This is a genomic window from Sorangium sp. So ce145, assembly GCF_051525985.1.
GTDB classification, from domain to species: domain Bacteria; phylum Myxococcota_A; class Polyangia; order Polyangiales; family Polyangiaceae; genus Sorangium; species Sorangium cellulosum_B.
On sequence record NZ_CP150315.1, the window covers coordinates 7,783,709 to 8,245,081 of the forward strand.

Sequence of the window (461,373 nt, forward strand, 5' to 3'; positions counted from 1 at the left end):
GCACGAGACCTTGCAAACCTGGGCGCGGCGGCGGGACTGTCGCCTGGCAGAGGACAAGGGCCTGCAAGGAACGACCCCCGGCGCGCGCGCTCGTCATCGCGGCGCCGCCCAGATGCTGCAGCAATGGAAGCGCTCCCGGCCCGAGACGCGCGATCTGGGCCCCGCTTTCGTGCCCACCTCGAGGATGTACACGGCGTCCGCGTCCACGGCGAGCCTGGCGGGGTGCCTGTGGTGGGCGCCGAGGATGCGCAGCGCGCGCTGCTCCCCGCTCCGGCGGACGACGAGCGACGAGCTCCAGTCATCCTCGCACCGCGCATAGAACACGTCCCCTCCACGCGCGGCGAAGCTGCAGTCGACGTTGTGGGACATGGATCTATCGAGCAAGCTCCCCAGGCGAGGCAGGGCGCGGAAGCCATCCTCTCGAGAAAGGCTGAAGAGGTCGTCGTCCGCTGCCCAAAACAGCGCCTCGCCGCTCGCGCTGAAGTGGAACGCTGGCACCCGCGCGCGCGCCAGCACCTCGGGGCGCCCTCCAGTCTTGTCGATCCGCAGCAGCCGCGTGCCACCGGGACCGTCGTCGGACAGGTAAACGTACAGATCGTCGATGGCGAGCTTGTCCGGGCTCTCCAGGCCCCTCACGAGCACTTCGATGGAACCGCCTCGCTTCGGGAGCTTCAGCGCCGCGCGCTGTGCTCGGTCCACCCAGTACACGCTCGTCGCGTCGACCGCCACGAGCTCTGGCAAGGCCGGCGATCCCCGGAGATCCTCCCGCGACGCGCTCGGACCGTAACCGTAGGGCTCCGGCGCCGACAGCGCGCGGGCGACGTCGTCGGACACGACCAGCGTCTCCCTCGAGCCTCCGGTCAGGCTCGCGCGCACCAGCCTGCCGTCCACGGTGAGGAAGAAGGCATGCGCCTCGTCGAGCGCGGGCGCAGCGCCGAGCTGCTCGAGCTTCAACGCGGGCGTCGAGGCGCCTCCGCGCTTCGGCGTCACCCACAGCACGTCACCCGTCTCCTGTCGCGTCGTGTAGTAGAGCGCCGACCCCAGGACAGCGATGGATCCGATGGGCACGCCGTCGAGCACCACGAGCCGCCGCGCGCGGGGGGCCTCCGGATCGAGCCGGAGCAGCATCCTGGAGGAGAGCGCGTAAAGCTTCCCCGCGATCGGATGGATGGTCCACGCCCGGTCGGCGGGCGGCAGCCTCGCGACCTCTTGCCAGGCCCCGCCCGAGAGGGGCGCCCTGAACAGCGCCTTCTGAGAGGCTCGATAAAGAGAGCGGCCATCGCTCGCGAACGTGTATTCGCTCCGCAGCGTGTCGCGCGCGCGCGCCACCGGGATCGCTGGACCTCCTCGCGCCGGCTGCCGCATCAGGTAGTCCCCGCTCCTCCGGTACAGAAAGCCCGAGTCCACGAGCTCGGTCCGGTCGATGGATGGCCCGGCCGGCGCGTTCGCGGCGACCCCAGGCGGGCCCTCGCGCCTGGAGAGCCAGAGCGCTCGATCGCTGGTCCCGGCCGTCGACAGCGCGCCAGGAAGCGACGCGGTCACGATCGGCTCGCCGAAAGGATCCACATCGTCCATCAACCGCGCGCCGCCTTCGAGATCGAGCCGACGGAGGCCGTGTCCTCGTGTCTCGGTGAAGTACAGCGCACCACCGCGGATGCCTTTCAGGGACAGATCCGACCTGCCGTCAAAGTCCGTATCCGCCACGGCGATGACGTCGAGCACGGGTTGCTGCTCGGGCTCTTCTTCCTTGCCCTCGTCTCGGAACAGGAGATCGAAATCGCTCACGGGCCGCGGAGGCGGCGCGGCCCCGCAGCCCACCACGACCATCGCCCCGCTCCATGCCACGGCGCGCACGATCTCGTGAAGGCCCCGGCTCACCCTGCCGGACGCCCCGCACCTCCGCCCCTGGCCGCCCATACGCGTGAGCGTATCACCTCATGGCTTGTGGCGCGGCGACCGCGAGGGCATGAAGCCCGCTCATGCCCCTTCGAGAGCTCCTCCCCATCGTCCTCCTCGGCGCAGGGATCGCGCTCGGGGCGGGGAGCGCGGCCTGCGTCGCGCGGCAAGGCTCGACCGGCGCGAGCTCGTCGAGCGCCGCCGCGCAACCGGCGCGACCGAGCGCATCGGCGAGCGCGTCCGCGGCGGCGCCGGCGCAACCGGCGGCGAGCGACCCGGCCGCGCCCGGGGGAGCCGCGCCCGAGCCGCCGCCCCCGTCGGCCGAGCAGATCGCGCGCCTCCCGCCGGGCGCCGCGATCTACGCCTCGCTTCGCAACAGCGCCCTCGACGCCGCCGTCCAGTACGTGCCCCAGATCGCCGAGGTCCTGATCGAGGCGAACCGCGCGCTCGGCAGCCAGGATCCGCCGGACGTGACGCTCGCGAAGGCCGGAGTCGATCCGCGAAGGCCGATCCTGGGCGCCGTGGTGCCCGCGTCCGAGAAGAGTGCGCGCGCGGTCGTCGACGCCATGGCCAAGGGGGCCTCGGGCAAGGCGCTCGAGAAGGTCGTCCGCGAGCACGCGGCGGACGTGACGCGGGTGCGGCTCCTCGTTCCGCTCGTGAGCGGGGCGGACCCGCGGCGCGCCCTGGCGGGCGTGGTGGACGTCCTCGCGGGCGGCGCCCCGCTGGAGGCGTGCCCGGGCGCCGCGCGCTGCGCCGGCTTCGGCGCCCGGGCGCCGCTCGGCGTGGCGCAGGGCGGGATCGCCGCCGTCGCGATCTACGCGGACGGCGCCGACCTCCGGCTCGACGTCGTGATGTCGCTCTTCGGGTCCGGCGGCGATCCGGCCGCCCTGAAGGAGCTCGTCGCGTTCGGCGAAGAGGTCGGGGGTCCGGAGGGCAGGTGCTCCAGGTTCGACGCGAGCCCCGTGGTGTCGGTGTGCCTCGATCCCGAGCGGATGGGCGAGCTGGGCGCGACCGACGGCTACGGCAAGATCGCGAGGGCGCTCTCCGGAGGCCACGTCGATCCAAGGGTGATCCCGACGATCGCCGCCCAGGGCTTCGCCGAGGCCCGGCAGAACCTCCGGCTCGCCGCGCCGGCGCGCAGGCTCGCCAGCGACGGCACCCTCGGGGTCACCGCGCAGGGCAAGCGGAGCCGCTTCGTCGCGTCGTGGGCCCTGACGGACGCCTCGCGCGCCGGCGTCGAGAGGGCGTTCGCCGCCGAGCGATGCGCCGCCGGCGAGGCGGCGGTCACCGAGCTCTTGCCGGCGCTCCGCGCGGCGGTCGGCGATCCGGGGAAGGGCTTCGACGACCCGAAGAAGGTCGTCACCGCGTTCGAGGAGGCAGGCTGGTCTGCCTACCTGATCGCCGCCGGCGGCCCATGGCTGAACCTGCTCGGCGTGATCGCACGTGTGCTCGAGCAGGGCCCCGGGACCGACCCCGACTACCATGTATGCGCCCGATACGACGGCGGGCGGCTCGTCCTCGTGTCCGAGATCCGGAGATGACGGCGCGCCCCTCTCCGGGCGCCCAGGCCGCGCCGGCGTGATGATACACGTGGAGGTCGCACGCGCCATGACCACCGCCCTCCCCGCTTCCTTCGCCGATCTCCCGCTCCTTCAGGGCCGCAACCCCCTCGCCCGCCGCATCGAGACGCGGCATGGATTCCCCATCCTCCCCGGCCGCTTCCCGGTCGTGGGCCACATGCCGGCGATCGCCGTCGACGAGCTCGGCCTGCTCCGCGAGGGCCAGCGCCGCTTCGGCTCCCTCTTCTTCTGGGCTCCTGGCGTCGACGCCTGGCAGCTCATCTACGCATCGAACGAGGCCTTCTCGCTCTTCAAGAGCAAGGCCGTCGACTCCTCGTATCTGACCGAGGGCGGCGTCGGCCACCTCTTCGGTCAGACGCTGATGGCCCACGACGGCGCCTCGCACCGCCGCCTCCGCACCGCGATGAACGGGCCCTTCTCGCCGAAGGGCCTCGACGCCGCGGAGGTCGGCGCGATCGTCGCGACCAGCGTCGAGCGCAAGGTCCGCTCGTGGCTCGGCCGGCGCGACGTCCAGCTGCTGCGCGAGACCCGCGAGCTGGCCCTCGAGGTGATGTTCAAGATCACCGGCGTCGAGGACGACGAGCTCCCTGAGTGGCGCCACTATTACGAGGATCTGATGCTCGTGATCCTCAGCCTGCCCTTCGACGTGCCGGGCTCGCCGCGGCGCCGCGGCCTCCGCGCCCGCGCCTGGCTCGACGAGCGCATCGGCCGGATCCTCGCCGGCGTGCGCGCCCGCGGCGACGCAAAGGGCCTCCTGCCGGCGCTGCTCACGGCCCGTGACGAGCAGGGCGAGCCGCTCTCGGAGCAGGATCTCGTGGGCAACCTCCGCCTGCTCCTCCTCGCCGGCCACGAGACATCGGCCTCGGTCATGGCCTGGTGCGTCGCCCACCTCGCCGAGAGCCCCGCGGTCTGGCGCGCGCTCCGCGAGGAGGCGTCGAGCGCGCCGGATCTCCCGCGCTCGCCCGCGGATCTCCGCCGCTTCCCCTTCGCCGAGGCCGTGTTCCGCGAGGCGCTCCGCCTCCATCCCCCGGTGCCGCACGACGCCCGCCGCGCCGTCGCCGATTTCGAGCTCGACGGCCGCGCCGTCCCCGCGGGGACCCACGTGGCGATCCCGCTGGTCCTGCTCTCGCGCGATCCCGAGCTCTACCCGGATCCGGACAGCTATCGCCCCGAGCGCTGGCTCGGCCGCAAGGAGGCGCTCTCGCCGCTCGAGATCGCCCAGTTCGGCGGCGGCGCGCACTTCTGCCTCGGCTATCACCTCGCCTGGATGGAGATCGTCCAGTTCCTCGTCGCGCTCGGGCGGGAGCTACCGGCCTCGGGCCCCAGGCTCCAGGGCGGATTCCCCGCCTCGCGCTACCTCCCGGTGCTCCGCCCCTCGGGGGGCACGCGCGTCCGATTCGACGGCTGAAGCGCCGCGTCCGGCGACGCCATGACAAGCGGTCCGTCGCGCGGTTGATGGCGCGATCGTAGAGCAGCGTCCTTCTCCGCGTAAGCACGAAGTGTTCGTCTCTGGCGCGCAGGCGACGATCATGGCCACGGCGCGTGGCGCGTCTGTCACTCGGCTCCGGCGAGCAACCGCTCAATCTCGTGCATCGTCTCGACGTCATCGCCGACCATCGCCTTCATCGACCGGATCCTGCGGCACACGATCGCAGCGATCTTGTCTTCAACGGTATCGTCGGCATACGCCCAGTAGACCTGCGCAAAGCGTCCATTGCGGTGGCAGCGGCCCTCTATCTGCGCCATCTGGATCGCCGACCACCGCAGATCGTGGATCACCGCCGAGCGCGGCACCTCGTTGTGCTCGCCCTGGTGGAGCGAGATCCCCTCTTCCACGGTGAAGAGCACCACGCGCGGCTCGCCGCGCTGGAAGCGGAGGCGCTCGGCCTCCTTCTCGCCGGCCGGCAGCGCGCCGTGGATCAGCGCGCACGGGACGCGCTCCCGGGCGAGCGCGGCCTCCACGGCCTCGAGCGTCTCCATGAAGGCGACGGAGACCGCGACCTGATGCCCGTTGTCGAGCAGCTCACGCACCAGCTCCACGGTGCTGCCCACGCGGATGAGCGAGCTCTTCTGTCGCAGGCGCAGCATCGCGGCGAGCGCCGACTTCGGGTTCGCGCCCTTTGGCAGGAGATCCATCTCCCGGCGGAACGCGGTCCACGCCTGCGCGTAGAGCTCGCGCGCGGAGGCGTCGAGCTCGAGCGGGGTGAGGATGCGGTTGATCTCGGGCCAGCCGGCCACGTCCTCCGGGCGACGCCGCATCCCGACCGCCGGACAGCCGTCGAACAGGAGGGCGCGCACCTTCCCGCAGTCCGCCGGATCGCCGCGCCAGTCCCACCTGCCGAACGCGCCGCGCGCAACCCCGAGCCCCTGGCCTTCGCACCACTGCTCGAAGTCCTTCAGATCCGCGGAGCGGCTCCCGGTCGCGCTCGCCAGGAGCGGCGCGAGATACGATAGCTCCAGCGGGTTCTGCCCCGCGGTGGCCGAGAGCCACAGCGCGAACCCTGCGCGTGCGTTGAGCTTGACCGCGAGCTTGGAGCGCGCCGCCGCCGGGTTCTTGCAGCGATGGCTCTCGTCCCAGATCACCACGTCGAACTCCGCGGCGCTGCCGGCGCGCGCGAGGCCCTTCTTGGATCGAATCCTTCGCCGCGCCTCCGGGGTCACCTCGAAGAGCTTGCCCAGCCGATCATAGTTGATGATCACGATCTCTTTGCCTGCGTCGCCCATGGCCTGGACCGTGCGGCGCCAGTGCGCGACGACGGCGAGCGGACAGACGATCAGCACCGTCGTGACGTCCGGCATCTGGAGGACCGCTGCCCAGGCGGTGATCGTCTTGCCGAGGCCGACGTCGTCGGCGAGGAGGAACCCGGCGCGCCCGGCGGCCTTCGCGGCGGCGATGGCCCGCACGCCGTCCAGCTGGTGCGGGCGGAGGATCATCGCCCCGGCGGGGGCGGCCGGCGCGGGCGCGGGGTCGTCGTTGAGCTCGTGCTCGATGCGTCGCTCCCACGAGTACGGCGCGGCGCGGAACGGCGCGAGGGCCGGCGGGAGCGTCTCTGCGCGAACAACGAACACGCCGTGCTCCGCGTCCCAGCGCGCGCCGCTCGCGGACGCGACCGCGCGCATCGCGAACGGGACGTCGAGCACATGGGCTCGCTCTGGCGCCGCACGCGGAGCGGGGGCCGCTGGAGGGGCCGCTCTGGAAGCTCTACGCGGGGCCGACACCGTTCGCTTGGCACGCATCGTCGTCATGACGCCCCTGATACCAGCGCGGACGCGCGCCCGCGCTAGAAGACGCCGCGCATGGCGGCGCCGAGGTGCAGGATCTGGAGCGGCGTGTCCGAGGGCGTGCGGAGGGGGCGGAGCTGGTATTCGAGGACGAGCGCAGGCTGCGCGTCCTCCTCGGGGAAGAGCACGAAATCGAGGCCTGCGCCCGCGTAGAGGAATGCGAGCGCGGCGGCCATCGTCGCGACTCCGAGGACGCGCCCCACGGGCGAGCGCGCGCGGACGAGGGAGCGCGGGAAGGCCTCCTCCAGGGTGGGCGGCGCGGCGGCGCTCATCGCGCGAGCCTATCACCCCTCGCGTGGGCGCCAGAAGGAGCCCTGCTCTTCGAGCGGCTGGCGGCGCAGCGCTCCGGTAACGGGATGAGCGCCCCCTGCCGCGGCGTTCTCCCATGACCATGCACGAACGAACGCAGCGCACCGCGATCGCGTGGCTCCTGCTCGCCGCGTGCACCCCCAGGCCGGCGAGCGACGGCGAGCCCTCTCCCCCGCCCAGCGCATCGAGCGCAGCGGCCCCGGTCCAGTGCGCCGACCCGGCTCCGACCGCCTCCCCTGCCCTCGCGACGTCGCCAGCGCCGAGTGCGGAGCCTCCGACCGCTCCCTACCAGCCGCCCCCAGAGGCAACCGCGGAATCGACAGGCCCGGCCCCGCGCAGGCCGATTGGCACGTTCGACGACTGGGTGAAGGAGTACGCGGGGCTCGGTGAGCCCGAGGCGGAGAAGAGGCCTCCGCGGCTCCGCCGCGCCAAGGAGCTCGCCCTCGCGTCCGGGCGCATCGCCTTCATGCGCTCGGGCGACGTCTTCGCGATGGACCTCGCGACGGGCGTCGAGGCGCAGCTCACGCGAAAGACGCAGCGCAACATCGCGCCCACCTTCCTCGGCGACGGCCGGCGGATCGCCTTTCTCAGCAACCGCGACGGGATGGCCTGGCGCGTCTTCCTCATGAACGCGGACGGCACGGAGCAGCGGCCGATCACCGGCAAATTCTCCGCATGGTACGGCGAGCCCTCGTTCGCCATCTCGCCGGACGGCGCCCGCGTCGCCTACGTCGCCAGGGCGCGCGCGCCGTCGGACGAGGGCCTGGAAGAGCTTCACCTCGTCGAGGTCGCGAGCGGCGACGACCAGCGCATCGGCCAGCCGGCGACGCTGAGCCAATGCACGTTCTCGCCGGGCGGCGACGCGGTTCATTGCGTCGCAGGCGAGTTCGACGCGGAGCACCTCCTCTCGGTGGAAATCGCCACGAGGCGCGTCAGGCGCTTGCCGGACGCGGGCAACCGCATGTTCAGCGCCGCCCGCTCTCTCGGCGATCGCCTGCTCTTCTCGGCGAGCCCGACGGGGGCTTTCTGCTGCCAGCGGTCGCAGCTCTTCACGACCGCCCTCGATGGCACCGGGATCAAGGGGCTCGGCGCGTTCTGGGTGGCGGGCTCGATGCGCCCGGAGGTCTCGCCGAAGGGCTCGCAGATCGCCGTCGCGTGGTCCGTCCGCGAGGGAGGGTTCGGCGCGGATTATCGGAACGAGATCTCGCTGCTCGACGCGAACGGCGGCGCCGAGCGCCCGCTCACCAGCGCGTTTCCGCGCCCCTTCTACAGCGCTTACGAGCCTTCCTGGGCGCCCGACGATCGCCACCTCGCCTTCACGCTCTCGTTATGCCCTTACCTCGGCTGCGAGCCGAGGATTCGAAGCGTCGTCGTCGTCGACACCCGGGACGCCGGGGCCGTGCCCGCGTTCATCGCCTACGGCGGCAACGCCTCGTGGAGCCCCGTTCCCTAGAGAGACGCCCCTTCGTCGACAGCGCCGCGCCGGCTGCTCGGGCCGCCGGCGGTGCTCCTGGTGGACGAGCGTCGCCGCGCCTCAGAGCCCGCAGCTCGGATAGAGGTTGAAGGCGCCGTCCGCGGTGAGCTTCGACGAGATCGACTCCGGGTACGACACACCGTCCGCGTGGCACGTTGCATAACCGGCGGCGTTCGTCGTGCAGTCCGTCTCGTTCGGGAGCGAGCCATTGCACGGTCCGAGGAGGGTGAGCTTGCACGTCAGCGACGAGTCGCAGATGCGCAGCTTCGCGAAGTCGCTCCACAACACAGCGCCGCACGCGAGCTGCGCGCCCTCATCCGCGCAGGCATAAGCGACTTCCTGACCCGGGACGAAGATGTTGCCGAACATGGTCGCGTCCGGGAACGTGTATTGCGCCGGGTTCATCCAAGGCGCGTCCGCGAGGCCAGGATGGTGGCCCACCATGCGGATCGGCACCTCCTCCAGGAAGCCGTTCAAGGTCTGGAGGAGACACGCCGTCACCCAGCGCTGCGGGGACGTGAGGGTCATGGCCTGACTCCGCCACGGGGCCGCGAGGCCGAGCGCCCCCTTGTACACGTAGGAGGACGCGCCCACCACGCCCTTCACCGTCATGTCCGGGCGGAGCGCGCAGCCCACGACATAGTGGAGGAGCTTGCGGCCCTGCGCCGTGTCCAGGAGCGGCGTGCTCGCGAGCTTGCCAGCGCTGTCCGCGAGCGGGGCCATGGCGAGCCGCTGGAGCATCTGTATCGTCCGCGGCTCCCAGAAAAACTCGGGATCGTCGCCGTTGGGAAAGACATACGCCTGCTCGACCGACGCCACATCGTCCTCGGCCGCGATGTCTTCCTCGCTGTCGTGATCCGGCGCCGGTGACACCACGCATCCAATCGCGAACAGGCACGTACCGAGCAGCGCTGTAACCGGGGCTCCCAAGCTCGACATAATTTTCTCCTGAGGCGACGCCGTGCGGCGCGTTCTGACCGGCTATTTCCAGGTTCCGTGCCAGGCAGTCGACCCCCTCCCGCACGGGACGCAGGCGCGCCCTTTCAAGAAAATTTCAAACTATATCCAATATTTACAATCTGGCTCCGGCGCGAAGACGGGCGCCCGGGGGCATCGGATGGAGGCGCTGCCCCTCACCCGCTGATGCCCGGAGCCGCCATCCGATCCAGCTGAGCCGCGAGCCGCGCGAGCCGGGCGCGGAAGCCCGGCGCCTCGTCGAGCTGCGCCGCCGCTTCCTGGAGAGCGCAGGACGCCTCCCGGGTCCGCCCGCCGGCGATCGCCATCTCGGCGCGCATCGAGAGCAGCTCGACGAGCTCGATCGCCAGGAGGCCGCCCCGGCACCGCGACAGCACGTCGTCCCACGGATCGGCGCTCGCGGACGGCTCGCGCGCGCGAAGGCCGTGCTCGCAGAGCACCAGGTGGAGCGCGCGGTAGAACGCCCACAGCGAGGGCGCCGAGGGGTCGGGCGGGCAGCTCCGCTCGATCCACGAGAGGTGGCGGCTCGCCTCGTCGTGGCAGCGCCTCGAGACGAGGATGCGCGCAAGGAGCACGGAGCACTCGGGCGCGGCGTGCTCGAAGAACCGCCGCTCGAGCACGTGCGCGCGGCGTGCCAGCTCCAGCGCCTCCTCCCCGTGGTCGCTGGCGTGGAGCAGCTCCGCCGCGTTCAGCGTCACGTGGCGCTCCAGGACGGGGTTTCCGAGCTCGCGCGCCAGCGCGATGGCGTGGCGCATGTCCGCCATGGCGAGGTCGAGCTCGCGCCGCATTGCCCTCAGCGGGATACGGCACGTGCAGGCGGCGCAGAGGTGAGGCCAGTCCTCGGCGGACGACGCCAGGGCGAACGTCTCGTCGAAGCGGGCGTTCGAGAGGTCGAGCTCTCCCAGCCACATCAAGGCCGGCGACAGCAGGAGGAGCGCGACGATCCTGGTCCCGTAGTCGCCCTCGGCCTCCGCGCCGGCGGCGCCCCGCGTGAGCAGCTCGACGGCCTCGGCGACCCGGCCGCGCCGGAAGCAGGTGCGCCCCTCGGCGACGAGCGCGCGGCCCTCAAGCGCGCGCAAGCGCGCGCCGAGCCGGTCGACGAGCGCGCGCGCCTCCCCGACGCGCTCGGCCGAGCGATCGAACTCGCCCGCCCAGTCGAGCGCGGCCGCCTCCTCGAGCAGCACGTCCGCGAGGGAGGCGTCGTCGCCGAGCTCCGCGGCCAGCGCCCGCGCGGCCGCGAGGTCGTCCGTGGCCTCGCGCGTCCGGTCGACGCGGTAGCGGCTCTTGCCCCGCCCCGCCAGCGCGCGCGCCCGCCGGCAGGCGTCGTCCGCCGCCGCGAACGAGAGCGCCGCCGTGTAGTGCCGGTCCGCCTCGACGTGGCGGTGCCGCGCGAACGCGAGATCGGCGAGCGTGAGGCACGCGTCCGCCGCCGCCTCCCGCGCCCCGCACCCGCCGGCGTGCCGCGCGAGCGGCGCAAGGAGCTCCGGGCGAGGCCCCTCCGCCTCCACCCTGGCCGTGAAGTACGCGAGCGCGCGCCGGTGGATCTGCGCGCGCTCCGCCGGGTCGAGCAGCTCGACCACCGCGTCCTGGAAGACGGCGCTCTGGAACGAATATCGCTCGCCCGCGCCGCGCTCCAGGATCCTGTGCTCGACGAGGGCGCTCAGGCCGTAGCCCGCGTCGATGGGCGTGCCGGCCTCCCCCGCCCGGGCGATCGAGTCCAGGATCTGCTCGAGCTCCGCGCGGGCGAACGCGTCGCCGAGCACCGCGCAGAGCCGGACGCACGCCGCGAGCTCCGGCGAGAGCGCGTCGAGCCGCCGCTCCGCGAGCCATTGCCACGCGGGCGACGGGGGGAGGTTGTCGAGCTCGGCCGTGGCGACGTAGTGGCTGCCGGCGTTCACGCGGCGCTTCACGAGGCCGGCCCGCTTGAGCGAGCGCACGAGCTCCACGAGGCACGCCGGGTTGTTGCCCGCCCAGCGCGCGAGCAGGCTCCGCGTCTCGGCAGGGGGGTACTCCGCCGGCCGCAGCAGCTCGGCGGCGAGCGCCATCGCCGCCGCGTCGTCGAGCGGCGCGAGCGCCGCGCGGTCGTGGCGCTGGGTGCGCGCGCCCCAGGCGCGGCGCACCTGCTCGAAGCGGGGGTGCGCGGCGACGAGCACCCACAGCGCGACGCCGGAGCCGTCGAGCGTGGCGTACTCGAGCGCGTCGACCAGCGCGTCGTCGGCCCAGTGCGCGTCGTCGACGATCACCGCGACCGGCCCGCGCTGGGCGCGCCGGCGCAGCGCCTCGCCAAGCGCCTGGACCACGCCGTGGTGGAGCGAAACGGGCGCGCCGCGCGCGGGCAGCGGCGACCAGCCGAGCGCCGCCGCGACCGACGGCCACGTCGCCTCGCCGAGCGCGGCGCCGAGCCGCTCGCGGCAGAACGCGGCGACGTCCGGCGGCGCCTCCGCGGGCGAGTCGAGGACACGGCCGAGGAGCTCGGCCGCGTCGCGCGCCGCGTCGCCCAGCAGCGGCTGCGCCGCGCGGAGCGAGACCACGAGCGCCCCGGCGTCGCAGCGGAGCGCCGCCGAGGCGGCCTCCGCCGCGAGGCGGCTCTTCCCGAGCCCGGTATCGCCGATCAGCGTGAACAGCCCCGGGCACGTGCCGTCGAAGGCCGCGCGCGCGCTCTCCGCGATCGCCGCGAGGACGTCGTCGCGGCCCGCGAGCGGGACCTCGATCTCGACGGACGGCTCGGCCTCGGCCGAGGCGGGCCGGCCGTCGCTATCCTCGCGCGCCGGCAGGACGCGCTCGATCTCGGCGGAGAGGGCGACGCCCGACCACGGCTCCGGCGGCAGCCAGGTCTCGGGTCGCTCGACGGCGGCGCCGTACGCCGAGACGGCGCCCCGCGCCCTGCGGCGGAGGGTGACCGACGCGAGGTGCAGCGCCGCGCGCGCGCCGTGCTTCCCGGCGAGCTCGCGCGCGGCGGCGAGCGCGGCCTGCGCCGGGTGATCGGCGTCCTTGCCGGAGAAGACGGCCACGTAGCGGCTGCCGCGCTGCCGTGTGATGAACCCCTTGCGGCCGGTCACGGAGGCGATGACGGGCGACGCGGCGGCCGTCGTGTCGGCGACCAGCAGCACGACCGAGCTCCGCCCGCCGGCGATCAGCCTGGCGCTCGTCGAGTCCGCCGGCGCCGCGGCACCGTGGCGCGGCGCGCCCGGCTCGACCGGCGCGCCCTCGCCGCGGCGCGCGCCGCCTTCGCGCGCCGCGGCGAGGGCGCGCCGCAGCGAGGGCGCGTCCGCCGGGCGGCGCTCGCGATCCTTGGAGAGGCACGCCAGCGTGAGCTCCTCGAGCGCGGCGGGCACCGGCGCGAGCTCGCCCGGGCGCTCCGGGCGCAGCGTGAGGTGCGCATGCTCGAGCGAGGCGCCGTCGCCCGCGAAGGGCAGCCGCAGGGTGAGCAGCTCGAAGAGGATGACGCCGAACGCGTAGACGTCGGCGCGCACGTCGACCGCCTCGCCGCGGAACTGCTCCGGCGCCATGTACTCGGGCGTCCCCAGGACCACGCCGCTGCGGGTGAGCAGCTCCTCGCGCGCCGCATCGCCGGGCGTGCGCTCGGAGCGCTTCGTGAGCCCGAAGTCGAGCAGCACGACGCGCTCGTCCGCCGCCCCGGAGCGGCGCTCGATGAAGAGGTTCTCCGGCTTCAGATCCCGGTGGATCGCGCCCTTGTCGTGAGCGGCCTCGAGCGCGGCGAGCACGGCGTCGGCCCGCGCCGCGACCCAGCCCGGATCGGGCGGGGCGGCCAGGGCGGCGAGCTCCGAGGCGAGGGTGCGGCCGAAGAGCCGCTCCATCACGAGGTAGGGGCGACCATCGTCGAGCCGGCCGCACCCGTGGAGCCGCGCCACGTGCGGCGGACCGATGCGCTCGAGCGCGTCGGCCTCCCGGCGGAAGCGCTCTTCCAGCATCGGCGTGGTGGACATGCCGACCTTGACGGCGACAGGGGCGCCGTCATCGTCCGAGACCCCCGCCCACACGATGGCGAAGCCGCCCTGCCCCAGGCGCTCGCCGAGCGAGACACCGGGGACACGCGGCGGAGCGGGCGCGGAGGGCTCGCCGGGCGGCGGCGTCCATCCGTCGAAGGGGCACGGCGCCACGCCCTCGCGACGCCGGTGACACAAAGGACAGCGATGCACTCGGCCTCTCTCTGACGCAGGCGCGCAGGCGCGCTAACGCGGGCGCGCAGGCGCGCGCATTAGCGCGCACCACGCCTATGCTATCGTCGCGGGCCAGCATGGTACACGTCGATGACGACACCATCCCCAGCGCGCCGCGCGGGGTGGTGAGCCCCACCGACGAGACGGTCACCCTCTCGGCCGGGGACGAACCCACCGCGGGTGGCCGGCGCAGCGCCGAGGAGCCCTCGCGCGCCGGAGACTATGTGCTCCAGAGCGTCCTCGGCGAGGGCGGCTTCGGCGTCGTCTACCGCGGCGAGCACGCGACGCGCAGCACGAAGGCGGCGATCAAGGTCCTGCACGCCGAGCTCGCGCTGCACCCTGACGTGTGCCTCCGCTTCGAGCGTGAGGTCGTGGTGATGCAGCGGGTGCGGCACCCGAACGTGGTCGACGTGCTCGACGTCGGCAGGCTAGAGGACGGCCGCCCCTACTTCGTCATGGAGCTGCTCGACGGCGTCAGCCTGGAGACGCACCTCGAGGCCCGCGGCCGGCTCCCGCTGGAGGAGGCGCTCGCCCTCCTGGAGCCGCTCTGCAGCGCGCTCGACGCGGCCCACGCGCAGGCGATCGTGCACCGCGACGTGAAGCCGTCCAACGTCTTCCTGTGCTCGGGCGACATGCAGAGCTGCGGCCCCCGCGTGGTCCTGCTCGATTTCGGCGTGGCGAAGCTGCTCGACGCGCCGGGGCCCGCGCTGACCACGTCGCGGCACGTCCTGGGCTCGCCCTCCAGCATGTCGCCCGAGCAGCTCACGGGCCGCCCGGTCGACGCGCGGACGGACGTCTACGCGCTCGGCGCGCTGGCGTACGCGATGCTCACGGGAGAGCCGCCGTTCGCCGGCGCGTCGTTCCCGGTGCTGCGCCAGCTCCACCTCTTCGCGAGCCCGCCCCGCCCGAGCGCGCAGGCGCGCGTGAGCCCGTCGCTCGACGACGTGGTGCTGCGGGCGCTCAGCAAGGACCCGGCGGAGCGCCAGCCGTCGGCGGGGCAGCTGCTCACCGAGCTGCGCGCGGCCGTCGCGGCGCCGCGGGCGGCGGGCGAGGCGGCCGCGGCGCCCCGGCGCTCGGCCATCGGCATCCACGTGGAGGTGCAGGCCGACCCGGGCGCCCTCGATGAGCCGACGCCGGACCTGCTCGACGACTTCGAGTCCGTCCTGCCCTTCGCGCTGTCCGAGCTCACGAAGGCGGGGTTCTCGACCGCGGTCGAGACGGGCACGACCGCGCTGGTCACGGCCGACCGGCCCCTCGATCCGGCGCGCGACGAGGCCGCGCGCCGCGATGCGCTCGGCGCGGCGCTCTCGCTGAGGCGGCGGCTCGAGGCGCGCGCGGGGCGCGACCGGCGGGTGCACGTCCGCCTCTGCGTGCACGTCGGCGAGCTCCAGGCGAGCGGCGAAGGCACGCTGACGGGCGGCGACTTGCTGGAGCTCTCCGGGTGGGTGCCCGAGGGAGCGGCGGAGGGGCTCTTCGCGTCGCCCGCCCTGCTCGACGGGCTCGGCGTCACCACGCACCCCGCGCCCGTCTCGCCGGGGTCGAGCGCGCTGCTCCGGGTGCTGGACCCTTAGCAGCGGTCGGCTCGCCGCGCGGGCTGAGCCGTCCTACAGAATCCCCGGGGCTTCGCTGATAGCTTGGGAGTCCGACAGGCGGTTTCCCATGGACGATCTCTTCCGCTCCCCCGCGCCGCACCCCGGCGCGACGCCCCCGCACGAAGCGGCGGTGTTCGGCTTCCGCACCGCGCTGGTCGTGATTGCCGCCCTCACCGCGGCGGTCGCCGTGCGCCATGCATGGCTGCCCGACCTCCCCATCGTGGCGTCGGCCGCGCTCGTGGCGACGGTCGCCCTGCCGTGGCTCCTCCGCGCCGGCCGGCGCCGCTTCGGCCCGACCGGGGAGATCGTCGCCTCGGGGGCGCTCATCGCGCAGGGGCCGGTGCTGCTCGCGCTCGCCCTGTACGGCCTGGGCTACCCGCCCGTGCTCATGCGGTGGGCCGCGCAAGGCGATCCAGCCGGCGTGCCGGCCCGCGTGGTCGTTCAGGCCGCCCTGGCCCTGGGGGTCGCAGGCGGGCTCGGCGCCGTCGCCGCGAGCCGGCTCCGCGTCGCGCCGGCTGTGTCCCGTGCCGCCAGCCGCGGCGCGGCGGCCGCGCTCGCCGCGGCGACCCTGCTCGTCGGGGCCGGCGCGGCGCGCTCGGCGCTCGTGCCCGACATCGAGGCGTACATCCGTGCTCTCCCCGTGCTCGGCGCCATAGGCCCGGCCCCTGAGTCGTTCCCCGCCATGAAACACGTCGCGAGCTCGTGGCACGACGCCATCCTGCTGAAGAGCGAGCGCGGCGACGCCACGGCGCGGGTGAAGGTCCAGTGCATCGTGGACACGTGCGACCTGTGGCTCATGGGGGCGTCGGGGACGCAGCTCCCCCGGCTGACGCTCCGGATGAGCGAGGAGCTGCGGCTCGTCTTCCGCCACGACGCCGGCGCTCGTGTCTGGATCATGGACGGCGCTGGCCCTCGGCGCGCCTTCCACGAGGAGTCGATGGAGCCTGCCGTGCTGCGCGCCGGCCTCCTTCTCGGGCCGCTCGCCCTCGGGCGCTTCCCGCTCGCGTGCGCCGCGGCTGGCGCGGCGATCGCAGCGCTCTTCCTCCTGCGCTTCCGGACGAGGGCGCGCCGCGTGCGGGAGCTCGAGGCGATGCGACAAGGCACGCTGGACGAGGACGGCTGGGTGCATTTCGACGACGGCTCTCCGGACGCCCGCGTCGATGCCGACGCGCAGCTCGCCCCTGGCCCGGCGCTCGCGCGGCCCATCGCATCGCACGGCGACGCGGGCGCCTACCGCCACGGGCCGCTCCCGCTCGCCGGCATGATTCAGGGAGAGAAGCGGGCGCTGCTGCGCGCAGCGGCGGGGTCGGCGAGCGGAGCGCTCGCTGCGTCGATCGCGGCGAGCGCCATGTCGATATCGCCGCTGCTCGCGGCGGCGCTGGCAGGGCTCGTGATCTGACGGCCCCGATCACCCTGTACACGGCCCATTGCGGCGCTTGACGGCGTCGACCATGGCGACGGCTTCCGCGCGCAACGCGGGAGGCCGCGGAGCGCAGGCGCCCCTGGATTAAGGTCGGATTAAGGCCCAGCGCGCCGATCGAGCGGCATCCTTGCGATCATGAGCACATCGTCATTTGCCTTCGTTTCGGTCGCTGCCGTGCTCGCCCTGAGCGCGGCCTCGTGTGGCACCAGGGTCGAGGTCGAGCCCGGCGATCCGCCGCCGGTCGACGGCGGATTGCCGCCCACCGGCGATGGTGGATCCTCGCCAGTCGCCGATCCCGGTGATACCGGCGCGCCGGTCACCGAGCCCGAGCCCGAGCCAGAACCCGAACCCGAGCCAGAACCCGAACCCGAGCCAGGACCCGAACCCGAACCCGAGCCGGAAAGTGAGACCACCCCGTTCCCCCCGCAAGAAATGGTTCTCGTGGCCGGCGGCGACAACACCTGCGTCGTGGGCATTCACGGTCACGTCGCCTGCTGGGGAAGCGCCGAGACGGGGCAGCTCGGACTGGGGAGCTTTGTCGATCACTCGACCCCGACCTGGATCCCCGGCCTCGACCGCGTGGTGGAGCTCGCCATCGGCGACCTCTCGATGTGCGCGCGGCGGCTGGACGGCACCGTCTGGTGCTGGGGCATGAACTACCACGGCCAGCTCGGCGTGCCGACCGCCGACTGTCCACGGCTCGGCTACCCTTGCAGCGCCGTCCCGGTGCAGGCGCCGGTCACGGGGGCCGTCGGCCTCGCCGCGGGCGCGCACCACGCCTGCGCCGTGCTGGCGCCGGACGGGGATATCCAGTGCTGGGGCGCGGCGCCGCAGGTGGACGCCACGGGGTTCCACGCGCTCTCCGTCGCGACGGGGTACGGCCATGCGTGCGTCCTTTTCTCACCCGCGCGCGGGCAGGATCCGGTGAACAACGTCGTTTGTTATGGCGACAACGGCGTGGGTCAGCTCGGGCTGGGCCCGGGCCTGGACGTCGCGTCCAGGCCGATCACGCGCGACGGCGCTCTGATCGGCTTCATGCAGCTCGCCGCGGGCCGCGACTTCACCTGCGGCATCGACGCCATCCACCAGCTGTTCTGCTGGGGCCAGAACCAGTTCGGCGGCCTCGGCTGGGGCGTCGATGGCAACGATTCCCCCGAGTGGTGCCCGGGGAACGGGCGTTGCGCGACGCAGCCAGTGCGGGCGAAGATCGACTATGTGAAGCACGTCGCGGCGTACTACGAGCACGCGTGCGCGGTGAGGTCGGGCGGCTCCGTGTACTGCTGGGGAACCCCGTCGCGCACGAGCCCGGCGACCGCCGGGGAGTGCCGGCCGGGGTCTCCAGATTGCGCGCCCGTACCGCGGTTGGTCTCCGGCGTGGTGAACGCGGCCACGGTCGCCCTCGGCAACGGCCACGCGTGCGCGCTCACCGGCGCGAACGACGTCTACTGCTGGGGGCTCGACACGCACGGCCAGCTCGGCCGCGGCCCGGGTGCGTCGTTCGAGGCGACTCCAGTGCGGATCCAGGTCCCGTGGGAGCCGAGGGACTGATTCCGCGCGTCAGAAATCCCGCCAGAAACACCGGTCGATGACGAGCGGTCGCTGGAAACAGTAGCGATTCTCATGGCTTCCGCCTGTTTCGCCGCCGAGGGCGGCTCTGGTGTGGCCCAACGGGGCGCCCTCCGCCGTCGCGTCGCCCGCGGTGAAGGGCCCGCGGCATCACCGATCGGGGTCGGCGCCTGGCCTGGCGGCGCAGCGCCGCGGGATTCTCCTTCGCTCGCCGCCCTGTTGTCGGGCCCCTCGATGCGCTGCCGCCTGTTTCGGGATCTTGCCTGCGTGCCCGCACTCTGCCAGCCCAACGTTGAATTGGCCTGCGGCGCGAAGCGCCGTCAGCTGCGCGCGCTTGCGGCCAAAAGGTCCGACGTCCTCGCGGCGATGGAGCGCACCTTCGCGGAGGAGATCGCCCGCGTAACCACGCGGCTCGCGAGCATCGCATGCGCACGAACGGGCTCGGTCGGGTTCCCTCAGAGATTCGGCTCGAGCTTGAACGTTCACGTCCATTTTCACACGCTGGCAATCGACGGCGTTTTCGAGAAGACCGCCATGGGCGTGCGCTTCCACGATGCGCCGCCGCCTTCAAAGGACGATGTCAGCGAGGTGGCGCGACGGGTGCGCGAGCGTGCGCTTCTTTGGCTACGGCGCCGCGGCTACCTCGACGAGCGCGCGGCCGAGGAGCGCAGCAACGAGACCATCGAGCCCTCCGCGCTCGATGCGTGTACCCAGCTCGCACTCGCAGGTGGAGCGTATCTTGCGCGGCCTTTCGAGCACAAGGACAGTCCCGACGCGGCTTTCGAGCGCCGAGAGCGGCGCTTCTCCGCGGCGTGCGACGGGTTTGACGTGCATTGCGCGGTGCGCATCGCAGCGAATGACGATCAGGGGCGCGAGAGGCTCGTGCGGTACTGCTCCCGCCCGGCCTTCGCACTCGATCGAATCGAGCTCCTGCCCGATGGGCGTATAGCGTCCACCCTGATCTCGGTCTTGCACTGGGGGCGGCTGCTCGAAGGGGAGTTGTTCGCAACGTCGCGCTACGTCGAGTGGGCCGTGCTCATGAAGCGTTCGTTCGGCTTCGATGCGCTCCGCTGCCCGAGATGCGAACGGAGGATGCGCGTGCTTTCCACGATCACCGACTCAGCGGTGGTGCGCCGCATCCTCGATCATCTGAACTTGCCCTCGCAGCCCCGAACGGCAGCACCCGCGCGCGATCCAACGTGGGAACCGATGGCGCTCGGGTTCGACGCGGCGTAGGTGGGCACCCGGCCCGAGCCCGTCATGGCGAACGCACGTCGCGGTCGTCGAGCCAGAGCTGCACCCAATGCACGGCGCGCGGTCCCTGCGACGGGGCGAGCGGGTGTTTGATGCGCGATAGACGGCTCGCCCGGCGCCGTTCCCACGGGGCTCGACACGGCCGAGAGCTCTATGGTTTCCTATCCGCCGCGCGTGGCGCCGCCCGGACCACGCTCTTTCGACCCAGGACCGAGCCATCACGACGCTCGCGGTCCCACCCGTTCGCTCTGCCGCGCTCCACTTCCTCGCGCTGCGATCCGGCTTGATTTGCCTACGCGCTTCGTCTCAGGACGATTCATGTACGAAGGCACGCGCATCACGTCGATGCTCGCGCTCGCCCTGGTCTCGCCGATTTCCGCTCCCGCCATGGCGAGAGCGTCCATGCGCCGCGGCTGCGCGCGCGCCCGTCCAGGCTCGGCAGCCGGTGAGCGCAGGCACCTGGGGCGATGCCGTCGTGAACCTCGCCGAGCGCAACCCCGGACCGACAGGTACGCGCCTGCACGGGTTTCGCGGGCGCGGCGCCAAAGACATTGACCCGCGACCTCAACGGGCCGACAGATCGCCATCGAGATGTCGCCAAAACTTCTCCAGACTGCAAAATTCGTCCCCCGGCGAGGTTGGCGGGTCGGCATCCTTTGCGCGGTCTCGAGGTGCGGTCTCGAGCCTTCTGTCGCACAACGGTTCGAGCTCGACGACGGACGGCAACGACCCGCCGGCGCCCGATGGCCCCGGCGGATCCGGCGGTCGAGTGGGCCCTGCCGGGTCAGGCCGGCATCTCCACCGTCCACGTGAAGCTCGCCATGCCGATCTCACGTGCCAGTGAGCCTCGCCGGCTCACGGCGCAACGGATAGCCCGAGGCAACAACCACAGGAAAGCGAAGACCATGACAAGCGCTTATCATCCCTTGATGCTCCCCCTCACCCTCGCGCTGCTGTCGCCCATGCTCGGCTGCTCCGGCTCGGACGAGGGCGTCCTGGACGACGGAGCGACCAGTTCGTCGTCGGCCTCGGGCGGCGGCGCGACCTCCGGCGGCGGCGCGACCTCCGGCGGCGGCGCGACCTCCGGCGGCGGCGCGGCCTCCGGCGGCGGCGGCGCGACCTCCGGCGGCGGCGGCGCGACCTCCGGCGGCGGCGGCGACGCCGCGACCTCCGGCGGCGGCGTGACCACCGGCGGCGGGACGACCGAGAAGTTCAGCTTCTTCGTGACGAGCCTCAAAGCCATGCGGGAGCTGTCGGGCTCCGAGGACGGCTTCGGGGGCGACCTCCGCTTCGGGGAGACGGGGCCGGGCGCCGGTCTCCGCGGCGCGGACAAGATCTGCGCGACGATCGCCGAGAAGAGCCTCCCGGGCGCGGGCAGCAAGGGGTGGCGCGCGTTCCTGAGCGCCACGGCAGGAGAGGACGGCAAGCAGGTCAATGCGATCGATCGCATCGGCGAGGGGCCCTGGTACGACCGGCTCGGCCGGCTGGTCGCGAACAGCAAAGAGGAGCTGCCGAGCACGCGTCCCAGCGGGGCCGACGAGGCGATCATCAACGATCTGCCCAACGAGGACGGCGTCCCCAACCACCAGGCCGATCCGAGCCAGCCCGCGGTGGACAACCACGACACCCTGACGGGAAGCGACAGGCAAGGGCGGCTCGTCGGCCCGACGGCGACGTGCAACGACTGGACGAGCGCGACAGGCGACAGTGCCTCCGGGAAACCGCGCGTCGGACACTCGTGGCCGAGGAACTTCGGCGCAGCGATGAGCGGGTCCCAGTGGATATCGTCCCACGACGCGCCGGGGTGCGCGCCGGGCGTCTACCTCGTGGAGGAGGGCCCGCCCCAGGACGACTCGCCCACCGTCGGGTCCGGCGGCGGTTACGGCGGGCTCTACTGCTTCGCGCTGACGCCCTGACGCCGGCCCGCCGGCGCGCTCCGCCCCCCGATCAGCCCATTCGCCTCAGGAGGATTCATGTACGAAGGAACTCGCATCACATCGATGCTCGCGCTCGCCCTGGTCTCGGCGACGCTGCAAGTCGCGTGCGGCGGCCAGGACGGTACAGACCGGGGGCCTGGGTTACAAAGTTGACCGGGACCCTAGTACTACAGCCGTACTTGGTCCAAGGTGCGGCTGTAGGCATCAAAATCGTCGAGAAATCCCTGTCCGTCCGCCCGCCTACAGCCGCGGATGAGCCGCAAGTACGGCTGTAGTACTAGAATACCGATCACGTTGAAACCCGGAGAATTTTCACAGGGAGGCGGGGAGGCGGGGAGGAAGAAAAAAAAAATGAATCTCTCGCTCTTGCCGTCTCTCGCTCCCCGGTAGAGTAGCCCCCGGTCAACTACCCCGGGGGCCCTCGCCAGATCCGGACAAGGAGATTTCCACCATCCGGCTCTTCCGCCGAGAGGGCTCAGGGGGACGTCCAGATCTGGACGCGGATCTGCGGCCTAGGCAGCGGGAAATCCCGCAGCAGCTCTTGAAACCGCTTCCAGTTCAGGTGCGCACGCTGGCTCCGCCGGCATAGCCACTTGTGCCATGCCCGTTCGGTCGTACGGATCAGGAGCGCGATGCTCCGCAGGTTCCCGTTGACGCCGAAGTAGTTGCGGTGCCCGACGATGCGCCGTGTGAGCGCGGCGTGCTGTTCCTTGACCGGCCGGTGCCGATGGCGTCGGCAAAAGTCGGCGACGGCCGTGATGGCCCGTCGGAGGCGCGCCTTGCGTGTCTTCATGCTCGGCATCCATCGACCCGCTCGGCTTCGCCGCCAGTAGTGCGTGAAGCCGAGGAAGTCGAAGGTCGCCGGCCCCTTGCCCCCGGGCTGCCCGTTGTCCGGGCGGCCGAAGGGCAACAGGCGGGTCTTGTCCGGATGCAGCTTCAGTCCGTACCGCTCGAAGCGCCGCGGCAGCACCTCCGTCACCCGCTTGGCGTCGTCCTCCCTCTCGAAGCCGATGATGAAGTCGTCGGCGTAGCGGATCAGGGTGGCCTTGCCCACGAGCCGCGGTTGGACCTCGCGCTCGATCCACAAGTCGAGCACGTGGTGAAGGTAGACGTTGCCCAGCAGAGGCGACAGGACCGAGCCCTGCACCGTCCCATCCTCTGGCGCATAAAACTCCGCGCCGTCGAGGACCCCTACATGCAAGCACTTGCCGACCAGCCGCAGCAGCGACTTGTCGGCGACCCGGGCCTGGAGCATCTCCATCAGCTTCGTGCGGTCGATGCTGTCGAAGAAGGACTCGATGTCGGCCTCCAGGATCCATTCCACCCCGCCGAGCAGCATCCGGTTCAGAGCTCGCAGCGCGTCGTGCGCGCTGCGACCGGGCCGAAACCCGTACGAGACGTCTCGAAAGACCGGCTCGTAGATGACCTCCAGCATCTCCCGCACCGCGGCCTGGACGATCTTGTCCTCGGTGCACGAGATGCCGATCGGTCGCGTCTTGCCCCGTTCCTTCGGGATGTGCACCCGTCGGATGGGCTGGTGCCGGTAGCGCATCGACTTCATCCGCGCGTGCAGATCGCGGACGTTGTGCTCCAGGTCCTGCCCGTACTGCTCCTTCGTGATGCCATCCACGCCCACCGCCGCCTCGTTGCGGAGGCTGCGGTACGCTCGCTGCAGCGCTTCCTCGTCGATGAGGTGCGCCAGCGCGAGGAGGACCCCTTCCGGGTCTCGCTCCGCTCTCTCCCTTACCTTCAACAGTCCCGGTGACATGGTGTTCGCCGTCGTGGCAGCGATCATGGTTCCCTCCTGAAGTTCCTCTCGACACGGGTCCCCTTTGCTTGACGGGCTCCGGTGCCCTCCGTTCGCCCGCGTCGTCGCTCGTATGGGACCCTCCGACTCCCTCGTCTCCTTCGGCTTCGGCTCCGGTTCCCCTTGCTGTGGGCCTACCGCGAGGCGGATGCGCCTTTCCTTGCGGAGCCCGCTGGGCTCGGCTGCGAGACACGGGCATCCGCGGCATGTCTCGCCCCGGGGACGGATCACCGGCTCCCCGTCGTACCGGCGTTTCTCGTGGAGAGACGAGGGCCTCCCAGGTGCCTGGGCCGTCCTCTTGCTGCGCGCCGCAGCCAGCTACCCCGCCGGGTGCGTCCCCCTCCCGCCCTTGCGAGGTAGGACGCTGTTGCCTTCAGGCGGGAGAACGCCCTGGGCACCCGGACGTTGGAGAATTTCGTGGCTGGCACGCTGCGGCTCGCTCACTCACCTGCCTACGCATCGCCGAACCCCTCACGGGGTCCGTCGCAAGGTTGGCTTCCGGCTGGTCGGGCGTGACCTTGGCCGGGCGGGATTCGCACCCGCTGGACAGCGAAACCCGATTTCAGAAGCTACCGCTCACTCCTTTCCCTCGGGACCAGCCTTGCCTGGTCGCACTCTCCCCGCCTCCCTGTGAATTCCTGCTTTCTCTCGTGGTTTCAACCCGTTTGTCGCTCTAGGATGCGCTCGAGGCGACGCTCATGAAAGAGATCGGCACGGGTGCGATTGTTGTGGCGACTCTGGCGCTAGCGAGCACGGTTGCCTGCCGGAACAGGTCCGAAGCCATCCCGAGCAGCACCTCGAGTGCGACCCGCGCTCCGATCGTATCGGCGGCTCCCGCGCCTTCCGCCTCCGCGCCGACACCACCGGCAACGCCCGCCCCCGAGGCGCTCGAAGAGAAGGCGCTCGAGAGCGCGCTCGAGCGCTGGAACGCTGCGACCAACGCCGCCGATCGCTCGGGGCTCGAGGCGATGTACGCCAAGAATCTCACCCTGTACGAGCGCATCGTGACACGCGGCGCGGCGGTCAAGGCCAAGCTCGACTACGTCGCGAAGCACCCCGGCTTTTCGCAGAAGCTCGAGAGCCCGAGCTGGAGCGAGTCGGCGGAGCACCGCATCGCCCGCTTTCGCAAGACCTGGCAGAGCCAGGGCGCGGCCCCGGGCAGCGTGGACGCGTATTTGGTCTTCAAGCAGGACGACGGCGCCTGGCGCATCATCGACGAGGGTGACGTGCAGACGGCGCGCAAGATGAGCGCCAAAATCGATACGTTTCGCAAGAACTGGAAGGAGCGCGTCTGGGACTGCCCGCTTTGCAGCGATCCCGAGCTCGGCGACGACCCACCGAGCGCGGGCCCTCCCCTGGGCCCAGACCGCGTGAAAGCGAGCGGAGCCCTGCCGCCGGGCGCCCCCGAGAGCATCGAGTACGGGCGCGCCTACTTTCCGCGTTTCGCCTCGGCCGTCGACGTGCCCCTGTTCCTCACGGCGACCCCGCAGTCGACGAACGGAGACGGACGCTGGTTCTACTACGACGCCCCCGGAGCCGACGCGGGCGCGGCCGCCGGCGAGACGAAACACCTCCTCGAGTGCGCCATCGGTGGCCATTTCTCTTACGGGAACGTGCCGGCGAACGCCAAACCCGATCCCGGTCACGTCGGCGACCCGAAAGTCACCACCACGACGCGGCTTGAAAAGCGCAACGGCGTGCTCAGCTACGAGCGCTACATCTACGCCGCGGACGGCGTGATGAACTTCGTCCTCTGCACCTTCGACCCGACCTACGAAGGGTACTTCTACGCCATCGTGCAGCGCATGGGCCGCTCGATGCGCGCCATCTCCGGCGGGCAGGTGGGGCGCGTCGTACGGGTGTCGCAGCCGTACACGGCCGAATGACGCGAATCGCGAGCTACCTCACGGCGCTGCGGCGAGCTGCTTGGCCAGACGCTGCTCGATCTCTTCCTGGCTGATCCCGAGGACGTCCGCGACCGCCTTCAAGTAGGCGCGCTCCTCCGGGACGATCTCGCCGTCGACGGCGGCCGCCTGGATCAAGAGCCGAAACGCCTCGTCTTGTGCCCCTTTGGGCAGGCGCGTGATCTCCTCCGCCGCCTCCTTGCGCGTAGGTAAAAGAAGCCGGATCGCAGCGCGAAGAAGTGTAGCGCGGCAGAGCGAAAGGGTGGGACCGCGAGCGTCGTGATGGCTCGGTCCTGGGTCGAAAGAGCGTGGTCCGGACGGCGCGGAGCGCGTTACGGGGCGCTTCGGCGTGCCGTGGGGTGGACGTCTACGAGCTGAGGTAATCAGCGGACGCACGCTGGGCCGCGCCTGCGGGTGGTGAGGGAGCTTGGGGTGCTCACCGGAGGGGCTGGAGTGCAAGCGAGCCACAAAAGGGGCTCGCCGGATGGAGTGCAGGCGAGCCGCAAAAGGGGCTCGCCGGAACGCAAGCTCTCCCGCGACGAATGGCAGACCCGCCGCGCGTCGATGTCGTGAGCCGGGGGACGCGTTCGGGTAGCATCGCGGCCGTGGCCCTGCTGCGTCCGCTCGCCCCGCCGTACGATCCGCTCGACTGGGCCAAGCGGCCGTTCCCCGAGCGCGCACGCATGGTCTGCGAGGCGTGGGCGCTGCAGGGCTCCGGCGCGCCGCTCGCCGTCTACGTGCTCCACGCGGTCAAGCTCGCCCTCTATGCCGGCGCCTGGGTCCTGTTCTGCAGCACCTCGCCGAGCCTCGGCGGCCTCTCGACGATCGGCGACTGGTGGCTGCACCCGCTCGCGTTCCAGAAGGCGATCCTGTGGAGCATGCTGTTCGAGGGCCTGGGCTTCGGCTGCGGGTTCGGTCCGCTCAGCGGACGCTACGCCCCGCCCGTCGGCGGCGCCCTCTACTTCCTCCGCCCCGGCACCACGAAGCTCGCGCTGTTCGCGCGCGCGCCGCTCCTCGGCGGCACGCGGCGCACCCCGCTCGACGTCGCTCTATACTTCGCGCTGCTCGCCCTGCTCGTGCGCGCGCTGCTCGCCCCCGCGCTCGGCGCCTCGCACCTCGTGCCGATCGCCGCGCTCGTGCCGGTCCTCGCCGTCGCCGATCGCACTATCTTCCTCGCGCTGCGCGCCGAACACTACTGGACCACCGTCGTCGTGTTCGCGGCCACCGCCGACTGGATCGGCGGCGCAAAGGCGGTCCAGCTCGCGCTCTGGCTCTGGGCCGGCGTCTCGAAGCTCAACCACCACTTCCCGACCGTCGTGTGCGTGATGACGAGCAATAGCCCGTTCGCCCGCTTCGCGTGGCTGCGGCGGCGCATGTACGTCCGCTATCCGGACGACCTGCGCCCGTCGCGGCTCGCGATCGCGATGAGCCACGCCGGCACCGCGCTCGAGCTCGGCGTGCCCATCGTGCTCGCGTGCTCGACCGGCGAGACGGCGATCGCCGTCGGCATCGCGATGGCGCTCGCGCTCCACGCCTTCATTACGAGCAATGTGCCGATGGGCGCGCCGATCGAGTGGAACCTGATGGTGGTCTACGGCGTGTTCGCGCTGTTCTGGGCCCACCCCGGCGCGTACCCGTTCGACGTCGGCCCGCCGCGGCTCGGCGCGCTCCTCGCGATCATGCTCGTCGCTGTTCCGCTCCTCGGCAACATCGCGCCAGGGCGCATCTCGTTCCTGCTCGCGATGCGGTACTACGCCGGAAACTGGCCCTATAGCGTGTGGCTGTTCCGCGGCGACAGCTATCGAAAGCTCGACCGGCTCGTGAAGGCCGCGCCGTGGATCTACGACCAGCTCGACCGGTTCTACGACCACGCCACGTCGGTCGGCCTCGTCGGCAAGGTGCTCGCGTTCCGCCTCATGCACCTCCAGGGCCGCGCGCTGCCGGTCCTGCTGCCGAAGGCGATCGAGGGCCCGCTCCACGAGTACGAGTACCTCGACGGCGAGCTCGTCGGCGGCCTCGCGCTCGGCTGGAACTTCGGCGACGGCCACCTGCACCGCGATGGCTTGCTGCGCGCGATCCAGGACCAGTGCGGCTTCGCCCCAGGCGAGCTGCGCTGCATATTCGTCGAAAGCCAGCCGCTCGGCGGCGCGAAGATGGCGTATCAGATCCACGACGCTGCCTCCGGCCTGCTCGACGCCGGCGAGCTCGACGTGCGCGAGCTGCGCGGGCGCCAGCCGTGGGCGGGCCCGTGACCGACGTGGACGCCGTCGTCGTCGGTCCGCGCAGCTGATTGCGATCCTATGGGCTCGACCAGCTTTCACCGCTATCTAGCCAAGAGGCTGCGACTGCTCATGCGCAGCCCGAGGCGGTCCGCCCATACCGGACCGCCGCCGAGGGCGAAGGGGAGCCCTCTCCTCGAGCCATTCTCGATGCTCGTCAACTCCGCGAGGCGCGGGGCGTATGGGGCACGCCGCGCCGGTGCAAGGTGACGACATGACCATCAAGAAGGATCTGAAGCGGCTGATCCGTCAGCGCCAAGCCGCGACGGGCGAGCGGTACACGACGGCTCGAGAGCACGTGCTGTCGGCGAGATCCAAGATCCGTCAGTCCGACCGGTGACTGCTTATCGCCATGCAGCCACTGCCGCGGGCGATCTCAGCAGAGCCCTGCGATCCGTCCTCACGCCCTCCCAGAATCCCCGGGGAAGCGACGGATCGCAACGGTTCGCCCCCGCGGAATCGTCCCGCCAGAAACACCGGTCGATGACGAGCGGTCGCCGGGGCGCTCCGAAGCTCACCAGCAGTCGCGGGTGCTCCAACCGTTCTGAACCACGGTGGCGCATGCCCGGCCGATGTTGTTCTCGATGAAGGTACGGTTGCTGTTGATCGGCGCCCAGATGTTGCCCACATTGGCGCCGCTACACCCTCCCTTGGAGTTGACTCCCAGGAGGACCCCCGAACGAACGGTGCTTTCTGGAGTGGTCGCCGCGCTGGTCAGGAAGCGCAGCGGCCCGCCCGAATCGCCGGCGCACAGGTGCGGGTCGGCCTGTGGGACAGTCTTTGTGTAGGCTCCGCCGCTCAAGGCAATACCAGAGAAATTTCCCCCCCGAAGCCTGCCGTCGCTCGCCGGCGAGTCTGCGTAACCGTAGGCGGTCCCGATGGTCGAGTCACCGCCTGAGTTCAGATAGGCTGCGTCCTTCTGCACCACGTTCGCGAAGTTCGTGCCAAAATTCAGCGTGGCGACATCGCGATCCGCGTTGTCACCGGTCCATGCTTGCGTCGCCGTATGGTACACGCCCAGGTACGTCGACGGCACCGCCCAGCTTGCCTGCAACTGACAACCACCGGCGGGGTCCGTGATACAAGTCCAGGTGCCGTCTTCGTTCATTCGGTAGGCCGCAAACCACGTGGTCCCGGTATCCGGCGGATTGTAGTTGACGTTCGGCGGATTGGCCGTATCCGGCGTCAGCCAGCGACGAACACAGTGGGCGGCCAGCACTATCGCATCACGAGACACGACCTGCCCGCTGCAGCCGGACATGACCCACTGACTCCCGTCCCAGAAACCAATATCAACGATGCCGCCTGCCCAGCGGTTCGAGACGAGCGTTCCATTCGCCAGCCCTTGTTCCGCTTCATCGAGCTCCATCCCGGCGACCGCCGGTTCATCACCTGCGACGTGGTCGACGCAGGACGTAAGTCCGACCGACAACAAGCCCATCCCTGCCAACACCTTGTTCACTCTAAACATTCATGTCTCCCGTACCTGTAGAGGAGCCGTCCCTCCACGACCGCGACTCGGAGCGCCGAACAGGCTAAAAATACCCTGAATCCAACGAGTTACGAAGCCCGACCGCGCTGCCGGGAAGCAAGCTCCAGGGGCAACGAAGGAAGCGCCTGATGAAGAGGCCTTCCGCCGTACAATCTCCGGGTTCCGTCCCCGCGATCATCATTTCGTCGGGCGCGAAGATCCCGGCGCCCGCTTCGATGCCGCCGGCGTGGAGCCCCCCCGGGAGCGCTTCGAGGAAGCGCCGCTCCGCCCGTGAACGCGGCGCCCCGCGGCCCCCCGGCGCTCGGCTGGAACGGCGGCGGGGAGCGGCCCCCGCAGATGCCGATCGTGGCGCGCAACCGGACACGTGAGCGAACGTCCGCTGGGGGCTCGAGCTCGGGGCAGGAGGGGGTCAGACTGACGACTGCCACACGGGAAGACGTTCCTGACCTCGTCAGTCCACAAACCCGTGGCGCACCAAAGCCTGCTGGTCATCAGCGGAGATGCATGGGCTCAAGACGATGTTATCGTCGAAACCGTAGAGGACCCACCTCCCGTTCACTGCAGCACGCCAAGCGCCTTTCATTCCCTCGACGCCGAGCCAGGTAAGTACACGATCGTGATAGTCGGCCCTGTGCTCGACCAGGATCTGTCCGGGATCAAACGAGCGCAGGCGCCCCTTCTGTGGGAGCCGCTCGAAGATGCGCTGGGCATCCTGAAAGTCCCCTCGGATCACTGCATCGACGTACTGCTTCGTCATTTCCTGTCCGGTCGCGAGGATCGTGGAGGTCGCGAGCGCGCGAAGCCTGACGGCTCAGCGGGGGCGGGCGCGCTCCATCACCTCCGCGAGCGCGCGGTCGTCGGGCGTGCCCCGCGCGCGCAGCCCGGCGATGGCGCCGTCGCGATCCTCGGGGCGGCGGTTCTGCGACAGCTTGAGCTTCGCCTCGATCCGCGTGATCTCCATCGAGAAGCCGACGATCGCGGGGAGCAGCGCGGATCGCTTCTCCGGCGAGAGCTCCGCGAGGCTCCAGGGCTCGGGCTGCCCGCGCTCGTTCACGTCGGAGAGGCGCGCGAGCAGCGCGAGGAGCGCGTCGTGGTCCTCGATGGCCCGCGGCGCGCCGTGCGCGTGGACGACGGCGTAGTTCCAGGTCGGCACGTCGTCGCGCGAGGCGTACCACCCGGGCGAGATGTACCCGTGCGGCCCGCGGAAGACGGCCAGGACCGGCGTGCTCCCGTCGAGCGCGCGCCGGATCGGGTTGGCCCGCGCGACGTGCGCGAGCAAGGTGCCGTGAGGGCCGCTGTCGCGCTCCAGAAGGAACGGCAGGTGCGCAATCATGGGCACGCCGTCCTCCCCGGGCGCGATGAGCATGCCGAAGGAGTGCGCGTCGATGAGATCGTGGAGGTCGGCGAGGTCGGGTGCCTCGAAGGCTCTGGGGAGGTAGATGGATCGCGGCGCGCCCGTCGTCGTCATGAAGGCAGGGTGTACCACCGCCCGCGCCGACCGCCCTCGTCGACCCGACCAGCACGATCGGGGCGACTCGATTCGCTCGTTCTTTGAGCCGTTTCTCTGGATTCAGGGTACATCATTCTGTTTTTTTGAGACGATTCTTTGGTTCACGCCTGATATTAGCCAGATTTCTGTCAACAATATCTTGTTGGAGCCTCCATCCACCTGGAAATCAGAAGTTGTTGTCTAGATTCTGTCGACATTTGTCTGGTTCTTTGGCTAGGATATCTCGATGCCCCTGGTCCCCACGCCCCCTGTCGCCCCGCGCGGCTACAGCGCCGTCGAGCTGGCGCGCGCCGCCGGTGTCAGCACCGGCACGATCAAGCACTGGTTCGCGGAGGGTCTGATGGACAAGCCCGCGTTCCACGGCCGCCGCACGACGTACGGCCGCGAGCACCTCGTGCGGGCGCTCGCGATCAAGAAGCTGCGCGAGCACAACCTGCTGCTCCCGGAGATCAAGCGGAAGCTCGCCGCGATCCCCCTCGAGGAGCTGGCGAAGGAGGTGCTGCCGCCGGAGCCGCCCGAGAGCGCAGCGCCCGGCGCGGGAGAGCGCGCGGACACGGAGGAGCTCGGCCGGGCGTGGCGGCGCGTGGAGCTGATGCCGGGGCTGGAGCTGCACGTGCGCGCCGACGCCGGCGCGGTGGTGCACCGGATGGCGGTGGAGATCCGCGAGAAGTACGGGTGTGAACGCGAGGAAGGGCGGCGCTAGCTGGCCGCGCGCTTCTGTGCTCCCAGCGCCATCATCGCGTCCCAGAACATCTTCTCATACGCCTGAGCCGCTCCAGAAATCGCGCCAGGGCGTGTCCCCGAAGCGCTGGAGCATCATCGCCATCGAGCGCAGGTCGCTGAGCACCACGTGGTGCTGGTGGCCCGGGAAGGCCCTCAATCCCTCGACGGTGACCTCTCCCCGTTCGATGGCGTCCGGATAGGGGTGAGCCCTCAGCTGATCGTCGATGCTCCGGAGCTCTTCGCGAATGTCCTTCACCAGCGCGGCCGCGGCCTTCATGGATGCCTCCTCGTGATCGCGCGCCATCCTACTACCGCGTCGCGGCCGCGATCCCACGACCTGCAGCGCGCTACCCGCGGGCGCGCTGCCCCGCTTGCGACCCCCGCACCCGCGCGATGATCGCGCCGGCGACCTCGTCGGCCGACCTGCCCCTGGGAAGCCAGCGCTGCGGGATGTTATGGGAGCGATCGTCCTCGCGGATCACCAGCGTGATCGGCTTGGCCGGCGGCTGCAGCTCCACGGACTCGATGCGATCGAGCGGCACGGTGACCTCCCGCGCGCCACGGAGCGGATGCATCGACGGCAAGGTGATCGATCGAGGGCCAAGGACGATCCGGAACTCCTTGAGCGCCGCAAACCGCGCGGCGGCGAGGACGCCGAGCGCGCAGAAGGCCCATGAAAGGATCGCCAGCACCGCGTAGAAGACGTCGGCGCCTCCGGGCTCGAAATGGAGGATCCCGTTCAGGATCAGGCCGCGATCGTTCGTCTGGGCCCGATGGGTGAGGACCGCCGCGCAGACCGCAAAGAAGAGGGCGCCCAGGAGGAGCTCCGGGTAGGGACGGCGGAGCGGGATCTCGAGAGCGTCGTTCGCCGCGTGTTCGCCCGCCTTCATCGATAATCCTCTCCGCTGGCGGAAGCCGCCTCGTGCAGCCGCACGGCCAGGACCTCCGCGTCGAGCGCCGCCTGGTGCTCGGTCAAGACGAAGGTGTCACCGTCCCGATGGGCGGCGACCCAGGGCAGCGCCCGCGCGTCGCCGATCACCTTGTCCCGGCTGCCGACGCGGACGTAGACGCCCCGCCCTTCAAGGCCGGCGCAGAGGCTCACGCTGCGGATCTGGGCGGCGGGGAGGGTGACCGGAGCCCCGTTGGCGGTGAGACGGACGGCATCGGCCGAGATCGACTCGAGGCGGACGGATTGACCGTGACGAGGATCGCGGAAGACCGAGATGTCACGCCGGAGCGCGAGGCCGACGCCGATCGCGCCGACGCCATAAAGAGGCCAGGCGAACCAGGCGAGCGACGGCTTGAGCGCGGGCAGCGCAGCCCCCCACAGCGCGCCGGCCGCGACGAGCGCGGCGGCCACGATACAGAGGCCCACGCCGGCGCGGATGCGACGGATCCTGCCGAGGTCCTCGATCGACGTCCCCAGCGCCATGAGCGCCAGCGCAGCGACGCCCAGCCCCGCCGGAGACGCGAGGAAGGGAAGCACGCCCTTCGGGCCGGGCGGCGCCATGCACGCGAGCGCCGCACAGCAGAGCCCGATGCACATCGCGCGCGCCTGGAAGCTGACCGGTGGGCGGAGCACGTGGAAGAGAGGCTCATGACATCGCGGCGACTCTGGGCTGTCAATGCCCCGCGGCCACCTCCGCCTCTCCTCGTGTCGCTCGTCGCTATCGGCTGCTCCCGAGGCGCGCTCAGGTTTCCTCCGGAGCGCGCTCCTTCGCGCGATCGTCGAAGAAGCGCGCGTTGATCTCTCGGTAGCGCTGCCATTCGGCCGGCAGCTCGTCTTCATCGAAGATGGCGCCCACCGGGCACTCGTTCTCGCAGGCGCCGCAGCAGATGCACGACTCGGGATCGATGTAGAGCTGGAGACCGGCGAGGCGTGTCTTCCGCTCTCCCTCGGGGATGCGCGAGATCTCGTCCGCCGCGAGCGGGCCGTGGATGCAGTCCACGGGGCAGACAGGGACACAGGCGGTGTCACACGTGGCGACGCAGGGCTCGGCGATGACGTAGGCCATGAGGGTTCCTTTCCTTCTCCGTGGCGCGCGGTCGTCCGCGCGCTCTCCTCTCCTTCCCTCGGCAGGGAGCAGGGCGCGTGCCCGCGGCCCGAGCGGCTTTTCCCCGGGCTTTCGCCGGCCTTGTGCGGTCCAGGCAACGCCCCTACGGTGCCGCGCAACGCCATTTCGTCGGCCTCGCTCCGCGCACGATGACCGCCTCCGCCGATCACGCCCTCCTCCTGCTCGCCGACCTCGGCGAGGCCTCGGCCCGCGCGCACACCGAGGCGACGCTCCTCCCCGCGGTGAGCGCCGCGCTCTCGCGCCATCTCCCGCTGCGGCGGCTCGATCTGCGCCGCGGCGCGGCCGCGCCGGGCGCGCCGGAGGTCCGGCGCGGCGCGGGCGGCGAGGCGCTCGCCGTCTTCGCGCTCCGCGACGCGGAGGGCGCCGTCGGCTGCGCCACGATGGCGCTCGGCGGCGGCGCGGCGCTCGACGTCTCGCCCGCCCTGCTCGAGGCGATAGGTCGCCTGCTCGCCGTGGCGCTGCGGCAGGTGCAGGTCCTCGGGCGCGTCGCGGCCATCGCGCGCCGCGCGCAGGGGGAGAAGCGGACGCTCAAGGAGGAGCTCGATCGCGTCGCCCTGCCGAGGGAGATGGTCGCGGTGGGCCCGGCGATGCGGGCGATCTTCCAGCAGATGGTGCCGCTCGTCGCGCGGCAGGACACGACGGTGCTGGTGCGCGGCGAGACGGGCACGGGCAAGGAGGTGATCGCCCGCCGCATCCACGCGCTGTCGCGCCGCGCGGAGCGGCCGTTCCTCGCGGTCAACTGCGGAGCGCTGCCCGAGGGCCTCGTCGAGAGCGCCCTGTTCGGCCACGAGCGCGGCGCGTTCACGGGCGCCACGGCGCGGCACCTCGGGCTGTTCGAGCGCGCGAGCGGCGGGACGCTGCTGCTCGACGAGGTCGGCGAGCTGCCAAGGGCGGCGCAAGCGAAGCTCCTGCGCGTGCTCCAGGAGGGCGAGATCGAGCGCGTCGGCGGCGAGGGCGCGGTGCGCGTCTCGGTGCGCGTGATCGCCGCGACGCACCGGCCGCTCGAGGACATGGTGGCGAGCACCGCGTTCCGCGAGGACCTCTATTATCGGCTGCAGGTATTCCCGATCATCGTCCCCCCGCTGCGCGAGCGGCCAGAGGACCTGGAGCCGCTCACGCGCGTCATCGTGGAGAAGGTGGCGGCGAGCTTCGGCCGGACGCCGCCGCGGGTCAGCGCAGAGTCGATGGCGCGGCTGCGGGCGCACGGCTGGCCGGGCAACGTGCGGGAGCTGGAGAACGTGATCGAGCGGTCGATGGTGATGTCGACAGGAGACGAGCTCATCCTGTCAGCGCCGCTCTCCGCGGCGCCCGGCGCGACAGGGCGCGTGATGACGTACCGAGAGGCGGCTCAGCGCTGCATCGAGGACGCGCTGCGGGCCGCGGGCGGGAAGATCTACGGAGAGGACGGGGCCGCGGCGGCGCTGGGGCTGAAGCCGACGACGCTGCAAAGCAAGATGCGGAAGCTCGGGATCCGGAAGGACGGAGAGAAGGGCTGACGGCCAAGAGGCTCGTCAAACCATGCGACGAGACCCGGTGTGAGAGGCGTGGTCCACATGGTCTCCGGGCGGCTCCGCCATCGCACCGACAGGCCCGGCGATCGAGAGATCGCCGCTCGATCCGGGACGCCCCGGGAACGTCGTGTCAGAGGCGCTGCATCAGTTCGACCCTGACGGTCAGGCGCCGTTCCTCGTGGAGTTTCACCGCAAGACCGGATGACCGAGCTCGGCCGGAGGCCGCTTTTTCTCGAGAGTTCGTCGCTTTTCCGGGAGAGTGTACAAATCTGGGTTCTATCTTCGGACCTACACGCGCAACGTGGCTGGATCTTGCCCTGACCAATACAAACAGCACGCCAAGGCGCTGCCGGGCAAGCCGTGCAAAAGCAAACGCGACTTAGAAAAGAGTCTTGACTTTGCCCTCCTGTTTGTGTGAAGATGCCAATCTCCCTTGGCGATCCGGACCGCTCTCGGCCGGGGGCCGCAGTCGGTTGCAGGATCGTACAGGGGCCTACTCCGGGTGAACCTGCCGGGGCGACTTGCTTCTTGCGGCTACGCGTTCGATTTGTTCTTGCTTTTTCCGAGTTGATGCCCGGCCCCGTCACACGGGGTGTTCACCTGTGAGCATCTGTCCGACAAGCATCGTGATTGCCAGGCATGTGGTCGGCGCAGGCCCGCGGGCGCATCCGTGATCTCCGGATCACGAGCACGTTGGCCGGAAATTTTGAACTTTAACCAAGGGCTCGGAGGGCTCGCGTCTGTCTCGATGGTTCATCGATCCATCTCGAGCAGAGGCCCGCGACTCCGCCGATCCGATCATGGAGAATCTTAAATGCGCATCGTTCCCTTACTTGGCTACCTATCCGCTTCGATCGCGTGCGGCCTGCTGGCGTGCAGCGTCGAGAACATCGTCGACGAGGACATCGAGGCTCTGGAGGGGGCGCTGGACAGCGCGGACCGCTCGATGTCGGCGAGCGTCGCCGTCACCTCGGACTGGGGAAGCGGCTACTGCGCGAACGTGACGGTGAAGAACAACTCCCGCAGCCCGGCGACCACCGGCTGGAACGTCGTCGTCGCGCTCAACGGCTCGACGAAGCCCACCCCGTGGAACGTGAAATTCACGGAGTCGAACGGCCAGTTCAGCGCCACGAACGTGGACTTCAACGGCGCGGTCGGTCTTGGCTCCTCGACGCAGTGGGGCTTCTGCGCGAACGGCAGCGGGCGGCCCACGATCGCCTCGGTCACCGGCTCCGGCGGCACGATCAATGGCTCGAGCTCGGCCTCGTCGTCGAGCAGCAGCTCGAGCTCGTCCAGCAGCTCGAGCTCGTCGAGCAGCAGCTCGAGCTCGTCCAGCAGCAGCTCGGGCGGGGGAGGTGCCGGCGGCTCCGGCGGGTCGGGCGGCTCCGGCGGGTCGGGCGGCTCCGGCGGCTCCGGCGGCGGCAGCACGTGCACGTCACCCAACCAGCAGGTCTGCGCCAATCAGACGGGCACCCACTGCGGCTACACCTTCGAGTACTGGAAGGACACCGGGAGCGGATGCCAGACCAACACGGCGAATGGCTTCAACGTCGAATGGAGCAACATCAACAACCTGCTGGGCCGTAAAGGCCTGAGGCCCGGGTCGAAGAACCAGATCGTGACCTACTCGGCCGACTACCGGCCGAACGGCAACTCGTACCTGGGCGTCTACGGGTGGACGAAAGGCCCGCTGATCGAGTATTACATCATCGACAGCTGGGGCACCTGGCGTCCGCCGGGCGGCCAGGGGTTCATGGGCACCGTCACCAGCGACGGAGGCACCTATGACATCTATCGGACCGAGCGAGTCAATCAGCCGTCCATCGAAGGCACCAAGACCTTCTATCAGTTCTGGAGCGTCCGGCAGCAGAAGCGCACGAGCGGAACCATCTCCGTCGCCAACCACTTCAACGCGTGGGATCGCCTGGGGATGAAGCTGGGGAACCTGTACGAGGTCTCGATGGTCGTGGAGGGCTATCAGAGCAGCGGGAACGCCAGCGTGAACGTGTCGATGAAGTGAGCGCTCGGCCTTGAGCATCGCAGGATGAACGCGCGCGGGATGGCCATCCCGCGCGCCACGCGCCCGGGCTTCTTCAGCCCCAGGCACGACTCCCCACCCATCTGACAGACACGTCCCGGCGCTCCCCGCGACGTCGCAGATCCGCCATGGCGTTGCCATGCATCCGCGGCGAGAGGGGCGTCGCCCGCGCACGCCCCGGTCCTTGCCTCCCCGGCAAGGGCCGGCCGCTCGCCGGCAGCGCTTTCCCGAAGGCCTTCGGGGCGACGTTCGGGTTCCTTCCGGCCATTCTCGCAGGTATGGTCACGCCGGACGTCCTGGCTGCCCTCGTCGCTGACCGCCCGGCACGGGGACCGCCCCCTCCAGGTCAACCAGGCCTCGGCAAAGCAGACCACCACCCGCACCGCGACCTCGATCCCCGAAGGGGAGACCTCATGCCGCCAACCCGACCCACCCTGGTTGATCCCACCGCGCGCCGCGGCCCCCCGGCCTCGTCAGCCCTCCAGGCGAGCTTCAGGCCCGGCCAGATCATCCGCCACGGGAGCTTCCGATGAGAGAACATGCAGCGGTCCGGACGACGAAGCCTCTCGCGACGGCCATGGCCGCGGCGCTCGCCCTCGTGTGCTGGAGCGCGGCATGCAACGCGATCTCCGGGGTCGACGATCTCGACTTCTCGGGCACCGCCGGCGCGACGGGCGGCGGCGCTGGCGGCAGCGGCGGTGACGCGGGCGGCGGCGGCATGGGCGGCACCGGTGGCAGCGGCGGTGACGCGGGCGGCGGCGGCATGGGCGGCACCGGTGGCAGCGGCGGTGACGCGGGCGGCGGCGGCATGGGCGGCACCGGTGGCAGCGGCGGCACCGGTGGCAGCGGCGGCACGGGCAGCGACAACGCTTACGACATCGCCTGTGGGAACGGCAACGTGGCTGTCGGCGTCCACGGCCGGAGCGGCGGCTCGATCGATCAAATCGGCCTGATCTGCGCGCCGCTCGCCAGCGACGGCACCCTGGGCACCGCCTTCCAGACCGTGACCGCCGGCGGCAACGGCGGCGGGCCGGGCAGCGTGATCTGCCCTGCGAGCGAGGTCCTGGTCGGGATCAACATCTGGGTCGACACCCAGGTTTACCGGGTCGAGCTGCTGTGCCAGACGGTCGAGGCGTGGAAGACGGGCGACGGCAACATCCATGTCGGCCCAGGCATCGGCAACGTGCACAGCACAGGTTACGGGGTCAAATGCCCGATGGGGAGCGCCGTCGTTCAGATCACCGGCGACGCCGACGAGTATGTGCACTCCGTGCATCCACGTTGTCTCCCGCTGTGACGGGCGCGGTCGCGGTGAGCGCGGACCTCGCCGCCGTCGCCGCGAGCGCCGTGCGCGAGGGCTGCGTCGGCGAGACGCTCGCCGCGGTGCCGGCGGCCGAGCAGCTCGGTCACGCCCAGGATCCCGCGGTCCGCGCCGCGGCGTCCGCGCCCGCCGCTCCGCTGAGAAGTTTACGGTCCATCTGGACCCGGAAGAACCCCTCCCGAGCTGCGGCGAATTCTGCTAGAGCTGTGAGCCGCGTCGAGCGCGGATCGCGCCTCGGCGCAGCGGCAGTTTCTTAAGATCACCGGCGGACGTGCCGCGCTGCGGCAGCGCGCAGCTCCGGCGAACGGGCCTATCACCCTTCGGGCATCAACATGACTTTCCATCGCGAAATCGCACGCTTCACTTGGGTTGGGATCTCCTGTCTGGCCCTGTCCGCCGCGGCGGCGGGCTGCTCGGACGGCGCAATTGACGCCTCGGAAACCGGGGGCGCGGGCGGCAGCGGCGCGGGGACCGGCGGCGCCTCGAGCGTGAGCTCGGGCACGGGCAATCCCGCCGCGAGCAGCAGCAACGGCAGCACCAGCAACGGCAGCACCACCAGCACCAGCAACGGCAGCACCACCAGCACCAGCAGCAGCAGCGGCGGCGGCGGCGACACGAGCAGCAGCACGAGCACCACGAGCACCGGGACGCCCGAGACGAGCGCCACGTCGAGCACCGGCAGCGGGACACCGACCGGCGGGTGCCCGGCGAGCGCGACGTTCTGCTCCGACTTCGAGGGCGACGGGCTGCCCGAGGGCGCGACCTACCGCCCCTCGTACCAGGCGCAAGATGCGCTGAAGAACATGGCGATCGACACATCGGTCTTCCACGCCGGCTCGCGCGCGCTGCGCGTGAACCCGGGGGCCAGCGGCTACGACTGGAGGATGCTCTCCGTCCCGGCGCCCGGATCGAAGTTCTGGGTCCGGCTCTACGTGCGCAGCAGCGTCGATATCGGCCAGGCCGAGCACAACGCCTATTTCCAGGCCATGACGGGCAGCGGCGAGCCGAACGAGGGCCACAACGTGGAGGTCGCCGAACAGTACTGCCAGATCGTGCTGAACCTGCACGACGCGGTCGTCCTGTCCACGGGCGGCGCCACCCAGTGCGGGAGCGGCGGTGTGAAGCTCCCCAAGGACCAGTGGCACTGCATGGAGGCCTACTTCGACGGCACCAAGGGCGACGTCCAGGTCTACGCCGGCGGCACCAAGATCATCGACAAGACCGGCTGGGACAAGCTCGACTACAAGTCGTTCAGCTTCGGCTACCTCGGCTTCCACGGCCCGGCGCGGACGATGTGGTATGACGATGTGGCGGTCGCGCCGGAGCGGATCGGCTGCGCCCCCTGACACGGCCGAGCGCCGGCGCGTGGGTCGTGCCAGCGCGATGACCTGACCGCCATCGCGCGCCGCGCGACCTCCTTGCTGCGTCTCTCCTGAACACGCACCGCGCCCCGCTCCGGGCACGGCCCGCCGGCGGAGCGGCCCCGAGCGCGCTTGCTCCCTGGCTCCGCCGGCGCCATAGCCGGGGTGGCGAGCGCTCGGCGGACGCGCGCGAGCGCGAGCCGCGGTGACGATGCAAGGACGACGCGACCGCGATCCCGGCACGAAGGTAGATGTGATGCCGTACCTGGTTTTCCGGAATTTCCCCGACAATACACCCATCCCCGATGACTGCTATAGCTGCGACGGCGCGCCGGACTGGGCAGCGTTGCTGGAGTGGATATGCCCCGATCTCTCGCGCGACGAGGCGGAGCGGCTCGCCGTCATCGGCGAAGCGAGCGGGAGCCGGCCCGACGTCGCGGGCCTGAAGCGGCTCATCGAGGAGCACCTGAAGCCGTAGGCGCGCGATCCCGATGAGGAGCGCACGGACGATCATCGATCCTCGTCGCCACACGTGGTGCGACACCCCGGTGGACGACATCGGCCTGCTGGTCGACGCCGACGAGTATTACCCGGAGTTCTACCGGGTCGCGTCCAGGGCGCGGCGGTACCTGCTCCTCGCCGGCTGGCAGTTCGACAGCGACGTCGCCCTGCTCCGGGGCGGGAGGGAGGAGCAGGTGTCGAGCCCGATCACGCTGCTCAAGTTCCTGAACCACCTCTGCGAGCAGAGCCCCGATCTCCAGATCTTCATCCTCGCGTGGGACTTCCACCTCGTGTTCGCGCTCGAGCGCGAGTGGCTCCAGCAGCTCGTCTTCGAGTGGACGAACCATCGCCTGCGCTTCCTCTTCGACGCCACCCACGTCGAGCGCGCCTCGCACCACCAGAAGTTCGTGGTGGTGGACGGCGAGCTCTCGTTCCTCGGCGGCCTCGACCTCTGCGATCACCGCTGGGACGACCGCAGCCACGTGAACAAGAACCCGCTCCGCGTCAGCCGAGGAGAGCCGCACAAGCCGTTTCACGACGTGCAGGCCTACCTGCGCGGCCGCGCGGTGGCGCGGGCGCTGACCGAGATCTTCACCGATCGCTGGCGGCGCGCGGGCGGCGTGGACATGACGCTGCCGGATCTCGACGAGGCCGAGCCGACGTTCCCCGACTACCGGCCCGAGCGCGGCATCCCGCTCGCGGCGGCGCGCGTCACGCTGAGCCGCACCGATCCGCACGGCGCGCCCACCGGCGCCCCGCACCGCACGGAGATACGCGACCTCTTCCTCGACGCCATCGACGCCGCGGAGCGCTTCATCTACATCGAGACCCAGTACTTCAGCTCTCACGTCATCGCCGAGGGGCTCGCGCGGCGGATGCGCGCCGAAGGCCGGCCGCTCCTCGACGTGGTGCTCGTGCTCAACATGGAGGCCGAGACGATGAAGGAGCAGATCGCCGTCGGCCTCTCCCAGGCCAAGGTGCTCGGCGGGCTGCGCGACGTCGCGGCCGAGACAGGCCATCGCCTCGGCGTCTACTACACCCTGCCGGCGTGCGGCGAGGACGAGACCGCCGAGCGCGCCACGTACATCCACTCGAAGGTGATGATCGTCGACGACCGCTTCCTCAGCGTGGGCTCCGCCAACCTGACGAACCGCAGCCTCTCGATCGACACGGAGATCAACGCCTCGGTCGAGACCGACGACCCCGGCGACGCGCTGGGCCGCTCGATCCGCGCGGCGCGCGCGTCGCTCATCGGCGAGCACCTGGGGGACGCCGACTTCGATCGGGTGGACGACCTCGTCGCCTGCCTCGACGGGCTGGCGAGCCCGGCGACCGGGCCGCGCACGCCTGGGAGCTCGTGCCGGTTGAGGCTCCACCCCTCGCCCACGGCGGACGAGCGCGCCCTGCTCGAGGTGATCGACCCGCAGCAGCTGCCGTTCGACCCCGCCGCGGTCGAGGACATCGACCAGCGCCAGGGCTCGCTCTTCGTGGGCGGGCTCGGCGCGCTCTGGCGGCACCTGTTCACCAGCCGGGACCCCGCGAAGTAGCCGCGCGCGAGGCGCTGCGGGCGGGCGCCTGGGACGCGCGGGCGCGGTGGGACGCGCGGGCGCGGGAACCGGCGGCCTTCCTGGACCCCGAGGCAGGGCGCGCCCCTTCCGGCCGAGAGGGGCACATGGTAGGCTGTCCCGCGGAATCGCGAACGGTTTCTTCAGGTTGTCTCTCAAAGTTGAAGCGTTGACGCCACGAGGAGTATGCAAGAGGCAGAGATCAAGATCGGGGGCATTTCGGTCCGCGACCTCGCGGAGCAATACGGAACACCGCTCTATGCCTACGATGCCGAGCGCATCCGGGAGAACTTCCGTCGACTCACGCGCGCGCTGCGCGGCAACTACCCGGAGGTGTCCGTCTTCTATGCCATCAAGGCGTGCAACAACCTGGAGATAGCGAAGCTCCTGGTCGACGAGGGCTCGGGCGTGGACGCCGCGAGCCCGAACGAGATCCGCCTGGCGCAGGCGCTCGGGCTGTCGGGCGAGCGGATCATCTACACGGGCAACAGCCTCTCGGACGAGGACCTGGCCGCGGGGCTGCGCGCCGGGGTGAACTTCAACGTGGATGATCACGGCATCCTGAAGCGCCTGTTCTCGATCGGGAAGCCGCGCTGTATGTCGTTCCGGATCAACCCGAGCGGCGAGGACATCGCGACCCCCGATCTGAAGCCGTTCGCGGGCCCGTCCGCGAAGTTCGGGATCCACCCGCGCCACGTGGAGGAGGCCTATCGCACCGCGCTCGAGAACGGGGTCGAGCGGCTCGGGGTGCACATGATGCCTCACTCGCAGGCGCACAAGCCGGAGAACTTCGCGCACGTCACGGGCAAGCTGCTCGACCTGATCGGCCCGGTGGCCCGGAAGCTCGGCTTCGACCTCGCGTTCGTGGACATCGGCGGCGGGCTCGGCATCCCCTACCGGCGGGAGCAGCCGCCGCTCGACGTGGAGGCCGTCGCCCGCGGGATCGCCGCGATGGTGCGGAAGAAGTGCGCGGAGCACGGCCTGAAGGAGCCGCGCCTCGTCATGGAGCCGGGACGCTACTTCGTCGGGGACGCGGGCTACGTGCTCGGGCGGGTGATCTCGATCAAGCAGGGATACAAGACGATCATCGGCACGGACATCTCGATGAACACGATGGCGCGCCCGGTGATGTACGGCGCTTACCACGAGGTCCGGATCAACGGCCGCGGCGGCCAGACGGCCCCGATGGCGATGACGGGCCAGGTCTGTGAGAACACGGATATGTGGATCCCGGAGCGCGAGTTCCCCGCGGACGTCGCCGAGGGGGACGTGGTCGTCCTGATGGACGCGGGCGCGTATGGCCACGTGATGAGCTACGACTACAACGGCCGGCTGCGGCCGGCCGAGGTGCTCATCGACGGCGGGAAGAGCCGGCTGATCCGGCGGCGCGACACGTTCGAGGACATGGTCTCGCGGATGTGCCTGTCCGACGACATCAAGGAGCGCCTGCGCGCGGCGTCGGGAGAGCCGGCCGGCGCGACCGGCTGCGGCTGAGCGGAACATCGCTGGGGCGCACGAGCCTGCGCTCCACCCCATCGCACCTGAGCTTCACGGCGAGACCGCCACAGGGACGCTCGCCGCCCGCACCACCTTCCCATCGAACGCGACCGCCAGCGCGAGGACCGGCGACGCCCCCGCCGCCCGCAGCTCCGCCGTGTAGTCGTTCCGCCGGATCTGCTCGATCCCCTCATCGAGCGCCTGCTCCAGCGTCCTGCCCGTCCGCGCCACCTTCAACTCGAGCACCACGCCCGGCCTCCCCGGCTGCGCCGGCCGGATGATCACGTCCGGCCGCCCGCGCCCCGACTCGCGGTTCGACCGCACCTGGTAATCCGGTTCCAGCGCCGCGAGGAGCCCCAGCACGAAGCCCTGGATCACCTGCTCCGGATCGGGCCGGCCCGTGTCGTGGTACGACAGCACGTCGGTCGCGAACGCCTGGAGCTGCGCTTCGAAGCGCGCCGCGTCGCCCGCGAGGAGGGCGCCGAGGAGCCGATCGAGCCCGCCGTTCTGCCGCTCGAGGCGCTCGCCGAGCCACCGGCGGAAGGTCGTCGTGTACACGCCACGGACCTCGCGGTTCGGGATCGAGAGCAGGTGCGACGGCTGCTCCATCGGTCCGCGCGAGCGCTTCTCGGCCCTGAGGTATCCCGTGAAGACGAGGAGGCTCCACAGCACCTCGTCGCTCCGGTCGAGCTCCCCGAGCGGCACGCTCTCATCGAGCACGCGCTCGACGCTGCCGCCGTCGAGCAGCGCTGCGAACGCGGGCTCGAGCGCGAGCGCGCGCCGCTCGAGCTGCTCGCGCACCAGATCGTTCGAGCTCGTGTTCACCCAGTAGGGCTGCGGCGCGCCGTCTTCGCGGGAGAGGAAGTTCAGGACGCTCCACGGGTTGTAGACGACGGTGTTGCCGAAGAGATACCCGTTGTACCAGGCGCGCAGCGACGGGAGCCGCTCAAACCGGCCAGACCTCGTGAGCAGCGACTCGACCTCGGGCTCGGTGAACCCGAAGCAGGTGTCGAATTCCGGCGCCAGCAGCGAGTATACAGCCACGTTGTTGAGACCTGAAAAGATGCTCTCCCGGGCCACGCGCAGGACGCCCGTGAGCACGGCCTTGAACAGGTGCGGATTGCCCTTGAGGCCCTCGGTGAGGAACGCGCGGAAGAAGCCGATGACCTGCGCCGCGTAGCCGTGGAGATACCCGGCGTGGAGGGGCTCGTCGTACTCGTCGAGGAGGATGACCACGCGCTCACCGTGGGAGCGGTGGAGATAGCTCGACAGATCGAGCAGCGCTGTCTCGTACGCGATCCTGCCGGCCGTGCCGTCGAGGACTTCGCGGTACCGCCGGGCCTCTCGCTCGCTCAGCGCGCCGCTGCCGAGCAGGTCACGGTGCTCGTCGAACAGACGCGCGATCCTGTCCTGCACGCCCTCCCAGAACGCATCGAAGCTCTCGGCCTTCACGCCCTTGAAGGTCAGGTGGAGCACCGGGTAGCGCTGGAAGTGCGCGCGGTACTGCTCGCCGGCCTGCCAGATCCGGAGATCACGAAACAGCGGGGAGAGATCCTGTGCGCGCCGCTCGAAGAAACAGCGCAGCATGGAGAGGTTGAGCGTCTTGCCGAAGCGCCGCGGGCGCGGGAGCAGGACGACCTCGGTGCCGGGCCTGTCGAGGAGTTCCTGGATCAGGTGCGACTTGTCGACGTATTCGAGCCCCAGCTCGCGGAGCCGGCGGAAGTCGTCGATGCCGATGGGGACCTGGATGCTCATGGTGCCTCGGGCGGGGCGGCGTGCCCTCACGGACGCTACTCCGCCGCCCGTCAGCGGCAAGAGCTCCGAACGGCCTGAGCAGGCAGCCATGCGTCCTGCTTCTCCGCCGAACCCGCCGGCGAAGCGGCGGAGCGGCGGGTGCGGCGGAGCCGCGGATCACCGCGTCCACGTCAGGAGCAGCGCGAAGATGGTGAGATCGGCGGCGACATGCGCCACGTACGGCGCGAGCAGGCCGCCCGCGCGGCGCCGGAGCACGCCGAGCATCACGGCGTAGATCGCCGCCAGGCCGACGCCAACCGCCCCGCTCGGGAAGCCGCGTAGGTGGAGGAGCCCGAAGGCGGCCGCCTGGACGAGCACCGCGGTCCAGCCGGAGGTCGTCACGGCGTCCAGCGATCCGAGGAACACCAGGCGGAAGACCGCCTCCTCGAGGAGCGCGTTGAAGAGCGCGAACCCCAGGCCGCCGAGGAGCAACAGAGGCAGCGAGACGGGCGGGAGCAGGGCCCGCATCTGCGTCAGATCGGGCCGCATCAGCCGGACCCAGAGCACGAGCGCGAGCGCGGAGACGAGGACGATCGCTGCGATCCAGCCGAGGACCGCGGGCCCGAACGAGCCGCGCCGCAGCGGCGGCATCGACGCCCGGAGCGCCGGCACGGCGCGCGCGAGCAGCGCGAGCACGACGAGCGGCGCGGCCAGGGAGAGCGGCCAGGGCGCGGCGAGCCCCACCGCTGTGGGCGCGAGCGTGAGCACCGCCAGGAGAGGCGCGTGGAGCGCCGCCCGGTCTGGTGCGCGCGCGACGACGAGCAGGGAGGCGAGCGCGACGCCGAAGCAGGCCAGGCCGAGGGCGCGATCCGCCGCGGCAGACGGGTACGCGGCGTAGGCGAGCGTCGCGGCAGAGACAGCGCAAAGCCTCGGCCAGCCAAGGCGGGGCGCCCCCACCCGCCCGGCGGCCTCGTCGACCGGCGCCGCGCGAGGCGGCTCGATCTGCCCGACCCGGTCGAGGCGCTCCAGAAGTTGATCTTTCACTCGGATATAGTCGAGCTTTTGCTCAGTTTGTCAAGTACGCTCGGCGCATGGCCACGAAGCGCAAGAAGCCGCCGTCGACCGCGCCCCGCCGGGTGCCGCTGCAGGCGAGGAGCCAGCGGCGCAAGGAGCGGATCCTCGACGCGACGGCGGCGCTGCTCGCGTCGCGCGGGCTCGACGCGGTCACCACGAACGCCATCGCGGCGCGAGCGCGGACGTCCATCGGCTCGGTCTACGAGTTCTTCCCGAACAAGGAGGCCGTGCTCCACGCGCTGACGGGGCGCTATCTGGAGCGGCTACGGGCGCGCACCGAGGCGGCGCTCGCGGAGGCGCCGCCGGGCTCGTGGCGCGCGCTGACCGAGCGCTGGATCGACGCGCTCGCGGCGTTCTACCGGACGGAGCCCGGTTACCGGGAGCTGTGGTTCGGCGTGCAGCTGTCCGGCGCGCTGCTCTCGACGGCCGCGGCGTGGGGGGACGAGTTCTCGGCGCGCGTCGAGGCGATCCTCTCGCCGCTGACGCCGGCGCTCTCGCCCGCCGAGCGGCGGGTCGTCGCGCAGAGCGCGCTGTATATGGCCTCGGCGCTGCTCGCCCTCGCCGCTCAGCGGGACGAGCAGCAGGGCGCGCTCTACGTCGAAGAGGCGAAGAAGGCGGTCTGTCGCTACCTCGCGCCGTACATCGAGCCGCCGTGCCGACCGGAGGAGAGCGCGTGACGTGGCCCTCTGTGCCAGCCACGAGTTAGGCGGCACTTTCTTCCGTCACGTCACAGCATCGGCATCTCGATGAGGACCTTCAGGCGTGCCATCTCCTCCTCCGTCTGCTCTCTGAATACCCGTTGCCCGAGAGCGACGATTAGGTACTTCATCCGGTCATACGCCTTATCCTCATAGACGTCGTAGCCATTACGCAGCCGGCTCATGATCGTTAAACACCAACGTACGTACCACGCCGGGATCACTAGATCCGAAATATCCTCCCATCCAGTCATAACACGCTTACCATGCCACACGGACGAGACCGCACGGTCACACCTCCCTTTGCACGCCCAGTACACGTCGACGATATAATCCTTGCCCCCTTCTCTGCGACGCGCGATCCCCACAAGGGCATCATACGATCTAAGGTGCAACTTCTTGAGAATGTCGTCTCCGCACGCTGCGCAACTTAGCGGCCTGTATTCATCCGTAAGCCTGTGGAGCGGCTTGATCGATCGATAGCTGACGGGGAAGTAGCGCAGCAAAAGGTGAGAGTAACCAATTCTTACGAGGTGATTCTCGATAAGGCGAGCGTCAAAGATCTTGTAGTCGCGCAGATCGTGAGAATCACGAAGCGCCCGAAGCTGGTTTCCGAGCCCGGACGTGGGAGTAGTCGAGTAGAAGCCGAGAAAGCCGTCGGCGCGGAACGCACGAAGCCTCTCCAAGAGATTGATCTCGTCTTTGGGGGACACGGCTCGGCCCGATGATGCGAAGTGCTTACAGCTGACGAGCCATCGAAATGGATATTTACTGTAGGTGCCGGATAGGCGTTCAGATACGAGCAGATCTTTGCCTCCGTCTGCACCACGGTCCGGAGGGGATTCGATGGCGAAGCCTTCCGCGGCGAGAAAATCGCGGGCAAATGCCTCCCAGTCTTCACCAGATGCCTCGACCTCCGAGAAGTCTACGAGCCGCTTTGGGGGCGTGGCCTTCTGGGAAGACTTGGTCGACTTCTTGCTAGCGCTCACGAACTCCTCCGTTAAACCCGACCAACGATCATTCGATAGCACAGTCGATTCAATTGGACCTGGTTCCTCCTGGCGCGCAAAGCATGGTTCGGCCGAACCCGTTCACCCGAGCCCTGCCGAGCTCCCCCCAAGGGTTCCCCCTCTAGCCCCGCTGTCGTTGGTCCGCCTACAGCGCCGCCAGCCTGTTGCTGCCGCGCCCCCCTTAGCTGCCAGCATGTGGACGATACTACAGGGGTCTGTGGCGTCTGTAAGGCCGATCTTCGCGTCTGCCGAGCGCGGTCGAGGAAGGTCTGCCTGGCGCCGAGGAAGCCTCCGGCGAGTGAAGCGGAGCCCCCCGTTCGCGCAAGGCCGCGGCGCGGGGCTGCCCCCGGCTCCTCGACCGCATTCCATCAAGAGGGTCCCTCACAACCCCGCCCAACAGCACGCTGCGGGCGCTCGAGGGGGCCGCAGCGGCAAGGCATGGGTCGATCCCGAGGCCGTCTCCACCAAGATCCATCGGATCATCGACGCCCTCGGCTTGCCCCCGAGCTCGAGTTCACCGAGGGGCAACGCCACAACACCCAGCCCGCCCCCATGCTCATCGAGCGTTCCGCGCCGGGATGCCTCTTCGCCGACAAGGCCGACGACGCGAACGCCATCCGCGCCCAGCTGGAGGCGATGGGCTCGGTCGTCGTCCTCCATCTCAACGTTCGCCGTATATCCCCGTGCTCCCCCACGACCGCCACCCGTGCAAGGGACGCTTCGCCGTCAAGCGGACGTTCAATTGGCTCACGGGCTTCCGCCGCTTCGCCACGCGCCACGAGAAGACGCTGTGCAACCGCGCCGCCTTCGTCGCGCTTGCCTGCACCTTCTGCTGGCTGGGGATCAAGAGACTGGCCCTGGCTCTGGGCAGGGCGCCCCTTGCACGAAGGATGCGCCTTCAGGCCGCCGACGCCCTCGGCTTGGCGCCCGCCGCGTGGCGGTTCGCCGGCCGCGCCAGCCCGAGGTTCTCTCGCAGCGTGCGTCCCTCGTACTCCGTTCGGAACAACCCCCGCCGCCGCAGCTCCGGGATCACCAGCTCGACGAAGTCGTCCAGCCCGCCCGGGAGCCACGGCGGCATCACGTTGAACCCGTCGGCGCCGCCCTGCGTGAACCACGCCTCCAGCTGATCCGCGATCTGCTCCACCGAGCCCACGATCGTCCAGTGCCCGCGCGCTCCAGCCACCCAGAGGTAGAGCTCCCGGATGGACAGGTTGCGCTTGCGCGCGATGTCGAACATCAGCGCTTGCCGGCTCTTGTTGTTGTTGGTCTCGGGCAGCTCGGGGAGCGGCCCGTCCACCGGATACGCGGACAGATCGACCCCGCCCGACAGGCCCGAGAGCAGCGACAGCCCGACCTCCGGCAAGATGAGATCCTGCAGCTCCTGGTACTTCGCCCTGGCCTCCGACTCCGTCCTGGCGACCACGGGGAACACCCCCGGCATGATCTTCAGCTGGTCGGGGTGCCGCCCGTACTTGGCCATCCGGCCTTTGACGTCGGCGTAGAAGGCCTGCGCGTCTTCCAGCGTCTGCTGCGCGGTGAAGATCACCTCGGCGGTCTCGGCCGCGAGCTCCCTGCCCGCCTCCGACGATCCCGCCTGCACGATCACCGGGTGTCCCTGGGGCGGGCGCGGGATGTTGAGCGGCCCTCGAACGGAGAAGAACTTCCCCTTGTGATCGAGCGTGTGCAGCTTTGCCGGATCGTAGTAAGCCCCGGACGCCTTGTCGCGGAGGAAGGCGTCGTCCTCCCAGCTGTCCCACAGGCCGGTGACCACGTCGACGAACTCGCGCGCGCGGACGTAGCGCTGCGCGTGGTCGGGGTGGGCGTCGAGCCCGAAGTTCCCCGCCGCCTCGCCCCCGCCGGTGGTGACCACGTTCCAGCCTGCACGCCCCTGGCTGATATGGTCCAGCGAGGCGAACTTGCGGGCCAGCAGGTAAGGCTCCTCGTACGTGGTGGACGCGGTGGCGATGAAGCCGATGCGCTCGGTGACGACCGCGAGCGCGGAGAACAAGGTGACCGGCTCGAAGCTGGCCCCATAAGCGGTGCGGCCCTGCGCTCCGGGCCGGTTCTGCAAGGCGAGCCCGTCCGCCAGGAACACGGCGTCGAACTTGGCCCGCTCCGCCGCCTGCGCAATGCGCTTGTAATGCGCGAAGTTGATGCCTCCGTCCGCCTGCGCCTGCGGGTGCCGCCAGGCCGCCACGTGGTGGCCTGCGCCAGGCAAAAAGGCGCCCAAACGGATCTTCCGCTGATTGTCGCTCATGGGGTGTCCTCGGTCTCGGTCCTTCACGTGCGCGCGCGGGCACGTCGCCGCGCGACCGCCGCACGCGATCACCACGCGCTCACCACGCGCTCACCACGCCAAGAGCGCAAGCGCCGTGCCCGGCGCCGGAGCCACGGGCGCAGCGGCGGAGATCGAAGCGCCGCCCCTCCCCTGCCCCCGCGACGTGCTGCGAGGGCAGCAACGGACCACCAGCGCTGCGGAAGCATTGCTGTCAGGGAAGCACCCGTCCGCGGCAGCTCACCGGTCGATGGGCGGGTGAGCGCGCAGGCGCGATCGTTCCGCTCAGTGATGCGGGTGCGGGTGCGGGTGCGGTCCCCGTCGCGGAACGCTCTCCGGGTCGGCCGGGTCGCTGCCGGCGTCCCGCTCGTCACCGTCGAGGAAGCCATCGCCGTCGCGGTCGACGCCGATGCGCTCGCCCGACCCGGGCGGCACGCAGGTATACGTCAGCTCGCTCCCGCCTCTCGTGGCCAGCCAGCGGAGCTCGCCGTCCGACCGCCACTGCGCGCGCGCGCGGTCGGCGTCGAAGCGGCCATCGCCGGCGTACACGAAGCCCAGCTCGTCCCCGTGGGACCAGCCCTTGACCACGAGATCGCAGTCGCCGGCGTCGGCGCGCGCCACGAGCAGATCGACGCGCGGGCCGGCCACCGCCGCGTTCGACGGCGTGAGCGTGATCTGCTGGCCCACGATGGGCTTCAGGTTCGACTCCAGCGCCAGCATGTACTCCGCCACCTGGCGCTTCAGGAGCTCCCCCTCGGGGTCGACGGGGAAGCCGCCGGGGTTCTCCGGCGTCTGGACGAAATCGGAGAACGCGTTGAAACGGACGAGCGTATCGACGGCGCCGTCGTGGAGGAAGCCAAAGCCGCGGACCTGGTCGCCCATGTGCGCGTTGGAGCCGCCGAACGGGAACACGAACGACTCCGCCATGCCGAACATCCCGACCTTCTGGTACTGGTTGCGCAGGTGCGGGACCTTGAAGAGCTGGGTCTCGTTGGCGTTGGCCGATCCGCCGTCGCTGCCGAAGAAGCCCGGCGCGAAGTCGTCGGGGTTGGCGTCGGGGTCGACGGCGTGGCACCCGATGCACGAGGCGCCGAGGATGCTCGACACGGGCCCCCCGAAGAAGTCGCGCCCCGCGCTCTGATCGGGCGTGAGCGAGTCGTCGAGCGCGCGGATGGGGTTGGGTGGATACGTGACCTGGAGGATGAAGTCCGTGAAATCGTCCATCTCCTCCTCCGAGATCGTCTCGTGTCGCCCGAGCAGATCGACGAACGATGCGCTGAATTTCTTGAACGCCGCCCGCTCGTCGAACACCCCGCTGTCCGGCTGGGACGTGGGCGCATCATGGCCGCCCGTGCGGTCGCCGCGCCAGTGCATCGGCCCGTGGTTCGCCATGCCGCGCAGGCTCTGGGTCGTCATCGGCCCCTTCATCGGGTGCAAGCTCGTATCCTGGCCGAAGAGATCGGTGCAGAACGGTCCCGGGTTCTCCACCGCGGTGCCGTCCGGGTTCCCGAGGTCCCACGCGAGGCTGTCGAAGTCGCCGAAGATGTGGCAGCTCGCGCAGGACGAGTCGCCGTGGCTCGAGCTCCGCGACGCGTCGTAGAGGACGCGGCGCCCACGGACGACGCTCGGAGGCTCCGGGTTGTGCATCGGCACGTGCGCGACCTCGCGGCGGGTCCGGGTATCGATGACCGAGATCGCGTTGTCGAAGCGCGCGAGCACGTAGAGCCGGTGCCTGTCTTCATCGAGGACGAGGCCCGTCGGCCCGCCTCCAGGGACGCGGATCTGGTTCGCGGCGCTGGGCACGAACGTGTCGTTCTCGAGCTTCGCCGTGTCGAAGACGCCGATCTTGTCCGAGCCGAGCGCCGCGACATACAGGGTCGCGCCGTTGCGCGTCACGGCCATCTGCAGCGGTTGCGCCAGGCTCTTCTCGCTCTCGGCGTTCGGCACCGGCGCGCAGCAGCTGCTGTAATCGATGTGCTTGTTGAGGTGTCTCGGGGCGACGCCGCCCGGACCGAGCACGGTGATCCTGCTCTCGTGCAGGTGGCCGCGCACGCTGTGGCCGGCGAAGATGCCCGGCCCCTCGAAGCGCTCTTCGTTCCGGGCGTCGGTGTTGGACACATAGACCTTCCCGTTCACCGGGTTCACGACCATGTTGAACAGGACGGTCCCCACGCCCGTGAAGAAGCCGCCTGGCCCGTCCACCTGGCGCGGCGGGTTGGCGAGCGCGTCGATGACGAAGACGTCCTTGTCGGGCAGCGAGAGGCGCACCGCGTCGTCGAAGGGGCGTCCGAGCTCGTCGACCCAGTGGGCCCCGTCGAACCTAAGGATGAGCCCGACCTCCGGCCGGGGGACTCCCTCGAAGTTGGTGTCGGGCCCGGGCAGTCCGCCCGCGGCCTCCCCGCCGTCCGGCACGAGGCTCTCGTCGATGACGGTCGTGCGGTTGCCCGAGTGGAAGGCGGCGGCGTAGACCCGGCTGCCGTCCTGCGTCACCGCGAGCGCGCGCGGCGTATCGCTGAAGAGCGTCACGATGGAGAGCGGCGTGCCGCCGAGCGATGTCCCGGGCCGCCTCGCGTCGAACACCCAGACGTCCGCGCGCCCCACGCCGGGCGTCAAGAGCTGCGGATCGAAGGGGGCGTTCTGCCCGCGGTGGGCCGTGGTGATGAAGGCCCGCGAGCGCTGCGGCCCGGCGAACACGATGTCGCGCGGCTCATCACCCACGAGCAGCGTGCGGACGACGCGCGCCCTTTCTGGGCTACGAACGTCGACCACGCTCACGCTATCGGACAGGTGGTTCACCACCCAGACTTCATCGTCGCCCCGGGCAGCCACGGCGACCGGCTCGAGCCCCACGGGCACAGACGCCTTGAGCTGCAGACGATTGGCTTCGACGCGGAAGATCTCCAGCCGGTTGTCGGGCGTGTTCACCGCGAAGAGCAGCTTGCCGTTCGACGACAGGGCCAGGGGGCGGACCTGGCCCGATTCGAATGTCGTGAACGGCGTGGCGGCCGCCGCGGGGAGAGCGGCGGCGAGGGACATGGCCGTAGCACCTACGCTGACAGCCAAGAAACGGCGCAGACAGCATGATGGCAGCATGCTTTCACGCTATGCAAAATAAACACGCTTAACAACAAAAAAGCGGGCGCGCGATCACGGCCCTATCGCTGGCGGTGTTCTGGGCCACGTCGTCGCACAGGGCGACTGTCATGATATCGAATCACGGTGTCCCGCCTCACCCGCGCGGCCCCGCAGGCGCGCTGGCATTACGGCGTCAGCGGACCTGTCGCAGCGCGTAGTCGATGCCGCTCCGGAGCGTCCCCCGGGTGACCACGGTGCTGAGATCGATCTCGAGCGAGACGAGCGTTTGCGCCAGCTCGGGGCGCAGGCCGGTGATCACCGTCGTCGCGCCGAGCAGCCGGAGCGCCGCCGCCGTCGCCATCAGCGTGGTCGCGACCGCGGAGTCGATGAGCGTCACGCCCGTGACGTCGATGATCACGACGTCCGTCCGGTTCGTGTGAACGCAGTTCAGCGCCGCTTCGAGCGCCTGCTGCGCCCGGCTGGCGTCGATCGTCCCGATCAGCGGCATGACCATGATCCGCTCGGTGATCGGAATGAGCGGCGTGGAGAGCTCCGCCAGCCGCTCCTTCTGCGCCCGGATGATCTCCTCCTGCAGCGCCGCGCGCGCCAGCTCCGCGCGCTCGCGCTCGGTGAGCTCCAGCTTCAGCCGCTCGTTCGTCCTGCGGAGCTCCTCGGTCTGGCGCGCGACCTCGGTCTCCAGCTGCTCGTTCGACTCGCGGAGGGCGGCTTGAGCCTGCGTGAGCTCCTCCAGGGCCCGCTCGAGCTCGGCCGTCCGCGCCGCCACGCGTCGCTCCAGCTCGTGCGTGAGCTTCTGCAGCGCCGCCTCGGCGGCGACGCGCTCCTCGACCTGCGCCGCGAGGCTCTTCATCAGCTGCCTGAGCTTCGTCTGCACCCGGACGCGCGCGAGCAGCTCCTCGCTCTGGAACGGCTTGAGGAGGAAATCCACGGCGCCGAGGTTCAGCCCCTTCACCTTGTCCGCGCTCATCTCCGTGCTCGCCGTCATGAAGATGACGGGGATGTCGCTCGTGGCCGGATCCGTCTTGAGCCGCCGGCACGTCTCGAAGCCGTCGATCCCCTCCATCTTCACGTCCAGCAAGATGAGATCCGGCGCCACTTCCTTCGCGAGCTGGATGGCTCGCAGGCCGTTCGTCGCGGCCGCGATCTCGAACCCCCAGCCCGAGAGATTGTCGCGGAGCAACCTCAGGTTTCGCGGCTCGTCGTCGACGATCAGGACCGTTCCGGTATCACTCACGTTCGTCACGCTGCCCTCTCCAACGGATGACCTCACCCTTCGCGCCAGCGACGCTCCACGAGGATGACTGCGCTCACAACAGATCTCAACCCGACGCCCTCATCGGGCGCCACCGTCGACGCGCCCGCCGACGAGCTCTTCTATCGACTCCAGCCGGAAGTCCTCGGAGAGCTCGCGCAGGTGCTTGGCGAAGGGCGCGAGCCGGGGGTCGCCCAGCTCGAGCTTGTCCGCGTATTTCTGGATGTGATTGACGAGCCCCTTGCGCGCGAGATCGCGCAAGGCCTTGAGGTCCTCGTCCGGGGGCAGGACGACATCGCGGGTGCTGGTCACACCCGAGCTGGGGCTCGGCTCCGCCTCCTCGCTGGCGCCGTCCTGCCGCTCGTAGATCCACTCCAGCTTGAGGTGTCGCTGGAGCTTCTCGAGCAGCTCATCCATCTGCAGCGGCTTGGCGAGGAAATCGTCCGCGCCCGCTTCCAGGCTCTTGTCCTGGTCGGTGATGAACGCGCTGGCGGAGGACGCGATGATGACCGTCCCTGCGAGCTCCGGCGCCCTTCGCATGCGGCGCATCATCTCCCAGCCGTCGAGCACGGGCATCGCGAGATCGGTGATGATCAGATCGAACCTCTCGCGCGCCGTCCTGTCCAGGCCCTCCTGGCCGTCGTTCGCCTCCGCCAGCTCGAACCCGAGGGTCGCGAGCATGCTGATGACCACGGCGCGGTTCTCCGGCTTGTCGTCCACCACGAGGAGCCTCCGTCGCGCGCCCTTGTAGCCGACGATCTGCCCCTGCTCCGTGCGCCTCACGGTGTCCGTCCAGTCGGGCGCCTCGGCGAGCGTCAGGTCCATCCAGAAGACGCTGCCCTTCCCGAGCTCGCTCCTGACCTGGATGGAGCTGCCCATCAGCGTGACGATGCGCTGGCTGATCGCCAGCCCGAGCCCGGTGCCCTCGCGGTGGCGACTCTTGTCTCCGACCTGCTTGAAGGGCAGGAATATCTGGTCCAGGTGCTCGGCGCCGATGCCGGTCCCCGTGTCCTCGATCTCGAAGCGTATCCTGTGCGTCTTGGTCCGCGATTCGGGGCTCGCGCCGTCCTCCGGGAGATCCTTGCGCGCGCCTCGTGAGCCGCCATGCACCTCCGCGACCGTGAAGGTGACGCTCCCGTTCTCGGTGAACTTGATGGCGTTGCCGAGCAGGTTGAGCAGGATCTGACGCAGGCGCCGCTGGTCGGCGCGCACCCCCTCGGGCAGCGCGGGGCCGGGCTTGAACACGAACGCGATCCCCTTCTGCTCCGCGCGGATCCGGCAGATCTCGGCCGTCGCGTTCAAGAACGACGGGAAATGGAAATCGTTGGGGTGAATCTCCATCGTCCGCGACTCGATCTTCGCCAGATCGAGGACGTCGTTGATGAGGGTCAACAGATGAGAGCCGGACTCGGCGATGACCTCGACGCCGCGCAGATCCTGCTCGCCCAGGCTCCTGGAGCGCTTCAGGATCTGGGCGTAGCCGAGGATGCCGTTGAGCGGTGTCCGCAGCTCGTGGCTCATGTTGGCGAGGAAGTCGCTCTTCGCCCTGTTGGCCGCGTCCGCGGCGACCGTGGCCTCCTTGAGCTCGGCGGTGCGCTGCTCGACGCGCTGCTCGAGCTCCTCGTTCGTCTTCGCCAGGGCGGCGAACGTCTCGCGGAGCTGCTGGGCCATGCCGTTCAGCGCGTCGCCGATGTGCACGAACTCCCGGGTGCCTGACGCCTCGAAGCGCTGCTCGAGGTCGCCGCCCCGGATCCGCTCGGCCGCCGTGACGAGCTGCCGCACCGACGGCAAGGTCACGCGCATGATCACGAGCACGGGCAGCGCCACGAGCGCCAGGATCGAGAACGCCGCGATCAGCCAGTAGTCCCAGTACAGCCCCTTCACCGACGAGAGCAGCGCCGCGCGAGGGACGTCGGTGAGCAGGACCCAGTCCGGCGCCGCGATGCGCGCCGCCACGATCACGCGCTGATCCGTGCCGCCGACCACGTGCGCCTCCGCGGCGTCGTCGCGCTTCGCCGCCTCGAACGCGCGCTTGAGATCGTCGTCGCCGATGGACTCGACCGTCAGCGTGCCTTTGCTCCCGTGGATCTTGTCCTGGTGCACGCTCGAGACGAGCACCGTCCCATCGCCCCTCACGAGGGCGTGCTCCGTCCCCGGATACAGCGAGAGCTCCCGGAAGCTGTCCATCACCGCGTTGACCGTGACATCGTGCCCGGCGCTCCCCGCGAACACCCCGTCGCGGAAGAACGGCACCACGACGCTCACCATCCACTCGCGCGCCCCCGGGTCGTAGCTCGTCGGCGTCCAGCGCGGCTTTCCTTCCGGGTTGTTCGCCGGGAGCACGAGCGTCGTCCACTCCGAGTTGACGAAATCGACGGTCGTGTCGACCTGGTCGATGTAGCTCGTGTAGCTGGGCCAGTACATCACGAGCCCGTTCCGCCTGGGGATGAGCCAGGTGTTGATGGGCTCCCCCGGCGCCCCCGCCGAGTACAGCTCGGTCATGCGCTTCAACTCCAGGAGAAAGACCTTCTCCCGGTCGTCGAGCGGGTAGCCAGCGGGCAGCCAGACGATGGCGTCTCGCCTGGGCTCGAAGCCCGCGTTGCGCGACACCATGCCGCCGTCCCGCGACGGCCCGACGAGGGCGTCGAACTTCTGCGGGGTCTCTCCCTCGACCTCATGTAGCGCCGAGGTGAGCATGCGGCCGTACCGCGCGACGCTCGCCTCCGCCTGGATCAGGCGGTCGTTCATGCGGCGGGTCCACTCGTCATGGGTCCGCGCGAGGACGCCCAGCTCGTTCTTCAGGATCGCGCCCTCGATGGCCCACGCCGCGATCCACAGCCCCGGACCCACGAACACGAGCAGCGCGACGGCCAGCGGCCCCGCGACCCAGAAGGACAGACTCGGCGCGGTGCGAGGGCGTTGGCCGCTCCGCTCCCCCCGTTCATTCATGCGGTCATCGTACACGACTACAGGACCGCGCCACTTTGGAAGGTCAATGTCCTGAACAGAAAATATGGACACACGGTAGGATCATGCGAGCCTGACGAGGACTGCGCCGCCACCTCGACGCAGGTTGACTGACATGCTCGCGGAGCGAGGGATCGAGTGGCGCACAGCGTGCGCCAGTGAGCTCGCGCACCGTGGCCCTGTGGCGCTGGCCGCGGCGCGGCGGCTACTCCCAGCGGAAGAGCTTGAGGGCGAGCGCGAAGGTCGCGACGCCCCAGATGACGAGCAGCGCGAGCTCGGGCGCGATCACGGCGAGCGGCGCCCCCTCGAGCATCACGCCGCGGAGCGCGTCGTTCAGCGCGGTGAGGGGCAAGGCCTGGACGAAAGGCTGGATCGCGTCGGGGAAGCGATCGGCCGAGAAGAAGACGCCGGAGCAGATCCACATCGGGAACGTGACGAGGTTGCCCAGGCCCGAGATGCCCTCGAGGGTCCGCGGCCGCGCCGCGGTGAGCAGGCCGACCCCGGCGAACGCCAGCGCGCCGACCACGGCGACCAGCGCGAGCGCCGCGAGCGAGCCGGCGATCGGCACGCCGAGCACGAGGGCCGCGAACAGGAGCAGGGCCACGACCTCGAGCGCCAGGAACACGAGCCGCGCCCCGAGGTGCGACGCGAGGAGCTGCCACCGCGGCATGGGTGACGCGACGAACAGCTTCAGGAGCTTGCCCATGCGCTGCTGCACGATCGCGACCCCGGTCCCCCAGATCCCGGTCAGCATCACGTTCATGCCGAGCAGCCCGGGCACCAGGAAATCGACGTAGCGGGAGCCCCTCTCGGCCTCGGTCACCTCGAGCGCGGCCGGGCGGAAGGCGTCCGCGCGCCCCGCGGCGCGCTGGAGCGCCTGGTCCACCTCGAGCCGGGCGAGGCGGCTCTCCGGCCGCGCCGGATCGAACCAGTACGTGGGCGGATCGGTGGCGAGCACGACCAGCGCGACCTTGCCCGTCCGGAGCTCCTGCTGCGCCTGCGCCCGCGGGACCACCCGCGGGACGACCTGCCCCGACGCCTCGAGCGCCGCGCGCCGCGGCTCGGCCCCGGCGCCCTCCTCGACGCTCACCCGCACGGGCTCCGCGGGCTGATCCCTGAACGCGACGGCCAGCGCCGACGAGAGCAGGATCGGGAACACGAACATCCAGAAGATCGCCTCGGGCTCGCGCAGGAACTCCGCGACCCGCGCCCGGATGAGGAGCGCGAGCGACGAGGCGCGCAGGGAGCGGAGCCACCGCGCCATCACGCGGCCTCGTCGTCCGCTAGCGTCTGCAGCGTCCGCCCGGCGAGCGCCATGAACACGTCCTCCAGGCTCGCGTGGTGCGTCGCGAGCTGCTTCGGCGCGGCCCCGCGCGCCGCGCAGAGCGCGAGAAGCGGCGGGAGCACGCGCGCGACGTCGCGCACCGTCAGCCGGAGCGCCCCCTGCGCGGAGCGCACGGCCTCCACGCCCGGCAGCCCCATGAGCTCCTCCTCGGCGATCTCCGCGTCCACCTCGACCTCCACGACGTGCTCGGCGCCGAGCGAGGCGACGAGCGCGGCCGGCGTGCCGAGCGAGAGCAGCCGCCCGCGATCGACGATCCCCACGCGGTCGCAGAGGCGCGCGGCCTCCTCCATGTAGTGCGTGGTCAGGAGGATCGTGCGGCCGCGGGCCTTCAGATCCTCGACGATGGCCCATATCTGACGGCGCGACGCGGGATCGAGGCCGGTGCTCGGCTCGTCGAGGAACAGCACCTCCGGATCGCCCGCGAGCGCGCAGGCGAGCGACAGCCGCTGCTTCTGCCCGCCCGACAGCGTGCGCACGAACGCGCTCGACTTTTCCTGCAAGGCCACGCGGCGCAGCGCCTGCTCCGGCTCGATGCCGCGCGGGTAGAAGCTGCGGAACAGCGCGATCACCTCGCCGACCCGGAGCTTGTCCGGGAAGCGCGTCTCCTGGAGCTGGATGCCGAGCCGGGCGCGCAGCGCGATGCCGTCCCCCACCCAGCGCTCGCCCAGCACCTCGACCTCGCCGGCGTCGGGGCGGGTCAGCCCCTCGAGGATCTCCACCGTGGTCGTCTTGCCCGCGCCGTTCGGGCCGAGCAGGCCGAAACACTCGCCGCGCCGCACCTCGAGGTCGAGCCCGTTCACGGCCACGACGTCCCCGTAACGCTTGACCAGGCCGCGGCAGACCAGGGCGGGAGAGGCGGACACGGCACGTCTGTATCGCAGAGGACGGCAGAAAGGAACCGGGACACTTCAATCCAGCGCGGCCTTCGCGCGACCCATCACGGCCTCCGGCGCGACGGCGCGTGCAGGGCGGAGGCGCCCTCGGATCGCCCTCGGCAGATGAAACGCACCTCCACGCGCCCACAGGAGCGCCGGAAAATTCGACAGACGACGCGACGTATCGCCTCTCCGGAGAATCGAATCTCACCAGAGACCTGCGGCGAGCGCGTCGAGCGCGGCCCTGCAAGGAACCATCCGGTCCGAGATCGTGGCTGGCCGGTCTGCAATCTCAGAGCGACGGAGTGGGGGGGCGCGTGGTGAGCGATGAAGAGGGAGTGGTGCCCGTGCACTGCGGCGAGGTCATCGCAGACCGCTACCGGGTCGAGCGGCCTCTCGGCATCGGGGGGATGGGGGCCGTCGTCGCGGCGCGGCACCTGTCGCTGGGCGAGCTGGTGGCCGTCAAATTCATGCGGCCGGAGCACTGCGGCAACGCGGCGCTGCTGAGGCGGTTCCAGCGCGAGGCGCGCGGGATGTTCCGGATGAAGACGGAGCACGTGCCGCGGATCTACGACCTGGGCGCGCTCGCCCCGAGGCCGGGGATCGCGCTGCCGGTGCCGTACATCGTGATGGAGCACCTGTCGGGCAACGATCTCCGCTCGATCCTGGAGCGCCGCGGGCGGCTGCCGGTCGACGAGGCGGCGGAGTACGTCCGTCAGGCCTGCGTTGCCCTGACCGAGGCGCACGCGCTCGGGATGGTGCACCGGGACCTCAAGCCCGCGAACCTGTTCCTGACGTACCGGACCGACGGCACGCCGCTCCTCAAGGTGCTCGACTTCGGCGTCGCGAAGTTCATGAGCACGAAGCCGGAGCACGACGGGCTCGAGATGACGACGGCGCGGTCGGTCATGGGCTCCCGCCGCTACATGGCGCCGGAGCAGATGCTGACGCCCAAGGACATCGATCTGCGCGCGGATCTGTGGGCGCTCGGGGTCGTGCTGTACCAGCTCGTGAGCGGCACGCTGCCGTTCGGCGCGGAGACGCTGGAGCAGTTCGTGCTGGTCGTGTCGGAGAAGGCGCCCCGGCCGCTCCGGAGCGCGTGCGCCGATCTGCCCGAGGGGTTCGAGGAGATCGTGATGCGCTGCCTCGAGAAGGACCGGACGCGCCGCCCGGCCTCGGCCCGCGAGCTCGCCGTCGCGCTCGCGCCGTTCGCGCTGCGCGGAGCGCCCGACGCGACGCTGCCCACGGGGGTGCACCGGAGCCAGCCGACGTTCACGTGGCTGGACGATGGGCCGCCCACGACCGCCGCGCGGCCGCCCACGACCTCCGCTCGGCCGGCCGCGGCCTCCGTTCGGCCGCCCACGACGGCCTCCGGGCCGGCCGAGACGAGGCGCGAGGGCCGCCGCCCCAGGCGAACCTGGCTGGCGGCCACGGCCGGCGCGGTCTCCGCGAGCGCCACGCTGGCCGCGATCCTCCTGTCGCCCGGGTGGCCGCGGGCGGCGGGTTTGACCTGGGCCGACGGCGCCGGCGCCCAGCACCTCGCGGGCGTGCCGCAGGGGCTCGCCGCGGGGCCGAAGGGGAACGCGGTGGCAGCCAGGTCGTTCCAGGGGCCCGATGACGCGGCCGAAGGCGCGCTGCACGACGGCGCTGCCAGCGCGTGCGACGCGCCCCAGGCCGACGCCAGAGGCGCGCGCCCGGCCGCGCGCGGCGGGGACGGCGCCGTCCTGTCCACGAGGGCCGCGCCGCCCGCGCGGGCGAACGCGGGGAGTTCGCAGCGCGCGCCGGCGCGCGGGGTGCACGCATCCGGGTCCTCACCGGCGCCCGCCGCTGGCGCCGCGATGCGGACGGCGGCGAATACGCCGGCGCCCGTCCGGGGCGCGGCGGCAGGCGCGCCGTCCCTCGTGGCGGCGCCCGGCGGCGGCGCTGAAGGGGCGACGCCGGCGGGCGCGCCGGACAGCCCGTGGTGATCGCCATGCCCCGAGGAGCCCTGCCGAAGATCCCCTGCTGCTCGCGCCCGCGCGGGCTCACGTCCGCCCTCGCGGCCCTGTCGCTGTCGCTCGCGCCGGCGGGCGGCCAGGCCGGCGAGCCCGGTCCGGCGCAGTCCGACACGGCACAGACGAGCCCCAACCTGGCACAGGCCAACCTGGGACAGGCCAGCCCCAACCCGGGACGGCTCAACCCGGGACAGGCCAAACCCAACCTGGGACAGCCCAACCCGGGACAGGCCAAACCCAACCTGGGACAGCCCAACCTGGGACAGCCCACCCTGGAGCAGCCCAGACCCGACCCGGGACAGCCGGGCGGACACAAGGAGCAGGTGCTCGCGCTCTATCAGGCCGCGACGCGCCTGCTCGAGGCGGGCCGCATCGCCGAGGCGTGTGCCATGCTCGAGCAGGGCCGGACGCTCGATCCGACCGCCCTCAACCTCCTCTTGCGGCTCGGCGAGTGCCTCGCGCGCACAGGCAGGACCGCGGGCGCCTGGAACGTCTTCAGCGAGACCGCGGCCATCGCGAAGAGCGCGGGAGACCCCCGCGCCGCGCGCGCGGCCGCGCTCGCGGCGGCGCTCGAACCGCGGCTCTCGCGGATGGCGATCGCCGTGCTCCCCGGGAGCGCCGCGCCGGGGCTCGAGATCCGCCGCAACGGCGTGCTGCTCCTGCCCTCCCAGTGGGGCCAGGCGCTCCCGGTCGACCCGGGGACACACACGATCGAGGCGCAGGCGCCCGGCAGGAAGCGCTGGTCGGTCGAGCGCGTCGTCCCGGCCGACGGCGCGAGCGTCGTCATCGACGTGCCCCTCCTCCTGGCGCAAGAGCCGCCCCCGCGCGCGCTCGCCGCCGCGCCGAAAGGTCAGAGGACGCAGGCGCCTCCCGTCCTGCCGATCGACGACCGCGGAGGCGGCGCCGGCGCCGGGCGCGCGCAGCGCGTGATCGCGCTCGCGAGCGGCGGCGCCGGCCTCGTCGGGCTCGGCCTTGGCGCCGTGTTCGGCGCCGAGGCGATCGCCCGCAGGGACGCCTCGAACCGCGGCCACTGCGACGCGCGGAGCCGCTGCGACGCCGTCGGGGTCTCGCTGCGCGAGGACGCGCAGGAGGCCGGCACCGCCTCGACGATCGCGTTCTCGACCGGCACCGCCGCGCTGCTCGCGGCCGGCCTGCTCCTCTGGACGGCCCCGCCCAGCGCCGCCGGCCCGCCCTCGCGCCGCGCCGCGGCGGCGGCCGCCGCCGGCCCCGGCGGGTTCTCCCTCGTCGTGGGCGGGAGTTATTGACGTGGGCGCGCGCGGCACGACCGGGCTCGGCCCGCGGCTCACCCTCGTGGCGCTCGGCTGCGCCGGCTGCAACGCGCTGCTCGGGCTCGAGGACGGCATCCTCGTGGAGGAGGGCTGCGCGCCGCTCTCGACCATCGCCTGCTACAGCGGGCCGCCGGCGACCGAGGGGGTCGGCGCCTGCCAGACCGGCCTCATGCGGTGCAACGCCGCCGGCGACGGCTACGGCCCCTGCGAGGGCGAGGTGACGCCTGCGCCGGAGCGCTGCGGCAACGCGGCCGACGACGACTGCGACGGCGCGATCGACGAGGCGGACGGCGACGGCGGCCGGCCCGAGGATCCCGCGGCCGACGGCGGCAGCGCCGTCTGCGCCTGCGCCCCCGGGACCGTCGAGCCGTGCCCGTACGGAGGACCGCCGGGCACCGTGGGCGTCGGCGCGTGCCGCGCCGGCCAGCGGACGTGCGGGCTCGACAGCCGGTGGGGCGCCTGCGCCGGCGAGGTCACGCCGCGGGTCGAGGACTGCAGCACGCCGGCCGACGAGGACTGCAACGGCGGATGGGACTGCGGCGCGGTGCTCCCCGGCGGACCGCTCGGCGCCCTCCTCGGCGGCGCGGGCCAGGAGCGGGCGCGCGCGCTCGCGGCGGGCCCCGGCGGCTCCGCGATCCTGGGCGGCGAGTTCGCGGGCTCCCTCGATCTCGGCGCGGGGCAGTTCGCGACCGCCGCCGAGCAGGACGTCTTCGTCGCGCGGCTCGATCCCGACGGCACGGTGGCGTGGATGCGTCGGTTCGTCACCGAGGGGCGAGGCTCCCTGCAGGCGCTCGCGGTGGATCCAGAGGGCAATGTCGCGATCACGGGCGAGCTCGTGGGCAAGATGAACGACGTGTGGCTCACGGCCGACGCGCCGCTGGGGTTCGTGATCAAGCTGGACAATTTGGGCGAGCCACAGTGGAGCGCGATGCTCCTCGGCAGGCCGCAGGACATCGCGGCCTCGGCGCGGGGCGAGTTCGTCGTCGTGTCGACGCTGACGGACCCCGGCGGGACCGACGTGGCGGTGGCCAAGCTCGACACGTCGGGCGAGCTGCTCTGGAAGCGGGAGCTCCGCGGCGCGGGGAACCAGGAGCCGACGGGTGTGGCGGTGGACCCGCGCGGGGATGTGGTCATGACAGGGACCTTCGAAGGCGAGCTCCAGCTCGGCGACAACGCGCCCCGGCTCCTGTCCAGGGGGATGAGCGACGTGTTCCTGGCCAAGCTCGACGAGCGCGGCGAGCACATCGCGTCGCTGGCCTTCGGGGACGGCCGCCTGCAGCGCGGCGGCGACATCGAGATCGGGCCGGACGGCGCGATCGCGCTGAGCGGGACCTTCGAGGGGATCCTCGATCTGGGCGGCGGCGAGCTGTTCTCGGAGGGGATGTCGGCGTTCGTGGCCGAGCTCGGGCCTGCGCGAGAGCACCGCTTCAGCCTGGCTTACCCCGCGGAGCGGCCGCCGCGCCTCGCGCTCGAGGCGGACGGCGGGCTCGTCCTGGCGGGCGACGTCGATGGCCCGACCCACCTCGGCGGGGGGCCGCTCGACGGCGCCGGCGGCGACAGCGAGATCGTCGTGGCGCGGTTCGATGCCGGGGGGCGCCACGTCTGGACCAAGCGGCTCGGCCCGGGCGCCCGGAGCGGCGGCGGGCGCCGGTCCGCGGCGGGTGTCGCGTCGTTCGTGGACCCCGACCACGTCCTGCTCGCCGGGACCGTGGAGGGCAGCGTGGACCTCGACGGCGCCACGGCGCAGTCGACAGCGGCCGACATCCTGCTGCTCCGACTGGCCCGCTAGCTCCGCCCTCGAGATGCCCGGCAGGGTCTCTGGCGCGCGGCACGACCGCGGTGCGCGCCGGGCGGCGATCCGCGCCATTCGCGCGAGCACGAGATGAAACAGGACAGGCGCGCTGCGAGAGCTCGCCTGTCCTGTCCGGTTGGCTGGGCCTCCGAGCCCGAACCGACTACTGGCAGGCGTCGCCGCAGGTCATGAGCGCCTTGCAGTCGTCGGCGTCCGCACAGGCCGCCTCCGCCGCGATGTAGCACTCCTCCGCCGCCTGGGCGATGCAGATATCGCAGGCGGAGTTCTCGACGTCCGGGTTGATCGCCTCATCCCCGCAAACATCGCTCGTGGCATCCGTTGTGTCGCAGTCTGCAGCGCACGGCGCTTCCGCCGCACAACCACAGAACCAGTATTGCAGCTTGCCCAGCGCCTCCGCCTCGGCGGAGTGCTCGGTGACACAGCAATCCATGCATTCGTCGCCGGTCTCCTCGGCGCAAACGTTGGCCCCGCCGGTCCCGCCGCCGCCCTCGCCCCCGCCCGTCCCACCTGATCCGCCCTCGCCCGTGGTGGCCGACGACGTGGTGGTCGAGCCCGAGGCGCCCGAGCCGCCGTCGCCGCTCGTGTCGCCATCACCACTCGTGACCGTACAGGCCGCCATCATACCCACGCTGATCAGGATCGCTGCGAAACCGAAAGCTTTCATGAATCCACCTCCAGACGAGTAGGGTCGCGCCGCGCGGCTCGTAACTCGGCACTACACGTCGAGCGACGTCGCCGGGCCACGCTTCCTGTGCACATCAACGCCACCGTCGGCGCCGGGCGCTGTTCCTACACCAGAATTTTACGTGATGGTATCTGCTTCGTGCCTACAGCTGCGCCTCTGCGCCCCAAGCGGTCGCGCGAGGAGCACGCATGTCTCTGCACAATGTGCGCGCAATCCACCGGGACAGATCGGCTGTCAGCAGTTTTGTGCAACAGGAGCAGACCCTAGCACAGGGCAGGAGCGGGAGATCAAGCGGCTCCGCGTGGATAACCTGCTCCAGGGGCACGCGCTGGGCACGCGGGCGACCTCAACAGCAAAGGTGAGACAGGAGGCGCCCGCCGGAGCTCGCTGGTGGCCTGTCGCGCTCCGAACGATCGAGGTCTCGATGGAGCGGCGGCGAGCTCTCGGCCCTTTTGCTTGCGCGGGCGGTGTTACGAGCCGCCCGCGGCGCGCCGCATCGCGCAGTCGAGGTCGCCTTTGCAGGGGTCGCCCGCTGTGCGCGCGCCGCCCGGGCTCGCAGGCGGCGCGGCGGTCGCCGGTCCACGGCTCTCCGCGGCGCGCTTCGCCGACACCTTGCCCCCGGCAGCGGGGGCGGCGGGTGGGGCCTTCGCCCCGCGCTCGCGCGTCTTGTCGCCCTTCTTCTTCTTGGCCGGAGGCGCCTCGGCGGGCGCGGCCGCGGCCTTTGCCTCCACCTTCGGCAGCTGCGCCAGCGCCGCGCTCGCCGCGTGCCGCACGCCGGGCTGCGCGGCCGCCTGGAGCGTCTCACGCGGGGCGCCGAGCCACACCGCGCTGGCGATGACCGCTGCCCCGAGGGCGCCCGCGATTCCGTAGCGCACGCCGGCCGCCCGCCGCGCGCGCGGCGGGCGCAGGTCGATCGGGACCTCGGAGGGCACGGGCGTGAGATCCGGCGGCCTGAACGCCGGCAGCTCGGAAGGCACGCCGAACGGAAAGATCTCCAGGTAGCTGCTGCGCTCTCCGTCGCCTGCGGCGGCCCCGTGGCCATCCGCCATCCCGGCGCTCCTCGCGCCGTGCTCGGCCCGCCCGCCGCTCCTGGCGGAGGCGTCCTTCTCCACCGCGAGCAGCGCGCTCAGGGAGATCACCACCGAGTTCTCGTCCCGCGGCCCGGCTGCGACGCCGTCCGGCGCCGCTCCGCCGCTCGTGGATCGGCCATCCGTCTCGCCGGGCAAGTGATTCGTGCTTCTCATAGGCTCCACCCCGCCTGCCCTCCGTGTCGACCGAGCACAGGGCGCAGACAGCATCTACCAGTGTACTCGCCATTTACCGCTCTTGATACAAGTTTTTTATCGCACTGGAGAGCGCACCTGGTCGTTACGGCTCGCCACAGCTCGCCATAACGCGCAACACCGCCGGAGCTCCCAGCGCTCGTGCGCGCAGCGGCCAGAGCGCCCCACACCGTGTCGGCTCCAGCGACATCGGGCGTGGCGACCCCGGGCGAGGCCGCGCGTGCGCGCGCGCCCAATGGCGCCCCATGCTCGACGCCCTCGCGCCTCGCCCTCGCCCTCGCGTGCGGTGCATCACACCGGAGCCGTGGCCGGGGCGAAAACTCGAGCGGAACGAGAACAACGATGGATCCGCTCGACGCGCTTTGTGGTCAGAAATCCAAACGGCCTGCGGAAAACGCACGGCGCCTGCCGGCCGGGCGACATTTCACGTCGACGAAACCTCGACGAAACATGGCACTTGGCATAAGGCCTTTCACCACGACGTCGTGTGGCTGGCCCTTGTCCGGGGACCGCGTTCTGCTGTGCAGGGCGTCCATCGGGTGTGTCCAGCCGGGAGTCTCCACTGGCCGGCTCCCGAACTCCCAACGGCTCTTGTGCAGTCGAATCGCCGCGCCGCGTCGATGCAGGGCATTGGACGCGCCCCCGGCACCCAAGGAGGATGCGTTGAATATGTACACGTCTGGGTTGGACGTTGAGGATCGGCCGGCGGCGGGCACCTCTCGGCGTCGGGCGCTCTGCGTCGCGATGGCGGCGCTCGCCGGCGCGGCCCTGCTCTCTGCCTGCGGCAAGGCGAACGACGAGGCTCCGGCGCCCGGGACGGCGCCCGTGGCGCCCGCCTCGGACAGCGGATCCATCAAGGTCGGCGTGCTCCACTCGCTGAGCGGCACCATGTCGATCAGCGAGGTGGCCGTGAAGGACGCGACGCTGCTCGCCATCGAGGAGATCAACAAGGCCGGCGGCGTCCTCGGCAAGCAGCTCGTGCCCGTGGTCGAGGACGGCGCCAGCGACTGGCCCACGTTCAACGAGAAGGCCAGGAAGCTCGTGCAGCAGGACGCCGTGGCGGTCGTGTTCGGCGGCTGGACCAGCGCCAGCCGCAAGGCGATGCTGCCCTCGTTCGAGGAGCTGAACGGCCTGCTCTTCTACCCGGTCCAGTACGAGGGGCTGGAGCAGTCGCCCAACATCTTCTACACCGGCGCCGAGCCGAGCCAGCAGATCGTCCCCGCGGTCGACTACCTGCTCGAGAAGGGCAAGAAGCGCATTTACCTGCTCGGCTCCGATTACGTCTTTCCGCGCACGGCCAACAAGATCATCAAGGCTCAGCTCGCGGCGAAGGGCGGTGAGCTCGCCGGTGAGGAGTACCTGCCGCTCGGCGGGACCGAGGTCAGCACGATCATCACGAAGATCACCGCGGCAAAGCCCGACGCGATCTTCAACACGCTGAACGGCGACAGCAACGTGGCGTTCTTCAAGCAGTTCAAGGACGCGGGTTACACCGCCGACAAGCTGCCGGTCCTCTCGGTGAGCGTCGCCGAGGAGGAGGTGCGCGGCATCGGCGCCGACAACATCGCCGGACACCTCGTCTCGTGGAACTACTACCAGACGACGGACACCCCCGAGAACAAGAAGTTCGTCGACGCGTACAAGGCCAAATACGGCGCCACGCGCGTCACGGACGACCCCATCGAGGCGGGCTACTTCGGGGTCTACCTGTGGAAGATGGCCGTCGAGAAGGCGAAGTCGACCGAGGTCGCCAAGGTGAAGGAGGCCGTGAAGGCGGGAGGCATCGAGTACAACGCGCCCGAGGGCCTGGTGCGGCTCGACGGGAAGAACCAGCACACCTGGAAGACGGTCCGCATCGGCGCGGTCCGGAAGGACGGCCTCATCGACGAGGTGTGGAGCTCGGGCAAGCCGGTCCAGCCGGATCCGTACCTGAGCGCGTACCCCTGGGCGAAGGAGCTGGCCGCGAAGTAGCGGGCCGCGAGCGCGAAGCCCGAAGCCCGGATCACGGGACCAGGGAGGGCGCGGGGGCCCATCAGGATGCCCTCCGCGCCTCCGCGGCCCGAACCTCACAGTGCGCGGCGTCTCGATCGGTTGGGTGCTCTAGAATGAACGAAGTTCTCCTCCACGCCTTCAACGGCCTGAGCCTGGGCTCGATCCTCCTGCTCATCTCGATGGGCCTCGCGTTCTCCTTCGGGCTCATGAACGTGATCAACATGGCCCACGGCGAGTTCATCATGGCGGGGGCCTACACGACGTACGTCATCGGGCACCACGTCGCGCCGCTCGTCGGGGGGACCGAGGCCGGGCTCTGGTTCCTGCTCGCGCTGCCGGCCTCGTTCCTCGTGGCCGGCGTGCTCGGGCTCGTGCTCGAGCTCACGATCGTCCGCTTCCTCTACGGCAGGCCGCTCGACACGCTGCTCGCCACGTGGGGGGTCGGGCTCGTGCTGCAGCAGGCCGCGCGGAGCCTGTTCGGCGCGTCCAACGTGCAGGTCTCGAGCCCGTCGTGGCTGAGCGGCGGCGTGGCGCTGTCGGGCGGCGTGCAGCTGCCTTACAAGCGGGTCTTCCTCATCGCGCTCGTGATCGCGTGCATCGCCGCGGTCTACACATACCTGCACCGCTCCGCGGGCGGCAGGCGGCTGCGGGCCGTCATGCAGAACCGCGAGATGGCCTCGTGCCTCGGCGTCCGCGCGCGCCGGGTCGACGCCGCGACGTTCGCGCTGGGCGCCGGGCTCGCCGGGATCGCGGGGTGCGCGCTGACGCAGCTCGGCTCGATCGGCCCGTCGCTCGGGACGAACTACATCGTCGACGCCTTCATGGTGGTCATCCTCGGGGGCCTCGGGCGGCTGCCCGGCACGGTGGTGGCCGCGCTCGTGATCGGCGTCGCGAACACGCTGCTCGAGCTCTCGACGACCGCGTCGCTCGGCAAGGCGCTCGTGTTCGCGCTGGTGATCGCCTTCTTGCAGTGGCGTCCGACAGGCCTGCTCGCCCTGCGCACACGATAGGAGAGGACACGGACATGGCCCCTCGAGACTCTGCCCTTCGCACGTTCGTCTGGACCTGGGGAGCGCCGCTCGCCGTCGCGTTGCCGCTCCTCGTCGCGCCGCTCGTGCTCTCCGATTTCCGCCTGAACCTGCTCGGCAAGTTCCTCACGTACGCCATCGTCGCCCTGGGGCTCGATCTCATCTGGGGCTACGGCGGGATGCTGAGCCTCGGGCAGGGGCTCTTCTTCGGCCTCGGCGGCTACGCGATGGCGATGTACCTGAAGCTGGAGACGTCCGGCTCGCGCCTGCCCGATTTCATGAGCTGGAGCGGCCTCGAGGCGCTGCCGCTCTTCTGGGAGCCGTTCCGCTCGCCGGTCGTGGCCCTCTGCGCCGTCGTCCTCCTGCCGATGGCGATCGCGTCCGCGGTGGGTTATCTCGTCTTCCGGAGCCGCGTCCAGGGGGTCTATTTCTCGCTGATCACCCAGGGGCTGACGCTGATCGCGTCGATCCTCTTCATCGGCCAGCAGGCGGTGACGGGCGGCACGAACGGGATCACGAACCTGAAGACGATCTTCGGCTTCGCGCGGGGGGCGACCGGGACGCAGACGGTGCTCTATTTCGTGACGCTCTTCTGCCTCGGGGCGCTCTATCTCCTGTGCCGCAAGCTCACCCAGTCGCGCTTCGGGCGCCTGCTCGTGGCGATGCGGGACGACGAGAACCGGGTGCGCTTCCTCGGCTACAACCCGGTCACGCTGAAGACGCTCGTGTTCGCGCTGTCGGCGGGCATGGCGGGCATCGCGGGCGCGCTGTTCGTCTGCCAGGTCGGCCTCATCTCGCCCTCCTCGATGGGCGTGATCCCGTCGGTCGAGATGGTGACCTGGGTGGCTGTCGGCGGGCGCGGCACGCTGATCGGCGCGGTCGTCGGGGCGATCCTGGTCAGCCTGGGCAAGAGCGCGCTGAGCGAGTCGTACCCCGAGGTGTGGCAGCTCGGCTTCGGCGCGCTCTTCGCGGCGTCGGTCATGCTGCTCCCGAAGGGCGTCTCGGGCTTCCTGCAGCGGCACGCCGCGCGGCTCTCGCGCCGCGACGCGGGCGGCGCGGCGGGGCCGGCGAGCGGGGATGAGGTCGATTCGGCGGCGGGCCCAGAGGCGCCGGCGACGACCGGTCGCTGAGGGGGAGGCGCGGAGATGAGCGGAAGCGAGCACGCAAACGAGCGCGGAGACGAGGAGAGGAGCAGCGCGATGAGCCGCGGCAACATCGTCGAGGTCCAGCGGGTGACGGTGAGCTTCGACGGCTTCAAGGTGCTGGACGAGCTCGACTTCTCCATCCAGCGCGGGGAGCTCCGGTTCCTGATCGGGCCGAACGGCGCGGGGAAGACGACGCTGCTCGACATCCTGACCGGCAAGACGAAGCCGTCGAGCGGACGCGTGGTGTTCCACGGAGGTGGGGAGTCCGGACAGGAGGCCACGGAGGTGAATCGCCTGCCGGAGCACGCCCTTGTGCGGCTCGGGATCGGGCGGAAGTTCCAGACGCCGGCCGTGTTCGGGAGCCTCACGGTGCTCGAGAACCTGGAGGCGGCGATGGGCTTCCGGGAGAGCGCGCCGGGGCTGCTCCGCGGGCTGTCAGCGCCGCAGGAGAGGGAGATCTCCGAGACGCTCGATCGCATCGGGCTCCGGCGGCGCGCGGACGTGCGGGCCGCGGTGCTCGCGCACGGGGAGCGGCAATGGCTGGAGATCGGCATGCTGCTCGTGCAGCAGCCGAAGCTGCTCCTGCTCGACGAGCCGGTGGCGGGGATGACCCGGCGCGAGCGCGACCGCACGGGGGAGCTCGTCCAGGAGATCGCGAAGCAGCGGTCGGTGCTGGTGGTGGAGCACGACATGGAGTTCGTGCGGCGCTACGCGAGCACGGTGACGGTGCTGCACGCCGGCAGGCGGCTGTGCGAGGGGCCGGTCGAGGAGGTCCAGGGCAACGCGCAGGTGATCGAGGTCTACCTCGGGCGGGCGCACGACGCGGGGCGCGCGCGGGGCGGGGCCAAGGCGCCGGCCGAGGCGCAGGCGGAGGAGCGGTAGCGAGCATGCTGGTGATCGAGGATCTCGCGGTCTATTACGAGGAGAGCTGCATCCTGTCGCAGGTCAGCCTGGACGTCGCGCCAGGGCGGGTGTCGTGCCTGCTGGGCCGCAACGGGGTCGGCAAGACGACGCTGCTCAAGGCGATCATGGGCGTGCTGAAGCCGCGGCGCGGCAAGGTGACGCTCGACGGGGCGGACCTCACGGCGAGGTCGCCGAGCGACAGGGCGCGCGCGGGGATAGGCTATGTGCCGCAGGGGCGAGGCATCTTCCCGTACCTGACGGTGCGAGAGAACCTGCTCATGGGCTTCGAGGCGAAGAGCGATCCGACGCCTAGCCCCGCGGCGCTGGACGAGATGATGGAGATGTTCCCCATCCTCAAGAAGTTTCACGCGCGGGCGGCAGGGACGCTGAGCGGCGGGCAGCAACAGCAGCTCTCGCTCGCGCGGGTGCTGCTGAGGAAGCCGAAGCTGCTCTTGCTGGATGAGCCGACGGAGGGGATCCAGCCGTCGCTCATGCAGGAGATCGGAGAGGTGATCAAGGGGCTCGGGAAGAAGGGGGACATGGCGATATTGCTCGTCGAGCAGTTCTTGGATTTCGCGCTCTCGACGGCGAGCGAGTACTTCATCATGGATAACGGGGGGATCGTGCGGCGGGGGAGCGTGGCGGAGTTCGACGACGAGATCGCGAGGGAGTTTTTGGCGGTGTGAGGGGCCCCTCGAGGGCGGCCCGGCCCAGGGAGAGGGAGTTCGCGGCGTGGCGCTGGGCGGGGGCCCCGGATTGCCCGGCCCAGGGAGAGGGAGTTCGCGGCGTGGCGCTGGGCGGGGGCCCCGCCGAACTCGCCTGGGACGTTCTTTCTCCGGCGCGCTGCGCACGCCGGAGAAAGAACGTCAATTGGGCTCGGACATCGGCCCATCCCCCGCCCAGCGCCACGCCGCGAACTCCCTCTCCCTGGGCCTACGGTTGAATTGAAGGGGGGCGACGCCGAACCGCGACGGCACGGCGCCCCCAGATCTACACCAACGCGTCGTCCGCGCTCGTCGCCATCACCGCCTGGTCGAGCCATCGATCCAGCGTGGCCAGCTCGGAGCAGGCGTCAATCTGAGCCTCGTGCAGCGCGCTGAGCGCAAGCCCACGCCGCGCCAGAACCTTGCGCAGCGCCGCGCGCGCTGCGGTGAGCTGGCCCTTCTCGATCCCCTGCTCGATCCCCTTCTCGATGAGCTGCTCCTTGACCTCCGGGCTCTCGGCGAGCAGGGCCTGGAGAATCCACTGCCTGCGCGCCTCGATCTCCGGGTCGTCGGAGCGAGCGAACCGCCGCAGCAAGTCCTCGCGGGTGTACTGTGACATCGGCAAGTATTCTAGCATGGAGATCACCCATTCCACATCCCGCCGCGGTGCCACCCACCGGGCGAACGCGTCGAGGGCCTGACCCGAGCGAGCGACCAGGAACGGCACCAGCTCGTCGCACAGCGGCAGCTCGTTGGGCGGTCTTGATATCAACTCACCGACGGCGAGGCACCTCAAATAAGCGATCTGCGCGGCAGATAAAGAGAGATGAATTCGCAACCCTGTGCGCAAGAGCGTGAGCGCGGGTGCCCCGACCCCGGCGCCGCGGGCGACGCGTCACGCTCGGTCGGAGCGGCCGCGGAGCGACAGCGCTCAGGAGCAGCGCGACGGTAGGCCTCGGGGAGGCGGACGCCGTCGAGCCGGCCAAGGCACTGCGCAGCGGGAACACCTCGACGGGAACCAGGGAGCGCACGCCGCGGAAGGTAGTGGCCTGAGTTGCCCCGGAGCACGCTTGCGACGGAGTGGAAACGTGCCGGGTGCTTTGGGCGATATCCCCAGCAGCGGTCCTCAGCTCGGCACGTCGAGCACGTCGGCGAGGGTTGTTGCGCTGAGCACCCGCTCGGCCCACTGCTCGAGCGCGGCGATCTCGGCCGCCTCGATGCGGACCACGGCGGCTTCCGGCAGCTCGCCGAAGCGAGCGCGGAGCTGCCGCAGGAGCACGGCACGCTCTCCTTCGAGGCGCCCTTCGAGGCGCCCTTCGAGGCGGCCCTCCTGGCGCCCCTGGTCGCGCCCCTGCGCGACGTACTTCTTGGCGAAATCGCTCTGGTATTCGTAGCCCTTCACCATCGCCTCCAGGGCCCGCCGGGCCGTATCGTCCAGGGAATTTAGCACGAGATCGCCGTAGAATCTGGCCCTGTCCTCATCGAGCTCGCGGATGGCGGGCAGCACGGCGGCGGCGATGTTCGCGCCCTGCTCGCCCGCGCCGTGCGCGAGGGCGGAGAGCACGCCCAGCTCGGGGCGTCGGGCCGCCTCGGCCGTGTCCGTCACAATCGGAACCGCCGCATGCCCCAGCACGGGCGGGCGCAGGACGAAGCCAGGAATACCGGTCTCGATGGGCTGTGCGCACCAGGCAGCGACGTCGGGGTCGGGAGCGACGACGAGCAGGCCGGCCGGGCACCGGTGAATGGCGCGCGCGCCCATGGTGTACTCGGGCCAGGTGAAGCGCTTTCGAGGATCGATGGCGAGCTGGACCTCGACGATGAGCACCGAGACGGGGAGGTCGTCGCCGAGCAAGAGGACGACGACGTCGGCGCGGTACTCGGCAGGCTGGATCTGGGTGAGATCGATCGAGGTGGTGCGCGCTCCGGAGTGTGGCGGCAGCGGGACACCCAGCACCTCGACGAGGAGCTCAGCGGCGAGCGACGGGCGGTTCTTGAAGAGATCGACGAGGATCTCGTGGTCCATGGACGGCATCGTGCGGTGGCTCGCAAGTGCTTGAGTTCCGGGAGTGGGCGGGAGCTCGCCGGCGAAGGTCTCGCTTCGCAAACCGCATCCCAAGGACGCGCGGAGGAGTTGATATCAGCGCTCCGGGAGGAGCGCACTCGAAATATCGACGTTGAGCAGCAGAAATAGAGACATCATGATGGCGACCTGCGCGTAATGCCGTGAGTCTGCGCGCTTTGCTGCCCCCGCTCCTCATCGAGGTCGCGGAGGGCGGGCGGCACGGCTGCGGCGATCGCGGCGCCCTGCTCGCCAGCGCCGTGCGCGAGGGGGCGGAGGGCCAGCTCGGGGCGTCGTGCCGCGTCTGCGGTGTCCGTCACGCTCGGAACCACCTTCCGCCGAGAACGGGCGCGTGCAGGTCGAGGGAGTGACGGCGCATCTGGAAATGAGGTGGAGGACACGCGTCGGTGGACATCGGGAGCGGGGCGGCAGTACGACAAGGCATGGAGAAGCGGAAGGGCGCGAGATGGCTGTGGGCGGGGTGGGCGTTGGCGGCGGGCGGGTGCGGGTGGGTGGCGGGGCTGGAGCATGGCTATTACGTGGTGCCTGGGGGAACCAGCGGGGAGGCGGGCGGCGGGAGCGGCGGAGCTGCCGGAACCGGCGGGAGCGGGACTGGAGGCGGCGCGGGCGCGGGCGGGAGCGGGAGCGGAGGAGCTGGAGGCGGCGACGTGTGTACGCCCGAGGGCAAGCAGTGTGTCGAGCAGACCTGCGTCGATGGGAAGTGTGTCGGGGAGTGCGGCCCGGAGGACGTGCGCTGCTCGGAGAACCGGCCGCAGCGGTGCGATGGGCGCGGGGCGTGGGAGGACGCCGAGCCGTGTGGTGCGGCGGCGCCCGCATGCGACGCAGGGAAGTGCGTGCCGCGGAGCTGTGTCGGACTGGCCGAGACGTGCGGCCCTGACAGCAACGAGAGCTGCTGCGCGACGGGGGAGGCGGTGCCCGGGGGCACGTTCAACCGGAGCAACGACGCAGCGTATCCAGCGACGGTGAGCGGGTTCTTGCTGGATCGGTTCGAGGTGACGGTGGGTCGATTCCGGAAGTTCGTGGAGGCGTATCCCGGGAGCAAGCCAGCGGCGGGAGCCGGGGCGCACCCGCTGATCGCCGGGAGCGGGTGGGATGCGGTTTGGGCGAGCAGCCTGCCTGCGGATGCAGCGGCGCTGAAGCTGGCAGTAAAGTGCGACTCAAGCTACCAGACGTGGACGGATGCAGCCGGGGATCGCGAGCATCTGCCGATGAACTGCCTGAACTGGTACATGGCGTTCGCGTTCTGCGCGTGGGATGGGGGCCGTCTGGCGACGGAAGCGGAGTGGAACTACGCGGCGGCGGGTGGAGACGAGCAGCGGGAGTATCCCTGGTCGGCCCCGGCGAGCACTGGCACCGTCGACGCGAGTCACGCAGTGTATGACTGCACCGGAGACGGGTCTGCATCCGGCGAGTGTGCTTCCAGCGATATCCAGGCGGTGGGTTCGAGGTCGCCGGCGGGAGATGGGAGGTGGAAGCAGGTAGATCTAGCCGGGAACCTGCGGGAGTGGGTTCTGGACTGGTACGGAAACTACTCCAACCAATGCAACAATTGCGCCAACACAGCATCCGCCTCGTCCCGGGTGCGCCGGGGCGGGGTCTTCAACCGCGATGCGTCGGACCAGCTCTCGTCCGCTCGCGGCGGCATCGACCCGTCGCACGGCGCCTACGGCCTCGGGGCCCGGTGCGCGAGGACACCGTAAAAATTGGCTCAAATATTGCGATTCGCGTCGCTTCCCTTGAAACTTGATCCTTGAACCCTTGATCCAGCAAGGATCCCCGCCGATGTCGGGCGACAGCAGTCGGAACGCGGGAAGCCGGGGGTCCGGGGGCGGAGCCCCCGGCCCGGCTGCAGCGCCGGTGATCGCCGTCCGCATGGAATCGCTGCTTGCCTGGCTCGCCGAGCGCGTCGCCCAATTCCCCCGCGATCACCGCTTCACCGTCGGCGATCGCCTCCTCCACGCCTGCCTCGACATCACCGAGCACCTCGTCGAGGCCTCGTACCGCCGCGACAAGCGCACCGACCTCGCCGCCGCCTCGCGCGGCCTCGTCCGCGCCCGCATCCTCATGCGCCTCGCCCACGCCCTGCGCTGCGTCTCCGAGGCGCAGCACCTCCAATTCGCCCGCGAGAGCGACGAGATCGGCGAGATGCTCGGCGGCTGGCTCCGCTCGGCCCACCCGCGCTAAGCTCCCCAGTACCCAGGCGTGCCGCGTCGTGAGCTCCGCGGCGGCGCGCAGGCACCGGTGCGTCCCGAACCCCGTCCGGCACGCGTAGGACTGCGGCGCGAAGGAGCGCTCCAGCCCCGGCAGGGTCGCCTCGATCAGCGCGTGCTGGACGATCCGGTCGCGGAACGGCAGCGCCGAGATGAGGCGCAGCTTCGGCTCACGGATCACGAACACCCGCGGCGCCCCCGGTCGTCAGCGGTCCTGCGAGAGCTCCTCGACGAGCGCGACGCAGGCAGCCTCTCGATCGAGCAAGAAGGCCGCGACGTCGGCCGACCCGCGCTTGCCGCGCGCCGCGGCGAGCGCGAGGCGCAAGGCCCGAGGAGGATCGATGAGCGTAATGACAGCCCTCGGCGGCGACGGTCCATGGATAGCAGCTCTCGCGTCCACTTGACGCCGCCCGCCCGCGGCGCGACCGTCCTGCCGTGTCGGCCACAGCGCTTGCGGAGGGGACCGTCTTCGCGCGCCGCTACCGCGTCGTGCGCCTCATCGCCGCCGGCGCCATGGGCGCCGTCCACGAGGTCGTCCACCTCGAGACCGAGCGACGCCGCGCTCTCAAGGTGATGCACCCGCACCTCTTCCAGAGCGAGGAGATGCGCAGGCGCTTCAAGGCCGAGGCGTGCATCACGGCGAAGATCGACAGCGAACACATCGTCGACGTCTTCGACGCGGGCATCGACGAAGCGACCGGCATCCCCTTCCTGGTCATGGAGCTGCTCCGCGGCGAGGAGCTCGGCGAGCGCCTCAAGCGCGCAGGCCGCCTCCCGCCCGCCGAGGTGATGACCTACCTCCACCAGACCGCGCTGGCCCTCGACCGCACACACGCCGCGTCGATCGTGCACCGCGACCTCAAGCCCGCCAACATCTTCCTCTCGCAGCGCGAGGACGGCTCGGTCCGCGTGAAGATCCTCGACTTCGGCGTCGCCAAGCTCGTCGCCGAGGGCGCCACCGCGGCCGGCGCCACGAGCAGCCTCGGGACGCCGATCTACATGCCGCCCGAGCAGTTCCTCGGCGGCACGAGGCTCACCGGCGCCGCGGACGTCTTCGCGCTCGGCATGATGGCCTATACGCTGCTCGTGGGCCTCCCGTACTGGCACCCCGAGGCGAGCAGCGCCGACGGCGTGTTCGCGTTCGTGATGGTGGCGGCCCGCGGCCCCGAAGAGCCGCCCGTGCAGCGGGCGCGCGCGATGGGCGTGGCGCTGCCGGCGGCCTTCGACGCGTGGTTCGCCCGGGCCACGGCGGGCGATCCCGCGGCGCGGTTCCAGCGGGCCACCGAGGCGGTGCGGGCCCTCGGTGAGGTGCTCGGCGTCCCCGTGGCCGGCGGCCGGGGCACGTTCCCGAGCGCGCCGTCCTGGCCCGGCGTGGTCCCTGCCGCCACCGCGCTGCCCTCCGACCTCAGGACGACGGAGCCCGGTCCGGGTGGAACCCCGGTCCCGCCCCGCGACACGCGCCCGTCAGGTCCGGCGCTCGTCGGCAGCTCGACCGGCGTCCCGGTCTCCCGCGGGCCGCTCAAGCCCGCGAGCTCACGCCGCGGGCCGCTCGCCGCCGGGCTCTCGGCGCTCGCGCTCACCGGGGTGCTAGGCGCTGGCGGCTGGCTCGCGCTGCGCAACGGGCCGGGGAGCGATCCGCCGACGGCGCCGGACGGCGCCGCCGCCGCGCCGGCAACGCCGGAGCCGCCTCTGCAGACGCCCGAGTCGCCTCCCGCACCAGCGGCGCCCACCGCCTCGGCCGACACGGCAGCGGCCCCCACCGCCGCGGTCGACACGGCAGCGGCCCCCACCGCCGCGGTCGACACGGCAGCGGCCCCCACCGCCGCGGTCGACACGGCAGCGGCGCCCGTCCCCGCCGCGGTCGGCACGGCAACGGCGCCCGCCGCCACGTCGCCTCCCACCGTGCTGCCGGCCGCCGCCGCCTCCACGCCGGCCGAGCGCCGCCCGCGGGCCTCCCCCCCGGCCCCTGCCGCCACCTCCAGGCCTGCGCCAGCCGCGCTCAAGCCCTCCGCGACCAGCGGAAAGCTCCCCGCGCCCCCGCCGACATCGAAGCCCACGTCGCCCTACGGTCGATATTGAGCCGCACCTCCGCCATGGCGCCTCGTCACCCCCGCACACCGGGCGCCGCCGGATAGCTCGCGCAGCGACGCGCGACGACGCGAGCACGGCTGTCCCCTGTGCGTCTCCTACCTTTCCGTCTTGCTGCCTTCGTGCTCCACTCGCGCCACCGATCACGCCTGCGCTCGCTCGCATCCCGAGCTCTCCTCGCCTGCCGAGTCCCCTCCTCATGACGCCCTGGCTCCGACGCTCCACGTCTCTTCTCGCGATCTCTGGCCTGCTCTCGCTCTCCATGCCCGCGGCGGCGCAAGACATCGCGACCGCCGCGGCGCTCTTCGAGCAGGGGCTCGCGGACATGCAGGCGGGCCGCTACGAGACGGGGTGCAAGGCCCTCGCCGAGAGCGAGCGCATCGATCCGCAGCCCGGCACGCTCTTCACGCTGGCCTCCTGCGAGGCGCAATGGGGCCGGACCGCCACCGCGGTCGCGCGCTTCAAGGACTACCTGGCGCGCTTCGATCGACTGACGCCCGCGGAGCAAGCCCGCCAGCGCGAGCGCCCGAGCCTCTCGAAGCAGGAGATCGAGCGGCTCGCCCCGCGCGTGCCGAAGCTCGCGCTCTCGCTGCCGCCCGGCGCCCCGGCCGGGACGGTGGTGACCCGCGATGGCATCTCGCAGGGCGAGGCCATGCTGGGCCTCGCCCTGCCCGTGGATCCCGGCGAGCACCGGATCTCGATCCAGACCCCCGGAGGCCCCCTCCGGGAACAGCGGATCACGATCGCCGAGGGCGAGACGAAGCAGCTCACGCTGGCGCTGACGGAAGCGCCGGCTCCGGCACCGCCCGCGCCGCCGCTGCCCTCCCCGCAGCCGGCGGGGCCCGAGCCGGCCGGACCGGACGCGCCAGCGGGCTCTGGAGGCCGCCGGACGGCCATGGTCGTGGCGGGCGGGCTCGGCGCGGCGGGCCTCGTGCTGGGCGGCATCACCGGCGCGCTCGTGCTCGACAAGAAGGGCACCATCGACGAGCACTGCGGCAGCGGGATCCACGCCGCGGACCCGAAGGCATGCGACACGACGGGGCGCGACGCCGGGACCAGCGCGAACTCCCTGGCCACGGTGAGCACGATCGGGTTCGCGGTGGGCCTGGCCGGGGCCGGGACGGCGCTCATCCTTTACCTCACCGAGCCGAAAGCCGCGGCCCCGTCGGTCAGCCCGAGCCAGAGGTGGATCACCGCAGGCGTGCTCGAGGCAGGGCCAGAAGGGGCCTTGTTCGGCGCGCGAGGGCGCTTCTGACGCCGACGACAGCACCTTCGTAAGAGCAGCCCTGGGGACTGGATGGCCTCTTCGTCCTCAGGCCAGCCGGACGGGCGCACGCGGTGGAATGGCGCCGTCTCCCGCGGCCCACGTGGCGTCCGTCGAGCGACCCCGGGATATCGCCATGGACCAGCCGTCGCTCTCCAACGGCGGCCCGGCGCCCGTCTGACCCCGCGCCGCCCGATCCCGCCCCGCGACGGCGCCGGAACCGCCCGCGGCGCCCGACGCCGGCGCTCCGGCGCCCGTCTGAACGCACCCGATCCCTGAGCAACAGCCCCGAGTTCGTCCAGGCAGCACCGGTACCGGCGCTATGGACAGCACCCGCGCAGCGGCTGTAGAGGAGTAGGCATGGTTGGCAGGCGCACGGGATGGTGGTGGGCTACCTCGATCTTCGTCGCCAGCGGGTGCGGCCTGATCGCCGATTTCGACGGCTACTACCTCGACGACCGAAGCGCCGCCGGAACCGGCGGGCAAGACGGCAGCAGCGGCTCGACCACCGGCGGCGACACGACGGCGACGAGCAGCGGCGGAGCAGGCGGCGCCGGCTCGGGCGCCAGCACGGCGACGACGGGCGCCGGCGGGGAGGGCGGCAGCGGCGGCCCCGCCTCGACGAGCGCCGGCTCCGGCGGCGACGCCAGCGGCGGCGGCCCCGCCTCGACGAGCGCCGGCTCCGGCGGCGACGCCAGCGGCGGCGGCCCCGCCTCGACGAGCGCCGGCTCCGGCGGCGACGCCAGCGGCGGCGGCCCCGCCTCGACGAGCGCCGGCTCCGGCGGCGACGCCAGCGGCGGCGGCCCGACCTCCACCAGCAGCACCACAACGACAAGCTCCACCACCACGACGACCGCCTCCACGACCGCGGCGACCACCTCGACGACCACCGCCAGCACCGGCGGGGGCGGCGATTGCGTGACGGACGAGAGGCGGTGTCTGAACAACACGCCGCAGCAGTGCTTCAACGGCGGATGGGAGAGCAGCCCGCCGTGCGGAGGGACGGCGCCCGTGTGCGTCGCGGGGACGTGCGTGAGCCGGCCGAGCTGCGGCGGGCTGTCCGTGACGTGCGGTCCGAAAGGCGATGAGAGCTGCTGCACCGCATGGCCGGTCCCCGGGGGCACCTTCAACCGGGACAACAATCCCGCGTTCCCCGCCACGGTGGACGGCTTCGAGATGGATCGGTTCGAGGTGACGGTGGGCAGGTTCCGGAGGTTCGTGGACGCCTATCCAGGCAGCCGCCCGCCGCGCGGCGCGGGAGCGCACCCGGACATCGAGGGGAGCGGGTGGAACCCGGACTGGGACTCGACCCTCCCTCTCGACGCACCGGCGCTGAGGACGGCGATCCGGTGCAGCGGGAGCTACAGCACATGGACCGATACGCCCGGCGCCAACGAGCACCTCGCGATGAACTGCGTCCGCTGGCCCATCGCCTTCGCGTTCTGCGCGTGGGACGGGGGACGGCTGCCCACCGAAGCAGAGTGGAACTACGCAGCCGCCGGAGGGGACCAACAGCGTCACTATCCGTGGTCGCAACCCCCGACCTCGACGACGCTCAATACCACCTACACGACCTACGCGTGTCTCCTCGGCTCGCCCGCCGCCTGCGAGTTCGATGACATGGTGCCCGTCGGGTCGAGATCCCCCACAGGAGACGGGCGGTGGGGGCACGCCGATCTGGCAGGGAGCATGGCGGAGTGGACGCTGGACTCGTTCCTGGGCGACTACCTGAACCCCTGCGTCAACTGCGCCCAGCTGGCGACGGCCGCGGACCGGTCCCTCCGGGGCGGGGGATGGAACGAGGATTCCTCCAGGCTGCGAACGCAGAACCGTGGTCATCATCCCCAGGATGACTTCACCCGATCGACCGGCATTCGCTGCGTGAGGTCGCTGTAGATGCTCGCGGGCCGCGCGCGTGTCGCGTCCTGGCTGCCCCGGCGGCCACGCTCTCCGAGGTCCCCTCTCCTGCCGGGTATGCGCGCCTCGCGCCCTGGCCGCCACGCTCTCCGAGGTCCCCTCTCCTGCCGGGTGTGACAGAACATGACGCCTTGGTTCCGCCGGTCCGCACAGCTGCTCGTCGCCCTCGCCTCGCTCTCGCTCGCCGCGCCCGCCGCGGCGCAGGACGCCGCGGCCGCGGAGGAGCTCTTCAATCGAGGGCTCGCCGACATGCAGGCAGGCCGCTACGAGTCGGGCTGCAAGATGCTCGAGGAGAGCGAGCGGCTCGATCCTCAGCCGGGTACGCTCTTCACGCTCGCCATGTGCGAGTCGCAGTGGGGCCGGATCGCCACGGCCGTGACGCAGCTCGGGAATTACCTGGCCTGGGTGGACCGGATGACGCCGGCGCTGCGGGCCCGTCAAGGGGACCGGCCGGAGGCGGCGCGGGAGGAGCGCGATCGGCTCTCGCCGCGCGTGCCGCGGCTCTCGCTCTCGCTGCAGGACGGCGCCCCGCCTGGCACGGTGGTGAAGCGCGACGGCAGCACGATGGGACCGGCCGCGCTCGGCGTCGCGCTGCCGGTGAACCCCGGGGTACACCTGGTGTCGACCCAGGCGCCGGGAGGACCCCTGTGGGAACAGACAGTCGCGATCGCCGAGGGCGAGACCAAGGCGCTGACGCTGGAGGTCAAGGAAGCGACGGCTCCCAGCGTCCCCGCGCCGCAGGCGCCCGCCCCCGCGCAGCCCCCGGCCGCCGAGGCGGGGTCGCGGCGCGGCGCCCCGCCGCCGCACGCAGTCCCGGACGAGGCGGCAGCCCCGGGAGGCCGGCGGGCGCTGGTCTACGTGGCCGGCGGGGTGGGCGCCGCAGGGCTCCTGGCGGGCGGGATCCTGGGCGTGCTCGCGCTCGACAAGAAGTCGGTCGTCGACGAGCACTGCGGCAGCCGGATCCAGGCCAGCGACGAGAAGGCCTGTGATGCGATAGGGAACAAAGCCGCGCAGAGCGGGGGCACGATGGCGCTGATGAGCACCCTTGGCTTCGGGGTGGGGCTGGCCGGGCTAGGCGCAGCCGCGGTACTGTACTGGACGGAGCCGAAGCCGGCCGGCCCGGCGACGGGCGCCGCCCCGCAATGGCTCCGCGCGAGCGTGCTGCAGGCCGGGCCGACGGGGGCGGTCCTCGGCGCCCAGGGCACCTTCTGACCAGCGGCGGCGCCTTCCGGAGGATTCCGGAGGACGAGCGACCCTTTGCAACTGCGCAACTACGCAACTGCGCAACTACGCGACATCATGACAGGACGGGCGCGCCGCAGCAGGGGCCGTCGCGGCAAGCCCCGAGAGGCCTTGACGCCGGGGGCGCCCGACGGGATCCTCTTGGCTCGTGTCGACTGCACTCGCGGACGGGTCCGTCTTTGCGCGCCGCTACCGTGTCGTCCGCCTCATCGCCTCGGGCGCCATGGGCGCCGTCCACGAGGTCGTCCACCTCGAGACCGAGCGACACCGAGCTCTCAAGGTGATGCACGCGCACCTCTTCGAGAGCGAGGAGATGCGCGAGCGCTTCAAGCGAGAGGCGCGCATCGCGGCGAACATCGAGAGCGAGCACATCGTCGATGTGTTCGACGCGGGCGTCGACGAGGCGACCGGCATGCCCTTCCTGGTCATGGAGCTGCTGCGCGGCGAGGAGCTCGGCGAGCGCCTCAAGCGCGTCGGCCGCCTGCAGCCCGACGAGGCCGTGACCTACCTCCACCAGGCCGCGCTGGCCCTCGACCGCACCCACGCGGCGAACATCGTCCACCGGGACCTCAAGCCCGCGAACCTCTTCCTGTCGCAGTGCGAGGACGGCTCGATCCGCGTGAAGATCCTGGATTTCGGCGTCGCGAAGCTGGTCGCCGACGGCGCCACCGCGGCCGGCGTCACCCGCAGCCTCGGCACGCCGCTCTACATGGCGCCCGAGCAGTTCCATGTCGGCAAGAAGCTCACCGGCGCTGCGGACATCTACGCGCTGGGCATGATGGCGTACGCGCTGCTGGTGGGTCTCCCGTACTGGGACCCCGAGGCCAACGAGGCGGGTGATGTGATCGCCTTCGCGATGCTGGCCGTCCGCGGCCCGCAGGAGCCGCCGGTGCAGCGGGCGCGCTCCGTCGGCGTGATGTTGCCGCCGGGCTTCGATGCGTGGTTCGCCCGGGCCACGGCCGTCGACCCTGCGGCGCGGTTCCGCAAGGCCACGGAGGCGGTGCACGCCCTGGGCGAGGTGTTCGGCATGCCGGTGGGCGGTGGCCGCCGCGCGAGCTTCCCGAGCGCGCCGTCCTACGCCGGCATGCACCAGGGCCCGTCGTCCTCACCCGCGCGGCTCTCGAGCGCGCCGTCCTCGCCCGGAGCGCGCCCGAGCTCGCCGTCGTCACCCGAGCTATCGCCGGCCCTCATGAGAACGGAATCCGCGCTGGGGACGACCCCGTCCCCGGAGCACCTCTCTGGCTCGCACCGCGTGCGGCTGACAGACGCCTCGACCGGCGCGGCCACCACCTCGCTGCCGCCGAAGCCGCGCCGGGCGCCGATCGCCGCCGGGATGGCCTTGGTGGGGGTCGCGATGCTCGCGCTCGCAGCCCTCTGGCTCGCGCAGCGCGCGGAGAGCGAGGGCGAACCGGCGGTGCCGGACGTGGTCGCCGCGAGCCCGCTGAGCCCGAGCCAGGGCACGGCGCCGCCCGCGGGCACCGCGACGGCGCTCGAGCCGAGCGCGGCAGCGCCCCAGCCGAGCGCGGCGGCGCCGGAGCCGGCCGCAGCGACGCCCGAGCCGAGCGCGGCGGTGGCGCCCGCGCCGGCCTCGGCGCCCCCTCCGACGGTGACGCCGTCCGCCGAGGCACGCGTCCAGACGCCGCCCCCCAGGAGCGCGACTGCGCCGGTGCGCCCGAACAAACCGACGACGACCGCGCCCAAGCCGGTCGCGAGCGGCAAGGCGCCAACACCGATCAAGCCGGCCTCCAGCACGCTGTTCGGGCGCTACTGAGGTCGCCAGCCGGAGCCCTCCTCCACCGAGACGGCGCGCCCGCACCGCTGTTAAGGAGCAGTGTTTTCCCGGGCTTCATCGGAGGCGACCGTACGCGGAGGCGCCACGGAAACCACGTATTCCGACGGCGTTCCAAAATCGAACGCCACCCCAGGCTCTTGCCCCAGGTCCCGAGGCTCGCGCTCTCCCTGCCGGCGGGAGTACCGGCGGGCACCGTGGTGCGGCGCGACGGCGACGTGCTGGGTGAGGTCAGGAGTGGACGCAGCCGCTCTTCTCGCATCGTCGGGATGTCGTCGTGCCCGTAGGCCCCCTGGCGGGAAAGTGAATGGTGCGACGCTTCACCGTGTCACCTTGAGAAACCGGTCGAGATCCGCCTCCTCGGCAGCAGCCCCAAGCGACGTCCGAAGTGCGTTCGCGATGGCAGCGAGCAGCAAGCGATCACGCCGCTGAGCATCATGGATGTGCGTAGCCGTTAGCCCACCGAAACGCAGATCCTTCGGTCTGCGTCGGCAGCGCAGGGGCTGGCTCTCGTGAGGGGCGAGCTTGATCGAATTCGTCGCGCGAGTCGTCATGAGGTCGCTCCGACCAACGGGAAACGCGCTAGGCTCGCTGGTCGCTCCCTACCGAGACAACACCAGTCAGCGACGACGACCTCTCACTCGACAGGCATAATTTCTCGCTTCGAGCCTACTTGAAGCTCAAGATCTCGATCTCCGTGACGCCCAACCGTTAAACTCCGCCACAAATGAGAGGGATCCCTCAGCGGGGATGCTGCAGGTCGGCCGGAAGGGGCGGCCGTCGTCACGCCGGCCCGTTCGTTCCAGAAGAGTGAAGAGCGTCGAGCGCGGCCATACCGCTGGAGTCGGCGCGGCCGCGCGCGTCGCCGGGAAAGATCGCGGGCGCGCGCCGCGGTGGACAGCGCGGGGAGATTGGCCAAAGAGGAGATATGAAGAGCAAGCGCACGCGTCGGTGGTGGTGGGCGGCATCGGCCTGCATGGCAAGCGGCTGCACGGCGATGCTGGGGCTGGACAAGGACTATCACCCGTTCGAAGGCGCAGGCGGCGACACCGCCTCCGGCGGAGGCGACGCAAGCTCGGGCCGCGGCGGCGCCGGCAATGGCAGCGGCGCCGGCGAGTGCACGCGCGGCGACGCGCGGTGCTCGGACAACCGGCGAGAGCGGTGCAACGACCGCGGTCAGTGGGACGCCCCGGAGCCGTGTCCTGCGGAGGCGCCCGTGTGCAGCGGAGGGGCGTGCACGACGCCCCCGAGCTGCGAAGGGCTGCCATCGACGTGCGGGCCGAGCGAAAGCGAGAGCTGCTGCGCGAGCGCGGTGGTGCCCGGGGGGACATTCGACCGCGGCAACGATGCTGCATATCCAGCGACGGTGAGCGACTTCCGGCTGGATCGCTTCGAGGTGACGGTGGGGAGGTTCCGGAAGTTCTTCGAGGCGTACCCCGGCAGCCAACCCGCGGCCGACGCGGGAGCGCGCCCGGGCATCCCGGGGAGCGGGTGGAACCCGGCCTGGAACAGCGAGCTGCCCACGGACGCGGCGGCGCTGCGAGCAGCGGTGATGTGCAATCCGGACAACGCGGACATGCGGACGTGGACGGACGAGGCGGGCGCCCAGGAGCACTTGCCGATGAACTGCGTGAGCTGGTATGTCGCCTTCGCGTTCTGCGCGTGGGACGGGGGCCGGTTCCCGACAGAAGCCGAGTGGAACTACGCGGCGGCCGGCGGGGACGAGCAGCGGCAGTATCCGTGGTCGAACCCGCCGGAGTCGACGACCATCGACGCGAGCTACGCCTCCTACGATTGCAGGGAGAGCGCGGCGCCCGGCTGCACGTTCCAGAGCGACTTCAGCGACATCGCGCACGTCGGGTCCCGCTCGCCGAAGGGCGACGGGCGGTGGACGCAGGCGGATCTCGGCGGGAGCATGCGGGAGTGGGTGCTGGATGGGTACGGGGCCTATCCGGCAGAATGCGTCGACTGCGCCAACCTGACGGACACCTCGAACCGGGTGGTCCGCGGCGGGAGCAGCTTCGGCACGCCGAGCTATCTGCTGACGTCGGAGCGGGTCAGCGTCGCGCCGTCGGCGCCCTATTACAGCCTCGGCGTGCGGTGCGCGAGGACGCCTTAGCGGCCGCGCTCAGCCGAAGAAATCGAACGCCATCCCCACGCCCTTGCTGCGCGCGGCGGCGTAGATGACCCGCGCGAGCGCGACGTCCTGCATGGGATGCCCGGATCGAGCTCCTGCTTGCCGGGCGCGTCGGCGCCTATCACGGCGAGGGGCACCGCTGTGGCCGGATCGCTCAGGATGTAGCCCCATCACGGACGGTAAGCCGAAGCGCGCAGGGTTCTTCGGGTGCGAGTTGACCCACTTCACACCAGCCGCGCCGTCGGCGTAGGCCGGCATCGCACGGAGATCACCGTCGTGGGCCGGGAGCCCCGGATAGACCTTCGGCGGCATCGCAGCCTCGCCGCGGCCGTGCGCCGCAAACGCCGCCTCCACCGCGGCGACGGCCGCCTCCATGGCGAGGAGAGACGCCACATCGGGCTGGGAGAGGAGCAGTGTCTTTTCGGGCTTGATCGGACGCGACCGTACGCGAGGGTGCCACCGAACGCACGTGTTCCGGCGGCGGGCCGGTGGGCTCGCATGCTACGCGCGCCGCCTCCGTGCGCCCTCTTTCCGCGAAACGGCCCGCTGTCCGGCGCGGATCGCGCATGACGAGCGCGCGGCAAACGCGGCGCGCCAACGAACACGGATGCCGTGAACCAGGGGTTGGCAGGCGAAGCCGTTGCACTGAAGATGGTGCGGCGCTGCGCCGTGGGGTGGAGTGCACCTCACGTCTCGACAATCTCTCTTCTGGTGGAGCGGGTGGATGAACGTACGACTCGTTGCAGGTCTATTTGTGCTCGCGCTCTCGACGACCGCTGGGTGCGGCGGCGATGACGGCGAACGTGGCGAAGGCGGCTCCGGTGGCGCCGGCGGCGGCTCCGGCGGCGCCCAGCCCACGGGCAGCGGCGCCGGTGCGTCGGGCGCGACCGGCACGGGCGGCAGCGGTGGCGCCGAGCCCGCGGGCTCGGGCGGCAGCGGCGGCGCCGAGCCCGCGGGCACCGGCGGCGCCGGCGGCGCCCAGCCCACGGGCACCGGCGGCGCGGGTGGCACCGAGCCCACGGGCACGGGCGGCTCCGGCGGAGCGAGCCCCACGCCCTATGGAGCGGCGTGCACCAGCGATGCGGCCTGCCCCGAGGACTACTGCATCACCGAGCGCGAGTGGGGATGGCCGTCCGGAGCCTGCGCGGGCCAATGCGATCCCGCCGTGGGAGACTGTCCCAACGGCGGCATCTGTGAAGATTTCGGCGAGGGCCTGGGGTTGTGCCTCCTTCCGTGCGGCGGGCCGGACGATTGCCGCGACGGCTACCGGTGCAGCGAGGTCAGGGGCGAGCGCACCGCGTGCATCCCTGGGTGCACCGAGAACTCGCAGTGCCGGACGCTCGGCGTGTGCGACACGCTCGACGGCCTCTGCAAGCTCGGCGAGACGGACTGCTCCGACGGCGAGGACGACGAGGGCGACGAGCGCGTCGACTGCGCGGACAGCGACTGCACCGCGACCTGCCGCCCGCTCGTCGCCGCAGCCTGCGCGGACGCGGCGCCGGTGACGGCGACGACGATCGAGGGCGATACGTCGCTGGGCACGCGCGTGTTCGAGGGCACCTGCGGGGGCGTGGGGCCCGAGGACGTCCACCTGTTCACGCCTCCCGCTGGGCAATCGGGCACGCTCCGCGTCGTGCTCCAGTCGGGGACGGAGGATCACGTCCTCTACGCCCGCACGGCGTGCGCGGACGGATCCACCGAGCTCGCCTGCCAGAACAAGGTCGCCCCCTCGGGCGCCGGGCCTGAAATCGCGATCGTCGTGAGCAAGGACCAGCAGGTGCCGATCTTCGTCGACGCCGTCACGTCCGCTGGCGCAGGGCCGTATACGCTGGGGCTCTCGTTCTCTCCGGCCACCTGCGGGGACGGCACCGTCAGCCGGCCCGAGGAGTGCGACGACGGCAACACCGTCAACAACGACGGCTGCTCCGCCGCGTGCACCTGGGAGCTCGACAACCTCTGCGCGGACGCGCCCGTGGCCGTCCTGGGCGAGAACCGGGGCGACACGACGAGCGGGACGATGGTGTTCGACGGCAGCTGCACGAGGCCCGGGATGCGGGAGGGGATCCACGCGGTCACGCCGCCGAGCGCTGGCATGCTCAGGGTGGTGATGTCCTCCGAGACCGACCAGGGCTTCTACGTGCGGGCCGGCTGCACGGGCCGCCAGCTGGCGTGCATCGAGGCGCAGATCAAGGGCCGCGACGAGAGGACCGATATCACTGTCGACGGCGGCGTGCCGCTGTTCATCTTCGTCGAGCCGTACAACGCGCAGGACGCCGGCCCCTACACGCTCAACCTCTCCTTCACGCCCGCCCGCTGAGCTCCCGCGCCTCGGAGCGCCCTCTCGCCGGGGCGGATGCGGTACGCTGCGCGCGTGCTCGCCGCCCCGCCTCCGCCTCAGCCACCTCGCCCCGCGCGCTGGCTCACCGCCGCGCTGCTCGCCGTATGCGCGTGTCAGCCGGCCTCGACGCCCCCCGCCCGCGCCTCCCAGGACGCCGCCGCGCCCCCCGGCGCCGCCGGCGCCGCAACGCCGGCGCCTCACGACGGCGCCCCGCCGCCGCGGCCCGCGCCGCCCCCCCGCGGCGGCGACGGGCGGCCCGCGCTGGTGGCCGCGGGCGACGGCGCGGCGCTCGATAGCCGGTCGCCGGTGAGGCTCCCGCCGCCGCCGTTCGGCGCGGCGCTCTTCCGGCGCGCGCCGGCCGGAAGCTCCGCCGCGCCGCGCCTCGTGAAGGTCAGCGAGAAGAAGAACCAGATCACGGACGAGGCGGCATGGTTCACCACGAACGGGCTCGCGCTGCCGATGATCACGCCGGCGCCTGGCGCGGACGCGGCGAGCGGCACCTTCCCCTCCTTCGCTCCCGCGCGCTACCGCGATCAAGCGCTCGTCAAGGCGATCGACCACGGGGACCACAGCGCGCTGCTCTACGGCCCGAGCTTCGCCGAGGCGCGCTTCGTCGCGATCCTCGACGCGGCGCACGCGATCGTCGCCTTCTTCGACTTCGAGAGCTTCCTCATGCCGCCTGAGTTCGAGCCCAAGGAAGCCGGCTTCGTGAAGGGCAGCATCGGCTGGGCCGCGGTCGAGGACGGCGTCCTCTACGTCTCGTCGGGGCACAGGACGTATGCGGCCTCGTCGAAGGGCAAAAACGCCTACCTGTCGGCCATCGAGCTCGCCTCGGGACAGCTCCTCTGGCAGAGCGCGCCGCTCGTCTGCAACGCCGAGAACTTCGTCTTGCATGGAGATCACCTCCTCTGCGGATACGGCTTCACGGCCGAGCCGGATTTCCTCTATGTCCTCGAGCGCGCCACCGGCAAGGTCGTCTCGAAGCTGCCGCTGAAGAGCGGCCCCGAGTTCCTCGTCGAGAAGGACGGCAAGCTCTTCGTCCGCACCTACGACACGGATTACGTCTTCGAGATCCGCTGAAGCGGCGCCCCGACGCGCCGAGGAGCGAGCTCGATCCAAGGGCCACGGCGAGCACGAGGGCGAGCCCGGGCGCACGGCGCAGGCCGGAGGGCAGGCCGAGCGGAGGAGCGCGAGCCGGCGGCGCGGCCGACGCTGGCGGCGCGGCCGACGCTCGCCGCGCGGGCGCTCGCCCTCGTGCTCGCCGTCCTGTCGCTGCTCCTGCGCCGCACGACGACACGACGACGCGCCATGCGCACGTGCTCCCGATCGGCACGGCGGGCGGACCTTCGCGTCGCGCCGCGCTCCGGGAGGGCCCGTCGTGGCCGCCGCCCCTCGCGGCGCCCCCCGCCGCCTCTCGCGGCGCCCCCCAAGGCAGAGCTCGTCTGGACCGGGCGGCGCCGCTCCCGGACTCGACACGCGTGGAGCGCCGACGAGCCGCCATGGAACGACGTGAAGCGCGCCGCACGTCGCAAACTGCCCCAGGAGAGGGCGCCTCGTCGCTTCGTGCCACACCGCCGCGCCACCCTGGAGATCCATGAGGGACGCAAGAACTGGCTCCCTCCGCGCAGAGCCTGCGCCTCCGCGCGCGCGCCTGGCGCGCTCGGCCGTGAAGGAGCGCGCCGCGCGGCGGTTTCGCGGTTGAGCGGCCATGGCAGCGAACTTGCTACCTGATCACGCCGAGCACACGCGAGGTGTTCACGATCGCAGGCCAATCCCTCCGAGCCTGCGCCTCCGGCGAAGCAGACGCATGACCGCAGTGGGGCGTCCCAGCGACGCAGGATGAAAGGAGAGAGCATGCAAGTGGAGCTCACCTTCCGACACATCGGCAAAAGCCCCTCGCTCGAGGAGCTGATCCGGGAGCAAGCGAACAAGATCGAGCGCTTCAACGACCACATCAACAGCTGCGCGGTGGTGGTCGAGCGCGACCACGCGAGCATGGGCACGGGCGGAGAGTACCGCGTGCGCGTCGACCTCCACGTGGCCGGCAAGCACGAGATCGTGAGCGAGGAGCGGGCCGCGAGGAACCTGCTGCCGGCGGCGGTGCGCGACGTGTTCCAGCGCGCCGGTCGCCAGCTCAAGAAGCTCGCGGACGAGCACCGGAGCGAGGTGAAAGCACACCCGGCGCAGGACACGGCCGGCGTGATCTCTAAGCTGTTCAACGACTACGGGTTCATCACGACGATCGATGGTCGGGAGATCTATTTCCACGAGCGAAGCATCGTATCGGCGCCGTTCTCCGATCTGAGGGTCGGCATGGGCGTCGCCTACACCGAGGAGGACGGCGACGAGGGGCCTCAGGCGAGCAGCGTGCGCGTCGTGGACGCGCGCGGCGGCAACCGTGGCCGCGAGGAGATACCTACGCTCAGCTAGCCCGAACGCGCGGGGCTCGGGCGCGCGGCGCGAGCCCCGCCTCCCGCTGTCCGCCGAGGCTATATCGTCGTATCGCGTCGCCACCGCCAGCGGGGCGCCGGCCGAGGCTTCGGCTCCGCCGGAGGCTCGGCCGGCGGCGTCGCGATCTCCTCTCTCTCTTCCTTCGCAGGAGGCATGTCCCCGTCCGCGGGAGGCTCTGGCTGCGGCCGCGCCCTGCGCTGCCGCAGGGCGCACTCCTCGTTCTGCCTCTCCAGCGCGTCGATCTGCGCGGAGGCCTCGTCGAGCCTGCGCTCGAGCAGGCCCACGCGCGTGGACTCGCGCCTCAGCTCCGACAGGGCGGCCCTGAGCTCGTGCTCGCTCGAGCGGAGGGCGGCCCTCACCCTCTCGCGCTCGTCCTCGGCCTGTCCGAGCCGCGCCGACAGGCGCTCGCGGTCGCCCTCGAGCCCGGCGATCTCGCGCTCCATGGCGCTCCTCGACTGCTCGTAGCGCTCGTCGGCCTCCGCCTTCGCGGCGGCCGCGGCCTGCGCCGCGCGCCTCGCGCGGAGCTCGGCGCCCTCGGCCAGGCGCTTCGCCTCGGTCATCGAGTCCCTGGCGGAGTTGGCGCTCTTCGCGTCGTCGCTCGCCTTCATCGCGAGCGCGAGCGCCTCCTCGGTGGCGCGCTGCGCCTCGGTCATCTTCGCGAGGGCCTCCTGCGCGGAGGAGTTCGCGGCCGCCTCGAGGCGGCTGTGCTCCCGCGCGGCGCGCTCGGCGGCCTCGGCCGTCGCGCGCGCCCGCGTCGCGTGCACCCAGAACACCGTGGTCGTCGCGACCATGCCCATCAGGAAGACCACGCCGAGCGCAAGGAGCACCCGCGTGAGCCGCTCGCGGCGGGCCTCCGCGCCGAGGGCCGCGTCGAGGAAGCTGCGCTCCAGGCCCGACAGGTCGTCGATGTCCCGGGCCCACGCGGACAGCTCGTGCAGCGCCTTTCCGCGCGGCAGGAGCCTCGGCGCCCTGCCGCTCGCGACCCACCTCGAGAGCGCCTCGTCGAGCTCCTTCTTCGCCCGGCCGAGCCGGTGCAGCGCCGTCGCCACCTCCGCCATGCGCGGCCGCGCATCGGGGTCGAACGACAGCACCCGGTGGACGAGGGCGACGAGATCGGGCGGCGTGGCGGCGCTCATCGGGGGCGGCCACGCGCCGCGCGGCGCGTCCGGCGTCTGCCCCTCGAGCAGCTCGTAGAGGATGACGCCGAGGGAGTAGACGTCCGCCTTGACGTCGACGCTCCCGGAGTGGCGCTCCTGCTCCGGCGCCATGTAGCTCCTCGTCCCGAGGCCCCACGCGCCTTCCTGCGTGAACGGCATCGTGGGCTGTCCCGCGCCCCCGCCGCTCGACGCGGGCCCGGCGGGCTCGATGGACACGCGCCCCGCGGCAGCGGAGACCACCCCGGGCGGGATCTCGACCGGCGCGGGGGAGGTCTGGATCGCAGGCCTCTCGAGGCTCACGCGAGGAAGGCTCCGGAGCGCGTCGTCCTCTCGCGGGTCGCTCTCCGCCGTCGAGCTCTCTTCGCTCTCCGCCGTCGTGCGCGCGTCGCTCGCAGGGCCGCTCGCGATCCCCGCCCAGCCGGCGGCGCTCTCGGGGTCGGGCGCCATCCCCACCGTCGGCGCGGTCGGCGCCGAGAGCTCGGTGCGGAGCGTGGGCACGGAAGCGGGCGCGATGGAGCCCCTCGCGTCCAGCTCCAGCACCTCGGGGAGGCCGCCCCAGAGGACCTTCGCGATGCCGAAATCGAGGATCTTGACGCGGCTGCCCCCGGGGGCGAGCTCGTCGTCGATCACCATGATGTTCTCCGGCTTCAGATCGCGGTGGACGACCTTGGACGCGTGGGCCGCGGCCATGGCCGACGCGATCTGGTAGCCGAGCCGCACGACCTGCCGCGGCCGATCCGCGGCCGGCACGGCCTGCACCCAGTCGCGCAGCCCCCGCCCGTCCAGGTACTCCATCACGATGTAGGGCGAGCCGTCCTCGAGCTCACCGGAGTCGAAGACACGGACGATGCCGGGGTGGTTGATGATGTTGACGGCGATCGCCTCCTGCCGGAAGCGAGCCACGACGTCCGGCCGGCGGGCGTAGTCGCCGAGCAGCACCTTGATCGCCGCCCGCGCCCGCGTCTTCGGGTGCCGCGCCCGGAAGACGCGCCCCATCCCGCCGCGGCCGAGCTCTCCCTCGATGAGCCAGCCCCGCAGGATCGCGGGGAACGGCGCGTCCTCGTCCTCCGCGCGGCCTTCGGCCTGACGCGTCTCCATGCCTGGCCATCCTGCACCCGCGCGGCCGCCGGCGGAAGCCCCGACGCGCGCCGACGCGCCCGACCCGCCGTCTGCACGACGGGCCGCGGGCGCGCCGGCGCGAGGGGCTCAGCTCACCCCGAGCTCGCGCAGTAGCCTGCCCACACCTCCGGGATGCGCCGCTCGCTCAGGCCCATGACGGGCGCGGGCGGCAGCCACTTCGGCTTCACGGGGGCGCGGAGCAGCTTCATGCCGGCCTGCTCCGGGGTACGCCCCCGCTTCGCCGAGTTGCACGCGTAGCAGGAAGCGACGATGTTGTCCCAGACGGTCTTGCCACCCTGCACACGCGGGATGACGTGATCGTAGTTGAGCTCACGGGCCACCTTCTGCACGCCGCAGTACTGGCAGCGGAAGCCGTCGCGCAGGAGGACGTTGAGCCGCGAGAACTTCACGCCGCGCTTCATCCCAAGCGTCGGCCGCTTCAGCCGCACCACCGCGGGCGCCTTGATGGAGAGCGACGGCGACCGGATGACGTCGTCGTACACCTCGATGACCTCCACCTTGCCCAGGAAGCTCATCGTGACGGCGGTCTGCCAGGGGATGACCTTATGGGGCACCATCCATGGCGTCAAAAGCAGCGTCTGCGCGGTCATGGCCCACCTCTCTATCGTCTCTTTCTCTTCATGACGTCACTCCAGGTTAGACGCAATCGGTGCCCGGGGAGGGAGTCGAACCCCCAGATGGCTGGGTCTAAGCCAGCAGCGTTTGCCGTTTCGCCACCCGGGCAGGGTGTCACCGGTGGGACTCGAACCCACATACCCCGAAGGGCGCAGGATCTCAGCCTGCCACGTATGCCGTTCCGTCACGGTGACGTCCGCGCGACGCGGTCTGAGTGGGAGGATTCGAACCTCCAGCCCCCGGCTCCCCGAGCCGGTGCTCTACCAGGTTGAGCCACACCCAGAGGGTCTTCGTCGCGCGTCGCGGCGGAGCAGTCGCCCCTCCGCGGTCTGGGTGGGGGGATTCGAACCCCCAGTCCCCGGCTCCCGAAGCCGGTGCTCTACCAGGTTGAGCCACACCCAGAAATCTATCCTCAAGATGGAATTGGCAGGCTCGCCCGCTCGGGCGCGGGCGCCCAAAGGCGCACGCTGGCGAGCGGAGCGGCCCGGTGTCCCCAGCGGGATTCGAACCCGCGCCTCCGGAGCGAAAATCCGGCCGCCTGAGCCTCTAGCGAGATGGGGACAGGGACACATGATAAGCGCTGAACAGGAGAGCCGACCTGCGGCCCCGGCGCCGCGACGTCGCGGGCGCAGAGCGCCGCGAGGGGCGGCCCCTGACAGGAGCGGTGGAGGAGAATCGAACTCCCATCGCGAGCCTGGCACGCTCGCACTCTACCGTTGAGCTACCACCGCGGGTTCATCGAAAAAAGAGGCGGGCCGCCGGGCGCCGCGCGCCCGCACATCGTGTGCGGCCGCCGGACGGCGGCCCGCCTCGGCAACGAGACGAACGAACGGGCAAAGGGCGCCGTGGGGAGGCCCCAAGGGGGAACTGCCAAGCGGCATGGTAACCCACGAGCATTGGCCCGTCCGGTGGAGCGACGAGGGGTCGAACCTCGATCCCTGCCGTGCGAAGGCAGTGTTCTCCCGGTTGAACTATCACCCCGAGCCAGCGGCTCTGGCGTCAGATCTTCATCATCGAACATCCATCTCCTTGTCTCCCCACGTCCCTTATCTCATTTACCTCCTTTACCTCCTCGTCCATTGGACGATCACTCATCGTTCTTATTGGGTTCATCGCGCTCCTTTCTTTGCGGCGGGGCGTGAAGGAATCGAACCTTCTCGCAGGAGTTTTGGAGGCTCCGCCGTCTCCATGACGCACACCCCGAGGCGCCCCCGAGGAGGATCGAACTCCCCTCACCTGATCGACAATCAGGCTGCCTCACCAGATGCATACGAGGGCAAACCAGCGCCGCCGACGGGATTCGAACCCGCGTCATCCAGATGGATGGTAACCGTCCTCCTTCGGCCCGGATCGGGCAAACGGGTGGAGAGCGGAATGTCAGGTGCTCTACCAGGCTGAGCTACGGCGGCAAGGTCGGGATCCGAGAACCGTCGTCCTTCGGCCCGGAGCGGGCGAGAGAGCGGGCGACGGAGAGGAGATCCCGGCGCCCCCGGCGGGACTCGAACCCGCATCGACCGGCTTCGTAGGCCGGCCCCTATCCATTCGGGCTCGGGGGCAGTTGCTGAGAGCGGAACGCTGGAGTCGAACCACGAGAACTGTCCCTCCGAGGCCCGGGAGATCCCGGGCAAAGGGTGAAGGACAGGTGCCATCCATCATGGCGGCGTCCCGCAAAAGGAGGGCGCTCGTGAGGCGCCCTCGTCGGACGGACGGGCCGGCGGAGCCCGTCCGTCACGCTGCCTGTCACGAGACACCCCGGGTGAAATCCGCCATCACCTGGGGGGCCGCCCCGTCGAACCCCACGACATCGAGCATGCCGGGGTCCGTGGGATCGGCGATCGAGAAGCCGGTCGACGTCATGCCGACGACGATCAGCCGGGCCGGTCGGCCCATCGCCTGCCGGTATTCCCTGAGCGCCTGGAACGGGTGAACGCCGCCCGCCCAGGTCTCGTTGTCCGTGTAGATGACGAACGCGTCGACCTCTACCCGGTTCCGCTTCGCCCAGACCATCGGCAACGCGCAGTCGGTGCCGCCGAAGGGCAGGCCATTCACCGCGCGCAGCACGTCGTCGAGGCGCTGCTCCGGCGATATCGCCAGCGGCGTGAGGCCGGAGACGCCCCCGCCCCACTTGCCGCCGTATCCGCCCGGCGCCGCCGAGAAGCCGACGACGCCGTACTCGCGCTCGATCCTCGCCGTCGCCATCGCCATGGCTGCGCTCGCCACGCGCGGCGTCAAGCCAGGGACGCCGGCGATGGATCCGCTGGTCATGGACCCGGAGATGTCGAGCGCCAGGAGGTGCTTCTTCCCCGTCGGCTCGACCTCCCGGAACGCGAGGTAGAACGCCTCGTTCAGCGCGTCGACGACCTCGCGGACCGGGGTCCACGAGAGCGCGTTGGCGCGCCGGCGAGCGCGCTCGCCGTGGCCCTGCTCATAGACCTTGAGGGCCGAGAGCACGGCGATGGGGTGGATCCGGGCCGCGCGCAGGCGCCCGGCGTCGGTGAGCTGTCGCGCCACCCTGCGGGACGCGTCGCTCATCGGCGAGAGCAGGCCGATCGCGGTCATCTTTCCCAGGTTCCGGAGGAGCGCTGTCTGAGGCATGTGCTCGAGCAGCGCCTCCCAGACCGCGGGGTCGTTCTTCCACTCGGTCAGGAGCATCTCGTGCGTGAAGCGATGCTGCCTGATCAGCGCGGTGACCTGCTTGCGGTTGGTCGCCGCGCGGAGCGACTCGAACGCGCGCACCGCGTCCGGCAGATCGCTCATCGGCAGCGCCTTGCCGCGCGCCGACTCCTTCCCGAGCGCCTCGATGCCGCCGACGATCCAGCGGTAAAGGGCGTCGTGCTGCGGGGTCGGCGCGACCGGGTGCGCGAGCCGCAGGAGATCGCGGTGGCTGAAGCCGTCGCGCTGCTGGTACTTCATCGCCTGGTACGCGACCCTGTCGACGGGCTTGTCGTTGTACCAGGCGGCGACGGCGGACCGGAGCCCGCGCCCCCACTTGCGGAACCCCTGCACATCACGAGTGAAGTGGAAGAGATCCGTCCCCGTGCGGCACACCTCGGGCAAGGCCGCGAGGGCGGCCTGACGGGTCTCGAGCTTCGCGTCGGCGGCGGCGATCGCGAGCGCGAAGATCGCGGGCGCGTTCTTCGGCGCTCGCCCCGAGCTGCTGATGTCGACGATGCGCTGCACGGCGCGGGGCCCGTCCGCGGCGAGGCACGCCTCGACGGCGCGGGCGTTCTCCACCGTGAGCTTCCGCTCGGTCGCGTAGTAGGTCCCCCCCTCGGCGCCGAGGATCAGCCAGCGGTCGAGCCTCGCCCACGCGTCGAGGGCGAAGGCGAAGCCGCCGGCGCCGTTCTTCACCTGATCGGCGCGGGCCTTCTGCCGCTGCGGGGTGACCAGCGCGGCGAAGTGCTTCAGATAATCGGCCATCACACCACCTCCGGCCCGGGCCCCCGGGCAAAAGAGGACGGATAAAAGAGCGCGCTCGGGTTGATCTCCCAAAGATAACCGAGCCCGTTCGACCCGTCCTGGGTGGGCGTACGGGGATCGAACCCGCCTCCGCAGGGTCACAACCTGCCCTCTTCACCAGAAGAGAAACACCCACGCAAACCATCGTCGGGATGGCCGGAATCGAACCGGCGGATCTCCTCACCCCAGATGAGGCGCCTTTCCACTAGGCTACATCCCGCAGCACCCGCTCGAACGAGGCGCCGACGCGCCCCCGGCCGGCGGCGAGCCGGCGCCTCGCGTGAGCGAAACGGGCCTGCCTCCCGCGGTGGGGGCGCGGCTCCGGCGGGAGGAATCGAACCTCCAACCACCCGCTTAACAGGCGGGCGCTCTACCATTGAGCTACACCGGAACATGGAGGCGCAGCGCGCCTCCATCTACATCATCCTGGATTGTCACAGATCAGGTGTCCCCCATTGCCGGCGCGGCTGCGCCGGCGAGGACAGGTGGACCCGAGAGGAATCGAACCTCCAACCGTCCGCTTAAGAGGCGGCTGCTCTATCCAGCTGAGCTACGGGTCCGCGCGGAGGGCACACCTCCGCATGGCCTGCTGTGTCAGCAAGCCAATACACGTCGACCATTCCGCGAAAGCATTACCCGGCGCCGTGAACGCGCGCCGCGGCGCTCATCCTCGAATCGAATGCTCCCAACGCATTCTCTGCCGCGCCTCCTTTCTCCGGGCGCAACTCCCCCACCACGGCACGCGACGACGTCGCGCGCTGCGCGCAAGACAACTCATCTCCTCAACTCGCCGGCAGCCGGCGATCCACAGTAGGCCGACAGCCAACAGCAGATCTCCAGCCCACCAGCAGGCCGACAGCCCACGGCAGATCTCCAGCCCACGAGCGGGCCGATCGCCGCAACGAGCCGACAGCCCACAAGCCCCCAGAACGCCGAAGGCCGCCTGGGTTTCCCGAGGCGGCCTTCGCGAACGTCGTCGATCGACGCGTGCTTAGCTGCCTCTAGGCGCTATTCTCCGGGTTACCGAGCTTCCGCGACGGACGGAGGCCGCAAGGGTAGCCTGGATTATGCGCCCAATGTTCACCACCCAGCAGGCGAGCCCATGCCATGGCCGCATCGGGCGTTCCCGACTTGGACAGGATGGTGACGAGCTGCAGGTTGTCGCGGCGGCTGAACATGGCGAATCCTCGTGTTCCGATTAAGTACTCCCCTTGGACGGGCTGCGCAACAGAAAAGTTCCTCGAGTCGATTGTTTTTTTCGTCGCCTTCGTCGCCTTCAACGACTTCAACGCCTTCGATACTGGCGCTCCCTCGGCGATCGCCGGTCCGAGCGCGTCGGTGCAGTCCTCAGTGCAGTCCTCGGTGCAATGGAAGTGCCACGCCATTGTCTGTTTCCAGGCGCCCGCCCTGGACCTGGATATGCCGAGGGCGTCACGCACGACCCACGACGGCGCTCAGGCCCCCTGAGCCGGGAGCGACAGCAGCAGGCGACGGCGCGCAGCGCACCTCGTGGCCTATTTCGTGCTGACGTTAGCGCTGGCGCTGGCGCTGGGGCTGGCGCTGGCGCCGAGCCGAACTCGCTCGTTGCAGCCGCCGCCAGAGACGACCAGCTCACCGCCCTGCACCTTCACGTCGGCCTCGCTCCCGGCCGGCCAGCGCAGCGCCACGATCGCCCGGCCGGTGCGCGGGTCATAGAAGGTCCGCTCGCGGTAGCTCGCACCGTCCCGACAGCGCATCTCGCCATCGACCTCTCCGTCGTAGACCGCGCCCGCGCCGTTGAAGTTGCTCTCGACCACGAGCAGCCCCCCCTCGACCGAGCCGCTCACGCTGCGTATCCCATGGCAGTGCGCGGGCCAGCCCCCCGAATGACCGCCGTTCACGACCAGGAACCCGTCCGGCTTGCGGGGGAAGACCACATGGTTGGTGTGGTGCACGTACATCATGTAGTCGCGAGGGAATACCCACGGCGGATCGCCGGCGCACGGGCTGTCCGCCCACCGCGAGTCGGGCCTGCACAGGCGCTCTCGCGCCGCCGCCTCGCTCGTCGCCTCGCCGGGCGCCTCCTCGGCGGTGCCGATCCGCGCGAGGAGCTCGGTCCACTCCTTCACGAGCTCGGCGCCCTCGAGGTCGGCCTTGCGGACCTCCACGGTGCACGTCGATCTGCCGGCGAGCTTGCCGCGCGTCGCCGCCGAGGGCTTGAGCAGGTGCGCGTTGGCATAAGCGACCCGGGCCGCCTCGACGTCGCCCGCCCTGTCGCGCAGGAGCCCGAGGTTGAACCAGATCTGGGAGCGCAGCTCGGGATCGCCCGCCCCCGCGAGCGCCGCGTCGAAATCGTCGTCCGCCGCGTCGCTGTCGCCCGCGGTCAGGTGCGCGAAGCCTCGCTCCGCGAGCGCCCGCGCGTCGCTCGGGTCCGCGGCGATCGCCTCGGAGAACGCCTGGATGGCCGCCTTGAAGTCCTGCTTCTTGGTCGCGAGCCGGCCTCTCGCCAGCGCGGCCTTGTACGTGGCGAGCGCCTGCTTCTCCTTCTCGGTGAGCGGGCGCGCGCTCGGCGCGGGCAGGGCCGGCGACGCGGGCAACGCCGACGGCGCCGGTGGCGCGGCGCTGCTCGCCGAAGCGACGGCGGCAGGCGAGCTCGCCGCGACGGGCGGCGCGCTCTCGGCGGTCGGCCGCGGCGGCTGGTCACGGCAGCCCGCGGCCACGCACGCCGCGATGAAGCCGAGCGCGAGGCGCCCCTCGACGTGGCGCGCGCAGCGGCGGCCGGTGACTTCCGTGGTCATGGTGCGCATCCTCGCCCGTCCGGGTCGAGCCTGTCACCGCAGATCGATGCCGGCAGGCCGCGCGGCTCGCAGCGCCGGAGCGCGACAGCGCGCTACAGCGCCCCGACGCGCTCCGCGGCCGCCTCGGCGGAGCGCACGGCGGCGTCGATCCCGGATCCGTGGAACGCCGATCCGGCGAGGAGGACGCCGCTGCCGGCGAGCGCCTGCTCGACCTCCCGGACCCGCGCCGCGTGGGCGGGGGTGGAGACCGGGAGCGCGCTCGACCAGCGCGAGACCCACGCGCGCTCCGAGGGCCCGTGCACGCGCAGCACGCGGGCGAGCGAGGCCTCGGCGCGCGCCGTCCAGGCGTCGTCGCCCATCTGCTCGAGGTCCGCCGGATCCGGGCGGAAGAAGAGGCGAAGCGTGACGTGGCCGGCGGGGGCGCGCTCGGCGAACTTCGAGGTCGTGAACGTGCACGCGCGGAAGCCGTGCGCCTGGTGCCCCGCGGCGACGACGAAGCCGGTGCCGTCGAGCGGGTGCTCGATCGCGGCGCGCGGGTACGCCAGCGAGACCGTCACGCTGGAGAGCGTCTCGGCGCCGCGGAGCGCCCGCCCCGCCTCGCCGAGCAGCGCGGCCGCGCCGGCGGCGTGGGTGGCGAGGACGACCGCGTCGGCGTCGATCTCGGCGCCTCCGGCGAGCGCGAGGCGGAAGCCGCCGGCCACCGGCGCGAGCGAGGCGACCGCTGCGGAGGAGCGCACCTCGACGTGCCCGGCGATCGCGAGCGCGAGCGTCTCGGTCAGCTGCGCCATCCCGAGGCGGAAGGTCCGGATCCCCTTGCCGAGCTCGTCGCGCGGCACCTGGAAGCCGAGGAACTCCGCCGCCTCGCCCGGCGCGAGCTCCCGCAGCGCGACGCCGTCGAAGCCGAACGACCGGTGCGTCTCCTGACCGACGAGATCGCCGGCGATGCCGAGCGCGCTCGCCAGCCCAGGGACTGCCTCGCTCCGCGCGATGAACCCCTCGGCGCCGAGCTCGACGACGAAGCCAGAGGCCCGCTCCGTCCAGAGCTGTCCGCCGACCCGCGGAGCCGCCTCGACGAGCGTCACCTGGTCGCCCGCCATCGCTCGCCGGAACGCAACGATGCACCCGGCCAGACCGCCTCCAATGACGGCAACGCGTCGCATCGCGCCTCTATACCACGAGGCGATAACAATGTGAGAAGCACTGCATCCGGCGAGCAGGATCCGCCCGGGTTCGCCCGCCGGCGATACCCCTGTGAGAAACACTCCATTCACCGACCGGGAACAACTCGAGTTCGCCCGCTTGCAAGCTCAAGGAACGCTCGCCGGCGCGCGCGCATCGGTCTACGATGCCTCCATGGTGAGGATCTCAAAGTATTTCGACGTCAAGAGAGACGCCTATGGCCGCGAGTACATGGAGGTGTACTTCGACGGAATCGCCCTCCTCAGGCTCGTCATGACCAACAAGGGGACGGCCTTCACGCCGGAAGAGCGCGTGAACCTCGGGCTCGACGGGCTGCTCCCGCCGCAGGTCAACACCATGGATCAGCAGCTCGCCCGCGTCTATGGCGGGTTTCGCCGCGAGCCGACGCCGATCGCCAAGTATCAGTATCTGCGGGCGCTCCAGGAGCGCAACGAGATCCTCTACTATGCGCTGCTCAATCGCCACCTCGGCGAGATGCTGCCCATCGTCTACACGCCGACCGTGGGCGAGGCCGTGCAGCAGTTCAACTTCCTCTATCAGAGCGCGCGCGGCGTCTCGTTCTCCCCCGTGAACATCGATCGCGCCGAGCGTGTGCTCGCGAGCTTCCCGTGGGAGGACGTGCGCATGATCGTGGCGACCGACTCCTCCGCGATCCTCGGCATCGGCGACCAGGGTTACGGCGGGCTCGCCATCCCGATCGGCAAGCTCGCGCTCTACACCGCGGGCGGCGGCGTGAGCCCGTTCCACACGATGCCCGTGGTCCTCGACGTGGGGACCGACCGAGCCGATCTCATCGAGGACCCGTTCTACCTCGGTGTTCGCCAGCGCCGCCTGCGCGGCGACGCCTACTTCGACTTCTTCGACAGGTTCGTCGACGCCGTGAAGAGCAGCTGCCCGCGCGCCGTCATCCAGTGGGAGGACCTCTCCAAGGAGGCCGCCTTCTCCGTGCTGGATCGGTACCGGAAGGTGATCCCCTCCTTCAACGACGATATCCAGGGGACAGGGGCAGTCACCCTCGCGGGCGTGGTCGCCGCGTGCAGGCTGCGCGGCGAGCGGCTCAGGGACCAAGCGGTGGTCATCCACGGCGCGGGCGCGGGCGGCGTCGGCGTCGCCTGGGCCATCTGCCAGGGGATGCTCCGCGAGGGGCTCACCGAGGACGAGGCGCTCGCCCGCATCTTTGTCCTCGACTCCAAGGGCCTCCTCGCGAAGGACCGCCCGATGGAGGAGTACAAGCGCAAGTTCGCGCAGGATCCGGGGAAGATCGCCGCATGGAAGAAGGCCGGGGCCGTGCCGACGCTGCTCGAGACCCTCGAGAACACGCGCGCGACCGTGCTCCTCGGGCTGTCCGGGCAGCCGCGCTCGTTCAGCGAGCCCGTGATCAAGGCCATGGCCGCCAACACCCCGCGGCCGGTCATCTTCGCCCTCTCCAACCCGACGAGCGCCTGCGAGGCGCTCCCCGAGGAGATCCTCGCCCTGACCGAGGGCCGCGCGCTCGTCGCGACCGGCAGCCCGTTCCCGCCCGTGGAGCTCGACGGCAAGACCCTCCCCATCGGCCAGGGGAACAACGCCTTCATCTTCCCGGGGCTCGGGTTCGGCTCCATCCTGTCCGACGCGCGCGAGATCACGGACGGCATGGTGCTCGCGGCGGCGTATGCGCTCGTCGACTACACGGCGGAGAAGCACCTCGACAAGGGGCTCATCTACCCGCCCGTGGAGGAGCTCCAGGAGGTCTCCACGCGCGTCGCCATCGCGGTCATCCGCGCGGCGTTCGAGGACGGCGTCGCGAGGAGCAAGAAGGTCGACGCCGGGAACGTCGAGGCCTATGTGAAGGCGCGGTTCTGGCAGCCGAAGTACCTGCCGTTCGTCCGCGGCTAGATCCTTGCGCGGCGGGGCGCCCGCGGCGCGCGCCGCGGGCGGCGCCACCTCAGCCGAGCTGGGACAGGAACTTCCGGAGCTGCTGCGCCTCCACCATCGTCATCACCGGGACGAGCCAGGCCTCGAGCGAGGTGGTGTCGCGAAACGCCTTTCGGCTCGAGTTGTGCGCGTCCCGGATGAGGCGCTCTACCTGGAGCCCCAGGATCGCGTTCGACACCGGCAGCAGGTAGGCCGTCCGGTGCACCGTGGCGTTCTGGATCCGCATCATCTCCAGGAACTTCTCCGCGCTCTCGGGCGCGAGCACGTCGACCTGGAGCAGCTCGATGCAGACAACAGCGCCATGCCGGTTCTGGGTCACGACGCCCTGGATCCGGGCGATGCACGCGTCGACCTCGCCAGTCGGGAGCGGTGATGCGAGCCTCACCTCGATGAGACGACCGGCCCTGTTGTCAACGGAGTACATGAGCGAAATTCACCCTAACGTAGACGTCCGGACCAGAGCGCGTCAATGAACGGCGGTTCCGTGCGGCGCGGCGCCGTACGCACCCCCACGTCATCGACGGTTTTTGTCAGCGCCCTCATCAAGCACCACAGAAAAAACCGTCTGCGACGGCGCTCACGCGTCGGACGAGAAGATCACCTTCCCGGCGCGCGCCTCTTCCTCGGAGGCCGCCTCCCGCTCGGCCTCGAGGGCCTTCGCCTCGGTCTCCAGATCGGGAAAGCGGTACCGGATCCCCTCGCCCGCCTCGAGGTCGACGTCGCCCCCGAGGGCGACCACCTCGCGGGTGATCTCCTCCGAGCGCGGCGGCTCCCCCGCCGCCTCCTGCCACGCCCGCTGGAGCACCGCCTCCGTGATCGGCTCCCGGCCCTGCCGCGCGCCGACGCGGCTAAGGATCGCCCGTAGCACCGCCCGCCGGCCGTTCCGCCGGGCGAGCCTCCGCTGCTTCAGCGGGCGCAGGAGCGCCCGGCCGAGCGGCAGCGCGAAGAGCGCGAGCGAGAAGACGAGCGGCACCACCCCGAGCGCGACCGCCGTCCCCGTGGCGGGCAGCTCCGCCATCGGGACGCCCTGCGCCAGGAGCCCGAGGTTGTCCAGCGTAAGGTGGGCCCCGAGCGCGTAGAGGCTCATCAGCAGGTTGAACCCGTTGAGCGCGACGATGAGCGCGTTCATCCCCGGCCCGTTCCCGGTCAGCGGAGGCAGCTCCTCGCGCTTCGCCCAGACCGGCGCGGGCGCCCGCGCCGGCGCCTCCGCCGCCGTCCGCCGGATCGCCTCGAACCGGTAGACGATGCCCCCCTCCTCGGAGACGTCGACCGTGCCGTCGTAGTCGAGCATCAGCCGCGCCATCCGCGGATCCGCCTCGTCGCGCGAGAGCCCCGTCACGCGCATCACGTCGGCGAGCCCGATCCGGCCCCGCTGCGCGCGGATCTCGGCCAGGATGAGCTTCTCGGCCTCGAGCGGATCGCGCGGCTCGGGCGTCGGGCCGAAGAAGAACCGGTTCACCTTCTCGTAGAAGGGCGTCTCGTCGCGCCGCCGCCCGAGCGCCCCGCGGTGGCCGTGCGACGAGGACCACGCCGGCTCGGACGTCCACACGAACGGCGAGAACGGGTGGAACGTCCAGAAGATCGCGTCGAGGACCAGCCGAAAGAGGAAGTACCCGGCGAACGATCCGGGGACGCCGTCGTGATTGCGGGAGTCGCTGCTCGAGCGGGCGAACAGCTGGGCGATCAGGATCCCGACGAAGATCACGACGTACGCGATCAGCACGATCGCGATCCACGCCCGCACGACGAAGCGAGCCACGCCGGCGGCGACCCGGAGGACGGCCTGGAGCGCGCGCGTGAGGCGCGTGCGGGTCTCCCACGGCTTGGTGAAGCCGTACGGGAAGCGGAAGAGCAGCTCACCTTCGGACGTCGCCTTGAGGTGCCCGCGGTGCTCGCTGACGAGCAGGTGCAGGCCGCTCTCCGCGTCGCGCAGCGGCAGGCCGCTCTTCGCCGACGCGTCGGCGAGCGTCAGATCGCCCGTGTGCCCGCGCAGGGCAGACCTCAGGATGCCGGCGGCGCGGCGGGCCTCCATCAGCTTCGGAGATTTCAGCGTCAACGGTCGCTCGCCCCTGTTCCGCGGCGGCGCAGCCGCGCCCGTCGGTACGGCATCACCGCGCTCCTCCACGGGGGCAGGACCTCCCCCGTGCCGAACTTCATGGTGGCCCGCGGGGCTCCACGCAAAGGCCACGGCGCCTTTTTCGGGCGTCGACCCCGCCCGCGCTCGCGTCAGCCGCCCGCGCTCGCGGCCGGAGGCGGGCGCGATCTCGGCGTGGCGTCGACCATCCGCACCTCCAGGCCGAGCGCGTCGCGCAGCATCCCCGCCTTCGCGACGACCGTCCACTCCTCGAGCGCCCGGTCCTCCGCGCCCTGCACCTCGATCACCAGCGTGTCGCCCTCGATGCGGCCGCTCACCTCCGCGACCTTCGCCCGGTGCTCGCGATCGAGCGCGTCGGCGATGCGGAGGATCGACGCCATGGCCTTCACCTTGGCGCGCGCGTCGCGCGAGAGCGCGCGGAAGTTGTCGTGGTCCATGCTGGGCGGCGACTTCCTGTGGTAGCGCGCGATGTTCGCGACGATCGCGCGCTCCTCCGGGGTCAGGCCCATGAGGTCGCTGTGGGCGATGACGTAATAGCTGTGCTTGTGGTGCCCCTCGTAGCGGACGAAGTCGCCGATGTCGTGGAGCAGGGCCGCCGCGCGCAGGAGGATCCGGTCGCGCTGGCCGAGGCGATGGCGCGGCGCGAGGTCGTCGAACAGCCGCTCGGCGAAGCGGGCCACGAGCGCGCCGTGCTTCTCGTCGAAGTGGTAGCGGCGGCCGAGCCGGACGCAGGCGTCGCTGACCGCGGCGGCCTCGCCGCGGAAGTCGGGGCCGAGGAAGTGGGCGTGGGCGAGATCGACGAGCACGCCCTCCTTGAGCCCGACCCCGGGAGCGACGATGATCCGCTGCGCGAACGCCCGGGCGATGCGGCCCAGGATCGTCGCCGCGGGGACGATGGTGTCGGCGCGGTCCGGGCGCAGGCCGTAGATCTGCGCGCGCTCCTCGGGCGTCTTCGACGCCATCTCGTCGAGCAGGCGGGACATCGCGGCCACGTCGATCGCCCGCCCCTCCGCGGACCCTGCCGGCGCGGGGCAGAGCTCCGCGAGCGTCTCGATGTTGCCGCCCGTGCCGACGAGCAGATCGACCCCCGAGCCCGACCCCTCGCCGAGCAGCTCCACGATCTCGCGCGTGGCCTCGACCATGACGCGATCGACGTACTCCTCGACGAGCCGCCGGTGCCCCGCGTCGACCGGGCGGCGATCCTCGAGGAAGGCCTCGACCATCCGCACCGTCCCCACGGGGAGCGAGCGCGAGAAGACGGCCCCGCGGCCGCGGAGCAGCGTGAGCTCGGTGGAGCCGCCGCCGATGTCGACGAGGAGCGCGGTCCGCTCGCCGAGCGCGACGCGCTCGCGGACGGCGAGCTGGACGAGGCGCGCCTCCTCGATCCCCTCGATGACCTCGATGTGGACGCCGGCCTCGCGCGCGGCGCGCTCGACGAAGAGGTCGCCGTTCTGGGCCTCGCGCGCGGCGCTCGTCGCCACGGCCCGGTAGCGGTCGACCTTGGCCGCATCCATCGCCGTGCGGAAGCGCCGGAGCGCCTCGCAGGCGGCGCCGATGACCCCGGACTCGAGCCGGCCCTTCGTGAACACGTCGTGCCCGAGACGCACCGACGCGCGATCCGCATGGACATCGCGGAACGGGTGGAAGCGCGGCGCGTCGGGCGCGCCGGTCGCGGCCCCGGCGAGCGCCGGATCCCAGCCGGCCCCGAACGCCCCGAGCGCCGGAGGATCGACGTCGACGATGCGAAGCCGGATGGCGTTGGATCCGATGTCGATCGCCGCGAGCCGCGCCATGTCGGGAGAAGTAGCGAAGCTCCGGGCGGTTGGCTACTCTCATGCCGCTCATGTCGAGGAAGCTTCATCAAGGCTCGGGGGCTCCCCATCTCGGCCCCCTTCAGCATCGGCCTTCAGCACGCGCGCTCGCGCCCGGGCAAGCTCGGGACGCGCGCCGCCTCGCCCGCGGCGCGCGGGGGGCGGCGCGCCTCGCGCTGGGGATCGCGACCGCGGCGCTCGCGCTGGCGGCGTGCAGCGGCGGCGAGGCGCGCGCGCCGAACCCGTTGCGCGCCCTCGACGAGCGCAGAGCGATCGAGGTGATCCGCCGGGCGATGGCGCACGAGGGCGCGCAGCCGGCGCGCGGGCGCGAGGTCGAGCTGACCAGCGGGCAGAAGGTGCGCGTCGATGTCGGCGTGCAGAGCCGCTCGTACGGCGTCGTCTACGTGACCGAGGAGGACGCCCAGGCGCTCGGCGCCGCGATCCCGCCGCCGAACGGCCGGGACGAGAAGCTACGCATCGTCCGCGGCGGGCCGGACGGGGCCATTCGCCTCGTGCTCCTCTACCAGCAGAACTACCTCTACGACGACCTCGTCGGCGAGTCGCACGAGCGCACGACGATCACCGCCGAGCGCGAGCTGACGCGCGACGTGCAGGACTTCATCACCTACGCGCGGACGCAGAAGTTCCAGTGAGCGCGCGCGAGGAGGGCGGGCCGGCGCGCCGCCGGGGGCACCGGAGAGAGCGAGAGGCCGAGGAGCGCGCGCGACGCGCGCTCGGCGGCGGGGGGTTGCTCCTCGTCGCCGGGCTCGCGCTGGTCGGCGTCGGGCCGTCGGACGCGGGCATGGGGCTCACGGTGCTCGCGCTCCTGGTGCTCATCTACGGGATCCACAGCTTCGGCCGGCTGGGGACGGAGCGGGACGGACGGAGCGAGCAGGCGCGGGCTCCGTCGCGTTGAGGCTTGCAGAGCGGGGCGCGTTCGAGCAGCATCCGCCGCCATGCATCGCCCTACGCGCCAGCACGAGCACCTCACCCTCAAGGTCACCCAGAAGCAGGAGCGGAGCGCCCAGAGCTCCCGGAAGCCCGGCCGCAAGCACAAGCGCTGGAGCAAGTTCCTCGCGCAGTACGCGCCGCTCGTCGCTGGCGCCGAGACGGCCGCCTCCGCCGAGAGCTGAGCCCCCGCCGCCGGCCGAGGACGGCCTGGCGCCCGGCCTTCACGATTCCACCCTACACATAATTTCAAACCCATCGCATACCGGCGCAGGCCGCCTCCGACGAGGCGGCGGCGCCTCCGCCCGCGATGGCCGCTGTGCCGCCCGTGACACGAGCTGCTACCGCCCACGGTGCGACGCGGCCACCGCACCGCGGCCTCTCCATGGTTCGTGGATTTTCGTGATGGGGTCGCGCTCATCTCGCCACGTAGCCAAGAGAACACCCCCTCTCGGCGTCTGATACGCGATCGCCAGGCGGCCTGTCACCCACTCCGCGCGAGACGGGCGCGCCGGCTCCGCGCGCATGGCGCGCGAAGGGCCCACTCCATCTCTCGCGCAAGGAAGGATCCATGCCCGCTCGTCCTCCGTCCCGCGCTGCCCGCGCGGCAGCGTCGCTTTTGTGCTCCCTCGTCGTCGGCGGCATATCGCTCCTCCCGGGGTGCCTGAGCCGCCCGATAGCCCATCAGGACACGCGCACGACTGGCACCGTCGTCGAGCGGCTCCCGCGGCGCGTCGACAAGATCGATCTCCTCCTGACCATCGACAACTCATCGTCGATGAAGGACAAGCAGGACATCCTCGCGCTGGCCGTTCCCGATCTCGTGAGGCGCCTGGTCGACCCCCGGTGCATCGATCCGCTGGACCCCCTGGACTCGTCCCCGCCGGGGGAGGACGGCCGCTGCCCGAGCGGCAAGGAGCGCGAATTCGAGCCCGTCGTCGACATCCACATCGGGATCATCAGCACGAGCCTCGGCAGCCATGGCGCGGACTCGTGCCCCGAGGATCTGCTCACCTTCTTCAACAACGACAAGGGACACCTCATCGCGCGGAGCGACAGGGACGACCACGACGACGCAGACAACGACCCGCCGACCTACCAGAACCTGGGGTTCCTCGCCTGGGATCCGGAGCAGAAGCTCAGCCCCGCGGGCGAGTCGATCCTCGACGACGGCGCGGGGCGCGGCCTGGTGCCGACGCTGACGAACATGGTCCGAGGGGTGGCCGACAACGGCTGCGGCTTCGAGTCGCAGCTGGAGAGCTGGTACCGCTTCCTCGTGGACCCCGCGCCCTACGAGACCCTCGAGGTGGTGAACGGCAAAGCGGAGCGGCGCGGCGTGGACAGGAAGCTCCTGGATCAGCGCAAGGCGTTCCTGCGGCCGGACTCGCTGCTCGCGATCGTCATGCTGTCGGACGAGAACGACTGTTCCATCAAGGAGGGGGGGAACGCCTTCTGGGTCGCGAAGCAGAAGGACGACGGCGGCGACGTTTTTCGGATGTTCGCGCCGCGCAGGGAGTGCGCGGAGAAGGGCCTGGACGACCCGTGCTGCAAGTCCTGCGGGGCGCCCAGGGGCGAGTGCCCGCTGGACGAGGAGACCTGCGGCCCGGATGGACAGCCGAAGACGCTCCGCCCGAACGAGGACCCGCACAACCTGCGCTGCTTCGACCAGAAGCGCCGGTTCGGCATCGATCTGCTCTACCCGATCGACCGCTACACGGACGCGCTCACGCAGACGCGGATCCAGGATCACCAGGGCAATCTCGTCGACAACCCGATCTTCTCGGATCTCGACCCGGAGGACGAGAACAGCGCGGTCCGCCCGCCGGAGTACGTGTTCTTCGCGGGCCTCGTGGGCGTCCCGTGGCAGGACATCGCGCGCCAGGACGGCGCGGGTCAGCCCAATCTCCGGGAAGGCAGGGACCAGGAGGGCAACCGCGTCGGCGGCTTCAAGAGCGCCAAGGAGCTGAGCGCCCCGAACGCGGGCTTCGCGAGCACCTGGGACATCATCCTCGGAGATCCGAAGTCGCGCCGGAGCCCGGGCGATCCCCACATGATCGAGTCGCCGCTCCCCCGCGACGGCGAGAACCCGATCACCGGGACGCGCATCGCCAGCCCGGACTCGCCGGACGACGCCAACGCCATCAACGGCCATGAATGGAACCCGAACCCGGGTTTCGGCGACCTCCAGTACGCTTGCACGTTCCCGTTGCGCGAGCCCGTGACGGGCGATGACTGCAAGGGCACTGAAGACCGAGACAGCCCCCTGTGCAAGGACAACCCCGACGGCACCGACAGCAACCTCCAGGTCAGCGCGAAGGCCTATCCGGGCCTGCGGCAGCTCGAGCTCATCCGAGACCTCGGGGAGCAGGGCATCGTCGGCTCCGTGTGCCCGGCGCAGCTCGAGTTCCCGGCGGAGGACCGGCTCGACTTCGGCTATCGGCCGGCGATCGGCGCGATCGTCGATCGCCTGAAGACGAAGCTCGGCGGGCAGTGCCTGCCCCGCGCGCTCCAGCCGAACGAAAGCGGACAGGTCAGCTGCCTCGTCCTCGAGGCGCGGAGCACAGCCGAGGGGAAGTGCGGCTGCGACGGGCTCACGGCGCGGCGGGAGGTGCTCCGCGAGAACCTCGCCGCGAAGCGGATGGTGCTCGAGGATCCGGTGGCGGCGGCGAACGGCTGGAACTGCGTCTGCGAGGTCGAGCAGCTGAAGACGCCGGACGAGCTCGCGGCGTGCCAGGACACGGTGCCTCCTGCGCCGGTCGAGGTCGGCGGCGAGAAGGTGCACGGGTGGTGTTATGTCGACCCGCGGCTCGGCTTCGGCCGAGACGAAGTCGTCGCCAAGTGCCCGTCCACAGAGCGCCGCCAGGTCCGGTTCACCGGCGACGGCGCAGCCCTGGACGGCGCGACGCAGTTCGTCATCTGCACCGGCGACACCGCCGACCAGTAGCGCGGCGCCAGCTGCAGCGATCCGCTGCGCAGGCGGTCCTCGAGAGGATCGAGCTCCGGTGGCTCGGAGCGGCGCTCGGGCAGGCGCCGCTCGCCCCGAACCCGCGCTTCGTGGATCTTTGCAATCAGCGTGAAGGGCCGCCTTCTCGGCGCGAAAGCCGATAGACTGTGATGCGTGGACTCCACGGCACACCACGGCGCGGAGCGGCCTCCGTCGATTCCTCCTTCAGCCAGGTACAACCCCGAGCACGGCACGTTCGAGCTCGTGGAGACCGACGCCGACGGCCGCCGCTCGGGCGAGTGCCACGTCTACCGCGCGAGCGACGGCTCGTTGCTCTCGCGCTGCTGCTACGCGGGTGGGGTGAAGGACGGGCCGTTCACCTTGTTCCACCCGAACGGTCAACCCGCGCAGCGCGGGCGCTACCGGGGCGGCGAGCTCGACGGCGAGGTCGTGGTGTATGGCAGCGACGCCCCGACGGAGCTCAGGTTACGACCGTGCTGTGTGCCGCCCGGCGCCTGGGAGCTGCGAACGCGCTATCGGCAAGGGAGCATCCTGCGCCAGGTCTTTCACGACCGCGACGGGTACCCGATCTCCGCGGACGGCTCCCGCTGGCCCGACAGACCCGCCGGCGTCGCAGGAGAGGCCGACTACGACCACGGCTCGCAACGATGGCTGGTCCGCGAGGAGGACGAAGCCTCGGCCTCGCTCATCGACCGTTACTTCACGCGCGAGGGCAAGCCCTCTCAGGAGATCGAGGTTCGCGCTGGCGCGCGTCATCGCGAGCTCCGGTACGACGCGATGGGCCGCCCTTCCGAGGAGCGGCACTTCGATCCCCAGGGGCGCTTCCACGGCCCGTCCGTCCGCTGGTTTCCCGATCCGGACACGAGCCCTTACCTCGACCGGCGCGTGCGCGAGGAGCGCGGCCAGTATGCGCACGGTCACCCGGTCGGAGCGTTCACGGGGCTCGACGCGGACGGGGCGCCGGTGGTTCGACGCGAGCTCGGCGCGGCCCTCGACGAGGCGAGCCTCGGCGCGTCGCCCGCGCTCGCCGAAGAGATCGCGGCGTGGGACGCCGAGCGCGTCTGGGCCCTCGCGCGAGAGCTCTTGCAGGACGGCCGCGCGCGCGAGGCCTGCTGCGCCGCGGCCCGCGCGGCGGCCCGCGGGGGCGAGCGAGAGAGGCTCGCCGAGTTCCTGCGCGGTGCGACGCTGCAGCCGAGACCCGAGGTCGTGGAGCAACGCGGGCGAGCGCTGCTCGAGGCGTCCGACGCGACCGCGCTCGGCGTCCTGGACGAGCTCTTGCTCGGCGCCGAGCCGAGCGCGGCGTACCGCACGCTCGCCGCCGTCTTCCGGGGCTCGCGTCGCGTCGCGCTCTCGCTCGTCGAGGCGGCGCTGCTGCTCGTGCCCGAGCGCCGCTCGACCTGCATCACGCGCGCGCTCCTGCGGCTCGATCTCGGCGACACGCGCGGGGTGCTCGAGGACGCCGACCGCGTCGAGGCCGACGCCCCCGCCGTGGCCGAGCACCTCAGGACCTTCGTGCGGCTGCTGTACCCGGAGTTCGCTTTCTGGCCGGCGCGCCAGGCCATCGATCCGGTGCCCGGCGACACATCGGCCACGGTCGAGCTCGATCAGCCGATCGAGCAGGTTCGGCAGAAGGTCCAGCTCTACGCCACCCGCTTGCTGCGCCTGCGCGAGGCCGTGCAGCGCAGCCTGCCGGGCACGGAGCCCTGCCCGTGGCTCCCGCCCGATCTGTCGCACCTCTTGCCGGACGGGCCGGTGGAGCTCGCGCGGACAGAGGCGACCTTGACCGAGGAGACCGAGAATGGCGTCGAGACCGTCGAGCTCACCGTAGACGAGGCGCTCGACCCAGGAGCCCTGCCGGTCTCTCTCCTGATGCGGAGGGCCCGAGCCGAGTGGGCCGCCCTCTGCTGGCTTTGCTGGTCGGCCGGCCTCGACAAGGTCGCGTTGCCGGAGCGCATCGCGCACCGGCCCGACTTCACGGCGGCGGTCAACATGTCGCTCACCCGCTGGTTCCGCGCGCGCGACCAGCTGCAGAGCGGCGGGCTCGTCAGCCGGGCGCGCGGCGTGCCGGGCTTCCTCTGGGAAGGGCACGACATCGGCGAGCTCGACCCCACGCTCGCGGGCATCGCGGCCGACGAGTACTTCGAGATGCGCTGTCTCTTCGTGTGGCTCATGTTCCGGGAGAACATCTCCCCGTTCCAGAGCGATATCCGCGCGGCGTGAGCGCGACGCACCATCTCGCCACAGCGGACAGGTCGAGGCGTGGCGGTCCTGCGCGCGACGGGTGACCCCTTGAGCTCGCGCGTCGCGCCGATCGCTCGCGGCGGCCGGTCTGGCGCCTCGCTTGCATCCGCTCCCGCGCATGCATCTACACCGGATGAAGACTCCAGGTCTCGCTCACATCGCCTACCTGCTCGGCAACAAGGGCGAGGCGATCGTGGTGGACCCGCGGAGGGACATCGACGAGGTCCTCGCGGCGGCCCGGGAGAGGGATCTCGTGTTCAAGTTCATCCTCGAGACGCACCGCCACGAGGACTTCGTCATCGGATCTGGGGCCCTCGCGAAGGCGGCGGGCGCGAAGATCGTGAGCGGAGATCATCCGCTCTTCGGACAGAGCGACATCCGGATGCGGGACGGCGAGGAGCTCGACCTGATCGGGCTGCGCATCCGCGCGCTCCATACGCCGGGACACACGCCGGAGAGCACGTGTTATGCCGTGTTCCTCCCGGACGTGCCCGGGCGCGCCTTTGGCGTCTTCACCGGAGATACGCTGTTCATCGGGGAGACGGGCCGGACCGACCTGCCCGACCGCGAGAAGACCAGCGACAACGCGCGCCTCCTCTTCGCCTCGGTGCACGAGAAGCTCCTCCCGCTCGGGGATCAGGCGCTCGTCTGGCCCGCCCACGGCTCCGGCTCGGTCTGCGGGGGCAACATCGCGGAGCGCGACGATTCCACGCTCGGCCTCGAGCGCGCCTACAATCCCGTCTTCGTGAGGTCGGCCGACGACTTCGCCCGCGCCAAGGTCGCGGAGCGCATCCCGCGCCCACCCTATTTCAGCTTGATGGAGAGGCTGAACCTCGAAGGGGGCAAGCCGCTCTCCGTGAAGCCCGGTGAAGTACCCTTCCTGCCGCCAAGCAAGTTCGCGTCGGAGTCCAAGCAGGGGCTGGTGCTCGACGCGCGCGACCCCGAGGCGTTCGCGTCGGGCCACCTGCCCGGCTCGCTGAACCTCTGGTTCGCTGGGCTCCCTGTGTTCGGCGGGTGGGTCGCGGACGAGGCGACCCGGGTGTACCTGGTCGTCTCGCGCACCGCGGACGTGGAGGCGGCGGTCCTGCACCTCGCGCGCGTCGGCGTCGATCACGTCTCTGGCGTGCTCGCCGGAGGGTTCGACGCATGGCGGGACGCCGGCATGCCCATCGAGAAGACGGGCACGATGACCCCGCGCGAGCTCCACGACGCGGGCGGCGCCGTCGCCGTGCTCGACGTCCGCGATGATCAGGAGTTCGAGGCGGAGGGGCACATCGAAGGCGCGCGGCACATGTACGTGGGCTATCTCGACGAGCACTTCGAGAAGGTCCAGCCCGCGCTGCCGCGTCATGGCCGCATCGCGCTCGTCTGCAGCGTCGGGCATCGCGCTGGGCTCGCGACGAGCGTCCTCCGTCGCCGCGGCTTCACCGAGGTCGCCAACGTCCTCGGCGGGATGACGGCGTGGGGGAAGCTCGGTTTGCCGACGAAGCAGGGCCCCGAGCGCACGATCGCCACCATGGATATCGAAGGAGCGCGACGATGAGCTCGCAGGCAGGCGCGCGCTGGGCGCCGGAGATCGCCGGACTCGCGATCGGAGCGCTGGAGACGTTCGCGATGGGGACCGCGAAGCGGCCTCTCGGCGTGACGTCCGCGTTCGAGACGGGGGCGAGCGCGCTGGCGCGCCGGCTCGCGCCGCAGGCCAGCCGGGTGAACGAGTTCGTGGCCAAGCGGGAGACGACGCCGAAGATCGACTGGGAGGTGCTGCTCGCCCCGGGCATCGTCCTTGGCGCGTTCCTGGCCTCGCGCGCCTCGGGCACGCGAGGATCCTCGCTGCCGGGCGCATGGCGGGCGCGGTTCGGGGAGAGCCGCGGAAAGCGCTACGCGGCCGCGTTTTGCGGGGGCGCCCTGATGATGTTCGGCGCGCGGCTCGGCAAAGGATGCACAAGCGGGCACGGCATCAGCGGCACGATGCAGCTCGCCGCGGCGAGCCCGCTGGTAAAAAACGACGGCTTGGATAGGCCGCGACCTCCACGTCGCCTCCGGAACGACCCTTCCGCCAGATCGCGACCTCCACGTCGCTTCCGGAACGACCTCGGGAGCGGCGGCGGGTTCGACTGCTTCCTCGCCGCCAGGCAGGTCGGCCCAGAAGGGCGAGTTATCGGCGTGGACATGCCGCGATCCGGAGCGGCCGTCCGTGTCATCCGGCGTCGCCCGTAAGAGCAGCGGCCCACCCCTCGCGGGAGACGAGCTCGGCCACGCGCGCGCGGACCGCATCGCGGATCTGTCGAACGCGCTCCACCGGCTTGCCCTTGGGATCCTCGAGCGGCCAGTCTTCACGGCGCAGCCCTGGAACCACGGGGCAGACCTCTCCGCATCCCATGGTGACGAGCAGCATCGCCTGGCGGGCGAGGTCGTCGGTTAGACGCTGCGGCTTCGCGCTCGAGAGATCGATCCCCACCTCCGCCATCGTGACGAGCACCTCCGGGTGAACGCCCGGGCCCGGCTGAGTGCCGGCCGAAATGGCGCGCGCCTTGGATGGGTCAGACATGGCGTTGAACCACGCCGCGGCCATCTGTGAGCGACCCGCGTTGTGAACGCAGGCAAAAAGCACGGTCTTCACGACATATCCTCCGGGAGTATGCGATCGACTACGCGATCGGCGACCTTGGGCAGGGCGGGAACGAGCCAGCGAAATGCCAGCGTTGCCACCGCTGCCCCTGCAAGCTGCGCGACAACAAACCCAGGTGCGTCCGCCGGGCGGATGCCGGCGAAGGTGTCGCTCGCCGCCCTGGCAAGCGTGACAGCCGGGTTGGCGAACGACGTGGACGAGGTGAACCAGTATGCGGCCGTGATGTACGCGCCAACGGCGAACGGAACCGCCTCGACCCGCCTCCGGGCGCTGCCCCAGATGACGGCCAGCAACCCGAACGTGGCAACGAACTCGCTCGCCATCTGGGCGAGCCCCGAGCGCTCGTGCCGCGACGCCGAGAACAGTGCCTCGCCGAACATGACATGAGCCACGGCGACGCCCGCGAAGGCCCCGGCGATCTGGGCCAGGATGTACGCGGGCACCTCGCGCCAGGAGAGCCCACCCTGGCTCGCGTCGGCGAGCGTGACGGCAGGGTTGAAATGCGCGCCGGAGATGGCGCCGAAGGTCAGGATGAGCGCCACCAGCGCGGCGCCCGTCGCGACGGTGTTCGCGAGCAGGGCGAGCGCCACGTTCCCGCCGGCAAGGCGCTCGGCCATGATGCCGGACCCGACCACCGCGGCGAGCAGCAGAGCCGTCCCGAGCGCCTCGGCGACGGCCCTGCGCGCGAGATCAGCGCGCGGCGCCATCGTTGAGCTTGGCCGGGACGCAGCATGCGGGTGCGCAGCACGAAGCGTCGTTCTTCGAGGGCATCGCAGGCTGGCTCCCCATCACGTCCGCGTCGCCCTTCACGACGAACACCTCCCACGAGTTGCCGTCGGGGTCCTCGATCCACACCTTGTCCTGCACCGCGTAGCAGCAGGCCGTGTCCTCCTCCGTGAAGGTCTTGAGCTCAGCGGCCTCGAAGCGACTCTTGGCCTCGAGGACATCCTCCGTGCTCGCGACCTGAATACCAAAATGACTGGCGTTGACCCCGGTGCGCGGCGCCTCCTGCATCGTGAGGTTCAGGGACGGAGACGCCAGATCGAACTTCGCGTAACCGGGGCGGCGCTTCGTAGCACGCACGCCGAACGCCCTCTCATAGAACGCGACCGAGGCATCGATGTTGGAGATGTTGAGCGAGATATGAGGCTTGAGCACATTCATGGTGATATCCTTCGATAAAAATCGAAATAAAGAAGAAAAAAAAATCAGCAGCACCCCTTACCTCGCTTGCAACAATCCTCCCAGAGGTACGAGGTGAGCGCTTGGAGCGCGCCGTAATCGGCGCTGTAGTAGTGGAACGTCCCCTCCCCACGGGATTTCATGACCCCGGCGTCGACGAGCCGCTTCAGGTGATGGCTCAGCGTCGAGGCCGGCAGGTCGACGTGTCCCTGGATCTCACCGGCCGATGCGCCGTCTTCGCCTGCTTGAACCACGAACCGCAAGATGCTCAGGCGCACCGGGTGTCCCAGCGCTGCGAGCTGTCCCGCGTGACGGTCTAGCTTCGACGGCACACGTCATTTCTACCAACACCAGAACAGCCCTGCAAGGCCATTTGCGGAGGCCGGAGAGGCCGGAGTCAGCGACCCAACACTACAGTACTTCCAGAATTTTGTGCCCCTTGCCACGCGGTGTCGCGCGTCAACGACGGAGGCCCAGCGGCAGAAGGCGACAGAAGACCGAGGTGGCCAACATCCGAGGAAGCGCTGCATGCGCCGTCCGTACCACATTCGCTCACCAGGTGTGCGGGCCCTGCTCTGGCCCGGAGTCGCCGGCGCTACGACACGGATGCGCCGGCAGTCGTGCCCTTCGTGGTTCGCTCGTGCCGCCGCTGCATCGAGGCCCTCACGAACTGATTGAAGAGCGGATGTGGCGAGTTCGGGCTGCTCTTGAACTCGGGGTGAAACTGGCAGCCGACGAAGTAGGGGTGATCCCGCAGCTCGATCATCTCGACGAGACGCCGATCAGGCGATGTGCCGGATATCGTCATGCCGTTCTGCATCAGCGTGTCCCGGTAGGCGTTCGATATCTCGTAGCGATGGCGATGGCGCTCGCTGATCTGGGTCGACCCGTAGGCATGCGCGGCGAGCGACCCCTTCTCGAGGATGCACGGGTAAGCGCCGAGGCGCATCGTCCCCCCCTTCTCGGTGATGCCGCGCTGATCCGGCATGATGTCCACCACCGGGGCGCTCGTGCTTCGATCCACCTCGACCGTGTGAGCGTTCCGGATCCCGCATACGTACCGCGCGTACTCGACCACTGCCAGGTGCATGCCCAGGCAGATGCCGAAGAACGGGATCTGCGCCTCGCGGGCGAAGCGGATCGCCGCGATCTTCCCCTCCACACCGCGATCACCGAACCCACCGGGAACCAGGATGCCGTCGAGCACCTCCAGGTTTACGTCGCGCTCCCCCTGCTCGATCTTCTCGGAATCGATGTACTCCAGCTCGACGCGGACATCGTTCTGGATGCCCCCATGGATGAGCGCCTCGTGGAGGGACTTGTACGCGTCGCGCAGGTGCACGTACTTCCCGATGATCCCGATCTTGACGGCGCCATTCGACGGACTCTTGAACCGCTCGACGATCTTCCTCCAGTTCGAGAGGTCGGGTTGACGTGCCCAGATGTTGAGCTTCTCGGCGATCTGCTCGTCCATGTACTCGCCATGCAGGGCGATGGGCAGCTCGTACAGGCAGGAGACGTCCGCGGCCGCGATCACGCACTGCACCGGAACGTTGGAGAACAGCGATATCTTCTCCTTGATGCTCTTCGAGAGCGGCCTATCGCAACGACATACGAGGATGTCCGGCTGGATGCCGATCTCGCGCGCCTGCATCACCGCGTGCTGTGTCGGCTTCGTCTTCGACTCGTGGGCGGTGCTGATGTATGGAACGAGCGTAACGTGCACGTTGATCGCGTGCTGTGCCCCGACCTCGAGCTTGATCTGCCGGATTGCCTCCAGGAACGGGAGCGATTCGATGTCGCCGACTGTGCCGCCGATCTCGATGATACCGAGATCGGCGCCCTCCACGGCCGCGAGCATGCGCTGCTTGATCTCGTACGTCACGTGCGGGATCACCTGCACCGTACCACCGTTGTACTCCCCGAGTCGCTCCTTGGCGATCACTGCCTCGTAGACACGCCCGGTCGTCAGGCTGTTCAGGCGCGTCATTCGCGCCGAGGTAAATCGCTCGTAGTGTCCCAAGTCGAGATCGGTCTCGGCTCCGTCGTCCGTCACGAACACCTCGCCGTGCTGATATGGCGACATCGTGCCAGGATCCACGTTGATATACGGGTCCGCCTTCATGAGCGTGACCCGCAAGCCGCGCGCCTCCATGAGTGCCCCGATTGACGCCGACGTCAGGCCCTTTCCGATGGAGGACACGACGCCACCGGTGACAAAGACGAGCTTCGTTCGCTTGCTCACAGCTTTCTCTCCGCGGTGCGGCGACGGCACGCACTCGGTAAGTAGGATGAGCTCTGGATTCCCCCGGGACAGCAGTCCCGATCTCCCGAGAGCAACGGGTCGCCCTCCTATCACCGCTCTCGCCGGGAGACAACTGCCGGCCAGAGCTCCACGTGTCTTCACCTCGTCCGGTGGTCTACGGAACGGGTAGGCACACGGCTTGCAGCCGCCCCCCAACTGCTCATCCCGAGATACGTGGCCAACGCCGCCCCTCCCTCGGCAGCATGCCCATGCAGCCGTCACTCGAAGGAGCCGTGGGCGGGCGCGAGACGAAACAGTCCTGAGACGTGGCCGATAAGCTCAGGCCATAAACCGCGAAATCACGCAGCTTGGAGCTGAAACAAGCCGGGCGAGCGATGATGAAATCGTCGACCTCTACATGGCGATGAGCGCCGCGCGATGCAGTCAGGGTGGATAGTTTGCGCGTGTCTACAGGGCAGCAGTATTTCGACAATCCTGGAAGGATCAGATCCTACTTCCAACAAATTCGATTGACGTCTTCGAGAATGCTATGCATCCTCACCCTGCCCATCTGTTGGCGGGTATGACTGGTCCGACCACCGGATCTGGTCGAGCCATGGGCGCGAGGTGGGGGTATGGCCTTCGCCCTCGCTCATCTCTTGAATCAGGGGGTTCGGGACGCAACCGCTCGCGGGGATCGGGGCTGCGCACCACCGGATTCTTTGGGATCCGCGTCTCGCGAGACAGATGGCCGCACGGATTTGGCGTCAACGGAGGACCGGGTTTTACTGCCATGGAAATCAACACCCAGATCATTCATGAGCTGCTCAAGACGAAGTCCGACGACGGCTCGTTCTCCGGCGTCGTGCTGGTGCGGCAGCAGTGCACGAACAAGGTCGAGTACGCGTGCGGCATGGCCGACAGGAGCAACGCGATCTCGAACACGCCGAGCACGAGGTTCGCGACGGCGTCGGCGAGCAAGATGCTGACGTCGCTGGCCGTCGCCCAGCTCGTCGAGAAGCGCAAGCTCGCTTTCGACATGAAGATCCACGAATGCCTCGGCAGGCAGCTCGGAAATATCTCGACGGATGTCACGCTTCACCACCTGCTCACCCACAGCTCGGGGATCCCCGATTACACCGACGACCGCAGAAAGGGCGATCGCGAGAGCGTCTGGAACAACGTCCCCGTTTACGCCGTTCAGAGCGCATCGGACTATCTCCGGCTGTTCGTCGAGAAGCCGATGAAGTTCAAGCCCGGCGAGCGCTACCTCTACTGCAACTCCGGCTACGTCTTGCTCGGGCTCGCCGTCGAGAAGGCGACCGGGATGAGCTTCTGCGACTACGTCGCCGAGAACATCTTCGGGCCGGCCGGGATGACCGAGTCCGGCTACTTCGAATCGGACCGACTGCCACCGGACACGGCCCGCGGGTACATCGGGAAGCCCGGCGACTGGAGGACCAACGTCTTTTCGCTCGTCCCGAAGGGAGGCCCGGATGGCGGCGCGTACACGACGGCGAAGGACCTCATGCGGCTCTGGGACGCCCTGACCGGGTACAAGCTGCTCTCGGAGGAGCTGACCCAGAAGATGCTGTCGCCCCAGATCGAGGACGGCAACACAGGCGAGTGGTTCTACGGCTACGGCCTGTGGGCGAACATCCAGGACGGCAGCACGGTCAAGTTCAGCTGTATCGGTGAGGACCCGGGCGTCAGCGTCCGGCTCTTCGTCTACCCGAAGCACGGCGTCAGGATCGCCGTCCTCTCGAACCTCAGCGAGACCGCCGCCGGCTTGGCCGACCAGATCCAGGATCTCATCTTCCCGGCCGGCACATTCAAGCTGGGGGACCCGAGCACCCTGCTGTCGTGCGGCGCTGGCGGCGGGTCGTGCGGGGCTGCTCCCACGTGTGGTGGGTGAGCAGGTGAGCGAGCGGCCAGGTTCACCGCGCGACGCGGTCGGAGGGTAACGATGGTCTTCGTCCTGTTGCTATTCATCTGTGTGCTCGCGTTCGCGAACGGCGCGAACGACAACTGCAAGGGAGTCGCCACACTCGTGGGCTTCGGCGCCGCCAAGCCGAAGCAGGCGCTGATCTGGGCCGCCGTGACCACCGCATGCGGTGCCGTGGTGTCCTACTGGATCTCCGGGGCCCTGGTGGACAAGTTCAGCCGCAGCCTGTTCGAGGCGGGCATCGTGCTCGACCACGGCTTTTTCGTCGCCGTCCTCTTCGGGGCGCTCGGCTGGGTGCTCATCGCTACCAAGTCCGGTCTGCCGGTCTCGACGACGCACTCCATCACGGGCGCGCTCATCGGCGCAGGTCTGGTCGCGTTCTCGAGCGGTGGGATCCGGTGGGCTTTCCTCGTCGACAAGTTCGCCAAGCCCCTGGCGCTCAGCCCGATCCTCTCGCTGGCCGTCGTCTTCCTGCTCGCCTGGCCAGTCACGGCTCTCGTCCAGCGGTACGCGAACCTCTGCGTCTGTGTGGTCCCTGCGCCGCCCGCTCACCTCGGGAGCACCGCGGGCGCGCTCAACATGAGCGCGGCCGCGCCTCCGGGGCCCGCGCTCGTCGCGGCCTACGACGGCGGCTGCGAGGCGCAGCCCGTTATCGCCTCGGCGACGGCCGCCATGGTTGCCAACGCGGTCCACTGGGCCAGCAGCGGCATGGTGGGCTTCGCCCGCGGCTGGAACGACGCGCCGAAGATCGCGGCGCTCGGCACCGTCGCGGCGGCGACGGTCGCGCCAGAGCACGGCCGGCCGCTCGTCTTTCTGCTCGTCACCGCGGCGATGGCCGCCGGCGGGCTCATCGCCGGCGCGTCGGTCCTGGAGACGCTCGCCAAGAAGGTCACCCCGCTGCCGCTCGTCGAGTCCCTCACCGCCAGCACCGTCACCTCGACGCTCGTCAGCCTCGCCTCATGGAACGGGCTCCCCGTATCGACGACCCACGTGTCCACCGGCGCCATCATCGGCGCAGGATTGAAGAACAACGCGCGCGAGGTGCGGTGGGGGAAAGTCGGGGAGATCGTGCTGTCGTGGCTCATCACGCTCCCCGTGTCGGCTCTCCTCGCGAGCGGCGCGCTGTTCCTTCTCTCTCGCCTCTGAGCCCGCGCCCTGCACCCCGGCCCCCGTCCAGCGACGATGCCCGTGCGAACTTAGGAAGGTGTCACGATGAACGTGCTTCTTGTCTCGACCTATGAATCCGGCTTCCAGTCGCTCGGCACGAGCGTGGCGGCCGCGCACTTGTTGGAAGCGGACGTCCGCGTCAATGCTCTGGACCTCTCCGTCACGCCGACGCCGGACATCGACGACCTGTGCCGCCATGACCTGGTCGGCTTTCATCTGCCGATGTTCCACTCGGTGCCCGCTGCGGTCCGCGTCGCCGGGCGCCTCCGGCAGCAGGAGAAGGCGCCGAAGATCTTTTTCTATGGTCTGTACGCGGATCTCTTCCGGGAGAAGCTGCTGGGCCGCCATGGCGACTACGTGCTCGGCACCGACTGGGAGGATCAGATCGTGCCTCTCGTGAAGCGGAGCCCGGATCCGTCGGTGGTCCAGCTTCAGAAGCGCGGGTTCGCCCGGCAGAACAGGTACCGCACACCGGCGCGCCAGGTGCTCCCGCACCTCGGCAACTACGCGAAGCTCGTCGAGGACGGCGCCCACATGCTCGCCGGCTGCGTCGAGGCGACGCGTGGCTGTGCCCACCACTGCACGCACTGTCCGATCCCGCCGGTCTACGGGGGCAAGGTGACGATCATCCCGGAGGAGGTCGTCCTCGCCGACATCGACAACCTCGTCCTCATGGGCGCCCGGCATGTCTCCTTCGTCGATCCCGATTTCCTGAACGTGCCTCGCCACAGCCTGTCCATCATGAAGGCCGTGAACGACAAGTACCCCTTCCTGACCTATGACTTCGTCGCGAAGGTCAGCCACTTCAGACGCCACGAGCAGTACGTGCGCGAGCTCGCGAAGCTCGGGCTGAAGTTCGTGCTCACCGCGATGGAGTTCAACGACAACGAGGTGCTCGACATCCTCAAGAAGAAGCACGACATCGACGATCTCGATTGGTCCATCGGCCTCTTCCACGAGCTCGGGGTCCATCTCAAGCCCACGTTCGTCATGGTCAATCCGTGGGCCGAGGTGGGCGACATCATGGATCTCCTCGAGTTCGTCGAGACGCGCGGCCTCATCGACGCCGTGGACCCGATCCAGTACAAGATCCGGCTCCTCCTCTTCAACAACTCACCGCTCATGGACAGCGTCGGCCTGTACGCCTCGCTGGGCGAGGAGAGCGACTACTACACCGAGTGGCGCCACCGTAACCCGGCCGTCGAGGAGCTCCACCGCGAGATCTGCCGCTGGGTGGACGAGGCGGTCGAGCGGCACCTCAGCACCGAGGACATCTTCTACGGCGTCAAGAGGCGCGTGGCGGAGCGCCTCCCACCCGGGCATCGCTCGTCCATCGGTCCCGCGCCCGTCAAGCTCCCCCCGGCGGAGTGCCCGCGCTTCAACGTCCCCAATTACTGCTGTACGGAGCCGACCGAAGGTCTGGAGGAGCTCAAAGGGCTCCTTTGATAAACCCAGTCACCAACATCCTTTCACCCTGTGAGTGTCATGGAAACTGAGCATCAATCGAGGGTCCGGGAAGACTACGGCAAGGCCGCCGCCGAGGCACAGACCTTGTGCTTCACCAATGCATACAAGAACATCGATCTTCGCTGGGTCCCGGCGGAGGTCCTCGATCGCAATCAGGGCTGTACGTCCCCCTTCGGCGGCATGGAGATGGGCCTCCGCCGCGGCGACGTGGTCGTGGATCTCGGGTCCGGAGCGGGCCTCGACGCCTTCATCGCCGCGAAGCAGGTCGGACGCTCGGGGCGGGTCATCGGCATCGACATGACGCCGGAGATGCTGGAGGTGGCGCGGAGGAACATCGACCCGGTGACCCGCGCGCTCGGCTACGACGAGCCGAACGTCAGGTTTGAACAGTCGGTCATCGAGCGGCTGCCGCTCGCAGATAGCTCGGTCGACGTTGTCCTGTCGAACTGCGTGATCAACCTGTGCGAGGACAAGCGCGACGCCTTCAGCGAGATCTTTCGCGTACTGAAGCCAGGTGGCCGGTTCGTCATATCGGACGTCTTCTGCCCCCAGGAAGTGCCGATGTACATGAAGAACGATCGCGCGCTCATCAGCGCGTGCATCGGTGGCGCCATGGCGATCCCGAGTTTGTTGCGCCTCACGCGCGCGTGCGGCTTCCGTGGCCTCACCCTCTCTCACTCAGGGAACTACAGCCGCATCGACGGCGTCGACTTTCTCTCGCTGACCGTCTCCGGGTACAAGCACGAGAGGCCGAGCGAGGGGACGATGTATGCGGCGCTGATCGGCCCCTGCTCGATGGTCACGGACGAGGACGGGACCACCTACGAACGGGGGAAGCTGGTCGAGGTGAGCGCCGCGACCGCGGCGATGCTCCAGCGCCCGCCCTACCGGGATTACTTCTTCGTGGCGGCGACGCCGCGCAAGATCGACGCGTCGTCGTGCAAGGGTATCCTCCCCGAGCCTGGCCCCTGCGTCTACGTCGGCGAGTACGCGACGCTCCTGGGTCCCTTCACCCAGGTCCGGGATGACGATGGCCACGTCTTCGAGGCGGGGCTGCCTGTCGAGATCTGCGAGAAGACCTCGCGGGTCCTGCACTTCCCGCTCTACGAGCGGCTCTTCACCCTGGTGAACCGGGCTCAGCAGCGGCCTGACGCCCTGAGCGTACAATGCGGCCCATCCTGCTGCTGAGCAGCGACAATCGTACTGGCGCCTCGCGTGATTCCTCTCGGCGGGCTCGCCGTTGTTCGAGTATACTAGAAGGACTGTAGCACCTCGATCGTGCAAGAAAGTAAGGAGAGAACGATGGCAACGACGACCACGACGACAAAAACCGGCTCCAACGAGTACTTCGCTGAGGTCGCCGAGGAGTGGGACGAGATCCGCTCGGGTTACTTCACCGAGGGGATGCGTGACGCGGCGATCGCGCAGGCCGGCCTGCCTCCCGACGCCGTGGTGGCCGACATCGGCACCGGCACCGGCTTCGTCGCGGCGGGGCTGGCCCCGAAGGTCAGGAAGGTTTACGGCTTCGACTCCTCGGCCGAGATGCTCTCGGTCGCGAAGAAGAACCTCGCCCGGTTCGACAACGTAGCGCTGCAGGTCGCCGAGGGGGAGAGCATCCCGCTGCCCGACCAGAGCCTGGACGCGGTCTTCGCGAACATGTACCTGCACCACGCCCCCGATCCGGCGGCGACGATCCAGGAGATGACGCGCCTGCTCAAGCCGGGTGGCGTTCTGTGCATCACGGACCTCGACACGCACACGAACACCTGGTTCCGCGAGAAGATGGCTGACGTCTGGCTGGGATTCGATCGCACGGACGTGAAGAAGTGGTACGCCGACGCGGGTCTTCAGAAGGTCGAGGTGGACTGTGCCAAGGGCACGTGCGACTGCACGGGGCCCTCGGGCGAGGCCATCAAGGTGACCGTCTTCATCGCGCTCGGGAGGAAGTGAGCGCAAGGGGGGCGGACCGCCCGGAGTTGTGCGCTGATCAAGCCAGTCATTGATGAGAGTGTGAAGGGAGAACGGCGGTGGAGACGCAAGTGGCCGCGACGCAGCCAGAGATCAACATCATCGCACCGGAGAACCTCCGGTGGCCTTACCCGATGTTCCGCCGTCTGCTCCTGGAGGAGCCGGTGTTCTACGACAAGAACACCGGCTCCTGGGTGGTCTCGCGGTACGAGGATGTCAACGCGCTCCTCCGGGACGCGCGGATGTCAGCGGACCGGTACGTCGCCCTCGCGGATACCGTTCCTCCCGAGCAGAAGGAGATGAACAGCTACATCGTGAAGTCGCTCTCGATGTTCATGCTGAACGTCGAGAACCCGACGCACTTCCGGCTGCGCAACCTGACGAACCGGTCGTTCACGCCCAAGTCGATCGCGGCGATGCGCCCCTCCGCGCACGTGGTGGTGAACGAGCTCCTGGACGCCGTGCAACCCCGTGGCCACATGGACGTCGTCGCGGATCTCGCCTATCCCATGCCGATCAAGTTCATTTGCGGGATCCTGGGCATGCCCGTGGAAGACATGGGGTTGATCAAGCAGCTCTCGGACGACGTCTCCGTGTACATCGGCAGCGCTGGGAAGGCGGCCGGGTGCATCCCGCCGGCTTACCACGCCATCGTGGAGTTCTCGAAGCTGTTTCGACCGCTGGTCGAGGCACGCCGGAAAGAGCCGAAAGACGACCTCATCAGCTCCATGGTCACGACCCGCGTCGATGGCGACTCGCTGAGCGACGACGAGGTCATCGCCAACTGCATCCTGTTCCTCGTCGCCGGCTTCGAGACAGTCACGAACCTCATCGCGTGCGGGACGCTCGCGCTACTGGAGCACCCCGATCAGCTCGAGCTGCTGAAGCGCGATAGCCGGCTGATGGAGGGCGCGATCGACGAGATGCTCCGGTACTATCCGCCTGTCAACCGGACGGCCCGGCTGTGCGTCGAGGATATCCCTCTGCGCGGCAAGGTCATCAAGAAGGGGCAGATCGTCGTGCTCATGCTCGGCGCCGGCAACCGAGATCCGAGCGAGTACCCGGATCCCGACCGGTTCGACATCGCCCGCGAGAATCGGTCCAGACCGCTCTCGTTCGGCGGCGGTCATCATTTTTGCATCGGATCCCACCTCGCCCGCATGGAGGGAGAGGTCGCGCTGGGCGCCCTGCTCCAGCGCATGCCGAACTTGAGGCTCGCCACGCAAGAGGTGGAGTGGCGGGGCAACTCCCGCTTCCGCGGCCTCAGAGCGCTCCCTGTATCATTCTGACGACGTGACGCCTCTTCAGGACGAGCGGCCCCGCTCTCGTACGGGCCGGGGCCGTCCGGCGTGCTCGATGTGCGTCAGCTCGTCCATCGGGTAGCAACCCCGGTCAGACCAGGCGCGTCACGAGGGGACATGCGATCGGCGCGATCACTCCGGCGCACGCACGCGGCTGGTTCAACCACGGCGGGTACCGTGTCCCTCGGACCTGCTCCCTGCTCTAGTTGCCTGCCGTGTGGGCGATCGCGAAGATGAGGTTGCGCTCGAGCCGGAGGCCCTTCGGCGTGCGGAACGCCTCGAGCTCGTTCGCGAGCCGCGCTCGCACCTCGCGCTTCTCCTCGGGGCTCAGGTGCGAGAGGTGGTTGCCGAACGAGCTCGAGCCGCTGTGCCTCAAGATCTCGTCGACGTCGGCGGCGTGGTCGACGAAGGTGAGGATCTCCACCGTGTCGGCGATGAAGCCGGCGCGCTCGAGCAGCGCTCGAACCTCGTCGACCGTCAGCTTGTGCGGGCGATTGCCCTCCGCGTCTCTCCCGAGCTCGGCCAGCACCTTGCGCTGGATCGGCTCGAGCTGGTGCGGCTTCTCCCGCGATCCCGTGCTGAATCCGAGCTTGCCGCCGGGCTTCAACACGCGCGCCGCCTCGGCGATGGCGCGCTCCTTCTGGGCCTCGTTCAGCCAGTGAAGGACGCTGTTCAGGTACACGACGTCGAAGCTCTTCGAGGCGAAGGCGGAGAGGTCCTCGGCGCGGCCGACCGCTGTCGCGAGGTTCGCGCGGGCCTTCTGCCGGGCGATGTCGACCCGGAGCGGCAGGGGATCGATGGCCGTCACGCTGCCCTCGGGGCCGACGATCTCTGCCACGTGAGCGGCGAGCCGGCCGGTGCCCGCGCCGACGTCGAGCACACGCTGGCCGCGCCGCACGCCCAGCGTTTCGATGAGGAGCTTGCCGTGGTTGAACTGCCGGTCGCTGCCGTGCTCGTAGGCCTGGGCGAGCTCAGGGGTGTCGAGAGAAAGGCTGATGGTGGTCATGCTGGCCGCCCGAGCAGGGCCCGTGCCGACGTCCGACGCCGCGCCGGCAGGGCCCGCGCGCCGGAGCGCCGCGCCGCCGGCGAGGCCCCGGGCGCGGCAGATCGCGGTCGCCGCTGCTCGCGGGCCAGCAGCGATGCTGCCGTGGTGCTGCGCCGCGAGCAGCGTGGCCGCGCGGCGAAAGGAGGCGGGCAGGGACGGCGGCCGGTCCGATGCGCCGGTGCATGGAGGGCCATGACTTGAATTTCGAAAGAATTTTATCAACAATCCATTCACTTCCAATGACAATCACCATGGATGGCATCGATCTGAAAGCGATCCACCTCCTCGCCCGCGACGCCCGCCGGTCGTGGGCGGACCTCGGCGAGGCGGTCGGCCTCTCCGCGCCCGCCGTGGCCGAGCGGGTGCGGCGGCTCGAGGAGCGCGGCGTCATCACGGGGTGGGAGGCGCGCCTGGACGCCCGGGCCGTGGGCGCCGGGCTCACGGCCTTCATCTCCGTCTCGATCGCGAACCGGCGCGGTCGCGGCGAGTTCCTGCGCGCCGTCGAGCGCGCGGCCGAGATCCAGGAGTGCCACCACGTCGCCGGCGACGAGGACTACCTGCTCAAGGTGCGCTGCCGCGACACCGAGGCGCTCGAGCGCCTGCTCACGCAGGAGCTCAAGGCCCACGACGGCGTGGTGCGCACGCGCACGACGATCGTCCTGTCCACCGCCAAGGAGACCGCGCTCCCGCCCTTGCCGCTGCCGTCCGACGAGGCGCGCGACGGCGAAGCGCGCCCCCGCAAGGCGTCCGGCCGCGGAGCCGCCCGGAAGGAGGCGCCGTGAGCGGCGCCGACGGACTGCCGCCTTTCGGCGATCGTGGCGAGCGCCGCGCGCGTCGCGAACGCCAGATCGACGAGCGCGACCTCGCGGCGCTCGCGGCCGCCATCGAGGACGCCGCGATCGAGCAGCGCGACTTCTCGCACGCGCGCCACCTGCTCCTCGCCCTGCACTACGTGCGCGCTCACGGGCCCGAGGGGGCGCTCGCGCGCATGCGCTCGGCCCTGCAGGCGTTCAACGCGCGGCACCCGCCGACCAACGGTTACCACGAGACGATCACGGTCGCCTGGCTCACGCTCGTCGCCCGCCACGCCGCCGACCACGGAGGCGCCGCCGTCCACGAGCTCGCGGAGGGCCTCCTCGACCGCCACCGCAGCAGCAAGGCGCTGTTCGCCCATTACTCTCGCGCGCGGCTGCTCTCGGACGACGCCCGTGCCGCGTTCGTCGCGCCCGACCTCGCGCCGCTCCCGGCGCCAGGCGACGGCGTTCTCATCCGCCTGGCGACCGAGGCCGATCTCGCGGCGATCGAGGAGATCTATGCGTTCTACGTCGAGCGCTCGACCTGCACCTTCGCCACCACCGTCCCGACCCCTGCGGAGCGCCGCGCCTGGCTCGCGGCGCACGGCCCCCTGCACCCCGCCACCGTGGCCGTCGAGGGCGACGGGACCGTGGTCGGCTGGGGCTCGCTCTCCCAGTGGAACCCGCGCGAGGCCTACGCCCGCTCCGTCGAGAACTCGGTCTACGTGCGCGACGGCCTCCACCGGCGGGGGCTCGGGCGCCGCATCCTCGCCGATCTCGTGAGCCGCGCGATCTCGCTCGGCCACCGCACGATCATCGCACAGATCGCCGGAGACCAGGCGGCGAGCGTCGCGCTGCACCGCGCGCTCGGGTTCGAGGACGCCGGGGTGCTCCGAGACGTGGGGTACAAGTTCGACCGCTGGCTCGACGTGATCCTGATGCAGCGGGCGATCCCCTACCAGGCAAGCGATGACCAGCAGCCGTGAAACGGCGTGCACGCCCGCGGCCACCACAAATTGGCGCTGGCGCCCGCGGTCCACGTGCACGCGCCTCGACACCCGGAGCGGAACAGGCCGCGCCCCGGGGGCTCGGACGCGACGAGCCCGGCGAACGGCGGCGGCCCCGAGACATAGGGAGATGGATAGAAGACAGACATGACCTCCTCCATCATCCTGATGTGATCGCCGTCGTAACGGCTGAGCTCATAGCAACCCAGCGGGTTCTCCAGCACGTTCGTCGTTGATGCCGGAGCTCAGGAACGGGTGGATGAGGTAGCCGTTCGCGCTGTGCGTCTCCACCCCGTCGAGCCCCGCCGCCTTCGCGCGCCGCGCCCCGTCGGCGAAGCGCTGGATCGTATATTTGACCTCCTCCCTGGTCATGGACCGGCAGAGGAACCCGTTGAACGGCTCGGTCTCGCTGGTCGAGCTCTGCGCCCGGAACGAGAGGTTCTCTGCGCCGCCGACGTCCTGCTGGCGCACCCACCAAACATTGCATTTCGAGGCTCAATACAACGCTTTCACGCTCGCTGTCTACGCTTCGCAGCCCGGAGTCTGCCCGCCGGACCACACGGCACTCGCTTCCGGCTGGGGGCTGGCCTTGGCCGGAGAGGCCCGCAGGACCTCCATGGATTCCATCGCAAGGTCTCAGCTTTTCTACATGATCTTCCTCCTCGCCCAGGCTTTGCCTGGCGCACCCAAGGCGCAAATCGATGGATTCTCCTCCGTGAGGCACGCCCGCGCGCGCCTCTCGCCGAGGCGATCTGCCGGGCACGAACGAGAGCGCGGATTCGAAGGAGTCATGACGTCGCTACCACAGCCACCCTCACCGTGGTAGCTTTTGCAGTGGGGCCCACGCCGCCTCCTCCGGGGCGTGGGGCCTGGCTTTTGCTCGGTGTGGAGCGATCGCAAGCGATGCCAGGGGGGAGGTAGAACGTCATGTCAGAGCAGGACCAAACGGCGGAATTCCAAGTCAAGCCATGGGCGCCTTTGTCAACGCCCATGGCCCCGATCGCCATCGTGTTGACCGGCGCGGGGGCTCGCGGCGCATACGAGGCCGGCTTCGTTTCCAGGCTGCTGCTCGAGCTCAAAAAAACTCGACCTACAATTCTCATCGGCACCAGCGCCGGCGCCATCAACGCAGCCCTGCTCGCGTCGCTGGCCGCCAGGACCCCGGAGGAGGCCAGCAACGAGCTCGTGGAGCGCTGGCAACGCATCCACAAAGAGATGGTCCTCGGCCCTGTCTTGCGTTCCTTGCTCTACGCCGGCGCAAAGTACGTCACCGGCGTGCTGGCCGGCACGAACGGCCCCACGAGCTTGCTCGATACGAGACCGCTGCGGACCAGCCTCGCGGACCCGGCCTTGATCGACTGGGATGTCATCCACGACAATCTGCAAGTCAGGCCCACGGACTGCGAGAGCGACGGGAGGGTGGACGGCAGCCTGCAAGTCAGGCCCAAGGACTGCAGGAGCAACGGGAGGGCGGACCGCAACATGCCCATGATCGATGTGCTCGCGGTTGCCACGACCGAGTCCGGGTCGGGGCGAACCAAAATATTCTACCAGATGGGCACCAACAGCTGTGCGAGAGCACCACGGAACGACGACGATCGGGCCATCGACTACGTCCGCACCCGGCTGTCTCCGGACCACGTGCTGGCGTCGGCCGCGATCCCGGTCCTGTTCCCTCCGACCCGGATCGGCTCGCCGGCTCGCGGCCGCTTCTACGTCGACGGTGGCGTGCGCCTCAACGCACCGCTGCAGCCCGCGCTCGCTTTCGGCGCCAAGGGCATCATCGTGGTCTCGACGGATTCACGGCGATATGGGGCGTCCGCAGCGGTGAACATCCACGAATGGCCATCGCTGCAGGATCACGTATTGCAGTTGATGCGCGTGATCACCTCCGATCGCATGATCGAGGAGGTTCGCAAGCAGGTGGAAGAGAACTACGTTGCCCAGCAGCAAGGCGCCCCCTTCACGCCCATCATCTTCGGCGGCCCATCAGGGCAAGAAAATGTCGGCTCGGTGGCGGCGAGAGCCCTGGAGGACATCCTGCGTGGCAAGCGCAAGCTGAAGCATCGCGACCTCTGGCTCCTTTACTTGCTCACCTCCGTGAGCCCATACAGCCGTCCCGATGTGCTCAGCTATGTGCTGTTCAACCCGCAGTTCATCAGCGCCGCGGTACGGGCGGGCGTTCAAGACGCCGATGCGCTCATCGAAGACGCCAAGACGTACAGCGAAGGCGAGGATACGGAGCAAAGCCTCTGGAACGTGCTGCAGATGAGGGAACACGCGAAGGTGCACCGTTCGCAGCCATGCACGTGAGCGTTCGCCGCCTGCCTGCCATGGTTGAATCCGCTGAACATCGCCCGGATCGCCTGCTGCGTCGCGCGGTGAGGCCGCCGGACGGCCGTCCGCCGCCCTCCCGTGCTCGCCCTCGGGCACCGCCTCGGCGCTCGCGCTCGGCCCGCGCCAGACCTACGACGCAGGCATGCGCCCCACCGTGCTCCTCTGGGACATCGACGGCGCGGTCTCCGTCGCCATCACCTTTTTCACCGAGCGGTTGATCCAGCGGTCGTCGAGCGGCTGAGCCTCATCGTGCTAGATCATCGAGGGAGGTTCAGGCGATGCAACACCCGTTCGAGTTCATTCCAGCAGATCGACGTACACCGCTCTTGTGGTCACTGCTAGGTCTCGCGCTCGCGAGCGGTGCGGCACAGAGTGTCGCCGACAGGCGCCTGCGGACGAAGGCTGCGCCGTAGTGGATCATCTCATTCGAGCTGGCGGGGACCAGGGCGCGTGTCCGCCGCATCCCGCGCGCCGAGCGCAGAGAGCAGCGACACCAACCTGTTCTCACCAACATTCAGAGCCAAGAGGGGCACAAAGGCATTTCCTGATATATCCAGGACGCTGGACCTGCTCGGCACGATGAACCGGAACACCAACAATGGCTACGACGAAGCGATCGCGTATGCCCTCTCGCTCGCGTCGGCCTGGTCGTACGCGGACCCGCACACGCTCCACGACGTCATGAACAGCATCGGGTTCGAGAATCGATGCTACTCAATCTCGCTGAGCAACGACGCCCTCTCCGTGCACACGAGCGCGTCGCTCCTCCAGCACGTCGACGGCTCTGCAGCGATCCTGTGCTTCCGCGGCACGGAGCCGACCAACATCATCAACTGGCTCACCGACGCCAGCGTCGCGCCGGAGCGCTTCCACACGTGGGGGGCCGTGCACGGCGGCTTCTATCGCAGCCTCATGCCGATGTCGCGCTACATCGCCTGCCGCCTGACGAGGGCGATTCGAGCGCCGCGGGCTGGCCGCACAGGTACGTGAACGTCTCCCATCAATCGCTGCGGCTGTACCGATCGGAGTTCGGTTGAGCTAGAGGCCGTGGACGCCGACGTCCGACGCCCACAACCGAGGCCGCGTCAGCCGGCGAAAGCACCCAGCGCCGGCGACGGCGCCACGAGGCGCCACGGTGAGAGCCACCGTGGCCGTGCCCCGAGCTGACGAGCAGATCCGCATGGCCCCCGGAGAGCCCCGCGCGCCGGCTCAGCCGCGGGCGTCTGCGAGGATGACGGCGGCGGCCTTCTCGGCGATCATCATGACCGCGCTGACGATGAAGAACCCCGGGATCCGCGGGAAGACCGACGCGTCGACGACGCGCAGGCCCTGCGTCCCGTGGACCCGGAAGTCGCTCGTGAGGACGCCATCCTGCTCCCGAGGGCCGATGGCGCACGAGCACGAGGCGTGATGGCCCCACGCGTTGTCGCGGACGAAGTTCTTGAGGTCATCGTCCGACTGGACGTGGTCGCCCGGGAGCTCCTCCTCGGCGATGAGCCCCTCCTTCTTGAGCGGAGCCGTCAGGGTGCGAACGAACTTGATGCCCGCGACCATCGACTCGAGGTCCTCTCCGCGGGTGTCGCCGCCCTCTTCGAAATAGCGGAAGTTGATCTCCGGGGTGTCGCGCGGATCGGCCGACCGCAGCGTCACCTCGCCCGCCCGGTTCTCGGTGTGCGCCTTGAGGATCGCCCACGTCAGGTAGTTGAGGTGCTTGGGGCCATCCGCCGAGTAGCCCGGGAAATAGCCCATGAACCGCCCCAGGAGCGCGAAGCAGAACAGGTCCGGCAGCGGTCGCTCGGGGACCGACCGATTGATGACCGCCAGCACGGAGCCGTTGGTCGTGTAGACGCCCGCTCGATGCGTCGCCCATTGCCGGTACTGGGGGTCGCCGGGAGAGTAGCGGGCACCTTTGAGGACGTCCCAGTGATCGAAGCTCATGCGGTTGACGACGCCCACCTCGTAGCGATCCTGCAGGTTCTTGCCCACGCCCCGCAGATCGACGCGCACCGCGATGCCGTGGCGCTCCAGCTCGTCGCGCGGGCCGACGCCGGAGAGCATCAGCAGCTGAGGCGTGTTGAAGGCCCCGCCTGCCAGGATCACCTCGCGCGACGCGCGTAGGGTGCGACGCTCGCCGTTCTCCTCCGCGGGGTTCGCGCCGGCGCGGTAGAGCCGGGCGCCCTTCTGGTACTCGACGCCGACCGCCCGGTTTTGCTCGTCGAACAGCACGCGCGTGACCAGCGCGTTGAGCTCGATCTTGAGACGATCGGGGTAGCGCCTCGCGACGTCGAGGACCCGCTCGCGGGGCCCGCTGCGCTGGTGGTTGCGGGTCGTGAGCGGGAGGTAGCGCACGCCCGTGGCGTTCACCCGCACCGACCGCCAGTCGTTGGGGTCGGCCTTGCCCTGGAACAGGCTGCGCAGGCGCTCGATCGGCGTGGTGACCGCATGAGATGCCCTGTACGCCGACTCGAGGAGGAACCGCACGAGATCGCGGTCCCCGAGGGCCACTTTCGGGATCGCCTTCTCGGTTTGCAGCCACCCGCTCCACCCGTGCCGCGTCGGATTGAACCCGAACATGCTCAGGAAGCGGTGAAACGGCCGGTGGTGGCAGTTCTCGAGCAGCTCGAAGTAGCCGCGCATCTTGTCCGCGCGCCAGGAGGCGTCCCCGGTGAGCTCGGCGATGTGATCCCAGTCATCGTTCTGCGGATAGACCAGGATCATCGCGTTGTGCGCGGTGCAGCCGCCCAGCGTCCCGGCCCGGGGATAGAGCACGCCGCGCGTCGGGTTGCCCTGCCACGTCTCGCGGTACTTGGGGTCGCGCCGCTGCTGTTCTTCGTTCGCGTAGTGGCGCACGAAGAAGTCCCACTTGATCGCGTTGTTCTCCGATGCGAGGGAGTGAAACACCGGCACGTCGTAGTCGTCGGGCAGGCGGTTCTTGTCGGGCTGGAAGGCGTCGCCGCCCGAGAGGGCGCGCGGATCACCCCCCGCCTCGAGCAGGACGACGGTGTGCCCCGCTTCGGCCAGACGCGCCGCGACCGTCCCGCCGCCGGCTCCAGACCCGACGACCACATACTCGTAGTCGCCCCGTGCGCCCTGTTCACCTATCATGTTCCGTCCTCCGCTTGGCGCGCGGAGATCCGGCCCACCGTGGCCGGACCCCGCGCACTCTCCATGGCCGGCCTGTGACTAGAAGGTCTTCAGGAACTCGATCAGCGCGCGCTTGTCGTCGTCGCTCAGCCCGGGCTCCTGGGCGAAATACGAGGTGCCAAAGTAATGGCCCCGGTTCACCACGAAGTCGGGGCACTGGCTGAGCTCGAGCAGCGGCGCCGCGAGATCCGCGAACACCTTGCGCGCCTCCTCGTCGCTCGCGCCGCGCGGCAAGGAATCCAGGTCGTGCTTGATCCTGAGCAGCACGGCGAGGAGCTTCTTGTCGTGGGCGAGGCGCTCCGCGAGATCCGGGCTCCTCGACTTCAGCGCCAGGTTGGCCAGCAGGTTGACCGGCGTGCCCTTCGGGATCGGCCCGATCTCGATCCCCGCGTCGCCCACCAGCCAGGGCGCGATCCGCTGGAGCGGACTGAGCAATGGCCGCAGGTGGTCGGGCAAGAAGCCAGCGGGCACGCGCAGGTAGCTCCTGTCGGTCGTCCGATCGATGATGCCTGGCACCTTGCCGCCGAGGACCGGATCCTTCTCGCGCCTCTCGGGCCAGAGCATCTTCTCGATCGCGTCCTCGAAGGACTGCATTCGCGCCTCCACCGAGGGGCTCGGGTTGAACTTACCCACCGTGTTGTTCAGGAGGAACGGCGCGGTCGACCACACGCTGATCAGCGACGGCACGCGCGTGTAGCCCCGGCCGCCGCCCGGCATCTTGTACGGGTGCGGCTCACCCGTGATCGGGTCGTGCACCGTGATCGTGCCGACGGGCGGCAAGGACTTGTACGAGTGCGAGGAGAAGTCCTCCCAGATGTCGCCAGCGAGCGCGTTCGTCGCGAGGGGGCTGCACGCGTTGGTCTCGAGCAGCGTGACGGGGATCCGCAGATCGTTCGACATGAAGTTGTCCTCGAGGAAGTCCTCCTTGAGGACGATCTCCCGCATCTCCCTCTTGAACTCGTCGGTCTTCGTCCACTCCCAGTAACGCTCGAAGCAGGTGAGGTATCCCGGGCCGGCGCAGCCGTCCGGGTCCAGCCCCGGCACCTTGGCGGGGACCTTGCTCGAGTGGCACCTCGCGCAGCGCTCGGCGAAGACCTCCTTGCCGCGGGTCAGCTTCGCCGTGTCCGCCGTCAGGTACCCCGCGCCCCCGGGCGCGTCCTTGAGCTTGTGCGGCGTGGAGCTCTTGAGGAAAAACAGCGCTGTGTCGGGGGTCTGGTTCTCGGTCGCCTCCCAGTACGTCGAGTTCTTGCGCGCGACCGCGATCTCGATGGGGCTCGTGGGCTTGCCGCCGACCAGCGCGTTGAAGTGCAGCAGCCACTCCTCGCTGAACTCACCGATGTTCAGGTACACGCGGTTGAGCGATCCCAGCGCGCCGACGGAGTCGGCGCCGTCCTTGAGCACGCGCGGCGCCCAGGCGGTCGAGGGTGCCTTGAAGAACTGCGTCAGCGGCCCCCCCTTGAAGAAGTCGTTGAACTGCTTGTTGTTCAGCTCGCCCCCGCCCAGCGTCTCCATGCCCCAGCGCTTGGCGTGCCGCAGCCGCGAGCCCAGCCCGTAGATGGCGTTCATCGTGCGCGGGTTGGTGATGTAGTCGGTGGAGACGAGCGACGTGTCCAGCGAGCCCGGCCTCGACGCGTGGAACACCTGGTAGGGGAAGCTCGTCGGATCCGCGTCCCAGGTGAAGATCCGGTCCCACCAGAAGTACTGGGCGCCGACGGTGGAGCTGAGGTTCTCCCAGCTCGGGTTCTCGGGATCGACGGGCGGATTGGTCGGGCTCGGGCCGACATGGCAGAACGCGCACGCCATGCCGATGCGGTAGGGCTTCACCAGATCCTTGGAGTAGTAGTAGCTCGGATCCTCGTAGTACCGCACCGGATCCCACTTCGCCGCGGCCGCCTCGTCGAATTTGGGATTCGGGAAGAGCCGCATACCCACGATGCCGGTGGCATAACCGTAGAAGGAGCCTACCGGAACGGTCTTGCCACGCGCGCCGATGACCACTCCCGGGTACTTCTCCTCGTTCTCGAACGGATCCGGAGGACAGTCCGCGCGCCGCTTGTCAAGCCACAGACCGAATCGCTCCGGGTCTGGTCCCGTGGCCCGCTCGAAGCAAGGCTCGTTCACCAGGCCGAGGTAGCTCCAGCGGTTGTCACGGCTGAACTTGAGCTTCGGATGGGACGATACCGTCTTCAAGAAGTCGAGATTGCCCTTGCTGAGCATCGAGATCTCGTCCCAGAAGCGGTCGTTGCCGGCCGACCATACGTTCCATGTATTGCGCCCCTTGATCTCTTCCCCGGTCAGGGCGATGCCGCCGTCCATGTCATGGAAGTAGTCCTCGTCCGCAGCGCTGAACGAGGCGGGCGTACGGCGTACGCTCCGCGCCTCGTCGAGCACATGCCCTGGTCGCGGTTTCTTGCAGCCAGCGAGGGCCAATGAGCACACGACCAAAAGGACGCCGCGCGAGATCATGTCGTGGATCGTGATAGCCATCGTCCTTCCCCTCCAGCAAAGGACAGTCCTCGGAATTTGCGAATGGAATACGGCGCCTCTCGCGCCAAGGCTGCGGCCGAACAGGTTGACGATGCGACCGGCGTTCTCGCAACGTTCGCTCGGCTCGACAGGCCGGCGGTCGGTCGGTCTTCGCCCGCTTCATCCGCAGGAGCGTCCATCCCCCGCTCGCGGATCCTTGGGTTCTGGCGTCGTCGACACAAACGCCGAACCACGCCGCGTCACACCGCGGCGCCTTGCCTTGCACCGGGTGTGTCACATCGCCTCAGCAGACGCAAATGGAGCGGCGCAGTGCGCTCGAGCGAGGGCGGATATGCAAGCTTCGCCCCGACAGCCGCGGCGCCGACATCGACGGAGGATTCGACGTCATGAGGGGCGGCTCGCCCGGGGCGCACGCGAGTCGGCGCGGGCGCTCCAACCGGCCTCGTGACATGGCGGTCGCCATGCCACGGGAGGCCACGTGGACAGCGGCGCCACGCACAAGGAGCTCGGCAGCCGTGGAGAGACGGGTCGAGTCAGCAGCGATGAAGAAGGCGGAGCATGAGAATCACGAGCACACGCCGCTCCGCTACCTGCGCACCTCGCAGGTGGCCGCCCCGGGCACGGAGTTCGATTGAGGGGGCGGATCCCGCCGAGCTCCGGCGGGCGCGCTACGAGGCCCTGGCGTTCTTCAGCGCGTCCGGGTTCCCCGGCCCCTCGAGGTACTCGTCGTACGTGCCGTTGAAGACGCGCGGATCCTTCGACGACAGATCGAGCACGCGGGTGCCGAGCTTGCCCACGAAGTGCCGGTCGTGGCTCGTCACGACGACCGTCCCCTTGTACTCGACGAGCGCCTGGAGGAGCGCGTCGATGCTCTCGACGTCGAGGTGGTTCGTCGGCTCGTCGAGCACGACGATGTTGTTCTTCACCAGGATGAGCTTCGCGAGGAACAGGCGCGCCGCCTCGCCGCCGGAGAGGTTCTCCGTCTTCTTGAGCCCGGCCTCGCCGCTGAAGAGCAGCTTCCCGAGCACCGAGCGCACGTGCTCCTTCGGGGCGGACGGATCGAAGCGGTACAGCCAGTCGTAGGCCGTGTACCCCGCCTCGATCGCCTCGTGGTGATCCTGCGCGAAATAGCCGACGTTCGTGTCGTGGCCCCACGTGACGGCCCCGGCGTCGGGCGTGTACTCGCCGACGAGGAGCTTGAGCAGCGTCGACTTGCCGATGCCGCTCGGCCCGATGACCGCGAGCTTGTCGCCGCGGTTCAGGTTGAAATCGAGCTTCTGGATCACGCGCCGATCCCCGAAGCTCTTGGAGAGGCCCTCGACGCGCAGCACGTCGCGGCCAGAGGGCTTCTCGATCTCGAACTTGATGTACGGGCGCACGACGCTCGATCGCCGGACCTGGATGCCCGCCTCGAGCTTCTCGATCTCCTTCACGCGCGACTGCGCCTGGCTCGACCGGCTCGCGCTCGCGCCGAAGCGGGCCACGAAGTCCTTGAGCTCGGCGATCTTCTTCTTCTTCTGCGCGGCGTCGGCCTCCGACTGGCGCTTGCCGGTCGTCTTCTGCTCGATGAAGTCGTCGTAGTCGCCCGTGTAGAGCGTGACCGTCTGGTAGTCGACGTCGGCGACGTGCGTCGCGATCGCGTTCATGAAGTGCCGGTCGTGGCTGACGACGAGGAGCGTGCCGCGGAAGGTGTCGGTCAGGTACGACTCGAGCCAGCGGATCGAGTCGAGGTCGAGGTGGTTCGTCGGCTCGTCGAGGAGCAGGACGTCCGCGCCCCCGAAGAGCGTCTGGGCGATGAGGACGCGGAGCTTGTACCCGCCCGCGAGCGTGCTCACCGCGCTCGTGTGCCGGGCGGTCGCGATCCCGAGCCCCTCGAGGATCTCGGCGGCGCGCGACTCGGCGGTGTAGCCGTCCTCCTCGCCGATCGTCCCCTCGAGCTCGGCCAGCCGCATGCCGACCTCGTCGGTCATCTCGACCTCGTACAGCCGATCGCGCTCCTGCATCGCGTCCCAGAGCGCCCGGTTGCCCATCAGGACCGTGTCGATGATCCTGCAGGACTCGTAGGCGAAATGGTCCTGCTTGAGCACCCCGACGCGGAGCTGCTTCGGGATCTCGACCGAGCCCTGATCCGACTCCTCCTCGCCGGAGATGACCTTGAGGAGCGTCGATTTCCCCGCTCCGTTCGCGCCGACGAGCACGTAGCGCTTGCCGGGGTCGAAGCGCATCGTGACGTTCTCGAAGAGAATTTTGGGACCGTACCGCTTGGTGAGCTTTTCGAGCGTGATCATCTCAGCGGCGCCGGGCGTAGCACGTGTGCGCCTGCGGTTCCGGTGAATTCCGGAGGCGGCGCGCCCCCCGGGGCAGGCGCGTCACCGCGGCGCGCCGGGCGGCGGGCTGGCGGCGCGCGCCGGCGCTTCCTCGAATACCTCGGCCTCTGGCAAGGAAAGGACCTCCCTGCCGGCCGATTCCAGCGTCTCTCTCGGCACGTCGCGGAAGCGCGCGCGGAACGCCGCAGACGGGCGGAGGGTCACGGCCTGTCCGGTCGACCTGCGCCTGTACGTGGTCTCCACGCCGTCCTCGCTCGCCTCGATCAGGCTGAGATTCAGCTTCCCGAGGCTGGCCCCCGTCGCGGCGGCGGCGCCGTCGGCGATGCAGGAGAACTGCACGCTCCGCGGGCTGTGGTGGATCACCTCGAGGTCGAAGCTTTTCGCCGGCAGCCCGAGCCTCGCGAGCGCAAAGCGCCCCATGCGGTAGCCGGCGACGGCCCACGGCCCCGCCCCGCCGTGGATCGCGGCGACGGCGCGGAGCTCGTCGTCCGGGGCCTCCGCGGCCGGGCGGCCCACCGCGGCCGGGTGGCCGTGGTGGTGGGCCGCGTGCCGCTGCCCGCGGCCCTGAGTGGCAGGCGCATGCGGCCGGCCGGCGGTCTCCCGCGCCGGGCCCTCGTGGGGATGGGCGGCCGCGCCGCCGCACCGGATCGAGGAAATGGCGGCGAGGAGGATCAACGCCGCTTGGCTCATCGTTTTGCGCATGCTCGCTCGATCCCCGTGAGGGCGGCGGAGTGTCCCCGTTCGCGCGCGACGTCAAGGGCGTCGGGCCGCGCGCCGCTGCCCGCGACGCCCCGGATCCGCCCGCTCCGGCGAGCGCGCAGGCGTACCCTGGACGGTTTCACGCACCGCGGCGTCAGACCGGGGTAACATGCGCCCGTCATGCCGCGCGCGCCCGCCAGCCGTCCCCGCCGCTCCAGCCGCGCCGGCCTCGCTGGCTCCGCTGGCCTCGCCGGCGACGCGACGACCCACGTGGCCCGCGCCGGGGGTGATGCTCGCCGATGACCCGCGTCCCCCCTGAAGGCTTCCGGCCCGAAGCGCTCGTAGGCCAGGTCCTGCGCGGCAAGTGGCGGCTGGAGCGCCTGCTGGGCTTCGGCGGGATGGCCATGGTCTACGCCGCCACGCACCGCAACGGGATGCGCGGCGCGGTGAAGATCCTCCGCCGCGAGCTGTCCGAGGACGAGGAGGCGCGCTCGCGCTTCCTGCGCGAGGGCTACGTCGCCAACCGCGTCGAGCACCCGGGCATCGTCCGGGTGCTCGACGACGACGTCACCGACGATGGCTCGGTGTTCCTGGTGATGGAGCTGCTCGAGGGCGAGACCGTCGAGGCGCGCCGCGCGCGCGAGCCGGGCGGCGTGCTCGGCGTGAACGAGGTGCTCGGCATCGCCGACGACCTGCTCGACGTGCTCGCCGTCGCGCACGAGCGCGGGATCGTGCACCGCGATCTCAAGCCGGACAACCTGTTCCTCACGCGCCACGGACAGCTGAAGGTGCTCGACTTCGGCATCGCGCGGCTGCGCGAGCTCTCCTCCTCCCCGGCGAACGCCTCCACGCGCGCCGGCACCCTGATGGGGACGCCGCAGTTCATGCCGCCGGAGCAGGCGCGGGGGCAGTGGGACAGGGTCGACCCGCGCAGCGATCTGTGGGCCGTCGGGAGCACGATGTACCAGCTCCTCTCGGGGCGGTACGTGCACCAGGCCGAGACGCTCCCGCTGCTGCTCCTCGCGGCGATGACGCAGCCGGCGCCGCCGGTGGGCAGCGTCCTGCCGGCCCTGCCCCCGCCGATCGCCGGCGTGATGGACGTGGCGCTCGCGTTCGACCCCGACCGCCGCTGGCCGAACGCCCGCGCGATGCAGCGCGCGCTCCGCCAGGCGCGGGGCGGCGCGGCGCTCGAGCTGGCTCCGGGCACGCCCCCGGATGCCGGGCGCGCGCCCTTGCACTCGGAGCACGGGCGCGCGCCCTTGCACTCGGATCCAGGGCGCCCGTCGGCGCAGGCGCGAGGCCCCGGGAGCGGGCCGCGCGGCACGGAGTTCGCCGCGGCGGGCACGGCCAGCGGCGTCGCGGCCGGCGGCGGCGCGGCCAGCACCGGCACGGTCTCGCCGGTCGTGGAGCGCTCGGCCAGCGCGGAGCGCTCCGCGCCGCGCGCGGCGGCCGCGGGCGCGCTCCTCGCCGGCGCGCTGGCCGTGGGCGCCCTGGTCGCGCTCGTGTGGTGGCAGCGCGGGGGCGAAAGGGGCGCGGAGGATCCGTCGCACGGCTCCACGGTGGAGGCCGAGCCGCGCCTCACCGCGGGCGCCGGGGCGACGACGGCGCCGCCCGACAGCGCAGGCTCGCCCGGGGCCGGCGTGCAGCCGGCGCCGTCCGGCGATGCGGTCCCCGCGATCGCGCCGTCCGCGCCCGCGACGACGCCGGCGCCCGAGGCCGCGATCGCGACGGCCGCGAGCGCGTCCGCGCACGCCGCGCCGGCGAGCGCGAGCGCGAGCGCGGCCGCGCCGAGGCCCGCCGCCGGGGGCAGGGCGCGATCGCCCGCGACCGCGACGAAGGCGCCCGCCGCGCCGACGCCTGCCCCCGCGCCGACGCCGGCGGAGGACCCGTACAACCGGAGACGTTGAGGTCGCACGGATGCGTAGATCGAGCCCGCGTAGACGATTCCCGGCGGAGGTGCTCGCCGTGGGAGGAGCCGTGCTCCTCGCCTGCCCCGACGCCTCCGCGCAGGGGCGCGATCCTGCGGCCGCGGAGGCGCTGTTCGACGCCGGCAGGGCGGCGCTGCAGGCGAAGGACTACGACGCCGCGTGCCCGAAATTCCGGGAGAGCTACGAGCTCGATCCGGCGCCCGGGGCGCTGCTCAACCTCGGCGACTGCGAGGAGAAGCGCGGCAGGGTCGCGACCGCGTGGTCGATCTTCCGGCAGCTCGCGCGCGATCTGCCCGCGAACGACGACCGCCGCCCCATCGCCCAGTCGCGCGCGGCGGCGCTCGAGGCCCGCGTGCCGAGGCTCACGATCCGGCTCGCGCCGGAGGCGCCCGCGGACACGGCGGTGCAGCGCGCGGGGGTCCCGGTCGGCGCGGGCTCGCTGGGCTCGCCGTTGCCGGTGGACCCGGGCGAGGTGCAGGTGACGGCGGCGGCGCCGGGCCGGAAGCAGAAGATCTTCACGGTGCAGCTCGCGGAGGGCGCGCAGGTCGAGCTGCTCGTGGCGCCGGAGGAGGCCGCGGCCGCCGCGGGCGCGGGGCCCGCGCTCCCCCCGAAGACCGCCCCGCAGGAGGCGGGGAGCTCGCCCCGGCGGACGGCCGGCTGGATCAGCGCCGGCGTCGGCGCGGTCGGGATCGGCGTCGGCGCCGTGTTCGGCGCGCGCGCGATCGGGAAGAAGGGCGACGCCGAGGCGTACTGCGACGAGGACAACGTCTGCCTGGATCAGGGGATCAAGCTGCAGAAGCAGGGCGTGACCGCGGGGACGATCTCGACGGTCGCGTTCCTCGTCGGGGCGGCGGCGCTGGGCACGGGCGCGGTGCTCGTCTTCACGGCGCCCTCCTCGGGGCAAGGGTCGCCGGCGCCCCGGGCCACCATCGGCGTGGTGCCGGGAGGCGCCGTGGCGACCGTCGTCTTTTGACGGGAGCTGCGCGGCGTCGCCGCGAGGGAGGGGCCCAGTTGGTGAAGCGCAATCAGAGGAGCATCCGAGCCGTGGTCTCCGCCGTCCTGCTCGTCGCCGCGGGCGCGGGGGGTTGCAACGCGCTCATCGGCCTCGAGGTCGGCCAGCTGGACGCATCGACGGGCGGCACGGGCGGCACGGGCACGGGCGGAGGAGCCGAGGGCGGCGGTGGCAGCGACGGCGGCGGCGCCGGCACGGGCGGGAGCGGCGGAGGCGATGGCGGCGGCGCTGGCACGGGCGGCAGCGCCGGCGGCGGCGGCGGCGAGGCGCCGTTCTGCGGCGAGGATCGCAAGGACGCCATCCGCGGGCCGCAGGCGCGCTGGGGCACGACCGTCGGGCTCGACGTCACCGACGTCGCGGCGCACGGCGACGGGGTGACGGCCATCATCAACGAGAAGGGCACGATCTCCGTCGCGCGGTGGGCGCGCGGCGGCACCCGCGATGCCGGGTATGGGCTGACGGCGACCGATCTGCTGGAAGGCGACATCAAGGCCACGCACCTCTCCGTCGGCCAGGGGCTCGCCTACGTGGCCGGGTGGTCGGACAGCGGCGCCCAGCTGCCCAGCGCGTCCACCACCGGGTGCGTCATCACCGGGCGCGCGCTCTCTCACCCGAGCTTCCTCGCTGCGCTCGACGAGAGGGGCCAGTGCCGGTGGGCGTGGTCGCCGGACGGCGGCGCCACCTCCACCCCGCTCGGCCTCGCTGCGGCGCCCGGCGCGGTGGTGATCGCCGCCTCGGTGAAGGGGCCGAGCGTGAACGACGGCGCGTGCACCCTCGCGATGGGCGGCGCGGAGACGTCCGTGGGGCTGGCCGCGCTCGATCCGGCGGCAGGCGGTTGCCTGTGGGGGATGCCCATCGGCCCGTCGCCGGCCGTGACCGTCGGAGAGCTCCTCGTCGACGAGGCGCGCGGCGAGGTGCTGGCGGTCGGCCGCTACGAGGGCGAGGAGGGCTACGTCGTCGGGGGAGCGCTGCTCCCTCCCTCGCAGGATCGCGATGTGTTCGTGGCGCGCTTCGCGCTGACCGAGGGGTCGCTCAAGGGCATCGACGCGTTCCCCCTCCCCGGGCGTCAGGAGGTGGACCAGCGCGGGGCCGCGCTGCTCCCGGACGGCGACGTCGTGATCGTCGGCTCCTATGCCGGCTCGCTCGATTTCGGCGAGGGCTGCCCGCCGGCGCCCGAAGAGGACGCGCCGAACATGGAGAACTTCTTCGTCATGCGCGTCTCCGGCCCGTCCGTCGTCTGGGGCCGCGGGTTCGGCGACGCGGGGCACCGGCAGTGGGTCGCCAGCGTGGCGGCGGCGCCCGATGGGCTGATCTACGTGACGGGGAACTACCAGGGCGAGATCGACCTCGGGAACGGCGGGAAGCTCGTCGCTCCCGCGACGGACGCCGATCCGATGGTCGGGTTTCTGATCGTGCTCGACGCCCGCGGCAACGTCGTCTCGGCCTCCGAGCTGAAGGGGACGGGCGACGCTTACGTGTGGGCCGCCGCGCCCGGCCCGGCGCCCGGCGACGCCCTCTATCTCGGCGGGGAGCTGGGCAGCACCCTCGATATCGGGCGCGACCCGCCGCTCACCGACGCGATGGGGCGCGGGTTCGTCGCTGAGCTCCCGGGCGTGCGGTGATCCCCGCGGTCCGGCGCGCTGGACCGCGAGCGCTCGACGCCCCGCCCCTCGCATCGGCCGCTGCGACCGGATCGCCGCGGCGCGCGCTCGGGCCGACGGCGGACGGCGGAGAGCGCGCCTTTCGGTGAGGGACGCGCCGGAACCCTCTCGACTCCTGGAGCGACGCTCGCCATGAAGTCGATGGTGGCGAGCGAGACGAGAGATCTCGCTGCCGGCCGCGGCGGCGCCGCGCCACCAGGAGACGAGAGATGAAGCGCGATCTCAGGAGCACTCGACCCATGTTCTGCGCCGGGCTGCTCATCACCGCGGCCGCGGGGGGCTGCAACGCGATCATCGGGCTCGAGGTCGGCGAGCTCGACGCCTCGGCGGGCGGCGCGGGCGCCACCGCTTCGAGCGTGTCGGCCGGCGGCGCAGGAGGCGAAGGCGGTCGCGGCGAGGGCGGCGCTGGCGGGGGCGGCGCTGGCGAGGGCGGCACCGGCGACGGCGGCACCGGCGGCACCAGCGACGGCGGCGCCGGCGGCGCCGGCGAGGGCGGCGCCGGCGGCGGGAACGAGGCGCTCTGCAGCCACGCCCGCGAGGGAGCCGTCCGGCCGCCGTCGGGAGAGTGGGGCACGCTGTCCGGCCTGGCGGTCGTCGGCCTCGCGGCGCGAGACGGCGAGGTGACGGCCCTGGTCAAGGAGAGCCGGGTGCTCGTCAGCGAGCCCACCAAGACCAGGACGGGGTTCTCGGTCGCGAGGTGGAACCCGTCCGGGGTCCGCGAGAGCGCGTACGGGATGACGACCGGCGACATGCTCGGCAGCATCTCGGCCGAGCACCTGGCCGTCGCCTCGGACCTCGCTTATGTGGCCGGCTGGTCGGAAGCTCCCCTCACCTTGCTCGCGTCGGGCGGCAGCGGCCGGTGCACCGCCAGCGCGGGCGCGGACACCGGCCGCAAGCCGAGCTTCCTGCTGGCGCTCGACCAGCTGGGCAAGTGCAGGTGGGCCTGGAGCGTGGAGGCGGAGCACAACGCCTACCCGCTCGGGCTCGCGGCGACGGCCGACCGGGTCACCTTCGCCGTCTCGCGATCCGGGGCGACGAGCGCGACCACCGACGATTGCGTCCTCGGGGCCGCCGACCAGCGCGGGGTCACGGATCTCGTGACCTTCAACGCCGGCGGCAAGTGCAGGTGGAGCCGCGCGCTCGGATCCTCCGCGGCCGTGCACGTCGCGGAGGTCATCGCCGCGCCGCAGGCGGGCGAGGTGCTCGTCGTCGGCGACTACGATGCGCCGGACGGGCCGCTCGACATCCAGGGGAGAACGCTCCCCCGCGCGCCGGATCGCGATCTGTTCGTGGCGCGCTTCCGGCTCGAAGACGGCGCCCTGACGGGCCTCATCCCGCTCACCGCCGCTGGGAGCCAGGCGGCGGCGCGGCACGGGTCCGCGCTGCTCCCGGACGGCGACATCGTGGTCGCCGGGACCTACACCGGGCCGTCCTTCAGCTTCGAGGACGATTGTCCGCTGCTGCCTCCCACAGGAGACACGGAGAACTCGTTCGTCGCGCGCGTCTCGAAGAAGGGAGTGGTCTGGAGCCGCGGGTTCGGCGACGAGGAGCGAGATCAGATGGTCGTCAGTCTGGCGGTGGACGGAGCAGGCGCGATCTACATGGCGGGGACGCTCGAGGGCGAGATCGCCCTGGGGAACGGCGAGAGCCTCACGGCCAGGACGGACGAATTGCAGAGCTTTCTGATCGTGCTCAATCCCAGCGGCAACGTCCTCTCGGCGACCGCGTTCGCGGGCACAGGCACGGTGGGCGTGTGGGCGGTCGCGCCGGGCGCGACGATCGGCGATCCCTTCACCATCGGCGGTGAGCTGACGGAGACGTTCTCTCTCGTCCCCAGCGACCATCCCAGCGCTGCGCCGGGCGAAGGGTTCATCGCCCGGGTGAAGGGGTTGCCGTGAGCGCCACGCGCGGACGCCAGCGCACCACGCGAGCAGTCCATGACATTTCCGCACGACGACACGCAGCCTGCGACCGGACCGCAGCGGCACGCATTCCAGCCCGGGTTGACGAAGGGGGGACTGGCAGCTTCCATGAGAGGATGCGCTCGCTTCACCGCCTCTTCTGTCTCTGCCTGGCCCTCCCTGCCGGACTCAACTGTGGATTCCCCGACGCCACCTTCACGGAGCGCTCCAGCACGGGCGTGGGCGGCGCGAGCGGCACGGCGGACTCGGCGAGCTCCGCCGCGGCGTCCTCGGGCGCGGCGGGCCCCGGCGGCGGCGCGGAGGCCTCCAGCGCCGGCGGGAACGGCGGCGGCCCGACGGGCACCGGCGGCGATGCACCGGGCTCCGGAGGCGGCGCGGCAGGCTCCGGCGGCGGCTCGGCGACCTCCAGCGCGAGCACCGGCGGCGGCTCCGCGGGCTCCGGCGGCTCGGCGACCTCCAGCGCGAGCGCCAGCGCGGCGACCTCCGGCGCCGGTGGCGGCTCGACGACCTCCAGCGCGAGCGCCGGGCCGGCGACCTCCAGCTCCAGCGGTGGCACCGTCGACTGCGACGCCGACAAGGACGGCTATCTGTCGATCGCGTGCGAGGGCGGCGACGACTGCAACGACGACAACCCCTCGGTCCACCCGAACCAGCCCAGCACCTTCTACGACTCGCCGATCCCTCCGGGACGCAGCTTCGATTACGACTGCAGCGGCAAGGAGGAGATGGAGTTCGCCTCCGTCAAGTGCACTGGCCTGCTCGTCTGTGCCGCGGCGAACAACGTGTTTCTGAGCGACGTCCCGTGTGGAAGCCGGGGCCCGTTCGGCTCCTGCGACCTCACCTGCAAATCGATCATCACCTTTCCCAATTACGTCAGGGAATGCCATTGAGCCCGCGCTGCCTCGGTGGCGGATCGAGGGTGCCACGCAACGGAGAGCCGCCCCGATGAGACCCGAACCTGGTGCCATCCGATCCGTCGTGTCCTGCGCCTGCCTGCTCGCCGCGGCGGCGGGGGGCTGCAACGCGATCATCGGGCTGGAGGTCGGCGAGCTGGCTCCGTCGCAGTCCGGCGCGGACGCGGCCTCGGCCTCCTCCTCGGGAGGCCCTGGCGCTGGAGGCTCGGGCGCCGGTGGTGAGGGCACCGGTGGTGCAGGGGGCGGCGACGGCGGCGGTGGAGGCAGCGGCGGCGACGGCGGCGGTGGTGGAGGCAGCGGCGGCAATGGCGGGGGCAGCGGCGGCGGGGGCAGCGGTGGCGGGGGTCCGCTGTGCAGCGACGCCGAGGGGACCGTCGTCGAGCCGTCGGCCAGCTGGGGAGAGACGCTCGGCTTCGACGTCGGCGACCTCGCGGCGTCGGACGGCGCGCTGACGGCGGTCATCACGGAGGTCCTCGCCAGCGGGGCGTTCCGCTTCTCGGTCGCGAAGTGGACCTCCGGCGGGGAAAACGATTCCCGGTACGGGCTGTCGGCGAACGATGTCTGGGGCTTGCACCTGGCCGCGGGCGACGGCGCCACCTACGTGGCCGGGGAGGCCGCGGGGGCGACGAGTCTCCCCGGTGGGCTCCTCGACGCGTGCCGCGTCGGCCCTGCGCTGGTCGCCACCAGCTACACGACGAGCTTCGTCGCGGCGCTCGACGCGAACGGCCGTTGCGGGTGGGCGTGGAGCGTCGACGCGCAGCACAACACCACGGCGCGCGCCATGGCGGCGAATTCCGAGGCGGTCGTCTTCGCCGTCGACGTGACGGACGCCGGCCGGAGCTTCGGCCCGTGCGAGCTGAAGAGCGTCCCGGCGGAGTCGGCGCTGCTCGCCGCGCTTTACCCGGCGGACGGCGCGTGCAAGTGGCAACACCGCCTCGGGCCGCGGGCGGCCGTGACCGTCAAGGCGCTCCCCGTCAACCCGAAGGCGAGCGGCAACCTCGTGACGGTCGTGGGCGACTACGAGTCGCTCGGCGGAGCGGTCACGTTCGGTGGACAGACCCCCTTCGCCTCGGAGCAGCGCGACGTCTTCGTCGCGCGCTACACGGCGATCGACGGCGCTCTGGTGGACTTGACCACGCTGAACGTCGAGGGAGATCAGCAGGTGGCGCAGCACGGCGCCGCGCTGCTCCCGGGCGGCGACGTCGTGATCGCCGGCTCGTACCGGGGGGTCGTCGACTTCGGCGGCGGCTGCCCGGCGTTGCCCGACGCGGGGGACACGGAGAGCTTCTTCGTCGCGCGCGTCTCGAGGAAGGGCGTCGTGTGGAGCCGCGGGTTCGGCGACGACAAGGAGAGCCAGGTCGCGGCCGGCGTGGCGGTGGACGGCGCTGGCGCGATCTACGTCACCGGGGAGTTCACGGGCACGATCCCGCTGGGGAGCGCCGGGAGCCTCACGACGTCCCAGAAGCGGGCGGGGTTTCTGATGCGGCTCGACGCGCAGGGCAACCTGATCTCCGCGACCAAGGTCGAAGGAGCCGGCACCGTCGCCCTCCGCGTCGTCGCGGTGGACGGGGCGCTCGGCGGGCCCGTCTACGTCGCCGGCGCCGTGACGGGCGCGCTCCACCTCGACGGCCTCGCCGCGCCGCTCGGGAGCGAGAGCGATAACGAGTCCCGCGGGTTCATCGCGAGGCTCTCCGGCGCGCGCTGATCCGGAGGACCGCGGCGGCGACATGCGGCGGACGCAGCCCTGGCCGCTGGACCTGCTGCTCGAGGCCGGCATTCGCCTCATCGACCTGCGGCCAGAGCCTGCTCTGTCCTGGGCACGCCCGTTCACGGCTGCCCTTGCGACCTCTTCCGCCGGCGCGCTCCCTCGACGTTCACGGGGTCCACACCATGTTCACGGCGATGCTCCCCAGCTCGACCGACGCCGCACGAGTCCACCGGTTCGGCGGCCCCGAGGTCATCACCATCGACGAGGTGCCGGTCCCGCTGCCCGGCCCGGGCCAGGTGCTGGTCCGCGTCGCGGCGGCCGGGGTCGGGCCGTGGGACGCCTGGATTCGTGCCGGCAAGAGCGTGCTGCCCCAGCCGTTGCCGCTGACGCTCGGCTCGGACCTCGCTGGCACCGTGGCCGCGGTCGGCCCCGAGGTGACTGGCCTCGCGCCGGGCGTGGCGGTCTTCGGCGTCACCAACAGGCGCTTCACCGGCGCACACGCGGACTATGCCGTGGCGCAGGCGTGCATGGTGACGCGCAAGCCCCTCCGGTTCTCCGAGGTCCAGGCCGCCTCCGTGCCGGTCATCGCGGTCACGGCGTGGCAGGCGCTGTTCGATCAGGCCCAGCTCGAAGCCGGACAGACCGTGCTGGTGCACGGCGCGGCCGGCAGCGTCGGCGCGTACGCGGTGCAGCTCGCGCGCCGGGCCGGCGCTCGTGTGATCGCGACGGCCTCGGCCAAGGATCGCGACTTTGTCCGCAGCCTCGGCGCCGACGTCGTCGTGGACTACCGGAGCGAGCGCTTCGAGGACGCCGCCAAGGACGTCGATGCCGTCATCGACCTCGTCGGTGGCGACACGCAGGCGCGGTCCTTCGCCGTGCTCAAGCCACGTGGCGCCCTGGTCTCTGCGGTGTCGACCCCTGATCCGGAGGAGGCCGCTCGTCGCGGCGTGCGGGCAAGCTTCTTCCTCGTCGACGTCACGACGGCCCACCTCGACCGCATCGCCGCCCTGCTCGACGCGGGCGAGCTCTCGGTCGACATCGGCGCCGTGCTGCCGCTCGCCGAGGTCCGCGGCGCGCATGAGATGCTCGAGGGCGCTCGCCCCCGCCCGCGCGGCAAGATCGTCCTGGCCATGGCCCCTGCTCGCTGAGGTCCGAGAGCAGCGGCCCCCGGGCGCGTCCGACGAGGGGCCGTTGTGCCCCGGCACGGGCCCAAGCGGCCGCCTTCAGACCGAGTGAGTGAGCGCTCACTCTTGACGAGTGAGCGCTCACTCCGGTACACGGGACGCATGGCACCACCGAGCCGGCGAGCTCCTCCCCTGCGTCCGGAGGAGCGTCGCGCGAGCATCATCGCGGCGACCATCCCGCTGCTGCGCCTGCACGGCCGCGACGTGACGACGGCGCAGATCGCGATGGCCGCCGGCACCGCGGAAGGGACGCTGTTCCGCGTGTTCCCCGACAAGGAGTCGCTGATCCAGGCCGCGATCGGGACCCTGTTCGATCCCGCGCCGACGCTGCGAGAGCTGGAGCGCATCGATCTCGCGGCGCCGCTCCGCGAGCGCTTGATCCAGGCGGTCGAGGTCCTGCAGCGCCGCGTCGAGGGCATCTGGCAGCTCATCTCGATGCTCGGCATGACGATTCCGCCCCCCGTGCGCCCCGAGTCCGGGTGCGCTCAGACGCCGCGCCAGGATGAGCAGGTTCACGTGCAGCTCGAGCGCCTGTTCGAGGCGTCGCGCGACGAGCTGCGCTGCGATCCGGCGTATGCAGCCCGGCTACTGCGCATGATGACGTTCGCGGGCACACACCCGCGGATCACCGACGGCATGCCCCTGACCGCCGCGGAGGTCGTGGCGGTCCTGCTCGACGGTATCCGCCGCCGCTCCGAGGAGGAGGAGCCTTGCTGAGGCAGCTGTTGCGCCGTTTCCTGCGCCCACAGGCGCGCTTGCTGGCGCTCGTCGTCGCGCTCCAGCTCGTGGCGACGCTCGCTTCGCTGTACCTGCCGAGCCTGAACGCCGACATCATCGATCAGGGCATCGCGCTCGGTGACACGCCGCGGATCCTGGAGCTCGGCGCGATCATGCTCGCGATCACCGGCGTCCAGATCGTGTGTTCGGTCGCCGCGAACTACGCCGGCGCGCGCGTCGCGATGAGCTTCGGTCGCGACCTGCGCGCGGCGGTGTTCCACCGCGTCGGCGAGTTCTCCGCGCGCGAGCTGTCGCGGTTCGGAGCGCCGTCGCTCATCACGCGCACGACCAACGACGTCCAGCAGGTGCAGACGGTGGTGATGATGGGCTGTACGATGCTCGTCCTCTCGCCGATCATGTGCGTCGGCGGCATCGTGATGGCGCTGCGCGAGGACGGGTCGCTCGCCTGGCTGCTCGCGATCGCGGTGCCGCTGCTCGCGGGCGCCGTCGTCGCGATCATGTCGCGGATGGTGCCGCAGTTCCGGCGGATGCAGCCCCTCATCGACACCGTGAACCGCGTGCTGCGCGAGCAGATCACCGGCGTGCGCGTGATCCGCGCCTTCGTGCGCGAGCGCGCCGAGGCGGCGCGCTTCGAGCACGCGAACGGCGACCTCACCGAGACCGCGCTGCGCATCGGGCGCCTGCAAGCGCTGATGTTCCCGACCGTCATGTTCGTCTTCAACGCTTCGAGCGTCGCCGTCCTGTGGTTCGGCGCGCACCAGATCGCGGACGGCACGCTCGCGATCGGCTCGATGACGGCGTTCCTCGCTTACCTGGTGCAGATCCTGATGGCCGTGATGATGGTGACGTTCATGGCCGTCATGCTGCCGCGCGCGGCCGCCTGCTCGGAGCGCATCGTCGAGGTGCTGGACACCGAGCCGTCCGTGCGCGCCCCCGACCAGCCCGTGACGCTCGTCGAGCCGACCGGCGTCGTCGAGCTGCGGGACGTCGAGTACCGCTACCCGGGCGCCGAGCTGCCCGTCCTGCGCGGCATCTCGTTCGTGGCGCGCCCCGGGCAGGTCACCGCGATCATCGGCAGCACCGGCTCGGGCAAGACCACGCTGCTCGACCTGATCGCGCGGCTCATCGATCCGACGAGGGGCGAGGTCCGGCTCGACGGCGTCGACGCGCGCATGCTCGCCCTCGACGCGGTGTGGTCGTGCATCGGGCTCGTGCCGCAGCGAGCCTTCCTGTTCTCCGGCACGGTGGCCTCGAACCTGCGCTACGGCGACCCCGCGGCGACCGACGAGCAGCTCTGGGCGGCGCTCGCCGCCGCGCAGGCGCGCGACTTCGTCGAGGCGATGCCGCGAAGGCTCGACACGCCGATCGGGCAGGGCGGCACGAACGTCTCCGGCGGCCAGCGCCAGCGGCTGTCGATCGCCCGCGCCCTGCTGCGCCGGCCGCGCGTGTTCCTGTTCGACGACGCCTTCTCCGCGCTCGACGTCGCGACCGAGGCCCGGCTGCGGGCCGCGCTCGCCGAGCGCACGCGCGCCGCCACGGTGATCGTCGTCGCGCAGCGCGTGTCGAGCATCGTCGACGCGGACCAGATCCTCGTGCTCGACGACGGCGAGATCGTCGGCCAGGGCAAGCATGGCGAGCTGCTCGCGTCGTGTCCGACGTACGCCGAGATCGTGGCCTCGCAGCGCGACGCGGCGGTGGCCGCATGAGCGCGCGTCACGCCGGTCCACCGCCCGCCGCCCCCGCGGGGGCGCGCTCCCCGATCCTGCCGCGCGGCCCCTTCGGCATGGGGGCCGCGCCGCCGCAGAAGGCGAAGCGGTTCGCCCCCTCCGCGCGGCGCCTCCTCGGCCGCCTCGCCCCCGAGCGCGCGCGCCTCGCGGTCGTGCTCGCTTGCTCGCTGCTCAGCGTGGGGCTCGGCCTGGCCGGCCCGAAGCTGCTCGGCCGCGCGACGGACATCATCTTCTCCGGCGTGATGGGCGCTCGCCTCCCGGCGGCCGCCACGAAGGCCGAGGCCGTCGCGGAGCTCCAGCGCTCCGGCCAGGCGCGGCTCGCCGAGCTCGTGGGCCACATGGACGTCGTTCCCGGCCGCGGCATCCAGCTCCGCGAGCTCGCCGAGCTGCTCCTGCTCGTGATGGCGCTCTACGCCGGCGCGTCGCTGTTCGCCTGGCTGCAGGGCTACCTGCTCAACGACGTCGTGCAGAACACCGTGCGACAGCTCCGCGCCGAGGCGCAGGACAAGCTCGCCCGCTTGCCGCTCGCCTACTTCGACGGCCGCCCGCACGGCGAGCTCTTGAGCCGCGTCACGAACGACATCGACAACGTCGCGCAGGGCCTGCAGCAGACGATGACGCAGATCATGAACGGCGCGCTGACGCTCCTCGGCATCCTCGTCATGCTGGTCGTGATCTCGCCGGTGCTCGCGGTGATCACGCTCTTCACCGTACCCCTCTCGGTGCTCACGACCGCGGCGGTCGCGAAGCGCGCGCAGGCGAAATTCGCTGCGCAGTGGGCGCAGGTCGGCGTGCTCAACGGCCAGATCGAGGAGGCGTTCACCGGCCACGCGCTCGTCAACGTGCTCGGGCGGCGCCGCGACGTCGAGGCGCGCTTCCAGTCCACGAACCAGGAGCTGTTCGAGACCAGCTTTCGCGCGCAGTTCATGTCCAGCATCATCATGCCGGCGGTCAATTTCGTCGGGAACCTGACCTACGTCGCGATCGCCGTCATCGGCGGCCTCCGCGTCGCGTCGGGCGCGATGCTGCTCGGCAGCGTGCAAGCGTTCATCCAGTACTCGCGCCAGTTCTCTCAGCAGCTCGGCCAGCTCGCGTCCGTCACGAACGTCCTGCAATCGGGTGTTGCCTCTGCAGAGCGGGTGTTCGAGCTGCTCGACGAACAGGGCCAGTCCCCTGACGCCACCCCGCCCGCGGCCCTGCCGAAGGTGAGCGGCGAGGTCCGGTTCGAGCACGTCACGTTCCGCTACAAGCCCGACGAGCCCCTCATCGAGGACCTCGACCTCACGATCAAGCCAGGCCAGACGGTCGCGATCGTCGGCCCGACGGGCGCCGGCAAGACCACGCTCGTGAACCTCCTGATGCGGTTTTACGAGCTCGACGGCGGTCGGATCCTGATCGACGGCGTCGACATCGCGCGCTTGCCTCGCCACGAGCTGCGCGCGAAGCTCGGTATCGTGCTGCAGGATACATGGCTGTTCTCTGGCACGATCCGTGACAATATCGCGTTCGGCAACGCGACCGCGACCGAGGCCGACATCCAGGAGGCAGCGCGCGCGGCGCACGTCGACCGCTTCGTGCGCGCCCTGCCCGCCGGTTACGATACGGTGATCGACGAGGACTCGGGCAACCTGAGCGCCGGCGAGAAGCAGCTCATCACGATCGCCCGCGCGTTCCTCGCGAACCCGGCGATCCTGATCCTCGACGAGGCGACCTCCTCGGTCGACACCCGGACCGAGGTGCTCGTCCAGCGCGCGATGGCCGCCTTGCGGGCCCAGCGTACGAGCTTCGTCATCGCGCATCGCCTCTCGACGATCCGCGACGCCGACATGCTCCTCGTGATGAAAGCGGGCCGCATCGTCGAGCGCGGCACGCACGCGGAGCTCCTCGCCGCGGGCGGAGACTACCATGCGTTGTACGAGACCCAGCTCGCCGGCAACGGCGGGAGCGGCGCGCAACTCGCGAGCTAGCGCACCGCCACCGGCCCGAGGTAACTCGACCAAGCATCGCGCCGCGTTCTCCTACATCTAGCGGGCTGCCGGGGCTCCGCTCCTCACCGCGCGGCAGCGCTCAGTCGATGACCGCGGTGGCCTCGACCTCGACCAGGTGCTCGGGGTCGGAGAGCGCGCTGACGCCCAGCAGCGTGCCTGGCGGGACCGGGGTGACTCCCAGCTTCGCGGCCGCCCGACCGATCCCCTCCAGCAGCAGGGGCATCTTGTCTGGAGTCCAGCCCACCGCATAGATGGTCAGCTTCGCAACGTCGTTGAAGGAGCCGCCAACTCCGGCCAGGGCGGTGGCCACGTTGAGGTAACACTGCTCGACCTGAGCGGCGAAGTCGCCCCTGCCGATCGTCCTCCCGTCGGCATCCCAGGCGACCTGACCTGCGATGAACACGAGCTTCGACCCGGTGGCGATCGACACCTGTCGGTACGCCTCGATCTTCGGCAACCCGCTGGGGTTCACCAGGGTGATGGCCATGCTGTCTCCTCCGTCCTCTCCCTGCGCGCAGGGCGGCGTGCCCGGCCGCGCGCTGGTTAGATGCGCCCTCGCCGCCGCGACCGGTAGACCCACGGCGCGAAACGCGCCGATAAGCGCTGCTATACAATCGCGCCATGAACCGCGCGACGGACCGCTTCGAGGGTCTGACCGTCTTCCTCACCGTGGCGAGGCACCGGAGCTTCCGCGCCGCCGCCGCGGAGCTCGGCGTGACCACGGGCGCCGTGAGCCAGGCGATCCGCGCCCTCGAGCGCCGCGTCGGCCTCCCGCTCCTCTCGCGCACGACGCGCCGCGTGGGGCTCACCGAGGCCGGCGAGCGGCTGCACGAGCGCCTCGCGCCCGCGGCCGGTGAGATCAGCGCCGCGCTCGAGGCGCTCGACGAGCTCCGCGGCCAGCCCGCGGGGCTGCTCCGCCTCACCGTCGCCCGGACCGCCGTGCCCTTCGTGATCGAGCCGGTGCTCCCGCGCTTCCGCCGCGCTTACCCCGACGTGGCCGTCGAGATCTCGGTGGACGACGCCCTGGTCGATCTCGCCGAGACCGGCTTCGACGCCGGCGTGCGGCTCGGCGAGGACCTCGCCCAGGACATGACCGCCGTGCGCCTCACGCCGGATCTCCGCTGGCTCGTGGTCGGCGCGCCTGCGTACTTCGCCGCCCACGGCCGCCCGGAGGAGCCCGAGGATCTGCTCGCCCACACGTGCATCCGGTACCGATTCCAGAGCGCCGCGCTCTATCGCTGGGAGTTCGTGCGCGATCACCGCGAGATCACCGTGCACGCCCCCGGCACCCTCACGGTGAACGACGCCGATCTGGCGGTGTCCCTCGCGCGCGATGGGCTCGGGCTCGCGTACATGTTCGACCTGGCCGTCGCCGAGGACCTGGCGAGCGGGGCGCTCGCGACGGCGCTCGAGCGCCATGCGCCGACGGGCCCCGGGTTCTTCCTCTACTTCCCCGCCCGCGCGCAGGCGCAGGCGAAGCTGCGCGCGTTCATCGACACGGCGCTCACCGTGCTCATGCCAGAGGGCCGGCGGAAGCCGAAGGGGACGCGCGCCGCCTCGTGAGCTCCCCGGGCGCCTCCAGTGCCCACCCGCCGGTCACCGCGCGCGCTGGCGCTGCCAGGCGACGATCCGCGTCACCGCCTCGTCGACCTGCTCGACCGGGGCCGCGAAGGACAGCCGGACGTACCGCGCGCCGCCTTCACCGTCGAAGTCCGTGCCCGGCGTGAGCGCCACGCCCGTGTCGGCGAGCAGCCGCTCGCACCACGCGACCGAGTCGTCCGTGCCAACGTCGGCGTACAGGTAGAAGGCGCCGTCGGGCGGGGCGACCTTCCAGCCGAGCTCGGGCAGCCGCCGCAGCAGCAGGTCGCGCGCGGCCGCGTAGCCCTCCACCAGCCGGTCCGCCTCGGCGTACGCCTCCGGGGTCAGGGCCGCGAGCGCCGCGTGCTGCGCCAGGGCGGGCGGGCACAGCGCGAGGTTGCCCGCCAGCGCGTCGACCGTCGGGACGAGCTCCGGCGGGAGCACGAGCCACCCCAGGCGCCAGCCCGTCATGGCCCAGTACTTCGAGAAGCTCGACACGACGACCGCGCCCGCGCCGACGTGGCGCGCCGCCGTCGCCTGGCGCCCGGCCCACGGGCCGTACGTGAGGCCGTGGTAGATCTCGTCGCTCACCAGCCGGACGCCGTGCTCCGCGCACCAGCGCGCCATCGCGTCGAGCTCCGCGGCGTCGACCATCGTGCCCGTCGGGTTCGCCGGGCTCGCCAGGACCACGCCGTCGAGCTTTGCGCCGTCGCACGCGGCCCTGAGCTGCGACGTCGTCAGCTGGAAGCGGCTCTCGGGGCCGCACGGCAGCTCGACCACCTCCACCCCGAGGGAGCGAAGGATGTTCCGGTACGCCGGGTAGCCCGGGCGAGCGAGCGCCACGCGGTCACCCGCCTCGAACGCCGCGAGGAACGCGAGCAGGAACCCGCCCGACGACCCCGTGGTGAGGGCGACGCGCGACGGGTCGACGTCCACGCCGTACCAGCGGCCGTAGTGCTCCGCGAGCGCGCCGCGCAGCGCCGGGATGCCGAGCGCCTCGGTGTACCCGAGGTCGCCCTCCGCGAGGAGCGCGGCCGCCCGCGCGCGCACGGCGGCGGGCGCCCCCGAGCCCGGCTGGCCCGCGCACAGGCTGATGACCGGCTCACCCGCCGCGCGCCGCGCGTTGGCGGCGGCGAGCACCTCCATGACCGCGAACGGCGGCACCTGCGAGCGGCGGCTGATCCTCACCCGGCCATCCTTCTCCCCCGCCGAAGACCGGCCATTTACAGCACGGGAGCTCCGCTGTCAGCAGAGGAAATCCGATGGCCGAGGCAGGACGAGAGCCGCGCGTGAAGCCACAAAAGCGAGAACGCGGCCGGTGAGGGCCGCGTTCTCCGTGTTGCTCGCCGCGACGGCGCGTCCGCTCAGGCGATGAGCGGGGCGATGAGGAGCGACACGACGCCCATCACCTTGATGAGGATCGAGATGCCGGGGCCCGACGTGTCCTTGAAGGGATCGCCCACGGTGTCGCCGACGACGGCGGCCTTGTGGGCGTCGGAGCCCTTCGCGTGGCCGTCGAGGCCGCCCTTCTCGATGTGCTTCTTGGCGTTGTCCCAGGCGCCGCCGCCGTTCGCCATCATCAGCGACAGCACCGCGCCGACGACGAGCGCGCCGGCCAGCGTGCCCGCGAGGACCTCGGGGCCGGCCACGAAGCCGACGACGACCGGCGCGAGCACCGCGATGGCGCCGGGCGCGATCATCTCGCGGATGGCGGCCGACGTGGCGATGTCGACGATGACCTTCGGCTGCGGGTCGACGCCCGGCTTGCCCTCGAGCAGGCCAGGGATCTCGCGGAACTGACGGCGGATCTCCTCGACGATCGCGCCGGCCGCGCGGCCGACGGCGGTCATCGTGAGCGCGCCGACGAGGCACGGGAGGAGCGCGCCGAAGAGCAGCCCCATGAGGACCTTCGCGTCGGTCAGGTACAGCACGAGCTCCGGGAGGCCCTTCGCGCGGCGGACCGCGTCGACCTCCATGTTGAAGGCGGCGAACAGCGCGACGACGGTGAGCACCGCCGAGCCGATCGCGAAGCCCTTGCCGACGGCCGCGGTGGTGTTGCCGACCGCGTCGAGCTCGTCGGTGATCGCGCGGACCTCCTTGCCGAGGCCGGCCATCTCGGAGATGCCGCCGCCGTTGTCGGCGATCGGGCCGTACGCGTCGACGGTCATGACGATCGCGGTGCCCGCGAGCATGCCGACCGCGGCGAGCGCGATGCCGTAGAGGCCGAGGTAGTGGTTCGAGATCCAGCCCACGGCGACGAGGGTCATGAGGGGGATCGCGACGCTCTCGAGGCCGACCGCGATGCCGCGGATGACGTTGGTGCCGGGGCCGGTGAGCGAGCTCTGGGCCACCTTGTGGATGGGGCCCATCGACGTGTAGTAGTCGGTCACGAGGCCGACGATGGCGCCGCCCGCGGCGCCGGCCGCGAGGGTGATGACGGCGCCGAAGCTGAAGCCGAGCCCCGGAAGGACGCCGGCCGCCGCGAACACGACGAGGAACGGCGGGACGATGAGCGCGAGGCGCAGCACCCGGGCCGGCGGCAGGTTCTTGAGCGCGCGCGTGATGAAGATGCCGACGACCGAGACCGCGAGGCCGATCGTCGCGAGCAGCAGCGGCAGCGACACCGCCATCGCGCGGAGCTCCTGCTCGCCCACCGACGGCGCGAGCTGCTGCAGCTTGGCGATCGGCAGCGTGAGGCCGAGCGCGATCGCGGCGACGACCGCGGCCACGTAGCTCTCGTAGATGTCGGCGCCCATGCCCGCGATGTCGCCGACGTTGTCGCCCACGTTGTCGGCGATGACGCCCGGGTTGCGCGGGTCGTCCTCGGGGATGTTCGCCTCGACCTTGCCCACGATGTCGGCGCCGACGTCCGCGGCCTTCGTGTAGATGCCGCCGCCGATGCGGGCGAAGAGCGCGATCGAGCTCGCGCCGACGGCGAACGAGTGGACGATCGTCGCGAGGTGCTCGTGGCTGCGGAACAGGGCGTAGATGCCGCCCAGGCCGATGAGGCCGAGCCCCGCGACGCAGAGGCCCATGACGGCGCCGCCGTCGAGCGCGGTGACGAGCGCGGTGGGCTTGCCGTGCGCGCGCGCGGCCTCGGCCGTGCGAACGTTGGCGTACGTCGCGGCCTTCATGCCGAAGAAGCCGGCGATGAGCGACAGGAACGCGCCGGCGGCGAAGGCGCCCGCGGACAGGAGCCCGAGCGTCGCGGCCAGGAGCGCGAAGACGGCGGCGGCGTAGACGGCGAGCACCTTGTACTCGCGCGCGAGGAAGGCCATCGCCCCCTCGCGGACGTAGCGCGCGATGCGCGCCATCGTCTCGTTGCCTTCAGGGGCCTTCTTGACACGCACGTAGAAGGTGCGTGCGACCATGAGCGCGACGGCGCCCGTTAAGAGCGACTGGTACGACAATGCATCCACGGGTGATGGTCCTCTCGGTCGCCCCCGGCCGGAGCGAGCGCCGGCTCACTCGTCCGTCCACGACGGCGGATCAAGTGGGAAATTGCGTTGCCTCGGTTCAGGCGGCCGCCCAGGGCGAAATCTGGAGCTGGCGCCAGGGACGCGGCCTCCGCAACGTCGGTCGTGCTGGTTGCCGCGCGAGCCGGCAGCGACCGTGACATTGGAATATTCCGGACAAGGAGGGCGCACGCGACGCGAACGAGCGCGTCGACGATCGACCCACGGGGGCGATCCGGCGGCGCGTCCGGCGACGGCCGGCGCTACTCGAGCAGCGCGAGCGTTCGCGGATCGGGCTCGCCGCCGCAGAACTTGTCGAGCGCCGCGAGGAACGCCCCCTCGCCGGGGGCCGCGCGGGAGAACAGGGTCATCGACGAGCAAAACTTCATGTCATCGGGGCTATCGAAGATGTCGTACAGCGAGCGCCCCTCGATCTGGTTCACGAGGCGAGTGCACTCCAGCAGTCTCGGACCGAGCGTCGGGTGCTGCAGATACGCCTCGGCCTCTCCCTTCGAAGCGATACCGAACCTCTGCGCCATGGCGCTGTGGCCCAGGCCCTTCAGCTGCGGAAAAATGAACCACATCCAGTGGCTGGTCTTCTCTCCTCGGCGCAGCTCGGCCAGGACGCGGGCATAGACCGGAGCCTGCGCGTCCACGAATCGTTGCAGGTCGTACGGATCGGGCATGGGCGCTCCTCGACCGCCAGAGTAGCATTCGATCGGTCCGCTCGACACCGGCGTTCCACCCGTGTTGCCACTGTGCCGCATGGCTGTGCCGCGCGGGCGAAATCTCCGTTTGATGCACCTCGCGCATGGAGCTCTACTCGGCGTGGGGAGCGTGCGAGCAACACGACGGCGCTCGCGCATCGGGACGACGACGTTCCTCACCACGAGGCGATTCGCGGTCCCCCCCAGGTTCGACGCCAAACCAACCGGCCGATCGCTCGACCACATCTGCCTCGAGATGATCCATGAGATCGACGACTGGTATGCGAAGAAGTTCGCCTACCTCGTCGGTCGGCTCGACAGCCTGGAGGAGGGCGACGTGAAGCTCCTCGACAACACCGCGACCGTCTGGTTCCAGGAATGCTCGGACGGCAACAGCCACAACCTCAACAACCTTCCGATCCTCCAGGCGGGGAGCTGTGGAGGCTACTTCAAGGTGGGTCAGGCCGTGAACGTGGAAGGCGGCAAGGCGGACCTGACCCGCGGCAACAGCGAGGGAGCCTGCGGCCCCGGCCAGACGGAGCTCGCCTACAGCGAAGTGGACTCGACCGGGACCCCGCCGGACATCGCCACGCAGCCGATCAACAAGTACTTCTGCGCCTTGATGAACGCCATCGGCGTGAAGGCCGGTCCGGACGGCTTCCCTGCGGTCGGCGGCACGAACGAGGTGACCCACTTCGGCAAGTACGACGACACGAGGCTCTTCGCCGACGAGAGCAATCCGGCGGCCATCAAGGACCCGGGGGAATTCAAGGCGCTTCGCGCGAACAGCTGAGCGACGCGCGCGGGTTACAGGCCCGTGTGTGTCCCCGTGATCCAGACGGTCGCGTGGGAGCCGTCGGGCTGCGTGGCCCAGGTGCGGACGCGGTACTTGCTCGTGGCGACCTGCTGCGCGGTCCCGTAGTTCTCGTGGAAGTAGACGAACGCCGGCGTCGAGCAGTGCCCGCGGCCGGTCAGCGGGTTGTCCCAGAGCCACGTGCCCGCCTGCTCCTTGTAGGTGAGCTGCACGAACTGGCTCGTCGCGGCGTCCCAGCGCTGCACGCGCGTGGCCATCTTGGTGTTCGCGCAGTCGCTCATCGCCTGCGACGCGTCGCTCCACGAGGTGGACGAGGAGTCCCAGAAGGTAGGCTGCACGTCGAAGCGGTAGGTCTCCGGGGTCTGGTGCTGGTAATAGCCGGGCACGGGGAAATCGACGATCGTCGTCGCCCGATCCTGCCCGATGTCCGGACAGATGCCGTCGATCCACTGGTAGGCGCGGACGTAGTTTGCGCTTGCTCCGACCGCGGTGAGCTGCGGGGTGGTGAAGTTCGGGTCGGTCCCCATCGCGCAGGGGTCAGGGTTTCCTCCGAGCGCCTCGGCGCTCTCCGCCGTGTCTTCCTCGTCGAAGCTGCCGGCGTCCGCCGCCACGCAGCCCGTGACCATCGAGATGGTGATGAGACCGAGACCGAGATGATACGCAGCAATCTTCATGGTGCGACTCCCCTTGGTATGCGGGCCACTCAGGCCGCTCCCGCCCCCGCACCCAAGCAGAGAGCAGGGAGCGTGCCTGCGACGATCCCCTGAGCGCTCCTTTGCCCTCGAAGCTCTCGCAGCGCAGGATCGCGATGCAGGTCGTGGGGCAGACCGCCGCTCGCCCCGGCGATGGAGGCGGCAGCCTCCTCCATCGGCAGGGCGATGGAGGCTCGCGCCTCCACCTCGACCCGCGAGCTGCTTGAAGCCCGCGAGCTGAAGCCGCCCGCCGGAGCTCGCGATGCGGCCGTCGTGGGGTCCACCTGGCGCGCAAATTTCGAGCGCAAAGCGACGAAGCGTGGCCCGCGGTCTGGCCGCTTGCGTAGGCGCGGAGATGCTCACTCCTTGAATCGGGGCCAGCGCTCGACGATCGATCGTGCATGCGGAGCACGGAGCACCTGGGTATCCTTTGTGTCATGGCGCTTGAACGGAGGGCGGCGCGGCTCGTGGCAGCGGGCGCCGCGATGCTTGCCATGGGCTGCAGCGGGAAGTGGACGACGCAGGAGAGCGGCGCAGAAATGGCTGGCGGCGCGGGCGGGAGCGAGGGCACGGCGCAGGGCGGCGATCCGGGGAGCGCCGCGGCCTGCGCGGCCGGGGAGGCGCGCTGCAACGCGAGCGGCCTGCGCGAGACGTGCACGAGCGACGGCGGCTGGAGCGTCTCGGATTTCGTGTGCGCGCGAAACGTCGCGGTCGACGACGACGTCGGCAGCACCTGTGTGACGAAGACCGACGGCAGCTATCGTTGCTGGGGCGAGGATCCGGGCGGCGCGCTGCCCGCCGAGCGCTACCGGCGTGTCCAGCTCACGCGACAGGGGCTGATCGGGCTCACCGAGGACGGTCGGCTGCTCGCCGCCGAAACGCTCCTGCCAGACGGGCTGCCACCTGTCGCCTCCTTTCGGGCGACGAACATGTGGGGCGAACAGGGCGTGTGCCCGCTGTTCGTGGACGGGTCGTTTGCGGTGCTGCTGGATCGCAACCAAGAGAACCTCCCGGAGCCCCCGGACAAGGTGGTGGAGTTCGAGGGCCCGTTCACGCAAGCGCTCTGCGCCTGGGAGGGGCTCGTCGCCGGCGTGCGCCCGGATGGCAGCCTGTGGCAGTTCCATGGCATGGAGACGATCCCCGGTGAGTTCACCCAGGTGGCGTTCAGCAACCGCATCGTCTGCGGTCTCACGAAGGCGGGCGGCATCCAGTGCTTCGAGCCGAGCATCTCTTGCGGCAACACCCCCAGCACGCACTGCGCCGGGCCCGAGTATCCCGAGTTTTCGGGCGGGCCGTACCGTTCCATCACCGCCACGGCCGGAGCGGTGTGCGCGATCGACGCCGAGGGGGCCCTCACGTGCCGGCGCTACGACGGCGCCGACATGCCGATCGACGCCGGGCGCTTCACGTTCATCGAAGGCGGGTACGACCTCCTTTGCGGCGTGCGCACCGACGGCTCGGGCGCCTGTTTCCGCCACGGCGGCTGGAACCTTGGCGAGGTCGGTCCGTTCGTGCCCGTCGAGCCGGCGCTCGATCCCGGCTGGTGAGCGCCGGGGCCACGATCGCGGCGACGACGCGCGGGCGCGGCGGCGTCACGACGCGAGCGCCGCCGCGCTCGGCGAGCGCGGCCGTGGCCCTTCGCCGTTCGCGGACCACGGCGGGCAGATTTTGAGCCACCTACGTCTGCAGCCGCTCAGGGCCCGCGGCGCCTCTCCCTGGACCGGCGTGTGTTCAGGTCGACGGCGGACTCGCAATGCCAGGCAATCATGGAGTTGAATGATCGAGATGATGGCGACATCGATCCCTACACGGGAGACCATGGCCCGCGCGCCCCATGGCTCGCAGGTCGTCATGGTCGATGAGAGAGCGCGCATTTCGAGGCGCGCTGGAGGAGCTCATGCCTCACGTCTCGACGATTCTCAGGAACAGCAGGATGCATGCCGCCGTGATGATGACATCCGCCATGGTCGGTTGCGCCGCGCCCCCTGAAAGCGAACAGGGGAGCCCCGAGCCCGACGGCGCAGCGGCGTCCGCGAGCGCGCTCCGGGCGAATGACAGGCACCCACGGCGCGGTCACGGCCACGGCCATGGTCATGGTCACGGCGCAGCGAGCTGCAATGATCACAACCCATGCACCCTGGACGCACGCGTCAGGTGGGCATGCGTCCATGCGCCCACGCCGTATGGACCGCCGCCGTCGCGGGGTCGAAATCGCTGCGGCGAGGGCGAGGTGTGCGACGGACACGGGGCCTGCGTGGAGCCGGGCGCACCGCTCTGGAGCGTGAGCTTTCCCGGCGAAGCGTCGTTCGCGAGCATCAACGCCGACGGGGCCAGCAATGTCCTCCTCACTGGCCAGCTCAGCGGTACGGCCGACCTCGGCGGGGGTCCGCTCACGAGCGCGGGGCAGCGCGATGTGCTGATCGCGAAGCTCGATCCGGACGGCGAGCTCGTCTGGGCGAGGCGCTACGGCGGCCCTGGGGACGAGTTCGGCGCGAAGATCGCCGCGCTCTCCGACGGGAGCCTTGTGAACGCGGGAGGCTATGTCGACTCGCTGGATGTCGGCGCCGGGCCGATCCCCAGCGCCGGGCTGAGCGACATCTACGTCATGAGGACGGACCCGGCAGGGGACCCCGCGTGGGTCCGCCATTTCGGCGATCCGGCCTATCAAGACGTCTATGGCCTGTCGGTCGACGGCGAGGACAACGTGGTCGTCCTCGGCTCGTTCGAGGGGACGGTCGACTTCGGCGCGGGGCCGGTGAGCAGCGCGGGCGCGCAGGACATCTTCCTGTTCAAGCTGGATCCGGCCGGCAACACCCTCTGGAGCAAGGGCGTCGGGAGCGAGTTCAGCGACAGCTCGGTCGCCCTCACGACGGACCCGATCGGCAACGTGATCTTCGGAGGATCCGTGGGGACCGGCGCGGATCTGGGCGATGGGCCGCTCCCGGGCCCTCGAGTCTTCGTCGCGAAGCTGGATCCCGCGGGCAACCATGTCTGGAGCAGGACGTTCGGAGACACGTCCAGCGTCATCCAGGACGTCGAGGCGGACCCCGCGGGCAACGTGGTCCTGGTCGGGCAGACGGGCGTCACCATCGACCTCGGCACGGGGCCGATCATCAACGAGGGCTATGATGCCGCGTTCCTCGCGAAGCTCGACGCGGCCGGGAACACCGTCTGGAGCAGGGGCTTCAGCGCGCCGGAGAGCAGGGTTGTCATCACCTCGATCGACGTCGACAGCCAGGCGAACGTGGTGGCCTCCGGGGTGCTCGTCGCCGACGTCTCGGCGACGCTCGACTTCGATGGGATCCCCTTCCCGTCAGGATACAACCCGTCGAGCTACAGCGCGCGCACCTTCCTGGTGAAGCTCGACGCCGGCGGGCACGTGCTGTGGGTCGAGGGGTTCGACACCGAGCGACCCTTCAGCATCGTCGTCGATCCGCGCGATCGCGTGCTGGCCACAGCGACGTTCACGGGCACCCTCGACCTCGGCTCCGGCCCGCTGACAGGGGACGAGGACGTCTTCGTCGCGGCGTTCGGCCCCTGACCACGGCGACCACGAGGGCGAGCCACGCGGGCGCGCCCTCGCGGTCACCGCCGGAACACGGACGATCAGGGAGCGAGGTAGGACGCGACTTGCCCCTGGTAGCGGTAGTCGCCGGCGTTGGACCAGAACACGCCCTGCCCCTCCGGGGCGATGACACGCCAGGGGACGGGCTGTCCGAACGCCAGCAGGACGGTCCTGTTGCTCTCGAGATCGTGCGCGTTGACGCTGCGGTTCCCGCGCGTGTCCGTCGAGAACAGCGTCGAGCCCCGGAGGGCCAGCCCCGCCATCGAGTCCCCCCTGTAGATCAAGGTCTTCTGTCCTCCGGCGATGGGCGCCTTGAACACGCCGCCGTCGCCGGCGTTGGCCCAGTAGACGAACGCCGCGTCCACCGCGATCCCGGCCGGCTCGGCCTCGTTGTCGGCGATGACGGTCACCTCCCCGCCCGCCTTCGCCACCTTGTAGACCTTGTTGGTCGCCGCGCCGCCGGTCCAGTAGAGGTTCTGCGCGTCCTGCGCGAGGTACGCGGGTCTCCCGGCGCCGGACGCGAGGACGACCGGCTCGCCGCCGTCGAGCGGCATCGTGAAGAGGTTCTCTCCATCGCCGTCGCCGAAGTAGATGGCCGACGCGTCGCCGATGACGCTCACGACATAGCCGATCTGGGCCAGCGTCTCCACCTCCAGGGTCGCCTTGTCGACGCGCCGGAGCGCCGAGGGGATCACCGGGTCGTCATCACCGCCGCTCGCCCAGTACACGTGGGAGTCGTTGACCCACAGCGCCTTGGGATCGGGATCGGCGGGGATCATCGCCTCTGCCTCCGCGGTGCCCAGCCTCACGCGGTAGATGAATCCGTCGTTGTTGTCCCCGGTCGCGACATCCTCGGTGCCGCCGCTCGCGAAGTAGAGGAAGGACTCGTCGGCGGCCAGCGCGCTCGGGTAGCGGTGCAGGCTTGCCATCGGGGTCGCCAGGATCATGCCTGGATAGATCCTCGAGAGGCGGTCGGTCTCCGTGACGACGCTGTCCCTCGAGACGTCGTGCCGCGCGAGCGGCGCGAAATCGTCCGAGCCCGGCTGCGCGGTGAAGCCATAGGCGCCGAGGACCGCGCTTTCGCCCAGCTCCGCCCTGAGCTCGACGGTGATCGGCAGCGTGAGCGTGATCGGCCGCTCGAACGTCAGGCCCTCCGGGCCGAGGACGTACATGGGCCCCACCGCGCCCTCGGGGGCCTCGTCGATGCGCTGGATGGTGATCACCGTGTTCTCGTTCACGGCGCCCGGCGGCACCTCGATGGTGAAGCCGTCGTCCGCCGTGAAGGTCCCGCCCTGCGCGTCGACGGAGAGCTGCTCGCCGGCCCCTGGCTGCGCACCGGTCCCTGACGTGGGGCCGCCGCCGGTAGCGCCGCCGCTCCCATCGCCGCTGCCGGTGGTGCCGCTGCCCGTACCGCCGCCGCCGGCAGCGCCGCTGCCCGTATCGCCGCCGCCCGTGGCCCGATTGCCCTTGTCCGTCCCTTCGCACGACGCGCTGCTCAGCGCGGCAGCCGCGCACGCCAACACCACGAATGAGGTCCTTGTCATCGCTTCGCTCCTCCGCTGGCGGTCGTCGCCGCCATGTCATGGAAGGCCATGGTTCTGCCGAGCTCGCCATGGGGGCGGCTGCGACATCACCCTTGTTCAGACAACAGCGTAGCGCCCGATGAGGCGGTGGCGAGCTGAGCCAGAGCAGGTGAGAGACATACAGTCTTTACCTGTCAGGGTTATCCCAGGCGTCCACTTGCCATGCCCCTTACGCATCGTGGTTGTCCCAGGGGTCCACTCGCTACGGTCCTTACCTGTCAGGGTTGTCCCAGGTGCACGGCTCGACCGCGCGTCGCCGGCGGCACATGACTCGTGGCGGCGGGGCGACGGCGCCGCGCGCGCGCAGACCACGCTCGGCGATGGCGGGTCTCGCGCTGGCGAGCGAGGGGCGCGAGGGCGCCGTCGGGGCCCGGGGAGCGGCAGCCCGGCATGCGCCGAGGGGCGGGGCATCGGGGGCTTCGCGACGACGAGCGCCTCCTCCGGCGTGCAGCGCATGGCCGAGAGGTGGCCCATCGTGCGGCCGGAGCGGGCGACCGGCTCGCCGGCGCCGGGGCTCCCAGCGCGGCGCCCGCCCGCACCGTGCGGGCGGATTGAGTTCGTGAACGGTCTGCGTATCCTGGCCTCGCTGCATCGAAGCCACCCACAGTTCCTTGGAGTCGTCGCGCGAGCGCGACGGGAGCCGGCATGCCGATCGGGCAAACGAAAGGGAGTATCGTACCGCTGCGCCGCGACGCAGCGCCGCGCGTTCGCGGCGTGCAGGCCGCAACGGTGCTCGCGGCGCTGCTCGGGCTCGCCGTGCCGGCGGCCGCGCAGGCGCAGGCCGCGCCGCCGAAACCGGCGCGCGGCGACGCGGCGAGGCCCGCCGCGCCAGGCACGACGCCCGCGGCAGCGGGTGCCCCGATCGCTCCGGCGCCCGCCCCTGTCGCTCCGGCGCCCGCCCCTGTCGCTCCGGCGCCCGCCCCTGTCGCTCCGGCGCCCGCCCCTGTCGCTCCGGCGCCCGCCCCTGTCGCTCCGGCGCCCGCCCCGATCGCTCTGGCGCCCGCCCCGATCGCTCCGGCGGGCGGCGCGCTGGTGCCCATCCCGCAGGGCTACTACCTGCCGGCGCCGCCGCTCCCGCCGTGGGCCAACCCACGGACCATCGAGTACGAAGAGGGGGACCCGATCCCGCGCGGCTACGCGATCCGGACCAGGGCGGACCGCAAGCTCGCCACGGCGGGGCTGCTCACGTTCGGGATCCCGTACGCGCTCACGTTCACGGTCGCAGGCATCGCGTCGTTCGACGACGACGAGTTCGACGAGTTCGGGCCGCTGCTCATCCCGTTCGCCGGCCCGATGATCGCGATCGGGACCCTGGAAGCGGAGGGCGCGGGCATCTTCTGGCTCACGGTGGACGCCGTGACCCAGGTGGGCGGGCTCATCCTGTACGCCGCCGGTCTCGCGAACGAGGACGTCTACCTCGAGCGCCAGTTCACGGTGAGCTCACGCGACCCTGGGCACGCTGCGTCCCGCTGGCCAGAGGTCTCGATCGGCGGGTCCTCCGGTAGCCTCCGATGGAGATTCTGAGCTCGTGCCCCTGCGCCGACAGCCCTCACCCCGAAGGGAGACGCACGTGACCGCGATCCGCACCGTCCTCTCGATGGCCGCGCTGTTTGGCGCGCTCGCGCTCGCAGCGCCGGCCGCGGCGGAGAACGACGCCCCCCCGTCCGCGCAGAGCGCGGCGCCGTCTGGCTACGCGCCGTCCCCTGCCGGCGCGCCACCCGGCTATGCGCCGCCCGGCTATGCGCCGCCCGGCTATGCGCTGCCGCCTGGATACGCGCCGCCGCCTGACCACGTGCCGCCAGGCTACGTGCCGTACGCGCCGTCCGTCGTCCTCGGCATGCCGCGGACGTTGACCTTCACGGAAGGCGGGATCCGGCCGGCGGGCTATCGCATCGAGACGCAGATGAACCGCGGGCTGGTGGTCGCGGGGTCGATCGTCCTCGCCAGCGCGTGGGCGCTCTCGGCGCTGACGGCGGGGAGCATCCTCAGCGAGGGAGGCAGCGACGCCGTCAGCTACTCGCCGATGCTCGTGCCCGTGGGCGGCCCGTTCATCACGCTCGGCACGGGCGAGGAGGTCGACGCCGACCGCGACGCCGGCCGGCTCGCCGCCGCCCTCCTCCTCTTCGACGGGGCCACGCAGGTGACCGGCTTCGTGCTGCTCGTCGCAGGCCTCGTCAGCAACCAGCGGGTCTGGGTGCGCGACGACATCCCGCGCAAGATGTCGATCCAGGCCCCCGAGCTCACCGTCGGCCCCACGGGCGCGACCCTGCGCGTGAGCTTCTGAGGTTCGAGCTCGCCTGAGCTAGCGAGAGAAGCTGAAGCCCGCTCCCCTGGTTGGGCGTGTCGACGGGCTCGTTGGTCGCCAGCACCCACGCCACCGGCTCTTCGCCCGCTGGCGTGTCGATCTCCTGCACCACCACGACGTTGACCGCGAGCTCTTCGGCCAGCTCGGGCAGGTAGTACGGACTGCGCAGCGCCAGGCGCCGGGCGCCGACGCCCAGCGTGGCCATCCGCTCCGAGCGCTCGGGGTGCGCGCGCTTGCTCGCAGGTACCGGTCCGGCGCGGCGTTGGGTGAGCACGACCTCGCGACTGAGCCGGATCGGCAGCTCGACCAGCGCCTCGCTCAGCCGCAGCCGTGCGCCGTCGTCGAGCATTTCTTCCTCGTCCTCGGCCAGCTCCGACACGTTCCGATCGCGCGCCATGCGCACGACGAAGCGGTGGCCCTGCTCGACCATGGCGCACAGAAGCGGGTAGGCGTCGGCCTCGCGGTCCATGGGTTGATCGCGTCGGTGGCCACGGCGAGCGTCGCGTGCGCCAAAAGCCCTGGAGCGGTCCGGAGCACGGTTGTGGCGGTGTCACGCAGCGAGCATGACATGTCACGCGGTGACCGTGACATGTCACGCGGTGACCGTGACATGTCACGCGGTGACCGTGACATGTCACGCTCCGCGAGCCGAGCATCACGCTGAAAACCACCTCCCCCGAGCCCCGCGCAACCTGGGTTGATGCGGCGTTCCCGCCGATTCTGCCCTCGATCGCGGATCGATACCGTGTGGACGGCGACGGCACGCCGGCTGCATCAGCGGTCGCCGGAGCGAACGAGATCTCGCCGGCGTCATGACGAAAGTCCGGCCCTCGCGGCGGAGCATCCGCCCGCTCGCTGGACGTCCGCCGAGATGCTCCTCGTGCTCGCGAGCGAGACGCCCGACCGACCCAACCTGCCATTGTGTTGCTTCTCAGAAGAGGTTACCACCATGCTTCGATTCGAACGTGCTTTGTCCGCCCTCTCCCTGACCGCCGTGTGCGCGCTGTCCGCATGCGCTGTAGATACCGGACCCAGTGAAGCCGAGGCCGACCCGCCGGAGGCCTCCGAAGATGTCGCCGGCGCCAGAGCGCCTCTGGTGCGCGTCGATGCGAACTGGTTCTGGCCGGACGGGAAGGTCCCGTACTGCTTCGACGCGGACTTCCCGCCCGCCTGGGTGCCGACGGTGCACAGCGCCATCGAGAACATGGAGCGGAGGCTGCCCATCGACTTCACGCACGTGCGCTGTGATGCCGGTCAGGACGACTATGTTCGCTTCATCCAGGGGTTCGGCGACACGGGGGGCGAATCCGAAGATACCGGCTGGGATGAGGGCGAGCAGGACATCACGATCTTCAGCGTACCGTCAGAGTCGCTCGTGACCCACGAGATGCTGCACGCCCTCGGGATGTACCACGAGCAATCCCGATCGGATCGCGAGAAGTACGTGACGATCAACTGGGACTGCATCGACAGCGATAAAGATCACAACTACGATACCAAGGACAACACCTTTACGTCGGGCGTCTACGATTACGCGAGCATCATGCACTACAGGACGGGGGCGTGGTGCGCTAGCACCCCGCCGGCCTGGTGCAACGTCCCGGATGGCAGCGGGACCGCCTGCGCCACGATCGTGAAGAAAGACGGTTCGCTGATCGGGCGGAATACGGTGATGTCTCGAGAGGACATCAACTCGATGTACTATATGTACTCCGAGCCGTTCCCGGTCGCCGACGGGGACTACGCGGGCGTGTCGGTCGCCGTCGGCGATTTCGACGGCGACGGGTACGCCGACGTCGCGACGGGTCTGCCGTTCAAGGCGGTGAACGGCGCCGGCGCCGCGGGCGAGGTCCGTGTCTACAAGGGCACGAGCCGGGGGCTTTATCCCTGGCAGACCATCACCCAGGGCGACATCGGCTGGGTTTCCCGGGTGAACGATCGCTTCGGGTGGACGATGGCCGCGGCGGACATCGACAAGGACGGCAGGGCAGAGCTCATCGTCGGTGCCCCGTACGAGGCCGTCGATGGCCTCGCGAACGCGGGCGCGGTCGCCGTGCTGCGCCCCGACGACGCCGGCAAGCTGCAAGCCTTCCGCACGTACACGCAGAAGACGCAGGGCCTGGGTGTCGTGCGCGCCAACTCTTATTTCGGCTACGGCCTCGCCGCGGGCGACTTCGGCCGGGCGCGCACGGCCTCCGGCGCGATCGATCCGGCCTGGGGCCTCGCCCTGGCGATCAGCGCGCCGGGAGAGGCTTCCTCGCGCGGGGCCGTCTACCTGTTCGGCCAGACCAACCCCACGAGCGGCAGCCCGAAGCATCGCACGCAGAGGATCACGGGCTCTGCCAATGGCGACCAGTTCGGCTTCGCCCTCGCCATCGGCAACGTCGACGACGACACCGAACTCGAGCTCGTCGTCGGCTCGCCCTACGCGAGCAGCGCGCACGGACAGGTCGACGTCTTCAACGGCGCGGCCCCGGCTGCGGCGTCCAACCTCTCAGCGCCGATGGTCACGCACTGGGAGAGCGTGGCCGCCCCCGAGGCCGCGACCCGCAATTTCGGCGCGTCGCTCGCCGTCGCCAATTTCCGCGAAGACGGCCCCGACGAGATCGCCATCGGCGCTCCGGGGACGCAAAATAGCACCGGTGCGGTGTACATCTTCCGGAAGGAGCTCGTCTTCGCCGATCCGAACGCCTTCCATCTCAAGCAGACCATCTTGCAGAATGGAGCGCAGGAGCCAGGGGACGAGTTCGGCTTCGCCCTGGTCGCGGCCAACGTCGAGCCGTCCACGACCCAGCACGAGCTCATCATCGGGGCGCCCGGGGAGAATGACCGCGCCGGGGCCATCTCGGTCTTCCGCGGGGGGATCGCCAACCTCCAGGCGCTGCAGATCTTGCAGCAGAGCGACATCACGGGGGCGACCGCCCAGCCCTTCAGCCGCTTCGGCTACGCGCTGGCCGCTGGCAGCATCAACGGCATGGGCGACAGCGACGTGACCAGCGACCAGTTCAACCAGCATATGGGCAATCCGTTGCGGCACATCCCCGACGTGGTGGTCGGCAGCCCCTCCGTCGACAGCTTCAGCCTCTTCCGCGGTAACCACACCGTCGGGCTGGTAGGCCACGCGAAGCATTGACACCCGCGCGCGCCTGAGGCCCGCGGCGGGCCTCAGGCGCTCTCTTCTATCCCCGACGGCTCCTCGAGCCCCGGCGCGCTGCTTTGTGCGAGCTTGCTTGCTCTGGTCGGGTGCGCGGCCGAGCCGATCACCGTGCACGGCCGGGCGCATCACACGGAGCGGCACGCGAAGATGTGCTCTATCGCGTCGATCACGAGCTGCTCCACCTGGTATGCGGTGATCTCGGCGGGGCTCGCGAAGCGCAGGAGATCCATCGGCGGCGGCCTCACGATGAGATAGGCGAGGACCTCCGGCGCCTCGCGCCGCTGGATGACCGAGAAGGCGATGCGGTCCGCCCCCGGTGAGGCGCTCGCTCCCCGGATCCCGAGCTCGAGCGCGATGCTCGGCGCCTCGGGCTCCTCATCGAGCGCGATGCGCGGAACGTGGCCGGCGGAGCGGAGCTCGGAGGCGATCTCCTCGAGGACCGGCCTTATCACCTCGCCGCTCACCGCCCGGAAGGCGTCGTCGAAGGCCCGGCGATCGCCCGCGAGCTTCTCTTGCTGCCGCGCCGCATAGCGGCTCGTGATGAGCGCCAGGCGGTGCCTGCTATGGTCCCTCACGGCGCGAGGAGGAGCACCTTGACCTGGCTCGGGACGATCGATACGGCCGGGCAGTTCGTCGAGTTCGTGATCGTCATGCTGGTCAGTCGCGTGGCCGGGATGCCGCCGGCGAGCACGGTAAACGACGCCGTGACATGCCGCGACGGGCCCATCACCATGCCCGAGGCGACCCCGAGGGCGACGCCGGGATTGTCGCCGTTCGTGAGCGGCACGGTGGTCGCCAGGTTGTGCGCCGGCGTGCACATGAACAGCACGTTGTACGCGGCCGGGATGCCCATCGGCTGCATCGCGATGTTCGGGTACGGGACCGGGGTCGGGGCCGGCATCGGCGTGAGGCACACGTCGGGTGCGCCGAGAGACATGCCCATCATCTGCGTGTTCGCGAACATCTCGCCCTCTCAGCCAAGGTGGATCTGGGAACCGTCGATCTTGGTCAGCCCGCCGCTGTTCACGAGCGTCGTCTCCGCCTTGACGTGGAACGCGGCCCGCGCCTCGAGCTCCAGGTACTCGGCGCGCACCGTCTCGGACCGCGCGATGAAGCGGTAGGCCCTGTCGAGCCGCTGGACGAGGCGCTCGGCGACCGTCTCCACCGACTGCGCCACGGTCTTGATGCGGTCGACCTTCGCCGTGAGGCTGTCGCCGAGGAGGCTCAGGACCCCGACCACCGCCTCGGCGCGCGCCGCCGAGAGGCGCGCGGAGCCCGCCGCGATCGTGGCCTCGGCAGGCGTGATCACATCGACCCCGTCGCGCCCGCTCACCGAGACCCTGCCCGACGCGGCGGCGATCTCCAGGTCGCCCTCGGCCGAGAGCCGCGCCGGCGCCGCGTCGTCTCGCTCGAGCACCGCGAGCACGTGCGAGCCGCGCTCGTGGTGCGCGACGAGCACCTCATCGCCGAGGGCGGGCTCGAGAAGACAGCTGGCGGCCCGCCGCGCCTCCACCTCGCCCGAGCTCGACCTGACACGCAGGCTGCGACCCGAGACGCCCACCACGATCGCGACCTCCTGCGCAGGCCACGCCAGCTTTCTTGCCAGATTGTCTCTCATCGGTACCTCCGCGCCGAGCTCATCGGCCCTCCGTGCGCCGCTCCGCCTTGCTGAGCTCCTCGTCGTCGCCGAGCGCCGCGGATCGGTTCGTGAATCGAGTGTCCTGCTCCCGCGTCCGGTGGAACCGCGCGCGGAACAGCGTGCAGTGCGAGAAGTCGGCGCCCGCGAGGTCCGCGTACGAGAAATCGGCGTACGTCAGGTCGGCGCCGGCGAACGTCGCGCGGGCGCAGCTCGCGTGCTTGAAGATGGCCTGGCGCGCGCTCGCGCCCTCGAGGCTCGCGCCCTCGAGCCGCGCCTTCACGAAGAGCGCCTGATCGACCTTCGCCTTCCTGAGCGTCGCGTCCGACAGACAGGCCTCCGCGAAGAGGGCCCGCTCGAGGCTCGCCTCGTCGAGGCGCGCGCCCGCGAGGGAAGCCCCCTTGAAATTCGTCTGCACCATCCGCGCGCCCCGGAGGTCGCAGCCGCCGAGGTCGACCTCCATGAGCTGCGCGAGCGTGAGATCCATCCCCGAGAGATCCTGGCCGGCGAGCTTGCCCCCGATCAGCATCGCCTTCTCGAGGCGCGCGCCGCGCAGGCGCGCCGTCGACAGGTCCGCCTTGAGGAGCACCGTCTGCACGAGGTTCGCGCCCTCGAAGCTCACCCGCGGGGCGTCGGCGTCGACGAGCGCGGCGCGGTCGAGGTTCGCCCCCTTCAGGCTCGCCTCCTCGAGGCGCGGCTTGATCAGGCTCGCGATGGTCAGGTCGGCGCCGTCGAGCGAGGAGCGCGACAGATCGCACTCGACAAGGCTGGCGGCGACCAGATCGGCCTCACGCAGGTCGGCCGCGAGGAACGTGCACCGGTCCCACGTGCCGTGGCGGAGGCGCGCCCCCGCGAGCTGCGCCCCCTCGAACCGACAATCCGAGAAGATGGACTCGTGGAGCCGCGCGCCCGTCAGGTCGGCGCCCCGGAACGAGACGCGCTCGAAGACGGCTCCGGAGAGATCGGCGCCGCGGAGGTCCATGCCCGCGAGATCCTCGTCGGCTACCGGATCCGCGCTCGCGACGCGGGCGAGGAGATCGTCCTTGGTCATCGCTTTCGCCTCGGGAACAACGTCTGGACGACGTGAGCGTCCTTGAAGCTCGTGCGCGCGTCGCCCTCGGTGCCCATCAGGTTCGCGCGGAACAGGTTGGCCCGGAGGAACGACGCACCGTGGACCTTCGCGCCTTGCAGCATCGCCTCCATCAGGTTCGCGTCCGACAGCTCGGCGTCGCCGAGATCCGCGCGCATCAGCCGCGCCCCTTGCAGGCTCGCGCCCGCGAGGCGGGCCTCCCGCAAGTCCGACTCGCTGAGATCGCAGCCGTCGGCCCGGACGCGCGCGAGCCCGGCGCCCTTCAGCGAGGCGCCGCGCATCGTCGCGAGGGCGAGCTCCGCCCCCGAGAAATCGGCCCCGCCGAGCTGGCACGCGAGCACGAGGCGCAGGTTGTTCGCGCGGGCGGCTCGAAAGCAAGCGCCCTCGGCGGCCGCCTCGACGAGCGCCGCGCCCTCGATCACGGCCTCCGCGAGGCTCACGCCGGCCATGCGACACCGGAAAAATGTGGCTTTCCGAAGACTTGCGCGATCCAGCCGCGCCCCCTCGAGGTCGCACTCGTAGAAGAGGACCTCGTCCGCGAGCGCGCCCGCGAGGTCGCCGCGCGCGAGGCGCGCCTCGAACAGGTCGGCGCCGCGGAGGTCGGCGCCGGCGAAGCGCGCGCCCTCGAGCTCGCCGCGCTGCAGGATCGCCTTGGCGAGGCGCGCGCCGCCGAAGTCGGCCCCGCGCGCCGCGACCTCGCCGAGGTTCGCGCCCTCGAGGCGGACGCCCTCGAGCCGGGCGCCCTCGAGGCAGGCGCGCACCAGCACGGCGCCCGACAGATCCGCGCCGGCGAGCGCGCACCCGCGCAGGTCCGCGCGCTCGAGGAGCGCCTCCCGCAGGACGGCCCCGGACAGGTCGAGCCCGCGGAGGTCGGCGCCGGTGAGGTCCCAGCCCGCCATCGGGCCCCCCGACGCGACCGCCGCCTCCACGCGCCCGCGGAGGTCGCGCTGCGCGGCGTCGTCCGGGAGCGCCGCGGGCGCCATGTGGTGCGCGGCCTGCCTGTAGGCGAGGAGCTGCGCCTCCTCGAGCTTGCGGAGCCTCGCGACGAAGGCCGGATCCTCGATCTGGGCCTCCAGCTCGTCCATCGGGGCGCCGAGGTCGCGGCCGATCTGGGCGGTCTCTCGCATGCGGGCGAGGTGCTCGTCCGCGCGAAACCTGGGCGGCCCGCCTGCCTCGCGCTTCGATTTCTCGATGACCTCGTCGATGTCGATGCCATGCTCGGCGAGGTTCTGGCGCGCCTGATCGAGGGCCTCGGCCTGCCTGACCTTCGCCTCGGCCTCGAGGCGGGCGGCCTCCGCCTCGACCCGCTCCATGTACTCGGGCAGCTCGTCGAGCTTCGGCGGCGCCTCCGGCGGCGGCAGCTCGCGCGGAATGCCCTTCTCGTCCGGATCGATCCCGAGCACCCGCACCGACATGCGGGCGCTGTCGAGCTCCCGCTGCGCCCGCTCGCGCGACCGCCGCTCCAGCACGCCCTCGCGGCGCAGGAGCTCGTCCATGTCGCTGATCTTCTCGTCCGGCAGCGCGGGGGCGTCGGGGTCGGGGTCCGGGAGCAGATCGCGATCGCGGAGGGCGACGAGGTGCCCCTTCTTCTTGTCGAGGCGCTGCGCCAGGACGGCGTCGTAGTGCTCCTTCGGCCGGGGGGCGCCGCGGCGCTCGAGCGCGGCGAGCAGGCACTTCACGTCGCGGGCGTCGTCCTCCTCGACGCGCGCGACGCCCCGGAAGATCGCGATCATGCGGCGGATGTTGGGCAGGAGCACGAGCGTCTCGAGCCTCGTCCCGATCTCCTCGAGCGCGTCCTCGCGCGAGGCCCGCGTCACGAAGCAACGCGCGACGAGCTCGGTCACGCGGCCCGTCAGCGTGGCCTGCTCGGGGTGGAGCTGCTCGAGCGCGATCGGCTCCCCGCCCTGGAAGAAGCCGGGCAGGCGCTGATCGGGCGGCGCCACCATGAAGTACTCCGGGTCGAGATCGCGGGCGAAGCCCGGGAAGTCGCTCTCGAGCCACGCCGCGTCGTACGTCCCGAGCTTCGCGTGGCGCTCGGGCCAGGTGGGGTCGAGGGGCCCGAACGCCGCGGGAGGCGGCCTGTCGCCTGGCGAGGTGATGAGGTGCTTCGGGTGCTCGAGCTGCGGGAGCGGGTGGTAGCTCTTCCCGTCCTCCTCGGCCGGGGCCGCCCCCGTCCCGATCGGGTTCGGGGCGAAGCCCGGCCCGCCGAAGGCCTTGTCCCAGCCGAGGGCGAGCTCGGTCAGGGGCTCGGGCTCGCTCGGCACGCCGCGCTCCCAGCGGCGCCTGCCGACGACATACACGGCCTTGTCGATCGGGCCGACCTGGACGCGGGCCCGGAACGCCGGGCGCGGGGTGCCGCCCGCCGCGAACGCCTTGCCGAAGGCGAGGACCTCGCCCCGCGGCTTCGGCAGCCCCTCGTCGAGCGCGACGTCCTTGCCGAGCTGCTTCGGGATCTCCTGCCACATCGCGATCTCCGGGAGCGGCAGCTCCGGAGCGTCGAGCGGGAGGTACGCCGTGAGGCCGAGCGCGAGGAAGCGCTGCTGCTTCAGCTCGAACACGCGCTGCAGGACGGAGAGACGCTGAGGTTTGATGACACGCATGGGGGATAAGGGTCGCTCAGGCCGGGCGGGCGCTCATTGGACGCGACCGGCGCGATTGCCCGCCGCGCCGCGCGCGATGTACGTGCGAGACAGGTTGGCCCAGCTCACGTCAGGATAAACGAGCTCGGGGTCGTCACCATCGATCTTGACGGCGACGCGCTTTCCCGGCTCCGCCATCGACAGCGAGCTGATGTTCAGCTCCCACTCCGTCCTCGCGATGTACGCGGCCCCGCCGGGCGGCTGCACCTCCAGCCGGAGCTCGACGAAGGCCATGGCGCCGTCTTCGAAGGTGCCGAGGGTCCGGCTCGACACCACCGTGGCCTCAGAGCGGCTCGCGCGTGCCGCCCTCGCGGCGAGCTCCGTCATGCGCTCCTTCACCGCGCCGAGCTGGGCGCCTTCCCGGCGGAAGACGAAGAAGAGGATGGCCGCGAGGACGAGGAGCGGCACGAGGATGGCAGAGAGGAAGATGATCGTACCCATGTCGCTGCGCGATCTCCCCTTCGGGCTCACGGGTGCTGAGCTGCGGCCTGGCCGCGGGCGCCGGCGGTCGAGGCTGGGATCCTGGACAAGATGACCTTGCTCACGCTCTCAGCTGAGCACATGGACGCCGGAGAGGTGATAACGCAGCGCGGTCATCGCGAGCCGCGTCGGCAGCTGGGAGATCTTCGCCGCGCCTGACTGGATGGAGACGGGCTTCACCGTGACCTCGACGGCGCTGTTGATCGCGAGCGAGGCGCCCCATTTGAACGCCAGCGCCACGCCGCCCGTGATGTCGAGCTTGGCCGCGTAGGTCGCGGTGAGAGCGGCCGAGAGCTCCAGCGTCGCCTTCGCGCCGATGAAGGTGGCGACGGTGGCGCCGACGGCGTTGGTGTTCGAGAGGCCGAGGAACGTGTCGGACTTCATGCCGACCGTCACGTTGACGTTGTTCGAGACGAAGAGCTTCTTGAACGGACCGTACGTCTTGAGCTCCTCGGCGCCCTTGATCTGCCCCATCAGGTTGCCGTCGACCGTCTGGATCATGTTGCTCTTGACGCTGACCTCGCACTGGTCCTGCGTCTCGAGCGTCATCTTGCCCTTGCTCTTGACGGTCGTTGTCCCGGCCTTCGTGTCGACGAGGGTGTCCCCGGCCTCGACGTTGACCGTGTAATTGCCGGTCTTCACCGTCGTCGTGGTGTCTCCCTTCACCGTGGTGGTCATCACGCCCGTGTCGACGTCGGTGAAGAGGTTGCCGCTGAGCACGTGGAGCGCCGTGTCGCCCTTGACCTCGGTGTACGAGGTGTTGGCGTCGACGAAGAGCTCGTGGATCCCGGACTGCACGTGGGTGATCCAGTTGTCCTTGATGGTGGCGACCCAGGAGCCGCCGCCGTTCAGGCCCACGGTCTGGTCGAAGTTCTTGCCCGCGTCGAGCAGCGTGTTGTCGTCCGTCTTCACGATGAGCTCGTGATCGTCGTTCGGCGCGCCCATGCGAAGGTACGTGTTCGAGTACGGCGTCGAGAGGGTGACGCGCTGCTGCCCTGTCTTGTCCTCGAGCTCGAGCCGGTTCCGCCCGCCCGTCTGGAGGACGTTCTTCGTGTAGTTGCCGCTCGTGACCGGGCTCGGCGTGAGCGCGTTCGGCACCACGCCCGCGATCACCGGCCGGTCGGGGTCGCCGCCGAGGAAGCTGAGCACCACCTCCGTGCCCCTGCGGAGCGGGAAATGAAAGCCCTCGATGCCGCCGCCGTGCGGCTGCATCATGCGCACGAACGTCGAGGCCTTCCCGCTCTTCAGGTTGCTCTCGTCGAACTTGAACTTCACGTTGTAGCGGCCGAGATCGTCGATCTGGGCGTACTCGCTCTCGGCCGGACCGTCGACGGTGCCGTTCTCGTATCCGTAGATGCGGGGCCAGGGCGTGCGGGACTCCGCGCGGAGCTGCGTCTTCGCGGGGATGGCGGTGATCTCGACGAAATAGGTCTCCTCGTGGGGCAGATCGAGCAGCTCGCGGTACCCGGTGGCCCCGGCCAGCTGGTTGCCGTGATGGTGCGCCTCGATGGTGAGGTGCTTCGCGTTGAACGCCGCGCGCGGGTGCTCGTCGAGCTCGAACGTGGTGCCGGGCCGGAGGTGCAGCCGCGTGCCCGCCCCCTGGTACAGCACCTGCCGCGCGAGCAGCTCCTCGGCCCGGATCTTCGCGAGCCGATCGCCCGCGGCCGGCGTGAAGAAGCGCTCGCCGTACAGGCTCACCTCGCCCGCGCCGTTCGGCGATACGCGCGCCGACCCGGCGACGCTCAGGTTGGGCCGCGCATAGTCGTAATCCTTGAGCTTGATCACCGCCGGCAGGGTCGTGTGCTGGCTGGTGAACGTGCGGAGCGACATCCCCGCGCTCGCGTCGTACCCCAGCTGCGGGTGGTACCGGACGGGCTCGCCGATCGGGTCCTCCTCGTACGACTTCGCGTCGCAGAAGACGACCTTGTCGCCGTCGGGCGTGTGCTCGAAGAAGTAGAAGATGCCTTCGCGCTCCATCCACCGCGCCAGGAAGTCGAGATCGCTCTCCCGGTACTGGCAGATGTGTTCCTCGACCTCGTAGCTGCCGAGGCGCATCTCGTACTCGTCAGGTCCGATGCCGTTCTCCTCGAGGACGGCCTTCATGACGTCGGGCAGCGACAGCCTGGTGAAGATGCGGCTGCGCCTGGAGAGGCCGAGCAGCCAGAGCTTCGGGACCAGCACCGCCCGGAGGAGCGAGCGCCCGTCCAGCTCGTGGAGCACGCCCACGGTCGCGAGGACGCCGGCGAAGACGAAGGGCGGGACGTTGTCTTTGGGCCAGTCGAGCACGAGCGACGCCTTGGCGCCGACGGCATCGGGCAGGTCCAGGGACTCCGCGTCCTCGCCCTGGAGCAGGAGGAAGATCTCGATCTGATACGGGCGCGAGATGGCCTCGACGCCCCGAAATCCGACGACGCGCGTGGAGCTGGGGAGCACGCCCGATGAGATCTTGATGAGGTCGTCCATGGCCTTCCCTGCGTTGTTGGAGGACGCGCGCCCGATGCCACCAGGTGAATCGTTCGCCGGTCGTCCCGAGAGCTCGCTGATAGAACTAGGCAGAATTCGTCAGGTGGTCAACCTGCCGAAGAGCCGTCGATGCCGGCGTCGGCGGGTGGGATCTCGACGAGCGCGCGCAGGATAGCGCCGCTCGATTTCGCGCTCGCGAGCTTGACCCCATAGACGTTGGCGCCCGCGAGGTCCGCGTCGCGCAGATCGGCGCCCTCGACGTTGGCGCACGGCAGGCTCGCCTCCTTCAGCTTCGCCGCGCGCAGGACGGCGCCCGCGAGGTTGGCTCCCGCGAGGCTCGCTCGCGAGATGTCGGCCTTGGTCCCGTTGATGTCCGCGAGGCACGCCCGATCGAAGACGGCCTCGACCAGGCGCGCTTGCCGCAGGTCGGCGCCCTCGAGCGACGCGTCCTCGAAGCGCGCGCGCGACCCCTTCGCGAAGGCGAGGTCGGCGTCCTTGAGGAGCGCGGAGGAGAGCTGCGCGCGGTCCAGCGTGGCGCGGGACAGATCGGCGCGCGTCAGATCGGCCGAGTGGAGGCTCGCGTCCGTCAGATCCGTGCCGCTCATGTTTGCCCCGGAGAGGCGCGCAGACGCGAAGTTGCATCGGGTGAGCGTCGAGCCGGCGAGGTTCAGGCGCTCGAGCGAGGCGCCGCTGAAGTCGATGCCGTCGAGCTCGACGCCCGCGAGCTCCAGGTCGTGGAGCGGCTGGCCGCTCCTGAGGCGGGCGAGCAGCGTCGCGCGGAGGCCCCGGATCTCCGGCTCGGACGACGAGGGCGCGACGGAGGAGGGCGCGGCGGACCAGGGCGCGGCGGACGACGAGGGCGCGGCGGACGACGAGGGCGCGGCGGACGACGAGGGCGCGACGGACGACGGGGGCGCGGCGGACGACGACGAGGGCGCGGCGGACCAGGGCGCGGCGGGCGCGGTCAGGGCGTGCGGTGGAGCGACAGGCGCGGCCGTGTTCTCGGTGATCGCCGTCACCGTGAGGTCGAGGGGCACCGCATCGAGCCGCGGTGGTGCATCGAGGTTTGTCGGGCCGCTCGCCATGACGGCGGGCAGCGGAGGCGGCGGCGCCAGCTGCGGACGGGCGCTCCAGGGCGCCCCCGGGATCGCTGTCACCGGGGAAGCACGCCCGCTGCCGGGCGCGGCGAGCGCGAACGGCGGCTTCATCTTCATGTCCACGACGAGACCGCTGTTGCGGGCATCGACCGTGTTGTCCTCCTCGACCGCCAGCGTCCTGGCGATCGGTCGCTCGCCCGCGACGGGGCCAGGCGCTCCATGCCAGCGACGGGACGGCGGAGGCGCGGCCGCTGCGGAAGGCCATGCCAGGGGCTGCCCCGCCACCTCGACGCCCGCGACCACGCGCATGCGCGCCGGCGTGTCGCCTGCCAGCAGGGCCACGTTCCCTCGCCAGACCACGGAGCAGAGCAGCCGGTCGGCGTCGACGGTCAGCGTGTCGGCGACGAGCTCGATCGCCTGCCCGTGGTCTTCTCCTTCCGGCCCGGCCCGATAGAGCCGCGCGAGCCCGCGGGCCGAAGGCAGGCTGGACCGGAGCCACGGCCAGTGCGGGTGCAGGCCCTCGAGGAAGAGCCACTCGTCGCCGCGGAGGAAGTCGATCTGCTGATCCGCGGGCGCGGCGTGGAAGTACCGGAAGTCGAAGCTGCCGTCGAGATCCAGCGCCAGCGGGTCGGCCGCCTGATCCCGCGCGAGGAGATGCCGCCGCGGGGCCCAGTGCCTCGCGATCGGGCCGAAGCCCGCCGGCCGCATCGGATCGCCCGGATCGACGATGCTCGGCAGCACCGCGTCGGAGCCCACGCCCACCGGGTTCACATCGAGATGTGGGCCGCCGAACGCGCGCTCGTACACGAGCGGCATCCGGCTGAACGGGCGGGGGCTCGGCGCCTCTCGCGTGCGGTCGCCGAAGACATGAAGCGCCTTGTTGAGGATCCAGCGGCCATCGCGGAAGAGCGCGACCCGCACCGGGAGGGCCGTGGCGGTCGTTCCCACCGGCGCGCAGGCGTGCCCGCGCACGACGATCCCGGCGCCCGGCAGGTAGGGTGCTATCTCACTGGCCTCTTCGAGGCTGCCCCACCCCTCCCGAAGCTGGTCGGCGCGGACCAGATCGGCAGGCGCGGCGAGCTCTGCGGTCCTGTCGTGCACGAGGGCAAAGGTGGCCTTGACGAGGACGGTGAGCCGCTCGGCGCCCCGCATGCGCCACAGAACGGCGCCGCAGGCGGAAGGCGACAGGGCGATGACGGAGAGGGGCCAGGGCGATTGCACGACGCGTGGTCACGGGGCCCGCGCACCTCGACGGCAGCGGAGGGCTCTGAGCCCCTCAACATAGCCCCGCTCGCCTATCGGGCGCAAGCGCGGGACCTTACCGGAGGCGGCTCGCGGTGGGGTTCTCTCGCGGGAGCATGGCGCCGTGAAGAGGCTCCGGAGTTCGCCTTGTGTGGGGTTGTCGGGGCCAAGTTCCAACCTCGATCCGAGAGCCAAGCTCCTTGTGGCGGCCGTCTTCGTCACCTGGACCACCTGTCTGGTTCTCGCGTGGCCGAGCGCATCAACGAACGACACCGAGAAGAGAACCACTGGAAGGCCAATCCCGATCACCCCGAGGCGGAGAGCCACCATCGGATTCGAGCTCCCGCCGCGCCATGTGACGAGCGCGGCAGTGGCGACGGCGCCGGCCATGAGGGCAGCCAGCTGCCGAGCCGGACGCGGGGAGGTCCCAATCGACTGCAGATATTGCGCTTCAATCAAACACGACCACGGCCGCTCCGCGAGGCACCCGCCCATGTCTGACATGCCCGGGGGCCTGCTCCGCGAGGCACCCGCCCATGTCCGACATGCCCGGGGGCCTGCTCCGCGAGGCACACGCCCATGTCCGACATGCCCCGGGGCCTGCTCCGCGAGGCACCCGCCCATGTCCGACATGCCCGGGGGCCTGCTCCGTGAGGCACCCGCCCATGTCCGACATGCCCGGGGGCCTGCTCCGCGAGGCACACGCCCATGTCCGACATGCCCGGGGGCCTGCTCCGCGAGGCACACGCCCATGTCCGACATGCCCGGGGGCCTGCTCCGTGAGGCACCCCCCATGTCGGCCCCGTCGCCCTCCCCGCGCAGGCCATCGACAGCGCTCGCCGGCAAACGCCCCCCGTAGGCGTTAACCAGGCTTCCCGCCGCGTTCTCCCACATCCGAACGTTTACGTGGACGTTTACGTGGACGTTTACGTGGACGTGGTCGTGGTCGTGGTCGTGGTCGTCAACGATAGGCCGTGAACGACCACGACCACGACCACGTAAACGTGCACGTGCACGTGCACGTGCACGTGCACGTTGGTGACCGATGGTGGGGGGGCGGGCTTCGAGCCCTTGCCGAACGAGCTCGGCCAGCGCCCCCCACCGCGCGGGAGCCCCCCTCAGCGCGCCAGACGGTACTTCGCGTCGAACGGCGAGCCGCCCTGCGGGACCTCCCGCACGACGCCGCGCTCCGGGTTCGCCGCGAGGTGACGCAGGATCCAGAAGACCGTCTCGACGTCGTCCGCGCCCGCCGCCTTCGCGACCTCCGCGAGCGACAGCGCGCGGCCCGCGCTCGCGCCGAGCGCCGCGAGCACCTTGGCCTGCAGGTCGAGCACCTCCTGCGCGGCCTTCTTGCCGGCCTCGACGCCGGGCTGGTGGTACGCGTTGATGCCCACGAGCGACGCGTACAGGCCCACCGCGCGCTCGTAGAGCGCGATCAGCATGCCGACCGCGCGCGCGTCGACCGTGTCGATCGTGAGCGTGATCGACTCGCGCCCGCTCTCGGTCAGCGCCTTGCGCGTCCCCTGGAGGAAGCCGTCGAGGTAGTCGCCGGTCGTGACGCCGGGGTCGACCTCGAGCACGCCGCGCGACGGCGCGCGATCCCGCAGCACCTCGATGAACGTGACGAAGAAGTTGTCGAGCCCGTCACGGAGCTGCTGCACGTACGCGTGCTGATCCGTCGAGCCCTTGTTGCCGTACACGGCGATGCCCTGGAAGACCTCCTTGCCCTGCCGATCGAGCCGCTTGCCGAGCGACTCCATCACGAGCTGCTGGAGGTAGCGCGAGAAGAGCTCGAGCCTGTCCTTGTACGGCAAGAGCACCATGTCCTTCCGGCCCGCCCCGCCCGTCGCCGAGTACCAGGCGAGCGCGAGCAGCGCCGCGGGGTTCCGGGGGACCTCCTTCGAGCGCGTGACCTCGTCCGTCTCGCGCGCGCCCTGCAGCATCTCGACGATCGACAGCCCCTGGAGCGCCGCGGGTAGCAGGCCGACCGCCGACAGCTCGCTCGTGCGACCGCCGACCCAGTCCCACATCGGGAAGCGGGCCAGGAAGCCGTGCTTCGTCGCAAACCGGTCGAGCTCGCTGCCCTCCCCCGTCACCGCGACCGCGTGCGCGCCGAGCGAGAGGCCGAGCCGACGGTACGCCGCCTCGAGCTCGAGCATCCCGTTGCGCGTCTCCTTCGTCCCGCCCGACTTCGAGATGATCACCGCGAGCGTCGCGCCGAGATCGTCCCCGATGGCGTCCAGCGTGCGATCGATCCCGTCAGGATCCGTGTTGTCGAAGAAATGGATCTGCATCCGATCGGCCGGCGTCCCCAGCGCCGAGGCGACGAACTGAGGCCCGAGCGCCGAGCCGCCGATCCCGACGACGAGCACCCTGCTGAAGCGGGCCGCCCGCTCCGGCCGGACCCGCGCCGCGTGAACGTCCGCGGCGAAGCTCAGGATCCGCGCGTTCGTCTCCTCGATCGCCGCGCGCAGCGCCGCCTCGGGCGCGAGCTCCGGCGCGCGCAGCCAGTAGTGGCCGACCCGGCGGCCCTCGTCAGGATTCGCGATGCTCCCGCCCTCGAGCGCCGCCATCTCGGCGAGCGCCGCCTGAATCCGCGGTTCCATCGTGGTAAAAAAGTCGCTTCCGAAACGGATTCGGCTCACGTCCAGCCAGAGGCCGAGGCTGGGCTCGTGGAAGAGGTGGTCCCGGAAGCGATCGAAGGGGAGGACGGCGGGCGCCGGTCCTCGACCCGGGGTTCTGCGGTCTTGATCCATGGCCCCCTTCTACCGCTTCTCCCTACCGTTTCTCCAGGCGGTCGACCCCCTTGCCCGGACGATGTTCCGCCCCACGAGGCGAAGTCATCGGAAAACGACTCTAGCGTGCCGGCCCGACACGCGTTATTTGCAGCCCGACCACGATGCAGCTTGATTTCGGAATCAATGCAGGGCTCGTCGAGGAGCTCTATGCCCAGTACCTCGAGAACCCGGAGTCGGTAGACCCCGGCTGGCGCTCGTTCTTCGAGGGAAAGAACGGCGGAGCGACGCCGAGCAGGCTGCCCGCTCCCGCGGCGCCGCCGACCATCCCGCACCAGGCGCTGCGACCCGGCAACGGGCACGGCTACGGGAACGGGAATGGCAAGACGAACGGCGAGGCCGCGAAGACGCTGGAGGCCGCGTTCGCGCGGACGCTCAGCGAGCACCCGAGCTCGCCCGAGTCCTCGCGCGATCTCAAGGTGCTCGCGGAGGCCGCGATCAAGGCGCGCGTCTACGCCCTCGTGAACGCCTACCGCGTGCGCGGCCACCTCTTCGCGCACGTCGACCCGCTCGGCCTGCCGCCCGCCACGCCGCCCGAGCTCGACCTCACGAACTTCGGGCTCCGGGTCGAGGACCTCGAGCTGCCCTTCCCGACGACCGACCTCGCCGGCGTGCCGCCCGTCCTCACGCTGCGCGAGATCATCCGCCGGCTCGAGGAGACGTACTGTCGCTCGATCGGCGTCGAGTTCACCTTCATCGAGGAGCCCGAGGCGCGCCAGTGGCTCCAGCAGCAGATGGAGTCGACGCGCAACCGGCTGACGCTCGACCGCCAGAAGCAGCTCCGGATCCTCACGAAGCTCTCCGACGCCGAGATCTTCGAGCAGTTCATCCACAAGTCCTACGAGGCGGGGACGAAGCGCTTCTCGCTCGAGGGCGCCGAGAGCCTCATCCCGCTGCTCGACCTCATCATCGAGCGCGCGGGGGCGCACGAGGTCGACGAGATCGTGGTCGGCATGGCGCACCGCGGCCGGCTGAACGTCCTCGCGAACATCATGGACAAGAGCCTGCGCGAGATCTTCGCGGCCTTCGAGGACAAGAACGCGGAGCGCCACCTCGGCAGCGGCGACGTCAAGTACCACCTCGGCTACTCGACCGATCGCACGCTCGAGAACGGGCGCAACGTCCACCTCACGCTCACGTTCAACCCGAGCCACCTCGAGTTCGTGAACCCCGTCGTTCAGGGGCGCGTCCGCGCGAAGCAGGACCGCCGGCTGGCCGACGGCACGACCGACGCGCGCCGCCGCGTGATGCCGCTGCTCATCCACGGCGACGCGGCGTTCATCGGGCAGGGCGTCGTCGCCGAGACGCTCAACATGATGAACCTGCCCGGCTACACGACGAGCGGCACGGTCCACGTCATCGTGAACAACCAGGTCGGGTTCACGACCGATCCGATGGAAGGGCGCTCGACCCGCTACGCGTCCGACATCACCCGGATGCTCAAGGTCCCGGTCTTCCACGTGAACGGCGAGGACCCGGAGGCGGTCGCGCACGTCGCGCAGCTCGCGATCGACTACCGCACGCGCTTCGGCTCCGACGTGATCATCGACATGTACTGCTACCGGCGGTACGGCCACAACGAGGGCGACGAGCCGCGCTACACGCAGCCGCGGATGTACGCCGCGATCGACAAGAAGCCCACGGTCCGGCAGGTGTACGTCCGGCGCCTCATGGAGCTCGGGCAGGTCACCGAGGAGAAGGCCGACGAGATCGTCGTGCGGCGCCGCGAGGCGCTCGCCGCCGCGCTCGACGAGGTGAAGCAGAAGGGCTTCGCGCCGGTGCTGTACTCGATGGGCGGCGTGTGGTCGCACTACCGCGGCGGCGCCGACAACGCGACGCCGGAGGTGCCGACGAGCGTGCCGGCCGAGAGGCTCATCGCGCTGTCGGAGAAGCTCCTCGAGCTGCCCGAGGGCTTCAAGGCGCACCCGAAGGTGCTGCCGACGCTCCAGCAGCGGCACGACAAGCTCGTCGCCGGCGAGCCGTTCGACTGGGGCACGGGCGAGATGCTCGCCTACGCGTCGCTGCTCGCCGAGAAGACGCCGGTGCGGCTCTCCGGTCAGGACGTGCAGCGCGGCACCTTCAGCCACCGGCACGCGGTGCTGCGCGACGTCGAGACGAGCGCGCGCTTCGCGCCGCTGTCGCGCGTGGCCGAGGGGCCGGCGCGCTTCGAGGCGTACAACAGCCCGCTCAGCGAGGCGGGCGTGCTCGGCTTCGACTTCGGCTACAGCCTCGACTACCCGGACGGGCTCGTCATCTGGGAGGCGCAGTTCGGCGACTTCCTGAACGGCGCGCAGGTCATCGTCGATCAGTTCCTCACGTCGAGCGAGGACAAGTGGCACCGGCTGAGCGGCATCGTGCTCTTCCTGCCGCACGGCTACGAGGGCCAGGGGCCGGAGCACTCGAGCGCGCGCATCGAGCGCTGCCTGCAGAACAGCGCCGAGGACAACATCCAGGTGTGCAACCTGACGACGCCGGCGCAGCTGTTCCACGTGCTGCGGCGGCAGGTGCACCGGCCGTGGCGCAAGCCGCTCATCATCGCGACGCCGAAGAGCCTGCTGCGCGTCCCGGCGACGTCGAAGGGCCCGCACCGGCCCGTGTCGACGATCAAGGATCTCTCCGAGGGCCAGTTCCACCGCGTGCTGCCCGACACGAGCGGGGTCGATCCGGCGGACGTGAAGCGGGTGCTGCTCTGCTCGGGCAAGGTCTACTACGACCTCGCGCTGGCGCGGGAGACGCGCGGGCTCAAGGACGTGGCGATCCTGCGGCTGGAGCAGCTGTTCCCGCTGAACGAGGAGATCGTGAACGCGCTCGCGCCCTACAAGGACGGCACGCCGCTCGTGTGGGTGCAGGAGGAGCCGCGCAACTACGGCGCCTGGTACTACATCCTCGCGGTGCTCCGGCAGCGCATCGGCGACCGGCTGCCGCTCTCGTGCGTGAGCCGCGCGCCGAGCGCGAGCCCGGCGACCGGCTCGCGCGCGAGCCACCTCCTCGAGCAGAAGATGCTGATGGACGAGGCGTTCGTCGGGGGCACCCGGTGAGCGGCGACGCGGCGAGCCTGCAGGACAGGTACTCGCCGCAGGGCCGCTGCTTCGGCTGCGGGCCGGCGAACGACAGGGGGCTCCGGCTGAAGAGCCGCGTCGAGGGCGACGCGGTGGTCTGCGACTTCACGCCGGAGCCGCACCACGAGGCGTTCCCCGGGATGCTCAACGGCGGCATCATCGGGGCGCTGCTCGACTGCCACTCCAACTGGACCGCGGCTTACCACCTGATGAAGGCGCGGGGGGCCGACGCGCCGCCGTGCACGGTGACGGCGGACTTCCACGTGAGGCTGAAGAAGCCGACGCCGCTCGGCGGCCCGGTGCACCTGCGGGCGCAGGTCGCCGAGGCGGAGGGCGACCGCGTCGTGGTCGAGGCGACCCTGGAAGCGGGCGGGCGGGTCACGGCGACGTGCCGCGGGACGTTCGTGGCGGTGAAGGAAGGGCACCCGGCCTTCCACCGCTGGTAGGCGCGGGCTGACGCACAGCGCGGGCGGCTGCCGCCGCTCGTTGACACGCACGCGCACACGCACACGCCGGCTGACGCGCGGCGCGGGCGGCCCGTCCGCGACCGGGAAGGCGTTGCTCGCCGCCTCCGTGGCACACGCGATGCTCGCGCCCCGGCGCGCGGCGTTCCCGGCGTGGCGCGCGGATCGGCTCCGCCGTCCTCGCGGCGCCGCGCAGCGAGGAGGATCCGCAATGAAGGCAAACACCGGGGTCGCGATCGCCGCGGGAGCGGTCGCCGTGCTCTGCGGGAGCGTCGCCGCTGCGCAGGACTTCGAGGGCGACGTCCCGCCGAGCTACCTGCGCTCTCCGCTGAGGGCGCCGGCCAACGCGCTCGAGCTCGGCCTCAACCTCGGGTACGCGCAGGGGTTCGGCGACATCGGGAGCGAGCGGCGCCTGCGCGACGTGGCGGGGCCGGGGGCGGGCGTGGGCGTGAAGCTCGTCTACCGCGCGGTGCCGAAGGTCGGCCTCGGGCTGACGTCGCGCTACGAGCAGTACATGGCGCAGGGCGCGGAGCAGGGCGGGGCCGACGTGCGCGGCGTGACGCTGGGCGCGGAGGCGAGCTTTCACCTGGCGCCGTTCGAGCGCGTCGATCCGGTGATCTCGCTGGGCAGCGGCTACCGGGCGCTGTGGACCGCGGCGCGGCCGGGGGTGTGGACCGCGACGCCGGCGGGGATGTGGATCGCGGCGCCGGCGGGGGTGAGGGGTGACACGGTGACCCACGGGATCGAGCTCGGGCGACTCCAGGCGGTGATCGACGTCCGCATGTCCGAGAGCGTCGCGCTGGGGCCCACGATCGGCGGCGGGCTCAACCTGTTCCTCTGGGAGAACACGGCGGGGTCGATCCGCGGCTGGGAGGTCCAGGGCAGCCGCGTGAACAGCTTCATGTTCGCGGGGCTCGAGGGGCGCTTCGACCTGGGTGGGCAGCGCGTACGGGAGGTCATCCAGGTCGCACGGCGGCGCTAGCGCGGCGGGGGAAAGGGCGTACCGAGCTGCCCGGCCCGAGGAGGGCCTACCCTCTTCGTGAAACCGATTCAGGTTTCGCGGTGCCCGGGCTCGGCTACCCTAGGCGGCCCGCGCGGGCCGCCGCGCGCGCTCGCTCACCGATGCAGCTCTTCGTCGCTCTTGCCCTGTTCGAGGGCTGTCCCTCCGACTTCCTGAACAGCCCGGCCGCGCTCCGCGGGGCGCTGGAGGCGGCCGTCGCCGCCGGGCCGTTCACGCTGCTCGAGATGGCGGTGGTCCCGTTCTCTCCGCAAGGGATCACCGCGTGCGCCGTCGTCGGCGAGTCGCACGTGGCGCTGCACTCCTGGCCCGAGTCGGGGCGGCTCTTCGTCGACGTCGCCTCGTGCAGCACGCTGGAGAGCGTCCGCCGCGCCGTGGCCGCCATCGGGAGCGCGCTGCCCGAGGGGCGGCTCGCGACCCTCGACGAGCGGATCGTCGACCCCGCCGGCGCGCGGGCGCCCTGACGCCGCGCCGCGCCCCCGTGGAGGGCGCGCGGGCGCCCTGACGCCGCGCCGCGCCCCCGTGGAGGGCGCCGGGCGCGGCGCTGAGCCCTCGCGGAGAGGGCGCGGCGCCGCGCCGGGCGCGGTGGGGATCAGTGCTGGCCGAGCACGCGGCGGAGCGGCTTGTTGAACGCGAACATCGCGGCGCCCGCGCCCAGGCCGAGCACGGTGAGCATCAGGAAGAACATGTCCTTCGACCAGCGCGTGTAGAAGATGCCGAGGTAGCCGCTCAGCGTGTTGCCGAGGAAGCTCGAGACGAACCACATGCCCATCATCATCGACACGATCCGCACCGGCGAGACCTTGGTCACGAGCGACAGGCCGATGGGCGACAGGTAGAGCTCGCCGATCGTGAGCAGCAGCGTGCAGAAGACCGGCCAGAACAGGCTGCCCTTGCCGTCGCCGACGGCCTGCGCGCCGAGGATCATCACGATGAACGACAGCCCGAGGATGGTGCAGCCGATCGCCATCTTCGAGACGCTCGTCGGCTCGGAGCCCCGCTTCGCCTGCCAGCGCCAGAAGACGTCGAGGAGCGGGGCGAACAGGATGATGCAGAGCGGGTTCACCGACTGGAACCACGTCGACGGGATCTGAAAGCCGAGGACGCTCGGCCACACCGTCTTCTCGTCGGCCCAGGTCTGCATCGTGTTGCCCTGCTGCTCGTAGACCGCCCAGAAGACGACGTTGAGGGCGCAGAGCGCCACGAGCGCGCCGACGCGCTTCCACTCGTCGCCGGAGAGCGGCTGCTTCTGCTCGCCGACGCCCTCCGCCGCCTTCATCAGGTTGTCCTTGGCGAGGTACTTCTGCCCCGCCAGGTAGACGACGAGCCCAAGGCACATCCCGACGCCCGCGGCGGCGAAGCCGTAGTGCCAGCCGTAGACGGCGGCCAGGGTGCCGCACACGAAGTTGCAGATGAAGGCGCCGAGGTTGATGCCCATGTAGAAGATGGTGAAGGCGCCGTCGCGGCGCGGATCACCCTTCGGGTACAGGCTGCCGACCTGGGTCGAGATGTTGGGCTTGAACGCGCCGTTGCCGAGGATGAGCAGGAGCAGCGCGATGAAGAACGAGTTCTCGAACGCCATCACGAAGTGCCCGATGGCCATCAAGACGCCGCCGATCACCACCGTCTTGCGCTGCCCCCACACCTTGTCGGCGAGAATGCCGCCGAAGAACGGCGTGAGGTACACGAGGCCCGTGTAGAGCCCGTAGAGCATGGACGCCTGCTCGTTGGGCGCGCTCGGGAGGAGGCCCTTGATGAACTCCCAGGCGAACACCGTGGTCGGATCACCCGCGACGAGATCGCATGGCTGCGCGTGCTGCCGGCACCCCTGGTAGGCCTCTCGCGCGGTGACGAACAGGTAGTTCGCCATATACAGCTTGAGGAGGCCGCGCATGCCGTAATAGGAAAAGCGCTCCCACATCTCCGCGAAGAAGAGGATCACGAGCCCCGGCGGGTGCTTGAAGCGCCTCTCGAAAGCGGTGACGGGGAGGGCCGGCTCGATTGCTTGCTCGCTCAATGCTGTCTTCTCCACGAGCTGGGACCACGCTGCGTGGTGGTCGGGCGATGCGGGGGATCGTGGGGCGCGCTGCCCCTCGGCACGGGGATGCTAGACGATCCGCGACGACCACGTCACCCCCTTGTTGCGCACAGCGTCGAGCCGGGTGAACAGGGTGTCCACGTAGGCGGCCCTTCGGCCACGGCCGGAGGACAGGTGGGCGGGACGCTCCGGTCGGCGCTGCGATAGGCGGAGCGGCCGTGGGCCGGCGAGCGGCCGCTGCTGCTGGCGGAGCGAGCGCCGGTGGTGGGCGGACCAGCCGCCGCGCCGACGCCGCCTGCCGCCGCGGATGGATCACGTCAGCCCGCGCCGTCCTCGGTTGTGCCGGGAGCGTCCCCTTCGCCGCGGGCTCCGCCCTGGCCGCGCGAGGGCGCCCTCCCTCTGCTGGGGAGATCCTCAATCGAGGCTTCCGGTGAGAAGCTGTCGGCCGCAGATGATTTGTGATGCAACATCCCCAAACTCGCTATGTCCTGAGGGATAGCCCTCGTTCGACGGGTCTCCTGTGGATTCTGCTTCTCCCTGCCTGCGCGGGCGTCGAGCCGTCGCCGCGGGATGCGTGCGCTCCTGGCGAGGAGCGCTTTCGCGGGCGGTGCGTCCAGCCCGCCGCCCGCTACGAGCCCGAGGAGCGCGTCGACCGGGACAACGTCGTCGCCTTCGGCGCCGAGCTCACCCGGCTCGCGCTGCCGGAGCCGCCGCGCAGCGGCTTCAGGATCATCGCGCCGCCGCGGCTCATGGCGCCCGGCGAGGAGGCGACCTTCTGCGTGTCATGGCCCTTCCCCGCGATCGAGAGCACGACCGTCCACGCGGCGCGCGTCTACGCGACGGCCGGGCTGCATCACAGCAACGTGATCGCCAAGCCGGTCAATCCATCGTTCGGGCCGAACCCTTACCCGGGCTGCCATCCAGGCGCCGACGATCCCTTCGGTACGCTGCCGGCGGCCATCCCGGACGTCCTCTTCGCGAGCTCCACGCAGGTCGTCGGCGAGGAGACGCTCGTCTTCCCGGAGGGGATGGGCTTCACCCTCGAACCGTCCCGCGAGATCGCGACGAGCGTGCACCTGCTCAACACGTCGCCCGAGCCCGCGGTCGTCGAGCTCGCCTACGACTTCTTCACCATGCCTCTCTCGGAGCGGACGGAAGAGCTCGCGCCGTTCGTCCTGAGCGTCAACGACTTCCTCGTCCCGCCGCGCGCCACGCAGACCGTCGGCACGACGTGCTCGACGTTCGGCGGGAACATCGTCTCTCTGATGCCACACACGCACCGTTACGCCGATGCCTTCGACGTCGACGTCGTCCGCGCGGACGGGGGCGAGGCGCGCGTCTACGAGGGCGGGGCGTTCGATCTGGAGAGCGACATCGAGGTCTACCGGCCGGCGCTCGCGCTCGGCGAAGGCGACTCGCTCCGGTACGCGTGCAGGTTCCGGAACACGTCGGACCACGATCTCACGTTCGGCCTCGGAGACAACGAGATGTGCATGCTGTTCGGGTACATGTACCCGCCCGAGAAGCAGCTGGCGGGGATCTCGCTGCGCGACGGGGAGCCGTGCATCTCGCTCGGCCTCGGCGCGCTCCGGTGAGGAGCCTCGTCGCCGCCTGATCCCCGCGCGGGCGCGGGCCAATGCCCCTGGACACGCCTCCGCCTCCTCCAGACGAATGGCGCCATGAGCAAGAACGTATTCTTGCATACATATCTCACACAAAAAGATTGGACGACAGTTGAACAACCATGAACAAACGGTATACCGACGGACGCTCGCCGGGAAGATACGTGAGATAGATCACAATCAATGTCGTCCGAAAGCGACGTTCAGGAGATTCGACCGTGAAGCAAGAGCTCCTCCGTTCACCGCACGTGATGCTGGGCGCAGCGCTGCTCGTCTCGGCCTTGGGAGGGCTGGGCGCCTGCCAGCGGACCGAGGAAGACGCCGCATCGGGGGCTCCGGAGGCCTCCGGGTCGCCAGGTCGTTGCGTCTATACGAGCCCCTTCAGCCAGGCCGAGGAGTGCCGTGAGTACACAGGCGCGGGCTGGACCGCGGAGTCCGCCGAGGCCGACTGCAAGGCGCTCCAGGGCTCCACCTTCACCGGGGGCGAGCGCTGCGCGTATCCGCAGACGCTCGGCCGATGCGTGCTCGGCGGCGGGACCGACGACGCTTACACCCTCATCTTCCCCGGCGGCGACACGAGCCAGTGCGCCTCGACCCAGCGCGGCTGCGAGATGTTCGGCGGCGGCCGGTTCGAGCCCGACGCCTGCGAGGGCGCGGCCGAGGAGCCCGGCGGCGGCGTGGGCACGGGCGGCGCCGTCTTCCAGTGGCCCGAGCAGGTCTGCGCCGACCCGAAGGACGGCGAGCCGGCAGGGCAGAGCGGCGGGAAGGTCTGCACGTTCGGCGCGATCTCGGGCTGCACCGAGCCCGGGCGCCTGTTCACCGACTACGCGTCGTGCGAGCCGGTCTTCACGCAGCGCCCGTACTGGCCGGCGCCCCCCTCCGACTACAAGACGCCGAGCGACGATCCACGCCTGTCCGATCCGCAATGGCTCGGCGAGCTCGCCTGGGTCACGGAGCAGACCGAGGCGTGCGGGTGCGTGTGCTGCCACTCGGAGAAGGCCGCGCCGGCCGCGGGGCCGTCGAACTGGTACATCGAGGCCGGACCGGTCTGGACCGACAGCTTCTATCCAACGGGCCTCGCGCTGGCCGCCGGCTGGGTCTCCTCGGCGGCGCTCGGCGCGTACCCGCCGGACCAGAACAACGGATTCTCCCGTGACGTCAGCGGGCTGCCCTCCACGGACCCGGCGCGCATGGTCGCGTTCTTCGAGGGCGAGCTCCTGCGCCGCGGATTCACGAAGGAGGATTTCGCGGACGAGACCCCGTTCGGCGGGCCGCTCCATGAACAGAGCCTCTACGTGCCAGGCGACTGCGCGGCAGGGGAAGGCGTGGACGGCGCGGGCAAGATCACGTGGAGCGGCGGCGACGCCCGCTACGTCTACGTCCTGTCGGCGAACGCCGAGAACCCGGGCGCTCCGCCCAACCTCGACCTGCCCGAGGGGACGATCTGGCGGCTCGACGTGCCCTCGAGCGCCGCGCCCGTGAAGAGCGGGATCACCTACGGCGAGGTCCCGCCGGGAACGAAGCAGGGCTATCCGGTCGAGGGGAGCCCCGAGGAGCTCGTTCCGGGCACGAAATACTACCTGTATGTCTGGAAGGACGTCGCCATCCCGATCACGCGGTGCCTGTTCGAGGCTTCGCCCTGAGAGGGAGCTCCACGGCGAGGGCCCCTCCACCCTACCATCGGTCACCCACGTGAACGTTCGGATGTAGGAGAATGCGGCGCGAAGCCTGATTAACGCTTATGAGCCCCCCTCGGGGTTCAGCCGGCGTCAGTCCGCCGCTTTACCGCCAGCGCCGCCCGCACCCGCGTCGCCGCCGCCTGCGCCGCCGCCTGCGCCGCCGCCTGCGCCGACGCCCGCGTCGCCGCCACCTGCTCCGGCTCCGCCCGCGCCTCCCTCACCCGGGTCTCCGCCACCCGCTCCGACGCCGCCGCCGCACTCCTTGGGATAGGCGCAGTAACCGCCACAGTCGATCAGGGGAGGAACGCAGAAGCCGCACTCCTGCGGAAAGCCACAGTAGCCGCCGCAATCGATCTGGGGAGGCATGCAGAGCTGCGGCTCCTCGCGGTTCCTCTCCAGCTCCACCGGCAGGACCTCGAGCTGATTGGTCAGCCAGGCGTCCAGCTCCTCGTATCGCTGCTCGTCGCCCGGGCGGAGCATTCCCTCGTCCGACAGCTGCTCGTAGAGACCCTTCAGCACCGCGTTCGGGTCCAGCGCGGTGAACTCCTCGATCACCTCCTCGCACGCCGCGATCGTGTCGGCCCAGCAGGCCGGCTCGCTCTGGCACCCGCGCGCCAGCGTGTTCGTGCCGGCCAGGGGCACCACCGGATACCAGCTCTGCCCCAGGCTGATGTCGACCGAGTACGGCAGGTACTGGAACAGACCATCGGCCCGCTCGACCAGCACGACGTTGTTGCTGTTGTGGATCGCGTCGTCGCCGGTGGCGAGCACCCACGACAGGCACTGGAACCGGTGGAACGCCGGCCAGTCGATCCAGCCCTCGAGCGCGGCCTTGAAGCCCTCGCCAGGCGGTGTCTCGACGATCAGCTCCTCGAGCTCCTTCGCGCGGGTCTTGTCACACTCCTTGAGCTGGCAGTTCTCTGGATCGTCGAAGACGCTCACGCCGAACGGCACCATGTCGATCGGAAGCGGGATCCCGCCGCCTCCCGGGATGTTGCCGGCGAAGTCTCCGGCGAACTCCCACATGTTGGCGCAGCCGCCGCCGAACTTGCTCTCGAGGCGGGTGCAGAACGCCTTCTTGTAGCGCTCGACCACGATGTACGGGACGGCCACCTCCGCGCCCCAGACGTTGCTCGACAGCCAGGCGTAGTTGGCGAGGGGGGCCGGATAATCGAGGCGAGCATAGAGATCGAGCGTGAGGCGCTCGCGGAAGATGCTGCCGACCTGGCCGTTGTTGAAGCGCACGTGCTCGAAGCCGCCGAGCCGTTGCTTCTCGACGAACTCGTCGGCGTCGATGTTGAGGTTGGGGATGGTTCGCTTCGTCCAGGGCCGCTGCGTCGACTGGCCGGCGATCCCCACCTGGACCTTGCCGTAGTCGGCCGTCTTGCCCTCGGCGCCGGCCGTCGTCACCCACAGATGATCCACGAAGGTCGTGTTCTCCCCGGTCGGTGAGTAAATGTCCCCGAATGCGTCCCTCTTGATGGGGCCCCCGATGCCGCCGAGCCCTTCGTTCATGATCTCGAGCTGCTCTTCCGAGACGGCGAACCAGTAGCGGTTGCCTACGGTGCCGAAGACGTCGAGCGCATGCTCGGCCACCTCGGTGTCCGCGACCGGCGCCCCCGGGTACGGCTCGGGCGCGCCACCGGCGCCGCCGGCGCCCCCGGCCCCACCGGCGCCCCCGGCGCCGCCCTCCCCGTTCGTGTAATAGTAGTTGTAGATGTTGTCCGGCTTGTCAGCGCACCCCGCCGAGACGACGGCAGACGGGAGGGCTAGCAGGGCGAACAGCGAGATGCCTCGCGTGCGGGACGACCATGATCGAGCAGAGGAAGACGACGGCAGCTGATTGGACATGAAGCGCAACCTTTCCGCTTCACGCCCATTGCAAAGAACGTACCGTTCACGGCGAAATTGTAGCGCGTCGGTGTCGGTGCCCTGGAGACAGGTCGGCCCTTGCGGGTCCGGCGAGTTTGTCGAGGAGCTCGCGCCGTCCGTGCCGCGGTGCGTGGACGCGCTGCCGGAGCCCCCTCATGACACGAGGGTCAGAGGCTGGCACACTGCCCGGGAGCTTCGTCCTTGTGTGCCAACGCCGCGACGCGGCGTCGATTCGTCGGGGCGAGGATCGCACCCACGCTCCCACCGCGCGCCGTCGCTGGGTGGTGCTCTCCACCGCCCGCGGCCGCGCCGAGCGTCGCCCGTCGGTACGAGCGCATGCAGACCCGCGGAAATCGGGCGCGAACTGGCTCCCGGAGGCGGCCGACCGGCAAGCACGCCGGCGTCGGCGTGACAGGGAGAAGCAAGCCCTGGTAGCCGCCCGCGCCCGCGGTCGGCGCGAGGTGAGGGTGCACGACGCGCCGGCGCGTCGCGCCGCAGGGGCAACACGGACAGCAGCGGTTTGTTCGGCTGCGCCTCAGACATTTACTTGCGCTCATGCGACTCCGGAGCGGAATGAAGCCGCCATGAATCAGGTTCGCCGGCGAGAAGGCCCTTCAACCGGGCGGCCACGTGCGGCGGCGAGAACGCCCCCCACCGGTCGATTCCGGCGCATTCAGAAGCAGGGACCTCCTTTCCATCCTGATTCGCATCCCACATGTCAAAGACAAGGCACGACGGGCTTCCGGCCGCCTGGTGGAAGAAGAGAATTGGCCTCGTGAGATGCGACTCGAGCGGAAGACGACCGATCACACGCCATCGGCGGTCCCGGAAGCCAGCGTTGTTGCACGTGACGACGAACGCCACCGGGGAGCCAGCGATCTGTTCAACGGACAGCTCGCCGTCTCGCTCCGACGAGGTCAGGTAGAACGCGTACCAACCGAATTTGCGCTCGGGGATCAGGACGCGGCCGAACCCAAGCCGACCGTCATCGAGTGGAAAACAGAAAACGTCACCCTGGACGAGACGAGGAACCTTCGCGTTCGCGGCGCGCTTCGGCTTGCGCTGTGGCCCGTTCAATCGCTCCCTGAGCTCCTCGAGCACGGCGCGCCGGTCCGGGTCCCCATTCCAGGCCGCCATCGCTGCGCCAGAGTCGATGACCCGAAGCGCCTGGGCCTTGACGCTCGGGTCCAGCCGACCGTACTCGAGCTGCGTAGCGGCCAGGCTCAACCAGAACACGGGCTCCTCGTCCGTGTCCATGACGCCGTAGGTGCGGATCATCTCGGTCGTGACGGCCTCGCCGGGGGCGCCCGACGAGAGACGCTCCAGATAATCCGCGCGTACGTCGACCGCGAAGTCGTCCTCGAAGATCCGATGGCCCCAGGTTCCCATGGCTATGTTATGCGCCGCTTCGTCTTGTCATGACGGTTCGACCATGCAGTTCCTTCCGTCGATGACAACCACGCCTGCCCTTCGCGCGTGAGCAGCCAGATTGCGTCGCGCGTTCGGCGGCGAAGCCATAGATCGAGGTGGTCGACGACACCGCCCCATAGAAACCATGCGGGCACAAACGCGACCACGGCCGCAACGGCCGACAAGGCCTCGATGCGCGAAGAGAGACCCCCTCCAACGGCCCCTGCGGTGCCGCCCGCGAGCAGCGCGGAGATCAGAACCCGTAAGGGCTTCGCGATCTTCACCGAAACACTCCATTCATAGCCACCAGCGCTACCACGTGACGCCCGGGTCGTCGTCCCAGTATCGGTCGATTGGTCAACCGAGGCGGCCGGACCAGATCTATCGAGATCGTCGTGCTTGATGACCTCCTCCCATGAAAGTCGCACGGATCGGTCCTGCGCGACAAGGCCCACATGCTGTGCGGCGCCATGGGGTGGCCGGGCGTCGCCACGGACCGCGTGCGCGCCGCCGCGCGCGTCCCGGCCGCGCGCGGAGACGACCTCGCCGGCCACGAGGTGGCAGGTGATGCACCCACGCCCACCGCTTGCGCGTCCGCGGATGCGACGCCTCGGTGGACCGCTATGGATCGAGGGCGTACGCTCGAGGAATGGCCGGTCCAGTGGCGTCCGTGTTGCTGCCGTCGAGGATGAACGTGGAGCGAGTCGCCGCGCTTCGAAGTGGAATCACCCGCATCGCCGACGAGGTTCGAGGGGACGACTTCTGGGTTGACCGCCGCCCGTTCATCCTGACCGTTGGACCCGAATACCCCGAGGCCATATCCGAGGTCCTCGAGGCGGGCCTCCCGGAGGTGCTCGGATGGTCGCCAGAAGACGTCGTTTCATTCGCCGCGATGTGCAACGACGACCAGGACCATCGGTTGCTTGCCAGGTTGTGCATCGACCTGGCCGAGGCGGAAGGTGGAATCATCGACTTCGGTGGGCGGCTGGCGATCGGTCCACAGCTGGACGGCCTTGATGACGACACGCCTGTCAGGGTCGAGAATCCAGATGGGGTCACGGGCGTGCTGTTCGTGACGGCGCGCTCCCACTACGGAGACGCGGCGCTCGCGCGCTCCTGGCTACGGCACACGAGATTCCGCATGGTGAAGTAGATGCAACTCGGATCGGTCCAACGACAAGTTAGACCGCTCGATTCAGGTCGTCGCCACCAGCAGCTCCTCTGAATTGTTCGGCGGACGAAGGCCATCCGTCCTGCCCGCGAAGTAGCGCTCTGCAAGCGCGGCGGCCGATACGTGCTGAACCTCTCTGAAGCCGGCATCTCGGGCCAGCGCCAGCATCTCTGCCGGCGTGAAGAAGCTGATGAACGGCGTGCCGTTGGCTCTGGCCCCCGCTGCCGCGCGCTCGATCCCGGGGCGCACCTCGGGATCCGCCAGCTCGATCGGAAGCATGAACGACATGGCGAGCGTGGAGCCCGGAGCGAGCGCCGCGACCTGGCGCAGCGTCGCCACGATGGCATCCCTGGTCAGGTACATGCTGACACCGGTGGAGGCCACCACCGCCGGCCTCCCCGAGTCGAAGCCCGACGCCGCCAGCCGCTCCCACCACGCGTCTCCTGCCTCGAAGTCGACCGGAACCAGCCGCAGGAACGACGGGACGCCGAGGCCGAGGTCGACGAGGCGCTGACGCTTCCACGCCTGGGGGCTGGGCCGATCGATCTCGAATACGAGCAGGCGGGAGGCGAGCTCCGGCCGACGCTGGGCGAAGGTGTCCAGGCCCGCTCCGAGGATGACGTACTGCCCGACGCCACGGGCGGCTTGTTCCGCGACGAGATCTTCGACGAAGCGGGCGCGGGCCAGGATGGAGGCGCGGAAGGGCCGCGTGAATAGGCTCATGTCCGGACGGCTGCGCCAGCCGTCGTCCGGAGCGGCCAGCTTCAATCCAACGTCGTCTTCGAACACGTGCGGCGGCGCATCGGCTTCCACGTGCAGCGCACGCCACAAGGCGACCCGAATTGCCGTGTCGTCTGGCGCCGCGATTTGCTGTTCATGCATGACGTCCTCTCTCCTGGTTTCTGACCGTTCGCAGTCTCACGCGATGAAATCGTGCGAAGCTTCTACGTTCCTCGGAGAATGGCGTCGATCCGGGACTCCGCCCACTCCCGGACGCGGGAGTTTCGCGGCAGCAGCTCGGCGATGCGGTCGTTCGGCGGGTAGCCCGAGTCGACCCATGCCTCGGCATGCTGTCGCCAATGCGACGAACTTTCGAGTGCGAGGACGAGGAGAGGGTCGAACGGAAACGTGCGAAGGACCTTCGATGGGACCCCCTGGCTTGCAAGGCCCTGATCAATCATAGATAGGACCGTCGGGCGGTCGAGCTCGAGCACCGGCAGGAACCCCACCAGGTTCTTCGGCGGCGCAACACGCAGACCATCCGCGTATTGCGATGTCCACTCGCCGGAATCGATCAAGCCGATCGCGTGCTGAGTCGAACTGAATCGAGCGGAATATTTCACAACAGGCAGCCACTTGCACGGTTCGCCCGAGCCGTCGATCGTCTGAGCACACCAGCGCTCCACATCTGCGCGGCGCAACAACTCGCGGACGTTGGAGATTGACAGGGGCATCGGTCTCGATAGGTGGAGCATACCAGGCCCAGGCGCGCGCGCCCAGGTCGCCCCGACCCGTCCTCGTAGTGTGCGGCATACTCGGTAGGACCAGGACCGCTCAGCGTGGGCGACCTGCCGGTCGTCGAGACGGGCCCATCCGGGATCGAGCGCTCAACCTATTCCTTCCCGAGCAGCGAGTCGATCACCCAGCAGCCGCGGACGTGCGGCCCGTCGCCACGGCAGTGGCCGAGCACGTCGGCGTCCTCGCACCCGGCCTCCAGCAGGGCGTCGGCCAGGATCGGCATCGGCCCGAAAACGCGGCTCTCATACATCTGCCGAGCCAGCCCGACGGCCGTCGAGGTCCGCCAGCGCGGGTCGAAGGCCACCGCGCGGAACGGGTTGCCAAAAATGTCGCGGAGCACGCCGGCCTGAGCGAGCTCTTCCGCGGCGCTGCTGGCGGTGAATGAAGCATCGCCAGACGCGGCGCCAGGATTGGCAATGGCAGCAGCTGCCAGATGAGCGTTGGACGAGGCGTAGTACGCCGCCTTCGGAGCCTGTGGCCGAACCACCTGAAAGCTCAGGGCCAGCGCGTCGTGCGTCGGCTGGAACGAGATACGTTCGGCCCCATGGGACGCCCGCCACCTACCCTCCAGAGCGTCGAGCGCCTGCCGGACCAGAGCCTCGGCTGCCTGGAGTTCCTCCTGCGTGGCCAGGCCATCGGCGTGACGGCGCGCTGTTTCCACTGCTGCTTCTGCGAGCTCATCGGGGAGCAGGGCGCACACGCGGTAATAACATGCACAGGCGAACAGCCGCATCTTGCGGTCGCTCCCCCTGCACGCCGGAAACGTCTCGATGTCCGCGACCCGCAGCGCTCTCGGACCGAGTCCGAGCAGGAAGCGGAGCATGGGATGGGCCCGAGTACACACCAGCCATTCCGCCTCTGTCATCTGGCGTGTCCGGCCAGAGGGAGCGTGGAACACATTCTCGGCATCGATTCCCCTGTTGATCAGCGGCGGGTTCGCCTTCTTGGTCGTCGCCGGTCGACCGGCTTTTTCTGAGCGGTGACCAGCCGGGTCAGCGCTTCTATCTCGAGCTCTGGGAACGGCTCCCGAAACTATCCGGTGGCTTCCCGCGGCGCTGGATGCCCTGTGGCCGCGAGCGCCGCCGCTGCCGCGAGCTTGTGGTTGGCCTGCCAAGGCGGTCCGATCGATCGGCCCATCGCGTGCAGAAGATCGTTCACGTCGTCGCGGCCGAGCGCCGTTGCGGCGTCGCGAAACACGCGCTCGCGGTCGTACCAATGCACGGACCAGCCGCGCGCCTCGGCTGCGGCCGCGAGGGCCTGGCGATACATGACGGAGTCGGCGACGGTCTGCGCGCGATTGTCGGCGATCCGCTCCTCGGTCGTCGGCGGGAGCTCGGGGCACACGCGGATCGCGATGCGCGCGATCGGCACGGGCACCGCCGCGGCCAGCGCCTCGAGGCCCTCGCGCGCGCCGCGCGCGGCGGACGCTCGCACGCGCTCGACGAGCGCCACGGCGTCGGCGAGCGAGAGCGCTCGCGCTCCCGGGGTGTTGAGGTAGCGGCCCACCGCCCACGACCCTTCGTGGTGATGCGGGTGCGTCGGCAAGCCCTCGGTGAGGTCGATGCGCCGGCGATCGAGGAGCTCGCCGCCGGGCGCGACGGTGACGAGCACCGCCGAGTTGCCGTGCTCGGCGACGCCGACGGTCGCGGTTCGCTGCGTTCGTCCTCTCGCCACGTCTTCCTCCTTCGGGGGCGCGCCCCGGCGGCTACGGCCATTTCAACGAGACAGGAACCGAAATGTGAGGCTGATCCGCGGGCCCGCGGCCTCGACGGCGAGGACGGCATGCTGCCACCCCTCCTGAACGCTGGGGCGCATGATCAGGAGCGAGCCGGGCGCCAGGGCCATGTCGTGCGTCTCGTTCCGGCGAAGGCTCCGGCGGAAGGTGAGGACGCGAGGCGCGCCCAGCGACAGGATCGAGGTCGTCGTTCCAGCGACGACGCCGGCGCTGGAGTCCGAGTGAAAGCCCATCTTCGCCGTCCCATCGGCATAGAAGTTGGCGAGGCAGTTGTTGATCGGATGCCCCACCACGCCGGCGAGCCGGGCCGCGAGGTCCTGCACGAAGGGCGGCATCTCGCAGTCCGGGTAAGAGATGCCCGAGTAGTTGTACGCCACCCCGCACGATGCGGTTCGACGTGAATGCATCCGGTCGTCCCACGAGAGATTCCGCTCCGCCATGTCGAACATGGCCGCGGGATCCGCGACGAATCCCTCCAGGTACTGAACGTCCAGGTCTTCCGGCATGAGTCGCTGCGATCGATAGAGTACAGAAGTGGTCCCCGCCCGTCCACCTACGCGTCGGTCACCAAGCCTGAGCTGGTCGGCACATAGTCGAATACGAGGCCGATCGCAGCGGCTGGCTCATCGTGGCTGGTTCGACGATGAGGATACCGTGCCGCGCGTGGTGTCGATCGAGCTCTCTGGCACGTAGGACATTGCAGCTACGGTAATCGCGGCCACTGCAAAGAATGCGGCGGCGATCATCGCTCCAACGGATAGCCCGAGACAGCGGCCAGACTTCGAGTATCGGGCATTCCGAGCACCTTCGTCGCTTGCAACCCTCAGTGAGTAGTAGTTCTGCTTGAACGGTGGCACACTCGCGGCGTCGCCGGACGGGGCAGTCTGTGAATCAGAGGATATTACACCACCAGAAACGGGCGCACGACGCCGAAGGCTGCGAACATGATAGAAGATACCATCGGTAGAGAAGTAGCGATGCGCCAGTGCGCCCGCAGCGGAGACAAGACATGAGATCGAAGTGAGCGCGGTGAGAATCAACAAGACAGATCGAGAGCTCGCCGAGTAATAATTCGCACCAGCAACCTTTTCGATAAAGAAGCCCAGGAGAGCGATGCCAAGCAATGCGATCCTCAGCAATTCAGCGGAAAACTGCTGATATCGATCGAGCAAGTCAAAATCCGGCTTAAAGCTTTCCTCATTCATACTCGCACTCACCTATCCGGAAGACCAACCCTCTCGCGGAGGCCCATGGCACCAGGATCAACAGCAGATTGCAAGCGAAAAGCAGTTCGCTCGAAGCGCGTAGACAGAACGCACCATTGCGCAGCTTCCCGCCCAGCTGACCATGAAGTCACGTTGACGGAGGGCGTCAAACCGCAGCTTGTCAGATCGCTAGGTGCCTCATCGTGCCTGCCACCGACGTCGTCGATGATCTCGGATTTTAACGCCAAGGCGCCAAGGCGCCAAGGCGCCAAGAGGCGGAGAGAATGACCGAGAATGAGATGCTCGATGGACGCCGGCTCGTACTGGCGCGAGCCACCTCGTTACGCCGCGTCGCGCCTGGATGACGCGGCGCGGTCGCCTCATCGGGAGGTTGCCGGACGCATTCCAGTCCGTCGCGATATGGGGCGCATCGCGCTGCGCCGCACCTCCGCGAACGCCGCCTGGTCCAGGGCGCCCGACGCCGCGGCGCGCACGCGCAAGGGAACGAAAGCGAAGCCCATGGCAATCTCCAACGCGCTGCGGTATGGGTCATAACCGAGTGGACAACGCGACTCTGGCCTCGCTCCGGGCGGCGCTCGCCGCCTCCCCTCGCAACGTGGATCTCCTCACGGTCGTCGTGGCGGCCCTCGTCGAGCGCGGCGAGGCCGCCGAGGCGGCTCGGCTCGTGCGCGAAGCCGGAGCACCACTCTTCGAGCGCCCCGAGCAGCGGCGCGCCGCGGCCCGCGCCCTGCTCGAGGCGGGTGATCTCGAGCGGTCCCTCGAGCTCGCGGACGCGAAGGACGGCGAGACGCAGATGCTCCGGGCGCGCGTCCTCCACGCGCTCGGCCGCCCGAAGGAGGCTGTTCAGGCATACCAGGACGCCGTCGCCGAGAACCCGACGCTCGAGGACGTCGACCTCAAGGCGCTGCTCGGGGCGCGCGTACGCGAGATAGCACCGGCCGGCGAGCGCCCGCGCATGCGCGTCATTTCGAACGACGACACCGACGCGCCGGTCATGGCGCGCCTGCTCCACCCGGAGGCGAAGGCGGTCACGTTCGTTGACGTCGGCGGCCTCGCGGACGTCAAGAAGCAGATCGAGCGCCGCATCATCATGCCCTTCCAGAAGCCCTCGCTCTTCCAGCGCTTCAAGAAGCGCGTCGGCGGCGGCATCCTCCTCTATGGCCCGCCGGGCTGCGGAAAGACGCTCCTCGCGCGCGCGACGGCCGGCGAGTGCAAGGCCGGGTTCTTCAACGTCGCCATCCACGACATCCTCGACATGTACATCGGCGAGTCGGAGCGAAAGCTCCACGCCATCTTCGAGAAGGCCCGGTCGAGCGCGCCGGCCGTGCTCTTCTTCGACGAGCTCGAGGCCCTCGCCGGCAAGCGCCAGCACACGCGCGAGGCGACGAGCGCCAAGCTGGTGAGCCAGTTCCTCGCCGAGATGGACGGCTTCGCCCAGAACAACGCGGGCGTGCTCATCCTCGGCGCGACGAACGTCCCCTGGGCCGTGGACGCCGCGTTCCGCCGCCCCGGTCGCTTCGACCGCGTGCTCTTCGTGCCGCCGCCCGATCGAGAGGGGCGCGAGGCGATCCTCCGCCGCCTCCTCGACGTCCGCCCCTCGGCGCGCGACATCGACGTGGCGGCGCTCGCCGCGAAAACGTCCGGCTTCTCGGGCGCAGACCTCGAGCACCTCGTCGAGACGGCGAGCGACGAGGCCATCGAGGCCTCGCTCGGCGAGAAGGCCGAGGTGCCCATCGCGGAGGCTCACCTCGTGGCCGCGCTGCGCGACGTGAAGCCGACCACCCTGGAGTGGCTCACCACGGCGCGCAACTACGCGCGTTATGCCAACGAGGCCGGGCAATACGACGAGGTGCTCGACTTCCTCAAGCGCCACGGGAAGGGCTGACGTGAGCGCCGCCTACACCATCGCCGACGAGCCTCGCCCGGGCCGGCTCGCCGAGTACACGGTGAACCCGTTCTGGCCGCTGCTCACGACGATGCTCGCGGGGAGCTGGGCCGGGCTGCCGTGGTTCATCTTCAACGGCAAGGCCATGGGCAGCGCGGGCTTCCGGCGCGAAGCGCTCATCGCCGCGCTCACGCCGGTGGCGGCGGTCGTGCTCGCCCAGCTGAGCGCCTTGATCATCTCGGCGCTCCACCTGCCCGATCGCTCCCTCGCCTATGCGTTCGTGATCATCACGGCGGCGAAGCTCGGCGCCGCCTACTGGCTCTATACGTCGCAGCACCGGAGCTTCGGGATCTACGAGCATTTCGGCGGGCGCGTCCGCCAGGGCGCCGCGGTCGCCATCGCGGCCGCCATCGCCCGGGATCACGTCGTGCGCGCCGCGTTCGATGCCTCGAACTGGCTCGGGATCGTGGTGATGTGATGGCGGGACAAGACGACGCCGACCGCGCGACCGACCTGGGGGTGAGCGCGCTGAATCGCGGGCAGCTGTCGGCCGCGATCGACTGGTTCCGCCGGGCGCTCACGCTCGATCCGGACGCGCCGCGCGCGCACGCGCTGCTCGCCGTGGCCCTCTTGCGGCTGAAGCGGCTCGGGGCGGCGCTCATCGAGGCGCAGACGGCGCGCGGGCTCGCCCCCGAGTCGCCGCTCGCGCACCTGGTCCTCGGCCGCGTCCTGCTCGCGCACCGGAGGCCGAGCGAGGCGCGGGAGCATTTCGAGACGGCCCGAGGCCTCGATCCGTCGGAGCCCGCGCCCCTGCGCGGCCTCGCCGCCGTCGAGCGGTACCAGGATCGCGACGATCGCGCCGCCGAGCTCCTGACCCAGGCGCTCGAGCTCGACCCGGACGACATCGAGACGCTCGTCGCCCTCGGCGATGCGCACCTCGCGCGCGGCCGCGTCGACGAGGCCGAGCGCTGGGCGCGCGCCGCGCTGGAGGCCGAGCCCGAGCACGCCGACGCGCTCGTCCTCATGGGGCACGTGCTCCTCCGGCGCGGGGACGTGAGCGGCGCGCGCGAGCACGCGGTCTGGGCGATCCGCGCCGACGTGAGCGATCCGGACGCGCTGAGGCTCCTCGCCGCCATCAAGGCCCGCGAGAGCTTGCTCCTCGGCGTCTGGTTCCGGGTGAGCTCGGTGCTCGCGGGGCTCGGTCCGAGCGCGATGCTCGTCCTCCTCGCCGCGTACGTCGCGCAGCGCGTCCTCCGCCTCGCGCTCGAGGACCTGGACCGCCCGGCGGGCGCCCAGCTCATCGGGTATGCCTGGCTCGGGATCTGCGTCTATTCGTGGGTGGCGCCGGGCATCTTTCAGCGAATGCTCCGGCGCGAGCTCGACACCGTGCGCCTCCGCGACGACTTCTGACCTGCCGGCCGTCGCGGTCCGCCGCAGCGCGAAGCGCGGCCGGTGCCAGACGCCTGTTGGGCAATCGGCGCAAGACAGCCCGCGAGAAGCTCGATCACATCGCTCGATCGAGCGAGAAGTGAACCGCCAAGGCGCCAAGGACGCCAAGAAAAACACAAAGATCTTGGCGTCTTATGGCGCTCGGCGGTTCGAATTCTGCGCTCTTCCGGCGGTTTCAACCCGCTTGTCGCTCCAGGCGAGCTGGTGCCGAAGCAGGGGGTCTGCTCTGCCGATCTCACGCGGCGCACGACCGGCGCGCGGGAGGCTCCTCGAAGCGCTTGACAAGCTCAGGCCACCACGATACTGGTAACCCACTGGTTACCTATATGTCGCCCGCGAAAGCCGACGTCGATGTGTTCTTTGTCATCGCCGATCCAACCCGTCGCGCGATCCTCGATCGTCTGCGCGCGGGTCCTGCCCCGGTGAACGAGATCGCGGCCGACTTCTCTCAGAGCCGCCCGGCGATCTCGAAGCACCTCCGCGTGCTCAAGGCATCGCGGCTGGTGACCGAGGAGAAGGTCGGGCGCGAGCGGCTCTACACGCTGCGCCCCGCGCCGCTGCAGAAGGCGATGGCATGGCTCGAGGGCTACCGCGCGTTCTGGGGTCGCAATCTCGAGTCGCTGAAGCGTTACCTGGAGGATACATGACAGCCAAGAGCTCCCGAGCCCGTTCGATCGCCGATGTCGCGCAAGGGACAATCCTCGCTCGCATCGAGATCGCCGCGCCGCCAGAGCGCGTCTTCCGCGCGCTGACGACCGACGAGCTGACGAAGTGGTGGGGTTCTGCGGAGATGTATCGCACGACCGCCTTCACGATCGACCTCCGCGCCGGAGGGGCCTGGCGGACCGACGGCGTGGGGGCAGACGGGAAGCCATTCCATGTCGGCGGCAGAGTTCTCGAGCTCGATCCGCCTCGAAGGCTCGTCCAGACATGGGAACCGTCATGGGATGCGGACGCGCCTCCGACGACGGTCTCCTATCTCCTCGACGCCATCGAGACGGGTACGCGCCTCACGGTCCGACACGCTGGATTTGGCGGTCGTGTGGCATCGTGCGAGAGCCACGCGGCAGGTTGGGAGCGCGTCCTGGGTTGGCTCACGAACCACGTCGCGCCGCAACCGGAGCCGCGCTTCTTTCTCTGTCGGCTGCTCCCGTCGCGCGCGACCTTCATGCAGGACATGACGGCGGATGAGCGCGCGGTCATGCAGGCGCACGGCCAATACTGGCGCGGCAAGCTCGCCGAGGGCCACGTGATCGCCTTCGGACCGGTCGCCGACCCGGCGGGCGGATGGGGCGTCGGCATCGTTGCCGTCCGCGACGAAGCCGAGCTCCGTACATTCCAGAGCGAGGATCCCGCGATCAAGTCAAACATTGGGCTGCGGTACGAGGCGCTGCCCATGCTCACGGCCGTGTACTGACAACTCATGCGATGGCGGGCCCCGGCTGCGCGCTTCGGGGCGCGCGCGCCGTGTCACGGTTCCCGGTAGCTCTCGTACTCCCAGGCGAAGTAACGCCGGAGGTTCTCGACGCAGGCGGGCCAGGTCTCAAGATCCCCCTCATCGCATCGCGCATCATGGGGTCACGCGCCGGCTCGCCATCTCGACGGCATGATCTCCGGGTGCGGCGGCTCCGGCGCTCCGCCCCTCATTGGCCGCGACGTTGGACATCGTAGCTTCGTACGGTGACAGTCCTGTCAGGTGGGCCCAAGTCGGGCCTATTCTGGTTGTGGGAGTCCGACCAGCACAGGGGCTCTCCGGTGTCCGACAATACATACCTCTGGTGGCAAAAGCCTGCTCCCACCCATTCGTGACGTTCGATGGGCCGCAGAATCTCCCGTTCCATCCAGTCGGCAGCCGCGGTCGCGAGCGCCACGGGCGACCCATCTTTGACAACGAGCACCCGTGGATTCTCCTCGTCCAGGTCTGTAACGCCTTGCTTTGTCTCATCCTCTCCAAGCACAACTCGTGATTCGTGAAAATCGACCCGGAGCGTTCGGAGGACGATTCCGTCCGCGGAGACGTCGAGCATCAGCACAACGAACTGTTCCGCCGTGCCGAGGAGATCGTCGCTGGTTACGCCCAAGTCGCGCCACGCCAAGGCCCGACGCGACATCTCTGTGATGAAGGCGCGCTCCGGCTCGGTGCGGCGCTCGTCCAAAGCGAGCCAAAGGTCTTCTTCGCCGAGCTCCGTCTGATTCATTTGCCGGGTGCCTCGTGGCCGGGCAGCCTCGCTCCCCTCGGCAGCCCGGCCGTCAGCGCCAGCCGCTCGTTGGCCGGCTCCCTCAGTAGGCAGCGCGGACTCCTGGCGTCAAGACCGTGAACGCCTGGCGCAAGGCCAACGGCGCTCCGAGGGGGACGTGCGCGCGCGCGACCAGCGGGCCACGCGGGCGCGCGTCAGCTGACCTCGCTGGCGCCGAGGTCGTCCAGGAAGGCCATGGCACGCGCGACCCGCGCCACGCCGCGTCCGGGATCCAACGCACCCAGCTCCCGGCCGTGCTCGGATACCTTCCAGAGCTCAGGGGCCTTCAGAAAGGGCGCCGCGCGATCCGCGGCCAGGCGAGCGTCGAGCCATACCAAGGATCCCACAGCCCACTCTTGATCGTACTCGCGATCACCGACCGGCAAGTACGACTGGAGATAGAGCGTCAGCGCATCGGATGCAGGGTGATCCTCGTAGCGCGCGGTCGCGACAGCGAAGCCCTGTCCCGCGTAGCAGGTCGCGCTGGCGAGCAGCCTCTCGCCGATCACGCCTCGAAACGCGGGGAGCCGACGGGCCGCGATGATCCATGTTGCCGTCAGCTGCTCGCGCCACGATCCGTTGAGCCGTCGGCAGCGCCGCGGAGAGGCGCGCGGGGCGCTTCGCTCGGGTGAAATCGACTGCTGCGCGAGCGGGAGCGCGAGGACGTGGGTGTAGAGGAAGTGGATGGCGGCGAGGGCGAGGCTCCGCGTCGAGGCGCTGACGCGCTGGTCGGCCGCCAGTCACGTGAGTGAGCGCCTCGACGTGGGCCGGCCCGAGGTCGCGCGGACGGCGGCCGCCATCGCACCTCTGCGGCTCTCCCCTTCCTTCGCGCCCCGCTCGCTCCGTCCGCTACCGCCGGCCGCTCCTCCGCGCTACGTTCGCCGCCGTGGACGCCCCCCGACCGTCCGGCGCTCGCCGCGCGCTGCTCATCGGCCTTCCCGTCGCCGCGCTCGCCGCGGCGGCCTTCCTCTTCGTGGGTCGTGACGAGCGCCCCGCGCCGAACGCGGGCCCGCAGAGCGCCGCGCCCCGCGTCGCCCGTGAGCCGCAGCGCCGCGACGAGGCGCCCGCCATCCCTCCCGCTCCCCCGCCGGCCGCTGCCACCGCGAGCGCCGCAGCACACGAGTCGGCGCCGGCGCCGGACACCGACCCCGAGGCCAGCATCATCGACCGCATGCGCGCCGCCTTGACGAGCAACCCCGAGGAGGTGCTCCGGCTCGACGACGAGGCGTCGCGCGACCTCGGCGACAGCCCCCGCGCCGCCGAGCGCGGCCTGCTCCGCGTGCGGGCGCTCGTGCGCCTGGACCGGATCGGCCAGGCCCGCAGCCTCGCGGAAGACCTCATCGAGCGCTACCCGGACGATCCCTCGGCGAAGAGCGCGGCCGCGTACATGGGGATCCACCCGAGGCCGCGCGGGCCGTCCAGGTAAGCGGCGATACCGCCGGTGCCCTTCGAAGTTCACGTGATCTTCGTCAGGGCCGCTGCGACCACGATCTTGTAGCAAGAGCAGAACGTTGCGCAGTGAGTCACTGAACCGATTAAGAGTTCGGGCTGGTCCGGCGCGCGTTTCTGGTGATAATCGGGCATGCGCAACTGGCTTCTTCTTGTCGGGGTTCTCCAGCTCTCCGTGGCTGGATTCGGCTGTGGCGACGGATTGGACGGCGGCGGCGAGGGCGGCGCCGGCGGCGAAGCGGGGGACAGCGGCCCCACCGGGAGCAACTCCTCGGGCGCCGGGACACCGGCGAGCTCCGGTGCGGGCGCCGGCACGCCTGCGAGCTCCGGCGCGGGCGCCGGCACATCCACGGGCTCCGGCGCGGGCGCCGGCGAGCCCACCGGCGGGCCCGCGAGCACGGGCAGCGGCGATCCCGTGGCCGGCAGCAGCACCAGCAGCGGGGGAGAGCCCAGCGAATGCGCCGGCGCGGACGAGGACGAATGTCCGTTCGAGGCAGGGGTCGAGATCGCCTGCCGCCTTCGCTTCATGTACGGCGTGAACTACGCCTGGCGCGACTTCGGCGCCGATTTCGGCGGTCAGTCCAAGTGGAGCCAGGCGGGCATCTCAGGCAAGAAGAGCCAGGTGCTCGCCGATCTGCAGGACATGCGCGCCAACGGCGTGGACGTGGTCCGCTGGTGGATCTACCCCCGCTTCTACGGGGACCAGATCAACTTCGACGGACAGGGCAATCCGACCGGGCTCGGCGGCACCTCGACGCAGGACATCCTGGCGGCGCTCGAGCTCGCGGACCAGGCGCAGGTCAACGTGATGTTCACGCTGTTCTCCTTCGACGGCTTCTACAAGACATCGCACAACCCGCCGAACGGCCTGTCCGTCTGGAGCATGGGGCCCCTCGTCGCGGACGCGGGCCGGCGCGCCAAGCTCATCGAGAACGTCGTCCGGCCCATCGCTCGGACCGTGGCGTCGAGCCCGCACCGCGATCGGATGCTGGCCTGGGACGTCATCAACGAGCCCGAGTGGGCGATGACCGGGCCGAGCCTCTACGGCGACCCGGCGTTCGAGGGGGACTCCAGCAAGTTCGATCTCGTCACACACCAGCAGATGGAGGCGCTCGCCAAGGAGTCGGCCGCCGTGCTGAGGGGAGAGACCGCCGCGCCCGTGAGCGTCGGCAGCGCCGCCATCAAGTGGGGTCAGGCGTGGACACGCTCGGACGTCGACTTCTACCAGGTCCATATGTACGGCTGGGTCAACGATTACTTCCCGTACAACAAGCCCCTCTCCGAGTACGGCCTCACGGACAAGCCGGTCGTGATGGGCGAGTTCCCCATCAACATGGCCGAGATGGACGTGCGCTACGACAAGTTCGTGGGCGACCTCTACAACATGGGGTATGCGGGCGCGCTCTCGTGGTCGATCACCGATCGGAACTTCCCGTGGTCGTCCAACAAGACCGCCGTGAAGGCGTTCGCCGATCAGCACCCCTGCGAGACGCGCTACTGAGCGCCGGGTGAGCGCCGCTGCCCGCGGCGCTCATCTTCCCTGCTTCCTGCTTCCCTTGGTTCCCTGCCCCGGATCCGAACTGGGCCGCTGAGCCGGCCCGGCGAGCTCGTCCTCGATGACACGAGCCGCGCCTGCGTGACAGCTTGCCCCAGCGTGTGGCGCATTGTCGCGCGGCGGCGGGATCCGGCCGGGAGGCCGTCTGTCGGGGCGCCGGCGCTCCTCTCCCCTCGACCGGGTTTCAACTGGGCACGTCGGTTGCTGAAGTTGTTGAAGCCGAACAGGTGGAAACGGGTGAGCCCGCTGCTCACGGAGGGGACCGCCTCCGTGAGGCTCGAGAGTTGTTCACCAGCACCCAGAGGGAGAGCGAGATGGCACGAGATCGCTACGAGGGCCGGGATTTCCGTGACGAGGGGCCGCGCGACGACTGGCGTCAGCGGGACGAGCGGTGGCGCGCGCCGAGGGACGACGATCAGCGCGGACTCCGCGGTCACGAGGGGGACCGCGACGCGTTCGAGCGAGGGTCGTACAGCCGCGGCAACTACGCGAACCAGAGCGGCGGCAGCCGGCAGGGAGAGCTGGGCCAGCTGCCGCGGCCGTACGGTCAGCAAGGGCAAGGAGACGGCAGAGACCCGTGGAGGGCGGGCGGTCAGCAGGCACGGGACGACCGCGGCGGACCCGAGAGGCGCTGGCAGGAGCAGGGGGGCGCCGGCGCGCACGGCTACCGCGAGCCCGAGGAGCGCCGCGCCTACGGACAGGACAGCCCCTCGTGGGAGCGGATCGGCGGGCGGGGCGGCGAGGACGAGCGAAGAGGATTCGGCTCGGTGCAGCGAGGACGCGATGAGAACCGCGGCTACTACGGCCGCGACGCGGGCCGCGGCTTCTCCGGACCGGACGAGGAGCAGGGCCGCGGCGGCTACGGTCACCACGACCGCAGCCGCGGCGAAGAGAGCCAGAGCCGGCGCTACCAGGGCGACGACCACGGGCGAGACGACGACCGGGGCCGAGGCTATGCGCGAGACGACTATCAGGGCCGCGGCTATGCACGAGACGACTACCAGGGCCGCGAGCGCTACCAGGGCCGCGACTACGGGCGAGACGATTACCAAAACCGCGAGCGCTACCAGGGCCGCGGCTACACACGAGGCGACCACCAGGGCCGCGAGGATCAGTATCGCAGCCACGGCTACGGGCGCGGCGAGGACCAGGATCGGTATCGAGGCGGCGACGAGAGAAACGCCCCTGGCCACCATGACGGCCGACGCGACGACGGTCGCGGCTACCAGGGCCGCGGCGAGGAGCGCGAGGGCCGCGGCCGCAGCGAGGAACGCAGCGGATACGGCGACATCTACAATCGCCCGGAGCGCCGGCCCGGGTTCGGCCGCTTCATGGGCGACGAGATCCCGCAGGGGTACTCGACCCGCGTCCACGAGCGCGACGACGTGCGCGCCTCGCAAGGCCAGGGCCACGAGCGCTCCCCCGCCGAGGACGGCGGCCGCTCCAGGTACCAGAGCCAGGACCGGACCTGGAACTGAGATCAACCGATCTCCGCAGCTCGACGCCCGCGCTGCGGTGTCTGCCCCTGCGCGCAGGAGGAAATTCGAGTTGTCCGCGCCACGGACCTAGAGCATCCTCGCGCGCATGAAACGACAAGCTTACTCCAATCTCCCGAGGCTCGCTTCCATCTGCTGCATCGCCTGGTTGGCGCTGGCCGGCTGCGGTGACGATGACTCGAATGCAACGGCTGGCACGACGGGCTCGGGCGGTGGCTCACCCACCTCGAGCAGCGTCTCCGGCACGGGCGGCGACGGCGGCGGCACGGGCGAAGGCGGAGGAGGCGGCGGAGGCGGCGGAGGCGCGGATCCCGGCACGACCTCGTCGAGCACGAGCGGCGCGGGCGGCGAAGATCCCTCCGACGACACCATCCGCTTCATCGGGCGCTTCGATACGACGAACGCCGAGGGCCCCCGCTTCTCCTGGGCCGGCAGCGCGATCGTCACGCGGTTCTCGGGGACGTCGATCGGCGTCCGCTTCAACGACGAGTCGACCGCGGCGCAATCCAACTTCTTCCAGGTGGTGATCGACGGCGAGGCGAAGGGCGTCCTCAAGGTCAACAGCGAGAAGGAGCTCTACACGGTCGCAGAAGGGCTGCCCGACGGCGAGCACGACCTCGTGCTCCACCGCCGCACCGAGCCGCTGGTCGGCGTGTCGCAGTTCCTCGAGTTCGTCCCGGAGCAGGGCGAGGCGCTCCTGCCGGTCCCGGCGGCGCCCGCGCGCCGGATCGAGGTGATCGGCGACTCGATCTCCGCCGGCTACGGCGTGGATGGAGCCGACGAGACATGCCCGTTCACGAGCGATACGGAGAACAACTACCTCGCCTACAGCGCGCTGACGGGCCGGCTGCTCCAGGCCGACACCACGATCGTCGCCTGGTCCGGAAGAGGCGTGTACCGGAACTACAACGGTGAAGTCGCGCCCACGATGCCCGAGATCTACGGCCGGACGATCGCCGACGAGGAGCAGCCCGCATGGGACTTCTCGTCCTGGGTGCCGCAGGTCGTGGTGATCAACCTGGGCACGAACGACTTCAGCATCAACGTCCCGGGCGACGCCCAGTTCCGCGGGCCGTTCACGGAGGCCTACGCGGGCCTCGTCGAGACGGTCAGGACGAACTATCCGGAGGCGTTCATCTTCTGCACCATCGGGCCCATGCTGAGCGACTCGTACCCGGAAGGCGCCGAGGCGCTCAGCAGGGCACGCGACTACATCGGCCAGGTGGTGGAGGACCGGACCGCCGACGGGGACGATCGTGTGCGCTTCCTCGAGTTCCCCCCGCACGCCAAGGATAAAGATGGGCTCGGCTGCGACTGGCACCCGAGCGCGAAGAAGAACCGGGACATGGCCCAGCAGCTCGCGGAGGCCATCCGCGAAGAGCTCGACTGGTAAGGGCGGCGCGGGGCCGGGGCATCGTGCCACCGGCCCATCGCGACCGCTGTGGCACGACGCACCACGCATCCCACGCAAACGCAGCGCGCACCTCGCAGGACGCGAGCAACGGTCCCATCCGCTCGCCATGGCGCGCGCGGATCGGCCATCCAGCTTCATGGTACACGCGGTGCATCCCTCGCCATCAGAACAGCGGAAGGGCGGCGACGCCGAGAGCGCGTGAGAGCGCGCCGCCGAGCGAGGAGATCATCCATGCAGACCAAGCGAGACAGCTCCCTGCGGGCCACGAGCAGGAACCACAGCCATGATTTCATGGAGGCGGCGCGCAGGAGCGCCGGTCGCGCGGAGAGCCGGGATGCGTTCATCCCCGACCCGGGCGACGGCCCCCCCGAGGTGCTCGACGAGCTCGCCGAGCAGATCGCCGAGCAGTACGTCGCCTCGGCGACATCGGGCAGGGGCGACACCACCGAAGACTACGAAGACAGGGTGGAGCCAGAGGAGATCGGGGGCCCCTTCGTCATCACGACGGACGAACAGGAGATCGGGTACAGCAGGGACTCGACGAACCCCGATGATGGCGAGGTCGAGCCGTTTCCGCTGGTCCATCGCTCGCCCGTCCGCTGATCGCGCGTCCCACCGCGCGAGCGATCGACGCTCGCGCGCCGCTCGCCTGGGCAAGACCGCCCGGCCAGCGCAGCGCCCGCACGCCACACGAGCCGAGCTCCGGCCGGGGCAGCCTGGCTGGTTCTGCTTGGCGTCCGCCCTCGGCGCGCCTACGAGAGGCGCTGCCGCACAGCTGCACAGAGCACACAGGAGGATGTGACCATGGCTGAGACCAAGTTCAAGGGAAGCCCCATCCACACCGCCGGCGAGCTGCCGTCCGTCGGCGCGACCGCCCCCGACTTCACGCTCGTGAAGACCGATCTCTCCGAGCGCAAGCTCTCGTCGTACTCCGGCAAGAAGATCCTCAACATCTTCCCGAGCGTCGACACCCCCGTCTGCGCGAGATCCGTGCGCACGTTCCACGAGCGCGCCGAGAAGCTCCCGGGCGTGACGGTGCTCAACATCTCGGCGGACCTGCCGTTCGCGCACACCCGCTTCTGCGCGTCCGAGGGCATCTCGAACGCGGAAGGCCTGTCGACGTTCCGGGGAGATTTCGGCCAGAAGTACGGCGTCACGCTCGTCGACGGGCCGCTCGCCGGCCTGCTCGCGCGCTCGGTCCTCGTGCTCGACGAGCAGAACAAGGTGCTCCACGTCGAGCTCGTCCCGGAGATCGCGCAGGAGCCCGATTACGACGCGGCCCTCGCCAAGGTGCAGTGAGGCCAAGCGCCGGCGCCTGGCCGCCACGCGCGAGCGAATCGTGAGGCCCCGCGCTCGCGCGCTTCGTGATCTCACGCGCTCGCGCGCTTCGTGAACCGGATGCGCAGCCCCTCCGGCTGCATCGCGAACGCCATCCGCTCCCGCACCGGCGCGGTGTGATCCGCAAGGTGCACCGTGAAGCTCCGGAGCACCATGCCGACCGTCACCGCGCACTCCAGGAGCGCCATCGCGCGCCCCGGGCAGACGCGCGGCCCGCCGCCGAACGCGAGCGCCATCCTCGGCTCGTGGGGTAGCGTCGATGGCGCGCCCCCGAGCCAGCGCTCGGGGCGGAACGACTCCGGGTCGCCGAAATATTCGGGCTTCCTCCCTGTCGCGCGCGTGAGCGCCACGACGCCGGCGCCAGCGGGCACGGCCACGTCGCCCACCGCGGTGTCGTGGTTCGCCTCGAGGAAGAGCAGCGGCGCGGCGGAGCGCAGGCGCAGCGTCTCCTGCGTGACGGCGGCCGTGTACTCGAGGCGCTTGCACTGCTCCAGCGTCGGGATCAGGCCGCCGCCGAGCACGCGATCGACCTCCTCGCGGGCGCGCGCCTGCACGTCGGGGCGCGAGCCCAGGTAATAGAGGATCCACGCGAGGGTGTTCGCGGTGGTGTCCTCGCCCGCGAGCAGCATCGTGAGCACGTTCGCGTAGACCTCGGCGTCCGAGAGGCGCGCCCTCGGGTCCTCGCCGTCCCGCGCGGCGATCATGAGCTCCAGCAGCGTCCGCGGGCGCGCGGGCCGGTCCGCGCCGCCCTCGATCTCGCGCCGCGCGGCGGTCACGAGATCGAGGATGAGCCGCTTCACCGCGACCAGGGCGCGGTCGTAGGCGCGGTCGGCGGGCAGGCCCAGGTAGCGCCAGTAGGGCAGCGGCGCGAGCATCCGCCGGTTCAGCCCGAGGAACACGCGCTGGAGGTGCTCCTGGAGCGCGTCCGCCCCGCGCTCGAGCGTGTTGAGATCGCGGCCGAAGGCGACCGACGAGGTGACGTCGACCGAGTAGCGCATGAGATCGCCGAGCACGTCGCGGGCGGCGCGCTCGTCGGCCGCCCGCGCCCAGAGCTCGCGCAGCCGGCCGGTGATGTCGCGGATGCTCGGGAAGAAGCCCTCGACGTGCCTCGGGTGGAACGTCGGGTGGATGAGCTGCCGCTGCTTCCGCCACGCGTCGCCGTCCGCCGAGAACAGCCCGACCATGTCCGCCTCGCGCGAGACGGCCTCGATGGCGCGCACCCGCCGGAACACCGCGGGGCGGCGCTGGAGCACGTCGCGCACGAGCTCGCCGTCCACGACGACGAGGACCGGCTGCCGGCCCATCCGCACGACGAAGAGGTCTCCATGGGCGCGCCACCACCGCTCGAACTCGAGGTGCCAGCGGTCGGGGTGGAGCGCGAGCAGGTTGCCAAGCACAGGCAAGCCCGGAGGCCCCGGGAGATCCGCGAGCGTCCGCCGGGGGCGCGCGGCCGCTTCGCCGCGGCCGATCGCGTCCTCCATGGCAGGGGGCGTGGCGTTCATGCCCCCTTCATACAGAGGCGGCGCGCCCCGAGGCAAACCCGACAGGCGACAGAGGACGCGCCCCATCGCGCTGGACGATGTCGGGCGGGCGGAGCGCAGGCGCTGGCGAGGCGGCGCCGACACGGAGTAAGACGCGGACATGACGGAGCCGCTGGAGCGAGAGCTCGCGAACCTGTCCGGCGCGGAGATGGTGGCGGCGCTCGGCCTCGGCGGGGCGCCGGCGTGGGTGCGCCGGGCCGGGCGCGCGGCCTTCGCCGTCCCTTCGTGGCCGCTCGGGCGCGTGCTCGCGCGCTTCGATCGGCGCACCGGCGAGGCGGGGCTCCACGTCGCGGCGCGGGAGGCGCTCGCCGGCTTCGGGGCGCGCTGGACGGCCGACGCGGCGCCGCCGTCGCGCGGGGCGCTGCTCGTCGTGTCGAACCACCCCGGCGCCTACGACGCGCTCGCGCTCATGGCGGCGCTCGGCCGGGAAGACCTCATGATCGTCGCGGCCGATCGGCGGTTCCTGCGGGCGCTGCCCCACGTGAGCCGGCGGCTGCTCTTCGTGCCGATCGACGAGGGCGGCGCGCCCGCGCTCGCGGCGCGGTCGGCCAGCGTGCGCCGCGCGCTGCGGCACCTGCGCCGCGGGGGCGCGCTGCTGCACTTCCCCGCGGGGCGCATCGAGGCGGATCCGGCGTTCGCGGGCGAGGGCGACGCGCTGCTCGCGGCGTGGCAGCCGAGCGCCGGCGCGCTGCTGCGCGCGGCCGCGGCGGCGGGAGGGCGCGCCGCCGTGGCGATCGTCTCGGGGGTGCACTCGCCGCGGGCGAAGCGGCTGGCCATCACGCGGTGGGCCGAGCGCCGCGGGATCACCACGCTGGCGCCGCTCCTGCAGGCGGCGCTGCCGGGCTTCGACGACGTCGAGGTGCGGGTCCGCCTGGGCGAGGCGCGGGACGCGGCGGAGGTGGCGCGCGGGGCCCGCGACGATGCGGCGCTCACGCGACGGCTGAAGGACGAGGCGGCGGCGCTGCTCGCGGGGGCGTGACGGCCCGGCGCCCCGGCGCGGCGCGATCCTGCTCGCTCTTCGCCGGGCCGGTCATCCGCTCATCCGCGCCGCCGCGCGCGCGAGCGCCGCGCGCACCGCGGCCGTGGTGCCGTCCCAGGTGGGCAGCGTCGCGGCCCGGACGGCCGCCGCGCGGCTCATGCTCGCCCGGAGAGCGCCGTCCTCGAGGAAGCGGGCGAGCGCCGGCGCGGGGCCCTCGACGTCGTCCCAGAGCAGCGCCTCCGCGCCGTCCTGGACCGCCTCGGCGATCGCGCCGGCGCGGGCGGCGAGCACCGGAACGCCGGCCCGGACCGCCTCCGTGAGCACCATGCCGTAGCCCTCCAGCGACGAGGGCAGGACGAGGCCGTCCGCCGCCGCGAGCTCGGCCGCGAGCGCCTCGTCCCCGAGCACGCCGGGCGCCGAGACGCGCGCCCGCAGGAACGCGGAGCCGGCGATGGCGCGGCGCACCCGCCCGGCGTAGGCCGGGTCGCGCGCCGCGTCCCCGATGAGCACGAGCGTGGCATGCGCGCTCCCGACCCGCTCGAACGCCGCGAGGAGCTCCAGCAGCCGCTTGCGCGGGATGAAGCTCCCCACGAACAGGAGCCGCAGCGGGCCGCCGTCCCGCCGGGCGCGGGGGAGCAAGGGGAGCCGGTCCGCGCCCGGCGTCGCCACGTCGACCCGGGCGAGCCCGAGCTCGCGCCGGAGCCGCGCCGCGGTCGTCGCGCTCGTCGCGAGGTGCGCGTCGCACAGGCGGATCACCGCCGCCTCCGCGAGCGAGAGCGCCGCGCGCCGCGGGCCGGGCGGGAGCTCCCACGCGCTCAGGTGGTGCACGAGGAGCGCGCGCGCGATCCGCCGCGGCAGCGCCGCGAACGCCGGCAGGAGCTCAGGGAAGCAGAGCTCGTCGCCGACCACCACGGCGGGGTCGACCCGGGCGAGGCGCCGCGCGAGGGCGAGGCCGGCGAGCGCCCGCGACCGCGGCGCCGGATCGAGGGACACGACGTCCACGGCGTCGCCCCGGGCGCGCAGCCGCTCGACGACGAGCCGATCGTAGATGTAGCCGCCCGTTGTCTGGTCGAGGGCGCCGTAGACGATCCAGGCGATGCGCATGGGTCAGGGGAGCGGCCCGGCCTGATAGCCGCCCTCGCGGCGCGCGGCAACGAGCCCCGCCGCGCGCACGCGCTGCCGCGCCGCCGCGGCCGGCGCTACAGGTCGCGCTCGAAGCCCGCGTACGCCGACGGCGACTCCCGGACGAGCACCCTCAGCGTCGATCCCGGGAGCGGCGCCTCTGCCGCGGGCAGCCTCGCGATCTCCTCGGCGAGGAGCCCGGCCACGTGCTCGGCCACGCGCTCGGTCGTGGAGGTGCGCCCGGGGAAGGCCGGGTGCTCGTCGAGGTTCGTGTAGTCGATGGTGTCGAGCACCCGGCGCAGCGACGCGTGCAGCGCGCCGATGTCCATGACCACGTGGTGCGGGCCGAGCGCCCTCGCGCGGATCTCGATCTCGACGGAGTACGTCGCGCCGTGCATCCGGGTCGCCGGGCCGAAGAACGGATCGGAGAAGCTGTGCGCGATCATCACGTGATCGCTGACGCCGAGGAGGAACATGGCGGTGGCGGGCCTCTGACTTCTAGGGTGCCTCTCGCGTAGCCGATCGCGCGCCGTACCGGAAGACCGTCTGCAGCCGCGCCCCGGGCTCGGCCGCGAGCTCCGTGTACACGGACGGCGCCGCGTCGAGCGGGACGGACGGGTCCAGCAGCGCGTCGAGCGCCGGGTCTTCGAGGAGGGCGCGGACGAGCGCGAAGCGCCGCGCGTGGTCCCAGCGGGGCGCGCGCTCCGGCGGGATCGTCGAGACCTGGCTCGCCCGCAGGCGCAGGCGCCGGCGGTGGAACTCCGCGCCGAGCGCGACCGGGCTCGTCCGCGCCCCGTAGAACGACGCGACCGTCACCGTCGCCTCGCGCGCCGCGTGCGCGATCGCGCGGTCGAGCTCCTCCGGATGGCCGGTCGCGGCGATCACGGCGTCCGCGTCGCCGCGCGGCCGGTCGTCCTCGGGCCGGAGCGCCGCGGCGGCGCCGAGCGCGAGGCCGACCTGGCGCCGCCGCTCGCTCGGCTCGACGAGCCGGACCACGGCCCCGGCGCGCCGCGCGAGCGCCACGATGAGCAGCCCGACGACCCCGCCGCCGAGCACCACAACGGCGTCTCCGAGCCCCACCCCCGCGTCCCACACGCACGTGATCGCCGTCTCGAGGTTCGCGGCCAGCACCGCGCGCTCGGCCGGGATCGAGCGGGGCAGGCCGCGCGCCGCGCCCGGCTCGAGCAGGTGAAGATCGCCGTGGGGCGCGAGCGCGAAGACGCGGTCGCCCGGCCCGAGCGCCGCGCCCTCGCCGCGGGCGACGACCTCGCCGACCCACGCGTAGCCGTAGCGGCGCGGGTAGGTCGGCGCGCCTTCAGCGTCGAGCGACGGGTCGAACGGCGTCGGCCCCTCGCCGCGGAAGAGCAGCAGCTCCGTCCCCTGGCTCACGCCCGACGCGAGCGCGCGCGCCACGACCTCGCCGGGCCCGGGCGCGCGCGGCGGGGCCCCCGGGCGCACCTCGACGAGCCCTGGCCGGACGAACCAGAGCTCCCGGGCGAGGGGCGGGGCGGCGTCGCTCGGCGCGATGGCCCCGGGCGGCGCGGGCGCGTCAGTCGGGATAACGCACCTCCCCTCGCAGCAGCACGTTGCCCCCGAGGAGCTCGACCGCCGGCTCGCGCAGGTCGATCGCCGACGCGAGCGGCGCCTCTCCCAGCGCGCCGACCGCGGGGATCGCCGTGTCGCCGAGGAAACGCGGAGCGATCTCGACCTCCGCGCGGTCGGCGAGGCGCGCGCGCAGGAACGAGGTGAGCACGGCGCCGCCCCCCTCGACGAGCAGCCGCCGCACGCCGCGCGCGTGGAGCTCGGCCAGCGCGTGCGGCAGCGAGACGAGGCCGCTGGCGTCCGCGGGCACGACGATCACCTCCGCGCCGCGCTCCTCGAGCCACGCCTGCGCCGCGCGCGGCGCGCGCCCCGCGGCGCCGAAGACGACCACGCGCCCGCCGGCCGGCTGCCCGCTGCCGGGCGGCTGCAGCAGGCGCGCCCCTTCCGGCACGCCGAGGGCGCTCGCCAGCACCACGCGCATCGGCTGGCGCCCTTCGCACCCGCGCAGGGTCAGCCGCGGATCGTCGATCACGACGGTGCGGATCCCCACGAGCACCGCGTCGTGCTCCGCGCGCGCCCGGTGGGCGCACACCATCCCGGCGGGTGTGCTGAGCATGACGCGCTGGTCCCGGGCCGCGATCCGGCCGTCGAGCGTCTGGGCGAAGTGGAGCGTGACCCGCGGGCGCGGCAGGCTCATGGCGCGCTCGCGGGTGCGCGTCCGGCGCGAGCGAACGCGCGGGGGAGAGGGGACTTTGCCGCCGTCCCGAGCCGACAGTGGAGCCTCCGGGGCACGACGGCACTCTAGACCAGAACGCGGGAACCGGGGAGGAGCGCGCGCACTCGATCACCCGGTTCGACGTTTTCCCGCAACGCGCTCATCTCCGCAATCAACGGCCTCATCCGTCGCCGGGCGACTCGAAGCATCGATGAAGATCAGCGAGACACGGTGTGAGCGTCTCTCTGGCGACTCTGACCCTCGATGGGCGCAGAGGGCGCAAAACGATGTCGAGCGGCGCTCCCACGCGAACACGCAAAGCGTCGAGCTCGCCGGAGCGACGTCGAGTCCACGAGGCGCGAGACGCGGCGCACACCGCATTTTTCGAGTCGCGTGGTGACGCCATCGCTGTTGCTGCAATTGTTCAAGTCACGCGCTGCTTTTTTGCACACGGCGGCGCCGCGCACCGCCGTGCGCCTGTATGCAGGTGTATGTTGCGCGCGATGCGCACACATACCTTGGCCGAATCTTTTGCACTTCTCATGCTGGCGGCGACACTCGCCGCCGGTTGCTCTGGATCTTCTGACGCTGACGACGGAGACCCTGGCGCTGCGGCGAGCTCTGGCGGGCTGCCGAGCGCGAGCGCCTCGACGGGCGACGCCGCGAGTGGCAGCGGCGGCTCGACCTCGGGAAGCACCGGCGTCACCAGCGGCGCCGGCGTCACCAGCGGCACCGGCGGCGCGGGCAGCACCGGCAGCACCACGGCGGGAACCGGCGGCGGCGCGGCGGCAGGTACCGGGGGTAGCGGCGACGCGAGCAGCACCACGGCGGGGGCGGGCGGCACCGCGAACCCGGGCTCCGAGCTCGGCAACGGCGCCATGGAGGGCTCCGGAAAATCGAGCGAGCGGTACGAAACGGGCCTCGTCTCGCGCGACGGCACGCCGTACGTGCTCATCACCAACGGCTGGGGCCCCGGCTTCGGCAGCCACACCGTGTCGTGGGAAGGTACGTCGTTCACGGTGGAGAGCATGAGCGGCTCGGCCGGCTCGATGGGTCAGCCCGCCTCGTATCCGACGGTCTTTTGCGGCCGATACTCGGTGAGGGAGGTGCCGGATTGCGGTTTGCCGGCGCCGAGCAGCTCCATCAAGAGCCTGCGCACCGGCTGGCGCTGGGAGAAAAATGGCAACGAGGGCCAGTACAACGCCGCGTTCGACATCTGGATGGGCAACGGCACGCAGCTCCAGGGCTATCTCATGGTGTGGCTGCGCGATCCGACGCGCTTTCAGCCCGCCGGGCAGCCGAACGCCGCGCACCAGGGCGTGGAGGTCGCGAACGTCCCCGGCAAGTGGAACATCTGGAACGGCATGGTGAACGGCCTGCCGATCGTGAACTGGGTGCGCGCCGAGGGGCAAGACAGCTACGAGATCGAGTTCGACGTGATGGACTTCGTGCGCGACGCCCAGACGCGCGGCATCAGCGTGCCCGGCAACACGGTCAACGCGGTCGCCGTCGGGTTCGAGATCTGGGAGGGCCCGATCACGAACCTGAAGAGCCTCGACTTCTACGTCGACGTGAACTGAACGCCACGGCTCGCTTGCCGCGAGGCTCCGGGCGTCCTAAGCGCGCCGCGATGCCCATCAGCTGGCCGGATCTCTCCTCGCGCTGCGAGCGCGCTGGCCTCCCGCTCCGCGGCGGCTTCCACCCGCGCGAAGGCGACGGCGTGCCGGCGGCGGGCGACCTCCCCGCGGGGACGCTCGTCCTGCTCGGCAACGCCGGCCCGTCGATGTGGCGCGCGTTCTCGCGCGCCCGCAAGGACGCCCCCGATCTCGCGCTCGACGACTGGACCGTCGCGGTCGTCTCCCCGCTCGCGGCGGAGCTCGGCGCGACGGCCCTGTTTCCCTTCACCGGCCCTCCCTACTGGCCGTTCCAGCGCTGGGCGCAGCAGGCCGAGACGCTGTCCCCGTCGCCCCTCGCCATCCTCATCCACCCGCGATTCGGCCTCTGGCACGGGTACCGCGCCGCCCTCGTCTTCGCGGAGCGGCTGTCGCTCCCGCCGCGCGAGGACCTGGCGAGCCCCTGCGTCTCGTGCGCCGGCCAGCCCTGCCTGAGCGCCTGCCCCGTGTCCGCGTTCTCCCCTGGCAGCTACGATGTCGCCGCGTGCGTCGGCCACCTCGACGCCGGGCCGGGCGCGACGTGCATGACCGGAGGGTGCATGTCGCGCCGCGCCTGCCCGATCGGGCAGGAGCACATCTATCCCGACGAGCAGCGCGAGTTCCACATGCGCGCGTTCCTGCGCGCGATGTCGATCACGGGCGGCTAGCACGACTGCGGGAAGTCGGAGGGGGAAGCGAACCGCCATGACGCCAAGGGCGCCAAGAAACCAGGGAAATGAGAGGGGGGGAATGCCGGGACTTCACTTCCTCTTCTCCCCTTGGCGACCTTGGCGCCATGGCGGTTTTTCTGCCGATCCGGGGCAACTTCCCGCAGTAGGCAGTCGCAGGAAGAACAAATTCTGTCCATTTTACGACTTTGCGTCGAAATCCCTCTTCGTTGGCGAGACAGATCCCTGGCGGGACTCTTCCGCGGGGGATCGCGTGTTCGTCCGCGAGGCCCCTACCCGAACGCCCGCTCTCGCACGCGTGCGTGAATGTAACGACTGCCTTTCACGGCGAAGCCGAAGTCCGGCGGCGTCGCGTTCCGCCACACGACGTAGGACGACGCTCGCTGGAGCGAATAGAAGGAGCCGTTGAGCTCGATCGAGTCGAAATGCCGCGCCGCAAAGGCGAGCTCCTCGGATTGCCGTAGGCCCTTGGGATAGAAGACGCCCCGCCAGGGCGCATAGCGCCAGCTCGAGATACCGATGCGGATGCGTCCGGCCATGAGCGCGCGTTCCGAGGAGCGGCTCCGTGGGCCCGCGACCGGGAGCTCGCCTCCGTCGCTTCACAAGTTTCGCGCCGGTGGGAGGCCGTCTTGGATCGGCGCGAGGATTCTGCCCTAGCGTTGTAGGAAGACGAAAGCGCCCTTCTTGTTCGAGATAACGATGTCCGGCCGGCCGTCTCCGTTGCCGTCCGCGACCGTGAGCTGGGTGCCTACCCCCGAATCGTCGTCGATGAGAACGGGCTGGAAGTCGATGCGTTCCGCCGCTCGCGCCTGCTCGAACCAGTAGAGCCGGGCCGGCGCGTCGAAGTCCGGCATGCCGGCAGGCACATGACCCCAGAAGCGCTCGCCGCTCACGAGGTCCTGGAGCCGGTCACCGTCGATGTCGGCGTGAGCGAGCGCATGCGGCTCGTGCATGAACACGCTCGACGCGGCATCGGGTGTGGTCCCCGGAACGACGACGTGCTCCACGAACGCGGTGCCGGCCGCGTTTGGAACCTGCTCGAACCAGGAGAGCCCGTAGCCGTGAGCGGCCAGCGTGGTCGCTATGTCCGCGTCCCCGTCGCCGTCCACGTCGACCACCGGCATCTGCGCTCCTCCGGCGCCGAACGGCTGCTCGACGCGCGTGAACGGCAAGCCGTCGGGCGACTCTGGGCTCCGCGTGAAGTAGCCGCTCGCCTCGACCAAGTCGCTTGCGCCGTCCCCGTTGACGTCGCCTGCACCGAGGCCATGCGTGAACGCGCCGTACCCCCGATTCTCGGTGAGCGCCCGGAAGACCCACGGCTCGGTCGGGTCCACGCCGGGCGACGACGTTCCGAGCACGCCCCCCGACATGTGCACGAGCTCGGGCACGCCGTCGCCGGTGATGTCGGCGAACAGCGGCGACTCGTTGTCGATCGGCCACGGCAGCGTGTCGTGACGAGCCCAGAGCGCGTCGCCGTCGCGCGGATTCTGGTACCAAGCCGCGGGCACCCCCGGAAAGCCGACGACGAGGACGTCGGTGAACCCGTCGTGGTCGAAGTCGTAGGGGAACTCGAAAAAGCAATCCGAGTAGCCGTGTGGATCGAAGGCTTTCCTCGGCCACACGGGATGGCTCGTGCCATACCCCGGACCCTCGTACCAATCCGGGCCCGCGATGACATCCGTCACCCCGTCGTGATTGAAGTCCGCAAAGCTCGCCCCCTCGCAGTAGAACTCCCGGTGCAGCGTGATCTTCACGAAGCGTGCGTCGAGGGCGGCCTCACGCGGGAGCGGTGGGCGCGCGGTGACGGTGCCAGCGGGCGGCGCGTCGGTGCCCGCGTCGACGGGCGCGCGCGAGGATTCGGCCGCGCAGGCGATAACCAGGGCGAGCGGTGCGCAGCACGATAACCCCATTCCCGAAGCCATCTCCGAGCGCTTAGCACGTCGTGGCCTGCTCGAGAACGTGCTCGCCGCTCACCGTGACGCCGTCGTCCGCCACCTGGTCGACACGTTCTTTGCGTGGGCGAGGGCCGAGCACGCACGTCCCCGCGAGCGCGGCCTCGTCTCTACTGCGCTCGGCTACGCCCTCAACCAACAGCAGCCCTTGCGGCGTTTCCTCGACGCCGGTCGCCTGCGCCTGGAGAACAGTGCACCGTGCCTCCTCCGCTTCCCGCGGAAGAGCGGCGCGCGACGAGCTGACCGAGCCGGTTCCATCGCACTCATCTCGCACCACGGACCGTGGTCGGGGCCGACGGCGCTTCATGCAGCGCTTACGGTCGACGCCTTGGATCGGCGCGCGAACGCGGGCAGGGCGTCGCGCCGCGGGCCGATCTCTTCGCTCCACGCGGCGATCTCGATCTCCATCTCCTCGGCCGTCGTGAGCCAGCCGTGCCATGCGAGCCATTCGCCGTTGCGCCGATCGCGCTCGCCGGCGCCGCGCAGCGCCGGAGGCGGGAGCGGCGCCTCGGCGATCGCGGCGCGAGCCCGCACCGACGTGCGCGGCCAGAGCCAGGCGAGCATGTCCCACGCCAGCTCGGCGTGCCGGCGCTCGTCGATCGCGACGCGTTCGAGCGCCTCGCGCGCGGCCGGCACGCGGCAGCCGGCGAGCGCAGCGGATGCCTGGCGCGCCGCCAGCGTCTCCCCCACGCAGCCGTCGAAGAACGTCTCGATCGCGAGCGCGTCGACCGAAGGCGGCGGCGCGTCCGGCACCGGGAGCGGCCCGGGCCCCACCATCTCGCCGCTGTACGCCGCGGCGAGCGAGAATGCGTCGCGCGCGTGGCGCCTCTCGTCGTCCATCGCCGACCGCGCGCGATCGACGAGCGCCTCGGGTGCGCCCAGGCCCGAGAGCACCCCCGCGAGGCGCTCGAACGCGACGATCGACGAGTGCTCCGCGAGCGCCGCCCGAAGCCACCGATCCGAGAGCGCGCCCCGCCGGCCGGGGTCAGCCTCGGGGATGGTCGCGACGGCGTCGATCCAGTCCGAGCTGGGGCGGGCGTCCGCGACGAGCGGAGCGCCATCTACGCGAAGCGGCCGCCCTTTCCTGACCTCGGGCGGAAGCTTTAGAAGGACCAGCGGGTGCACGACTCGGGCGGCAGCGTGCACGACCACGTGCGCGAGGACGCTCGCTGCGCCTGCGTCGCGCGGGGAGCGCGAGAGCGTGTGACGGTGCCCTTCGAGCTCGATCACGGCGACCTCCGAGCAGACCTGCTCCGCGTGGTGCGCGGCCGCCCGGTACGGCCCTCCTCCATCGCCGTTCACCGGAGCGCGCACCCCCGGCGTGAGGTCGACCTCGCCGGTCGCCCCGCGCCGGTGGCCGGTGCGATCCACGACGGCGATCCCGATCGCCAGCGTGCGGTCATCGAGCATCCGGGGCGAAGCTGCCGGGTCGGTCGAGGTGGGGCTCTTCGCGAGCGCCTCGATCGATCGTTCGAGCAGCGCGCGTTCATCGGCGTCGATCGGGAGATCGAGCCGGCGCGGGCCCGCGCCGCCGTTCCAGGTGAACAGGCGCTCGTATACGCAGGCCTCGCGAAGATCGTCGTGCGTGAACCGGAGAACGGCGGCCCAGCGCTGTCCCAGGCCGACGACCACGGCGCGGGCGCCGTCGGTCGGATCGCAGATCGGCGGCGCCGACGCATCGGCGCCGCCGACGACGGACTCGATCGCGCGATGAAACGGATCGCTCTCGAATGCGAGGCTCGCGTCGAGCTCCTCGATGCGCCCGGATCGGAGCGTCGCAGCGGCCCGCTCGACCTCCTCGCGCGACAGCCCACGCGACTCCAGGAGGCGCGTCGCCGCTGCATCGAGCGCACGCGTCCGCCCCGCCTCGCACGCGCGTCGAGCGCCCTCCAGCGCGCCTCCGAGCGCTGCCGCCACGGCGAGCACGTGCAGCGCGCGCGCGCCGAGCGCGAGCAGGATCGCGGACACCACGACGGCCAACGCACAGCCACCGGCGCAGCCGCCGACCATTCGATCCGACGCCTGCGACCACCAGACGAGGCGCCGCCAGAGATCGGCGTCCGACGGGGAACGTCGCGAGAGCGTCATGCGGACACGATGGTACGACACGCGATCGCCGCGCGGTTCACCCGCAGGCTGTGGGGTGAAGGCGGCCGCTTCGATGCATGGATAAGTTATTGATATAGCGTAGTTTTTCCAGGAGGGCCGGATCGCATAGGGGTCTCTATGGTAACCAGCGCGTCCAGCGTGGCTGTACGGTGGGACCTGTGATGCCGCGAGCCTTTAACCATGGACGACGCGGCTGCGCAGGGCGCCCCGCTGGGTCACGCCGGAGCCGCCCTCGGCGGCGATACAGGCGGAAACCATGAAAATCGCTGCTGTTTCCAGCGACGGCTCGTCATCGCTCGGTCTCTATGGCGAGATTTCTGACACGCGGAACGAGCGAGAACCGCGGCGGCACGCTGATTCCGCTGGCCCCGGCGCACGGCGCGGCTCACTGCTTCCTAATGCGATACGCGGCGCCGCCCGCGAGCCGCTAGCCTCCGCTTCGGGGGGGCGGCGCCGCTGTCGCGCGGCGCCACGAACAGCCCTCCTGACTCGACGGATCCCCGCGCCTCGCGCGGGACGAGGAGGCACCGCCCATGCTCGCCGGCCGCATGATGGATTACCCGCTCACGTTGACCCACTTCCTCGACCGGGCGCGGACGTACCACGCGCGCTGCGAGATCGTGACCCAGAACCCGGACAGGACCGTCTCCCGCTCCACGTATGCCGATCTCCACCGCCGCGCGTCGAAGCTCGCGCACGCGCTCACGCGGCTCGGCGTCCGCGCGGGCGACCGCGTCGCGACGCTCTGCTGGAACCACGCCCGGCACCTGGAGCTCTACCTCGGCGTCCCGGCCATGGGCGCGGTCCTCCACACCCTGAACCTGCGCCTCCACCCGAGCGAGCTCGGGTACATCGCCTCCCACGCCGAGGACAAGGTCGTCGTCGTCGACCGCTCGCTCCTCCCGCTCTTCCGCAAGTTCGCGCCGGAGGTCCGCAGCATCCAGCGCGTCCTGGTCCTCGACGACGACGGGCCCGTGGATCCGGCGGCGGGCGACGGGCTCGACTACGAGGCGCTGCTCGCGCCCGAGCCGGATCACTTCGACTTCCCGAGCCTGGATGAGCGCGCCGCCGCCATGCTCTGTTACACGTCGGGGACGACCGGCAACCCCAAGGGCGTGGCCTACAGCCACCGCTCGATCGTGCTCCACACGCTGGTCTCCTGCATGCACGACGCGCTCGGCTTCCGCGACCGCGACATCGTCCTTCCGGTCGTGCCCATGTTCCACGCGATGGCCTGGGGGCTGCCGTACGGGGCGATCGCGACCGGCGCGAGGCTCGTGCTCCCCGGCCCGCACATCGACGCCGCGTCGCTGCTCGATCTCATGGCCAGGGAGCGCGTCACGTTCGCCGCGGGCGTCCCCACGATCTGGCTCGGGATCCTCGCGCTCCTCGACGAGCACCCGAAGCGCTGGGATCTCTCGTCGATGCGCGCCATGGTGATCGGCGGCTCGGCGGCGCCCCCCGCGCTCATCGACGGCTTCCGCGCGCGCCACGGGCTCGTGGTCCTCCACGCCTGGGGCATGACCGAGACCAACCCGCTCGGCACCGTCGCCCACGTCCGGAGCAGCCTTGGCCGCCTCCACGAAGACCCGGCCGCCTCGCTGCAGACGCGCGCTTCGCAGGGATACCCGGTCCCGTTCATCGATCAGCGCCACGTCGACGCGAACGATCGGCCGCTGCCCTGGGACGGCAGGACGATGGGCGAGCTCGAGGTGCGGGGCCCCTGGGTCGCCTCCTCGTACTTCGGCGGCGAGGGCGAGGACCGCTTCACGAAGGACGGCTGGTTCAAGACCGGCGACGTCGTGACGATCGACGCCGAGGGCTACATGCGCATCACGGATCGAACGAAGGACGTGATCAAGTCGGGCGGCGAGTGGATCAGCTCGGTCGCGCTGGAGAACGCGCTCATGAGCCACCCGGCCGTCCTGGAGGCCGCGGTGTTCGCGGCGCGCCACCCCCTCTGGGGCGAGCGCCCGCTCGCCGCGATCGTCCTGCGGCAAGGCCAGAGCGCCTCGAAGGAGCAGCTCCACGCCCTCCTCGAGCCGCGCTTCGCGAAGTTCTGGCTCCCGGACGAGTACCTCTTCCTCGAGCGGATCCCGCGCACCTCGACCGGCAAGTTCCTCAAGTCGAGGCTGCGCGAGGAGTTCGCCGATCTCCTGGAGAAGAAGGCATCCGGATGACGCGCTGACGCGCCCGCGCGCCCGGGGAGAAATCGCCGGAAGCTCCCGGCAAGGCGTGTACTACGCTGCCGCCATGGCCGAAGGGGAACCCGAGGATTTCGCCGCCGCGCTGAACGACGCGGCCATCGACGGCTGGATCAGCGCCATGGGTCTCCGGCTGATCCGCGCCACGCGCGACGAGGTGGAGGCCGAGCTCGACATCGGGCCGCAGCACCGGCAGGCCTATGGCATCGTCCACGGCGGCGTCCACGCGGGCATCGTGGAGACGCTGGCGTCGATCGGCGCCGCACTCCATGCCCTGCCGGACGGCCGCTCGGTCGTCGGGCTCGAGAACCACACGAGCTTCCTGCGCGCGGTCCGGTCGGGGCGGCTGCGCGCCACCGCGCGCCCGCTCGACCGCGGGCGGCGCACCCAGGTCTGGGAAGGCTCGGTCTACGACGAGGAGGGCCGGCTCTGCGCCTCGGGGCGCGTGCGCCTCCTCGTCCTGGAGCCGGACGCGACGCTCGCGGGGCAGCGCGCCGGCACGCCCGGGTGATCGAAGGCCGCGCGAGCGCCTGACCGAAAGCTCCCCCTGACCCCTGCCTGACCCCTGATTGCCCCATCGCCGGCTCGCCTGACCCCCGGATTGCCCGCTCGCCCGATTGCCCGATCGCCCGGGCGCCTTACACCCTTCGCGAGGTGCCCCCGTTGCGCGATGCAGCCGCCCTTCGGATGATCGACCCCATTCCCCGGCTCGGCTGGGTCGACGCGCCCTCGCCGGTCACGGCGCTGCCGCGGCTCGCCTCCGCGCTCGGCGTCGAGTTCCTCGGCGTCAAGCGAGACGACCTCTGCGAGCCCCTCCACGGCGGGATGAAGATGCGGAAGCTCGACTACGTGCTCGCCGCGCCTCCCTTCTCGACCGCGGCGGCGTGGTCCGCGGCGGGCGGCATCGGCTCGGGCAACGTGGCGGCGCTCGTCGCCGCGGCGCAGCGGCTCGGCCGGAGGGTGCACGCGCACCTCTTCTGGACCGACGTCTCCAGGGGCGTGCTCGACAACCTCGCGTTCACCGCCTCGGGGCCGGCCTCGATCCGCTTCTACCCGTCGCGCGCCGAGCTCGCGCTCGCGCGCCCGTCGCTCTTCCTGCCGCTCCGTGCCCGGGACGACGACGGCGCGGCGATCGTGCCGCTCGGCGCCACGTCGGCGCTCGGCATGCTGGGCGCCGCGCGCGCGGCGCTCGAGCTCGGCGCGCAGATCCGGGCCGGCGAGCTCCCCGAGCCCGCGCGCGTCTACGTGCCGCTCGGCTCCGGCGGCACCGCCGCCGGGCTCGCCGTCGGGCTCGCGCTGGGCGGCCTGCGCTCGCGGGTCGTGGCCGTCGCCGTGGTCGAGCGCCTCCTCGCCTCGCGCTTCCGCCTCCGCGCCCTCACCGCCGAGCTCCGCGCCGCGCTCGCGCGGCGGGGCGTCGCGCCCGTGCCCCCCGCGGCGCCGATCGACGTCGTGCACGGCCACCTGGGCCGCGGGTATGGATCGCCCACGCCCGCGTCGCTCGCCGCCTGCGACGCCCTCGCCGCCGAGGGGATCTCGCTGGAGCCGGTCTACACCGGCAAGGCCATGGCCGCGCTCATGGCGCACGCGCGGGAGCGCCGGCTCGGCCCGGTGCTGTTCTGGCAAACCGCGCGGCGCGAGCCCCTGCCCCGGCACGACGGCTTTTGCGAGCGGCTCCCGGCCGCGCTGTCGCGGCGCCTCGGCGCCCACTGCGGCGGCGGATCTCGATAAACGGCCTACATCTCGGCGCCTCGCCGGCGCTCGTGCGCTGTCGCTCGGCTGCACTTTTCTCCGCTTCGGCCTCGAGCCGCCAGCGCACGGCGGCAATTTTCTGGATCGCACCGCCATTGCGACGAGATAGAATCTCTGTCTCGCTTGCGCCCTCGGCGACCGCCCATCCCGGCGCTCGTAACGCCGCGGCCCGCGCGCACACAACGCGCAAAACATGCGCAAACCACGCACAACGGACGCGCAGACCACGCGCGGTATCCCCCACAGAAGGAGTCTTTACATGCTTAGGCCGCTACAGTTGAACTGGTGTGCTCCGCTCGCAACCATGCTGGTGTTGGCCGGGGTCGCGTGTGGGGGCAGCACCGATGGCGCGAGCGACTCCAGCAACAGCGCCGGCGCCGGGTACGGCTCGGGCACGGGCGGCAGCGACTTCGGGTCCGGTGTGTCGGCGGGCGCGGGCAACGGGAACGGCAGCAGCGGCAGCGGCGACGGGTGCAACGCGAGCCTCACGGGCATCGTGCGCGACTTCCGCGCCTACGAAGACGGCGAGGGGCACCCTGACTTCGAGACGTTCACGGGCCAGGGCCTGAAAGGCATCGTCGAGCGCGAGCTGGGCCCGGATCAGAAGCCCGTCTATGCGCATGACGGCGGTACCGCGCACACGACGGGGCCCGCGGAGTTCAACCAGTGGTACCGCGACGTCGACGGCGTGAACATGCCGATCGAGTTCACGATCACGCCCGTCGTCGGCGCGGACGGCATTGCCACCTACGAGAACCGGGCCTTCTTCCCCATCGACGAGCAGGGCTTCGGGAACGAGGGGAGGCAGCATAACTTCCACTTCACGTTCGAGCTCCACATGACGTTCGTGTACAACGGCGGCGAGGAGTTCAGGTTCTCGGGCGACGACGATCTCTGGGTGTTCATCAACAACCGGCTCGCCATCGATCTGGGGGGCCTCCACGGCCCGCAGAACGATAGGCTCGACCTCGACGCGATGGCGAACGAGCTGGGGATCACGCCCGGCCAGGAGTATGCGCTCGACTTTTTCCACGCCGAGCGGCACACGACCGAATCGAACTTCACCATCCAGTCGACGCTCGCGTTCACGAACTGCGAACCCATCTTTGTCGACTGATCCGCTCGACTGATCCGCTCGACTGATCCGCTCGACTGATCCGCTCGACTGATCCGCTCGACTGATCCGCTCGACTGATCCGCTCGACTGATCCGCTCGACTGATCCGCTCGACTGATCCGCTCGACTGATCCGCTCGACTGATCCGCTCCACCTCTCCTGCCCAGCGAGGGCGGCGGGCCCGCCGGGGCTAAGGCCGGAACGACCCGCTGACGAACGTCGAATCGGCGAGGCGGTACGGCGCGCCCATGATCTCCCTGGGCCGCGGCCCGCGCACGAGCTCGCGCGGGAGCTCGTAGGTCTGGTCCATCAGCCGGATCTCGATCGGCCCGGAGTCCTCGACCTCCAGCGACCACTCGATACCTGCCGGCGGCAAACCCATGTAGGTGAACCCCCAGCGGACATCGCGCTTCGCGTCGGCCGCGCGACCCCGCTCCTCCACGCCCTTTCCGTCCACCTCGGCGCGGATCACCCGGTTCGGGGACGTCACCTCGGCGAACAGCCAGGGGGCTCCCCGGGATGAGGCGACGCGGAGCCGGAGCGCCCGCACGCCGTCGCGCCGGACATCGCCGAGCACCGTGAGCGACGGCGCCGGCAGGGCGAGGGCCGGCGCCTCGCCCTGGCGCGTCACGCGCACGAACGGCACGGCGAACGAGGGCGCCTGCCCGCGATCGTCCGGAAAGTACGCGGCGGTCCACGGGTCGAGGTCTCGGTCGGCCGAGAGCCAGTGGGCCTCCCCGGCGGCGGTGTCGACCGCGTAGGCGAGGCTCGCCGGTCGGGGCCGCGCCTCGGTGAAGCCCGTGGTGGCGCAGGCGACGAGGAGCGCCGTGAGGCCGGAGACGCCGAACGCGAGCGAGAGCCGCGGCGAGCGGCCGCCGCCGAGCAGCTCGGCGTGCGGCAGGAAGAGCCCGAAGACGAGCGCGACGGCGAGGGCTGGCACCGCCGCCTTCGGCAGGCCCAGCGCGACGAAGAACAGGTACGGGCCGGGCACGGCCAGCGCGACCGCCGGCACCGCGGTCGCAACGAGGACCGCGGCGTCCGCGAGCGTGGGCGGGGCGTCGCCGCGCCGGATCGTCACCGCCGCGAGCCCGAGCAGGGCGAACGCGAGCGGCCAGGCGAAGTAGAAGCTGGCGCCCGGCATGAGCAGGCTGGCCGCGGCGAGGAGCAACAGCCACAGGAGCAGCGCGCCGAGGGCGAGCTCGCACGCGCCGAGCCGCCGCCGGAACAACCGGTAGCCCGCCGCGGAGGCCGCCAGCGCGACCAGCGCGAGCGCGAGCCGGTACGCGGGCGCGTTGTACGGCTCGAACGGCATCACCCGGAGGGCCGGGTGCACGCTGCGGAGGATCCACGCGAGCCCGCCCACGGCCGCGGCGACGCCGAGGAGCAGCGCCAGGAAGGCGAGCAGCCCCGCGGCGATCCCGCCCGGCGAGGCGGCCCGCCGCCGCACCGCGTGGAGCACCACGCCCGCGAACAGGCAGGTGACCAGCGCGGCGATCGGGAGCGTCCAGCCGATCGGGTGCGAGACGAGGTGGGCGCCCCACGTGTTGAAGTACACCGCATCTCCGCGCCCGGGATCCCGCAGGTCGAGCGCGCCGAAGCGCCGCGCGAGCGAGAGCGCGTAGTCGCCGGCGTGCTGCACGCTCCGGAGGTCGAGGTTGCCCACGGTGTCGGACGGGGCGTGGTAGTGCGCGGCGGCGTCGGAGAAGGCGAAGTTCAGCCCGGGGATCCCGGCCCGCTTGAAGACGCTGAGATCGGTGCTGTGGCCCATGCGCCGCGCGACCTCGGGGAAGAGCGACGACGCCACCGGGTAGGCCGCGGCGCTGGCGAGCTCGCGGACGGGGAAGGCGTCGCCGGGCCCGGTGTCGAACATCGCGACCACACCGCCGGCGCCGCGGGCGTCGAAGTTGAGCGCGATCCCCACCTCGCCGCGCAGCGGGTGCTCGTCCATGAACGCCTTGCCCCCGAGGACGCCCCCCTCCTCCGCGTCGGTGAACAGGAGCAGCACGTCGTTGCGCAGCGGGGGGCCGCTCTTCAGGGCGCGCAGCGCCTCCAGGAGCGCCGCCACCCCGCTGCCGTCATCGGCGGCGCCCGGGCTCCCGGGCACCGAGTCGTAGTGCGCGACGAGCGCGACCGCCCGGGTGCTGTCCGCGCCCGGCAGCCGCGCCACGATGTTCTCGACGTGCGCCGCGTCGTACGGCAGGCCCCACTGCCGGCTGAGGACCGAGGCGCGCTGGACCTCGGGCTGCACGCCGAGCTTCGAGAGCTCCGCGAGCAGGTAGTCGCGCGCCCGCCGGTGGCCCGCCGAGCCGGTGGGGCGCGGCTCGGCGGCGATGTGCACGAGGTGCGCCCTGGCCCGCTCGGCCGAGAACACCTCGGGCGGCGCGCTCGCCGGGACGACGTCGGGAGGGCTCAGCTGCGCGATGCGGAGCGCGACCAGCGCGAGGAGCGCGAGGAGCGCGAGGGCCGCGGCGAGGCGAGGAGACCACGCCATGGCGGTCGGTCGGCCTCAGCGCAGCGGCGCCGGAGGCTCCCCCTGGGCGACGTCGTCCTCGGGCCTGCGCGCGAGGCGCGCGGCCGCGCGCCGGTAGAGCTCCGTGAGCGGCGCGCGGTGCGCGGCGAGGAGCGCCGTCACCCCGGCCAGCCACAGGAGCACGAGCGGCACGAGCGCCGAGGAGGTCGTGTAGACGAGCACGGGGCGGAAGGCGCGCTCGCGCGTGACGAGCTCGCGGCGCGCTCGTAAGGCCCGCTCGTAGTCCGGGAGCGACAGCGCGACCGGTGTCACCCCCTCCAGCACCGCGCCTCCGGGGGCGAGCGCGCCGCCGCCCTTGGCCAGATCGTCGTCCTTGGCCCTGCGCACGGCGGCGGGCGCCGGCGCCGCCGACTCGCTGTACGTCGAGTTCCAGCGCTCCGCCCTGTAGCTCCTCGCCGAGACGGCGAAGAGCCCGACCAGGAGCGCCAGGCCGCCCAGGCCGAGCAGCACCACCATCGCGGCGGCGCGGCCACGGCCTCCGAGGAGCCGCCCCGCGAGCCACGCCGCCACGGCCGTCGCGATGCCGACCAGCAGCGCCACGAACGTGGCGGGCGCCAGGAACCACAGGCCCGCCATGAGCACCCCGCCCAGCGCGCGCAGCGCGCGCACGCGCCCGCGGCTCGCCGCCCCGCCGGGGCGGACGGCGATCCACGCGGCCACGAAGCCGATCGCCACCGCGAAGGCGTCGCCGGCGTCCGCGAACCACACCGGCCGGTCGCCGCCGAGCAGCGCGAGCGGCACCACGCGATCGGGCAGCCCGACCGTCAGCGCCACCTCGCTCGCGGTGAGCGGGTAGCTCGGCATCGGCAGCTCCAGGGTCCCTCCGAGCGAGTGCACCGCCGCCTGCGCCAGCGACTGCACCCGGATCGTGTGGCTCCCCGTCTGCAGCGGCACGAGGACCTCCTCCGCGGCCTTGCCCTGGTGCATGATCCGCTGCGCCTTCCCGTCGGTGGCGAGGTAGATCGGCCGCCCGCCCGGCGCGTAGGTCAGGTAGTCGATGCCGTTGTTCTCGTAGGTGAGCGCGTCGTCGGCCACGAGGTCTCCACGCTCGGTCAGGACCAGGGTGCGGCGGTGGTCGCGCACCACCGCGGCGAGGACCTCGACCCCCGAGAGCGGCTCGACCGCGACCTCGACGCGCTGCCCTCGCTGCACGAGCAGGAGCCGCGACGTCGCCTGGGTCCGCGGGATGGGCGACTCGGCGGCGTCGACCTGGCGCGCGTCGCCCTTCACCGTGAGGCGGTGCTCCGCGTCGGACTCGAACAGCCACCACTCGTAGGCGGAGCGCGGATCGGGCGAGAAGGCCCCGACGTTCGGGAGCGTGCCCGAGATCTTCATCTCCGCGGCGCGGCCCGAGGTGGGCAGCACGAGCTCGCCGCCCTCGACCCGGAAGCCGCTCGCGCCCGCGACGTCGAGCACCTTCTCCCCGAACGCCAGCGGCAGGCGCACGACGCCGAGGTCGCTGCCCGACCGCATGACGAGCCGGTACTCGAAGCCGATCTCCCGACCGACCCGCACCGCGCGCGACAGCTGGAAGACCGTGGGGCCCGCGCTCGCGCCCGCTTCGCCCCCCGCGCCGCCGTCGGGGGTGAAGTGGAGCGTCGCCCCGCGGAGCCCCGAGAGCCGCGCGCCCTCGGCGACGGAGCCGCCGGTGATGTCGGCCTCGAACGTGTTGAGCGGACCGGCGACCAGGAGCGTGAGGTCGCCCTCGAGCCACAGGCTGCCCCGGAGCACGAAGCGGCGCGCGGCCGTCCAGAGGTAGTAGTGGTCGTCCTCGAAGCTGATCGGCGCGGCCTCGCGGCGCGACGCGGGCCGTCCATCGTCGAGCGTGGCCTCGATGCGGAGGTGCGCCGGCGGCCCGAAGAGCGGCACGGCCACGGGGCGGTCCGTGAGCACGCCGCCCGAGAGCTCGAACTGGAGCGGCCCCTCGCCCACCGCGCCCGTGATGCGCAGCCGATCGAGCGCGTAACAGCGCTCCTCGCAGCCCCCCGAACCGCCGCGCTGGTCGACCCAGCGAGAGAGCATCTCCAGCTGTCCAGCCCACGAGTCCGGCGGCGGCCCGTGCGCCTGCGCCTGCGCCGCGGCGCCCTTCGCCGCGGGCGTCGCCGGCGCCGGGCCCGCCGCAGGCGCCGCCGTCGGCGCGTCAGGCGCCTGCCCCATCGAGAGCGACGGAACGACGAGCAGCGACAGCACCACGAGAAGCCACAACAGCGTTGGTGGCGTGGCCTTGTTCCAGCGCGCGAGCGACATAGGGTGACTCCCTTCCTTGACCTGCCGAGCGAACGCGATGGCCGCCGCAGCGTCCTCATCAAACAACCTAGGGAAAAACGACGGCAACAAAATCGACATGAGGCCTTGACAGTTAACGCGTCGCGTCGCAGTGTCGTGGCGTCGCGATTGTGCCTCCGACGAAGCCACGAGGTGGCTCTGTTCGCGGGCACGGCCGTGCGGCGGGGCGCCCCTCGCTCCAGTGCACATCGCGTCTGGCGAGCCCGCGAGAGCGGGCGACGCGCGGGGCACGGGGGTCAACGCTGGATTCATCATTTCTGTACGCCCGCGGTCGTCGCGGGGGGACATACCGAAGTGGGAGGCAGACCATGAGTGAGACCCAGAGCATCACGGAGCCGAAGGCCGAGAACAGCGTGAACGGGAGCGCCGGGCCCGCGCAGGCGGCGGACGCCAGCGCCGGGGCGGCGGTCAAGCCGCCGTTCGTCGAGACGCTGCGCGAGCTGGGCACCTCCTGGGCAGGGGTGGCCATCGGTTACGGGCGGATCGCGCTCGAGGGCGCCGCGCGCGCCCTCGAACGATCGGCGGGGAAGCTCGGCGAGCTTCAAGAGAAGCTCAAGAAGGGCGAAGTGGCCGCAGCGGAAGGCGCCCGCTGAGCGCCCCCTCCGGCGCGCCGCCGAGGAGCGCCCATCATGGCGCTTCTGGCGGCGCCGGGACCGGCGCGCCGGTGATGCCGACGGCAACAGCATAGATCGAGCCGGCCGCGCCTCCGACGTAAAGGGTCCTCGTATCGAACCCCGGGCCCGCTCCGAACTGCGCATTGGCCACCCCGGTGGGGAAGCGCGCCAGCAGCTCGGCCTCCCCCAGGGCGGCGCCGCCCGCGTCGAGCCTCACACGATAGAGGTTCCGGTTCTCGCTATCGACCGTGTAGAGGTGACCACACGTATCGAGAACGAGTCCGTCGAGCACGGACGAGGCGACCGTGACCACGAGCGAGGGAGGTTCGCCAGGGTTGTTCAGGTCGATCTTGCGGATCTCGCCGGCAGAGGAGTTGGTGTAGAAAACCGCCCATCGCGCCGGGTCGAAGACGATTCCGTTCGGCTCGCTCACCTCGGGGGCGCCGCTCGCGATCTCGTCGATCGTGGCATCGGGGTTGAGGCGGATCACCCGATCGCCCGCGAGGTCGGTCGCCCAGACGTTGCCCAGCGCGTCCGGAGCGAGGCCGTTCGGGTCCGTGAGGCCTGTCACGTAGTCGTCGACCATTCCGGTCGCCGAGATCTGGACGACGGCGCCCAGCTCCGGCCGCGCCGCCACGAGGGTCCCGTCGGGCCGGTACCGGAGCCCGGGCACGGGGCCCGGCAGCGACGCGAAGTTCGAGGTCCGGCCCGTGGCGTCGAAGCGGATGAGGTTCGGCCCCCGCTTGGCGACGAGGTAGCCGCGGCCGTCGAACACGAAATCCTCGCTGCCGCTGAACTCGGCCGCGACCAGCGCCGGCTCGAAGGGCCCGGGCGCGAGCGCCGCGCACTCGCCGCTCGGCCCCGCGCCCGCGCCCGCGCCGACTGCCGCCCCGCCGCCTTCTCCGGCGCCCACACCCGCGCCGCCGCCCTCTCCGGCGCCCACAGCCGCGCCGCCGCCCTCTCCGGTGCTCGTGGCCGCGCCGCCGCCTTCGCCGGCGCCCGCGCTCGCCCCGCTGCTCGACGCGGCGCCGACGCGGCCGCCGCTGCACGCCGGCGGCGCCCCGAGCAGGAGCAGCGCCCAGCCGAGCAGCCGGTACCCTCTCTTCATCTATCTCGCCTCCTCGCCGCGCACACTACACGCCGCCCCCCGCATTGCCTACGGTCGACGGCGCGCGCCCGGGGCGCGAAGGCGGCCGGCGCGACGCGCCGTCGGAGCGTGGCGGGGCGGGGTGGCCCGTGAGCGCAGCGCGGCGCGCCTAGCGCCGCGAGACGATGACGACGCCGGCGCCGACGATGGCCGCCGCGGCCCAGGTCGTCGCGGAGGCCCGCTCGCCGCCGAGCAGGACGCCGAGCGCGATGGCGACGATCGGGTTCACATACGCGTAGCTCGTCGCGATCGCCGGGCGCGTGCTCCGGAGCAGGTACGTGTACGCGCTGAGGGCCACGATCGATCCGAACACCGCCAGATAGGCGAGCGCGAGGAGCGACCGCGATGAGGGCGCCGCCTCGAGGTGCTCGCCCGAGAGCGCGCTCACCCCGAGCATCACCGCGCCGCCCGCGAGCATCTCCGCCGCGACCGCCATCGGCCCTTCCGGGAGCGGCAGCGAGCGGCTGTACAGCGAGCCGAGCGCCCACGACACGGGGGCCAGCAAGATGAGCAGGGCCCCGGCGTGCGCCGCGTGGAGATCGCCGCCGAGGTGGAGGAGCGCCGCGCCCGCGAACCCGACCAGGAGCCCGATCCACTCGCGCCGGGAGACCGCCGGGGCGCCGGCGGGCGCGCCGCCGGCGGCGCTCCGGCCTCGCGCGGTGGCGAAGAGCGCCAGCCAGAGCGGCATCGTGGACACCACGACCGCGGCGACGCCCGAGCTCACCCACTGCTGCGAGACGACGACGAACCCGTTGCCGAAGACGAGCAGCAGCACCCCGACCTGCGCCGCCGCGCCCCACTGCCGCAGCGTCGGGCGAGGGGCGCCGCGCAGCCGGAGCACGCCGTAGAGCAGCGCGCCCGCCGTCATGAAGCGCGTCCCGGCCAGCAAGAAGGGCGGCATCGTCTCGAGCGCGACCGAGACCGCCAGGTACGTCGAGCCCCAGATCACGTACAGCGCGAGGAGCGAGAGCAGCACCAGCCAGCTCCCCCGCGCCTTCGCCAGCGCCGCGCGCAGCGTCTTCCCTGCCTCGCCTCTCGCCACCGCGATCTGCGCCGGCTCGAGCGCCTCCACCACGAGGAGCCCGCGCCCCTCGCCTCCATAGCTGGAGCCGGCCTCCAGCACCACGTCCTCCGGCGCCCCCTCGCGGGTGATCCAGACCGCGCCGGCGGTACAGCTCAGGAGCAGCGGGCCGCCCCGCAGGCGGTGCGTCCACAGGCGACCCTTCCCGAGCTCGATCCGTGACGGCTCCAGGAGGCGCGATGGCGGCTCCGAAACAAGTGAGGTCAATTTCATGCCCCGAAGGGTGGGGTCAAGCGAGCGACCGGTACAGAGGCAGTCGGCCGGTAATTGAGGCCAGTACAGTTTCCGGAACAGGCGACTGTGCTGGTCCTCACGCCCCGCAGCTGTACCGGTACCGCAGGGCCCGCCCGGCTGTACACTTCGTCTCGTGCAGGTGCAGGCGCCCATCGAGCCGGAGGACGAGGCCCACCTCTACGACCGCGTCGCCGCGCACGTCGCGGATCTGATCGCGCGCGGCGCGCTGCGGCCGGGCGACCGGATCCCGTCGGTGCGGCGGCTCAGCCGGCAGCAGGGGGTCAGCGTCGCGACGGTGCTGCAGGCGTACATGCAGCTCGAGAACCGCGGGCTCATCGAGGCGCGCCCGCAGTCGGGGCACTATGTCCGCGCCCGCCGGGGCGCGGCGCTGCCCGAGCCCCGGGCCGCGCGCGCCTGCACGACCGCCACGCGGGTCAGCGTGAAGAGCCTCGTCTCCAAGGTCTACCGGGCGTGCCGGGACCCGCACATCGTCCCGTTCGGCGCGGCGTGCCCGAGCCCGGAGCTCCTGCCGACCGACAAGCTGAACCGGATCCTCAGCGCGATCGCGCGGAGCGCGGGCGGCGCCGGCGTCTCGTACGATCCGCCGCCCGGCCTGCCGGCGTTGCGGCGGCAGATCGCCCGGCGCTCGGTCGAGTGGGGCGTCGCGCTCTCCCCCGACGACATCGTGACGACGGTCGGCGCCATGGAGGCGCTCCACCTCTGCCTGCGCGCGGTCGCCCGCCGGGGCGACACGGTCGCGCTGGAGTCGCCGGCGTACTACGGGCTCCTCCAGCTCATCGAGAGCCTCGGCATCAAGGCGCTCGAGGTCCCGTCGCACCCCCGCACCGGCATGGACCTCGACGTCCTCGAGGAGATGCTGGGCCGCCACCGCATCAAGGCGTGCCTCGCGATCCCGAACTTCAACAACCCCCTCGGCAGCGCCATGCCCGACGAGGCGAAGGAGCGCCTCGTCGCGATGCTCGCGCGCCGCGAGGTGCCGCTCATCGAGGACGACATCTACGGCGACGTGCACTTCGGCGACGTCCGCCCCCGCCCCGCCAAGGCGTTCGACAAGAAGGGCCTCGTGATGCTCTGCTCGTCGTTCACGAAGACGGTGGCGCCGGGCTACCGGGTCGGCTGGACGGCGCCCGGCCGCTTCCTCGACGAGGTCGAGCAGCTCAAGTTCGCGCAGAGCGTGGCGACCGCGACGCTGCCGCAGATGGCGATCGCCGAGTTCCTCGAGATCGGCGGGTACGACCACCACCTGCGGACGCTCCGGCGCCGGCTCGCCGCCCAGATCGCGCGCATGAGCGAGGCGATCGCCGAGCACTTCCCGCCCGGCACCCGCGTCTCGCGCCCCGCCGGCGGCTTCGTGCTCTGGGTCGAGCTGCCGTCCGGCACGAGCGCGCTCGACGTGCACGAGCGCGCGCTCGAGCACGGCATCAGCGTCGCGCCGGGGCCGATCTTCTCGGCCAAGCACCGCTTCTCGAACTACATCCGGGTGAACTGCGGCTACCCGTTCACGGAGCTCAGCGAGCACGCGGTCCGGACGCTCGGACGGATCTGCGCCGAGACCGCCGAGGGATGACGCGGTGGACGGCCGCGGCCCCGGCGGCGGCCGGCGCGCCCTGGATGCCGTACCCGCGCTGAAGTAGAACCTCCCCTCTCGATCGAGCGCCCGCCCCGACGAGCCCAACGCCTTGCGCCCCCGACATCCCGCGTCCCTTCCTTCGCCCGCGCCCCCGCCGACGCCCGCGCTGCGGCCTGCGCTCCCGATCCTGCCTGCGCGCCGCCCGCCCGAGCCCGCCCGCGCCGCGGCTCCATCGCCCGCCCGCGCGGCCTGGGCGCTCGCGGCCTCGCTCGCCGTCCTGCCTGCCTGCGGCGCCGGGGCGATCGCCTCGCCGGGCGCGCCGGCGCCGGAGACGCTGCGCGCGCTGCCGGATCGCATCGACGGCAGCACCCTCCTCGGCGGGGACGCGCAGCGCGCAGCGCAGGCGGGCGCGAGCGCGCTCCGGGTGATCGGCGCGGACATGGCGTCCGACGGCGATCGGCTCGGCGCCTTCGTCGAGGTGCCCGCCGGCGAGTGCATGCTCGCGATGGCGCGTGTCTCGCCGACGATCAGCGACGTCGACCTGTTCGCCTTCGAGGACGACGGCAGCGCCTTCTCGACGGACGAGGCCGCCGACGCGCGCGCGTCCATCCTCGTCTGCCCGCCGCACCCGCGGAGGCTCTATGTCATGGCGCGCGTGATGTCGGGCGCCGGGGCGGTGAGCGTCGGCGTGCAGAGCGTCCCGGTCAAGGCGGCCGACGCGGTCGCCCGCGCCGTCGGCGCGCGCGGCAGGTCCGGCGACGAGAGCGGGCGCCTCGAGTCGTGGCCCGGCCTGGAGGCGAAGATCAGGGCGCGCCGCGCCGCGGTCGGCGCGCGCTGGGACGACGTCCGGCGCGTCGCGCTGCCCGTCGGATCGAGGACCGCGAGCCGGATCGGCGCCACCCTCGACGGCGGCCGCTGCCTCGACGTGCTCGTCTCCCCGAGCGACGAGGTCGCCTCGCTCGAGGTGGTCGCGGAGGACGAGACCGGCAGGGTCGTCGCGCGCGCGCGCGAGCGGGGCCAGGATCGCTCGCTGCTCCTCTGCTCGGCGGTCTCCGTCGAGCTCTCGATCGCGATCCGCTCGCGCGGCACGCAGGGCCTCGTGGCCGTGGTCGTGGGCCGCTCGCAGCCGGGCGCCGAGGCGGAGATCTCCGGCGCCACGCCGATCGAGCGCGTGACCGAGGGCCGCGACCTCGCCGAGGCGCGGGCGGACCACGCCCGCGCGCTCGCCGGCCGGGGCTACGGCGCGCCGCGCGTGTCGACCGGGGCCGCGCGGCTCGGCAGCCGGACGACGCTGCCGATCGAGCTGCCGGCCGGCTGCGCGCGGATCGACGTGCTGGCCGGCAAGCCGCTCGCCGACGTGCTCGCGGAGCTCTGGAGCGAGGGCCACGCCCTCCTCGGCCGCGCCCGGGGCGGCGCCCGGGCGACGCTCTTCACCTGCGGGCGCGGCGGCCCCGCCCGCGTCGACGTCGAGTCGATGGCGCAGCCTGGCCCGTTCGCCGTGGAGGTCCGCAAGGAGCCCGAGGCCCCGCCGGCGCTCGTCGCCCGTCCGCTCGCCGCCGCGAGGCTGCTCGGGCGCATGAGCGCCGCCGGCCCCGCCGACGCCGCGGGGGCGGCCGGCGCGCAGGCGGTGGCGCTCGACGCCGCGCGCCTCAAGATCCTCCCGCTCCCGATCCCGGCCAACACGTGCGCCGAGGTGATCGCGGCGCTCGACGCCGACGGCGCGGGCGTCGACCTGCGGCTCGTCGACACCTCGACGGGCGAGAGCTCGCTCGCCAGGGCGCGGCACGTCGTGTCCGACAGCCGCTGCGCCGGCCCGGCGGCCGTCCCCGCGTCGATCGAGCTGCGCCTCGCGGACGGCAAGGGAGACGCCCTCGTGCTGATCCGCACCTCGCCCAGGTCGCGCTGAGTGAGCAGGCGCGGCGGGCGGTCGAGCGCTCGCGCACGAACGCTCGACCGCCCGCCGCGCCTTGACAGCGGAACCCCCCGAGCCCTCAGATAACGGCCGAGGGGCCGTTCGATGTCCTCGGGTCGCTTCGCCATCGCCACGCACGCCCTCGCGCTGCTCGCCCAGGCCGACGAGAGCTGCGCGAGCGACGCGCTGTCGGCGAGCATCAACACGAACCCGGCCTTCCTGCGGCGCATCCTCGCGCGGCTGTCGCAGGCCGGGCTCATCGAGGCGCGGGAGGGCCGCTCGGGCGGCTATCGCCTGGCGAGGCCGGCGAAGAAGATCCGGCTGAGCGAGGTGTACGCCGCCGTCGAGCCGGAAGGCGCCATCGCGCCGAGCCCGTGCGAGCCGAACGCGAGGTGCCCGATCGGGTCGGGGATCCAGCGGGCGTTCGACGAGGTCGCGGAGGCGGCCAACGCAGGGCTGCTGCGCGGCCTCGCGCAGAAGACCGTCGCGGACATCGCGCTCCGGGCGCAGCACCTCGGCCGCCCGGCGCCTGCGCCGGTCAAGGCCGGCTGATCGCGGAGGCGCCTGGCCGCGCGGCGACGCCGCGCCGGCCCCCTGCCCGGGACACACGCGAGGCCGCCATCCCTGCGGGCGGCCGAGCCGCTCCCCTGGCAGAAACTGAAACCGTGCATATAACAGTTGGAGCGAGCGTGGCTGTCGAGGATCGCGCCGGCATCGGGCCGGCGCATCGCGGCCAGGGCCCGCTCAATCCCGAGACAACCGAAAGGACAGCGCCATGGGCAGCAGCCATGTCATCGAAGTCAACGACCTGAATTTCGCGCAGGAGGTCCTGCAGACGGACACGCCGGTGCTCGTGGACTTCTCGGCATCCTGGTGCGCCCCCTGCAAGCGGCTCGCGCCGATCGTCGATGAGATCGCCGCCGAGACGGCGGGCGAGGTCAAGGTGGTCAAGCTCGACGTCGACGCCTCGCCCGAGGCCGCGCAGCGCTTCGGCATCCGCGGCCTGCCGACGGTGGTCGCCTTCCAGAAGGGCGAGCCCGTCGGGCGGCACGTCGGCCTCACGAACAAGAAGACGCTGCTCGCGCTCCTCGGACGTTGAGCACGCCGAGCGCGAGCACCTCGAGCGCATCGCGCATCTCTAGCCGCCACCGGCGAACGCCCGCGCCGTGACGTGCCCCACATCGGGCCCCCCTGCGCGACGGAGACGCCACCACAGCGCGCGCCAGGACCGCTGAAAACCCGACATTGACCTGCATTTCGTGAGCGGCACCCGCCTTCACCCCGGCCGCACGGGATGTGCGCGGCGCGCGGCCGTCGCATTGCGCGTCGGCCGTCTTCTACGGACGCAGCATCCCGTTGACATGACCACCCGATACGAGATTTTCTCGTCCGAGGAAGCCCAGCACTCCGCAACGCCGCTCGCTGCCGTCCGTCGAGGCGGTCGAGGGTCGCCACGCGGAGCCCTGCCGATGTGGGTATTTCTGGCACGGCGCGACCGAGCCTGGCTTCCCGGACGCCATGGCCCTGTTCGACGACGACTTCGAGACGCTCGAGCAGCTCCCCGAGATGCGAAAATCTCGCGGAAAGGGCGGAGATTCGCACGGCCAGAGCCCCACCCCCGTGAGCCTCGGCCGCGCCCGCGCGGAGCTCACGGATCTGTCCAGCGACGGCCCCCGCTACGAGATGCGGTCGCTGCTCGGCGTCGGGGGGATGGGCGAGGTCCACTTCTGCAGGGACCGCCGCATCGGCCGCGACGTGGCCATGAAGGTCATCCGCGCCGAGCACCAGGGCGACACGACGCTGCGCCACCGGTTCCTCCGCGAGGCCCGGGTGCAGGGCCAGCTCGAGCACCCGTCGATCGTGCCCGTCTACGACCTCGGCGTGGACAACAAGGGCTCGGCGTACTTCACGATGAAGCGCCTCCGGGGCCTCACGCTGGCGAGGATCCTGAACGAGCTCCGCGAGGGCGACCCGACGGCGCTCCAGAGCTTCTCGCGCCGCAGGCTGCTCACCGCCTTCTCGTCGATCTGCATCGCCGTCGACTTCGCGCACTCGCGCGGCGTGCTCCACCGCGACCTCAAGCCCGCCAACATCATGCTCGGCGACTTCGGCGAGGTGTACCTGCTCGACTGGGGCGTCGCGAAGCTCATCGACACGCCGCTCCAGACGATCGACATGGGCGAAGATCCCATGAGCACGCGGACCATCCCGGGCGACGTGCTCGGGACCCTCGGGTACATGTCGCCGGAGCAGGCGCAGGGGTGCGTCGACACGCTCGACGTGCGCAGCGACATCTACTCGCTCGGCGCGATCCTCTTCGAGCTCCTCACGCTCAAGCCGCTGCACCCGAAGAAGGACCGCACCGAGATGCTCGACTCGCTCCTCCACGGCGCCGACGCGCGGGCGTCGGTGCGCGCGCCCGAGCGCGAGGTGCCGCCGGAGCTCGACGCGATCTGCGTGACGGCGACGCGGCGCGAGCCCTCCGAGCGCTACCCGTCCGCCCGCGCGCTCTACGAGGCGGTCGAGCGGTTCCTCGACGGCGACAAGGACGTGGAGCTCCGCCGCGACCTCGCCGCGCGGCACGCGGGGCTGGCCGAGGAGCGCGTGGCGGAGGCGCTCGCCGGCGGCAAGGAAGCCGAGGGCGCGCGGAAGGCGCTGCTCAGCGAGGTCGGCCAGGCGCTCGCCTTCGATCCGTCCAACGAGCGCGCGCTGGAGACGCTCCGGCGCGTCCTGACCGAGCCGCCTCGCGAGATGCCGGCGGAGGTGCTCGCCGAGCTGGACGCGGCCGCGGCGGCGCGGCACCGGCTGCAGCTGCGCGCGGGCATGCGCGCCGAGCTGCTCGCGACGGCGATCGCGACGCTGGTCGCCGCGGTGTGGCTCGGCATCCGGGAGTGGCAGGTCTTCGCCTTCATCCTGGGCTTCACCGCCCTGGCGGCGCTGATGAAGTTCCTCGCCGCGCGCGTCGTCCACCGCCCGTCCGCGGAGTGGTACGCCTACGCCGGCTTCGTCTTCAACGTGCTCAGCTTCCTGTGCATCGGGCGCGGCTTCGGCCCGCTGCTCTTCATGCCGATGCTGCTCGTCATCCTCACGTACGGCAACTCGTTCACGTACCGGACGGCCTACCGCGTCGCCGTCGTCGTGACCAGCTGCGTCGCGGTGCTGGCCGCCTCGTGGATCGAGTACTCGGGCGTCCTGCCCCGCTCGTACGAGTTCGCGGGCGGCGCGATGGTCATCCTGCCCCAGGCCGTCGAGCACTCGAAGATCGCGACGATGACGGCGCTGACGCTGACGACCCTGTTCATGCTGGTCGTGCCGGCGTTCATGATGGGCCAGCACCAGCACGCGCTGCGCGCCGCGGAGCGACGGGCGTTCCTGCAGGCCTGGCAGCTCCGCCAGCTGCTGCCGGAGCGGGCCCAGCCCGGCGCCGCGGCCGGCCCAGGCCCGGAGCAGGCCCCGCGCCGCCGCCCGAGGCGCCCCCACGCCGCGGGGTGAGCGGGGTCAGTCCATCGGCCAGACCGCGACGACCCAGACCGGCGAGCCGCCGCGCGCGGACACGCGGAGGGCGGCGCTCTCCTCGATCTCGGAGCAGAACGCCACGCCGGCGCTCTCGCCGTTCTCGCCGGCGTCGTCGCGCCCGGCGCGGTCGCCGAGCTCGACGGAGATCCGGAGCGCGCGCAGCTCGCCCCGGGCCAGCGCCGCCGCCGCGAAGTAGCAGCGGCCCGGCTCGACCTGGACCGGGACGAGCGTGTCGCCCTGCGCGCCGATCGCCTCGGTGATCGCCTGCGCGCGCGGCGCGGGCGCGTGGCGGCGGCGCAGCGCGGCGGCCAGGTTGCCCCGGGCGCGCGCGCCGAAGTGAGCCGGCACGAACGCGGACATCGGCCACTGCGCGTCGGACAGCACGACCTTCACCGGCCCCGCGGCCCCGAGGAAGGGCACCTCGACGACCCCCTGCTCGCCCAGACAGAAATCGAGCCGCGCGTCGGGCGCGTCGGACCTGTCGCGATCGAGCAGCCTGCCCGTGGTCCCCTCGCGCGCCTCGGCGTCGAGGTCGGTCGCGCGGCGCAACGCGGCGCTCGGGACCTCGGCCATCAGGTCGAGGCGGTGGCAGCCCTCGGGGAGCTTGACCGAGAACTGCCCCGTCCCGATCGACGAGGCGCGCATGTCGGTCGGAGCGACGCGCGGCGCCCCTTCCGCGAGCGCGCGCCGCGCGGCCCGCGCGACCCGGGCGTCGAGCGGCCCCGGCTCGGAGGGCCGCCCGGGGTCGCCGCGGGGCGCGACGGGCCCGGACGCGCGCTCCGGCAGGATGGCCTCGACGCGCTCCAGCGGCCCGCTCGACGCGGCGACGACGACGTCGAACGCGCTGCGCGTCGACAGCACCTCGATCACCACGCGGCGCAGCCCCTCGCGCTCGGCCCCGCACCGCGTGATGGCCGCGACCCCGGCGACGCTCGGGACGCGGCGGTCGTCCTCGGGCTCCGCGCCGCGCAGCTGCTGGAGGAGGCCCTCGAAGGCGGGGACGCCGCCCGACGGCCCGTCGGGAGAGAGCGTGAACTCCGCCGTGCGCGGCGCGAGGAACGCGGCGGTGAGGCACTCGTCCGCCGCCGCGCCGGCGGCGCCAGCCACGCGGGCCGGGCCGGCGGGCGGATCGATCGCCACGACCCGGGCGCGGCCGTGCTCGAGGAAGATGGGGGAGAGGCGCGCGACGCGCGCGCCCGAGAGCGACCACATCCGCGCCACGCGCGCGGCGTCGTCGCTGAGATCCGCGCGCGCCGGCGTCCCCGCGGAGACGCCGGCGAGCGCGGCGAGGAGCGAGAGGGCCGCCGCGCGCGCGGCCCGCGCCACGCGCGCCATGCCTGATGCCGCGCGGCCCCGCTCGGCGGCGCCGCCCGCCGCGGCCCTCAGGCGCCCGGGGCTACGACGAGCTGCGCATCGACTCGATGAGGATGCGCGCGACCTCCGGACGGGAGAACTCCGGCGGCGGCAGCTCGCCGCGCTGGAGCAGCTCGCGCACCTTCGTCCCGGACAGGTTGACCTGCGTCGACGCATCACCAGGCGCCGTCTTCGCCGTGGCCATCGCGCCGACCACCGTCGAGTAGAACGCGTTCTCGAAGTTGAGCGTGGTGATGCCGAGCTCTCCGGGGCTGAAGGCATTGAAGATCTCCTGCGCGTCGTACGTGCCGTAGTAGCTGCCGACGCCGGCGTGATCGCGCCCCACGATGAAGTGGGAGCAGCCGTAGTTCTTGCGCGCCAGCGCGTGGAAGATCGCCTCGCGCGGCCCCGCGTAGCGCATCGCCGCCGGGTAGATCGAGAGGAGCACGCGGTCCTTCACATAGTACTTCGCGATGAGCTCCTCGTAGCAACGCATCCGCACGTCCGCCGGGATGTCGTCCGACTTGGTCGCGCCGACGAGCGGGTGGATCATCAGGCCGTCGCAGATCTCCAGCGCCGTCTTGGTGATGAACTCGTGCGCCCTGTGGATCGGGTTCCGCGTCTGGAACCCGACGATGCGGCGCCAGCCCTTCTCGGCGAAGTACGCCCGCGTCGTCGCCGGGCTCCGGTCGTACGCCGGGAACGCCGAGTCGACGGGCCGCTCCAGCACGCGGATCTCGCCGCCGAGGTACACGGGGCCCGTGCTCATCAGGTACGCGACGCCCGGGTGCTTCGTCTCGGTCGTCCGGAACACCTCCTGCGCCTCGAGCTCCTTGTTCGGCCGCCACTTGTCGCTCAGCTCGATGACCGCGACGATGCGGCCGTCGCGCGCGCGGAGCGCCGCCTCGGAGCCCACGCGGAGCCCCTCGGCCGCCTGCTCGGAGACGGCGAGCGTGATCGGCATCGACCACGGCAGGCCGCTCTCGAGCCGCATCTCGCGCACGACGCGCAGGTAGTCCTTCGAGTTCATGAAGCCGCGCAGCGGGGAGAACGCCCCGATCGCGATCATCTCGACGTCGCTCTCGGTCCGCTCGTCGAGCTCGATGACCGGCAGCCCCTTCGCCCGCTCCGCGAGCGACGCCTTCGCCGCGCCCTCGACCCACCGGTTCACGAGCTCGCCGCCGTGCGGCGCGATGAGCCCGCGCGCTCCGCCCGCGGCCGCCCCCGCGGCGGCCGCGCCGGACACGGCGACCGCGGCGCCGCGGCGCGGGACGTAGCCGAGCTCCTCGAGCTTGGCGAGGATCTTGGCGAGGCTCTCCTCCTTCGTCTCCTTGCCGGTGTCGACGACCACCTCGGGGCTCTCGGGCGCCTCGTACGGATCGTCGATGCCCGTGAAGTTCTTGATCTCGCCCGCGAGCGCCTTCTTGTAGAGCCCCTTCGCGTCGCGCTCGGCGAGCACGGGGATCTCGCAGGAGCAGAACACCTCGACGAAGTGGGGGATCTGGGCCCGCTGCTCGTCACGGATCGCCTTGTAAGGGCTGATGGCGGCCGTCATCGCGCACGCGCCCGACCGGGCGATGAGCTTCGCCACGTATCCGATTCGCCGGATGTTCGTATCGCGGTCCTCCTTCGAGAACCCGAGGCCCTTCGAGAGGTTGGTGCGCACCTCGTCGCCGTCGAGCACCTCCACGTGGACGGAGCGGGCGCGGAGCTCGGCCGAGAGCATCGCCGCGAGCGTGCTCTTGCCAGCGCCGCTCAAACCGGTGAACCAGACAACAAAACCTGACATTTAGGCAACTCCTTCGATGATCAAGTGACGACTACGGACTCGGCCGCTCCGGGCCTCGGGTGCAGACCCCTCAACGAGCGGAGGAGGGCTGCGCGAGAGCGCGTCGACGCGCGCCCCGGCGCGATGAGCTCAATCGACCACGGAGAACGTCGACGCGACGAAGGCGGCGCCGTCCCACACGAAGAGGCGGTGCTCCGCGATGCGGGGCGCCTCCTCCGGGCGCCCTTCGCCGGAGCCGCCGCGCACGCTGGTGACGAGGAACGCGAGCGGGAACGCCGGCCCGGGCCCCAGCACGATCTGGCCCCCTTCCTCGGCCGGCGGCTCGCCGCCGCTCATCATGGCGGCGTCCGTCGGGCTGAAGTAAGCGCCGGCGTCGAGGTGCGAGTGATAGAGCACTTTCACCGGGCGCCCCGCCGAGGCGCCCTTCTCGACGGCGTCGGAGAAGCGCTTGCCGTTGAAATCGAAGAACGTCCGCGCCGTCCGGAAGTACCGCTCCGGATCGATGGCGTGGAGCTTGTTCGCGATGTTGTCCATCCGGACGTGCTCGTCGCAGAGCAGCGGCTCGTCCGCGGGCCCCTTCAGGTACCCGCAGGCCTCCTCGTCGCGCGCGTAGCCCGCGAGCGCCTCGTCCTCGACCGCCTTGAGCACGCTCGCCTTGAGGACGACCCCACCGGCGGTCCACGGCTGTGGAGACATCACCATACGTAACGCTTCTCCCATTTCATGGGCGCAAAATAGCGGTCGCCCCGGTCCGGGACAATCGCCACGACGCACCCCCCTTGCTGTTCGCGGTGCAGGCGCTTCGCGATCTCGAAGGCCGCGAAGACGGCCGCGCCGCCCGAGTGCCCCACGTGCAGCGCCTCCTCGCGCGCGAGGCGATCGGACATGTCCCAGCCGTCCTCGGTCGTGATGCGCATCGTCTCGTGGTACGCGCCCTCGTCGTGGATGGCGGGCACGAGCGAGCTCGGCAGGTGCTTGAGCCCCTCCAGCCCGTGGAGCGCCTCCGTGGGCTCCACGGCGATGCAGCGGATCGGGCGGTGGTGCTCGCGCAGGCGCCGGCTCGTCCCGACGATGGTGCCGCTCGTGCCGATGCCGGCCACGAAGTGCGTGATCCTGTCGCCGACCGCCTCCAGGATCTCGCGCGCCGTGCCGTGGTAGTGGGCGAGCGGGTTGTCCTCGTTCGAGTACTGATCCGGGTAGAAGTACCGCTCCGGATCCTTCTCGACCAGCGAGCGCACGAGGCGGATCGCGCCGTCGGAGCCCTCCATCGGGTCGCTGAAGATGAGCTCCGTGCCGAACGCGCGCGCGATGTCCTTGCGCGCCTTCGACACGTTCGACGGCATGACGAGCGCCACCTTGAAGCCCATCGCCGCGCCGAAGAGCGAGTAGGCGACCCCGGTGTTGCCGCTCGTCGAGTCGATGAGCGTCTTCTGGCTGGTGAGGCGCCCGTCCGCGGCGGCGCGGGTCATCATCCGCAGCGCGGCGCGATCCTTCACCGAGCCGCCGGGGTTCGCGAACTCGAGCTTGGCGTAGACCTCGACCGACGGCGAGTCGCGGCCGACGCGCGAGAGGCGCAAGAGCGGCGTGTCGCCCACGGCGTCGACGACCGATCCCAGGCGGCGGGAGCGGGCGAGCGAGTGCCTCATGACGGGTCGACCTCCCCCGCGCTCCCCTGCCCCGCGCTCCCCGCGGCGCTGCCCAGGGCCAGCGCGGCGCGCATCTCGGCGAGCGCCGCGCGCGCGCCGGCGAGCACGGCGCGCGCGGCGGGCGAGGCGACGAGGTCCGCGGGCGCGAGCGCGGCGAGGTCGATCGCGCCGTCCGCGAGCGCGCCGAAGCCGGCGCCGCGCGCGTAGCGCTCCGCCACCTCGTGCGCGAGCGGCGGCGCGTCGCTGCCGCCGCCGAGCACGCGCGCCGTCGCCGCCCCGAGCCTCGCCTGTCCCTCTGGACCGATCTCCGCGAGCAACACCTGGCGGAGATAGCGCGGGTCGTCCACCTCAGCCCCCGGCGATCGCGGGCACGATCGCCACCTGGTCACCGCCCTTCACGGGCGTCTTCAGCCCATCGAGGAAGCGGATGTCCTCGTCGCCCACGAAGATGTTCACGAAGCGCCGCACGCCCTTCTCGTCGAGGAGTCGGTCGCGGATGCCGGGGTAGCTCTTCTCGAGGTTCTCGATCAGCTCGCCGACGGTGCCGCCGGCGGCTTTGACCTCGTCCTGTCCGCCGGTGAGCGTGCGGAGCGGGGTCGGGATGCGGACGGTCGCGGTGTCAGCCATGGTCTTGCTCTCCAGTCTTGAGGTGGGTCGAGGATCCGCCTTCGCGGTCCTTTTCAGTTTCAACGTGGGTCGGGGATCCGCTCTCGCGGTCCCCTTCAACGTGGGTCGGGGATCCGCTCTCGGCCGCGCACGCGACGACGTAGCGGGACGCGTCGATCGTCGCGATCGCGGCGCGCGCTCCGCACAGGTCGCAGGCGGGCCGCGCGGAGACAGGGACGCTGCGCAGCGTGTCCGTGCGGCCGTCGTACGTCGCGATCCGGCCGAAGATCGACGCGTCGCCCGCGAGGATCGCCAGCGCGCGATCCGCCGCGATCGCGCCGGCCACGCCGCACACCGGGCCAGCCACCCCGGCCGTGGCGCAATCCGGCGCGTCCCCCGTCGGCAGGTCCTCGAAGAGGCAGCGGTAGCAGGGCGCCCCCTCCCCCGCGACCGCCATCACCGTCGCGCGCCAGCGGATCGCGGCGGCATGGACCACCGGCGTCCTCGTGAGGCGGCACACGTCGGCGATCAGGAACCGCGACGCGAAGTTGTCGGTCGCGTCGACCACCACGGAGACGCCCGGCATCAGCCCCGCCGCCGCGCTCGGCGTGAAGCGGCCGTAACGGCGATCGACGCGGAGCCCGGGGAAGCGGCGGCGCAGCGCCTCCGTGAACGCATCGAGCTTCGGCCGCCCGACGTCGCCGTCGTCGAACAGGATCTGACGGTGCAGGTTCGTCAGCTCGACCTGGTCGTCGTCCGCGACCCGGAGCTCCCGCACCCCGGCGGCGGCGAGCGCGAGCCCGGCGGGCGCGGCGATCCCCCCCGCCCCGACGAGGAGGACACACCCGCGGATCGCCTCGCCGCCCCCGCTCATCGGAAATACTCGTCCAGGCTGAAGTAGCGCTCGCCGGTGTCGCAGAGGACGGTCACCACGTTGGCGTCGGGGCCGAGCTCGCGGGCGACATCGAGCGCGACGCGCACCGCCGCGCCAGCGCTGATGCCGACGAGCAGCCCCTCCTGCCGGGCCAGCGCCACCTTCGTGTCGTACGCGGCGCGATCGCCGACCGTCCGCACCTCGTCCACCACGCGCGGATCGTAGTTCGCGGGGACGAACCCGGCGGCGAGCCCCTGGATCTTGGTGGGCCCGCGCTCGCCGCGCGAGATGGTCGCGCACGACTCGGGCTCGACCGCGATGACGCGCGTCGCCGCGCGCATCCGCTTGAGCACCCGCCCGACGCCGCTCACCGACCCGCCCGTCCCCACGCCGGCGACGAACGCGTCGATCGTCAGCGACCGCCGAGGACCGGGCCGCCCCGGCGCGTCGAGGCCGGCCATCGCGTGCAGGATCTCCCGCGCGGTCGTCTCCGCGTGGACGCGCGGGTTGTCGGGGTTGTCGAACTGGCTGAGGATGAGCGCCCCCGGGATGTCCGCCGCGAGCTCGCGCGCCCGGGCGATGGCCCCCTCCATCTGCAGCTCGGGCTCGGTCAGGACGACCTCCGCGCCGTAGGCCTCGAGCAGCTGGCGCCGCTCCAGGCTCATGCTCGCCGGCATCGTCAGGATGCAGCGGTACCCCTTCGCCGCGCACACGATCGCGAGCCCGATCCCGGTGTTCCCCGACGTGGGCTCGATGACCACGCCGCCCGCGCCGAGCAGCCCGCGCGCCTCGGCGCCCTCGATCATGGCGAGGCAGATCCGGTCCTTCAGCGAGCCGCCCGGGTTCTGCTGCTCGGCCTTCCCGAAGACGCGCCCCCGGGGCGTCGCCGCGTCGACGCGGCGGATCTCGAAGAGCGGCGTGTCGCCCACGAGGTCGAGGAGGCTGTCGACGACGCGCGGGTGCGACGGGAGCGGCGGGAACCGCGCCGCGCCGTCCGCGGGTTCCGCGGGGGGGCGGGGGGCGCCGGTGGACTCTGCGGATCGTTCGGGGCTGCTCATGGTGTCGGCTCAGATCACGTAGGTCGAGCGCTCCGGCCGCCCCTTGCGGCGCACGCCGAGCTCGACGCCGCGCTCGCAGACGTCGGCGATCGACACCGAGTCGAAGCAGCGCTCGATGGCGAGCGCCAGATCGTGGAACACGGCCGTGGGCGGGTCGAGCGGCGAGCCCTCCGGCCTGCCGTCGTCATCCGGGGCGATCACGGCGACCGGCCCCTCCAGGGCGCGGACGACGTCGCCCAGGCTGATCTCGCTCGCGGGCCGCGCGAGGTGGTAGCCGCCGCGCGGCCCCCGCTTCGAGCTGATGAGCCCGGCCTTCTTCAGGTCCTGGAAGATCTGCTCCAGGAAGCGCGCGGGGATGAGCTCCCGCTCGGAGATCTCGCGGATCTGGGTCGGCCGCCCGTCGTTGTGGAATGCGATATCGAACAATGCGCGCACACCGTAGCGACCCTTGTTCGAGAGCTTCACCGCCAGCCATATGCATTGGTACATCGGAGAAGTCAAGAACTGCACATTCAGCGACTTCCGCTTCTTTCCGTGCGACACAGCACCCGAACAGCCCACAAAAACAGGGCGTCGCGGCGAAATTACCAGCAGAGGTTCACCGTTCGCCGCGTCGGCGTGACGCAGCCTCCGGCTTCCTGTTGAACCGGGTGGGACGGGTTCAGTAGCTTCGAGCTCTATCGAGGCTGCGAGTCGCCGCGCGTGCACGGAGGGGCGCGCGGAACGTGATCGGCGCGCGGGCGTCGCACGGTTCGGGTTGCGGCGCACCAACCTAGGAGTCGGCCGGTGGCTTTCTATCAAGACCCCCCCACACTCGGGAACCAGTACGACGACGACCGCGTGCTGCGGTCCTACCTCGCGCGGGCCCTGCCGCGCGAGGTGGCCGCGTCGATAACGCCTTCGCTGCGGGAGATGGGAGAGCTCGCCGGCGGCCGCCTGTACCAGCTGCAGCTCGCCGATCGCGCGAACGAGCCGAAGCTCACGTCGTGGGACGCTTGGGGGAGGCGCATCGACCACGTCGAGGTGACCGAGCTCTGGAAGGAGGCAGCCCGGATCGCGTGCGAGCGGGGGGTCGTCGCGACGGCCTACGAGCGGGCGCACGGCGCGTTCTCGCGCGTCCATCAGTTCGCGCTGGCGTACCTCTTCGACGCGTCGAGCGACGTGTACACGTGCCCGCTCGCGATGACCGACGGCGCCGCGCGGACGCTCCTCGCGAGCGACAACCGCGCGCTGATCGACCGCGCGGTGCCCCGGCTCACAAGCCGCGACCCCGCCGCCGCGTGGACCTCGGGCCAGTGGATGACCGAGCGCACCGGCGGCTCGGACGTGGGGCGGAGCGAGACGGCGGCGCGCCTCGGCCCGGACGGGGCCTACCGGCTGCACGGGACGAAGTGGTTCGCCTCGTCGACCACGTCGGAGATGGCGCTCACGCTCGCGCGCCCCGAGGGCAACCCGGAGGGCAGCCGCGGGCTGGCGCTCTTCTACGTGGAGCTCGCGGGCGAGGCGGGGCGCCGCGAGGGCGTGCTGATCAACCGGCTGAAGGACAAGCTCGGCACCCGCAAGGTGCCGACCGCCGAGCTCACGCTCGACGGCGTCCTCGCCACGCCGGTGGCGGGCCTGTCGAACGGCGTCCGGGCGATCGCGCCGATGCTCAACGTGACGCGCACCTGGAACGCGATCGGCGCCATCGCCGGGATGCGCCGGGGGCTCGCGCTGGCGCGCTCGTACGCCCAGAGCCGAGTCCAGTTCGGCACGACGCTGGCGGAGAAGCCGCTGCACATGGACACGCTCGCCGAGCTCCAGGCCGAGTTCGAGGGCGCCTTCCACCTGACCTTCCGCGCGATCGAGCTGCTCGGGCGCGAGGAGACGGGCTCGCTCACCGACTCGGAGGCGAAGCTGCTGCGGCTGATCATCCCGCTCGCGAAGCTCACGACCGCCAAGCAGGCGGTGTCGGTGCTGAGCGAGGTGCTCGAGGCGTTCGGCGGGGCCGGCTACGTCGAGGACACGGGACTGCCGCGCCTGCTCCGGGACGCGCAGGTCCTCACGATCTGGGAGGGCACGACGAACGTGCTCGCCCTCGACGCGCTGCGGGTGATCCTGAAGGACGGCTCGCTCGACATCCTCGCGGCGGAGGTGGCGCGCCTCCTGACCGGCGTCGTCGAGCCGAAGCTCGCCGAGGCCGAGACGTCCGCGTCGCGCGCGGTCTCGCACGCCCGCGCGTGGATCAAGGAGATGGCCGCCGCCGACCGCCCCGGCCTCGAGGCGGGCGCCCGCCGGGTCGCGATCACCCTGGGCCGGGCGCTGCAGCTCGCGCTGCTCGTGCGACACGCCGCGTGGGCCATGGACCGCGAGCGAAGCCGGACCGCGCTGGCCGCCGCCATCCAGTTCGAGCGCAACGGCGTCGACTGCATCCGGGACCACGATCGCGACACGATCGAGGCCCTCGCCGAGACGCGACAGCGGCCCGACACCTGAACAAAAGGTGGGGCCTACCCACTGAACAGATCCCTCCGGCAACCCGGGCGTGGCGACAGCGCGAGGCGGGCGTGGGGCCGCGATCCGCGCCCCGTCCGCGACCTTCGACGATTTTTCCGTGGTCGCGCCGCGTTCTGATCATACAGAATTAATGTTTGATTTCGGACGGTTGCGAACGCACGGCCGTACTGGAAGCGGACGGCATTTGTCCTAGCGGCGTGCGAAGGCACTAGACGGGACAACCTGAACGGGCTTACAGTAATGCGTAGCTGCGGCGCTGAACGCGTGCCCGACGCGGGCGACGTGCGGGCGGGCCCGTCCATCGAGGCGGGCTCCGCCGGCGCGGCGTCCCCGGTGGGGTGAGATCCGCCTGCGCGCGCCTCCGGCGCGTGCGTGGGACTTCGTCCGCCTCCTGGACGGATCGGGCTCGCGTGGGCCCGGGCACGCGTGCGGCGCGCGGTGTGGGCGAGCGCACACGACGAGCTGCGAGCTGCGAAGAGGCGAGATGAAGACGCAATACACGCTGCTGTCCGGCGAGACGGTCGAGTTCCCGACGCCGGCGGGCGAGCTGGGCGCCTTTCTGTCCCGGGTCCTGGCGGCGGCCAGGGATCCGTCGGTGTCCGACGCGGAGCTGCTCGATCTCGTGCTCGGCCCGGAGAACCCGTTGCTGGACAGGACCTCCGTCGCGGGCCGGAGCGTCGCGACGGCCGACGTGTACCGCGACCCGGCCTTCCACGTGATGCTCGACTGCGTGGCGCGGAAGCGGCTGCCGCCCGATTCGGCGGTCGTCACGCCGCGGACGCGCTTCACGATGACGGTGCCGGACGCCGCGCACCAGCTCGGCATCTCGGAGAGCGCGGTGCGCCAGGCGATCTACGCGGGGCGGCTGCGCGCGAGCAAGGAAGGGGGCACCTACTACCTCGATCCTCAGTCGGTGGCGGGCTACCGCGTGAGCAAGCGGGGGCCGCGGCGTCAGGACCAGATGGCGAAGGGACCGCCCGGGGCCACGCTCGACGCGCGCATCGGCTCGGGGCCGGACGCGAGCTTCCGGGTGAAGCACAGCCGCGACGACTTCGAGCTGTCGGAGAAGCGCGGCCCCGAGTGGACGGGGATGATCCCGGCGGGGTGGCGGCGGATCGCGGTGCTCGGCACGTCGAAGGACCGCTCGCGCTACTGGGAGATCGAGCCCGCCGAGGGCGAGAGCGTGCTGCACTTCGAGGGCTTCTACCTGCGCGGCGGCTTCCGCATCGTGGAGACGGTGAGCACGTCGCCGCGGGCCGTGGCGGCGTTCAAGGACTTCCAGCCGCGATGAGCGCGGGCAGGCGCGACGCGGCGAGCGCGGGAAGCGGAGCGCGACGAGCGCGCGACGCGGGCGCGCGGTGAGCGCGCGGCGCGGTCGCCGGATCAGAAGCGGGCCTGGAAGCTCGTGCCGAGGCCGAAGAAGTCGGGGTTCACGAAGGTGCGGAGGGCCACGGTGCCCTCGGAGGGATCGCGCTCCATGAAGGTGCCGTTGTTGTCGCGCACGTACTGAGCCCACGCGACGGCGGAGAGGATCTTGCTGATATCCCACGTGAGGCTCGCGCGGGCCTGGAAGATAGGCACAGCAGAGGTGTTGTAGGGGAGGATCGACACATTGCCCTGCTCCCGGACGACGGACGTGCGCGCGATCACCGCGCTCATGGCGTCGACGGACATCGTCCTGAACGCGGCGGGGAACTGCAGGCCCACGCCGAGGCCAGGCGTGAGCCGCGCGGACGCGAGGTGGTAGTCGGCCGCGAGCGCGAAGAAGAGCTCGTCGGCCGTCGAGGTCTGCGCGGTCTTCGGGATCGTCTGGAAGGGGATGAAGCTCGGCTGGTTGCGCAGCACGAACGGCAGGTCGCGGTAGACGCCCGTGACGCTCGCGCGCGCATATCCGGATTTGACGACCGCCTGGAGGGCGCCGGCGCGTGCCGGCTGGTGGGCGGTGGCGCCGGCAGATTCGAAGTCCTTGAGGTTCTGAAAGAGGTTCGTCGCCTCGAGGCTCACCGCCCATGTCGTCTTGCCCGGCGCGTACGTCTCGGGCTTGAAGAGGCTCTGCGGCTTGCTGGGATCGTTGCGATAGAGGAGGAAGTCGACCGACTGCGGGATGGGCTCGTTCCTGGCATGCGCGACGACCCGTGCCGAGGCGCCGTAGGTGTAGACCGGGTCGCCGGCGACGTCGGGCAAGTCGAAGCGGCCCTGCTGGAAGTAACCGGCGCCGAGGTCGACGTGAACGCAGGGGTGGAGATCGGCGCCCCCGCCGAGGAGAAAGCCGTAGTTGGTCTGAGCGATTCGGATCTCTTCGGTCTCGCTCGTGCCGGGGGTGAGCACCCTCTGGACCTGGGTGAGGCTCGCGACCTTGAACCCCGCGTACACGCTGAACCGGTCGGCATCGAGCTGTACCTTCGCGCCAGGCGCGGTTCCGATGATGCGCGGGAAGATGGACTGGTTGGCGGAGCCGTTCGTCCCGCCCCACGAGATCTCGTAGAGGTAGCCGAGACGAAACCGGTCCGTGTCGATGGGCCAGAGCGTGACACCGACGCCGGTCCTCCCCTCTGCCCTGCGGCCTAGGTGATAGAAGGCGCGAATGAACGATCCGGCGTCGTAAAACGCCTGATTGACGCTGTTGTTGTTCCTCGACAGCGCGGCGAGGTCGATGCGCAAGACGAGCGAAGCCTCGGTGTCCAGCCGCTCGATGAACCCCGGCATCCTCTTGTAGAGCGCGAGGTGCGTCAGGTTCTCGCGCCCGCTGAAGCGGGAGTTGAGGTTGTCGAAGAAGAGCCGGTATTGCTTCCGATCGCCGACGCTCAGGTTGAGCGAGAGCGGCTGCGCCTGGCCCGTGTCGTGGAGCAGGTCGTCGTCGCCGAGCGTCCACGTGAGGCGCGTGTCCATCGCGTCCCCCGCGCGGACGGGCGGCTCGGTGGCCGCTGGCGGGAGGTAGGGTTCGATCCGCGAGAGGGTGGGGACAACGGGCGTGGGGGCGGGCTGCGAGATCAGAGGCGGCGCGGCGGGCGCCGGGGCCGGCGCGGCCTGGTCCGAGCCTGGCGCGTCGGGCGCCGGGGCCGCCTGGTCCGGGCTCGGCGCTGGCGGCGGCTGCGGCTGGCCCAGCGCCGGCGGCGCGAGCGTGAACAGCAAGGCCGCGGAGGCAGCAGGGGCGAGGAGCGCGCTTCGGTGCATGGAGGGCGGTGGCTTTCCTGGGCCTGGGTGAACCGGCGGGCGCGGCGCGGCCGCGGCGAAGGCGAGGAGGTGGCTAGTCGGTCTCCGCGTCGTCGTCGTCGAAGCTGCGCGTCCGGACGCAGGCCTCCTTCGAGGGCTTCGTGGCGGGCGCGCAGCCGGGCGCCCCGCACACGAGGTCGTCCGGACAGCGGGCCTCGATCGTCCAGTTCAGCGAGCCGCCCGAGAAGCTCCGGAGCGTGCCAGTCACCGCGTCGATCACCTCGCCCCGGTGCGACGGCGGATCGAACGCGCCCACCGTGCCCGTCTGGATCTGGATCATGCTCGACCCGTCCGTGATCTTGTAGTTGCCGCGCGCGGAGTAGCTCGTCCACTCGCTGCACTCGGGGTCGTCCGAGCACGCGTTCACGCAGCTCCTCTCGGCCTGGCTCTCGAAATCGACCTGCCCGTCGCCGTTCAGATCGCAGCTCGACTGCTCCGCGGCGAAGACGTTGTCCCTCGCGGGCCTCGGGCCGAAGCGCTCGCCGATGTGGAACCCCTCGACGCGCACGAGCCCGCTCTCGAGGCGCTCCATGGCCGAGGCGCCGGCGATGGTCGGCCCGTCGAGCACCGTCGGCTCCGGGACCAGGCACTCCGCTCCTTCCTGCGCGCGCGCGATCTCGTACGAAGGGAACGAGAGCTGGGTGAAGCCGAAAAATTCGTCGACGGTGCCCGCGAGGTACTCGACCCGATCGCAGACACGCAGGTTGGCAGGCGTGCTGAAATTGTACACGAAGATGTGGTTGAAGCCGCTGTCCTGGCCGGCCAGATCGGTGACGTAGAAGCCGTCGCTCGAGACACGCGTGACGACGACCTGCTGGGGAGCCGCGGTGTCGATCCGCATCGCTTCGGACGGGTAGGGCGTCGCCGAGCCGCCGCCCTGCACGTCGGCGATGCGCGGCAAGGCGTAGGCGACCGGCTTCGAGACGCCGGCGCTGAAGGAGCCGCCCTCCTCGGTGTCGTCGTCCGGGAAGGCACACCCGGGATCGGCGGGGAAATCGACGAGCGCGTCGCCGGGCGCGTCGTCGTTGACGCCGTTGGCGCACGCGGGGCGGTCGCCCCGGGACGCGGGCCGGTAGCCGAGGTCCTCGACCCACAGCCGGATGGGCCCGTAGACGGCCGTCACGCGGGCGATCCCCTCGGCGACGCCGTCCCGCAGGCGGATGTTGCGGCCGACCGCGACGCCCTCGTCGTTCGCCTCGACGTCGAGCACCGCCCCGGGATCGACGCTCAGCCTGACCATGCCGTCGAAGGGCGGCCGGCGGCCGGCAGCGTCGCGCGCCTCGATCCTGAACGACCAGGCGTCCACCGTGTCGCCGCGGTTGGCCGGCAGCGGCGCATCGACGGAGGGGGGCGCTTCCCCGTTCACCTGCACGACCTGGACCCAGAAGCTCGAGACGCCCCGGGGCGGCCCGCCGTCGCTGCCGCACCCGGCAAGCGCGGCGGCCGCGAGCGCCGCTCTGCGCCTCGCCCGCGGCGTCACTGGCCCACCATCCGCAAGCGGTTGTCGGAGAAGTTGCCGAGCCGCCGGTCGACGCACGCCAGGTACTTGCACTGCTCGCCAGCGGCGCTGCACGGGGCGAGCGCGCTCTCGCACTGCTCCCGCACCCAGTCGGTCGGCGCCTCGGCGCAGACGTCGCGCTGGTAGGCGGCGACGTCATCGCGGCAGCGCGCGAGCACACACGCGCCCCGGGAGCACGGCGCCTCGCCGGTCTTGCACGCCCGCCCCTCGACCACCGACTCGGGGCACGCGCAGACGAAGCCCTCGCCCACGCCCGCGCAATCGGCGTCCCGCCGGCACGACGCGAGCTCGCCGCGCTCGCCCGCGCCGCACGGGCTGCCCGCGCGGATGGCGTCGATCAGCGCGTCGCGCTGCTGCACCTGGGTGTCGAGCTGCGTCGTGTTGCGCTGGAGCACGCGGAACCCGCTGCCGCCCTGGGCGAGGTAGCTCGACGTCGCGAGCTCGTAGGTCGCGATCGGATCGAGCGGCTGCCAGCAGCGCCTCGCCTCGACGTCGCAGCTGCCCACCTCGCCGCCCGGACAGTCGGCGTCGCCGTTCGGGCACGCGATCGCCGGCTGGCGCGCGCCGATGTACACGTGGGTCGCGACGCCGGACGCGGCGCCGTCGGCCGAGCGCGCGGCGCAGTCGATGACGGCCCGCGCGCCCGCGATCTGCGCCTGCGAGACGCACCCGCGGCCGCTCGATCGGCGCGCCACGAAGTCGAAGAGCTCCTGCACCTCGAGGCCGGAGAGCTGCATCTTCGAGATCGAGTTGTCGAAGGGGAAGACGTTGAACATCTGCTCGACCGTCACCGGGCCGGGCACGAGGTCGGCGCGGATGCCCGTCGTGTTCGTGAGCGCGAAATCGGCCTGGATGCCGAGGCGCAGCCACATCGCCCCGGCGACGAGGTTGCCCAGCGGCGAGTCGCCGCCGCTCGCCGAGGCGCGGCGGGAGCCGCCCGGCGCATAGCCGACAAGGAGATCGAGGTTCGCGAGCGCGTCGAGCCCCTGCGCGTACGGCTCGAGCGCCGAGGCGACGATCGGATCGGCGGGCACGCCCTCGGTCACCGGGAAGAGCTCGTACCGGTCCGAGAGCACCTCGAAGCCGTTCAGCGGGTCGTAGCCGCCCCCTAGCTCGGAGGCGTCCCTGGACAGCACGAGGTCGAGCCGCCCGACGAACTTCGCGAACGCGCCGGAGTGCGCGAGCAGCACGTCGCGCGGCGCGCAGTAACGCCGGCGCTTCGCGCCCTCCCCGGGTGAGCGCTCGTCGTTCAGGAGGATGTAGTGGCGCTGCTCCTCCTCGTCGTAGTACCGCGAGCAGTCGCGCACGCGCTTCGGCGGCTGGAGGACGATGTGGTTGTGCCCGCCGAGCACGACGTCGATGCCCGTCGTGGTCTCGATCATCCGCTCGTCGCCGTCGAGGCCGAGGTGGGTCACGAAGACGATGACATCCACCGTGGGGCGGAGCAGGTCGACGTAGAACTGGGCGACCTCGGTCGTGTTCAGCGGGGTGACGCCGAGCCGGTTCGGCGCCTCGAAGATCGACGTCAGGCTGGAGAGGTTGCCCATCCCGACGACGCCGACCTTGAGGCCCTCGAGGTCGAAGACCGTGAACGGCTGCAGGATGGCGCCGAGCGGCGAGGCGCCGGGCTGCGCGGGGTCCTCGAGCTGGTAGTTCGCCGCGAGGACGGGGAAGCCGGCGTTCTGCTGGAGCTGGATACCGAGGTTCAGCGCGCCGCGGTCGAACTCGTGGTTGGCGACGATCATGGCGTCGACGCCCATGGCGCCGAGGGCGCGGATCTCCGCCTCTCCCGAGTAGAAATTGAAGATCGGCGCCCCCTGGAAGCAGTCGCCGCCGTCGAGGTGAAGCGCGCGCGACGACCGGGCGCGCTCGCGCCCGAGGAGATGGGACATGCGCGCGGCGCCGCCGACGTTCGCGATCGAGGCCGCCGCGCCGAGGCCGAGCCCCGCGTCCACCTGGCCGAGCTGCAGGTTGTACGGGAAGAGCCGCGAGTGGATGTCCGACGTGTGGAGCAGCGTCAGGTGCACCTGCCCGACGAGCCGCGCCGGCGGCGCCTCCTCCTCGCAGCCCGCCGCGCACAGGCCGAGCGCCACAGCGCAGGCGGCCAGCGCGCGCGCCACGCGGGACGCGACCGGCGGCGCCGCGGGCGCCGGCCCCACCGCACCCGGCGCGCCGCTCACCGTGTGGCGCGCTCTCCCGTGAGCAGGTCGTAGAGGTCCGGCGCGAACGCGGCGGCGACGCAGCACTCGACCTCCTCCGCCGTCGCGCAGGCGAGCGCCTCCGCCGCGACCGCCTCGGCCTCGGCGACCGTGATGCGCCGGAGCGTCTCCTTGATCTCCGGGATCGCCGCCGCCTCCATCGAGAAGTCGCGGAGGCCGAGGCCGAGCAGCAGCAGGGCGGCGAGCGGATCGCTCGCCATCGCCCCGCAGAGGGACACCGGCCTGCCGAAGTCCTGGCCTGCCTGGATCACCTTCGTGATCAGCCGCAGGATCGACGGATCGAAGGGCGAGGCCAGGTAGGCGAGCGAGCGGCTGGTCCGGTCGACCGCGAGCGCGTACTGGATCAGATCGTTCGTCCCGAGGCTCAGGAACGCGGCCTCGCGCGCGAAATGGTCGACCATGACCGCCGCCGAGGGCACCTCGATCATCACGCCGAGCGGGATCTCGTCGGCGCACGCCTGGCCGCGGGCGCGCACCTGCTCCTGCGCGCGGTGCAGCAGCGCGCGCACCTGCCGGAGCTCGCCGAGGCCCGCGACCATGGGGATCATGATCCGCACGTCGCCGTAGGCGGAGGCGCGCACCATGGCGCGGAGGTGCTCGAGGAAGACGTCGGGGCGCGAGAGCGCGAGCCGGACCGCGCGGAGGCCGAGCATCGGGTTCATCTCGGGCGGCACCTGGAACGTGGAGACGAACTTGTCGCCGCCGATGTCGAACGTGCGCAGCGTGACCGGCTTCGGGCGGAGCGCCTCGACGACGGCGCGGAAGATCTCGAACTGCTGGTCCTCCGAGGGCGGGGACGTGCGGTCGATGTAGAGGAACTCGGTCCGGTAGAGGCCGATGCCGTCGGCGCCCTGATCGCGCGCGAGGATCGCCTCGGCCGGGAGCTCGACGTTCGCCCGGAGCGACACCTTGACGCCGTCCTTCGACTGGGCGGCCCGGTGCCTGGACTCCGAGAGCTCCTTTCCGAGCGCGACGTAGCGCTCGGCGCGGGCGCGCGCGTCCGCGAGCTCGGCCGGGCCGGGGCGGACGACGACCGTGCCGCGCAGCCCGTCGATCACCACGAGGTCGCCCGTGATCACGCGCTGCAGGACGTCGCTGACGCCGACCACGGCCGGGATCTCCAGCGCGCGCGCCATGATGGAGGTGTGGCTCGTGCGGGTGCCGACCTCGGTGACGAAGCCGACGACCGGCTCGTCGACCATCGCCGCGGTGTCGGCCGGCGACAGGTCGTGCGCGATGAGGATCGTCGGCCCGGAGAAGCGCGGGAGCGCCGCGCCGAACGTCGCCGGCATGGCGATCGAGTTCTGCAGCTCGATCAGGCTGCGCGTGGAGAGCGGCGAGGTGTCGCGCGAGGACGGCGGCTCCTGGGGCGGGAGGCTGAACGCGCGCAGGAGGCGCTCGCCGACGAACAGGACGTCGTGGCTGCGCTCGCGCAGGTACGGGTCGTCCAGCGCGGCGAAGCGGCCGGCGATCGCCTCGCATGCGGCCGCCACCGCCCACTCGGCGCAGCGGCGCTCCTCGGTGACCTGGCGCTTCACGGCGTCGGCGAGCGCCTCGTCGCCGAGCATCAGCAGGTAGGCTTCGAGGATCGACGCCTCGGCGCGGTGGTCGCCGATGCGCTTCGCCATGTCGCGCAGCTCGTCCTGCGCGCGCTCGACCGCGGCCTCGAAGCGCTCGATCTCCGCCGTGATCTCGCTGGAGACGACGCGGCGGCGCGGGTGGTTCGTCCGGTGCCCGCCCATCACGACGGCCGCGCCGATCGCGACCCCGGGCGACCCGGCGATGCCCCGCAGCGTCTCCGTCCGGGCGCCGGGCGGCTTCGAGTCGACCCGGGCGCCAGGCGCCGCCGGGTCGCTCCGGACGGCGTCCGCCGGGGCGGGATGCTCGTCCGGGGCGTCCGACGGGAGCGCGCTCGGGCCGCGCGTCACTCGTGCTCTCCGAAGCGCGCGGCGATCAGCTCGCCGATGGCGGAGACCGCGTCGGCGGCCTGATCGCCCGTCGCGCTCACCTCGATCTGGGTGCCCATCGACCCGCAGAGCAGGAGCACGCCCATCACGCTCTTCGCGTTGGCCGCCTGCCCGTCCGGCCCGGTCAGCGAGATCTCGCAGTCGTAACGCCCCGCGAGCTGCACGAGCTTCGTCGCGGCGCGCGCGTGGAGCCCGCGCACATTGATGATGGTGAACCGTCTCGTTACCGCCTCGGTCGTCACCGCTCGCCCCCCGTCACGCTCGTGTCCGACGCCGGGCGAGGCTCCGACGGGGTCGCTCCCGGCTGCGCCAGCCGGAGATCCACGCCGGGCGCCCCGGCCATGCCCTCTCCCACCCCCGAGGGTACACCACTCGTGCTCACCCGGGCGACGTCCCGGTGCACGACCGTGATGGGGAGCCCCGTCTTCCGCCGCAGGCTGTCGCTGAGCGCGTTGGTGAGCACGACGGAGCGGTGCCGGCCGCCGGTGCATCCGATGCCGACGGTGAGGTAGCTCTTTCCTTCGCTGGCGTAGCGCGGCATGCAGAACGAGAGGAGCTGCTCTGTCCTGCAGATGAACTCGAGGGCATCCGGGTTCTTCAGGATGTACTCCCGCACCGGCTCGTCGTTCCCCGTGAGCTCGCGGAGGCCGTGGACGAAATACGGGTTGTCGAGGAAGCGGACGTCGAAGAGCAGATCGGCGTCGAGCGGGATGCCGTACTTGTAACCGAACGAGACGAACCGGGTGGACATCCGGGGCACCTCGACCCTCGCGGGGCGCAGCCGCTCGATGACGACGCGGCGCAGGTCGTGCGTCGACAGCCGGGTCGTGTCGAGCTCGATGGTCGCCCTGGCCCGCAGCGACGCGAGCCGCTCGCGCTCCAGGAGGACGCCGTCGAGCATCGCGATGGCGCCGCTGCCGCCGGTCGTCAGCGGGTGCGGGCGCCGCGTCTCGCTGAAGCGCCGGAGCAGCGTCTCGTCCGAGGCGTCGAGGAACAGGATCACCACGTCCCGTCCGGTCCGTATCGAGTCGAGCGCCGCCGTGGCGCCTGCCAGGAAGGAGCCCACCCGGACGTCGATGCCGAGCCCGATCCGGGTGATCCCGCCCGACTCGCACGCCTCGACCGCCGGCTGCACGAGCGACGTGGGCAGGTTGTCCACGCAGAAGAAGCCGAGGTCCTCCAGGGCGTGGAGCGCCGTCGACTTGCCCGCGCCGGAGAGGCCCGTGACGACGACGACGCGCCCCGGCGCGCCGTCGGGCCCGAGCAGGCCGTGCTGCTGCTGATCGCCTCCGTTGCTCACCCTCGCCTCCTCGGCCGCGGCAGGCTCACGGACGACTCCGTGGGGCTGAACCCGGAGCTCGGGCGATCGGGGGGCGGCCTGCCCCGATCCACGGGCGGCCGGAAGGCGCTGCTCGGGGGGTTCGGCGCGTCCGCGCCGCGGCCGGGCGGCGGCGGCGGCCGGGGCGGGCCGGGCGGCGCGGCGCTCCGCGAGGCGCCTTCCTCCGCGAGCCTCGCCGGCGGCGGGATCGACGACTCCTCCGGCGAGCGCTCGCGGAGCAGCTCGCCCTCGACATTGCCGAAGAACTCGCGGGCCGCGTGGAACCCGGCGTTCTTCAGGAGCTCGTTGCGGGCGGCGACCTCGAGGATCGACGCCATGTCGCGGCCCGGGCGCACCGGGATGACGAGCTCCCGGATCTTCACGCCGAGGATGGTGTGGTACCGCTCGTCCAGCCCGAGCCGATCGTACTCGGTGTCCTTCGACCACTCGACCAGCTTCACCACGACGTCGATCCGCTTGCGCTCGCGGATCGACGTGACGCCGAAGAGGTCCTTCACGTTGAGGATGCCGAGGCCACGCACCTCGAGGTGGTACCGGAGGAGCTCCGCCGGGGCGCCGAAGACCATGCCCGGAGGGCGGTAATCGCACTCCACGGCGTCGTCGGCCACGAGCCGGTGGCCGCGCATCACGAGATCGAGCGCGCACTCGCTCTTGCCGATCGCGCTCGACCCCATGAGAAGGAGGCCCACGCCGAAGACGTCGACGAGCACGCCGTGCAGCCGCAGGCGCGGCGCCAGGCGATCGTCGAGCAGCGCGTGCAGCGCGGTGATCGTGGCGCTCGACCGCACCGCCGAGACGAGGAGCGGCGTCCCGGTCTCCTCGGCGCACTGCGCGAGCTCCGGCACGGGGACGAACCCGATGCCGGAGCCGTTCGCCTCGAACGGCTGGTCGCCCTGCGTGAGGATGACGCAGCACAGGCCGAGCTCGAAGAAGCCGCGCAGCGACAGGAGCCGGTCCTCGCGGGACAGCTTGTGGAGGAACGAGAGCTCGGTCTGCCCGAGGATCTGCACCCGCGTCGGGACGATGCCGTGGAAGTGGCCGACGAGCGCGAGCCCGGACTTCTGGATGCGGGTGTTCATGATGGGCCGGTCGAGGCCCGCGGCGCCGGCGATGAGCGTGAGGTCGATGCCGAGCCCCTCGTCGGCCATCAGGCTCCGCACCGCGATGGCGGGGCGGTCCGCCCGGCCACCGCGGGTCGAGGGGGGCATCCGGCCGCCCCCTTCCCCTTCCTGTCCGCCGCTGCGCGGGCCGCTCATGACACCGACCTCCCTTCCTCGGCGGCGATGAGCTCGAACGCCGCGCGCCCCGTCGAGGCGCCGAGCAGCCGCCGCCTGAACGTCTCGTCCCGCAGCAGGCGGGAGATGCGCGCCAGCGTCTTGAGATGCTCGCCCGTGGCGCGCTTCGGCCCGATCACGGCGACGAGGATGGACACCGGCGCCCCGTCGATCGCGTCGAAGTCGATCGGCTTCGGGCAGATCAGGACCGCGCCGATCAGCCGATCGACGCCCTCCATCGCGCCGTGGGGGATGGCCACGCCGCTCCCGACGCCGGTGGACTGCAGGCGCTCGCGCTCGCCGAGCACCCGCTCGATCTCATCGGCCTTGACCCCCGGCTGTCCTGCCGCGAGCAGGGCGGCGAGCCGGCGGAGCGCGTCCGTCTTGGAGCGGACGACCCCCTCCTGCTCGCTGGCGACGGATACCTGGTGCGCGGTCAAGATGTCGCGGACTTGCATGCTGATTTCGGCGCTCGGGCGAGGTGAGAGGGCTCTGGAACGGCGCACGTGGCACGGTCGGCGCAGCGCTCGGCCAGGGCCAAGCGAGCCGATGTGGCCATCGTACCCTGGGGACTTCGGGCACGCGACTCAAGGACGCTATCGCGACGACCGGCCCTGGAGGGAGCGTTCTTCGCGTTCTTCGCGTCGCGATCGCTGGGCGACCGCCGCGCCGCTCGAGGCAGGCCCCCCGGCAGGTTGGGCATGCGCAAGGGTGAGCTGATGAAGACGAGCGCCCTTCGCCGCCGCGCTCGCCGCGGCGGCGCGCGCGGCGGCTCACACGGAGGGAGCGCGCCGCCTCGCCCGCGCGCGGCGGCTCACACGGAGGGAGCGCGCCGCCTCGCCCGCGAGCGGCGGCTCACAGGATGGGAGCGCGCCGCGCCGGCGGGCGCGGCTGCCCTCGCTCCGGTTCGCGCGTCGCGCCTCGGCGACGCGCGCGGCGGCTCACGATCGGGTGCGTCCCGTCGCGGCCACCGCCTCGCGCTCCACCTCGACGGCGTACTCGCCGGCGCTCGTGCCGCCGCGCTTCCGCGCTATGGTGTGACCCTTCCCATCCCGGATCTGCCGCTCGAGCTTGTCGTGGACCATGTCGATCGACGCGTACATGTCCTCACCCCGCTCGGTCGCATGGAAGGCTAGACTGCCGGAGGAGAGGCGAACGTCGGCGACGTGTGTCAGCCCCTCGACGGAGAGGGTGACCTGCGCCGTCATCGCCTGCCTAAGGAACTTCTGGAGCTTGGCCACCTTCTCATGGGCGTAATTCTTCACGGCGTCGGTACCCACCATATGGCGGAACGTGATCGTGATGTTCATCGGGTCCAGCCTTCCTTCCCTGATGCGTAGATGAAACAATCGACTACGGCTACAGAGCACCCCTCCATCTCCATCGTAACACTGATGTAGAGCTCTGGTCTGCACTCAACGGCGCAGCGCTCTCGTTTTGTTTGGCGTCGTTCCGCTTCTGCGTTTCTTGCCCCGGGTTGCCGCGTCTTGCGCCAGCCTGCCGCGGCTTGCCACCTCTCGCGCACCTCGTCGTCGTGCCCACGCGTCACCGTGGTTTGCCGCGCTGCGTCCTGCGCGGCCAGCGCGCCTCCTCTTCAACAAGCCTTGGCACGCCCCGCTTGTTCCAGCGCCCGGCGCACCGTGTGCGGGGCGTGGCCGGAGGTCAGCGCGATCTCGCCGATCGTGGGTGTGCGCCCGAGCTCGGCCGCGAGCCGCCTCGCGCTCGCGAGGACGGCGCGGAGCACCTCGACATCGCCCCGATCGAGGGGCTCGGCGACGCGGAGGCCCTCGGACTCGAGCCGGTCGATGATGTACTCGACCTCCTCGTACGAGACTGCCCGGCGGTCGACGACTTCGGCGATGTCGTTGAGGTCCACCCGACCGGTCGACCGATGGCGTGTAAGGAGCTCCTGGATCATGTCGTCGATGACAGGCGGCACGGCGCTAGCGTGCCACCTTCGCGCAGGCCGCGCACGCGCCCGCGCGGGCGAAAGCGGGCCCGAGAGCCGAGCGCGAGACCGAGCTGATCGAACGTCCCGGCGCCGCGCTCCCCGGCCCTCCCCCCGGCCCTCCCCGCGGCCTCGCCGCGCGGAGCCGGGCCAGCCGGCTCGCCCGGCGCGGGCCCGCCGCCGCATCACACCTCATCATCACGGCGCGCCACGGTGGACCGCACCTGCGATCGACGTCTTCATCTGTTCAGCGATGTTTCCGCCAGGATGCGCGATGCATGATAGAAATGGACGCGTCATCGGGCGGATACACATCAGGAGATCTTCCATGCGCTGGGCCCCTCCCGAATCGCGATCGCGCTATGCGATCCGCGACCATATCGAAGCAAACCTGGATCCGGTCAAGGATCATCAGGAGATTGCATTTCTCTCGACGTGCTATGATTTCCCGTGGGACACGCAGCACGCCCTCGAGCTCGCGCTGTTCCGTGTCTTCGGGATCGCCAAGGGCACACCTCTCCTGGTGCAGACAGGGGAGTTCCTCCAGCGCACCCAGAAGCGTTACGACGACACCGTCCTCATCCTCTCCGAGATGCTGGAGAACGGATACGACAGCGAGCGCGGCCGGGCGGCGCTGCGGCGCATGAACCGGCAGCACGGGCGTTACGCCATCCCGAACGACGAGTACCTGTACACGCTGTCGACGTTCATCTTCGAGCCCATCCGCTGGAACGAGCGCTTCGCCTGGCGCGCGCTGCTCGATAAGGAGAAGCTCGCGGCCTACCACTACTGGAAGCAGGTAGGGACGCTGATGAACATCAAGGATATCCCGCCGAGCTACGAGGCGTTCGAGCGGTTCAACCTCGATTACGAGGCGGAGCACCTGCGGTTCTCGGAGGACAACCGGAAGCTCGCCGTCACGACGCGGGACCTCGTGCTGGGCTGGGCGCTGCCGAGAGCGCTATGGCCGCTCGGGGCGCCGGTCCTCCACGCGATGATCGATGATCGCATGCTCGACGCCGTCGGGCTGCCGCGGCCTCCGCCCGGGCTGCGCGGCCTCGTGCAGGGGGCGCTCCGCGCGCGCGGCCCGCTCTTGCGGGCCATGCCGCGCCGGCGCTCGCCGCGCCTGCTCACTCAGCTGAGGAACCGCACGTACCCGGACGGCTACCGTATCGAGGATCTCGGCGCGCGGTGACCAGCGCAGCTCCACGGGCCGGCGAGCCCAGCCGCTGCGCCGGGCAAGCGGCTGCCCACCGGCTCAAGGCTGCCTGCCGGCTCAAGGCTGCCCACCGGCTCAAGGCTGCCTGCCGGCTCAAGGCTGCCTGCCGCCTCAGGGCAGCTGGCGCCGCAGGAACTTGAGCGCCTCCCGAGCAGCGCGGTTCACCGGCTCGTAGACGTCCGGGGTCGTCCTGAGCGGCGCGCCGATCGGCTCGCCCGGGCGGACGCCGAGGATGCGCTCGACGTCCTCCAGGAGCGATTGCATCGAGTCGTAGCGGTTCCCGGGGGCCTTGCGGAGCGCGGTGGCGACCAGCGCCTCGAGGCGCCGATCGATGCCGGGCCGGATCGAGCTGAGCCGGGGGGCCGGGGTGCAGGCGTGCTGGGCGACGACCACCACGTCGTCCGGCGAGGAGAACGGCAGCTGGCCGGCGAGCATGCGGAACATGGTGACGCCGAGGGCGTAAACGTCGGTGCGGCCGTCGATGGGATCGGCGAGGGCCTGCTCAGGCGCCATGTAGGGGACCGTGCCCAGCACGAGACCGGCGGCGGTGGTGGGGCCCGTCTTCAGCTTCGCGAAGCCGAAATCCATCATCTTGAGCACGCGCGGGCCGCCCGCGGAGCGGACGAGGAACAGGTTGTCCGGCTTCACGTCGCGGTGGATGACGCCGGCCGCGTGCGCCGAGGCGAGCGCCGACGCCGCCTGCCGTATCAGCGGGAGCGCGACGGCCTCGCTCACGGCCACCTCGCGGCGGAGCAGGACGCCGAGCGACTCGCCGGTGAGCAACTCGAGCACGATGAACGGGGACCCGTCTTTGCGCTCGCCCGCGTCGAGGACCCGGACGATGTTGGGGTGCCCGAGCTCGGCCGCCACCTCGAGCTCGCGGAGGAACCGCTCGCGCTGGGCCCGATCGGCGGCGAAGCTGCGGTTCAGGATCTTGATCGCGACCTGCTCCTTCGTGCGGCTGTCCGCAGCGAGGTACACGCGCGACATGCCGCCGGCGCCGATGAAGCCCTGGATCACATAGCGGTCCTCGAGGATGGCGCCGAACTGCCGCGTCGGCTGCGCCGGCGGCGGCGCGGCCGACAGCGACTGGACGAGGCGCGCGCCGTCGTCGGGGCAGAAGCCGTACGAGCGATCGGTGTACGCGCGGTGGCAGCGCGGGCAAATCATGGGACCCGGGTCATGATGGCGGCGGGGGCGGGGATCCTCAAGGGACTTGCGGGCGGGCGGCGCGCGGCGCCGCTCCCGGCGAGGTGGATCGCGGCGCGCACCTCGGCTATGCGTGCGCCTTTCCTCGTCGACGCGACGATTCACCCCGAGATCGAGAGACAGCCCGTGACCTCACAGAAGCACCCTGCGACCCTCATCCCCGGCGACGGCATCGGCCCCGAGATCGTGGACGCGACGCTGCGCGCCCTCGACGCGCTCGGCGCGCCTTTTGAATGGGAGACGTGCGTGGCCGGCATGGCCGGCGTCAAGGACGCGGGCGATCCGCTGCCGCGGGCCACGCTCGACAGCATCCACCGCACGCAGCTCGCGCTCAAGGGTCCGCTCGAGACGCCGATCGGCGGAGGGTACCGCTCGTCCAACGTGCGCCTGCGGCAGGAGTTCAAGTTGTTCGCCAACGTGCGTCCCGCGCGGACGCTGATCCCGGGCGGCCGCTTCGAGAACATCGACATCGTGCTCGTGCGGGAGAACCTCGAGGGTCTCTACGTGGGCTTCGAGCACTACATCCCGATCGGCAGCGACGAGCACGCGGTGGCGATCGGCTCCGGCGTGAACACCCGGGTCGGCTCGCGCCGCATCGCCGAGTTCGCCTACGACTACGCCGAGAAGAACGGCCGCAAGAAGGTCACCATCGTCCACAAGGCGAACATCATGAAGGCGCTCACGGGCATCTTCCTGGAGACGTCGCGCGAGGTGAGCAAGGGCTACGAGGGTCGCGTGGCGACCGACGAGCGGATCGTGGACGCGTGCGCGATGCAGCTCGTGCTGAACCCGTGGCAGTTCGACGTCATCGTCACGACGAACCTCTTCGGGGACATCCTCTCGGACGAGATCGCGGGCCTCATCGGCGGCCTCGGCATGGCGCCGGGGGCGAACATCGGCCAGCACGCCGCGATCTTCGAGGCGGTGCACGGCTCGGCGCCGGACATCGCCGGCAAGGGCGTGGCGAACCCGATCGCGCTCATGCTCGCCGCCGCGATGATGCTCGACCACGTGGGCCACCGGGAGCTCGCCGGCCGCCTGCGCGCCGGGATCGACGGGGCGCTGAACCTGGACGGGGTCCGCACCCGCGATCTCGGCGGCAAGGCGGACACGAAGACGCTCACCGACGCCATCGTGGCGCGCATCAAGAACGGCTGACCGGGCGACGTCATCACGGCTGATCTCGCGCCTTCGCCGCGACGCAGGCCGCGGTGGCCCGCGGGGTCAGCCGCCGCGCGAGAGCGGGAGCGTGAAGTGGAAGGACGTCGTCTCGTCCAGCTGGCTCTGCGCCCAGATCCTGCCTCCGTGCGCCTCGACGATGCCCTTGCAGATGTAGAGCCCGAGGCCCGTGCCGGGCGGGCGGCTCCTGGCTGGATCCGACGAGAGCCGCTGGAAGCGCTGGAACAGCCTCGGCAGCTCGTCCGGGGAGATCCCGGGCCCGCGGTTCTCGATGGCGACCTCGAGCTCGGCGTCGCGGAGAGAGAGCGTCACGCGGATCGGCGCGTCGGGGTCGCCGTACTTGGCGGCGTTGAGGAGGAGGTTTCCGAGCACCTGGTCCATGCGCGCCGCGTCCGCGTGGACGGGCGGCACGTCCTCGTCGGCGGCGAGCACGACGGCGCGCTCCGGCCGCTCCGCGGCTGCGAGCTCGACGGCGGCGTGGAGGAGGGCGCGCAGATCGGTCGGCCGCCGCTCGAGGGAGAAGCGCCGCGCTTCGAGCTTGGAGGCGTCGAGCAGGTCCTCGGTCATCCGCTCGAGCCGCTGGACGCTGGCGACGATCTTCCCGCTCCACGCCTGGATTCCGGCGTCTTCGGATCGGCGCGACAGCATGCCCGCGCACGCGGCGATCGCGGTGAGCGGCTGCTTGAGATCGTGCGCCACGATGGAGAGCCATTCCTCGCGGAGCCGCTCGCGCTCCATGAAATGGGTGACGTCTTCGTAGCTGGCGATGGCCCCGAGGATCCCCCCCTGGTCGTCGCGGACGGGGCCTGCGCTCACCACGACGGGGATGGTGCTCCCGTCGGCCCGCTGGAGATACAGCTCGGCGCAGATCGTCCCCTCGCCGCGCGCCGCGCGGACGAGGGGCATCTCGTGGTGCGAGAGCGGCCGTCCGGTCGGCTCGCACAGGCGCGCGTACTGGGCGGCCCCGAACGCCGTGAGGGGGTGAGGGCCGGCGCAGAGCTGCTCGCAGCGGCGGCTAGCGACGAGCGAGTGTCGTCCGCGCTCATCGAAGACGGCGATGGCAACGGGGAAGTCCTCGATGATGCTGCGCAGCCACTGCTGCTCCGCCGCGAGCCGGTCCTCTGCCTCCCGGCGCGCGGTCTGGGCGTCCCGGAGGAGGGCCTCGGCGCGCTGCTGCGCCGGCGAGCTCGCGCCGCCGGCGTCGTCGAGCCCGCGGTGGTGGAGCTCGGTTCGTTGGTGGTCCTCGCGCTCGACGGAACCGAGGGCGAGGGCGAAGACGGCGCCGAGCGCCTGGACGCGCGGGATGAGCTCGTGCGGGGGCGGGCTGCGTTCGCCGAAGGCGCAGGTGAGGACGCCCAGCGGCCGCCCGGCGCCGAGCAGGGGTGCGGCCAGCACCCAGCACGGCCTCAGGCAGGCGTCGATGGCGCGGACGTCGGAGAGGCGCTCGATCGCCGCCGCGTCCGCCGCGGTGTGTTCGATGCGGCAGCTCTCTGCGGCGCGCAGGACGAGGGACGGGGTGCTCGTGAGATCGTCGAGCGCGCCGGCGAGCGCGCCGGGCAGGCCGGAAGAGGCGAGCAGGCGGACGTGGAGCGCCCGCTCGGCCGGCGAGCGCGCCCCGTGGAGGAGCGCGATCTCCGCGCCGAGCAGCCGGACCGCCTGCTGGACGATGGTGTCGTGGATCTGCTGCGGGTCGAGCTTCCCGGCGAGCGCAGCGCACGCCTCGACGACCGCCTCCGCCAGCTGGGCCGCGGGAGCGAGCTCGCCGTTCGCGGCGGAGAGCTGGTCGTTCGCCGAGATCGTCGTCACGCGTCCCTCGAAGCCTTGGCCTAGCACCTGCTGGCGGAGGTGCCGCTCGAGCGGACGGAGTAACGTACCGGTCGAGCCGAGCGGCCGAGCGGGCGGAGGCTCGCGTGTGTGGCTCTCATCGGGGGGGCGGGTCGAAGCGGCGCTTTGCCCAGCTCACGAGCGGGCTGTTGTCCCGGGCCCGCACGGCGCCGGGCGCGCCGCGGCGCTTCCGCCAGTCGCCCTCGCGGACGCGCCGGCACCCGGCCGCCTGCTCCATCGAGAGGAGGTATGCCTGGGCTTCCTGCCCGCCGGCGAGGCGGATGGGGGCTCGCCGGTGCAAGATCGGGTGTCCCCGGTGGACGTCGAGCGCGGCGAGCGCGGCCGGCGCGATGGCGTAGAGCTCGCCGGTCACGGCGACGAGCCCGCCTTGGACGAGAGCGCCGGTCGTGCCCAGATCGACGAGCGCGTACTCGGGGGTCGTGGTCGCCTCTCCGAGCGGGCGAGCTGTCGCGAGCCATTCGTGCTGCTCCTCGCCCTTCATGAGGTTGTCGTAAACGAAGAGCACCATCTCATGGGTCGTCATTGGCGTGGTCCTCGGGATGGGCTCTGCGGCCCGGCTCCGACGCTCGCAAAGCGAGGGCGCGAGCGCAAGGCTGCTCGGAGCGACGCGGGCGAGCCGTGGCAAAACTGTAGCCGCAGAGGAAACTTGCACCTACGCACCTCTAAACAGCTGCGGTTCTCGTCGATGCCCCGCCAATTCCAAGGTGCATCCACCACTGCCGACAGTGCCCCATGCTCGCTCGACGCTCGCGCTCGCAAACATCCGAGCGCAATTTTGCGCAGCAGCCCGATAATCTCCTGCCCGGCGCGAATGCGGCTTTCATCCAGCCGAGCATTCACTTCTCGGGAGGCGACCTCACTCGACAGCGATTCTCGATCAACGCGTGTCGAAACGATGATCTTTATGGTCGCCGATTTCGTCGAGACGCCCGCAAGCCGACTCCGCTCGTCGCGATTCGATAGATCCTGAATTGCCCGCCCTGATGCACCGGCCTTACTGCGAGCGCGCTCGAAAGACGCGCATCGACGTCGATCCCCCCTCCGCCACCGGATCCCCCTCCCCCTCCCCTACCCCCGTAGCGCCGGCGGGAGGGTCCACGCGGCGGGGGCGGGTGGGCGCGGCGAGCACCGACCGAGGTGCCATAAGGTTGCAGCGGGCTCCACGTCTCAGGCGCGCCTTGTGTGGCGCGCACCATAACGTCCCAGCCGGCATGGCCCGAAGGGAGACATGCCGGGTGGTGTTCTCAGCGCAAGCGCCTCGGCCCCCGTCTTGGCGGATGGCCGAGCGCCCGCCCGCCCCCGCCGCGTGGACCCTCCCGCCGGCGCGGGCGACCAGCTCGCGGGCTACCAGCTGACCAGGAACTGAAGCGTCTCGGCCCCCCGCACCTCGACCGAGATGGTCGGCTTGGCGCCGTACCCCATGACGAGCGCCTCGAAGTTCCCCAGCGGGTACTCCAGCGTACCGCGGTGGCTGCTGATGTCGATCTGCACCTCCGACGGCCCCAGCTGCCGCGCCCTGGCCAGCGGCCCCTTCACGAGCGCGCCCAGGCTGCCCGTGTAGCGCATCAGTGCGGCGCCCGGGTCGGTCGCGAGGTGCATCGTGATCCTTCCGAGCGCGCTTTCCCTGAAGGCCCCGACCTGCTGCCGTGCGAGGCGACGGTACCCTTCCCGCGAGCTCCGGTTCGGGTGCGAGAGCCGCGCAGCCGCGTCGTAGAGGCGCAAGAAGTCGCGCGTCGGATAGTCCGAGAACGGCAGGTAGAGCCCGCCCCTCGGCGGGCTCGACAACGTCGACACCACCTGCGCGAAACGCTCCCCGAGCGTCGCCGCCAGCGCGTTGAAGAACATCCCCTTCATCGCGTAGGACTCGGGGACCCCCGCCACCACGGCGTCGATGTCGATGTTGCCGAGGAGCGGATCGGAAGGACGCACCTCGAACGAAGCTCCGTTCGGCCCGACAAGCAGCCCCTCTGTGGACGGTGCGCTCGGCGGCGCGACGCTTCGGGGCACGGCGCGCATGACACCGCTCTTGGGGATAGGCGTCTCGTTCGCTTGCCGGCGCTGGTCGCTGCGGACCTCTTTCATAGGGAGCTCGCCGCAAAAAAAGACTCAACACAAAGGCCGCTTGCGGCAACCACCGCAGCGAAGGGCACACGATCCATCTCGCACCATCTAGCAACGGCCATGCCGACCGCTCCCTGAGCGAGTCACCGCGTGAACACGGGGTTCATGCCATATTTCCCTTGCATGGATGAAACGCTGGTTCAGCGGTGCAACCGCGCGGAGACGACCGGGACGGTGTTCATCTCCGCTCAGGCCGGCCCGCGCGTCTGCGGCGGCACATACCCGCCAGCGTCCCGAGCCGAAGGAACACCGCGTCAACGCGCCGTGAGGCCCGCGTCAATATGCCTCGAGGCTCGCCTCGATGTGCCTTGAGGTTCGCATCGATACGCCCCGAAACTCGCCTCAACGCGCCGTGTGGCTCGCCTTGACGCACCGGGAGCGCCGAGCTCGCGGAGAGCTCCGCTCTCGCCATGGACGCTCCTCGGCCGCGAAGAACCGTCGAGCGGCGGCGGACATCGCGTGCGCCTGCCCACGATGAATCGGGTGGGCGACGAGGTGGACCTGCGCGCTCCCCGCGCGCTCGACCTGGACGTGGGACGCGTGCAGAAGCCGCACCTCGCCGCGCAGAAGCCGCACCTCGCCGCGCAGAAGCCGCACTTCGGCGTCGAGCGTGGGCTGCCTCTGGTTCGACCAGGCGTCGTGCTCTGCCATCGATCGAACATCGATCGAAGCGTGGTGAGGGGGGCCATGCGCGAGAGCTCCGCGCCTCGCTCGCGCCGTCCATCGAGCGAGGCTGCTGACCTGACGCTGTCAGCAGCGCCGCCCTAGGATGGCGGCGCGTGGGGCAGGACCCCCGAGGAGGACCTCATGAACACAGGACTGGGTGGCGTGATCGTCTATGTGCCCGACGCGGTGGAAGCCGCGGCGTTCTACGAGCGCGCGTTCGGCTTCGAGCGCAGCTTCGTCTCCAGCGGCAACGAATACTGCGAGCTGAAGGGCAGGGTGCCGCTCGGGTTCGTGCAGGAGGACTTCGCGCAGAAGGGCCTCCCGGAGCTCGCGAAGAACAGGCCGGGCGAGCGCGCCGCCGGGTTCGAGATCATCGTCACCAGCGAGGACGTCGACGCGGCGTTCGCGCGCGCCGTGGAGGCCGGCGCAGCCCCCGTGTCGGAACCCCACGACAAGCCGTGGGGCCAGCGCGTCTCCTACGTGCGCGACCTGAACGGCGTCCTCGTGGAGATCTGCTCTCCCTGGACCTCTCCATGAGCTCACCGCAGCTCACCTCATGAGCTCGCCGCAGCTCACCCCATGAGCCGACACCGACCGTACGATCGCGAGCGACGCGGCGCGCCGCCCGCCGCAAGAGTGCGCTCGTGCCCCTGACGGTGCTTCTCCTGACAGGCTTTTACGGCAAGTCCTTGCCGCGCCTGACGCGGCCTGCTTAACCTCCGGCCGTGAACGCGAACGGACGGACACGGGTGCACCTGCTCGTGGCAGCAGCGATCGCCCTGCTCGCGGCCGGCCCCTCGGGGCTCGGCGGCGGGCCCGTCGCGGAGGCCAAGGAGCCGGCCCGCGGAAAGAAGGCGAAGAGCTACGAGTGCCGCGTCCAGAGCCCGCAGAAGTTCCTGAAGCGGCGCACCTTCGTCCAGAAGGGGATGCTCAACCCGAAGAAGCACGCCAAAGCGGTCCGCTACCTCGCCGAGCACTACGGCCACGTCGAGACCGAGGAGACGCGGCGCCACAACTCCGAGAGCGCCTACTCCCAGGCGACGACCGTGCAGTTCATGGGCCTCCCGATCTCCGTCCACGAGAAGATCGCGCCCGCGCTCCACTGCGTCGAGAAGCGGATCCGCTCGACGTGCACCCGCAAGTCCCGCCGCTACACGCCGCGCGCGGTCGGCGGGTTCCGCACGGCGAACAGCTACCGCGGCGCCGAGATCTCGAACCACCTCTTCGGCATCGCCATCGACATCGATCCCGACCGGAACCCGTGCTGCGGCTGCGTCGACCCGTGGCCCACGAGCCCGCTGTGCCAGGAGAAGAAGCGCTCTGCCTACGAGCGCACGGCCCTGTCCCGCTGCTGGATCAAGGCGTTCGAGCGCTACGGCTTCGACTGGCTCGGCCACGACGACCTCGAGGACACGATGCACTTCGAGTTCCTCGGGAATCCCGACCGGTTCAAGAAGAAGTAGCGCGCGGCGATCACGATCACGCGCCGCGGCCGCCCCCGCGCCGCGAGAGCCGCCGCGCGCGCCGCTCCGCCGCGGCCTCGGCGAGGCGGCGATCGTCGTCCGTCTCGAGGAGGATCGGCGGCACCGAGGTCGGCCTGAGCGACGCGTCGACGGCCACGAACGTCACGAAGGCCGTGACCATGGGCCAGATGGCGCCCGTCATCGCGTCCTCCCCCTCGACCGACACCAGGATCTCGAGCGACGTGCGGAAGGTCGCCGTCACCCGCGCGGCCAGACGGACGACCTGACCGACCTTGATCCCATGATCGAACGAGAGGTCGTCGATGCCCGCGGTGACGACCGCGCTGCCGGTGTGCCGCTGCGCGCAGATGGCAGCGCACAGGTCGATCCACGCGAGCACCTGCCCGCCGAAGATCGAGCCGAGCGCGTTCGTGTGCGTCGGCAGGACGTACTCGGTCATCGTCGTGACCGACTCGGAGACGCGCTTCTCGTGCGGGGCCTTCACCCGGCATGCGTATCACGGGCGCCCCCCCGCGCCAGAGCACGCCGGCCCGCCCGGGTCGCCCGGCCTCAGCTGGAGGTCGAGGCCCTGCCCGGGCTCGGGAACGACGGCTCTTCGGCGGCCGGCGAGCGGCCAGGGCTCGCGCTGACCGACGACTTCGTGGGGACCGACTGGCCCGGCGGGCCCGTCGGGAGCGTGGGCTCGTCCTCCAGGCGCACCGACGTGACCTTCAGCCGCGCGAAGATCGCCTCGGCCTTCTCGTTCATCGCCACCGCCTCGCGCCGCGCCGCCATGTTCGCCACGAAGCTGCGATCGGTCGTCAGGAACCGCGCGTAGGCCTGGAACGTGCGCGCGAGCTCGAGCTCGTTCCCCGTCTCCTCGAAGATGCTCACCGAGCGCGCGAAATAGGCGCGCGCGCTCTTCGTGTGCGCGCTGCCCCAGCCGCCCGCCGCCGTGATCTCGCCGAGCGTCCGGAGCGCGATGCCGAGGTGCACCTTGCTCCGGACCGAGGCGAACAGGTCCACCGCCCGGCTGATCGAGTCGCGCGCCTTCTCCAGATCGCCCCGGAGCATGTAGGCCTTCCCGAGGGCGCGCCGCGCCTCGGCCAGGCCGAGCCGGTCGCCGAGCTCGTCGCAGAGCTCCTCGGCCTGCTGCAGCACGCGCACCGCCTCGTCGGGATCGCCGCTCCGGTAGAGCGTCCCGCCGATGTTCGTCAGGATCAGCGCCGTCCGGTTGCGATCGCCGACCTGCCGCGCCACCTCCAGCGCCTCCTCGAAGAGCTCGAGCGCGTGGCGGTGATCGCGCTGGTCCTGCGCGATCATGCCGAGGTTGTTCAGGCTCATCACGACGCCGAGCAGGTCCGAGATCTCGCGCCGGATCGCGAGCGACCGCTCGAACGTGTTGAGCGCCTGCTTGAACTCGCCCGAGTCCTGCAGGGCGAGGCCGAGGTTGTTCAGCGACAGCGCGATCGAGCGGCGATCCCCCATCCGCTCGCGGCGGGCGAGCGCGTCGCGCAGCCATTTCAGCGCCTCCTGGTACTCGCCCCGGAGCCAGTGCAGCTTGCCGATGTCGTCGATCGTCGAGGCGATCCCCCGCTCGTCCCGCGCGCCCTCGAAGAGGCGGAGCGCGGTCGTGAGGTGCTTGCCCGCCTCGTCGAGCGAGCCGCTGTCGCGGTAGAGCCGCCCGATGCGGTTGTGCGCGGCCCCGCCCTTGCGCCGGTTGTCGAGCCGGTAGGCGAGCGTCAACATCTCGCGGAACGCGGCGAGCGCGTCGTCGATGCGCCCGGCGAGCTGGAGGACGTCGCCGTAGTCGTGGAGCGCGTCGATGCGCCGCGCGACGTGCGCGTCGCCGAGCAGCGAGAGCCCGCGCGCATAGTACTCCGCCGCCTTCGCGTTCGAGTAGCGCCCGCGCGCCACGTCCCCGGCGTCGAGCAGCGAGAGCCCCGCCCGGACCGCGTCGCCGATGCGCTCGCGGTGCGTCGCGAGCTCGGCGAGGAGCTCCTCGCTCGCGCGCACCGCCACCTGCTGCTCCAGCCACTCGGCGATCGCGTGGTGGTACCGCCGCTGGGCCGCGGCGCTCATCCGCTTCTGGAGCGCCTCTCGCTCCTTGGCGTGCACGAACACGTACTCGTCCGAGCCCGCGAAGCTCGACTCGCTCTGCTTGCGCAGGTAGCCGCGGTCGCACAGCGAGCGCAGCGCGGCGTTGATCCGGTCGAGATCCTTGTCGCTCTGCTCCTCCCCCCACAGGTCGGGGGCCTGGCTGCCGGCCCTGCCGAGGACGAACAGCGCGCCGCTCCAGAACACCGGGCCGATCGTCGCGGCCTGCTCGAGCAGCTGCCGGCCGTCGTGATCGAGCGCGGCGAGGCGGACGTTCACGGCGTCCTCGACCGTCATCGGCAGGCGCGCCGTCGACAGCTTCCCGAGGTGCACGCGCCAGCGCGGCCCGCCCGCGGAGTCGGGCGAGAGCTCCTCGATCACGCCCTGCTCGTGGCAGATGCGGACCATCTGCTCGAGCAGCGCCGGGTTGCCGTTCGCGAAGGAGCAGGCCGCCTCGACGAGCTCCGACGGCACGCCCGGCTGGGACTGCGGCTCGGCGCGCTTGGCGTCGACGCCGTCGAGGCCGTCGACGACGTCGATGATGACGACATCGTCGCTCCCCCGCGGCGCGCAGGGCGCGAGCAGCGCCCTCGCCATCTCGGCCGCGGCGGCCTCGCCGAGCGGGGTGAGCTCCAGGAGCACGTGGCGCCGGTCGCCGACCTTGCCCCAGTCGTCCTGGCGGGTGAGCAGCTCCGGGCGGGCGGCGCAGACGATCAGGACCGGGCCCGTGAGGTACTCGATGAGGTAGCGCAGGAGCGCGAGGGAGTCGTCGTGGGCCGCGTGGAGGTCCTCGAAGATGAGGCACAGGGGGCCGTGGACGGCGTCCGCCTCGAGGAACGCCTTCAGGACGGCGCGGCGGATGAGGTCGGCCTGCGCGGGATCGTCCTGCACCGCGCGGGTGAGCGGGCTGTCGCCGAACGCGAGCCCGATGAACTGGCCGAGGAAATAGATGACGTCGCCGACCTTGCGGTCGCCCATCACGTGCGCGACCTGCGAGCGGACCTCGGCGCGGGCCGCGTCCTTGTCCATGCCATCGGAGAGGCCGAAGCGGGCGCGCAGGAGCCGCGTGAAGACGCCGTACGCGGACGCCATGTCGCCGGTGCTGCCCGAGGTGACGCGCAGCGCGGCGGAGCCCTGGCGCCGCCGCTCGAGGAACTCGCGCACGAGCCTGCTCTTGCCGATGCCCGGCGGGCCGACGAGCGTCACCGTCCGCGTGGAGCGCTCCCGCTCCACCGCGTCGAGCGCGCGGGCCAGCGCCGACAGCTCCGCCTCGCGCCCGATCAGCGGCGCGAGGGCGGGCGGCGCCGCGCCAATTGCACTGTCGTCTCGGCTCATCTCCTGGCCTCCACGTCCCCGGGTGCCGCAGCGCCGGACACGATGTCCGGAGCCTATACCAGGTTCGGCTTCGGTGGCGCGTGCGGTAAGCTGCCGGGCGTGGACGGCGAGGGCACGGGAACGTCGGTGAGCACGGCGCGCAGCGCCGCGGAGATCCGCGGGCGCATCACGGCTTGCTTCAGCCTGGCCGAGCTGCGCCGCTTCGCGGAGGAGCTCGGCGTGCCGGACATCCCCTGGGAGCGGGGGATCCAGGGAGCGGCGTACGAGCTCGTCCGGCGCTTCGAGCAGCGGCGCGAGCTCGGGCCGCTCGTCGAGCGCCTCCGCGCCGCGAGGCCGCTCGTGGAGTGGCCCGACACGCCGACGGTGCCGTCCGCCGCGTCGAGCGAACCTGCGCACACCGACATCCCCAGGCCGGCGCCGCTGCCGAACCTCTCGCCGATGGTGGCCCCATCACCTCCCCTGGAGGTCGCGACGCTGGCGCCGCCGGCGATCTCGCCTACCCCGCGGACACCGAACGTCACCGGGCCGCAGCCCGCGAATGCGCGGCCGCCCGGCGCCGCGGGGCCGGCGCAGCTCCCGGCCGGCTCTCCGCGCGCCGGCGCGCCGCCGCGCGGGCCGCGCCGCATCGACTCGCGGCTCGCGCTCGCCGCCCTGGGGCTCGTGGCGGCCAGCCTCATCGTGGCCTTCCTCATCGGCAGGGCGTCGAGCGCGCCGGGCGACGACGCGGCGCGCGGGAGCGCCGCGTCCGCGAGCGCCGCGCAGAAGGGCGCCCCACCGCCAGCGGCGCGGCCGGACGGGGTCGCGTCACGGGCCGCCGCCGCGATCGACCACAGGATCGAGAGCCTGGCGCGGGCGTGCGAGATCCCGCCCGGCTCGGCGGAGGACGTGATGCGCCGCGCCTTCGAGCGCTGCGGGCCGTCGCCCGTCTCGGCGGGGCACCGGACGGCGCCGGCGCAGCGGAGCGATCCGCCTGCCGCACAGGCGCCGGGCGCGCTGCCGGCGTCTCCTGGGGCGGGGCCGCGTGCGGCGGCCGCGACCGGCCCTGCGCCCGCCGGCGGCAATGCCGGGTGCGTCGGGGCGTGCGAGCGACGACACCAGGCGTGCAGGGCGACGCAGTGCGGTAAAGAGCCCACGCAGAGCACGCAGTACCAGCGTTACCAGGGCTGCCTGTCGGATTGTCTGGAGCAGGCGTCCAAGTGCCGCCTCGGCTGCCTCTGAGCCTCAGGGCGACGCGTCAGAGCGACGGCCGGCTGCGGCGCATCACGTTGACCGTGACGGTCGGCTCGTGCTCGGGGCAGCCGGTGCGACCGGCCTGGCTCGGGTCGAAGTCGATGCGAAAGCAGGTCTTGCAGACGCAGAGATAGGCGTCGTGGAACTCGCGGAAGTTGAGGATGTCCGCGGCGAAGAGGCTGAGGACGATGTCGCTGAGCAGGTCTTCCTCGCGCGGGCACGGCTCCCACGGCCCGAGGCCTCCGGCGCGGCGCACGCGCCCGCTGTCGATGGCCGCCGCGAGGAAGCGATCGTCCGCGGCGGGCGGCATGAAGGCGCGAAGCGAGGCGAGCACCCGGAGCCGCGCCGCGTCGACGAGCTGCTCGATCTCGGACGCATCCGGGGCCGCCGGGGCCTGAGGGCCGAGCGCCACCTGCTTGGAGAAGCCCTCGGTCACGTAGCCCGGTCGCTGCATCCTCCCGGCTGCCACGAGGTGCTTCTCGAACCAGATCGCGAGCGCCGCCGCGCTCCGGGGAGGCCTGCCGACGAACGTGAGCGCCGCGAGCAGCGCGCGGCGCTCGTGATCGCCGGCGACGAGCGATGCCGCGGACGGCAGCGTGGGAATCGAGGTGTGGGAGTCCTCTTGCGGCATGAACACCCCTTTGCTCCGCCCCAGTCTGCCCGAGGTCTTCTCTCGGGGTCCAGGCGCGATGGCGCCCCGGTCGGAGATTGCGGAACTTCCTGCCATGCGTCGCGTTAGCGGCTCTTTGCCGCTTTTGTAGTGAACGGCGCGCGGCGGATCTCAGTCCGTGATCTTGAGCGCTCCGCTGTCGTCGAGCGCGCCGCTCGCGTCGGCGCCGTCCGAATCTGCCTCGATCTCCGCCTCGGACGCTGCGGGACGCAGGAACGACAGATCGAGGCCGCCCATGGGCTGCTGCGCCGCCGCGCGCGTGGCGGCGAGCGGCAGCGCCTCGGCGTCCGCGGCGGCGTGCGGGGCGGCGCGGCGCGCTTCCCGTTCAGGTCGCTTGTCGTCGCGGCGCGGGGGCTGCGCTGGGTCGCGCCGGCCGGCGCGGGGCCGCTCCGGCGCGGGCGCCGCGGCGGCCTTCGGCGGGCGCGCGGCCTCGGCGCGCGCGGACGGTGACGGCGTCGCGCGCGCCGACGGTGACGGCGTCCGGAGCGCCCTGTCCGTCTTCCTCGCCGCCGTGCGCGCGCGGGCGCGGGAGGGGGCGTTCTTCGCGAGCTCGATGCAGCTGCCGCGCATGGCCGCGGGGCAGGAGATGCGCACGTGCATGTGGTCGTCGTGCGACTCGGCGCCCGTGGGCTGCATCATCGCGAGCTGCGCGCGGACGATCAGCGCGCGGGAGACGCCGATCCGCTTGGCGTGCGCGATCAGCGCGGACCGGAGCGGATCGGAGATGAAGATGTGGCTCACGCGGGCGCGAGGATCGGTGAGAAGGTGCTGGACGAGCAGCCAGTTGCGCGGCAGGTCGAAGCGCGCCCCGGGCACGTTCGTCGAGGCGAGCCGGGCGTCGAACCGGAGGAAGATCGGCGCGTGGACCTGCTTGCCGCGCGCGTCGAGCGCGTAGAAGCCGAGGTCGACGTCGCGGCCGCTCTCGTGGGAGTTGTGGCGGTGGACCTCGCCGCCGCGCTGGCGCGACAGGTCGCCGACGTCGAGCACGGCGCCCGGGAAGCGCTTGGCCACGCCGCGCGCCGAGCGCTCGATCATGCCGACGAGCGCCGGTAGCCCCCAGCGGACGTCGGCGCCGGCATAGGCGGGCACGACGCGGATATCCTTGCGCGAGGTGTCGAGCCGCACGCCGCCCTCGAGGCGCCCTTCGTTGGGATGGCCGACCGACGAGGCGGGCGCCTGGGGCGCGGCCTTCTCCCTGGCCGGCCCGGACGATCGCGGGCCCGCGTCGCCGGCGCGGGGCCGGTGGCCCTTGCTGTCGTCCTTCGCGAGCCGCGCGCGCGGCGCGCGCTTCGTCGCCCCGCGCGCCTTGGCTGCGGCAGCGGCGTCCCGCGGTTTTGCTTCCGCGGCGGGGCGCGCGTGCGAGCGCGCCGGCGCATCCGGCGCCGCGGCGGCCGTCTGGGAGCCGGACAGGGAGAGCGCCAGGATCGTGAACAGCACGGAGAGCGGTCGAGGCACACCGGTGCGTTACGGGGTTTCGACGGGCCGGGCCAAGAAGCCGGCGCCGCCTGGCCGCGCCCTCCGAGGGCCGCTCCCGAGACCTGCGCCGAATGTGCGCTGGCATGTACGGTGAACGAGCGCTGGCGGAAGCGACGAGCGCCGCATGCACCCCGGACACACGCGAGGTTCCCGTCGCCCGCCGGAAGCGCGGCCGAGATGCGCGGATCACCTCGTGACGCCGCGCCGCGGCCGGCGCCGCCCGGCCCCTGTGCCGCGCTGCGGCGCCGGCGCCACGGCATGTCGCGGCGGCAGCGGAGGCTTTTGCCTCGCGGCCAGTTGGGCTACCTCTCGGTCGGCCATGGACAAGGTCTACAAGAGCGCGCTGGACGCCGTGAGGGACATCCCTGGCGGCGCCACGGTCCTCGCGGGCGGCTTCGGCCTCTGCGGCATTCCGGAGAACTGCATCGCGGCGCTCCGGCAGCTCGGCACGAAGGATCTCGTGGTCGTGTCCAACAACTGCGGAGTCGACGCCTTCGGCCTCGGGATCCTCCTTCAGAACCGGCAGATCCGGAAGATGATCTCGTCGTACGTCGGCGAGAACAAGGAGTTCGAGCGCCAGTACCTGAGCGGTGAGCTCGAGGTCGAGCTCACGCCGCAGGGCACGCTGGCCGAGCGCATCCGCGCCGGAGGCGCCGGGATCCCCGCGTTCTACACCCCGACCGGGGCGGGCACGGCCATCAGCGAGGGCGGGCTGCCCGTGCTCTATGGCCCGGACGGCGCGGTGAAGAGGTACTCCGAGAAGAAGGAAGTGCGCCAGTTCGACGGCCGCGACTACGTGCTCGAGCCCGCCATCCGCGGCGACTACGCGCTCGTGAAGGCCTGGAAGGGCGACCGGTTCGGCAACCTCGTCTACCGCCACACCGCCATGAACTTCAACCCGATGATGGCGATGGCCGCGAAGGTCACGATCGCCGAGGTGGAGGAGCTCGTCGACGTCGGCTCGCTCGACCCGGACCACATCCACACGCCCGGGATCTTCGTGCACCGGATCTTCCAGGGCGAGCGCTTCGAGAAGCGGATCGAGCGGCGGACGGTGCGCAAGGCGCCGGCCGCCTAGGCGGCGCGGGGACAGGGGACACGATGGGACTCACGCGGGAACAGATCGCGCAGCGCGCCGCGCTGGAGCTCAAGGACGGCTACTACGTCAACCTCGGCATCGGGATGCCGACGCTCGTCGCCAACTACATCCCCGCGGGGATCGAGGTGGTGCTCCAGAGCGAGAACGGGCTGCTCGGCATCGGCCCCTACCCGATCGAGGGCGCGGAGGACCCGGATCTCATCAACGCCGGCAAGGAGACCGTGACGATGCTCGCCGGCTCCGCGATCTTCTCGAGCGCCGAGTCGTTCGCGCAGATCCGGGGCGGCCACATCGACCTCGCGATCCTCGGGGCCATGGAGGTCTCCGAGAAGGGCGATCTCGCCAACTGGATGATCCCCGGCAAGATGGTGAAGGGGATGGGCGGGGCGATGGATCTCGTGGTGAGCGCGAAGCGCGTCGTCGTGATCATGGATCACGCGGCGAAGAACGGCGCTCCGAAGATCCTGAACGAGTGCGCGCTGCCCCTCACCGGGCGGGGCGTCGTCCACCGGATCATCACCGATCTCGCCGTGCTCGATGTGACGCCCGAGGGGCTCGTGCTGCGCGAGCTCGCGCCCGGCGTGAGCGCCCGCGAGGTGCAGGAGAAGACACAACCAACGCTCCGGGTCCCCTCCGACGTGAACGAGATGGACCTGCGGAGCGCCTGAGGGCTCGCCGATGACCTGGCCTGAAAAGACCCTGCCGACGACCGACGCGAGCGAGAAGCGCTCGCTGGGAGCGGGCGTGTTCCGTCGCTGCGACGGCTGCTCGCACACGCACGACGCCGCCGAGCTCGCGCGCACCTTCGAGGTGTGCTCGCAGTGCGGCCACCACCACAAGCTCGACGCCGACGGGTGGCGGAGGCTCCTGCTCGACGACGGCGAGCTCGCCGCGTGGGACGAGCACCTCGTCCCGAACGACCCGCTCCGGTTCAGCGACGGCAAGAGCTACCGGGACCGCGTCGCGGCGCTCCACAAGAAGGGCCGCGCGAAGGAGGCGATCGAGATCGGCCGCGGCAGGCTGGGCGGCCGCGACATCGCCTACGGCGCGTTCGTCTTCGCCTTCATGGGCGGGAGCATGGGCTCGGTCGTCGGCGAGAAGATCACCCGCCTGTTCGAGCGCGCGACGCGCGAGGAGCTCCCGGTGGTGCTCCTCCAGGCGTCGGGCGGCGCGCGGATGCAGGAGGGCATCCTCTCGCTGATGCAGATGGCGAAGAGCGTGTCCGCGCTCGAGCGGTACCGCAAGGCGCGGCTGCCATTCCTGTCGGTGCTGCTCCACCCGACGACGGGCGGCGTCGCGGCGAGCTTCGCCTTCCTGGGCGACGCGAACATCGCCGAGCCCAAGGCGCTCATCGGCTTCGCCGGCCCGCGGGTCATCGAGAACACGATCCGGCAGACGCTGCCGGCGGGCTTCCAGCGCTCCGAGTTCCTGCTCGACCATGGGATGGTCGACGCCATCGTCCCGCGCCCCGAGATGAAGGCGTACATCGGGACGCTGCTCCAGCACCTCACGGCCGGCCGCCGGGCGCGGCGATGACCTCGGCGGCGCCGCGGCTGCCCGCGCTGCTCGAGGCGCTCGGGCAGCGGGCGCCGCGGGGGATGGAGCTCGGGCTCGGCCGGGTCCGCGAGGCGCTCTCCGCGCTCGGCGATCCCCACGAAGCCCTCCCGGCGGTGCACGTCGCCGGCACGAACGGCAAGGGCAGCGTGTGCGCGATGGTCGAGTCGATCGCGCGCGAGGCCGGGCTCCGGACCGGCCTGTACACGTCGCCGCACCTGTCCCGCTTCGCCGAGCGCATCCGCGTCGGGGGAGAGATGATCGGCGACGCGGCGCTCGAGCGCGCGCTCGCCGCCGCGCTCGAGCGTGTCCCCTCGCCGCTCACGTTCTTCGAGGCGCTGACGGTCGCCGCGTTCGTGGCCTTCCGCGAGGCGGACGTCGACCTCGCGATCCTCGAGGTGGGCCTCGGCGGGCGGCTCGACGCGACGAACGTGATCTCGGCGCCGCTCTGCACGGCGATCACGTCGATCGCGCTCGACCACCAGGCCGTGCTCGGCCCGACGCTGGCGGACATCGCCCGGGAGAAGGCGGGCATCCTCAAGGCGGGCGCGCCCGCGGTGCTCGGCCCCCTCGATCCGGAGGCCGACGCCGCGATCGAGGCGGCTGCGCAGGCGATCGGCGCCGGGCCTCGCCTCCGCGTCGCGCCGGCGGAGCGCGGCGGGCGCGCGGGCGAGATCACGGTGGGGCGCGGCGGGCGCGGGGCGGGCGCGGCGCGCGTCGCCGGGCCGGGGCGCCGCGAGATCGAGGTGGAGCTCGGCCTCCGCGGCGCGCACCAGGCCGAGAACGCGGGCGTGGCGTGCGGCGTCGCGTGGCAGCTCGCCGGGCGGTGGCCCGAGGTCGAGCGGGCGCTCGCGGGTGGGCTCGCCGCGGCCCGCTGGCCCGGTCGCCTGGAGCGGATCGACGCGGGCGGCGCCCGTGTCCTGCTCGACTGTGCGCACAACCCGCACGGCGCGCAGGCGCTCGCGGCGTGGCTCGACGAGGAGGGTCCGGGGGCGGCGCTCACAACGCTCGTGTTCGGGGCGATGGCCGACAAGGGGTGGGGCGAAATGCTACAGGTGCTCGCGCCCCGAGCGCGCCGCCGGCTCTATGTGACGCCGAAGGGCCGCGCGGCCGCGCCGCTCGATGCGCTGCGCGGGGTCGCGCCGGGCGAGGCGATCGGCGATCCGCGCGCCGCGGTGGCGCGCGCGATCGAGGCCGCCGCGCCGGGCGGGCTCGTGGTCGTGGCCGGCTCGATCTACCTGGTCGGCGAGGTGCGCTCGGCGCTGCTCGGCATCGTGGCGGATCCGGTCGTCACGCTCTGAAGCGGGCGCGAGCGGCGCGCTGTGTAGGCGCGTCGCTGCCCGCCGGGGCGCGGCGGGTGGCACGCGCGATGCCGCCCTCCGCGGCATGGCGTTCAGGAAGCGGCGTTCTCCGGTGCTCTTCTCTGCGGCGGCCCTCGTGGCGGCCGCGCTCGCGCGGACGGCGTTCCGCGCCCTGCGGCAGCTCGATCTGCGCGGCCGGGTCGTGGTCATCACGGGCGGCTCTCGCGGCCTGGGGTTGCTGCTGGCCGAGGAGTTCGGCCGGCACGGCGCCCGGGTGGCGATCGCCGGCCGCGACGCGGAGGCGCTCTACCGGGCGGAGCAGCGGCTGCAGGCGCTCGGCGTCGAGGTGCACGCGGCGGCGTGCGATCTCGGCGACCGCGCCGCGGCCGAGGCGTTCATCGACGGCGTGGCGAGGGCGTTCGGCCGCATCGACGTGCTCGTCAACAACGCCGGCGTGATCCAGGTGGCGCCCATGCAGGACCTCCGGGTGGAGGAGCTCGACGAGGCGATGCGCTCGAACTTCTGGAGCGCGGTCCACGCGACGCTGCGCGCGCTGCCGCACCTGAGGCGGCATGGGCGCGCGGCGCGCATCGTGAACGTGGTGTCCATCGGCGGGCGCGTCGCCGTGCCGCACCTGCTCGGGTACAACGCGTCGAAGTTCGCGATGATGGGCTTCTCGGAGAGCATGCAGGCGGAGCTCACGCACGGCGGCGCGAGGGGCCCGCGCGTCACGACGGTGATCCCGGGTCCGATGCGCACGGGGTCGATCTACAACGCCGCGTTCGGCGGCAGCCCGCAGCACGAGTTCGGCTGGTTCGGCCTGGCCTCGTCGCTCCCGATCGCGACGATCGACGCGCGGCGCGCGGCGCGGCGGGTGGTGGCGGCGGCGCGCGAGGGGCGCACCGAGGTGAAGCTCGGGCTGTCGTCGCACCTGCTGAGCTGGGCGCACGGCATCGCGCCGCAGGCGACGGTGAGGCTGATGGGCCTCATCAACGCGCTCCTTCCGCCGCCGGGCGGCGGCGAGGGCACGACGAAGGGCCGAGACCTGCGCACGCCGGCGCAGGGGTCGGTCTTGCTGCGCCTGAGCAACGAGGCAGCTCGGCGCAACAACGAGGCGCCGCCGGCAGCGGCGCGATAGCGACCGCGCTGCAAAAGCGGCGCGATAGCGACCGCGCTGCAAAAGCGGCGCGATAGCGACCGCGCTGCAAAAGCGGCGCGATAGCGACCGCGCTGTAAACAAAGCGCAGTAGCGACCGCGCTGTAAACACGGCGCGGTCGCCACCGCGCTGCAAAACGGCGCAGACACGGCACGATAGCGGCCACGCCACAAAGCCGCGCGATGTAGGCCGCGCCAATGTCGCCGCGGCGGCGATTGGCCGTAGGCCGTCTTGGCAAAGGTTGCTAAGGGTGGTCTCCTCAGCCCCACACCACAGAGAGGGACCGTGCCGAAGCACACCAAGAAGGATCCTAGGGAGGGCGCTCCGTCGGCGACGGGCGAACCGCAGAAGCAGGCCGCAGGCCGCAAGCTCTTCGGCACCGACGGGGTGCGCGGCGTGGCGAACCAGCCGCCGATGACCCCCGAGATGGCGCTGCGGCTCGGGCGCGCGATCGCGTTCGTCGCGAGCCACGGGAAGTCGCGGCAGGTGCGGGTGGTGATCGGGAAGGACACGCGCCTGTCCGGCTACATGCTCGAGACCGCGATCGCGTCCGGCGTGTGCGCCATGGGCGGGCGCGTGATGCTGAGCGGGCCGATCCCCACGCCGGCGGTCGCTCAGCTCACGCAGAGCATGCGGGCCGACGCCGGGGTCGTGATCAGCGCGAGCCATAACCCGTATCAGGACAACGGCATCAAGATCTTCGGGCCCGACGGCTACAAGCTGCCCGACACCGCGGAGGAGGAGATCGAGCGGCTGATGGAGAGCCACGAGCTCGACGAGGCGCGGGTGGTCGGGGCGGCGATCGGCAGCGCGGTGAAGCTCGACGACGCGCGCGGGCGGTACGTCGTGTTCTGCAAGAACACGTTCCCCACGGCGCTCTCGCTCGACGGCGTGAAGATCGTCGTCGACGCGGCGCACGGGGCGGCGTACCGCGTGGCCCCCTCGGTGTTCACCGAGCTCGGCGCGAACGTGACGGCGCTCGGCGTGAAGCCGAACGGCCGCAACATCAACCGCGAGACCGGCGCCCTGCACCCGGAGCACGTGAAGGCCGAGGTGCTCAAGCGCGGCGCGGCCATCGGCATCGCGCTCGACGGCGACGCGGACCGGGTGATCATGGTCGACGAGCGCGGCGAGGTCGTGGACGGCGACGCGATCATGGCGCTCTGCGCGCTCCGGATGCTGCGCACCGGCAAGCTGCCGCGGAACACGATCGTGACGACGGTGATGTCGAACCTCGGGCTCGAGCGGGCGCTCAAGGCCCAGAGCGGGCACGTCGTCCGCACGGCGGTCGGGGATCGCTACGTCGTCGAGGCGATGCGGAACGGGGGCTACTCGTTCGGCGGCGAGCAGTCGGGGCACCTCATCTTCCTGGACCACGCGACGACGGGCGACGGCATCGTGGCGGCGCTGCAGGTGCTCGCCATCATGATGGAGGAGGATAAGCCGCTGAGCGAGCTCGCCTCGAAGGCGATGCAGCGGGTGCCGCAGGTCCTGGAGAACGCGACGTTCGCGACGCGGCTGCCGCTCGACAGCATGCAGCGGACGCGGGTCACCGTGGATCGCATCGAGAAGACGCTGGGCGACAAGGGGCGCATCCTCGTGCGCTGGAGCGGGACGGAGCCGAAGCTCCGCGTCATGGTCGAGGGCGAGGACGCTTCGACCATCGGGGCGTACGCGCTCGAGATCATCGAGGCGGCCAAGCAGGACGTGGCTGGGGCGTCGGCGTAGTTGGGGGTGTAGCCAGGGCTGCCCGGCCCCCGGAGAGGGTGTCCTCTGCGCGGGGTGGGGGCCCCGCCGAACTCGGCGCACAGAGGGGTCATCCGGCGACGCCGGATGACCCCTCTGTGCGCCTCAAACATCGGCCCATCCCCCACCCCGCGCAGAGGACACCCTCTCCGGAGGCCTACCGCTGTCTTGGGGACAGGCGCCCCGGCTACAGGGCGCGGCGCATGAAGAGATCTTCTAGCGTCTCGCGGCGCGGCGCGACCTCGACGACCTGCGCGCCCGCCGCGAGCGACGCCCGCAGCGCCTCGCGCACGCGCGCCTCGCCCTCCACGTCGACCACCACGACGTCGCCCCGGCGCGTGGTCGCGAAGCCCTTCGCGACGAGATCGGCGAGGAGGCCTTCGCTCGCGCCCGCCAGCGTGACCTCGGTGCGCAGCACGTCGCCCCGCAGCAGCTGGCGGATCGCGCCGCTCACCACCACCTGGCCCTCGCGCAGGATCGCCACGCGATCGCACATCGCCTCGACGTCGCTCAGGATGTGCGTCGAGAAGAAGATCGTCCGGCCCTGGTCGCGCTCCGCGAAGATGAGATCGCGCACCTCCTTGCGGCCGACCGGATCGAGGCCGCTCATCGGCTCGTCGAGGATCAGCATCTCCGGATCGGCGACCAGCGCGGCCGCCAGCCCCGTGCGCTGCAGCATGCCCTTCGACAGCCGGCGCACCTGCCGATCCGCCGCGTACGCGATCTTCACCTGATCGAGCACCTCCATCGCCCGCCTGCGCAGCGCTGCGCCGCGCATCCCGGAGAGGCGGCCGCAGAGCTCCACGAACTCGCGCGGGGTGAGGTAGGGGTAGACATACGGGTTCTCCGGCAGAAAGCCGATCTTCCGGCGCGCCTCGGGCGACGGCACACGCGCGCCGAACAGGTACGCCTCGCCGCCGGTCGGGGCGATGAGGCCCGTCAGCATCTTGATCGTCGTCGTCTTGCCGGCCCCGTTCGGCCCGAGGAAGCCGAAGATCTCGCCGCGCCGTACGCCGAAGCTCACCCCCTTGACCGCCTCGACCGCCCTCCGGCGCAAGAAACCCACCCGGAACGTCTTCAGGAGGCCGCGGACGTCGATCAGCAGCTCGCCCTCCGGCGCCCCTTCCTCGACGGAGCTGGCCGGCGCGGCACCGTGGTCGCCCGGCTCGACGATGCGCTCGGCTGCGTTGCTCATGCGCCCTCCTCCCCCTCGGGGCTCTCGCCGGGCGCGCCGTCTCCCGGCCGCGCCCGGCCGCGCGCGTTGGCCGCGCTGTACTCGTGCAGCTTGTACTGGATCTTGCGCGGGCTGATCCCCAGGATCGTCGCCGCCTTCGAGGTCGAGCCCTTGCACGCCTCGAGCGTGCGCAGGATCGCGTAGCGCTCCAGGTCGTAGATGGTGCTCCCGGGGACGCGCGGCATCGCGTCGACGGACTCGGCCGGCTCGGACGACATCTGCGCCGGCAGGTGCCGGAGCTCGATGCGCGCGCCGTCGCAGAGCACCGCCGCCCGCTCGATCGCGTTCTCCAGCTCGCGCACGTTGCCGGGGAACGAGTAGGACGTCAGCGCCGACAGCGCCTCGTCGGTGAAGCCCTCGATGCGCTTGCCGTTCTCCTGCGCATAGCGGCCGAGGAAGAACGTCGCGAGCTCGGGGATGTCGCTCCGGCGCTCGCGGAGCGGCGGGATCTCCAGGGTGACGACGTTGAGCCGGTAATAGAGGTCCTCGCGGAACACCCCCTCGGCGATGCGCTGGCGCAGATCGCGGTTCGACGCGGCGAGGATCCGCACGTCGACCTTGAGCGTCTCGTTGCCGCCCACCCGCTCGAACGTCCGCTCCTGCAGGAAGCGCAGGAGCTTCACCTGCGTGGCCAGCGGGATCTCGCTCACCTCGTCCAGGAACAGGGTGCCGCCGCTCGCCTGCTCGAAGCGGCCCTCGCGGCGTCCGACGGCGCCGGTGAAGGCGCCGCGCTCGTGGCCGAACAGCTCGCTCTCGAGGAGCGACTCGCTCAGCGCGGCGCAGTTCAGCCGGACGAGCGGCGCCTTCGCCCGCGGGCTGGCGCGGTGGATCATCTCGGCGATGAGCTCCTTGCCCGTGCCCGTCTCGCCCACGATCAGCACGCTCGCGCGGCTCGGCGCCACCTGCTCGACCAGCCGGAGGACCTTCGCCATGCTCGGGTGGCTCGCGATCACGTGCCCGAACGCGTTGCGCTCGCGCAGCCGCTCGCGCAGCCGCGAGTTCTCCTGGAGGAGCCGCGCCCGCTCCACCGCGCGCTCGACCACGACAGCGAGCACCGAGAAATCGAGCGGCTTCGTCAGGTAGTTGTACGCGCCCTTCTTCACCGCCTCGACCGCGCTCGAGATGGTGCCGAACGCCGTCATCACGACGAAGGTCGCGTCCGGCAGCGCGAGCTGCGCCTTCTCCATCATCCGGATGCCGTCGAGCCCAGGCATCTTCAGATCGGTCAGGACCACGTCGGGCGCGAACTCCTCGAGCTTGCCGAGCGCCTTGAAGCCGTCGGCCGCGGTCTCGGTCGTGTACCCCTCCTCGCGGAGGATCTCCGAGAGCGCCGCGCGCGCGTTGGCCTCGTCGTCGACGATCAGGATGCGCCCGCGGGATGCCATGGTGATGGCTTTCCTAGCATGCGCGTCCGCGGAATTGGACGGCTGCTCGGCCCGGCCGAGCGGCGGCGGGGACCGCGGGCGCTCCGGTCGAGCACGTTTGCGACCGAGGCGCCGGCGCGGCGCCGTGCCTCGCGCAGAGAAGGCCGGACGGCTCGGCACCACCGCGCGGTGTGCCGTACTTATCGAGCCGTGCGGCGCGCCTGTCGCGGAGCTGCTGCCAGCGAAAACCGCTGTTTCACGCGCCGCCCAGAGTGATACAACGGGCCGCGCGCGAGGTCTCCACCGTCCCGATTGGCGGGCGTTTCCTTGTTCGACTTCGCGGGTGAGGCTCGATGCATACGCTTCGGAAGGTGTTTGCCGACAGGCCCCGGCGCGCTGCGCTCACGGCGCTGCCGCTCGTCGGCTCGCTCACGCTCGCGGGCGCTGCCGAGGCGCAGCAGCCGCAGCCGCCCTTCGGACCTCAGCCAATTCCAGGCCAGCCCGCGCAGCCGCCTTTCGGACCTCAGCCGATTCCAGGCCAGCCCGCGCAGCCGCCCGGCGCTTTCGGGCCCGAGCAACCTCCCGCGCAGCCCGGCCCCTTCGGGCCGCAGCCCGGCCCCTTCGGGCCGCAGCCCGGCCAGCCCGGCCCCTTCGGGCCTCAGCCCGGTCAGCCCGGCCCCTTCGGGCCTCAGCCGGGCTTTCCGGGCGACGCTCCGCCGCAGTTCGGGCCGCAGCCGGGCTTTCCGGGCGACGCTCCGCCGCAGTTCGGGCCGCAGCCGGGCCAACCGCCGCCGGACGGGAGCGTCTCTTTCGGCGCGCAGGCGTCGGTCGGTGATCAGGGCCTCCAGGCCAGCGCGAAGGCGCCGACATCCACCGCGTGGGACGAGGAGGAGCGGGCGCTCTCCCTCACCGCGCAGCCGAACCTGTGGGGCTCGACTGGCCTCCTCAGGACGTCGTACGCGGGCTCGGGCGCGCCGGGCACCTTCCGGGTGTCGTTCCTGCTCGACTGGTTCTCCACGAGCGGCTTCCTCTGTGATCCGGCGGAGTCGACGCTCGCCGGTCACCCGATCACGTGCGGTCCTGACGCGAAGGAGGACTCGGCGAGCCACGTCGGAGCGTTCTTCGCGCTGAACGCGACCCCCCTGCCCTTCCTCGAGGGGTACGCGTCGATCCGCACGTTCGCGAACGCGAACGACCAGGGTCGTCCGCGGCTGCTGCAGGTGCTCGGCGACACGACGTTCGGCGTGAAGGCGTTCACCCCCACGAAGATCGGCAAGCCGTTCTCCTTCGGCGGCGAGGCGCAGCTGCTCCTGCTCAACGGGACCGGCGAAGTCGGCCTCGCCGGCGGCGGCACGAGCGCGGTCTTCCGCGGGCTCGCGTCGCTCGATCTGCGCAAGCCGCAAGGCAAGGGGTTCCCGCTGCGGGTGAACGTGAACCTCGGCTACAAGCTCGACAACTCCGGCGTCCTCGTGGAGGAGGTCGAGAAGGCGCGCGCGAAGGCGTTCACGGACGATCGCGAGCGGCAGCCGATCTCGCGGGTCGAGCGGTTCGGGCTAGGCATCAACCGCGTCGACTTCTTCCAGACCCACCTCGGCGTCGAGGTGCCGCTGCCGAAGGTGCAGCCTTACCTCGAGTACACCCTCGACATCCCGGTGAACCGGCAGGGTTACGAGTGCCACACGAAGACCGTGTCGCGCGGCGACGTCTGCCTCGGGCTCGACGACTTCGCGTCTCCTGACCCGCAGAACCAGGGCGGACCGGGTTACGCCGCGGCGCCGTCGCGGCTGTCGCTCGGCGTGCGGGTGACGCCGTTCGAGAAGGCGTTCCGCGGGCTCTCCGGACACGCGGCGTTCGACCTCGGCCTGTCGGCGACCTCCGTGTTCATCGAGGAGGTCGCGCCTCAGGCGCCGTGGACGCTCTATCTCGGGATTGGCTATGCGTACGATACGAAGCAGAAGGAGCCGCCGCCGGCCCCCGCGCCGCAGATCATCAAGGAGCCGCCGCAGCTCGTGCCGGCGCCGCAGACCTTCGCGCGCGGCTTCGTGCACGAGCAGAACAAGCCCGACGCGGCGGTGGCGGACGCCATCGTGACGATCGAGGGCGCGGCTCAGCCGCCGTACGCGACAGGGCCGGACGGCCGCTTCCTCACACGGCACCTCGATCCGGGGACGTACACCTTCAACATCCGGGCGAACGGGTACAAGCCTGGCACCTGCCAGGCGACGATCCTCCCTGGCGGGGCAGCGCCTGGGCAGCCCGGCGCCTTCGGTCCGCAACTCGGACAGCCTGGGCCCTTCGGTCCGCAGCCGGGGCAGCCCGGCGCCTTCGGTCCGCAGCCGGGAGGGCCTGGGCCTTTCGGACCGCAGCCTGGGCAGCCCGGCGCCTTCGGTCCGCAGCCGGGAGGGCCTGGGCCCTTCGGCCCGCAGCCCGGGCAGCCCGGCGCCTTCGGTCCGCAACCCGGACAGCCTGGGCCCTTCGGCCCGCAGCCCGGGCAGCCCGGCGCCTTCGGTCCGCAACCCGGACAGCCTGGGCCTTTCGGTCCGCAGCCCGGGCAGCCCGGCGCCTTCGGTCCACAACCGGGACAGCCTGGGCCCTTCGGCCCGCAGCCTGGGCCTTTCGGTCCGCAGCCGGGAGGGCCTGGCGCTGCGCCGAGCCCGGCACAGCCGCAGGGGCCGACGTTCGTGGACGTCGACTGCTCCCTCGAGGCGCTGCCCAAGACGGGCAACATCGTCGGGACGGTGAAGGACGCGGAGAGCGGGGACGCGGTCGCTGGCGCGACGATCCGGCTGGTCGACGCCGCGGGCCGCGAGCAGACGGCGACGGCCGACGGCAGCGGCGCCTTCCGTTTCCCCGACCTGCCGGCCGGCGCGGTGACGCTCAAGGTCGAGGCGCAGGGCTACATGAACCACGTCAACCAGGCCGACGTCCGGACGAGCGAGGACACGCGCGCCGCCCTCACCGTGAACAAGCGGCCGAAGATCTCGCTCGTGAAGGTGCTGGGCAACGAGATCAAGATCTCGCGGCAGATCCACTTCGAGACCGACTCGGCGAAGATCCTCGGCGACTCGAACGCGCTGATGGAGGAGATCGCGGACGTGCTCCAGCGGAATCCGAACATCCGCAAGGTCGAGATCCAGGGGCACACCGACAACACGGGCGGGCGTGAGCACAACCAGACGCTCAGCGAGGCCCGGGCGAACGCGGTGCGCGCCTGGCTGATCCGGGCCGGCGTGGACGGCTCGCGGCTGCTCGCGAAGGGCTATGGACAGGATCGCCCCGTCGCGCCGAACGTCACGCCCGCAAACAAGGCCAAGAACAGGCGCGTTCAGTTCATCATCGTGGAGAAGTGAGCCTGGTCCGCCGCCGGGCGGGCCCCGCATCCGGCCGCGCCTCGCCGTCGCTTGTCGGCGCCGGGGCGCTGCGATAGGGCACGCGCATGATCAAGCAGGTCATCGCGACCGCGCTGGCGGTGGTGGCGGGTTGCGCGGCGCCCACCCCGGCGCCCGATGCCCGGCCAGCCGAGAGCGCCCGGCCCTCCTCGGTCGGCGCCGCGCCCACGGCGGCAGCAGCGACGCCAGGCGCCAGCGCGGCCGAGGTGGCGTCAGCGCCTCGGCCCGAGGACGCAAGCGCGCCGGAGCCGCCGCAGGACGGGGGCGATCGCGCGGCCGCCGAGGCGCCCGCGGCCGACGCGCCGCCCGGCCCGGGAGCGGAGCCCACCGCAAGCGCCGACGCGAGCGCCGCGACCTCCGCCCGCGCGGACAACAAGATCCTGCCGGCGCTCGAGAGCGAGGAGCTCACGGCGCGAGCCAGGGCGTTGTTCGACGCCATCGTGAAGAAGGAGCCGGCGCTGGCCGAGCCCTTCTGGTTCCCCAAGGAGCCGTTCATCCCGCTCAAGGACGTGAAGGACCCCGGCAAGTACTGGGACAACCTCCACGCCGCTTACGTGAACGACGTGAAGGCGATGCATCGGAAGCGCAAGAGCTGGGAGGGGGCGCGGTTCGTCGGCTTCGTGGTGGGCTCCAGGCCGAAGTGGGTGCCTCCGGGGGACGAGGTCAACAAGATCGGCTATTACCGCTCCTTTCACGGCAAGCTGAAGTACGAGATCGACGGGAAGCCGGCGAGCCTGGACGTCCACACGATCATCTCGTGGCAGGGCCGCTGGTACATCACGCACCTCGGCGACTTCAAGAAGCGCTAGGCGTCCGCGCCCGTTCTTGTGGACGCTGCGCGGGCGCGCCGCCATGGTCTCCGCGTGGCGCCGCTCGTCTCCGTCTTGCTCCCGTACCGGCAGGCGGAAGCGACGATCGAGGAGGCGCTGGAGAGCGTGCTCGCAGAGCGCGCGGTCGACCTGGAGGTGGTCGCCGTGGACGACGGCTCGACGGACGGCGGCCCAGCCAGGGTCGCGCGCATCGCGCAGCGCGATCGCCGCGTCCTGCAGGTCGCGACGGGCGGCGTGGGGATCGCACGGGCGCTCTCGCGGGCGGCGGAGGCGGCGCGCGGCGAGCTCCTCGCCCGCATGGACGGCGACGACATCTCGGTCGGCGAGCGGCTCGCGCGACAAGCGGAGACGCTCCTCCGGGATCCGCGGCTCGACGTCGTCGGAGCCCGCGTCGAGGCGTTCGCCGCCGGGCCGATCGGCGAGGGCATGCTGCGCTACGTCGACTGGCTGAACTCGATCCTCACCCCGGAGGACCACGCGCGCGAGATGTTCGTGGAGTCCCCGCTGTGCCACCCGTCGGTGATGCTGAGGCGGAGCGCGCTGGAGCAGGTGGGCGGGTTCCGGGAGGTCCCGTGGGCCGAGGACTACGATCTGTGGCTGCGCCTCGACGCCGCGGGCGCGCGGATGGCGAAGCTCCCGGAGCTCGGCCTGCGCTGGCGGCACCGCGAAGGGCGCGCCACCTTCGCCGATCCGCGGTATGCGATCGCGAGGTTCCTCGAGGCCAAGGCGCACTACCTCGCGAGGAAGCTCGGCCCAGCGCGCCCGGTGGCCGTGTGGGGCGCGGGGAAGACGGGCCGGCGGCTGGCGAGGGCGCTCGCCCGGAACGGCGTGGCGCCCGCGCGGTTCGTGGACATCGATCCGCGAAAGATCGGCCGGATCGCGCAGGGCGCACCGATCGTCGACCCGTCGCGGCTGGAGCGCGGCGCAGAGACCCTCGTCGTCGCCGTGGGGGCGCGCGGGGCGCGCGCGCTCATCCGCGGCCACCTCGCGGCGCGCGGCTTCGTCGAGGGCTCCGACTACGTGTGCGCCTCCTGAGCGCGCGGCGGGCGACGCTTTGCAACCGCGCGCTCTTTTGGGAGGATTGGATCCCACAGCGATGCGGGTCCCGGTGCTCACGAGCAAGCTCGACTTCCCTCCGCCAGAGCGCGCGACCCCGGAGGGGATCGTGGCCGTGGGCGGCGAGGCCTCGCCGGAGCGGCTGCTGGCCGGCTACCGGCGGGGCATCTTCCCCTGGCCTCACGAGGGGCTGCCGCTGCTCTGGTTCTCCCCGGATCCGCGCTTCGTCCTGCCGCCGCGCGAGGCGCACGTCCCGCACTCGCTGCGCAAGCGGGTGCGCCGGGGCGAGATCGAGGTGCGGGCCGACACGGCGTTCGAGCGGGTCATGCAGGCCTGCAGCGCCGCGCCGCGCCCTGGGCAGAACGGCACGTGGATCACCGAGGAGCTCATCGCCGGCTACACGGCGCTGCACGCCGCCGGGGTCGCGCACAGCATCGAGGCGTGGTCGAACGGCGAGCTCGTCGGCGGCCTCTACGGCGTGTCGCTGGGGCGGATGTTCTTCGGCGAGTCGATGTTCGCACGCGCGCCCGACGCCTCGAAGGTCGCGTTCGCGACGCTCCTCGGGAACCTCGTCGCCTGGGACTTCGCGCTGGTGGACTGCCAGGTGTACACGGAGCACCTGGAGCGATTCGGCGCCGTGGAGTGGCCGCGGCGCGAGTTCCTCGGCGCGCTGAAGGTGGCGCTCGACGCCCCGACGAGGTTGGGACCGTGGCGCTTCGACCTCGAGCCCGCGCAGGCGATCGAGCGGCTCATCTCGCGTTGATCGCGCCCGAGCTTCGGCCACGCACCGCTCGACCCCGCGCTAGGAGCGCTCGCCCGAGCCGTCCTTGATCTCCCGGAGCAGCTCTTCGATCCGCCGCTCGGCGTCCGGCCCCTCGTCGTAAAAGAAGCGCAGCGTCGGCACCACGCGCAGCCCCATCGTGCGGGCGACGTCCCTGCGCAGCCGGCCCGACGCCGCCTCCAGCCCCTTGAGCAGGGCGCGGCGCGCCGCGGCGTCCTCCGCGCCGAACTCGTGGCGCACGTGGACCTTCGCGCTCTGCAGGTCGTCGGTGATCTCCACGCGCGACACGAGCACGCCGGCGATCCGCGGGTCACGCAGATCCCGGAGCAGGTTGGACAGGTCCTCACGGAGCCGCTCGGCGACCCGCGTCGCCCGCTTCACCACGCCGCTCATTCGTCGTCCTCTGCGTCCTCGACCATGTCCGAGGACGCTCCCAGATCTCCATCGTCACGGCCGAGCGCCTGCTCGATGCCGCCCTGCACCCCAGCGCCTCCATCGCCGAACGGCACGATCTCGGTCGCCCGATCCGTGAGGACGGCGTGCGGCAGCGACCCCGCCATCGCGGCCACGTCCGCGAGGACCTTGTCGCACATGACCGCCGAGTTCGAGACGACCGCAACGCCGAGCGTCGCCCGCCTCGGATCGTCGAGCACGCCGACCTCGGCGATCGACACGCGCATCCGGCTCTGCGCCCGCTCCTTCAAGGAGCGCACCACGCTGCGCTTGTCCTTGAGGGAGCGGGCCCCGACGATATCGAGACGGAGACGGAGTACACCCACGAACATCGGATGAGGCTCAGAGCTTCGTCTTGACCTCTTCGATCTCGAAGCTCTCGATGATGTCGCGCTCCTTGATGTCCGAGTAGCCATCGAGCGAGATGCCGCACTCGAACCCCTCGACCACCTCTTTCACGTCATCCTTGAACCGGCGCAGCCCCGACAGGCGACCCGTCCAGACCACGGCGTTGTCCCGGATGAGGCGCGCCTCGCCGGTGCGCTTGACCGAGCCGCTGATGGCCATGCAGCCGGCGACCGTGCCCGCCTTCGTGATCTTGAAGACCTGGCGGACCTCGGCGCGGCCGAGGACCTTCTCCACCTTGGTCGCGGGGAGGAGCCCCTCCATCGCGCTTCGGATGTCGTCGACGGCGTTGTAGATGATGTTGTAGAGCCGGATCTCGACGCCCTCGTTCTCCGCGAGAGCGCCCGCCTTGCCGGCCGGCCGGACGTTGAAGCCGACGATGATCGCCTTCGACGCGACCGCCAGGTTGACGTCGCCCTCGGTGATGCCACCGACGGCGCCGTTCACGATCGTGACCTTCACCTTCTCGGTCGAGAGCTTCGCCAGCGCGTGGGTGATCGCCTCGACCGAGCCCTGCACGTCGCCCTTGATGATCAGCTTGAGCTCGAGCTGATCGGCCTCCTGCAGGTTCTTCGTGATGGACTCGAGCGAGACGCGCGAGTCCTGCGGGATCAGCGTCTTCGACGCCTTCTTGCGCCGGGTCTCGGCGATCTCCTCCGCGGTCTTCCCGTCCTTGACGGCGTGGACGGGATCCCCCGCGCTCGGCACCTCGTTGAGGCCGAGGACCTCGACGGGCGTCGCGGGGCCGGCCTCGGCGACGGAGCGCCCGAGCTCGTCGGTCATCGCCCGGACCTTGCCCCACGCGGCGCCGGCCAGGAGGATGTCGCCCGTGCGGAGCGTGCCGTCCTGGACCATGACGCGCGCGACCGGGCCGCGGCCGCGATCGAGCAGCGCCTCGATGACGGTGCCGCTGGCGCGCTTCTTCGGGTTGGCGCGGAGGTCCTGGACCTCGGCGAGCAGCAGGACCGACTCGAGGAGCTGGTCGATGCCCTGCCCCATCTTCGCCGACACGGCGCAGAACATCGTCTCGCCGCCCCACTCCTCGGGCTGGAGCCCGAGGGCCGCGAGGTCGCGCTTGATCTTGTCCGCGTCGGCGCCGGGCTTGTCGATCTTGTTCACCGCGACGATGATCGGCACCTTCGCGGCCTGGGCGTGCGAGATCGCCTCCTTGGTCTGAGGCATCACGCCGTCGTCGGCCGCGACCACCAGGATCACGATGTCGGTGAGCGAGGCGCCGCGGGCGCGCATCGCCGTGAACGCCTCGTGGCCCGGCGTGTCGAGGAACGCGATCGTGCCGCGCGGCGTCTCGACGCGGTAAGCGCCGATGTGCTGGGTGATCCCGCCGGCCTCTCCCTCGGCGACCGTGGCCTTCCTGATCCTGTCGAGGAGCGAGGTCTTGCCGTGGTCGACGTGGCCCATGACGGTGACGATCGGCGGCCGGATCTCGACGTCCTCATCGGTGTCGGCCCCGGCCTGCATGGCCGCGGTCAGCGTGTCCTGCTCGCTGACGGCCACGTCCTCGACGCTCCAGCCGAACTCGCTCGCGAGGATCTTCGCGGTCTCGGCGTCGAGCGTGCTGTTGATGTTCACGCCCGTCATGCCCATCGACAGGAGGCGCATGAGCACGTCCGTCGCCTTCAGGCTCATCTTCGCGGCGAGCTGCTGAAGCGTGACCTGCTCCTCGATCTTGATGACCTTCTTGTGCGAGGCCATCTCCTGCGTGGAGACCTGGACCGGCTTGCGCGGGAGACCACCACCGCCTCCCGGGCGCTGACGCCCGAACGTCCCCGGGCGGGTGTTCCGGCCGCCCATGGGCCGGCCGCCGGGACCGAAGCTGGGACCCCCCGGGCGCGGCTGCTGGGCGTTGGCGCGCGGATCGTAGGTCGTGCGCCGCGCCGGCGGCGTGCTGGTGCGGGCAGCCGGCATCGTGACGCCGGGGCGCCCCTGCCATACCTCGATGCCGGTCTTTGGCGGCGAGGACGGGCGGCGCGGCGCCTGTCCCGGCGTGCCGGCCGGCTCTTCCGGCTTGGCCGCGGGCGCCGGCGCGGGCGGCGTGGTCGGCCGAGCGCCCGGGCGGGCGGAGGCCGAAGCTGCAGGCCGCTGCGGCGCGGGCGGCGGCGACGTCGGACGCGACGCCCCCTGCGCGGGAGCAGGCACCGAGGGCGCGGCTTGCGGTCGGGCCGGCGCCTGCGCCGCGGCTGCTGCGGGAGCAGCGGCTGCTGCGGCAGGCGCTGCGGGAGCAGCCGCTGCGGGCGCAGGCGCTGCGGCTGTGGCAGGCGCCGCTGCTGCGGGCGCTGCGGCAGGAGCAGGGATCGGCGCGGGCGCAGCCGCCGGCGCGGCGGCTGCTGCAGGCGCCTCGGGCGCGGCCGCGACGGGGGCGGGCGCCGGCGCGGCGGCGGTGGCAGGCGGCGCCGCGACAGGCGGCGCAGGCTTCGGCTCGGGCGAGGTCACCTTCGTCTCCTCCGCGGCCGCGGACGCCGCGGCAGGCGCGGTTGCTGCGGGAGCGGGAGCCGCCGGGGGAGGCGGCGCTGGGGGCGCAGCCGCAACAGGCGGCATCGCCGGGGCAGGCGCAGTGGGCGCGGGTGCGGGAGCAAGCTCGCGCGGGCTCGCGGCGACGACCGGCTCGGCGGCCGGCGCCGAGGGCGCTGCGACGGGAGCGGCGGGCGGCGGAGCGGGGCGACGGGGCGGCGCTTCTTCCTGAGCGGCGCGCTCGGGCGGCGGCGAAGCCGGAGCGGACACAGCCGCAGGCCGAGAAGGCGCAGGCTCCGGAGCAGCGCGAACGGGCGCCTCCAGGTCGGGCCCGCGTCCCGGCGAGGACGGCTCGGGCTCGGCGCCGGGCCGGGCGCGGCGCTTCACGACCGTGGGGCGGATCCTCTCCTCCACCACCTCAGGCGACTTCTGCCGCTCGAGGTGCCGCTTCACCCGCTCGACGACGTCGGACTCGACGGCGCTCATGTGATTGCGCACGTCGCCTATACCCATGGACTGGAAGAGCGCGACCAGCGTCTTCTGGTCCATGTTCAGCTGCTTGGCGACCTCGTAGACCCGGACTTTGCTCATGCACCTCGCTCCACGTTAACCAATCCGCCTCACCCATCCGCGCGGGCGACGATTTGCGGCCACTCTGTCCACCGTCGAGGCGCGTCCGGTAGGACCGGACACCGCCGCCCTGCCCCCGACCGCGCCGCCTCCCCCCGTGCCCGGCGCAGTAGCAAGAAGCCGACCGGACCCACTCGCCGTCACCGGCCGCTCCTCGCGGCTGGTAAGCGCGCCCTCCAGGCCGCCGGGTCTTCCCCCGACCTCCTCGGACACCGAGAGAACCCCGGCCCCGGGGTTCTCGCGCTCCACGCCCGACGTCCCCGGCCCGCGGCGACGCGAGAGGCCAGCATGGCCAGGCGGCGCCTTCCGTTGCTCGGGGCTGCCGCCCTCCTCTGATCGGGCGGCCGCGCTGCGCGAAGGCCGCCCCCTGCGACCGGCACGGCTGCGCCCGCCCTCCGCGGCGTCCTCGCCCCGCTCGACGCGCGCGCACGTGTCCACGACGTGCGCTGCGTTCGCGACGGCAGCGGCGATCGACGCCGATGAGATCGCCATCACGGCAACGCCGCGCTCGCGCGGGCCGCCCGCCAGGGCGCCGAGCCCCTGCTCGCTGCCCCACGCGACGGCGCGCCCTTCGGCGACGGCGCGCCTGACCTCCGGCAGATCCGCGCCTGCCGCCGCGTCGCACGCGACCAGGACGAGCGCGGCCTCGCCCCGCACGCACGACCTCACGACCGCGTCGGCGCCGATCGCCACGCTCTGGGAGCGGACGGCGGCCCGGAGGAGCCCCTGGAGCCGGCGCTCGGTAGCCTCTCGGATCGCCCGCGCCAGCGAGACGGTCGTGAGCGATTCGACGCGCTGCGTGGCCTGATCGCCGGCGCCCTCGGCGCCTCCTCCAGCGGCCCCCACGATCGCGTGGACACGTCCCTTCGCGGCGCGGGCGAGCCCCCGGGCGACCGCCGCCGAGAGGCAGTCCTTCTGCGGGTGGACGTGCGCGCCCCGCCCGAACCCGCCGTCGCCGGGATCGACCGCGATCACACCGCCAGGACCAAGGATGAGCCGGACGAGCGGACGGGCGCCGCGGACGTCGTCGACGCCGACGCGCTCCCCGCAGCCGACGCACGTGCGCACTCGCCCCTTCTCGAAGGGCTCGCGCTCACCCGCGTCGCTCTGCCTGCTCACCGCTGATCCCATCCTCGGTCCTCTGCCTCCCCCGCAGCCTACGCGTGCCTCGCCTCTGCGGCCCGACGAACGTCCGCCCGCGCCGCATCGAGCACCTTCTGCTCGCTTTCAACGAAATCCCGCGCCCCCTGCTTGATGGCGCGCGCCTTCTTGATGCCGAGGCCGGTGCGGATCGCCAGCCGATCCTCGTCCTCCCGCAGCACGTCCTCGACGCTGCGGTACCCGGCCTCCTCGAGCAACACCACCGTCCGATCGCCGACGCCACGGATGAACATCAGCCGCTCGCGGTCGGTGAGCGGCTCGGTGCGCGAGCTCGCGGAGCGGATGCGCTCCTGCCGCAGCCGCTCCATCGTCGTGTCCGCCTGCGACTTGATGCGATCGGCGGCCTCGACGCCGCCGAGACCCGGGATGGCCGCGAGCTCCTCGACCGAGGCCTCGCTGACCTCCTCGAGCGCGCGGAAGCCGAGCCGGTACATGGACTTGGCGATCTGCTCCGTCACCACGTCCATCTGCTGGAGGGCGGAGATCGCCTCTTCCTCCATCTGCTTGAACTTGGTCTCGCTGATGATGTCGAGCTTCCAGTTCGTCAGCTGCGCGGCGAGCCGCACGTTCTGGCCCTTGCGCCCGATCGCGAGCGACAGCTTCTCGTCCGGGACCACGAGCTCCATGCGCCCGTCGGCCTCGTCGACGATCACCTTGTGCACCTCGGCCGGCTGGATCGCGGCGATGACGTAGCGCGCCGGATCCCGATCGAACGGCACGATGTCGATCTTCTCGCCGCGGAGCTCCTGGACGACCGCCTGCACGCGCGAGCCCTTCATGCCCACGCACGCGCCCACCGGGTCGACGTCCGCGTCGCGGCTGGTCACCGCGATCTTCGAGCGGGCGCCCGGCTCCCGGGCGACCGACACGATCCGCACGATGCCCTCGTAGATCTCGGGGACCTCGGCCTCGAAGAGCTTCTCGACGAGCCGGGGATCGGAGCGAGAGAGGATGACCTGCGGGCCGCGGGCCTCGCGATCGATGTCCTTCACGTACGCCACGATGCGGTCCCCGGGCCGGTACGTCTCGCGCGGCGTCTGCTCGCGGAACGTGAGCACGCCCTCGGTGCGGCCGATGTCGACGATGATGTTGTTGCCCTTCTCGAACCGCCGCACGATGCCGCGGATGAGCTCGCCCTTGCGATCCTTGTACTCGTTGAAGATGAGATCGCGCTCGGCGTCGCGCACGCGCTGCAGCAGGACCTGCTTCGCCGTCTGCGCGGCGATGCGTCCGAAGGTCGTGCGGCCGTGCTTGAGCTTCAGGATGTCGCCGTATTCCTTGTCCTGATCGCGCGCCTTCTCCGCGTCCTCGGGCCGCCAGAAGACCTGGAAGCCGAGCTCCTCGCCCAGCGTCGCGTCCAGCTTCAGCTTGTCCACGTCAGTGATGGAGATCTCGCGCTCCGGCTCCGTCACGGCCTCGACCACGGTCATGTACTGGAAGAGGTCGATCTGCCCGGTGTCCTCGTTGAAGCGCGCCTCGAGCTCGCGGGTGGGGCCGAAGACGCTCTGCGCGGCCTTCAAGATCGCGGCCTCGATCGTCTCGACGAGGATCTTCTTGTCGATCCCCTTCTCCTTCGCGACCTGATCGAGGATGCTGCCGAGGCTCGTCTCCGAGGTCGGCATCGCTGCCATCGTTGCCATGACGTCCCTGTCTCCTGATCTTTCTTCTCTCTACTTGCGCTTCTCGGAGCCGCGCTCGCTCCGCTTTGAGCCCGACCGCGGAGCCGCCTCCGCGAGCTGCTTCTTCTGTCCCGACTCCTTAGCCGGCTCCTTGCCCTGCCGCTGCCCCTTCTTGGGCTGCGCCGTGAGCTCGAAGACGAGGCGCGCCTCCGCGACATCCGCGAACGGAACCGCGATCCGCTTGCCGTCGACCAGCACCGCGACCTGCCCCTCCGGAGCCTCGAGGAGCTCGCCCCGGAGCAACCGCTGACCGTCCGGCGCGGGGCGCGCCAGCTTTACCTTCGCTGTCCTGCCGAGGAAACGAGCGAACTCGGCCGCTGTACGCAGCCGCCGGTCGAGGCCAGGCGAGCTGACCTCGAGGTTGTAATGGTTGGGTATGAGATCCTCGACGTCGAGGAGCGATGAGACGTCGCGCGACACGTCCGCGCAGTCCTCGAGCGTGACCCCGCCGCCCGCGTCGTCCGCGTTCTCGCGCTCGATCGTGAACCGCAGCGTCCAGCCCGCCCGCTCCGTGATCCACTCCAGATCGACGAGCGTGACCCCATGCGAGGCCAGCACCGGCGCGACGGCGTCGCGAACACGCCCGAGATCGAACACGGCTCTGGTCGAAGGCTCCATGGGTTGCTGCATGTGAGAGACGTCACTTTCGGCGGATCCGGGTCCTCCCAGCGCGATCGGCCCCGAGCGAGGGCGCCCGGTGCCTCTGCGCCAAAAAAAAAGAGCCGATTCCCCGAACTGGGAACCCGGCTCGCGGATCCGCCTAGTTGTCGGCGGACAACCTAGTCGAATGCGGGCCTTCATGCAAGGGGGGATACGGGCAAACCGCCCCTGCACGGCCGGAGATCTCCCGCCGGTTCCTCCTCGCGTCCTCGCGTCCTCGCGTCCTTGCGACCGCGCGACGGCCAGGGGCGCGTCAGCGCTGGAGCGCTGCCCGCCGCGCGGCGGGCACGCGACGCGCCCGCCGGGTCCGCCAGCGTTATGCCAGATTCGGCAGCGCGACGATATCGACGTGCAGGACCTCCTCGAACGCCGCGATTTCCTTCAGACAGGCCTCGCTCGGCCGGCCGGAGACGCGCATCTTCGTGCAGGTCGCAGTGGCCCCCTCGAAGACGGTGTTTGAAATCTCCTCGATGTTGATCCCGTGGCGTTTCATGACGCTGAGGGTGTTCGCGAGGACGCCGACCTTGTCCATCATCCGGACGACGACCGCGTAGCGGGCGGGCGACGTGGCGCAGATGTTGACCACGTTGGGCAGCTCCTCCTCCGTCATGAAGGCACGGATGATCCGGGCCGTCTCGAGGGCGACCGCGCGCTGGGCCTGCTCCGTCTGCGCGCCGACGTGCGGGGTGCCGTAGACGAGCCCTCGCGCGAGGAGGTGCGACTCGAACGGCGCCGAGCTCTTGTCAGGCTCGGTGGCGAACACGTCAAGGCCGACCCGCAGCCCCTTGCGCGGGATGAGCTCCTCGAGCGCGGCGTAGTCCATCACCTCGGGGCGCGCGGCGTTCACGACGATGGCGCCGTCGGGGAGCGCCTCGAGGACGCTCCGGCTGACGATACCGCGCGTCTGCGGGGTGGCCGTCAGGTGGACGGTGAAGATGTCAGAGCGGGCAGCCAGATCCTCCAAGGTCCGCGCATAGCTGACGTCCAGCTTGGCGGCGCGGCCCGGCGTCAACGAGCGCGACCAGGCGTGCGGCTCGAGCCCGAACGCGCGGGCGCGCAGGAGCACCTCACGGCCGATCGCGCCGAGCCCCGCGATCCCGATCCGCCGACCGAACAGGCCACGGGCCACCGAGTACTTCGCCTTCTCCCAGCGGCCGGCCCGGAGCTCCGACGTCGCATCGACCAGGCGGCGGTCCAGCGCGAGGATGAACGCCATCGTCAGCTCTGCTACCGCGGTCGCGTTCTTGCCGGGACAGTTCGCCACGTAGATGCCGCGCGCGCTCGCGGCCGCGACGTCGATCGTCCCCACGCCGACCCCTGCCCTCACGATCAGGTTGAGCTGCCGCCCGGACGCGATCGCCTTCGCCGTGACCTCCGTGGAACGAACGACGAGAATGCCGATCCCGTCGAGGGCCGCTGGCAGCGTGTCCCTGGTGAGCTCCGGCCGGGACTCGATCTCGATCCCGAGCACCTTGAGCTCTTCCAGAGCCGAGAGGTCCATTTTGTCGGCTACTAGCAGGCGCATGCGGACGGGAACCGTAACAGAAAAGCTCTCGCTGACGATGGGCGTTCTACGCCTCGCCTGCGTCGCTTGCGTCGTCTGCGTCAGTTGCGCCAGCTCATGCGCCAGCGATCATCAGGTTTCTCCCTGGGGTGCAGCGGGCAGACCGACGCTCGGCGCGTTCGTCGCGCCCCCGGACCTCGACGCTCGGCTGCACGCCATCGACGTGGAGGCCGCCGAGCTCGGGCTGAAGCTCGATGTCGAGCTCCGCGGCGCGCTACGGCGCGGCGGCGAGGTGGTGGTGCGCGGCTACAGCGGGACCGACGCGCTCGGGCGCCGCACCTCGGCGGTCCGCGTGGCGACGCCGCACGGCGTGGTCATCGCCGCGGGGCCCCTCGAGAGCGGGCGCGTGGACCGCAGACAGGCGACCCAGCTGATACCGTCGCTCGTCCCCGGCCACGAGCCGGAGGCGACGGAGCAGCTCGGGGTGTTCCGCTCCGGGACCGATCTCAACCGAGACGGCGCTCCGGACGTCGTGCTCAGAAACGAGGGAGGCGAGCTGGAGATCTGGGCCGTGCAGCCGCTCGGCGCGGCCCAGTACGCCGTCGAGCTCGCGGCGCCGCCGCGGTTCGCGCTCGACGTCGACCAGGATGGCATCCTGGAGCTCGCCGGCCGGATCCCGCTCGGCGAGGGGGATCCCATCGCGCCGGATCTCCTCGACGTCGCGGGGTTCGAGGGAGATCGCTACACGCACCGCGGCAGCGTCGCTCGGGCGTTCCATGCGGCACGCGCGGAAGGCCCCGGCGCGGAGACGGCCGGCCAGGGCAAGCGGCAGGAGCCGCCGAAGGACGACGCCGCGCGCCTGCGGGGGGCGCTCGAGCGGGCCTGGCACGCGCTGCTCGCGGGCAGGCCGGCGGCCGAGACGCTCGCGACGCTCGACCGAGAGCCGGTGACGCCAGCGCTCCGGGGCGCGTTCTCGGCGCACCGCGCGCGCGTCGCGGCGGCCGCGAGCGGTCCACCGGCGCCGCCCGGCGCCGGCGGCGTCCCTACTCGTCCGCAGGGAGCATCGGAAACGCCTGCTCGAAGGTGACGAGGATGTCGCCGGGGAGCGCGTCAGGCTCCTTGTAGCCGCGCGTCAGCGGCACCCCCCAGTCGGCGCGCATGACGACGCGGTTGAGCTGCGGGAAGAGGGCCCGCACCCCGAAGCCAGCCGACTGCTTGAGGCGCAGATCGTCGAAGCCGTCGAAGGCGTCGCCGGCGTCGAAGAAGGCCGCTCCCGCGACCTGGCACGACCAGATCTCGAGGGGCCGCGTGCGGAGCTCCAGGTTCGCAGAGAGCACGTCCTCGCCGATGAACGCCGCCGTCGGGTACCCGCGGAGCCGGGTGTCGCCGCCGAGGACCAGCTTCCTGTTCAGGTAGTTCCTGGTTCGGTCGAACAGGCGCACGTCGAACACGAGCCGCCCGACGCCGAAGCTCGGCGTGTGAACCCGCGCGCGCGCCTCGATGGATGCGTCGAAGATCTGCGAGCCGTCGAGCTCGGTGACGGTCTCGACCACGGCGCGCGCGAGGCCGTCGCCGAGCGCGACGGTGTACGCGGCCGCGGCGGAGATCCCGAGGAAGCTCCGGCTGGAGTTGAGCGCGGTCGTGACCGGATAGATCAGGATCGCGAGCTCGTGCCCCAGCCGGTAGTCCTCCTGCAGCGCGAGCGTGTTGAAGTCGAGGACGCGCAAGAAGCGGGTCGAGTACGTCGCGTACTTGAACGTCGGCGCGACGCGGGTGTCGCTCACCGGCATCACGCGCTCCTCGAACTCGGCGATCGCGGCAGGGGGGAGGCCCCCGGGCGCGTCGAGGCGATAGACCTTGCGGCTCGCCTCGATGCCCACCGAGACGTCGTGCTTCACGGCCGAGGACCTCGACGCGCCGCCGCCGAAGCTGCGCGTGACGGCGTAGCTGCCCACCAGGAGATCGCTCCGGTAGCGGTACGGGACGCGATCGTCCCCCGGCGTGGCCTTCGCGTCGAAGGTCGCGAGCTTCGTGCCGACGAAGCGGCGGGTCACCTCGTCGCGCCAGGAGATCTCGAGGTCCCAGGCCCACTCCGCCTGCGTCGCGTAGAGCGGCTGGCCGTAGATGAACTCGCCGGTCGTGCCCTCGAACTCGCCGGTCTCCCGGTCGATGATCGCGTTCGCCTGGGTCCGCAGCCGCACGTGGCTGCCCCCGATGCGCGGCATCGCGTAGGTGACGCCGAGCGAGAGCGCGCCGGGATCGAGCGCGAGCTGCGCCGCGACCGAGTGGTGGACGCCGAGCAGGTTCTGCTCGCTGGGCTGCAGGAACAGGTACTCGAGCTGCCCGCCGGCGATGCGGTAGTCCGAGTTGAGGCGCAGGCTCCAGACGTCCTTGGTGACGACGGCGACCCGCACCCGATCCGGAGCGCCGCCTCGCACGGCGAAGACGAGGACGAGCGACAGCTGGCTCAGGTCGCGCAGGTTGCGCGCCGACTCGTCGGCGAGCGCCTGCTCGTAAGGGCGCCCGACCGCGAGCAGCACCTCGCGCCGGATGACGTACGGCCGCGAGAGGGCGTGGAACCAGTTCAGGAAGGCCGGCGCAGGATCGCGGTCCTCGATCACCTCGAGCGGGACAACGTCGATCCCCTCGACGATCTTGCCCTCGGGGGCAGGATCGAGCGTCGCGCCGAGGCGCGACAGGACACGCTCGATGGTGGCGCTCTCGTAGCTCGAATAGCCCTCGCGCCGAGCCGGCGCGGCGGGCGCCGCCGGCCCCCCCTGCTCCCCGGCGGCCGCCGCCGGCCCGCCCTGCTGCGCTTGCGCCTCGATCGCGAGGAGCGCCCCGAGGGCCGGGAGCGCGAAGCGCACCAGGACGATCGATGCGCTACGCACGAGCCTCTCGCCTCAGAAGGACTCGTTGGCAGGGTACGTCGCCATGACGTTGATCTTGTACTTCACGTACTGGTGCGGGATCGTCCCCCAGTCGGGCGTCGGCATGGCCCGCTTCACGCAGCGGAGCAGCTCCTTCGTCTTCGTGCGGCTCACCGTCGTCGACTTGCCCACGTAGAGGTTGGTCCGCTTGCGACGGAAGTCCATCTCGAGGACGAAGCTCACCGTGATGGCCGCCTTGCCGGAAGGGGCGCACTGGACGTTGTCGCGGATCGCGCGCGACAGGCCGTCCTCGAAGAAGGTGACGTGATCGCAGCGCTCGGGCGGGGTGGTGCCCGGGCCGGGGTTCTCGCACTTGATCGTGGTGAACGGCGAGAGCGTGACACCCTCCGACAGCCCGGCGCCCGCGTCGGCGAGCGCGCCGGCGTCCCAGGCGTAGGCGCCTGCGTCAGCCGTCGCGGCGTCCGCGGAGGGGATCGACTCGGGCTTCGGGCGCCGCCACAGGTAGAGCGGCACCGCCACCACGATGAGGCCCGCGACGAGCGCGATGATGATCTGGAGCCGCACGGGGCGCTCGCTGCCACCGCGACCGAGGTAACGGTACGGCGAGGGCTGAGACGGCGGACTGGAGGTGGAAGGGAACGGAGGCCGGCTGTTCATCGGACACGCTCAGGCTCAATCGATGAGCGTCCGCGCAGGGCGCCCAGGCTCGCCCTTCACCAGCGTCGCGCCGAGCTCGAGCGTCTCCGGGAGCATCCCCTGGACCTGCGCGACCACCTGCTCGACCACGTGACGGGCCTCGTCGATGCTCGGACCGACGATCGAGACCACGAACTTGAGCGGCCCCGTCCGGCCCGCGACGGCCGGCGTGAGGCTGAGCAGGAGCATCTCGGTCAGATCGATCACCCGCTGCGCCGCCTTCCGCAGGGCGAGCATCTCCAGGATGGTCGGGCGCTCGCTGACCTGGCGGTTCGGCCCGCGCAGCTCGTACCGCGCGACCTGCATCGGCACCTCGGCCCAGTCGGCGAACAGGCCGTCCTCGTCGATCGCCTTCATCAGGTGCTCGCGCACGAGCAGGCCGGTGAGGCCGTCGCGCTTCGCGAGGTACTGCTTCGCGCGCCGGTGCTGCGGCGAGTCCGGGCCGAACGTCACGAGCTTCATCCGGCACTCGCCGACCTGCACCTCGCCGCCGTGCAGCAGCGAGACCTGCGACTTGCGCTCGTAGTTGAAGTCCGCGTAGCTGCCGTTCGTGCTGCCCTGGTCCTCGATGAACCACGACCCCGTCTGCCACTTCAGGATCGCGTGCGCCCCCGACACGGTCGCCTCGGGCACGCACAGGCTCTGATCGCTGCGGCGGCCGAGCGCGAGCTTCGTGTCGTGCAGCGGCAGCAGGGAGCCCACGATCTCGGGCGCGTTCGTCGCGTACGTCACGAGCAGCGACTGCGCCCCGGGGGTGAAGTTCAGCTTGAGCGCGCCGCCCGGCGGCGGGCCCGGATCGAGGCGCTCGCGCGGCAGCTGGATCGGGCTCGTCGTGAGCTGCGACGGGTTGAAGAAGCGCATGTGCCGCGCCTGCGGCCGCATCGACGGGTCCTCGTTGAGGCCGCGGAAGATCTGCCGCACCTCGTCGATCGACAGGCCCGCCGGCACGTCGAACATGATCTGCTGCTTCATCGTCTTGACCCGCGGCTTGTAGCCGGGCTCCGGGACGCGGCAGGTCCACATCTCCCAGAGGGTCAAGGCCATGGCGTACACGTCGTCCTCGGGGCTCGCGCCGCCGTTGCGCAGCCGCTCGGGAGACATGTAGTTCGGCGTGCCGCCGTCGGGCGGGGCGCCAGGGCGGCGCGCCGAGGCGCGCGCGCGCTCCTGGGCGAAGCCGAAGTCGAGGATCACCGCGCGGCCCTCGGAGACCATCACGTTGCCCGGCTTCAGATCGCCGTGCACGAGGCCCTGCGCGTGGATGGCCGCGAGCCCGTTGCAGACCTCGCTCGCGATCTTGCGGAACTCGTCCGCCGAGTAGCCGCCCTGGGCCTTGCGCTTGCGGATGTGCGTGTGGAGCGTCTGCCCGGGGATCTGCTCCATCACGAGGATGGGGCCCCACGGGCTCGGCGCGAGGTCGTGCACGCGACAGACGTTCGGGTGGCCTACCGAGCGCGCGAGGAGGAGCTCCTGGCGGAGCGCCTCGTCGTCGCCTGGCATGCGCGACTCTTCGCGGACCACCTTGAGGGCCACGGTCTGCTGCGTCGAGCGATCGAAGGCCAGGAAGACCTCGCCCATGCCGCCCTTACCGAGGCTCTGACGGATGTCGTAACGGTCATTGATGACCGTTCCGGCAGTGATGGGAGGAGGGGGTGTCTTGGTCACGGCCCGCGGTGGATAAAAGGAGCGCGAACCGGAGCGTGCCCGACACCGGCTGCGGCGCACAGCGTCGTCCATCTGAACGTCGAGCGCAACGGTCGTTCGGAGGGAGAGGCCAAACCCAGCGCGGCGGCGGCCGCTTCCCCGCTGATTTGGGCCGAGATCGCCTCTCCGAACGTCCCGGCCGCCGGGATCTCTTGACGATGACGACTGATTTGTTTACGCGGCTCGGCCAGCCCGGCGCGACCGCCTCCCGCGCCGGTGCGGGCGTGACGTGCGCCGGGCCAGCGAGCCGTTGAAGCCACGTCCCATCGACCGGACGGGCGAGAAGAGTGGCTCCTCCGCGACGACCTGGGGACGGCCTAGCGGACCGATGTTCGTCCGGGACGATGCAGCCGGTGCAGAGGACGCGAAGGACATCGTCCGACGGACGCCGTCCGAGGGCGTGAACGGGAGCGGCGAGGGCGGTCGCGTGCGCGTGCGCGCCGACAGCTCCCCGGCTCCGCTCACGGGCCTCTCGATCGCAGGCACGTCGCTCTCCCTCTCTCTTCACCGACGACGCGAACCGCATCTGCATCGGCGGCCTCGCGCGATCTGCATCGGCGGCCTCGCGCGGGACGCGGCTTCCTGCTCATGGTCGCGATCGTCACCGACGTTCAGCCTCGCGCGGCCCGCCACGCCTCAACGACCGCACGGACGGCAGCGCACCACGCTCCACGCATTCCCTGCTTGTATCGTGGCACTGCAGATTGACACCTCAGAGTCGCCTCAGTCAGACTGCTCCCGAGGCGGCTGCTGTGTGTCCAATCTTCACCTCCTCCCGCTGCCCGAGGAGAGGCGCGACATGCCTGATAGCCGACAGCGAGAGGTAACCGGCAGCTCGAAGGTCTCGAGGGCTGCCGCGGCAGACCCGCTGCTGGGGCGTGTCATCAACGGCCGCTTCACGATCGTCAGCGTCATCGCCCGCGGCGGCATGGGGAAGGTGTACAGGGCCGAGCAGGCGCCGCTCGGCCGCATCTGCGCGCTCAAGGTGCTGAGCCCCAAGTACGAGGGCGACCACGATCCCGAGTTCCACAGGCGCTTCTTCCTCGAAGCGTCGATCGCGGCGAAGCTCACGCACCCGAACACGGTCACCGTGTTCGACTACGGCCAGAGCGACGACGATATCTACTACATCGCGATGGAGTACATCGAGGGGAAGACCCTGCACCGCGTGCTCCGCGAGGAAGGGCCGTTCTCCGAGGCGCGCGCGGCCCACATCGCGCGCCAGATCTGCCGGTCGCTCCGCGAGGCGCACGGGCTCGGGGTCGTGCACCGCGACCTCAAGCCGGGCAACGTGCTGCTCGTCGATCACGAGGACGAGCACGACCACGTGAAGGTGCTCGATTTCGGGCTCGTCAAGGACACCCAGAGCGGCGAGGACCTGACCCAACAAGGCCTGTTCATGGGCTCGCCCAAGTACATGGCGCCCGAGCAGATCACGGGCAGCGAGATCTCGGCGCGCACCGACATCTACGCGCTCGGCGTGATGATGTACGAGATGCTGTCGGGCCACGTGCCCTTCGACAAGGGCCCGGGCGTCGGGACGCTCATGTCGCACGTCCACGACCAGATCCCGCCGATGCAGGTCCACAACCCGCAGCTCTCCATCTCGCAGACGATGGAGGGGATCGTCTATCGCTGCCTGGAGAAGGACCCGGCGCATCGCTTCTCCTCGATGAACGAGCTGGTCAACGCGCTCAAGCTCACCGCGGGCGGCATCTCCACGCGAGACACGGGCGAGAACCCGCCCATGCTGTCGGGCACGACGGGCTACCGCGCGTCGCTGCCCTCGTATACGTCGGCCACGCCGTACCCGTCGGCGCCTTCGTATCCGTCTCCGTCGGCGCCTTCGTATCCGTCGGCCACGCCGTACCCATCGGCGCCCTCGCGTCCGCCGGCCACGCCGCGCCCATCGGCCGCTCCGCTCTCGACGACGAGCGATTTTCCGGGCCTCTCCACGCCGTACTCGTCGCCCCCCACGAGCTCACCCGCCACCTCTACAGGCCCCCTCGCCACGGACTGCGCCCTCAAGCCGCCGGCGGCGCCCGTCTTCGTCCCCCCGTCGATCACCGACGCGATGGGGTCGCGCCCAGCGCCGCCCGCGGAGGGGCTCTCCTCCAACCAGACCGGCGCGAGCCCAGGTCGAAAGGTCATCCCCTGGGCGCTCACCGCGGTCCTCGCGGTCGGGATCGGCGTCGCCGCCGCCCTGCTGGCGCGCGTGCCGGTCGCCCACACGAGCGCGGCGGCGCGCGAGCAGGGCGCGGTGAGCCCTCCTCCGCCCGCGGCGACAGCGCCGGAGCCCGCGGCGCGCGGGCTGCACATCGAGAGCACGCCGCCCGGCGCGGCCGTCAGGGAAGGCAACAAGGAGCTCTGCGCCGAGACGCCGTGCGAGATCGTCTGGCGAGGGGCCGCGGCCGCGCTCGCGCTGGAGCACGAGCTCGTGTTCGAGAAGCCGGGCTACAAGCCCGCCACGGTGCACGTCTCCGGCGCCGAGGAGAAGGTGCGCGCGAAGCTCGACCCGGCCGCGATCCCGGCGCCGGCGACCCCGAGCAAGCCCAGGGTGAACATCCAGAAGCCCGAGCCGTACAAGAGCAACCCCTACTGACGAGGGCGCGGACGCGCCCCGGCCGCTCTTCTGGTAGAGTCGCCGCGCTTTCGCGGCCAAGGCCTCTTACCATGGCCGCGGCGGCTTCGCGTTCGCGCGAGGAGCTCACCGGACGCTCCTCGCGTGGACCCGTCGATGAAGTGTTCGGTGTGATGTGGGGAGCAGCGCCGTCAGCGCTCCCGAGCTCTCGCCGGGATCGCCGTCGCTCCCCGGCCCCGCTGAGGACAGAGCGAACGCATGTCGTCTTCCGATTCCTGCTCGCACCGCCGCCGCGGCGACGTCCCGGCGCTCGACCCGACCGACGACGCCCACGCGGCGCGGCCGCGCCGCGCGACGGCGCTCCAGCGGAAGCTCCTCGCCTGCGCCGTCGCCTTCGGCGCGATGACCGCCGCGCGCGGCGCGCTCGCCGACGCCCGCACCGAGGCGCGCCTCCACTTCCGGGCAGGCATGGATCTCATCGCCCAGAAGCAGTTCGACGAGGGCATCCGGCAGCTCCAGAAGGCCAACGAGATCCTCCCGCACCCGAACGTCACCTTCAACATCGCGCGCGCGCACGCCGAGGCCGGCCACATCGAGCAGGCGCTCGCCGCCTACCGCGAGTACATCGCGAGCGATCCCGCGGACCGCGAGCAGGTGACGCGGATCGTGGAGCAGCTGGAGCAGCGCCTCGCCGCGCAGCGCGCCGCTGCGATCCCCGAGCCGAAGCAGCCGCCGGCGCCCGCGCCGCAGCAGCCGGCGCCGCAGCAGCCCGCCCAAGGCGAGGCGCCCTCCCCGCCGCCCCCCGCCGGGGCGCCCGCCGCGCAGGGCGCGCCCGCGACGGCCGCGACGAAGGCACCAGCGCCGGGCTCGAAGGCGGCCCCCGGCGACGCCGCGAGGATCGTCGGCGCGGCCCGGACCGAGGACGTCTACCAGGAGACGGTCGTCACCGCCTCGCGCGGCGCCCAGAGCCCGCTCGACTCCCCGAACTCGACGACCATCGTGACCCGGCAGGACATCCGGCTCTCCGGGATCACGCGCATCCCCGAGCTGCTCCGGCGCGTCGCCGGCATGGACGTCATGCAAATCACGGGCGGCGACGAGAACGTGTCGATGCGCGGCTTCAACAGCCGCCTCGCCAACAAGATCCTCGTCCTCGTGAACGGGCGCACGGTCAAGAACGACGTGCTCGGCTCGACCTTCTGGGAGGCGCTCTCGATCGACGTGGATCAGATCGAGCGCATCGAGGTGGTGCGCGGCCCGGGCTCCGCGCTCTACGGCGCCGACGCCTTCGCCGGCATCGTCAACATCATCACGATCGAGCCCGGCGTCGGGAAGAGCGGCTTCCGCGCGGGCTACGGCGATCACCGGCAGGGCTACGCCTCGGTCTGGGCCTCCGCGCGCGAGGGCGATTTCGCGTACCGCCTCTCCGCGGGCTACACCCGCTACCCCCGCTGGTCGCGCGAGGTCGCGGACGATCGCATCGACCTCGAGACGAGCGGCCAGAGCCAGGATCTCGGCGCGCAGAACGTCCGCATCGACCTCCGGACCTCGCAGCGGCTCGGGCCTCAGCGCGAGCTCACGGTGGGCGCCGGCTACTCCCGGAGCGAGCTCGACATCTACGGCATCGGCCCCTTCAACGACTACAACCTGGAGGTCGCCAACGCCGACGTCGCGGTCGCGTACCGCAGCGAGAACGTCAACGCGCGGACGTACTACTCGAACCTCGACGGGTACTCGCTGCTCAACGCCGCCTACCTCGGGCACACCCTGTTCGCAGGGCGGCCGCAGCAGCACGTCGTGAACGCCGAGCTCGAGTTCGTGAAGACGCTCCGCGCGCCGAGGGCCGTCGTGCACGACTTCCACATCGGCCTCGGCTACCGGTTCAAGGCGACCTCGTGGAGCTACCTCGAGGACGACATGCCGCTCGAGCACCAGGGCTCGGTGTTCCTCCAGGACTCGATGAAGCTCGGCGAGCGCGTCACGGTGGTCGCGTCCGGGAGGCTCGACTACGTGCCCTACCTGGAGCGGCTCATCCCGTCGCCGCGCGGCTCCGTCATCGTCAAGCCGACCGAGCGCCAGGCGATCCGCCTCTCCGGCTCGACGGCGTTCCGCTCGCCCACGTCGCTCGAGGCCTACGTCGACCTGCCCATCCAGCTCGCGCTGCCCGGCCTCGAGCTCCTCTCGACCTCGAGGACGCCGGGCAGCTCCGAGCGCCCCATCGACCCCGAGCAGATCATCACCGCCGAGGCGAGCTACCTGAACCAGCAGAGCGATTACTTCGAGTTCGAGGTCACCGCGTACTACAACCGCGTGAGCGATCTCATCGTGCTCGCCGAGCCGCAGCGCACGACCCTCTCGCAGCGCGCCCACGGGTCCGGAGGGCTGAACCCGGAGACGGGGAGGTACACCTCCGGCTTCGGCGGCTTCGAGAACCAGAGCGACGTCTACCACGTCTTCGGCGGCGAGCTCGGCGGCCGCGTCTACCCCACCGAGGGGCTCGACATCTTCGCCAACTACGCGCTCAACCGCTCGGTGCACCAGCGCCCGGACGGGCGCGACGCGCTCGAGGACGCGCGCACCAGCCGGCACAAGGTGAACGCAGGGGTCCAGGTCCGCACGCCGATCGGCGTCGACGGCGAGGTCACGTTTCACTACCAGTCCTCGCAGGTGTGGGCCGAGCAGGTCCCGACGGGGACGGTCATCGCCACGAAGCAGTACGAGCTGCCCGCGTACACGCTGCTCAACGCGCGCGTCGGCTACCGCTTCCTGGACCGCGCCGAGATCTCCGCGACCGTGTTCAACGCGCTCGACGGGCTCGGCGACGACGCGCTGCAGATGCACCCGTTCGGCAACCGCATCGGCCGGCGCTTCATGGGATTCTTCAGCTACTCGCTCTAGGCAAGGCCATGCTCCGACCCAGCCCCCGCACCGGTCTCCTCCTGCTCGGCGCGCTCCTCGCGGCCCTCCCGGGCTGCGACGACGTGGAGGTCTTCGTCCCGCTGCCGGACCAGAGCGGCCCCGCCGGGGTGCTCGACGGCACGGTGACGTACGCCGGACCGCGGCCCTGCACGAAGGACGGCCACGTCGTCGGTGCCGCGATCGTGCTCGGCTTCGACACGCGCCTGCTGCCGCCGCCCGAGGGGCTCGGCACCTCGGCCGCGAGCATCGACGTGATCCCCGGCGACGAGCTCTTCGGAGGCCTGGGCGCCGCGCTCGATCGCTCCGAGGACGGCGCGCTCCACTGCCCCGAGCCGGACGAGCCGCCCGTCACCGTGAGCGTCCCCTGGAGGCTTTCGCCCCTGGCCGCCGGCACCTACCAGGTCCGCGGGTTTTACGACCACGACGGCAATTTCGATCCCACCTTCAGCATCGCCAACCTGCCGACCCGGGGCGACGTGGTCGGCGGCGCGATCGAGAACGCGACCGAGGTGCTCGGGGGCGCGGCCCCGCGGTACCGCGCGATCACGATCGCCGCCCCCATCCCCGAGACGGGCACGCGCGTCAGCGGGATCGCCGTCACCCTCGGCCTCTCGCTCCCGCTGGAGCGGCCGCTCTTCCACGTCGCCGAGGTGCTCGCGCCGGCGTCCGGCGTCACGCAGAGCCCGGGCGAGGTGGTCATGGCCTCCGACTTCCAGCTGGAGACGTTCAGCCCGGCCAATCCCGCCGGCACCGAGGCGTCGCTGCTGCGCCTGCGGCTCGCCGCGGGGGTGCCGGGCAGCGAGGTCGCGCGCGCGGCGAAGCCCCCGCTCTCGCTGCCGGTGGGCGGCGAGCCCGCGCCGACCCTCACCTACGCGCGGCAGGACGTGAACGGCGACGGGGCGATCGACGGCGACGATCATGTCCCCGACTCGGCCCTGATCCCGGCGCTCTTCCCGATCTCGGTGTTCGCGAAGCAGGACGACAAGGAGCCGCTGACCAGCCAGGCCGCGCCCGCGGTGCTCCTCCAGGGGCTCACGATCTACGACGATCTCGTGACCACGGCGACGCTCGGCCCGGAGCCGCTGAACGAGCCGCGAGACAGCGCGCTCATCGGCGTCCGGCCCGCCGCGCTGTGCATGCACCCGACCGAGCCGGAGCGGGGGGGCGTGCTCGTGCTCAGCCACAAGACCGACAAGGAAGGCAACGACATCATCGCGGAGCGGGACGTGGCCCAGGTCGAGGCGGCGCTGAGCCGGCAGTTCGGGCGCACGATCGAGGTGGCGTTCGGCTGCCTGCCCGAGGGGAGCTACGCGCTCAGCCTCATCTACGGCACCGGTCAGGCCTGGACCGTGCCCAACGAGGCCGGCGTGTGCGCGCCGTCGGAGGCCGAGACGGCCGACGTCTGCGGCGCGCGGCCGCGCCTCGCGTCGCAGAGCGCCGTGCTGCGCATCGGCCCGCCGGACGACAGCGCGTACTGCGCCGAGCACCCGACGCCGGCGGCCTGCGCGCGGTAAACGTCGCAGCGCCGCGGCGGCGTCGGCTCGCGCGCGGCGCGAAGGCCGCCGCGATCCGGGCCCGGGCGCGGTGAAAGCGCCGGTTTCCTGCTGGAGGCGGCGGTTGCCTCGCGCGCGCGAACCGATGGTAGGGTCTCGGCATGCGCTGCACTTGCTTTCCCTCGCTTGCTCTTCTGGGGGCGCTCGGCGGCGCCGCGGCGGGCGCGCTCGTTCCATCCGACGCGTCCGGCGGCTGGCCCCCGCCCGAGTGGGCCAGCGCAGCGGACATGGCCGAGCCCGAGCACTGGCCGAACGACCCGGACTACGGCACGTCGGTCACGCAGAGCGGGCAGTGGAGCTTCTACTCGTTCATCCCGGCCCCGAGCGGGTACGTCCGGCCGGAGGAGTCCGCCGCCGGCATGGCGATCGATCTCGCCTGGCGCTTCACCCAGGGGGACCCGCGCGTCAGGATCGCCGTCGCCGACTCCGGGATCTTCTGGGGAGAGGGGGATCTCCTGGAGAAGGTGTGGCTCAACCAGGGCGAGCTCGCGGCCCACAAGCCGCGGCACGCGGACGGCGCGGCGTGCGGCGGCGAGGGCGCGCTCGCGGGCTTCGACTGCAACGGCGACGGGGTCCTCTCCGTCGCGGACTACAGGGACACGCCGGAGCTCACGCCCGCGGCGTCGGAGGGGCGGCCGCAGGGCGATCGGAACGGGAACGGCCAGCTCGACGCCGGCGACCTCATCCTCAACTTCTCGGACGGGAGCGACGACGATCAGAACGGCTACGTCGACGACATCGCGGGCTGGGACTTCTTCAAGAACGACAACGATCCGTTCGACGACGCCCGCAACGGCCACGGCACCGAGGGCGCGAAGACGTCGGCCGCGCAGACGAACAACCAGCTGGGCGGGGCGGGCGTGTGCCCGCAGTGCAGGCTCATCCCGCTGCGCGTCGGCGAGAGCCACGTCGCCGACGCGCAGGACCTCGCGAAGGCGCTCCTCTACGCGGCCGACAGCCGGGCCAACGTCGTGCAGTGCCCGGTGACCGCGGTCGACAGCACCGGCTTCGTCCAGGCGGCGCTCGACTACGCCCACGCCCAGGGGACGCTCGTCGTCGCGTCGATGGGCAACGCGGGCTCGCGCCACCACAGCGTGCCCGCGACGAGCAACCACGCGCTGCCCGTGAGCGCCGTCCGCCACGACGGCCAGAGCGTCGCGACGTCGACCACGTTCGTCGACGCGTCGCCGTGCTCGAGCTTCGGCGGCAACAACGTGCTCGCCGTGTCGAGCCCCGGCTGCGCCAGCGACGCGACCGCCGAGCTCGCCGGCGTCGCGGGGCTGCTCTACTCCGTCGCCCTCGACCGCGGCGTGTCGCTGTCCCCGGGGGAGGTGCAGGGCCTGCTCGTCGCGACCGCCGACGACATCGCCGTGCCGGAGTCGCAGGAGCCCGGGTCGCTGTACCGCTTCTCGCAGGCGGGGTTCGATCAGCGGTTCGGCCACGGCCGCGTCAACGCGAACCGCGCCGTGGAGTCGCTCCGCGAGGGGCGCGTGCCGCCCGCCGTCGACATCACGTCGCCGCGGTGGTTCGAGGTCGTCTACAAGGATCAGGTCCAGGGCCCGGTGCCGATCGAGGGCACCATCTCGGCGAAGCGGGCGATGGCCTACGACTACTGGGTCGAGTGGGCGGCAGGCGCGCAGCCGCTCGCGGCGGATTTCAAGGTGATCCACAAGGAGACGAACGTCGCGCCGACGGTCGTCACCGGCGCCGAGGGCCCGCTCGCCTCGCTCGACGTGCGCACGATCGGCACGTCCCACCTCCGCGACCCGGACAGCCCCCACGGCGAGGACGATCGGGCGATCACGGTGCGCGTCCGCGCGCTCGCCCACTACGCCACCGGCAACGTGGAGAGCGAGGCGCGGCGCACGATCCACGTCGACAGCGATCCGACGCTGGTCCAGGGCTTCCCCATCCGCGTCGGCGACAGCGGCGAGGGCAGCCCGAAGATGGCCGACATCGACGGCGACGGCATCCGCGAGCTCGTCTACCCGACGGCCGGCGGCGCGCTGCACGTGCTGAAGATGACGCCCAAGGGGCCGCAGCCGCTGCCGCGGTTCCCGTTCATGACCGGCGTCACCGACGGCCTGCGCGCTCTGCCGGCGTCCCCGGCCACGCCCGATTACCTCAGCGCCCCCGCGTACAGCAAGGTGAACAGCGAGCTCGGCCGCGAGCCGATCCTGAGCGCGCCCGCCATCGCGGACCTCGACGGCGACGGCAGGCAGGAGATCGTGATCTCCACCTGGCCGGGCACGATCTACGTCATCGGCGCGGACGGCGGCGCCCGACGGGGGTGGCCGATACGCCTGCCCGAGATCCCCTCCTGCCCCCTCGATCCCGGGGCTCCGGCGAGCGCGCCGTGCATGTCGGCGGCCGCGCGGATCGCGCGCGGGGCCTTCGCCTCGCCGGTCCTCGCGGATCTCGACGGCGACGGGCGGCTCGACGTGATCCAGGCGGCGTTCGACGGCACGGTCCACGCGTTCGACAGGGATGGCAACGCGCTGCGCGGCTTTCCCGTCGAGGTGCACTACGCGGGTCCGCTCGCCGAGGAGCCGGCGCGGAGCCGCCTCCTCGCGACGCCCGCCGTGGCCGACTTCAATGGCGACGGGCTGCCGGATCTGCTGGTCGCGTCGAGCGAGCGGCTCGGCGAGGACGGCGAGGCCGGGGCGGTCTATGTGATCGATGGGCGGGGCACGACCGCGCCCTCCGGGCCCGTGCTCGCGGGGTGGCCCATCACGGTGCCGTCGCTCTCGTTCGACCCGCTCGCCGCGGAGGGGATCACGGCCTCGGGCGTCGTCGGGCGGTTCGACGGCGCGCTGGCGGGCGTCGTCCAGGGCAACGGCGCGCCGCCGCTCGTCCTCCCGGCCTCACCCGGCGAGCAGCGCGAGCTCCTGGCGACGCCGGCGGGCGCGCTGCCGCGGGCGAGGGGCGGCTCGCCGGCCGGGCTCGACCCGACGTTCGGCCCCCTCTCGCCCGCCGCCGGCGCCCGGACGATGATCCCGCTGCTGTCGCAACCTGCGCTCGGCGACATCGATCAGGACGGCACCCCCGACGTCATCGCCGCGGGCGCCTCGAAGGCGGCCGCGCTCGCCCTCGCGGGCGCGCAGGGGGCGACGCAGCCGGGGCCTCACCTGCTCGCCGTCTGGAGCGGCAGGTCGGGCGCGATGCTGCCTCGCGCCCCGTTCGTGCTCGAGGACTACGCGATCTCGGGCAGCCAGGCGGTCGTCGATCTGAACGGCGACGGCTACCCCGAGGTGCTGAGCGGATCGAGCGGCTACTTCCTCCACGCCTTCGACGGGTGCGGCCGGGAGCCGCGCGGGTTCCCGAAGTTCACCGGCCAGTCGATCACCACGACGCCCGCCGTGGGCGACCTCGACGGCGACGGCACGCTCGAGATCGCGGTGGGCACGCGCGACGGCTGGCTCTTCGCCTGGCACACCGACGCGACGACAGACTCGCTCATCGCCTGGGAGAGCCTCCATCACGACAACCAGAACACGGGCAACCTCGACACGCCGCTCAAGCAAGGGACCGCGCGGACGGCGCCGCGGCCGCTCACGGTGGACCTGTGCGAAGGCCCGCAGCAGGCCCCGCTCATCCTCCAGCTGGGCGGAGGCTGCGCGTGCGAGGCCGCGGGCGCCGAGCCGCGGCGCGCGTCCGGCGCTCGAGGCGCGGGCGCGGCGCTGGGCGCGGCGCTGGTCGGGGTGATGGCGCTGTGGCGGAGGCGGCGGAGGGCGTAGGCCGTGAGGGAGCCGCGCACCACCGCGCGGATCCGCGTCGACGAGGGCGGCGCGGTCCGCCGGATCGAGGCCGCTCCACGCGCGCGCCTCGCCCCCTTCGCCGAGCCGCCGCGCCGCCTCGGCCCTGCAGAGCCGGGAGGCCAGGCCGCGGCTCAGCGGCGCGCCGAGTACCTCGCCCGGGAGGGGAGGAGCGCAGGCGCTGCCGCGGCGCGTGAGGTTCGAGCCCCGGAACCTCCCCGCGCCGCCGCTGTCATTCCGCAGGCACGACGGACAGCCGGCCAGCGCGGCCGAGCGCCCGCCTGAAGGACGCGGATCCGCGCGTCCTCCGCGCGGTTCCAGAGGACGTGAGCGCGCCGCTCCGCGCGGCGCACAGGGGAGATCTATGCCCAGCGCGAACACGACGGACGCCGGGGATGGCGGCGCCGCCACCGATCCCAACCTCACCGCGGCGAGGCAGCCCGACGCGGCGAGCACAGGCGAGGCCGAAGGCCCGGTGCGCTCCGTGGAGATCGTCATCTCCTGGGGCACGACCGTGCTCTTCGTCCAGCACCTGACGCCGCCGCGCGCGTTCGACGTCGGCGAGGGGCGCGACGACGGCCGCCCGTGCGACTGCTTCCTCCCCGAGCGCGCGCTCGGGGCGCGCCGCGCGCCGCTCCTCGAGGTCGACGGCGCAGGGCGCGTCGGCTTCGTCCTGCTGGGCGCCGCGACGGGGACGCTCGCGCTCACCCCCGGCGGCGCGCCGCTGTCCGCGGCCGAGGCGCGGGAGCTGCACGCCGGCACGGCGCGCGCGTCGATCCCCGGGGCCACGCTCGTGCCCCTCCCCGCGCAAGGGCGCGTGGACGTCGAGATCGCGGGCGTGCGGATCCAGATCCGCGCCGACGCCGCCGCGGGCGAGCGCGTGCGCCGCTCGCTCGTGAACCGGAAGAGCCTCGCCCTCCACGCCGTCTCCGCGGCCCTGCACCTCGGGCTCCTCGGCGCCCTCGCTCGCTGGGCGCCGCCCCTCGTCGACCCGTCCACGGGCATGAGCGCGGATCGGATCGCGCTCGTGCAGCAGTACCTCGCGTCCGCCGATGAGCGCGAGATGCTCGAGCGCGAGGGCGAGCTCGCCGCGGAGCCCGTCGCCGATGCGAAGGAGGGCGGCACAGGGACGAGGGCGAGAGGGGAGGAAGGGTCGATGGGCCACCCTTCCACGTCACGCGCGTTGGCGACGGGGAACCGGTGGGGGGTCAAGGGCCCGAGCGACAGCCCCGATCCGCACGTGGCGCAGCAGCAAGCGCTGCGCGACGCGGCCGAGTTCGGGATGATCGGGCTGCTCAACGCCGGGAGCGGCGGCGATCCGCATGCCCCCACGGCGCCGTGGGGGCTCGACGGCGCCGCGCCGCCCGCTGGCGGCGCGGGCCTCCCCCTCGCTGGCTACGGGGGCCTCGCCGGCGACGGCGCGGCGCCCGGCCTCGGATCCATCGGGACGATCGGGCACGGCGCGGGCGCCGGCTCGGGCCAGGGGTTCGGGAGTGGCCACGGGCGCGCCGGCGCCTCCTCGCCGCCGGTCTCGGCGCGGAGCGCGGCCGCCTACGCTCCGGAGCCCGAGGTCGCCCTCGATCCGAACGGCCGCTTCGCCACCACGTACCGGCCCGGGGGCGGCCACCTCGCCGCGTTCGAGGCCGCCCTCGCGCGCGGCGTCGTGCCCGCGGCGGAGCGCGAGCTCGTCGGCGACGTCGCCGCCCGGTACGCCCCGGAGGTCCCGCTCGCCCTCGACAAGGCGCTCGGCCTGCGCGCCGACCTGGAGCGCGCCGCGCTCGGCCCGGGCGGCGGCGCCTTCCACCTGCGCCTCGCGCTCCGCTCCGCGGCGGCGGCGGCGGCGGCGCGGCCGCACCTCTCGGTGCACCTCGTCCTCGACACGAGCGGCTCGATGGCCGGCGCGCCGATCGACAGCGCCCGCCGCGCCGCGCAGGCGCTCGTCGATCGGCTCGCGCCGGCCGACGACTTCTCGCTCACCACCTTCTCCAGCGACGCCGAGGTGGTGATCGAGGACGGCCCGGTCGGCCCGCGCCGCGCGGCGATCCGCCGCGCCATCGAGGGGCTCCGCGAGGGCGGCGGCACCAACATCGGCGCGGGGCTCTCGCTGGGCTACGCGCAGGCGAGCCGGCCGGGCATCCCCGAGGACGCCGTGCGCGTGGTGCTGCTCGTCTCCGACGGCCGGGCGACGAGCGGCCTCACCCACAGCGAGCGCCTGGCGTGGCTCGCCCTCGACGCCTTCCAGCGCGGCATCCAGACGAGCGCGCTCGGGCTCGGCGACGACTTCGACGGTCAGCTCATGAGCGCGATCGCGAGCGACGGGGCCGGCGGCTACTACTACCTGCGACACCCGGAGCAGATCGCGCCCGCCCTGTCGACCGAGCTCGAGAAGCGCCTCGACCCGGTCGCGACCGCGGTCGAGGTGCGCGTGCGCCTGAAGGCGGGCGTCGATCTGCTGCGCGCCTACGGTTCGCGCCGGCTGGACGGCGCCGAGGCCTCCCGCGTCCGCGCCCAGGAGATCGCGGCCGACGTCGCCGCCCAGTCGCGGGACCGGATCACGGCCGACCGACGCGACGACGCCGAGGGCGGCATGCGCTTCTTCATGCCCGTGTTCGCCCGCGATGATCGGCACGCGCTGCTGCTCAAGCTGAGCGCCGGCCCCGGCGCGGGGAAGCGCGCCGTCGCGACCGTCGAGCTCAAGTACAAAGATCGGCTCGCCAAGAAGAACGTGATCGAGGAGATCCCCATCGAGGTGCGCTATGCGGACAGCGACGCCGCCAGCGCGGCGTCCGTCGACGCGTCGATGACGCGCACGCTTCAGGGCTTCGCCGCGGGCGAGTCGCTCGCGGAGGCCGCTGCCCGCGTGGCGCGCGGCGATCGCGCCGGCGCCGCCGCGCTCCTCTCCGAGCGCGAGGGCATCCTGCACGAGGCCGCGACCCGGCTGGGCGAGCCGCTGTTCCTGGAGGACGCGGCGCGCCTGTCGCGCCTCCGCGCGCACATGGGCGCAGAGCAAGGCCTCGGAGATCCGCTCGTTCTCGCGATGTTGCTGGAGACGGCGGGGCGATCCCGCCTGCGCTGACGCGCAATCGCAGCGCGCGCACGGGCGGAGGCGTCGCCCAGGTGGTAGGCTGAGCGCGGCCATGACAGACAGAGTCTCATCGACCGGACGCGCTGCGCTGCGAGAGTCGCTGCTCCAGTTCTCCGCTTTCGCCGACGCGCTCGAGTCCCGATCCATGCGCGAGGCCATCGATGCCTGCATCACCGTCCTGGACGCTCCAGGGCCGCTCGACAAGCGCGACCTCGCCCCGTGGCTCAAGGTCGTCCACGAGCGCGCGGCCGATGTCTTTCGACGAGGTATCCGCCAGACCACGGGTGTGCTGCGCCAGCAGATGATGCACGGCCTGAAGCAGGCCGAAGAAGACGCGGTCTGGATGCAGCAGGCCATCGACGCGCTCAGTCGAGACCGCGCGAACTGACATGCTGAGCTGAAACAGCGCCCGTCGCGACAGGCCGAAGCGAGCCGGCCGGCGGCGTGGAGCAGGCGGCCGCGCACAGCGTGACACGACACGCGCCGTCCGTGCTACGAGAGGGGACATGCTCGCCTCGGCGTTTCCGCTGCTGCTCCTCGGCTTCTCTCTCGGGATGCGCCACGCCACCGACGCGGACCATGTGATCGCGGTGGCGACCGTCGTGAGCCGGGTGCGGAGCCTCGGGACGGCGCTGCTGATCGGCGCGATGTGGGGCGTCGGCCACACGCTCACGCTGATGGTGATCGGCGGCGGCATCCTGCTCTTCGGGCTCGTTGTGCCGCCGCACGTCGGCCTGGCCATGGAGCTCTCGGTCGCCCTGATGCTGATCGGCCTCGGGGTGTACCACCTGGCGCGGCTCTACCGGGCGGTCCGGCGTGGCGAGCCGCCGGCGCCCGACGTCGCTCCGGTCGAGCATGCGGCGCCTGTTGCGCATGTTGCTCACCACGACGGCCACCGGCACGACCTCGGCTGGGCGGACCGCGTGTTCGGCGGTTCGCGCGTCTACGCGAGCCTCCGGCCGCTGCTCATCGGCGTGGTCCACGGCCTCGCGGGCTCGGCCGCGGTGGCGCTCCTCGTGCTCACCACGGTGCGCGACCCGCGGTGGGGCATCGGCTACATCGCGCTGTTCGGCGTGGGCACGATCGCCGGGATGACGCTCATCACCGGGGTGCTCGCGCTGCCGTTCGCCTACGCGCGCGCTCGCACCAGCGGGATACACAACGCCTTCGGCGCCGTCGCCAGCCTCCTCAGCGTGGGGTTCGGCCTGTTCCTGGCCTACGACATCAGCTTCGGATCCGGGCTGTTCACCGCGAACCCGCAGTGGACGCCAGGCTGACGGCGCCCGGGCGGGCCGCGCTCGCGCTTGCCGAAGGAGCGGCGCTCGGCGCTCACCGGCTCGCGGTCGACCAGGCGCGCTCGGCCTCGCGCGGCGACGCCGGCGCGAGGTGCGCGTCGATCTGGGTCATGAGCCAGTCGAGGAACTCGTCCTTCAGGATCGTCTGCGCCACGTGCAGATCGGTCCAGACGGGCGCGCGCGCAGCCGCCCGGTCGCTCGTCTGCACCACGACCGGGATCGTGCAGAACCTCGCGTCGTCGCGCATCGCGCGGATGAACTCCACCCCGTTCATGACGGGCATGTGGACGTCCACGATGGCCAGCGCCACGGGCTCGCGGGCGAGCAGCTCCAGGGCGTCGCGCCCGTTCTCGGCCTCGAGCACGCTGAAGCGCGGCTCGAGGATCAGCCGGTAGCACGCCCGGATGTCCGCGTCGTCGTCCACGACGAGGATGGTCACCCCCTCGACGGCGCCGAGCACGCGCTCGACGGCGGCGCGGAGCTCCCCCGCGGTGACGGGCTTGCGCACGTAGCCGGCGACCCCTCGCAGGATCGCCTCTGCCGGCTTGTTCACGACGGAGACGAGCATCACGGGCACCCGCTCGCGCGACTGCACGAGCCGGTTGAAGGCGAAGCCATCCATCTCGGGCATCAGGAAGTCCGCCAGGATGAGATCCGGCGTCCACGTCCGGAGGAGCTCCAGCGCCGCGCTCCCGCCGCGCACGGTCCGGACGTCGTACGCCGCGCCTTGCAGCGCCTCGGCCATCCACGCGAGCGTCCCCGAGTCATCGTCGACCAGCAAGAGCTTGGCCATGGCATCACCCCCCTTGCGCCCCGCCGCCACCCGCCTCGCCCGCCGCGCCGACACGCCGCAGCCGGAGCCAGAACCTCGCCCCGCCTTCCGGCCGCGCCTCGTACCCGATCGCCCCGCCCCACCGCTCCACCGCGATCCGTGCGCCGTAGAGCCCGAGGCCGCTGCCCGCGCCAGGGTCCTGGCCGTGCGCGAATTTCTGGAACAGGCGCGGCGCGATGGCAGGGGAGACGCCAGGCCCATCGTCCTCCACCGTCACGCGAGCCCACCGGGGCTCATCGTGCACCGCGACGCGCACCGACCTGCGCGGGGGCGTGAACCGGAGCGCGTTCTCGACGAGGTTGGAGACCACGCGCGCGAGCCTGCGCTCCTCACCGACGACGGTGCACGGCCGCGCGCAGCCGATCTCCGGCGGCGCCTCCAGGCACACCCCCCGGCTGCGCGCCATGGGCAGGAGCGCCTCGACGACCCGAGCGACGGTGCCGCACACGTCGACCACCGCGGCGAGGTCGCCGCTGGGGGCGTCGGACGCCATGCCCTCGGCGGTGAACACGTCGAGGATCTCCCGGATCAGCTCGCGCTGCCGCAGGGCGGCCTTCAACGCGACCGCGGCGAGCGCGCCGCTCTTCTCCGGCAGCGGCTGCTCTCCCAGCAGGGACAGCGCGCCGAGGAGGCTGTTCAGCGGGCCGGAGAGGTCGTGAACGATGCAGTGGACGAGGACATCCTTCCGCTCGACCTCGCGCGACAGCGCCTCGTGGACGAGGCGAAGCTCGCGCGCCCGCTGGAGGACGCGGCTGCGCTCCTGGAACAGCGCGTCGTTCCGGGTGATCACGAGCAGCCGCGACGAGCCCACGCGGAGCGCCGTCGCCTCGAGGTGAAGCGCCTCGTCGCCGATCATCTGCGTCCAGAAGTCGGATTGCACGCCCGGCGCGCCTTCCGCGGACCAGGCCCGCTCCGCCTCGGGGAGGAACACCTCCAGAAAGGGCAGCGCGCGATCGATCGGGAGCGGCGCGTCGCGCCACGGCGGCGCGAACCCGAGCCTTCGGAACCACGGCGGCGGCTCGCCGCGGATGACGAAGGTCCCGTCGTGCGAACGCTCGAGGACGAGCTTGTCCAGCGCCGCGAGGAGCCACGTGTCCACGTCCATCAACCCCGCAACGAAGGCGCTTCGCTCGCCAGCATGGCGCGCGCCAGCGCGTTGAACGCGCCTTCGACCCCGGCGCCGGTCTTGGCGCTCGTCCTCGTGATCCAGAGGCCCGCCCTCCTCAGCCTGGCCTCGGTGGCGTCGTCGATGTCCCACGCCCCGGTGAGATCGGCCTTGTTCAGGACGACGACGGCCGGGACCTCTCCGGCGATCGTGCGCGCGGCGGTGTAGAGGCGGAGCCCGGTCTCCGCCGTGAGGCGCCGCGTGCCGTCGATGACGAGGAGCCAGCCCGCGGAGCCGCGCAGGTACGACGTCTGGACGGCCTGGAACTCGTCCTCTCCGCTCAGGTCCCAGAGGATGAGGTCGAGCTCGCGTTCATCGCACCTCACGCGCCGTGTCTCGATCGTCACGCCGATGGTCGTCCGGTAAGACTCGGAGAAGATGCTGCGCACGAAGCGGGCGACGAGGCTTGTCTTGCCGACCCCCGTCGCGCCCAGCACGCAGACCTTGCGTTTCTCCGCCATGACTCAGTCCTTGCTCTCCGCGTGCAGGTCCACAAGGAAGATCACGCTGCGCGCGCGGCGCTCGTCCGCGCCGGCGAGGCACTCGGCCCGCGCCGCTCCCCCGGCGCAGGACGGGGGCACGACCTCGCGCCGCGTTCCCCCGCCGCTCGCTCGCAGGAGATCGGCCGGGATCCCCCGCGCGACGAGCTCGGCCGCGACGTGCTCCGCGCGGGCCTGGCTGAGCGCTCGGTTCGACGCCTCCGATCCGACGGGATCCGCATAACCGATGTCGCGGATCTCGGCGGTCATGTGGGCCTCGCGCGCGCGGGCGATCAGCCGCTCGGCAGCGGCCGCGACCTCGTCGAGGCGTGCGGCCTGCTCTCCGGAGAGCCGCGCCGCGCCGCGGCGGAAGAAGAGCTCCATCGCCTCGAGGGATCGCGCCGCCGCGCGCGCGCGGTCGATCGACTCCTGTGCCGTCAGGCGCTCGCCGTCGAACCCCGAGACGCCGGGGAGCACCGCCGCCGACCAGCGCGCGCGCTCGATCCAGCGCTGGGGCGCGACCCCGCTGGCCACGACGGCACCGCCGCGCAGCGCCAGGGTGACCCCGGGCGGCGGCGCGAGAGCGCGCGCCGCCCGGCGCTCGACGATCTGCGGATGGAGCGAATAGAAGGGCTCGAAGCGCAGGACGACCTCCTGGTGCACGGGGCCGCCGCGCTCGAGCACGGCCCTCGGATCCGCGGCGAGCGGATCGCGGAGGCCCGTGAAGACGACCTGGCCGCCGCGCCGCTCCGCCGCGGTGACCAGCAGGCCGGGCTCGCGCCGCAGCGCCTCGCTCCAGCCGTCGACGCGGCGCTGATCCTCCCGCGAGGCGCGCACCGAGAAGGCGAGCGCGGCCGCGACGGCCGCGGCCAGCAGGGCGGCCGCTATCGGCACGGCCCGAGCTCGGCGCGGGATCGGCTGGCGCTGCTGCTGGAGGCAGCGCGAGAGCAGCTCGCGGGCGCCCGAGAACGGCGTCCGATCGCCGCGGAAGCCGGCGAGCTCACCGCCGTACGCGAGGTGGACGCGCTCCAGCGTCTCGGACAGGACGAGCCCGTACGCGGGCGGCGCCACACCGCGCACGATGGACACGAGGAGCGCCGACGGGCCGTGCTCGACCCACCCTGTCAGATCGCCGACGCGGAAGCGCTCCAGCCGCGCGTCGGTCCGGAACGCGTCGTGGGCGAACGCGTCGATGGCGGTGAGCATCGCCGTGACCTGATCGGGATCCCGGTAGGGGATCTCGTCGGCGCTGAGGTGCTCGAGGACGAGCCCCGTCCCGCGGTGGACCAGGAAGAGCTGCTCGGTCCGGTAGACCATCGAGCGGAGCAGCACCACCTCCGCGAAGGGACGCCCGGTGCGGCGCGCCTCGACGCGCCAGCGCATGCTCCGCCAGGACAGGCCGAGGGCGGCCGCTTCGTTGAGGCGCTGGATCATCGCGCGGAGAGCGCAGCGCACGGCCTTGCGGATGGCCGGCCCCATGGCGGGGGAGATCGCGTCCGCGAACGACCCCGGGTCCCGGCGCACGCGCTCCTGCATCGCGCTGGTGAGGAGCGGCTCCAGCGCCCACGAGAGCGCCTCACCCCTCTTGCGGCTCTCGATCACGGCCTCGGGCAGCGCCCCCGCGACCATCTCGACCATGGACTTATCCAGCCGCTCCTCGATCCGCTGGATGCGGTGCTGCTCTGGGCCCACGAGCAGAGGGCGGAGGTCTTCGAGCGTCTTTCTCGGCGGAGGCGCCTCGCGGCGCGCTCTCGGCTCTCGCATCGTTCTTCTCCGGCCCGCCTCACGCTGCCTCGTCCGAGCGGCGCTCCGCTCTCTGGAAGCGCTCCGATTCCGCGGCCGCCTCGCGCGCCGGCGCCTCCGGCGCGAGCGCTTCGGCGCCTTCGGCCCACACGGCGGCCAGCTCGCGCTCGAGCATCGCGCTCAGCTCGCTCCGCGTACGCCGCGTCTCGTCGGCGAACGCCTTGGACTGGTCGAGCATCTGCTGCCGGAGCTCGCGCTGCGTGCGCGCCACGAGCTCCTCCAGCCGCTGGACCCGCTGCGCGATCAGCTCGAGCGCCTCCCGCGACTCGCGCGCGACGCTGCCGAGCGCGCCGTCGGCGGACGCGCGCTGGGCCTCGATCGACGCGCTGAGCGCCTCGATCTCCCTGCGCGTGTGCGCCTCCAGCATGTCCAGCCGCCGCCACGCTTCACTCCGCAGCTCCTCCGCCTGGGCGGCGAGCTGAGCGTCGGTGCGCGAGAGCCGGCGAGCGAGCTCGCGGAACTGGGCGCCGCACAGGATGTCGCGCACCTGCTCCAGGCTGTTGGTGATCGCGGACTCTGCGTGCCCCGCGGTGGCTTCGTGCTCCGCCCGCCCGCTCGTCCTCATGGTCATGATGAAGGCCCCCTCTCCGTGCGTGCCACGCGTGTCGCGTTCGGCGAGCCGAGCTCGCTCGTCATCGCGCTCCCGTATCGCTTCGTCGCGCTCGCGACGCCTCACCGAGCTCGCTCCCCCAGGTTTTCTCTTCCGTCTGGACACGATGCCTCTCGCTCATCACGTCGCGCGCTGCGCAACATGGGTCAGCACCCTGGACGCGGGTAGCCCTCGGGAGGCCGCGCGGGCGGCCGCGGCTCGGCCGGGTAGCCGCTCGGCCGCTCCGAGGCGCCGCGCTGAACTGGAGCTCTCGGAGCCCGGTAAGATGCTCCCATGCGAACTCCGCGAACCTCCCTGGTAGCCGCGGCCTTCCTCGCGGCCTGCGGCGCTCCGGCCGGCGGCGCGCCTTCTGCCGACGCGCCTTCTGCCAGCGCTCCTTCTGCCAGCGCTCCTTCCGCGAGCGCCGCCGCCTCGGGTTCCGGCTCGCCTCCGGCCGCACCGCCGCCGCCGACCCCGCAGGCCGCCGCCCCCACAGCCTTCCCTGCGCCGGCGCCCTGCGGCGCGCTGGGCTGCCTCGCCTTCGATACGCCGGCCCAGGCCTTCGCCCGCGTCCTGGAGAGCGGCCCGCGCGTGCTCGCGGTGGGCGAGGCGCACGCACAGCAAGGCTCGGAGGGCATCCCCTCGACGACCCGACGCTTCACGGAGCTCTTCCTGCCGGGGCTCGCCGGCCGCGCCTCCGATCTGATCATCGAGCTCTGGGCCGTGGACCCGCGCTGCAAGAAGGAGCAGGTCGCGCGGGTCGAGACGGAGCAGCGGGCGGTCACGCAGGGCCAGGCGGCGCAGAACCAAAACGAGTTCCTCGCGCTCGGCCACGCGGCGAAGCGGCTCGGCATCCGGCCCCACCAGCTCACGCCCTCCTGCCAGGAGTACGACGCCATCGTGCGCGCGGGGCCGGACGCGGTGACGGCCATGCTCGAGATGATCGCGCGCCTGACGGCCGCCGAGGCGAAGGCGCTGCTCGGCCGCGAGGACGCCACGGGAAAGATGGTGATCGCCTACGGCGGGGCGCTGCACAACGACGTCGCCCCGCGCCCTGGGCGCGAGCGCTGGAGCTTCGGGCCGGAGCTCTCCGCGATCACGGCCGGGAAGTACGTGGAGCTCGATCTCATCGTCCGCGAGCTCATCAAGGAGTCGGAGTCGTGGCGGGCGCTGCCGTGGTATCCCCATTTCGACAAGGAGAAGCACCCGGACAAGGCGGTGCTCTTCAACCCCGCGCCGGGCTCGTACACGCTCATCTTCCCGCGCTCGTCCTGAGCCGGCACCGCCGCGCCGAGCGCCGCGCGCCGCGCGGCGGCTTCAGGGCAGGATGGTGAACGTGACCGGCTTGCCCGTGAACGGACCGCCGCCCTGCACGATACGGTTGTTCTCGAACAGCGCGCTGATCACGCTGACCGTGATCGGCGCGCCGGCAGCGCGGAGCTTGTCCCAGGCCGCCGCGTCCGGCGTGTAGCTCAGCTTGGTCGTGAACACCCGGAGCAGCGGCTCGCGCTCCGCCGTCGTGAAGACCAGGAAGTAAGCGCGCCCGTTGATGGGCGTCCCGTGAGCCCAGGCGGCGCGCGCCGGCCCAAGGAGCGCCCCGAGCTCCGCGACGATCGACGCCCCCGGCGCGGCGAGCTCCCGCGCCCCCGGCGCCGCGGCGGCCGCGAGCCGCAGCTCCGGCGCGGCCCGAGGCGCCGTCCGCTGCGCCGCGCCCGCGACGTGGAAGGCCAGCTCCGGCGCGGCGTCGCCGGGGAGAGCCGCGCCGTCCTCGGGCGCGTCGAACACGGTGCCCTGCGCGGGCTCGTCCTTCGGATCCACCGCGAGCAGCGCCTCCAGGGCCTCGTCGGTCGCGCCGCCCTCGAAGATGACGTCGGCCAGGCTCGGGTCGGACGACGTCCCGCCCGACGTGTGATCGTGGCCGTGACCACACGCCCCGGTGTACATCGCGGCCGACGCGAGCGCCGCCAGCGCGGGCACGAGGAGCGCCCGGCTCAGGAAAGGCCTTCGGCTCACGGCGCCTCCGCCCAGGGATCCGCGAAGCGCGGGTCCTTCAGAAACTCGTCGTCCGTCAGGGTTTGCAAGAAGGCGATCACGTCCGCTCTCTCCTCTCCTGTGAGATCGAACCCGCTGATGAGCTCGCTCTTGAACTTGTTCTCGCTGCCCACACCGGCGTTGGGGAGGCCAGCCTCGATCGTTCGCCCTCCGGCGGCGTAATGGTCGAGCACCCCCTCGAGCGTCTCGATGCTGCCGTCATGCATGTACGGCGCCGTGACGGCGATGTTCCGCAGCGTGGGCGCGCGGAACCGGCCCATGTCCGCCTCTTTGTGGGAGACCTCGTAGACTCCCCCGTTGCCCTCCGGGTAAGCGCCGTTGCCGTCGATGTTGTAGAGCCCCGTGTTGTGGAACATCACCTCCGTGAAGGTGGTGCCGTCGTGCTCCACCGAGTCCGACAGGTTGAAGCCGCCGTGGCAATGAAAGCACTCCAGCTTCTCGGAGAAGAAGAGATCCATCCCGCGCAGCGCCGCGTCGGACATCCCGGAGGGGTCGCCGCCGTAACGGTAACGGTCGTAGGGCGCGCGGTAGGAGAGCAGCGATCGCTCGAACGCCGCGATCGCCTTCGTGATGTTCGCGAGGCGGATGGGCTCGTCGTCGCCGGGGAAGGCCTCGGGAAAGAGGCCCTGGTACAGCGGCTCGCCCTGCAGCCGCTCGAGGAGCTCGTCCTCCATGCCGGCGAGCCCGAGTTCGACCGGCGTCTCGCCGAACATGGGCAGGAGCGCTTGCTCCTCGAGCGCTTCGATGAGCGGATTCGCCCAGGTCAGCGTCGTGAGGTAAGCGACGTTGGCCAGGCTCATCGAGCTGCGCGAGTGCAGCTGGCCGGTCGAGCCCTCGGCGTTCGCGAGGTGGTCGGTGAACGCGAGCTCCTGGCGATGGCACGAGCCGCACGAGTACGTGCCGTTGCCGGACAGGCGCACATCGTAGAACAGCCGCCTGCCGAGCTCGACCTTCACCGACGACATCGGGTTGTCCTCGGGGACCTTGGGCACCGGAAAACCCGCCGGCAGCCCCCACGCATAGGCGCCCGCGCCGCCTCCCCCATCGCCGCCGCCGCCCTCCCCCGTCGATCCGCCCGGGCCATCGTCGTCGCCGCAGGCACAGCAGAGGGCCGCGAGCGCGGCGAGGGCGGAGGAGATCGCCGAGCGGCGGAGAGCTGTCATCGAAGCGAACATCGCCATGGCGCCTAGTCTATCCTGAAGAACGACTGCTGATCGGGGCGCGGCGAGCCGTCGGTGCTGTCGATGCCGAGATGGGTGAAGAGCGGCAGACACTCGGAGTCCGACGGATCCGACATACAGCCGGGGATGTCGTCGGCGCTCCCCGACAGGTCGCTGTCCGCGACGAGCGCCGCATAGTCGACGAGCACCTTCGTCGTGAGCGGGTCGATGCCCTCGAAGACGATCTCGGCGACGTTGGGGCGATCGCACGCGGTCACCTCGCCGCCCGCGCCGGGCATGCAGCCAGTGCTCCCGATGTGCACGAGGAACGGCTTGTCGTCCGCCGTGGAGACGCTGTCGAGGCGCAGGAACTTGTACCCGTCGTTCCAGCTCCAGAACAGGCCCGTCAGGTTGAGCGGCGACGGCGCGCTCGACGCGTCGCCGTGGTTCAGGTCGAACGGGACGCCCAGCTTGAACGACAGCCCGTCGTAGTCCCCGGCCGGGACCGTCCCGCGCACCACGCCGTTCGTCTCCTCCGTCCCGTTGGCGCAGGTGCCCGATCGGTCCTCGAAATCGAGGAGCACGACGTCCTGGTACTGCCACAGCTCGTCCTGTTCGAGCGAGAGCGGCACCTCCTCGCCGCCCGCGCGGCGCAGGCGCACGTCGTGGATGTAGAGGCGGAAATCGTTCAGCCCCACGTCCGTCGAGGCGCTGCCGACAGCGTACGTCTCGCTGCAGGAGAACACCTCGTCGCGGACGCGGCCTTCGAACTGCAGCGCGACAGCGATCGTCTCAGCCCCACCGCCACCGGCGCCCGTCGAGGTCGACGCGCCGTCGACAGGGGTCACCCCCGCATCGTCGCCGCACGCCATGAGCGCGAGGGCCGCCCCGACCAGCGGGAACCAGAGCCGTGATGCACGAAGACCGGATTCCATGAGCGTCCTCCCGGGGAATGATGCGCGCCACGATAGGCCGCGCCGCCCCTCGCCTGAATGCGACATGTTGTCGCTATCGCGATCCGCCCGAGAGCGCGAGTCGATCCAGCGTCGGAAGAGGGCTCGCGAACGGCCCCGGAGCAATCTTCGGCGGCCAGCAGACAGCGACGCCGCCGACGGACGCACGACCGCACTCGCTGCCTGCGACGTCGACCAAACGCCGGCGCGCCCGCCGGGCGAACGTGCGCGTCCGCAGGATAACACGAACCGAGAAAATCGTGCTACTGGCCAGCCCACCTGTGATCCGCTCCCTGAGCACGGCGCTCCCGCTGCTTCTTGTCATCGCGTCCGCCGCACCTGCACGTGCCGGCGACGGCGCCGCGCCTGCACGTGCCGGCGACGGCGCCGCGCCTCCGCCCGCGGCCGGGGCGGCAACGCCGGCGGACGGCGATGCCCCCGGCGGCGCCGGCGCAGCGGCGCCCGCCTCCGGCGCGGCGGGCGCCGCTGCGCCCGTGTCGGACGCCGCGCCCATCACGGTCGTGGTGCAGGGCGCGGCGCCGCCGCGCAGCGCCTCGGAGTCGGTGCGCGGGCAGGCGGAGATCCGGGCGGCGCCCCACCGGACGGCGAGCGACGTGCTGCAGCTCGTGCCGGGCGTGTTCACCTCCCAACACAGCGGCGAGTGCAAGGCGCACCAGATCTTCTTCCGCGGCTTCGACGCGGTCCACGGGCAGGACCTCGAGATCTGGGTCGCTGGCGCGCCTGTCAACGAGGTCTCCAACGTCCACGGCCAGGGCTATACCGACCTCCATTTCGTGATGCCGGAGGTGATCGGCGAGCTCCGCGCGCAGCCCGGATCGTACGACCCGCGCCAGGGCGACTTCGCGGTCGCCGGGACGATGCGCTTCGATCTCGCCTACGGCGAGCCGGGGATCACCGCCACCGCCTCCGCGGGCTCGTTCGGCGCGCGCCGGCTCTTCCTCGCTTACCACCCCGAGAACGCGGACGACGCCACGTTCGCGGCCTTCGAGGCGTACGGGACCGACGGCTTCGGGCCCGCCCGCGCCGCCGGCCGGGCCTCGCTCATCGCGCAGGCCGTCTACCGGCCGCTCGCCGGCGTCTCCGCCCGGGTGATGGCGTCGGCGTTCGCCTCCCGCTGCGGCTCCGCCGGCGTCCTGCGCCTCTGCGACATCGAGTCGGGCAAGGTCGACCGCTTCGCCTCGTACGATCCCGATCAGGGCGGCGACTCGTCGCGCGCGCAGCTCGTCGTCGATCTGCGCGGCTCGGGCGACGGCGCCGCCCGCGGAGAGGGCCTCTCGCTCACGCCGTTCGTCGTGCTGCGCGCGCTCCGGCTGCGCTCGAACTTCACCGGCTACCTCGCGGACCCCACGAACGGCGACGCCACCCAGCAGCTCAACGAGGCGATCACGGCGGGCGCCACCGCGTCGTACCGGCTCACCTTCCCGCTGCTCTCCGACCGCGACACGTTCGAGGCGGGCGTGGTCGCGCGCACCGACTGGATCGAGCAGTCGCAGCGGCGCCTCGCGGCCGTCGACGACAGGCCGACCGCCACGCTCGTCGACGCGAAGGTCCGCGCGACCGACATCGCCGGCTACCTCGACGCGTCGATCCGGCCGGCGCGGCGGATCACGCTGCGCGGCGGGCTGCGCGCCGACGGCCTCGCGTACCAGGTCGTCGACAATCTCGGCCAGGGGGCCCAGGCGCGCAGCGCGCAGGGCGTCCACGTGGGCGGCAAGGGCACGGTCGACGTGGCGTTGTTCCCTGGGCTCCGCGCGCTCGCCAGCGTGGGCCAGGGGTTCCGCTCGCCCCAGGCGCGCAGCCTCGGCGACGGCGAGCGGACCCCCTTCACGCGGGTGCTCTCCGCCGAGGCCGGGCTCCGCTACGCCGACGAGCTCGTGCGGGCGTCGGCGGCGCTGTTCCACACGCGCCTCAGCGAGGATCTCGTCTTCGACGAGGCGACCGCCCGCAACGAGCCCGTGCCCGCCACGGCCCGCACCGGGGTGGCCCTCGACGCGGTGGCGCACCCGGCGCCGTGGCTCGTGTCGAGCGTCGGCCTGACGTACACCCGGGCCGCCTTCACCGCTTCCGGCGGGCGCTACGCGGCGGGCGATCTCCTCCCCTTCGTGCCCCAGGTCGTCGCCCGCGCCGATCTCGCGGTGACGCCGCGCCTCGGCGCGCTCTTCGGCCGGCGCCTCGAGGCCCGCGCCGGCGCGGGCGTGACGCTGCTCCACGGCCGCCCCCTGCCGTTCGGAGAGCTCGGCCACGACGCGCTCGTCACCGACGTGACGGCGCACGTCCGCTACCACCGCGTCGAGCTCGGGCTCGACGTCTACAACCTCCTCGACGCCGCGTGGTTCGACGGCGAGTTCGTCTACCCCTCGAGCTTCACCCGCGGCGCGGCGCCCGACCTCCTCCCCGCGCGGCACGTGACCGTCGGCGCCCCGCGCAGCTTCCTCGCTTCGCTCTCCCTCTACATCGGCTGAGGACCTCGATGACATCCACCACCGCACAGACCCGATCCCGCCGGCGCGCCGCCCTCGCCGCGGCGGGGCGCCTCGCCGCGGCGCTCGCGGCGGGCGCGCTCGCCGCCGGGTGCGGCGCCGCTGGCGACGACGCGACGTCCGGCAAGCGCCTGACCCTGGCGACGCAGATCGCGCCCGACGCGGCGTCGGCCGCGCCGTTCACGAACGCGCTCGGCTGGACCATCACGCTGTCGAAGGCGCACCTGGCGATCGGGTCGCTCCACTACTTCGAGGGCGCCCCGTTCACGGCGCGGCGGCCTTCGCCGGGCGGCGGCCCCACGCTGCTCGAGCGGCTCGCCCGGTGGGCCGTGCCCGAGGCGCACGCGCACCCGGGCCACTACCAGGCCGGCGAGGCGCGGGGCCAGATGACGCAGCCGACGTCGGTCGACCTGCTGCAGGGGACGACGGCGCTCGCGGACGCGGACGCCGTGAGCGGCGTCGCGCGATCCGCGCGCTTCACGTTCGGCGCGCCGCCCTCGGGCCCGCTCGCCGCGGCGCTCGACGGGCACGTCGTCGCCGTCGAGGGCCGCGCCGAGAAGGGGGAGCTCGCGCGGGTGTTCCGCGCGCGCGCGCTGGCCGCCGACGTGCTCGACGACGCGACCGGCGAGCCGTCGGTGGAGGGGTGCGTCTTCGAGGAGGTCTTCCTCGACGGGCCCGGCGCCGTCACGCTCGTCGTGAAGCCGGCGGTCTGGCTCGATCAGGTCGACTTCGAGGCCGTCGCCGCGAGCGACGACGGCGCGCCGGTCGACCTCGAGCCCGAGAGCCAGGCCCAGCGCGGCTTCACGCGGGGCCTCAAGAAGGGGACGGCCTACGCGCTCTCGTTCGCGTCCGGCACCCCGGAGGAGAAGGAATGACGATGAGGATCACGAAACGACTGTGGGTGGCGGGGGCGCTCGCCGCGGCGGCGCTCGCCGGCTGCGGCGACGACGGCGCGTCGGGGACCGGGAGCGTGGCGTTCTCGACGTGGGGAGAGGACTACATCGAGCAGGAGATCCCGGCCGCCGATCTCGCGGACGGCTGGAGCATCCAGTACGAGAAGTTCCTGTTCGTCGTCCGGAACGTCACCGTCGCCGATCGCGAGGGGAACGTCGGAGCGCGCATGCAGGGCTCGATCCTGTTCGACCACACGAAGGCCGGCGCGAAGCCGGTGGTGACCTTCGACGACCTCGAGGCGAAGCCCTGGGAGGCCGTCTCCTACGAGATCGGCCCGGTGGACGCGGACACCGCGCTCGATGGCGCGACGGAGGAGGACAAGGCGCTCATGCTCGCGGCGGGAGCGTCCGTGCACATCGAGGCGATCGCGCGGAAGAGCGACGACGGCGGCGAGGTCGAGAAGCGCCTCGACTGGACCTTCTCGCTCGCGACGCGCTACGCCGGCTGCAAGGGCGACAAGGCCGGCAAGGAGACCGAGGGCGTCCTCGTGACGAACGGCGGCACCGACGACGTGGAGCTCACCATCCACGGCGACCACTTCTTCTACGACGACCTCCAGGCCGCGACCGCCGCGCGCCGGTTCGCGCCCATCGCCGCCGCGGACGCCGACGACGACGGGGCCGTCACCCTGGAGGAGCTCGGCGCGGTGCGCCTCGTCGAGATCGAGGAGGGCACCTACGGGACTGGAAGCGCCGGGAACATCAATGATCTCGGGGCGTTCGTCGCGGCGCTCTCGCGCACGATCGGGCACTTCCGCGGCGAGGGCGAGTGCGTCTCCGTCGACCCGTGACGGGGCCGGCGGCGCGCTCACCCGCGGCGATCACTCGATCCCGACCGCTGTCGTGACGTCCTGGAGCTCGCTCCCGTCGAACGCCGGGACCCGCGCGGAGCCGAGCAGCATCTGCACGCAGCTCCCGGCCGGGGTCATCGCGACCTGCGGATCGATCGCGATGCGCTGCACGGCGCCCGCGGGGTTGAAGAACACCCGCGCCGTCACCACCTTCGGCCCCGCCTTGCCCTTGCAGTGGATCCGCGCGGCGGCGCCCTTCGCTTGCAGCGCCGCGTGGGCCGCGCCGCGATCGAACGGCCTCGCCGCGCTCGGCTGCGCCGCCGCCCTCGCCGTCGCCGCCGGCGCGGTGCCTTCGCGCGTGGGGCGCGGGGACCTCGGCGCGGGCGCCGGCGCCGGAGCGTCGCGAGGGCCAGGCGACGGCTGCCGCTCGCCCGCGCCGCTCGTGTCGTTCGCGTCGCCCGCCCGCGCCGGCGAGCGCGCCTCGCCGCCGCGGCCCGGGCTGACCACCGTCGGGTGCGCCGGCACCGGCAGGCGCTGCACCAGCCGGACGTCGCTCTGCGCGCGGCCGGCGTAAAAGGCGATCGCCGCCATCGCGAGGCCGCCGGCCAGGCCGCACGCGAGGAGCAGCGGCCCCCGCCGCGCGGGCCTGGGAGGGGCCTCCGGTGGCGCGCTGTTCGCCAGGACGGGCGCGGGCGTCACCTGGGGGCGCGCGCTGACGGGTGACGACGATGCGCCCGCGCCGGCGGGCGACGACGATGCGCCCGCGCCGGCGGGCGACGACGATGCGCGCCGCGCGTCCGAGGCCATCTCGGTCGGTCCGCTCATCGACAGGCGCGAGGCAGCCCCCGCCGGGGTGAGCGCCGCCGCGGCGCTGAACGGCACCACCGAGATCGCGCCGCCGGCGGCGCGCACGCTGCGCGGGTCGACGAACAGCGCCGGGCCGAGCGCGTCGAAGGCCTCCTGCGCCGTCTGGAAGCGCTGCGACGGCTCCCGCGCGACGCAGCGCGCGAACCAGGCGTCGAACGGGTGCACGATGCAGCCGGCGCGCCCCAGCGCGGTCGCGCGCACCGACGCCGGGTCGATCGGCTCGAAGAGGATCTCGCGGAGCAGCACCGGCATCGCGGTGCCCATCGGGTCGTTCGCTGCGCGCCAGTACATGCGCCCGGTGAGCAGCGCGAACGCGATCAGCCCGAGCGCCCACACGTCGGTCGCCGGCGAGATCTGCCCGCGCGGGTCGGACTGCTCGGGCGCCATCCAGAGGGGCGTGCCGAGCGACGCGGTCGCCATCGTGCTCGCCTCCGCGGCGATCTTCGCGATGCCGAAGTCGAGGACCTTGACCGACCAGCGCGCCGTCGCGCTCTGCGTCTTCGCGAGGAACACGTTCTGCGGCTTCATGTCCCGGTGGACCACGCCCGCGCGGTGGGCGGCGCCGAGCGCGTGGCAGAGCTGCCGGAAGATCTCGTGCACGTCCTGCGCCGAGAGCAGCCCGCTGCGCCTCATCCGCTGCGAGAGGTCCTCCCCCTCGAGCAGCTCCATCGCGAGCCAGGGCACGCCGCTGGCCGCGTCCACGCCGGCGCCGATCACCTGCACGACGTGATCGCTCTCCACCAGCGCGCCGACGCGCGCCTCCTGCTCGAAGCGCTCGCGCAGCCGGGCGTCCGCGCAGAGCTGCGGGTGCATGAGCTTGAGGGCCCGCAGCTTGCCAGTGCTCGCCTGCTCGGCGATGTACACGGCGCCCATGCCCCCGGCGCTGAGGGGCCGAACGATCCGGAACTCTCCGAAGAGCATCCCGACCGCCGGCTGGAACGGCGCGACCATGGCGGGCGATGCTAGCATGGTGGCGTCGCGGGGGTGTCGGGGCTCACGGGCGCGGCGCGCACGGCGCGCGCGCCGCGCACGGTGCACCTCGCCGCCTCGCCGCCTCGTCAGGCGGGCGCGCCGTCGGCGCTGCCCGCGCTGCGCGCGCGCGGCGGGAGCGACGCGACGAGGCGCTCGATCCCGATCCGGCCCGCGACGAGCGCGCCCGTCGCCGCGGCGCGGAGCGCGTCGCGCGCCGGCTGGGCTCTGCCGGCGAAGTGCCGGACGCCGAAGCGCAGGAACGACGGCTCGCCGAGGAGGTAACGCTCGACGCGCTCCCGCGGCGCGCCGTAGAAGGCGCGCATCACCCGGCGCCGGAAGCGCAGGTCGAGGCCCAGCAGCGATCGGTCGACGCACCGGCCCCAGTCGTGGAACCCGAGATCGCGCGCCTCGAGCTTCTCGGCGAGGTACTCGCCCGCGAGGGCCCCGTACGCGATCGCCTGGGCGATCCCCTCGCCCAGCATCGGATCGATGCCCGCGGCCTCGCCGACGAGCAGGGCGGCGGGCCGCGCGATCACGGCCCGCCGGTCGAGGCCTCGCTCGGCGAAGCGCTTTCGCCGGTAGCGGTCCGGGTCGAGGCCGAGCGCCTCGAGCCTGCTCCGGAGCACGCGCTCGGCGTCGGGCGCGGGGCGCGCCACGCCGAGCGCGCCCTCGTGCAGCACGTAGGCCCCCCGGCAGACGAGCTCGCGCCCGTCGACGAGCGTGGGGAAGTCCCACAAGTAGCCGGCGAACGAGCGGTCCCGCATCTCGAAGTGCAGGAGGTCGCGCGCCCGGTCCCCCGCGACGGGCTCGGTGTCGACCTCGACGGCCTGCGCGCGCAGCTTGCCGAACGGCAGCCCCATCGCGCGGCGAACGACGCTGCCGACGCCGTCCGCGCCGACGACGACGCGGCCGTCGAACACCCCGGCCGAGCTCTCGACGCGGGCGCCGTCCTCGCTCAGCGCGGCGCCGGTCACCCGCGCCCCCTCCACGATCCGGACGCCCCGCGCCCGCGCGGCGAGCGCGAGCGCGCGATCGAACTCGGCGCGCCGGACGACGCGGCCGATGTTGCCCTCGCGGAGCGCGACCTCGCCGGCCTGGAAGGCCGCGCTGATGCCGTGCACCACGACCGAGGGCACGTCGATCGTCACCCCGATCGACGAGAGCGCCCTGTCCGCTCGCTCGCCGAGGCCGCCCGCGCAGGACTTGTCCCGCGGGTAGCGCTCCTTTTCGAGCACCACGATCCTGTCGGCGAGGGCCGGGCGATGGTGGGCGAGGAAGAGCGCCGTGCTCACGCCCGCCGGCCCGCCTCCGACGATCACGACTTCATGCGCCGCCATGCGGGGGCCGCTCTAGCACGGCGCCCCCGTCGGCGGGCTCACCGCCGCTCGTACAGGGGCACCAGCGTCCGGTAGGGGAAGAGGTACACGCTCTTCCCCGCGAGGTCCGGGTGGCTCGCGGCCAGCTCGCGGATCTCGTTCAGGACCGCATAACGCTCCTGCAGGGGGAGCGCCGAGATGTAGCTGATCGACGCGACGCGCTCGAGCAGCCCATCGAGGTCGAGCTCCTGCGTATGGGTGAACTCGTGCTCTCCGAGCGGCGCGAAGAGGCGGGAATCGGAGAACGTCCGGCGCCAGGCGCCGAACCTGTGTATCGGAGCATCCCGGCCGTGGCGGTCGAGGATGCGGGAGATGCGGGCGACCCAGTCGACGCGCTCGTCGCGCAGGTTGAAGAGCAGGGAGAGGCGCCCTCTCGGCCGGAGCACGCGGTGGATCTCGGCGAGCGCGAGATCACCGTGAAACCAGTGGAACGACTGCGCGGCGACCGCGGCGTCGACCGATGCCTCGGGCAAGGGGATGGCCTCGGCGACCCCATCGAGCGGGATGGCGGACGGGACCATCTGGCCCAGCTTGCGGCGCATCCCCTCGACCGGCTCGAGCGCGAGCAGCCGCGCGCCCGTGGGCACCAGGAGGCGCGTGAGCTTGCCGGTGCCGGCGCCGAGATCGAGCACCGTGCTCGTCGCGTCGATGCGGAGCGTGTCGCGCAGCAGCTCGATCGCGCCGCGCGGGTAGTCCGGGCGCCCCTTCTCGTAAGCATCCGCTGCAGTCGCGTAGCCCTGTGCAGCGAGGCGATGGAGAGTCATGGCCTGCATCCGCTCCGCGTTAAGGAGGATCTCGCGCAGCGCCGGAGGGACCACCCACCCCGACGGCCCGTCGAGAGAGGCTACGCAACCGGGAGCCGCGTTGGAAGCGGGTTGTCGCTCAAAATCCGCATCACGTTCTCTCGAAGCACCTTGGCGATCACACGCTCGCTCAAGCCAGCTCGCAGCAGCGCATCCGTCAAGAGCGGAAGATGGGCCGCATCACGCAGATCACGTGTGGGGATGATGAAACCGTCCCAATCGGATCCGAGCGCTGGCGTGTCCTCGCCGGCAACGTTGATGATGTGCACGAGGTGCTTGACGACGGGCGCGAGCCCGTTTCCGCCTAGATAAAGCGGACAAAAGATGATCCCCGCGCACCCGCCGCGATCGGCGAGCGCGCGGAGCTGATCGTCATCGATGTTGCGCCAGTGCTCGAACGCGCCGGCGATACCCGTGTGGCTGACCATGGGTGGGCGGCGAGCGAGCGCGCATGCATCGAGGAAGCCTGCCCGGTTGATGTGCGCGAGATCGACGATGACGCCGAGGTCCTCGGCGAGGCGCACGACCTCGCGGCCGAAGGCGGTGAGGCCTTCGCCATCCCTGCGGCCGCTGCCGTAGGCGGGATAACACGCCTCGTTGGCGGTGAAGTGGCAGAGCCCGAGGTAGCGCACGCCGCGCCGCGCGAAGCGAGCGAGGGTGTCGAGATCGCCTTCGAGCGCGTGCGCCCCCTCGACGCCGAGCAGCGCCGCGACGGCGCCGCGGGCCCTCGCCGCCTCGATGTCCTCGGCCGTGAGCGCCTTCACGAGGCGGCCGGGCCGCGCGCGGACGGCCTGCTCCAGGAGATCGATCTGCTCCTCGACGACGGCGGCGAGCCCGCGCCGCTGCCCGATGGGCAGCGAGACCAGCCCGAAGAACTGCGCGCCGACGCCGCCCTCGCGGAGCCGCGGGACGTCGACGTGCCCGCCGAGGGCCGCGAGCGGCAGCGGCGGCTCGTGCCGCTCCTGCAGATCGTAACCGACCCAGCGCGCCCACATGAGGCTGTCGGCGTGGAGATCGATGGCGGGGTACTGCGCGTGCAGGGCGCGGGCTTCGGGTGTTCCGTGCATGGAGGGAAGGCTAGTCGACCCGAGGCGGCCGGTCGCGCGCCGGGCGACGAGGGCTCAGGGGCTCGCCAGCTTGAGGCCGAGGATGGACACGACGAGCAGCGCGAGGAAACCGAGCCTCGCGGCCGTGGCGGGCTCGCCGAACAGGAGGATGCCCGCGATCGCCGCCCCGAACGCGCCGATGCCGACCCAGACGGCGTACGCCGTGCCGATGGGCAAGGTCCGCGAGGCGATCTCGAGGAGCGCGATGCTCGTGATGATCGCGCCGACCGTGAGCGCCGTTGGCAGCGGGCGCGTGAAGCCGTGTGTGTATTTGAGACCGATAGCCCAGCAGACCTCGAGCAGGCCTGCCAGGAGCAACGCCAGCCAGGACATGACGACTCTCCTCGTGATGCGGCTGCGTCGTCTTATCCTGACCGGGTACGGCGCGTCTCGTCCGGGACGCTCTGTCTGAAGGAGCGCCGCGGGGGAACCTAGCAGCGGCGCCGGCCTGCGCAACAGGCAGGCCGGCGCCGCGCCGCGTCGCGAGGCCGCACCGTCGCCGCCGCTCCCGCTCCGCTGGGCGGAGCGGCGCGGGGTGCTGGACCACGCCGCGCCCCCTCGATCGCGCGCTCCCGGAGCTCGCTACTCGATCTGCGCCTCGATTTCCCCCTCGTCCGGGAGCATCGACGAGCTGCCCGCCGCCTTGCTGATCAGCGCGGCGGCGAGCTCGTTGATGTACTCCTCGATCGCGGTGTATCCGGACGGCATCACCTTGGAGTGATCGTTCGCATTCGATGAGCTGAGGCCGCGCGCCCGCTCCCACGCGTCCGCCATGCCGTCGCGGTCGGCGTCCGCGGGGGCCGTCCCCGGGCTGAGCCCGTCCATCAGGTTGCTCACGTAGCGGGCGCCCCACGAGCCGTCGCGGCGCTCCATGTTCTTGAAGACGCCCTTCGTCACCACGTCGCGCGGCAGCGAGCCCGCCTGCGCGACGACGAGCCGAGCCGCGTCCTGCGCGCGTTGCGTCGTCACCGGGATGTACCCCGGGACATCCCGCGTGAAATTGAACTGCGTCGCCGAGCGGTACGACTCGGACTTGTTGAGCTTGCTGAAGCTCGGGTGGAGGTACGGCTGCTTCCAGGGGTTCTCGACGGTGCCCGTGAACTTCCCGGGATCATCGATGTAGTTGTCGCCGAGGAAGTACTTGAGCCCCGCGCCGGCGCTGCCGTCGAAGTAGAACGGGATCAGCTGATCGCTCGGCCCCTTGATGTAGGTGTTGCCCACGATGTTGAACTGGCCTCTCGCCGGGTTGTGATGCACGAACCCGTGCCTCACGTTGTAGGCCACGTTGTTGCGGATGTCGGCCGGGCCGTTCGCGACCGCGGGGCAACGCGCCTTGTGATGGGCGAACAGGTTGTGGTGGAGCGTGATCCGGTGGCCATCAGGGCCGTTGATGAGACCGTAATTATGCATCCCCTCTGGATGCCCCGTGGTCGCCGACGATTCGATGGTGGACCACTGGACCGTGACGTCATCTGCCTCATAGAGGTCCACGGTCTCGTCGACGCCCCAGGCGATCGACATGTGATCGAGCATCACCTTCGAGTTCCGCGAGATCTGCGTCGCGTCGAACTGCTCTCCGGCCGAGCCGTTGTGCACGGGCCGGACTCGCAAGAACCGTACAATGATGTTGTTGACCGCGGTGGAGTACCTGGCGGTCAAGCGACCGCGGATGGTGATGCCCGCGCCGGGGGCCGTCTGGCCGGCGATCGTCACGTCGCCGTTCCGGATGACGACATCCCCTTCGATCACGCCGCTCACGTCGAAGACGATGATGCGAGGCCCGCTCGCGTCGAGGGCCGCCTGGAGGCTCCCCGACCCGCTCGTGCGCAGGTTGGTGACCTTGATGACGCGCCCGCCGCGCCCGCCGGTCGCGACGGCGCCAAAGCCCTCTGCCCCCGGAAACGACGGGAGCGCGCTGGCTGGAGCCGATATCGCCGTGAGCGCAGAAACCGCGGCGATCGCGCAGCCGAAGCGGCGGATCCCCTGTGCGCCAATGAAAGAACAAGTAGGAAGGAATGCCATGTGTCTCGTTCCCCTTTCGTACGTATCAGGCGCCGAACAAGACCGGATCGAGCAAGGAAGCCCAGGGTGGGCGCGGCGCTGGGCGCGACGAGTTGCCCTGATGAAGCAGGGCGACGCGGAGCAGCGACGCGATGGGCCCGCCCTCGGCTGCCTGGCGCAGGAGGTCTTGACCGGCGCTCTTAACCGCAAGCCGTACTGTGGTGACCCTACAGGACTCGATTCGCTGATGGCAATCATCAATTGCCAATCTGTGCGACAGGGCACATCAAAATCGATCTTAAATTCCATATCGCCAGATGAAGCGATGCTGGTTATCCTGCACGAGCAGCGCACGAGCGGGCTCATGACGTCCCGAGACGCGCTCACCCGGCGGGCGCGCCGAGAAGGAGATCTCACTCGCCGGCGTCGGCGCGTGACATCAAGAGATCGATGCGCGGGCCGAACGCCGCGGCGTTGTTCCGGGTCAGCGTGCCTGCTGGCCGACGATCGGCGCCAGGTCGCTGTCGAAGGCCAGCGCGAACGCCTCGAGGTCGCGCCACCTCGGCCTCACGTCTCTTTCACGTCTCCCTTGGCGCGCGGACCGCCTCTCGATCCGGCTCTCTCGTTCCGGCTCCGGGTCGACTATGCCAGACGCAACTCACGGATCCTGCGCTGAAGCGCCCGCTTGGAGACCATGAGGCGCTCCACCATCGCGTCGATGTGCCCACCGCACTCCGCGTAGCAGCGGGCGACCTCGTCCGGCGCGAGGTGGCTCGCCTGGCGGACCTGCGGGCAGCTCTCCACGAGCGCATAGAGCGATGTCCGCGAGATCCCGAGCTGCTCGGCGGCGGCCTTGAAATCCCACCGGCTCCGGCGGAGCGCGTCGATCAGCTCCTCTTCCCGCACGTCGGAGGGCTTGCGCCAGCCGGCGCCCTTCCCCGAGCTCGCCCGCGCCGCCGTGGCGGTCTCCGGCCGCGCCGATCTCGCCGCGGCCGCGCGATCGCCGTCGGCGTGGCTCCGCTGCGCCGGGGCTGCCCGCTGGAGCAGGTGCTCGAGCGCCGGCGCCCCCTCCAGGCGCGCCGCGCCCTGGCTCCCCACGACGAGCTGCCGCGCCACGTTCCGGAGCTGGCGGATGTTCCCCGGCCAGTCGTACCGCGCGAGCCGGGCCACCACGGACGCTGGCAACCACGGGGCGCCGTCGGGCCGCGGCGCGTCGAGCCGATGCGCGTCGCCCGAGGCCGCCAGCTCCTCGCGCAGGAAGTGAAGGAGCAGGCGCCCGAGATCGTCTCGGCGATCGCGGAGCGGAGGGAGCGCGATCTCATAACCGGCCAGGCGGTGGAGCAGCGGCGCGCGAAAAGCCCCCTCGGCCACCTTGGCCTCCAGATCGGCGTCCGTGGCGGTGATCAGCCGAATGCGCGTCTTCTTCGGCTGCTGGGCGCCCACCGCCTGGATCTCGCCCGTCTCGAGGGCCCTGAGGAGCATCGCCTGCACGTCGGGCGGCGCCTCGCCGATCTCGTCGAGGAAGAGCGTCCCTCCCTCGGCCGAGCCGAAGTAACCGGGACGGTCGCGCAGGGCGCCGGTATACGATCCGCGCTCGGCGCCGAAGAGCTCCGCGGCCGCCAGCAACGGAGGGATCGCCGCCATGTTGACGGCCACGAAGGGCTGATTGCGCCGGCTGCCGGCCTGGTGGATCGCCCTCGCGACGAGCTCCTTTCCCGTGCCCGTCTCGCCGCGGAGGAGCACCGCAGTTCCGAGGTCGGCGACGCGGCGGATATGCCACCGCGTCCGCCCCAGAAGGTCGCTATCGCCCACCAGGCCGAGGCGCTCCCCCGGCTCGCGCGGGGACGGATCGACCATGTGGAGCAGCAGGACGACGCGACTGGCGAGCTCGATGACGACCCCCCGCGTCACCTCGCCGAGCGAGAAATCGCGGCTCCCCTCCAGCGGGGCGCCATCCACCGCGACGTGGGAGCCGCGCTCCGCCGCGTCCAGCCGGATCCGGTCGTCGGGCAGCGCGATGATGCGCAGGGGTTTGCGGCTCAGGTGGGTATCCCCGAGCGGCGCATCGCCGATCGCACCCGGTGGACCGAAGTACGGCTCCATTCGCGACAGCGCGACCGCATCGCGAAGCGCGAGGTCCGCGAGAACGGCGCGCTCACCGATGCGCTCGAGACGAGGATGGTAGAGGACGGACAGGGACGGAGCGAGGCGTGTGCATGCCCGCCGTGAGGGGCTCGTGTCGGGGTGCAGCGTCGTCGCGTTCGCGATCGTGGTGAGCCCTGTTCGCTCGGTCACCATGGGGTGGGAGGATACGCGCCCACCGAAAAGACTTGCAAGCTCAGCGGAGCCGGCGTTCGGCGCCTCCTGCCCATGCGCGACACGCACATTCGAACACACCGATCCGCTTTGGCGCCCCTCTGTGCCAACGTCGCCTGGGCGCGGACACCGTAATGCCAGTTGACACGATGTGCGCTCGCGCGTACTAATTTTCCTTTGTGAAGGGCCAAACGGTCGGCGGGAGATACGCGCTCCGGCGTGAGATCGGCCGCGGCGGCATGGGCATCGTCTGGGAGGCCTTCGATCAGATGCTCCGCCGGCCGGTGGCGCTGAAGCGGATGATGCCCGAGAACGTCGTCTCATTCGACGCGAGGCGCAGCTTCGAGCAGGAGGCGACGACCGTCGCCCGTCTCCGTAACGAGCACATCGTCCAAGTGCACGACTACGGAATCGATGAGGGTTCTCCCTATCTCGTCATGGAGCTGCTCGAGGGCGAAGACCTCGAGAGCCGGCTCCGCCGCACGCGCCAGCTGCCGGCGGCGGCCGTGCTTTCATTGCTCCGGCAGCTCAGCTCGGGCCTCGAGGCGGCGAGCGCGGCAGGCATCGTCCACTGTGATCTCAAGCCCGCGAACATCTTCCTCGCCCGGGGCGCGTCCGGCGAGTCCGTGAAGATCCTCGACTTCGGGGTGGGGTGGCGGCTGTTCGATGCGCGTGACTGGAGCGGCACGCGCATCGGAACCCCCGCGTACATGAGCCCGGAGCAGGTCCGCGGCGCCGTTCCCCACCCCCTGGCCGATCTCTGGTCGCTCGGCGTCATCGCATACCGCGCGCTCACAGGCCGCTTTCCGTTCTCGACAGAAGATCTGGCAGGGCTCATCATCAGCATCTGCGCCGATCCGTTCCCGCCGCCGTCGTCGCTCGACGCCACCTTGCTCCCCGGGTTCGATCGATTCTTCGAGCGCGCGCTGGCAAAGGACCGGACCCGGAGATTCCAGTCGTCCCGCGAGCTCATCACGGCGTTCGCCGCGGTGTGCGACGCGGGGAGCAAGCCCGCCAAGATCCTCATCGTCGACGACGAGCCCGACATGCAGCTCCTGCTGAAGATGCATTTTCGGCAGAACAAGAAGAGCTCCGCCTACGAGCTCATCTTCGCCGACAACGGCCAGCACGCCATCGAGGAGCTCCGGCGACACCCGGACATCGATGTCGTCGTCGCCGACATCAACATGCCGGTCATGGACGGGATCACCCTGCTCGAGCGCATCCCCGAGGTGAACCCGCTCGCGAGAACGGTGATCGTGTCCGCGTACGGCGACATGACCAACATCCGTCGCGCCATGAACCGTGGGGCGTTCGACTTCCTCTTCAAGCCGCTCGATTTCGCCGACCTCGAGACCACGCTGGAGAAGTCCCTCCGCTCCGCGGAGCAGCAGCGACAGAAAGCCCAGGCGAACGAGGAGAACGATATCCTGCGGAAGTTCACGAACGCGGCCCTGGTGGAGCGGCTCCGGGCGCTCGGGCCCGCGGGCGCAGCCGCGAGCGAGGCGCTCGAGGCGACCGTCGCGTTCATCGATGTCTTCCGGTTCACCCGCGTGGCGCAGGAGAGGCCGCCCGCCGAGGCCACGCGGCTGCTCAACGCCAACTTCGAGGTGATCGTCCCGGAGCTCCTGGCGCAGGGAGGCATCGTGGACAAATTCATGGGCGACGCCGTCATGGCGGTGTTCCACGGGCCGGAGCACCTCGACCGGGCGCTCTCGGCATGCATCGCCGTACGGGAGCAGCTCGCGACGGTCGCTCGGCGTACGGGGAACGATTCGCCTTACGCTCACGGGGTATGCGCGGGCGTCTCGACCGGCAGCGTCCTGGCGGCGGAGGTCGGCTCGCACGCGTGCGCGCGGCTCGGCTACACGGTGCTCGGTCAGGCCGTAAACGCCGCCTCCCACCTCGCGCGCGCAGCGCTGTCCGGGGAGATCCTCGTCGACGAGGCGGTCTGCCGGGCCGCCCGGCAGGAGTTCAAGTTCGAGAGCGCCGGCGCGCGGAGCATCTGGCCCAGGGGCGAATCGACGACCGTCTACAGGGTGGCGGGGCGCGACGTGACGCGGCCGCTGCTCGAGGGGGAGCAGACGGTCCAGATCTCCCTGGAGACCAGGCCGGCGTTGGCGTCGCGCTGACATCGTGTCGGCGGGCAGGGCGCCGCACGGCGCCGGCCTGTCCGCCTGCGCGGCACCGGCACGGCGCCGAGGCCTCGGCCGGCACGCCCGCCGACACGTCGGCCGACACGTCGGCCGGCAGGTTGCCGCACGCGCTCGACGGAACGCCCGCGGCCGCCGTCTCCTCCCGGCCTGGAAACGCCCGCATCCCCGCACGTCGGCCGGGCGGAGGACATGCACCCACGGCTGGTACGCGCCGTGCAATTCCCATTCGCAGACGGTTCGGCTCCACCCCGAACGTCTTTCTTGACCGGATCGAGCGGCTTGGAGCAGGCGATTCTTTCCAGCGAACGACGGCCCCTGAGAGCTCGCAGAGCACGCGATTCACCGGACCGCGCGCACCTGCTGCGACGCGCGAAGCGCCATTCAAAACCAGCACGCGAGGAAATAACGACGATGCCCACAGAGACAACGAAATATCCGCCCGGCGTCCTGTCATTGCTTTATCACCTGAGGTACACGGGCCTCAGCGTGAACTCGGACAAGAACAAAGTGCTGAAGGACTTTCGCCTGAGCGCTACCGAGAAGAAGGTGTTCAACAAGTGCGGCGACATGGGGCACCCCGACGACGACTGCGTCGCGAACGTCCTCTACCTCACGAAGGATGAGGTCAACGAGAGACTCTTCAAGAACACGAGCGGCGAGGCGCCCGCCCCGTCGGCGAGCGGCGTGGCACGCAAGCCGGGTCTCCTGTCCTTCCTCTATCATCTCGTGCACACCGCGGAGGTCTACAATCGCTTCCACCCCGACGATGAAGCGCACAAGAGCGAATCCAGGAGCTCGCTGATGAGCGAGTTCAAGCTGAGCGAGCGGCAGAAGAAGAAGCTCGACAGCCACATCGCGAGAGGCCCGTCCGACGACGGTTCGCTCGAGGCCCTGCTGGATCTCGCCGTTCCCGAGCTCAATGGCGACGCCTGGTACAAGGCCTGGTGAGCGGGTAGCCTCGGGCGCTGCGCGAAGGCCGACCGCGGCGGTCGGTGGTCATCCGCGGGCAAGGCCCGGCAGGACGAGAGGTCGCTGCATGATCGTTCGGTCGATGGAGAAGACGCTGGAGCTCGTCGAGCCTCATGTCCCGCCGGCGCTCGTGTCACCGCGAGATTGGCGCGCCTTCGGCCGCTGCGCCCCGGCCCTGCTGGACGCCGCCTCCGTCCTGACCCTCGAATGTCATCTGGGGGCGACCGCTGCGCGGGTCGACCTTCTTGCCTGTATTCTGGCGGAAGGGAGAGAGGTCCTCGCGTCTCGGCTCCCGCGCTCGCGCCGCGAAGATCCGGTCGCCCCCGGCGGCGCTCCGCCGGCGGAGGGCGCCGATCCGCTCCGGGGCCCTCCAGGGCGTCTCCTCGCCGCGTGGACCACGCCCGGCACCCTCCTGTTCGAGCAGGTTCCCCTGCTCTGGTTCGAGTTCGATCAGCCGGCCGCGCGCCGTGGTCCTGTCGAGCCGTCCGTGCTCCTCTGCCTGGATCCGAGGCCCCTCACGAACCTGGAGGCCCCGGAGGCAGAGCGCGACTTCAGCCCGAGCGGCCGGCTCCGGCTCGTTGAGGCGGCCCTCTCCGTGCTCCTCGACGGGCCTGTCCCGGCGGCGACCCTGGCCGCGCTGCTCCGCGGATTCTCCCTGTTGCCGGACGGCGGCCACGCCGTTCATCTGTCCGTCATGAGCGCCAGGCAGCCTGTGACGCTCAAGCTCAACGTCTCGCTGCCGCGCGACCGGCTCATCGGCTACCTGCTCGGGGTGGGCTGGCCGGGCAAACCCGGTGAGGTGGAGGAGCTGCTGGGAGCGTTGCGCGTCGATGACGAGCGCGTCACGATCGACGTCACCATCGGAGACAGCGTCGCTCCTCGGCTCGGGATCGAGCTCTTCGATCTCGCGACCCGGAGGCTGGACCCGGGCCGGAGCGCGACGCTCGAGCGGCTCTCGTCGCTCGGCCTCTGCACGCCCTCGCAGCGCGACGCGCTCACCGCGTGGCCCGGGTCCTCGCGCGAGCGCTGCCGGGAGGGCGAATGGCCGTCCCGCGTGCGCCGCTGGATCGACCTGAAGATCGTCCTCGGCCCGGATCGAGCTCTGTCGGCCAAAGCCTACCTTGGTGTCTTACGTTGCTTCTCCCTCGCCTGAGAACCGACACACACGCTGTACTCTGGAGCGTCGCACCATGAAACGCCCTTCGTCCTCCATCTACAGATCGGCTTTGATGATCCTGGCGAGCGCGGCACACCTGTCGTGCACCGCGACAGCCCACCTGAAGAGGCCCTCTCCCCCGCCCTCCCCTCCCGAGAACACGGGCGCGTCCTCGCCGGTTGACGACGAGACATGCCGGACGGAGCTGTGGAGCAAGTTCCCGAGCTTCACCGACAAGCTGTGCTCGGCCCTCCCCCGAGACATCGATCCCGAGCTGCAAAAAAGCACCATAGGGAGGGGGAAATACGCAGAAGGCAACCGTCTATACGACATCCTGGCATGGCAGTCCTTCATCGCGATGGCATGGCCGGTGACCAAGGACGGCCGCGCGCGGCCTCGCCTTGCGGACGATGGCGCCCATGGGTGGGATACCTGGAAGACCAGTTACGACGTCTTCAAGCCGGGCGGAGGCGCACCCGACGCATGGAACCCTGCCGAGCAGCAGGCCAAGCGGAGCGCTCCGGACGCGAGCTTCCCGATCCATGCCTCCCGCACGCTACAGGACGACAGACAGGCCGATTCGTTCATCCTCTGGGACCAGAACGGCAACAAGGTGTATTACGAGGTGCTGTACAGCGAGCGTTTGTTCAAGTACCTCAACGACAACGCGCTGTACAGCATCGATGGACAGATCGCCTACAGCGCGGAATACTGCGCCACCCCCGAGGAGGACTGCACCAACCCCGACGCGCCCTGGGGCAACCCGCAGAACGCGGATCAGACGCCCTCGATCGCGCTCAAGCTCGCGTGGAAGCTGCTGGACGAGAGCGAGAGTCACCTCGAGGGGCGCTTCATCCTCCGGAAGGCGTACGTCCGCGCGGGCGCATCCCCGTCGCTGCGGACGTTCGGCCTCGTGGGCGCGAACGTCATGATCAAGACGCTCTCGGCCAAGAAGCAATGGGTCTGGGCTGCGTTCGAGCACATCGACAACGTCGATGTCAACCCGCTCGAGACGCACAATGGCAAACCGCTCAAGCCCTCGTTCAACGATCCGGATTGCCCGCTGTGCCCTGTCAATGAGCCGCCGGATGAGCGCGTCTGGCCGCCCTCGGAGGGGCCGTGGGTCAGCCGCACGCAGGTGCACCGGCAGCAGCCGATCCGGGAGGACACAGCCGCCCTGAACAGCGAGGTCCAGGCGCAGCTCAAGAAGAACCGCTCTGCCCTGCAGTTCTACGAGCTCGTCGGCACGCAGTGGCCGACGGACGGCGGGGGCGAGCCGTCGCCGTCGGACAGGCTCCCCGACGCCGTCGCGAACGAGTCCGGCGGCCGGCCGTACCGACCTTACCTCGTGAACACGGTCCTGGAGACATACATGCAGAAAGGCAACACGGTCGCTGCCGACGTGAACCGCGCTCTGCGCCCCGAGACGACCCGGATGTTCCACACGTCGAGCTGCATGGGCTGCCACTCCGGCGCGCACATCGCCAGGGAAAGGTCGCAGGGCAAGATCACGTGGGGAGAGCGCGGCAGCGGTGATTTCTTGTGGAGCTATGCGACGAAGGCCAGGCCGAAGGCCGCCCCGGCGGGCGACAGGCAGGCCCATGGAATGACGAGCGCGGCCGCGGCCGACGCTCAGCCGAAGCAGCGGAAGTAGCTGCACGTGAAGGGCGAGCTCATGCAGATCCTCCTGGGCTACGATGTGACCGCGACCGTCGTCGAAGAGACGCGGACTGCCACCTATCGGGCCATCCGATCCGCCGACGGGCAGCCAGCGCTGATCAAGGCGCTCCACGTCGCTTACCCGACCCTGCTCGACATCACGCGCATCAAGCACGAGCACCAGCTCGCCCAGATGCTCGACAGCCCGTACATCCTGAAGGTACAGCGGCTGGAGAAGCACCAGGGCGTGCCGGTGCTCGTCCTCGAGGATTTCGCGGGTGAGCCGCTGCACGCCGCCATCCCTGCCGAAGGGCTGGACATCGAGCTGCTCCTCCGCGTCGCGATCCAGCTCTGCCGAGCGCTCGAAGCCCTGAATGAGCGGGAGATCACCCACAAGAACATCCATCCGGGAAGCATCCTGTTCGACCGGGAGACCGGCCGCGCCAAGCTCACGGATTTCAGCATCGCTTCCCGGCTGCCTCGCGAGAGCCAGACGATCGAGAGCGTCGCCCGGATCGAGGGGCCCCTGGCCTACATGTCACCCGAGCAGACCGGCCGGATGAACCGGGCCCTGGACCATCGCACGGATTTCTACTCGCTCGGGGCGACGCTGTACCAGATGCTCACCGGCCGGCCGCCGTTCCTGGCCACCGATCTGCTCGAGCTCGTGCACTGTCACATCGCCCGGCGGCCGACGCCGCCGGAGGAGGTGCGGCCGGGGGTGCCTGCCGCGCTGTCGAGCGTCGTCATGCGCTTGCTGGCCAAGGCGGCCGAGGACCGTTACCAGAGCGCGCGCGGGCTGCGCATCGACCTCGAGACCTGCCTCGCCGAGTGGAGCTCCGCCGGCGAGATAGCGCCGTTTCCGACAGGAAGGCAGGATCGCTCGGAGAGGCTGCAGTTCCCGCAGAAGCTCTACGGGCGCGACGCGGAGATCGCCGCCCTCACGGGCGCCTTCGAGCGCGTCGCCCGAGGCGCCACCGAGATCGTGCTCGTCCATGGCTATTCCGGCGTCGGTAAATCGACGCTGGTCAACGAGCTCCACAGGCTCGTCGTCGGCCAGACCGGCAGCTTCCTCTCCGGCAAGTTCGATCAGTTCAACCGGGGTCTACCTTACAGCTCCCTCATCGAGGCGTTCCGGCAGAGCATCCGCCAGCTGCTCGCCGAGGACGAGGCGCGGCTCTCTGTCTGGAGGGCGCGGCTCGGACGCGCGCTGGGCCCCAACGGCCAGATCATCGTCGACGTGATCCCGGAGCTCGAGCTGGTCCTCGGCCAGCAGCCGGCCGTGCCCCAGCTCGGCCCAGCGGAGTCTCAGAACCGGTTTCGTCAGGTCTTCCAGAGCTTCATTCAGGCCTTCGCCCAGAGGGAGCACCTCCTCGTGCTCTTCCTCGACGACCTGCAGTGGGCCGACGCCGCGTCCCTGGATCTGCTCCGGTACCTGAGCGCCAACCCGGCCAGCGGCTACCTGCTGCTGATCGGCGCGTACCGAGACAACGAGGTCACGGACGGGCACCCGCTGGGCCGCGCGTTCGAGCGCCTCCAGCTGGAGGCGACGAGGGTCACCCACCTCGCGCTGGCGCCGCTCTCCCAGGACGATCTCACGGGGTGGCTCGTCGACGTCCTCTCGTGCACGGCGGAGCGCGCCGGGCCGCTCGCGTCGCTCCTGGCCAGCAAGACCCACGGCAATCCGTTCTTCGTCATGGAGTTCTTGAAGACGCTCCATCAAGAGCGGCTGCTCGTGTTCGACCCGGCGCTCTCGGACGAGCGCGGCGTGGGCGCGTGGCGCTGGGACATGGATCAGCTCAGGTCCGTCGGGGTCACGGACAACGTGGTCGACCTCCTGGTCGGCAAGCTGCAGAGGCTCCCGCTCGCGGCGCAGAGCGCGGTGAAGCTGGCGGCCTGCGTCGGGAGCCGCTTCGACTCGAACATCCTGTCCATCGTGTACGAGCGCTCTCCGCGGGAGACGGCCGACGCCCTGTGGGAGGCCGTGCAAGCGGGCCTCATCCTGCCCACGGATCAGTCGTACAAGCTGCTCCTCGGCGCCGAGCCGGGAGATCCCTTCGATGCGTCGCTGGAGGAGCTCGCCGTCCCGTACGAGTTCCTGCACGACCGCGTGCAGCAGGCAGCCTATTCGCTCATCCCCGACCAGGACCGGAAGAAGACCCACCTCGACATCGGCCGCCTCCTCCGGCAGCGCCTCCCGGCCGAGCGCGTCGCCGAGCGGCTCTTCGAGGTGGTCAATCACCTGAACGCCGGCGCCGAGGTGGTGCGCGACGCGACGGAGCGCCAGGAGATCGCGCAGCTCGATCTCACCGCCGGTCGCAAGGCAAAGGCTTCCGCTGCCTACGAACCGGCGCTGCGCTACCTCGCCGCCGGCACCGAGCTCGTCGGGGCGGAGGGGTGGAGCCGCTGTCATGAGCTGACGTTCGCGCTGCACCTCGAGAGGGCCGAGTGCGACTATCTCATGACCCGCTTCGCGGACGCCGATGAGAGGTTCGCGCTCCTGCTCCGCAACGCCCGCGCAGACGACGAGCGGGTCGCCGTGCACACCGCCCGTGTGACGCAGCTCCTGCACCTGTGCCAGTACGAGCAGGCCGTGGAGACCGGCTTGCTCGCGCTGCAGCTGCTCGGCATACGGCTGTCGTCCAAGCCGCACATGGGTGAGGTGCTGCTCGAGCTCGCCCAGGTTCGATGGAAGCTGCGGGGCAGGCAGATCAGCGAGCTCAGCGAGCTGCCGGACCGCATGACGCCGGAGATCCGGGCGGCGATGGGTCTGCTCATCACCCTCTGGTTCCCTGCCTACCTGCTGCAGCGCGAGCAGCTCATCGGGCTCATCATCCTCAAGCTCGTGCAGCTGTCGCTCACCTACGGCAACACCGAGGCCTCCTCGTTCGCGTTCGCCTGCTTCGGCATGTTCAACAGCTCGGTGTTCCGCGATCCCAAGACGGGCGCGGCGTACGGCAAGCTCGCCCTGGTCCTGGCGCGCAAGTTCAATGATCCATCGGTGACGTGCAGGACGCTCTTCGTCATCGCGAGCTTCCTGGAGGTGTTCTCGTCCCACCTGCGCGAGGCGCTGGATCTGCTCGCGGAGGCGATCCAGTGCGCCGTCGACTCCGGCAACCTGGTGCAGGCGTCGTACTGCATGTGCCTGAACATCTACTGGACCTCTCTGGTCGACACCCCGATCGCCGAGGTGGCCGCGCAGGCTCGCCGGTATCTCGAGTTCGGACGGCGGACCGACGCCCAGAAGGTGATCCAGTGCATGCAGATCACCCTGCGCTGGACGCGAGAGCTGCAGGACGCCGACCCCTCCGCGCTGCGCTCGAAGGAGCACTCGCTCGAGCCGGACGCGTACGTCACCGAGGACATGCAGCGCGCGCAGCACCTGCTGCTGGCGCTCCAGATCGGCTACCTGTTCGAGCGTTATGACGAGGTGGTGGAGATCGCGTCACGGCTCGAGGCCTACAAGGACATGCTGGACCCGAGCTCGGCGTTCGTTCCGCACCACGCGTTTTACCGGGCGCTCGCGGCGCTCTCGCTGGTTCCGGACGCGGACGGCGCGGACAGGCGCCGCCTGCGCGGCGCGATCGACAAGGCAAAGCGGATCTTGCACAAGTGGGCCGAGCACAGCGCGGTGAACGCCCGCCATAAGTATGCGCTGGTGCTGGCCGAGGAGGCGCGCGTGGAGGGCCGATCCAGGCAGGCGGCGAGGCTCTACGACGACGCGATCTCCGCCGCGCGGAAGAGCGAGTACCTCCACGAGGTGGCTTTGGCGTGCGAGCGCGCGGCGCTGTTCCATCTGAGCAGGGGCAAACCGCAGCTGGCCGGCGCGTACCTCCAGGAGGCGCGCGGCTGCTACCTCACCTGGGGCGCGCACACCAAGGTCCGCGCGCTCGACGAGCAGTATCCCGTGCTCCTCATGCGGTCGTCTCCGGCGCAGGTGAAGCATCAGAGCGGCGCCGCCGTGCCGGTGTCGCCGACGCCCCAGGACCTCGACTTGACCACGGTCGTCAAGGCGTCCCAGGTGCTCTCCAGCGAGATCATGCTCGGTCGGCTCCTGGACAGGATCATGCAGATCATGCTCGAGAACGCGGGCGCGGAGAAGGGCGTCCTCCTCATCAAGGAAGCGGGCCAGCTCGTCATCGAGGCCAAGGGGACGATCGCGTCCGGCGAGGTCACCGTGCTGCAGTCGATACCGATGGATCAGAGCCCGGATCTCCCGCACGCGCTGGTGAACTACGTCGCCAGGACGCGGGAGAGCGTCGTGCTGCGCGACGCGGCGCGGGATGAGCGGCTGGTCAGCGACCCCTACGTCGTGCGTTGCCAGCCGAGATCGGTGCTCTGTGCCCCGCTCGTTCATCAGGGACAGCTCGTCGGTGTGCTGTATCTCGAGAACAACCTCATCACCGACACCTTCACCTCGGATCGGCTGAAGGTGCTCCGGCTGCTCTCGTCGCAGGTCGCGATCTCGATCGAGAACGCGCGGCTCTACAACGATCTCGAGCGGAAGGTCGAGGAGCGGACCGAAGAGCTCAAGCGCAAGAACATCGCGCTGGCGTCGACGCTCGAGCACCTCCAGCAGACCCAGCAGCAGCTGATCCAGGCGGAGAAGATGGCGTCGCTCGGCAACCTCACCGCGGGAGTCGCTCACGAGCTCAAGAACCCGCTCAATTTCGTCAACAACTTCGCTGAGCTGTCCGTTCGATTCTCGGATGAGCTCGTCGGCCTCTCGACCGAGCTCCATCTCGACGGCCCGCGCACCGGCGAGGTCATGGCGAAGATCAGGGAGGTGCTCCCGATGCTGAGGATCAACGCGAACAAGATCGCGGAGCACGGCAAGCGCGCGAACGCCATCGTGAACAACATGCTGCTGCACTCCCGTGTCCTGTCGGGCGTCCGAGAGCCGGTGAATTTGAACGCGCTCGTCGAGAAGTCGGTCGAGCTCGCGATGGTCGGCAAGCTCGCTGCGGCGCCCGCCCTGGACGTGGTGGTCGAGAAGGAGTTCGACGCTTCGCTCCCGCCGGTCGAGGTGATGGATCAGGAGCTCGCTCGCGTGATCATCAACCTGGTCAACAACGCGCTCTACTCCGTGGGTGAGCGGGTGCGGGCGGAGGGCGGCGCCGCGGCGGAGCCGCCTCGCGTCCGGGTGTCGACACGCCGGGTCGGGTCGATCGCCGAGATCCGGATCTGGGACAACGGCACCGGGATACCGGAGCTCATCCGCGAGAGGATCTTCGACCCCTTCTTCACGACCAAGCCCAACGGGCAGGGCACCGGGCTAGGGCTCTCCATCTGCTACGAGATCGTGCGTCACGGCCATGGAGGCGTGATCCGGCTCGGGAGCACCGAGAAGGGGCGCCACGCGGAGTTCATCGTGGAGCTGCCGATGCGCAGCCCCGCGTCCCGCCCGTCCGCGGCCGCGCCGGTGGATGACGTCGCGGTCGATCCGCTGAGCAGACACCGGAACTGACCAGGGCTTTCGCCGCCGGCGGCGCGATCGCGGCCGGCGCGCTCGGCCGGCCCCCCGCCCCGCTACGGCGCCGGCGCGGGGCGCCCCTCGACCGCCGCGAGGTAGTCGCGCACCGACTGCTTCATCCCGACCTCGAGCGCATGCGCCACGAGGTGGTGTCCGATCGACACCTCTTGAATCTGCGGCGCCTCGCGGACGAGCGGCGCGAGGTTCTCCACGGTGAGGTCGTGCCCCGCGTTGATCCCGACCCCGGCCGCCACGGCGGCCCTCACGGTCGCGACGATCTTGTCGAGCTCCGCGCGGTGCTCGCCGCGATCGAACGCCTGGGCGTAAGGACCGGTGTAGATCTCGATGCGATCGGCCCCCATCTCCGCGACCAGGGGCACCACCGCCGGGTCGGCCTCGACGAAGAGGCTTGTCCGGATCCCCTCCTCCTTGAGCCGCTTCACCACGGGCTGGAGGACGAAGCGCCATTTCGCGACGTCCCAGCCGCGGTGCGAGGTGAGCTCGCCCGGCGTGACCGGGACCAGCGTGCACTGCGTCGGCCTGAGCTCGAGCGTGAGGTCCAGGAACTCCTCGCGGAGATCACCCTCGAAGTTCGTCTCCACCGTGGTGATGTGGCGAGTCACCGCCCGCGCGTCGTCCGGCGTGATGTGCCGCCGGTCCGCCCTCGGATGGATGGTGATGCCGTGGGCTCCGTAGTCCACGATCTTCCGGGCGAAGGAGAGGACATTCGGGGCATCGTGTCCCCGCGAGTTCCGCAGGAGCGCGATCTTGTTCACGTTGACGCTGAGCTTCATGGGACATCCTCTCGCCGGCTCGTGCGCGGCGCTCGCGACGCCGCTATACACGATCGACGCCGCGAGGCGAACACGCCGCGCGCCGGCGCGCGGCCGGGAGCGCGCCCCGAGCGCGCGGCTGGGAGAGCGCCGTCGGCGCCCCCGGGCCGGCCCTCCGGCCGCGGCGGCGCGGCCGTTCGGCGCCTACACGCGCCGCGCGGCCCGCGAGCCCCGCACCGCGACGTCGGTCGCGAGGAGCGACACGACGAGGATGCCGACGGCGACGAGCGCGTTGTTCCACACCGTCGCCATCAGCAGCGCCGGTATCGTCCAGGCGCTGACGAAGAGCCACACCGCCAGGATCGCGGTGGCGTAACGCGCCCTCGGCACCCAGAGCGCGATCAGGGCGAAGACGACGCACAGCGCGCCCACCACCCAGGTGTTGGTGAACTCGTCCCGGCCGTGGCGCCAGAGGAACGCGGAGATCAAGAGCCAGATCCCGAGCGCGATGTTGATGCCACGCAAAGCCGCCATCCGATGCTCCATTGGCCTCCCTCCCTCGCGGATCGCCGTGCCGGCGCCTCCGCCGCGCGACGCCCGGCTCCCTCGCTCTGCCCGCTCGCCGCGGCCTCGGGCCAGGCGTTTTGCCCCCGAGCGGCCTCGGCCCGCCGACCGCGGAGCCCGCTCACCCCACCTGCCGAGCGCCGGCGTCCCTGCGCCCGGTCCACACACCCCAGAGCTCAGCGAACGCCGTGCGAATCCAGTGCCACGCGCCTCGCCCCGGGAGCGGCCGCGCGGCCAGAGGCCGCGTTCATGAGGGCCGCCGCGCGGCGATTCGGCTAGAAGCCCCGTCGCCATGGACTTCTTCGCGACCGCCGCCAAAGGAACCGAGCCCGCCCTCCGCGACGAGCTCCGCGAGCACCGGTTCCGCGGCGTCCGCGCGGATCGCGGCGGCGTCCACTTCTGCGGCCCGCCGGACGAGGGCTTCCGCGCGTGCATCGAGCTCCGCACCGCCGTGCGCGTGCTCGTCGAGCTCGCCTCCTTCGACGCGCCCAGCGGGGACGCGCTCTACGAGGGCGTCTCGCGCGTCGACTGGGCCCCTTACCTGAGCCCGGTCCACACGCTCGCCGTCCGCGCCTCCTGCCGCTCGAGCGCGCTGACCCACACCCAGTTCATCGCGCAGCGGACCAAGGACGCCATCGTCGACCAGATCCGGCGCCGCGTCGGCGCCCGCCCGTCGGTCGACCTCGACGATCCGGATCTCGCCCTCTTCCTCCACCTCGTCCGCGACCGCGCCACGCTCTACGCCGATCTCGGCGGCGCCGCGCTCCACCGCCGCGGCTACCGCACGCACATCGGCGGCGCGCCGCTCAAGGAGACGCTCGCCGCCGCGCTGCTCCGCCTCTCCGGCTGGGACCGCGCCCGCCCGTTCGTCGACCCGATGTGCGGCGCCGGCACCATCGCCCTCGAGGCCGCGCTCTGGGCGCGGGACATCGCCCCCGGCCTGCGCGCGCAGCGCTTCGGCTTCGAGCGGTGGGCGTGCCACGATCAGGCCGCCGCGCGGCGCACGACCGAGCTCCGCGACGCCGCCCGCGCGCGGATCCGGCCCGAGGGCCCCGCGATCGTCGCCGCCGACATCGACCCCCGCGCCGCCGAGATCACCCGCGGCAACGCCCGGATGGCCGGCGTGCAGATCGAGGTCCGCTGTCAGTCCATCACCGCGCTCGCCCCGACCGCGCCGCCGGGCCACGTCCTGACCAACCCGCCGTACGGCGAGCGCCTGCCGGGGACGCTGGCCCTCTACCGCGACATGGCGGCGGCGCTGTCGCGGCTCGCGGGCCACCGCGTCGCCATCCTCGCCGGCACCGAGGACATCGAGCACGCCATGCGCAGGAGGCCGGAGCGGTCGCTCGTCGTGTTCAACGGCCCGATCGAGTGCCGGCTGCTGACCTACGACATCCCCTGAAGCGGCGCGCGGCGTCCGGAGAGGGCGCGTGCGAGACGTCAGGAGAGCAGGCGCATCACAAGGAACATCGCCAGCGCCGTCAGGAGCATCCCGGCGACGAAGCCGATGATGAGCCCCCGCTTGCCGGCGAGCCAGCTCGGCTCCCGCGGCTGCGGAGGCGCCGGCGCAGGCGCGGGCGGCGGCTGGGGCACGACGACGTGATCGGGCATCGTCGCGCGGCGCTCCAGCGCCGTGCGCTGCTCCGCGATGGTCGCGGCGAGCTCGAACGGCACCGACGCCGCCGGGGCCGCCGGCGAGGCGCTGTCGGCCGCGGCCGGCGCTCTCCGCACGACCGCCGCGGAGTCCCCGACGGTCTCCGCGCTCGCCGCGCCGAACCCGATCGCCCCGAACCCCTGCGGGCTCGCCGCCTGGAGCTCGCCGGGCGTGACCGTGGGCATCTGGCTCTCGGCCGGCGGGTGGGACGAGACCAGCCGGAGCGTGTTGGTGGCGCGCGGCGATCTCCTGTCCCACACCCCCGCCGCCGCCCCGTCGAGCGGGCTCTGCGGCGTCGCCGGGACCGGCGCGGAATCGACGCGCACCAGGCCGACCTCGGCCCGCTTCTCGGGCGTGCCCAGCCCGAAGTCCTCGGCGGAGCGGAGCGTCGCCTTCACCTCGCGGCCAGGAGGGGTGATGTCGAGCTCGTCGCCCTCGTCGTAGGCCGCCGTGTGGACTCGCACCCTCGCCGGACCGAGGAGCTCGTCGCGGCGGACCATGGTGAGCGTGCTGTCGTCGTCCCCGCTCGCGTCGTCGTACGCGCCAGGCTCGGCCAGGCCGTTCCCCGAGAGCAGCGCCTCGCTGGGGCCGTGGGACCAGGACGGGAGCTGCAGCGAGATCTCCGGCACCGACTCCCCGGCCCAGCGCTGCGGCTCGGCGCCCGCCCCCGGCGCGACCGCCTGCGGATCGAGCGTCTGAGGGAGCTCCGAGGGGGGCGGCGCGTGGTGAAGCACCACCGGGGGCGGATGCGCGACCTCGGCGTTAGCTCCCCCGGAGACGAGCGTCCGGGCCGACTCGATCGAGAGCTCCGCCCTGGGCGCCTGGCCGGAGATCGGCGCCGACGTCGAGCTCGGCAGCGACGTCAGCGGCGGGAGCGACATCGGCCCCCGCTGCAGCGACGCGTCCCGCGAGAACAGCGAGCTCGGCTGCCGGCGCGAGATCGGCCCGAGCCCCACGGCCGTGTCGGGCAGCTCGGCCAGCAGGCAGTGCAGCGTGTACCCGAGCTCGCGCGCCGTCTGGTACCTGTCCGCCGGATCCTTGGCGAGCGCCTTCACGATCAGCGCCTCGAGGCGCGGGTGGATCCCGGGCGCGCAGCTGCTCGGCGCCGGCACCGGCGCATGGATGTGGAGCGTCGCCGTGTGGAGCGGTGTCTCGCCCTCGAACGGCAGCCGCCCCGTGACGAGCTGGAACAAGAGGACCCCGCAGGTGTACAGGTCGGCCCGCTGATCCACCGGCAGCAGCCCGCACTGCTCCGGAGCCATGTAGGCCGGCGTGCCGACGAACGTGCCCGCGCGCGTCACGACGGACAGCGGGTCGGCGAGGAGCTCGGCCTCCTCGCCGGACGAGCCGGTGTCGAGGATCTTGGCGATCCCGAAATCGAGCACCTTCACCCGCTCGCCGTGAGGGTGCATGGGATCGGGGACCACCATGACGTTCTCGGGCTTCAGATCGCGGTGCACGACGCCCATCTCGTGGGCGACCGCGAGCGCCTCGCACACCTCCGAGAGGATGCGGACCGCCCGCGCCTGGCCGATCGCGCCGTGGCGCTCGAGGAGGACGTAGAGGTCGTCCCCCGAGAGCAGCTCCATCACGATGTAGCTGAGGGCGCCCTCGACCCCGTACTCGAAGATCTTGACGGAGTTCGGGTGCTTCACCCGCGCCGCGGCCTTCGCCTCGCGCTGGAAGCGCCGGATGAACGCGCGGTCCCCGGTGAACTCCGGGTTCATGATCTTGATCGCCACCCGGCGGGGCTCGGCGTCGCGCTCGGCGATGAAGACGCTGGCCATGCCGCCCTCGCCGAGGAAGCGGGTGATCGTGAACCGCCCGGCCACCTTGCGGCCGAGGAGCGCCTCATGCCTCATGCGCCCGGCACCTGCCGGCGTCTGCCCCGCTCGCCCGCTTCCGGGCGGCCGCGCCGCATGCCCGCCCCAGGGCGGCCGTGCCCCTCGCGCAGGAGAGCGCTGCGCCCATGGCTGTCCGCGCGCCCGCGCGACCCGCGCGTCCGATGCGAGGGAGAGTGCACGCGGCGACCATACCAAAGAACTCGACAGCCGACGACTTGTCGGCCCCCGGCGGCGCGCGGGCGCGCGCCCACGCGCCCGCGCCGTCGACCGTCCCGAGCACCGCTCCGACCGCCGTCACCCCGGAGACGGGCGCCGGTCGCAAGCTCGTCCGGCAACAGTTAACTCTTTAACGCCACCCCCGATGCGCATGTGCGACAGGTGCTTAACTCATCGAAAGAGCTCGCGTTCGAGCGTCGGCGAGCGTTGGCAACGTTCTTGCCTTGGGGGACTGCCTCGCGCTGCGCCCTGTGCGCCGTGAAGGGTGAGCTTGTGCGTCGATCTCGACAGGCAGCTTCCGGAGGATCGTTGATGAATCGAATTTTTAGGCGTGCGGTGCTCCTCGGCACCGTCGCGCTGACCGTCGTGGGGGCGGGCTGCGCCGAGGAGCGGCCGTCCATCAGAAGGGTGCAGAGCGATGCGCTCGCCAAGTCCTTCTTCGCTGGAAAGGACCTGAAGGACATCGTCGATGACCCCGAGTTCTACATGCGGGGTACGGTCGTCGACGTCGGGTACGGCGCCGCCCAAGATGGCCTCTTCACGTCGACCTACGCCCAGCCCGTCTCCCGGATCAAGTGGGAGATCACCGAGCGTCAGCTCAACGCCCGGCTCGCCTACGAGCGCATCGAGGGGACCGACGGCAAGGGCAACACCTACAACGGGCTCGCCAAGAAGACGACGAACGACGGCCAGATCGTCGCGAGCTACGCGATCGAGTCGCATTTCGACATCGTCCGCGACTACAACCCGTCGACCGGCGAGGAGTCCAACGTCATCGTCGAGAACACGAGCGACCGGCTCTGGTACGAGCGCGAGTACTTCCGCGTCGACTGGTCCCGCAACCTCGCCACCGACGCCTACAACTTCGACACCCTGTCGCAGCTCGGCATCTACGGAGGTGTCGAGTACGAGCCGCTCGCCTATTACGTCAGCGATCCCGCGTCCGCCGACGCCCCGCGGTTCGACGTGGAGGACGGCTACTTCGACGTCACGACGAAGGCGTTCGCCACGCCCGTCCTGCTCGACCTCTCGAGCCTCGGCTGGGGCATCGACAAGTTCCCGGCCTGCATGCTCCCGGGCGATTTCGCCGGCGGCACCGACCCGTACGGCAACTGCAACCCGGTCGAGATCACGATCCGACAGTCGTTCAAGAAGGTGGTCGACAACGACTACGAGCCGGTCGACTTCGACGGCGTGAGGTTCCAGGCGTTCGGCATCTTCACCGCCGATTCCCGCTACGGCTACGAGCGCAATTACGGCATCGTGGACAACCAGTGGCGGCGCTTCGCGTCCCGCTACAACCTCTGGAAGCGCAGCCACTTCTACGACAACCCCGAGACGATGGAGGGCGCGATCGCCTGCGCGACCCGGGAGACGGCCCCGGGCGGCGACGTGAACGCCGATCCGAACCTCGACAAGGACAATGACGGCACCGCGGACGCGTGCGCGGCGGCCGGCGCGGGCTCGCAGTGCGACGTGTACAAGCAGAAGTGCACGCTGCCTTACGCGGATCGCGAGGCCGTCGTCATCCCCTGGTACGTCGGCGGCGACACGTCGGAGGACATCTTCGAGGCGACCCAGTGGGCCGCCGAGGAGTGGGATCTCGCGATGAAGACCGCGATCCAGACCTCGCGCCTCGTCGAGTGCCGGAAGACGGGCGGCGAGGACTGCGACGCGAAGTTCCCGATGTGGAAGGGCCAGCAGGACGACATCGACGAGGCCGTCGCGCTCACGCGCAAGCTGAACGCGTGCCGCCGCGAGCAGGGCTGGGACGCGCCGGCGTGCGACGACCAGGCCAGGCAGGCCGTGGAGCAGCTCTCTCAGCGGCGCGGCGGCGACCAGGCGACGCTCGCGATCGGAGGCGTCGTCACGCAGCCGTCCGTGATCGTGCTCTGCCACAACCCCATCATCGAGGGCGATCACCCCGCCTGCGGCGACACGAGCGTTCCCCTCGAGGAGCGCGTCGCCCCGCGGCTCGGCGATCTCCGCTACAACAGCGTGCTCATCGTCGACAAGCCGCAGAAGCCGTCGCCCTGGGGCATCATGGCCGACGCGGACGACCCGCTCACCGGCGAGAAGGTGGCCGCCAGCATCAACATCTGGAGCCACGTCACCGACTCCGCGGCGCAGCAGCTGGTCGACATCGTCCGCTACATCAACGGCGAGATCCCGACCTCCGAGATCACCGACGGCAAGTACATCCGCGACTGGGCCCAGGCGAGCCGCATCTCCGGCGGCGGCCAGGGGCCCACGATGACGAAGCGCGAGGTCACGTCGCGGCTCGCGAGCGCCACGAAGCTCGACCCCGAGGCGTACGAGAGCCTCGTCGCGCAGGGCGTCTCCCCGCAGCTCAAGGCGCTCATCGAGCCGATGAAGGCGAAGGTCGCCGACATCGCGGTGCGGGGCGACATCCCCTCCCCGCAGCAGGCGGTCGTGGGCGCCCGCATGAAGGCCGCCCGGGGCAGCCTCGCCGAGTCGGAGCTCATGAACCCGGCGATGCTGAAGCGCGCGGGCGTCCCCGCCGGCCTGCCCATCGAGGGCCCGCTCGCGGACGCGGCGTCGCCGTTCGCGATGAACAACCCGAAGCTGCACTCGCAGCTCCGGCACATGCACGACAACGCGCTCGCCGAGCGCGGCGCCTGCATCCTGCACGAGGCCCCCGAGGCCACGGCGATGACGGGCCTCGCGGAGGCGCTCCGCGAGAAGTTCCCCGTCGGCGACGAGGAGACGGCCGACGAGAAGCGGGGGCGCTACGAGAAGATGTTCAAGTACATCCAGCGCCGTTACCAGTACGCGGTCATCGCGCACGAGATGGGGCACTCCGTCGGCCTCCGGCACAACTTCGTGAGCAGCTACGCCTCGCTCTTCTTCCGGCCCCAGTACTGGCAGCTCAGGACGAAGAACGGAAAGGTCAAGGCGGCGTGCGCCGGTGAGGCGGGCGAGAGCCCGGAGGAGTGCGTCGGCCCCCGCTACTTCGACGCGATCACGGACGAAGAGCAGAAGAACATGATCTGGATGTTCCAGCACTCCACGGTCATGGACTACCCGGGCGACGTCTCGCAGGACCTGGTCGGCCTGGGCGTCTACGACTTCGCGGCCGCGCGCTTCTTCTACGGCGACACCGTGAGCGTCTACGACAACGGCGAGCGCAACTACCTCGCCGGCGGCAGGATCGGCGGCGGGCTCCTCGCCGCCGCGGACAACTTCGGCGGGCTGGCCGGCATCAAGTACGGCATGTTCGCGAAGGGCAACGCCACGAACGCGCCCAGCGTCAACGACTTCCACTACTCCCAGCTGCAATCGCAGTACGAGGTCATCCGCGACTGCTACGACGTGGAGGCGACCCCGCCCGCGGCGTGGAACGAGCAGCTCGACGGCAAGTGGCACCCGCTCCTCGACGGCGGCATCGTCACGGTCGGCGAGGAGACGAAGCGCTGCCGCCAGCAGCCGGTCGACTACGTCGGCTGGAAGCAGCTGCGCATGCCGCAGGACAACGAGACCGCGCTCGGCGCCTTCCGCGGCGGTCCGGCGGTCGACGCCCAGAGCCGCGTCCGCGTGCCGTACGCGTTCGCGACCGACAACTGGGCCGACCTCGGCAACGTCTCGGTCTTCCGTCACGACAACGGCGCCGACCCGTACGAGCAGCTGATGTTCCTGATCACCACCCAGGAGAACAGGCACATCTTCGACAACTTCCGGCGCAACCTCACGACGTTCAACGTCCGCGCCGCGGCGGACAGGTCCTACGGCCGCTACAACGAGAAGATGCTCGGCATCGCCGGCGGCATCGGGTTCTTCGGGACGATCTACCAGGATCTCGCGACGAACCAGGGCCTGTCGTTCGACACGCTGTGGCCGCTCCTCATCGAAGGCGGCCTCCAGGAGAACGTCGTGGCCGCGACGGTGGCCTTCGATCAGTTCACCAGGCTGCTCGCCCGCCCGGAGGAAGGGCCGCACTACCTGCGCGATCCGCTGTTCAACGACCCGGTCCTCCGCTCGAACCTCGACGGCGACGACTACGGCGCCGGCGAGGACTTCGGCTCCTTCGGCGGCACGACCAACAGCCCGGTGCTGGTCCAGATCCCGAACGGCTCGACCGGCTACCTGAAGGACATCGGGTTCGGCGGTCGCCCGCTCGAGAACAGGAACTCGGAGGACAACGGCGACTTCAACAGCGACTACACGTCCAACGCGGGCAGCTACTACGACAAGATCAACACGGCCATCCTGCTCTCCGAGTCGGAGGACCGGTTCGTGAGCCAGTCCCGCCGCGACTTCTACGACGCCCGCTTCCGCGCGGTCGGCATGGCCGACGTGCTGCCCGAGGGCTACCGCCGCGTGCTCGCCAACGCCCTCACCGGCGACCGCTCGCTCCTCGCGCCTCGCCTCGAGGCCGGCGAGGACGGCTTCCCGGTGCTCGACAAGGCGAGCAAGGATCCCGACCCGCTGGCGAAGGAGTTCCCGGCGCGGCCGATGGGCTGGGTCAGCTGGTGGCCGAACGAGGGGCCGAAGATCTGCTTCCCGACCGACGGGAAGAACCTCTGCACGAACCACACCGGCGGCGGCTTCGACCCGGCGGTCGTGGACCGGACCATCGCGGTCGATCCGCAGATCGGCTGGGAGGTGCAGAAGTTCCTGATCGCGTGGACGCTCGCGAACATCCCCGCGAACGGCAAGACGAACTGGCTCGACATGATGCGCGTCTACCGGCTCGGCAGCGACGCGGACCCGGGCTTCGAGCAGCGCATCGAGTGGCAGGATCCGACGTCCGGGCAGGTCTACTACGCCCGCACGTACGGCATGGAGTGCCTCTTCGGGGCCGGCAAGAACAGGGCGGCCTGCGAGGACTCCGGCGGCAGGTGGGTGCAGAAGGGCATCGCGGCCCGCGTGCTCGAGTACGCCAACGCCCTCACCGCGAAGGGCTACCAGCTCGACACGCGGCACGAGGCGCAGCCGGGCAACCCGGCGGACAGCATCCCCGCGGATCCCGCGTACGTCGCCGACTACGGCCCCGGCTTCAACAAGTACGGTCGCGCGATGATCACGTACCACCCGGACGGCGCCGCGATCATCATCCCGGACCCGGCGATCAAGGACGTGCCCGCGGTCGGCCCGCTCAAGGAGGTGCCGGCGTGCGATCAGAACATCAACGAGAACTGCACCCAGCTCACCATCTACAAGAACCACTACGCGTACGAGCTGAAGGGCTACAAGTCGGTGCCTGACTACCTGCTCAAGATGATGGCCCAGTTCGGCCTCGCGGACCCGGAGCAGCTGGGCATCTTCCTCGACTGATCTCCCCGCGCCGGGGCCCCGCGCTCCCCCTCACAAGCGTCAACCAAGCTTCACGCCGCGTTCTCCTACATCCGAACGTTCACGTTCACGACCACGTAAACGTTCACGTTGGTGACGCCCTGCGCGGCGCCCGGCCGTCCGCGCTCCGCCGGCCCGAGATCGCCTGGCCGAGCCCGCCCTGCTGCCGTTGGAGGTCGCGCGGGCGCCAGGGCGGCACTACGCTCGCCGTGGCGCTGCGCGCGCCGCGGCATGATCCCTTCCCCCGCCCTCCACGCCATCGCCCCGGCCCACCGCTCGGACGCGCGGGCCTTCGCGGCCTACCTCATCGAGCACGTCGCCGAGTCCGGCCGGCGCGGAGTGCCCCATTTCGCCATCGCGACGTCGCTCGCCCCCGACGAGGTCGAGCACAGCGCGCGCGACCGCTGGGGCAAGGGGCTCGACGAGCCGCTCTGGGGGCGGGCCTGGCTGCTCCGGTCGAGCGAGCCGCGGGCGCGCATCATCGGGCACATCGAGCTCCGCGGCGGCCGCTTCTGGTCCGAGGGCCACCGGGCCGTCGTCGCGATGGGCATCCTCGGCCCCCACACCGGGCAGGGCCACGGCCGGCGCCTGCTCGAGACCGCGATCGCGTGGGCCCGCGACGAGGCGGGCCTCGAGTACCTCGATCTCGGCGTCTTCGCCAACAACGAGCGCGCCAGGCGGCTCTACGCGGGGATGGGGTTCGTCCCGATCGGCACCCGGGAGGACGCGTTCCGGGTCGACGGCGCCATCCTGGATGACATCCAGATGACCCTCGCGCTCCGCTCTCCCGACCCGCGCGCTGCCGCCGCGTCGGAGCGCTGAGCCGCGGCGCGGGCGTCCCCGGGCCCGCCCGCGGCCCGGCCGTGCCCCGCACGAGCGCTGGACGCGCGCTGGAGGGTACCCGCCGCGGCGCAGATGCGTCATGAGGACAGCGCCGTCCAGGCGCCGGAGGCCCGGCCATCGCCGGCGGCCGTCACCGCAGTCCATCGCCACCGAAAGCCACCATGCTCCGCTCGCCGCTCCTGCCGATCTTCCTTACCGTCTTCGTCGACGTCCTCGGCCTCACGCTCGTTCTCCCCCTCCTCCCGTTCTACGCAGAGCACTTCGGCGCCAGCGAGCTCGTGGTCGGCGTGCTCGCGGCGAGCTACGCGGTCTGTCAGCTCGTCTCCGGGCCGATCCTCGGCCGGATCTCGGACCGGGTGGGCCGCAAACCGACGCTGCTCGCGAGCCAGACCGGCACGTTCCTCGGGTTCCTGGTGCTCGGCTCGGCGAGCTCGCTCTGGATGCTGTTCCTCGGGAGGATCATCGACGGGCTCACGGCCGGGAACCTGACGATCGCGCAGGCGTACATCAGCGACGTGACCCGGCCCGAGGAGCGCACCAAGGCGTTCGGCCTGATCGGCATCGCCTTCGGCTCCGGGTTCCTGCTCGGCCCGGCCATCACGGGGGAGCTCGCGAGCCGCTTCGGCTACGGCGCGCCAGCGTACGGCGCGGCGGCGCTGTCGCTCCTTTCGGTCCTCCTCACGGCCACGCTGCTCCCGGCGAAGCCGCCCTTGCCGGCGGCCCAGGACGGGTCGAGCGCCGCGGCCGCCCGGCCGGCGTCGCTCGGCCGCGGAGACGCCTTCCGGCGGTACTTCGACCGGCCGCTCCCGCGCCGCCGGCTGCTCGAGTTCTTCGCCTTCTCCCTCTCCTTCTCGACGCTCATCGGCGGCCTTGCGCTCTTCCTCGAGCGGCGCTTCGCGTTCGGCGTCAAGGAGACGGGCTACCTCTACGCCTTCTCCGGGCTCATCGGCGGCAGCATCCAGGGCGGCCTGATCGGCCGGCTGGCGAAGCGGTACGGCGAGGAGCGGCTCGCGCTGCTCGGCTTCGGCGCGATGGTGGTCGGCTACGGCCTGCTCGGCGTCGCGTACACCCTGCCCGTGCTGCTCACGCTCGTGGGGATCGCGGCGTTCGGCGCGGCGGTGGTGCGGCCGGCCATCACCACGCTCCTCACGAAGAGCGTCGGCCGCGACGAGCAGGGCGCGGCGCTCGGCGTGAGCCAGTCGCTGGCGAGCATCTCGCAGATCATCGGCCCCATCGGCGCCGGCTGGCTGATCGAGCACCGGGCGCTCGCGGCGTACGGCCTGATGGCGGCGAGCTTCGCCGCCGTCGGCGTCCTCCTCGGCCTGCAGAAGATCCCCGTCGGCGAGCCGGTCGAGCTCTGAGCGGCCTGCTCAGGCGCGCGCGCCCTTCACGAAGGGCAGCAGGGCGTCGACGAGCGGCGGCGTGGCGTCGTCGAGCCGCCGGGGGTTGTGCCAGGCGAACGGCTCGACGAGGCGCGACGGCCGGAGGCCGAGCTTGCCGCGCGAGCACTCCACGAGGAGCGACAGCGCCCCGTGGCGATCGTGGAGCCAGTCGATCTCCAGGCCCGCCTTGCGGACGCCCCAGGCGAAGCGGACGTAGGACATGGCGCGGTACGGCCTGCGGTCCGCCGCGCGCGCGACGCGCTGCGCGAAGGCGCGGTGCTCGGCGGCGTCGGCCACGGGCCAGAGGCTGTGCGCCGGCGGGTACAGCACGGCGCCGCCGGCGCTGTGCAGCGACAGGGCGCGGTCGATCCGGCGCGACGACAGCGCGTGCGCGATGGCCTCCACCTCCGGCTCGCTGGCGGGGCGGCTGCCAGGCGAGAAGAGGAGCCCGATGAAGCGCTGGATGAGGCCGCGCTCGTACCATCCCGCGTCGAAGTTCCGGTTCAGGTCGACGCCCCGGGCATTGCCCCGCACGTACCGGTGTCGCCCGGCGCGGAGGTTCATCTCGACGCGGAGGAGCCCATCCGGGTTCACGATCGGGACGGCGAGGATCGACCGGCCCCCGAGGTCCTGGGTCGCGAGGCGATCGAGCAGCGCGAGGTGGGCCTCGATGCCGATCCACTCGAGGGGGTGGATCCCGGACAGGATCACCGTCGTCCGCACGCGCTCGCGCGAGCCGGCTCCCGTCGAGGGGCGCAGGCTGGCGCGCTCGGCGCGCTCGGCCAGCTGAGCGAGGACGGCGTCGCCCGGCGCCGGGTCGTCCGCGCCGCCCGGCGCGCGGCTGCCATCGGCATCTGGCGTGCCATCCGGCGTGCTACCGAGCGGACGGAGCGAGACGCCGTTCGCAACGCTCCGTCCTCCCTGGGCGGCCGGCGTCAGGAGGCCCGCGGCTTGCTTCTCGCCGCGCGCAGCGGCCAGGCTGGCTGCGCCTAGGTGAACGGCGAGCAGCGGCTCGCCCCGGATCGAGCGCCCGATCAGCGTGACCTGCGCCCCGCGGTCGGCGAGCCGCTCGATCGCCTCCAGGAGCTCGCCGTACCCGCGGTAGGGACCGAGCCCGCGGCGAGCGAGCAGACGGGAGAGCGGCGCGCGTCGGTGTACAAAGAGGGCCGCCCTCAGGGCAGCCCGGCCTTGCTCTTCCGACGCCTGATCGGACTTCGGCATGCAGGGCTCACCTTTACCCTAGATGGCACCAACTATAGACCACCGGCCGCGCATTCGTGCGATCCGGACCAGGTCAAACCAGGGATTACCGTGGCAGCGGGCACGCGTATGGAATTCGACGGCAGCGGGTGGGCGGAAGGACGTATCGAGCTGCTGCCTCCGAGCCAGGGGTGGTCGCTGCTGTCGCCGGAGCCCGAAGCGCGGATCGACGAGCACCGCTGGGCACATCAGGCGCGCGTCTTCTTCGGAGCGGAGCTCACGCTCGTGCAGAAGAAGGCGTACCCGTCGGGGACCACGCCGATGGCCGACGCCGTCGAGGTGGACGTCGCGCGCACCTCCTCGACGCCGCGCACGCCGAGCCGCGTGCTCGTCATGACAGTGCCGCTCGATCGCGCGCCGCTCGTGCGCGCGACCGCCGCGGCGGGGGTGCGGGCGATCGGCGGCCGCGGGTTCGACGCGCTGCTCGCGCGGGCGCGGCGGGTCTGGCAGGTGCGAGAGCCGCTGATCGCCGGCGACGACGCGCGAGCGCCCCTGGTCGTCACCGCGGTGCTCGCGGCGGTGCTGCTCGCGCCCGTGGTGCCGCCCGGCGAAGAGACGATCTTCGGGGTGAAGGGGGCCAGAGAGCGGCTGCAGCGGCTCGGCTGGTGACGGGGCGGCGCGTCGCGCCCGCCCTCGGCCGCCTGCCGAGGATGTCGTCCTCGGCGCTCTGAGGTGCCTGCTCGTCGGGCGCCTGTACTAGCGTGCGCGCCCGTGCGCTCCCGCTTCCCGCTCGTGGCCGCCCTGTTCTTCGTCTCTGGCGCGACCGGCCTCCTCTACGAGGTCGCCTTCTCCAAGCTGCTCGCCTACGTCTTCGGCGCCACCGCGTATGCCGTGAGCACGGTCCTCGCCGCCTTCATGGGCGGCCTCGCCCTCGGCGCGCACCTCGGCGGGCGCCACGCCGCGTCCGCGCGCCGCCCGCTCGTCGTCTACGGCGCGCTCGAGGCGATCGTCGGCGCGATCTGCGCCGTCTCGCCGTTCCTGTTCGAGGCGCTGACCTCGGCCTACGTCGCCGTCGCCCGCGCAGCGCCCGACTCGCTCGCGCTGCTCACCGCGGCGCGCGCCGCGCTGACCGCGCTCGTTGTCGTCGTCCCCACGGTCGCGATGGGCGCCACGCTCCCGGTGCTCTCGCGCATCCTCCGCGCCGGCAACGCGCCGGGCGGCGGTGCGCCCCCCGCCGAGCACGACGCCGCGCGCCGCCTCGCCTCGCTCTACGCCATCAACACGGCGGGCGGCGCGGCCGGCGCGCTCTCCGGCGCCTACGTGGTCCTCCCGCACCTCGGCATCCGAGGCGCGCTCTGGTCCGCGGCGATCGCCAACCTCGTCCTCGGCGTCGTCGCGATCTCCGCCGGGCTGCGCGGCCCGGCGCCTGCTGCCGCCGCCCCCGACGCGCGCTCCCCCGAGGCCCCCGACGCGCGCTCCCCCGAGGCCCCCGACGCGCGCTCCCCCGAGGCCCGCACCGCGGACGCTCCGCCCCCCGCGGCCGCCGGCCGGGCCGAGCCGCCGTTCCTGCTCCTGCTCGCGTTCGCGTCGGGCTTCCTGGTCTTCGCCGCCGAGGTGGTCCAGACCCACCTGCTCGCGCTGCTCATCGGCAACAGCGCCTACGCCTTCGGGCTGATGCTCGCCGTCTTCCTCGTCTGCCTCGCGGCCGGCGCGGCGCGCTCGCCTGCCCTCGCGCGCCGCCACGGCGAGGGCGCGCTCTCCCGGGGGCTCGCCGCCGCCGCGCTCTCCCTCGCCGCCACCGTCCCGCTCTGGGACCAGCTCCCCCGGCTCTTCGCCTTCGCGGGCAAGCACGTCGACGGGTGGGCCGGCCGCGAGGCGTGCCGCGCGCTCGCCGCCCTCGCGATCCTCGCGCTGCCCACGCTGTGCATGGGCACCACCTTCCCCCTGCTCCTCGCGCGCGCCGCCGCGCACGCGGACGTCGCCGCGCGCGTCGGCAGGCTGACCTCCGCGAACACCCTGGGCACGATCGCCGGATCCATCGTCACCGGTTACCTCATCCTGCCCGCGCTCGGCTCGGAGCGCGCGCTCCTGACGATCGCGCTCGCCTTCGCCCTCACGGCCGTCCTCGCCGCCGCGCGCGCCGGGGCGGAGCTCCCCCGCGCCCTCGCGCTGGCCGCGGCGGCCGGGGCGCTCGCCGTGCTCGCGCCCCGCTGGGACATGGCCCGCCTCACGAGCGGCGCGAACGTCTATTTCGCCATGGGGCCGCGCCCCGAGCGCATCGACTTCGTGCGCGAGGACGTGCACGGCGGCGTCACCACGGTCGCGCACCTCGCCGGCGTCACGACCATGTACACGAACGGCAAGTTCCAGGGCGACGACGGCCCCGAGATGACGGCGCAGCGGCGGTTCGCGCACTTCCCCTCGCTCTTCCTCCGCGACACGCGCGCCGCGCTCGTCATCGGCCTGGGCACCGGCACGACGACCGGCACCATCGCGGCCTACCCCTTCGAGCGCATCGACGTCGCCGAGATCTCGCCCGCGATCGTCGAGGCGTCTCGGCGCTTCTTCGCCGGCCCGAGCCTCCGCGCGCTCGACGATCCCCGCGTCCGCCTCTCGCTCAACGACGGCAGGAACGAGCTGCTCGTCGCCGCCCCGGGCCGCTACGATCTCATCGCCATCGAGCTCACCAGCGTCTGGTTCGCGGGCGCCGCGAGCCTCTACAGCCACGAGTTCTACGAGCTCGCCCGGTCCCGGCTCACCGAGGGCGGCGTCCTGCAGCAGTGGGTGCAGCTCCACCACATCCGGCGGCGCGAGCTCGCCGTCGTGGTGAGGACGATGCGCAGCGCGTTCCCGCACGTCGCGCTGTTCGTGGGCGGCGCGCAGGGCATCCTCGTCGCGAGCGGCGCGCCGCTCATCGCCTCGGGGGCGCGCCTCGCCGAGCTCGACGCGCGCCCGTCGCTCCAGGCGACGCTCGCCGGCGCGCGGCTCGAGGACCTCCTCGACGCCCTCGTCGCCTCGGGCGACGATCTCGACCGCCTCGTCGCCGACGCGGCCGAGGACGGCGGCCCGATCCTGTCCACGGACGACAACCTCTACCTCGAGTACGCCACGCCGAAGGGGAACGTGCTCCCGTACGGCGCGTCGCTCGACGCGACGCTCGCGCTCCTCGAGCGGTACCGGACGCGGGCGCCGCGCGCGCGGCACCTCGCGCCCTGAGGTCGCTCAGCCCCCGCCCGCGGGCGCCGCGCCCTGAGGTCGCTCAGCCCCCGCCCGCGGGCGCCGCGCCACCGCCGTCCCGTGGCGGCGCGCTCTCCTTGGCCGGCGCGCTCGGCGCGGGGGGCTCGCCCTCCTGCGCCTCCGACGTGGCCCGCGGCTTGACCTGCACCGGCTTGATCTCGTCGCCGGTCGCCACGAAGCCCTTGCGGGGCGGGGGCGCCTTGAGCTGCGCGGCCTGCTCCGCGCGCTGCTTGCGCTGCTCGAGGCTCAGCACCTCCAGCGCCAGGCCGCCCCTGTACGGATCCTGCCCCAGGAAGGGGCGCCCGTTCACCTCGGCCACGTGGAACTCGACCCGGCGGTTCTCGCTGCGGCCTGCCGCGATCTCGTTCGGCCCGAGCGGGCGCGACTCGCCGAAGCCCACGGCGATCAGCCGGTCGCTCGCGACCTCGTGATCGACCAGCCAGTCGGCGACCGCGAGGGCGCGCCGCGCGCTGAGCGCCTGGTTGTGCTCCTCGCTCGACTGCGCGTCCGTGTGCCCCTCGATCCGCAGCCGCGTCACCTCGGGGTGCTCCTTGATGAACTGGAGCAGCGTCTCCAGCGTCTTCTCACTGCCCGGCCGGATCGTCGCTTTGCTCGTGTCGAAGACGATCTTGCCCTCGATGTAGACCTGGCTCTCCCCGCCCTGCTCCGACCACGGCTTCTCCGGGTACCATCGCGGGAGCGCCCGCTGCTCCTCGGCGCGCGGCAGCTCCCGCGGCGGCAGCCGGTTGTCGCTGCACCCCTGGCCGGCGAGCGCGGCGGCCGCGAGCGCCGCCGCGAGCGCGAACGGCAGGGAGGTGCGGGCGGCCTGCTTCCTCTTCGGGTCCATGTCGCCCTGCAGGGTGTCAGAACCGGCGCTAGGACCGCAAGTAACCTGGCGGACGCCGGGCCGACCGGCGCGGAACGCGGCTTATGGTAAGAGGATCGCCATGTCCGCGCTGCCGTCCACGCCCGAGGGCTCGCCCATCGATCCCAAGCTCGCCGGGCTGCGCGCCCGGCTCCGGGAGCTCGACTCGGTCCTCGTCTGCTACTCCGGCGGGGTCGACAGCGCCTTCGTCCTCGCGGTCGCGCACCAGGAGATCGGCCCGAGGGCCGTCGGGATGACCGCGGTCTCGCCGAGCCTCGCGCCGGCCGAGAAGGAAGAGGCCACCTCGATCGCCCGGCTGATCGGCGCCGACCACCGGCTCGTCGAGTCGTCCGAGATCGACGATCCGCGCTACGTCGCGAACAACCCGGATCGCTGCTTCCACTGCAAGAGCGAGCTCTACCGGATCGCCGCGCGAAAGCGATCCGAGTGGGCGCTCGCGGCGATCGTGAACGGCACCAACACCGACGACCTCGGCGACTACCGCCCCGGGCTGGAGGCGGCGCGGGAGGCGGGCGTGCTGAGCCCCCTCGTCGAGCTCGGCTTCAGCAAGGCCGACGTGCGCGCCGGCGCGGCGCGCGTCGGCCTGCCCATCTGGGACAAGCCGGCCGCGGCCTGCCTCTCCAGCCGGATCCCTTACGGGACCAGCGTCACGCGCGAGCGGCTCGCGCAGATCGGCGGCTTCGAGGCGGCGCTGCGCGGCCTCGGGTTCCGCCAGGTCCGCGTCCGCTACCACGACGACCTCGCGCGCATCGAGCTCGACGCGGGCGAGCTCGCGCGCGCCGCCGAGCCGCCGGTGCGCGCCGAGATCGTGGCCGCCGGCAAGCGGCACGGCTTCCGGTACGTGACGCTCGATCTCGGCGGGTACAGGACCGGCAGCCACAACGAGGTCCTCGTCGGCCGCGCCCTCAAGATCGTGAGCTGATCTCGCTGGAGCCGCTGCCTCACACGAGCGAGGAGCGCACGACCTTGGCGCGCTCGTCGCGCTCCTTCAGGTGCTCGAGGATGATCACCGCCGTCTCCTCGATGGCGCGCTTGGTGACGTCGACCACCGGCCACTCCGGGTGCGCGGCGAAGAGGCGGTTCGCGAAATCGAGCTCCTGCCGGACGTGCTCGCGCATCGCGTAGTTGGTCTCGGAGGGCATCCCGAGCTGGCGCAGCCGCGCCTGCCGGATCTCGCAGAGCTGATCGATCCCGATGGTCAGCCCGACGACCCGATCCTGGGGGGCCTCCATCAGCTCGAGCGGCGGCGGGACGCCGAGCACCAGGGGCAGGTTCGCGACCTTGAGGCCGCGCTGCGCGAGCAGCGTCGACAGCGGCGTCTTCGACGTGCGCGAGACGCCGACGAGGACGATGTCGGCCCTCTTGAAGTTCCGCGGCTCCTTCCCGTCGTCGCTCTTCACCGCGAACTCCACCGCCTCGATGCGCCGGAAGTACTCCTCGCTCAGCGGGAGCATCGCGCTCGGCAGGTTGATCGGCTCCCGGTCGAGGAAGGTGCCGAGCCGGACGATGAGCGAGCCGATCAGATCGATCGCCTCGATGTTGAGCTCGGCGGTGGACGCGTGAACGAACTCGCGCAGCTCGGGGCTCACCACCGTGAACACGACGAGCGCGCCCTCCTGGGCCGCGCGCTCGAGCACCGGCCGCGCGACCTCCGGCGTGCGCACCCGGGTGTGGAGGCGGATCTGCACCCCCGCGTCCGGGTACTGGAGGAGCGCTGCGCGCACGGCCTTCTCCGCCGTCTCTCCGGTGGAGTCGCTCAGGACGTCGATGAACTTCGCCTTGTCCATGTCCGATGCCTCCGTCGCCATTTCGGCTCAGGCGCTCGAGGCAGGGCTCGTGCCTCGGCGTTCAGCAGAGCGCGGAGGATCGCGCGCGGCCGCGCGCCAGGTCAACCAAACAGCCCCTTCAGCTTCTCCATGAAGGTGGCCTGCTGAGGCTGCACGTTCTCGCCGAGCTCCTTCGCCAGCTGCGCGATGAGCTCCCGCTGCGTCGCGGTGAGCTGCGTCGGCACCTCGACGCTCACCTCGACGAGCTGGTCGCCGCGCCCGCCCACGACGCGACGCGGTATGCCCTTGCCCTTGATCCGGAGCACCGCGCCGGGCTGCGTGCCCGGGGGAATGCGGAGCCGGCCCTTCCCGTCCAGCGTCGGGATCTCCAGCTCGCCGCCGAGCGCCGCGCGCGCGAACGAGATCGGCACGGAGCACACCACGTCGTCGCCGACGCGGCGGAAGAGCTCGTGCGGCGACACGCGGATGGTGAGCTCCAGATCGCCCGGCCCCCGGTCGGAGCGGACGGCGTTGCCGCCGCGCTCCACGAGCCGCGTCGCGCCGTTCTCCACGCCCGGAGGGATCGTCACCTCGATGGTCTTCTGCTTCGCCGCGAGGCCGGCGCCGCGGCACGTCTTGCACGGGTCGGTCACGATCCGCCCCGTGCCGCGGCACCGCCCGCAGGGTCGCTCGATCGCGATGGGGAACATCCCCTGCTGCATCCGGACGCGGCCGCGGCCCGAGCACGCCGAGCAGCGCTCGGTCGACGCGCCCGGCGCCGAGCCCGAGCCGGCGCAGTCGCCGCACGGCTCGACGCGATCGTAGGTGATCTCCTTCGTGCAGCCGAACGCCGCCTCCTCGAAGGTGATCCGCACCTCCTTCTGGAGCGTCCCGCGGTCGCCGACCCGGATGCCCAGGGCGCCGAGGAGATCGCCGAAGATGGCGTCCAGGTTGAGGTCCTGCATGTCGAAGGGCACGCCCGGGACCCCCGAGCCGGCGGAGGCGCCGACGGCGGCGGGGCCGAACCGATCGAACGCCGCGCGCTTCTGCGGATCGCTCAGGATCTGGTAGGCCGCGTTCAGCTCCTTGAAGCGGACGTGCGCGCCCTGATCCCCCGGGTTCTTGTCGGGATGGTGCTGGCCGGCGAGCCGCCGGAAGGCGCTCTTGATTTCATCCTGCGTCGAGGAACGCTCGACGCCCAATACTTCGTACGGATCCCGCACGACGTGCGAAATAGCATCGATCGCCCTCCCGGGACAGCGGCTACCGGGCCGCCTAATCCGCTGATTTCCCTTCGGGCCCGGCGAGTTCGCGCTTCATCACCTTGCCCGTCGGGTTGCGCGGCAGCGCGTCGACGAAGACGACCTCGCGCGGGACCTTCGGGCCCGCGAGCCGCGCGCGGCAGTGCGCCCGGATGTCGCCCTCGCTCGCGGTCGCGCCGGGGCGCAGGGCGACGACCGCGCGCACGCGCTCCCCGAAGGCGCGATCCGGGACGCCCACCACCGCGGCCTCGGCGACCGCCGGGTGGTCGTGGAGGACCGCCTCCACCTCGGCGGGGTACACGTTCACGCCCCCCGAGATGATGAGCTCCCGCTTGCGGCCCTCGAGGTGGTAGCAGCCGCGCGCGTCGCGGCGGGCGAGGTCACCGACGGAGAAGTAGCCGCCGCGCGTCGACTCGCGCGTGGCGCCGGGATCCCTGTGGTAGCCGGAGACCAGCAACGAGCTCCTCACGTAAAGCTCGCCCACCTCGCCGTCCTGGCACGGCGTCCCGTCCTCGCGCAGGAGCAGCAGCTCGCTGCCGGCGACGGGGCGCCCGATGGTGCCCGGCGAGGCGCGCAGATCCTCCGGGCCCGCGATCGTCACGATGCCCGTCTCGGTCGCGCCGTAGAAGTTGAAGAGCCGGTCGCCGAACGCCGCCATCACCTCCGCCGCGAGCGCCGGCGAGAGCGGCGCGCCGCCCACGAAGATCGCGGTGAGCGACGACGTGTCGTAGGCGCTGAGCCGCGCCTCGCCGAGCTCGAGGACGCGGTGGAGCATCGTCGGGACGACCGCCGTGGTGGTCACGCGGTACCGCTGGATCGCCTCGAGGAAGAGCTCGGGCTGGAACTCCGGGAGGATCACGATCGTGGCGCCGACGATGAGCGACAGGTTGACGAAGCCGAGCGCCGTGAGGTGGTAGAGCGGGCACACGGCGAGGTGCACGTCCCCCGCGCGCATCGGGGTCGCGCCGATGGCCCCGAGCGCCGGCAGGACGATGCCGCCGCCGAAGCCGCGCACCGCGCCCTTGGGCTTGCCGGTGGTGCCGGACGTGTACATCACCACCGCGGCGCGCTCGCTCCGATCCGGCGAGGCGCCCCGCTCGGCGGCGAGATCGTCGAACGCGGCGAGGAGGTCGTCGAGGTGCGAGAAGCCCGGGGCGCGCTCGCCGATCGCGATCATCTCCTCGGGCGGGATCCCCTCGAGCCGCGGCGCGGCCTCGCGGATCACGCCGGCGATGTCGGAGTCGAACAGGAGCATGCGCGCCCCGGAGTGGCCGGCGAGGTAGGCGAGCTCCGCGGGGGTCGATCGCCACGAGGCCGCCACCACGGACGCGCCGACGCGGGCCAGCGCGACCTGGCACATCAGGAACTCGGGGCGGTTCTTGAGCGCGAGCAGCACGGTGACGCCCGGGCCGACGCCGCGCCGGTCGAGCGCGTAGCCCAGCCGATCGATGGCCTCGTTCAGCGCGAAGAAGGAGTAGACCCGATCCTCGGCCGGGGGCCCCGCGCCTCGCTCCGCCGCGCGGGGCGCGAGGCTCAGCGGCTCGATCACCGCGATCCGGTGCGGGCTGTTCTCGGCGTGGAAACGGAACAAGAGCGACGGGTTCGCCTTGCCTCGCGCGAGCTCGCGCGCGAGCACCTTGAGCCCCGGCCAACGCAGCGCGGCGAGCAGCCCCGCCTGCGTCACCGCTCGCCCGGCGGCGAGCGTCGCGTCGATCGTGCCTCGCCCGCTCGCCAGCGCGGCCCTGACCCCTCCGAGTCGCATGGCCTGCAACTTTACTCTGGCCCGCATTGGCCCGCATGCGCCGTGGTAGGGTGGGTCCCGTGACGGAAGCTGACCGCCGCTCAGCCCAGCGCGCCGCGATCGAGCTGAGCGTAGAGTACAAACGGCTGAACACGTTCTTCGCCGACTACACGCGCAACATCTCGAAAGGCGGGACGTTCATCCGGACGGATCGCCCGCTCGCGATCGGCACCGAGTTTGTGTTCGCCCTCTCGATCCGGAACCTGGCCGAGCCGCTCCGCCTTCGCGGGCGGGTGAAGTGGATCGTCACGACCGCCGAGGCGACGGAGTCGGCTCCGGCGGGGATGGGGATCGAGTTCCAGTACGCGAGCGAGGCCGAGCGCGCCGCCACCGACGCGGTGGTCGAGCAGCTCATGATGAGCGAGCTCGGCGAGACGCTCGCCTCCAAGCTGCTCGGCCGCAAGCTCGGCGACGGCTCGCGGTAGCGCCTCCGAGGGGTGCGCTCACGCTCCCCCCGTGTACACTGGCTCGCAATGTCGCTGCCGCCCCTGTTCCCTCGGCGCCGTCTCGCTCGGGGTCTCGCCGCGCTCGCCCTCGCGCTCTCTCCCGTCGCCTGCGGGGCCTCTGGCTCGCCGGGGGCGAAGGGGCCGCCAGGCGCCGAGGGCCGCGTCGCCGCCGTCGAGGTCCGCGACGCCGATTTCTCCGCCAGCCTGTTCGCGATCGTGCGCGACGGCAAGCAGAGCCCGCAGCGCACGGGCCTGCTCATCGGCGTCGTCCGCAGGCAGCTCGCGCACGCCGCCGGGCGCTTCAACGCAGGGCAGCCCGACCGGGCCGTCGAGAGCGTCCTGGGCGCGCTGGCCCTCGTCCGTCCCGGCGAGGGGCGCGCCGAGATGATCGACGCCGTGGGCGAGCGCGCCATCGCGGGCGCGATCGAGCGGCTCAGCCCGCGCGGCGACGAGGGGCGGGTGCGGGCCCTCATGGAGCTCCGCTCCGCCGCGCTGCCGAGCGGGAGCCGGGCCCGCGCCGAGAGCGACGAGCACCTCGCCGCGCTCGAGCAGTGGATGAAGGAGACGCGCACCGGCGGGCCGCTCGAGCAGCTCGGCGCGGATCAGCGCGCGGCCGTCTCGCGCGCCCTCGTCGACGGCCGCGCGGAGTCGATCCAGCGCGCGGCCGCCGCCACCGTGGCGTGGATCGATCGGGCGATCGAGTTCAACATCGAGTACCGGCAGGGCGGCGCGAGGCCGGAGCGCGAGGAGGCGGTCGAGGCGGCGCGCGCGCTCGAGTCGGGCGGCGCGAGCCTGGCGGCGCTGTTCCTCCGCTTCGGCGACGCGAAGGGCGCGATCGATCAGATCGACCGCACGAGCGTGCGCCGGGTGATCCCGCCCGGCCTGTACCAGCGGCTCAAGGCCGCCGCCTCCGACGACGACGCGGTCTCGTGGCAGGCGCTCGCCGCCGCCTTCGCGCAGCACGAGGCGCAGGAGCGCGACGCCGAGACCGGCATGCGGCAGGATCTGCTCGACGGGGCGATCTGGGGCGCGGCCCTCGAGGCCTACCGGCGCGACCCGCAGAACTACGACAGCGCCACGCTCCTCTCCCAGGTGATGATCCGCCTCGGCATGTCCGAGGCGACGCCGCTCGTGATCGCCGGCGCGCTCGGCGACCGGCCGAGCCCGGGCGCGCTCGGGGCCGCGCTCGGGCTCGTGCTGAGCGCGCTCTCGGAGGAGGCGTCGAACGACGATTTCGACGCGGCCCGGCGCACCTACAACGCGGCGGGGCCGCTGCTCGTGCTCGCCGATCGGGCGGCGCGCGGCGGCGGCGCGCTCGATCCGTCGGGCGCCCGCGTCCGTTCTCTCATGGCGTCGCTCGAGCTGCGCGCCGGCAACCTCGTGGCCGCGCTGCCGCTGCTCCGCGCGGCGACGGCGGCCGAGCCGACGGTCAACGGGCTCACGGTGCTCGCGATGGCCGAGCGGCAGTCCGGCGAGCCCCAGGCGGCGCTCGAGGACGTGCGGCGCGCGCTGGGAGCGCCGGACGCGCGCAGCGCGCCGCTCGAGATCATCCAGGCGCACCTGCTCGCCTTCGAGCTCCACCGCGACGCTGGCACGCAGGACCGGGCGAAGGAGTCGCTCGACGCCGCGCTCGCCGCCGCGCTCGACACCCGGCAGCGCGCCCGGGATCCCGGCGCCAAGGCGCGGACGGAGCGGCTGCTCGGGCGCATCCTCGACGGTTATGGCGACGAGAAGGGCGCGACCCGGGCGTACGATCGGGCGTTCGCCCTGGTGGCGGCCGAGCCGCCGCAGCTCGGCGCCACGATGCTCGACGCCGTGGGGCGCGCGCTCGTGGAGCGCGATCTCCCCGCCGCGCGGCGGGCGCTGAAGCGCGGCCTCGAGGCGAACGTGGACGAGGACGATCTCATCTACGGCGGGCTCTGGGTCCTTCTGCTGGAGCGCGCCCTCGGCGTCGCGACCGACGGCACCGCGGGCCGCGCGCTGGACAGCGCGACGAGCCGCGCGTCCTGGACGGGAAAGCTCGCGGCCTGGGCGAACGGTGGGCTCAGCGACGCGGATCTCGGCAGGCTCGCCCGGAGCGCGGCGCAGCGGGTGGAGGCGCAATTTTACACCGCGATGGCCAGGAAGGCGGCGGGGGATGCCGGCGCGGACGAGCGGCTCCGCGCGGTGTCGAAGAGCCCCGTGATCGACCTGCTCGAGGTGCACCTCGCGCGCGAGATGCTGGCGCCCGCGCTGCACCTCGATCTGCCCCGCAACGCGGGCCTTCCGTAGAACGCGCCAGCGATCCCGCGGGATGACCGGCGCCGGATGTGCGATACGGTCTCCGCTGGTCAGGTGGCGAGTTGGTCGGATGACCAGCGCATAACGCGGAGCGCGCGACGCAGAGCGCTGGTGGCGCGTGGAGCGCGCGACGCCGCGCACCAACAGCGCGTGGAAGGAATAAAGGGCTTCCACGCGTGCGCCTTGTCGTTCGATCATCGACGAATGTCCGATGACCGGATCGATCCGCTCGAGAAGCTCGCCGCCGCTCACCGGAGCCTGGAAGAGAACCTGAACGATCTCGCGCGCGCCGCGCGCGCGCTCAGCGATCCCCGCGGGCGCGCCGCCGCGCTCGAGGGTCTCTCCAGCGTGGTGGCGTACTTCGAGCGGTCGATGAGCCGGCATCGCGAGGACGAGGAGCGCTCGCTGTACCCGCGGCTCGCGGTGCTCGAGGCGATCGCGCCGACCCTCGAGCGCCTCCGGCAGGAGCACAAGGCGCAGCAGCGCGCGATCGACGCGCTGCGCGCCGCGATCGAGAGAGACGGCGGCCCCGAGGCCGTGGAGACGATCCCCCAGCTCATCGAGGACCTGCGCGCTGCGCACCAGCGCCATGTGGAGAGCGAGGAGCAGGAGGTATTTCCGGCCGCCCGCCGGTTCCTGCAGGCCTCGGCCAAGCAGGGGATCTGGAACGAGATGGAGACGCGCCGAGGGCGCGGCGGGCAAGGCAACCCGGCCAAGGGCATCAGCGGGCGCCCATACCGCCCCGGCGGGATGCGCAGGGGCCCGTAGGCTCCCTGCGAGGTGCGCCGCGGGCGCGATCGGCGCGGCCGGCGGGAGACCGTTCCTAGAATTGCTCCTCGCGCGCGCGCTCGAGCGCGGCGCGCAGGTAGTTCTGCGCTCGAAGCGTGTACGCCCCGTCGGGGTGCTGTTCCAGGTGGCTGCGGAACGCCTCCGCCGATTGCATGAAGCTCCCCAGCCGATAGAGGGTGACGCCGCGGGCGAGGTGCCTGGGATAGGAGGGGTCGAGCGCGGCGAGCTCGTCGATCTTCTTCAGGCGATACTGCTCCTCGGCGCGCCGCGCCTCCGCGGCGCGGAGCGCCGCCGCGGGTGCGCGCGGCCCCGACCCACCCGCCTGCGCAAGGCGCGCCGCCGTCTCCTGGTCGGGAGGAGCCGGGAGGGTCTGCGCGCTCCTCGCGGCGGCGAGCGGGCGCGCGAGCAAGAACTTGAACAGCGCGCGCTCCTCGTCGAGCGACGGGGCGAACGGATCTCGCTGGACTCCGACGATGGCGCTCCAGCGCTTCTTGAAGAGCACACCGAGCACGACGCCATCCATGGCGACGCGGCGGGCCCCCTCCCCGCCGCCGCGCTGCGCCGCGCCCCCCTGCCCCAGCCAGCCGTTTCGGCGGAGCAGCCCGAGGAAGTCGCCGCCGAGCTCGCGGAGCTCGTCGGACTCCTCGCCGGTCGCCTCGAAGCGGCGCACCTCGCGGACGAACGCCCTCAGCTGGTAGGCGCGCAGCCGGAGCACCGCCTCGTCCCCCTGGGCGAACGCGCGGCCCACGACGTCGGTCACGCGCGCGCGCGCGGCGAGGAGCTCGGCCTCGGTGTGATCCGCGTCGGCGTCCACGAGCCCGAACGCGCGGACGGCGGAGCCGAGCTCACGCACCTCGGCGTCGAGCCCGAGCTCCTCGGCCTCGCGCGCGCGGCTGGTGTCCGCGTCTCGCACGCGCGCGAGGGCTCCCGCGTCGGCGAGCGGCAGCGGCAGCTCGGCCGGCTCGACCGAGCGCGGCACAGCGAGGATCGCCGCGGAGCCCGCGATGAACACGGCCACGAGCCCCGGCTCCCAGCCCTCGAGGTGCCGCTTCCAGCCGCGGCGTGCCCCCGCGTCGGCCCTCGTGGACGATGCGACCCCGACCGGGGGGGTGCTGCTGCCGCTGTTGTTCGATCGGCTCGAGCGACTCGAGCGACTCGAGCGACTCGAGCGACTCGAAGAAGAACTCGAGCGCGGCTCCCGGCGCTTGACAGCGACGCTCTCGGCTCGCGACATTGATCGTCACCTCTGCGCTCCAGAATACCCCACGCGGCGCGCCTCAGCGCCGCGCAGCTAGCCAGCGAGGAACGTGCGAGATCACCGGAAGCACCCGCGCAAGCAAATCGAGCTCTCGATCGCGTTCCGGATCGGTGACGGCCCGCGCGTCGACGCGATATGCCGCGACCTCAGCCTCGGCGGGATGTTCATCGAGACGAGCTCGCCGGCTCCCTTCGGCGCGACCGTCGAGGTGCTGCTGTCCCTGCAAGGACTGAAGCAGGTCGCCGTGATCCCGTCGGTGGTGCGATGGACCACCCCTGAGGGGATGGGGGTACAGTTCGGCATGATGGGCGCGCGAGAAACCTACGCGCTGACGCAGCTCCTCGGCTCCCTCTAGAGCGGCGGTCACCCGCACAGGAAGAGCGGCGGTCACCCGCACAGGACGAGCGGCGGTCACCCGCACAGGACGAGCGGCGGTCACCCGCACAGGAGACGGGTCCAGATCGGCGTTTTCGGCGCGCAGGCGCACTCGAGTGCGCCGAGCACCGAAAACGTCGAGATGGGCCCGTCTCCGAAGCGGGTGACCGCCGCTCAGTCGTTGATGGTCAGGGGGATGTCGAGCTGCCTCGAGCCTCCCGCGAAGCGCCCTCGGTAGAGGCCCTCGGCGCAAGCCTGCAGCGCCGGCCGGAGCGGCGGGTTGAAGCGCAGGGCGGCGACGCTGCCGTCGGGGCGCACGGAGACGTGCAGCGTCGAGACGATCGATCGGCGGACCGAGGACCTGCCGCCCGCGCTCTCCCGCGCGAAGCAGCTCGACAGCAGCGACTGCACGGAGGCCGGCGTGAGCGCCGGCGGGCCAGACGCCTCGTGCGCCTCCGGGACCGGCGGCGCGGCGGCGGGCGGGGGCTCGGTCGTCCGCGGCGACAGCAGCGCCGTCGGCTCGGCGACCGCAGGGGCGGCGGGCTCCTCCGCGCGCGCCACGACCGCCGGGGCCAGAGCGGCTCCGCCCGGCGGACGCGGGCCGACGGCCGGCTGGGGCGGAGCGGGCGCAGGCGCAGGCTCCGGCGGCGCGACCGCGGCGGCGCCGTCCTGCGGCGCGGGGCGATCGAGGAGGCGCGCCTCGCGGCCGCCATCGAGCGAGAAGGTGCCGCGCGACGGGCCGACGAGGAGGTGCGCGGTGGTCGCGCCGCGGTACGCCGCAGGGCCGACCGCGACGGTGCCGTGCTCCACGTCGACCTCCACGCGGCCCTCCAGACGGGTCACGGTGAAGAGCGTGCCGTGCACCGCGACGCGGGTGCCGTCCACCTCGACGGCGAACGCCTCGACGAGCCCCTCCTCGGGCGCGCGCGTGACGACGTCGGCGCGCACCGAGCCCCGCTCGAGCGAGATCACGTGGCCGACCCCTGCCGCGCCCACGGCGCGCACGACGGCGCGGCTCTCCGGCAGGAGCGTCCAGCGCACCGAGCCGACATCGACGAAAGAGGCCGCGTGGTCCGCGGTCTCGACGGAGTCGCCGGGCCGGAGGGCGCGGAAGTCCAGGTCGCCGGACGCCCCGTCGCCGCCGGGTGCCGCGGGGACCTCGGCGAGATCGCGGGCGCGCGGCGGCGTCGACGCCGCCGTGACGGGCGGGGCGGAGCGCCCGGCCGCGAGGACCGCGAACGCGATGGCCGCCGCCGCCGCCGCGAACCCGAGCGCGCGCCCGAGCGGCGAGCGCTGCGGCGGCGCGGCGCGGCGGACCGGAGCGGCCCGCTCGATCCGCGCGAACAGCTCGCGCTCGATGGTCTCCCAGCGCGGCTCGGGCGGCTGCTCGGCGCGGAGCAACCGCTCCATGTGCTCGCGTGCCCGGTCGTAATGCTCTGCGCCGCTCATGCGTCCTCCGCGTCGACAGCCGATGGATCCGCCGCGGGGTATCCCACGGCGGCGCCCCCCACGGAAACGCGCGCGCGCGCCGCTGCCGGCCCGGCGCCATCCGCCTTGTCCGCGCCGCCCTCGGCCAGCTCGGCGGCGAGCTGGGCGAGCGCGGGCTCGGCGCGCATCATCGCCTCGATCTCGCGGCGCGCATAGAACAGGCGCGTCCGCACCGTCAGGACAGGCGCGCCGACGATCTCCGCGATCTCGTTCGGCGGGATCCCCTCGAGCTCGTGCAGGACGTAGACGACCCGCTTCTTCTCGGGGAGGCGCTCCAGCACCCGCCGGAAGGCGTCGATCCTGCGGGCGCGAGCGGCGTCCTCGTCCGGGAGCATGCCGCGGTCGACCTCGATATCGACGCCGAGCTCGCCCACGAACACCGGCCGGCAGCGCGCAGCGCGCCGCGCCATCAGCACGGCGTTGACCGTCACCCGGTGGAGCCACGTCGTGAACTTCGATTGCCCGCGGAAGTCACCCAGGCTCCGGTGCACCTGGATGAACACCTCCTGGATGACGTCCTCGACGTCGGCGGTCGGCCCGAGCATCCTGAAGACGAGGCGCGCGACGTCGCGGCGGTAGCGGCGGAAGATTTCCGCGAACGCCGTCGGGTCGCCGCTCTGGAAGCGGCGGATCCACTCGCCCACGTCGTCGGGCTCGGTCACCTGCGTAAGCCTACCCGCCCCCTCGGCGCTCATGGAGCTCGACGGAGAGACGAGGAGCGCCGGACGACGAGAGCGGTCACCGCCCGCGATCGCGACGTCGAGCGGCGCGTGGGCGTCTCTGGCAGCGCACTCGGGCAGGTCGTCGCCACGGCCGTCCGGCGCAGCCGCGTCAGCAGGGAAGAACGACCGCGAGAGGTGCACCCACAGCGCCCCCGTCTCGACCGCCACGGTATGCACGGAGGGCTCTGGTGCGCCGAGCCGCCAGATCATTCATGGCGCCGCACGGCTGCTCCCCCGGAGCGGTGGTTACGCCGAACGCAGAAAAGTTGTTCCTTGTGCCACATTGGCGCGACCTTCCGGCGCATGATCTTCATCGCCGTATCGCTGACCGTGGCCCTCGTCGCCGCCGACCTGCTCGATCTGGGCTCCCGCCGCCGCGATCGCGTGTAGCGAGCGCCTTGGCCCCTGACAAAAAGGGGCCCGGCTGGAGCCCGCGCCGGCCTCAGGCCGACGAGCGCTCCAGCCGGGCGAGTCGAGATCGCGGCGCCGTCCGGGTCGTCCCCGTCGGCTTCAGCCCGCGGCCTCGGCCCCCGCCGCGCCGCCCTTCTTGGGCAGGTCGAAGAGCGCCGACAGCTCGACCTTCTCCTGCTTCTTCTGCTCCAGGAGCCGGTTGACCGCGCGAAGCACGCGCGTCTTCGCGGGGCCGCTGATCGGCTTGCCCTGCAGCGCGGCGTTCAGCGTGCGGTCGGTCACGGGACGACCGCTGCGCGGCTTCTTGGCGCTGGCCGCCTCCTTCTTCTTGGCGGCGTCCTCGCTGCCACGCGCCAGCCGCTTGGTCAGGCGGATCGCCCGATCCTCCGGCTGCAGCCGCTCGATCTTCACCGACGCCGCGATGATGCGGCGGGGGTCGATCTTCTTTTCCTTCAAGAAATCTTCGATCTTGGTGCCCATCGTCGTCACTTGCCCCGAAAGGGCGGCGACCCTATCACGCGCGGCGCCGCCGTGCATCTGCGACGTTACCTCTGCGACGTTTACCCTTTGCGCCGCCCTGGGGTAGCTTGTGACGGTGACCCTCCTGCCTGAGCTCGACGAAGCCGCACGCGTCATTCTCGAACGAATTCCAGCCCCTCCGCGCGTCGGTGTGGTGCTCGGATCAGGGCTCGGCGGCTGGGGCGACGAGCTCGCCGATCTGGTGAAGGTGCCCTACGCGGACATCCCCGGCATGCCCCGTCCGGCCGTCGCCGGGCACCCCGGCTTCCTGTGCGCCGGCCGCGTCGGGGACGTGCAGGTCGCCTGCCTGCAGGGGCGCGCGCACGTTTACGAGGGGCACCCGCTGGCGAAGGTGGTGTTCGGTGTGCGGGTGCTCGCCCGGCTCGGGTGTCGCGCCGTGCTCCTGACCAACGCGGCCGGCGGAATCAACCCGGGGTTCGCCGCCGGCGATCTCATGCTGCTCACCGATCACCTGAACCTGATGGGAGCGAACCCGCTGGTCGGGCCGAACGACGAGGCGCTCGGCAAGCGCTTCCCCGACATGACCTACGCGCACGATCCCAGGCTGCTCGAGCTCGCGAAGACGGCGGCGAGCGACGCGGGCGTCGCCCTGCGCGAGGGGGTCTACGCCGCGCTGCTCGGACCGACGTACGAGACGCCCGCCGAGATCCGGATGCTGCGCACGCTCGGAGCCGATGCGGTCGGGATGAGCACGGTCCCGGAGATCATCGCGCTCAGGCACATGGGCGTGCCCGCCGCGGCCATCTCGTGCGTCACGAACCTCGCCGCGGGGCTGACCAAGCGCGAGCTCGACCACAAGGAGGTCGAGGAGACCGCCCGGGAGGCGCGCGCCCGGTTCACGGCGCTGCTCTCGGCGTGGGTCCGCCGCGTCGGCGCCGACGTCGCGGCCGGGAGCTTTGCGTCGTGAGCCACCCTCCGCGCGACGCCGGCGACGCGCTCGCCTCGGCTGAAGCGGCGCAGGCGATCGACTGGGACGCGCTCGACCAGGCCGCCCTCGCCGTCCGGACGCGGGCGCACGCGCCGTACTCCAGCTACCGGGTGGGCGCGGCGATCCTCGTGCGATCCGGCCGCGTGTTCACCGGCTGCAACGTCGAGAACGCCTCGTACGGGCTCACCATCTGCGCAGAGCGCTCCGCCATCGTGCAGATGGTCGCGGCCGGCGAGCGCGATCCGATCGCGCTCACCGTCGCCACCAGCGGGCCCGTGCTCGGCAGCCCGTGCGGTATGTGCAGGCAAACCCTCGCCGAGTTCGCCGTGGATTTCCCGATCCGCCTGATCGCCGCCGAGGCCGGCGGCGTGGCGCCGCGGACCACCTCGCTGTCGGCGCTGCTCCCCGAGGCGTTCGGGGCGGCCGCGCTCTCGCGCTGATCGCCCCGAGCGCCCTCCAGGGAGCGCCGATGGCTCACTCGATCGAGAGCGCCTCGGCCTGATCGATCTGCGACAGCGCCGCGGCGAGCGCCTCCCGCGCGCGCTCGAGCGAGACGCGGTCCTCACCCCACTTCGAGCGCGCCTTCTGCAGGCGGGCGCGCTCGACGGCCAGCTGCTCGGTGAGCTGCTCGCCGTGCGCCCGCAGGGTGTCGCGCTCCTCGGTCCGCTGCGAGAGCTGAGCGCCGAGCTCGCTCCCACGCCGCTCCGCCTCGGCGAGCCGGCCCTGGAGCGCCTCGATGGATTGCGCCCGCTCGGCGAGCTCGCCCAGCAAGCGCTCGCGCTCCGCGGCGGCCGCGGAGAGCTCGCCCGCGCGCTGCTCCAGCTGCCGATCGAGCTCCTGCGTCCGGGCCTCGAGGTCCGCGATCTGGCTGCGCGCTTGCCCGAGCTCCGTGGAGAGCCCGCGGGCGACCTCGTCCAGCTCGCGCCGCTGCGCCGCCCAGGCGGCCTCGCGCTCGGCGGTCTCGGCCTGGTGCGCCGCGCGCGTGTCGGCGAGCGCCTGCGCGTGCGCGGCCTCGAGCTGCGCCTGCCGCTCGGCGGCGCGCGCCTCGAGCTCGGCCACCCGCTTCGCGTGGGCCTGCTCGGCGTCGCGGACGGCCTGCTCGCGCGCGTCGATGAGCTCGCGCTCCCGCGCCGCGAGCTGCGTTGCGAAGCTCTCTCGCGCGGCCGCGAGCACCCTCGCGTGCTCCTCCGTCTGCTGCGCGATCGCCCGCGCATGCTCCTCGGCCTGCCCCTCGAGGGCGCGCGCGTGCTCGCCCCGCAGCGACTCCAGCGCGGACGCGTGCTCGCGATCCCGCCGTCCGATCTCGTCCGCGTGCTCGCTCCGGAGCCCCTCGAGGGCGCGCGCGTGCTCGCCCCGCAGCGCCTCCAGCGCGGACGCGTGCTCGCCCCGCAGCGCCTCCAGCGCGGACGCGTGCGCGGCCTGCTGCTTCTCGAGCGCGGCGGCGTGCTCGTCGCGCGCCCCCTGGAGCGCGGCGGCGTGCTCCGCCTGGGCGCGCTCCACGGCGGCGGCGTGCTCGCTCCGCGCCGCGTCCAGCGCGGCGGCGTGCTCCCGGTCGCGCCGCTCCGTCGCGGCCTCGTGCTCGCGCCGCAGCGCCTCGACGGCGGCCTCGTGCTCGCGCCTCGACGCGTCGAGCGCCCCGGCGTGCTCGGCCCGCAGCCCCTCCATGGCGGCGGCGTGCTCGGATTTCGCCCCCTCCGCCGCCGCCGCATGCTCGGCCCGGAGGCGGTCGAGCGCCGTGGCGTGCTCGCCGGTCAGCTTCTCGACGGCGCCGGCGTGCTCGCCGGTCAGCTTCTCGATGGCGCCGGCGTGCTCGCCGGTCAGCTTCTCGATGGCGGCGCGGTGCTCGGCGGCCTGCTGCTCGCGCCGGGCGGCGTGCTCGGCGTTGAGCCGCTCCACCTCCGCCCGGTGCGCCGCGGCCGCCTGCTCGAAGCGCTCGCGCTCCGCCTGCGCGCTCTCCTCGAGCTCGCGCTGCGCCGAGGCCTCGACGGCGGCGATCGCTTGCGTCTTCTCGTCCGCCGCCGCGCGCAGCGCCTCCGTGTGCGCCGCCTCCGCGTCCATCAGCGCCTGCCGGGCCGACGAGAGATCGGCGTCGCGGGCCGCGATCTGCCCCTGCAGCTTCTCCGCGCGCGCCTTGAAGTCGTCCGCGCGCTTCGCGGCGAGCTCCTTGTCCGCGCGGAGCGACGCGACCTGTCCGTCGAGGTCCTCGCTCGCGCGCTCGAGCTCCAGGATCCTGTCGACCTGATCGGCCTTCTCTCGCTCGAGCGACAGCGACTGATCCCGGAGCTCCAGCAGCTCCTTGTCCTTGCGCGACATCTGGTCGCGGAGCGCGAGGATCTCTTTGTCCTTCTTGTTGAGCGCCTCGCGCAGATCCAGGAACTCGCGGCTCGACACGCCGCCGGGCCTGGAGCCGGCGCCGGCGCCGGACGCGAGCTTCACCTTGAGCTCGTCGAGCTCGCGCCGCAGGCGGGCCGCCTCCTGGCTGCCGTCGTTCGCCGAGGAGAGCTCGCCCTCGAGGCGGAGCGAGGTCGCGCGCGCAGCCGCGACTTCCTTGGTGAGGCGGACGATCTCTCCCTTGGACCTGTCCAGCTCGCCACGCAGGCGCTCGATCTCGGCCGTGTCGGCGTCGGAGCGAGGCGGCGCGGGGGGCGCAGGGGTCAACCGCCCGCGCTCGGAGATCGGAGCCCGGTACGCGGCACCGCGCTCGGAGACCGGAGCCCGGTACGCGGCACCGCGCTCGGAGACGGGAGCCCGGTACGCGGCCACCGGCGACGAGCTCACGGGCGGCGGCGCCGAGGCCGGCACGGGCGTCTTCGTGGGCGCCAGCGTCCGAGACGACGGCGCGACCGAGGGCCTGACGTCGGTGCGCTCCTCCTCCTCGTCGCGGATCAGCCGGGTGAACGCGCCGCCGATGAACTCCTCGATGTCCTCGTCCGACTTGCGGGCGTCCGACCGCGCCGCGGCGCCCTGCGGGGGCCTCGGCGGAGCTGACGCCCGGGCACGATCCTGCGCAACGGCGGCAGGGGGCGCCGGCGGCACGGCAGACGGTATGGCGGCAGGCGGCGGCGCCGCGGACGTCGGCCTCGGCGCGGCAGGCGGCGGCACCGCGGACGGCGGCCTCGGCGCGGGCGGCGGCGGTACCGCGGACGGCGTGGCGGCGGCAGGCGGCGGCGGCGCCGCGGACGGCGGCCTCGGCACGGGCGGCGGGACCGACGGCGCAACGACGGGCGGAGGCGCGACGCTCCCGGGCGTGCCGTCCGAGCCCACGGCGGCCGTGATGATCGTGGGATCGCCGGAGTCCTCGTCGATGTCGGCCTCGAGCACCTCGGCCTCATCGATCATGATCGGATCGGCCTCCGCGTCGTCCCCGTCGATCGGGACGTAGTTGCGGATGTGCTCGAGGAGCTCGCCGAACGCGATCGGCTTGTGGATGTAGTCCTCCGCGCGCGTCCTGAGCTTGCGGTGCTGCTCGAACGTCTCTTCGCTCGACTCGCTCGACATGATGACGAGCGGGACGTCCTTGAGCTGCACGTCCTTCTTGAGCTTGTTGCAGACCGAGAAGCCGTTCATGCGCGGCAGCTCGATCGACAGCAGGATGAGGTCGGGGCGCTCGGCCGCGGCCGCCTGCAAGCCGACGTTGCCGTCGTCGACGACCTGAACGGTGCAGCCGAGGCGGCCCAATTCCGTGCGGAGCTCCCCGGCAAACGCCGGATCGCTCTCAAATACGAGGACTTTCGTCATGTTCCGGGGTGTGCGCGGGTTCGGAGGGGAAACCAAGATATCGGCCCCCTTCAACGAGTGTCAAACACGAGGCTGGCAGCGCAGCTCAGATCGCGCGGCCGCCGTCCGCCCGCCAATCCTGCCGGCGGGGCGCCGAGCGGAAATCGCCCGGCCCGGGGGCGATACCGCACAATCCTACATGACTCTCGCCGGGGAGCAGGGAGACAGCGGAAGACCCGCGCGCTCGCCGATCAGGGCGCGACGAAGTGGCCGGGCGCCTCGTCTCCGAAGCACAGCCCCATCTCACGGGCCGTGACGACCGTGTCCGAGTCGAGCGGCACCGTCTTCGTCTTGCCAGCGACCTCCTCGAGGGGGACGAGCTCGATCCGGTTCGAGCGCAGCGCCACCATCCCGCTGCCGCAGTCCTCGACGAGGCAGCGCGCCGCGGCCGCGCCGAAGCGGAGGGCGAGCAAGCGATCCGCCGTCGTGGGTCCGCCGCCCCGCTGGAGGTGGCCGAGCACCATCGAGCGCGCTTCCTTGCCGGTGCGGGCCGCGAGCTCCTTGGCCACGCGCTCGGCCACGCCCCCGAGCACGGCGGTGCGGCGGAACGCGTCGCCCGCGTCCTTGATGATCAGCTCACCCCCTTGCGCGTGCGCCCCCTCGGCCGCCACGACGATGGAGAAGCGGCGCCCGCGCGACTCCCGCAGGCGGATCTTCTCGGCGATCGCCTCGAACCGGAACGGGATCTCCGGGATCAGGATGGCGTCGGCTCCGCCGGCGATCCCGGCGTTGAGCGCGATCCAGCCCGCGTGCCGCCCCATCACCTCCACGACCATGATCCGCTCGTGCGCCTCGGTCGTGGTGTGGAGCCGGTCGAGCGCCTCGGTCGCGATGGAGACCGCCGTGTCGAAGCCGAACGTGAGGTCCGTGCAGCAGACGTCGTTGTCGATCGTCTTCGGTACGCCGATGACGAGGGGCAGCCCGCGCTGGAGCAGCTGGTGCGCGATCCGCATGGAGCCGTCTCCGCCCACGGAGATGAGCGCGTCGAACCCCTCCGCGCGAAACCGCCGCACGAGATCCTCGGATCGATCCCGCGGCACGAGCCCGTGCTCGCCAGGCGTCGGGTAGTGGAACGGATCGCCGCGGTTCGCGGTGCCCAGGATGGTGCCCCCGAGGTGCGCGATGCCCCGGACCCGCTCGCGATCCAGGCGGATGAGCCCGTCCGGAGCGTCGTCGAGCAATCCGCGATACCCCTGCCGGATCCCCCACACCTCCCAGCCACGCTCGAGCGCGCCGAGCGTGGCCGCGCGGATCACAGCGTTGAGCCCCGGCGCGTCGCCTCCGCCGGTACTGATAGCGATCTTTCGTGCCGCCATGAGGCTCGCAGCATCGCGAGCCGCCCCCGGCGACGCAATAGACATCTCCTCGACCTGGCCTCGAAAGGCACGGATGCGCGTGGCGATTCGACGGAGCGACGGCGGCGGACGGCGGCGAACGCGGCCCGCTGGACGAGCCCGGGGAGCGCGGCGAGCGAGGAGCGCCTGCGCGAAGCGGCCTTCGCACCCGGCGCGCGTGCGCCGTGTGGTCGGGGCCGCCACGGGAGGGGGGTCGATCCGGAGGAGCGCAGGCATGACGGTCGCGAGCGCCGGCGACAGGGTATAGGGGCGTGCGCATGCGATCACCCCGGCTGCGTGCCCCTGTATGAACCGCGCCACCCTGATCCGAGGCATCCAGGTCATCGTCACGCTGACGCTCGCGTCGTTCGCTTACGTCCTCTACAGCGAGATCCACGACAAGCAGGCGAGCCTCGCCGCCGCGTTCGCGCACGTGCGCCCGGGCTGGCTGCTCGTCGGCGCCGTGCTGGCGCTGCAAGAGGGCGTGTTCGGAGGCCTCAGGATCTGGACCCTCGGGCGCGTCCTCTGGCCCGAGCTCCGCGTCCGTACCGCGGTGACCTCGGAGTTCGTGCTGATGTTCTGCGCCGGGGTGACCCCCGGACAGGCCGGCGCGGCGCCGTCGCAGGCCGCCGTGCTCGTGCACGGCGGCATGCGGCTCGTCGACGTGGCCACGGCGGAGCTGCTCACCGCCTCGTGCACGATCACCTTCTTCCTCCTGTCTGCCGTGGTCATCTTCGTGCTGCAGCAGGGCGGGATGCTGGTCGTGCAGGCGGGCGCGCAGATCGAGTGGCTGCTCCTCTTCACCGTCGTGATGTTCGGCTCGGCCCTCGTCGCGCTCATCGCCGCGGCGGCGTACCCGCCGCTCCTCAAGGGGATCGTCCGCGCGCTGTCGGTGCCGCTCGGGAAGCTCCTGCGCGCGGCCCTGCGAGGCGCCCGGCGCGTGCCCCGGCTGCGGGCCCGCGCCGAGGCCGCGCTCGCCGCCCCCGGCGCCACGACCGCGCGCCTGCTGCTCGGCGTGGACGAGTTCCACCGCGGCTTCCGCATCTACATGCGCCGCGGAAAGCGCGCCTACGCCGCCGCGCTGCTGCTCACGTTCGGCTTCTTCTGCTCGCGGTTCGCCGTCGCCTACTTCATCCTGCTCGGGCTCGGCATTCCGACCTCGCCCTCGACGTTCGTCTCGGTGGGCCCGCCGATCGTGCAGGTCGTCCTGATCCAGACGCTGCTCAACTTCGCGCTCTACATGACCCCCACGCCCGGCGCGAGCGGCGTCGCCGAGCTCGGCTCGAACGCGCTCATGTCGCCCTGGGTCCACGGCGCGTTCGTGGTGCCGTACGTCGTCCTCTGGCGGGTGCTCACCCTGTTCCTCTGCATGTTCGTCGGGGGGGTCTACGTCTTCCGCTACCTCGGCACCGACGTGCTCGAGGAGCGCGTGAAGCAGACGGAGGCGGAGAAGCGCGCGCTCGCGGAGGCGGCGCGCGCCGGGAAGGCGCCGCTGGGTGGAGAGGACACCACCGACCGGCAGCAAGGCGTGGGGTGACGCGGGAATGGGGGTGGCGCGGTCGGCGCGGCTGGCGCAGGCCGGCTCGCAAGAGCCGCGCCCGGCGCGGGATCAGCGTGCGGAGATCGGCACGGCCGCGAACTGGACGAGCTTCCCGCGCCGCACCTTGAGGAGGGCGACGGACCCGTCCTTGAGCTTGGCGATGGCCGCCCGGAGACCGGCGACGTCCTTCACCGGGGCGCCGTTCACCTCGAGGATCACGTCGCCCACCTCGATCTCCTGGACCTTGCTGCCCGAGGCGAACCCGTCGACCCGCACGCCGCCGCCCGGGGCCTCGGAGACCTGGATGCCGAGCTTCTCGGCGCTCAGCTGGCGCTCGGGCCGGGCGCCCTGGCTCGGCCGCGCGCGGCCCGCCGCGTCGCCCTCCTCGTCCTGGAGCGCGTCCAGCTTGGCCACGACCTGTTGCTGCTTCTGGGCGCGCACCAGCGTCACCGCGATCTCCGAGCCGGGCGCGTTGCGCGCCACGTTGCGCCGCAGCTCCTCGGCGTGGTGGATGGGGACGCCGTTCACGTTCACGATCACGTCGCCCGGCTTGATGCCGGCGCGCGCGGCCGCGCCGCCCGGCTCGACCTCGGCGACGAGCGCGCCCCGAGGCCCGTCGAGCTGGAGCGCCGCGGCGAGATCGCGCGTGACGGGCTGGAACAGGAGGCCGAGCTTGCCGCGCTCGACGAAGCCCTTCTCGCGGAGCTGCGGGAGCACGTCCTTCAGCGCGTCGATCGGGATCGCGAAGCCGATCCCGTTCGCGCCCGCCCGGATCGCGGTGTTGATGCCCACGACCTCGCCCCGCCAGTTGAACAGCGGGCCGCCGCTGTTGCCCGGGTTGATCGACGCGTCGGTCTGGATGAAGTCGTCGTACGGCCCCGCGCCGATCGCGCGCGCCTTCGCGCTGACGATGCCGAGCGTGACCGTGTGGCCGAGCCCGAAGGGGTTGCCGACCGCGAGCACGTGCTCGCCGACCCGCAGCTGCTCGCTCGCCCCGAGCGGCGCCACAGGCAGGCCGGTCGCGCCCTTCAGGCGGAGGAGCGCGAGATCGAGCTTGGGATCGCGGCCGACGACCTCGGCCTCGAACTCCCGCTCGTCGGCGAGCCGCACGCGGACGCCGGACGCGTCGTGGATGACGTGCTCGTTCGTCACGACGTAGCCGCTCGGGTCGATGATGAAGCCGGTCCCGAGCGCCGTCTGCGTCGGCTGCTGGCCCCGCGGGTTGAGCCGTCCGCCGCCTTGCGGACCGAAGAAGAACTGGAAGGGGTCGAGCCCTTCGGGCCCCTTGACCTCATGCGTCGTCGTGATGTTGACGACCATCGGCTTGACCCGCTCCGACAGGGCGGCGACATCGAAGGTGGCCGGCACCGGCGCCGTCGTCGGCGGGAGCGTCACGGTCGCGACCGGCGGCGCCGCGGCCTGCGGCGAGGCGGCGGCCTGGGTGGAAGGAGGCGTGGCGTGGGCCTGTTGACCGCAACCGCCGATGGCCATCGCCGCCGCCGTGAGCAGCGCGAGGGCCGAAGCGCGAGGGCGAGAGGAAACCGCTTGAATCATGAAATCTCCGTCGGGCAGTCGAAGGGTCCCGTCTTGCCATCGACGAACATGGGACCGACTGCGTTCATTCCGCCGCACCAATAACGCCGCAGCCTCGGCTGACAAGAGCGCTCTCCTCGGTCCGCGCGAGCGGGCGCCGCGCCTGCCTGCCCGTCCATGGCGGGACGCGCGGCACGCGCGGCACGCAGCCGCGCGGCGGCGTCCGTCGAGATTTGAGCCGCGCGCTCGGCAAGGCTGCTAGGGTGCGCGCTCCTGGAGGCGAGCGATGGCGAGCGATGAGGGTCTGCTGCGAGGGCGCAAGATCGGGTTTCTTGGCGGCGGAAACATGGCCGAGGCGCTCATCCGCGGCCTCGTCCAGGGGGGCGCCGTGGGCGCGGAGCAGATCCGCGCGAGCGATCTCAAGAGCGAGCGGCTCTCCTTTCTCCGCGGGCGCTACGGCATCGAGACCACCGAGGACAACGAGGCGCTCTGCCGGTGGGCCGACGTCCTCGTCATCGCCGTCAAGCCGCAGATCGTCGATCGCATCCTCGCCCCCATCTCGTCGGGGCTCGGCCGCTCGGACGTCGTGATCTCGGTGGCGGCCGGCGTGCCGATCGACGCCATCGAGGCGCGCCTGCCCGAGGGAGCGCGCGTCATCCGCAGCATGCCGAACACCGCGGCGATCGCGCTCGCCGGCGCCACGGCGATCGCCGCCGGCAGCCACGCCACGAGCGAGGACGTCGAGATCGCGCGGACCCTGTTCCAGGCGGTCGGCCGCGTCGTCGTGCTCGACGAGTCGCTGCTCGACGCGGTGACCGGCCTGTCGGGCAGCGGCCCCGCCTACGTCATGCTGATGATCGAGGCGCTCGCGGACGGCGGCGTGAAGGTCGGCCTCGGCCGGGACGCGGCGCTGCTGCTCGCGGCGCAGACGGTGTACGGCGCCGCCAAGCTCCAGCTCGAGACCGGCGAGCACCCCGGCCGCCTGAAGGACATGGTGACGAGCCCCGGCGGCACGGCCATCGCGGGGCTCCACACGCTGGAGGCAGGCGGCCTCCGCCGCACCTTGATCGACGCGGTCGAGGCGGCGTCCAACCGCTCGGCCGAGCTTGGCGCCCAGATGGCGCAGAAGCTCCGCCGCACCTGAACCTGACGAGGAGCGGCGCTGTCCCCGAGCGCTGAACACGAGCGCTGACCACGAGCGCTGACCACGAGCAGGAGAGCAGCTGCGCCACGCGCGGTGTCACCGCCGGAGCTTGTCCTTGAACGTACAGGGCACGACGCTCCATGGCCTGCAGTCGCGCAGCCCGTTCTCCGACCTCAGGTGTTGGCGTTCGGCCGGCTCTTGACTATGTTCGCCGCGTCGCAGCGGGACAGGCGATCGCCGGCGGACGGGGAAACCCGGCCGCGGGAGGAAAGTCCGAGCTCCGCAGGGCAGGGTGCCGGGTAACGCCCGGTGAGAGCGATCTCGAGGAAAGTGCAACAGAGAACAGACCGCCGCGCCGCGCGCTTCGCAAGGGCAACGAGCCTCCAGCCCGGATGGGCTGGGCTCCGAGCCTCCGCTGGCTCGCCGCGCGGCAAGGGTGAAACGGCGGGGTAAGAGCCCACCGCGCCCTTGGCAACAAGGGCGGCACGGCAAACCCCACCTGGAGCAAGGCCGCGTAGGGAGGCGTCTGCGACGGCGACAGCCGCCGCGGCAAGGGCTGCCCGCCCCAGGCCTCCGGGTTGGCTGCTTGAGGCGCGTGGCGACGCGCGTCCTAGAGGAATGATCGCCGGCGCGAGGGGGGCGACTCCCCGCGCAACAGAACTCGGCTTACGTCTCCTGCGACCACGAAGCTCCGCCCCGGCGGGGCTTCGTGCTTTTGTGCTCGCCTGCCGCTCACCTGTGGCAAGTCGCTACGCTGCCAGCGGCTGGAGGCGGTCGCGCAGCTTCTTCTTGGCGCGCGCCTCGAGCTGCCGGGCCCGCTCGCGCGACACGCCCAGGCGACGCCCGATCTCGGCGAGTGACAGCTCCTCCTCGGGATCCGCCATCATCCGGGTCTCGACGATGTACCGCTCGCGCGGGTCCAGGTTCTCCACCGCCTGCGTCAGCCGCTCCCGGAGCAGGGCGCCCTCCTCGGCGCGCGAGAAGCGCTCCTCCTGGTCCTGATCGTCCGCGGGCAGCGTGTCGACCAGCGACCGGGCGCCGTCCTCGAACACCTTCGTGTCGAGCGAGACGTCCCGGGCCTCCAGCCGGTGAGCCATCTCCAGCACCTTCTCCGCGGGCGCGCCGAACTTCTCGGCGAGCAGCCGATCCCCCTCCTCCCCCTCGCCCACGAGGCCCGCGATGCGCGCCCGCTCTCGCCGCAACCGGAAGAACATCTTCGAGCGGAGCGGGCCCGAGCCCACGCCGACCAGGCTCCAGGAGTGGATGACGTGGTTCAGGATGTACGCCCGGATCCAGTAGGCCGCGTAGGTCACGAAGCGGTTTCCGCGGTCCGGGTCGTACTTGCGGATCGCGTGGACGATCCCGAAGTTCCCCTCGGCGATGAGGTCGGCGAGCGGGATCCCGTAACGGCGGTAGCTGATCGCTATCGAGACAACATGCCTCAGGTTTGCGAGCGCGAGCGCGGCTGCGGCCTGCTCGTCGCCGTGGTCCCGCCACCGTCGAGCGAGCTCGACTTCTTCCTCGCGCGACAGCTCCGGGATCTGCCGAACATGCGTGATGTAGCGCGAAACCGCGCTGGCCTGATCTCGGGACGTTTGCACAGGGTTTCCTTCGAGGTCCGAAGACCCCGGTTCGATTGGTGAGGCCGGCCGACGCCGGGCCCCGTCTCCTGCTGTCGAGGTCGGCCGGGGCCGGGCCTCGATCGCGTTGATCGCTCCGCCGGCACTTGCCGCCGGAGTGGTTGGTTCGAGATTCCGAAGAGAGCAGCCCACCCAGGCTGCGATGCAGCTGGCATGCCGCCCCGGGCGGGCAGCTTGTACACCATGGCTGCGAAGCGCTGGCGCACGCGCCTCAGGCGCGCCCGAGCGAGGGACGAGCCAAACCGAAGGCGCTAGAGAGCCAGGAAGGCCGCGATGCTCCGGGCAGACGCGCTCACGCGGCCCGTGTGCATCTCGCGTAGGCCGCTCGGGAGACGAGCGGCGCGAGCCAGAACGGAAGCGACGCCCGCGAAGAGGGCGGGCGCCCGATCCGACGGAACTGACGGAACTGACGGAATCGGACGGAGATCAGACGGAGAACGAGGAGCCGCAGCCGCAGGTGCTCTTCACCGACGGGTTGCTGAACTTGAAGCCCGAGCCGTGGAGGCCTTCCACGTAATCAATTTCCGTGCCATCGAGGTACTGGAAGCTCAACGGGTCGATGTAGAGCTTGATTCCCCTGTCCTCGAACTCCTCGTCGAACTCCGTCGGCTTGTCCTCGAAGTACAGGTCGTACGAGAAGCCGGCGCACCCACCGCCCACGACGCGCAGGCGCAACCCCTGCCCCAGCAGCTCCTCCGCTGTCGCGATCTCCATCACCTTCTCGGCTGCCTTCTGCGTGATCGTGATCATCCTGGAATCTCCTCTGCGTGCTTTGTCGGCGGGGGACGGCAGGTCCTGTCTCTGACGGGGCGCTCGCCCCGCCGGAAGGCGAACCGTGCGGTGAGCCCGGCCGGCCGTGCCCTGGGGTGGGGTGCTCAGGGCTCGCCAAAGATACGCACCTTCAGCGATGTCCGCCAGTGCCTCAGCCGGAGCCGCGTCAGGCGGCGCCCTGGCCGCCCCTTCGTCCAGGGATGACCGCCAGCGCGCCGTTCGCCCCGCGCGCCCAGCCGCCAGTGCGCGCCCAGACGCGTCCACCCGGCCGCTCATCCAGCAGCATGGCACTGCGTCCACGGATGAGCCCGCGGCAGGGACCGCCGCCATCGCCCGCTCGCAGGCGAGGCTTGACGCCGGCAGGCAGGCCCGGCAGGTTACAATCCGTTAATCCGGATTGAGAGATTAAATATGAGCAGAGCCATGAACGGAAGCGAACGCCCCGCGCGCCTCGAGGAGCTCCTCGAACGCCGGATCCTGTGCCTCGACGGCGCGATGGGCACGATGATCCAGCGCTACCGCCTGGGCGAGGCCGACTACCGCGGCGAGCGCTTCCGCGATCACGCGATCGACCTCAAGGGCAACAGCGATCTCCTCGTGCTGACGCGGCCGGACGTCATCTCCGAGATCCACGGAGCGTACCTCGACGCCGGCGCCGACATCATCGAGACGAACACCTTCACGGGCACCTCGATCGCCCAGGCCGACTACCGGCTCGAGTCGCTCGCCTACGAGATCAACCTGACCGCGGCCCAGATCGCCCGGAAGGCGGCCGACGCGTGGACGGCGCGCACGCCCGGCAAGCCGCGCTTCGTCGCGGGCGCGATGGGGCCGACGCCGAAGACGCTGTCGATCTCGCCGAGCGTGAGCGACCCGTCGTTCCGCGCCGTCGGCTTCGACGAGCTGCGGCGGGCGTTCGCGGAGCAGGTGCGCGGGCTCGTCGACGGGGGGGTCGACGTGATCCTCGCGGAGACGTTCCTCGACACGCTGAACATGAAGGCGTGCCTCGTCGCGATGGAGGAGGTCTTCGCGGAGAGGGGGCGGCGCCTGCCGATCCTGCTCAGCGTGACGATCACCGACAGGAGCGGCAGGACGCTCTCCGGCCAGACGATCGACGCCTTCTGGACGAGCGTGGAGCACGCGAGCCCGCTCAGCGTGGGCCTCAACTGCGCCCTCGGCGCGAGCGACATGCGGCCGTACCTCGTGGATCTCGCGAAGCTCGCCCGGGCGCGGGTGAGCTGCTACCCGAACGCGGGCCTCCCCAACGCGTTCGGCGAGTACGACGAGCTCCCGGAGACGACGTCGCGGCTGCTCGCGGAGTTCGCGGAGAGCGGGCTCGTGAACATCGTCGGCGGCTGCTGCGGGACGACGCCGGATCACATCCGCGCGATCGTCCGGGCGACGGCGGATCTGCGGCCGCGGCCCGTGCCCGTGGAGCGCGACGGCTTCGGGCGCTTCGCCGGCCTGGAGACGCTCGTCATCCGCCCCGAAACGAACTTCCTGATGATCGGCGAGCGGACCAACGTGACCGGCTCGGCCCGGTTCATGGAGCTCATCAAGAAGGGCGACTTCACGACCGCGCTGGAGGTGGCGCTCGATCAGGTGCGCGGCGGGGCGAACCTCCTCGACGTGAACATGGACGAGGGCATGCTCGACTCCGAGCAGGCGATGACGACCTTCCTGAACCTCGTCGCCACCGAGCCCGAGATCGCCCGCATCCCGATCATGGTCGACAGCTCGAGGTGGTCGGTCATCGAGGCGGGGCTCAAGTGCATCCAGGGCAAGGGGATCGTCAACTCGATAAGCCTCAAGGAGGGGCCCGAGGACTTCCTCGAGAAGGCGCGCGCCGTGCGGCGCTACGGGGCGGGGGTCGTGGTGATGGCCTTCGACGAGATCGGCCAGGCCGAGTCGGTGGAGCGCAAGGTCGCGATCTGCCAGCGCGCGTACAGGCTGCTCACCGAGGAGGCGGGCTTCGATCCGCAGGACATCGTCTTCGACCCGAACATCCTCGCGATCGCGACCGGCATCGAGGAGCACTGCGATTTCGCGAAGAATTTCATCGAGGCGACGCGGATCATCAAGGCGACCTGCCCGGGGGCGCGCGTGAGCGGCGGCGTGTCGAACCTGTCGTTCTCGTTCCGCGGGAACAACGTCGTCCGCGAGGCGATGCACTCGGCCTTCTTGTTCCACGCGATCCGGGCCGGAATGGACATGGGCATCGTGAACGCGGGGCAGCTCGCGGTCTACGAGGACATCCCGAGGGACCTGCTCGAGCGGGTGGAGGACGTCCTCTTCAACCGGCGCCCGGACGCGACCGAGCGGCTCGTCGAGCTCGCCGAGCAGGTGAAGGGCAAGGGCAAGAAGAAGGAGCTCGACCTCGCCTGGCGCGACGGCCCGGTCGAGGAGCGGCTCTCGCACGCGCTCGTGAAGGGGCTCGTCGACTTCATCGAGGCGGACGTGGAGGAGGCGCGGAGGAAGTACGACAAGCCGCTCTCCATCATCGAGGGGCCGCTGATGGACGGGATGAAGACCGTCGGCGAGCTGTTCGGCGCCGGGAAGATGTTCCTGCCGCAGGTGGTGAAGAGCGCCCGCGTGATGAAGCGTGCCGTCGCGCACCTGCTGCCGTTCATGGAGGCCGAAAAGGCCGCCGGGGGCTCGTCGTCGCAGGGGAAGATCGTGATGGCGACCGTGAAGGGCGACGTGCACGACATCGGCAAGAACATCGTGGGCGTGGTGCTCGGGTGCAACAACTACGAGGTGATCGACCTCGGCGTGATGGTGCACCAGGACAGGATCCTGGAGGCGGCGCTGCGCGAGGAGGCCGACATGATCGGGCTGAGCGGCCTCATCACGCCGTCGCTCGACGAGATGGTCAGCGTGGCGCGCGAGATGGAGCGGCGCGGGATCCGGCTGCCGCTGCTCATCGGCGGGGCGACGACGAGCCGGCAGCACACGGCGGTGAAGATCGCGCCGGAGTTCAGCGGGACGGTGGTGCACGTGCTCGACGCGTCGCGGGCCGTGGGCGTTGTGTCGAGCCTGCTCGATCGGGCGAACCGGCCGGCCTTCGACGCGCAGAACCGGGAGGAGCAGGCCCGGCTGCGCGAGCTCTTCGCGAGGAAGCGGGCGAAGCCGCTCGTGACGCTCGCCGCGGCGGACGGGGGGCGGCTCGAGATCGCGTGGCGGCCCGAGGACATCGCGAGGCCGTCGTTCACGGGGCGCCGCGTGGTGGAGGTGCCGCTCTCGGAGATCGCGAGGTACATCGACTGGACGTTCTTCTTCACCGCGTGGGAGCTCAGGGGGCCGTTCCCGCAGATCCTGGAGCACCCGCAGTACGGCGAGGCGGCGCGCGAGCTGTTCGATCACGCGCAGAAGGTGCTGCAGCGGATCATCGAGGGTCGCCTGCTCGAGGCGCGGGGCGTCTACGGCTTCTGGCCGGCGAGCGGCGAGCAGCGGGACATCGTGCTCTACGCGGACGAGGCGAGGGAGCGGGAGCTCGTCCGGTTCAACATGCTGCGCCAGCAGCAGGTGAAGGGGCGGGGCGGCGCCGAGGAGGACGGAGACGGCGGCGACAGGGCCGCGGGCGGGGCGAGGCCGCACCTGTCGCTGGCCGACTTCGTGGCGCCGCGGGAGCGCGGGCTCGCCGATCACGTCGGCGCGTTCGCGGTGACGGCGGGGCTCGGGCTCGACGAGATCGTGCGCGCGTACGAGAAGGACAAGGACGACTACAGCGCGATCATCGCGAAGGCGCTGGCGGACCGGCTCGCGGAGGCGTTCGCCGAGCTGCTCCACGAGCGCGCGCGCAAGGACTGGGGGTACGGCGCGGGAGAGGCGCTGACGAGCGAGGAGCTCATCGAGGAGAAGTACCGGGGGATCCGGCCGGCGTTCGGGTACCCGGCGTGCCCGGATCACACCGAGAAGCGCAAGCTGTTCGCGCTGCTCGACGCGCCGTCGGTCGGCATCGAGCTGACGGAGAGCTGCGCGATGACGCCGGCGGCGAGCGTCAGCGGCATCTACCTGGCGCACCCGAAGGCGCGGTATTTCATGGTGGGGCGCCTCGGCAGGGATCAGGTCGCGGACTACGCGAAGCGCAAGGGGATGACGGTCGAGGAGGTGGAACGGTGGCTGTCGCCGAACCTGGGGTATGACCCGAAGGCGGCTGTCGAGGAGGAGAGCGCCGTCGTGGCGGCGTGACGACGGGTGGAAGCGGCGATGAGCCCAGGGCGCGCGTCCTAGCCCAGGGACGGCGTCCGAGCGCGGCAGCGATCCAAAGCGGCCCGGGCGACGAACGTTGTGATAACAAGTTCCCCATGTCCGAAGCCGACTGGTTTGCGCTGAACCGCGCCGCCTGGAACGCGCGCACCCGCGTGCACGTGGCCTCGAAATTCTACGATCTGGACTCGTTCCGGGCCGGCGCGAGCTCTCTCAAGCCGATCGAGCTCGAGCAGGTCGGCGATGTGCGCGGAAAGACGCTCCTCCACCTGCAATGCCATTTCGGGCAGGACACGCTCTCCTGGGCGCGGCTGGGCGCCCGCGTCACGGGGTTGGACCTCTCCGACGAGGCCATCACGGCGGCGCGCGGGCTGGCGAAGGAGCTCTCGGTGGACGCGCGCTTCGTCGAGGCCAACGTCTACGACGCCCCCGCGGCCCTCGGCGGCGAGACGTTCGATATCGTCTTCACCTCGTACGGCGTCCTCGGGTGGCTCCCGGACATGACGCGCTGGGCGCGCGCGGCCGCGGCGTGCCTGAAGCCCGGGGGCGTCCTGCACCTCGTCGAGTTCCACCCTCTCGTGTGGACCTTCGACAATGCATTCGAGCAGATCACCTATGCCTACGATGGACACGGGGAGCCGATCGTCACCGAGGAGACAGGCACGTACGCCGACAGGAGCGCGCCCGTGGTGCTGAAGGAGGTCGGCTTCAACCACGGGATCGGGACGGTGGTGTCGGCGCTCCTCGACGCGGGCCTCACGCTGGAGCGCCTGCGCGAGCTCGACTGGTCGCCCTACGACATCTTTCCGGACATGGTGGAAGGACCGCCAGGGCAGTTCCGCATGAAGAAGTTCGAGCGCCGACTGCCGCTCGTCTATGCGCTCGCGGCGCGGCGGCGCCCCTGAGCCCGTAGCGCACGACGCTGCGCCCCGCTCGAAGAGCGGCCGCCTTCAGGCGGCGATCGCGTTCAGCGGGCTCGTCCGGCCGAGGCCGCCGTAGAGGTCCTGGACGCGGCCGAGCCACACGAGGAGGGGATCGTCGGCTTTGAGGAAGGGGGCGGTGGCGATCGACCCCACCCAGAGCAGCAAGCCCGCGACGATGTAGTCCGCATAGCCAGGGTTCGCCCCCGCGAGGAACGGCGCGCCGCCCTTGAGCGTGAGCCGGACCGAATCGAAGCCGGCTCGCGCCGCGTCGAGCCGCTCCGCGCGCCCGCTGGCCAGCTCCTCCAGCGTGGAGCCGAGCAGCTTCTCCCGGGTCTGCCGGAAGTAGGCGCGATCTCGCTCGTGGGCGTGGTCGTGGATGTCCTTCACATAACTCATCAGAAGCGACCTGCCGGCGCTCACGAACAGGCTGGCCTCGACGAAGCGACAGAGCTCGCGCTCGGCCGGCGAGGCGAAGAGGGGTGGCCGGTCGGGATACGCCTTGTCGAGGTGGTCCGCGATCGCCCAGGAGTCGGAGACGGTCTTTCCGCCATCGTCGATGATCGGCACGGTCTTGTGCGCGCCGCCCTCGATCGCGGGGATGTCCGTGAGCCCGATCGGCACGGTGTCGAACGGGAGGCCCTTGTGGGCCAGCGCGTACTTGATCCGCCAGCAGAAGGGGCTCGGCCGGCGGTCGTCCCGCACCTGGAGATCGTAGAGTCGGATCGCTGTCATGGCGGCGGCCATCTTCCGGTCGAGCTGCGCGCCGCGGCAAGCCCCTCGCACGGTCAGGGCGCCGTCGCTCCCCCGGCAGCGGCCGTCACTTGCCGTCACTTGCCGTCACTTGCCGTCACTTGCCGTCATTTGCACAGGACCCGCTCGTCCAGCGGGAGGCGCGGGCTGCGCTCCTGGCGCGCGAAGCTGTCGGGCGACCGCAGCACGTCGCCGAGGCGCGCGTCGGCCAGCGCCACGAGCGCGGCAGGCGCGGCGGGCAGCGGGCCGTCGCACGGGATGGGCTGCACCATCGCGTAGACCGTCGGTCCGCGCTGGAGGAGGCTCTCGTACAGCGCGTGGCCGAAGACGAGCGCCGCGGCCTCGCCCCGCTGCACGGCGTCCCGCACCTCGCCGGCGCAGCGCTCCAGATCGGAGGCATCGCCGAGGAGGGGCGCCTCGCGCGCGTTGTTGTAGAGCAGCAGGAGCCCGCCCTCGTCGAGGAGCGCGAGCCCGTCCAGCTCGCGCGTGCGCGCCGGAGGGAGCGCCTCCGCGCCTGGATGGAGGCGCGCGGCGATCGCCCGGTGCTGGCGCGCGTGGAGCTCCGCCTTGGCGCGCGGGAAGGCGCCCCACACCAGCATGTTGAGGAAGTCGTGCCAGTTCCTCGGACGCGTCGGCACGCAGCCCTCGACGTGGATGCGCGCGTCGTAGAGCGCCGAGGGGTCGACGGGCCCGCGCCGCCCGCGCCGGCGAGGCCGCGGCTTTTGCTCCGCAAAGCGCACGGGGAACCCCTCGCCGAGCGCCCGGTTGTAGTCCTCGACCGGCGGCCAGCCGGCGCACCCCGCGAACGCCTCGGCCAGGGGGCGGATGGGCCAGTAGAGCCGGCTCTTCTCGTGGAAGAGCGGCTCCCAGGGAACGGGGGTGCTCCCTGGCGCGCCGCTCGGGTGCGGCGCAGCTCGGCCGGCGGCGCTCACGCGGCGCAGCGTAGGAGCAGCGCGGCGAGAGCTCAAGCCGCGCGCAAGGCGGCGCCGGGGCGCGCTGATCGCGAGGCGGCGGCCACACGCCGGGACCAGGGCCGCCGTCCGCCCAGCAGGCCCGCAGTCGACCGAGCGCACAGAGCGGGCCAGCAAGGCGCCGGTATCCCGAGACTCCCTGTTTCAACTCACCCAGCTTCCCTGGATATCCATGCTCGCCCTCATGCAGCCATCACGCAACGAGAGATCGCGCCAAGCCTGGAGTGATGGCCGTTCGCCAAGGACGTCGCCGCAGCGGATCCGCCCCCACGCCCGCCGCCCGCGTGTCATCCTGAGATAACGAGATGGCTCGCCTCGAGGACCGCCTGCCGGAGAACGCCCCCGGCGATTACTTCGTCGACAGGTCGTGCATCGACTGCGACGTATGCCGCCAGCTCGCTCCCTCGGTGTTCGCGCGCGCGCCCGCCGTCGAGCAGAGCGTCGTCGCTCGCCAGCCCGGGACGCCGGACGAGCACCTCCGCGCGGCCATGGCGCTTGTGGCGTGTCCGACCGCCTCCATCGGCACCTCCGCACCGGCGCCGGGGATGGCCGCCGCGACCTTCTCCTTCCCCGAGCCGCTCGACGAGGATGTCCATTATTGCGGCTATACCTCGTCGTCCTCCTTTGGCGCGGCGAGCTACCTCATCGTGCGACCCGAGGGCAACGTGCTCGTCGACTCGCCCCGCGCCGCCAGGCCGCTCATGAAGCGCATCCGCGAGCTCGGCGGCGTCCGGACCCTGGTGCTCACCCACCGCGACGACGTCGCCGATCACCGGATCTTCCGCGACAACTTCGGGTGCGATCGCGTGATCCACGAGGACGACATCGACGACGGAACAGCGCTCGCCGAGGTGAAGATCAAGGGGCTCGACCCCGTGGCCCTCGCGCCCGATCTCACGTTGATCCCCGTCCCGGGCCACACGCGGGGCAGCGTCGCGCTCCTCTTCCGGGACCGATACCTCTTCACCGGGGACCATCTGTTCTTCTCCGGCGAGCTCGGGCGGCTCGACGCGTCGCGCGACGTCTGCTGGTATTCCTGGGCGGAGCAGATCCGCTCGATGGAGCGCCTCCTCCAGCACCGGTTCACGTGGGTCCTGCCCGGCCACCTCCGCCGGTACCGCGCCCCTTCCGAGGACGCCATGCGCGCCGAGCTCGCCGAGCTCATCGATCGCATGAAGAGGGCGTGACGCGCGGACAGGCCCACGCGCGCCTCGACGTGCGCGGGCATGCGCGCTTCGGCGAGCGGTCCGCCTCGGTCCGCGGGGCGCCGTGGTACGATCGCGTCCCTGATGACGCCGGACCTCATCGTTCGCGGGTTGCGGGTGGTCACCGGGGGCGCCGTGCGGCCAGCCTCGGTGCACATCCAGGGCGGCACCATCGTCTCCGTCGCCGGCTACGACGAGCTGCCGGAGGGCTGCCCCGTCGTGGACGCTCAAGGCGCGGTGGTGATGCCCGGGCTGGTCGATGCGCACGTGCACATCAACGAGCCCGGGCGGACCGAATGGGAGGGCTTCGAGACGGCGACGCGCGCCGCGGCCGCGGGCGGCGTCACGTCGCTCGTCGACATGCCCCTCAACAGCATCCCGCCGACGACCACGGTCGCGCACCTCGAGAAGAAGGCGCGCGCGGCGGAGGGCCGGTGCCTCGTCGACGTGGGCTTCTGGGGCGGCGCCGTCCCGGGCAACGCGGGAGAGCTGGTCCCGCTGCTCGAGGCCGGCGCGCTCGGCTTCAAGTGCTTCATGGTCGACTCGGGCGTGGCGGAGTTCGGCCACGTCGCCGAGGCGGACCTCAGGGCGGCCCTCGAGGTGCTCGCGGGCACGGGCGCGCCGCTGCTCGTCCACGCCGAGCTCCCCGGCCCCATCGACGCGGCGCGCGCGGCGATCGCCGGCCTGGATCCGCGCACGTACGCCGCCTACCTGCGCTCGCGCCCGCGAGAGGCGGAGGACCAGGCGATCGCCCTGCTCGCGTCGCTCTGCCAGGCGACGGGCGCTGCGGCGCACGTGGTCCACCTCTCGTCGGCCACGGCGCTCGACATCCTGCGGCGGGCGCGCGACGGCGGCGCCGCGCTGTCCGCCGAGACGACGCCGCACTACCTGCACTTCGCCGCCGAGGAGATCCCGGACGGCGCGACGCCCTTCAAGTGCGCTCCGCCGATCCGGGAGCGGCAGAACCGCGAGGAGCTCTGGGCCGCGCTCGCGGGCGGCCTCATCGATCTCGTCGTCTCCGATCACTCCCCGTGCACCCCCGAGCTCAAGCGGCTCGAAGCCGGCGACTTCGACGCCGCCTGGGGCGGGATCTCGAGCCTGCAGCTCGGCCTGTCGATCGTCTGGACCGACGCCCGCCGCCGGGGCATCCCGCTCGAGCGGCTCGCGGACTGGCTGTGCCGCGGGCCCGCGAGGCTCGCCGGATTGCGCCGCAAGGGGGAGATCGCGCGCGGGTTCGACGCCGATCTGGTGATCTGGGATCCCGACGCGAGCTTCCGGGTCGAGCCGCCGATCCTCCAGCACCGGCACAAGGTGACGCCCTACGCCGGGGAGGAGCTCCACGGCGTCGTGGAGGCCACCTACCTCCGCGGCGAGAAGGTCCATGAGCGCGGGAGCTTCCCCGCGGAGGCGAGAGGGCGATGGCTGAAGCGAGAGGGGTGACGGGGCCGGCGTTCGCGGAGGCGCTCGATCTGGCCTCGGAGCGCCTGGGCGGCGCGGTGCTCGCGGCGAACGACGAGTTCTTCGCGCCGAAGGAGAACCTGCTCAAGGCAGGGAAAGCGGTGTTCCTCGAGCACGAGTACACCGATCGCGGGAAGTGGATGGATGGCTGGGAGACGCGCCGGCGCCGGACTCCCGGGTTCGACTGGTGCCTCGTCCGGCTGGGGCTGCCAGGGATCCTCCGCGGGGTCATCGTCGATACGGCGTTCTTCCGGGGCAATTACCCCGAGCACTGCTCCATCGAGGCGTGCGCGGCGCGGCCCGACGCGCGGGTCGAGGACTTGCTCGACCCACGGACACACTGGGTCGAGATCCTGCCGCGCTCGCCGCTGGCCGGCGACTCGCAGAACGCGTTCGAGCTGACCAGCTCTTCGCGGTTCACGCACCTCCGCCTGAACATCTACCCGGACGGCGGCGTGGCGCGGCTCCGGGTGCACGGCGACGCCCTCCCCGACGTCCGCCGGCAGGGCCGCCCAGGCGCGGAGATCGACCTCGCGGCCGCGGAGAATGGCGGGCGCGTGCTCTCGTGCAGCGACATGTTCTTCGGGGTGCGCCACAACCTCATCATGCCCGGCCGGGCGGCGAACATGGGAGACGGCTGGGAGACGCGGCGCCGGAGGGGGCCCGGGTACGACTGGGCGCTCGTGGCGCTCGCGGCTCAAGGCGAGATCGCGCGGATCGAGGTCGACACGAACCACTTCAAGGGCAATTACCCCGACAGCTGCATGATCGAGGGGATCGACGCGGCGGGGCGCTCCGCGGCGGAGCTCGCCGGCGCGGGCGAGTGGCGGGAGATCGTGCCGCGGACGAAGCTCCAGGCGCACACGCGTCATCTCTTCGAGGAAGATCTCCGCGCGACGGGGCCGTTCACGCATGTGCGCCTGAACATCTATCCTGACGGCGGCGTGAGCCGGCTCCGGATCTTCGGCGAGGCGACCCGGAGCGGGGCGGCCGAGCAGCGGCTCCGATGGCTCAACGCGCTCACGGAGCCGGAGGCCGAGGCGGAGCTCCGCGTGGCGTGCGGCTCGCCGGCGTGGGCGTCGCAGGTGGCGGCGGCGCGGCCGTTCCGCGACGAGGAGCACCTCTCCGCTGCGGCGGCGCAGGCCTTTGCGCGGCTCGCGCCGGAGGACTGGCTCGAGGCGTTCCGCGCGCACCCCCGCATCGGAGAGACCAGGCCGCAGGCGGAGGCCGCGGAGGCGAGCGCGACGGCGAGGCGCTTCTCCAGCCAGGAACAGGCGGGGATGAGCGCCGCGGCGGTGGATACGCGGGAGGCGCTCGCGCGCTTGAACCGCGCCTATGACGAGAAGTTCGGGTTCATCTACATCGTCTGCGCCACAGGGAAGAGCGCGGACGAGATGCTGGAGGCGCTGCGCGCGCGGCTCGAGCACACGCAGGAGCAGGAGCTGCCCATCGCCGCGGACGAGCAGCGGAAGATCACGGCGATCCGGCTGAAGAAGCTCCTGTGGGGCGGATAGAGCCCCGGGGCGCGGCCCCCGAAGAGGGAGCGCGTCGGGCGGGTGAGCGCCGGCGCGTCGGGTGTCCGGGTGATCGGGTGTCCGAGCGTGGGGCGCTCAGCGCGAGAGCTGTCCTCGCAGCGCGCCGTCGGGGAAATCGGCGGTGCGCACGGCGACGTAATACCTCTCCGGATCTCCGAGCAACGCGCTGAGATCGTCGCGGGCCGCGCTCACGCAGCCGCTGGAGCTGCCGCCGGTCGGCGGCATCAGCGTGATGATCCCGCGGCCCGCGCGGCCGGCGGAGCCCTCGTGGATGCGCGCTGCGGTCGCCGGCGCGATGCCGGCCACCGCGAGGTCGAAGCAGACCTCACCGCGCTCGAGATCGAGCGTGACGCGCGCCATGCCGCTCCCCTTCGGGTCGCCGGGGCCGGGCACTTCGTCTTGCCCCGTGAGCGCCGCCGTGAGCGAGCGGACCGGGCGCTCAGGCAACGCCGCGCGCGCCAGCGCCGTCGCGAGGAGGACGGCGCCCAGCGCGAGCATCGTGAGGTGTTGCATGTCTCCCTCCTGCACATCACGGGATGTGCGATTCGAGGGCTCCACGAAGAGCAAAGACGACGCCGCCCACGCGCCGCGAGCCGCCCCGCACGTCGGTCGATCGCGGGGGCGGCGAGGAGGCCGCGACGGACACGGCGACTCGCCCCGATCGCCGAGGCGCGCTGGAGAGGGAGAGAGGCGGACAGCGGACCCGGATCGGCGCACGACGCGGGGAATCGGCGTCGCCTGCGCGATGTGGCGAGGCGGCCCGTGCTCCGCACGGGCGGACAGGCCGCGGGCGCGGCCAGAGCCACGGTGGAGGCATCCGCATGAGCGCGCCCGGTCCGTCGCGGGCGGGGGCTCAGGGTTGACGACGAGTCCGCCTTCTGCCAGGAGACGGACGCGCGCGAGGCGCGCGGAGAGCACGGCGGAGGCACACGATGAGCACAGAGATCTCGAAGACCGACAACGACGACTGGACCATGCCCAAGCTCATCGCGCTCGCGTTCACGACGCTCCTCGTGGCCTTCTCGGTCATCTACCTCATCTCTCCCTGAACGGCGCGCGTTCGCCCGTTCCCCGGCGCGCGCCGGCCCCACGAAGGGCGGCGTGCGCTACGGCTTCCTGGCGCAGCGCACGCCGAGCGCGTCCGTCACATCGGTCGGGTCCCAGCCGGTCCGCAAGCGAGCGGAGAGGTCCTCCGGTCTAGGCTGCCACCAGCTACCGCCACGGATCACCCGCGCGGAGCCGCGCTCGACGTTCGCGCAATCTCGGCACGGCTGGGGGTAGGTCCCCTCGAAGTCCAGGGTCCACTCCCACACGTTCCCCGCGAGGTCGGCCTGCCCCCACCGGCCATCACCCCTCGGCGATTTCGATCCGACGACGGCGCTGCCCGTCATGTCGAACACGGCGTAGGTCGAGTTCGGAAACGCGTTGCCCCACGGATACGCCCGCTGCTCGCTCCCGCCAGCCGACGCGTAGTCCCACTCCGCCTCTGTCGGGAGCCGCCCGCCGTCCCAGGCGCAGAAGGCGAACGCGACGAACCAGCTGACGCAGCTGATCGGCTTGAGCTCGTTCCCGCCCGCGTCGTCGGTCCACGAGTGCAATCCCGGGTTGCACTTCAAGTCGTCCCTCAACGCCGCCTGGCTCGCGGGAAGACGGGAGTCCCACGCAGCGTCCCAGCCGCTCCGCAGGATCGCCGGGTGAGCTCCAGCGCCGGCCGCGGGTCGGCTCGCGGGATAGGCCTCGACGAACTTGCGGAACCGTCCGACGGTGACCTCGTAGCGATCCAGGCGCAGGTCGCTCACCTCCGCCGGAGACGCCGCGTCGTTGCTCCGGTCGTACCGGCCACCCGGAACGCGCGGGCTCGCGCAGCAGGGCTGGTTCCGCTCCGGCCCGCAGGTCTCGCCCGCCCCGGTCTCGCCCAGGCGGCAGCTCGGCGGCAGGATGCACCGGCCCGCGCCGCACCACCCAGCGCAACCGGCAAGACCCCACCGCCCGTCGCTGCCGCAGACCTCGATGAGATCACCGGCGCACCGCGCCTCGTCGGGAGAGCACTCGACAGGGGTCCCCCCGCCCCCGCCTGTGTCACCGCCGCCGGCCGCTGCGCCGCCGGCCTCGCCGCCACCCGTCGCGCCACCACCCGTCGCGCCACCGCCAGTCGCCTCGCCGCCGGTCGCACCGCCGCCGGTCGCACCGCCCCCCGTCGCGCTGCTGCCAGCCCCGCCGCCGCCAGCCCCGCCGCCACCGACCGCCGTGCCCGACCCACCACCTGCTCCGCCGCCAGCGGTGCCAGCGCCGCCGTCGCCATCGACGAAGCTCCGCACCCTCTGCTCGCAGCCCGGCCCGAGCGTGGCCATTGCGACGGCCAGCCAGCCAGCCCCGCGCAAGCGATCCCGAGCTTCACCCGAACGAATCCGTAGAGCGCCCACCGTTCACCCTCACAGTCGCCCACCGACGGGCACCCACCATCGTATCATGTGGGACACCTCCTTCACCCCGCCCGGCCGTCGACCTCGCGGCGCCTCCGGGCGCACCGCGGACGGCAGCGCGCGTCGCGCTCCCCGCGCGGGACGGCGCTCTCGCGGCTGCGCGCTCAGCTGCCTCGGTACGTGGTGTAGCCGTGAGGGCTGAGCAGCAGCGGGACGTGGTGGTGCTGCGCCGGGTCCCGGATCTCGAAGAGGATCGACACCGTGGGATAGAAGCTCTCGCATCCGAGCGCCGCGTAATAGGCGCCTGTGTGGAAGGTGAGACGGTAGCGGCCCTGGAGGGGCCGTTCGCCGGGCGGCAGCAGCCCCTTCTGCCGGCCGTCGCCGTCGGTCGTGCCCCGTCCGACCTCCCGGTAGCCGCCGTCGTCGCCGACCTCCAGCACCACCAGCACGCCGCTCGCCGGGCAGCCCCGTGACGTGTCCAGCACGTGCGTCGTGATCGCGCTCATCGGTCCTCCTCGCCGCTCGGGCCCTCCGCGAACCGGGCCATTCCGGTGCTCTCCTATCACGCGCTCCGGCGCGCCACGATGGCCTGAAAGGATCGGCCCCTGAGCTCGTCCGGCGTGAGGCCGGTCCTCTCCGCCGCCTCGCCCTCCGTCATCGCCCCCGCGCCGATCGCGCGCAGGAAGAAGCCCAGGAGCCCCTGCCCCGTCGCGGCGTCGTCGAACACCGTCCCGGCGACGGTCGCCTGGGCGGCCCGCTCGACGAAGCTCCGCAGCCGCGCGGCGGCCGCATCGACGCCCTCCAGGAAGAACGCGTACGTGGCGGCGTAGCGGACCGGCAGCTCCGCGGGGTGGAGGTCCCAGCCCTGGTAGTAGCCGCCCTCGAGCGCGCGGCGAACCTGACCGTACTTCAGCCGCCACGCGCCCACAACGGCGCGACGGTTCTCCTCGCTCTGCTGCGGCGTGAGCGGCGCGCCGCCGGGGCGCGCGCGGTGCGGGCCGACGGGCAGGAGGTTGCTCGCGCCGTCGGAGAGCCAGAGCCCCGAGCCGGCCAGCGCGACCTGCATCACGTGCCGCGCGAAGTCGCACGCCGGGTGGGCGAGGTGCTGATGGGCGGCCGTGATCTCGCAGCTCGCGGTGTAGTCATAGGCCCCGAAATGCGCCGCCACGCACCGCCCGCGGGCCGCCTCGACCAGCCCGGGCAGCGCGATCTCCCCGCGCGGGCCGAGGATCGACGCCGGCGTCTCGACCATCAGCTCGATCCGGATCGAGCCGGCCGGCAGCCGCAGCGCGCCCTCGAGCGCGTCGAGGGCGTCGGCCAGGGCGGCGACCTGCTCGGGCGCGACCACCTTCGGCAGCGTCACCGCGAAGGCGGGCGGGAGCGCGCCGCCCGACGCGGCGACGAGCGCCGAGAAAAAGACGTCGAGCGTCCTCAGGCTCCGCTCGGCGCACCCGTCGCCGAGCGGCTTGATCCTGATCCCGAGGAACGGCGGCAGGCTGCGCGCGGCCATGCCGAGGGCGACCTCGCGCGCGGCGGCGGCGGCGTGCGCGTCCTCCTCGTTTCCGGGGCGCACGCCGTAACCGTCCTCGAAATCGATGCGCAGGTCCTCCACGGGCTCGCGGCGGAGCTTGTCGAGCACGCGCGCGTGCACCGCGTGCGCGTGCCGCGCAGCCCCGGAGGCGCCCTCGGCCGCGCCTCCGCCCGCCTCGATCGCGGCCGCGAGCGCGAGGGCGTCGGCGCGCCCCTCCGGGAGCCCCTCGGCCCCCGGCAGGCCGATGGCCCGCGCGAGGGCGACGAAGTCGGGCGCGTGCTCCTCGACGGCGCGGAGGGCCACCGCCCCGAGCTTCCGGGCCGTGTCGGCCTTGAACAGGTGGGCGCCGCCGTAGACGGTGTGGACCGGCTGGCGCGCGCCCGTGTGGTCGAAGACAGAACGCCCGCTGCGGAGGCGCGAGAGCGCGCCGCGCAGGGCTTCGGAGGAGAGGCTCGTCTGGAACATGGTGTGCCTTCAGCGGGTAGGGCGCACACGAGATGCCGCCTGACTCGGCACGTCAAGTGGCGCTCGCGCGCCTCGCGAGGAGGCGCCATGCTGCGACCCGCGCCGCTCGAGCGAGCGCGAGGAGCGCCGCGCGCGGCGGCGGCGCTGCGCGCGCAACGGCGGCACCGGCGCCGCCGTTGCGCGCGCAGCGCTCGGGGTGTATCCGTCGTTGGAGGACTTGAATCGATGATGAGACGCCGAGACTTTCTTCGCGCCACCCTGGTGACCGCTGGTGCGGTGGTCGTGCCGACTGCCTGCTCCGATGATGGTGAAGCCACCGGCGCATGCGACGTGCACGAGGATGACGCGTTCTTCCCGCAGTCGGTGGCCTCCGGCGATCCGCGGCACGATAGCGTCGTGCTGTGGACCCGGCTCATCGATAGCAAGCAGCCGCAGTCGGATCTCAACCTGGCGCTCGTGGTCGCGCTCGACGAGGGGTTCACGCAGCTCGTGGTGCTCACACCGAGCTCCGACAACGTGGCCACGGCGGGATCGGGCAGCACGCAGCTCCGCGTGACCGCCCGGGCGGAGTCCGATCACTGCGTCAAGGTCAAGGTGAACGGCCTGAGCCCCGGCACCACGTACTATTACCGCTTCTACTACATGACAGGAGAAGGCTGCGTCAGCTCGCGCGTCGGGCGGACGCGGACGGCGCCCGCGCCGGACGCGGACGTGCCGGTGCGCTTCGCCTTCGTGTCCGGCCAGGACTACATCGGTCGTTACTACAACGCTTATGTGGCCCTGGCGAAAGAGGAGCTCGACTTCGTCGTCCACCTCGGGGGCTACATCTACGAGACGACCGGGAACCCGAGCCTCCAGGCGCCCCCGGGGCAGCGCGGCATCTCCTTCTCCGACGTGGACGGCGCCATCACCTTCCAGCCGGCGGAGGGCGCGGCCTACCACGCCGCCAAGTCGCTGAGCAATTACCGGGAGCTCTACAAGGCGTACCGGTCCGACCGGGCGCTGCAGAGGGTCCACGAGCTCTTTCCCATGATCGCTGTCTGGGGCGATCACGAGTTCTCCGACGATTGCCACGGCGCGACGTCGACCTACCTGGACGGCCGAGAGCCGGAGACGGACGAGTACCGGCGCAAGGCGGCGAACCAGGCCTGGTTCGAGTACATGCCGGCCGAATATCCGAATGATCCGAAGGGCGACGAGTTCCGCTACGACAGCGCGGTCGAGTACCCGGACGACATCACCATCTACCGGGACTTCCCGTTCGGGAAGCACGTCCACCTCGTGATGACGGATCTCCGCTCCTACCGCGCGGATCACCTGATCCCGGAGGACGCCTTCCCGGGGAAGGTCATCGTTCAGCAGCCGGAGCTCCTGGAGCTCGGGGAGAGCTCGACCAGCTTGCTGCCCTATACGAGCCGCTACATCCCGGACATCAACGGCGACAACTGGGATACCTACGAGACGGCCCTGGAGGATGCTGCGGACCTGTTCGACTTCGACCCGCTGCTCGGGTTCGCTCAGAACGAGTCGCCGCGCCCCATCAGCGCCAGCGTCGTCAACGAGATCGTCGCGAAGCTGAACGAGCAGAGGCCAGAGGCCGAGCCGGTGCCCCTCATCAGCGCAACCGAGATGAGCTTCATGGACGTCGGGTTCGCCTACGCCGATCTCGGAAAGACGGACTATTACAGCGCATTCGGGTCGCGTTACCTCGTCGTCAAGGAATCCTTCGACCCGATCTCGAGGATCGCTGTCGAGGCCGACGCGACGCGCGGGGTCGTCATGGGAGACGCGCAGAGAGCGTGGTTCAAGAAGACGATGGAGGAGTCCCGGAGCACCTGGAAGATATGGGGGAACGAATACCCCCTTTCACAGCTCGTCCTCGCCCACACCACAGAGCCCGCGGAGCCCGAGCAGGAGCCGCTCACCCGGCACTTCTACCTGAGCTGTGACGGCTGGGACGGCTTCCGCAAGGAACGGGACGAGCTCATCGAGATGCTCGCCACGGTCGAGGGCAACGTGGTGTCGATCACCGGGGATCTCGGCGCCTTCCTCGCAGGGACGGCCGCTGTGGAGGGCGCCACGGCCAAGATCGTGGAGTTCGGCGGCGCCGCGATCTCGTCGGCCACGTGCCGCTCGGTGCTGACGAAGCAGCTGGCGAGCCATCCGACGCTGAAAGACGTCCTGGAGGCGGAGGACCTCGACATCGACGACAGCATGCAGAAGGCCAATCCGTACCTCGCCTTCAGCAACGCCACGAGCAACGGGTTCTGTATCGTCGAGGCGAACGCCGACGAGCTCGTCGTGAGCATGCACATGATCCCCGAAGAAGCGCTCGCCGCTCCCCTGTACGACGAGGCCGGCGCGGCGGCGCTCGACGAACAGATCACGATCGCGCGGTACAAGACGAGGGCGGCCGAGTCCGAGCTGTACTGGGAGGACGGGGGCACCTGGAAGCAGTGGATCCCGGACACCGCGAGCTAGGGCGCAGGATCCATCGGCCGATCTGGGCGGTCGGCGCTGCCGGCCAGTTCGGACGTCGGCACACGGCGCTGGGCGCGAGCGACGGCGGCGCTAGCGCGCCAGCATCACCACGGTGCCGTCACGGCAGGCGATCGCCATCCGCTCCTCGCCGGCAGGGATGACGGCGACCGGCGCGGAGCAGGCGCGCTCGGCCGCGATGGAGACATTGCCGTCCGCCTCGACGACGCCGGCGCGTCCGCCCGCGCGCACGAAGCCGACGCGGCCGGTGCGATCGATCACCACCGGCGGGCTCGGCTTCGCGTCCACCGGGCCGAAGAAGCCGGAGAGCCCGCCGTCGGCCGGTGGGGACCCAGGAGGCCTGTCGATCGCGACCCGGAACGCCAGGTCGCCCGACGCGTTGACCCCGAGGAGCAGCCCGGTCGTCGACAGGACCACGGCCAGGCCCCCGGCGCCGATGGCGGGCGGCCCGTCGAGCGCGCTGAAGGCCGCGCCGGCGCGGACCCCGGCGGTCCCTGTCGGCAGATCCAGCGCGACCAGGCGGCGGGCGTCGACGACCGCGAGCAGCGTGCGGGCGTCGGCGAGGGCAGCGCCGCGGCGAGGCACACCGCCGAGAGAGCCGAGCCGCCTCGGCGCGCCGGGCGGACGCCAGGTCAGCACCGCGCCCGACTCGGTGGTCACGAGCGTGCCTTCAGGGCCCGCGAGCAAGGCGCCCGTCGCGCGATCCGCGATCTCGGCGCGGGCGCGCACGGTCCCGTCCGCGGCGAGCTCGACAAGGGAGCGCCCCAGGGCCGCCACGAGCCCGCCGTCGTCGAGCGCGAGGGGCGTCACGTCGGCGTCGCGCCCCCGGAGGCCGAGGGGGACGGCGAAGCGCACGCTCCCCGCAGGCGTGAGCCCGACGGCGACGCCGGACGAGGTGATCAGCGCGAGGGTGCCGTCGCTCGTGAGCACGGCGGGCGCGAGCGGCGCGCTGTCGCCGATGCGCACGCGCCAGCGCTCCCGGCCGTCCGCGCCGAGCTTGACGACCTCGGGGACCGTCAGCGTGAGGAGGAGATCGCCCGCGGCGTCCGCGAGCGGCGCGGCGTCGATCCCGCCGCGGAGCTGCTTTCGCCACGCCTCGCGCGCCGGGAAGGGCAGCCGCGCGGCGGAGCGGCCCGTGCGGCGCGCGTCGAGCCGCTCGCTCGGGGCGAAGCCGCGGGGCGCGCCGACCACGATCGTGTGCGGCCGGCTCGTGTCGACCGCGTCGGCGAAGGCGAGCGGCGCCGCGGCGGAGAGCAGGAGCGCGGCAGCGGCGAGGCCGGCTGTCCGGGCGCGACGCGGCCTTCGCGGGCCGGGCGCCGTGGCGCGCGCGGCGCTCATCGGCCGCCCTTCACGGTGAACTCGACCTGCACCTCGGGGATCTCGGCGCCGCCCGGCGCGACGAACGGCGGCGCGACGCTGCCGTAAGCGGTGAGGATGTCCCCGCGCTGGGCAGGGTTGTCGGCGCCATGGACGAGGCGGACCTTGCACGCCTCCGGAGAGCGCGGCGCGGCGCCCGCGCTCGCGGCGGCCGCGCCGCCCTCCTTGCAGCCGGACGCGGGCGGGATCGAGAGCAGGATCAGCGTCGCGTATCCCTGCCGGCGCACCTCGAGGACCTCGCCGGTCAGCGCGATCGGCTTGCCGATGGAGTCCTTCCCGCCGGCGGCGAGCTCGGCGTACCCGATCGGGCCGCGGCCGGCGAACTCCTTCGCGGCGGTGTCGAGCCGGTCGACGCGGCGCACCGCGAGCTTCGCGATGCGCGGCGCCATCCCCTGCATCTTCGCGCGCACCTCGAACTGGGTCGCGCCCACGGACGAGACGTTCATCACGTGCGCGAAGGTGCCGTCGGGGCGAACCGCGATCGGGTGCGCGCCGGCGAAGATCTGCGCGCCGCGGGCCGTGCGCCCGGCGAGCACGAAGCTCTCCTTGTCGATGACGACGCTCGGGCCGGGCGACTCGACGGTGAGCGGGACGATGCCGACCGCGACGCTCACCATGCCCTGCTCGCGCGGGCCGTCGGGCGGCGTGACGGTGTACGGCACCTGCCGGCTCAGCGTCTTCGTCTCGTCCGAGGGCCCCGCGACCGCGTCGGTGACGTCGATCGACTCGATGGCCCGGCCGCTCGTCAGCGCGACCTCCTTGCCGTCGAGGGTCACCTGCGTGCCCTTGCTCGCCTCGACCACGACCTGGATCGAGGGCCGCTCTCCTTGCAGCGTGCCGAGGTCGGGCCGGATCCGGTAGGCGACGTGGATGGAGACGCCGACCGTCTCGTCGCGCCCGCTGCCGGGGCGGTCGATGGCGACCTTCATCCGGTTTTCGCCGACGGAGAGCGGGCTCGCGAGCGGGATCTGCGCGACGCGGCCGGCGGTGGTCGCGCGCCCCTCGCCGATGGAGACCGCGGTGCCGTCCGGACAGCTTTCGCACCGGAGCTCGATGACCTCGCGGCCCCCGGCGTCGGCGCGGGCGCGCGCGGTCACCGGGGGCGCGCTCGGCCAGAGGAGCGCGAACAGGACCGCGCCGAGGGCGAGTACGCCGCCCGCGACGACGACGGCGACGGCCCGGCGCGACGTGCGCGGGCGCCTCTCGCCCTTCGGCGGCGGGAGCCGCTGCTTCAGGCGATGGGGGCGCATGAGCGCCGGGTTCTGCAGCGGAGGGGCGCGGAAGCGCGCCGGCGCGATCGTGGCGCCGAGCTCTCCGGCCGGCTGGTAGCGCGCGTCGAGCTCGGGGTCGGGCTCGGGGTCGGCCGGGGCGCCGGGCGCGAGCGGCGCGATGCCCGGCCGGGCGACGCCGACCAGCGTCCGCGACACGGCGGGCAGCGGCACCGGAGCGCGCGGCGCCGCGAGGCCCGGGGCGATCGGCACGGTGTGGTCGAGGCGCAGCTCTCCCGGCGCTGCATGGAGCGGCGCGGCCGGCGCGGCGTGGAGCGGCGCGGCCGGCGCGGCCGGCGCGGCCGGCGCGGCGTGGAGCGGTGAGCCCGACGCCGCATGGAGCGGCGCGGCCGGCGCGGCGTGCGCGGCGTGCGCGTCCAGGCGCGCTCCCGGGGCCACGGAAGCCGGGGTCCCGACAACGAGCGTGCCCCCGGCCAGGCGCGGATCGGCCTGCGCCGGCGCCGGCGCCGCCCCGAAGATCGCGGCGGGCATGCCGACGATCGTGCGCGAGGCGGCGGCCGGCCCGCCGGCCATGGGCGGCAGCGCGGCCTGGCCGGGGCCCGCGCCGCCCGGTGCGGCGGGGGCGGACGGCGTCTGTCGGAGCAGGTCGGGGAGCGTGACGCCGACCATGGTGCGGGCCGCGGGCTTCATGCCGTAGTAGCCGGCCGCTCCGCCCGGCGGCGCGAGCGCGGCGCCGCAGTGCGGGCACGCGATCGAGCCCTCGGGTACGGGTCTCCCGCAGTGCGGGCAGTGCATGGCGCCATGGTAGCGAGGAACCGCGGCGCGGTCAGGCTCCGGGCGCTGCGGCCGGCGCGCGGCACCTCCCCGGCGGCCGGAAATGCCGGTAAAATGTGCGAGAGGCGCGCGAGGACGCCCCCCCGGCGCCGCAGCGGGCGCACAGCGCAACAGTTGGCCCTGGCGTGGCAGGTAGGCTAACGCGGGACGTATGCTCGCGAAGCGCATCATCCCGTGCCTCGACGTCAAGGACGGCCGCGTCGTGAAGGGCGTCCGCTTTGTGGGGCTGCGGGACGCCGGTGATCCGGTCGAGGCCGCCCGCCGTTACGACGCCGAGGGCGCGGACGAGATCACGTTCCTCGACATCACCGCGTCGCACGAGAAGCGCGGCATCATCCTCGACGTCGTGGCGCGCACGGCGGAGGTGCTGTTCACGCCGCTGACGGTGGGAGGCGGCGTCAAGTCCGAGCAGGACATCAAGGCGCTCCTCGACGCGGGGGCGGACAAGGTCGCGATCAACACGGCCGCCGTCAACGATCCCGACCTCGTGCGGCGCGCCGCGGACCGCTGGGGTGCGCAGGCGATCGTCGTGGCGATCGACGCGCGCCGGATCGCGGATCCCTCGCGCGTGGCCTGGACGGTGGTGACCCACGGCGGCCGCCGGGACACGGGGCGCGACGCGGTCGCGTGGGCCGAGGAGATCGCGCGGGCAGGCGCGGGCGAGCTGCTCGTCACGAGCATGGACCGCGACGGCACGCGGGACGGCTACGACCTCCTGCTGACCGCCGCCATCGCGCGGGCCGTGCCGGTCCCGGTGATCGCCTCGGGCGGCGTCGGGACGCTGGATCACCTGCGCGCCGGCCTCGTCGAGGGCGGCGCCGACGCCGCGCTCGCCGCGTCGATCTTCCACGACGCCGAGTACACGATCGGCGAAGCGAAGGCGTACCTCGAGGCGGCGGGGGTGCCGGTCAGGCCGGCGCGCGCGGGCGGGCCGGGCGACGCGGCGGGCCGGGGGCGCTCGTGAGCGCTTGCGTCACGCTGGAGGAGGTCGTCGCGGCGGCGCACGCGCGGAGCGCCTCGCTGGTGCCGGAGACCTCGGGTTACCTCGCGCTCGCCGTCAGCGACGCGACGTCGCGCCTGCCCCTCAGGCTCGACGATCGCGCGGTGCTGCTCACGACCGAGGGCACCGTCACGGTGCGCACGCGCGGCGAGGCGGTGGCGCCGGCCGAGGCCGCGCGGCTGCTCCGCGACCTGCTCGCCCGGCTCCTCGCCGCGTCCGCCGGCAGCATGCCCAACCTCACGGCGACGGCGCGCCCGCGCCCCGCGCACGAGCAGGACCCGGAAGCCGTCGCGCGGGAGCTCGAGGCCGCGCTGATCCCGGTGAACCGCAACGCCGCCCGGCGGGCGCTGGCGCGGCTCGCCCGTGAGACGCTGCGCGCCAAGGAGGCCGGCCGGCTGAGGCGCCCGCGCCCGGAGGTCCAGGCGAGGCCTGCGGCGCCGGAAGCGGACGAGGTGCCGCCGCCGCACGCGGAGCAAGCGCGGCGCGATGCGACCGCCGCCGCCGCGCGCAGCGACGCCCCCGCTGCCGCGCGCAGCGACGCCCCCGCTGCCCCGCTGCCGAATCCCATCGTGGAGCTCACGCTCAGCCCCGGCCCGGTCGCACCTGCGGTCGTGGAGCTCACGCTCAGCCCCGGGCTCGTCGCGTGTGCAATCGCAGGGGTGGCGCGCCCTGCGCCTGCGAGCGCGGGCGATGCTGCCGGGGCGGTAGCTGTCGCGCCGTGTCCCGAGGACCCGCCGGCGCCTGCGCACGCCGGCGAGCAGGTCGAGGCGCTGCCGGAGCCGACCCCGACCATCGTGCAGACGGTGGTTGAGCTCCATGAGGCCGCAGCGCCGGCCGAGATCCCGGTCATCCCGGAGCTCATCGAGCCTGCCCGGACGATCGCGCCGGTGGCGCCGCTCGCGCGCGCGGCGGCGGAGATGGCCGCTGAAGAAGCGCCGCCCGTGCCCGCGCCATCGCTCGCCGTCGGCGGCCCCTCTGCCTGCAGCGAAGCGCTCACGAGCCCCGAGGGGATCGAGGTGCTCCTCGTCGACTTCTCCCCGGATTCCGCCGCCGTCGCGCTGTCTTCCCGGGAACCGACGCCGACCGATTCGATCCTCGTCGAGCTCTCCCCGGATCCCGCCGAGGTCGCGCCGCTCTCGCAGGAGCCGACGCCGACCGTGGCCATGGCCGTCTGGGAGGAGCGGGAGGCCGCCGACGGGGCCGTGCTCTCGCACGTGGCGGACGCGCCTTCCAGCGTGAGCGAGGTCCCGGAGGCCATCGAGACGTCGCGCGCGCCCGCCATCCAGTTCATGGCGGCGGACGCGGCGCTCCAGGCCACACCGGCCTATGGCGCCTGGCCGCTCGTTCGTCGGGCAGACCTCGTCGTGCCCGCGGTTCCTCGAGCGGCCGTCGCCCCGTTCGACGAGACGCCAGCAGCGCGTCACACGCTGCCCTGGCCCCTTCCGGCGCAGCGCGACGACGACGCTCCGGCTGCGCCGCACCCGACTCCGGCTGCGCCGATCGAGGCCTTGCTGGCGGCGGAGGCCGACGGTCCGGAAACCGCGCACGCCGGCGCGCCGCCCTCGGACGCAGCGGCTCCCGAGCAGCCGCGCGCCGATCTGGCGCCCGAGCAGCCCCCCGCTGTTCTGGCTCCGGAGGAGCCGCCCGCGGACGCTGCTCCCGAGCAGCCCCCCGCTGTTCTGGCTCCGGAGGAGCCGCCCGCGGACGCTGCTCCCGAGCAGCCCCCCGCTGTTCTGGCTCCGGAGGAGCCGCCCGCGGACGCTGCTCCCGAGCCGTCCCCCGCTGTTCTGGCTCCCGAGGAACTGCCCGCAGACGCAGCAGCTCCCGAGCAGCCGCGCGCCGACCTCGCGCCCGAGCAGCCCCCCGTTGACCTCGCGCCCGCGGATGCAGCGTCAGCGCAGCCTCCCGCCGACGCAGAGCCGCAAGAGACGCCGTGCCCGGCGGAGCTCGGTCCCATCGATGCGATCGTGTGGAACGCCTCGCGGCGATCCCGGAGCGCGCGACCTCCCGCGGATGGCGTCGGCGCGGGCGCGTCCCGGGTCGACGAGCTCGTCGCGCGCTTCGTCGCGCAGTCCGAGCACAGCGCGCAGCGCCGCGCGGCGCGCAGCATGAAGGCGCTCGCTGGCCTCGACCTCACCCTCACGCCGCCGCCGGTCGCTGCTGTCTCCGGCACCTCCGCGCGCGCCATCCCCGGCGCGCGCCCGCCGCTCGCCGGGGCGCTGAGCCCCGTTGCATCCGAGCTCCCCACGCCCGGATCCGCTCCGGTCGCGCTGATGCACGACGGCAGCAGGCCGCCTGTGCCGCTGGTGGCCCCGCGCCGGCGAGGTCTGTCCTTGTGGCTTGCGCTCCTGGCGCTCGCCCTGCTCTGCGCCGGGCTCGCTGGAACGCTGCGGCCGGAGGTCTTCGCCTCGCTGACGGAGCCGCTCGCACGGGGAGCGCTCCAGATCGTCCCGCGCGCCGAGGCGAGGGCGCCCTCCCCTCACGATTGACGTTGCCCCGGGGGAGCGACGACACTCGTCGCCATGCAAGAGCAGAGCATGGCGATCGTGAAGTCGCTCGTGAGCGTGGCGTGGGCGGACGGCGAGTTCCACGAGGCCGAGCGCGAGATGGTGGAGGGGCTGATCGCGGCGTTCGAGGCGAACGAGGACCAGGCGAAGGAGATCCGCGCCTACGCCTCCCAGCGAAGGACCCTGGACGACGTGCCGCTCGGCGAGCTCGGCGGCGACGACCGCCGCGCGCTGCTGCAGCACGCCGTGCTGCTCACGTTCGTCGACGGCGAGCAGCACGACGCGGAGAAGCAGTACATCGCCGCGCTGAGCAAGAAGCTCGAGCTCCCCGAGCCGGAGTCCGCGGAGATCATCCAGGCGGCCGAGGCCCGCGCCCGACGCCTCCTGACCTTGCTCTGACGCAGCCTGCGCGGCGCCCGAACGCCGCTGCCCGGCCGCCGCCGGGACTCCCGCTGCGACCTCGGCCGGCCGCCCTCGCCGGCCGGCCGTGATCCTCCGTGCTCCGCGAGGAAACCGACCCTCCAGGCGAAGTCGCTCCGCCGCTGCGCGCCGCGCGGTCATGGCTCACCGAGCAGGCCTGCCCGCGCGCGAGGTGCCCCGGACAGCGTCGCGCAGCGCAATGCGGGCATCGTCAAAGGCGCGTCACACGCCGCGCTTCCCCCACCCACCGCACCATCTCCACACCTCCAGGCGGCATTTCCAGCAAGGAAAGGCCCTGGCGGGATAGCGACAGCAGAATCTCTTGACAACGTGGACGGCATGCAAGACGATATCCAACAAAGATAACGACTTTCATTTTCATGTTCATGAAGGGATCGCCGACCATGCCTGTGAAGAGAACCTGGTTGTCCGCGCAGCGGACCGTGCTCGCGACGTTCGGACTTTCCTGGTGCGTGCTGCTCGGCGGAGTGGCCGCGTGCGGAGACGACTCCGGCGACTCAGCGAACTCCGGGGGCGGCGGCGCTGGCGGAGCTCCCTCGACGAGCAGCAGCGGCGGCGGCGGCGCTGGCGAGGGCGGCGGCACCGGCGGCAGCGACACCGGCGGCGGCGGCGCCGGTGAGGGCGGCGCTGGCGAGGGCGGCGGCACCGGCGGCAGCGACACCGGCGGCGGCGGCGCCGGCGAGGGTGGCGGCACCGGCGGCAGCGACACCGGCGGCGGCGGCGCTGGCGAGGGTGGCGGCACCGGAGGCGGCGACACCGGCGAGGAGCCTTGGTCGACCGGATTCGCAGGGGTCGTGGCGCTCGACGAAGCCACGGACGACCGCTTCTGGGCCGTCGCGTTCGACGCCGAGTCCAGAGCTTACGCTGCCGGGCACGTGGCCGTGGCGGGCGACACGTACATGGCGGTGGCGCGCTTCAAGACCGATGGCTCGTTCGACACGACCTTCGGCACGAACGGGGTCGCGAGGGTCAACGTGGTCGCAGGCAAGACCACGGAGACCGCGCGCGGCATCGTCCTGCAGTCGGACGGGAAGATCGTGCTCGCCGGCCAGGTCGAGCACGACCCGAGCGCCACGTCGTCGGACGCGGATCTCGCGGTCGTGCGGTTCAACACCGACGGCACGCTGGATACGACCTTCGGCACGGAGGGCATCGCCATCCACGATCTCGGCGCCGGCGAGGGCAACACGGGCGATCTGCTCTGGGGCGTCGACCGCGACGCCAGCGATCGGCTGGTCCTCTTCGCCAGCAGGAAGGCGGCGGCTCGCGCCGATCGGGATCGCGCGATCGTGCGGCTCACCGCGAACGGCGCCCTGGACACCACGTTCGCGACGGAGGGCGTCCACACGCTCGACGTCGACGGGCTGAACCTGGGTGACAACCCGCGCAACGGGTTCGTGCAGGCCGACGGCAAGATCTTCTCTTCCGGCTACACGAGCGTGGGCGGCAGGAACCAGATCGTGCTGCTGCGGCTGAACCAGGACGGCACCCCGGATACGACCTTCTCTTCGGACGGCGTCGTGAGGCTCGCGCCGTTCCCGCTCGGCATGGCCGAGGCCTACGGCGCGGCTCGCCAGTCGGACGGCAAGTACGTGACCACCGGATACGGGCGGGCCGAGGAGAGCGGGGCCGTGGATCTCGTGTCCTTCCGCGTCACGGCCACGGGCGGATTCGACCCCTCCTGGGGCGTGGGCGGCGGCGTCCTCCTCGACGTGGCAGGCGACAACGACCGCGGGCGCAACCTCCTCGCCCTGCCCGACGATCGCGTCGTGATGGTCGGGAGCGTCACCCCCGCGACGGGCAACGTCGACGGGATGATCGCCCTGTTCGACAAGAACGGCGCCCTGGACACGCGCTTCGATCCCAACGGATACCGGCGCTACAGCTTCGATCGCTCCGACGACTCGCTCTACGGCGTCGCGCTGTCGCCGAACGGCGCGTGGCTCGCGGCCGCCGGGTACCGGTCCGACGGCGACGGGCCCGAGGACGACGACGCGACGCTGGTCCTGCTGCCGGTCCCGGCGCAGAGGGACTGACGCTCACACGACCGACGCGCGCCGGGAGGCGCCCCTGCCGCGCCGGGATGGCAGGCGGGGGCGCGCTCCCTCCGTGTTGACGGGCAGGGAACGACGGACGATTCTCGCGCGAAACGAGCTCGGGGCCGCCGCGACACCGGCGGGCCCCGGGCGAGCGCGCGCATCTCGGAGAGGCTGCATGAACAGCGTGAGGCCGACAATGAACCGCGCCCGGAGCGAGAGGGCGGGCCGCCGCCTCTCGACAGCGCTCCTGCTGTCGCTCGTCGGCGTCGCCGCGGCCGCCGGGTGCCGCAAGCCGCCCCCGGACGAGGTGGTCTATACGGGCCAGGGCGCGGGGCCCGGCGTCGTGCAGCCGCCGGGCAGCGGCGGGTCCGCGCCCGTGCCATCGACCGGGAGCGGCGCCACGAGCACCACGGCGGCCTCCTCCGCGATCGCCACGACCGCTGGCGCGGGGGGCGCGGGGGGCGGCGATCCGGCCCCCGGCGACGTGTGCCCTCCGGTCCCCGTGGCGGAAGGCCCCTTCAGCAAGGCCAAGCTGATCACCGCGGCGGCGGACTGCGCGCTGAACCGCGCCTGCGAGTTCGAGGCGCAGGCGCGCGCGCTGCACGAGAGCGCCGCGGCCCTCGCCCGCGGCCCGGGCGAGCCGAGCGCCGCCGCCGCGCGCGGCGCCTGGCTCGCCGCCGTGGCGGTCTGGCAGGAGGTGGAGCTCTTCCGCTTCGGCCCCGCGGCGAGCTCCACGCAGCCCGGAGGACAGGACCTCCGGGATCAGATCTACTCCTGGCCCCTCGTGAGCCGGTGCAAGATCGAGGAGCAGATCGTGAGCCGCGCCTACGCGCAGCCGAGCTTCTCCTCGTCGCTCATCAACGGGCGCGGCCTCGCGGCGCTCGAGTACCTCGCCTTCTACGGCGGCGGCGACAACGCCTGCTCGCAGTACTCGCCCATCAACGCGAGCCGCACCTGGGCGGCGCTCGGCGCGGGCGAGCTCGCGCAGCGCAAGGCCGATTACGCCGCCGCGGCGGCCGCGGACGTGCTCGCCCAGGCGGGCGCGCTCGCGCGCGCGTGGGCGCCCGAGGCGGGGAGCTTCCGGCAGAAGCTCATCCAGGCCGGCCAGGGGAGCCCCGTCTTCGCGACCGAGCAGGACGCGCTCAACGCGGTGAGCGACGCGATGTTCTATGTCGAGAAGGAGCTGAAGGACTGGAAGCTCGGGCGCCCGCTCGGCTTCACCGAGGACTGCGTCACGCCCACCTGCCCGGAGGCGCTCGAGTCCCGCTTCGCCCTGGCCTCGGCGGCGCACATCCGGGCCAACCTGCGCGGCTTCCGGCGCCTGTTCCAGGGCTGCGGCGAGGGCGGCCAGGGCGTCGGGTTCGACGACTGGCTGCGCGCGGTCGACTCCGCCGATCTCGCCGATCGCATGCTGCAGGCGCTGTCGGAAGCCCAGTCGGCCGTGGACGCGCTCGACCTGCCGCTGGAGCAGGCGCTCTCGACCGACCGGGCGAAGGTCGAGTCGGTCTACACCGCCGTGAAGGCCCTGACGGACCTGCTCAAGACGGAGTTCGTCAGCGCGCTGAACCTCGAGCTGCCCCAGTCGTCGGAAGGTGACAACGACTAAGCCCCCTGGCCGCGCGGGCCCCCTCGGGCTCGCGACGGCGTGGTCGCGCGCGGCCGCGGCGCTGCATCGAGCGCTGCTTCGCCCGGTCGACATCGCCTGGCTCGCGGCGTTCCGCGCCCTGTTCGGGCTCACGATGTGCGTGAGCATGGCGCGCTTCATCGCGTATGGGTGGATCGACGAGTTCTTCGTCAAGCCGGGCTTTCACTTCAAGTACTGGGGCCTCGCGTGGGTCGAGCCGCTCTCGCCGGCCGGGATGCACGCCCTGTTCTGGGCGCTCGCGGCGCTCGCCCTGGCGCTCGCCCTCGGCTTCATGTTCCGCGTCGCGGCGCCCCTGTTCGTCGTCGGCTTCACCTACCTGCAGGTCATCGACGTCACGACGTACCTCAACCACTACTACCTGGCGAGCCTGCTGGGCCTGTTGCTCGCGGCGTCGCCGGCGCACCGCGCCTGGTCCATCGACGCGCTGCTCTCGCGGCGCAGCGAGCGCTCCGTCTCCGCTGCGTGGCTCTACCTGCTGCGCTTCCAGGTCGGCGTCGTGTACACGTTCGCGGGGCTCGCCAAGGCCCACGCCGACTGGCTCCTGCACGCGCAGCCGCTCCGCATCTGGCTCGGCTCGCGCACGGACATGCCGGTCCTCGGCCCGCTCTTCACGCACCCGTGGGCCGCGCCGCTCATGAGCTGGGCGGGCTTCCTGTTCGACACCAGCATCGTCTGGCTCCTCCTCTGCCGGAGGCTCCGCCCCTTCGCGTACGCCGCGGTGATCCTGTTCCACGTCGTCACGCGCGCGCTGTTCCCGATCGGGATGTTCCCGGTGATCATGGTCCTCTCCGCGCTCGTGTTCTTCCCCCCGGAGTGGCCCCGGCGGCTCCTCTCCCGGCTCCAAGCGCGCGCGCTCCCCGCCCGCGACGACGCCGGCGCGCCGCGAGCGATCACAGACGAACCCGCCCTCCCCCCGGCGGCGCCGCCCTCGCGATCGCTGCGCGCCTTCGGGCTCACGCTGGGCGCCGCGTACTGCGCGGTTCAGCTCGCGATGCCGCTCCGTTTCCTGGCGTACGGCGGCAACGTGCGCTGGCACGAGCAGGGGATGCGCTTCTCCTGGCGCGTGATGGTGCGCGAGAAGAACGGGAGCGTCACCTTCATCGTCCGCAGCAGGCAGACCGGCCGGACATGGCATGTGAGCCCGCGGGAGTACCTGACGCGCCTGCAGGAGCGCGAGATGGCGGGCCAGCCCGATCTCATCCTGCAGCTCTCCCATCACATCCGTGAGGACTTCGAGCGCCGCGGCCGCGGGCCGGTGGAGGTGCGCGCCGACGCCCTCGTCTCGCTCAACGGCCGCCGCATCGCGCGCCTCATCGATCCCGGCGTCGATCTCGCCGCGGTCAGCGACGGCCTCGGCCCGGCGCCCTACATCCTTCCAGCTCCAGAGGGTCCTCCCCCCCACATCCGCCCCCTCTGATCGACACGCGCGTCCACGTCGGCCGCCCCGCTCCACAGCGCTCTCCGCCCACCTCTGCACCACGCAGAGCGGCGGTCACCCGCACAGGAGACGGGCCCAGATCCGCGTTTTCGGCGCGCAAGCGGACTCCAGTGCGCTGAGCACCGAAAACGTCGAGGTGGGCCCGTCTCCTGTGCGGGTGACCGCCGCTCTAGAACGACGCCTTGGCGCCGAGCTGGATCCAGCGCGGCGCGTTCGGCCGGGCGCCGAAGGGCCGGCGCGACACGATGTACTGGGAGCCGAGGATGTTCCGCGCGTTCGCGTAGAGCACGAGCGGCCCGACGACACGCACCCTGGCGCTCGCGTCGAAGAGGAGCTGCTCGTCGGTGGCGAGCGCGCGGGACATCGGCTCGCTGCCGGCCTTCTCCCGCATGGCGGACATGTAGGTCGCGCCCACGGCGACGCCGGCGCGCTCGTGCTCGACGCCGACCGAGAGGCTCGCCTGGTGCCGCGGGACATAGGGCATCTCGTCTCCCTTCACGACGCGGCCGAAGATGGGGTCGTCCGAGGCGAAGCTCGAGAGGAACTCGGTCCGCGTGAGCGTGTAGGCCGCGGTGATCGGCAGCTTGAGCTGGCCGAGCGGGACCTCGTGCTCCGCATACGCCTCGACGCCGTAGATCCGGGCCTCGCCCGCGTCGTACTGGCGATCGAGATCCGCGTCGAGGCAGCCGCTGGAGAGCGTGCAGACATCCGTGATGTTCGAGTAATCGTTGAAGTAGCCGATGATCTCCGCGCGCAGCGGCCCGTCGGCGAAGCGAGCGCCGCCCTCGTAGTTCACGCTGAGCTCGGGCTCGACGTGCTCGTCGCTCCCCGGGGCCGGGGGGCTGAATCCTCGGTAGGCGCCGGCCAGGAGGCCGAGCGCCTCGGTGATCGCAAGGTAGGCGCCGGCGCCGGGCAGGAGCGCCTGCGCGAGCCGCGTTTGCTCGCTCCCGGCCGCGCGATCCACGAGGGCGGAGCGCATGAGCTCGACCCGGACGCCGGGCGTCACCGTGAGCGCTCTCCAGGTGATCGCGTCGCTCGCGTGGAGCGCGACCGCCTCGGTCCATGCCTCGTTGAACTGGGTCACGACGGTCGGTCCGCCGTCCGGCACGAGCGCGCCGCCGAGCACGAGAAACCCGTTCTCGCTGTGGCGGCGCTCGACCCGATCGTGGTGCAGGCGCAGGCCGTACTCGACGCGGTGCGAGACGGGCCCCGTGGCGACGTTCCAGCGGACGCGGGTCTCCACGCCTTGCGACACGAACTCGCGCTCGTTGGGGCCGATGAGCAGCGCCTCGCCCGGCGTCGAGCTGTCGAGCTGCCCGGTCAGCACCGCGTAGTACACCGCGTTCTGCGGCGTGTCCGGGGCGGCGAGCACGTCGAACAGGTTGGCCCCGCGGAAGCCGTTCACCTTGCGCCACACGCGCGAGAAGTCGTTCCGGTACACGGTCGTCGTCACCGACAGGTCGCGCGACGGCTCGATCACGTGGGTCACGGCGACCGCGGTGCGGTGGTTGCGCATGCGGTCGAGCGCGCTCACCCCGTAACGGCGGAGCGGGTTCTCCTCGAAATCCGCGTCCGTGATGCCGAGGTACGTCTCGTTGGAGAGCTCTTCCGAGTAGGTGAGCTTGAGGCGGAGCTCGTTCTTGATGCGGGCGGCCGGGTCGACGAGGTAGCTGCCCTTGACCATCACCTCGTTGCGGTAAAACCCTGTGTCCGCGCCGCTCGGGAGCTCCTTGAAGCCGTCGCTCCGCAGGTGCACGCCCTCGACGAGGAAGTCCATCTGACCGTCGCTCGTCCCGAGATAGGCGTGCGCCTTGCCGTAGCCGTACTGGCCCAGCGCGAGATCGAGCGCGCCCGACGCGAGCGACGGGGCGGAGCGGGTGACGAGATCCACGGTGCCACCCACGGTCTGCGGGCCATAGGCGATGGCCCCTGGCCCCTTGATCACGCGCACGTTCGACATGCGGGTGATGAGCGGGAAGTAATAAGCGGCTGGCGCGGAGTACGGCGCAGGAGAGATGGGGACGCCGTCCTCCATGAGCGTCACCTTCTTGCTGCGATCGGGGTTGACGCCGCGAACGCCGATGTTCGGCCGCAGGCCCAGCCCGTCTTCGCCCCTCACGTACACCCCGGGAACGCTGACCAGCACGGCGTGGGGATCGTCGTGCTCGAAGCGCTCGAGCTGGCGGCTCTTGATCACATGAGCCGAGCCCGCGGTCCGCGTCACGCGCGTGCCCGCGACCGTCACCTCCACCGGCGCATCGCCCGCAGGCGCCGCCGGCGCCGGTGCAGCGCCTTCCTGGCTCGCTGCCGGCGCGCCGCCGGAGGGTGCCGCCGGCGCGCCGCCGGGAGCAGCCGCCGGCGCTGGCGCAGCAGCATCCTGGTCCCCCGCCGGCGCATCGCCGGGAGGCGCCGCCGGCGCATCGCCGGGAGGCGTTGCCGGCGCATCGCCCGGAGGTGCCGCCGGCGCCGGTGCAGGCGCGTCCCGGCCCGCCGCCGGCGCTCCCGTGCCCGGAGGCGCTCCCGGCATCGCTGGATCCCCCGGGGCCTCCGCGCTCGGTTCGGGAGACTGCGCATGAGCGACCCCGGCCACGGTGATCAGAAGCACGGGAACAGCGAGCCCAAGACGGGCCCGGAGGGGACGGGTCTGCGTTGACATGTAATATATATTACTAATCCACCGAATCACACCGCATCGCGAGCTCGGTGGGCTCGCGGCGTGTCGAACGCGCGGTCATCAGGGGCCTACTACAAATGAAAGTCAACATCGAGTAGCCCTTGAACAGCGCGGGCCGACGTGCGCTCACGCCAGACGGCAGCGCAGGCGACAAGGAGCGCGCACCGCCGTCCGCACAGCCACAGAAGGTCTCCGCCGGTCCGAGGGCGGCCGCCCCCGCGGGCCGAAGCTTCCACGCGATGTTGCCGCGCCGTCGCAACCACGTCGCCCCTTCAGCGCATCTTCCCGCCGCTCGGACCGCCACGGAGCGTTCGTCGTCGAGGAGTGCTCATGAACTACGACATCGGCATGATCTGCCCAGCCTGCGGCTGCGTCACCATCTTCCAGGCCGGCACCACCACCCCGCGGCGATGCGCGCGCTGCCACGACATGGACGCGGAACCTCCGCTCCCGCCGCCGTCGTACGAGCGGCCGACATTCCCCGGCGGGCGCGGCCGGAGGCCCGAGGCCGCGCAGCTCGACTGGATGGAATGATCAGACCGGCGCGCCGAGCTGCCGGAGGAGCTCCCGCACCACCCCGCAAGCGCAGTGCTCCCGGTAGGCGCGCGTCGAGCGCACGTCGTCGATGGGCGAGATGTCCTGCGCGACCGCCGCGTCGATCTCCGCCGCGGTGAGCTCGGCGAGCGGACGGGACACGCAGAGCGCACGCACGCTCGGCAGGAGCGCCGTCGTCGGCGCGACCGACGCCATCCCGAGCCCGAGCCGCGCGGCGCGCCCGGATCGCACCTCGGCCACGCCCGCGAGCGCGACCTTCGAGATCGCCTGCGCCCGTCGCGCGCCGATCTTCCGCCAGTACCAGGGCGACCCGGGCGCCGGCAGCGCGATCTCCACGGCGACGATCACCTCGTCCGGCGCGCGCGACGTGCGCTTGTAGCCTGTCTGCAGGGCGCTCATCGGGATGCGCCGCTCCCCGCGGACGCTCTGCACCACGACGGTCGCGTCGTACGCGGCGAGCGCGGCGACGCCGTCGGCGGCCGGCGACGCCGTGGCCAGGTTGCCGCCGAGCGTGCCGCGCGCCTGGATCTGCACCGCGCCCACGTCGCGGGCCATCCGCGCGAGGAGCGGCGCCCGCGCGGCGATCGCGTCGCTCCGGAGCATCTCCAGGTACGTCGTCGCGGCGCCGACCCGGAGCGCGTCGCCGGAGAGCGAGATGCCTCGCAGCTCCGGGAGCCGGGACACGTCGACGACGAGCGGCGCCGCCGGGCTCCCTGCCGCGACCTCGAGCGGAGGCCTGAGCTCCTGCTCGACGACCCAGTCGGTGCCGCCGGCCAGGAGCGTGACCGGCGCGCCGAGCGCGGCACGCTCCGCCACGATCTCGCACAGCGGGCCGAGCCCGGCGACGCGCCGCATCTCGAACAGGCGCAGATCGGCGAGGCTCACGGCGCCGCCCCTCCCCCGCCGCGGCGCAGCGCGGCGGCTGCGCGGACGCTCTCGACGATCCGCTGGTACCCGGTGCAGCGGCACAGGTTGCCAGCGAGCGCCTCGCGCACCTCGAGCTCCGACGGATCCGGGCTCCGCGCGAGCAGCGCCTCCGCCGAGAGGAGCATGCCCGGCGTGCAGATCCCGCACTGCGCGCCCCCCTCCTCGACGAAGCAGCGCTGCAGCGGCGACAGGTGTCCGGCGCAGGCGAGGCCCTCGACCGTCGTCACGTGCCGCCCCTCGCACTGCCCGATCGCGACGAGGCAAGCGTTCACGGGGTCGCCGTCGAGCAGCACCGTGCACGCGCCGCACTCGCCCTCCGCGCACCCCTCCTTCGTGCCCGTGAGCCCGAGCGGCCCCCTGAGCGCGTCGAGCAGCCGCGAGAGCGGCGGCAGATCGACCTCGCGCGGCGAGCCGTTGACGACGAGCGATACCTTCATAGACGCTCCCCTCTCCCCGCCAACGGGCGTGACGCCGCGGCGCCGCGCGCCGCCTCGAGCAGGCGCTCCGGCGTGAGCGGCAGCGCGCGCGCGGCGATCCCCGTCGCGTGCTCGACCGCCGCGGCCACGGCGGGCGCGCCGCCATCCATCGGCATCTCGCCGATGCCCTTGGCCCCGCCGCCCGGACCGAACGGGAACGGCTCCTCGACCAGCACGACATGGAACGGCGGCGCGTCGAGCGACGTCGGGATGATGTAGTTGGTCATCCGCGGGTTCTTGATCTTGCCGCCCTGCCAGACGATCTCCTCGGAGAGCGCCCAGCCGATCGCCTGGAGGCTGCCGCCCTCGATCTGCCCCTTGCACATCACCGGGTGGATCGCCTTGCCCACGTCGGTGGCCGACCAGAAGTCGACGACCGTCACCTCGAAGGTGTCGAGGTCCACCTCGACCTCGGCCACGTCGCACGCCCAGCCGAAGCACGGGTACGCGTCTCCCTTGTACGCCTCGTCGTCCCAGCGCACGTAGTCCGGCGGCTCGTACTGCTTGAGCGACGTCACCTGGCCCTCGCGCGCCAGCAGCCGGTCGGCCGCCTCCTCGAAGCTCAGCGCCGGCGGCCCCGCCGCGGCGCCCTCCCCGTCGGCGCGGGGCTCCTGCGCCGACGCCTGCTCCGCGCGCACGCGGCTCGCCAGCTCCCGCGCCGCGGCCTCGACGATCGAGCCGACCACCATCACCGTACGCGACGCCACCGTGGGGCCCGAGTCGGGCACCGTCGTCGTGCATGGCACCGCGAACTCGACCCGATCGAGCGGCAGCCCCGCCGCGTCCGCGGCGATCTGCCGGAACACCGTCTCCGTCCCCTGGCCGATGTCCGTCGACGCCGTGCGGATGCGGAGCCGCCCGCCGGGCGCGAGATCCAGCGCGACCTTTCCCTTGTAGTAGCGCTCCCCCGACCCGGTGAAGCCCGCGCCGTGCATGAACACCGAGAGCCCGATCCCGCGCGCCACGCGCCCGCGGACGACCGGCCCGGCCGCGCGCTTCTGCCGGTAACCGCTCGCCGCGATCGCCCGCGTGATGCACTCCTCGCCCGCGACGCTCACGCGGAGCACCTGCCCCGTCGCGGTCGAGTCGCCGGGGCGAAGCACGTTCTTCGCCTTCAGATCGAGCGGATCGCAGCCGAGCTCCCGCGCGACGCGGTCGAGGTGCCGCTCGATCGCCCAGATCGTCTGCGGCGCGCCGAAGCCGCGGAAGGCGCCGTTCGGGGGCGTGTTCGTGGCCACGGCGGTCGCCTCGATCCACACGTCGTCCCAGCGGTAGGCGCCCGCGGCGTGGAGGGCGCCGCGCGACAGGACCACCTGCGTCAGCGTCGCGTACGCGCCGCCGTCCATGAGGATCCGGATCTTCAGCGCGCGCAGCGCGCCGTCGCGATCGCAGCCGCTCGTGATCTCGCAGGACGCCGGGTGGCGCTTCGTCGTCGCCTCGATGTCCTCCGTCCGGTCGTAGATCATGCGCACCGGGCGGCCGCTCTTCCTCGCGAGCAGCGCCGCGTGGAGCGCGATGATCGACGGGTACTCCTCCTTGCCCCCGAAGCCGCCCCCCGTCACCGACTGGGTGATGTGGATCCGATCGGGAGGCAGCCCGAACGCCCTCAGGAACGCCTTGTGGACGTAGAACGGGCACTGGATCGAGCCCGTCGCGTGCGCGCCGGCCTCGTCCCACCAGGCGATGACCCCCTGCGGCTCGATGTAGAGCTGCTCCTGGTGGTGCGAGGCGTACGACCCCGTGACGACCACCTCGCAGCGCGCGAGCGCCGCGTCGATCGCGGCCTCGCTCGCCTCGCCGCGCTCCCGCGCGGCGTCGGCGCGCCCGTTCGTGATGAGGTACCGCTTGATGACGTTGTCGGCGCCCCAGATGATCTCCCCGCCATCGAGCGCGGCGCGCGCGTCGAGCACCGGCGGCAGCGGATCGATGTCGAGCGCGACGGCCTGGACCGCCCGCGCGAGCTTCAGCCGGTCCGCGCAGCCGAGCAGGACGATCGGCTCGTAGGCGTGGTTCACCTTTCCGGTCGCGAGGATCGGCTGATCGTCCAGGATCAGCGCGACCACGTTGACCGGGACATCCTCGGCGAGCACGACGGTGACGTCGCTCCAGTCGAACGCGGGGTCGAGCCGCACTCCCCGCAAAATCCCGCGGGGCACGGGGCTCCGCACGGTGCGGCCGAAGATCTCCCCCGGCATCGCCGGGATGTCGTCGACGTAGCGCGACGCCCCCGTGACCTTGGGAGGGCCGTCCGTGCGGGGCACGCTGCTCCCCACGGTGCTCGCTGACGCTGGAGGGCTCGTCGCCATTCGTATGCTCCTCCTCACCGACGATAGCCCGGTCCCCCGGGACGCGTCGACCCGCGCGCGCCGCGCGGCGCGACCCGCGCAGGGGGACGATCGCCGGCCGCCTTCACGCGAGAAAGCGCGGCGGGCCCCCGAGCACGCGGATCACGTCGACCGGCACATTCAGGTCGTGCAGCACCCCTGGATCGTCCACCTCCTCGTCGACGCACCTGTCGCCGAGCGCCCTCAGGTGATCCCGGAGCGGCGGTGGATCGGCCTCCAGGTACCGCTGGAGCGCCTCGGTGCGCAGCACCACCGGGTGCCCGCCGCGGCCGAGGTGCCGCGGACGCACCGCGAGCGGCGGCGCCGCCAGGGAGGCGCCCGCCTCGAGGCGGGCGAGCAGCCGCGCCACCGTCGCGGCGCGCGCGGGCGGCACGTCGACCGGCGTCACGATGACGGCGTCGGCGTCGCCGATGCGCGGCGCGGCGACGGCCAGCGAGCCCGCCGGCCCGAGGTCGTCCGGCGCGGACCACGAGACCAGGTCGATGCCCGGCTGCACGTGGGCCAGCAGCGCGTGAAAGACGGAGCTGCGCACCACCACGAGCACCCGCGCGCTCTCGGCCGAGAGGCGAGCCTCCGCGTGCGCGATCGCGAGCGGCCGCTCGGCCCCGCCCTTCGTCGATGACGGCCAGGCCAGGAGCGCCTTCGGCCCCCCGAGCCGCTTGCCCGCGCCCGCGGCGAGCACGATCGTGGTCACTCGATTCATCCAGCCTGCTCCTCTCCGGCGGACGTCGTGCCGGCCGACGACCACCGAGCGCGCTGCCGCCCCGCGCGCCACGCGACGAGCTCCGCGGCCAGGGCGACGCCGATCTCGGCCGGCGTGCGCGCCCCGATGTCGAGGCCGATCGGCATCCTGACCCGCGCGACGTCGCCCTCCGGCACCCCCTTCGCCTCGAGCCGCGCGCGCGTTCGCGCGGCCTTCGCGCGGCTCCCGACGCCGCCCACGTACCCGAAGCCGCGCGCGAGCGCCCACGCGAGCGCCTCCTGATCGAGGGCGTGGTCGTGCGTCATCACGAGCGCCGCCGCCTCGCCGAGCTCCCTCGGCAGGCCCGTCAGCACCTCCGGGTCGTCGTGCTCGGCGAGCACGAGCCGCACCTGCTCCCCGGGCGCCGGCGCGAGATCCCGCGGCGCATCGTCGTACGCCGACGGCGCGCGGGCGAGCGGCGCCGCCGCCGGCACGCGGGCGGGGTCGGCTGCGGCGGCGCGCGTGTCGCAGAGGGTCACGCGGAAGCCCAGCGACGCCAGGAGCGGCGCGGCGAACGCGCCCACGTGCCCGGCGCCGATCACGAGGACGTGCACAGCGGGCAGCATCGGCTCGATGAGCACCTCGACCGAGCCTCCGCAGCACATGCCCAGCGTCGGGCCCAGGCGGAACGTCTCGAGCTTCGGCGCGCTGGCGAGCTCGTCGAGCGCGCGCCCCATGATGCCGAGCGCCGCCCGCTCGACGGCGCCGCCGCCGATCGTGCCGATCGCGGTGAGATCGTCGAAGAGACAGAGCTTCTGCCCCGGCGTCGACGGCGCCGAGCCGTGCCGCGCCACCACCGAGGCGAGCACCACCCGCCGCCCCGCCTCGAGCGCGTCCAGAGCCGCCCGAAGCACGTCGTGCGGGAACGCCGTCCTCGGGATCACCTGGCTCAGATCCGGCATGATTGAGACTCTAGCGACCCGGCGACCGAAAACGAGAGCGCCGAGAGCGCCGGCGCCGAAAGAGCTTGCTGGAACGCCGCGCTTGTCGCGAAAGTCGAGCGCGCTCGGAGAGCGGCGCAGGCGTCCCCCGAGATCCCGGCCCGCTGTGACCGCCGGGATCCACATAAAAACGCGGAGTTACAAGCCACGATGACCCCCCCCGCCACGCTCGACCCCGACCTCCAGCGCGCCCTCTCCGATCCGGGCTTCACGCCGGGCCGCCGCCACTTCGCCGCCCTGATGGATCTGCTCGAGACGGCCGATGAGCCCGCCGAGCTGGCGGAGCGGGCGCTGCGGCGCGCTGGCGCCGCGGCGCTGCCCGCCGCGCTCGAGCGCGCGGCCGGCGCGCCGCTCGCGCTGAGAGCGCCGCTCACCCGGCTCGTCGGCAAGCTGATGGCCGCGGGGCCGATCGATCCCGAGGTCTCGGAGCGGGCGCGCGACTACCTGCTCGCCTGCCTCGGCGATGACGATCGCCGCACGCGCCGCATGGCGGCGGTGGCGCTCGGCAAGCCGCGCGCGGCGGACGCCGGGCGAGCGCTCGTCGAGCAGGCGCTCGCCGAGGCGGCGCGCACCGAGCGCTCGCCCGACGTCCGCCGCGCGCTGATCGACGCGCTCGGCAAGGTCGGCGGCGGCGCCGCGCTCGAGGCGCTGGCCGAGCTCGACGGCGACGACATCGCCGGCGTGCGCGCGCGCGCCGAGCTCCTGGCCAGGAGGACCCTCACGCGCGGCGAGCCGTCCGAGATCGCCGGCGATCGCGCGCCGGAGCGCCCCCTCCGGGTGGCGGTGCGCTGCCGGCGCGGGCTCGAGGCGATCCTCGCCGAGGAGCTCGCGGCGCTCGACGCGGGCTCTCCCGGCGGGGCGCTCGTCCCCGAGCTCCGGAGCGATCCGTGCGGCGGCGCGCGGGTCGAGGCGGTGCTGAGCGGCCGCCTCGACGCCCTGTTCGGGACGCGCACGATGCTGTCGTTCGCGTTCCCGCTGCCGCTGCGGAAGCTCGACCAGGGCGCCGACCTCGCCGCGGCGGTCGCGGAGCGGCTGCTCTCGCGGGAGGCGCGCGAGATCCTGCGCCGCTTCACCCAGGGCGCGATCCGCTACCGCATCGACTGGGCCGGCGGCGGCAAGCGCCGGGCGGCGGTGTTCCGCGCCGCGGCCGCCGTGGAGGCGGAGGCCCCGGAGCTCGTGAACGATCCGACCCAGAGCACGTGGGACGTCGTCGTCTACGAGGGCGCGGGCCGTGTCCGGGTCGAGCTCGCGCCGCGCCTGCCCGACCCACGGTTTTCGTATCGACGGGGCGACGTGCCCGCGGCGTCGCACCCGACGATCGCGGCCGCGCTCGCGCGCATCGCGGGGGCGCGCGGCGACGACGTCGTCTGGGATCCGTTCGTCGGCTCGGGCCTCGAGCTCTGCGAGCGCGCCCTGCTCGGACCGTACCGGCGGCTCGTGGGCTCGGATCGCGATCCTCGAGCCCTGCAGATCGCGCGCGAGAACCTCGACGCCGCGGGCGCGCGGGGCGCGGAGCTCCTCCAGCGCGACGCGGTCGGCGCGCCGCCCCCGGGCGAAGCGCCCACGCTGATCCTGACGAACCCGCCCCTCGGGCGGCGCGTCGAGCGCACGGGAGATCTCGACGCCATGCTCGATCGCTTCGTCGAGGGCGCCGCGCGCGCGCTCGCGCCGGGCGGCAGGATGGTGTGGATCTCGCCGTTCCCCGAGCGGACCGAGGCCGTCGCGCGCCGCTCAGGCCTCCGGCCGGAGGCGCTCCTGCGCGTGGACATGGGCGGCTTCGACGCGCAGATCCAGAGCTTCCACAAGGAGGCGCTCCGGCCGCGGGCGAGCCACGATCGGCGCGACGGCCAGCGCGGGGACCGGCTCGACCGCCCTCCTGCCGGGCGCGGTGGGCGCGGCCCCCAGCAGGCCGAGCTGCGCGGCGAACAGCATCGCCCCCCCCGCCAGGAGCAGCGCCACCACCACCGCGATGATGATCCCGAGCCGCCCCGAGCGGTCGGGCGGCGCGTCGGTGATCAGGCCGAAGCCGTCGGCCGTGCCGAGGGGCGACGGCGCCGGCGCGGCTGAGCCCTGCGCCGGGCTCTGAGCGGGCGCCGCGCTCTGCTGCGCGGAGACGGCGCCGTGCGTGGCCGCCGAGGCTTGCTGCGATGGGCTGAGCGCGCCGGCCGCGGCGGAGCTCGGCCCGAGGAGCGCGCCGCCCCCCGCGTCGGCCCTCGTGGACGACGCGGCCGCGGGCGCCCCCGCGGCTCGTTCGAGCGGCGCCGCAGCGGAGCGACCTGCCGCCGCCGCATCGGCGAGCGCCTGGGGCGCGCCGAGCGTCGGCGTCGCGTCGACCAGGGGCGGCACGACCGGCGTGGGAGCCTCCCGCGTCCGCGTGGGGACGTCGTCGTCGTCGTCATCGTCGCGGTCGTCGACGACCGTGGGCGCATCGAGCGTGGGCTCGTCGAGCATGTCCCCGTCGAGATCGCCGAGGAAAGGTAGCTCGCCGCTCCGGGGCCGAGGTCTCGCGACAGCTTCGGGCTCCGCGTCCGGGCGCTCGCGCCCCGGGAACGCGGGCGCTGGCGCTGCGACCGCGGGCGGCTCTCGAGGCCCTCCAGCCGGCGGCGCCGCGCCTGGCGCGGGCCGCCCCGCGTCGGGCGCGCGGAGCGCGGCGGGCGCCGCTCCTCCGGAGCGCGCTGGCGCTGCGGCCGCTGGCCCAGCGAGCCCGCGGAGGTTCAGGGGCGTCGCCTCCCGCGTGGCCATCCTCGGCTCCGAGCCCTCGCGGGCGTCGCCGGACGTCTGCGTCACCGGGACCGCCCCCACGCCCGGAACGCGCGCTCGCGCGACCGGGGCGCGCCCTTGCGCGGCCGGAGCCGCGGCGGGCGCCCTGGGGATCGGGGCGGCGCCCGGCCTGGGGGCCGGCGCGCCGGGTTGCGCCGCCGGGGGCCGCGCGCGCTCGGCCGGGAGGGGCGGCGCCGGTTTACCCGCGGCGGCCGCCGCCGCGCGCTGCGCGATGACCTCGTCGAGCTGGCTCGAGCTGAACGGCGAGACCCGCATCAGCGTGCGCACCTCGTCGTCGTCCTCGTCGTTCGTCGCGTCCTCGTCGTCGAGCGGGAGCAGCGTGCGCACCGCGGGATCGGGGTGCCATTCCTCGAGAGCGCGCCGGAACGCGGCGGCGTTCGTCGTGCGCGCGGAGCGATCGCGCTGGAACGCGTCGTCGAGGACCCGCTGGAGATCGTCGTCGCCCACGTCGAAGACGGCGAGCGGCGCCGGCGAGGAGCCCGAGATCCGTTGCCGCGTCTCGGCGTCGCTCCCTCCGCCGAAGGCGCTCGCCCCGGTCAGCACCTCGTAGAGCGTCGCCGCGATGGCCCACACGTCGTCGCCTGCCGAGAGCGTCCCGCCCCCGACCCGCTCGGGCGACTGGTACGCGATGCGGCTCGGCGTCTGGCGCAGGTCGGCCAGGATCGCCTTCGAGGTGCGATCGACCGCGGTCGTGAGCACGCACTCCGGCGAGATGGCGCCGTGCGCAACGCCGAGGGCGTGAAGCGCCTCGATCCGCTTCGCAAGACGAATGGCCCAGCCGACGGCGTCGAGCTCGTTCAGCGGGCCATCGCGCAAGATCCGAGTTGCAAGCGTTTCCACTTACGAAGCCAGGGTAGTACCGGTCCGCCGAAGTTTGTACCTGGATCCGCGCGCCGTTCGTCCCCGGGGCGACCGATTCCAGGGTGCGCGCCTCGCCGCGTACGCTCGGAGGCGGCGCCCCCGACGGACGGCGCTGGCGCGCGGATCCGCGGTGCGGGGAGCCGCGCTCTTCATGACCGCTCGCCTCCGGCCGCGTCGGTCGGGACGATGCGGACGCGCCGTACCCGCCGGCCGGCGACATCCATCGCCACGAGCGTGTAGCCCTCGCACTCGACGCGCTCGCCCGCCTCGGGTGGGTGCTCGAGCCGGCCGAGCATGTAGCCGCCGACCGTCTCGACGGTCTTCACCTCGGGCAGCAGCACGATGTGCCCGTCGCGCTCCAGGTCCGTCAGCAGGACGCGGCCGTCGACGTCGACGATGCCGCCGCCGCGGCGGTGGATGGGCGGCACCTCCTCGTCGTTCTCGTCGCGGATCTCCCCGACGATCTCCTCGATGAGGTCCTCCATCGTCACGAGCCCCATGAACTCGCCCGAGGCCGACGTGATGATCGCCACCGGCACCTGGCGCGCCTGCATCTCGAGGCGGAGGCGCTCGACCGAGGTGTTCTCGCGCGCGAAGATCGGCTTGCGGAGCAGCTCGGCGACGCGCGCCGCGCGGCGGCGGTGGCTCAGCACGTCGAACAGGTCGCGCAGGTGCAGGTAGCCGAGCACGTTCTTGCCCTGCTCGTCGAGCACCGGGTACCGGGAGTACCCGGCGTCGGCCACGATCCGCACCGCCTCGTCGATCGTCATGTTCGCGCGCAGGGTCGCCGCGTCGGAGCGGAGCGACATCACGTGCCTCGCCGTGCGCCGGCGCAGGTCGAAGATGCGCACGAGCATGCTGCGCAGCGCCGGATCGAGCCCCGCGGGGCTCTTCGTCAAGAGCAGCCGGAGCTCCTCCGACGTGTGCGCGATCTCCTCCTCGCCCGCAGGCCGGAGCCCGAAGAGGCGAACGAACCCGTTCGCCATCGAGTTGAGCACCCAGATGACCGGCCACATCAGGACGAAGAACCCGTGCAGCGGCCGCGCCGCCCAGAGCGTAACCTTCTCGGTCCGCTGGATCGCGAGCGACTTCGGCGCGAGCTCCCCGATCACGGTGTGGAGCGACGTGATCAGGATGAACGTGATGCCGACGGACATGGCGTGCGCGCCGACCCCCGACCAGGCGTCGAGCGGCGCGAGCAACGGCTCGATGAGCTGGGCGATGGCCGGCTCGCCGATCCAGCCGAGCCCGAGGGACGCGAGCGTGATGCCCAGCTGGTTGGCGGACAGGTACGCGTCGAGCCGCTGCGACATCTGGAGCGCGAGCCGGGCCCGCGCGTCCCCCTCGCGCACGAGCTGCTCCAGCCGCGTCGGCCGCATCTTGACGATGGCGAACTCGGACGCGACGAAGAACGCGTTGAGGAGCACCAGGAGCGCGGTGCCCAGGAGGTAGACGAACGTCATGCCGGTCGCCGTCCTCCCCCCGGTGCGCCCGCCGCCCCGCGCCTCCTCGGCGACGAGCCGCGGCTAGATCCTCGCACGTTCGAGGATCTTGCTTCGCAGGTCCGGGTCGTCGTTGCTGAGTCCATCGACGAGAGCATCGGCCGGGGATTGCCCCTTGGCGATGAGCGCGCTGAGCCGATCGAGGTGGACGCGCTCGTCCTTGCCGTTCTTGTTCAGGCGCGCGCGCCGCGCGAGGCCGCCCGAGGCGATCGCGACGAGCCGCTCGGCCAGCGCGGCGAGCGGCTTGCCGCGGAACGTGGCGCGGAGCGCGCGCTCGGCGATCTTCGGGCGCACGGCCTCGAGCTCGTCGAACCTGAAGCTCTCGGACAGGGCGTCGGCCTCGTCGAGCGCGCGCGCGTCGTAGAGGATGCCCGCCCAGAGCGCCGGGAGCGCGCAGACGAGGTTGGCCGGCAGCGAGTCTGCGCCGCGGACCTCGAGGGTCCGCTTCAGCCTGACCTCCGGGAAGAGGGTGTTGAGGTGCATCTCCCAGTCGCCGCGGGTGGCCCGGTGCCCCTCGAAGCCGTGCTCCAGGAAGTCGCGGAAGGTCTGCCCCGTGTTCTCGATCACCTCGCCGTCGCGCTTGAAGAGGAACATCGGCGCGTCGACCGCCCACGCGACGTAGTCCGAGAAGCGGCGCCCGCGCTCGAGCACGTTGCGGATCAGCCCCTGCCGCGCGGCGTCGACGTCGAGCCAGACCTTGGCGCGGTAGCTCCGCCCGCCGAACAGCGCCCCCTCGTAGAACGGGGAGTTGGCGAAGATCGCCGTCACGAGCGGGGAGAGCCGGAGCGACACGCGGAGCGCGCGCATCGCCGCCTCCTCGCTCGCGTAGTCGAAGTTCGCCTGCACGGTGGCGGTGCGGCGCATCATGTCGAGGCCGTGCGCGCCGCGCGTCGGCAGGTAGCGCCGCATGATCGCGTAGCGCGCCTTGGGCACCCAGGAGAGATCGTCCTGCCTCGCGAAGGGGTGGAACCCGATGCCGAGCCAGGCCAGCTTGAGCTCGGCGGAGATGTCGCGCAGCTCCGCAAGGTGCCCGCTCATCTCCATACAGATCTGGTGGATGTTCTCGAGGGGCGCTCCGGACAGCTCGAGCTGCCCGCCTGGCTCGAGGGTCACCGAGGCGCCAGCCCGGGCGAGCGCGATCAGCGGACCGCCGGGGGTCTCGTGCTCGGGTGTCCACCCGTGCCGCTCGACGAGCGCCTGGAGGATGTTGAGGACGCTCCGCTCGCCCTCGTACGGGATGGCAGCGCCCGTCCTGGCGTCGACCCCGAACTTCTCCGCCTCGGCGCCGATCCGGTGAAGGGCCTCGGGCTTCGTAGCTTCGTGAAAGGGAAACAGCAGGTCGTCGAACGTCTCCAACGGCTGAGACTTCGACTCACTCCCGTGGCTTGCATCGGCCATCATCACGTTTCCGGTTGGGTTTCGTTCTCGCTTAGAGCGCGCGCCTGAGAAGGGGCGCGCGCTGCGTCGTACGGAGCATCTTCGCGAGCGCGCCCAGGTGCGCCAGCGTTGTCCCCGTCCCTCCCCCGAGCATTCGCGCGCCCGCCTCGATGAGCCGCGCCGCCGACGCCGCCCAAGCATCGCAGATCTCGGCGGGCGCGATGCGGTCGGCGCCGTCCGCCTGCGCAGATTCCGCGCCGAGCAGCACGCCGACCTGAACCTCGTGCGCGACGCCCTCGAGGCGCCGGAGCACGTTGAGCCCGAGCTCGACCGACGGCACCTCGAAGAGCAGCGCGTCCGCGCCGCTGTCGAGGGCCGACCGGGCGACCTCCTCGAACCCCTCGCCATCGGCGGTGCGCCCCGCGCCGTCGAGCTCCACGAGCGCCCACGTCGCCAGCTGCGTCGTGCTGGCGCTGACCACCGCCGCGCGGCGCGCGAGCCGCGCGACCGTGGGGCCGACGCACGCTGCCTGGGCTGGATCGAAGCCGCACGCGACGAGGATCTCGCATCCGGCCGCCGCCAGCCTGGCCGCATGGACGGCGTAATCCTCCGCGATCCGGTCGGCCATGGGCGCGGCAGCAGTGTGGCCCAGGATACCCGCCACCGCCACGCGGCGCGCGGCCCCGCCCGCCGCCTCTGTGGCGAGCTCGACCGCGGTTCCGGTCAGCGCGGCGGCGCGGAACGCCATGCCGATGGGCGCCAGGGCGCGCGTCGTCGTCGCGGACGTGAGCGCCCGGACCACGTCGATCCCCAGCGCGATCTCCTGCTCGTGCAGCTCAGCGATCGCCCGCGGCGACTCGCGGAGCAGCCGGCCGAGGGCGGTGGTGGAGGACACCGCGGTGCCTCGTCCACGGAGCGAAGCGAGCGGATCGCCGCTGATGATGAGCGGACGACCCACGGGAGGCCGAGAGGTGGAGGCCTCGAGCGCATTCACGTCCTTCGCTGCTTTCCAGGGCTCCTCTACCACCGGTCTATAAGGGGAAACTAGCCCAAGACGGCCCTTCCGCGTCGCGAAATGGTGCAGGCCAGCGGGCTGGAGCACAGCGTTCCACGCAGCGGAGTCGGGGACAACCTGACGGACGCGCGCCGGCGCTCGGCGCGGCGCCGGGGAGAAACGGGGGATCGGCCGTCATGAGGGGCTCCGCTTTGCCATGGGCCGTCATGTGGCCGGGAGGCGCCGGCCCCCTACACCTCGGCCCCGGCGCGCGACGAACTTCCGGTCGAAGAGCCGCACCCGGCGGACGAACAGATCGAG

General features: G+C 71.7%; 349 protein-coding genes, 15 tRNA genes, 1 other RNA gene, 2 pseudogenes and 1 riboswitch (2 of these 368 only partly in view). Of the genes and pseudogenes, 170 read left to right on the forward strand and 197 right to left on the reverse strand.

Translation table 11 applies throughout. From position 1 onward, the window contains the following. Positions 1-57 carry the beginning of a hypothetical protein gene (locus WMF34_RS28530; protein ID WP_437989777.1) on the reverse strand. Its footprint begins 120 nt before the window's first position, so the window shows 57 of its 177 coding nt (coding positions 1-57); the start codon lies at positions 55-57; its stop codon lies beyond the left edge, outside the window. A gap of 36 nt (positions 58-93) precedes the next feature. Further along, a complete protein-coding gene (locus WMF34_RS28535; protein ID WP_437989778.1) occupies positions 94-1,878 on the reverse strand; it encodes a hypothetical protein in 1,785 nt (594 codons plus the stop codon). Positions 1,879-1,979: 101 nt separating this feature from the next. Between WMF34_RS28535 and WMF34_RS28540 the strand changes: the two genes are divergently transcribed. Next, entirely contained in the window at positions 1,980-3,437 is a 1,458-nt protein-coding gene (locus tag WMF34_RS28540; RefSeq protein ID WP_012238158.1) for a hypothetical protein, read from the forward strand. A gap of 67 nt (positions 3,438-3,504) precedes the next feature. Continuing rightward, positions 3,505-4,884 carry a cytochrome P450 gene (locus WMF34_RS28545; protein ID WP_012238159.1) on the forward strand — a complete coding sequence of 460 codons (1,380 nt, stop codon included), beginning with the start codon at positions 3,505-3,507 and terminating at the stop codon, positions 4,882-4,884. A gap of 146 nt (positions 4,885-5,030) precedes the next feature. Here the strand turns inward: WMF34_RS28545 and WMF34_RS28550 are convergent, their stop codons facing one another. After that, positions 5,031-6,617, reverse strand: a complete 1,587-nt coding sequence (locus tag WMF34_RS28550; RefSeq protein WP_437989779.1) for an SNF2-related protein — start codon at positions 6,615-6,617, stop codon at positions 5,031-5,033. Between the two features lie 140 nt (positions 6,618-6,757). Beyond that, positions 6,758-7,030: a hypothetical protein gene (locus tag WMF34_RS28555; protein ID WP_437989780.1), complete on the reverse strand. Its 273-nt coding sequence runs from the start codon at positions 7,028-7,030 to the stop codon at positions 6,758-6,760. Positions 7,031-7,143: 113 nt separating this feature from the next. On the opposite strand from WMF34_RS28555, the gene WMF34_RS28560 reads away from it, so the two are divergent. Then, on the forward strand, positions 7,144-8,520 hold the full coding sequence (locus tag WMF34_RS28560) for a TolB family protein (RefSeq protein ID WP_437989781.1): 1,377 nt from the start codon (positions 7,144-7,146) through the stop codon (positions 8,518-8,520). Between the two features lie 81 nt (positions 8,521-8,601). Here the strand turns inward: WMF34_RS28560 and WMF34_RS28565 are convergent, their stop codons facing one another. Beyond that, a complete protein-coding gene (locus tag WMF34_RS28565; protein WP_012238163.1) occupies positions 8,602-9,480 on the reverse strand; it encodes a hypothetical protein in 879 nt (292 codons plus the stop codon). Positions 9,481-9,674: 194 nt separating this feature from the next. Next, positions 9,675-13,637 carry a protein kinase domain-containing protein gene (locus tag WMF34_RS28570; protein ID WP_437989782.1) on the reverse strand — a complete coding sequence of 1,321 codons (3,963 nt, stop codon included), beginning with the start codon at positions 13,635-13,637 and terminating at the stop codon, positions 9,675-9,677. Between the two features lie 137 nt (positions 13,638-13,774). Between WMF34_RS28570 and WMF34_RS28575 the strand changes: the two genes are divergently transcribed. Both WMF34_RS28575 and WMF34_RS28580 read left to right on the forward strand, forming a co-directional pair. Further along, on the forward strand, positions 13,775-15,268 hold the full coding sequence (locus tag WMF34_RS28575) for a serine/threonine-protein kinase (protein ID WP_437989783.1): 1,494 nt from the start codon (positions 13,775-13,777) through the stop codon (positions 15,266-15,268). Between the two features lie 88 nt (positions 15,269-15,356). Beyond that, entirely contained in the window at positions 15,357-16,688 is a 1,332-nt protein-coding gene (locus WMF34_RS28580) for a hypothetical protein (RefSeq protein ID WP_437989784.1), read from the forward strand. Positions 16,689-16,859: 171 nt separating this feature from the next. Here the strand turns inward: WMF34_RS28580 and WMF34_RS28585 are convergent, their stop codons facing one another. Next, complete coding sequence (locus WMF34_RS28585) at positions 16,860-17,141, reverse strand: hypothetical protein (RefSeq protein WP_437989785.1); 282 nt, start codon at positions 17,139-17,141, stop codon at positions 16,860-16,862. A gap of 12 nt (positions 17,142-17,153) precedes the next feature. On the opposite strand from WMF34_RS28585, the gene WMF34_RS28590 reads away from it, so the two are divergent. The 3 genes from WMF34_RS28590 to WMF34_RS28600 all read left to right on the forward strand — a co-directional run bounded on the left by WMF34_RS28590 (position 17,154) and on the right by WMF34_RS28600 (position 21,448). Then, on the forward strand, positions 17,154-18,260 hold the full coding sequence (locus tag WMF34_RS28590; RefSeq protein WP_437989786.1) for an RCC1 domain-containing protein: 1,107 nt from the start codon (positions 17,154-17,156) through the stop codon (positions 18,258-18,260). A gap of 252 nt (positions 18,261-18,512) precedes the next feature. Continuing rightward, the gene (locus WMF34_RS28595; RefSeq protein ID WP_437989787.1) at positions 18,513-19,514 is read left to right on the forward strand and encodes a transposase; all 1,002 of its coding nucleotides are present in this window, start codon (positions 18,513-18,515) and stop codon (positions 19,512-19,514) included. A 947-nt stretch (positions 19,515-20,461) separates the two neighbouring features. Beyond that, positions 20,462-21,448, forward strand: a complete 987-nt coding sequence (locus WMF34_RS28600; protein WP_437989788.1) for a hypothetical protein — start codon at positions 20,462-20,464, stop codon at positions 21,446-21,448. 496 nt (positions 21,449-21,944) lie between these two features. Here WMF34_RS28600 and ltrA read toward each other — a convergent pair whose 3' ends face one another. Further along, complete coding sequence (gene ltrA / locus WMF34_RS28605; RefSeq protein WP_012233364.1) at positions 21,945-23,264, reverse strand: group II intron reverse transcriptase/maturase; 1,320 nt, start codon at positions 23,262-23,264, stop codon at positions 21,945-21,947. A gap of 710 nt (positions 23,265-23,974) precedes the next feature. Here ltrA and WMF34_RS28610 point away from each other — a divergent pair. Further along, positions 23,975-25,162: a hypothetical protein gene (locus WMF34_RS28610; RefSeq protein ID WP_437989789.1), complete on the forward strand. Its 1,188-nt coding sequence runs from the start codon at positions 23,975-23,977 to the stop codon at positions 25,160-25,162. An 18-nt stretch (positions 25,163-25,180) separates the two neighbouring features. Here WMF34_RS28610 and WMF34_RS28615 read toward each other — a convergent pair whose 3' ends face one another. Then, positions 25,181-25,318, reverse strand: coding sequence for a hypothetical protein (locus tag WMF34_RS28615; protein ID WP_437989790.1), 138 nt, complete (start codon positions 25,316-25,318; stop codon positions 25,181-25,183). 467 nt (positions 25,319-25,785) lie between these two features. On the opposite strand from WMF34_RS28615, the gene WMF34_RS28620 reads away from it, so the two are divergent. Together WMF34_RS28620 and WMF34_RS28625 are read left to right on the forward strand one after the other, a co-directional pair. Further along, a complete protein-coding gene (locus WMF34_RS28620) occupies positions 25,786-27,432 on the forward strand; it encodes a DUF3556 domain-containing protein (RefSeq protein ID WP_197539337.1) in 1,647 nt (548 codons plus the stop codon). 241 nt (positions 27,433-27,673) lie between these two features. Continuing rightward, the gene (locus WMF34_RS28625; protein ID WP_269454199.1) at positions 27,674-27,799 is read left to right on the forward strand and encodes a hypothetical protein; all 126 of its coding nucleotides are present in this window, start codon (positions 27,674-27,676) and stop codon (positions 27,797-27,799) included. A gap of 174 nt (positions 27,800-27,973) precedes the next feature. Here the strand turns inward: WMF34_RS28625 and WMF34_RS28630 are convergent, their stop codons facing one another. The 3 genes from WMF34_RS28630 to WMF34_RS28640 all read right to left on the reverse strand — a co-directional run bounded on the left by WMF34_RS28630 (position 27,974) and on the right by WMF34_RS28640 (position 30,419). After that, on the reverse strand, positions 27,974-28,921 hold the full coding sequence (locus WMF34_RS28630; RefSeq protein WP_157906962.1) for a hypothetical protein: 948 nt from the start codon (positions 28,919-28,921) through the stop codon (positions 27,974-27,976). A gap of 481 nt (positions 28,922-29,402) precedes the next feature. After that, positions 29,403-29,708, reverse strand: coding sequence for a hypothetical protein (locus tag WMF34_RS28635; protein WP_012238173.1), 306 nt, complete (start codon positions 29,706-29,708; stop codon positions 29,403-29,405). 54 nt (positions 29,709-29,762) lie between these two features. Beyond that, entirely contained in the window at positions 29,763-30,419 is a 657-nt protein-coding gene (locus WMF34_RS28640) for an FMN-binding negative transcriptional regulator (protein WP_437989791.1), read from the reverse strand. 268 nt (positions 30,420-30,687) lie between these two features. Here WMF34_RS28640 and WMF34_RS28645 point away from each other — a divergent pair, with 268 nt between their 5' ends. After that, a complete protein-coding gene (locus tag WMF34_RS28645; RefSeq protein ID WP_012238175.1) occupies positions 30,688-31,164 on the forward strand; it encodes a helix-turn-helix domain-containing protein in 477 nt (158 codons plus the stop codon). A 54-nt stretch (positions 31,165-31,218) separates the two neighbouring features. Here the strand turns inward: WMF34_RS28645 and WMF34_RS28650 are convergent, their stop codons facing one another. From WMF34_RS28650 to WMF34_RS28665, 4 genes are all read right to left on the reverse strand, one after another. Next, positions 31,219-31,461: a hypothetical protein gene (locus WMF34_RS28650; protein ID WP_157906963.1), complete on the reverse strand. Its 243-nt coding sequence runs from the start codon at positions 31,459-31,461 to the stop codon at positions 31,219-31,221. Positions 31,462-31,531: 70 nt separating this feature from the next. Continuing rightward, positions 31,532-32,074 (reverse strand): hypothetical protein, encoded by a 543-nt coding sequence (locus WMF34_RS28655; RefSeq protein ID WP_437989792.1) that lies wholly within the window; start codon positions 32,072-32,074, stop codon positions 31,532-31,534. Then, on the reverse strand, positions 32,071-32,766 hold the full coding sequence (locus tag WMF34_RS28660; RefSeq protein WP_437989793.1) for a hypothetical protein: 696 nt from the start codon (positions 32,764-32,766) through the stop codon (positions 32,071-32,073). Before WMF34_RS28660 ends, WMF34_RS28655 begins: the two co-directional genes overlap by 4 nt. A gap of 109 nt (positions 32,767-32,875) precedes the next feature. Then, positions 32,876-33,199, reverse strand: a complete 324-nt coding sequence (locus WMF34_RS28665; protein WP_012238179.1) for a 4Fe-4S dicluster domain-containing protein — start codon at positions 33,197-33,199, stop codon at positions 32,876-32,878. Positions 33,200-33,387: 188 nt separating this feature from the next. On the opposite strand from WMF34_RS28665, the gene WMF34_RS28670 reads away from it, so the two are divergent. The 3 genes from WMF34_RS28670 (at position 33,388) to WMF34_RS28680 (ending at position 38,105) form a co-directional block, all read left to right on the forward strand. Beyond that, positions 33,388-34,755 carry a sigma-54 interaction domain-containing protein gene (locus WMF34_RS28670; protein ID WP_437989794.1) on the forward strand — a complete coding sequence of 456 codons (1,368 nt, stop codon included), beginning with the start codon at positions 33,388-33,390 and terminating at the stop codon, positions 34,753-34,755. An 829-nt stretch (positions 34,756-35,584) separates the two neighbouring features. Continuing rightward, a complete protein-coding gene (locus WMF34_RS28675) occupies positions 35,585-36,790 on the forward strand; it encodes a glycoside hydrolase family 11 protein (RefSeq protein WP_012238181.1) in 1,206 nt (401 codons plus the stop codon). A gap of 547 nt (positions 36,791-37,337) precedes the next feature. Beyond that, the gene (locus WMF34_RS28680) at positions 37,338-38,105 is read left to right on the forward strand and encodes a hypothetical protein (protein WP_437989795.1); all 768 of its coding nucleotides are present in this window, start codon (positions 37,338-37,340) and stop codon (positions 38,103-38,105) included. 337 nt (positions 38,106-38,442) lie between these two features. Here WMF34_RS28680 and WMF34_RS28685 read toward each other — a convergent pair whose 3' ends face one another. After that, complete coding sequence (locus WMF34_RS28685; protein WP_437989796.1) at positions 38,443-38,805, reverse strand: hypothetical protein; 363 nt, start codon at positions 38,803-38,805, stop codon at positions 38,443-38,445. 127 nt (positions 38,806-38,932) lie between these two features. Between WMF34_RS28685 and WMF34_RS28690 the strand changes: the two genes are divergently transcribed. The 4 genes from WMF34_RS28690 (at position 38,933) to lysA (ending at position 43,050) form a co-directional block, all read left to right on the forward strand. Further along, entirely contained in the window at positions 38,933-39,475 is a 543-nt protein-coding gene (locus tag WMF34_RS28690; protein ID WP_157906966.1) for a hypothetical protein, read from the forward strand. A 271-nt stretch (positions 39,476-39,746) separates the two neighbouring features. Next, positions 39,747-39,968 (forward strand): hypothetical protein, encoded by a 222-nt coding sequence (locus WMF34_RS28695; RefSeq protein WP_012238184.1) that lies wholly within the window; start codon positions 39,747-39,749, stop codon positions 39,966-39,968. A 13-nt stretch (positions 39,969-39,981) separates the two neighbouring features. Beyond that, positions 39,982-41,538 (forward strand): phospholipase D-like domain-containing protein, encoded by a 1,557-nt coding sequence (locus WMF34_RS28700; protein ID WP_437989797.1) that lies wholly within the window; start codon positions 39,982-39,984, stop codon positions 41,536-41,538. A 204-nt stretch (positions 41,539-41,742) separates the two neighbouring features. Beyond that, a complete protein-coding gene (lysA, locus tag WMF34_RS28705) occupies positions 41,743-43,050 on the forward strand; it encodes a diaminopimelate decarboxylase (RefSeq protein ID WP_437989798.1) in 1,308 nt (435 codons plus the stop codon). A gap of 54 nt (positions 43,051-43,104) precedes the next feature. Here lysA and WMF34_RS28710 read toward each other — a convergent pair whose 3' ends face one another. Continuing rightward, positions 43,105-44,808, reverse strand: a complete 1,704-nt coding sequence (locus tag WMF34_RS28710) for an AAA family ATPase (RefSeq protein WP_437989799.1) — start codon at positions 44,806-44,808, stop codon at positions 43,105-43,107. Between the two features lie 156 nt (positions 44,809-44,964). Next, a complete protein-coding gene (locus tag WMF34_RS28715; protein WP_437989800.1) occupies positions 44,965-45,831 on the reverse strand; it encodes a CPBP family intramembrane glutamic endopeptidase in 867 nt (288 codons plus the stop codon). A 47-nt stretch (positions 45,832-45,878) separates the two neighbouring features. Here WMF34_RS28715 and WMF34_RS28720 point away from each other — a divergent pair, with 47 nt between their 5' ends. Further along, positions 45,879-46,538: a TetR/AcrR family transcriptional regulator gene (locus WMF34_RS28720; protein WP_437989801.1), complete on the forward strand. Its 660-nt coding sequence runs from the start codon at positions 45,879-45,881 to the stop codon at positions 46,536-46,538. 50 nt (positions 46,539-46,588) lie between these two features. Here the strand turns inward: WMF34_RS28720 and WMF34_RS28725 are convergent, their stop codons facing one another. The 7 genes from WMF34_RS28725 to WMF34_RS28755 form a co-directional block, all read right to left on the reverse strand. Continuing rightward, positions 46,589-47,548 carry a restriction endonuclease gene (locus WMF34_RS28725; protein ID WP_437989802.1) on the reverse strand — a complete coding sequence of 320 codons (960 nt, stop codon included), beginning with the start codon at positions 47,546-47,548 and terminating at the stop codon, positions 46,589-46,591. Positions 47,549-48,467: 919 nt separating this feature from the next. Further along, positions 48,468-49,826 (reverse strand): LLM class flavin-dependent oxidoreductase, encoded by a 1,359-nt coding sequence (locus tag WMF34_RS28730; RefSeq protein WP_012238196.1) that lies wholly within the window; start codon positions 49,824-49,826, stop codon positions 48,468-48,470. Positions 49,827-50,129: 303 nt separating this feature from the next. Further along, positions 50,130-52,880 carry a beta-propeller fold lactonase family protein gene (locus WMF34_RS28735; RefSeq protein ID WP_437989803.1) on the reverse strand — a complete coding sequence of 917 codons (2,751 nt, stop codon included), beginning with the start codon at positions 52,878-52,880 and terminating at the stop codon, positions 50,130-50,132. A 232-nt stretch (positions 52,881-53,112) separates the two neighbouring features. After that, complete coding sequence (locus WMF34_RS28740; RefSeq protein WP_012238198.1) at positions 53,113-54,180, reverse strand: response regulator; 1,068 nt, start codon at positions 54,178-54,180, stop codon at positions 53,113-53,115. Between the two features lie 90 nt (positions 54,181-54,270). Next, positions 54,271-57,138, reverse strand: a complete 2,868-nt coding sequence (locus tag WMF34_RS28745; RefSeq protein WP_437989804.1) for an ATP-binding protein — start codon at positions 57,136-57,138, stop codon at positions 54,271-54,273. Between the two features lie 223 nt (positions 57,139-57,361). Continuing rightward, complete coding sequence (locus WMF34_RS28750) at positions 57,362-58,420, reverse strand: ABC transporter permease (protein WP_437989805.1); 1,059 nt, start codon at positions 58,418-58,420, stop codon at positions 57,362-57,364. Further along, positions 58,420-59,364 carry an ABC transporter ATP-binding protein gene (locus WMF34_RS28755; RefSeq protein ID WP_437989806.1) on the reverse strand — a complete coding sequence of 315 codons (945 nt, stop codon included), beginning with the start codon at positions 59,362-59,364 and terminating at the stop codon, positions 58,420-58,422. Before WMF34_RS28755 ends, WMF34_RS28750 begins: the two co-directional genes overlap by 1 nt. 353 nt (positions 59,365-59,717) lie before the next feature. On the opposite strand from WMF34_RS28755, the gene WMF34_RS28760 reads away from it, so the two are divergent. The 3 genes from WMF34_RS28760 to WMF34_RS28770 are packed head-to-tail and all read left to right on the forward strand — an operon-like array spanning position 59,718 to position 64,448. Beyond that, complete coding sequence (locus tag WMF34_RS28760; protein WP_437989807.1) at positions 59,718-61,343, forward strand: protein kinase domain-containing protein; 1,626 nt, start codon at positions 59,718-59,720, stop codon at positions 61,341-61,343. Positions 61,344-61,348: 5 nt separating this feature from the next. Continuing rightward, entirely contained in the window at positions 61,349-62,635 is a 1,287-nt protein-coding gene (locus WMF34_RS28765; protein WP_437989808.1) for a tetratricopeptide repeat protein, read from the forward strand. A gap of 1 nt (position 62,636) precedes the next feature. Further along, the gene (locus WMF34_RS28770) at positions 62,637-64,448 is read left to right on the forward strand and encodes a hypothetical protein (protein WP_437989809.1); all 1,812 of its coding nucleotides are present in this window, start codon (positions 62,637-62,639) and stop codon (positions 64,446-64,448) included. A 166-nt stretch (positions 64,449-64,614) separates the two neighbouring features. Here WMF34_RS28770 and WMF34_RS28775 read toward each other — a convergent pair whose 3' ends face one another. Together WMF34_RS28775 and WMF34_RS28780 are read right to left on the reverse strand one after the other, a co-directional pair. Continuing rightward, positions 64,615-65,136 (reverse strand): hypothetical protein, encoded by a 522-nt coding sequence (locus tag WMF34_RS28775; protein ID WP_012238205.1) that lies wholly within the window; start codon positions 65,134-65,136, stop codon positions 64,615-64,617. A gap of 491 nt (positions 65,137-65,627) precedes the next feature. Then, entirely contained in the window at positions 65,628-66,401 is a 774-nt protein-coding gene (locus WMF34_RS28780) for a hypothetical protein (RefSeq protein WP_437989810.1), read from the reverse strand. A gap of 708 nt (positions 66,402-67,109) precedes the next feature. On the opposite strand from WMF34_RS28780, the gene urtA reads away from it, so the two are divergent. From urtA to urtE, 5 genes are all read left to right on the forward strand, one after another. Further along, positions 67,110-68,411 carry an urea ABC transporter substrate-binding protein gene (urtA, locus tag WMF34_RS28785; RefSeq protein WP_012238207.1) on the forward strand — a complete coding sequence of 434 codons (1,302 nt, stop codon included), beginning with the start codon at positions 67,110-67,112 and terminating at the stop codon, positions 68,409-68,411. Positions 68,412-68,545: 134 nt separating this feature from the next. Continuing rightward, complete coding sequence (gene urtB / locus WMF34_RS28790) at positions 68,546-69,442, forward strand: urea ABC transporter permease subunit UrtB (RefSeq protein WP_012238208.1); 897 nt, start codon at positions 68,546-68,548, stop codon at positions 69,440-69,442. Between the two features lie 14 nt (positions 69,443-69,456). After that, positions 69,457-70,590, forward strand: coding sequence for an urea ABC transporter permease subunit UrtC (urtC, locus tag WMF34_RS28795; RefSeq protein WP_437989811.1), 1,134 nt, complete (start codon positions 69,457-69,459; stop codon positions 70,588-70,590). Between the two features lie 69 nt (positions 70,591-70,659). Further along, positions 70,660-71,487, forward strand: coding sequence for an urea ABC transporter ATP-binding protein UrtD (urtD, locus tag WMF34_RS28800; RefSeq protein WP_437989812.1), 828 nt, complete (start codon positions 70,660-70,662; stop codon positions 71,485-71,487). Between the two features lie 5 nt (positions 71,488-71,492). Beyond that, the gene (gene urtE, locus WMF34_RS28805; protein WP_437989813.1) at positions 71,493-72,194 is read left to right on the forward strand and encodes an urea ABC transporter ATP-binding subunit UrtE; all 702 of its coding nucleotides are present in this window, start codon (positions 71,493-71,495) and stop codon (positions 72,192-72,194) included. A 304-nt stretch (positions 72,195-72,498) separates the two neighbouring features. Here the strand turns inward: urtE and WMF34_RS28810 are convergent, their stop codons facing one another. Continuing rightward, positions 72,499-72,939 (reverse strand): hypothetical protein, encoded by a 441-nt coding sequence (locus WMF34_RS28810; RefSeq protein WP_437989814.1) that lies wholly within the window; start codon positions 72,937-72,939, stop codon positions 72,499-72,501. Between the two features lie 399 nt (positions 72,940-73,338). Then, entirely contained in the window at positions 73,339-74,235 is an 897-nt protein-coding gene (locus tag WMF34_RS28815; RefSeq protein WP_437989815.1) for a DUF4351 domain-containing protein, read from the reverse strand. A gap of 479 nt (positions 74,236-74,714) precedes the next feature. Between WMF34_RS28815 and WMF34_RS28820 the strand changes: the two genes are divergently transcribed. From WMF34_RS28820 to WMF34_RS28835, 4 genes are all read left to right on the forward strand, one after another. Next, a complete protein-coding gene (locus tag WMF34_RS28820) occupies positions 74,715-75,992 on the forward strand; it encodes a formylglycine-generating enzyme family protein (RefSeq protein ID WP_437989816.1) in 1,278 nt (425 codons plus the stop codon). 82 nt (positions 75,993-76,074) lie between these two features. Beyond that, positions 76,075-76,476 (forward strand): diversity-generating retroelement protein Avd, encoded by a 402-nt coding sequence (gene avd / locus WMF34_RS28825; RefSeq protein WP_437989817.1) that lies wholly within the window; start codon positions 76,075-76,077, stop codon positions 76,474-76,476. Positions 76,477-76,937: 461 nt separating this feature from the next. Beyond that, positions 76,938-78,581, forward strand: a complete 1,644-nt coding sequence (locus WMF34_RS28830; protein ID WP_437989818.1) for a serine/threonine-protein kinase — start codon at positions 76,938-76,940, stop codon at positions 78,579-78,581. A gap of 208 nt (positions 78,582-78,789) precedes the next feature. Then, positions 78,790-79,845 (forward strand): tetratricopeptide repeat protein, encoded by a 1,056-nt coding sequence (locus tag WMF34_RS28835; protein WP_437989819.1) that lies wholly within the window; start codon positions 78,790-78,792, stop codon positions 79,843-79,845. Between the two features lie 455 nt (positions 79,846-80,300). Here the strand turns inward: WMF34_RS28835 and WMF34_RS28840 are convergent, their stop codons facing one another. After that, positions 80,301-80,804: a hypothetical protein gene (locus WMF34_RS28840; protein ID WP_157906972.1), complete on the reverse strand. Its 504-nt coding sequence runs from the start codon at positions 80,802-80,804 to the stop codon at positions 80,301-80,303. Here WMF34_RS28840 and WMF34_RS28845 point away from each other — a divergent pair. The 4 genes from WMF34_RS28845 (at position 80,773) to WMF34_RS28860 (ending at position 86,921) form a co-directional block, all read left to right on the forward strand. After that, the gene (locus WMF34_RS28845) at positions 80,773-81,750 is read left to right on the forward strand and encodes a formylglycine-generating enzyme family protein (RefSeq protein ID WP_049876401.1); all 978 of its coding nucleotides are present in this window, start codon (positions 80,773-80,775) and stop codon (positions 81,748-81,750) included. The genes WMF34_RS28840 and WMF34_RS28845 overlap by 32 nt on opposite strands. Positions 81,751-81,894: 144 nt before the next feature. Continuing rightward, entirely contained in the window at positions 81,895-82,983 is a 1,089-nt protein-coding gene (locus tag WMF34_RS28850; protein WP_012238219.1) for a hypothetical protein, read from the forward strand. Between the two features lie 178 nt (positions 82,984-83,161). Then, positions 83,162-84,784: a serine/threonine-protein kinase gene (locus WMF34_RS28855; RefSeq protein ID WP_437989820.1), complete on the forward strand. Its 1,623-nt coding sequence runs from the start codon at positions 83,162-83,164 to the stop codon at positions 84,782-84,784. A 994-nt stretch (positions 84,785-85,778) separates the two neighbouring features. Next, the gene (locus tag WMF34_RS28860) at positions 85,779-86,921 is read left to right on the forward strand and encodes a formylglycine-generating enzyme family protein (RefSeq protein WP_437989821.1); all 1,143 of its coding nucleotides are present in this window, start codon (positions 85,779-85,781) and stop codon (positions 86,919-86,921) included. A 9-nt stretch (positions 86,922-86,930) separates the two neighbouring features. Here WMF34_RS28860 and WMF34_RS28865 read toward each other — a convergent pair whose 3' ends face one another. Then, entirely contained in the window at positions 86,931-87,332 is a 402-nt protein-coding gene (locus WMF34_RS28865) for a hypothetical protein (protein WP_437989822.1), read from the reverse strand. A gap of 331 nt (positions 87,333-87,663) precedes the next feature. Between WMF34_RS28865 and WMF34_RS28870 the strand changes: the two genes are divergently transcribed. From WMF34_RS28870 to WMF34_RS28880, 3 genes are all read left to right on the forward strand, one after another. Continuing rightward, positions 87,664-89,256: a DUF4215 domain-containing protein gene (locus WMF34_RS28870; RefSeq protein WP_437989823.1), complete on the forward strand. Its 1,593-nt coding sequence runs from the start codon at positions 87,664-87,666 to the stop codon at positions 89,254-89,256. Positions 89,257-89,310: 54 nt separating this feature from the next. Beyond that, positions 89,311-90,357 carry a hypothetical protein gene (locus WMF34_RS28875; RefSeq protein WP_157906973.1) on the forward strand — a complete coding sequence of 349 codons (1,047 nt, stop codon included), beginning with the start codon at positions 89,311-89,313 and terminating at the stop codon, positions 90,355-90,357. A 774-nt stretch (positions 90,358-91,131) separates the two neighbouring features. Then, a complete protein-coding gene (locus WMF34_RS28880) occupies positions 91,132-91,707 on the forward strand; it encodes an HPF/RaiA family ribosome-associated protein (protein ID WP_012238225.1) in 576 nt (191 codons plus the stop codon). A gap of 59 nt (positions 91,708-91,766) precedes the next feature. Here the strand turns inward: WMF34_RS28880 and WMF34_RS28885 are convergent, their stop codons facing one another. The 21 genes from WMF34_RS28885 to WMF34_RS28985 all read right to left on the reverse strand — a co-directional run bounded on the left by WMF34_RS28885 (position 91,767) and on the right by WMF34_RS28985 (position 102,036). Next, positions 91,767-93,983: a protein kinase domain-containing protein gene (locus WMF34_RS28885; RefSeq protein ID WP_437989824.1), complete on the reverse strand. Its 2,217-nt coding sequence runs from the start codon at positions 93,981-93,983 to the stop codon at positions 91,767-91,769. Positions 93,984-94,096: 113 nt separating this feature from the next. Continuing rightward, positions 94,097-94,582, reverse strand: coding sequence for an HNH endonuclease (locus WMF34_RS28890; protein ID WP_437989825.1), 486 nt, complete (start codon positions 94,580-94,582; stop codon positions 94,097-94,099). 93 nt (positions 94,583-94,675) lie between these two features. Beyond that, positions 94,676-94,748, reverse strand: a tRNA-Leu gene (locus tag WMF34_RS28895). A 4-nt stretch (positions 94,749-94,752) separates the two neighbouring features. Next, a tRNA-Leu gene (locus WMF34_RS28900) sits at positions 94,753-94,834 on the reverse strand. A 15-nt stretch (positions 94,835-94,849) separates the two neighbouring features. Continuing rightward, positions 94,850-94,923 (reverse strand) — tRNA-Pro (locus WMF34_RS28905). Between the two features lie 45 nt (positions 94,924-94,968). Next, positions 94,969-95,042, reverse strand: a tRNA-Pro gene (locus WMF34_RS28910). Between the two features lie 86 nt (positions 95,043-95,128). Beyond that, a tRNA-Glu gene (locus WMF34_RS28915) sits at positions 95,129-95,202 on the reverse strand. A gap of 98 nt (positions 95,203-95,300) precedes the next feature. After that, positions 95,301-95,371 (reverse strand) — tRNA-Gly (locus WMF34_RS28920). Positions 95,372-95,549: 178 nt separating this feature from the next. Next, a tRNA-Ala gene (locus WMF34_RS28925) sits at positions 95,550-95,621 on the reverse strand. 151 nt (positions 95,622-95,772) lie between these two features. Continuing rightward, a tRNA-Trp gene (locus WMF34_RS28930) sits at positions 95,773-95,842 on the reverse strand. Positions 95,843-95,846: 4 nt separating this feature from the next. Further along, positions 95,847-95,918 (reverse strand) — tRNA-Asp (locus WMF34_RS28935). A gap of 7 nt (positions 95,919-95,925) precedes the next feature. Next, positions 95,926-96,049, reverse strand: a tRNA-OTHER gene (locus WMF34_RS28940). 75 nt (positions 96,050-96,124) lie between these two features. Further along, positions 96,125-96,196, reverse strand: a tRNA-Arg gene (locus WMF34_RS28945). A gap of 184 nt (positions 96,197-96,380) precedes the next feature. After that, positions 96,381-98,060 (reverse strand): TROVE domain-containing protein, encoded by a 1,680-nt coding sequence (locus WMF34_RS28950; RefSeq protein ID WP_437989826.1) that lies wholly within the window; start codon positions 98,058-98,060, stop codon positions 96,381-96,383. Positions 98,061-98,159: 99 nt separating this feature from the next. Continuing rightward, positions 98,160-98,234: transfer RNA gene (locus WMF34_RS28955), tRNA-His, on the reverse strand. A gap of 12 nt (positions 98,235-98,246) precedes the next feature. Continuing rightward, a tRNA-Pro gene (locus WMF34_RS28960) sits at positions 98,247-98,319 on the reverse strand. A gap of 99 nt (positions 98,320-98,418) precedes the next feature. Further along, positions 98,419-98,490 (reverse strand) — tRNA-Asn (locus WMF34_RS28965). Positions 98,491-98,585: 95 nt separating this feature from the next. Further along, positions 98,586-98,659 (reverse strand) — tRNA-Lys (locus WMF34_RS28970). Between the two features lie 441 nt (positions 98,660-99,100). Further along, positions 99,101-99,484: a hypothetical protein gene (locus WMF34_RS28975; protein ID WP_437989827.1), complete on the reverse strand. Its 384-nt coding sequence runs from the start codon at positions 99,482-99,484 to the stop codon at positions 99,101-99,103. A 129-nt stretch (positions 99,485-99,613) separates the two neighbouring features. Then, entirely contained in the window at positions 99,614-100,876 is a 1,263-nt protein-coding gene (locus tag WMF34_RS28980) for a hypothetical protein (protein ID WP_437989828.1), read from the reverse strand. A gap of 92 nt (positions 100,877-100,968) precedes the next feature. After that, positions 100,969-102,036: a protoporphyrinogen/coproporphyrinogen oxidase gene (locus WMF34_RS28985; protein ID WP_437989829.1), complete on the reverse strand. Its 1,068-nt coding sequence runs from the start codon at positions 102,034-102,036 to the stop codon at positions 100,969-100,971. Between the two features lie 196 nt (positions 102,037-102,232). Here WMF34_RS28985 and WMF34_RS28990 point away from each other — a divergent pair, with 196 nt between their 5' ends. Next, positions 102,233-103,951 (forward strand): NAD-dependent malic enzyme, encoded by a 1,719-nt coding sequence (locus WMF34_RS28990; RefSeq protein WP_437994673.1) that lies wholly within the window; start codon positions 102,233-102,235, stop codon positions 103,949-103,951. Between the two features lie 49 nt (positions 103,952-104,000). Here the strand turns inward: WMF34_RS28990 and WMF34_RS28995 are convergent, their stop codons facing one another. The 3 genes from WMF34_RS28995 to WMF34_RS29005 form a co-directional block, all read right to left on the reverse strand. Further along, complete coding sequence (locus tag WMF34_RS28995) at positions 104,001-104,414, reverse strand: hypothetical protein (RefSeq protein WP_012238232.1); 414 nt, start codon at positions 104,412-104,414, stop codon at positions 104,001-104,003. A 153-nt stretch (positions 104,415-104,567) separates the two neighbouring features. Further along, positions 104,568-106,046 carry a hypothetical protein gene (locus WMF34_RS29000; protein WP_231864300.1) on the reverse strand — a complete coding sequence of 493 codons (1,479 nt, stop codon included), beginning with the start codon at positions 106,044-106,046 and terminating at the stop codon, positions 104,568-104,570. Between the two features lie 170 nt (positions 106,047-106,216). After that, entirely contained in the window at positions 106,217-107,878 is a 1,662-nt protein-coding gene (locus tag WMF34_RS29005; protein WP_012238234.1) for a Ppx/GppA phosphatase family protein, read from the reverse strand. 50 nt (positions 107,879-107,928) lie between these two features. Here WMF34_RS29005 and WMF34_RS29010 point away from each other — a divergent pair, with 50 nt between their 5' ends. From WMF34_RS29010 to WMF34_RS29040, 7 genes are all read left to right on the forward strand, one after another. After that, entirely contained in the window at positions 107,929-108,549 is a 621-nt protein-coding gene (locus WMF34_RS29010; RefSeq protein ID WP_157906975.1) for a hypothetical protein, read from the forward strand. Further along, entirely contained in the window at positions 108,546-108,812 is a 267-nt protein-coding gene (locus WMF34_RS29015; protein WP_012238236.1) for a hypothetical protein, read from the forward strand. Before WMF34_RS29010 ends, WMF34_RS29015 begins: the two co-directional genes overlap by 4 nt. Positions 108,813-108,852: 40 nt before the next feature. Then, positions 108,853-109,029, forward strand: coding sequence for a hypothetical protein (locus WMF34_RS29020; protein ID WP_012238237.1), 177 nt, complete (start codon positions 108,853-108,855; stop codon positions 109,027-109,029). Positions 109,030-109,415: 386 nt separating this feature from the next. Beyond that, positions 109,416-111,788: a hypothetical protein gene (locus WMF34_RS29025; RefSeq protein ID WP_437989830.1), complete on the forward strand. Its 2,373-nt coding sequence runs from the start codon at positions 109,416-109,418 to the stop codon at positions 111,786-111,788. A 174-nt stretch (positions 111,789-111,962) separates the two neighbouring features. Next, entirely contained in the window at positions 111,963-114,029 is a 2,067-nt protein-coding gene (locus tag WMF34_RS29030) for a toxin-antitoxin system YwqK family antitoxin (RefSeq protein ID WP_437989831.1), read from the forward strand. Positions 114,030-114,183: 154 nt separating this feature from the next. Continuing rightward, a complete protein-coding gene (locus WMF34_RS29035) occupies positions 114,184-115,593 on the forward strand; it encodes an MBL fold metallo-hydrolase (protein ID WP_437989832.1) in 1,410 nt (469 codons plus the stop codon). Then, positions 115,590-116,267, forward strand: coding sequence for a YeeE/YedE thiosulfate transporter family protein (locus WMF34_RS29040; RefSeq protein WP_437989833.1), 678 nt, complete (start codon positions 115,590-115,592; stop codon positions 116,265-116,267). Before WMF34_RS29035 ends, WMF34_RS29040 begins: the two co-directional genes overlap by 4 nt. On the opposite strand, the gene WMF34_RS29045 is transcribed toward WMF34_RS29040, so the two are convergent. From WMF34_RS29045 to WMF34_RS29065, 5 genes are all read right to left on the reverse strand, one after another. After that, positions 116,248-116,670 (reverse strand): arsenate reductase ArsC, encoded by a 423-nt coding sequence (locus WMF34_RS29045; RefSeq protein ID WP_012238242.1) that lies wholly within the window; start codon positions 116,668-116,670, stop codon positions 116,248-116,250. The genes WMF34_RS29040 and WMF34_RS29045 overlap by 20 nt on opposite strands. Beyond that, positions 116,667-117,386, reverse strand: coding sequence for an aquaporin (locus WMF34_RS29050; protein WP_012238243.1), 720 nt, complete (start codon positions 117,384-117,386; stop codon positions 116,667-116,669). The genes WMF34_RS29045 and WMF34_RS29050 overlap by 4 nt, the downstream gene beginning before the upstream one ends. Continuing rightward, positions 117,370-117,843, reverse strand: coding sequence for an ArsI/CadI family heavy metal resistance metalloenzyme (locus tag WMF34_RS29055; protein ID WP_012238244.1), 474 nt, complete (start codon positions 117,841-117,843; stop codon positions 117,370-117,372). Before WMF34_RS29055 ends, WMF34_RS29050 begins: the two co-directional genes overlap by 17 nt. A gap of 44 nt (positions 117,844-117,887) precedes the next feature. Then, positions 117,888-118,193, reverse strand: a complete 306-nt coding sequence (locus tag WMF34_RS29060) for an ArsR/SmtB family transcription factor (protein ID WP_044966040.1) — start codon at positions 118,191-118,193, stop codon at positions 117,888-117,890. A gap of 263 nt (positions 118,194-118,456) precedes the next feature. Beyond that, the gene (locus tag WMF34_RS29065; RefSeq protein ID WP_012238246.1) at positions 118,457-120,106 is read right to left on the reverse strand and encodes a CTP synthase; all 1,650 of its coding nucleotides are present in this window, start codon (positions 120,104-120,106) and stop codon (positions 118,457-118,459) included. A 793-nt stretch (positions 120,107-120,899) separates the two neighbouring features. Between WMF34_RS29065 and WMF34_RS29070 the strand changes: the two genes are divergently transcribed. The 6 genes from WMF34_RS29070 (at position 120,900) to WMF34_RS29095 (ending at position 127,942) form a co-directional block, all read left to right on the forward strand. Beyond that, complete coding sequence (locus WMF34_RS29070; RefSeq protein ID WP_437989834.1) at positions 120,900-122,021, forward strand: serine hydrolase domain-containing protein; 1,122 nt, start codon at positions 120,900-120,902, stop codon at positions 122,019-122,021. A gap of 51 nt (positions 122,022-122,072) precedes the next feature. Continuing rightward, a complete protein-coding gene (locus WMF34_RS29075) occupies positions 122,073-123,197 on the forward strand; it encodes an anion permease (RefSeq protein ID WP_437989835.1) in 1,125 nt (374 codons plus the stop codon). 66 nt (positions 123,198-123,263) lie between these two features. Next, positions 123,264-124,664: a radical SAM protein gene (locus WMF34_RS29080; protein WP_437989836.1), complete on the forward strand. Its 1,401-nt coding sequence runs from the start codon at positions 123,264-123,266 to the stop codon at positions 124,662-124,664. Positions 124,665-124,703: 39 nt separating this feature from the next. Continuing rightward, the gene (locus WMF34_RS29085) at positions 124,704-125,873 is read left to right on the forward strand and encodes a methyltransferase domain-containing protein (protein WP_012238250.1); all 1,170 of its coding nucleotides are present in this window, start codon (positions 124,704-124,706) and stop codon (positions 125,871-125,873) included. Between the two features lie 114 nt (positions 125,874-125,987). Beyond that, the gene (locus tag WMF34_RS29090; protein WP_437989837.1) at positions 125,988-126,635 is read left to right on the forward strand and encodes a class I SAM-dependent methyltransferase; all 648 of its coding nucleotides are present in this window, start codon (positions 125,988-125,990) and stop codon (positions 126,633-126,635) included. 77 nt (positions 126,636-126,712) lie between these two features. Continuing rightward, positions 126,713-127,942, forward strand: coding sequence for a cytochrome P450 (locus WMF34_RS29095; protein WP_437989838.1), 1,230 nt, complete (start codon positions 126,713-126,715; stop codon positions 127,940-127,942). A 214-nt stretch (positions 127,943-128,156) separates the two neighbouring features. Here WMF34_RS29095 and WMF34_RS29100 read toward each other — a convergent pair whose 3' ends face one another. Further along, the gene (locus tag WMF34_RS29100) at positions 128,157-129,233 is read right to left on the reverse strand and encodes a class I SAM-dependent methyltransferase (RefSeq protein ID WP_437994674.1); all 1,077 of its coding nucleotides are present in this window, start codon (positions 129,231-129,233) and stop codon (positions 128,157-128,159) included. Positions 129,234-129,250: 17 nt separating this feature from the next. Here WMF34_RS29100 and WMF34_RS29105 point away from each other — a divergent pair, with 17 nt between their 5' ends. After that, complete coding sequence (locus WMF34_RS29105; protein WP_437989839.1) at positions 129,251-129,781, forward strand: Lrp/AsnC family transcriptional regulator; 531 nt, start codon at positions 129,251-129,253, stop codon at positions 129,779-129,781. After that, on the forward strand, positions 129,778-130,779 hold the full coding sequence (locus WMF34_RS29110; RefSeq protein WP_437989840.1) for an N-acetyltransferase family protein: 1,002 nt from the start codon (positions 129,778-129,780) through the stop codon (positions 130,777-130,779). Before WMF34_RS29105 ends, WMF34_RS29110 begins: the two co-directional genes overlap by 4 nt. Before the next feature lie 216 nt (positions 130,780-130,995). On the opposite strand, the gene WMF34_RS29115 is transcribed toward WMF34_RS29110, so the two are convergent. Continuing rightward, the gene (locus WMF34_RS29115) at positions 130,996-131,271 is read right to left on the reverse strand and encodes an NADH-dependent flavin oxidoreductase (RefSeq protein ID WP_012238257.1); all 276 of its coding nucleotides are present in this window, start codon (positions 131,269-131,271) and stop codon (positions 130,996-130,998) included. Between the two features lie 456 nt (positions 131,272-131,727). Here WMF34_RS29115 and WMF34_RS29120 point away from each other — a divergent pair, with 456 nt between their 5' ends. Then, positions 131,728-133,113 (forward strand): patatin-like phospholipase family protein, encoded by a 1,386-nt coding sequence (locus WMF34_RS29120; RefSeq protein ID WP_012238258.1) that lies wholly within the window; start codon positions 131,728-131,730, stop codon positions 133,111-133,113. Between the two features lie 603 nt (positions 133,114-133,716). After that, positions 133,717-134,127 (forward strand): hypothetical protein, encoded by a 411-nt coding sequence (locus WMF34_RS29125; protein WP_437989841.1) that lies wholly within the window; start codon positions 133,717-133,719, stop codon positions 134,125-134,127. 219 nt (positions 134,128-134,346) lie between these two features. On the opposite strand, the gene WMF34_RS29130 is transcribed toward WMF34_RS29125, so the two are convergent. From WMF34_RS29130 to WMF34_RS29145, 4 genes are all read right to left on the reverse strand, one after another. After that, the gene (locus WMF34_RS29130) at positions 134,347-136,242 is read right to left on the reverse strand and encodes a GMC family oxidoreductase (RefSeq protein ID WP_437989842.1); all 1,896 of its coding nucleotides are present in this window, start codon (positions 136,240-136,242) and stop codon (positions 134,347-134,349) included. 78 nt (positions 136,243-136,320) lie between these two features. After that, positions 136,321-138,768: a hypothetical protein gene (locus WMF34_RS29135; protein WP_437989843.1), complete on the reverse strand. Its 2,448-nt coding sequence runs from the start codon at positions 138,766-138,768 to the stop codon at positions 136,321-136,323. A gap of 668 nt (positions 138,769-139,436) precedes the next feature. Next, complete coding sequence (locus tag WMF34_RS29140) at positions 139,437-141,056, reverse strand: ABC-F family ATP-binding cassette domain-containing protein (protein WP_437989844.1); 1,620 nt, start codon at positions 141,054-141,056, stop codon at positions 139,437-139,439. Between the two features lie 81 nt (positions 141,057-141,137). Beyond that, on the reverse strand, positions 141,138-141,785 hold the full coding sequence (locus WMF34_RS29145) for an FmdE family protein (protein WP_437989845.1): 648 nt from the start codon (positions 141,783-141,785) through the stop codon (positions 141,138-141,140). A gap of 308 nt (positions 141,786-142,093) precedes the next feature. Here WMF34_RS29145 and WMF34_RS29150 point away from each other — a divergent pair, with 308 nt between their 5' ends. The 10 genes from WMF34_RS29150 (at position 142,094) to WMF34_RS29195 (ending at position 156,555) form a co-directional block, all read left to right on the forward strand. Next, positions 142,094-143,701 carry a protein kinase domain-containing protein gene (locus tag WMF34_RS29150; protein ID WP_437989846.1) on the forward strand — a complete coding sequence of 536 codons (1,608 nt, stop codon included), beginning with the start codon at positions 142,094-142,096 and terminating at the stop codon, positions 143,699-143,701. 58 nt (positions 143,702-143,759) lie between these two features. Continuing rightward, complete coding sequence (locus tag WMF34_RS29155; RefSeq protein ID WP_437989847.1) at positions 143,760-144,695, forward strand: tetratricopeptide repeat protein; 936 nt, start codon at positions 143,760-143,762, stop codon at positions 144,693-144,695. Between the two features lie 71 nt (positions 144,696-144,766). Further along, positions 144,767-146,356, forward strand: coding sequence for a hypothetical protein (locus WMF34_RS29160; RefSeq protein ID WP_437989848.1), 1,590 nt, complete (start codon positions 144,767-144,769; stop codon positions 146,354-146,356). A gap of 248 nt (positions 146,357-146,604) precedes the next feature. Next, positions 146,605-148,293 carry a hypothetical protein gene (locus WMF34_RS29165; protein ID WP_437989849.1) on the forward strand — a complete coding sequence of 563 codons (1,689 nt, stop codon included), beginning with the start codon at positions 146,605-146,607 and terminating at the stop codon, positions 148,291-148,293. A 140-nt stretch (positions 148,294-148,433) separates the two neighbouring features. Continuing rightward, positions 148,434-149,207 (forward strand): hypothetical protein, encoded by a 774-nt coding sequence (locus tag WMF34_RS29170; RefSeq protein WP_437989850.1) that lies wholly within the window; start codon positions 148,434-148,436, stop codon positions 149,205-149,207. Positions 149,208-149,262: 55 nt separating this feature from the next. Next, on the forward strand, positions 149,263-150,936 hold the full coding sequence (locus tag WMF34_RS29175; protein ID WP_437989851.1) for a hypothetical protein: 1,674 nt from the start codon (positions 149,263-149,265) through the stop codon (positions 150,934-150,936). A 197-nt stretch (positions 150,937-151,133) separates the two neighbouring features. Beyond that, on the forward strand, positions 151,134-152,087 hold the full coding sequence (locus tag WMF34_RS29180) for an NADP-dependent oxidoreductase (protein ID WP_437989852.1): 954 nt from the start codon (positions 151,134-151,136) through the stop codon (positions 152,085-152,087). A 138-nt stretch (positions 152,088-152,225) separates the two neighbouring features. Continuing rightward, positions 152,226-152,840 (forward strand): TetR/AcrR family transcriptional regulator, encoded by a 615-nt coding sequence (locus WMF34_RS29185; RefSeq protein ID WP_437989853.1) that lies wholly within the window; start codon positions 152,226-152,228, stop codon positions 152,838-152,840. Next, positions 152,834-154,567 carry an ABC transporter ATP-binding protein gene (locus tag WMF34_RS29190; protein WP_012238272.1) on the forward strand — a complete coding sequence of 578 codons (1,734 nt, stop codon included), beginning with the start codon at positions 152,834-152,836 and terminating at the stop codon, positions 154,565-154,567. The genes WMF34_RS29185 and WMF34_RS29190 overlap by 7 nt, the downstream gene beginning before the upstream one ends. Next, on the forward strand, positions 154,564-156,555 hold the full coding sequence (locus WMF34_RS29195; protein WP_437989854.1) for an ABC transporter ATP-binding protein: 1,992 nt from the start codon (positions 154,564-154,566) through the stop codon (positions 156,553-156,555). The genes WMF34_RS29190 and WMF34_RS29195 overlap by 4 nt, the downstream gene beginning before the upstream one ends. A gap of 100 nt (positions 156,556-156,655) precedes the next feature. Here WMF34_RS29195 and WMF34_RS29200 read toward each other — a convergent pair whose 3' ends face one another. Beyond that, positions 156,656-157,063: a RidA family protein gene (locus tag WMF34_RS29200; RefSeq protein WP_012238274.1), complete on the reverse strand. Its 408-nt coding sequence runs from the start codon at positions 157,061-157,063 to the stop codon at positions 156,656-156,658. Between the two features lie 134 nt (positions 157,064-157,197). On the opposite strand from WMF34_RS29200, the gene WMF34_RS29205 reads away from it, so the two are divergent. Continuing rightward, complete coding sequence (locus tag WMF34_RS29205; protein ID WP_012238275.1) at positions 157,198-158,139, forward strand: LysR family transcriptional regulator; 942 nt, start codon at positions 157,198-157,200, stop codon at positions 158,137-158,139. A 33-nt stretch (positions 158,140-158,172) separates the two neighbouring features. Here WMF34_RS29205 and WMF34_RS29210 read toward each other — a convergent pair whose 3' ends face one another. From WMF34_RS29210 to WMF34_RS29220, 3 genes are all read right to left on the reverse strand, one after another. Beyond that, positions 158,173-159,342, reverse strand: a complete 1,170-nt coding sequence (locus WMF34_RS29210) for a pyridoxal phosphate-dependent aminotransferase (protein ID WP_437989855.1) — start codon at positions 159,340-159,342, stop codon at positions 158,173-158,175. Positions 159,343-159,518: 176 nt separating this feature from the next. Beyond that, entirely contained in the window at positions 159,519-161,573 is a 2,055-nt protein-coding gene (locus WMF34_RS29215) for a sodium-translocating pyrophosphatase (RefSeq protein ID WP_012238277.1), read from the reverse strand. Between the two features lie 299 nt (positions 161,574-161,872). Then, positions 161,873-162,295, reverse strand: a complete 423-nt coding sequence (locus WMF34_RS29220) for a DUF1810 domain-containing protein (RefSeq protein WP_437989856.1) — start codon at positions 162,293-162,295, stop codon at positions 161,873-161,875. 277 nt (positions 162,296-162,572) lie between these two features. Here WMF34_RS29220 and WMF34_RS29225 point away from each other — a divergent pair, with 277 nt between their 5' ends. After that, entirely contained in the window at positions 162,573-163,109 is a 537-nt protein-coding gene (locus tag WMF34_RS29225) for a hypothetical protein (protein WP_437989857.1), read from the forward strand. 14 nt (positions 163,110-163,123) lie between these two features. Here the strand turns inward: WMF34_RS29225 and WMF34_RS29230 are convergent, their stop codons facing one another. Continuing rightward, complete coding sequence (locus tag WMF34_RS29230) at positions 163,124-163,804, reverse strand: hypothetical protein (protein ID WP_012238280.1); 681 nt, start codon at positions 163,802-163,804, stop codon at positions 163,124-163,126. A gap of 455 nt (positions 163,805-164,259) precedes the next feature. On the opposite strand from WMF34_RS29230, the gene WMF34_RS29235 reads away from it, so the two are divergent. Continuing rightward, entirely contained in the window at positions 164,260-165,369 is a 1,110-nt protein-coding gene (locus WMF34_RS29235) for a hypothetical protein (RefSeq protein WP_157906977.1), read from the forward strand. A 683-nt stretch (positions 165,370-166,052) separates the two neighbouring features. Continuing rightward, the gene (locus WMF34_RS29240; protein WP_437989858.1) at positions 166,053-167,363 is read left to right on the forward strand and encodes a hypothetical protein; all 1,311 of its coding nucleotides are present in this window, start codon (positions 166,053-166,055) and stop codon (positions 167,361-167,363) included. Between the two features lie 65 nt (positions 167,364-167,428). Here WMF34_RS29240 and WMF34_RS29245 read toward each other — a convergent pair whose 3' ends face one another. Continuing rightward, positions 167,429-168,931: a DUF5050 domain-containing protein gene (locus tag WMF34_RS29245; protein ID WP_437989859.1), complete on the reverse strand. Its 1,503-nt coding sequence runs from the start codon at positions 168,929-168,931 to the stop codon at positions 167,429-167,431. A 753-nt stretch (positions 168,932-169,684) separates the two neighbouring features. Between WMF34_RS29245 and WMF34_RS29250 the strand changes: the two genes are divergently transcribed. Together WMF34_RS29250 and WMF34_RS29255 are read left to right on the forward strand one after the other, a co-directional pair. Continuing rightward, positions 169,685-170,494 (forward strand): hypothetical protein, encoded by an 810-nt coding sequence (locus WMF34_RS29250; RefSeq protein ID WP_437989860.1) that lies wholly within the window; start codon positions 169,685-169,687, stop codon positions 170,492-170,494. A 46-nt stretch (positions 170,495-170,540) separates the two neighbouring features. Further along, entirely contained in the window at positions 170,541-171,254 is a 714-nt protein-coding gene (locus WMF34_RS29255; RefSeq protein WP_437989861.1) for a hypothetical protein, read from the forward strand. Here WMF34_RS29255 and WMF34_RS29260 read toward each other — a convergent pair. Continuing rightward, positions 171,211-171,744: a hypothetical protein gene (locus WMF34_RS29260; protein WP_437989862.1), complete on the reverse strand. Its 534-nt coding sequence runs from the start codon at positions 171,742-171,744 to the stop codon at positions 171,211-171,213. The genes WMF34_RS29255 and WMF34_RS29260 overlap by 44 nt on opposite strands. 480 nt (positions 171,745-172,224) lie before the next feature. Here WMF34_RS29260 and WMF34_RS29265 point away from each other — a divergent pair, with 480 nt between their 5' ends. Continuing rightward, positions 172,225-174,408 carry a M12 family metallopeptidase gene (locus WMF34_RS29265; protein WP_437989863.1) on the forward strand — a complete coding sequence of 728 codons (2,184 nt, stop codon included), beginning with the start codon at positions 172,225-172,227 and terminating at the stop codon, positions 174,406-174,408. A gap of 149 nt (positions 174,409-174,557) precedes the next feature. Here WMF34_RS29265 and WMF34_RS29270 read toward each other — a convergent pair whose 3' ends face one another. From WMF34_RS29270 to WMF34_RS29310, 9 genes are all read right to left on the reverse strand, one after another. Then, the gene (locus WMF34_RS29270) at positions 174,558-175,007 is read right to left on the reverse strand and encodes a hypothetical protein (RefSeq protein WP_437989864.1); all 450 of its coding nucleotides are present in this window, start codon (positions 175,005-175,007) and stop codon (positions 174,558-174,560) included. Beyond that, a complete protein-coding gene (locus WMF34_RS29275) occupies positions 175,004-175,396 on the reverse strand; it encodes a DUF4150 domain-containing protein (protein ID WP_012238290.1) in 393 nt (130 codons plus the stop codon). The genes WMF34_RS29270 and WMF34_RS29275 overlap by 4 nt, the downstream gene beginning before the upstream one ends. A 9-nt stretch (positions 175,397-175,405) precedes the next feature. Beyond that, complete coding sequence (locus WMF34_RS29280) at positions 175,406-176,050, reverse strand: DUF3540 domain-containing protein (RefSeq protein WP_012238291.1); 645 nt, start codon at positions 176,048-176,050, stop codon at positions 175,406-175,408. A 19-nt stretch (positions 176,051-176,069) separates the two neighbouring features. Next, positions 176,070-177,119, reverse strand: coding sequence for a pentapeptide repeat-containing protein (locus WMF34_RS29285; RefSeq protein WP_012238292.1), 1,050 nt, complete (start codon positions 177,117-177,119; stop codon positions 176,070-176,072). Next, a complete protein-coding gene (locus tag WMF34_RS29290; RefSeq protein WP_437989865.1) occupies positions 177,116-179,758 on the reverse strand; it encodes a DUF2169 family type VI secretion system accessory protein in 2,643 nt (880 codons plus the stop codon). The genes WMF34_RS29285 and WMF34_RS29290 overlap by 4 nt, the downstream gene beginning before the upstream one ends. A 33-nt stretch (positions 179,759-179,791) precedes the next feature. Beyond that, positions 179,792-180,238 (reverse strand): hypothetical protein, encoded by a 447-nt coding sequence (locus WMF34_RS29295; RefSeq protein ID WP_012238294.1) that lies wholly within the window; start codon positions 180,236-180,238, stop codon positions 179,792-179,794. A 108-nt stretch (positions 180,239-180,346) separates the two neighbouring features. Beyond that, complete coding sequence (locus WMF34_RS29300) at positions 180,347-182,740, reverse strand: type VI secretion system Vgr family protein (protein ID WP_437989866.1); 2,394 nt, start codon at positions 182,738-182,740, stop codon at positions 180,347-180,349. A gap of 107 nt (positions 182,741-182,847) precedes the next feature. Continuing rightward, positions 182,848-185,058, reverse strand: coding sequence for a DUF2169 family type VI secretion system accessory protein (locus tag WMF34_RS29305; protein WP_437989867.1), 2,211 nt, complete (start codon positions 185,056-185,058; stop codon positions 182,848-182,850). A gap of 1,139 nt (positions 185,059-186,197) precedes the next feature. Next, positions 186,198-187,835: a glucose-6-phosphate isomerase gene (locus tag WMF34_RS29310; protein ID WP_437989868.1), complete on the reverse strand. Its 1,638-nt coding sequence runs from the start codon at positions 187,833-187,835 to the stop codon at positions 186,198-186,200. A gap of 143 nt (positions 187,836-187,978) precedes the next feature. Between WMF34_RS29310 and WMF34_RS29315 the strand changes: the two genes are divergently transcribed. The 4 genes from WMF34_RS29315 (at position 187,979) to speD (ending at position 192,879) form a co-directional block, all read left to right on the forward strand. Then, positions 187,979-190,912, forward strand: coding sequence for a 2-oxoglutarate dehydrogenase E1 component (locus WMF34_RS29315; RefSeq protein WP_012238298.1), 2,934 nt, complete (start codon positions 187,979-187,981; stop codon positions 190,910-190,912). Continuing rightward, a complete protein-coding gene (locus tag WMF34_RS29320; protein WP_437989869.1) occupies positions 190,909-191,379 on the forward strand; it encodes a PaaI family thioesterase in 471 nt (156 codons plus the stop codon). The genes WMF34_RS29315 and WMF34_RS29320 overlap by 4 nt, the downstream gene beginning before the upstream one ends. 229 nt (positions 191,380-191,608) lie before the next feature. After that, positions 191,609-192,379: a hypothetical protein gene (locus tag WMF34_RS29325; RefSeq protein WP_437989870.1), complete on the forward strand. Its 771-nt coding sequence runs from the start codon at positions 191,609-191,611 to the stop codon at positions 192,377-192,379. Between the two features lie 140 nt (positions 192,380-192,519). Further along, positions 192,520-192,879, forward strand: coding sequence for an S-adenosylmethionine decarboxylase (gene speD / locus WMF34_RS29330; RefSeq protein ID WP_437989871.1), 360 nt, complete (start codon positions 192,520-192,522; stop codon positions 192,877-192,879). A 128-nt stretch (positions 192,880-193,007) separates the two neighbouring features. Here speD and WMF34_RS29335 read toward each other — a convergent pair whose 3' ends face one another. After that, positions 193,008-194,432, reverse strand: coding sequence for a peptide MFS transporter (locus WMF34_RS29335; RefSeq protein ID WP_437989872.1), 1,425 nt, complete (start codon positions 194,430-194,432; stop codon positions 193,008-193,010). Positions 194,433-194,914: 482 nt separating this feature from the next. Here WMF34_RS29335 and WMF34_RS29340 point away from each other — a divergent pair, with 482 nt between their 5' ends. Further along, the gene (locus WMF34_RS29340; RefSeq protein WP_437989873.1) at positions 194,915-196,048 is read left to right on the forward strand and encodes a hypothetical protein; all 1,134 of its coding nucleotides are present in this window, start codon (positions 194,915-194,917) and stop codon (positions 196,046-196,048) included. 245 nt (positions 196,049-196,293) lie between these two features. Next, the gene (locus tag WMF34_RS29345) at positions 196,294-197,718 is read left to right on the forward strand and encodes a proteinase inhibitor (protein ID WP_437989874.1); all 1,425 of its coding nucleotides are present in this window, start codon (positions 196,294-196,296) and stop codon (positions 197,716-197,718) included. Between the two features lie 126 nt (positions 197,719-197,844). Here WMF34_RS29345 and WMF34_RS29350 read toward each other — a convergent pair whose 3' ends face one another. The 3 genes from WMF34_RS29350 to WMF34_RS29360 form a co-directional block, all read right to left on the reverse strand. Continuing rightward, the gene (locus tag WMF34_RS29350) at positions 197,845-199,605 is read right to left on the reverse strand and encodes a CotH kinase family protein (RefSeq protein ID WP_437989875.1); all 1,761 of its coding nucleotides are present in this window, start codon (positions 199,603-199,605) and stop codon (positions 197,845-197,847) included. Positions 199,606-200,169: 564 nt separating this feature from the next. Next, on the reverse strand, positions 200,170-201,015 hold the full coding sequence (locus WMF34_RS29355) for an immunity 26/phosphotriesterase HocA family protein (protein WP_437989876.1): 846 nt from the start codon (positions 201,013-201,015) through the stop codon (positions 200,170-200,172). Between the two features lie 2 nt (positions 201,016-201,017). Then, on the reverse strand, positions 201,018-201,320 hold the full coding sequence (locus WMF34_RS29360) for a hypothetical protein (RefSeq protein WP_437989877.1): 303 nt from the start codon (positions 201,318-201,320) through the stop codon (positions 201,018-201,020). Between the two features lie 329 nt (positions 201,321-201,649). Between WMF34_RS29360 and WMF34_RS29365 the strand changes: the two genes are divergently transcribed. Next, positions 201,650-202,189, forward strand: a complete 540-nt coding sequence (locus WMF34_RS29365; RefSeq protein ID WP_437989878.1) for a DUF6368 family protein — start codon at positions 201,650-201,652, stop codon at positions 202,187-202,189. 42 nt (positions 202,190-202,231) lie between these two features. Here WMF34_RS29365 and WMF34_RS29370 read toward each other — a convergent pair whose 3' ends face one another. The 6 genes from WMF34_RS29370 to WMF34_RS29395 form a co-directional block, all read right to left on the reverse strand. Further along, a complete protein-coding gene (locus WMF34_RS29370) occupies positions 202,232-203,089 on the reverse strand; it encodes a class I SAM-dependent methyltransferase (RefSeq protein WP_437989879.1) in 858 nt (285 codons plus the stop codon). A gap of 62 nt (positions 203,090-203,151) precedes the next feature. Further along, positions 203,152-203,661: a hypothetical protein gene (locus WMF34_RS29375; RefSeq protein WP_437989880.1), complete on the reverse strand. Its 510-nt coding sequence runs from the start codon at positions 203,659-203,661 to the stop codon at positions 203,152-203,154. 158 nt (positions 203,662-203,819) lie between these two features. Beyond that, the gene (locus WMF34_RS29380; protein ID WP_437989881.1) at positions 203,820-204,548 is read right to left on the reverse strand and encodes a hypothetical protein; all 729 of its coding nucleotides are present in this window, start codon (positions 204,546-204,548) and stop codon (positions 203,820-203,822) included. A gap of 209 nt (positions 204,549-204,757) precedes the next feature. Then, positions 204,758-205,399 carry a hypothetical protein gene (locus tag WMF34_RS29385; RefSeq protein ID WP_437989882.1) on the reverse strand — a complete coding sequence of 214 codons (642 nt, stop codon included), beginning with the start codon at positions 205,397-205,399 and terminating at the stop codon, positions 204,758-204,760. Between the two features lie 42 nt (positions 205,400-205,441). Next, the gene (locus tag WMF34_RS29390; protein WP_012238340.1) at positions 205,442-205,966 is read right to left on the reverse strand and encodes an alpha-ketoglutarate-dependent dioxygenase AlkB; all 525 of its coding nucleotides are present in this window, start codon (positions 205,964-205,966) and stop codon (positions 205,442-205,444) included. A gap of 117 nt (positions 205,967-206,083) precedes the next feature. Further along, positions 206,084-206,665, reverse strand: coding sequence for a hypothetical protein (locus tag WMF34_RS29395; RefSeq protein ID WP_437989883.1), 582 nt, complete (start codon positions 206,663-206,665; stop codon positions 206,084-206,086). Between the two features lie 559 nt (positions 206,666-207,224). Here WMF34_RS29395 and WMF34_RS29400 point away from each other — a divergent pair. From WMF34_RS29400 to WMF34_RS29420, 5 genes are all read left to right on the forward strand, one after another. Further along, positions 207,225-208,571, forward strand: coding sequence for an AAA family ATPase (locus tag WMF34_RS29400; protein ID WP_437989884.1), 1,347 nt, complete (start codon positions 207,225-207,227; stop codon positions 208,569-208,571). 1 nt (position 208,572) lies between these two features. Further along, a complete protein-coding gene (locus tag WMF34_RS29405; RefSeq protein WP_012238342.1) occupies positions 208,573-209,049 on the forward strand; it encodes a hypothetical protein in 477 nt (158 codons plus the stop codon). Next, on the forward strand, positions 209,049-209,981 hold the full coding sequence (locus tag WMF34_RS29410; protein WP_437989885.1) for a tetratricopeptide repeat protein: 933 nt from the start codon (positions 209,049-209,051) through the stop codon (positions 209,979-209,981). Before WMF34_RS29405 ends, WMF34_RS29410 begins: the two co-directional genes overlap by 1 nt. A gap of 317 nt (positions 209,982-210,298) precedes the next feature. Beyond that, entirely contained in the window at positions 210,299-210,667 is a 369-nt protein-coding gene (locus tag WMF34_RS29415; protein ID WP_437989886.1) for an ArsR/SmtB family transcription factor, read from the forward strand. Continuing rightward, a complete protein-coding gene (locus tag WMF34_RS29420; RefSeq protein ID WP_012238345.1) occupies positions 210,664-211,437 on the forward strand; it encodes an SRPBCC domain-containing protein in 774 nt (257 codons plus the stop codon). The genes WMF34_RS29415 and WMF34_RS29420 overlap by 4 nt, the downstream gene beginning before the upstream one ends. Positions 211,438-211,490: 53 nt before the next feature. On the opposite strand, the pseudogene WMF34_RS29425 reads toward WMF34_RS29420, so the two are convergent. From WMF34_RS29425 to WMF34_RS29435, 3 genes and pseudogenes are all read right to left on the reverse strand, one after another. Continuing rightward, positions 211,491-211,571, reverse strand: a pseudogene (locus WMF34_RS29425) (hypothetical protein); the annotation flags it as partial. A 92-nt stretch (positions 211,572-211,663) separates the two neighbouring features. After that, positions 211,664-212,218 carry a hypothetical protein gene (locus WMF34_RS29430; protein WP_437989887.1) on the reverse strand — a complete coding sequence of 185 codons (555 nt, stop codon included), beginning with the start codon at positions 212,216-212,218 and terminating at the stop codon, positions 211,664-211,666. A gap of 194 nt (positions 212,219-212,412) precedes the next feature. Continuing rightward, on the reverse strand, positions 212,413-212,997 hold the full coding sequence (locus WMF34_RS29435; protein WP_437994675.1) for a DUF6000 family protein: 585 nt from the start codon (positions 212,995-212,997) through the stop codon (positions 212,413-212,415). A 146-nt stretch (positions 212,998-213,143) separates the two neighbouring features. Between WMF34_RS29435 and WMF34_RS29440 the strand changes: the two genes are divergently transcribed. The 6 genes from WMF34_RS29440 (at position 213,144) to tpx (ending at position 219,470) form a co-directional block, all read left to right on the forward strand. After that, positions 213,144-213,683 carry a hypothetical protein gene (locus WMF34_RS29440; RefSeq protein ID WP_437989888.1) on the forward strand — a complete coding sequence of 180 codons (540 nt, stop codon included), beginning with the start codon at positions 213,144-213,146 and terminating at the stop codon, positions 213,681-213,683. A 156-nt stretch (positions 213,684-213,839) separates the two neighbouring features. Further along, positions 213,840-215,207, forward strand: a complete 1,368-nt coding sequence (locus WMF34_RS29445; RefSeq protein WP_193790758.1) for an endo-1,4-beta-glucanase — start codon at positions 213,840-213,842, stop codon at positions 215,205-215,207. Positions 215,208-215,575: 368 nt separating this feature from the next. Continuing rightward, positions 215,576-216,739, forward strand: coding sequence for a hypothetical protein (locus WMF34_RS29450; protein WP_437989889.1), 1,164 nt, complete (start codon positions 215,576-215,578; stop codon positions 216,737-216,739). 106 nt (positions 216,740-216,845) lie between these two features. Continuing rightward, the gene (locus tag WMF34_RS29455) at positions 216,846-218,150 is read left to right on the forward strand and encodes an SGNH/GDSL hydrolase family protein (RefSeq protein ID WP_437989890.1); all 1,305 of its coding nucleotides are present in this window, start codon (positions 216,846-216,848) and stop codon (positions 218,148-218,150) included. A 252-nt stretch (positions 218,151-218,402) separates the two neighbouring features. Next, a complete protein-coding gene (locus WMF34_RS29460; RefSeq protein ID WP_437989891.1) occupies positions 218,403-218,774 on the forward strand; it encodes a hypothetical protein in 372 nt (123 codons plus the stop codon). 201 nt (positions 218,775-218,975) lie between these two features. Next, positions 218,976-219,470 (forward strand): thiol peroxidase, encoded by a 495-nt coding sequence (tpx, locus tag WMF34_RS29465; RefSeq protein WP_012238352.1) that lies wholly within the window; start codon positions 218,976-218,978, stop codon positions 219,468-219,470. Positions 219,471-219,541: 71 nt separating this feature from the next. Here the strand turns inward: tpx and WMF34_RS29470 are convergent, their stop codons facing one another. Then, the gene (locus tag WMF34_RS29470) at positions 219,542-221,011 is read right to left on the reverse strand and encodes a cytochrome P450 (RefSeq protein WP_437989892.1); all 1,470 of its coding nucleotides are present in this window, start codon (positions 221,009-221,011) and stop codon (positions 219,542-219,544) included. Between the two features lie 139 nt (positions 221,012-221,150). Here WMF34_RS29470 and WMF34_RS29475 point away from each other — a divergent pair, with 139 nt between their 5' ends. Then, the gene (locus tag WMF34_RS29475) at positions 221,151-222,029 is read left to right on the forward strand and encodes a 1-acyl-sn-glycerol-3-phosphate acyltransferase (RefSeq protein WP_012238354.1); all 879 of its coding nucleotides are present in this window, start codon (positions 221,151-221,153) and stop codon (positions 222,027-222,029) included. 51 nt (positions 222,030-222,080) lie between these two features. Here the strand turns inward: WMF34_RS29475 and WMF34_RS29480 are convergent, their stop codons facing one another. From WMF34_RS29480 to WMF34_RS29495, 4 genes are all read right to left on the reverse strand, one after another. Then, complete coding sequence (locus WMF34_RS29480) at positions 222,081-223,133, reverse strand: glycosyltransferase family 4 protein (protein ID WP_437989893.1); 1,053 nt, start codon at positions 223,131-223,133, stop codon at positions 222,081-222,083. Between the two features lie 95 nt (positions 223,134-223,228). Next, complete coding sequence (locus tag WMF34_RS29485) at positions 223,229-223,627, reverse strand: 6-pyruvoyl trahydropterin synthase family protein (protein ID WP_437989894.1); 399 nt, start codon at positions 223,625-223,627, stop codon at positions 223,229-223,231. A 22-nt stretch (positions 223,628-223,649) separates the two neighbouring features. After that, a complete protein-coding gene (locus tag WMF34_RS29490) occupies positions 223,650-224,609 on the reverse strand; it encodes a zinc-dependent alcohol dehydrogenase (RefSeq protein WP_437989895.1) in 960 nt (319 codons plus the stop codon). Positions 224,610-224,700: 91 nt separating this feature from the next. Continuing rightward, entirely contained in the window at positions 224,701-225,390 is a 690-nt protein-coding gene (locus WMF34_RS29495) for a RibD family protein (RefSeq protein ID WP_012238358.1), read from the reverse strand. Between the two features lie 560 nt (positions 225,391-225,950). Between WMF34_RS29495 and WMF34_RS29500 the strand changes: the two genes are divergently transcribed. Further along, positions 225,951-226,988, forward strand: coding sequence for a GH12 family glycosyl hydrolase domain-containing protein (locus tag WMF34_RS29500; protein WP_437989896.1), 1,038 nt, complete (start codon positions 225,951-225,953; stop codon positions 226,986-226,988). A gap of 50 nt (positions 226,989-227,038) precedes the next feature. After that, positions 227,039-227,728 (forward strand): hypothetical protein, encoded by a 690-nt coding sequence (locus WMF34_RS29505; RefSeq protein ID WP_437989897.1) that lies wholly within the window; start codon positions 227,039-227,041, stop codon positions 227,726-227,728. Between the two features lie 326 nt (positions 227,729-228,054). Here WMF34_RS29505 and WMF34_RS29510 read toward each other — a convergent pair. The 3 genes and pseudogenes from WMF34_RS29510 to WMF34_RS29520 all read right to left on the reverse strand — a co-directional run. Then, a pseudogene (locus WMF34_RS29510) lies at positions 228,055-228,288 on the reverse strand (DUF72 domain-containing protein); the annotation flags it as partial. A 114-nt stretch (positions 228,289-228,402) separates the two neighbouring features. Continuing rightward, complete coding sequence (locus tag WMF34_RS29515; protein ID WP_437989898.1) at positions 228,403-229,659, reverse strand: FG-GAP repeat domain-containing protein; 1,257 nt, start codon at positions 229,657-229,659, stop codon at positions 228,403-228,405. 345 nt (positions 229,660-230,004) lie between these two features. Then, positions 230,005-231,789 carry a hypothetical protein gene (locus WMF34_RS29520; RefSeq protein WP_437989899.1) on the reverse strand — a complete coding sequence of 595 codons (1,785 nt, stop codon included), beginning with the start codon at positions 231,787-231,789 and terminating at the stop codon, positions 230,005-230,007. A gap of 554 nt (positions 231,790-232,343) precedes the next feature. Between WMF34_RS29520 and WMF34_RS29525 the strand changes: the two genes are divergently transcribed. The 4 genes from WMF34_RS29525 (at position 232,344) to WMF34_RS29540 (ending at position 236,880) form a co-directional block, all read left to right on the forward strand. Next, the gene (locus tag WMF34_RS29525; RefSeq protein WP_437989900.1) at positions 232,344-233,990 is read left to right on the forward strand and encodes a long-chain fatty acid--CoA ligase; all 1,647 of its coding nucleotides are present in this window, start codon (positions 232,344-232,346) and stop codon (positions 233,988-233,990) included. 73 nt (positions 233,991-234,063) lie between these two features. Next, positions 234,064-234,525 (forward strand): PaaI family thioesterase, encoded by a 462-nt coding sequence (locus tag WMF34_RS29530; protein ID WP_437740138.1) that lies wholly within the window; start codon positions 234,064-234,066, stop codon positions 234,523-234,525. Between the two features lie 176 nt (positions 234,526-234,701). Continuing rightward, positions 234,702-235,742: a 1-aminocyclopropane-1-carboxylate deaminase/D-cysteine desulfhydrase gene (locus WMF34_RS29535; RefSeq protein ID WP_437989901.1), complete on the forward strand. Its 1,041-nt coding sequence runs from the start codon at positions 234,702-234,704 to the stop codon at positions 235,740-235,742. Positions 235,743-236,067: 325 nt separating this feature from the next. Further along, positions 236,068-236,880 (forward strand): fibro-slime domain-containing protein, encoded by an 813-nt coding sequence (locus tag WMF34_RS29540; RefSeq protein ID WP_437989902.1) that lies wholly within the window; start codon positions 236,068-236,070, stop codon positions 236,878-236,880. 189 nt (positions 236,881-237,069) lie between these two features. On the opposite strand, the gene WMF34_RS29545 is transcribed toward WMF34_RS29540, so the two are convergent. Then, positions 237,070-239,370 carry a M20/M25/M40 family metallo-hydrolase gene (locus WMF34_RS29545; protein ID WP_437989903.1) on the reverse strand — a complete coding sequence of 767 codons (2,301 nt, stop codon included), beginning with the start codon at positions 239,368-239,370 and terminating at the stop codon, positions 237,070-237,072. A gap of 15 nt (positions 239,371-239,385) precedes the next feature. Then, a complete protein-coding gene (locus WMF34_RS29550) occupies positions 239,386-241,656 on the reverse strand; it encodes a hypothetical protein (protein WP_012238369.1) in 2,271 nt (756 codons plus the stop codon). A 347-nt stretch (positions 241,657-242,003) separates the two neighbouring features. Between WMF34_RS29550 and WMF34_RS29555 the strand changes: the two genes are divergently transcribed. Beyond that, the gene (locus tag WMF34_RS29555; RefSeq protein ID WP_012238370.1) at positions 242,004-242,288 is read left to right on the forward strand and encodes a hypothetical protein; all 285 of its coding nucleotides are present in this window, start codon (positions 242,004-242,006) and stop codon (positions 242,286-242,288) included. 34 nt (positions 242,289-242,322) lie between these two features. On the opposite strand, the gene WMF34_RS29560 is transcribed toward WMF34_RS29555, so the two are convergent. Then, positions 242,323-243,417 carry an SMP-30/gluconolactonase/LRE family protein gene (locus WMF34_RS29560; RefSeq protein WP_437989904.1) on the reverse strand — a complete coding sequence of 365 codons (1,095 nt, stop codon included), beginning with the start codon at positions 243,415-243,417 and terminating at the stop codon, positions 242,323-242,325. Between the two features lie 148 nt (positions 243,418-243,565). Further along, on the reverse strand, positions 243,566-244,750 hold the full coding sequence (yedA, locus tag WMF34_RS29565; protein WP_437989905.1) for a drug/metabolite exporter YedA: 1,185 nt from the start codon (positions 244,748-244,750) through the stop codon (positions 243,566-243,568). 154 nt (positions 244,751-244,904) lie between these two features. On the opposite strand from yedA, the gene WMF34_RS29570 reads away from it, so the two are divergent. From WMF34_RS29570 to WMF34_RS29590, 5 genes are all read left to right on the forward strand, one after another. Further along, positions 244,905-246,359 (forward strand): PLP-dependent aminotransferase family protein, encoded by a 1,455-nt coding sequence (locus WMF34_RS29570; protein ID WP_012238373.1) that lies wholly within the window; start codon positions 244,905-244,907, stop codon positions 246,357-246,359. Between the two features lie 112 nt (positions 246,360-246,471). Beyond that, positions 246,472-248,268 carry a hypothetical protein gene (locus tag WMF34_RS29575; protein WP_437989906.1) on the forward strand — a complete coding sequence of 599 codons (1,797 nt, stop codon included), beginning with the start codon at positions 246,472-246,474 and terminating at the stop codon, positions 248,266-248,268. A 111-nt stretch (positions 248,269-248,379) separates the two neighbouring features. Next, positions 248,380-248,826 carry an Rrf2 family transcriptional regulator gene (locus WMF34_RS29580; protein ID WP_012238375.1) on the forward strand — a complete coding sequence of 149 codons (447 nt, stop codon included), beginning with the start codon at positions 248,380-248,382 and terminating at the stop codon, positions 248,824-248,826. 223 nt (positions 248,827-249,049) lie between these two features. After that, positions 249,050-249,373 (forward strand): thioredoxin, encoded by a 324-nt coding sequence (trxA, locus tag WMF34_RS29585; protein ID WP_012238376.1) that lies wholly within the window; start codon positions 249,050-249,052, stop codon positions 249,371-249,373. Positions 249,374-249,792: 419 nt separating this feature from the next. Then, entirely contained in the window at positions 249,793-251,766 is a 1,974-nt protein-coding gene (locus WMF34_RS29590; protein ID WP_437989907.1) for a serine/threonine protein kinase, read from the forward strand. 6 nt (positions 251,767-251,772) lie between these two features. On the opposite strand, the gene WMF34_RS29595 is transcribed toward WMF34_RS29590, so the two are convergent. From WMF34_RS29595 to WMF34_RS29635, 9 genes are all read right to left on the reverse strand, one after another. After that, on the reverse strand, positions 251,773-253,125 hold the full coding sequence (locus WMF34_RS29595) for a hypothetical protein (RefSeq protein ID WP_012238378.1): 1,353 nt from the start codon (positions 253,123-253,125) through the stop codon (positions 251,773-251,775). Between the two features lie 61 nt (positions 253,126-253,186). Further along, positions 253,187-254,932, reverse strand: coding sequence for a sulfate adenylyltransferase (gene sat, locus WMF34_RS29600; RefSeq protein WP_012238379.1), 1,746 nt, complete (start codon positions 254,930-254,932; stop codon positions 253,187-253,189). A gap of 129 nt (positions 254,933-255,061) precedes the next feature. Further along, positions 255,062-255,634 (reverse strand): Mov34/MPN/PAD-1 family protein, encoded by a 573-nt coding sequence (locus WMF34_RS29605; protein ID WP_012238380.1) that lies wholly within the window; start codon positions 255,632-255,634, stop codon positions 255,062-255,064. Continuing rightward, positions 255,628-256,578, reverse strand: a complete 951-nt coding sequence (locus WMF34_RS29610) for a PLP-dependent cysteine synthase family protein (RefSeq protein ID WP_437989908.1) — start codon at positions 256,576-256,578, stop codon at positions 255,628-255,630. Before WMF34_RS29610 ends, WMF34_RS29605 begins: the two co-directional genes overlap by 7 nt. Next, positions 256,575-256,925 carry a thiamine biosynthesis protein ThiF gene (locus WMF34_RS29615; RefSeq protein WP_012238382.1) on the reverse strand — a complete coding sequence of 117 codons (351 nt, stop codon included), beginning with the start codon at positions 256,923-256,925 and terminating at the stop codon, positions 256,575-256,577. Before WMF34_RS29615 ends, WMF34_RS29610 begins: the two co-directional genes overlap by 4 nt. A gap of 1 nt (position 256,926) precedes the next feature. Continuing rightward, positions 256,927-257,205 (reverse strand): MoaD/ThiS family protein, encoded by a 279-nt coding sequence (locus WMF34_RS29620; RefSeq protein WP_012238383.1) that lies wholly within the window; start codon positions 257,203-257,205, stop codon positions 256,927-256,929. Continuing rightward, a complete protein-coding gene (locus WMF34_RS29625; RefSeq protein ID WP_437989909.1) occupies positions 257,198-258,058 on the reverse strand; it encodes a HesA/MoeB/ThiF family protein in 861 nt (286 codons plus the stop codon). The genes WMF34_RS29620 and WMF34_RS29625 overlap by 8 nt, the downstream gene beginning before the upstream one ends. Then, on the reverse strand, positions 258,055-259,116 hold the full coding sequence (cysK, locus tag WMF34_RS29630) for a cysteine synthase A (RefSeq protein WP_437989910.1): 1,062 nt from the start codon (positions 259,114-259,116) through the stop codon (positions 258,055-258,057). Before cysK ends, WMF34_RS29625 begins: the two co-directional genes overlap by 4 nt. A gap of 9 nt (positions 259,117-259,125) precedes the next feature. Then, entirely contained in the window at positions 259,126-259,605 is a 480-nt protein-coding gene (locus tag WMF34_RS29635) for an RrF2 family transcriptional regulator (protein WP_049876407.1), read from the reverse strand. A 297-nt stretch (positions 259,606-259,902) separates the two neighbouring features. On the opposite strand from WMF34_RS29635, the gene WMF34_RS29640 reads away from it, so the two are divergent. Then, positions 259,903-261,591, forward strand: a complete 1,689-nt coding sequence (locus WMF34_RS29640) for an acyl-CoA dehydrogenase family protein (RefSeq protein WP_012238387.1) — start codon at positions 259,903-259,905, stop codon at positions 261,589-261,591. Positions 261,592-262,096: 505 nt separating this feature from the next. Further along, positions 262,097-262,903, forward strand: coding sequence for a helix-turn-helix domain-containing protein (locus WMF34_RS29645; RefSeq protein WP_012238388.1), 807 nt, complete (start codon positions 262,097-262,099; stop codon positions 262,901-262,903). Between the two features lie 92 nt (positions 262,904-262,995). Here the strand turns inward: WMF34_RS29645 and WMF34_RS29650 are convergent, their stop codons facing one another. The 10 genes from WMF34_RS29650 to WMF34_RS29695 form a co-directional block, all read right to left on the reverse strand. Continuing rightward, positions 262,996-264,786, reverse strand: a complete 1,791-nt coding sequence (locus WMF34_RS29650) for a hypothetical protein (protein WP_012238389.1) — start codon at positions 264,784-264,786, stop codon at positions 262,996-262,998. Positions 264,787-264,859: 73 nt separating this feature from the next. Beyond that, complete coding sequence (locus WMF34_RS29655) at positions 264,860-266,305, reverse strand: hypothetical protein (protein WP_012238390.1); 1,446 nt, start codon at positions 266,303-266,305, stop codon at positions 264,860-264,862. Further along, positions 266,302-268,524, reverse strand: coding sequence for a bifunctional metallophosphatase/5'-nucleotidase (locus WMF34_RS29660; protein WP_437989911.1), 2,223 nt, complete (start codon positions 268,522-268,524; stop codon positions 266,302-266,304). The genes WMF34_RS29655 and WMF34_RS29660 overlap by 4 nt, the downstream gene beginning before the upstream one ends. Then, on the reverse strand, positions 268,521-270,491 hold the full coding sequence (gene ptsP / locus WMF34_RS29665; protein WP_012238392.1) for a phosphoenolpyruvate--protein phosphotransferase: 1,971 nt from the start codon (positions 270,489-270,491) through the stop codon (positions 268,521-268,523). Before ptsP ends, WMF34_RS29660 begins: the two co-directional genes overlap by 4 nt. Then, a complete protein-coding gene (locus tag WMF34_RS29670; protein ID WP_012238393.1) occupies positions 270,488-270,772 on the reverse strand; it encodes an HPr family phosphocarrier protein in 285 nt (94 codons plus the stop codon). Before WMF34_RS29670 ends, ptsP begins: the two co-directional genes overlap by 4 nt. Beyond that, positions 270,769-271,830 carry an RNase adapter RapZ gene (gene rapZ, locus WMF34_RS29675; protein WP_012238394.1) on the reverse strand — a complete coding sequence of 354 codons (1,062 nt, stop codon included), beginning with the start codon at positions 271,828-271,830 and terminating at the stop codon, positions 270,769-270,771. Before rapZ ends, WMF34_RS29670 begins: the two co-directional genes overlap by 4 nt. Then, positions 271,827-273,125 carry an HPr(Ser) kinase/phosphatase gene (hprK, locus tag WMF34_RS29680; RefSeq protein ID WP_437989912.1) on the reverse strand — a complete coding sequence of 433 codons (1,299 nt, stop codon included), beginning with the start codon at positions 273,123-273,125 and terminating at the stop codon, positions 271,827-271,829. The genes rapZ and hprK overlap by 4 nt, the downstream gene beginning before the upstream one ends. Next, positions 273,122-273,601 (reverse strand): PTS sugar transporter subunit IIA, encoded by a 480-nt coding sequence (locus WMF34_RS29685; protein WP_012238396.1) that lies wholly within the window; start codon positions 273,599-273,601, stop codon positions 273,122-273,124. The genes hprK and WMF34_RS29685 overlap by 4 nt, the downstream gene beginning before the upstream one ends. Positions 273,602-274,084: 483 nt before the next feature. After that, entirely contained in the window at positions 274,085-274,453 is a 369-nt protein-coding gene (gene hpf, locus WMF34_RS29690) for a ribosome hibernation-promoting factor, HPF/YfiA family (protein WP_012238397.1), read from the reverse strand. 284 nt (positions 274,454-274,737) lie between these two features. Then, complete coding sequence (locus WMF34_RS29695; RefSeq protein WP_437989913.1) at positions 274,738-275,082, reverse strand: sigma-70 domain-containing protein; 345 nt, start codon at positions 275,080-275,082, stop codon at positions 274,738-274,740. Between the two features lie 337 nt (positions 275,083-275,419). Between WMF34_RS29695 and WMF34_RS29700 the strand changes: the two genes are divergently transcribed. Then, positions 275,420-276,286 (forward strand): oxygenase MpaB family protein, encoded by an 867-nt coding sequence (locus tag WMF34_RS29700; protein WP_437989914.1) that lies wholly within the window; start codon positions 275,420-275,422, stop codon positions 276,284-276,286. Between the two features lie 135 nt (positions 276,287-276,421). On the opposite strand, the gene WMF34_RS29705 is transcribed toward WMF34_RS29700, so the two are convergent. Beyond that, entirely contained in the window at positions 276,422-277,480 is a 1,059-nt protein-coding gene (locus WMF34_RS29705) for a serine/threonine-protein kinase (RefSeq protein WP_012238400.1), read from the reverse strand. A gap of 165 nt (positions 277,481-277,645) precedes the next feature. On the opposite strand from WMF34_RS29705, the gene WMF34_RS29710 reads away from it, so the two are divergent. Next, complete coding sequence (locus WMF34_RS29710) at positions 277,646-278,677, forward strand: isocitrate/isopropylmalate dehydrogenase family protein (protein WP_012238401.1); 1,032 nt, start codon at positions 277,646-277,648, stop codon at positions 278,675-278,677. Positions 278,678-278,743: 66 nt separating this feature from the next. On the opposite strand, the gene WMF34_RS29715 is transcribed toward WMF34_RS29710, so the two are convergent. The 3 genes from WMF34_RS29715 to WMF34_RS29725 form a co-directional block, all read right to left on the reverse strand. Then, the gene (locus WMF34_RS29715; protein WP_012238402.1) at positions 278,744-280,504 is read right to left on the reverse strand and encodes a sensor histidine kinase; all 1,761 of its coding nucleotides are present in this window, start codon (positions 280,502-280,504) and stop codon (positions 278,744-278,746) included. A gap of 115 nt (positions 280,505-280,619) precedes the next feature. Next, on the reverse strand, positions 280,620-281,066 hold the full coding sequence (locus tag WMF34_RS29720) for a gamma-glutamylcyclotransferase family protein (RefSeq protein ID WP_012238403.1): 447 nt from the start codon (positions 281,064-281,066) through the stop codon (positions 280,620-280,622). Positions 281,067-281,887: 821 nt separating this feature from the next. Then, a complete protein-coding gene (locus tag WMF34_RS29725; RefSeq protein WP_231864307.1) occupies positions 281,888-282,472 on the reverse strand; it encodes a DUF2378 family protein in 585 nt (194 codons plus the stop codon). A gap of 675 nt (positions 282,473-283,147) precedes the next feature. On the opposite strand from WMF34_RS29725, the gene WMF34_RS29730 reads away from it, so the two are divergent. The 3 genes from WMF34_RS29730 (at position 283,148) to WMF34_RS29740 (ending at position 284,793) form a co-directional block, all read left to right on the forward strand. Further along, the gene (locus WMF34_RS29730; protein WP_437989915.1) at positions 283,148-283,432 is read left to right on the forward strand and encodes a hypothetical protein; all 285 of its coding nucleotides are present in this window, start codon (positions 283,148-283,150) and stop codon (positions 283,430-283,432) included. 39 nt (positions 283,433-283,471) lie between these two features. Then, positions 283,472-283,867, forward strand: coding sequence for a VOC family protein (locus tag WMF34_RS29735; RefSeq protein WP_012238405.1), 396 nt, complete (start codon positions 283,472-283,474; stop codon positions 283,865-283,867). Positions 283,868-284,055: 188 nt separating this feature from the next. Beyond that, complete coding sequence (locus WMF34_RS29740; protein WP_437989916.1) at positions 284,056-284,793, forward strand: M15 family metallopeptidase; 738 nt, start codon at positions 284,056-284,058, stop codon at positions 284,791-284,793. 16 nt (positions 284,794-284,809) lie between these two features. On the opposite strand, the gene WMF34_RS29745 is transcribed toward WMF34_RS29740, so the two are convergent. Then, positions 284,810-285,298 (reverse strand): acyl-CoA thioesterase, encoded by a 489-nt coding sequence (locus tag WMF34_RS29745; RefSeq protein ID WP_012238407.1) that lies wholly within the window; start codon positions 285,296-285,298, stop codon positions 284,810-284,812. A 65-nt stretch (positions 285,299-285,363) separates the two neighbouring features. After that, positions 285,364-288,225 carry an ATP-binding protein gene (locus WMF34_RS29750; RefSeq protein ID WP_437989917.1) on the reverse strand — a complete coding sequence of 954 codons (2,862 nt, stop codon included), beginning with the start codon at positions 288,223-288,225 and terminating at the stop codon, positions 285,364-285,366. Positions 288,226-288,267: 42 nt separating this feature from the next. On the opposite strand from WMF34_RS29750, the gene WMF34_RS29755 reads away from it, so the two are divergent. Beyond that, a complete protein-coding gene (locus tag WMF34_RS29755) occupies positions 288,268-289,443 on the forward strand; it encodes a hypothetical protein (protein WP_437989918.1) in 1,176 nt (391 codons plus the stop codon). Between the two features lie 16 nt (positions 289,444-289,459). Here the strand turns inward: WMF34_RS29755 and WMF34_RS29760 are convergent, their stop codons facing one another. Next, positions 289,460-290,086 carry a hypothetical protein gene (locus WMF34_RS29760; protein ID WP_437989919.1) on the reverse strand — a complete coding sequence of 209 codons (627 nt, stop codon included), beginning with the start codon at positions 290,084-290,086 and terminating at the stop codon, positions 289,460-289,462. A gap of 150 nt (positions 290,087-290,236) precedes the next feature. Continuing rightward, on the reverse strand, positions 290,237-291,580 hold the full coding sequence (locus tag WMF34_RS29765) for a penicillin-insensitive murein endopeptidase (RefSeq protein ID WP_437989920.1): 1,344 nt from the start codon (positions 291,578-291,580) through the stop codon (positions 290,237-290,239). A 340-nt stretch (positions 291,581-291,920) separates the two neighbouring features. On the opposite strand from WMF34_RS29765, the gene WMF34_RS29770 reads away from it, so the two are divergent. The 6 genes from WMF34_RS29770 to glmM all read left to right on the forward strand — a co-directional run bounded on the left by WMF34_RS29770 (position 291,921) and on the right by glmM (position 298,440). Next, entirely contained in the window at positions 291,921-292,679 is a 759-nt protein-coding gene (locus WMF34_RS29770; RefSeq protein ID WP_437989921.1) for a CoA transferase subunit A, read from the forward strand. 23 nt (positions 292,680-292,702) lie between these two features. Continuing rightward, complete coding sequence (locus tag WMF34_RS29775) at positions 292,703-293,368, forward strand: CoA transferase subunit B (protein ID WP_012238413.1); 666 nt, start codon at positions 292,703-292,705, stop codon at positions 293,366-293,368. A gap of 10 nt (positions 293,369-293,378) precedes the next feature. Then, complete coding sequence (gene accD, locus WMF34_RS29780) at positions 293,379-294,236, forward strand: acetyl-CoA carboxylase, carboxyltransferase subunit beta (protein WP_012238414.1); 858 nt, start codon at positions 293,379-293,381, stop codon at positions 294,234-294,236. Then, complete coding sequence (locus tag WMF34_RS29785; protein ID WP_437989922.1) at positions 294,233-295,555, forward strand: bifunctional folylpolyglutamate synthase/dihydrofolate synthase; 1,323 nt, start codon at positions 294,233-294,235, stop codon at positions 295,553-295,555. The genes accD and WMF34_RS29785 overlap by 4 nt, the downstream gene beginning before the upstream one ends. A gap of 85 nt (positions 295,556-295,640) precedes the next feature. After that, positions 295,641-296,693, forward strand: a complete 1,053-nt coding sequence (locus WMF34_RS29790; protein ID WP_012238416.1) for an SDR family NAD(P)-dependent oxidoreductase — start codon at positions 295,641-295,643, stop codon at positions 296,691-296,693. Between the two features lie 304 nt (positions 296,694-296,997). Beyond that, positions 296,998-298,440, forward strand: coding sequence for a phosphoglucosamine mutase (gene glmM / locus WMF34_RS29795; RefSeq protein ID WP_012238417.1), 1,443 nt, complete (start codon positions 296,998-297,000; stop codon positions 298,438-298,440). Between the two features lie 205 nt (positions 298,441-298,645). Here glmM and WMF34_RS29800 read toward each other — a convergent pair whose 3' ends face one another. Then, a complete protein-coding gene (locus WMF34_RS29800) occupies positions 298,646-299,653 on the reverse strand; it encodes an ABC transporter ATP-binding protein (RefSeq protein ID WP_437989923.1) in 1,008 nt (335 codons plus the stop codon). Continuing rightward, a complete protein-coding gene (locus WMF34_RS29805; RefSeq protein ID WP_012238419.1) occupies positions 299,650-301,077 on the reverse strand; it encodes a sigma-54-dependent transcriptional regulator in 1,428 nt (475 codons plus the stop codon). The genes WMF34_RS29800 and WMF34_RS29805 overlap by 4 nt, the downstream gene beginning before the upstream one ends. Before the next feature lie 332 nt (positions 301,078-301,409). On the opposite strand from WMF34_RS29805, the gene WMF34_RS29810 reads away from it, so the two are divergent. The 4 genes from WMF34_RS29810 (at position 301,410) to aat (ending at position 307,094) form a co-directional block, all read left to right on the forward strand. Next, positions 301,410-304,406 (forward strand): carboxypeptidase regulatory-like domain-containing protein, encoded by a 2,997-nt coding sequence (locus tag WMF34_RS29810; RefSeq protein ID WP_437989924.1) that lies wholly within the window; start codon positions 301,410-301,412, stop codon positions 304,404-304,406. Between the two features lie 86 nt (positions 304,407-304,492). Beyond that, positions 304,493-305,254 (forward strand): hypothetical protein, encoded by a 762-nt coding sequence (locus tag WMF34_RS29815; RefSeq protein ID WP_437989925.1) that lies wholly within the window; start codon positions 304,493-304,495, stop codon positions 305,252-305,254. A 54-nt stretch (positions 305,255-305,308) separates the two neighbouring features. Then, positions 305,309-306,310, forward strand: a complete 1,002-nt coding sequence (locus WMF34_RS29820; RefSeq protein WP_437989926.1) for a glycosyltransferase — start codon at positions 305,309-305,311, stop codon at positions 306,308-306,310. A 61-nt stretch (positions 306,311-306,371) separates the two neighbouring features. Then, a complete protein-coding gene (gene aat / locus WMF34_RS29825; protein ID WP_044966117.1) occupies positions 306,372-307,094 on the forward strand; it encodes a leucyl/phenylalanyl-tRNA--protein transferase in 723 nt (240 codons plus the stop codon). A gap of 39 nt (positions 307,095-307,133) precedes the next feature. Here the strand turns inward: aat and rbfA are convergent, their stop codons facing one another. The 7 genes from rbfA to WMF34_RS29860 all read right to left on the reverse strand — a co-directional run bounded on the left by rbfA (position 307,134) and on the right by WMF34_RS29860 (position 316,070). Next, the gene (rbfA, locus tag WMF34_RS29830) at positions 307,134-307,505 is read right to left on the reverse strand and encodes a 30S ribosome-binding factor RbfA (protein ID WP_272094721.1); all 372 of its coding nucleotides are present in this window, start codon (positions 307,503-307,505) and stop codon (positions 307,134-307,136) included. Next, positions 307,502-307,897 (reverse strand): DUF503 domain-containing protein, encoded by a 396-nt coding sequence (locus tag WMF34_RS29835; protein WP_012238425.1) that lies wholly within the window; start codon positions 307,895-307,897, stop codon positions 307,502-307,504. The genes rbfA and WMF34_RS29835 overlap by 4 nt, the downstream gene beginning before the upstream one ends. Positions 307,898-307,907: 10 nt before the next feature. Continuing rightward, on the reverse strand, positions 307,908-311,030 hold the full coding sequence (gene infB / locus WMF34_RS29840; RefSeq protein WP_044966120.1) for a translation initiation factor IF-2: 3,123 nt from the start codon (positions 311,028-311,030) through the stop codon (positions 307,908-307,910). Between the two features lie 15 nt (positions 311,031-311,045). Then, on the reverse strand, positions 311,046-312,188 hold the full coding sequence (locus WMF34_RS29845) for a YlxR family protein (RefSeq protein ID WP_049876409.1): 1,143 nt from the start codon (positions 312,186-312,188) through the stop codon (positions 311,046-311,048). Positions 312,189-312,226: 38 nt separating this feature from the next. Continuing rightward, positions 312,227-313,870 (reverse strand): transcription termination factor NusA, encoded by a 1,644-nt coding sequence (gene nusA / locus WMF34_RS29850; RefSeq protein ID WP_012238428.1) that lies wholly within the window; start codon positions 313,868-313,870, stop codon positions 312,227-312,229. A gap of 30 nt (positions 313,871-313,900) precedes the next feature. Then, the gene (rimP, locus tag WMF34_RS29855) at positions 313,901-314,527 is read right to left on the reverse strand and encodes a ribosome maturation factor RimP (protein ID WP_437989927.1); all 627 of its coding nucleotides are present in this window, start codon (positions 314,525-314,527) and stop codon (positions 313,901-313,903) included. Positions 314,528-314,885: 358 nt separating this feature from the next. Further along, complete coding sequence (locus tag WMF34_RS29860) at positions 314,886-316,070, reverse strand: phosphoglycerate dehydrogenase (protein WP_157906991.1); 1,185 nt, start codon at positions 316,068-316,070, stop codon at positions 314,886-314,888. Between the two features lie 61 nt (positions 316,071-316,131). On the opposite strand from WMF34_RS29860, the gene WMF34_RS29865 reads away from it, so the two are divergent. Further along, positions 316,132-317,160, forward strand: a complete 1,029-nt coding sequence (locus WMF34_RS29865; RefSeq protein WP_437989928.1) for an FG-GAP repeat domain-containing protein — start codon at positions 316,132-316,134, stop codon at positions 317,158-317,160. Here the strand turns inward: WMF34_RS29865 and WMF34_RS29870 are convergent. From WMF34_RS29870 to WMF34_RS29880, 3 genes are all read right to left on the reverse strand, one after another. Continuing rightward, a complete protein-coding gene (locus WMF34_RS29870; protein ID WP_437989929.1) occupies positions 317,117-318,964 on the reverse strand; it encodes a hypothetical protein in 1,848 nt (615 codons plus the stop codon). The genes WMF34_RS29865 and WMF34_RS29870 overlap by 44 nt on opposite strands. Positions 318,965-318,976: 12 nt before the next feature. After that, positions 318,977-319,528 carry a hypothetical protein gene (locus WMF34_RS29875; RefSeq protein WP_231864309.1) on the reverse strand — a complete coding sequence of 184 codons (552 nt, stop codon included), beginning with the start codon at positions 319,526-319,528 and terminating at the stop codon, positions 318,977-318,979. Between the two features lie 108 nt (positions 319,529-319,636). Next, positions 319,637-321,322 carry an FHA domain-containing serine/threonine-protein kinase gene (locus tag WMF34_RS29880; protein WP_012238434.1) on the reverse strand — a complete coding sequence of 562 codons (1,686 nt, stop codon included), beginning with the start codon at positions 321,320-321,322 and terminating at the stop codon, positions 319,637-319,639. Between the two features lie 838 nt (positions 321,323-322,160). Here WMF34_RS29880 and WMF34_RS29885 point away from each other — a divergent pair. The 7 genes from WMF34_RS29885 to WMF34_RS29915 all read left to right on the forward strand — a co-directional run bounded on the left by WMF34_RS29885 (position 322,161) and on the right by WMF34_RS29915 (position 336,531). After that, positions 322,161-323,963, forward strand: coding sequence for a protein kinase domain-containing protein (locus WMF34_RS29885; protein ID WP_437989930.1), 1,803 nt, complete (start codon positions 322,161-322,163; stop codon positions 323,961-323,963). A gap of 237 nt (positions 323,964-324,200) precedes the next feature. Beyond that, the gene (locus WMF34_RS29890; RefSeq protein WP_437989931.1) at positions 324,201-326,840 is read left to right on the forward strand and encodes a TonB-dependent receptor domain-containing protein; all 2,640 of its coding nucleotides are present in this window, start codon (positions 324,201-324,203) and stop codon (positions 326,838-326,840) included. Positions 326,841-326,848: 8 nt separating this feature from the next. Next, a complete protein-coding gene (locus tag WMF34_RS29895) occupies positions 326,849-328,375 on the forward strand; it encodes a hypothetical protein (protein ID WP_437989932.1) in 1,527 nt (508 codons plus the stop codon). Between the two features lie 140 nt (positions 328,376-328,515). Next, a complete protein-coding gene (locus WMF34_RS29900) occupies positions 328,516-332,151 on the forward strand; it encodes an FG-GAP-like repeat-containing protein (protein ID WP_437989933.1) in 3,636 nt (1,211 codons plus the stop codon). Between the two features lie 382 nt (positions 332,152-332,533). Beyond that, positions 332,534-335,245, forward strand: a complete 2,712-nt coding sequence (locus WMF34_RS29905) for a vWA domain-containing protein (protein ID WP_437989934.1) — start codon at positions 332,534-332,536, stop codon at positions 335,243-335,245. A gap of 154 nt (positions 335,246-335,399) precedes the next feature. After that, positions 335,400-335,642, forward strand: coding sequence for a hypothetical protein (locus tag WMF34_RS29910; protein WP_231864310.1), 243 nt, complete (start codon positions 335,400-335,402; stop codon positions 335,640-335,642). A gap of 118 nt (positions 335,643-335,760) precedes the next feature. Next, entirely contained in the window at positions 335,761-336,531 is a 771-nt protein-coding gene (locus tag WMF34_RS29915; RefSeq protein WP_012238441.1) for a nickel-transport family protein, read from the forward strand. A 52-nt stretch (positions 336,532-336,583) separates the two neighbouring features. On the opposite strand, the gene WMF34_RS29920 is transcribed toward WMF34_RS29915, so the two are convergent. The 5 genes from WMF34_RS29920 to WMF34_RS29940 are packed head-to-tail and all read right to left on the reverse strand — an operon-like array spanning position 336,584 to position 341,399. Then, complete coding sequence (locus WMF34_RS29920) at positions 336,584-337,342, reverse strand: response regulator (protein WP_012238442.1); 759 nt, start codon at positions 337,340-337,342, stop codon at positions 336,584-336,586. 4 nt (positions 337,343-337,346) lie between these two features. Beyond that, entirely contained in the window at positions 337,347-338,486 is a 1,140-nt protein-coding gene (locus WMF34_RS29925) for a sensor histidine kinase (protein WP_080599035.1), read from the reverse strand. Further along, positions 338,486-339,007, reverse strand: coding sequence for a Rab family GTPase (locus WMF34_RS29930; RefSeq protein WP_012238444.1), 522 nt, complete (start codon positions 339,005-339,007; stop codon positions 338,486-338,488). Before WMF34_RS29930 ends, WMF34_RS29925 begins: the two co-directional genes overlap by 1 nt. 3 nt (positions 339,008-339,010) lie before the next feature. Further along, a complete protein-coding gene (locus WMF34_RS29935) occupies positions 339,011-340,789 on the reverse strand; it encodes an OmpA family protein (RefSeq protein ID WP_012238445.1) in 1,779 nt (592 codons plus the stop codon). Positions 340,790-340,808: 19 nt separating this feature from the next. Further along, entirely contained in the window at positions 340,809-341,399 is a 591-nt protein-coding gene (locus WMF34_RS29940; RefSeq protein WP_012238446.1) for a hypothetical protein, read from the reverse strand. Positions 341,400-341,711: 312 nt separating this feature from the next. Here WMF34_RS29940 and WMF34_RS29945 point away from each other — a divergent pair, with 312 nt between their 5' ends. Next, positions 341,712-342,692: a hypothetical protein gene (locus WMF34_RS29945; RefSeq protein ID WP_437989935.1), complete on the forward strand. Its 981-nt coding sequence runs from the start codon at positions 341,712-341,714 to the stop codon at positions 342,690-342,692. 42 nt (positions 342,693-342,734) lie between these two features. Here the strand turns inward: WMF34_RS29945 and WMF34_RS29950 are convergent, their stop codons facing one another. Genes WMF34_RS29950 through WMF34_RS29960 form a run of 3 tightly spaced genes read right to left on the reverse strand, consistent with a single transcriptional unit; the run spans position 342,735 to position 345,564 of the window. Then, the gene (locus WMF34_RS29950; protein WP_012238449.1) at positions 342,735-343,430 is read right to left on the reverse strand and encodes a hypothetical protein; all 696 of its coding nucleotides are present in this window, start codon (positions 343,428-343,430) and stop codon (positions 342,735-342,737) included. Next, on the reverse strand, positions 343,427-344,650 hold the full coding sequence (locus tag WMF34_RS29955) for an MbnH family di-heme enzyme (RefSeq protein WP_437989936.1): 1,224 nt from the start codon (positions 344,648-344,650) through the stop codon (positions 343,427-343,429). The genes WMF34_RS29950 and WMF34_RS29955 overlap by 4 nt, the downstream gene beginning before the upstream one ends. 5 nt (positions 344,651-344,655) lie before the next feature. Beyond that, complete coding sequence (locus tag WMF34_RS29960) at positions 344,656-345,564, reverse strand: MbnP family copper-binding protein (protein ID WP_437989937.1); 909 nt, start codon at positions 345,562-345,564, stop codon at positions 344,656-344,658. Positions 345,565-345,863: 299 nt separating this feature from the next. Between WMF34_RS29960 and WMF34_RS29965 the strand changes: the two genes are divergently transcribed. The 3 genes from WMF34_RS29965 to WMF34_RS29975 are packed head-to-tail and all read left to right on the forward strand — an operon-like array spanning position 345,864 to position 349,827. Continuing rightward, a complete protein-coding gene (locus tag WMF34_RS29965; RefSeq protein ID WP_437989938.1) occupies positions 345,864-348,065 on the forward strand; it encodes a TonB-dependent receptor in 2,202 nt (733 codons plus the stop codon). Between the two features lie 8 nt (positions 348,066-348,073). Continuing rightward, positions 348,074-348,958 carry a hypothetical protein gene (locus tag WMF34_RS29970; RefSeq protein ID WP_437989939.1) on the forward strand — a complete coding sequence of 295 codons (885 nt, stop codon included), beginning with the start codon at positions 348,074-348,076 and terminating at the stop codon, positions 348,956-348,958. Between the two features lie 2 nt (positions 348,959-348,960). Further along, positions 348,961-349,827: a hypothetical protein gene (locus WMF34_RS29975; RefSeq protein ID WP_437989940.1), complete on the forward strand. Its 867-nt coding sequence runs from the start codon at positions 348,961-348,963 to the stop codon at positions 349,825-349,827. Between the two features lie 30 nt (positions 349,828-349,857). Here WMF34_RS29975 and WMF34_RS29980 read toward each other — a convergent pair whose 3' ends face one another. The 7 genes from WMF34_RS29980 to WMF34_RS30010 all read right to left on the reverse strand — a co-directional run bounded on the left by WMF34_RS29980 (position 349,858) and on the right by WMF34_RS30010 (position 359,250). After that, complete coding sequence (locus tag WMF34_RS29980) at positions 349,858-351,645, reverse strand: serine/threonine-protein kinase (protein ID WP_437989941.1); 1,788 nt, start codon at positions 351,643-351,645, stop codon at positions 349,858-349,860. Positions 351,646-351,752: 107 nt separating this feature from the next. Next, positions 351,753-353,003 (reverse strand): NAD(P)/FAD-dependent oxidoreductase, encoded by a 1,251-nt coding sequence (locus WMF34_RS29985; RefSeq protein WP_437989942.1) that lies wholly within the window; start codon positions 353,001-353,003, stop codon positions 351,753-351,755. A 38-nt stretch (positions 353,004-353,041) separates the two neighbouring features. Next, positions 353,042-353,806 carry a class I SAM-dependent methyltransferase gene (locus tag WMF34_RS29990; protein WP_012238457.1) on the reverse strand — a complete coding sequence of 255 codons (765 nt, stop codon included), beginning with the start codon at positions 353,804-353,806 and terminating at the stop codon, positions 353,042-353,044. Between the two features lie 80 nt (positions 353,807-353,886). Further along, positions 353,887-354,912: a dipeptidase gene (locus WMF34_RS29995; RefSeq protein ID WP_012238458.1), complete on the reverse strand. Its 1,026-nt coding sequence runs from the start codon at positions 354,910-354,912 to the stop codon at positions 353,887-353,889. Positions 354,913-354,966: 54 nt separating this feature from the next. Continuing rightward, entirely contained in the window at positions 354,967-355,284 is a 318-nt protein-coding gene (gene sugE, locus WMF34_RS30000; RefSeq protein ID WP_012238459.1) for a quaternary ammonium compound efflux SMR transporter SugE, read from the reverse strand. Between the two features lie 21 nt (positions 355,285-355,305). After that, positions 355,306-355,374: riboswitch (guanidine-III (ykkC-III) riboswitch) on the reverse strand. A 159-nt stretch (positions 355,375-355,533) separates the two neighbouring features. After that, the gene (locus WMF34_RS30005; protein WP_437989943.1) at positions 355,534-356,973 is read right to left on the reverse strand and encodes a pectate lyase family protein; all 1,440 of its coding nucleotides are present in this window, start codon (positions 356,971-356,973) and stop codon (positions 355,534-355,536) included. A gap of 621 nt (positions 356,974-357,594) precedes the next feature. After that, a complete protein-coding gene (locus WMF34_RS30010; RefSeq protein ID WP_437989944.1) occupies positions 357,595-359,250 on the reverse strand; it encodes a sigma 54-interacting transcriptional regulator in 1,656 nt (551 codons plus the stop codon). 197 nt (positions 359,251-359,447) lie between these two features. Between WMF34_RS30010 and WMF34_RS30015 the strand changes: the two genes are divergently transcribed. From WMF34_RS30015 to WMF34_RS30035, 5 genes are all read left to right on the forward strand, one after another. Further along, positions 359,448-361,400, forward strand: coding sequence for a protein kinase domain-containing protein (locus WMF34_RS30015; RefSeq protein ID WP_012238462.1), 1,953 nt, complete (start codon positions 359,448-359,450; stop codon positions 361,398-361,400). Between the two features lie 435 nt (positions 361,401-361,835). Further along, complete coding sequence (locus tag WMF34_RS30020) at positions 361,836-362,372, forward strand: hypothetical protein (RefSeq protein WP_012238463.1); 537 nt, start codon at positions 361,836-361,838, stop codon at positions 362,370-362,372. An 88-nt stretch (positions 362,373-362,460) separates the two neighbouring features. Next, on the forward strand, positions 362,461-363,546 hold the full coding sequence (locus WMF34_RS30025; RefSeq protein WP_437989945.1) for a hypothetical protein: 1,086 nt from the start codon (positions 362,461-362,463) through the stop codon (positions 363,544-363,546). Positions 363,547-363,583: 37 nt separating this feature from the next. Next, positions 363,584-365,203, forward strand: coding sequence for a hypothetical protein (locus WMF34_RS30030; RefSeq protein WP_437989946.1), 1,620 nt, complete (start codon positions 363,584-363,586; stop codon positions 365,201-365,203). A 6-nt stretch (positions 365,204-365,209) separates the two neighbouring features. After that, positions 365,210-370,675 (forward strand): AAA family ATPase, encoded by a 5,466-nt coding sequence (locus WMF34_RS30035; protein ID WP_437989947.1) that lies wholly within the window; start codon positions 365,210-365,212, stop codon positions 370,673-370,675. A 62-nt stretch (positions 370,676-370,737) separates the two neighbouring features. Here WMF34_RS30035 and WMF34_RS30040 read toward each other — a convergent pair whose 3' ends face one another. Together WMF34_RS30040 and WMF34_RS30045 are read right to left on the reverse strand one after the other, a co-directional pair. Continuing rightward, positions 370,738-371,475, reverse strand: a complete 738-nt coding sequence (locus WMF34_RS30040) for a pyridoxine 5'-phosphate synthase (protein WP_012238467.1) — start codon at positions 371,473-371,475, stop codon at positions 370,738-370,740. A gap of 183 nt (positions 371,476-371,658) precedes the next feature. Then, positions 371,659-371,988, reverse strand: a complete 330-nt coding sequence (locus WMF34_RS30045) for an SPW repeat domain-containing protein (protein ID WP_437989948.1) — start codon at positions 371,986-371,988, stop codon at positions 371,659-371,661. 322 nt (positions 371,989-372,310) lie between these two features. On the opposite strand from WMF34_RS30045, the gene WMF34_RS30050 reads away from it, so the two are divergent. After that, positions 372,311-373,420, forward strand: a complete 1,110-nt coding sequence (locus WMF34_RS30050; protein ID WP_437989949.1) for a THUMP domain-containing class I SAM-dependent RNA methyltransferase — start codon at positions 372,311-372,313, stop codon at positions 373,418-373,420. Positions 373,421-373,458: 38 nt separating this feature from the next. On the opposite strand, the gene WMF34_RS30055 is transcribed toward WMF34_RS30050, so the two are convergent. After that, positions 373,459-375,534, reverse strand: coding sequence for a protein kinase domain-containing protein (locus WMF34_RS30055; protein WP_437989950.1), 2,076 nt, complete (start codon positions 375,532-375,534; stop codon positions 373,459-373,461). A 510-nt stretch (positions 375,535-376,044) separates the two neighbouring features. Between WMF34_RS30055 and WMF34_RS30060 the strand changes: the two genes are divergently transcribed. From WMF34_RS30060 to WMF34_RS30070, 3 genes are all read left to right on the forward strand, one after another. Beyond that, on the forward strand, positions 376,045-381,027 hold the full coding sequence (locus tag WMF34_RS30060; protein ID WP_437989951.1) for a hypothetical protein: 4,983 nt from the start codon (positions 376,045-376,047) through the stop codon (positions 381,025-381,027). Between the two features lie 249 nt (positions 381,028-381,276). Then, on the forward strand, positions 381,277-381,867 hold the full coding sequence (locus WMF34_RS30065; RefSeq protein WP_437989952.1) for an N-acetyltransferase family protein: 591 nt from the start codon (positions 381,277-381,279) through the stop codon (positions 381,865-381,867). 182 nt (positions 381,868-382,049) lie between these two features. Then, positions 382,050-383,249, forward strand: coding sequence for an MFS transporter (locus tag WMF34_RS30070; protein ID WP_437989953.1), 1,200 nt, complete (start codon positions 382,050-382,052; stop codon positions 383,247-383,249). A gap of 9 nt (positions 383,250-383,258) precedes the next feature. Here WMF34_RS30070 and WMF34_RS30075 read toward each other — a convergent pair whose 3' ends face one another. Next, complete coding sequence (locus WMF34_RS30075) at positions 383,259-384,491, reverse strand: M14 family metallopeptidase (RefSeq protein ID WP_012238474.1); 1,233 nt, start codon at positions 384,489-384,491, stop codon at positions 383,259-383,261. A 108-nt stretch (positions 384,492-384,599) separates the two neighbouring features. Between WMF34_RS30075 and WMF34_RS30080 the strand changes: the two genes are divergently transcribed. Next, on the forward strand, positions 384,600-385,139 hold the full coding sequence (locus tag WMF34_RS30080; RefSeq protein ID WP_012238475.1) for a hypothetical protein: 540 nt from the start codon (positions 384,600-384,602) through the stop codon (positions 385,137-385,139). 102 nt (positions 385,140-385,241) lie between these two features. Further along, positions 385,242-387,686, forward strand: coding sequence for a fused MFS/spermidine synthase (locus tag WMF34_RS30085; protein WP_437989954.1), 2,445 nt, complete (start codon positions 385,242-385,244; stop codon positions 387,684-387,686). Between the two features lie 43 nt (positions 387,687-387,729). Here the strand turns inward: WMF34_RS30085 and WMF34_RS30090 are convergent, their stop codons facing one another. After that, positions 387,730-388,554, reverse strand: a complete 825-nt coding sequence (locus WMF34_RS30090; protein WP_012238477.1) for an OmpA family protein — start codon at positions 388,552-388,554, stop codon at positions 387,730-387,732. 100 nt (positions 388,555-388,654) lie between these two features. Between WMF34_RS30090 and larE the strand changes: the two genes are divergently transcribed. Continuing rightward, on the forward strand, positions 388,655-389,515 hold the full coding sequence (larE, locus tag WMF34_RS30095; protein WP_437989955.1) for an ATP-dependent sacrificial sulfur transferase LarE: 861 nt from the start codon (positions 388,655-388,657) through the stop codon (positions 389,513-389,515). Between the two features lie 19 nt (positions 389,516-389,534). Here the strand turns inward: larE and WMF34_RS30100 are convergent, their stop codons facing one another. From WMF34_RS30100 to WMF34_RS30110, 3 genes are all read right to left on the reverse strand, one after another. Next, complete coding sequence (locus WMF34_RS30100) at positions 389,535-390,380, reverse strand: pyruvate, water dikinase regulatory protein (protein ID WP_012238479.1); 846 nt, start codon at positions 390,378-390,380, stop codon at positions 389,535-389,537. A 101-nt stretch (positions 390,381-390,481) separates the two neighbouring features. Next, a complete protein-coding gene (gene dnaJ, locus WMF34_RS30105) occupies positions 390,482-391,582 on the reverse strand; it encodes a molecular chaperone DnaJ (RefSeq protein ID WP_437989956.1) in 1,101 nt (366 codons plus the stop codon). Positions 391,583-391,634: 52 nt separating this feature from the next. Then, complete coding sequence (locus WMF34_RS30110) at positions 391,635-393,383, reverse strand: class I adenylate-forming enzyme family protein (RefSeq protein WP_012238481.1); 1,749 nt, start codon at positions 393,381-393,383, stop codon at positions 391,635-391,637. A gap of 59 nt (positions 393,384-393,442) precedes the next feature. Here WMF34_RS30110 and WMF34_RS30115 point away from each other — a divergent pair, with 59 nt between their 5' ends. From WMF34_RS30115 to WMF34_RS30125, 3 genes are all read left to right on the forward strand, one after another. Continuing rightward, complete coding sequence (locus WMF34_RS30115; protein WP_012238482.1) at positions 393,443-393,847, forward strand: PilZ domain-containing protein; 405 nt, start codon at positions 393,443-393,445, stop codon at positions 393,845-393,847. A 48-nt stretch (positions 393,848-393,895) separates the two neighbouring features. Beyond that, complete coding sequence (locus WMF34_RS30120) at positions 393,896-396,139, forward strand: hypothetical protein (protein WP_437989957.1); 2,244 nt, start codon at positions 393,896-393,898, stop codon at positions 396,137-396,139. A 213-nt stretch (positions 396,140-396,352) separates the two neighbouring features. Then, on the forward strand, positions 396,353-396,916 hold the full coding sequence (locus WMF34_RS30125) for a hemerythrin domain-containing protein (RefSeq protein WP_012238484.1): 564 nt from the start codon (positions 396,353-396,355) through the stop codon (positions 396,914-396,916). Between the two features lie 55 nt (positions 396,917-396,971). Here the strand turns inward: WMF34_RS30125 and WMF34_RS30130 are convergent, their stop codons facing one another. Beyond that, positions 396,972-397,955 (reverse strand): hypothetical protein, encoded by a 984-nt coding sequence (locus tag WMF34_RS30130; protein WP_437989958.1) that lies wholly within the window; start codon positions 397,953-397,955, stop codon positions 396,972-396,974. Between the two features lie 289 nt (positions 397,956-398,244). Here WMF34_RS30130 and WMF34_RS30135 point away from each other — a divergent pair, with 289 nt between their 5' ends. Continuing rightward, complete coding sequence (locus WMF34_RS30135) at positions 398,245-398,550, forward strand: PilZ domain-containing protein (RefSeq protein ID WP_012238486.1); 306 nt, start codon at positions 398,245-398,247, stop codon at positions 398,548-398,550. 194 nt (positions 398,551-398,744) lie between these two features. Here the strand turns inward: WMF34_RS30135 and WMF34_RS30140 are convergent, their stop codons facing one another. The 3 genes from WMF34_RS30140 to WMF34_RS30150 all read right to left on the reverse strand — a co-directional run bounded on the left by WMF34_RS30140 (position 398,745) and on the right by WMF34_RS30150 (position 401,671). Beyond that, positions 398,745-400,019: a FecR domain-containing protein gene (locus WMF34_RS30140; protein ID WP_437989959.1), complete on the reverse strand. Its 1,275-nt coding sequence runs from the start codon at positions 400,017-400,019 to the stop codon at positions 398,745-398,747. Beyond that, the gene (locus tag WMF34_RS30145; protein WP_437989960.1) at positions 400,016-400,990 is read right to left on the reverse strand and encodes an RNA polymerase sigma factor; all 975 of its coding nucleotides are present in this window, start codon (positions 400,988-400,990) and stop codon (positions 400,016-400,018) included. The genes WMF34_RS30140 and WMF34_RS30145 overlap by 4 nt, the downstream gene beginning before the upstream one ends. A 300-nt stretch (positions 400,991-401,290) precedes the next feature. Then, on the reverse strand, positions 401,291-401,671 hold the full coding sequence (locus WMF34_RS30150; protein ID WP_157906999.1) for a hypothetical protein: 381 nt from the start codon (positions 401,669-401,671) through the stop codon (positions 401,291-401,293). A gap of 115 nt (positions 401,672-401,786) precedes the next feature. Here WMF34_RS30150 and WMF34_RS30155 point away from each other — a divergent pair, with 115 nt between their 5' ends. Together WMF34_RS30155 and WMF34_RS30160 are read left to right on the forward strand one after the other, a co-directional pair. Next, the gene (locus tag WMF34_RS30155) at positions 401,787-402,638 is read left to right on the forward strand and encodes a purine-nucleoside phosphorylase (protein ID WP_437989961.1); all 852 of its coding nucleotides are present in this window, start codon (positions 401,787-401,789) and stop codon (positions 402,636-402,638) included. Beyond that, on the forward strand, positions 402,635-403,099 hold the full coding sequence (locus WMF34_RS30160) for a cytidine deaminase (protein ID WP_437989962.1): 465 nt from the start codon (positions 402,635-402,637) through the stop codon (positions 403,097-403,099). Before WMF34_RS30155 ends, WMF34_RS30160 begins: the two co-directional genes overlap by 4 nt. Positions 403,100-403,133: 34 nt before the next feature. Here the strand turns inward: WMF34_RS30160 and WMF34_RS30165 are convergent, their stop codons facing one another. After that, positions 403,134-406,397, reverse strand: a complete 3,264-nt coding sequence (locus WMF34_RS30165) for a response regulator (RefSeq protein WP_437989963.1) — start codon at positions 406,395-406,397, stop codon at positions 403,134-403,136. 230 nt (positions 406,398-406,627) lie between these two features. Next, on the reverse strand, positions 406,628-407,752 hold the full coding sequence (locus tag WMF34_RS30170; RefSeq protein WP_437989964.1) for a 6-phosphofructokinase: 1,125 nt from the start codon (positions 407,750-407,752) through the stop codon (positions 406,628-406,630). A 325-nt stretch (positions 407,753-408,077) separates the two neighbouring features. Between WMF34_RS30170 and WMF34_RS30175 the strand changes: the two genes are divergently transcribed. Further along, positions 408,078-409,307 (forward strand): lysylphosphatidylglycerol synthase transmembrane domain-containing protein, encoded by a 1,230-nt coding sequence (locus WMF34_RS30175; RefSeq protein ID WP_437989965.1) that lies wholly within the window; start codon positions 408,078-408,080, stop codon positions 409,305-409,307. A 72-nt stretch (positions 409,308-409,379) separates the two neighbouring features. Here the strand turns inward: WMF34_RS30175 and WMF34_RS30180 are convergent, their stop codons facing one another. Beyond that, complete coding sequence (locus WMF34_RS30180) at positions 409,380-410,864, reverse strand: Do family serine endopeptidase (protein ID WP_437989966.1); 1,485 nt, start codon at positions 410,862-410,864, stop codon at positions 409,380-409,382. Between the two features lie 265 nt (positions 410,865-411,129). Between WMF34_RS30180 and proC the strand changes: the two genes are divergently transcribed. Beyond that, on the forward strand, positions 411,130-411,987 hold the full coding sequence (proC, locus tag WMF34_RS30185) for a pyrroline-5-carboxylate reductase (protein ID WP_437989967.1): 858 nt from the start codon (positions 411,130-411,132) through the stop codon (positions 411,985-411,987). 218 nt (positions 411,988-412,205) lie between these two features. Then, positions 412,206-412,670: RNase P RNA component class A (rnpB, locus tag WMF34_RS30190), an RNA gene on the forward strand. A 66-nt stretch (positions 412,671-412,736) separates the two neighbouring features. On the opposite strand, the gene WMF34_RS30195 is transcribed toward rnpB, so the two are convergent. Together WMF34_RS30195 and erpA are read right to left on the reverse strand one after the other, a co-directional pair. Further along, positions 412,737-413,588 (reverse strand): sigma-70 family RNA polymerase sigma factor, encoded by an 852-nt coding sequence (locus WMF34_RS30195; RefSeq protein ID WP_012238497.1) that lies wholly within the window; start codon positions 413,586-413,588, stop codon positions 412,737-412,739. Between the two features lie 465 nt (positions 413,589-414,053). Continuing rightward, positions 414,054-414,377: an iron-sulfur cluster insertion protein ErpA gene (gene erpA, locus WMF34_RS30200; protein WP_012238498.1), complete on the reverse strand. Its 324-nt coding sequence runs from the start codon at positions 414,375-414,377 to the stop codon at positions 414,054-414,056. Between the two features lie 444 nt (positions 414,378-414,821). Between erpA and metH the strand changes: the two genes are divergently transcribed. Together metH and WMF34_RS30210 are read left to right on the forward strand one after the other, a co-directional pair. Continuing rightward, complete coding sequence (gene metH / locus WMF34_RS30205; protein WP_437989968.1) at positions 414,822-418,589, forward strand: methionine synthase; 3,768 nt, start codon at positions 414,822-414,824, stop codon at positions 418,587-418,589. A gap of 116 nt (positions 418,590-418,705) precedes the next feature. Next, positions 418,706-419,512, forward strand: coding sequence for a class I SAM-dependent methyltransferase (locus tag WMF34_RS30210; RefSeq protein ID WP_437989969.1), 807 nt, complete (start codon positions 418,706-418,708; stop codon positions 419,510-419,512). A 45-nt stretch (positions 419,513-419,557) separates the two neighbouring features. On the opposite strand, the gene WMF34_RS30215 is transcribed toward WMF34_RS30210, so the two are convergent. Further along, complete coding sequence (locus WMF34_RS30215; protein ID WP_437989970.1) at positions 419,558-420,262, reverse strand: glutathione S-transferase family protein; 705 nt, start codon at positions 420,260-420,262, stop codon at positions 419,558-419,560. 125 nt (positions 420,263-420,387) lie between these two features. Beyond that, on the reverse strand, positions 420,388-421,212 hold the full coding sequence (locus tag WMF34_RS30220) for a DUF3025 domain-containing protein (protein ID WP_437989971.1): 825 nt from the start codon (positions 421,210-421,212) through the stop codon (positions 420,388-420,390). Positions 421,213-421,556: 344 nt separating this feature from the next. Between WMF34_RS30220 and WMF34_RS30225 the strand changes: the two genes are divergently transcribed. The 3 genes from WMF34_RS30225 (at position 421,557) to WMF34_RS30235 (ending at position 425,428) form a co-directional block, all read left to right on the forward strand. Further along, positions 421,557-422,438 (forward strand): MBL fold metallo-hydrolase, encoded by an 882-nt coding sequence (locus tag WMF34_RS30225; RefSeq protein ID WP_437989972.1) that lies wholly within the window; start codon positions 421,557-421,559, stop codon positions 422,436-422,438. Between the two features lie 102 nt (positions 422,439-422,540). Beyond that, positions 422,541-423,896 carry an allantoinase AllB gene (gene allB, locus WMF34_RS30230; RefSeq protein ID WP_437989973.1) on the forward strand — a complete coding sequence of 452 codons (1,356 nt, stop codon included), beginning with the start codon at positions 422,541-422,543 and terminating at the stop codon, positions 423,894-423,896. Beyond that, positions 423,875-425,428: an allantoicase gene (locus tag WMF34_RS30235; RefSeq protein ID WP_437989974.1), complete on the forward strand. Its 1,554-nt coding sequence runs from the start codon at positions 423,875-423,877 to the stop codon at positions 425,426-425,428. Before allB ends, WMF34_RS30235 begins: the two co-directional genes overlap by 22 nt. 96 nt (positions 425,429-425,524) lie before the next feature. On the opposite strand, the gene WMF34_RS30240 is transcribed toward WMF34_RS30235, so the two are convergent. The 4 genes from WMF34_RS30240 to WMF34_RS30255 all read right to left on the reverse strand — a co-directional run bounded on the left by WMF34_RS30240 (position 425,525) and on the right by WMF34_RS30255 (position 429,868). After that, complete coding sequence (locus WMF34_RS30240) at positions 425,525-425,962, reverse strand: CHRD domain-containing protein (RefSeq protein WP_437989975.1); 438 nt, start codon at positions 425,960-425,962, stop codon at positions 425,525-425,527. Between the two features lie 593 nt (positions 425,963-426,555). Beyond that, positions 426,556-427,800, reverse strand: a complete 1,245-nt coding sequence (locus WMF34_RS30245) for a formylglycine-generating enzyme family protein (RefSeq protein WP_437989976.1) — start codon at positions 427,798-427,800, stop codon at positions 426,556-426,558. 236 nt (positions 427,801-428,036) lie between these two features. Then, positions 428,037-428,378, reverse strand: a complete 342-nt coding sequence (gene uraH / locus WMF34_RS30250; RefSeq protein WP_012238509.1) for a hydroxyisourate hydrolase — start codon at positions 428,376-428,378, stop codon at positions 428,037-428,039. 56 nt (positions 428,379-428,434) lie between these two features. After that, positions 428,435-429,868 carry a DUF6986 family protein gene (locus WMF34_RS30255; RefSeq protein ID WP_437989977.1) on the reverse strand — a complete coding sequence of 478 codons (1,434 nt, stop codon included), beginning with the start codon at positions 429,866-429,868 and terminating at the stop codon, positions 428,435-428,437. A 225-nt stretch (positions 429,869-430,093) separates the two neighbouring features. Here WMF34_RS30255 and WMF34_RS30260 point away from each other — a divergent pair, with 225 nt between their 5' ends. After that, a complete protein-coding gene (locus WMF34_RS30260) occupies positions 430,094-432,349 on the forward strand; it encodes an alkaline phosphatase D family protein (protein ID WP_437989978.1) in 2,256 nt (751 codons plus the stop codon). A gap of 90 nt (positions 432,350-432,439) precedes the next feature. On the opposite strand, the gene WMF34_RS30265 is transcribed toward WMF34_RS30260, so the two are convergent. Together WMF34_RS30265 and WMF34_RS30270 are read right to left on the reverse strand one after the other, a co-directional pair. Beyond that, positions 432,440-433,705 (reverse strand): hypothetical protein, encoded by a 1,266-nt coding sequence (locus WMF34_RS30265; protein WP_437989979.1) that lies wholly within the window; start codon positions 433,703-433,705, stop codon positions 432,440-432,442. Beyond that, positions 433,702-435,768 carry a zinc-ribbon domain-containing protein gene (locus WMF34_RS30270; RefSeq protein ID WP_437989980.1) on the reverse strand — a complete coding sequence of 689 codons (2,067 nt, stop codon included), beginning with the start codon at positions 435,766-435,768 and terminating at the stop codon, positions 433,702-433,704. The genes WMF34_RS30265 and WMF34_RS30270 overlap by 4 nt, the downstream gene beginning before the upstream one ends. Before the next feature lie 190 nt (positions 435,769-435,958). Between WMF34_RS30270 and hisF the strand changes: the two genes are divergently transcribed. The 6 genes from hisF to WMF34_RS30300 all read left to right on the forward strand — a co-directional run bounded on the left by hisF (position 435,959) and on the right by WMF34_RS30300 (position 444,856). Then, a complete protein-coding gene (gene hisF, locus WMF34_RS30275) occupies positions 435,959-436,771 on the forward strand; it encodes an imidazole glycerol phosphate synthase subunit HisF (RefSeq protein WP_437851199.1) in 813 nt (270 codons plus the stop codon). Next, on the forward strand, positions 436,768-439,296 hold the full coding sequence (locus WMF34_RS30280; protein ID WP_437989981.1) for a hypothetical protein: 2,529 nt from the start codon (positions 436,768-436,770) through the stop codon (positions 439,294-439,296). Before hisF ends, WMF34_RS30280 begins: the two co-directional genes overlap by 4 nt. A 33-nt stretch (positions 439,297-439,329) precedes the next feature. Continuing rightward, entirely contained in the window at positions 439,330-439,713 is a 384-nt protein-coding gene (locus WMF34_RS30285) for a TerB family tellurite resistance protein (protein ID WP_437765578.1), read from the forward strand. 425 nt (positions 439,714-440,138) lie between these two features. Beyond that, positions 440,139-441,791, forward strand: a complete 1,653-nt coding sequence (locus tag WMF34_RS30290) for a delta-60 repeat domain-containing protein (protein WP_437989982.1) — start codon at positions 440,139-440,141, stop codon at positions 441,789-441,791. A 178-nt stretch (positions 441,792-441,969) separates the two neighbouring features. Beyond that, positions 441,970-443,400, forward strand: a complete 1,431-nt coding sequence (locus tag WMF34_RS30295; RefSeq protein WP_437989983.1) for an imelysin family protein — start codon at positions 441,970-441,972, stop codon at positions 443,398-443,400. Beyond that, the gene (locus WMF34_RS30300; RefSeq protein WP_437989984.1) at positions 443,387-444,856 is read left to right on the forward strand and encodes an HTTM domain-containing protein; all 1,470 of its coding nucleotides are present in this window, start codon (positions 443,387-443,389) and stop codon (positions 444,854-444,856) included. Before WMF34_RS30295 ends, WMF34_RS30300 begins: the two co-directional genes overlap by 14 nt. Before the next feature lie 190 nt (positions 444,857-445,046). On the opposite strand, the gene WMF34_RS30305 is transcribed toward WMF34_RS30300, so the two are convergent. After that, a complete protein-coding gene (locus tag WMF34_RS30305) occupies positions 445,047-447,404 on the reverse strand; it encodes a TonB-dependent receptor family protein (protein ID WP_437989985.1) in 2,358 nt (785 codons plus the stop codon). Positions 447,405-447,881: 477 nt separating this feature from the next. On the opposite strand from WMF34_RS30305, the gene WMF34_RS30310 reads away from it, so the two are divergent. Continuing rightward, a complete protein-coding gene (locus WMF34_RS30310; protein WP_044966153.1) occupies positions 447,882-448,085 on the forward strand; it encodes a hypothetical protein in 204 nt (67 codons plus the stop codon). Here WMF34_RS30310 and WMF34_RS30315 read toward each other — a convergent pair whose 3' ends face one another. From WMF34_RS30315 to WMF34_RS30335, 5 genes are all read right to left on the reverse strand, one after another. Then, positions 448,086-448,991, reverse strand: a complete 906-nt coding sequence (locus WMF34_RS30315) for an FAD binding domain-containing protein (protein WP_437989986.1) — start codon at positions 448,989-448,991, stop codon at positions 448,086-448,088. Then, positions 448,988-449,470, reverse strand: a complete 483-nt coding sequence (locus tag WMF34_RS30320) for a (2Fe-2S)-binding protein (RefSeq protein ID WP_012238522.1) — start codon at positions 449,468-449,470, stop codon at positions 448,988-448,990. Before WMF34_RS30320 ends, WMF34_RS30315 begins: the two co-directional genes overlap by 4 nt. Continuing rightward, entirely contained in the window at positions 449,467-451,815 is a 2,349-nt protein-coding gene (locus WMF34_RS30325; protein WP_437989987.1) for a xanthine dehydrogenase family protein molybdopterin-binding subunit, read from the reverse strand. Before WMF34_RS30325 ends, WMF34_RS30320 begins: the two co-directional genes overlap by 4 nt. 103 nt (positions 451,816-451,918) lie before the next feature. Next, positions 451,919-452,557, reverse strand: a complete 639-nt coding sequence (locus WMF34_RS30330; RefSeq protein ID WP_437989988.1) for a nucleotidyltransferase family protein — start codon at positions 452,555-452,557, stop codon at positions 451,919-451,921. Next, entirely contained in the window at positions 452,554-453,498 is a 945-nt protein-coding gene (locus tag WMF34_RS30335) for an XdhC family protein (RefSeq protein WP_437989989.1), read from the reverse strand. Before WMF34_RS30335 ends, WMF34_RS30330 begins: the two co-directional genes overlap by 4 nt. 189 nt (positions 453,499-453,687) lie before the next feature. Between WMF34_RS30335 and WMF34_RS30340 the strand changes: the two genes are divergently transcribed. Continuing rightward, entirely contained in the window at positions 453,688-455,604 is a 1,917-nt protein-coding gene (locus WMF34_RS30340) for a HEAT repeat domain-containing protein (protein ID WP_437989990.1), read from the forward strand. Between the two features lie 1,724 nt (positions 455,605-457,328). Here the strand turns inward: WMF34_RS30340 and WMF34_RS30345 are convergent. The 4 genes from WMF34_RS30345 to WMF34_RS30360 form a co-directional block, all read right to left on the reverse strand. After that, the gene (locus WMF34_RS30345) at positions 457,329-458,642 is read right to left on the reverse strand and encodes a hemolysin family protein (protein WP_012238528.1); all 1,314 of its coding nucleotides are present in this window, start codon (positions 458,640-458,642) and stop codon (positions 457,329-457,331) included. A 63-nt stretch (positions 458,643-458,705) separates the two neighbouring features. After that, the gene (locus WMF34_RS30350) at positions 458,706-460,037 is read right to left on the reverse strand and encodes a glutamate--cysteine ligase (RefSeq protein ID WP_157907005.1); all 1,332 of its coding nucleotides are present in this window, start codon (positions 460,035-460,037) and stop codon (positions 458,706-458,708) included. A 73-nt stretch (positions 460,038-460,110) separates the two neighbouring features. Continuing rightward, positions 460,111-460,953: a homocysteine S-methyltransferase family protein gene (locus tag WMF34_RS30355; protein WP_437989991.1), complete on the reverse strand. Its 843-nt coding sequence runs from the start codon at positions 460,951-460,953 to the stop codon at positions 460,111-460,113. Between the two features lie 324 nt (positions 460,954-461,277). Further along, positions 461,278-461,373, reverse strand: partial view of a VWA domain-containing protein gene (locus tag WMF34_RS30360; RefSeq protein ID WP_012238531.1) — the end only. The gene runs 2,727 nt beyond the window's last position; 96 of the gene's 2,823 nt are visible here — the last part of the coding sequence; its start codon lies off the right edge, out of view; its stop codon occupies positions 461,278-461,280.

Coding starts and splice junctions, on each gene's coding strand:
- WMF34_RS28540 (WP_012238158.1), top strand. CDS start 1,980: ATGCCCCTTCGAGAGCTCCTCCCCATCGTCCTCCTCGGCGCAGGGATC.
- WMF34_RS28545 (WP_012238159.1), top strand. CDS start 3,505: ATGACCACCGCCCTCCCCGCTTCCTTCGCCGATCTCCCGCTCCTTCAG.
- WMF34_RS28555 (WP_437989780.1), bottom strand. CDS start 7,030: ATGAGCGCCGCCGCGCCGCCCACCCTGGAGGAGGCCTTCCCGCGCTCC.
- WMF34_RS28560 (WP_437989781.1), top strand. CDS start 7,144: ATGACCATGCACGAACGAACGCAGCGCACCGCGATCGCGTGGCTCCTG.
- WMF34_RS28565 (WP_012238163.1), bottom strand. CDS start 9,480: ATGTCGAGCTTGGGAGCCCCGGTTACAGCGCTGCTCGGTACGTGCCTG.
- WMF34_RS28575 (WP_437989783.1), top strand. CDS start 13,775: ATGGTACACGTCGATGACGACACCATCCCCAGCGCGCCGCGCGGGGTG.
- WMF34_RS28580 (WP_437989784.1), top strand. CDS start 15,357: ATGGACGATCTCTTCCGCTCCCCCGCGCCGCACCCCGGCGCGACGCCC.
- WMF34_RS28595 (WP_437989787.1), top strand. CDS start 18,513: ATGCGCTGCCGCCTGTTTCGGGATCTTGCCTGCGTGCCCGCACTCTGC.
- WMF34_RS28600 (WP_437989788.1), top strand. CDS start 20,462: ATGCTCCCCCTCACCCTCGCGCTGCTGTCGCCCATGCTCGGCTGCTCC.
- ltrA (WP_012233364.1), bottom strand. CDS start 23,264: ATGATCGCTGCCACGACGGCGAACACCATGTCACCGGGACTGTTGAAG.
- WMF34_RS28610 (WP_437989789.1), top strand. CDS start 23,975: ATGAAAGAGATCGGCACGGGTGCGATTGTTGTGGCGACTCTGGCGCTA.
- WMF34_RS28625 (WP_269454199.1), top strand. CDS start 27,674: ATGACCATCAAGAAGGATCTGAAGCGGCTGATCCGTCAGCGCCAAGCC.
- WMF34_RS28635 (WP_012238173.1), bottom strand. CDS start 29,708: ATGACGAAGCAGTACGTCGATGCAGTGATCCGAGGGGACTTTCAGGAT.
- WMF34_RS28640 (WP_437989791.1), bottom strand. CDS start 30,419: ATGACGACGACGGGCGCGCCGCGATCCATCTACCTCCCCAGAGCCTTC.
- WMF34_RS28645 (WP_012238175.1), top strand. CDS start 30,688: ATGCCCCTGGTCCCCACGCCCCCTGTCGCCCCGCGCGGCTACAGCGCC.
- WMF34_RS28650 (WP_157906963.1), bottom strand. CDS start 31,461: ATGAAGGCCGCGGCCGCGCTGGTGAAGGACATTCGCGAAGAGCTCCGG.
- WMF34_RS28655 (WP_437989792.1), bottom strand. CDS start 32,074: ATGAAGGCGGGCGAACACGCGGCGAACGACGCTCTCGAGATCCCGCTC.
- WMF34_RS28665 (WP_012238179.1), bottom strand. CDS start 33,199: ATGGCCTACGTCATCGCCGAGCCCTGCGTCGCCACGTGTGACACCGCC.
- WMF34_RS28670 (WP_437989794.1), top strand. CDS start 33,388: ATGACCGCCTCCGCCGATCACGCCCTCCTCCTGCTCGCCGACCTCGGC.
- WMF34_RS28675 (WP_012238181.1), top strand. CDS start 35,585: ATGCGCATCGTTCCCTTACTTGGCTACCTATCCGCTTCGATCGCGTGC.
- WMF34_RS28680 (WP_437989795.1), top strand. CDS start 37,338: ATGAGAGAACATGCAGCGGTCCGGACGACGAAGCCTCTCGCGACGGCC.
- WMF34_RS28690 (WP_157906966.1), top strand. CDS start 38,933: ATGGCGATCGACACATCGGTCTTCCACGCCGGCTCGCGCGCGCTGCGC.
- WMF34_RS28695 (WP_012238184.1), top strand. CDS start 39,747: ATGCCGTACCTGGTTTTCCGGAATTTCCCCGACAATACACCCATCCCC.
- WMF34_RS28700 (WP_437989797.1), top strand. CDS start 39,982: ATGAGGAGCGCACGGACGATCATCGATCCTCGTCGCCACACGTGGTGC.
- lysA (WP_437989798.1), top strand. CDS start 41,743: ATGCAAGAGGCAGAGATCAAGATCGGGGGCATTTCGGTCCGCGACCTC.
- WMF34_RS28710 (WP_437989799.1), bottom strand. CDS start 44,808: ATGAGCATCCAGGTCCCCATCGGCATCGACGACTTCCGCCGGCTCCGC.
- WMF34_RS28720 (WP_437989801.1), top strand. CDS start 45,879: ATGGCCACGAAGCGCAAGAAGCCGCCGTCGACCGCGCCCCGCCGGGTG.
- WMF34_RS28730 (WP_012238196.1), bottom strand. CDS start 49,826: ATGAGCGACAATCAGCGGAAGATCCGTTTGGGCGCCTTTTTGCCTGGC.
- WMF34_RS28735 (WP_437989803.1), bottom strand. CDS start 52,880: ATGTCCCTCGCCGCCGCTCTCCCCGCGGCGGCCGCCACGCCGTTCACG.
- WMF34_RS28745 (WP_437989804.1), bottom strand. CDS start 57,138: ATGAATGAACGGGGGGAGCGGAGCGGCCAACGCCCTCGCACCGCGCCG.
- WMF34_RS28750 (WP_437989805.1), bottom strand. CDS start 58,420: ATGGCGCGGTGGCTCCGCTCCCTGCGCGCCTCGTCGCTCGCGCTCCTC.
- WMF34_RS28765 (WP_437989808.1), top strand. CDS start 61,349: ATGCCCCGAGGAGCCCTGCCGAAGATCCCCTGCTGCTCGCGCCCGCGC.
- WMF34_RS28775 (WP_012238205.1), bottom strand. CDS start 65,136: ATGAAAGCTTTCGGTTTCGCAGCGATCCTGATCAGCGTGGGTATGATG.
- WMF34_RS28780 (WP_437989810.1), bottom strand. CDS start 66,401: ATGAGAAGCACGAATCACTTGCCCGGCGAGACGGATGGCCGATCCACG.
- urtA (WP_012238207.1), top strand. CDS start 67,110: ATGTACACGTCTGGGTTGGACGTTGAGGATCGGCCGGCGGCGGGCACC.
- urtB (WP_012238208.1), top strand. CDS start 68,546: ATGAACGAAGTTCTCCTCCACGCCTTCAACGGCCTGAGCCTGGGCTCG.
- urtC (WP_437989811.1), top strand. CDS start 69,457: ATGGCCCCTCGAGACTCTGCCCTTCGCACGTTCGTCTGGACCTGGGGA.
- urtD (WP_437989812.1), top strand. CDS start 70,660: ATGAGCCGCGGCAACATCGTCGAGGTCCAGCGGGTGACGGTGAGCTTC.
- urtE (WP_437989813.1), top strand. CDS start 71,493: ATGCTGGTGATCGAGGATCTCGCGGTCTATTACGAGGAGAGCTGCATC.
- WMF34_RS28815 (WP_437989815.1), bottom strand. CDS start 74,235: ATGGACCACGAGATCCTCGTCGATCTCTTCAAGAACCGCCCGTCGCTC.
- WMF34_RS28820 (WP_437989816.1), top strand. CDS start 74,715: ATGGAGAAGCGGAAGGGCGCGAGATGGCTGTGGGCGGGGTGGGCGTTG.
- avd (WP_437989817.1), top strand. CDS start 76,075: ATGTCGGGCGACAGCAGTCGGAACGCGGGAAGCCGGGGGTCCGGGGGC.
- WMF34_RS28835 (WP_437989819.1), top strand. CDS start 78,790: ATGACGCCCTGGCTCCGACGCTCCACGTCTCTTCTCGCGATCTCTGGC.
- WMF34_RS28850 (WP_012238219.1), top strand. CDS start 81,895: ATGACGCCTTGGTTCCGCCGGTCCGCACAGCTGCTCGTCGCCCTCGCC.
- WMF34_RS28860 (WP_437989821.1), top strand. CDS start 85,779: ATGGCAAGCGGCTGCACGGCGATGCTGGGGCTGGACAAGGACTATCAC.
- WMF34_RS28870 (WP_437989823.1), top strand. CDS start 87,664: ATGAACGTACGACTCGTTGCAGGTCTATTTGTGCTCGCGCTCTCGACG.
- WMF34_RS28880 (WP_012238225.1), top strand. CDS start 91,132: ATGCAAGTGGAGCTCACCTTCCGACACATCGGCAAAAGCCCCTCGCTC.
- WMF34_RS28885 (WP_437989824.1), bottom strand. CDS start 93,983: ATGGAGACGCGTCAGGCCGAAGGCCGCGCGGAGGACGAGGACGCGCCG.
- WMF34_RS28890 (WP_437989825.1), bottom strand. CDS start 94,582: ATGGTGCCCCATAAGGTCATCCCCTGGCAGACCGCCGTCACGATGAGC.
- WMF34_RS28950 (WP_437989826.1), bottom strand. CDS start 98,060: ATGGCCGATTATCTGAAGCACTTCGCCGCGCTGGTCACCCCGCAGCGG.
- WMF34_RS28975 (WP_437989827.1), bottom strand. CDS start 99,484: ATGGCGTGGCACTTCCATTGCACCGAGGACTGCACTGAGGACTGCACC.
- WMF34_RS28980 (WP_437989828.1), bottom strand. CDS start 100,876: ATGACCACGGAAGTCACCGGCCGCCGCTGCGCGCGCCACGTCGAGGGG.
- WMF34_RS28985 (WP_437989829.1), bottom strand. CDS start 102,036: ATGCGACGCGTTGCCGTCATTGGAGGCGGTCTGGCCGGGTGCATCGTT.
- WMF34_RS28995 (WP_012238232.1), bottom strand. CDS start 104,414: ATGTACTCCGTTGACAACAGGGCCGGTCGTCTCATCGAGGTGAGGCTC.
- WMF34_RS29005 (WP_012238234.1), bottom strand. CDS start 107,878: ATGGCGCGGCTCGCGGCGATCGACATCGGATCCAACGCCATCCGGCTT.
- WMF34_RS29010 (WP_157906975.1), top strand. CDS start 107,929: ATGTCGAGGAAGCTTCATCAAGGCTCGGGGGCTCCCCATCTCGGCCCC.
- WMF34_RS29020 (WP_012238237.1), top strand. CDS start 108,853: ATGCATCGCCCTACGCGCCAGCACGAGCACCTCACCCTCAAGGTCACC.
- WMF34_RS29025 (WP_437989830.1), top strand. CDS start 109,416: ATGCCCGCTCGTCCTCCGTCCCGCGCTGCCCGCGCGGCAGCGTCGCTT.
- WMF34_RS29035 (WP_437989832.1), top strand. CDS start 114,184: ATGAAGACTCCAGGTCTCGCTCACATCGCCTACCTGCTCGGCAACAAG.
- WMF34_RS29040 (WP_437989833.1), top strand. CDS start 115,590: ATGAGCTCGCAGGCAGGCGCGCGCTGGGCGCCGGAGATCGCCGGACTC.
- WMF34_RS29050 (WP_012238243.1), bottom strand. CDS start 117,386: ATGGCGCCGCGCGCTGATCTCGCGCGCAGGGCCGTCGCCGAGGCGCTC.
- WMF34_RS29055 (WP_012238244.1), bottom strand. CDS start 117,843: ATGAATGTGCTCAAGCCTCATATCTCGCTCAACATCTCCAACATCGAT.
- WMF34_RS29070 (WP_437989834.1), top strand. CDS start 120,900: ATGGAAATCAACACCCAGATCATTCATGAGCTGCTCAAGACGAAGTCC.
- WMF34_RS29075 (WP_437989835.1), top strand. CDS start 122,073: ATGGTCTTCGTCCTGTTGCTATTCATCTGTGTGCTCGCGTTCGCGAAC.
- WMF34_RS29080 (WP_437989836.1), top strand. CDS start 123,264: ATGAACGTGCTTCTTGTCTCGACCTATGAATCCGGCTTCCAGTCGCTC.
- WMF34_RS29085 (WP_012238250.1), top strand. CDS start 124,704: ATGGAAACTGAGCATCAATCGAGGGTCCGGGAAGACTACGGCAAGGCC.
- WMF34_RS29090 (WP_437989837.1), top strand. CDS start 125,988: ATGGCAACGACGACCACGACGACAAAAACCGGCTCCAACGAGTACTTC.
- WMF34_RS29105 (WP_437989839.1), top strand. CDS start 129,251: ATGGATGGCATCGATCTGAAAGCGATCCACCTCCTCGCCCGCGACGCC.
- WMF34_RS29120 (WP_012238258.1), top strand. CDS start 131,728: ATGTCAGAGCAGGACCAAACGGCGGAATTCCAAGTCAAGCCATGGGCG.
- WMF34_RS29125 (WP_437989841.1), top strand. CDS start 133,717: ATGAACCGGAACACCAACAATGGCTACGACGAAGCGATCGCGTATGCC.
- WMF34_RS29130 (WP_437989842.1), bottom strand. CDS start 136,242: ATGATAGGTGAACAGGGCGCACGGGGCGACTACGAGTATGTGGTCGTC.
- WMF34_RS29135 (WP_437989843.1), bottom strand. CDS start 138,768: ATGGCTATCACGATCCACGACATGATCTCGCGCGGCGTCCTTTTGGTC.
- WMF34_RS29140 (WP_437989844.1), bottom strand. CDS start 141,056: ATGATCACGCTCGAAAAGCTCACCAAGCGGTACGGTCCCAAAATTCTC.
- WMF34_RS29145 (WP_437989845.1), bottom strand. CDS start 141,785: ATGAGCCAAGCGGCGTTGATCCTCCTCGCCGCCATTTCCTCGATCCGG.
- WMF34_RS29150 (WP_437989846.1), top strand. CDS start 142,094: ATGACCCGCGTCCCCCCTGAAGGCTTCCGGCCCGAAGCGCTCGTAGGC.
- WMF34_RS29165 (WP_437989849.1), top strand. CDS start 146,605: ATGAAGCGCGATCTCAGGAGCACTCGACCCATGTTCTGCGCCGGGCTG.
- WMF34_RS29170 (WP_437989850.1), top strand. CDS start 148,434: ATGCGCTCGCTTCACCGCCTCTTCTGTCTCTGCCTGGCCCTCCCTGCC.
- WMF34_RS29175 (WP_437989851.1), top strand. CDS start 149,263: ATGAGACCCGAACCTGGTGCCATCCGATCCGTCGTGTCCTGCGCCTGC.
- WMF34_RS29180 (WP_437989852.1), top strand. CDS start 151,134: ATGCTCCCCAGCTCGACCGACGCCGCACGAGTCCACCGGTTCGGCGGC.
- WMF34_RS29185 (WP_437989853.1), top strand. CDS start 152,226: ATGGCACCACCGAGCCGGCGAGCTCCTCCCCTGCGTCCGGAGGAGCGT.
- WMF34_RS29195 (WP_437989854.1), top strand. CDS start 154,564: ATGAGCGCGCGTCACGCCGGTCCACCGCCCGCCGCCCCCGCGGGGGCG.
- WMF34_RS29200 (WP_012238274.1), bottom strand. CDS start 157,063: ATGGCCATCACCCTGGTGAACCCCAGCGGGTTGCCGAAGATCGAGGCG.
- WMF34_RS29205 (WP_012238275.1), top strand. CDS start 157,198: ATGAACCGCGCGACGGACCGCTTCGAGGGTCTGACCGTCTTCCTCACC.
- WMF34_RS29220 (WP_437989856.1), bottom strand. CDS start 162,295: ATGCCCGATCCGTACGACCTGCAACGATTCGTGGACGCGCAGGCTCCG.
- WMF34_RS29225 (WP_437989857.1), top strand. CDS start 162,573: ATGATCCATGAGATCGACGACTGGTATGCGAAGAAGTTCGCCTACCTC.
- WMF34_RS29230 (WP_012238280.1), bottom strand. CDS start 163,804: ATGAAGATTGCTGCGTATCATCTCGGTCTCGGTCTCATCACCATCTCG.
- WMF34_RS29235 (WP_157906977.1), top strand. CDS start 164,260: ATGGCGCTTGAACGGAGGGCGGCGCGGCTCGTGGCAGCGGGCGCCGCG.
- WMF34_RS29245 (WP_437989859.1), bottom strand. CDS start 168,931: ATGACAAGGACCTCATTCGTGGTGTTGGCGTGCGCGGCTGCCGCGCTG.
- WMF34_RS29260 (WP_437989862.1), bottom strand. CDS start 171,744: ATGGACCGCGAGGCCGACGCCTACCCGCTTCTGTGCGCCATGGTCGAG.
- WMF34_RS29265 (WP_437989863.1), top strand. CDS start 172,225: ATGCTTCGATTCGAACGTGCTTTGTCCGCCCTCTCCCTGACCGCCGTG.
- WMF34_RS29275 (WP_012238290.1), bottom strand. CDS start 175,396: ATGTTCGCGAACACGCAGATGATGGGCATGTCTCTCGGCGCACCCGAC.
- WMF34_RS29280 (WP_012238291.1), bottom strand. CDS start 176,050: ATGAGAGACAATCTGGCAAGAAAGCTGGCGTGGCCTGCGCAGGAGGTC.
- WMF34_RS29285 (WP_012238292.1), bottom strand. CDS start 177,119: ATGACCAAGGACGATCTCCTCGCCCGCGTCGCGAGCGCGGATCCGGTA.
- WMF34_RS29290 (WP_437989865.1), bottom strand. CDS start 179,758: ATGCGTGTCATCAAACCTCAGCGTCTCTCCGTCCTGCAGCGCGTGTTC.
- WMF34_RS29295 (WP_012238294.1), bottom strand. CDS start 180,238: ATGGGTACGATCATCTTCCTCTCTGCCATCCTCGTGCCGCTCCTCGTC.
- WMF34_RS29300 (WP_437989866.1), bottom strand. CDS start 182,740: ATGGACGACCTCATCAAGATCTCATCGGGCGTGCTCCCCAGCTCCACG.
- WMF34_RS29310 (WP_437989868.1), bottom strand. CDS start 187,835: ATGGATCAAGACCGCAGAACCCCGGGTCGAGGACCGGCGCCCGCCGTC.
- WMF34_RS29315 (WP_012238298.1), top strand. CDS start 187,979: ATGCAGCTTGATTTCGGAATCAATGCAGGGCTCGTCGAGGAGCTCTAT.
- WMF34_RS29325 (WP_437989870.1), top strand. CDS start 191,609: ATGAAGGCAAACACCGGGGTCGCGATCGCCGCGGGAGCGGTCGCCGTG.
- speD (WP_437989871.1), top strand. CDS start 192,520: ATGCAGCTCTTCGTCGCTCTTGCCCTGTTCGAGGGCTGTCCCTCCGAC.
- WMF34_RS29340 (WP_437989873.1), top strand. CDS start 194,915: ATGCAACATCCCCAAACTCGCTATGTCCTGAGGGATAGCCCTCGTTCG.
- WMF34_RS29350 (WP_437989875.1), bottom strand. CDS start 199,605: ATGTCCAATCAGCTGCCGTCGTCTTCCTCTGCTCGATCATGGTCGTCC.
- WMF34_RS29355 (WP_437989876.1), bottom strand. CDS start 201,015: ATGGGAACCTGGGGCCATCGGATCTTCGAGGACGACTTCGCGGTCGAC.
- WMF34_RS29370 (WP_437989879.1), bottom strand. CDS start 203,089: ATGCATGAACAGCAAATCGCGGCGCCAGACGACACGGCAATTCGGGTC.
- WMF34_RS29375 (WP_437989880.1), bottom strand. CDS start 203,661: ATGCCCCTGTCAATCTCCAACGTCCGCGAGTTGTTGCGCCGCGCAGAT.
- WMF34_RS29380 (WP_437989881.1), bottom strand. CDS start 204,548: ATGCTCCGCTTCCTGCTCGGACTCGGTCCGAGAGCGCTGCGGGTCGCG.
- WMF34_RS29390 (WP_012238340.1), bottom strand. CDS start 205,966: ATGCCGGAAGACCTGGACGTTCAGTACCTGGAGGGATTCGTCGCGGAT.
- WMF34_RS29395 (WP_437989883.1), bottom strand. CDS start 206,665: ATGAATGAGGAAAGCTTTAAGCCGGATTTTGACTTGCTCGATCGATAT.
- WMF34_RS29410 (WP_437989885.1), top strand. CDS start 209,049: ATGGCGGGACAAGACGACGCCGACCGCGCGACCGACCTGGGGGTGAGC.
- WMF34_RS29420 (WP_012238345.1), top strand. CDS start 210,664: ATGACAGCCAAGAGCTCCCGAGCCCGTTCGATCGCCGATGTCGCGCAA.
- WMF34_RS29430 (WP_437989887.1), bottom strand. CDS start 212,218: ATGAATCAGACGGAGCTCGGCGAAGAAGACCTTTGGCTCGCTTTGGAC.
- WMF34_RS29445 (WP_193790758.1), top strand. CDS start 213,840: ATGCGCAACTGGCTTCTTCTTGTCGGGGTTCTCCAGCTCTCCGTGGCT.
- WMF34_RS29450 (WP_437989889.1), top strand. CDS start 215,576: ATGGCACGAGATCGCTACGAGGGCCGGGATTTCCGTGACGAGGGGCCG.
- WMF34_RS29455 (WP_437989890.1), top strand. CDS start 216,846: ATGAAACGACAAGCTTACTCCAATCTCCCGAGGCTCGCTTCCATCTGC.
- WMF34_RS29460 (WP_437989891.1), top strand. CDS start 218,403: ATGCAGACCAAGCGAGACAGCTCCCTGCGGGCCACGAGCAGGAACCAC.
- tpx (WP_012238352.1), top strand. CDS start 218,976: ATGGCTGAGACCAAGTTCAAGGGAAGCCCCATCCACACCGCCGGCGAG.
- WMF34_RS29470 (WP_437989892.1), bottom strand. CDS start 221,011: ATGAACGCCACGCCCCCTGCCATGGAGGACGCGATCGGCCGCGGCGAA.
- WMF34_RS29475 (WP_012238354.1), top strand. CDS start 221,151: ATGACGGAGCCGCTGGAGCGAGAGCTCGCGAACCTGTCCGGCGCGGAG.
- WMF34_RS29480 (WP_437989893.1), bottom strand. CDS start 223,133: ATGCGCATCGCCTGGATCGTCTACGGCGCCCTCGACCAGACAACGGGC.
- WMF34_RS29485 (WP_437989894.1), bottom strand. CDS start 223,627: ATGTTCCTCCTCGGCGTCAGCGATCACGTGATGATCGCGCACAGCTTC.
- WMF34_RS29495 (WP_012238358.1), bottom strand. CDS start 225,390: ATGAGCCTGCCGCGCCCGCGGGTCACGCTCCACTTCGCCCAGACGCTC.
- WMF34_RS29500 (WP_437989896.1), top strand. CDS start 225,951: ATGCTGGCGGCGACACTCGCCGCCGGTTGCTCTGGATCTTCTGACGCT.
- WMF34_RS29505 (WP_437989897.1), top strand. CDS start 227,039: ATGCCCATCAGCTGGCCGGATCTCTCCTCGCGCTGCGAGCGCGCTGGC.
- WMF34_RS29515 (WP_437989898.1), bottom strand. CDS start 229,659: ATGGGGTTATCGTGCTGCGCACCGCTCGCCCTGGTTATCGCCTGCGCG.
- WMF34_RS29520 (WP_437989899.1), bottom strand. CDS start 231,789: ATGACGCTCTCGCGACGTTCCCCGTCGGACGCCGATCTCTGGCGGCGC.
- WMF34_RS29525 (WP_437989900.1), top strand. CDS start 232,344: ATGCTCGCCGGCCGCATGATGGATTACCCGCTCACGTTGACCCACTTC.
- WMF34_RS29530 (WP_437740138.1), top strand. CDS start 234,064: ATGGCCGAAGGGGAACCCGAGGATTTCGCCGCCGCGCTGAACGACGCG.
- WMF34_RS29535 (WP_437989901.1), top strand. CDS start 234,702: ATGATCGACCCCATTCCCCGGCTCGGCTGGGTCGACGCGCCCTCGCCG.
- WMF34_RS29540 (WP_437989902.1), top strand. CDS start 236,068: ATGCTGGTGTTGGCCGGGGTCGCGTGTGGGGGCAGCACCGATGGCGCG.
- WMF34_RS29545 (WP_437989903.1), bottom strand. CDS start 239,370: ATGGCGTGGTCTCCTCGCCTCGCCGCGGCCCTCGCGCTCCTCGCGCTC.
- WMF34_RS29550 (WP_012238369.1), bottom strand. CDS start 241,656: ATGTCGCTCGCGCGCTGGAACAAGGCCACGCCACCAACGCTGTTGTGG.
- WMF34_RS29555 (WP_012238370.1), top strand. CDS start 242,004: ATGAGTGAGACCCAGAGCATCACGGAGCCGAAGGCCGAGAACAGCGTG.
- WMF34_RS29560 (WP_437989904.1), bottom strand. CDS start 243,417: ATGAAGAGAGGGTACCGGCTGCTCGGCTGGGCGCTGCTCCTGCTCGGG.
- yedA (WP_437989905.1), bottom strand. CDS start 244,750: ATGAAATTGACCTCACTTGTTTCGGAGCCGCCATCGCGCCTCCTGGAG.
- WMF34_RS29580 (WP_012238375.1), top strand. CDS start 248,380: ATGTCCTCGGGTCGCTTCGCCATCGCCACGCACGCCCTCGCGCTGCTC.
- trxA (WP_012238376.1), top strand. CDS start 249,050: ATGGGCAGCAGCCATGTCATCGAAGTCAACGACCTGAATTTCGCGCAG.
- WMF34_RS29590 (WP_437989907.1), top strand. CDS start 249,793: ATGGCCCTGTTCGACGACGACTTCGAGACGCTCGAGCAGCTCCCCGAG.
- WMF34_RS29595 (WP_012238378.1), bottom strand. CDS start 253,125: ATGGCGCGCGTGGCGCGGGCCGCGCGCGCGGCGGCCCTCTCGCTCCTC.
- sat (WP_012238379.1), bottom strand. CDS start 254,932: ATGTCAGGTTTTGTTGTCTGGTTCACCGGTTTGAGCGGCGCTGGCAAG.
- WMF34_RS29605 (WP_012238380.1), bottom strand. CDS start 255,634: ATGGTGATGTCTCCACAGCCGTGGACCGCCGGTGGGGTCGTCCTCAAG.
- WMF34_RS29610 (WP_437989908.1), bottom strand. CDS start 256,578: ATGAGGCACTCGCTCGCCCGCTCCCGCCGCCTGGGATCGGTCGTCGAC.
- WMF34_RS29620 (WP_012238383.1), bottom strand. CDS start 257,205: ATGGCTGACACCGCGACCGTCCGCATCCCGACCCCGCTCCGCACGCTC.
- WMF34_RS29625 (WP_437989909.1), bottom strand. CDS start 258,058: ATGAGCGGGGGCGGCGAGGCGATCCGCGGGTGTGTCCTCCTCGTCGGG.
- cysK (WP_437989910.1), bottom strand. CDS start 259,116: ATGAGCAGCCCCGAACGATCCGCAGAGTCCACCGGCGCCCCCCGCCCC.
- WMF34_RS29635 (WP_049876407.1), bottom strand. CDS start 259,605: ATGTACCAATGCATATGGCTGGCGGTGAAGCTCTCGAACAAGGGTCGC.
- WMF34_RS29645 (WP_012238388.1), top strand. CDS start 262,097: ATGAAGACGCAATACACGCTGCTGTCCGGCGAGACGGTCGAGTTCCCG.
- WMF34_RS29650 (WP_012238389.1), bottom strand. CDS start 264,786: ATGCACCGAAGCGCGCTCCTCGCCCCTGCTGCCTCCGCGGCCTTGCTG.
- hprK (WP_437989912.1), bottom strand. CDS start 273,125: ATGAGCGGCCCGCGCAGCGGCGGACAGGAAGGGGAAGGGGGCGGCCGG.
- WMF34_RS29685 (WP_012238396.1), bottom strand. CDS start 273,601: ATGCAAGTCCGCGACATCTTGACCGCGCACCAGGTATCCGTCGCCAGC.
- hpf (WP_012238397.1), bottom strand. CDS start 274,453: ATGAACATCACGATCACGTTCCGCCATATGGTGGGTACCGACGCCGTG.
- WMF34_RS29700 (WP_437989914.1), top strand. CDS start 275,420: ATGCGCTGGGCCCCTCCCGAATCGCGATCGCGCTATGCGATCCGCGAC.
- WMF34_RS29705 (WP_012238400.1), bottom strand. CDS start 277,480: ATGATTTGCCCGCGCTGCCACCGCGCGTACACCGATCGCTCGTACGGC.
- WMF34_RS29720 (WP_012238403.1), bottom strand. CDS start 281,066: ATGACGACCCATGAGATGGTGCTCTTCGTTTACGACAACCTCATGAAG.
- WMF34_RS29735 (WP_012238405.1), top strand. CDS start 283,472: ATGAACACAGGACTGGGTGGCGTGATCGTCTATGTGCCCGACGCGGTG.
- WMF34_RS29750 (WP_437989917.1), bottom strand. CDS start 288,225: ATGAGCCGAGACGACAGTGCAATTGGCGCGGCGCCGCCCGCCCTCGCG.
- WMF34_RS29755 (WP_437989918.1), top strand. CDS start 288,268: ATGTCCGGAGCCTATACCAGGTTCGGCTTCGGTGGCGCGTGCGGTAAG.
- WMF34_RS29760 (WP_437989919.1), bottom strand. CDS start 290,086: ATGCCGCAAGAGGACTCCCACACCTCGATTCCCACGCTGCCGTCCGCG.
- WMF34_RS29770 (WP_437989921.1), top strand. CDS start 291,921: ATGGACAAGGTCTACAAGAGCGCGCTGGACGCCGTGAGGGACATCCCT.
- WMF34_RS29775 (WP_012238413.1), top strand. CDS start 292,703: ATGGGACTCACGCGGGAACAGATCGCGCAGCGCGCCGCGCTGGAGCTC.
- accD (WP_012238414.1), top strand. CDS start 293,379: ATGACCTGGCCTGAAAAGACCCTGCCGACGACCGACGCGAGCGAGAAG.
- WMF34_RS29785 (WP_437989922.1), top strand. CDS start 294,233: ATGACCTCGGCGGCGCCGCGGCTGCCCGCGCTGCTCGAGGCGCTCGGG.
- WMF34_RS29790 (WP_012238416.1), top strand. CDS start 295,641: ATGGCGTTCAGGAAGCGGCGTTCTCCGGTGCTCTTCTCTGCGGCGGCC.
- WMF34_RS29800 (WP_437989923.1), bottom strand. CDS start 299,653: ATGAGCAACGCAGCCGAGCGCATCGTCGAGCCGGGCGACCACGGTGCC.
- WMF34_RS29805 (WP_012238419.1), bottom strand. CDS start 301,077: ATGGCATCCCGCGGGCGCATCCTGATCGTCGACGACGAGGCCAACGCG.
- WMF34_RS29810 (WP_437989924.1), top strand. CDS start 301,410: ATGCATACGCTTCGGAAGGTGTTTGCCGACAGGCCCCGGCGCGCTGCG.
- WMF34_RS29815 (WP_437989925.1), top strand. CDS start 304,493: ATGATCAAGCAGGTCATCGCGACCGCGCTGGCGGTGGTGGCGGGTTGC.
- aat (WP_044966117.1), top strand. CDS start 306,372: ATGCGGGTCCCGGTGCTCACGAGCAAGCTCGACTTCCCTCCGCCAGAG.
- rbfA (WP_272094721.1), bottom strand. CDS start 307,505: ATGAGCGGCGTGGTGAAGCGGGCGACGCGGGTCGCCGAGCGGCTCCGT.
- WMF34_RS29835 (WP_012238425.1), bottom strand. CDS start 307,897: ATGTTCGTGGGTGTACTCCGTCTCCGTCTCGATATCGTCGGGGCCCGC.
- infB (WP_044966120.1), bottom strand. CDS start 311,030: ATGAGCAAAGTCCGGGTCTACGAGGTCGCCAAGCAGCTGAACATGGAC.
- nusA (WP_012238428.1), bottom strand. CDS start 313,870: ATGGCAACGATGGCAGCGATGCCGACCTCGGAGACGAGCCTCGGCAGC.
- rimP (WP_437989927.1), bottom strand. CDS start 314,527: ATGGAGCCTTCGACCAGAGCCGTGTTCGATCTCGGGCGTGTTCGCGAC.
- WMF34_RS29860 (WP_157906991.1), bottom strand. CDS start 316,070: ATGGACCTCTCGGCTCTGGAAGAGCTCAAGGTGCTCGGGATCGAGATC.
- WMF34_RS29865 (WP_437989928.1), top strand. CDS start 316,132: ATGGGCGTTCTACGCCTCGCCTGCGTCGCTTGCGTCGTCTGCGTCAGT.
- WMF34_RS29885 (WP_437989930.1), top strand. CDS start 322,161: ATGCCTGATAGCCGACAGCGAGAGGTAACCGGCAGCTCGAAGGTCTCG.
- WMF34_RS29890 (WP_437989931.1), top strand. CDS start 324,201: ATGTCGTCTTCCGATTCCTGCTCGCACCGCCGCCGCGGCGACGTCCCG.
- WMF34_RS29895 (WP_437989932.1), top strand. CDS start 326,849: ATGCTCCGACCCAGCCCCCGCACCGGTCTCCTCCTGCTCGGCGCGCTC.
- WMF34_RS29900 (WP_437989933.1), top strand. CDS start 328,516: ATGCGCTGCACTTGCTTTCCCTCGCTTGCTCTTCTGGGGGCGCTCGGC.
- WMF34_RS29905 (WP_437989934.1), top strand. CDS start 332,534: ATGCCCAGCGCGAACACGACGGACGCCGGGGATGGCGGCGCCGCCACC.
- WMF34_RS29910 (WP_231864310.1), top strand. CDS start 335,400: ATGCGCGAGGCCATCGATGCCTGCATCACCGTCCTGGACGCTCCAGGG.
- WMF34_RS29915 (WP_012238441.1), top strand. CDS start 335,761: ATGCTCGCCTCGGCGTTTCCGCTGCTGCTCCTCGGCTTCTCTCTCGGG.
- WMF34_RS29920 (WP_012238442.1), bottom strand. CDS start 337,342: ATGGCCAAGCTCTTGCTGGTCGACGATGACTCGGGGACGCTCGCGTGG.
- WMF34_RS29925 (WP_080599035.1), bottom strand. CDS start 338,486: ATGGACGTGGACACGTGGCTCCTCGCGGCGCTGGACAAGCTCGTCCTC.
- WMF34_RS29930 (WP_012238444.1), bottom strand. CDS start 339,007: ATGGCGGAGAAACGCAAGGTCTGCGTGCTGGGCGCGACGGGGGTCGGC.
- WMF34_RS29935 (WP_012238445.1), bottom strand. CDS start 340,789: ATGCGAGAGCCGAGAGCGCGCCGCGAGGCGCCTCCGCCGAGAAAGACG.
- WMF34_RS29940 (WP_012238446.1), bottom strand. CDS start 341,399: ATGACCATGAGGACGAGCGGGCGGGCGGAGCACGAAGCCACCGCGGGG.
- WMF34_RS29945 (WP_437989935.1), top strand. CDS start 341,712: ATGCGAACTCCGCGAACCTCCCTGGTAGCCGCGGCCTTCCTCGCGGCC.
- WMF34_RS29955 (WP_437989936.1), bottom strand. CDS start 344,650: ATGGCGATGTTCGCTTCGATGACAGCTCTCCGCCGCTCGGCGATCTCC.
- WMF34_RS29960 (WP_437989937.1), bottom strand. CDS start 345,564: ATGGAATCCGGTCTTCGTGCATCACGGCTCTGGTTCCCGCTGGTCGGG.
- WMF34_RS29970 (WP_437989939.1), top strand. CDS start 348,074: ATGACATCCACCACCGCACAGACCCGATCCCGCCGGCGCGCCGCCCTC.
- WMF34_RS29975 (WP_437989940.1), top strand. CDS start 348,961: ATGAGGATCACGAAACGACTGTGGGTGGCGGGGGCGCTCGCCGCGGCG.
- WMF34_RS29980 (WP_437989941.1), bottom strand. CDS start 351,645: ATGGTCGCGCCGTTCCAGCCGGCGGTCGGGATGCTCTTCGGAGAGTTC.
- WMF34_RS29985 (WP_437989942.1), bottom strand. CDS start 353,003: ATGGCGGCGCATGAAGTCGTGATCGTCGGAGGCGGGCCGGCGGGCGTG.
- WMF34_RS29990 (WP_012238457.1), bottom strand. CDS start 353,806: ATGACTCTCCATCGCCTCGCTGCACAGGGCTACGCGACTGCAGCGGAT.
- WMF34_RS29995 (WP_012238458.1), bottom strand. CDS start 354,912: ATGCACGGAACACCCGAAGCCCGCGCCCTGCACGCGCAGTACCCCGCC.
- sugE (WP_012238459.1), bottom strand. CDS start 355,284: ATGTCCTGGCTGGCGTTGCTCCTGGCAGGCCTGCTCGAGGTCTGCTGG.
- WMF34_RS30005 (WP_437989943.1), bottom strand. CDS start 356,973: ATGGCATTCCTTCCTACTTGTTCTTTCATTGGCGCACAGGGGATCCGC.
- WMF34_RS30010 (WP_437989944.1), bottom strand. CDS start 359,250: ATGGTGACCGAGCGAACAGGGCTCACCACGATCGCGAACGCGACGACG.
- WMF34_RS30020 (WP_012238463.1), top strand. CDS start 361,836: ATGCCCACAGAGACAACGAAATATCCGCCCGGCGTCCTGTCATTGCTT.
- WMF34_RS30025 (WP_437989945.1), top strand. CDS start 362,461: ATGATCGTTCGGTCGATGGAGAAGACGCTGGAGCTCGTCGAGCCTCAT.
- WMF34_RS30030 (WP_437989946.1), top strand. CDS start 363,584: ATGAAACGCCCTTCGTCCTCCATCTACAGATCGGCTTTGATGATCCTG.
- WMF34_RS30040 (WP_012238467.1), bottom strand. CDS start 371,475: ATGAAGCTCAGCGTCAACGTGAACAAGATCGCGCTCCTGCGGAACTCG.
- WMF34_RS30045 (WP_437989948.1), bottom strand. CDS start 371,988: ATGGCGGCTTTGCGTGGCATCAACATCGCGCTCGGGATCTGGCTCTTG.
- WMF34_RS30050 (WP_437989949.1), top strand. CDS start 372,311: ATGGACTTCTTCGCGACCGCCGCCAAAGGAACCGAGCCCGCCCTCCGC.
- WMF34_RS30055 (WP_437989950.1), bottom strand. CDS start 375,534: ATGAGGCATGAGGCGCTCCTCGGCCGCAAGGTGGCCGGGCGGTTCACG.
- WMF34_RS30060 (WP_437989951.1), top strand. CDS start 376,045: ATGAATCGAATTTTTAGGCGTGCGGTGCTCCTCGGCACCGTCGCGCTG.
- WMF34_RS30065 (WP_437989952.1), top strand. CDS start 381,277: ATGATCCCTTCCCCCGCCCTCCACGCCATCGCCCCGGCCCACCGCTCG.
- WMF34_RS30070 (WP_437989953.1), top strand. CDS start 382,050: ATGCTCCGCTCGCCGCTCCTGCCGATCTTCCTTACCGTCTTCGTCGAC.
- WMF34_RS30075 (WP_012238474.1), bottom strand. CDS start 384,491: ATGCCGAAGTCCGATCAGGCGTCGGAAGAGCAAGGCCGGGCTGCCCTG.
- WMF34_RS30080 (WP_012238475.1), top strand. CDS start 384,600: ATGGAATTCGACGGCAGCGGGTGGGCGGAAGGACGTATCGAGCTGCTG.
- WMF34_RS30090 (WP_012238477.1), bottom strand. CDS start 388,554: ATGGACCCGAAGAGGAAGCAGGCCGCCCGCACCTCCCTGCCGTTCGCG.
- larE (WP_437989955.1), top strand. CDS start 388,655: ATGTCCGCGCTGCCGTCCACGCCCGAGGGCTCGCCCATCGATCCCAAG.
- WMF34_RS30100 (WP_012238479.1), bottom strand. CDS start 390,380: ATGGACAAGGCGAAGTTCATCGACGTCCTGAGCGACTCCACCGGAGAG.
- WMF34_RS30110 (WP_012238481.1), bottom strand. CDS start 393,383: ATGCGACTCGGAGGGGTCAGGGCCGCGCTGGCGAGCGGGCGAGGCACG.
- WMF34_RS30120 (WP_437989957.1), top strand. CDS start 393,896: ATGTCGCTGCCGCCCCTGTTCCCTCGGCGCCGTCTCGCTCGGGGTCTC.
- WMF34_RS30125 (WP_012238484.1), top strand. CDS start 396,353: ATGTCCGATGACCGGATCGATCCGCTCGAGAAGCTCGCCGCCGCTCAC.
- WMF34_RS30140 (WP_437989959.1), bottom strand. CDS start 400,019: ATGAGCGGCGCAGAGCATTACGACCGGGCACGCGAGCACATGGAGCGG.
- WMF34_RS30145 (WP_437989960.1), bottom strand. CDS start 400,990: ATGATCTGGCGGCTCGGCGCACCAGAGCCCTCCGTGCATACCGTGGCG.
- WMF34_RS30150 (WP_157906999.1), bottom strand. CDS start 401,671: ATGGGCACCAAGATCGAAGATTTCTTGAAGGAAAAGAAGATCGACCCC.
- WMF34_RS30165 (WP_437989963.1), bottom strand. CDS start 406,397: ATGACGAAAGTCCTCGTATTTGAGAGCGATCCGGCGTTTGCCGGGGAG.
- WMF34_RS30170 (WP_437989964.1), bottom strand. CDS start 407,752: ATGGCGGCACGAAAGATCGCTATCAGTACCGGCGGAGGCGACGCGCCG.
- WMF34_RS30175 (WP_437989965.1), top strand. CDS start 408,078: ATGAACCGCGCCACCCTGATCCGAGGCATCCAGGTCATCGTCACGCTG.
- WMF34_RS30180 (WP_437989966.1), bottom strand. CDS start 410,864: ATGATTCAAGCGGTTTCCTCTCGCCCTCGCGCTTCGGCCCTCGCGCTG.
- proC (WP_437989967.1), top strand. CDS start 411,130: ATGGCGAGCGATGAGGGTCTGCTGCGAGGGCGCAAGATCGGGTTTCTT.
- erpA (WP_012238498.1), bottom strand. CDS start 414,377: ATGATCACGATCACGCAGAAGGCAGCCGAGAAGGTGATGGAGATCGCG.
- metH (WP_437989968.1), top strand. CDS start 414,822: ATGAACGGAAGCGAACGCCCCGCGCGCCTCGAGGAGCTCCTCGAACGC.
- WMF34_RS30210 (WP_437989969.1), top strand. CDS start 418,706: ATGTCCGAAGCCGACTGGTTTGCGCTGAACCGCGCCGCCTGGAACGCG.
- WMF34_RS30215 (WP_437989970.1), bottom strand. CDS start 420,262: ATGACAGCGATCCGACTCTACGATCTCCAGGTGCGGGACGACCGCCGG.
- WMF34_RS30225 (WP_437989972.1), top strand. CDS start 421,557: ATGGCTCGCCTCGAGGACCGCCTGCCGGAGAACGCCCCCGGCGATTAC.
- allB (WP_437989973.1), top strand. CDS start 422,541: ATGACGCCGGACCTCATCGTTCGCGGGTTGCGGGTGGTCACCGGGGGC.
- WMF34_RS30235 (WP_437989974.1), top strand. CDS start 423,875: ATGGCTGAAGCGAGAGGGGTGACGGGGCCGGCGTTCGCGGAGGCGCTC.
- WMF34_RS30240 (WP_437989975.1), bottom strand. CDS start 425,962: ATGCAACACCTCACGATGCTCGCGCTGGGCGCCGTCCTCCTCGCGACG.
- WMF34_RS30245 (WP_437989976.1), bottom strand. CDS start 427,800: ATGGCCACGCTCGGGCCGGGCTGCGAGCAGAGGGTGCGGAGCTTCGTC.
- uraH (WP_012238509.1), bottom strand. CDS start 428,378: ATGAGCGCGATCACGACGCACGTGCTGGACACGTCACGGGGCTGCCCG.
- WMF34_RS30255 (WP_437989977.1), bottom strand. CDS start 429,868: ATGTTCCAGACGAGCCTCTCCTCCGAAGCCCTGCGCGGCGCGCTCTCG.
- WMF34_RS30260 (WP_437989978.1), top strand. CDS start 430,094: ATGATGAGACGCCGAGACTTTCTTCGCGCCACCCTGGTGACCGCTGGT.
- WMF34_RS30265 (WP_437989979.1), bottom strand. CDS start 433,705: ATGAGCGCCGCGCGCGCCACGGCGCCCGGCCCGCGAAGGCCGCGTCGC.
- WMF34_RS30270 (WP_437989980.1), bottom strand. CDS start 435,768: ATGCACTGCCCGCACTGCGGGAGACCCGTACCCGAGGGCTCGATCGCG.
- hisF (WP_437851199.1), top strand. CDS start 435,959: ATGCTCGCGAAGCGCATCATCCCGTGCCTCGACGTCAAGGACGGCCGC.
- WMF34_RS30285 (WP_437765578.1), top strand. CDS start 439,330: ATGCAAGAGCAGAGCATGGCGATCGTGAAGTCGCTCGTGAGCGTGGCG.
- WMF34_RS30290 (WP_437989982.1), top strand. CDS start 440,139: ATGCCTGTGAAGAGAACCTGGTTGTCCGCGCAGCGGACCGTGCTCGCG.
- WMF34_RS30295 (WP_437989983.1), top strand. CDS start 441,970: ATGAACAGCGTGAGGCCGACAATGAACCGCGCCCGGAGCGAGAGGGCG.
- WMF34_RS30305 (WP_437989985.1), bottom strand. CDS start 447,404: ATGCCGGGAGCGCCTCCGGGCACGGGAGCGCCGGCGGCGGGCCGGGAC.
- WMF34_RS30310 (WP_044966153.1), top strand. CDS start 447,882: ATGAACTACGACATCGGCATGATCTGCCCAGCCTGCGGCTGCGTCACC.
- WMF34_RS30320 (WP_012238522.1), bottom strand. CDS start 449,470: ATGAAGGTATCGCTCGTCGTCAACGGCTCGCCGCGCGAGGTCGATCTG.
- WMF34_RS30325 (WP_437989987.1), bottom strand. CDS start 451,815: ATGGCGACGAGCCCTCCAGCGTCAGCGAGCACCGTGGGGAGCAGCGTG.
- WMF34_RS30330 (WP_437989988.1), bottom strand. CDS start 452,557: ATGAATCGAGTGACCACGATCGTGCTCGCCGCGGGCGCGGGCAAGCGG.
- WMF34_RS30335 (WP_437989989.1), bottom strand. CDS start 453,498: ATGCCGGATCTGAGCCAGGTGATCCCGAGGACGGCGTTCCCGCACGAC.
- WMF34_RS30340 (WP_437989990.1), top strand. CDS start 453,688: ATGACCCCCCCCGCCACGCTCGACCCCGACCTCCAGCGCGCCCTCTCC.
- WMF34_RS30345 (WP_012238528.1), bottom strand. CDS start 458,642: ATGACGTTCGTCTACCTCCTGGGCACCGCGCTCCTGGTGCTCCTCAAC.